Source organism: Lelliottia sp. JS-SCA-14 (genome assembly GCF_035593345.1).
Classification (GTDB): Bacteria; Pseudomonadota; Gammaproteobacteria; order Enterobacterales; family Enterobacteriaceae; genus Enterobacter; species Enterobacter wanjuensis.
The window spans coordinates 2,120,172-2,581,544 of record NZ_CP141606.1; the positions used below are offsets into that span (position 1 = coordinate 2,120,172).

Annotated in this window: 407 protein-coding genes, 2 tRNA genes and 3 pseudogenes (2 of these 412 running past the window's edge); 219 read left to right on the plus strand and 193 right to left on the minus strand. The window is 56.1% G+C overall.

The window, feature by feature from the left end:
* From U9O48_RS10030 to U9O48_RS10040, 3 genes are all read left to right on the plus strand, one after another.
* On the plus strand, positions 1-18,608 hold the 3' portion of the coding sequence (locus U9O48_RS10030) for an Ig-like domain-containing protein (protein WP_324724230.1). Its footprint begins 1,192 nt before the window's first position; 18,608 of the gene's 19,800 nt are visible here — the last part of the coding sequence; its start codon lies beyond the left edge, outside the window; its stop codon occupies positions 18,606-18,608.
* A 176-nt stretch (positions 18,609-18,784) separates the two neighbouring features.
* Positions 18,785-20,965, plus strand: a complete 2,181-nt coding sequence (locus U9O48_RS10035) for a type I secretion system permease/ATPase (protein WP_324724231.1) — start codon at positions 18,785-18,787, stop codon at positions 20,963-20,965.
* The gene (locus tag U9O48_RS10040) at positions 20,962-22,137 is read left to right on the plus strand and encodes an HlyD family type I secretion periplasmic adaptor subunit (RefSeq protein ID WP_282491920.1); all 1,176 of its coding nucleotides are present in this window, start codon (positions 20,962-20,964) and stop codon (positions 22,135-22,137) included. The genes U9O48_RS10035 and U9O48_RS10040 overlap by 4 nt, the downstream gene beginning before the upstream one ends.
* Positions 22,138-22,172: 35 nt before the next feature.
* Here the strand turns inward: U9O48_RS10040 and U9O48_RS10045 are convergent, their stop codons facing one another.
* Positions 22,173-23,057: a MarR family transcriptional regulator gene (locus tag U9O48_RS10045; RefSeq protein ID WP_285144688.1), complete on the minus strand. Its 885-nt coding sequence runs from the start codon at positions 23,055-23,057 to the stop codon at positions 22,173-22,175.
* A gap of 372 nt (positions 23,058-23,429) precedes the next feature.
* Here U9O48_RS10045 and U9O48_RS10050 point away from each other — a divergent pair, with 372 nt between their 5' ends.
* Positions 23,430-24,878, plus strand: coding sequence for an EAL domain-containing protein (locus U9O48_RS10050; RefSeq protein WP_285150212.1), 1,449 nt, complete (start codon positions 23,430-23,432; stop codon positions 24,876-24,878).
* An 82-nt stretch (positions 24,879-24,960) separates the two neighbouring features.
* Here the strand turns inward: U9O48_RS10050 and U9O48_RS10055 are convergent, their stop codons facing one another.
* Together U9O48_RS10055 and U9O48_RS10060 are read right to left on the minus strand one after the other, a co-directional pair.
* Positions 24,961-25,812, minus strand: coding sequence for an aldo/keto reductase (locus U9O48_RS10055; protein WP_285150213.1), 852 nt, complete (start codon positions 25,810-25,812; stop codon positions 24,961-24,963).
* Between the two features lie 268 nt (positions 25,813-26,080).
* The gene (locus U9O48_RS10060; protein ID WP_324724232.1) at positions 26,081-26,329 is read right to left on the minus strand and encodes a hypothetical protein; all 249 of its coding nucleotides are present in this window, start codon (positions 26,327-26,329) and stop codon (positions 26,081-26,083) included.
* A 622-nt stretch (positions 26,330-26,951) separates the two neighbouring features.
* Between U9O48_RS10060 and U9O48_RS10065 the strand changes: the two genes are divergently transcribed.
* Entirely contained in the window at positions 26,952-27,389 is a 438-nt protein-coding gene (locus U9O48_RS10065; RefSeq protein WP_285150215.1) for a hypothetical protein, read from the plus strand.
* Positions 27,390-27,519: 130 nt separating this feature from the next.
* On the opposite strand, the gene U9O48_RS10070 is transcribed toward U9O48_RS10065, so the two are convergent.
* On the minus strand, positions 27,520-28,404 hold the full coding sequence (locus tag U9O48_RS10070; protein WP_285150296.1) for a LysR family transcriptional regulator: 885 nt from the start codon (positions 28,402-28,404) through the stop codon (positions 27,520-27,522).
* Between the two features lie 173 nt (positions 28,405-28,577).
* On the opposite strand from U9O48_RS10070, the gene U9O48_RS10075 reads away from it, so the two are divergent.
* Both U9O48_RS10075 and U9O48_RS10080 read left to right on the plus strand, forming a co-directional pair.
* Positions 28,578-29,714 carry an alpha/beta hydrolase gene (locus U9O48_RS10075; protein WP_285150216.1) on the plus strand — a complete coding sequence of 379 codons (1,137 nt, stop codon included), beginning with the start codon at positions 28,578-28,580 and terminating at the stop codon, positions 29,712-29,714.
* Positions 29,715-29,854: 140 nt separating this feature from the next.
* Positions 29,855-31,048, plus strand: a complete 1,194-nt coding sequence (locus U9O48_RS10080; RefSeq protein WP_285150217.1) for an MFS transporter — start codon at positions 29,855-29,857, stop codon at positions 31,046-31,048.
* A gap of 178 nt (positions 31,049-31,226) precedes the next feature.
* Here U9O48_RS10080 and U9O48_RS10085 read toward each other — a convergent pair.
* The 4 genes and pseudogenes from U9O48_RS10085 to mdtK form a co-directional block, all read right to left on the minus strand.
* Positions 31,227-31,635 (minus strand): annotated as a pseudogene (locus U9O48_RS10085) (alpha/beta hydrolase); the annotation flags it as partial.
* Between the two features lie 295 nt (positions 31,636-31,930).
* Positions 31,931-32,007 (minus strand) — tRNA-Val (locus U9O48_RS10090).
* A gap of 20 nt (positions 32,008-32,027) precedes the next feature.
* Positions 32,028-32,104: transfer RNA gene (locus U9O48_RS10095), tRNA-Val, on the minus strand.
* A gap of 153 nt (positions 32,105-32,257) precedes the next feature.
* Positions 32,258-33,631, minus strand: coding sequence for an MdtK family multidrug efflux MATE transporter (gene mdtK, locus U9O48_RS10100; protein ID WP_282493297.1), 1,374 nt, complete (start codon positions 33,629-33,631; stop codon positions 32,258-32,260).
* Positions 33,632-33,859: 228 nt separating this feature from the next.
* Between mdtK and U9O48_RS10105 the strand changes: the two genes are divergently transcribed.
* Positions 33,860-34,501 carry a riboflavin synthase subunit alpha gene (locus U9O48_RS10105; RefSeq protein WP_285150218.1) on the plus strand — a complete coding sequence of 214 codons (642 nt, stop codon included), beginning with the start codon at positions 33,860-33,862 and terminating at the stop codon, positions 34,499-34,501.
* Between the two features lie 94 nt (positions 34,502-34,595).
* On the opposite strand, the gene cfa is transcribed toward U9O48_RS10105, so the two are convergent.
* Together cfa and punC are read right to left on the minus strand one after the other, a co-directional pair.
* Positions 34,596-35,744: a cyclopropane fatty acyl phospholipid synthase gene (gene cfa, locus U9O48_RS10110; RefSeq protein WP_285150219.1), complete on the minus strand. Its 1,149-nt coding sequence runs from the start codon at positions 35,742-35,744 to the stop codon at positions 34,596-34,598.
* A gap of 296 nt (positions 35,745-36,040) precedes the next feature.
* Positions 36,041-37,225 (minus strand): purine nucleoside transporter PunC, encoded by a 1,185-nt coding sequence (gene punC, locus U9O48_RS10115; protein WP_285150220.1) that lies wholly within the window; start codon positions 37,223-37,225, stop codon positions 36,041-36,043.
* A gap of 115 nt (positions 37,226-37,340) precedes the next feature.
* Here punC and punR point away from each other — a divergent pair, with 115 nt between their 5' ends.
* Positions 37,341-38,252: a DNA-binding transcriptional activator PunR gene (gene punR / locus U9O48_RS10120; protein WP_282493293.1), complete on the plus strand. Its 912-nt coding sequence runs from the start codon at positions 37,341-37,343 to the stop codon at positions 38,250-38,252.
* 18 nt (positions 38,253-38,270) lie between these two features.
* On the opposite strand, the gene purR is transcribed toward punR, so the two are convergent.
* Positions 38,271-39,296, minus strand: a complete 1,026-nt coding sequence (gene purR, locus U9O48_RS10125) for an HTH-type transcriptional repressor PurR (protein WP_095281798.1) — start codon at positions 39,294-39,296, stop codon at positions 38,271-38,273.
* Positions 39,297-39,592: 296 nt separating this feature from the next.
* On the opposite strand from purR, the gene U9O48_RS10130 reads away from it, so the two are divergent.
* Complete coding sequence (locus tag U9O48_RS10130) at positions 39,593-39,682, plus strand: YnhF family membrane protein (protein WP_282493292.1); 90 nt, start codon at positions 39,593-39,595, stop codon at positions 39,680-39,682.
* Positions 39,683-39,851: 169 nt separating this feature from the next.
* Positions 39,852-41,018: an MFS transporter gene (locus U9O48_RS10135; RefSeq protein WP_285150221.1), complete on the plus strand. Its 1,167-nt coding sequence runs from the start codon at positions 39,852-39,854 to the stop codon at positions 41,016-41,018.
* 39 nt (positions 41,019-41,057) lie between these two features.
* Here the strand turns inward: U9O48_RS10135 and sodB are convergent, their stop codons facing one another.
* Together sodB and U9O48_RS10145 are read right to left on the minus strand one after the other, a co-directional pair.
* Positions 41,058-41,639 carry a superoxide dismutase [Fe] gene (gene sodB / locus U9O48_RS10140; protein WP_103946411.1) on the minus strand — a complete coding sequence of 194 codons (582 nt, stop codon included), beginning with the start codon at positions 41,637-41,639 and terminating at the stop codon, positions 41,058-41,060.
* A gap of 122 nt (positions 41,640-41,761) precedes the next feature.
* Positions 41,762-42,529 (minus strand): C40 family peptidase, encoded by a 768-nt coding sequence (locus tag U9O48_RS10145; protein WP_285144675.1) that lies wholly within the window; start codon positions 42,527-42,529, stop codon positions 41,762-41,764.
* Between the two features lie 340 nt (positions 42,530-42,869).
* Between U9O48_RS10145 and grxD the strand changes: the two genes are divergently transcribed.
* Positions 42,870-43,217: a monothiol glutaredoxin 4 gene (gene grxD / locus U9O48_RS10150; protein ID WP_095281803.1), complete on the plus strand. Its 348-nt coding sequence runs from the start codon at positions 42,870-42,872 to the stop codon at positions 43,215-43,217.
* Positions 43,218-43,297: 80 nt separating this feature from the next.
* Here grxD and rnt read toward each other — a convergent pair whose 3' ends face one another.
* The 5 genes from rnt to eptA form a co-directional block, all read right to left on the minus strand.
* On the minus strand, positions 43,298-43,951 hold the full coding sequence (rnt, locus tag U9O48_RS10155; protein ID WP_282493288.1) for a ribonuclease T: 654 nt from the start codon (positions 43,949-43,951) through the stop codon (positions 43,298-43,300).
* Positions 43,952-44,047: 96 nt separating this feature from the next.
* Complete coding sequence (gene gloA, locus U9O48_RS10160) at positions 44,048-44,455, minus strand: lactoylglutathione lyase (RefSeq protein WP_012017189.1); 408 nt, start codon at positions 44,453-44,455, stop codon at positions 44,048-44,050.
* Positions 44,456-44,554: 99 nt separating this feature from the next.
* On the minus strand, positions 44,555-45,652 hold the full coding sequence (locus tag U9O48_RS10165) for an alkene reductase (protein ID WP_285150222.1): 1,098 nt from the start codon (positions 45,650-45,652) through the stop codon (positions 44,555-44,557).
* Positions 45,653-45,705: 53 nt separating this feature from the next.
* Positions 45,706-46,305 carry a TetR/AcrR family transcriptional regulator gene (locus U9O48_RS10170; RefSeq protein ID WP_285150223.1) on the minus strand — a complete coding sequence of 200 codons (600 nt, stop codon included), beginning with the start codon at positions 46,303-46,305 and terminating at the stop codon, positions 45,706-45,708.
* A gap of 39 nt (positions 46,306-46,344) precedes the next feature.
* On the minus strand, positions 46,345-47,973 hold the full coding sequence (eptA, locus tag U9O48_RS10175; protein ID WP_285144814.1) for a phosphoethanolamine transferase EptA: 1,629 nt from the start codon (positions 47,971-47,973) through the stop codon (positions 46,345-46,347).
* Positions 47,974-48,121: 148 nt separating this feature from the next.
* On the opposite strand from eptA, the gene U9O48_RS10180 reads away from it, so the two are divergent.
* From U9O48_RS10180 to sodC, 3 genes are all read left to right on the plus strand, one after another.
* The gene (locus tag U9O48_RS10180; protein WP_282493284.1) at positions 48,122-48,361 is read left to right on the plus strand and encodes a DUF1289 domain-containing protein; all 240 of its coding nucleotides are present in this window, start codon (positions 48,122-48,124) and stop codon (positions 48,359-48,361) included.
* 48 nt (positions 48,362-48,409) lie between these two features.
* Positions 48,410-49,306 (plus strand): aldo/keto reductase family oxidoreductase, encoded by an 897-nt coding sequence (locus U9O48_RS10185; protein ID WP_324724239.1) that lies wholly within the window; start codon positions 48,410-48,412, stop codon positions 49,304-49,306.
* An 80-nt stretch (positions 49,307-49,386) separates the two neighbouring features.
* Positions 49,387-49,905: a superoxide dismutase [Cu-Zn] SodC gene (gene sodC, locus U9O48_RS10190; RefSeq protein ID WP_282493282.1), complete on the plus strand. Its 519-nt coding sequence runs from the start codon at positions 49,387-49,389 to the stop codon at positions 49,903-49,905.
* On the opposite strand, the gene U9O48_RS10195 is transcribed toward sodC, so the two are convergent.
* The 3 genes from U9O48_RS10195 to U9O48_RS10205 are packed head-to-tail and all read right to left on the minus strand — an operon-like array spanning position 49,884 to position 53,016.
* Positions 49,884-51,917 carry an FUSC family protein gene (locus U9O48_RS10195; RefSeq protein WP_285150225.1) on the minus strand — a complete coding sequence of 678 codons (2,034 nt, stop codon included), beginning with the start codon at positions 51,915-51,917 and terminating at the stop codon, positions 49,884-49,886. The genes sodC and U9O48_RS10195 overlap by 22 nt on opposite strands.
* Positions 51,917-52,777 carry an HlyD family secretion protein gene (locus U9O48_RS10200; protein ID WP_285150226.1) on the minus strand — a complete coding sequence of 287 codons (861 nt, stop codon included), beginning with the start codon at positions 52,775-52,777 and terminating at the stop codon, positions 51,917-51,919. The genes U9O48_RS10195 and U9O48_RS10200 overlap by 1 nt, the downstream gene beginning before the upstream one ends.
* Before the next feature lie 2 nt (positions 52,778-52,779).
* Positions 52,780-53,016 carry a DUF1656 domain-containing protein gene (locus tag U9O48_RS10205; protein ID WP_282493279.1) on the minus strand — a complete coding sequence of 79 codons (237 nt, stop codon included), beginning with the start codon at positions 53,014-53,016 and terminating at the stop codon, positions 52,780-52,782.
* Positions 53,017-53,193: 177 nt separating this feature from the next.
* Between U9O48_RS10205 and slyA the strand changes: the two genes are divergently transcribed.
* Positions 53,194-53,634 carry a transcriptional regulator SlyA gene (gene slyA, locus U9O48_RS10210; protein ID WP_282493278.1) on the plus strand — a complete coding sequence of 147 codons (441 nt, stop codon included), beginning with the start codon at positions 53,194-53,196 and terminating at the stop codon, positions 53,632-53,634.
* A 36-nt stretch (positions 53,635-53,670) separates the two neighbouring features.
* Here slyA and U9O48_RS10215 read toward each other — a convergent pair whose 3' ends face one another.
* On the minus strand, positions 53,671-55,032 hold the full coding sequence (locus U9O48_RS10215; protein ID WP_285150227.1) for a GGDEF domain-containing protein: 1,362 nt from the start codon (positions 55,030-55,032) through the stop codon (positions 53,671-53,673).
* A gap of 196 nt (positions 55,033-55,228) precedes the next feature.
* A complete protein-coding gene (gene slyB, locus U9O48_RS10220; RefSeq protein WP_282493276.1) occupies positions 55,229-55,696 on the minus strand; it encodes an outer membrane lipoprotein SlyB in 468 nt (155 codons plus the stop codon).
* 255 nt (positions 55,697-55,951) lie between these two features.
* Between slyB and anmK the strand changes: the two genes are divergently transcribed.
* From anmK to pdxY, 5 genes are all read left to right on the plus strand, one after another.
* Positions 55,952-57,076 (plus strand): anhydro-N-acetylmuramic acid kinase, encoded by a 1,125-nt coding sequence (gene anmK / locus U9O48_RS10225; protein WP_285150228.1) that lies wholly within the window; start codon positions 55,952-55,954, stop codon positions 57,074-57,076.
* Between the two features lie 95 nt (positions 57,077-57,171).
* Positions 57,172-57,495, plus strand: a complete 324-nt coding sequence (gene mliC / locus U9O48_RS10230) for a C-type lysozyme inhibitor (RefSeq protein WP_282493274.1) — start codon at positions 57,172-57,174, stop codon at positions 57,493-57,495.
* A 57-nt stretch (positions 57,496-57,552) separates the two neighbouring features.
* The gene (gene pdxH / locus U9O48_RS10235; RefSeq protein WP_285144667.1) at positions 57,553-58,209 is read left to right on the plus strand and encodes a pyridoxamine 5'-phosphate oxidase; all 657 of its coding nucleotides are present in this window, start codon (positions 57,553-57,555) and stop codon (positions 58,207-58,209) included.
* A 125-nt stretch (positions 58,210-58,334) separates the two neighbouring features.
* Positions 58,335-59,609 (plus strand): tyrosine--tRNA ligase, encoded by a 1,275-nt coding sequence (tyrS, locus tag U9O48_RS10240; RefSeq protein ID WP_282493272.1) that lies wholly within the window; start codon positions 58,335-58,337, stop codon positions 59,607-59,609.
* A 65-nt stretch (positions 59,610-59,674) separates the two neighbouring features.
* Complete coding sequence (gene pdxY, locus U9O48_RS10245; protein ID WP_282493271.1) at positions 59,675-60,535, plus strand: pyridoxal kinase PdxY; 861 nt, start codon at positions 59,675-59,677, stop codon at positions 60,533-60,535.
* Between the two features lie 216 nt (positions 60,536-60,751).
* Here the strand turns inward: pdxY and gstA are convergent, their stop codons facing one another.
* The 12 genes from gstA to blr form a co-directional block, all read right to left on the minus strand.
* Positions 60,752-61,357: a glutathione transferase GstA gene (gstA, locus tag U9O48_RS10250; RefSeq protein WP_282493270.1), complete on the minus strand. Its 606-nt coding sequence runs from the start codon at positions 61,355-61,357 to the stop codon at positions 60,752-60,754.
* Between the two features lie 109 nt (positions 61,358-61,466).
* On the minus strand, positions 61,467-62,975 hold the full coding sequence (gene dtpA, locus U9O48_RS10255; RefSeq protein WP_285144666.1) for a dipeptide/tripeptide permease DtpA: 1,509 nt from the start codon (positions 62,973-62,975) through the stop codon (positions 61,467-61,469).
* 620 nt (positions 62,976-63,595) lie between these two features.
* On the minus strand, positions 63,596-64,231 hold the full coding sequence (gene nth, locus U9O48_RS10260; RefSeq protein ID WP_285144665.1) for an endonuclease III: 636 nt from the start codon (positions 64,229-64,231) through the stop codon (positions 63,596-63,598).
* Positions 64,228-64,914 (minus strand): electron transport complex subunit E, encoded by a 687-nt coding sequence (locus U9O48_RS10265; RefSeq protein WP_282493267.1) that lies wholly within the window; start codon positions 64,912-64,914, stop codon positions 64,228-64,230. The genes nth and U9O48_RS10265 overlap by 4 nt, the downstream gene beginning before the upstream one ends.
* A 2-nt stretch (positions 64,915-64,916) precedes the next feature.
* Positions 64,917-65,537: an electron transport complex subunit RsxG gene (gene rsxG / locus U9O48_RS10270; protein WP_285144664.1), complete on the minus strand. Its 621-nt coding sequence runs from the start codon at positions 65,535-65,537 to the stop codon at positions 64,917-64,919.
* A gap of 10 nt (positions 65,538-65,547) precedes the next feature.
* Positions 65,548-66,600, minus strand: coding sequence for an electron transport complex subunit RsxD (rsxD, locus tag U9O48_RS10275; protein ID WP_285144663.1), 1,053 nt, complete (start codon positions 66,598-66,600; stop codon positions 65,548-65,550).
* Positions 66,601-68,610 (minus strand): electron transport complex subunit RsxC, encoded by a 2,010-nt coding sequence (gene rsxC, locus U9O48_RS10280; RefSeq protein WP_285150233.1) that lies wholly within the window; start codon positions 68,608-68,610, stop codon positions 66,601-66,603.
* Positions 68,603-69,178 carry an electron transport complex subunit RsxB gene (gene rsxB / locus U9O48_RS10285; RefSeq protein WP_285150234.1) on the minus strand — a complete coding sequence of 192 codons (576 nt, stop codon included), beginning with the start codon at positions 69,176-69,178 and terminating at the stop codon, positions 68,603-68,605. Before rsxB ends, rsxC begins: the two co-directional genes overlap by 8 nt.
* Positions 69,178-69,759, minus strand: a complete 582-nt coding sequence (rsxA, locus tag U9O48_RS10290) for an electron transport complex subunit RsxA (RefSeq protein WP_095281828.1) — start codon at positions 69,757-69,759, stop codon at positions 69,178-69,180. Before rsxA ends, rsxB begins: the two co-directional genes overlap by 1 nt.
* Before the next feature lie 76 nt (positions 69,760-69,835).
* A complete protein-coding gene (locus U9O48_RS10295; protein WP_282493262.1) occupies positions 69,836-70,276 on the minus strand; it encodes a DUF2569 domain-containing protein in 441 nt (146 codons plus the stop codon).
* 86 nt (positions 70,277-70,362) lie between these two features.
* Complete coding sequence (gene ydgT, locus U9O48_RS10300) at positions 70,363-70,578, minus strand: transcription modulator YdgT (protein WP_064325909.1); 216 nt, start codon at positions 70,576-70,578, stop codon at positions 70,363-70,365.
* Between the two features lie 228 nt (positions 70,579-70,806).
* The gene (gene blr, locus U9O48_RS10305; protein WP_174348432.1) at positions 70,807-70,932 is read right to left on the minus strand and encodes a division septum protein Blr; all 126 of its coding nucleotides are present in this window, start codon (positions 70,930-70,932) and stop codon (positions 70,807-70,809) included.
* A gap of 247 nt (positions 70,933-71,179) precedes the next feature.
* On the opposite strand from blr, the gene U9O48_RS10310 reads away from it, so the two are divergent.
* Positions 71,180-72,220 (plus strand): oxidoreductase, encoded by a 1,041-nt coding sequence (locus tag U9O48_RS10310; protein ID WP_285150235.1) that lies wholly within the window; start codon positions 71,180-71,182, stop codon positions 72,218-72,220.
* A gap of 834 nt (positions 72,221-73,054) precedes the next feature.
* Here U9O48_RS10310 and add read toward each other — a convergent pair.
* Together add and U9O48_RS10320 are read right to left on the minus strand one after the other, a co-directional pair.
* The gene (gene add / locus U9O48_RS10315) at positions 73,055-74,053 is read right to left on the minus strand and encodes an adenosine deaminase (RefSeq protein WP_285150236.1); all 999 of its coding nucleotides are present in this window, start codon (positions 74,051-74,053) and stop codon (positions 73,055-73,057) included.
* Between the two features lie 168 nt (positions 74,054-74,221).
* Positions 74,222-74,842: a helix-turn-helix domain-containing protein gene (locus U9O48_RS10320; protein WP_285144657.1), complete on the minus strand. Its 621-nt coding sequence runs from the start codon at positions 74,840-74,842 to the stop codon at positions 74,222-74,224.
* Between the two features lie 629 nt (positions 74,843-75,471).
* Here U9O48_RS10320 and U9O48_RS10325 point away from each other — a divergent pair.
* Genes U9O48_RS10325 through U9O48_RS10345 form a run of 5 tightly spaced genes read left to right on the plus strand, consistent with a single transcriptional unit; the run spans position 75,472 to position 80,884 of the window.
* Positions 75,472-76,002: a fimbrial protein gene (locus U9O48_RS10325; RefSeq protein WP_285144656.1), complete on the plus strand. Its 531-nt coding sequence runs from the start codon at positions 75,472-75,474 to the stop codon at positions 76,000-76,002.
* A gap of 60 nt (positions 76,003-76,062) precedes the next feature.
* On the plus strand, positions 76,063-76,740 hold the full coding sequence (locus U9O48_RS10330) for a molecular chaperone (RefSeq protein ID WP_285144655.1): 678 nt from the start codon (positions 76,063-76,065) through the stop codon (positions 76,738-76,740).
* A gap of 39 nt (positions 76,741-76,779) precedes the next feature.
* Positions 76,780-79,308, plus strand: a complete 2,529-nt coding sequence (locus tag U9O48_RS10335) for a fimbria/pilus outer membrane usher protein (RefSeq protein WP_390888434.1) — start codon at positions 76,780-76,782, stop codon at positions 79,306-79,308.
* Positions 79,305-80,360, plus strand: coding sequence for a fimbrial protein (locus U9O48_RS10340; RefSeq protein WP_285144653.1), 1,056 nt, complete (start codon positions 79,305-79,307; stop codon positions 80,358-80,360). The genes U9O48_RS10335 and U9O48_RS10340 overlap by 4 nt, the downstream gene beginning before the upstream one ends.
* Positions 80,361-80,374: 14 nt before the next feature.
* Positions 80,375-80,884, plus strand: a complete 510-nt coding sequence (locus tag U9O48_RS10345; RefSeq protein WP_285144652.1) for a fimbrial protein — start codon at positions 80,375-80,377, stop codon at positions 80,882-80,884.
* 80 nt (positions 80,885-80,964) lie between these two features.
* Here the strand turns inward: U9O48_RS10345 and U9O48_RS10350 are convergent, their stop codons facing one another.
* On the minus strand, positions 80,965-82,137 hold the full coding sequence (locus tag U9O48_RS10350) for a MalY/PatB family protein (protein WP_324724243.1): 1,173 nt from the start codon (positions 82,135-82,137) through the stop codon (positions 80,965-80,967).
* A 49-nt stretch (positions 82,138-82,186) separates the two neighbouring features.
* Positions 82,187-83,776, minus strand: coding sequence for a maltose/glucose-specific PTS transporter subunit IIBC (malX, locus tag U9O48_RS10355; protein ID WP_285144650.1), 1,590 nt, complete (start codon positions 83,774-83,776; stop codon positions 82,187-82,189).
* A 179-nt stretch (positions 83,777-83,955) separates the two neighbouring features.
* Here malX and U9O48_RS10360 point away from each other — a divergent pair, with 179 nt between their 5' ends.
* Positions 83,956-84,984, plus strand: a complete 1,029-nt coding sequence (locus tag U9O48_RS10360; protein ID WP_282493257.1) for a Mal regulon transcriptional regulator MalI — start codon at positions 83,956-83,958, stop codon at positions 84,982-84,984.
* Between the two features lie 96 nt (positions 84,985-85,080).
* The gene (locus U9O48_RS10365) at positions 85,081-85,596 is read left to right on the plus strand and encodes a phospholipase D family protein (RefSeq protein ID WP_324724245.1); all 516 of its coding nucleotides are present in this window, start codon (positions 85,081-85,083) and stop codon (positions 85,594-85,596) included.
* Positions 85,597-85,720: 124 nt separating this feature from the next.
* Here U9O48_RS10365 and U9O48_RS10370 read toward each other — a convergent pair whose 3' ends face one another.
* On the minus strand, positions 85,721-87,238 hold the full coding sequence (locus tag U9O48_RS10370) for a YdgA family protein (protein ID WP_324724247.1): 1,518 nt from the start codon (positions 87,236-87,238) through the stop codon (positions 85,721-85,723).
* 87 nt (positions 87,239-87,325) lie between these two features.
* Entirely contained in the window at positions 87,326-88,501 is a 1,176-nt protein-coding gene (manA, locus tag U9O48_RS10375; protein ID WP_324724249.1) for a mannose-6-phosphate isomerase, read from the minus strand.
* Between the two features lie 200 nt (positions 88,502-88,701).
* Between manA and fumA the strand changes: the two genes are divergently transcribed.
* Together fumA and fumC are read left to right on the plus strand one after the other, a co-directional pair.
* Positions 88,702-90,348 carry a class I fumarate hydratase FumA gene (gene fumA, locus U9O48_RS10380; protein ID WP_324724251.1) on the plus strand — a complete coding sequence of 549 codons (1,647 nt, stop codon included), beginning with the start codon at positions 88,702-88,704 and terminating at the stop codon, positions 90,346-90,348.
* A 217-nt stretch (positions 90,349-90,565) separates the two neighbouring features.
* Positions 90,566-91,960: a class II fumarate hydratase gene (gene fumC / locus U9O48_RS10385; RefSeq protein ID WP_324724253.1), complete on the plus strand. Its 1,395-nt coding sequence runs from the start codon at positions 90,566-90,568 to the stop codon at positions 91,958-91,960.
* On the opposite strand, the gene tus is transcribed toward fumC, so the two are convergent.
* Positions 91,961-92,890, minus strand: a complete 930-nt coding sequence (gene tus, locus U9O48_RS10390; RefSeq protein ID WP_324724255.1) for a DNA replication terminus site-binding protein — start codon at positions 92,888-92,890, stop codon at positions 91,961-91,963.
* 238 nt (positions 92,891-93,128) lie between these two features.
* On the opposite strand from tus, the gene nikA reads away from it, so the two are divergent.
* Genes nikA through nikR form a run of 6 tightly spaced genes read left to right on the plus strand, consistent with a single transcriptional unit; the run spans position 93,129 to position 98,425 of the window.
* Complete coding sequence (nikA, locus tag U9O48_RS10395; protein WP_324724257.1) at positions 93,129-94,700, plus strand: nickel ABC transporter substrate-binding protein; 1,572 nt, start codon at positions 93,129-93,131, stop codon at positions 94,698-94,700.
* Positions 94,700-95,644, plus strand: coding sequence for a nickel ABC transporter permease subunit NikB (nikB, locus tag U9O48_RS10400; protein ID WP_324724259.1), 945 nt, complete (start codon positions 94,700-94,702; stop codon positions 95,642-95,644). Before nikA ends, nikB begins: the two co-directional genes overlap by 1 nt.
* Positions 95,641-96,474 (plus strand): nickel ABC transporter permease subunit NikC, encoded by an 834-nt coding sequence (gene nikC / locus U9O48_RS10405; RefSeq protein ID WP_324724260.1) that lies wholly within the window; start codon positions 95,641-95,643, stop codon positions 96,472-96,474. Before nikB ends, nikC begins: the two co-directional genes overlap by 4 nt.
* On the plus strand, positions 96,474-97,238 hold the full coding sequence (gene nikD, locus U9O48_RS10410) for a nickel import ATP-binding protein NikD (RefSeq protein ID WP_324724261.1): 765 nt from the start codon (positions 96,474-96,476) through the stop codon (positions 97,236-97,238). Before nikC ends, nikD begins: the two co-directional genes overlap by 1 nt.
* Positions 97,235-98,011 (plus strand): nickel import ATP-binding protein NikE, encoded by a 777-nt coding sequence (gene nikE / locus U9O48_RS10415; RefSeq protein ID WP_324724263.1) that lies wholly within the window; start codon positions 97,235-97,237, stop codon positions 98,009-98,011. Before nikD ends, nikE begins: the two co-directional genes overlap by 4 nt.
* A gap of 12 nt (positions 98,012-98,023) precedes the next feature.
* Complete coding sequence (gene nikR, locus U9O48_RS10420; protein WP_324724264.1) at positions 98,024-98,425, plus strand: nickel-responsive transcriptional regulator NikR; 402 nt, start codon at positions 98,024-98,026, stop codon at positions 98,423-98,425.
* 6 nt (positions 98,426-98,431) lie between these two features.
* Here nikR and rstB read toward each other — a convergent pair whose 3' ends face one another.
* Complete coding sequence (gene rstB, locus U9O48_RS10425; RefSeq protein ID WP_285155319.1) at positions 98,432-99,730, minus strand: two-component system sensor histidine kinase RstB; 1,299 nt, start codon at positions 99,728-99,730, stop codon at positions 98,432-98,434.
* Between the two features lie 481 nt (positions 99,731-100,211).
* The gene (rstA, locus tag U9O48_RS10430) at positions 100,212-100,928 is read right to left on the minus strand and encodes a two-component system response regulator RstA (RefSeq protein ID WP_282493243.1); all 717 of its coding nucleotides are present in this window, start codon (positions 100,926-100,928) and stop codon (positions 100,212-100,214) included.
* Positions 100,929-101,055: 127 nt separating this feature from the next.
* Between rstA and U9O48_RS10435 the strand changes: the two genes are divergently transcribed.
* Positions 101,056-101,391 carry a GlpM family protein gene (locus tag U9O48_RS10435; RefSeq protein WP_095281854.1) on the plus strand — a complete coding sequence of 112 codons (336 nt, stop codon included), beginning with the start codon at positions 101,056-101,058 and terminating at the stop codon, positions 101,389-101,391.
* Here U9O48_RS10435 and folM read toward each other — a convergent pair.
* The 3 genes from folM to ydgH form a co-directional block, all read right to left on the minus strand.
* Positions 101,388-102,110: a dihydromonapterin reductase gene (gene folM, locus U9O48_RS10440; protein WP_324724266.1), complete on the minus strand. Its 723-nt coding sequence runs from the start codon at positions 102,108-102,110 to the stop codon at positions 101,388-101,390. The genes U9O48_RS10435 and folM overlap by 4 nt on opposite strands.
* 39 nt (positions 102,111-102,149) lie before the next feature.
* Entirely contained in the window at positions 102,150-103,532 is a 1,383-nt protein-coding gene (locus U9O48_RS10445; protein WP_324724267.1) for an amino acid permease, read from the minus strand.
* A gap of 184 nt (positions 103,533-103,716) precedes the next feature.
* Positions 103,717-104,661, minus strand: coding sequence for a DUF1471 family protein YdgH (ydgH, locus tag U9O48_RS10450; protein ID WP_282493240.1), 945 nt, complete (start codon positions 104,659-104,661; stop codon positions 103,717-103,719).
* Between the two features lie 531 nt (positions 104,662-105,192).
* On the opposite strand from ydgH, the gene pntA reads away from it, so the two are divergent.
* Positions 105,193-106,722, plus strand: a complete 1,530-nt coding sequence (gene pntA, locus U9O48_RS10455) for a Re/Si-specific NAD(P)(+) transhydrogenase subunit alpha (protein ID WP_282493239.1) — start codon at positions 105,193-105,195, stop codon at positions 106,720-106,722.
* A 10-nt stretch (positions 106,723-106,732) separates the two neighbouring features.
* Positions 106,733-108,121 carry a Re/Si-specific NAD(P)(+) transhydrogenase subunit beta gene (pntB, locus tag U9O48_RS10460; RefSeq protein ID WP_100780347.1) on the plus strand — a complete coding sequence of 463 codons (1,389 nt, stop codon included), beginning with the start codon at positions 106,733-106,735 and terminating at the stop codon, positions 108,119-108,121.
* A 123-nt stretch (positions 108,122-108,244) separates the two neighbouring features.
* Here pntB and uspE read toward each other — a convergent pair whose 3' ends face one another.
* The 6 genes from uspE to U9O48_RS10490 all read right to left on the minus strand — a co-directional run bounded on the left by uspE (position 108,245) and on the right by U9O48_RS10490 (position 115,126).
* Positions 108,245-109,195: a universal stress protein UspE gene (gene uspE / locus U9O48_RS10465; protein WP_282493238.1), complete on the minus strand. Its 951-nt coding sequence runs from the start codon at positions 109,193-109,195 to the stop codon at positions 108,245-108,247.
* Between the two features lie 136 nt (positions 109,196-109,331).
* Positions 109,332-110,084 (minus strand): fumarate/nitrate reduction transcriptional regulator Fnr, encoded by a 753-nt coding sequence (gene fnr / locus U9O48_RS10470; protein WP_014070017.1) that lies wholly within the window; start codon positions 110,082-110,084, stop codon positions 109,332-109,334.
* A 184-nt stretch (positions 110,085-110,268) separates the two neighbouring features.
* Complete coding sequence (ogt, locus tag U9O48_RS10475; RefSeq protein WP_282493237.1) at positions 110,269-110,781, minus strand: methylated-DNA--[protein]-cysteine S-methyltransferase; 513 nt, start codon at positions 110,779-110,781, stop codon at positions 110,269-110,271.
* Between the two features lie 10 nt (positions 110,782-110,791).
* The gene (gene abgT / locus U9O48_RS10480) at positions 110,792-112,318 is read right to left on the minus strand and encodes a p-aminobenzoyl-glutamate transporter (RefSeq protein ID WP_282493236.1); all 1,527 of its coding nucleotides are present in this window, start codon (positions 112,316-112,318) and stop codon (positions 110,792-110,794) included.
* A gap of 52 nt (positions 112,319-112,370) precedes the next feature.
* A complete protein-coding gene (locus tag U9O48_RS10485; RefSeq protein WP_324724269.1) occupies positions 112,371-113,816 on the minus strand; it encodes a M20 family metallopeptidase in 1,446 nt (481 codons plus the stop codon).
* Complete coding sequence (locus tag U9O48_RS10490) at positions 113,816-115,126, minus strand: M20 family metallo-hydrolase (protein WP_324724270.1); 1,311 nt, start codon at positions 115,124-115,126, stop codon at positions 113,816-113,818. Before U9O48_RS10490 ends, U9O48_RS10485 begins: the two co-directional genes overlap by 1 nt.
* 175 nt (positions 115,127-115,301) lie before the next feature.
* Here U9O48_RS10490 and U9O48_RS10495 point away from each other — a divergent pair, with 175 nt between their 5' ends.
* Positions 115,302-116,222 carry a LysR family transcriptional regulator gene (locus U9O48_RS10495; protein ID WP_285144623.1) on the plus strand — a complete coding sequence of 307 codons (921 nt, stop codon included), beginning with the start codon at positions 115,302-115,304 and terminating at the stop codon, positions 116,220-116,222.
* 337 nt (positions 116,223-116,559) lie between these two features.
* Positions 116,560-117,123 carry a DNA endonuclease SmrA gene (gene smrA / locus U9O48_RS10500; RefSeq protein WP_282493232.1) on the plus strand — a complete coding sequence of 188 codons (564 nt, stop codon included), beginning with the start codon at positions 116,560-116,562 and terminating at the stop codon, positions 117,121-117,123.
* 3 nt (positions 117,124-117,126) lie between these two features.
* On the opposite strand, the gene tcp is transcribed toward smrA, so the two are convergent.
* Positions 117,127-118,785, minus strand: a complete 1,659-nt coding sequence (tcp, locus tag U9O48_RS10505; protein WP_285150255.1) for a methyl-accepting chemotaxis citrate transducer — start codon at positions 118,783-118,785, stop codon at positions 117,127-117,129.
* Positions 118,786-118,884: 99 nt separating this feature from the next.
* On the opposite strand from tcp, the gene U9O48_RS10510 reads away from it, so the two are divergent.
* Positions 118,885-119,751 (plus strand): aldo/keto reductase family oxidoreductase, encoded by an 867-nt coding sequence (locus U9O48_RS10510; RefSeq protein ID WP_324724272.1) that lies wholly within the window; start codon positions 118,885-118,887, stop codon positions 119,749-119,751.
* Between the two features lie 24 nt (positions 119,752-119,775).
* Here the strand turns inward: U9O48_RS10510 and U9O48_RS10515 are convergent, their stop codons facing one another.
* Complete coding sequence (locus tag U9O48_RS10515) at positions 119,776-119,919, minus strand: hypothetical protein (RefSeq protein WP_285144620.1); 144 nt, start codon at positions 119,917-119,919, stop codon at positions 119,776-119,778.
* A gap of 746 nt (positions 119,920-120,665) precedes the next feature.
* Between U9O48_RS10515 and U9O48_RS10520 the strand changes: the two genes are divergently transcribed.
* Positions 120,666-121,508: a hypothetical protein gene (locus U9O48_RS10520; protein ID WP_324724273.1), complete on the plus strand. Its 843-nt coding sequence runs from the start codon at positions 120,666-120,668 to the stop codon at positions 121,506-121,508.
* Here the strand turns inward: U9O48_RS10520 and U9O48_RS10525 are convergent.
* On the minus strand, positions 121,498-121,794 hold the full coding sequence (locus tag U9O48_RS10525; RefSeq protein ID WP_285155331.1) for a putative quinol monooxygenase: 297 nt from the start codon (positions 121,792-121,794) through the stop codon (positions 121,498-121,500). The two genes, U9O48_RS10520 and U9O48_RS10525, sit on opposite strands and share 11 nt — an antisense overlap.
* 123 nt (positions 121,795-121,917) lie before the next feature.
* Between U9O48_RS10525 and umuD the strand changes: the two genes are divergently transcribed.
* From umuD to U9O48_RS10540, 3 genes are read left to right on the plus strand one after another with little or no spacing between them, the layout of a single operon-like run.
* Positions 121,918-122,352 carry a translesion error-prone DNA polymerase V autoproteolytic subunit gene (gene umuD / locus U9O48_RS10530; RefSeq protein ID WP_285144616.1) on the plus strand — a complete coding sequence of 145 codons (435 nt, stop codon included), beginning with the start codon at positions 121,918-121,920 and terminating at the stop codon, positions 122,350-122,352.
* Entirely contained in the window at positions 122,336-123,598 is a 1,263-nt protein-coding gene (umuC, locus tag U9O48_RS10535) for a translesion error-prone DNA polymerase V subunit UmuC (RefSeq protein WP_285158568.1), read from the plus strand. Before umuD ends, umuC begins: the two co-directional genes overlap by 17 nt.
* A gap of 59 nt (positions 123,599-123,657) precedes the next feature.
* Positions 123,658-124,590, plus strand: a complete 933-nt coding sequence (locus tag U9O48_RS10540) for a zinc-dependent alcohol dehydrogenase family protein (protein ID WP_324724275.1) — start codon at positions 123,658-123,660, stop codon at positions 124,588-124,590.
* Here the strand turns inward: U9O48_RS10540 and U9O48_RS10545 are convergent.
* On the minus strand, positions 124,577-125,611 hold the full coding sequence (locus U9O48_RS10545; protein WP_282493223.1) for an AI-2E family transporter: 1,035 nt from the start codon (positions 125,609-125,611) through the stop codon (positions 124,577-124,579). The two genes, U9O48_RS10540 and U9O48_RS10545, sit on opposite strands and share 14 nt — an antisense overlap.
* 424 nt (positions 125,612-126,035) lie before the next feature.
* Here U9O48_RS10545 and mdtJ point away from each other — a divergent pair, with 424 nt between their 5' ends.
* The 3 genes from mdtJ to U9O48_RS10560 all read left to right on the plus strand — a co-directional run bounded on the left by mdtJ (position 126,036) and on the right by U9O48_RS10560 (position 128,960).
* Positions 126,036-126,398, plus strand: coding sequence for a multidrug/spermidine efflux SMR transporter subunit MdtJ (mdtJ, locus tag U9O48_RS10550; protein WP_285144613.1), 363 nt, complete (start codon positions 126,036-126,038; stop codon positions 126,396-126,398).
* The gene (gene mdtI, locus U9O48_RS10555; protein WP_282493221.1) at positions 126,385-126,714 is read left to right on the plus strand and encodes a multidrug/spermidine efflux SMR transporter subunit MdtI; all 330 of its coding nucleotides are present in this window, start codon (positions 126,385-126,387) and stop codon (positions 126,712-126,714) included. Before mdtJ ends, mdtI begins: the two co-directional genes overlap by 14 nt.
* 83 nt (positions 126,715-126,797) lie before the next feature.
* A complete protein-coding gene (locus U9O48_RS10560; RefSeq protein WP_285155334.1) occupies positions 126,798-128,960 on the plus strand; it encodes an EAL domain-containing protein in 2,163 nt (720 codons plus the stop codon).
* 1 nt (position 128,961) lies between these two features.
* On the opposite strand, the gene U9O48_RS10565 is transcribed toward U9O48_RS10560, so the two are convergent.
* Together U9O48_RS10565 and asr are read right to left on the minus strand one after the other, a co-directional pair.
* Entirely contained in the window at positions 128,962-129,783 is an 822-nt protein-coding gene (locus U9O48_RS10565) for a trypsin-like serine peptidase (RefSeq protein WP_285150265.1), read from the minus strand.
* 277 nt (positions 129,784-130,060) lie between these two features.
* Positions 130,061-130,459: an acid resistance repetitive basic protein Asr gene (gene asr, locus U9O48_RS10570; RefSeq protein ID WP_285144609.1), complete on the minus strand. Its 399-nt coding sequence runs from the start codon at positions 130,457-130,459 to the stop codon at positions 130,061-130,063.
* Between the two features lie 245 nt (positions 130,460-130,704).
* Between asr and U9O48_RS10575 the strand changes: the two genes are divergently transcribed.
* A complete protein-coding gene (locus tag U9O48_RS10575; RefSeq protein WP_282493217.1) occupies positions 130,705-130,977 on the plus strand; it encodes a hypothetical protein in 273 nt (90 codons plus the stop codon).
* 51 nt (positions 130,978-131,028) lie between these two features.
* On the opposite strand, the gene U9O48_RS10580 is transcribed toward U9O48_RS10575, so the two are convergent.
* Positions 131,029-132,513, minus strand: coding sequence for a carboxypeptidase M32 (locus U9O48_RS10580; protein ID WP_285144608.1), 1,485 nt, complete (start codon positions 132,511-132,513; stop codon positions 131,029-131,031).
* A gap of 164 nt (positions 132,514-132,677) precedes the next feature.
* Here U9O48_RS10580 and U9O48_RS10585 point away from each other — a divergent pair, with 164 nt between their 5' ends.
* A complete protein-coding gene (locus U9O48_RS10585; RefSeq protein ID WP_285144607.1) occupies positions 132,678-133,352 on the plus strand; it encodes a hypothetical protein in 675 nt (224 codons plus the stop codon).
* A gap of 356 nt (positions 133,353-133,708) precedes the next feature.
* Entirely contained in the window at positions 133,709-134,590 is an 882-nt protein-coding gene (locus U9O48_RS10590; protein ID WP_285144606.1) for a hypothetical protein, read from the plus strand.
* A gap of 113 nt (positions 134,591-134,703) precedes the next feature.
* Here U9O48_RS10590 and U9O48_RS10595 read toward each other — a convergent pair whose 3' ends face one another.
* The 3 genes from U9O48_RS10595 to U9O48_RS10605 all read right to left on the minus strand — a co-directional run bounded on the left by U9O48_RS10595 (position 134,704) and on the right by U9O48_RS10605 (position 136,457).
* Positions 134,704-135,045 (minus strand): hypothetical protein, encoded by a 342-nt coding sequence (locus tag U9O48_RS10595; protein WP_285144605.1) that lies wholly within the window; start codon positions 135,043-135,045, stop codon positions 134,704-134,706.
* 177 nt (positions 135,046-135,222) lie between these two features.
* Positions 135,223-135,615: a hypothetical protein gene (locus U9O48_RS10600; protein WP_285144604.1), complete on the minus strand. Its 393-nt coding sequence runs from the start codon at positions 135,613-135,615 to the stop codon at positions 135,223-135,225.
* Positions 135,616-136,112: 497 nt separating this feature from the next.
* Positions 136,113-136,457, minus strand: coding sequence for a cupin domain-containing protein (locus U9O48_RS10605; RefSeq protein ID WP_285144603.1), 345 nt, complete (start codon positions 136,455-136,457; stop codon positions 136,113-136,115).
* A gap of 464 nt (positions 136,458-136,921) precedes the next feature.
* Here U9O48_RS10605 and U9O48_RS10610 point away from each other — a divergent pair, with 464 nt between their 5' ends.
* Positions 136,922-137,359: a hypothetical protein gene (locus U9O48_RS10610; RefSeq protein WP_285144602.1), complete on the plus strand. Its 438-nt coding sequence runs from the start codon at positions 136,922-136,924 to the stop codon at positions 137,357-137,359.
* 290 nt (positions 137,360-137,649) lie between these two features.
* Positions 137,650-138,168 carry a DUF2569 domain-containing protein gene (locus tag U9O48_RS10615; protein WP_285144601.1) on the plus strand — a complete coding sequence of 173 codons (519 nt, stop codon included), beginning with the start codon at positions 137,650-137,652 and terminating at the stop codon, positions 138,166-138,168.
* A gap of 222 nt (positions 138,169-138,390) precedes the next feature.
* Here the strand turns inward: U9O48_RS10615 and U9O48_RS10620 are convergent, their stop codons facing one another.
* Entirely contained in the window at positions 138,391-138,834 is a 444-nt protein-coding gene (locus tag U9O48_RS10620) for a VOC family protein (RefSeq protein ID WP_285150268.1), read from the minus strand.
* A 474-nt stretch (positions 138,835-139,308) separates the two neighbouring features.
* Positions 139,309-140,247 carry an omptin family outer membrane protease gene (locus tag U9O48_RS10625; RefSeq protein ID WP_324724277.1) on the minus strand — a complete coding sequence of 313 codons (939 nt, stop codon included), beginning with the start codon at positions 140,245-140,247 and terminating at the stop codon, positions 139,309-139,311.
* A 238-nt stretch (positions 140,248-140,485) separates the two neighbouring features.
* Here U9O48_RS10625 and U9O48_RS10630 point away from each other — a divergent pair, with 238 nt between their 5' ends.
* Entirely contained in the window at positions 140,486-140,890 is a 405-nt protein-coding gene (locus U9O48_RS10630; protein WP_285150270.1) for a YybH family protein, read from the plus strand.
* A 21-nt stretch (positions 140,891-140,911) separates the two neighbouring features.
* Positions 140,912-141,598, plus strand: a complete 687-nt coding sequence (locus U9O48_RS10635) for a hypothetical protein (RefSeq protein ID WP_285150271.1) — start codon at positions 140,912-140,914, stop codon at positions 141,596-141,598.
* Positions 141,599-141,791: 193 nt separating this feature from the next.
* Here the strand turns inward: U9O48_RS10635 and U9O48_RS10640 are convergent, their stop codons facing one another.
* Both U9O48_RS10640 and U9O48_RS10645 read right to left on the minus strand, forming a co-directional pair.
* Positions 141,792-142,427, minus strand: a complete 636-nt coding sequence (locus U9O48_RS10640) for a DUF421 domain-containing protein (RefSeq protein ID WP_285150272.1) — start codon at positions 142,425-142,427, stop codon at positions 141,792-141,794.
* A 9-nt stretch (positions 142,428-142,436) separates the two neighbouring features.
* Positions 142,437-142,883 (minus strand): DUF3290 domain-containing protein, encoded by a 447-nt coding sequence (locus U9O48_RS10645; protein WP_324724278.1) that lies wholly within the window; start codon positions 142,881-142,883, stop codon positions 142,437-142,439.
* Positions 142,884-143,021: 138 nt separating this feature from the next.
* Here U9O48_RS10645 and U9O48_RS10650 point away from each other — a divergent pair.
* The 3 genes and pseudogenes from U9O48_RS10650 to U9O48_RS10660 form a co-directional block, all read left to right on the plus strand.
* Positions 143,022-143,159: pseudogene (locus tag U9O48_RS10650) on the plus strand (DUF1294 domain-containing protein); the annotation flags it as partial.
* Positions 143,160-143,696: 537 nt separating this feature from the next.
* On the plus strand, positions 143,697-144,134 hold the full coding sequence (locus U9O48_RS10655; RefSeq protein WP_285150274.1) for a hypothetical protein: 438 nt from the start codon (positions 143,697-143,699) through the stop codon (positions 144,132-144,134).
* Positions 144,135-144,334: 200 nt separating this feature from the next.
* Positions 144,335-145,747: a hypothetical protein gene (locus U9O48_RS10660; RefSeq protein WP_285150275.1), complete on the plus strand. Its 1,413-nt coding sequence runs from the start codon at positions 144,335-144,337 to the stop codon at positions 145,745-145,747.
* Between the two features lie 498 nt (positions 145,748-146,245).
* Here the strand turns inward: U9O48_RS10660 and U9O48_RS10665 are convergent, their stop codons facing one another.
* On the minus strand, positions 146,246-147,151 hold the full coding sequence (locus tag U9O48_RS10665; RefSeq protein WP_285150276.1) for a hypothetical protein: 906 nt from the start codon (positions 147,149-147,151) through the stop codon (positions 146,246-146,248).
* Between the two features lie 412 nt (positions 147,152-147,563).
* On the opposite strand from U9O48_RS10665, the gene U9O48_RS10670 reads away from it, so the two are divergent.
* Positions 147,564-147,908, plus strand: a complete 345-nt coding sequence (locus U9O48_RS10670) for a DUF1294 domain-containing protein (protein ID WP_285150277.1) — start codon at positions 147,564-147,566, stop codon at positions 147,906-147,908.
* A 331-nt stretch (positions 147,909-148,239) separates the two neighbouring features.
* Here U9O48_RS10670 and U9O48_RS10675 read toward each other — a convergent pair whose 3' ends face one another.
* Both U9O48_RS10675 and U9O48_RS10680 read right to left on the minus strand, forming a co-directional pair.
* On the minus strand, positions 148,240-148,797 hold the full coding sequence (locus tag U9O48_RS10675) for a nucleotidyltransferase family protein (protein ID WP_285150278.1): 558 nt from the start codon (positions 148,795-148,797) through the stop codon (positions 148,240-148,242).
* Positions 148,798-149,010: 213 nt separating this feature from the next.
* Positions 149,011-150,264 carry an MFS transporter gene (locus U9O48_RS10680; RefSeq protein ID WP_324724279.1) on the minus strand — a complete coding sequence of 418 codons (1,254 nt, stop codon included), beginning with the start codon at positions 150,262-150,264 and terminating at the stop codon, positions 149,011-149,013.
* 121 nt (positions 150,265-150,385) lie between these two features.
* Between U9O48_RS10680 and U9O48_RS10685 the strand changes: the two genes are divergently transcribed.
* The 3 genes from U9O48_RS10685 to bioD all read left to right on the plus strand — a co-directional run bounded on the left by U9O48_RS10685 (position 150,386) and on the right by bioD (position 153,464).
* The gene (locus U9O48_RS10685; RefSeq protein WP_285144588.1) at positions 150,386-151,294 is read left to right on the plus strand and encodes a LysR family transcriptional regulator; all 909 of its coding nucleotides are present in this window, start codon (positions 150,386-150,388) and stop codon (positions 151,292-151,294) included.
* Positions 151,295-151,413: 119 nt separating this feature from the next.
* Positions 151,414-152,634 (plus strand): sugar metabolism global transcriptional regulator Mlc, encoded by a 1,221-nt coding sequence (gene mlc / locus U9O48_RS10690; RefSeq protein WP_324724280.1) that lies wholly within the window; start codon positions 151,414-151,416, stop codon positions 152,632-152,634.
* A gap of 134 nt (positions 152,635-152,768) precedes the next feature.
* Positions 152,769-153,464, plus strand: a complete 696-nt coding sequence (bioD, locus tag U9O48_RS10695; RefSeq protein WP_285144587.1) for a dethiobiotin synthase — start codon at positions 152,769-152,771, stop codon at positions 153,462-153,464.
* Positions 153,465-153,505: 41 nt separating this feature from the next.
* Here bioD and osmV read toward each other — a convergent pair whose 3' ends face one another.
* The 7 genes from osmV to U9O48_RS10730 form a co-directional block, all read right to left on the minus strand.
* Complete coding sequence (gene osmV, locus U9O48_RS10700) at positions 153,506-154,651, minus strand: osmoprotectant ABC transporter ATP-binding protein OsmV (RefSeq protein ID WP_324724281.1); 1,146 nt, start codon at positions 154,649-154,651, stop codon at positions 153,506-153,508.
* Positions 154,651-155,298 (minus strand): osmoprotectant ABC transporter permease OsmW, encoded by a 648-nt coding sequence (gene osmW, locus U9O48_RS10705; protein WP_282493186.1) that lies wholly within the window; start codon positions 155,296-155,298, stop codon positions 154,651-154,653. Before osmW ends, osmV begins: the two co-directional genes overlap by 1 nt.
* A gap of 9 nt (positions 155,299-155,307) precedes the next feature.
* Entirely contained in the window at positions 155,308-156,207 is a 900-nt protein-coding gene (gene osmX, locus U9O48_RS10710) for an osmoprotectant ABC transporter substrate-binding protein OsmX (protein WP_324724282.1), read from the minus strand.
* 18 nt (positions 156,208-156,225) lie between these two features.
* Entirely contained in the window at positions 156,226-156,939 is a 714-nt protein-coding gene (gene osmY, locus U9O48_RS10715) for an osmoprotectant ABC transporter permease OsmY (RefSeq protein WP_285144584.1), read from the minus strand.
* Between the two features lie 325 nt (positions 156,940-157,264).
* Positions 157,265-157,879 (minus strand): Tat proofreading chaperone DmsD, encoded by a 615-nt coding sequence (gene dmsD / locus U9O48_RS10720; protein ID WP_324724283.1) that lies wholly within the window; start codon positions 157,877-157,879, stop codon positions 157,265-157,267.
* Between the two features lie 12 nt (positions 157,880-157,891).
* Positions 157,892-160,330 carry a selenate/tellurate reductase subunit YnfE gene (gene ynfE, locus U9O48_RS10725; protein ID WP_324724284.1) on the minus strand — a complete coding sequence of 813 codons (2,439 nt, stop codon included), beginning with the start codon at positions 160,328-160,330 and terminating at the stop codon, positions 157,892-157,894.
* Positions 160,331-160,464: 134 nt separating this feature from the next.
* Positions 160,465-160,770, minus strand: a complete 306-nt coding sequence (locus tag U9O48_RS10730) for a DUF1161 domain-containing protein (protein WP_282493181.1) — start codon at positions 160,768-160,770, stop codon at positions 160,465-160,467.
* 334 nt (positions 160,771-161,104) lie between these two features.
* Here U9O48_RS10730 and U9O48_RS10735 point away from each other — a divergent pair, with 334 nt between their 5' ends.
* Positions 161,105-162,136 carry a methyltransferase gene (locus U9O48_RS10735; protein WP_324724285.1) on the plus strand — a complete coding sequence of 344 codons (1,032 nt, stop codon included), beginning with the start codon at positions 161,105-161,107 and terminating at the stop codon, positions 162,134-162,136.
* A 106-nt stretch (positions 162,137-162,242) separates the two neighbouring features.
* Entirely contained in the window at positions 162,243-162,953 is a 711-nt protein-coding gene (locus tag U9O48_RS10740; RefSeq protein WP_282493179.1) for a YnfC family lipoprotein, read from the plus strand.
* Between the two features lie 123 nt (positions 162,954-163,076).
* On the opposite strand, the gene speG is transcribed toward U9O48_RS10740, so the two are convergent.
* Positions 163,077-163,637, minus strand: a complete 561-nt coding sequence (gene speG / locus U9O48_RS10745; protein ID WP_285144579.1) for a spermidine N1-acetyltransferase — start codon at positions 163,635-163,637, stop codon at positions 163,077-163,079.
* Positions 163,638-163,661: 24 nt separating this feature from the next.
* On the minus strand, positions 163,662-164,000 hold the full coding sequence (locus U9O48_RS10750; protein ID WP_282493177.1) for a DUF1283 family protein: 339 nt from the start codon (positions 163,998-164,000) through the stop codon (positions 163,662-163,664).
* A 139-nt stretch (positions 164,001-164,139) separates the two neighbouring features.
* Here U9O48_RS10750 and U9O48_RS10755 point away from each other — a divergent pair, with 139 nt between their 5' ends.
* The 6 genes from U9O48_RS10755 to U9O48_RS10780 all read left to right on the plus strand — a co-directional run bounded on the left by U9O48_RS10755 (position 164,140) and on the right by U9O48_RS10780 (position 171,181).
* Positions 164,140-164,466, plus strand: coding sequence for a YnfA family protein (locus tag U9O48_RS10755; RefSeq protein WP_285144578.1), 327 nt, complete (start codon positions 164,140-164,142; stop codon positions 164,464-164,466).
* A 110-nt stretch (positions 164,467-164,576) separates the two neighbouring features.
* Entirely contained in the window at positions 164,577-165,791 is a 1,215-nt protein-coding gene (gene manD / locus U9O48_RS10760; RefSeq protein WP_324724286.1) for a D-mannonate dehydratase ManD, read from the plus strand.
* Positions 165,792-165,810: 19 nt separating this feature from the next.
* Positions 165,811-167,094, plus strand: a complete 1,284-nt coding sequence (locus tag U9O48_RS10765) for an MFS transporter (RefSeq protein WP_282493174.1) — start codon at positions 165,811-165,813, stop codon at positions 167,092-167,094.
* 39 nt (positions 167,095-167,133) lie between these two features.
* Positions 167,134-168,153 carry a Zn-dependent oxidoreductase gene (locus U9O48_RS10770; RefSeq protein ID WP_324724287.1) on the plus strand — a complete coding sequence of 340 codons (1,020 nt, stop codon included), beginning with the start codon at positions 167,134-167,136 and terminating at the stop codon, positions 168,151-168,153.
* A gap of 51 nt (positions 168,154-168,204) precedes the next feature.
* Positions 168,205-169,575, plus strand: coding sequence for an MFS transporter (locus U9O48_RS10775; protein WP_324724288.1), 1,371 nt, complete (start codon positions 168,205-168,207; stop codon positions 169,573-169,575).
* A 142-nt stretch (positions 169,576-169,717) separates the two neighbouring features.
* The gene (locus tag U9O48_RS10780; protein ID WP_324724290.1) at positions 169,718-171,181 is read left to right on the plus strand and encodes a fructuronate reductase; all 1,464 of its coding nucleotides are present in this window, start codon (positions 169,718-169,720) and stop codon (positions 171,179-171,181) included.
* 43 nt (positions 171,182-171,224) lie between these two features.
* Here the strand turns inward: U9O48_RS10780 and ydfZ are convergent, their stop codons facing one another.
* Positions 171,225-171,428, minus strand: coding sequence for a putative selenium delivery protein YdfZ (gene ydfZ / locus U9O48_RS10785; RefSeq protein WP_282493170.1), 204 nt, complete (start codon positions 171,426-171,428; stop codon positions 171,225-171,227).
* 285 nt (positions 171,429-171,713) lie between these two features.
* On the opposite strand from ydfZ, the gene U9O48_RS10790 reads away from it, so the two are divergent.
* Positions 171,714-172,145 carry a universal stress protein gene (locus U9O48_RS10790; RefSeq protein WP_282493169.1) on the plus strand — a complete coding sequence of 144 codons (432 nt, stop codon included), beginning with the start codon at positions 171,714-171,716 and terminating at the stop codon, positions 172,143-172,145.
* 43 nt (positions 172,146-172,188) lie between these two features.
* On the opposite strand, the gene U9O48_RS10795 is transcribed toward U9O48_RS10790, so the two are convergent.
* Both U9O48_RS10795 and ydfG read right to left on the minus strand, forming a co-directional pair.
* Positions 172,189-172,875 (minus strand): GntR family transcriptional regulator, encoded by a 687-nt coding sequence (locus U9O48_RS10795; protein ID WP_282493168.1) that lies wholly within the window; start codon positions 172,873-172,875, stop codon positions 172,189-172,191.
* A gap of 91 nt (positions 172,876-172,966) precedes the next feature.
* Positions 172,967-173,713, minus strand: coding sequence for a bifunctional NADP-dependent 3-hydroxy acid dehydrogenase/3-hydroxypropionate dehydrogenase YdfG (gene ydfG / locus U9O48_RS10800; protein ID WP_282493167.1), 747 nt, complete (start codon positions 173,711-173,713; stop codon positions 172,967-172,969).
* A 155-nt stretch (positions 173,714-173,868) separates the two neighbouring features.
* On the opposite strand from ydfG, the gene dcp reads away from it, so the two are divergent.
* Positions 173,869-175,899 (plus strand): peptidyl-dipeptidase Dcp, encoded by a 2,031-nt coding sequence (gene dcp, locus U9O48_RS10805; protein ID WP_324724291.1) that lies wholly within the window; start codon positions 173,869-173,871, stop codon positions 175,897-175,899.
* 144 nt (positions 175,900-176,043) lie between these two features.
* On the opposite strand, the gene U9O48_RS10810 is transcribed toward dcp, so the two are convergent.
* Positions 176,044-177,033, minus strand: a complete 990-nt coding sequence (locus U9O48_RS10810) for a 2-hydroxyacid dehydrogenase (RefSeq protein ID WP_285150418.1) — start codon at positions 177,031-177,033, stop codon at positions 176,044-176,046.
* Positions 177,034-177,242: 209 nt separating this feature from the next.
* Between U9O48_RS10810 and U9O48_RS10815 the strand changes: the two genes are divergently transcribed.
* Genes U9O48_RS10815 through U9O48_RS10825 form a run of 3 tightly spaced genes read left to right on the plus strand, consistent with a single transcriptional unit; the run spans position 177,243 to position 180,398 of the window.
* The gene (locus tag U9O48_RS10815) at positions 177,243-179,882 is read left to right on the plus strand and encodes a YdbH family protein (protein WP_324724292.1); all 2,640 of its coding nucleotides are present in this window, start codon (positions 177,243-177,245) and stop codon (positions 179,880-179,882) included.
* Positions 179,879-180,070, plus strand: coding sequence for a YnbE family lipoprotein (locus U9O48_RS10820; protein WP_282493163.1), 192 nt, complete (start codon positions 179,879-179,881; stop codon positions 180,068-180,070). The genes U9O48_RS10815 and U9O48_RS10820 overlap by 4 nt, the downstream gene beginning before the upstream one ends.
* Positions 180,071-180,077: 7 nt before the next feature.
* Positions 180,078-180,398: a YdbL family protein gene (locus U9O48_RS10825; RefSeq protein WP_285150420.1), complete on the plus strand. Its 321-nt coding sequence runs from the start codon at positions 180,078-180,080 to the stop codon at positions 180,396-180,398.
* Here the strand turns inward: U9O48_RS10825 and feaR are convergent, their stop codons facing one another.
* On the minus strand, positions 180,399-181,307 hold the full coding sequence (feaR, locus tag U9O48_RS10830; RefSeq protein WP_324724294.1) for a transcriptional regulator FeaR: 909 nt from the start codon (positions 181,305-181,307) through the stop codon (positions 180,399-180,401).
* A gap of 238 nt (positions 181,308-181,545) precedes the next feature.
* Here feaR and U9O48_RS10835 point away from each other — a divergent pair, with 238 nt between their 5' ends.
* Positions 181,546-183,045 (plus strand): aldehyde dehydrogenase family protein, encoded by a 1,500-nt coding sequence (locus U9O48_RS10835; RefSeq protein ID WP_285155380.1) that lies wholly within the window; start codon positions 181,546-181,548, stop codon positions 183,043-183,045.
* Positions 183,046-183,140: 95 nt separating this feature from the next.
* On the opposite strand, the gene U9O48_RS10840 is transcribed toward U9O48_RS10835, so the two are convergent.
* The 4 genes from U9O48_RS10840 to paaZ all read right to left on the minus strand — a co-directional run bounded on the left by U9O48_RS10840 (position 183,141) and on the right by paaZ (position 190,924).
* Positions 183,141-184,247, minus strand: coding sequence for a GGDEF domain-containing protein (locus U9O48_RS10840; protein WP_324724295.1), 1,107 nt, complete (start codon positions 184,245-184,247; stop codon positions 183,141-183,143).
* 57 nt (positions 184,248-184,304) lie between these two features.
* Positions 184,305-186,281 carry an alkyl/aryl-sulfatase gene (locus tag U9O48_RS10845; protein ID WP_285150423.1) on the minus strand — a complete coding sequence of 659 codons (1,977 nt, stop codon included), beginning with the start codon at positions 186,279-186,281 and terminating at the stop codon, positions 184,305-184,307.
* A gap of 174 nt (positions 186,282-186,455) precedes the next feature.
* A complete protein-coding gene (gene tynA, locus U9O48_RS10850) occupies positions 186,456-188,729 on the minus strand; it encodes a primary-amine oxidase (protein WP_324724298.1) in 2,274 nt (757 codons plus the stop codon).
* 149 nt (positions 188,730-188,878) lie between these two features.
* Entirely contained in the window at positions 188,879-190,924 is a 2,046-nt protein-coding gene (paaZ, locus tag U9O48_RS10855; protein ID WP_324724299.1) for a phenylacetic acid degradation bifunctional protein PaaZ, read from the minus strand.
* A gap of 285 nt (positions 190,925-191,209) precedes the next feature.
* Between paaZ and paaA the strand changes: the two genes are divergently transcribed.
* From paaA to U9O48_RS10925, 14 genes are all read left to right on the plus strand, one after another.
* On the plus strand, positions 191,210-192,139 hold the full coding sequence (gene paaA / locus U9O48_RS10860) for a 1,2-phenylacetyl-CoA epoxidase subunit PaaA (protein ID WP_324724300.1): 930 nt from the start codon (positions 191,210-191,212) through the stop codon (positions 192,137-192,139).
* Positions 192,140-192,151: 12 nt separating this feature from the next.
* Positions 192,152-192,439, plus strand: a complete 288-nt coding sequence (gene paaB / locus U9O48_RS10865) for a 1,2-phenylacetyl-CoA epoxidase subunit PaaB (RefSeq protein ID WP_282493153.1) — start codon at positions 192,152-192,154, stop codon at positions 192,437-192,439.
* Positions 192,440-192,447: 8 nt separating this feature from the next.
* A complete protein-coding gene (gene paaC / locus U9O48_RS10870) occupies positions 192,448-193,194 on the plus strand; it encodes a 1,2-phenylacetyl-CoA epoxidase subunit PaaC (protein ID WP_285144557.1) in 747 nt (248 codons plus the stop codon).
* A 12-nt stretch (positions 193,195-193,206) separates the two neighbouring features.
* Positions 193,207-193,704, plus strand: coding sequence for a 1,2-phenylacetyl-CoA epoxidase subunit PaaD (paaD, locus tag U9O48_RS10875; protein ID WP_324724302.1), 498 nt, complete (start codon positions 193,207-193,209; stop codon positions 193,702-193,704).
* A 7-nt stretch (positions 193,705-193,711) separates the two neighbouring features.
* A complete protein-coding gene (gene paaE / locus U9O48_RS10880) occupies positions 193,712-194,782 on the plus strand; it encodes a 1,2-phenylacetyl-CoA epoxidase subunit PaaE (RefSeq protein ID WP_324724304.1) in 1,071 nt (356 codons plus the stop codon).
* The gene (paaF, locus tag U9O48_RS10885) at positions 194,779-195,546 is read left to right on the plus strand and encodes a 2,3-dehydroadipyl-CoA hydratase PaaF (RefSeq protein ID WP_285150429.1); all 768 of its coding nucleotides are present in this window, start codon (positions 194,779-194,781) and stop codon (positions 195,544-195,546) included. Before paaE ends, paaF begins: the two co-directional genes overlap by 4 nt.
* Positions 195,546-196,334 (plus strand): 2-(1,2-epoxy-1,2-dihydrophenyl)acetyl-CoA isomerase PaaG, encoded by a 789-nt coding sequence (paaG, locus tag U9O48_RS10890; RefSeq protein WP_324724395.1) that lies wholly within the window; start codon positions 195,546-195,548, stop codon positions 196,332-196,334. Before paaF ends, paaG begins: the two co-directional genes overlap by 1 nt.
* 1 nt (position 196,335) lies before the next feature.
* Positions 196,336-197,763, plus strand: a complete 1,428-nt coding sequence (paaH, locus tag U9O48_RS10895) for a 3-hydroxyacyl-CoA dehydrogenase PaaH (RefSeq protein ID WP_324724306.1) — start codon at positions 196,336-196,338, stop codon at positions 197,761-197,763.
* Entirely contained in the window at positions 197,753-198,175 is a 423-nt protein-coding gene (gene paaI, locus U9O48_RS10900) for a hydroxyphenylacetyl-CoA thioesterase PaaI (protein ID WP_282493147.1), read from the plus strand. Before paaH ends, paaI begins: the two co-directional genes overlap by 11 nt.
* On the plus strand, positions 198,175-199,380 hold the full coding sequence (pcaF, locus tag U9O48_RS10905) for a 3-oxoadipyl-CoA thiolase (protein ID WP_324724307.1): 1,206 nt from the start codon (positions 198,175-198,177) through the stop codon (positions 199,378-199,380). The genes paaI and pcaF overlap by 1 nt, the downstream gene beginning before the upstream one ends.
* Before the next feature lie 28 nt (positions 199,381-199,408).
* Complete coding sequence (gene paaK / locus U9O48_RS10910; protein ID WP_324724309.1) at positions 199,409-200,731, plus strand: phenylacetate--CoA ligase PaaK; 1,323 nt, start codon at positions 199,409-199,411, stop codon at positions 200,729-200,731.
* 158 nt (positions 200,732-200,889) lie between these two features.
* The gene (gene paaX / locus U9O48_RS10915) at positions 200,890-201,825 is read left to right on the plus strand and encodes a phenylacetic acid degradation operon negative regulatory protein PaaX (protein WP_282493144.1); all 936 of its coding nucleotides are present in this window, start codon (positions 200,890-200,892) and stop codon (positions 201,823-201,825) included.
* A gap of 10 nt (positions 201,826-201,835) precedes the next feature.
* Complete coding sequence (gene paaY, locus U9O48_RS10920; protein WP_285150434.1) at positions 201,836-202,438, plus strand: phenylacetic acid degradation protein PaaY; 603 nt, start codon at positions 201,836-201,838, stop codon at positions 202,436-202,438.
* 168 nt (positions 202,439-202,606) lie between these two features.
* Positions 202,607-202,822, plus strand: coding sequence for a cold shock domain-containing protein (locus U9O48_RS10925; protein ID WP_095281955.1), 216 nt, complete (start codon positions 202,607-202,609; stop codon positions 202,820-202,822).
* Positions 202,823-202,900: 78 nt separating this feature from the next.
* On the opposite strand, the gene U9O48_RS10930 is transcribed toward U9O48_RS10925, so the two are convergent.
* A complete protein-coding gene (locus U9O48_RS10930; protein WP_324724310.1) occupies positions 202,901-203,071 on the minus strand; it encodes a YnfU family zinc-binding protein in 171 nt (56 codons plus the stop codon).
* Between the two features lie 572 nt (positions 203,072-203,643).
* Between U9O48_RS10930 and U9O48_RS10935 the strand changes: the two genes are divergently transcribed.
* Positions 203,644-204,207, plus strand: coding sequence for a helix-turn-helix transcriptional regulator (locus U9O48_RS10935; RefSeq protein WP_285150435.1), 564 nt, complete (start codon positions 203,644-203,646; stop codon positions 204,205-204,207).
* 38 nt (positions 204,208-204,245) lie between these two features.
* Here U9O48_RS10935 and U9O48_RS10940 read toward each other — a convergent pair whose 3' ends face one another.
* From U9O48_RS10940 to tssF, 8 genes are read right to left on the minus strand one after another with little or no spacing between them, the layout of a single operon-like run.
* Positions 204,246-204,716 carry a DcrB-related protein gene (locus U9O48_RS10940; protein WP_285144550.1) on the minus strand — a complete coding sequence of 157 codons (471 nt, stop codon included), beginning with the start codon at positions 204,714-204,716 and terminating at the stop codon, positions 204,246-204,248.
* Positions 204,717-206,324 carry an OmpA family protein gene (locus U9O48_RS10945; RefSeq protein WP_285150436.1) on the minus strand — a complete coding sequence of 536 codons (1,608 nt, stop codon included), beginning with the start codon at positions 206,322-206,324 and terminating at the stop codon, positions 204,717-204,719.
* On the minus strand, positions 206,318-206,683 hold the full coding sequence (locus tag U9O48_RS10950; RefSeq protein WP_285150437.1) for a hypothetical protein: 366 nt from the start codon (positions 206,681-206,683) through the stop codon (positions 206,318-206,320). The genes U9O48_RS10945 and U9O48_RS10950 overlap by 7 nt, the downstream gene beginning before the upstream one ends.
* Entirely contained in the window at positions 206,677-208,023 is a 1,347-nt protein-coding gene (locus tag U9O48_RS10955) for a GlcNAc-transferase family protein (protein ID WP_285150438.1), read from the minus strand. The genes U9O48_RS10950 and U9O48_RS10955 overlap by 7 nt, the downstream gene beginning before the upstream one ends.
* A gap of 6 nt (positions 208,024-208,029) precedes the next feature.
* Positions 208,030-209,043: a fimbrial protein gene (locus tag U9O48_RS10960; protein WP_285150439.1), complete on the minus strand. Its 1,014-nt coding sequence runs from the start codon at positions 209,041-209,043 to the stop codon at positions 208,030-208,032.
* A complete protein-coding gene (locus U9O48_RS10965) occupies positions 209,043-210,044 on the minus strand; it encodes an ImpA family type VI secretion system protein (RefSeq protein WP_285150440.1) in 1,002 nt (333 codons plus the stop codon). Before U9O48_RS10965 ends, U9O48_RS10960 begins: the two co-directional genes overlap by 1 nt.
* Before the next feature lie 25 nt (positions 210,045-210,069).
* Positions 210,070-211,086 (minus strand): type VI secretion system baseplate subunit TssG, encoded by a 1,017-nt coding sequence (gene tssG / locus U9O48_RS10970; RefSeq protein WP_324724311.1) that lies wholly within the window; start codon positions 211,084-211,086, stop codon positions 210,070-210,072.
* Positions 211,083-212,966: a type VI secretion system baseplate subunit TssF gene (tssF, locus tag U9O48_RS10975; protein WP_285150442.1), complete on the minus strand. Its 1,884-nt coding sequence runs from the start codon at positions 212,964-212,966 to the stop codon at positions 211,083-211,085. Before tssF ends, tssG begins: the two co-directional genes overlap by 4 nt.
* Positions 212,967-213,386: 420 nt before the next feature.
* On the opposite strand from tssF, the gene tssH reads away from it, so the two are divergent.
* The 17 genes from tssH to U9O48_RS11060 all read left to right on the plus strand — a co-directional run bounded on the left by tssH (position 213,387) and on the right by U9O48_RS11060 (position 235,832).
* On the plus strand, positions 213,387-216,026 hold the full coding sequence (gene tssH, locus U9O48_RS10980) for a type VI secretion system ATPase TssH (protein ID WP_324724312.1): 2,640 nt from the start codon (positions 213,387-213,389) through the stop codon (positions 216,024-216,026).
* Between the two features lie 110 nt (positions 216,027-216,136).
* Positions 216,137-216,691, plus strand: a complete 555-nt coding sequence (locus tag U9O48_RS10985) for a fimbrial protein (RefSeq protein WP_285150444.1) — start codon at positions 216,137-216,139, stop codon at positions 216,689-216,691.
* A gap of 15 nt (positions 216,692-216,706) precedes the next feature.
* Positions 216,707-217,519, plus strand: coding sequence for a molecular chaperone (locus U9O48_RS10990; RefSeq protein WP_416382205.1), 813 nt, complete (start codon positions 216,707-216,709; stop codon positions 217,517-217,519).
* 63 nt (positions 217,520-217,582) lie between these two features.
* Positions 217,583-220,174, plus strand: a complete 2,592-nt coding sequence (locus U9O48_RS10995) for a fimbria/pilus outer membrane usher protein (RefSeq protein ID WP_324724313.1) — start codon at positions 217,583-217,585, stop codon at positions 220,172-220,174.
* Positions 220,159-220,743: a fimbrial protein gene (locus U9O48_RS11000; RefSeq protein WP_285150446.1), complete on the plus strand. Its 585-nt coding sequence runs from the start codon at positions 220,159-220,161 to the stop codon at positions 220,741-220,743. The genes U9O48_RS10995 and U9O48_RS11000 overlap by 16 nt, the downstream gene beginning before the upstream one ends.
* Before the next feature lie 138 nt (positions 220,744-220,881).
* Positions 220,882-221,415, plus strand: a complete 534-nt coding sequence (gene tssB / locus U9O48_RS11005; protein WP_285144537.1) for a type VI secretion system contractile sheath small subunit — start codon at positions 220,882-220,884, stop codon at positions 221,413-221,415.
* A 29-nt stretch (positions 221,416-221,444) separates the two neighbouring features.
* Positions 221,445-222,935: a type VI secretion system contractile sheath large subunit gene (gene tssC, locus U9O48_RS11010; protein WP_390888438.1), complete on the plus strand. Its 1,491-nt coding sequence runs from the start codon at positions 221,445-221,447 to the stop codon at positions 222,933-222,935.
* Positions 222,936-223,083: 148 nt separating this feature from the next.
* Positions 223,084-223,569 (plus strand): Hcp family type VI secretion system effector, encoded by a 486-nt coding sequence (locus U9O48_RS11015; protein WP_285144535.1) that lies wholly within the window; start codon positions 223,084-223,086, stop codon positions 223,567-223,569.
* A gap of 141 nt (positions 223,570-223,710) precedes the next feature.
* Positions 223,711-224,214, plus strand: a complete 504-nt coding sequence (gene tssJ / locus U9O48_RS11020; RefSeq protein ID WP_285150447.1) for a type VI secretion system lipoprotein TssJ — start codon at positions 223,711-223,713, stop codon at positions 224,212-224,214.
* Positions 224,215-224,217: 3 nt separating this feature from the next.
* Positions 224,218-225,564, plus strand: coding sequence for a type VI secretion system baseplate subunit TssK (gene tssK / locus U9O48_RS11025; RefSeq protein ID WP_285144533.1), 1,347 nt, complete (start codon positions 224,218-224,220; stop codon positions 225,562-225,564).
* A complete protein-coding gene (gene tssL / locus U9O48_RS11030) occupies positions 225,564-226,916 on the plus strand; it encodes a type VI secretion system protein TssL, long form (protein ID WP_285150448.1) in 1,353 nt (450 codons plus the stop codon). Before tssK ends, tssL begins: the two co-directional genes overlap by 1 nt.
* A 14-nt stretch (positions 226,917-226,930) precedes the next feature.
* Positions 226,931-230,737, plus strand: coding sequence for a type VI secretion system membrane subunit TssM (tssM, locus tag U9O48_RS11035; protein ID WP_324724314.1), 3,807 nt, complete (start codon positions 226,931-226,933; stop codon positions 230,735-230,737).
* A 150-nt stretch (positions 230,738-230,887) separates the two neighbouring features.
* The gene (locus U9O48_RS11040) at positions 230,888-233,398 is read left to right on the plus strand and encodes a type VI secretion system Vgr family protein (RefSeq protein ID WP_285150450.1); all 2,511 of its coding nucleotides are present in this window, start codon (positions 230,888-230,890) and stop codon (positions 233,396-233,398) included.
* 63 nt (positions 233,399-233,461) lie between these two features.
* Positions 233,462-233,722 carry a PAAR domain-containing protein gene (locus tag U9O48_RS11045; protein WP_285150451.1) on the plus strand — a complete coding sequence of 87 codons (261 nt, stop codon included), beginning with the start codon at positions 233,462-233,464 and terminating at the stop codon, positions 233,720-233,722.
* A 120-nt stretch (positions 233,723-233,842) separates the two neighbouring features.
* On the plus strand, positions 233,843-234,529 hold the full coding sequence (locus tag U9O48_RS11050; RefSeq protein WP_324724315.1) for a TagK domain-containing protein: 687 nt from the start codon (positions 233,843-233,845) through the stop codon (positions 234,527-234,529).
* Between the two features lie 119 nt (positions 234,530-234,648).
* Entirely contained in the window at positions 234,649-235,143 is a 495-nt protein-coding gene (locus U9O48_RS11055; RefSeq protein ID WP_416382218.1) for a type VI secretion system baseplate subunit TssE, read from the plus strand.
* 20 nt (positions 235,144-235,163) lie between these two features.
* Positions 235,164-235,832 carry a hypothetical protein gene (locus tag U9O48_RS11060; protein ID WP_285144526.1) on the plus strand — a complete coding sequence of 223 codons (669 nt, stop codon included), beginning with the start codon at positions 235,164-235,166 and terminating at the stop codon, positions 235,830-235,832.
* 35 nt (positions 235,833-235,867) lie between these two features.
* Here the strand turns inward: U9O48_RS11060 and azoR are convergent, their stop codons facing one another.
* Complete coding sequence (gene azoR / locus U9O48_RS11065; RefSeq protein ID WP_095281956.1) at positions 235,868-236,473, minus strand: FMN-dependent NADH-azoreductase; 606 nt, start codon at positions 236,471-236,473, stop codon at positions 235,868-235,870.
* A 202-nt stretch (positions 236,474-236,675) separates the two neighbouring features.
* Between azoR and hrpA the strand changes: the two genes are divergently transcribed.
* Positions 236,676-240,578: an ATP-dependent RNA helicase HrpA gene (hrpA, locus tag U9O48_RS11070; protein WP_324724317.1), complete on the plus strand. Its 3,903-nt coding sequence runs from the start codon at positions 236,676-236,678 to the stop codon at positions 240,576-240,578.
* Between the two features lie 238 nt (positions 240,579-240,816).
* Here the strand turns inward: hrpA and U9O48_RS11075 are convergent, their stop codons facing one another.
* From U9O48_RS11075 to U9O48_RS11090, 4 genes are all read right to left on the minus strand, one after another.
* Entirely contained in the window at positions 240,817-241,173 is a 357-nt protein-coding gene (locus U9O48_RS11075) for a D-Ala-D-Ala carboxypeptidase family metallohydrolase (RefSeq protein WP_324724319.1), read from the minus strand.
* Between the two features lie 206 nt (positions 241,174-241,379).
* A complete protein-coding gene (locus tag U9O48_RS11080; RefSeq protein ID WP_324724320.1) occupies positions 241,380-242,753 on the minus strand; it encodes an efflux transporter outer membrane subunit in 1,374 nt (457 codons plus the stop codon).
* Positions 242,750-243,832 (minus strand): HlyD family secretion protein, encoded by a 1,083-nt coding sequence (locus U9O48_RS11085; RefSeq protein WP_324724321.1) that lies wholly within the window; start codon positions 243,830-243,832, stop codon positions 242,750-242,752. The genes U9O48_RS11080 and U9O48_RS11085 overlap by 4 nt, the downstream gene beginning before the upstream one ends.
* Positions 243,833-243,877: 45 nt before the next feature.
* Positions 243,878-245,530, minus strand: coding sequence for an MFS transporter (locus U9O48_RS11090; RefSeq protein ID WP_390888245.1), 1,653 nt, complete (start codon positions 245,528-245,530; stop codon positions 243,878-243,880).
* Positions 245,531-245,742: 212 nt separating this feature from the next.
* On the opposite strand from U9O48_RS11090, the gene U9O48_RS11095 reads away from it, so the two are divergent.
* Together U9O48_RS11095 and aldA are read left to right on the plus strand one after the other, a co-directional pair.
* Positions 245,743-246,537 carry a YdcF family protein gene (locus U9O48_RS11095; RefSeq protein WP_324724322.1) on the plus strand — a complete coding sequence of 265 codons (795 nt, stop codon included), beginning with the start codon at positions 245,743-245,745 and terminating at the stop codon, positions 246,535-246,537.
* Positions 246,538-246,734: 197 nt separating this feature from the next.
* The gene (aldA, locus tag U9O48_RS11100) at positions 246,735-248,174 is read left to right on the plus strand and encodes an aldehyde dehydrogenase (RefSeq protein ID WP_324724323.1); all 1,440 of its coding nucleotides are present in this window, start codon (positions 246,735-246,737) and stop codon (positions 248,172-248,174) included.
* Between the two features lie 38 nt (positions 248,175-248,212).
* Here aldA and gap read toward each other — a convergent pair whose 3' ends face one another.
* Positions 248,213-249,214, minus strand: coding sequence for a type I glyceraldehyde-3-phosphate dehydrogenase (gene gap, locus U9O48_RS11105; protein WP_282493135.1), 1,002 nt, complete (start codon positions 249,212-249,214; stop codon positions 248,213-248,215).
* Between the two features lie 194 nt (positions 249,215-249,408).
* Here gap and cybB point away from each other — a divergent pair, with 194 nt between their 5' ends.
* Positions 249,409-249,939, plus strand: coding sequence for a cytochrome b561 (cybB, locus tag U9O48_RS11110; protein WP_282493134.1), 531 nt, complete (start codon positions 249,409-249,411; stop codon positions 249,937-249,939).
* Positions 249,940-250,217: 278 nt separating this feature from the next.
* Here cybB and U9O48_RS11115 read toward each other — a convergent pair whose 3' ends face one another.
* Positions 250,218-252,581 carry a helix-turn-helix domain-containing protein gene (locus tag U9O48_RS11115; RefSeq protein WP_285144519.1) on the minus strand — a complete coding sequence of 788 codons (2,364 nt, stop codon included), beginning with the start codon at positions 252,579-252,581 and terminating at the stop codon, positions 250,218-250,220.
* Positions 252,582-252,779: 198 nt separating this feature from the next.
* On the opposite strand from U9O48_RS11115, the gene U9O48_RS11120 reads away from it, so the two are divergent.
* The 5 genes from U9O48_RS11120 to U9O48_RS11140 all read left to right on the plus strand — a co-directional run bounded on the left by U9O48_RS11120 (position 252,780) and on the right by U9O48_RS11140 (position 258,799).
* A complete protein-coding gene (locus U9O48_RS11120) occupies positions 252,780-253,949 on the plus strand; it encodes a M20 aminoacylase family protein (RefSeq protein ID WP_285144518.1) in 1,170 nt (389 codons plus the stop codon).
* 29 nt (positions 253,950-253,978) lie between these two features.
* The gene (locus tag U9O48_RS11125; protein WP_416382219.1) at positions 253,979-255,376 is read left to right on the plus strand and encodes an MFS transporter; all 1,398 of its coding nucleotides are present in this window, start codon (positions 253,979-253,981) and stop codon (positions 255,374-255,376) included.
* 147 nt (positions 255,377-255,523) lie between these two features.
* Positions 255,524-255,799 (plus strand): metal/formaldehyde-sensitive transcriptional repressor, encoded by a 276-nt coding sequence (locus U9O48_RS11130; RefSeq protein WP_032610935.1) that lies wholly within the window; start codon positions 255,524-255,526, stop codon positions 255,797-255,799.
* Between the two features lie 29 nt (positions 255,800-255,828).
* Positions 255,829-256,947 (plus strand): S-(hydroxymethyl)glutathione dehydrogenase/class III alcohol dehydrogenase, encoded by a 1,119-nt coding sequence (locus tag U9O48_RS11135; protein WP_282493132.1) that lies wholly within the window; start codon positions 255,829-255,831, stop codon positions 256,945-256,947.
* A gap of 160 nt (positions 256,948-257,107) precedes the next feature.
* The gene (locus tag U9O48_RS11140; RefSeq protein ID WP_324724327.1) at positions 257,108-258,799 is read left to right on the plus strand and encodes a methyl-accepting chemotaxis protein; all 1,692 of its coding nucleotides are present in this window, start codon (positions 257,108-257,110) and stop codon (positions 258,797-258,799) included.
* 123 nt (positions 258,800-258,922) lie between these two features.
* Here the strand turns inward: U9O48_RS11140 and U9O48_RS11145 are convergent, their stop codons facing one another.
* Positions 258,923-261,307, minus strand: a complete 2,385-nt coding sequence (locus U9O48_RS11145) for a membrane-bound PQQ-dependent dehydrogenase, glucose/quinate/shikimate family (protein ID WP_324724328.1) — start codon at positions 261,305-261,307, stop codon at positions 258,923-258,925.
* Positions 261,308-261,594: 287 nt separating this feature from the next.
* Positions 261,595-262,518 (minus strand): LysR substrate-binding domain-containing protein, encoded by a 924-nt coding sequence (locus U9O48_RS11150; protein ID WP_324724329.1) that lies wholly within the window; start codon positions 262,516-262,518, stop codon positions 261,595-261,597.
* A gap of 277 nt (positions 262,519-262,795) precedes the next feature.
* On the opposite strand from U9O48_RS11150, the gene U9O48_RS11155 reads away from it, so the two are divergent.
* Complete coding sequence (locus U9O48_RS11155; protein ID WP_324724330.1) at positions 262,796-264,139, plus strand: VOC family protein; 1,344 nt, start codon at positions 262,796-262,798, stop codon at positions 264,137-264,139.
* A gap of 42 nt (positions 264,140-264,181) precedes the next feature.
* Entirely contained in the window at positions 264,182-265,690 is a 1,509-nt protein-coding gene (locus U9O48_RS11160; RefSeq protein WP_285144511.1) for a carboxylesterase/lipase family protein, read from the plus strand.
* Here U9O48_RS11160 and U9O48_RS11165 read toward each other — a convergent pair.
* Together U9O48_RS11165 and ompC (U9O48_RS11170) are read right to left on the minus strand one after the other, a co-directional pair.
* A complete protein-coding gene (locus U9O48_RS11165; protein ID WP_285144510.1) occupies positions 265,653-266,519 on the minus strand; it encodes a LysR substrate-binding domain-containing protein in 867 nt (288 codons plus the stop codon). The genes U9O48_RS11160 and U9O48_RS11165 overlap by 38 nt on opposite strands.
* A 113-nt stretch (positions 266,520-266,632) precedes the next feature.
* On the minus strand, positions 266,633-267,769 hold the full coding sequence (gene ompC, locus U9O48_RS11170; RefSeq protein WP_285144509.1) for a porin OmpC: 1,137 nt from the start codon (positions 267,767-267,769) through the stop codon (positions 266,633-266,635).
* 438 nt (positions 267,770-268,207) lie between these two features.
* On the opposite strand from ompC (U9O48_RS11170), the gene U9O48_RS11175 reads away from it, so the two are divergent.
* The 4 genes from U9O48_RS11175 to rimL all read left to right on the plus strand — a co-directional run bounded on the left by U9O48_RS11175 (position 268,208) and on the right by rimL (position 272,661).
* Complete coding sequence (locus tag U9O48_RS11175; RefSeq protein WP_285144807.1) at positions 268,208-269,377, plus strand: pyridoxal phosphate-dependent aminotransferase; 1,170 nt, start codon at positions 268,208-268,210, stop codon at positions 269,375-269,377.
* Between the two features lie 11 nt (positions 269,378-269,388).
* Positions 269,389-270,162, plus strand: a complete 774-nt coding sequence (locus tag U9O48_RS11180) for an ABC transporter substrate-binding protein (protein ID WP_285144508.1) — start codon at positions 269,389-269,391, stop codon at positions 270,160-270,162.
* A 247-nt stretch (positions 270,163-270,409) separates the two neighbouring features.
* The gene (locus tag U9O48_RS11185) at positions 270,410-272,065 is read left to right on the plus strand and encodes a glucan biosynthesis protein D (RefSeq protein ID WP_285144507.1); all 1,656 of its coding nucleotides are present in this window, start codon (positions 270,410-270,412) and stop codon (positions 272,063-272,065) included.
* A gap of 47 nt (positions 272,066-272,112) precedes the next feature.
* On the plus strand, positions 272,113-272,661 hold the full coding sequence (gene rimL / locus U9O48_RS11190) for a 50S ribosomal protein L7/L12-serine acetyltransferase (RefSeq protein WP_285144506.1): 549 nt from the start codon (positions 272,113-272,115) through the stop codon (positions 272,659-272,661).
* On the opposite strand, the gene ydcK is transcribed toward rimL, so the two are convergent.
* On the minus strand, positions 272,656-273,636 hold the full coding sequence (ydcK, locus tag U9O48_RS11195) for a YdcK family protein (RefSeq protein ID WP_285144505.1): 981 nt from the start codon (positions 273,634-273,636) through the stop codon (positions 272,656-272,658). The genes rimL and ydcK overlap by 6 nt on opposite strands.
* A 122-nt stretch (positions 273,637-273,758) precedes the next feature.
* Here ydcK and tehA point away from each other — a divergent pair, with 122 nt between their 5' ends.
* Positions 273,759-274,763: a dicarboxylate transporter/tellurite-resistance protein TehA gene (tehA, locus tag U9O48_RS11200; protein WP_324724331.1), complete on the plus strand. Its 1,005-nt coding sequence runs from the start codon at positions 273,759-273,761 to the stop codon at positions 274,761-274,763.
* Positions 274,760-275,356, plus strand: coding sequence for a tellurite resistance methyltransferase TehB (gene tehB, locus U9O48_RS11205; protein WP_324724332.1), 597 nt, complete (start codon positions 274,760-274,762; stop codon positions 275,354-275,356). Before tehA ends, tehB begins: the two co-directional genes overlap by 4 nt.
* On the opposite strand, the gene pepT is transcribed toward tehB, so the two are convergent.
* On the minus strand, positions 275,353-276,582 hold the full coding sequence (gene pepT / locus U9O48_RS11210; RefSeq protein WP_324724333.1) for a peptidase T: 1,230 nt from the start codon (positions 276,580-276,582) through the stop codon (positions 275,353-275,355). The two genes, tehB and pepT, sit on opposite strands and share 4 nt — an antisense overlap.
* A 111-nt stretch (positions 276,583-276,693) precedes the next feature.
* Here pepT and U9O48_RS11215 point away from each other — a divergent pair, with 111 nt between their 5' ends.
* Positions 276,694-278,286, plus strand: coding sequence for an ABC transporter substrate-binding protein (locus tag U9O48_RS11215; protein ID WP_285150467.1), 1,593 nt, complete (start codon positions 276,694-276,696; stop codon positions 278,284-278,286).
* Between the two features lie 140 nt (positions 278,287-278,426).
* Entirely contained in the window at positions 278,427-279,095 is a 669-nt protein-coding gene (locus tag U9O48_RS11220) for a DUF3313 domain-containing protein (RefSeq protein WP_285150468.1), read from the plus strand.
* 33 nt (positions 279,096-279,128) lie between these two features.
* Here U9O48_RS11220 and U9O48_RS11225 read toward each other — a convergent pair whose 3' ends face one another.
* On the minus strand, positions 279,129-280,025 hold the full coding sequence (locus tag U9O48_RS11225; RefSeq protein WP_282493114.1) for a DMT family transporter: 897 nt from the start codon (positions 280,023-280,025) through the stop codon (positions 279,129-279,131).
* A gap of 171 nt (positions 280,026-280,196) precedes the next feature.
* Here U9O48_RS11225 and U9O48_RS11230 point away from each other — a divergent pair, with 171 nt between their 5' ends.
* Positions 280,197-281,069, plus strand: a complete 873-nt coding sequence (locus tag U9O48_RS11230; protein WP_282493113.1) for a helix-turn-helix transcriptional regulator — start codon at positions 280,197-280,199, stop codon at positions 281,067-281,069.
* On the opposite strand, the gene U9O48_RS11235 is transcribed toward U9O48_RS11230, so the two are convergent.
* Positions 281,049-282,215: a benzoate/H(+) symporter BenE family transporter gene (locus U9O48_RS11235; RefSeq protein ID WP_324724334.1), complete on the minus strand. Its 1,167-nt coding sequence runs from the start codon at positions 282,213-282,215 to the stop codon at positions 281,049-281,051. The two genes, U9O48_RS11230 and U9O48_RS11235, sit on opposite strands and share 21 nt — an antisense overlap.
* 92 nt (positions 282,216-282,307) lie before the next feature.
* Between U9O48_RS11235 and U9O48_RS11240 the strand changes: the two genes are divergently transcribed.
* Complete coding sequence (locus U9O48_RS11240; protein WP_324724335.1) at positions 282,308-282,835, plus strand: XRE family transcriptional regulator; 528 nt, start codon at positions 282,308-282,310, stop codon at positions 282,833-282,835.
* 80 nt (positions 282,836-282,915) lie between these two features.
* Positions 282,916-284,880 (plus strand): U32 family peptidase, encoded by a 1,965-nt coding sequence (locus U9O48_RS11245; protein ID WP_324724336.1) that lies wholly within the window; start codon positions 282,916-282,918, stop codon positions 284,878-284,880.
* Here U9O48_RS11245 and U9O48_RS11250 read toward each other — a convergent pair whose 3' ends face one another.
* Complete coding sequence (locus tag U9O48_RS11250) at positions 284,881-285,111, minus strand: DUF2554 family protein (RefSeq protein WP_324724337.1); 231 nt, start codon at positions 285,109-285,111, stop codon at positions 284,881-284,883. It lies immediately after the preceding gene.
* Positions 285,112-285,357: 246 nt separating this feature from the next.
* Between U9O48_RS11250 and U9O48_RS11255 the strand changes: the two genes are divergently transcribed.
* Complete coding sequence (locus tag U9O48_RS11255) at positions 285,358-285,735, plus strand: hypothetical protein (RefSeq protein WP_285144496.1); 378 nt, start codon at positions 285,358-285,360, stop codon at positions 285,733-285,735.
* Between the two features lie 161 nt (positions 285,736-285,896).
* Here the strand turns inward: U9O48_RS11255 and ftrA are convergent, their stop codons facing one another.
* Positions 285,897-286,913, minus strand: coding sequence for a transcriptional regulator FtrA (gene ftrA / locus U9O48_RS11260; protein ID WP_324724338.1), 1,017 nt, complete (start codon positions 286,911-286,913; stop codon positions 285,897-285,899).
* A gap of 73 nt (positions 286,914-286,986) precedes the next feature.
* Here ftrA and U9O48_RS11265 point away from each other — a divergent pair, with 73 nt between their 5' ends.
* From U9O48_RS11265 to zinT, 8 genes are all read left to right on the plus strand, one after another.
* The gene (locus tag U9O48_RS11265) at positions 286,987-287,385 is read left to right on the plus strand and encodes a rhodanese-like domain-containing protein (protein WP_282493106.1); all 399 of its coding nucleotides are present in this window, start codon (positions 286,987-286,989) and stop codon (positions 287,383-287,385) included.
* Between the two features lie 160 nt (positions 287,386-287,545).
* The gene (locus U9O48_RS11270) at positions 287,546-288,649 is read left to right on the plus strand and encodes a cobalamin-independent methionine synthase II family protein (protein ID WP_324724339.1); all 1,104 of its coding nucleotides are present in this window, start codon (positions 287,546-287,548) and stop codon (positions 288,647-288,649) included.
* A 203-nt stretch (positions 288,650-288,852) separates the two neighbouring features.
* On the plus strand, positions 288,853-290,124 hold the full coding sequence (gene urtA, locus U9O48_RS11275) for an urea ABC transporter substrate-binding protein (RefSeq protein ID WP_285157263.1): 1,272 nt from the start codon (positions 288,853-288,855) through the stop codon (positions 290,122-290,124).
* A 24-nt stretch (positions 290,125-290,148) separates the two neighbouring features.
* A complete protein-coding gene (urtB, locus tag U9O48_RS11280) occupies positions 290,149-291,723 on the plus strand; it encodes an urea ABC transporter permease subunit UrtB (protein WP_324724340.1) in 1,575 nt (524 codons plus the stop codon).
* The gene (urtC, locus tag U9O48_RS11285) at positions 291,723-292,796 is read left to right on the plus strand and encodes an urea ABC transporter permease subunit UrtC (RefSeq protein WP_285144492.1); all 1,074 of its coding nucleotides are present in this window, start codon (positions 291,723-291,725) and stop codon (positions 292,794-292,796) included. The genes urtB and urtC overlap by 1 nt, the downstream gene beginning before the upstream one ends.
* A complete protein-coding gene (gene urtD / locus U9O48_RS11290; protein WP_282493101.1) occupies positions 292,796-293,593 on the plus strand; it encodes an urea ABC transporter ATP-binding protein UrtD in 798 nt (265 codons plus the stop codon). Before urtC ends, urtD begins: the two co-directional genes overlap by 1 nt.
* 9 nt (positions 293,594-293,602) lie before the next feature.
* Positions 293,603-294,301, plus strand: a complete 699-nt coding sequence (gene urtE / locus U9O48_RS11295; RefSeq protein ID WP_285144490.1) for an urea ABC transporter ATP-binding subunit UrtE — start codon at positions 293,603-293,605, stop codon at positions 294,299-294,301.
* Between the two features lie 68 nt (positions 294,302-294,369).
* A complete protein-coding gene (zinT, locus tag U9O48_RS11300) occupies positions 294,370-295,011 on the plus strand; it encodes a metal-binding protein ZinT (protein ID WP_282493099.1) in 642 nt (213 codons plus the stop codon).
* A 314-nt stretch (positions 295,012-295,325) separates the two neighbouring features.
* On the opposite strand, the gene ydeE is transcribed toward zinT, so the two are convergent.
* The gene (gene ydeE, locus U9O48_RS11305; RefSeq protein ID WP_285144489.1) at positions 295,326-296,519 is read right to left on the minus strand and encodes an efflux MFS transporter YdeE; all 1,194 of its coding nucleotides are present in this window, start codon (positions 296,517-296,519) and stop codon (positions 295,326-295,328) included.
* Between the two features lie 188 nt (positions 296,520-296,707).
* Between ydeE and eamA the strand changes: the two genes are divergently transcribed.
* Entirely contained in the window at positions 296,708-297,607 is a 900-nt protein-coding gene (eamA, locus tag U9O48_RS11310; protein WP_282495265.1) for an O-acetylserine/cysteine exporter, read from the plus strand.
* A 33-nt stretch (positions 297,608-297,640) separates the two neighbouring features.
* On the opposite strand, the gene marB is transcribed toward eamA, so the two are convergent.
* The 3 genes from marB to marR are packed head-to-tail and all read right to left on the minus strand — an operon-like array spanning position 297,641 to position 298,727.
* Positions 297,641-297,859, minus strand: a complete 219-nt coding sequence (gene marB, locus U9O48_RS11315) for a multiple antibiotic resistance protein MarB (protein ID WP_282495264.1) — start codon at positions 297,857-297,859, stop codon at positions 297,641-297,643.
* Positions 297,860-297,890: 31 nt separating this feature from the next.
* Positions 297,891-298,274 carry an MDR efflux pump AcrAB transcriptional activator MarA gene (gene marA / locus U9O48_RS11320; protein ID WP_146052590.1) on the minus strand — a complete coding sequence of 128 codons (384 nt, stop codon included), beginning with the start codon at positions 298,272-298,274 and terminating at the stop codon, positions 297,891-297,893.
* An 18-nt stretch (positions 298,275-298,292) separates the two neighbouring features.
* Entirely contained in the window at positions 298,293-298,727 is a 435-nt protein-coding gene (marR, locus tag U9O48_RS11325) for a multiple antibiotic resistance transcriptional regulator MarR (protein WP_100780183.1), read from the minus strand.
* 257 nt (positions 298,728-298,984) lie between these two features.
* Between marR and U9O48_RS11330 the strand changes: the two genes are divergently transcribed.
* A complete protein-coding gene (locus U9O48_RS11330; RefSeq protein ID WP_282495263.1) occupies positions 298,985-299,650 on the plus strand; it encodes a MarC family NAAT transporter in 666 nt (221 codons plus the stop codon).
* A 77-nt stretch (positions 299,651-299,727) separates the two neighbouring features.
* Here the strand turns inward: U9O48_RS11330 and U9O48_RS11335 are convergent, their stop codons facing one another.
* Positions 299,728-300,924 carry a sugar transporter gene (locus U9O48_RS11335; protein ID WP_324724343.1) on the minus strand — a complete coding sequence of 399 codons (1,197 nt, stop codon included), beginning with the start codon at positions 300,922-300,924 and terminating at the stop codon, positions 299,728-299,730.
* Positions 300,925-301,099: 175 nt separating this feature from the next.
* Between U9O48_RS11335 and U9O48_RS11340 the strand changes: the two genes are divergently transcribed.
* A complete protein-coding gene (locus U9O48_RS11340; RefSeq protein ID WP_285150482.1) occupies positions 301,100-301,894 on the plus strand; it encodes a PhzF family phenazine biosynthesis protein in 795 nt (264 codons plus the stop codon).
* A gap of 47 nt (positions 301,895-301,941) precedes the next feature.
* Here the strand turns inward: U9O48_RS11340 and U9O48_RS11345 are convergent, their stop codons facing one another.
* The 3 genes from U9O48_RS11345 to U9O48_RS11355 form a co-directional block, all read right to left on the minus strand.
* Positions 301,942-302,256 carry a HigA family addiction module antitoxin gene (locus tag U9O48_RS11345; protein ID WP_285150483.1) on the minus strand — a complete coding sequence of 105 codons (315 nt, stop codon included), beginning with the start codon at positions 302,254-302,256 and terminating at the stop codon, positions 301,942-301,944.
* Entirely contained in the window at positions 302,256-302,534 is a 279-nt protein-coding gene (locus U9O48_RS11350; protein WP_285150484.1) for a type II toxin-antitoxin system RelE/ParE family toxin, read from the minus strand. The genes U9O48_RS11345 and U9O48_RS11350 overlap by 1 nt, the downstream gene beginning before the upstream one ends.
* A 98-nt stretch (positions 302,535-302,632) precedes the next feature.
* Entirely contained in the window at positions 302,633-303,079 is a 447-nt protein-coding gene (locus U9O48_RS11355; RefSeq protein ID WP_285144486.1) for a VOC family protein, read from the minus strand.
* A 199-nt stretch (positions 303,080-303,278) separates the two neighbouring features.
* Here U9O48_RS11355 and U9O48_RS11360 point away from each other — a divergent pair, with 199 nt between their 5' ends.
* Positions 303,279-303,761 (plus strand): GNAT family N-acetyltransferase, encoded by a 483-nt coding sequence (locus U9O48_RS11360; protein ID WP_324724344.1) that lies wholly within the window; start codon positions 303,279-303,281, stop codon positions 303,759-303,761.
* Here U9O48_RS11360 and ptrR read toward each other — a convergent pair.
* Complete coding sequence (gene ptrR, locus U9O48_RS11365; RefSeq protein WP_285150487.1) at positions 303,715-304,593, minus strand: putrescine utilization regulator PtrR; 879 nt, start codon at positions 304,591-304,593, stop codon at positions 303,715-303,717. The two genes, U9O48_RS11360 and ptrR, sit on opposite strands and share 47 nt — an antisense overlap.
* Positions 304,594-304,692: 99 nt before the next feature.
* Here ptrR and sad point away from each other — a divergent pair, with 99 nt between their 5' ends.
* The 10 genes from sad (at position 304,693) to U9O48_RS11415 (ending at position 316,167) form a co-directional block, all read left to right on the plus strand.
* Positions 304,693-306,081 carry a succinate-semialdehyde dehydrogenase gene (gene sad / locus U9O48_RS11370; RefSeq protein WP_324724345.1) on the plus strand — a complete coding sequence of 463 codons (1,389 nt, stop codon included), beginning with the start codon at positions 304,693-304,695 and terminating at the stop codon, positions 306,079-306,081.
* Positions 306,082-306,190: 109 nt separating this feature from the next.
* On the plus strand, positions 306,191-307,768 hold the full coding sequence (locus U9O48_RS11375) for a methyl-accepting chemotaxis protein (RefSeq protein WP_324724346.1): 1,578 nt from the start codon (positions 306,191-306,193) through the stop codon (positions 307,766-307,768).
* A 63-nt stretch (positions 307,769-307,831) separates the two neighbouring features.
* Positions 307,832-308,758, plus strand: a complete 927-nt coding sequence (gene glsB / locus U9O48_RS11380) for a glutaminase B (protein ID WP_324724347.1) — start codon at positions 307,832-307,834, stop codon at positions 308,756-308,758.
* Positions 308,758-309,120 carry a DUF4186 domain-containing protein gene (locus U9O48_RS11385; protein WP_324724348.1) on the plus strand — a complete coding sequence of 121 codons (363 nt, stop codon included), beginning with the start codon at positions 308,758-308,760 and terminating at the stop codon, positions 309,118-309,120. The genes glsB and U9O48_RS11385 overlap by 1 nt, the downstream gene beginning before the upstream one ends.
* Before the next feature lie 109 nt (positions 309,121-309,229).
* Positions 309,230-310,678: a diguanylate cyclase gene (locus tag U9O48_RS11390; RefSeq protein ID WP_324724349.1), complete on the plus strand. Its 1,449-nt coding sequence runs from the start codon at positions 309,230-309,232 to the stop codon at positions 310,676-310,678.
* Positions 310,679-310,858: 180 nt separating this feature from the next.
* Positions 310,859-311,851, plus strand: coding sequence for a diguanylate cyclase (locus U9O48_RS11395; protein WP_324724397.1), 993 nt, complete (start codon positions 310,859-310,861; stop codon positions 311,849-311,851).
* 53 nt (positions 311,852-311,904) lie between these two features.
* Positions 311,905-312,870, plus strand: a complete 966-nt coding sequence (locus U9O48_RS11400; protein ID WP_285144478.1) for a sensor domain-containing diguanylate cyclase — start codon at positions 311,905-311,907, stop codon at positions 312,868-312,870.
* A gap of 83 nt (positions 312,871-312,953) precedes the next feature.
* Positions 312,954-313,481: a GNAT family N-acetyltransferase gene (locus tag U9O48_RS11405; RefSeq protein WP_324724350.1), complete on the plus strand. Its 528-nt coding sequence runs from the start codon at positions 312,954-312,956 to the stop codon at positions 313,479-313,481.
* Between the two features lie 116 nt (positions 313,482-313,597).
* Positions 313,598-315,049, plus strand: a complete 1,452-nt coding sequence (locus U9O48_RS11410; RefSeq protein WP_324724352.1) for a tagaturonate reductase — start codon at positions 313,598-313,600, stop codon at positions 315,047-315,049.
* A gap of 203 nt (positions 315,050-315,252) precedes the next feature.
* Positions 315,253-316,167 (plus strand): bestrophin family protein, encoded by a 915-nt coding sequence (locus U9O48_RS11415; protein ID WP_324724353.1) that lies wholly within the window; start codon positions 315,253-315,255, stop codon positions 316,165-316,167.
* A gap of 7 nt (positions 316,168-316,174) precedes the next feature.
* On the opposite strand, the gene U9O48_RS11420 is transcribed toward U9O48_RS11415, so the two are convergent.
* Complete coding sequence (locus U9O48_RS11420; protein WP_324724354.1) at positions 316,175-316,723, minus strand: GNAT family N-acetyltransferase; 549 nt, start codon at positions 316,721-316,723, stop codon at positions 316,175-316,177.
* A gap of 96 nt (positions 316,724-316,819) precedes the next feature.
* Here U9O48_RS11420 and U9O48_RS11425 point away from each other — a divergent pair, with 96 nt between their 5' ends.
* Entirely contained in the window at positions 316,820-317,308 is a 489-nt protein-coding gene (locus tag U9O48_RS11425) for a GNAT family N-acetyltransferase (protein WP_324724355.1), read from the plus strand.
* A complete protein-coding gene (locus U9O48_RS11430) occupies positions 317,305-317,745 on the plus strand; it encodes a GNAT family N-acetyltransferase (protein WP_324724356.1) in 441 nt (146 codons plus the stop codon). Before U9O48_RS11425 ends, U9O48_RS11430 begins: the two co-directional genes overlap by 4 nt.
* A gap of 7 nt (positions 317,746-317,752) precedes the next feature.
* Here the strand turns inward: U9O48_RS11430 and tam are convergent, their stop codons facing one another.
* Together tam and U9O48_RS11440 are read right to left on the minus strand one after the other, a co-directional pair.
* Positions 317,753-318,511, minus strand: coding sequence for a trans-aconitate 2-methyltransferase (tam, locus tag U9O48_RS11435; protein WP_324724357.1), 759 nt, complete (start codon positions 318,509-318,511; stop codon positions 317,753-317,755).
* A gap of 48 nt (positions 318,512-318,559) precedes the next feature.
* On the minus strand, positions 318,560-319,135 hold the full coding sequence (locus U9O48_RS11440; RefSeq protein WP_285144470.1) for a nuclear transport factor 2 family protein: 576 nt from the start codon (positions 319,133-319,135) through the stop codon (positions 318,560-318,562).
* Between the two features lie 111 nt (positions 319,136-319,246).
* Here U9O48_RS11440 and U9O48_RS11445 point away from each other — a divergent pair, with 111 nt between their 5' ends.
* Positions 319,247-319,918: a LysR family transcriptional regulator gene (locus tag U9O48_RS11445; RefSeq protein WP_324724358.1), complete on the plus strand. Its 672-nt coding sequence runs from the start codon at positions 319,247-319,249 to the stop codon at positions 319,916-319,918.
* 237 nt (positions 319,919-320,155) lie between these two features.
* Here U9O48_RS11445 and U9O48_RS11450 read toward each other — a convergent pair whose 3' ends face one another.
* The 9 genes from U9O48_RS11450 to U9O48_RS11490 form a co-directional block, all read right to left on the minus strand.
* Entirely contained in the window at positions 320,156-320,722 is a 567-nt protein-coding gene (locus U9O48_RS11450; protein WP_324724359.1) for a winged helix-turn-helix domain-containing protein, read from the minus strand.
* Between the two features lie 541 nt (positions 320,723-321,263).
* The gene (locus tag U9O48_RS11455; protein ID WP_324724361.1) at positions 321,264-322,688 is read right to left on the minus strand and encodes a GGDEF domain-containing protein; all 1,425 of its coding nucleotides are present in this window, start codon (positions 322,686-322,688) and stop codon (positions 321,264-321,266) included.
* A gap of 561 nt (positions 322,689-323,249) precedes the next feature.
* On the minus strand, positions 323,250-323,720 hold the full coding sequence (locus tag U9O48_RS11460) for a hypothetical protein (protein WP_324724363.1): 471 nt from the start codon (positions 323,718-323,720) through the stop codon (positions 323,250-323,252).
* Positions 323,707-324,471 carry a winged helix-turn-helix domain-containing protein gene (locus U9O48_RS11465; RefSeq protein ID WP_324724364.1) on the minus strand — a complete coding sequence of 255 codons (765 nt, stop codon included), beginning with the start codon at positions 324,469-324,471 and terminating at the stop codon, positions 323,707-323,709. Before U9O48_RS11465 ends, U9O48_RS11460 begins: the two co-directional genes overlap by 14 nt.
* Before the next feature lie 55 nt (positions 324,472-324,526).
* The gene (locus U9O48_RS11470; protein ID WP_324724365.1) at positions 324,527-325,219 is read right to left on the minus strand and encodes a molecular chaperone; all 693 of its coding nucleotides are present in this window, start codon (positions 325,217-325,219) and stop codon (positions 324,527-324,529) included.
* Positions 325,191-326,534: a fimbrial protein gene (locus tag U9O48_RS11475; protein WP_324724367.1), complete on the minus strand. Its 1,344-nt coding sequence runs from the start codon at positions 326,532-326,534 to the stop codon at positions 325,191-325,193. The genes U9O48_RS11470 and U9O48_RS11475 overlap by 29 nt, the downstream gene beginning before the upstream one ends.
* Entirely contained in the window at positions 326,531-329,011 is a 2,481-nt protein-coding gene (locus U9O48_RS11480; RefSeq protein ID WP_324724368.1) for a fimbria/pilus outer membrane usher protein, read from the minus strand. The genes U9O48_RS11475 and U9O48_RS11480 overlap by 4 nt, the downstream gene beginning before the upstream one ends.
* Positions 328,998-329,711 carry a molecular chaperone gene (locus tag U9O48_RS11485; RefSeq protein WP_324722507.1) on the minus strand — a complete coding sequence of 238 codons (714 nt, stop codon included), beginning with the start codon at positions 329,709-329,711 and terminating at the stop codon, positions 328,998-329,000. The genes U9O48_RS11480 and U9O48_RS11485 overlap by 14 nt, the downstream gene beginning before the upstream one ends.
* A gap of 13 nt (positions 329,712-329,724) precedes the next feature.
* Positions 329,725-330,279: a fimbrial protein gene (locus U9O48_RS11490; RefSeq protein ID WP_282495233.1), complete on the minus strand. Its 555-nt coding sequence runs from the start codon at positions 330,277-330,279 to the stop codon at positions 329,725-329,727.
* 517 nt (positions 330,280-330,796) lie between these two features.
* On the opposite strand from U9O48_RS11490, the gene U9O48_RS11495 reads away from it, so the two are divergent.
* The 6 genes from U9O48_RS11495 to U9O48_RS11520 all read left to right on the plus strand — a co-directional run bounded on the left by U9O48_RS11495 (position 330,797) and on the right by U9O48_RS11520 (position 335,117).
* Positions 330,797-332,026 carry an amidohydrolase family protein gene (locus U9O48_RS11495; protein ID WP_324722508.1) on the plus strand — a complete coding sequence of 410 codons (1,230 nt, stop codon included), beginning with the start codon at positions 330,797-330,799 and terminating at the stop codon, positions 332,024-332,026.
* Positions 332,027-332,049: 23 nt separating this feature from the next.
* Complete coding sequence (locus U9O48_RS11500) at positions 332,050-332,634, plus strand: MarC family protein (RefSeq protein WP_285144459.1); 585 nt, start codon at positions 332,050-332,052, stop codon at positions 332,632-332,634.
* 8 nt (positions 332,635-332,642) lie between these two features.
* A complete protein-coding gene (locus U9O48_RS11505) occupies positions 332,643-333,089 on the plus strand; it encodes a MarR family winged helix-turn-helix transcriptional regulator (protein ID WP_282495230.1) in 447 nt (148 codons plus the stop codon).
* Between the two features lies 1 nt (position 333,090).
* The gene (locus U9O48_RS11510; RefSeq protein ID WP_282495229.1) at positions 333,091-333,396 is read left to right on the plus strand and encodes a DUF1971 domain-containing protein; all 306 of its coding nucleotides are present in this window, start codon (positions 333,091-333,093) and stop codon (positions 333,394-333,396) included.
* 128 nt (positions 333,397-333,524) lie between these two features.
* Positions 333,525-333,803 carry a VF530 family protein gene (locus U9O48_RS11515; RefSeq protein ID WP_282495228.1) on the plus strand — a complete coding sequence of 93 codons (279 nt, stop codon included), beginning with the start codon at positions 333,525-333,527 and terminating at the stop codon, positions 333,801-333,803.
* 6 nt (positions 333,804-333,809) lie between these two features.
* Complete coding sequence (locus U9O48_RS11520) at positions 333,810-335,117, plus strand: glycoside hydrolase family 10 protein (protein WP_282495227.1); 1,308 nt, start codon at positions 333,810-333,812, stop codon at positions 335,115-335,117.
* Between the two features lie 9 nt (positions 335,118-335,126).
* Here U9O48_RS11520 and dsbG read toward each other — a convergent pair whose 3' ends face one another.
* From dsbG to U9O48_RS11580, 12 genes are all read right to left on the minus strand, one after another.
* Complete coding sequence (gene dsbG, locus U9O48_RS11525; RefSeq protein ID WP_416382221.1) at positions 335,127-335,870, minus strand: thiol:disulfide interchange protein DsbG; 744 nt, start codon at positions 335,868-335,870, stop codon at positions 335,127-335,129.
* A gap of 44 nt (positions 335,871-335,914) precedes the next feature.
* On the minus strand, positions 335,915-336,931 hold the full coding sequence (locus U9O48_RS11530) for a LacI family DNA-binding transcriptional regulator (RefSeq protein ID WP_282495225.1): 1,017 nt from the start codon (positions 336,929-336,931) through the stop codon (positions 335,915-335,917).
* A gap of 28 nt (positions 336,932-336,959) precedes the next feature.
* Entirely contained in the window at positions 336,960-338,369 is a 1,410-nt protein-coding gene (locus U9O48_RS11535) for a sucrose-6-phosphate hydrolase (RefSeq protein ID WP_324722510.1), read from the minus strand.
* The gene (locus U9O48_RS11540) at positions 338,369-339,739 is read right to left on the minus strand and encodes a sucrose-specific PTS transporter subunit IIBC (RefSeq protein WP_285154257.1); all 1,371 of its coding nucleotides are present in this window, start codon (positions 339,737-339,739) and stop codon (positions 338,369-338,371) included. Before U9O48_RS11540 ends, U9O48_RS11535 begins: the two co-directional genes overlap by 1 nt.
* Before the next feature lie 67 nt (positions 339,740-339,806).
* Positions 339,807-341,324, minus strand: a complete 1,518-nt coding sequence (locus U9O48_RS11545; protein ID WP_324722511.1) for a carbohydrate porin — start codon at positions 341,322-341,324, stop codon at positions 339,807-339,809.
* Between the two features lie 176 nt (positions 341,325-341,500).
* Positions 341,501-342,394 (minus strand): aminoimidazole riboside kinase, encoded by an 894-nt coding sequence (locus U9O48_RS11550; RefSeq protein ID WP_324722512.1) that lies wholly within the window; start codon positions 342,392-342,394, stop codon positions 341,501-341,503.
* Between the two features lie 90 nt (positions 342,395-342,484).
* Positions 342,485-343,717: a diguanylate phosphodiesterase gene (locus U9O48_RS11555; protein ID WP_324722513.1), complete on the minus strand. Its 1,233-nt coding sequence runs from the start codon at positions 343,715-343,717 to the stop codon at positions 342,485-342,487.
* A gap of 142 nt (positions 343,718-343,859) precedes the next feature.
* Complete coding sequence (locus tag U9O48_RS11560; RefSeq protein ID WP_285144450.1) at positions 343,860-345,167, minus strand: type II toxin-antitoxin system HipA family toxin; 1,308 nt, start codon at positions 345,165-345,167, stop codon at positions 343,860-343,862.
* Complete coding sequence (locus tag U9O48_RS11565; protein ID WP_324722514.1) at positions 345,168-345,419, minus strand: helix-turn-helix domain-containing protein; 252 nt, start codon at positions 345,417-345,419, stop codon at positions 345,168-345,170.
* 92 nt (positions 345,420-345,511) lie between these two features.
* Positions 345,512-346,993 carry an alpha/beta hydrolase gene (locus U9O48_RS11570; RefSeq protein ID WP_324722515.1) on the minus strand — a complete coding sequence of 494 codons (1,482 nt, stop codon included), beginning with the start codon at positions 346,991-346,993 and terminating at the stop codon, positions 345,512-345,514.
* A gap of 141 nt (positions 346,994-347,134) precedes the next feature.
* Positions 347,135-347,896, minus strand: coding sequence for a SapC family protein (locus U9O48_RS11575; RefSeq protein WP_324722516.1), 762 nt, complete (start codon positions 347,894-347,896; stop codon positions 347,135-347,137).
* Positions 347,897-348,245: 349 nt separating this feature from the next.
* Positions 348,246-349,163, minus strand: a complete 918-nt coding sequence (locus tag U9O48_RS11580; protein WP_324722517.1) for a LysR family transcriptional regulator — start codon at positions 349,161-349,163, stop codon at positions 348,246-348,248.
* A 130-nt stretch (positions 349,164-349,293) separates the two neighbouring features.
* Between U9O48_RS11580 and U9O48_RS11585 the strand changes: the two genes are divergently transcribed.
* Entirely contained in the window at positions 349,294-350,706 is a 1,413-nt protein-coding gene (locus U9O48_RS11585; protein ID WP_324724398.1) for an MFS transporter, read from the plus strand.
* A 44-nt stretch (positions 350,707-350,750) separates the two neighbouring features.
* Here the strand turns inward: U9O48_RS11585 and U9O48_RS11590 are convergent, their stop codons facing one another.
* Together U9O48_RS11590 and U9O48_RS11595 are read right to left on the minus strand one after the other, a co-directional pair.
* Positions 350,751-351,179, minus strand: coding sequence for an OsmC family protein (locus tag U9O48_RS11590; RefSeq protein ID WP_285144446.1), 429 nt, complete (start codon positions 351,177-351,179; stop codon positions 350,751-350,753).
* Positions 351,180-351,266: 87 nt separating this feature from the next.
* On the minus strand, positions 351,267-352,148 hold the full coding sequence (locus U9O48_RS11595; protein ID WP_324722518.1) for a LysR family transcriptional regulator: 882 nt from the start codon (positions 352,146-352,148) through the stop codon (positions 351,267-351,269).
* 113 nt (positions 352,149-352,261) lie between these two features.
* Between U9O48_RS11595 and U9O48_RS11600 the strand changes: the two genes are divergently transcribed.
* From U9O48_RS11600 to adhP, 7 genes are all read left to right on the plus strand, one after another.
* Positions 352,262-353,113 carry a Vmh family MBL fold metallo-hydrolase gene (locus tag U9O48_RS11600; RefSeq protein ID WP_285149023.1) on the plus strand — a complete coding sequence of 284 codons (852 nt, stop codon included), beginning with the start codon at positions 352,262-352,264 and terminating at the stop codon, positions 353,111-353,113.
* Between the two features lie 51 nt (positions 353,114-353,164).
* Positions 353,165-353,686: a VOC family protein gene (locus U9O48_RS11605; RefSeq protein WP_324722519.1), complete on the plus strand. Its 522-nt coding sequence runs from the start codon at positions 353,165-353,167 to the stop codon at positions 353,684-353,686.
* Between the two features lie 139 nt (positions 353,687-353,825).
* The gene (gene bdm / locus U9O48_RS11610; protein ID WP_100780123.1) at positions 353,826-354,041 is read left to right on the plus strand and encodes a biofilm-dependent modulation protein; all 216 of its coding nucleotides are present in this window, start codon (positions 353,826-353,828) and stop codon (positions 354,039-354,041) included.
* Positions 354,042-354,137: 96 nt separating this feature from the next.
* Entirely contained in the window at positions 354,138-354,275 is a 138-nt protein-coding gene (sra, locus tag U9O48_RS11615) for a stationary-phase-induced ribosome-associated protein (protein ID WP_102103745.1), read from the plus strand.
* A 175-nt stretch (positions 354,276-354,450) separates the two neighbouring features.
* Positions 354,451-356,148, plus strand: a complete 1,698-nt coding sequence (locus U9O48_RS11620; protein WP_282495209.1) for an NAD-dependent malic enzyme — start codon at positions 354,451-354,453, stop codon at positions 356,146-356,148.
* Between the two features lie 408 nt (positions 356,149-356,556).
* Positions 356,557-358,266, plus strand: a complete 1,710-nt coding sequence (locus tag U9O48_RS11625; RefSeq protein WP_324722520.1) for an ABC-F family ATP-binding cassette domain-containing protein — start codon at positions 356,557-356,559, stop codon at positions 358,264-358,266.
* A 222-nt stretch (positions 358,267-358,488) separates the two neighbouring features.
* Positions 358,489-359,499 (plus strand): alcohol dehydrogenase AdhP, encoded by a 1,011-nt coding sequence (adhP, locus tag U9O48_RS11630; RefSeq protein ID WP_324722521.1) that lies wholly within the window; start codon positions 358,489-358,491, stop codon positions 359,497-359,499.
* 5 nt (positions 359,500-359,504) lie between these two features.
* On the opposite strand, the gene U9O48_RS11635 is transcribed toward adhP, so the two are convergent.
* Positions 359,505-360,014: an RrF2 family transcriptional regulator gene (locus tag U9O48_RS11635; RefSeq protein WP_285148815.1), complete on the minus strand. Its 510-nt coding sequence runs from the start codon at positions 360,012-360,014 to the stop codon at positions 359,505-359,507.
* Positions 360,015-360,224: 210 nt separating this feature from the next.
* On the opposite strand from U9O48_RS11635, the gene U9O48_RS11640 reads away from it, so the two are divergent.
* From U9O48_RS11640 to U9O48_RS11670, 7 genes are all read left to right on the plus strand, one after another.
* Complete coding sequence (locus U9O48_RS11640; RefSeq protein ID WP_324722522.1) at positions 360,225-361,427, plus strand: NAD(P)/FAD-dependent oxidoreductase; 1,203 nt, start codon at positions 360,225-360,227, stop codon at positions 361,425-361,427.
* 144 nt (positions 361,428-361,571) lie between these two features.
* Entirely contained in the window at positions 361,572-363,191 is a 1,620-nt protein-coding gene (locus tag U9O48_RS11645; RefSeq protein WP_324722523.1) for a TIGR04028 family ABC transporter substrate-binding protein, read from the plus strand.
* A 4-nt stretch (positions 363,192-363,195) separates the two neighbouring features.
* Positions 363,196-364,140 carry an ABC transporter permease gene (locus tag U9O48_RS11650; protein ID WP_282495269.1) on the plus strand — a complete coding sequence of 315 codons (945 nt, stop codon included), beginning with the start codon at positions 363,196-363,198 and terminating at the stop codon, positions 364,138-364,140.
* On the plus strand, positions 364,137-364,988 hold the full coding sequence (locus U9O48_RS11655) for an ABC transporter permease (protein WP_324722524.1): 852 nt from the start codon (positions 364,137-364,139) through the stop codon (positions 364,986-364,988). The genes U9O48_RS11650 and U9O48_RS11655 overlap by 4 nt, the downstream gene beginning before the upstream one ends.
* Positions 364,985-366,592 (plus strand): ABC transporter ATP-binding protein, encoded by a 1,608-nt coding sequence (locus U9O48_RS11660; protein ID WP_324722525.1) that lies wholly within the window; start codon positions 364,985-364,987, stop codon positions 366,590-366,592. The genes U9O48_RS11655 and U9O48_RS11660 overlap by 4 nt, the downstream gene beginning before the upstream one ends.
* Positions 366,589-367,578, plus strand: a complete 990-nt coding sequence (locus U9O48_RS11665; protein WP_285157228.1) for a putative FMN-dependent luciferase-like monooxygenase — start codon at positions 366,589-366,591, stop codon at positions 367,576-367,578. The genes U9O48_RS11660 and U9O48_RS11665 overlap by 4 nt, the downstream gene beginning before the upstream one ends.
* 9 nt (positions 367,579-367,587) lie before the next feature.
* Positions 367,588-368,679, plus strand: a complete 1,092-nt coding sequence (locus U9O48_RS11670) for an alkylhydroperoxidase domain protein (protein WP_324722526.1) — start codon at positions 367,588-367,590, stop codon at positions 368,677-368,679.
* A 6-nt stretch (positions 368,680-368,685) separates the two neighbouring features.
* Here U9O48_RS11670 and araJ read toward each other — a convergent pair whose 3' ends face one another.
* The gene (gene araJ, locus U9O48_RS11675) at positions 368,686-369,861 is read right to left on the minus strand and encodes an MFS transporter AraJ (RefSeq protein WP_282495198.1); all 1,176 of its coding nucleotides are present in this window, start codon (positions 369,859-369,861) and stop codon (positions 368,686-368,688) included.
* 251 nt (positions 369,862-370,112) lie between these two features.
* Here araJ and ppk2 point away from each other — a divergent pair, with 251 nt between their 5' ends.
* Positions 370,113-370,931 (plus strand): polyphosphate kinase 2, encoded by an 819-nt coding sequence (gene ppk2 / locus U9O48_RS11680; protein ID WP_324722527.1) that lies wholly within the window; start codon positions 370,113-370,115, stop codon positions 370,929-370,931.
* Positions 370,932-370,969: 38 nt separating this feature from the next.
* Here the strand turns inward: ppk2 and U9O48_RS11685 are convergent, their stop codons facing one another.
* The 6 genes from U9O48_RS11685 to U9O48_RS11710 form a co-directional block, all read right to left on the minus strand.
* Positions 370,970-371,476 (minus strand): fimbrial protein, encoded by a 507-nt coding sequence (locus U9O48_RS11685; protein ID WP_285144431.1) that lies wholly within the window; start codon positions 371,474-371,476, stop codon positions 370,970-370,972.
* A gap of 42 nt (positions 371,477-371,518) precedes the next feature.
* Positions 371,519-372,052, minus strand: a complete 534-nt coding sequence (locus tag U9O48_RS11690) for a fimbrial protein (RefSeq protein WP_324722528.1) — start codon at positions 372,050-372,052, stop codon at positions 371,519-371,521.
* Between the two features lie 55 nt (positions 372,053-372,107).
* Positions 372,108-373,073: a fimbrial protein gene (locus tag U9O48_RS11695; RefSeq protein WP_285148831.1), complete on the minus strand. Its 966-nt coding sequence runs from the start codon at positions 373,071-373,073 to the stop codon at positions 372,108-372,110.
* Between the two features lie 89 nt (positions 373,074-373,162).
* Entirely contained in the window at positions 373,163-375,700 is a 2,538-nt protein-coding gene (locus U9O48_RS11700) for a fimbria/pilus outer membrane usher protein (protein WP_324722529.1), read from the minus strand.
* 84 nt (positions 375,701-375,784) lie between these two features.
* A complete protein-coding gene (locus U9O48_RS11705) occupies positions 375,785-376,462 on the minus strand; it encodes a molecular chaperone (protein ID WP_285157226.1) in 678 nt (225 codons plus the stop codon).
* Between the two features lie 77 nt (positions 376,463-376,539).
* Positions 376,540-377,064 (minus strand): fimbrial protein, encoded by a 525-nt coding sequence (locus U9O48_RS11710; RefSeq protein ID WP_324722530.1) that lies wholly within the window; start codon positions 377,062-377,064, stop codon positions 376,540-376,542.
* A gap of 482 nt (positions 377,065-377,546) precedes the next feature.
* Here U9O48_RS11710 and U9O48_RS11715 point away from each other — a divergent pair, with 482 nt between their 5' ends.
* Positions 377,547-378,188: a winged helix-turn-helix transcriptional regulator gene (locus U9O48_RS11715; RefSeq protein WP_285144424.1), complete on the plus strand. Its 642-nt coding sequence runs from the start codon at positions 377,547-377,549 to the stop codon at positions 378,186-378,188.
* Positions 378,189-378,371: 183 nt separating this feature from the next.
* Here U9O48_RS11715 and fdnI read toward each other — a convergent pair whose 3' ends face one another.
* From fdnI to fdnG, 3 genes are read right to left on the minus strand one after another with little or no spacing between them, the layout of a single operon-like run.
* Positions 378,372-379,028 (minus strand): formate dehydrogenase-N subunit gamma, encoded by a 657-nt coding sequence (gene fdnI / locus U9O48_RS11720; protein WP_285144423.1) that lies wholly within the window; start codon positions 379,026-379,028, stop codon positions 378,372-378,374.
* Complete coding sequence (gene fdxH, locus U9O48_RS11725; RefSeq protein ID WP_282495187.1) at positions 379,021-379,905, minus strand: formate dehydrogenase subunit beta; 885 nt, start codon at positions 379,903-379,905, stop codon at positions 379,021-379,023. Before fdxH ends, fdnI begins: the two co-directional genes overlap by 8 nt.
* 11 nt (positions 379,906-379,916) lie before the next feature.
* Complete coding sequence (fdnG, locus tag U9O48_RS11730; RefSeq protein WP_324722531.1) at positions 379,917-382,964, minus strand: formate dehydrogenase-N subunit alpha; 3,048 nt, start codon at positions 382,962-382,964, stop codon at positions 379,917-379,919.
* A gap of 229 nt (positions 382,965-383,193) precedes the next feature.
* Between fdnG and U9O48_RS11735 the strand changes: the two genes are divergently transcribed.
* The 6 genes from U9O48_RS11735 (at position 383,194) to U9O48_RS11760 (ending at position 388,456) form a co-directional block, all read left to right on the plus strand.
* Positions 383,194-383,514: a transcriptional regulator gene (locus U9O48_RS11735; RefSeq protein ID WP_285144421.1), complete on the plus strand. Its 321-nt coding sequence runs from the start codon at positions 383,194-383,196 to the stop codon at positions 383,512-383,514.
* A 44-nt stretch (positions 383,515-383,558) separates the two neighbouring features.
* Positions 383,559-384,848: an arsenic transporter gene (locus tag U9O48_RS11740; protein WP_324722532.1), complete on the plus strand. Its 1,290-nt coding sequence runs from the start codon at positions 383,559-383,561 to the stop codon at positions 384,846-384,848.
* An 11-nt stretch (positions 384,849-384,859) separates the two neighbouring features.
* Positions 384,860-385,285, plus strand: coding sequence for a glutaredoxin-dependent arsenate reductase (gene arsC / locus U9O48_RS11745; protein ID WP_324722533.1), 426 nt, complete (start codon positions 384,860-384,862; stop codon positions 385,283-385,285).
* 70 nt (positions 385,286-385,355) lie between these two features.
* On the plus strand, positions 385,356-386,234 hold the full coding sequence (yddG, locus tag U9O48_RS11750) for an aromatic amino acid DMT transporter YddG (protein WP_324722534.1): 879 nt from the start codon (positions 385,356-385,358) through the stop codon (positions 386,232-386,234).
* Between the two features lie 622 nt (positions 386,235-386,856).
* Complete coding sequence (ompC, locus tag U9O48_RS11755) at positions 386,857-387,936, plus strand: porin OmpC (RefSeq protein ID WP_285148840.1); 1,080 nt, start codon at positions 386,857-386,859, stop codon at positions 387,934-387,936.
* A 79-nt stretch (positions 387,937-388,015) separates the two neighbouring features.
* Positions 388,016-388,456, plus strand: a complete 441-nt coding sequence (locus tag U9O48_RS11760; protein ID WP_282495180.1) for a GFA family protein — start codon at positions 388,016-388,018, stop codon at positions 388,454-388,456.
* Here the strand turns inward: U9O48_RS11760 and U9O48_RS11765 are convergent.
* Positions 388,446-389,384: a LysR substrate-binding domain-containing protein gene (locus tag U9O48_RS11765; RefSeq protein WP_324722535.1), complete on the minus strand. Its 939-nt coding sequence runs from the start codon at positions 389,382-389,384 to the stop codon at positions 388,446-388,448. The genes U9O48_RS11760 and U9O48_RS11765 overlap by 11 nt on opposite strands.
* A 171-nt stretch (positions 389,385-389,555) precedes the next feature.
* Here U9O48_RS11765 and U9O48_RS11770 point away from each other — a divergent pair, with 171 nt between their 5' ends.
* The 7 genes from U9O48_RS11770 to U9O48_RS11800 are packed head-to-tail and all read left to right on the plus strand — an operon-like array spanning position 389,556 to position 396,006.
* Positions 389,556-390,506, plus strand: a complete 951-nt coding sequence (locus tag U9O48_RS11770; protein WP_285144416.1) for a branched-chain amino acid ABC transporter permease — start codon at positions 389,556-389,558, stop codon at positions 390,504-390,506.
* An 8-nt stretch (positions 390,507-390,514) separates the two neighbouring features.
* Entirely contained in the window at positions 390,515-391,621 is a 1,107-nt protein-coding gene (locus tag U9O48_RS11775; RefSeq protein ID WP_324722536.1) for a branched-chain amino acid ABC transporter permease, read from the plus strand.
* Positions 391,618-392,385, plus strand: a complete 768-nt coding sequence (locus U9O48_RS11780) for an ABC transporter ATP-binding protein (RefSeq protein ID WP_324722537.1) — start codon at positions 391,618-391,620, stop codon at positions 392,383-392,385. The genes U9O48_RS11775 and U9O48_RS11780 overlap by 4 nt, the downstream gene beginning before the upstream one ends.
* Positions 392,378-393,097, plus strand: coding sequence for an ABC transporter ATP-binding protein (locus tag U9O48_RS11785; protein ID WP_324722538.1), 720 nt, complete (start codon positions 392,378-392,380; stop codon positions 393,095-393,097). The genes U9O48_RS11780 and U9O48_RS11785 overlap by 8 nt, the downstream gene beginning before the upstream one ends.
* A gap of 28 nt (positions 393,098-393,125) precedes the next feature.
* Complete coding sequence (locus U9O48_RS11790; RefSeq protein ID WP_285148848.1) at positions 393,126-394,283, plus strand: branched-chain amino acid ABC transporter substrate-binding protein; 1,158 nt, start codon at positions 393,126-393,128, stop codon at positions 394,281-394,283.
* A 17-nt stretch (positions 394,284-394,300) separates the two neighbouring features.
* Positions 394,301-394,783, plus strand: coding sequence for an L-2-amino-thiazoline-4-carboxylic acid hydrolase (locus U9O48_RS11795; protein ID WP_095282074.1), 483 nt, complete (start codon positions 394,301-394,303; stop codon positions 394,781-394,783).
* On the plus strand, positions 394,780-396,006 hold the full coding sequence (locus U9O48_RS11800; RefSeq protein ID WP_324722539.1) for a Zn-dependent hydrolase: 1,227 nt from the start codon (positions 394,780-394,782) through the stop codon (positions 396,004-396,006). The genes U9O48_RS11795 and U9O48_RS11800 overlap by 4 nt, the downstream gene beginning before the upstream one ends.
* A gap of 55 nt (positions 396,007-396,061) precedes the next feature.
* Here U9O48_RS11800 and U9O48_RS11805 read toward each other — a convergent pair whose 3' ends face one another.
* Positions 396,062-397,549: an MFS transporter gene (locus U9O48_RS11805; protein WP_324722540.1), complete on the minus strand. Its 1,488-nt coding sequence runs from the start codon at positions 397,547-397,549 to the stop codon at positions 396,062-396,064.
* A 115-nt stretch (positions 397,550-397,664) separates the two neighbouring features.
* Here U9O48_RS11805 and U9O48_RS11810 point away from each other — a divergent pair, with 115 nt between their 5' ends.
* The 6 genes from U9O48_RS11810 (at position 397,665) to narI (ending at position 406,566) form a co-directional block, all read left to right on the plus strand.
* The gene (locus U9O48_RS11810) at positions 397,665-398,240 is read left to right on the plus strand and encodes a TetR family transcriptional regulator (protein ID WP_285148853.1); all 576 of its coding nucleotides are present in this window, start codon (positions 397,665-397,667) and stop codon (positions 398,238-398,240) included.
* Between the two features lie 211 nt (positions 398,241-398,451).
* A complete protein-coding gene (locus U9O48_RS11815; protein WP_282495166.1) occupies positions 398,452-399,843 on the plus strand; it encodes a NarK family nitrate/nitrite MFS transporter in 1,392 nt (463 codons plus the stop codon).
* 69 nt (positions 399,844-399,912) lie between these two features.
* The gene (locus U9O48_RS11820; protein WP_324722541.1) at positions 399,913-403,653 is read left to right on the plus strand and encodes a nitrate reductase subunit alpha; all 3,741 of its coding nucleotides are present in this window, start codon (positions 399,913-399,915) and stop codon (positions 403,651-403,653) included.
* Positions 403,650-405,194, plus strand: a complete 1,545-nt coding sequence (gene narH, locus U9O48_RS11825; protein ID WP_324722542.1) for a nitrate reductase subunit beta — start codon at positions 403,650-403,652, stop codon at positions 405,192-405,194. The genes U9O48_RS11820 and narH overlap by 4 nt, the downstream gene beginning before the upstream one ends.
* Positions 405,194-405,889, plus strand: a complete 696-nt coding sequence (gene narW / locus U9O48_RS11830) for a nitrate reductase molybdenum cofactor assembly chaperone (RefSeq protein WP_324722543.1) — start codon at positions 405,194-405,196, stop codon at positions 405,887-405,889. Before narH ends, narW begins: the two co-directional genes overlap by 1 nt.
* A complete protein-coding gene (narI, locus tag U9O48_RS11835) occupies positions 405,886-406,566 on the plus strand; it encodes a respiratory nitrate reductase subunit gamma (protein WP_282495162.1) in 681 nt (226 codons plus the stop codon). The genes narW and narI overlap by 4 nt, the downstream gene beginning before the upstream one ends.
* 98 nt (positions 406,567-406,664) lie before the next feature.
* On the opposite strand, the gene nhoA is transcribed toward narI, so the two are convergent.
* Positions 406,665-407,510, minus strand: a complete 846-nt coding sequence (gene nhoA / locus U9O48_RS11840) for an N-hydroxyarylamine O-acetyltransferase (protein ID WP_324722544.1) — start codon at positions 407,508-407,510, stop codon at positions 406,665-406,667.
* Positions 407,511-407,597: 87 nt separating this feature from the next.
* Positions 407,598-410,522: an HD domain-containing phosphohydrolase gene (locus tag U9O48_RS11845; RefSeq protein ID WP_416382223.1), complete on the minus strand. Its 2,925-nt coding sequence runs from the start codon at positions 410,520-410,522 to the stop codon at positions 407,598-407,600.
* Between the two features lie 174 nt (positions 410,523-410,696).
* On the opposite strand from U9O48_RS11845, the gene U9O48_RS11850 reads away from it, so the two are divergent.
* Entirely contained in the window at positions 410,697-411,269 is a 573-nt protein-coding gene (locus U9O48_RS11850; RefSeq protein WP_285157215.1) for a flavin reductase family protein, read from the plus strand.
* Positions 411,270-411,290: 21 nt separating this feature from the next.
* Here the strand turns inward: U9O48_RS11850 and fusA are convergent, their stop codons facing one another.
* Positions 411,291-413,393, minus strand: a complete 2,103-nt coding sequence (gene fusA, locus U9O48_RS11855) for an elongation factor G (protein WP_324722546.1) — start codon at positions 413,391-413,393, stop codon at positions 411,291-411,293.
* A gap of 160 nt (positions 413,394-413,553) precedes the next feature.
* Between fusA and U9O48_RS11860 the strand changes: the two genes are divergently transcribed.
* Positions 413,554-413,853 carry an ArsR/SmtB family transcription factor gene (locus tag U9O48_RS11860; RefSeq protein ID WP_103945957.1) on the plus strand — a complete coding sequence of 100 codons (300 nt, stop codon included), beginning with the start codon at positions 413,554-413,556 and terminating at the stop codon, positions 413,851-413,853.
* 101 nt (positions 413,854-413,954) lie between these two features.
* Here the strand turns inward: U9O48_RS11860 and U9O48_RS11865 are convergent, their stop codons facing one another.
* From U9O48_RS11865 to U9O48_RS11910, 10 genes and pseudogenes are all read right to left on the minus strand, one after another.
* Positions 413,955-414,830 carry an MBL fold metallo-hydrolase gene (locus U9O48_RS11865; protein ID WP_324722547.1) on the minus strand — a complete coding sequence of 292 codons (876 nt, stop codon included), beginning with the start codon at positions 414,828-414,830 and terminating at the stop codon, positions 413,955-413,957.
* 194 nt (positions 414,831-415,024) lie between these two features.
* On the minus strand, positions 415,025-415,255 hold the full coding sequence (gene pptA / locus U9O48_RS11870; protein ID WP_324722548.1) for a tautomerase PptA: 231 nt from the start codon (positions 415,253-415,255) through the stop codon (positions 415,025-415,027).
* 35 nt (positions 415,256-415,290) lie between these two features.
* Positions 415,291-415,908 carry a glutathione S-transferase family protein gene (locus tag U9O48_RS11875; protein ID WP_324722549.1) on the minus strand — a complete coding sequence of 206 codons (618 nt, stop codon included), beginning with the start codon at positions 415,906-415,908 and terminating at the stop codon, positions 415,291-415,293.
* Positions 415,909-415,945: 37 nt separating this feature from the next.
* Positions 415,946-416,833, minus strand: coding sequence for a transporter substrate-binding domain-containing protein (locus tag U9O48_RS11880; protein ID WP_324722550.1), 888 nt, complete (start codon positions 416,831-416,833; stop codon positions 415,946-415,948).
* A 9-nt stretch (positions 416,834-416,842) separates the two neighbouring features.
* A complete protein-coding gene (locus U9O48_RS11885; RefSeq protein ID WP_324722551.1) occupies positions 416,843-417,616 on the minus strand; it encodes an amino acid ABC transporter ATP-binding protein in 774 nt (257 codons plus the stop codon).
* Positions 417,600-418,523 carry an amino acid ABC transporter permease gene (locus tag U9O48_RS11890; protein ID WP_282492959.1) on the minus strand — a complete coding sequence of 308 codons (924 nt, stop codon included), beginning with the start codon at positions 418,521-418,523 and terminating at the stop codon, positions 417,600-417,602. Before U9O48_RS11890 ends, U9O48_RS11885 begins: the two co-directional genes overlap by 17 nt.
* Positions 418,524-418,532: 9 nt before the next feature.
* The gene (locus U9O48_RS11895) at positions 418,533-419,042 is read right to left on the minus strand and encodes a GNAT family N-acetyltransferase (protein ID WP_282492958.1); all 510 of its coding nucleotides are present in this window, start codon (positions 419,040-419,042) and stop codon (positions 418,533-418,535) included.
* A 9-nt stretch (positions 419,043-419,051) separates the two neighbouring features.
* Positions 419,052-421,314, minus strand: a pseudogene (locus U9O48_RS11900) (NtaA/DmoA family FMN-dependent monooxygenase).
* Between the two features lie 16 nt (positions 421,315-421,330).
* Positions 421,331-422,452, minus strand: coding sequence for a M20 peptidase aminoacylase family protein (locus tag U9O48_RS11905; protein ID WP_285148870.1), 1,122 nt, complete (start codon positions 422,450-422,452; stop codon positions 421,331-421,333).
* Positions 422,449-423,450, minus strand: coding sequence for an LLM class flavin-dependent oxidoreductase (locus U9O48_RS11910; RefSeq protein ID WP_324722552.1), 1,002 nt, complete (start codon positions 423,448-423,450; stop codon positions 422,449-422,451). Before U9O48_RS11910 ends, U9O48_RS11905 begins: the two co-directional genes overlap by 4 nt.
* Before the next feature lie 1,107 nt (positions 423,451-424,557).
* Here U9O48_RS11910 and U9O48_RS11915 point away from each other — a divergent pair.
* Positions 424,558-426,093, plus strand: a complete 1,536-nt coding sequence (locus tag U9O48_RS11915) for a methyl-accepting chemotaxis protein (RefSeq protein WP_324722553.1) — start codon at positions 424,558-424,560, stop codon at positions 426,091-426,093.
* Here the strand turns inward: U9O48_RS11915 and U9O48_RS11920 are convergent.
* Positions 426,090-426,488, minus strand: a complete 399-nt coding sequence (locus U9O48_RS11920; protein ID WP_324722554.1) for a cupin domain-containing protein — start codon at positions 426,486-426,488, stop codon at positions 426,090-426,092. The genes U9O48_RS11915 and U9O48_RS11920 overlap by 4 nt on opposite strands.
* Before the next feature lie 111 nt (positions 426,489-426,599).
* On the opposite strand from U9O48_RS11920, the gene U9O48_RS11925 reads away from it, so the two are divergent.
* Positions 426,600-427,490: a LysR family transcriptional regulator gene (locus U9O48_RS11925; RefSeq protein WP_324722555.1), complete on the plus strand. Its 891-nt coding sequence runs from the start codon at positions 426,600-426,602 to the stop codon at positions 427,488-427,490.
* Between the two features lies 1 nt (position 427,491).
* Here U9O48_RS11925 and U9O48_RS11930 read toward each other — a convergent pair whose 3' ends face one another.
* Positions 427,492-428,475 (minus strand): aldo/keto reductase, encoded by a 984-nt coding sequence (locus U9O48_RS11930; RefSeq protein WP_324722556.1) that lies wholly within the window; start codon positions 428,473-428,475, stop codon positions 427,492-427,494.
* Positions 428,476-428,904: 429 nt separating this feature from the next.
* Here U9O48_RS11930 and ansP point away from each other — a divergent pair, with 429 nt between their 5' ends.
* On the plus strand, positions 428,905-430,398 hold the full coding sequence (gene ansP / locus U9O48_RS11935) for an L-asparagine permease (RefSeq protein ID WP_285148877.1): 1,494 nt from the start codon (positions 428,905-428,907) through the stop codon (positions 430,396-430,398).
* A 112-nt stretch (positions 430,399-430,510) separates the two neighbouring features.
* On the opposite strand, the gene U9O48_RS11940 is transcribed toward ansP, so the two are convergent.
* On the minus strand, positions 430,511-431,572 hold the full coding sequence (locus tag U9O48_RS11940; RefSeq protein WP_324722557.1) for a YncE family protein: 1,062 nt from the start codon (positions 431,570-431,572) through the stop codon (positions 430,511-430,513).
* 267 nt (positions 431,573-431,839) lie between these two features.
* On the opposite strand from U9O48_RS11940, the gene pqqU reads away from it, so the two are divergent.
* Positions 431,840-433,954: a TonB-dependent receptor PqqU gene (pqqU, locus tag U9O48_RS11945; RefSeq protein ID WP_324722558.1), complete on the plus strand. Its 2,115-nt coding sequence runs from the start codon at positions 431,840-431,842 to the stop codon at positions 433,952-433,954.
* 111 nt (positions 433,955-434,065) lie between these two features.
* Here pqqU and U9O48_RS11950 read toward each other — a convergent pair whose 3' ends face one another.
* From U9O48_RS11950 to U9O48_RS11960, 3 genes are all read right to left on the minus strand, one after another.
* Positions 434,066-434,734 (minus strand): GntR family transcriptional regulator, encoded by a 669-nt coding sequence (locus tag U9O48_RS11950; protein WP_282492962.1) that lies wholly within the window; start codon positions 434,732-434,734, stop codon positions 434,066-434,068.
* A 257-nt stretch (positions 434,735-434,991) separates the two neighbouring features.
* Positions 434,992-436,029, minus strand: coding sequence for an NADP-dependent oxidoreductase (locus tag U9O48_RS11955; protein ID WP_324722559.1), 1,038 nt, complete (start codon positions 436,027-436,029; stop codon positions 434,992-434,994).
* A gap of 66 nt (positions 436,030-436,095) precedes the next feature.
* The gene (locus U9O48_RS11960) at positions 436,096-436,671 is read right to left on the minus strand and encodes a helix-turn-helix domain-containing protein (protein WP_324722560.1); all 576 of its coding nucleotides are present in this window, start codon (positions 436,669-436,671) and stop codon (positions 436,096-436,098) included.
* Between the two features lie 147 nt (positions 436,672-436,818).
* Between U9O48_RS11960 and U9O48_RS11965 the strand changes: the two genes are divergently transcribed.
* Both U9O48_RS11965 and U9O48_RS11970 read left to right on the plus strand, forming a co-directional pair.
* Complete coding sequence (locus U9O48_RS11965; protein WP_324722561.1) at positions 436,819-437,337, plus strand: GNAT family N-acetyltransferase; 519 nt, start codon at positions 436,819-436,821, stop codon at positions 437,335-437,337.
* A complete protein-coding gene (locus tag U9O48_RS11970) occupies positions 437,334-437,783 on the plus strand; it encodes a DMT family transporter (protein ID WP_324722562.1) in 450 nt (149 codons plus the stop codon). Before U9O48_RS11965 ends, U9O48_RS11970 begins: the two co-directional genes overlap by 4 nt.
* 3 nt (positions 437,784-437,786) lie before the next feature.
* Here U9O48_RS11970 and U9O48_RS11975 read toward each other — a convergent pair whose 3' ends face one another.
* The gene (locus tag U9O48_RS11975; RefSeq protein ID WP_285148884.1) at positions 437,787-438,020 is read right to left on the minus strand and encodes a DUF2526 family protein; all 234 of its coding nucleotides are present in this window, start codon (positions 438,018-438,020) and stop codon (positions 437,787-437,789) included.
* A gap of 555 nt (positions 438,021-438,575) precedes the next feature.
* Positions 438,576-440,174 carry an ABC transporter substrate-binding protein gene (locus U9O48_RS11980; protein ID WP_324722563.1) on the minus strand — a complete coding sequence of 533 codons (1,599 nt, stop codon included), beginning with the start codon at positions 440,172-440,174 and terminating at the stop codon, positions 438,576-438,578.
* Positions 440,175-440,456: 282 nt separating this feature from the next.
* On the opposite strand from U9O48_RS11980, the gene U9O48_RS11985 reads away from it, so the two are divergent.
* The 3 genes from U9O48_RS11985 to U9O48_RS11995 are packed head-to-tail and all read left to right on the plus strand — an operon-like array spanning position 440,457 to position 446,960.
* On the plus strand, positions 440,457-441,803 hold the full coding sequence (locus tag U9O48_RS11985) for an SrfA family protein (protein WP_324722564.1): 1,347 nt from the start codon (positions 440,457-440,459) through the stop codon (positions 441,801-441,803).
* A gap of 4 nt (positions 441,804-441,807) precedes the next feature.
* Complete coding sequence (locus tag U9O48_RS11990) at positions 441,808-444,789, plus strand: virulence factor SrfB (RefSeq protein WP_285157203.1); 2,982 nt, start codon at positions 441,808-441,810, stop codon at positions 444,787-444,789.
* Positions 444,786-446,960, plus strand: coding sequence for a virulence factor SrfC family protein (locus U9O48_RS11995; RefSeq protein ID WP_324722565.1), 2,175 nt, complete (start codon positions 444,786-444,788; stop codon positions 446,958-446,960). The genes U9O48_RS11990 and U9O48_RS11995 overlap by 4 nt, the downstream gene beginning before the upstream one ends.
* A 31-nt stretch (positions 446,961-446,991) precedes the next feature.
* On the opposite strand, the gene U9O48_RS12000 is transcribed toward U9O48_RS11995, so the two are convergent.
* Positions 446,992-447,750, minus strand: coding sequence for an alpha/beta hydrolase (locus tag U9O48_RS12000; protein ID WP_324722566.1), 759 nt, complete (start codon positions 447,748-447,750; stop codon positions 446,992-446,994).
* Between the two features lie 85 nt (positions 447,751-447,835).
* Positions 447,836-448,009 (minus strand): GhoT/OrtT family toxin, encoded by a 174-nt coding sequence (locus U9O48_RS12005; protein WP_095284283.1) that lies wholly within the window; start codon positions 448,007-448,009, stop codon positions 447,836-447,838.
* Positions 448,010-448,259: 250 nt separating this feature from the next.
* Here U9O48_RS12005 and U9O48_RS12010 point away from each other — a divergent pair, with 250 nt between their 5' ends.
* Genes U9O48_RS12010 through U9O48_RS12020 form a run of 3 tightly spaced genes read left to right on the plus strand, consistent with a single transcriptional unit; the run spans position 448,260 to position 449,155 of the window.
* Entirely contained in the window at positions 448,260-448,586 is a 327-nt protein-coding gene (locus tag U9O48_RS12010; protein ID WP_324722567.1) for a DUF1971 domain-containing protein, read from the plus strand.
* A gap of 28 nt (positions 448,587-448,614) precedes the next feature.
* Positions 448,615-448,968, plus strand: coding sequence for a DUF1971 domain-containing protein (locus tag U9O48_RS12015; protein ID WP_324722568.1), 354 nt, complete (start codon positions 448,615-448,617; stop codon positions 448,966-448,968).
* A 4-nt stretch (positions 448,969-448,972) separates the two neighbouring features.
* On the plus strand, positions 448,973-449,155 hold the full coding sequence (locus tag U9O48_RS12020; RefSeq protein ID WP_095282123.1) for a DUF1869 domain-containing protein: 183 nt from the start codon (positions 448,973-448,975) through the stop codon (positions 449,153-449,155).
* Between the two features lie 116 nt (positions 449,156-449,271).
* Here the strand turns inward: U9O48_RS12020 and patD are convergent, their stop codons facing one another.
* The 7 genes from patD to U9O48_RS12055 form a co-directional block, all read right to left on the minus strand.
* Positions 449,272-450,696, minus strand: a complete 1,425-nt coding sequence (gene patD, locus U9O48_RS12025; RefSeq protein ID WP_324722569.1) for an aminobutyraldehyde dehydrogenase — start codon at positions 450,694-450,696, stop codon at positions 449,272-449,274.
* A gap of 24 nt (positions 450,697-450,720) precedes the next feature.
* On the minus strand, positions 450,721-451,527 hold the full coding sequence (locus U9O48_RS12030; RefSeq protein WP_285146422.1) for an ABC transporter permease: 807 nt from the start codon (positions 451,525-451,527) through the stop codon (positions 450,721-450,723).
* Complete coding sequence (locus U9O48_RS12035; protein ID WP_416382224.1) at positions 451,517-452,455, minus strand: ABC transporter permease; 939 nt, start codon at positions 452,453-452,455, stop codon at positions 451,517-451,519. The genes U9O48_RS12030 and U9O48_RS12035 overlap by 11 nt, the downstream gene beginning before the upstream one ends.
* Before the next feature lie 7 nt (positions 452,456-452,462).
* Entirely contained in the window at positions 452,463-453,476 is a 1,014-nt protein-coding gene (locus U9O48_RS12040; protein ID WP_282492933.1) for an ABC transporter ATP-binding protein, read from the minus strand.
* A gap of 17 nt (positions 453,477-453,493) precedes the next feature.
* Positions 453,494-454,639 carry a putative ABC transporter substrate-binding protein YdcS gene (gene ydcS / locus U9O48_RS12045; protein WP_285154203.1) on the minus strand — a complete coding sequence of 382 codons (1,146 nt, stop codon included), beginning with the start codon at positions 454,637-454,639 and terminating at the stop codon, positions 453,494-453,496.
* 293 nt (positions 454,640-454,932) lie between these two features.
* Positions 454,933-456,342 carry a PLP-dependent aminotransferase family protein gene (locus tag U9O48_RS12050; RefSeq protein WP_324722571.1) on the minus strand — a complete coding sequence of 470 codons (1,410 nt, stop codon included), beginning with the start codon at positions 456,340-456,342 and terminating at the stop codon, positions 454,933-454,935.
* Positions 456,343-456,423: 81 nt separating this feature from the next.
* A complete protein-coding gene (locus U9O48_RS12055) occupies positions 456,424-456,615 on the minus strand; it encodes a cold-shock protein (RefSeq protein ID WP_095282171.1) in 192 nt (63 codons plus the stop codon).
* Positions 456,616-457,043: 428 nt separating this feature from the next.
* Between U9O48_RS12055 and U9O48_RS12060 the strand changes: the two genes are divergently transcribed.
* The 4 genes from U9O48_RS12060 to hslJ all read left to right on the plus strand — a co-directional run bounded on the left by U9O48_RS12060 (position 457,044) and on the right by hslJ (position 460,131).
* A complete protein-coding gene (locus tag U9O48_RS12060; RefSeq protein ID WP_285146416.1) occupies positions 457,044-458,450 on the plus strand; it encodes a cytochrome ubiquinol oxidase subunit I in 1,407 nt (468 codons plus the stop codon).
* The gene (gene cydB / locus U9O48_RS12065) at positions 458,450-459,460 is read left to right on the plus strand and encodes a cytochrome d ubiquinol oxidase subunit II (protein ID WP_285146415.1); all 1,011 of its coding nucleotides are present in this window, start codon (positions 458,450-458,452) and stop codon (positions 459,458-459,460) included. The genes U9O48_RS12060 and cydB overlap by 1 nt, the downstream gene beginning before the upstream one ends.
* Positions 459,460-459,588: a DUF2474 domain-containing protein gene (locus tag U9O48_RS12070; RefSeq protein ID WP_282492928.1), complete on the plus strand. Its 129-nt coding sequence runs from the start codon at positions 459,460-459,462 to the stop codon at positions 459,586-459,588. Before cydB ends, U9O48_RS12070 begins: the two co-directional genes overlap by 1 nt.
* Before the next feature lie 129 nt (positions 459,589-459,717).
* Complete coding sequence (gene hslJ / locus U9O48_RS12075; RefSeq protein ID WP_285148904.1) at positions 459,718-460,131, plus strand: heat shock protein HslJ; 414 nt, start codon at positions 459,718-459,720, stop codon at positions 460,129-460,131.
* On the opposite strand, the gene U9O48_RS12080 is transcribed toward hslJ, so the two are convergent.
* The gene (locus U9O48_RS12080) at positions 460,132-460,398 is read right to left on the minus strand and encodes a DUF333 domain-containing protein (RefSeq protein WP_282492926.1); all 267 of its coding nucleotides are present in this window, start codon (positions 460,396-460,398) and stop codon (positions 460,132-460,134) included.
* A 267-nt stretch (positions 460,399-460,665) separates the two neighbouring features.
* Here U9O48_RS12080 and nifJ point away from each other — a divergent pair, with 267 nt between their 5' ends.
* Positions 460,666-461,373: the beginning of a pyruvate:ferredoxin (flavodoxin) oxidoreductase gene (nifJ, locus tag U9O48_RS12085; RefSeq protein WP_285148905.1), read on the plus strand. The gene runs 2,817 nt beyond the window's last position; the window shows 708 of its 3,525 coding nt (coding positions 1-708); the start codon lies at positions 460,666-460,668; the stop codon falls past the right edge of the window.

Here is a 461,373-nt window from a genome sequence, read left to right on the forward strand (position 1 = left end):
TGAGCGGCACCACCACCGCAGAGGCCGGGCAGATCGTCACGGTCACGCTCAATGATAAAAATTACACCGCGACCGTTGGCAGCGATGGCACATGGTCTCTGACCCTGGACGCCAGTGACGTCCAGGCGCTGGTCGACGGCGATCACACCCTGACGGCGAACGTCAGCGATAAGGCCGGTAACCCAGCGTCAACCACGGCCAATTTCGGCGTGGATACGGCAGCCCCGGTTGTCACCATTGATATCGTCTCGGGTGACGACGTGCTCAACACCACCGAGCAGGGCCAGGCGCAGATGATCTCCGGTCAGGCGAGCGGCGCGGCAGCGGGTGATGTGGTGAAACTCACCCTGGGCGATCAGACCTTTGTCGGCGTGGTGCTGGCGAACGGCAGCTGGCACATCGGTGTTCCGGCATCCGTGATTGGCGCGCTGGGCGAAGGCAGCCATGAGATTTCAGTCTCCGTCACCGACGCGGCAGGCAATACCGGCAGCGCAACCCGTGACATTGCCCTCAACGGCGCCCCGCCAGATTTTACGGTAGATACCCTGAGCCAGGACAACGTGCTGAACGCGCTGGAAGCCGTGCAGCCTCTCACCTTAAGCGGGACCAGCACGCTGCCGGACGGCAGTGCGGTAAGCGTCACGCTCAATGGCATCAACTACCAGACCACCGTCGAGAGCGGTGTCTGGTCCGTTGTGGTGCCGGTCTCTGATGTCCTGAACCTGGCGAACACTCTCTATACCGTCACCGTGAGCGGTACCGACAGCGTGGGCAATACCGGCTCCGCCACCGCGAACCTGCTGGTGGATACCGTTCTGCCACAGGTCATTATCAATACCTTCGCGGGTGACAACCTGGTGAACAACGCCGAAGCGGCGCAGGATCAAACCCTCAGCGGACGCGTCACCGGCGCGGCGGCGGGCGACAAGGTCTCCATTACCGTCGGCGGTCAAAGCTATACGGCGACAGTCGACGCCGATCTCAAATGGAGCGTGACCATCCCGGCTGCGGATCTCACCGCCTTTGGCGATGGCGATCTGACCTTTACCGCCTCGGTCACCAACGCCCACGGCAACACCGGCACCGGCGAGCGCGATATCAATATCAACGCCGAGCTGCCAGGCCTGCGCATCAACACCATTTCGGGCGATGATGTCATCAACGCCATCGAGCAGCAGCAGGATCTGACCGTCACCGGCTCCAGCACTCACCTGGCAGAAGGCACGCAGGTTATCGTGACCCTGAACGGCGTCGACTACCCGGCAGTGGTTGCCCAAAACGGCAGCTGGCAGATCGGCGTCCCGGCGGCTGACCTGCAAAACTGGAGCGCAGGCGACGTGCTGGTCACGGCCCACGCGGTGGATGCATGGGGCAACACCGTTACCGTCAATCACCCGATTGAACTCGACCTGAGCGCCGTGGCGATCGCTGTCGATACCATCAGCAGCGATGACATGCTCAACGCGGCAGAAAAAGCCGCCGATCTCACCCTCTCAGGCCAGACCCAGGGCGTGGAGCCGGGGCAGAGCGTGGTGGTGAAATTTGCCGATCAGACCTTCACCGCCCAGGTGCAGGAAGATGGCTCATGGAGCCTGACGGTGCCTGCCAGCGCGATGGACGGCTTAAGCGACGGACGGGCGCAGATCAGCGTGAGCGTGACCAACGTTCATGGCAACAGCGCCGACGCCGCGCGCGTGGTGATGGTTGACACCCTGGCGCCGACCGTGGCCATCGACAGCCTGACTGACGATAACATCATCAACGCGGCGGAAGCCGGGCAGGATCTGCTGCTCTCCGGTACCAGCAACGCCGAAGCGGGCCAGACGGTCACCGTGACCCTGAACGGTCAGCAGTACCAGACGACGGTGCAAAACAACGGCACCTGGCAGCTGAGCGTTCCGGCAGCCGACATGAGCGCGCTGGCGGATGGCAGCCTCACCGTCACGGCAAGCGTCAGCGACGTAGCGGGTAACAGCAGCAGCGTGGATCGCGTCAGCCTGGTGGATGCCACGGTTCCGCAGGTCACCATCAATCACTTCGTGACCGACACCAATACCGTCAACCAGGCGGCCCACTCTCAGGCGCAGATCCTGAGTGGCTCGGTCACGGGTGCCGCGGCCGGGGATGCGGTTACGATCACCATCAATAGCATTGAGTACAAAACCGTCGTGGATGCCGAGGGCAACTGGAGCCTCGGCCTACCTGCGTCCGTCGTACAGGGGCTGGCAGACGGCACCTGGACAATTGGTGTCTCTGTCACTGACGCCGCTGGCAACACCGGCAGCAGCTCGCTGGACGTGGTGGTCAACACCTTCACCCCTGTCATCGCCATCAACACCCTGGCGGTGGACGATGTGATCAACGCGACCGAGAAGGGCGAAGATCTGCTCCTTTCCGGGACCAGCAATCAGCCGGAAGGCACCACCGTGACGGTGAGCCTGAACGGTATCAATTACACCGCAACTACCGCAGCGGACGGCAGCTGGAGCGTGACCGTTCCGGCTTCCGCAGTGAGCGCGCTGGGTGAGGCGAACTACAGCGTGGCGGCCAGTGTCACCGACAGCGTCGGCAACAGCGCGTCGGCCTCTCACAATGTGCTGGTCGACAGCTCCCTGCCGGTGGTTTCCATCAACACCATCGCCGGTGACAACGTGGTGAACGCCGCGGAAGTGGCGGCGGGCCAGACCCTGACCGGCAGCGTGACTAACGCGGCGGCGGGCGACACCGTGACGATCACTCTCGGCGGACAGACTTACACCGCGACCGTGCAGGACGATCTCACCTGGAGCCTGCCGCTCGACAGCACCCTGCTGACGGCGCTCGGCGACGGCGATCTGACGGCGACTGTCAGCGTAACCAACGGCCACGGCAACACCAGCGCGTCATCTCTGGACTTCGCCATCGACGCTAACCTGCCGGGTCTGCGTATCGACACCGTGGCGGGCGACGATGTGATTAACATCATCGAACACGGCCAGAACCTGGTGATCTCCGGCTCCAGTACCGACCTGGTGGCGGGCAGCACGGTCACCCTGACCATCAACGGCAACGACTATGCGGCGACGGTTCTGGCAGACGGGACCTGGCTGGCAGCGGTTCCGGCGGCGGATGTCGCCCAGTGGGCGGACGGTGAACTGTCCATTAGCGCCAGCGCGCAGGACACCTCCGGTAACCCGGTCACCATCGGCACCCTGGTTGACGTCGACCTCGCTCCGGTTGCCATCAGCATCAACAGCGTCACCGACGACAACGTGCTGAACGCGGCTGAAAAAGGGCAGGATCTGGTTCTGTCCGGGTCGACGTCCGGCGTGGAAGCAGGCCAGACGGTATCCGTTATCTTCGGCGGCAAGGTTTACACCGCGACAGTGGATGCAGAGGGCAACTGGACCACCACCGTTCCTTCCGCAGATCTCGCGGGCCAGAAAGACGGCGACGCAACCGTGCAGGCGAGCGTCACCAACGTGAACGGAAACAGCGTCAGCGCGGCGCTGGACTACAGCGTGGACATCACCGCACCGACCGTCACCATTAACACCGTCAGCACTGACAACATGCTGAACGCAGCGGAAGCGGCGGCAGACCTGACCCTGAGCGGCACCTCGAGTGCGGAAGCGGGCCAGACCGTCACCGTGAGTTTCAACGGCAATCAATACAGTGCAACTGTGCAGGCGGACGGCAGCTGGACGCTCGACGTTCCGGCAGCAGACATGGCGGACATCGCAGACGGCAACGCGGCGATCACCGCGTCCGTGTCCGACAAAGCGGGGAATCCGGCGAGCACCGGCGCGTCCGTGCTGGTCGATGTCACCGTTCCGCAGATCACCTTCAACACCGTCTCCGGCGACGACGTGATCAACAGCACCGAGCACGGTCAGGCGCTGATGGTGTCTGGTTCCGTGACCGGCGCGCAGGCGGGTGATGTCATCACCGTGACCCTGAACGGCACCGAGTACACCGCGATGCTGGATGCAAACGGCAACTGGAGCGTGGGCATTCCTGCGGGAGACGTGGGCGCGCTGGTCAACGGCAACGTCACGATTTCAGCCACTGTCAGCGATAAAGCAGGCAACAGCACCAGCGCAACGCACGATGTGAGTGTGACTCTGGACGCGCCTGTTATCGCCATCGACACCCTGGCGGTGGATGATGTGATCAACGCGACCGAGAAGGGCGAAGATCTGCTGCTCTCCGGGACCAGCAATCAGCCGGAAGGCACCACCGTGACGGTGAGCCTGAACGGCATCAACTATACCGCGACCACCACAGCAGACGGCAGCTGGAGCGTCACCGTTCCGGCTTCCGCAGTCAGCGCGCTGGGCGAAGCCAACTACAGCGTGGCAGCCAGCGTCACCGACAGCGTCGGCAACAACGCATCTGCAACGCATGACGTGCTGGTCGACAGTTCCCTGCCGGTGGTTTCTATCAATACCCTGGCGGGTGATAACGTGGTGAACGCCGCGGAAGTGGTGGCGGGTCAGACCCTGACCGGCAGCGTAACCAATGCGGCGGCGGGCGACACCGTGACTATCACTCTCGGCGGACAGACCTACACCGCGACCGTGCAGGACGATCTGACCTGGAGCCTGCCGCTCGACAGCACCCTGCTGACGGCACTCGGCGACGGTGATCTGACGGCGACTGTCAGCGTGACCAACGGCCATGGCAACACCAGCGCCTCGTCCCTGGACTTCGCGATTGATGCCAACCTGCCGGGTCTGCGTATCGATACCGTGGCGGGCGACGATGTGATTAACATCATCGAGCACGGTCAGAACCTGGTGATCTCCGGCTCCAGCACCGATCTGGTGGCGGGCAGCACGGTCACCCTGACCATCAACGGCAACGACTATGCGGCCACCGTTCTGGCAGACGGCACCTGGCTGGCAGCGGTTCCGGCGGCAGATGTCGCGCAGTGGGCGGACGGTGAACTGTCCATCAGCGCCAGCGCGCAGGACACCTCCGGTAACCCGGTCACCATCGGCACCCTGGTTGACGTCGACCTCGCTCCGGTTGCCATCAGCATCAACAGCGTCACCGACGACAACGTGCTGAACGCGGCTGAAAAAGGGCAGGATCTGGTTCTGTCCGGTTCCACGTCCGGCGTGGAGGCGGGCCAGACGGTGTCAGTTATCTTCGGCGGCAAGGTCTACACCACGACCGTGGATGCCGACGGCAACTGGAGCACCACCGTACCTTCCGCTGACCTCGCGGGCCAGAAAGACGGCGACGCCAGCGTGCAGGCCAGCGTCACCAACGTGAACGGCAACAGCGTCAGCGCGGCGCTGGACTACAGCGTGGACATCACCGCACCGACCGTCACCATCAACACCGTCAGCAACAACAACATGCTGAACGCAGCGGAAGCGGCGGCAGACCTGACCCTGAGCGGCACGTCGAGTGCGGAAGCGGGCCAGACTGTCACCGTGACCTTCAACGGCAATCAGTACAGTGCAACTGTGCAGGCCGACGGCAGCTGGACGCTCGACGTTCCGGCGGCAGACATGGCGGGGATCGCAGACGGCAACGCGGCGATCACCGCATCCGTGTCCGACAAAGCGGGTAACCCGGCGAGCACCGGCGCGTCCGTGCTGGTCGATGTCACCGTCCCGCAGATCACCTTCAACACCGTCTCCGGCGATGATGTGATCAACAGCACCGAACGCGGCGAAGCCCTGATGGTATCCGGCTCCGTGACGGGCGCGCAGGCGGGTGACGTCGTCACCGTGACCCTGAACGGCACCGAGTACACCGCGATGCTGGATGCAAACGGCAACTGGAGCATCGGCGTTCCGGCAGAGGACGTGTGGGCTCTGGACACCGGCAACTCCACGATTTCGGCGATGGTCACCGATAAAGCGGGTAACAGCACCAGCGCGACGCATGATGTGGCGGTGATCGTGGATGTCCCACAGATCGCCTTCAATTCCATCGCGATCGATAACGTGATCAATGCTACCGAGAAAGGCGAAGATCTGCTGCTGACGGGGTATAGCAACCAGCCGGAAGGCACCACTATCACGGTGAGACTGAACGATGGCTACTTCTATACCACCACGGCGGCGGACGGCAGCTGGAGCGTAACCGTTCCTGCCAATCAGGTTGGCTGGCTGGGCGAGGCGAACTACCGCCTGACGGCCAGCGTTACCGACAGCGTGGGTAACACCGGATCGGCTGTCAGCGATGTGCTGGTCAATACGGCGCTGCCGCTCGTCACCCTGAACACCATCGCCGGTGACGATGTGGTGAACGCCGCAGAAGTCGCGGCGGGACAGACCATCAGCGGTAAAGTGTCGAACGCGGAAGCGGGCAACACGGTCACCCTGACCATCGGTGGCAACACCTACACTGCTACGGTTCAGGACGATCTGACCTGGTCGGTGAACGTCCCGGCTGATGTATTAACGGCTATCGGCAATGGCGATTTGACCGTAACCGCCTCCGTGACCAATGGCGTGGGCAACACCGGTTCTGTCGAGCGCGATATCACTATCGACGCTAACCTGCCGGGCCTGCGTATCGATACCGTGGCGGGCGACGATGTGATCAACAGTATCGAGCACGGCCAGAACCTGATCGTTACCGGTTCCAGCGACGGTCTGACCGCAGGCACTCTGCTGACCGTCACCGTTAACAGCAAAACCTACCCGGCAACCATACTGGCAGACGGCACCTGGTCCGCAGCCGTTCCAGCGGCAGACGTTAACGCGTTTGCGGCAGGCAGCGTAACCGTGACCGTAGAAGGCCAGAGCACAGCGGGTAACCCGGTTTCCATCAGCCACGACGTGACCGTCGATCTGGCAGAAGTCGCGATCAGCATCGACGTGGTCTCTACCGACGACGTGATCAACGCGGCTGAGAAGGGCGCAGATCTGGTCCTGTCCGGCTCCACGTCTAACGTGGAAGAAGGCCAGACTGTGTCAGTTACCTTCGGCGGCAAGTCCTACACCGCAAATGTGGACGCAGACGGCAACTGGACCACCACCGTTCCGGCAGCGGATCTGACCAACCTCAAAGACGGCGATGCCAGTGTTCAGGCAAGCGTCACCAACGTGAACGGCAACAGCGCCTCGGCAGGCCGCGAGTACAGCGTCGATGCGACCGCGCCGACGGTGACCATCGACATTATCAGCGATGACAACATCCTCAATGCGACCGAAGCGCAGGCCGAGCTGACCATTAACGGGACGAGTAATGCCGAAGCCGGTCAGACTGTCACCGTCACCCTAAACGGCGTGGATTACACCACTGTCGTACAGGACAACGGGACATGGAGTCTGACCGTTCCAGCCGCTGACCTTGGTACCCTCGGCGATGGTACTTATACCGTCAACGCCTCCGTCTCTGACAAAGCAGGTAACCCTGCATCGGCGGCGCGCGACGTGCTGGTCGACATCACGGTTCCACAGCTGACCATCAACACCGTCTCCGGCGATGATGTGATCAATACCACTGAGCACGGCCAGGCGCTGATCGTCAGCGGCTCTGCGACCGGCGCGGCGGCAGGTGATCTGGTGACCGTCACGGTGAACGACAAATCCTACACTGCGGTTCTGGATGGCTCTGGCAACTGGAGCATTGGCATTCCGGCTGCGGACGTGGGCGCACTGACTGCCGGGGATTACACCGTTACTGCGGCGTTAACCGATAAAGCGGGCAACAGCAACAGCACCACGCACGATGTGGCAGTCAACCTGACGGCCCCTGTTCTGACCATCGGCACGGTTTCCGGCGACGATGTGATCAACAGCAGCGAAAAAACGCAGGATCTGACCATCAGCGGTACTGCGACGGGGCTGGCGGCGGGGGCGATTGTCACCGTGATGCTCAACGGCAAAGCCTACAGCGCAACGGTGGACGATAACGGCCTGTGGACGACGACGGTTCCTGCCGATCAGGTGGGTGCCCTGGGTGAAGCGCTCTACGATATCACCGCTTCGGCGACGGATAGCGTGGGCAACAGCTCCAGCACAACTCACACCGTGAATGTCGGATCGGCACTGCCTGGCGTGACAATTAACACTATCGCCGGTGACGACGTGGTCAATGCCGCGGAAGTGGCGGCTGGCCAGACTATCAGCGGCAAAGTGGTGAACGCGGAAGCGGGCAACACCGTGACGCTGACCATCGGCGGCAACACTTACACCGCAACGGTGCAGAGCGATCTGACCTGGTCGGTGAACGTTCCTGCGGACGTGCTGACGGCGCTCGGCAACGGCGATCTCACCGTTGTAGCTTCCGTGACCAACGGCGTAGGCAACACCGGTTCCGGCGAGCGCGATATCACTATCGACGCCAACCTGCCAGGCCTGCGAGTGGATACCGTGGCGGGCGACGATGTCATTAACAGCATCGAGCACGGGCAGAACCTGATTATCACTGGCTCCAGCGATGGTCTGGCACAAGGCACTCTGCTGACTGTCACCGTTAACGGCAAAACCTACCCGGCCACCGTGCTGGCAGACGGCACCTGGTCCGCCGCTGTTCCGGCGACAGATGTCAGCGCACTGGCAGCAGGCAGCGTAACAGTAACCGTTGAAGGGCAGAGCACCGCGGGTAACCCGGTCGCTATCAGCCACGACGTGATCGTCGATCTGGCAGAAGTCGCGATCAGCATCGACGTGGTCTCTACCGACGACGTGATCAACGCGGCTGAGAAGGGCGCTGATCTGGTCCTGTCCGGCTCCACGTCCAACGTAGAAGCAGACCAGACTGTGTCAGTTACCTTCGGCGGCAAGTCCTACACCGCAAGCGTGGACGCAGACGGCAACTGGACCACCACCGTTCCGGCGGCGGATCTGGCCAGCCTCAAAGACGGCGATGCCAGCGTGCAGGTAAGCGTCACCAACGTTAACGGCAACAGCGCCTCAGCAGGCCGCGAGTACAGCGTCGATGCCACGGCTCCAACCGTGACCATCAGCACCATTGCGGCTGACGACATGCTTAACGCCACCGAAGCGCAGGCGGATCTGACTCTCAACGGCACCAGCACCGCGGAAGCGGGGCAGACGGTGACCCTGAGCCTGAACGGCGTGGATTACACCACCACCGTGGGCGCAGATGGCAACTGGAGCGTCACGGTTCCGGCGGCCGATCTGGCAGCACTGAGTGACGGCACCCTGACCGTAACGGCAGTCGTCAGCGACAAAGCGGGCAACCCGGCGTCGGTGGATCACACCCTGACGGTCGATCTGACAGCACCGGTGGTCACCATCAACACCGTCGCAGGCGATGACGTGATCAACCTGGCGGAACATGCTCAGGCGCAGATCATCAGCGGCTCCGCCACCGGCGCGGCAGCGGGCGATAAGGTCACTGTCACTGTTGGCGGCCAGACCTACACCACCGTGCTCGACGCGGCGGGCAACTGGAGCGTGGGTGTTCCGGCGAGCGTCATCTCTGCATTGCAGGACGGTTCTGTGACCATCAGCGCCAGCGTCACCGATGTGGCGGGCAACACCGGCACCGGCACACACGACGTGACGGTCGACACCGGTCTGCCATCCGTGGGCTTCGACGCCATTTCAGCCGATAACGTGCTGAACGCGGTCGAGAAAGGCCAGGATCTGAACGTCAGCGGTACCAGCGCGAACCTGTCCGAAGGCACCCTGGTGACGGTTTCCCTGAACGGCAAGAACTACACCGCGACCACGGCAGCGGACGGCAGCTGGAGCCTGACGGTTCCGGCAGCGGATCTCGCAGCCCTGGGTGAAGCGAACTACACCCTGAGCGCAGCCGCGACCAGCGATGTGGGCAACAGCATCAGCAACACCGCGAACCTGCGGGTGGATACGGCGCTGCCTGGTGTGACCCTCAACACCATCGCCGGTGACGACGTGATCAACGCGGCGGAAGTCGCGGCGGGCCAGAACATCAGCGGTAAAGTGGTGAACGCAGAGGCGGGCAACACCGTGACGCTGACCATCGGTGGCAACACTTACACTGCAACGGTTCAGAGCGATTTGACCTGGTCGGTGAACGTTCCTGCGGACGTGCTGACGGCGCTCGGCAACGGCGATCTCACCGTTGTAGCTTCCGTGACTAACGGCGTGGGCAACACCGGTTCCGGCGAGCGTGATATGACTATCAATGCGAACATTCCGGGCCTGCGTGTCGACACCGTGGCGGGCGACGATGTGATCAACAGCATCGAGCACGGGCAGAACCTGATTATCACTGGCTCCAGCGATGGTCTGGCACAAGGCACTCTGCTGACCGTCACCGTGAACGGCAAAACCTACCCGGCCACCGTGCTGGCAGACGGCACCTGGTCCGCCGCCGTTCCGGCGACAGACGTCAGCGCACTGGCAGCAGGCAGCGTGACAGTCACTGTTGAAGGGCAGAGCGGCGCGGGTAACCCTGTTGCGATCAGCCACGACGTCACCGTCGATCTGGCAGAGGTGGCGATCAGCATTGACGTGATCTCCACCGACGACGTGATCAACGCGGCAGAGAAGGGCGTCGATCTGGTCCTGTCTGGCTCCACGTCCAACGTGGAAGCAGGCCAGACGGTGTCAGTCACCTTCGGCGGCAAGTCCTACACCGCAAGCGTGGACGCGGAAGGCAACTGGACCACCACCGTTCCTTCTGCCGATCTGACCAACCTGAAAGACGGCGATGCCAGCGTGCAGGCAAGCGTCACCAACGTGAACGGCAACAGCGCGTCGGCAGGCCGCGAGTACAGCGTCGATGCCACGGCACCAACCGTGACCATCAGCACCATTGCGGCTGACGACATGCTGAACGCGACCGAAGCACAGGCGGATCTGACTCTCACCGGCACCAGCACCGCAGAAGCGGGGCAGACGGTGACCCTGAGCCTGAACGGTGTGGATTACACCACCACCGTGGGCGCAGACGGCAACTGGAGCGTCACGGTTCCGGCAGCAGATCTGGCCGCCCTGAATGACGGTGTCCTGACTGTGACCGCTTCCGTCAGCGACAAAGCGGGCAACCCGGCATCGGTGGATCACACCCTGACGGTCGATCTGACCGCACCGGTGGTCACCATCAACACCGTGGCAGGTGATGACGTGATCAACCTGGCGGAACACGCTCAGGCACAGATCATCAGCGGCTCCGCCACCGGCGCGGCCGCGGGCGATAAGGTCACTGTCACTGTTGGCGGCCAGACCTACACCACCGTGCTGGATGCGGCGGGCAACTGGAGCGTCGGCGTACCGGCGAGCGTGATTTCCGCGCTGCAGGACGGTTCTGTGACCATCAGCGCCAGCGTCACCGACGTGGCGGGCAACACCGGCACCGGCACGCACGACGTGACGGTCGACACCGGTCTGCCATCCGTGGGCTTCGACGCCATTTCAGCCGACAACGTGTTGAACGCGGTCGAGAAAGGCCAGGATCTTAACGTCAGCGGCACCAGCGCGAACCTGTCCGAAGGCACCCAGGTGACGGTTTCCCTGAACGGCAAGAACTACACCGCGACCACGGCAGCCGACGGCAGCTGGAGCCTGACGGTTCCGGCAGCGGATCTGGCAGCCCTGGGCGAAGCGAACTATACCCTGAGCGCAGCCGCGACCAGCGATGTGGGCAACAGCATCAGCAACACCGCGAACCTGCGGGTGGATACGGCGCTGCCTGGTGTGACCATCAACACTATCGCCGGTGATGACGTGGTGAACGCCGCAGAAGTCGCGGCAGGCCAGACCATCAGCGGTAAAGTGTCGAACGCGGAAGCTGGCAACACGGTCACCCTGACCATTGGCGGCAACACCTACACCGCAACGGTTCAGGACGATCTGACCTGGTCGGTGAACGTCCCGGCTGATGTATTAACGGCTATCGGCAATGGCGATCTGACCGTAACCGCCTCCGTGACCAATGGCGTGGGCAACACCGGTTCCGTCGAGCGCGATATCACTATCGACGCCAACCTGCCGGGTCTGCGTGTCGACACTGTCGCGGGTGACGATGTGATCAACAGCATCGAGCACGGCCAGAACCTGATTATCACCGGTTCCAGCGACGGCCTGACGGCAGGCACTCTGCTGACCGTCACCGTTAACGGCAAAACCTATCCGGCAACGGTGCTGGCAGACGGCACCTGGTCCGCCGCCGTTCCAGCGGCAGACGTTAACGCGTTTGCGGCAGGCAGCGTAACCGTGAGCGTTGAAGGGCAGAGCACCGCGGGTAACCCGGTCGCCATCAGCCACGACGTGACCGTCGATCTGGCAGAAGTTGCGATCAGCATCGACGTGGTCTCTACAGACGACGTGATCAACGCGGCTGAGAAGGGCGCAGATCTGGTTCTTTCCGGCTCCACGTCCAACGTGGAAGAAGGCCAGACTGTGTCAGTTACCTTCGGCGGTAAATCCTACACCGCAAGCGTGGACGCAGACGGCAACTGGACTACCACCGTTCCGGCGGCGGACCTGACCAGCCTGAAAGACGGCGACGCCAGCGTGCAGGCCAGCGTCACCAACGTGAACGGCAACAGCGCGTCGGCGGGCCGCGAGTACAGCGTCGATGCCACGGCGCCAACCGTGATCATCGATACGGTGGCAAGCGACAATGTGATCAACGGCAGCGAAGCGGCGGCGGGTGTAGCCATTACCGGCTCCACGACGGCGGAAGTCGGTCAGACGGTCACCGTGACTCTGGGCGGCAACAGTTACACCGCGCAGGTTCAGCAGGGCGGCATCTGGAGCGTAACGGTTCCGACGGCAGACCTGACGGCGATGGCCGACAGCGGCTACACCGTCCAGGCGAGCGTTAACGATGCAGCAGGTAACCCAGGAAGCGCCGATAAGGTCATTACCCTGGATACCACGCCGCCGGTCATTAGCTTCAACACCGTTGCAGGCGATGACGTGATCAACCGCGAGGAGCACGCGCAGGCGCAGATCGTCAGCGGCACCACCACCGGCGCGAGCGTCGGCGATAAGCTGGTGATCACTATCGGGGCGAATCAGTACACCACCACCGTCGATGCCAGCGGAAACTGGAGCGTGGGCGTACCGGCAAGCGTGATCTCGGCGCTGCAGGACGGGACCACCACCATCAGCGCGACCATCACTGACGGCGCGGGCAACAGCAGCACCCAGACCCACGACGTGGCGATCAACACCGCATCGGTGATGTTGACCGTTAACACCATTAGCGATGATGACGTGATCAACGCGGCGGAAGCGGGCAATGCGCTGACGATCGGTGGGTCAAGCGCGCAGTTCGCCAGCGGGACGCAGGTGACGGTCACCCTGAACGGCAAGAACTATGTGGCGACCATTCAGGACGATGGCTCCTGGACGACGACCGTACCGGCAACGGACGTCGCGGCGCTGGCCGATGGCGGAAACTATGGCGTGTTCGTCTCTGCCGAGGACAGCGTAGGCAACAGCGCAACGGCATCGCACGCTATCAGTGTCGATCTCACCGCGCCGGTGGTCAGCATCGCGACCCTCTCCGGGGATGACGTGCTGAACGCAGCCGAAGCGCAGCAGCCGCTGACGGTCAATGGCTCCTCCAGTGCTGAAGCGGGTCAAACCGTGACGGTCACGCTGGGTGGGAAAACCTATACCGCGACGGTCGCCAGTGACGGCACCTGGACGCTGGATGTTCCGGCAACGGACCTGTCCACCCTGAGCCAGGGGGCCCTGACGGTCACCGCATCGGTGAACGATAAGGCGGGCAATAACGGTCAGACCACGCATACCCTGACGGTCGATACCCTTGCACCAACGGTCACGATTGCAGCGGTGGCGGGCGACGATATTGTCAACAATACCGAGCAGCTGGCGGGCCAGACGATCAGCGGGACCACCACGGCGGAGCAGGGCCAGATTGTGACGGTCTCCTTCAACGGTCACAGCTATCAGGCGACTGCGGCGGCGGATGGCACATGGTCGGTGTTCGTTCCAGGGCGTGATTTCCTCGGCCTGAGCGACGGAAGCTACACCATTACGGCGTCCGTGAGTGATAAAGCGGGCAACCCGGGCAGCGGCACGCACGATGTGACCCTCAGCGGGGATGTTCCGACCATCACCATCAACACCTTTGCCGAGGATGACATCGTCAGCGCCGCCGAGCACGGCACGCCGCTTATGATCAATGGCACCACCGACGCGCCTGCGGGCCAGACGGTGACCATTACGCTGAACGGCAAAACCTACACCACTACGGTGCAGAACGACGGGACCTGGAGCACGACGCTGGGCAGCGCAGATGTCACGGCCCTGGCCGATGGCGGCGCTTATGTCATCAATGCGCAGGTGAGCAACGCTATCGGCAACAGCGTCAGCGCAGACCACACCATCAACGTGGATCTGACCGCGCCGTCGATGGGCATCAGCATTGATTCGCTGCAAAACGATACCGGCCTGAGCGGGAGTGATTTCATCACCAGCGACAGCTCGGTGGTCGTCAACGGCTCCCTGACGGCGCAGCTCGGTAACAACGAGAAAGCGCAGATCAGCCTCGACGGCGGCACCACCTGGACTGACCTGACGGTGACCGGCACGACATGGCGCTACAGCGACAGCCGCACCCTGACCGACGGGACTTACCAGTATCAGGTTCGTGTGATCGATAACGCAGGCAACGTCGGCGCAACCGACAGCCAGGATGTGGTGATCGACCTGACGGCTCCGGCGGCCACCATCATTACCGTGGATGCGGTGACTCAGGATACGGGTCTGTCGGCGAGTGATTTCATCACCAGCGACAACCAGATCAGCCTGAAAGGAACCCTGGGTGCGACGCTCGCCAGCGGTGAGCACGCGCAGATCAGTATTGACGGCGGCGTGACCTGGAGCGATGTCAGCGTCAGCGGCACGAGCTGGACTTACGTCGATGGCCGTACGCTGGCCGATGGGGATTACAACTACCAGCTGCGCGTGATTGACGATGCGGGCAACATCAGCGCCAGCGTAAGCCAGGTGGTGACGATTGATACCACCGTGCCGGACGCCAGCAAAGTCATCACCATCGACAGCATCTCGGACGATACGGGCCTGAGCAACAGCGACTTTATCACCAACGATACGTCCCTGACGGTGAACGGAACGCTGGCGGCGACGCTCTCTGAGGGTGAGTACGCGCAGATCAGCATCGACGGCGGCGTGACCTGGCAGAACGTCAACGTGACCGGCAACAGCTGGTTCTACACTGACACGCGTACGCTGGATAACGGCACCTACACCTACTTCGTACGTGTCGTTGATGCGGCGGGCAATATCGGATCTAACGCCCAGCAGCAGGTGACCGTTGACACCGTCGCACCGGACGCGGCGATCACCGTGACCGTGGATAACATTGCCGTGGATACCGGCTTTGATAACAACGACTTCCTGACCAGCTCAACGTCGTACACCCTGAACGGCACGCTGGGCGCAGCGCTCGGCAGCAATGAGTTTGTGCAGGTGAGTATGGACGGCGGCACGACCTGGGTTTACGCCGAAGTCAATGGCACGCAGTGGAGCTACAACGACGCGCGTACTCTGACTGATGGCAGCTATAACTATCAGGTTCGCGTGGTTGACCAGGCGGGTAACGTGGGGGCAACCACCTCGCAGGCGGTCACTGTGGATACGCAGTCGCCACAGTACGGCATCACCATTGACAGCATCAGTGATGATACCGGGCAGTCCACCAGTGATTTCATCACCATGGACACCACGCTGACGGTGAACGGTTCACTGGGCAGCGCGCTGGCCAGCGATGAACGTGTGCAGATCAGCCTGGACGGCGGCAACACCTGGATCGATGCCAGCGTCACCAACCAGCGCTGGAGCTACGTGGACACGCGTGAACTGGCTGACGGGGATTACACCTATCAGGTGCGGATTATCGATCAGGCGGGCAACGTCGGGTCAACCACCTCTCAGGAAGTGACGGTTGATACCACCGTGCCAGCCACGGTGGGGACGGTGGTGAGCTACACCGATTCGGAAGGCGAGCGCCAGGGGACCTTCGGCTCCTCGGTGACCACGGACGATACGTCACCGGTGATTACCGGCACGCTGAACCGTGCGCCGGATGAGGGTGAGATCATGCAGCTGTATCGTGACGGGATCCTGCTGGGTCAGGTCACGATGAACGGCAGCGCCAGCTGGTCCTTCCAGGATAACGGCCTGAGCGACGGGAACCACACCTACGTTCTGCGTATCACGGATCTCGCGGGGAACTACACCGAATCTGCCGGGTTTGTGCTGGGTGTGGATACCAGCGTACCGACTACGGTGGCGACGGTGACCGCTCAGACGACCTCGGATACCACACCGATCGTCGGCGGGAATGTCTCTGCCGATCTGGAGAACGGCGAGTACCTGGAAGTGAAGGTGAACGGTAAAACCTACACCTCCCAGACCGGCGGTGCGGTGGTGGTCGATCCTGACCATAACACCTGGTATCTGCAGATCCCGGACAGCGATACCTTAGCGGTGGCGAGCTATGACGTGACGGCGCAGGTGAAGAGCAGCGCGGGTAACGGGAATAACACCGGCGTGACCACCGGTAGCCTGGTCATTGGTACCACGACGGTGAATACCGACTGGGCAACCACGGCGGGGAATTCGAACAACGAAGCCATGTCGGTGGGGCTGAACAGCAGCGGTCTGTGGACGATTATTGCGAACGGACAGGCTTATTCCAGCAGCGATGCGTCGACCTACGCGGCAAACGCCCTGACCAACACCCGTGGGGGGAACGTCATCAGCTATACCTCTGCGGACTATGACCGTAACGGGACGATGGACGTGTTTGCGACGGAGACCTCGTATACCAACAACACTCAGGTGATGTGGACCTACGACGGGAGCAGCTACACCGGTAGCCAGCAGGCGATGGGCGCGGCGATCTACTACGGCGGTGTGATTGCCTACGACAAGACCGGCGATGGTTATCTGGATATGGCTTACGGAGATGCGGGTATGGACTCCCTGACCTATCTGGTGAACAACAACGGCGTGCTGACGCCGGACGGCACCGGTGGGGAAGGTGGCTTCTATGGTCAGTTCGATTCCGGGCGCGAAATCTCCGGCGTCGACATCAACAACGATGGTGCCGTGGATGTGGTGCAGCACACTAACCGAAGCAGCGCCTATACGCTGACCGTGATTTCCAACAGCGGCACCGGGACTCTGTCCGTGGGCCAGGACATCACCAACGTGTTTGTCGGTAACAGCGCGAATACCACCACGGCGGCGTCAATGACGTGGGCGGACTTCAACGGCGATGGCTACATGGACCTGTATCTGGGGACCACCTACAACAACAACGGCGGGGTGATTTACTACAACGACGGTGCCGGCAAACTCCTGACCACCAAGAGTGCGGTCGAGGCGTCTAACGCCACGGCGGGTTATCTCTCCGTGGCCGTGGACTGGAACGCCGATGGCCAGATGGACATCGTCAAACTCAGCACCTACGGCGGTTCGCAGACGGCAACCCTGTTCACCAACAACGGCTACGGCTCCACCTGGACTTCAAGCCAGCTGGCGTCGGCGCTGGTGAACGTGACGGGTATGGCGGCAGTGGATTACAACTGGGATGGTGCTCAGGATCTGCTGGTGTCTCAGCAGAACGGCAAAGTGGTTCTGCTCCAGAACAGCAAGACCATCACCGACGGTACCGCGATGCACCTGCACATTGTGGATAGCGAAGGCATCAACGCCTACTACGGGAATACGGTCAATCTGTATAACGCAGCAGGTGTCCTGGTGGCATCGCAGATCATCAACGCCCAGTCGGGTGTGGGGTCGAACGACACCACGGCACTGGTGAGTTTCTACGGTCTGGATCCTAGCGAAACCTACTCGGCGCAGATTGTGAAGATCACCAACGGCGTGTCGGATAACGTTACCTGGGACGGTCTGGAAGCGGGCAACGGTAAAGAGGGCTATGTCCTAACCGCCGAAGCGGCAACCGGCGTCCACAGCGGAACGATCACCGGGACCGGGTATAACGACACCTTCGTGGCAGAAGATGGCACCTATACCTATAACGGCTCCGGCGGCTGGAATACCACCTCCGACTATGACACCTGGAGCAATACCGGTGGCATGGACGTGGTGGACTACCGGAATGCGACGTCGGCGGTCACCGTTGACCTGCGTCTGTCCACGGCCCAGGACACGGGCTTTGGCACCTCGCGACTGCTGAACATTGAAGGTATTAACGGCTCGGACTACAACGATGTCATCACCGGTAACAGCAGTGATAACCAGTTCGAAGGCCGCGGCGGGAATGACACCTTCAATATCGGCAGCGGGGGACACGATACGTTGCTCTATAAGCTGATCAACGCCTCGGATGCCACGGGCGGTAACGGCAGTGATGTGGTGAACGGGTTCACCGTCGGCACCTGGGAAGGGACCGCGGATACGGATCGCATCGACCTGCGCGATCTGCTCTCCGGCAGCGGTTACACCGGCACGGGCTCCGCGAGCTACGTGAACGGCGTGGCGGCGCTGGACAGCAGTGCGGGCAACGTTGCCGATTACATTCGTGTGGTGCAAAACGGCAGCAATACCGAGATCCAGGTTGACCTGGACGGGTCGAGCGGCCAGTTCACACCGACCACGCTGGTGACACTCAACGGCGTGCAGACGGACCTGGCCACGCTGCTGGCTAACCATCAACTGTTGATTGCGTAAAACAACGCCGCGGGAAGCGATTCCCGCGGCCTTTTGCGTTTCTTTACAGCAAATGTATTAACCCTATATTTCACAAGATTATTTTGCGGACCTGTTTAGAGACCGTTCGATTATAAATCGTTCCGCAAGGGTACTATTTCAGTGATAAATTACCGCACTGGACAGGACGTAGCATTATGAAGACACATCCGCAGTACGAACCCTGGTTGCAGGGTATGCTCATCATCGCAAAGCACTACCGGCTGGATTTCTCTGCGGAGCATGTCCGGGTCACCATTAACCACGAGAGTCAGTCCCCGCGCCAGCTGGTGCTGGAAGAGATGGCGCGCCAGCTCGGGCTGGGGCTACGTGAAGTTGCCGCCACGCCGGCCTCCCTCGACCCGTGGCGTTTGCCGCTGATCGCTGAAATGAGCGAAGGGCAGATTGCGGTGATTAACCGTATGGACAACGAAGGGAATGTCAGCCTGCAGTTCAGCGGGGATGGCGGTCTGGAAACGGTCCTGACCCGTGAGGCGCTGGGCACGCGCTTGCAGCGTTTACTGGTGCTGCGCCCGCTGGAGTCCACGCCGGATGCGCGCGTCGATGACTACATCAAGCCCTACGAAAAAAACTGGTTCTGGCAGCTGGCGCTGAAAGACTGGCGTCGTTACAGCGACATTATGCTGGTGGCGATGGTTGCCAACGTGCTGGCGCTGTCCGGGATGCTCTTTTCCATGCAGGTGTATGACCGGGTGGTGCCATCACAGTCCGAAGCCACTCTGTGGGTGCTGTTTGGTGGCGTCATGATTGCCATCCTGTTCGAATTCATCATGCGCATGCTGCGCGTGCATATCTCCGATGTGGTGGGGAAACGCGCCGATCTGCGGATCTCTGAGCGCGTCTTTGCCCATGCGCTGCGCATCAAAAACGGTGCCCGTTCCAAATCAACCGGCTCTTTTATCGCGCAAATCCGCGAGCTGGAGTCGGTGCGGGAACTGATCACCTCCACCACCATTGCGGCAATCTCCGATCTGCCGTTCTTCCTGCTGTTCGTGTTTATTTTGTGGATGATTGGCGGTCCGCTGGTGCTGGTGGTGCTCCTCGCCGTGCCGTTGCTGCTTATTCCTGGCCTGCTGGTGCAGCGTCCGCTGGGGAAACTCTCCAGTGAAGGGATGCGCGAGTCGGCGATTCGCAACGCCACGCTGGTGGAAGCGGTGCAGGGCATCGAAGACATCAAACTGATGCGTGCTGAACAGCGTTTCCAGAATCAGTGGAATAACACCAATGACGTCGCCGCCAACGTGGGGATGAAGCAGCGCTGGCTGACGGGGCTGCTGCTGACCTGGACCCAGGAAGTGCAGTCGATTGTCTACGCGGTGGTGTTGCTGGTGGGCTGTTATCTGGTGATCAGTGGCGACATGACCACGGGTGCGCTGGTGGGCACCTCGATCCTGGCCTCCCGCACGATTGCCCCGTTATCGCAGATTTCCGGGGTGCTCTCGCGCTGGCAGTCGGCAAAAGTGGCGCGCAAAGGGCTGGACGATCTGATGCAGCGCCCGATTGACGACCCTCTGCAGGGTAAGAAAGTGCATAAAGCGCACCTGCGCGGCGACTATGCCCTGGAGGACGTTGGCTTCTGGTACGACGACGAGGAAAAACTCAAGGTGCTGGAGATCGGCAAGCTGCAGATCCGCGCCGGGGAGCGCATCGCGGTGCTCGGGCGTAACGGCTCCGGGAAAAGCACCTTGCTGCAGCTACTGGCGGGGATGCAGGAACCCCAGCAGGGCAGCATTCTGCTGGACGATATTGCCCTGAACCATCTCGACACGGCCGATGTGCGACGGGACATGCAGCTGCTCGGCCAGCAGGCGCGGCTGTTCTTTGGCTCGGTGCGCGACAACATCATGATGGGTAATCCGCTGGCAACCGATGATGAAATTCATCAGGCGCTGGTCAACAGCGGGGCGCTGGAGTTCGTTCGCAAACAGAAAATGGGGCTGAACTACATCATCAACGAAGGCGGCGCAGGGTTGTCCGGTGGGCAGCGGCAGGCGCTGCTGCTGGCGCGCGCGCTCATCACCTCGCCGAATATTTTGCTGCTCGATGAACCGACCGCCTGGCTGGATGAGATGAGCGAGAAGCAGTTTATTCAGCATCTCGATCAGTGGCTGGGCCAGCGCCGGACGCTGGTGGTGGCGACGCATCGTCTGCCGATTCTGGATCTGGTTGACCGCATCATTGTGCTGGAAAACGGCAAAATTGTGATGGATGGCCCGCGAGACGCGATCCTGCGCCAGCACGGCATGGCCGCGCAAAAGGCACCAAAACGCACTGTCACCATGAAAGCGGCGGCGATGACTGAGGAGGGGTTGGCATGAATGATTTTTCCCGTTTTAACAGCCGTCTGAAAGAGCCGCGTCTGCCCCGTTCAACCTGGGTGGTATGGTCGCTGTTTTCACTTCTGGCCGTATTCGTCGGCTGGGCGAGTCTTTTCCAGCTCGATGAAGTGACCACCGGCAGCGGCAAGGTCATCCCGTCCTCTCATGAGCAGGTGATCCAGTCCCTCGAAGGGGGGATTATTCACAGCCTGCTGGTGCGCGAAGGTGACATCGTTGAGCGCGGGCAGCAGCTCGCCCAACTGGACCGGACGAAAACGGAGTCGGGCGTGCTGGAGAGTGAGTCCCGGCTGAATGCGGCCCTGGCAACGGCCGCGCGTCTGAATGCGGAGGTGAATAACACGGAGCTGGTGTTCCCGTCAGAGCTGGATGATGACGTCGAACTGGTCAGGCAGGAAACGGCGCTGTATCAATCCCGTCGTGAAAGCCTCGACAAAGGGGTGGCCGGTCTGCGTCAGGGCGCCGATCTTGTCCAGCGTGAGCTGTCGTTGACTCGCCCGCTGGTGACTCAGGGGGCCGCCAGCAAGGTGGAGGTTTTACGCCTTGAGCGGCAGAAAAATGAGTTTGAGAGCAAGATCACCGAGATGCAAAACCAGTATTACGTCCGCGCCCGCGAAGAGCTGGCGAAGGCGAATGCTGAAATCGAAGCGCAACGTTCGGTCATGAAAGGCCGGGAAGATTCCCTGACCCGACTGGCGTTTACGGCTCCGGTCCGCGGAATTGTGAAAGATATCGACGTGACCACCGTGGGAGGCGTGATTCCGCCGAACGGCAAACTGATGACCCTGGTCCCCCTTGATGACCAGATGGTGATTGAAGCCAAAATTTCACCCCGCGATGTGGCCTTTATTCATCCGGGTCAAAAAGCCCTGGTCAAAGTGACCGCTTACGATTATTCCATCTATGGCGGGCTGGACGGTGAAGTCACCATGATTTCCCCGGACACCATCCAGGATGAGGTCAAAAGAGACGTTTACTATTATCGGGTTTATATCCGCACAGACAGTAATCATCTGACCAATAAGCAGGGCAAAGAATTCCCTGTCTTTCCAGGGATGATCGCAACCGTCGATATTAAAACCGGCAGTAAGAGTGTGCTGGATTATCTGTTAAAACCACTGAACAAAGCGCGGGAAGCGTTGCGGGAAAGATAAAAAAATGGCGGTCGGTTAACCGACCGCCTGCTTAATTATACGGCAGCGTGAAAACTGATTGCCGCCAGCCGTTCTTTAGGGTGAATATTCAGATAGTGAGTGACATAGGCAAAGTATAACCCGCAATAATTTTCCACCAGTTGAATAAAGCTGGGGTAAATCGTAATAAAACCATCTTCCCGATCTTTGAGATATCCTGCCTCCTGCGCCGCCTTAATGATGCGATTAACATGGATGCGCGAAACATAAAATTCCTTGGCAATCACGCTCGCCGAATAGTCAATAATCGCGCCATGGGAATTTCTGTTTTTCATTGCCTGTAAATAGAGATACAGCATGATCATGCGCCCCCCATCTTTATCAATAAACAATCCCACGTCGGGCAAAATCTTTTTAAAGGTCACGCCCCGGAAAAGATACTCAGCGGCACGATGAAAAAAACTATGGCGCAGCGCCGTATTGTCCAGGAGATTAATATTGATATTGTAATCTGGATATAATGTGCTCACCGGTAAAAACGCACCCGACATATAGCGCTTAAGTTCATCCAGCCCTTTTTGCGTCGGCTCGATCAACATTTTTCGTCGGTCCTCGCTGCAGCGCCAGGTACTGATTCTCCCGGTCGTTCGGAGTAAGGTAATAATCGCGATCACGCTATTCGGGCTGGCTATTTTATACCGTGCGCATAACTCTTTGATTTCTGAGACGGAAGAGGCCTGGTTGCCGAACACAAAGCAGCACATCGATAACACAATGTTAAGCCTGGATTCCTGAAGCATTGTTTTATAGAACAGGGGTTGTTTCTTGTAGATTGAATCATTAATGGTGAAATGCTGTTTTATAGCTTCACTGAATCGAGGGTTATTTTTGATAACGTCCCTTCGATGCAGCAATGCCCTGGATGAAATGAGTTTATCCATGCGGTTGCCCTATATTAAAGCGAGCCAGTAAGTGCTGTGTTGATGTCAGTCGGAACTTTCGTAGATAATATTATACATTGGGTGAATGTATTTTACTTTTGTTATTTTAAAAGATAACACCCTCAGACGCGATAAGAATGTAATTGGATGTAATTGCATTAGCAACGCAGGGAAATTAAATCAAATATGTACGCGCTCATTCTGTATTGTTATTGGCATTAAATGCTTTTAATGTCTTTTATCTGTAAAGAAGCGGTTTTTTACTCTTTTTAAAGACGTCTTTTATGGTGGTGATAATAAGGGTTTGGTATGATATTTTACGTTTCTTCTTTACGAAGTTCATTGCATCTACTCTTTTTACAGGAGGTCATTGTGGCCTGCGAAGCGCTTATCTATTACCCGAATCCTATTAAACATAAATTCGTCATTACGCCCTGCGGTTTTACCTGGCAGGGCTATGATATGCTGCTTGCACGTGATGCCATCCGTTCTTCACGTATTATGACTCAGGGTGATACGGCCACCGAACGAGAAGTCAATGACATCTGTGGTGATGCTGACAGGTGTATTTCTGTTTTTTTAAAAGGCGATCTGCCCACTATTTTGCTGACGTTAAAGAAGAGCATTTCATTACTCAACGCGCTTCCCTGTAGTGTGACGATGACTATTTACTGTAGTCTGCCCGCTACCTGGATTTACCGTATGGTGTTGAGTCTCATCAAAGACAGATATAAGCTTAAAACCATCCGCATTGCCAGTTTGTCGCACTCCTGTGAGGATATTCTTCACAATGATTTCCCTCGTCTGGAAGATGCTGTACGGCTCGATGAAATGTTAACCGGCAATCTGGCAAAAGGACTGACATCACGAGAGCTGGATGTTGTGCTTAACGCCTACCGCGGAATATCGGTTAAACAACAATCAGAAATGTACGGTCTGGACGTCAAAACGATATATACGCACCGTACGGAAGGGCTGCGTAAATTACAATTTATTCAGCCCTGGCTGAAGGATGTCTCTTTTATTCGCATCAGTGCAGATCCAGCAGACGTGGAGAGTGAAAAGCATAGCGATCGTCAGTCTGAACTGATCAGGGCATTGATGAGGCGGGAAATTTTCCCTGTTTATCAGGTGATTACGGACGGAAATAAAAAAGTGGTCGGGTTTGAAATTCTCTTACGCTGGGATCGTAACGGCGAGATCCTTAAACCTGTGAGCTTTTTGACCGATCTTCATGATAAAAAAATCTGGCTGCAGATGACGGCCCTTGTGATTGATGCGGCAGTGAAAGGGATCAATAAATACAATGGCAAATATTATTTCTCGGTCAATATTCCCCCGGAATTAGCCGGAGGGAACGCATTACCTGATATGGCAAAAAAAGCGGTCGAATTACTCTCGAACGTGGCCTGGGCAGAGAAGCTGGTATTCGAATTTGCTGAGACCATTGATGTCACGCAGAATAAAGAAATTCCTTTCGCGATGCAGCGTATTCGTGATACCGGGTGTCGCCTGTTCCTCGATGACTGTTTTTCCAGCGACTACGCGATGTTTCCTGTCAGACAGATACGTTTTGATGGGCTGAAATTAGATCGCGATCTTGTTGATAAATTCTCGGCAAATGAAGACGACTACAGTTTGATTAAGGCTATCCAGTTTTACAGCGATATGACCGGCGGAGCTTGCGTGGCAGAAGGGGTCGACAGTGAGGATAAGTTCGAAAAACTGGCCGCAGCAGGGGTGAAAAGTTTCCAGGGATATTACCTTTCGAAAGCCGTCAGGGAAAAAGATCTCGACCGAATGATCAGGCAGTTTAGTTAGTCCTGGGTGTCGAAAATGAAAAATCCACGCAAGGGCGTGGATTTTTGCTGTTTGTGAGTCGTGATAAGACAACCGAAACGAGTTAAACGTCCAGCTTACGGCCCGTCAGCCACTCCACCATGGCGGGATCGCGGTGAGAAAAGAACGCGCTGGTGGCGGTATCAAGGGCAGCAATCTGCAGCATATCTTCAGCGCTGAGTTCAAAATCGAGAATGTTGATGTTCTCTTCCATACGCGCTTTGCGCACCGATTTCGCCAGCGAAATGATGCCTCGCTGGAAGATCCACCGCAGCACAACCTGACCCACGCTTTTGCCGTACTTCTGGCCTATCGCCGTTAACACCGGATGCTGGAACAGACCATTTTTGCCTTCCGCAAAAGGCGCCCAGGCTTCCGGCTGAATGCCGCGGCTCTGCATCCAGGGCACCGCGTGAAGCTGCTGGTTGAAGGGATTCACTTCAACCTGGTTTACCGCCGGGACAATGTTGTTGAAGGCGATAAAGTCGGCCAGTCGGTCGGGGTGGAAGTTACTCACACCAATGGCGCGAATTTTCCCCGCCTGCTGCAGCTCTTCCATCGCTCGCCAGGCCCCGTGGACATCGCCATAAGGCTGGTGAATCAGATACAGGTCAACGTAGTCCAGCTGCAGCCGGTTCAGCGAGCGCTCAAACTGGGCTTTAGCCCCCTCGTAATGCGTATCCTGCAGCCAAAGTTTGGTGGTCACAAAGAGCTCGTGACGTGCGATACCGCTCTGTTTCAGGGCGTTCCCGACCTGAGTTTCATTCTGGTAAGACGCGGCGGTATCGATCAGGCGGTAGCCCGTGTCGATAGCGTCGATCACGGCGCGCTCGCATTGGGCGGCATCCGTCATCTGGAAGACACCAAAGCCCAGCAGGGGCATGTCAATACCGTTGTTCAGAGTTACTGATTGCATGAGGTTATCCTTTCGCTGTTGTGTGGGAGAAGCATAACGGGGAATGATTTATTTGATTAGGTAGGGTAATGCGCTAGGGTTTATTAGGTAGGCTCATTAATTGGGTGGGGTCAGCTTCGTGCCATGAGCGGAAGATGGCGTTTTGTATAGTAAGTAGGTCAAAACCTGACAAATCACTTAGTGATCTTCTGGAGTCAAGCAATATCAGTGCTTGCTTATAGATGAAATTGTGCTAATACCTCGAATCTGAAATGGACACTAGGGTAATTTATTTTTTCATTTTATCCAGAATTGCTTTGAACAATTCGAGACACCTCCAAATGTCATCATGTGTATCACCATCCCAATCGGGAATAGTGCACAACTCCGCATTGAGCTGCTTTATAAGGATATGCGCATCAGCAACTTCATCCTTACGACATTTTGATGCGATACGAGATATCGCTCTCGGAGAAAGGCTGTCGTAGGGGGACGTGGTGGTGCGTTCAGATAAAATGAGTTTTTGTAATTTACGCATGGAATCGACATACCCGGCTAAGTAGTTCGGCAACAGAAAGTTATGGCACATGCTGATTATTCCTGATTCAGTACGCTAAGCAAACAATAACATCTTAAACCTCCGCTCCTCATTCATATCTGACCTGACATTAGCCACACTCCCTCAGAAAGCAGGGAGATCAGCACGATCGCCCCGCGTCGTTGGCTGAGAGATGACAATAAATTCGACTGGAGATTGAGTTCTGTTGCAGGTCTGACGCAGTGATTCGTGTAAATTATTCCGACCAACACATTGATTTAAATGATGTAATCATCTGAAGGAAATTACATTCAACAACGAGATCCTCCTTCCAGTAATACCCATTGTCGATATCCGGTTATCGCCGTATTCTTCTTTCGCACCTGCAAAATCAGGTACCGGGATTGACCTCCCGAACTACACATTGAGGACACACTTGGCGCAATCGCACCATTTTTGTGTCGTGCACACGGCTACGCTACAATGACGGGCCGGGTGGGGGCGTCGCAAGACGCGCCGATATCCAGTGTGGTCGGTAAGGTCAACCCCGCCCGGTTCTGTCACCCGTGAGATTGACCTCTCCAGTGACGGTAATTTCAAAACACACATTGGAGTTTTCCCCATGACTACCATTTTCACCCCCGCTCACGATTTACTGAGCGTCCCGTTCAGCGCCGCGACAGACTTCACCGAGCTCGCCGACTGCTGCGACCGTTTTGCTGAAACCCTGATGGAGTGCCATGAACCCGCGTACAAACTGGCGCTGCTGGGCCGAATCAGTGCGTGCCTCGCGTTGCTTCGCCCGACGCTTAGCGAACCCATCCCTGCGCATCTGATCGAGCGCTTTACCGTCGACACGCTGCCGGAAGCGCCGTCTTATTTTGAGCCGGATGCCGAAGCCTTGTGTGATTACTGCCAGGCGCTGACTCAGCTGCTGTGCCAGCAGTCGCTGTTACCGGACATGGAAAAATCGCTGCGCGGTTTGCTGTGCGAACTGATGTGGATGTTCGCCGGGGAGCTAAATGCACCGCGCTGGTCCTGTCAGCAGACTGCGCACTAAAAAGCGGTGTAAAACCTGTAGGCCGGATAAGCGGCAGCGCCATCCGGCTTTTTTGTTGATGGGGGAGTGGTCTACTTTGTGCCAACAGCAGACCTTTTACCCTTACATGTGTATAAGCTCGTCCTCAGTCCTAAATTCTCAATGTATCGATAACCGCTCGTAGAGCAGGCGACACATTGCGGTGCGGATAATATAGAAATGAGCCTTCCAGGCGTTGGCTGTAACGTTGTAAAACTCTGATGAGCGAACCCTGTTCTAAATCCTCAGATACCAACTCCTCCGGAACATAAGCCAGTCCCAGGCCCAGCCTGGCCGCTTTGGCCTCCATATAGCTGTCCGCGAAAACCCACTGCCCCTGCGGCCGATGGGTGATTTTTTTACCGTTATGGTGAAGTTCCCATGAGTACAGTTTCCCGTCGCCAAACTGATAAGCGATGCAGGGATGAACCGCTAAATCTGTGGGGGCTTGCGGAAAGCCATAGCGACGAAAATGGTCAGGCGTGCCGACAACAGCCATCTCCATGTCTGGGGAAATACGCACAGCAACCATGCCACTACCTACTTCAGGCCCCAGGCGAACACCCGCATCAAACCTTTCGGCAATAATATCGACAAATCGGCTTTCGCTAATGAGTTCCAGTCGGATATCCGGGTAGCTCTTCTTAAATACCGCAAGCTTTGGCAGAAGCAATTTATCAATAGCATGCTGACTGGCATTGATGCGTACCGTCCCCGATGGGGACTGGCGATAATGAGCCAGCGTGTCCAGTCCCATATCTAAAGCGTCGAATCCTGCTTCAATGGTCCGGTAGAGCTTTTCACCGGCATGGGTGAGCGATAATCTGCGCGTGGTGCGCACCAGGAGCTGAACTCCCAGTCGTTCTTCAAGTTCCCGAACTGAACGGCTTATTCCTGATTGTGCCAGGCCAAGGCGATGTGCTGCTGCTGTAAAGCTCCCTTCCCGTACCACCTGCATAAACAGGTACAAATCGTTATAGTTTTCCCGTTTCGCCATCATTCTGCTCCCGAAACCACATCTTAATTTAGAATAATTTGGTATTAATCCTAGCACTTAACACCCTCTAATCAGCACTATTTCTGCTAACTATAATGAGCGCATTGCTACAAAGCACAGCAGTGTTGTCCGTATGAAACCTGTTTCAATCACGTTTTATAAGGGGAGTTTTGATGACTGTTTTCACCCAAAAACTGGCAACTGCGATACCCGCCATGCTGCTATGTGCATCATTAAGTGGAGTCACAAACATGAGTTATGCTGATACAACTAATCCGAACGCGCCTGTTTCGCTGGTCGAAAAATGGGATAAAACATTCCCTGAAAGCAAGAAAGTGGATCACCGTAAAGTGACCTTCCAGAACCGTTATGGGGTCACTCTAGTGGGGGATCTCTACATCCCGAAGGATCGTGGTGAGCGTAAGCTGGCGGCCATTGCCGTCAGTGGGCCTTTCGGCGCAGTGAAAGAGCAATCTAGCGGACTGTATGCACAAACGCTGGCAGAACAGGGGTTTGTTACCCTGGCGTTTGACCCTTCGTATACGGGAGAAAGCGGTGGCTCTCCACGTAATGTCGCCTCTCCGGATATTAATACCGAGGATTTCAGCGCGGCAGTTGACTTCTTAGGTCTGCAAAAAGAGGTTGATCGCGACCGTATCGGGCTGCTCGGTATTTGCGGCTGGGGCGGCATGGCCTTAAACGACGCCGCAATGGATACCCGCGTGAAAGCGGTGGCGACCAGCGTGATGTATGACATGAGCCGTGCGATGGGGCATGGTGTGGGTGATGGTAAAGACCGCTATTCAACTAAAGATCGTCGCGCAGTACTACAGTATCTGAACGCACAGCGTTGGAAAGATGCGGAAAATGGCACTTACGCGCCCGGCGGCCATGACATTAATGTTGATGAGAAGGGTAACGTCAGTGCATCGGATCGTGTTTTGCCGGAAACGTTACCTGCCAATCCTCATCCTGTTTTGAAAGAGTTCTTTGACTATTATCGCATGCCGCGTGGTTTCCATGCGCATTCGGTCAATTCAACCGGGGCCTGGAATGCGACTATGCCGCTGTCATTTATGAATATGCCGCTTCTGAGTTACGCCAATGAAGTCACTATCCCTACACTTATTGTGACCGGCGAAAAAGCCCACTCACGCTATTTTGCCGAAGATGCCTTTAAGGCCATTGGCAGTAAAGAGAAAGAGCTGGTGATTGTTCCGGGGGCAAACCACGTTGATTTGTACGATAACGTTGCGGGCAAGATCCCTTTCGATAAATTTGAGCAGTTTTTCAAAGCTAATTTAAGATAACGACCTGAAACCGCCTGCTAATTGCAGGCGGTTTTAATCGTTCGCTCCCCATTCTCATCCACATGTTCTCGTTATTCTCTGAATAGCGTCTGTCCCGGCTGTTCTGAATCTCGCCGCGTCCATATAAAGAGATGCTGATAATGTCCATAGTAAGTCTTAAAAAATCACCTAAAAAAACAGATGCGCACTGGGGTGGCGTGTTTGCCATGACGCTCTGCGTTTTTGTACTAATCGCTTCCGAATTTATGCCGGTCAGCCTATTGACGCCTATTGCCCGCGAGCTGCACATCACGGAAGGCCTGGCAGGCCAGGGAATTGCAATATCTGGCGCGCTGGCGGTACTGACCAGCCTGACTATCTCCCATATCGCCGGAGATCTGAATCGTAAATATCTTCTGCTGGGGCTAGCTGTCCTGATGGCCATATCTGGATTGGTTATCGCCGTGGCACCCAGCTATCCGGTTTATATGCTGGGTAGGGCCCTGATTGGCGTCGTCATCGGTGGATTCTGGTCACTCTCAGCTGCAACCGCCATTCGGCTCGTACCGCAGCATCAGGTTCCCCGTGCGCTGGCGATTTTTAATGGTGGGAACGCGCTGGCTACCGTTGTGGCTGCGCCACTTGGTAGCTATCTGGGGACAACTGTCGGCTGGCGTGGGGCCTTTTTATGCATCGTCCCCCTGGCGATAGCCGCGTTCATCTGGCTATGGGTCAGCCTGCCCACTATGAAAAGCGATAAAAAACAAAAGCTAGAGGGGACTCTGCTTCGTCTGTTCAGCGACGCCATTGTACTAACAGGACTGCTAGCTTGCGGGCTCTTCTTTATTGGGCAGTTTGCCTTATTTACCTATGTGCGCCCCTTTCTTGAGAACGTGACCAACGTAGGTCCTGCTGGGTTCTCACTGATTTTGCTCGCAATAGGCGCAGCAGGTTTTGTCGGCACATTAGCCGTATCGATATTCCTGAATGCCAGGTTGTATCAAATTTTAATAATGATTCCCCTGCTTATGGCAACGGTAGCCGGTACATTATTGCTGTTCGGACACAGCATCTGGGCGGTTACAGTTTTGCTAAGCCTGTGGGGGTTACTGGCCACGGCGGCGCCAACGGGATGGTGGACATGGATTGCACGGGCGCTGCCCGAAGATGCAGAGACGGGTGGTGGTCTCATGGTTGCAGTGATCCAGCTTTCGATTGCACTTGGTTCAACGGCAGGAGGAGTGGTATTCGACAGTCTGGGATGGCAAAGTGCTTTCGGCTTGAGTGGGTTACTACTGCTGGGGGCGTCAGCGATGACTTACGTCACATCTCTTCAAAACAGTAAAGCGCACTAGCACAATCCATTTATTTCAGGCGTGCGCTTAATTATGGCATATAGCAGAGAGCCGAATGTCTGCTTTTCGCTCATAGCAGACATTCACGCTTAACAGCCTCCCGCCAGGATTCGGCCACTTTTACAACGCTGATGCTCATATTGAGCTTTCACCAACGAAGGCTCATTCCCATCTCATCCTACTCTAGCCTTTTCTCTTTCAGAAACTCACACACAAAATCCGCAATCTGTACGTTATTCAGGTCAGAGAACGGGAAGTGGGTATTCCCTTTAATCCCTGACTCGGGCAGATGCGTCACCGTCACATCCCCGCCATGCTTATTGACCACGTCACGCCACTCGCGAGCCATCGCCAGGCGTACGCGCCAGCTGTCCTGCGCGGGCATGGCGACAGGTTTATCCGGGATGTTATCGCCGTAAATAATCAGAATCGGGATTTTCGTCAGCGCCATAAACTGTTCCAGCGGTACGGGCTCACCTTTCAGCGTGTCGAACGCGCTTGGCATAGGGGCGGGGGAGTTCTTTCTCCGGGAAGACAAAACTGCTGCCGGGCTCGAAGGCGACAATGGCTTTGACCTTGTCGTTTCGAGACCTATTGGGTGCCTAAATACGTTGACCAGGCGTTGCAAAAATTAGACGTCTTCTTCGATAAGAATATCTAATCCGACGCGGTGCCAGACTTTCCGGCTGGCCTTTTCATAAACGCATCGCGAACCCAAGATTACCAAAAGCGGAGTGAAAGATAATTACGTGAAATAACCAGGGGCTATGAATGAAATTCATAAATCAAAAGGGGAGAGGTTTGCCAGCAGAAAGGTATAACTGCAGTATGGCTTTTGGAATTTAACAGGGAGAATTCAGAAAACTGAGGAGTAAAGCGAAATGGTGCGTCCGAGTGGACTCGAACCACCGACCCCCACCATGTCAAGGTGGTGCTCTAACCAACTGAGCTACGGACGCACTGTACAGATTTTTTTGAATGGTGCGTCCGAGTGGACTCGAACCACCGACCCCCACCATGTCAAGGTGGTGCTCTAACCAACTGAGCTACGGACGCATCATGTTGTCTGTGACAACGGGGTCGAATATTAGCGACAGTGAGTGGATGAGGCAAGAGGGAAAATGCAATTTTCTTCCGTATTTCACGCGATTGCTGTATTCCCGCGCAAAATGAGGAGAAAGTAGCCGCCCGAAGGCGGCTTACGGGTAATTAACGCGCAGCGCGCTGCAAAATGATAGTCGACGGCTGGCGTTGCAGGAAGCGCATGCGCAGCATCATCAGGATTGCGGCGGAGGTTAAGCCGATGATAAAGCCCATCCAGAAACCGGCCGGGCCCATTCTGTCGACCACCAGATCCGTCAGCGCCAGCACGTAGCCGCTCGGCAGGCCGAGCACCCAGTAGGCGATAAAGGTGATATAGAAAATCGAGCGCGTATCTTTATAGCCACGCAGAATGCCGCTGCCGATCACCTGAATCGAATCGGAAATCTGATACACCGCCGCCAGCAGCATCAGCTGTGAGGCGAGGATCACCACTTCCGGGTTGTCGTTGTAGAGCAGGGCGATTTGCTCGCGCATCACGACGGTGAAGATCGCGGTACAGGCCGCCATGCACACGCCGACCATCAGGCCGGTCCGTGCGGCGGTTTGCGCATCCAGCGTCGAGCCCTGGCCCAGACGATAGCCGACGCGGATGGTGGTGGCAGCGGCCAGCGACATCGGCAGAACGAACATCAGCGAGCTAAAGTTGAGGGCAATCTGGTGGCCTGCCACGTCGACAATCCCCAGCGGCGACACCAGCAGGGCGACGACCGCAAACAGCGTCACTTCAAAGAACAGCGCCAGCGCGATAGGCAGGCCCAGCTGGACCAGACGCTTCATGACCTCCATATCCGGCTTGCTGAAACGTGGCTCGTTACGGATATCACGCATCGAACGCGCGCGTTTGACGTACCACAGCATGCTGATAAACATCACCCAGTACACCGCCGCTGTCGCCACGCCACAGCCCACGCCGCCGAGTTCCGGCATGCCGAAGTGACCGTAGATAAAGACGTAGTTCACCGGAATGTTGACCAGCAGGCCGATAAAGCCGAACACCATGCCGGGTTTGGTTTTGGCCAACCCTTCGCACTGGTTACGCGCCACCTGGAAGAACAGATAGCCCGGCGCGCCCCACAGCAACGCCCGCAGATAGCCGACGGCTTTATCGGCCAGCACGGGGTCGATATTGTGCATGGAGCGAATAATATGGCCCGCGTTCCACAGCACAATCATGATAAGAACAGAGACCGAACCGGCGAGCCAGAAGCCCTGGCGCACCTGGTGGGCGATACGATCGCGTCGGCCTGAGCCGTTAAGCTGGGCGATAACCGGGGTTAAGGCCAGCAGCAGCCCGTGGCCGAAAAGAATGGCCGGGAACCAGATAGAGGTACCGATCGCAACGGCGGCCATATCGGTGGCGCTGTATCCGCCCGCCATGACCGTATCCACAAATCCCATTGCGGTTTGAGCGACCTGCGCGATGATCACCGGTATTGCCAGTGCTAATAACTGACGCGCTTCATTCATGTACTTCTGCACGTGAACACCTTTTGTATTGTTGTTATTTGAGAGACTAAAAAACCCGCCAAAACTGGCAGTAAGAAGAAGATGCAGGGGGAATGCCAGCTATTGTAGCGGGGATTCTCTATTTATCTAGTGAAAAAATCGCCAGAAAATGCGCTCCGCTGGCAACCTCTTTTTCCAACTGTTATTGTGATGCGATTAAAACGGTGTCACCACCGTTGGGATAAAACAGGAGTGGTAAGCATGTTTACTGGTATTGTGCAGGGCACCGCAAAACTGGTGTCCATTGATGAAAAACCCAATTTCCGTACCCATGTAGTGGAGCTGCCGGAATATATGCTCGACGGTCTGGAGACCGGCGCATCGGTGGCCCACAATGGCTGTTGTCTGACGGTGACAGAGATTAACGGGAATCGCATTAGCTTTGATCTGATGAAAGAGACGCTGCGTATTACCAATCTCGGCGAGCTGGTGGTGGGCGATATGGTCAACGTTGAGCGCGCGGCGAAATTCAGCGATGAGATCGGCGGGCATTTAATGTCGGGCCATATTATGTCCACCGCTGAAGTATCGAAAATTCTGACCTCGGAAAATAATCGCCAGATCTGGTTTAAAGTCCAGGATTCCACATTAATGAAATACATCCTGTACAAAGGATTTATTGGCGTGGATGGGATTAGTTTGACGGTAGGTGAAGTCACGCCGACGCGTTTCTGCGTGCATTTAATTCCGGAAACTTTGCAGCGTACGACGCTGGGGGCGAAAAAACTCGGCCACCGCATTAATATCGAAATTGATCCGCAGACCCAGGCGGTTGTGGATACCGTTGAGCGCGTGCTGGCGGCGAAAGAATTAGCGAGTCAATTGACGTCGGAAGACGAATAAAATAAACCCCGGATAGCCGGGGTTTATTCATTGAAGATGAGCACGTTTGTTGCCGGGCGGCGCTGCGCTTACCCGGCCTACAAAAGCCATATTCTCACCGCGCCACGCGCAATCCGTGTTCCACACCGCGGCTAAACACCACCTGCCAGAGCTGAATATCCCGCGCGCGAAACGCCCCTGCGCAGGCATTCAGATAATAGCTAAACATCCGTTTGAAGCGTTCCGAATAGTTATCAGCAATTTCCGGCCATGAGGCGATAAAACGCGAATGCCAGGCCATCAGGGTCGTGTCGTAGTCCGCGCCAAAGTTGTGCCAGTCTTCGACAATAAAGTGCGACTCGCTGGCATCAGCAATCTGGCGAACCGAGGGCAGGCAGCCGTTCGGGAAGATGTATTTGTTGATCCACGGGTCAACGGAATGGTCCGTCTTTTTGGAGCCGATGGTGTGCAGCAGGAAAAGACCTTCCGGTTTCAGGTTGCGGTCGGCAACCGTGAAATAGGTGTTGTAATTCTTCGGACCGACGTGCTCGAACATCCCCACCGAGACGATACGGTCAAACTGGTCGTCCAGATCGCGATAGTCCTGCAGCAGAATGGTCACATCCAGACCCGCACAGCGCTCCTGCGCCAACTTCTGCTGCTCGGCGGAAATGGTCACGCCGACAACGCTCACGCCGTAATTTTTCGCCATGTAATAAGCCAGTCCGCCCCAGCCGCAGCCGATATCTAAAACCCGCATGCCGGGCTGAAGCTGCAGTTTTTCGCAGATTAAACGCAGCTTGGCCTGCTGTGCATCTTCAAGGGTGGTGGCGTCTTTCCAGTAGGCGCAGGAATATTGCATAAACGGGTCAAGCATGCGGCTGAAAAGATCGTTTCCGAGATCGTAATGCTCTTTCCCGACAATCCACGCCCGCTTTTTACTTTGCAAATTGAGCAATCGCGCAGAGGCGATACGCAGGGTGTCTTTCAGGCGGTGAGGGAGCTGGTTTTCCAGCCCGGCACGCAGAACGTTATGGAAAAACATATCCAGCCGCTCGCAATCCCACCAGCCGTCCATGTAGCTCTCGCCCAGACCGAGCGAACCTTCCTGCAGAACGCGTTTGAAAAAATCGGGGTGTTTTACCTGAATATCGGATGGGGCAGACCCGTTAATCGCGACGCCCGCCCGACTCAGTAATTCATTGACGATCCGAAACCAGTCATTGTCCCGGACATTGACTTCTTCTATACACGATGAACTCATAGCTTCTCCATCACCTGCTGTGATCAGAACCTTCAAACAGCGTAGCCGTTTTTTATGGTTTGTGAGAAATCCCACGGTTTTTCCGCGAGGCTAATATCCGACGTAGAACAGAGGAAGGGAGATAACCCTTACCGAAAGGCCTTCCATGGTAAAACGGGAGCACTCCGGCTCCCGTTAACACATAATATTTATCGTATTTGTGTGAAGCAAATTTAGTATAGGCTGCAAAAAACGGTGATTCAACCGAAAGTTATTAGCAGCCTAATCACTAAAATGTCACATAATTGCTGGCGCGATTATGCCTGTGCCGTTTCGTTCACTCGATCTTTCGCTGAGGCCTGCATGCGATAGCCCAGCGCGGCGAGAACCACGGTCGCCAGCATCACGCTGGTGGTGGTCATCAGCGGGGTGGCGATGAGCGCCGAAACAATCAGGCTTGCCAGGAAGCACAGACCCAGCTGCAGGGTGTTTTGCAGCGCCGCTGCACGCCCCGTCGCATGCGGGAACGGACGCAGCGCCTGCGCCACCACGATAGGGTAGATCGCACCGTTCGCCACGGCCATCACACAGAACGGGATCAGAATCTCCGTCAGCCCGACGTCTGGAATAAAGCCAACGGCCCAGGTCCCAATCACACTCACCGCGAAGAGCACCAGCAGCCACGGCAGCATCTGCTGTCCCTGCCATTTTTGCAGCGCTGCGCGGCAGCCGTAACCGCCGACCAGGAAGGCGATGGTCTGCGGGACATAGCTCAGGCCGATGACCGCCGGGCTGTAGCCCATATCGTGCAGAATAAACGGCGAACCGGTCAGCCACGCAAAGAAGCTGGCGGAGCAGGCGGCGTAGACCAGCACGTTGCCGCGATAGGCGCGGGAGCGCAGCAGGGAGAGGAAGGTGACGCGATTATCCGTCGTTTCAGCAGGTTTGGATGACGCCGGTTTCAGCGCGAAGGCCGGTAACATCAGCACCAGAGTGATGATAAACAGGGTGGCGAAGATCGCCTGCCAGTCAAAATGCACCAGGATCCAGCTGCCGAGCAGCGGGGCCAGGGCCGGAGAAAGACCGACCAGCGGCATGATGGTGGCAAAAATACGGTTCACGCGTGACGCGGGGTAGTAGTCCGTGACCAGCGCCTGCCAGGTCACCGCCGCGGCACACACGCCGAATGCCTGAATGAAACGCAACACTAAAAGCCAGGTCGCATCGCGCACCCAGAGCATGCCCAGACAGCCGACGGCAAAAATCGCCAGACCTAAGAGTAAAATCGGTTTACGACCGTAGCGGTCGGAGAGTGGTCCCCACAGCAGCTGCGCGAAGGCAAAACCGGCGAGGAACAGGCTCAGGCTGGCGCTGATGGCGGCGGCAGGGGTCTGTAAATCCGCCTGCATCGCGGCAAACGCGGGCAGGTACATGTCGGTGGCCAGGAAGCCCAGCACGCTTAAGCCGCCGAGCCAGACCAGGAATCCTTTGTTGGGTTGCATTGTTTTTATTTCCTAAAGAGGGCAGGTATTCACTGGCGCAGAGTGTAGGGAGTGCAAACTGCCTTGTGAAACGCTAATATTTGGTGGTTGCATTCAAAAATTTTGCAGGCAAAAAATGTGGTCTGAATATTCCTTAGAAGTGGTTGATGCGGTTGCGCGTAACGGCAGCTTTAGCGGCGCGGCCCAGGAACTGCACCGCGTTCCGTCTGCGGTGAGCTATACCGTGCGTCAGCTTGAAGAGTGGCTGGCGGTTCCGCTGTTTGAGCGCCGCCACCGCGACGTCGTCCTGACGCCTGCGGGCGTCTGGTTTTTGAAAGAAGGGCGATCTGTTATCAAAAAAATGATGATCACCCGCGAGCAGTGTCAGCAGATTGCCAACGGCTGGCGCGGCCATCTTGCCATTGCAGTCGATAACATCGTCAAACCGGAGCGCACCCGCCAGATGGTGGTCGATTTTTATCGCCACTTCTCGGACGTGGAGCTGCGCGTCTCCCAGGAGGTGTTCAACGGCGTGTGGGATGCGCTCTCTGACGGCAGGGTGGAGATGGCGATCGGTGCCACGCAGGCGATCCCGGTGGGCGGACGCTATGCCTTTCGCGATATGGGAGCCCTGAGCTGGACCTGCGTCGTGGCGCGCGATCATCCCCTCGCCGCCATTGAAGGTCCGCTGAGCGATGACACGTTGCGCAACTGGCCGTCGCTGGTGCTGGAAGACACGTCCCGCTCGCTGCCAAAACGCATCACCTGGCTGCTGGATAACCAGCGGCGGGTGGTGGCCCCAGACTGGGAAACCTCGGCGACCTGTCTTTCCGCAGGGCTGTGCGTCGGCATGGTGCCGGTGCATTTTGCGCGCCCGCGCATCGATCGCGGTGAGTGGGTGGCATTAACGCTGGAAAACCCGTTCCCGGATGCGGCCTGTTGCCTGACCTGGCAGCAAAACGATATGTCACCGGCGCTGGCGTGGCTGCTGGAGTATCTGGGGGATAGCGAAACGCTGAACAGAGAGTGGCTGAAGGAGCCGGAATAACCGGCCCCTCAGAGATGATTAACGGCGGTAATCGCGGAACGGACCGTCGGCGACGGAGCGGCGTTCAATCAGGCGCGGGTGGACTTCAATCGACTGCGACTCTTCACGTTTGCTGACGATGCGGTCCATCAGCATGTTGAAGGCCGTTTCACCCAGCGAGTCTTTCGGCTGGTGAATGGTCGTCAGCGCCGGGGTGAAGTAGCGGGCGTTGCGCACGTTATCGTACCCGATCACAGAAATGTCCTGCGGGACGCGCAAACCGAGTTCGTCGGCTGCGCAAAGGGCGCCCATCGCCATAATATCACCGCCGATAAAGACCGCGGTCGGACGATGTGACTGGGAGACAATCTGCTGCATGGCGCGATAGCCGGACTCAGGCTCGAAGTCGCCCTGCACGATCCAGTTTTCCGGCACCGTGATCAGCGCTTCTTCCATCGCTTTCATGAAGCCAGCCAGACGGCCTGCGCCGGTGTTGCGCTCCAGCGGACCCGGGATCACGCCGATTTCGCGGTGACCGCGTTCAATCAGGTAACGGCCCGCCATGTAGCCGCCTTCAAAGGCGTTGTCGTTCACGGAGTCGGTGAAATCGGCGCGGGTATCGCCCCAGTCCATCACCACCATCGGGATGTGACGATACTCTTCCAGCATCGAGAGCACGGATTCCGGGTATTCAGAACACATCACCAGCAGGCCATCGACGCGCTTTTGCGCCATCATTGACAGGTAAGCGCGCTGCTTTTCCTGGCTGTTCCAGGCGTTGCCGAGAATCAGGGTGTAGCCCTTCTGGAAGCAGTTTTTCTCAACGGCTTCGATGATCTCCGCGAAATAGGCGGCTTCGCTGCTGGTCGCCAGCAGGCCGATCGATTTGGTGTGATTCACTTTCAGGCTGCGCGCCACGGCACTCGGAGAGTAGTGCAGCTCTTTGATGGCAGCCCATACGGCGTTGCGCGTCTCTTCCGCAACAAAACGCGTTTTGTTAATTACATGTGATACGGTTGTAGTGGAAACGTTTGCGCGTTTCGCCACATCTTTAATTGTTGCCATTACATGTCACTCCAGACCATATCTTAAACTCCTGAAATACTTAAAGGTAAACGTTTGCCTTCTCTCACCCTTATCTCGCAATGTGAATTGCGATACGCCGGGAAAACGACTCAGAACGTCAGGAGGGGGTCAGTGGCCGGTACGCTTATAAATTTAGCGTGGAATTTTGTCTTATCTTGATGAAAAGGGGAAGAGCAAAAACGGTTATCAGTCTAAATCCAGGAAGATTTTTGGGGGAAACTGTGTAAAAATGAGCAAGCTCACTTTTCGTAAGGTGATTAAAAGGAGAAAAATTGATGAGTACCGATCTGAAGTTTTCGCTGACCACGACCGTTATTGTGCTGGCTTTGATTGTTGCAGCAGGTCTGACCGCAGCCCTGCACTGATTTAAGCGGGGGAGAGTTCTCTCCCTCGTCTCCTCTCCCTGATTGTTACCCATCCTGCAAAAATCTTTTGCTAATTTGTTAACTTCTCATTTTTTGTGATTGATGTCATGCTTTTGCCATCTTAGTCCTGTGTCGCGCGATGACGACGACACGGCATCCGGAGTTAACAATGAAAATCAATTTTCCCCTGCTGGCCCTGGCGATTGGCGCTTTTGGCATCGGCACCACCGAGTTTTCCCCGATGGGGCTGCTGCCCGTCATTGCTAAAGGTGTGGATGTCTCCATTCCGGCGGCGGGGATGCTCATCAGCGCCTATGCGATTGGGGTGATGATCGGTGCGCCGCTCATGACGCTGCTGCTCTCCCATCGTGCCCGCCGCAATGCGCTGATCTTCCTGATGGCGATTTTTACCCTTGGCAACGTGCTGTCGGCGATTGCGCCGGATTACACGACGCTGCTGCTGTCGCGCATTCTGACCAGCCTGAACCACGGCGCGTTCTTTGGCTTAGGGTCGGTAGTAGCCGCGAGCGTGGTGCCAAAACATAAGCAGGCGAGCGCGGTGGCGACGATGTTTATGGGCCTGACCATCGCCAACATTGGCGGCGTTCCGGCGGCGACCTGGCTCGGTGAAGTCATCGGCTGGCGGATGTCGTTCCTGGCCACCGCCGGGCTGGGCGTGGTGGCGATGCTCGCGCTGTTCTTCTCCCTGCCGAAAGGCGAGGCGGGTGAGCGCCCGGACGTGCGTAAAGAGCTGTCAGTGCTGGTGCGCCCGCAGGTGCTGTCTGCCCTGTTAACGACGGTGCTCGGCGCAGGTGCGATGTTCACGCTCTACACCTATATCTCTCCCGTGCTGCATGACATCACCCACGCCACGCCGCTGTTTGTGACGGCGATGCTGGTCCTGATCGGCGTGGGCTTCTCACTCGGGAACTATCTCGGCGGCAAGCTGGCGGATCGCTCGGTCACCGGTACGCTGAAAGGCTTCTTAACCCTGCTGATTGTAATTATGCTCGCCATTCCCTGGCTGGCGCGTAACGAATTCGGTGCGGCCATTGCGATGGTGGTGTGGGGCGCGGCGACCTTTGCGGTGGTTCCGCCGTTGCAGATGCGCGTGATGCGTGTGGCACACGAAGCGCCGGGTCTGTCGTCGTCCGTGAATATCGGCGCGTTTAATCTCGGTAATGCGCTCGGCGCGGCAGCGGGTGGGGCGGTGATTTCGGGCGGGCTGGGATACAGCTTTGTCCCGGTGATGGGGGCGATTATTGCGGCTCTTGGTCTGCTGCTGGTTCTCACATCCGGTCGCAAAGAGCCGGAACCGGCAAGCGTGACGGAATAAACCAAAAACGCAGAAGGGCAAAACCCTTCTGCGTGTCTCTTACGCGGCGAAGTTCTTCGCCACAAATTCCCAGTTAACCAGCGCCCAGAAGTGCTCAAGGTAGTTCGGGCGAGCGTTACGGTAATCGATATAGTAAGCGTGTTCCCACACATCGACGGTCATCAGCGGTTTCGCGCTGGTGGTCAGTGGGGTGCCTGCGTTAGAGGTGGAAACGATAGCCAGTTTGCCATCTGCCTCTTTCACCAGCCACGTCCAGCCAGAACCGAAGTTCTTGATTGCGGCGTCAGTAAACTTCGCTTTGAAATCAGCAAAGCTGCCAAACGCGGCATTGATCGCTGCAGCCAGTTCACCGGTCGGTTCGCCACCGGCGTTCGGGGCCAGGCAGTGCCAGTAGAACGTGTGGTTCCAGACCTGAGCCGCGTTGTTGAACACGCCACCTTCAGAGCTACGCACGATCTCTTCCAGCGTTTTGCCTTCAAACGCAGTGCCTTTCACCAGATTGTTCAGGTTAGTGACATAGGTCTGATGGTGTTTGCCGTAGTGATACTCCAGGGTTTCCGCGGAAATGTGCGGAGCCAGGGCGTCTTTTGCATACGGTAATGCAGGTAATTCGAACGACATTGCTTCTCTCCTTATTATAGTGTTGCACGCCAATAACCCTATTGAGTGCATGGATAGAGTAGCAAATTGAAAGGGTATGCAAAAGAGGAACTTACCCTGCCGACGGCGCGGCAGGGCAGGGATTAGCGAATGGTTTTCGGTGTCATCACGCGGCGCGCGCCAACGTAATGGCGGACCCAGTAGTCTTCGCTCAGGGAGGTGATTTGAATGTCCTGGCCGCTGCGAGGAGACTGAATGAATTTCCCGTTGCCGACGTAAACGCCCACGTGATCGGCGGTGCCGCGACCCTGGGTGCGGAAGAAGACCAGATCGCCGCTCTCCAGTTCACCGCGATTAACTGACGCGGCATCGCGCAGGTGATACATCTCGTTCGCGGTGCGTGGAATGCGGAACTTCACCAGATCTTTATACGCGTAATAGACCAGACCGCTGCAGTCGAAACCGGTGCGCGGGGAGGTGCCACCCCAGTGATACGGTTTGCCAATCTGACCCATCAGTTTGTTCATCGCGGTTTTTTGCGCTTTCTGCACGCGCACTTTATGCACCTCAGAGAGCTTCGCCGTTTTGCCCACTTTCACGCAGTTAGTTTTGTGGCCTTTACGCACGGTGCATTTTTCCGGAGTTACTTTTGCGGTGCGGGTCGGTTTGCTTCGGGTTTTACTGGTGAGGGCCTTACTGGAGGTGGACTGCTTGCGAGCGGTGGTGGTTTTTTTCTTTTCGCTTTTACTGGAGCTGGTGGTTTTTTTCTTACGTTCTGTGGTTTTCGCCAGATGCGATTTCTGCACGGCAGAGTGCCGCGCCTGCTCGGAGGCGTTAGCCGCTGGCGTGAAAACAAGTGATGTAAATAGTAAAGCACAGAGCGTGATCGAGATTTTTGTTATCCGCGCCACTGAGCATTCCTCTGAATTAGGAGCAGGTCATCAATAATGCCTGCGTATGATTTACAAAGCCCGTCGATTCTAATCTAAAAATCTGCGAGAAGTTAATAGCATTTATCGGCAAAAAAGTCTGTTTCGTTAGCGAGTGCAAAAAAAAACGTCAGACTGTTACCTTATTGCTCACTCCTTAAGCGAAACCGCGCGCGGCTTAGGGTTAAGCTATCTTAGGAATGCAACTTCAGCAGACAACCGTTATGATATATACAGGTGACGAAAATGTTATTTTCCGATGTCTGTCTGACCCGCTACAATGTCAGACGAATGCCGTAACAGAAGTTTAAGGAAGCAAGACATGAGCACGACTATTGAAAAAATCCAGCGCCAGATCGCTGAAAACCCGATTCTGCTGTACATGAAAGGTTCACCGAAGCTGCCAAACTGCGGTTTCTCTGCACAAGCCGTGCAGGCGCTGTCTGCCTGTGGCGAGCGTTTTGCTTACGTCGATATCCTGCAGAACCCGGACATCCGCGCTGAGCTGCCAAAATACGCTAACTGGCCGACCTTCCCGCAGCTGTGGGTAGACGGTGAGCTGGTTGGCGGTTGCGACATCCTGATCGAAATGTATCAGCGTGGCGAACTGCAGCAGCTGATCAAAGAGACCGCTGCGAAGTACAAAACCGAAGAGCCAGACGCAGAGTAATTTTGCTGCGGAGATAAAAAAAGCGACCTGAAGAGGTCGCTTTTTTTTGCCGGGAGGTACTGCGCTTACCCAGCGGACGATTAGCGATCTGTTTCGTCGCCCATCGGTAGCGGCCAGCCGCCGAGACGCTTCCAGCGGTTCACAATCTCACAGAACAGTTCTGAGGTGCGTTCCGTATCGTACAGCGCCGAGTGCGCCTGGGTGCCGTCGAAATCAATGCCCGCGGTGATACAGGCCTTAGAGAGCACCGTTTGCCCCAGCGCCAGCCCGCTCAGCGCGGCGGTGTCGAAGGTAACGAACGGGTGGAACGGGTTACGCTTGAGGGACGCGCGCTCGGCGGCGGCCATCATAAAGCTGTGATCGAAGGTCGCGTTATGCGCCACCATGATCGCGCGATTGCAGTTGCTGTCCTTCATGCCTTTGCGCACCATTTTGAAAATGGCGTGCAGGGCGTCGTATTCACTCACCGCGCCGCGCAGCGGGTTAGTCGGGTCGATACCGTTAAAGGCCAGCGCTTCGGGCTGCAGGTTTGCGCCTTCGAAGGGTTCAACATGGAAATGCAGCGTGGTGTCCGGTGTCAGCCAGCCCTGTTCATCCATTTTCAGCGTGATGGCAGCAATCTCAAGCAGCGCATCGGTCTTAGCGTTAAATCCGGCTGTTTCTACGTCAATCACAACAGGATAAAAACCACGAAAACGGTCGCACAGACCGGTAAGTTGAGCGTTATCGGACATCAGGGTCTCTTACAAGGGGAAAAAAGCAGTGCGTATTATGGCAAATTTTGCGCGGGGATGCAGTAAAACAACGGGCGCAGAACGCGCCCGGAGGGATCAATTGCCCAGACCGCGACCGGCGTCTTTGGCTTCGATCAGTTCGATTTTATAGCCGTCTGGATCTTCAACGAAGGCAATCACGGTGGTGCCGCCTTTGACCGGACCCGCTTCGCGCGTCACGTTGCCACCGTTGCTGCGAATGCGCTCGCAGGCTTCTGCTGCGTTATCCACTTCCAGCGCGATGTGGCCGTAAGCGGTGCCCAGCTCGTAGCTATCGACGTCCCAGTTGTAGGTCAGCTCGATAACCGCTTCGTCACTTTCCGGGCCGTAGCCAACGAACGCCAGGGAGTATTTGTATTCCGGGTTTTCGCTGGTGCGCAGGAGCTGCATGCCCAGTACGTTAGTGTAGAAATCGATAGAACGTTGCAGGTTGCCAACGCGCAGCATGGTGTGAAGTAGGCGCATATTTTCCTCTTAACCACCTCAGTGGCTTATCTTTTTGAACAGAAACGATGTTTTAGTATAGCGGCGAATCATCGCCGCTATCAATGGACAACCGAGGAATTACAGGGAAGGGTAGTCGGTGTAGCCTTCAGCGCCGCCGCCGTAGAAGGTCTCTGGACGCTGCGGGTTCAGCTCGGCTTTACGCTGCAGACGCGCCACCAGATCCGGGTTGGCGATGTAATCGCGGCCAAAGGCGACGGCGTCAATCAGCCCTTTGCTGATGAGATCTTCGGCTTTCTCTGGGGTGTAAGCACCCGCGCCGATGATCACGCCCTGGAAGCGCGCACGCACTTTCTCACGGAAGGCTTCGGAGTAAGGCTGACCGCCCGCCCAGTCCGGCTCGGACATGTGCAGGTAGGCGATACCGCGTTTCGCCAGCTCTTCAATCAGATACAGGGCGTCGGCTTCTTCGTTCGGGCCGTTATCCACGTTCTGGAAGGAACCGATCGGGGAGACACGGATACCGATACGGTCCGGGCTCCACTCCTGGCACACTGCATCCACCACTTCAAGCACCAGACGGGCGCGGTTTTCCACGCTGCCGCCGTACTGATCCGTACGCTGGTTAGACGACGGAGAGAGGAACTGGTGCAGCAGGTAGCCGTGCGCCGAGTGCAGCTCAACCAGGTCGAAACCGGCTTCGCGGGCATTGGCGACGGCCTGACGGAAATCATTCACGATGCCTGGGATTTCGTCGAGTTCCAGTGCGCGTGGGGTAGAGGTATCCACGCGAATCGCATGACCGTTTTCGTCACGCAGGGACGTGCGCGTACCGGCGTTCAGGGCTGAAGCGGAAACCGGTGCCTGGCCGTCAGGCTGAATGCTGCTGTGGGAGATACGGCCCGTATGCCACAGCTGAACCGCGATGCGGCCATCGTCAGCGTGAACACCGGCAGTGATTTTTTTCCATGCGGCGATCTGCTCTGGGCTGTGCAGGCCCGGAGCGCCCGCATAACCTTTCGCCTGCGCGGAGATTTGCGTCGCTTCGGAAATGATCAGGCCGGAGCTGGCGCGCTGGCGATAGTATTCGCCCATCAGCGGCGTCGGGATATCACCCGGCTCGATGCTGCGCAGACGAGTCAGCGGGGCCATCAGTACGCGGTTTGGTGCAGTAACCGCACCGATTTTCAGTGGGGTAAATAATTTTTCAGTTGACATCATGACTCCTGAGTAGACCGGTCGACTAGTGATTTGGTAAATAAAAACGCCTGTTAAACGCCAGGCGCTGAAATGCTGTTCTTCACATGCGCCAGTGCGCTTTCAAGCGGCACGGCGCTGCGGGAAATTTTGGCCTGCAAATTTGCGCCTAACCACAGCGCATATAACACCTGGGCCTGAGTCAAAGGATCGCCGCTGAAATTCAGCGTTTTTTCGTCGCGACCTTTTTCCAGCGCCTGAGCCAGCAGGGCGATGACGCCGCTGGCCCCTTTGTCCATCGCCGTGCGCATATCCTCTGAGAGATCGCACACTTCAGCGGACAATTTGACGGTCAGGCAACCGCTGATAATGCCCTGCTGGCAGAACTGGTTCAGCGTTTCCTGATAATAGTTGAGCACACGATCGCGATAGCACCCTTCGCCGCTGGCAAAGTGGGTGGCGAGACGCTGATGGTACCCGGCATAGTGCCGTTCCAGCATCGCCACGCCAAACGCCTCTTTGGAGCGGAAGTAGTGATAGAACGAACCCTTCGGCACCTCAGCGGTTTTTAACAGCTCGCTAAGACCCATTCCGGTAAACCCGCGATGCATGCAAAGACGCTCGCCGGTAGCCAGAAGATGTTCGCGTGTATCGTGTTCAGTATTTTTGCTCATGGCGCTGAATGTACTAGACCAATCGGTCTAATGCAAGTCTCAGGATTTGCGACAGGTGTTAATGATGTCCATCTGCGGCTGATAAACCGCTGATTTGACGTTCATCATGCCGAGAACCGTCGAGAATAAATTATCCTGAGAAACCGCCGTTTTGGCCGCCTGATCGCGTAAACACGGCTCGTTGATGCTGTAGCTGTTCACGTAGTCCGGCGACAGCCAGAACATAAACGGAATATGCGTCTGCTGCGTTGGGGCAATCAGGTACGGGGTGCCGTGCAGATACAGGCCGTTTTCACCCAGCGACTCACCGTGATCGGAGAGATAAATCAGGGCGGTATTCATCGTCGTCTGACGCGCTTTCAGGGCATCAATGGTTTTGCTGACCACGCTATCCGTATAGAGGATGGTGTTGTCGTAGGTATTCATCAGCGCCTGATGGTCGCAGTCCTGAATCTGGTTGGTGTCGCAGGTTGGGGTGAACTGGCGATACTCCTTCGGATAGCGCTGGTAGTAGGCCGGGCCGTGGCTGCCCATCAGATGGATCACCAGCACCGAATCCTGCTTCAGGCCGTCGAGCACGTTGTCCAGACGGTGCAGGTTCACGTCGTCGATACAGGATTTATCCTTGCAGAATTCATCCAGTTTCCACTGGGTCATGTCCGTATGCGGGATACGATCGCACGCCCCTTTACAGCCCCCGTCGTTTTCGCGCCACAGCAGGTTAACGCCTGCGTGGGCCAGCACATCGAGCAAGCCTTCCTGATGACGGGCCAGATCCGCGTCGTAATTTTTGCGCGGCATGTTGGAGAACATGCAAGGTAAGGAGACCGCCGTTTCGGTGCCGCAGGAAGAGGCCTGCGGGAAGTTAATCATGTTCTGTTTTTTCAGCTGCGGGTTGGTGTCGCGCGCATAGCCGTTCAGGGAGTAATTTTCCGCACGTGAGGCTTCGCCGACGACCAGCACCAGCACCGTTTTTTTCTTCTGCGCCAGAATCACCGGCCCTTTCTGAGCGTCCTGGCCGATACGCACCAGCGTCTGATCGCCTGCAAACCAGCGGTTTTTGCTGTATTTGGCGATGGCGCTGACGTAGTTCGCCGGGGTCACCATCTTGACGATGCTTTTGTTATTGCGGAACAGGGAGGCGTAATCCTTATAGAAGACGGAGGCGACCAGGATAATCACCATCAGCGCCCCGAGGATTGCGGCAACGCGCATCAGGAGCGTGTACCACCATTTACCGGAACGAATGCGAACGAACATCAGCACGATGGACGGGATCAGGCCGATAATCGCAATCCACAGCAGCATCTGCGGGGTCACCAGCGCGGTGGCTTCCTGCGAGTTGGTCTCGAAGACGTTCACCATCATGTTCTGATCGATGACGGCACCGTAGGTGTACATAAAGTACGTCGCCCCGGCGCAGCCCAGGGTCAGCAGGATCATCAGCGGCTTACGGATAAACGGAATATTGAGCAGGCTGAACACAATCACCCAGCCACAAAACAGGACCAGCGGAACCGATGCCGCAAACAGAACATCGTGCAGATGAGCGGGGGCAATAATCTCCCAGCTGCGTTGAATAAACAGCGCATTCAGCACGGTAAAGAACAGGGCACAACCCAGAGTGAATTTAATATCGTTACACTGTAACTTTTTAACGGACCACATCATAAAGAAACCATCTGTTTTATTGATGAGGCGAGTATAGGGAGTGAAGATTAGTGAAACCTTAATGCCACAATTCTGTGTTAAAGCCCTTGCAGACGCCGCAATTAGCGTCTTCACTGAAGGTGAGAATCGATTTCGGGAGGTGTGTGTGGCAGAGCAACTGGAGTTTTTCCCCATCCAGAGCCCGTGCCGGGGAATTTGTCAGTCTGATGAGCGCGGTTTTTGCCGGGGCTGCATGCGCAGTCGCGATGAGCGTTTCAACTGGCAAAACATGAGCGACGTGCAGAAACAGGATGTCATCCGTCTGTGTCGCCAGCGTTTACTGCGCAAATTACGCGCAAACAAACCGTCGGATACCGAAGAACCCCAGCAACCTTCACTTTTTTAGCGGCGGATATGCGTATACTCATGACATCACTTCCTTGAGGAAATTGTTATGGTTCAGCGTATTGCCCTTGCCCCGCAGGGCCCAGCGTTTTCGCGTTTTGTCATGGGTTACTGGCGTTTGATGGACTGGAATATGTCCCCGCGTCAGCTGGTCAGTTTCATTGAGGAACATCTCGACCTCGGGATTACCACTGTTGACCACGCCGATATCTACGGCGGGTATCTGTGCGAGGCGGCGTTTGGGGAAGCCCTGAAGCTGGCTCCGCATCTGCGTGAGCGCATGGAGATCGTCTCCAAATGCGGCATCGCCACCACCGCGCGCGCAGAAAACGCCCTCGGTCATTACATCACCGACAGCGATCACATCATCAAAAGCGCCGAGCAGTCGCTGGTGAATCTCGCCACCGACCATCTCGACTTGCTGCTGATCCACCGTCCCGATCCATTGATGGATGCCGATGAAGTCGCGCAGGCGTTCCTCGCGCTGCATCAGAGCGGGAAGGTACGTCACTTTGGCGTGTCGAACTTCACCCCGGCACAGTTCGCGCTGCTGCAGTCTCGTCTGCCGTTTACCCTGGCGACAAACCAGGTGGAGATCTCTCCGGTGCATCAGCCGCTGCTGCTGGACGGCACGCTGGATCAACTCCAACAGCTGCGCATTCGTCCGATGGCCTGGTCTTGCCTGGGCGGCGGTCGTCTGTTCAATGACGACGAATTCCAGCCGCTGCGCGATGAGCTTGAAACCGTTGCCCGCGAGCTGAACGCCGAGAGCATTGAGCAGGTGGTATACGCGTGGATCCTGCGTCTGCCATCGAAACCGCTGCCGATTATCGGCTCTGGTAAAATCGAACGCGTGCGTTCAGCGATCGCCGCCGAAGAGCTGCAGATGACGCGTCAGCAGTGGTTCCGCATTCGCAAAGCGGCCCTCGGTTACGACGTTCCTTAATCGTCTATGCCGATGACTTTCCGGTGAAATCCTTGCCCCTGGTCTAAACTTTAGGGGCAAAATCAACCCGAGGAGGTCATATGAAGCGTTTTGCTCTGGCAGTGATGACGCTGGTGGTTTGCGCAGGCGCGCAGGCTGCCAGCGACAAAGTTGAAATGAATCTCGTCACCTCGCAGGGGATCGGCCAGTCCATCGGCAGTGTCACCATCAGCGAAACCGATAAAGGGCTGGAGTTCGCGCCCGATCTCAAAGCTCTTCCTCCCGGTGAACATGGCTTTCATGTTCATGCCAAGGGCAGCTGTCAGCCCGCCATGAAAGACGGAAAAGCCTCGGCAGCTGAAGCGGCTGGCGGCCATTTTGACCCGCAAAAAACCGGTAAACATGAAGGACCTGAGGGCGCAGGGCACGAAGGCGACTTGCCGGTGCTGGTGGTTAACAATGACGGCAAAGCCACCGATCCGGTGGTGGCTCCGCGTCTGAAAAAACTGGAAGAGATAAAAGGCAAAGCGCTGATGATTCATGTCGGCGGGGATAACATGTCCGATCAGCCTAAACCTCTGGGCGGTGGCGGGGCGCGTTACGCCTGCGGGGTGATCTGATCCGTAATCGTCCCTGGCGGCGGAGCCTGTTCCAGCTGAGAGAGCGAACAGTGCAGACGCCAGATCAGCGACGCGAGATCGCGCGCTGCCGGTAGATGGTGGCGCGCCAGCGTATCGCAAATGCGCTGTAGCTCTGCGAGCGTCATCGCCAGCGGGCGCTGCTGAACGCCGCGTTTGCTCATCACGTCCCGCAGCAGGGAAATGCAGATATCACGCACCTGCGACAGGGGATCTGAGCGGGTTTCCCATGCGCGCAGTTGCCACACCACATGCGAACAGTTCAACAGCACCACGCCCCAGCGCAGCAGCCAGCGACGCGATAGCTCATCCTGGCTGTTATTCAGCTGACTCACGTGATGATAAACCAGCGATTCGTATTCACTCTCACGCAGGTGCGGCTTGCGGCTGAGCTGATCGACAAACCCTGCGCGCAGCTCGCGGATGTGTCGCCGACTTTTCCGCGCGTCCGAGCCGGGGCGCAGGACCGCAAAGGCCAGCCACGCCAGCCCCACGCCCAGAATCTTCGCCAGATTGTCATTCATAAAGTCGGCAAAATTGTAAACCGGCGGATTGGTGACGGAAATGAACGACCCCATAAAGACGATCAGTTGCCCCCACAAGCCCGCGAGTTTCGGCATCTGCAATTTCAGCAGCTGCATCGTGGTGAGCAGCGGGAACAGGAACAGCAGGAACTGCCACAGATCGGTGATTTGCACCATCAGCCCGAATTTCACGGCGAAGCTGAAGAGCGAAAGCAGCACCAGCGTACGCATCAGCAGTGTCAGAGAGTTAAACGGCGAGGCAGCCACGGAGTAGAGCACGCAGCTGATCGCCGCCAGCGTCAGCGCCGCCGAGCCCGACTCCCACTGGGTGGTGATGCTCCAGGCACCGACCAGCGTCAGGGCGCAGAAGGTGCGAAAACCGCTCCATAACGCTTCTTTGTTATCCGTATGCCTGGTCAGCGCAGGGCTGCCCGGCACGTTAAATTCGGTAATGGGTGTGGCATTTTCAACGGCGCTGATCCAGCGACTGCTGCGCAGGTATAAGCGGCAAAAGTAGAGCAACCGCTGCCAGAACGCGCGATGGCGGTAATCAAACTCATCCGTCGGCGCGAGAGGCGCAATGATACGCGCCACCGCCAGCATATCCGTCTGCGGATTCGCCAGCGCCGCCAGCAGACGGTCGATCACTTCGCGCGTGTTGTCCGGCGGACTGGGCCAGTTGAGCAATATCCGGCGCAGGCCCGAAAGGGCGCTGGTCATTCTCAACTGCTGGTGGAGAAGGTAGTTCAGTAATTTATTCTGCCGACGAAAGCGGTAATGGCTCCAGAACGCCTGGATGCGCAGGAGGTTCATGGTCAGGATCTGGCCGATGACTTTCTCGTGGGCCAGGCGAACCGCATCGCTGGAATCGGGCTGCCAGAGCAGACTGGCGTGCTCCAGCAGGCGCGCATGCATGGTTTTTAACGCCGAGATGAGCGTGGTGCCGTCAGAGGTGCTCGGCAGGATCATCATCATCACCCCGCCGCACAAAATACCGATGATCACTTCGCACACGCGCGCCTGGGCGATATCCCAAAGCTCCGTGGTGTCGAGAATATTGACCACCGGAAAGGCGATAATCGCGGCGGTATAGCCCGCCAGCTGGAACGCGTAGGCGACGTTATTCGTAAAATGGGCGCAGGCCCAGGTACAAACGCCGAGCCAGGCGGCCATGCTGAGCAAAAAGAGCCAGGGATCGTTGAGCGTATGTCCGGCGATAATCAGCGCCGCCGTCGCACCAAGCAGGCTCCCGGCGACGCGCCCAAGACTTTTACTGATGACGCCGCCGACGGTCGGAAAGCTGACCACCGCCGCAGAAGTCATGGCCCAGTAGGGCTCATCCAGATTCAGGTAATAGGCCACCGACAGGGCCAGACACATGGCGATCCCGTTGCGCAGGGCGTAGCGCCACTGCGCCGGGTTTGCTTTAAACCACGGCATTTTACGCCAGGAGAAAGCAGAGAGGTCCATCAGTGGGCTCCGATCGACACGGTACAGGTGGTCCCGGACACCAGGGTGATATCGTTCGGCAGGTTATCGAACTCCACGCGAACCGGCACGCGCTGGGCGAGGCGGACCCACGGCACGTTGGGTTTGATATCAGGCACCAGGCCGGAATCAGTCTCGACGCTCTGATCGTAGATTGCGCGGCCAATGCTGGAAACGTGACCCTGTAACACGCGGGAGCCGCTGTACAAGGTGATTCGCGCCGCAGCGCCTTCCTGAATGTGGCGCAGTTTGGTCTCTTCGAAATAGCCCACGACATAGAAAGAGTGGCTATCCACAAGCGCGAACAGCGGTTTTCCCTGGGTGGCGTAATCCCCTTCGCGGGTGGATAAGTTGGTCACCCAGCCGTCAACAGGCGCTTTGACCACCGTCTGCGTGAGTTGCCACTGCGCCTGTTTCAGCGTCGCTTCCGCCACTTCCACGCTGGCCTGCATCGCTTTCACGTTAATGTTCGCGGTATCGAGATCTTCGGCGGAGATAAAGTTTTGCGGCAGATGGCGGCGACGGTTGGCTTCGTTATTGGCTTTCGCCAGATCCGACTGCGCTTTTGCCAGCTGCGCCTGGGCATTCAGCACCGCGATATGGTAGGGCGTTTCATCGATGCGAAAGAGCACATCTCCCGCTCTGACTTTCTGGTTATCTTTCACCCGCAGCGTGATGATACTGCCGGAGACTTGCGGGGTAATGCTCACCTGCTCAGCGCGGATTTTGCCGTCGCGCGTCCAGGGAGACTGCATGTAATAATTCCATAACCACCAGCCAGCGACCAGCGCCAGAGCCAGCACCAGCAGGCTCGAAAAGTATTTAACGGTTTTCAGCGACATATTCACCACGCAATCAACAGAGCCAGACCAAGACAAACCGAAAGGGTAAACAACGAAAGATCCATCAACATGGGATGCCAGATTTCACCGGAATACATCCAGTCACGAAGCAGTCGGTGTGCCACAAGCCAGATCAAAAAGCCCAACATCACGGCTTTGAAAATCGGGGGGAAATAGACAGATGCGCCGACAATCAGGTCCTGTAGGGGTAAACCCGCGGAGCTATAAGAGAACTTCACGAGAAGAGATCCTTTGCTGTGGAGAAGAGGCGAGTGTTAACACGATGAAGCGCCTTCAATAAGTGTAAATCATTCGTTCGATTTTGATGAATGCAGTATTGCATTTGTTTTGCCAATATAAATGCTGCACACTATTCTAAAATCAGTATAATAACTTAGCAAGCTAATTATAAGGAGATGAAATTGGAATCGCCATTAGGTTCTGATCTGGCAAGGTTGGTGCGCATCTGGCGTGCTCTGATTGACCATCGCCTGAAACCTCTGGAATTGACACAGACGCATTGGGTTACGCTGCATAACATTCATCAGTTGCCGCCCGAGCAGTCACAAATTCAACTGGCAAAAGCGATTGGCATTGAGCAGCCGTCCCTTGTGCGCACGCTCGATCAGCTGGAGGAGAAGGGACTGATATCGCGTCAGACCTGCGCCAGCGACCGCCGTGCCAAACGTATTAAGCTCACTGAAAAAGCAGCGCCTATCATCACCGAGATGGAAGCTGTGATCAGTAAAACGCGCGGTGAAATCCTCTCCGGGATCTCACCGGCCGAGCTGGAACAGCTGATTGACATGATTGCTCGCCTTGAGCAGAACATCAATGAGCTCCAGACCCGCGACTAACGTCATAACAAAGCCTTGCATCGCAAGGCTTTCTTTTTAGCTGAACACTACCACCCGATTTCGTCCCGTCTCTTTGGCCTCATACATCGCCTTATCCGCGCGCTCGACGCACTCTTCGGCGGTCACGGCGGAGGAGGTCGTGGTATAGACCCCCATGCTGATGGTGATCGGTTCCGGTAGTTCCCCGTGCGTCGTTTCACGATCAAAACTGGCTAACAGAATACGGATCCGTTCAGCCACCTGTTTAGCCGCCTCTGACGAGGTATTGGGCAGCAGTAAAACAAACTCTTCGCCGCCGATGCGCGCGGCAATATCCTGCGGGCGTACGGAGTCCATCAGCAGGTTGGCGACAAACTGCAACACCTTGTCACCCTGCAGGTGCCCATAGGTGTCGTTGATGCGTTTGAAACGGTCGAGATCGCTCACTATCACCGACACGGGTTTGCTGCCAGTAGTGGTACTGAGCGAGTGACTCAAGGATTCGTAAAAATAGCTGCGATTGTAGAGGCGCGTGAGGGCATCACGAATCGAGTTCTGGTACGACTGCTGGTATTTGAGATGTGACTGGCGATAGAGGCTAAACACATCCTGCAGCAGGGTGAAGATAATCACCAGCGTGGCGATAGCTTCAAAAAATCTCGCCCGGTACCAGACGAACCCTCCCACATAGTCGGTGGTCATCAGCGTCGATAAGGTAATGATATAGCAGACACACAGAAAACAGCCGCTCAGCCAGAATAGATTTCTCAGACGAGTAATAACCAGCATGGTTATTAATGTGCTCACCCAGAACAGGATCAGGATAATATTAATGACTTGCGTCCATAATATCGTGCTCTGTCGGGTGTCATTATTGACTAAATCCAGCGAGAGCAACGCGCTATGGCTGGAGTAGAGCCACGCGAGAATTATCATCAGCGCGGTGAAAATTAATAATAACCCCACGATGAATCCGTACATTGGTCGTGTTAATGCCGAGTGACGCAATGTAAAAAGTACCGTCGAAAGCGTAAACAGACTGGCCATCATAATGTTGCGCATCATGAAATAAATCATCGCATCGTTATAGTTATTGGGATGCAGGCTGTACGGGTTTAGCCACGTCGGGAAGCAGCTCAGGGTACCCGCCATCAGTAGCGCTGAGCCCACAAAGGCAAAGGCGATGGCGAGCAGGAACACGCGCTGTTTGTCGCACCAGTATTTCATGATCATAAAAATGGCAATAAACAGATGAAACACCAGCAGAAATACGGTCAGCGTCGGGAATAAAAATGGTGACAGCGTCGGGACAGTACGTTCTATATTATTAAATATCGCATGTAATATGCCAAAGAAAACCAGGCAAGTCAGAGCGAAGGAAACATATCGGTTTCCCAGATGTCGGTTAATCACAATCATACGTTTGTTAGCGGGCAGATATTGCGTTATTGAGCTGAAGGAACGAACGTGGAGACTAGCGTGACGACGTGGGAAATACTTTGCGCAGGAACAAGGGAAACGCCATTAATTAATTCACATATTACATGTGTTTAATTTTATTAATGAGTTGAGGGGAGAGTAATGGATGTGGCCGAAAGCCACATCCATTAAGGAATTAGCGTGGGGAAACAGTAACCTGGCTACCGTTGCTCGCCAGTACAACACGCTGACCGCTAGAGAATCGAGTGTTGCCCTGTTTCTGCACCACCATGATGGTGTTGCCGTCGTCTTTACGGATTTCCAGCTCAACGCCCTGGGTTTTGTTCATCGCACCCTGAACGCCCTGACCGGCTACGCCACCGGCAACCGCACCTGCGGCTGTCGCCAGAGAACGCCCGGTGCCACCACCGACGGTGTTACCCAGGAAACCACCCAGCACAGCACCGCCAATTGCGCCAATCACGTTGCTGTCATCGCCGCCCTGGATCTGAACCGGACGCACGTTAACAACAGTACCGTAAGTGACGTTTTGCACTTGTTTGGCTTCGGAGGCAGTGTAAACGTCACCGGAAAGGGAGTCGTTATTCACGCAGCCAGCCAGAGTTAAACCAATCAATGAAACGCCCAGTACACGTAAAATCATTTGAATCTCCTGTTCACCCAAAACGCTCAATCTGAGCATCCGTTATGGCTCAATTATATGGCATCGGCAGCCATAGATCATATCTTTGCACCAACAATAAGAAAATTGTACTTGAATTTAGCTTAACGAGACATAAACGGACGGCCTGGGGTGTTTGAGATCTGACATTGTTAAAAAATATTATCGCGTCATAGAAATGACCCTAAGTTTATGGTGGAGTGTTTACCCCAAGCCCTGAAAACTTAAGGAAAGCGCATGAAATCGGGTCGCTATATCGGTGTGATGTCTGGCACCAGCCTTGACGGTGTCGATGTTGTCCTTGCTGCAATTGATGAGAATATGGTGGCGCAGCAGGCCAGCCTGACCTGGCCGATCCCCGTTGAGCTGAAGGAAGCGATTCTGAGCATTTGCCAGGGCCAACAGCTGACCCTGTCGCAGCTGGGGCGGCTGGACGTACAGCTGGGATCGCTGTTTGCTGATGGCGTGCTGGCGTTGATGCAGCAGGAAAATCTGCAGCCGAAAGACGTGGTGGCGATTGGTTGTCACGGGCAAACAGTCTGGCACGAGCCGGTCGGGGACGCGCCGCATACGATGCAGATTGGCGACAACAACCAGATCGTGGCGAAAACCGGTGTGACGGTGGTGGGCGATTTCCGCCGTCGCGATATCGCGCTCGGCGGGCAGGGCGCGCCGCTGGTTCCGGCGTTTCACCAGGCGCTGCTGGCGCATCCGCTTGAACGCCGGATGGTGCTCAATATTGGCGGTATCGCCAATCTCTCCATGCTCATTCCAGGCCAAGCGGTGCGCGGCTACGATACCGGCCCCGGCAATATGCTGATGGATGCCTGGATCTGGCGTCAGCGCGGCAAAGCCTACGACAAAGACGCACAGTGGGCCAGCGAGGGGAAAGTGATCCTCCCGCTGCTGCAATCGATGCTGAGCGACCCCTATTTTGCGGCACCTGCGCCGAAGAGCACCGGTCGGGAATACTTTAACTATGGCTGGCTTGAGCGCCAGCTGACGCCATTCCCGGCGCTGGCCCCGCAGGATGTGCAGGCGACGCTGGTGGAGCTGACGGCAATCTCAATCTCTGAACAGGTCTTGCTGAGCGGCGGCTGTGAACGCCTTCTCGTGTGCGGTGGCGGGAGCCGTAACCCACTGGTGATGGCGCGTCTCGCCGGGCTGCTTCCTGGCACCGAGGTGACCACCACCGATGTGGCCGGGATTAGCGGGGATGATATGGAAGCCCTGGCCTTCGCCTGGCTTGCCTGGCGCACGGTCGCCGGACTGCCGGGAAATCTCCCCTCTGTCACCGGTGCACGCGAAGCCAGCGTGCTGGGCGCCATTTTTCCGGCCAACCCACGTCAGAATCAGAGTTAACTGAAACAAAGCCCGGTCTGTTGCGGTTAAAATCCACAGGAATACAGGAGGGTGACTTCACCCTCCATGACCAGGATAGTCTTCGGAACAGGCCCATGAAAAAACTTCTGCTTGCTTTTGCCCCTCTCTTACTCGCGGGTTGTAGCTACTACAACCAGTTCGTCGATCGCATGAACACCGACACGCTGGAATATCGCTGCGACGAAAAACCGCTGACCGTGAAGCTGAATAACCCGCGTCAGGAAGCCAGTTTCATCTATGACAATAAAGTGCTGAACCTGAAACAGGGAATGTCCGCCTCCGGCGCGCGCTATACCGATGGGATTTATGTCTTCTGGTCGAAAGGTGACGATGCCACCGTCTATAAACGCGACCGCGTCGTGCTGAACAACTGCGTGCTGCAGAATCCGAAGCGTTGAGATTTTTCCAGGGGCGGCGCACAATAGCGCCACCCAATTCTAATTTCAGCTAACGCCATGTCAGATAACGATGAATTGCAGCAAATTGCGCATCTGCGCCGTGAATACACCAAAGGCGGCCTGCGTCGCCAGGATCTTCCCGCTGAACCCCTCGTCCTTTTTGAGCGCTGGCTGAAACAGGCCTGTGAGGCCAAACTCGCCGATCCGACGGCGATGGTCGTTGCCACCGTCGATGAGCACGGCCAGCCGTATCAGCGCATCGTCCTGCTGAAACACTACGACGAAAAAGGGCTGGTGTTTTACACCAACCTTGGCAGCCGTAAGGCCCATCATCTGGAAAACAATCCGCGCATCAGCCTGCTGTTCCCGTGGCATATGCTGGAGCGTCAGGTGATGGTGACCGGCAAAGTCGAACGCCTTTCGACGCTGGAAGTGCTGAAGTATTTCCATAGCCGTCCGCGCGACAGCCAGATCGGTGCCTGGGTCTCCAAACAGTCGAGCCGTATTTCGGCGCGCGGCGTGCTGGAGAGCAAATTCCTCGAGCTGAAACAGAAATTCCAGCAGGGCGAAGTGCCGCTCCCGAGCTTCTGGGGCGGATTCCGCGTGCCTGTTGAACAGATGGAGTTCTGGCAGGGCGGCGAACATCGTCTCCATGACCGCTTTTTATACCAGCGTGACAGCGACGCGTGGAAAATCGACCGACTGGCCCCGTAATCCGCGAAATTTGTTGTCGTAAGCGCTAGCGCTGGATGGGCTGGCGCTTTATTCTATGTCACTTTCGCGTTAGGCGAAAAGTCGTGTACCGACAGAGGTGCAGTCGTTTATACATGGAGAATTTGATGGCAAGCAGTAACTTGATTAAACAATTGCAAGAGCGGGGCCTCGTGGCCCAGGTGACGGACGAAGCAGCGTTAGCAGAGCGACTGGCGCAAGGCCCGATCGCGCTCTATTGCGGCTTCGATCCCACCGCTGACAGCTTGCACTTGGGGCATCTTGTTCCATTGTTATGCCTGAAACGCTTCCAGCAGATGGGCCACAAGCCTGTGGCGCTGGTGGGTGGTGCGACCGGTCTGATTGGTGACCCGAGCTTTAAAGCCGCCGAGCGTAAACTGAATACGGAAGATACCGTGCAGGAGTGGGTGGATAAAATCCGCAAGCAAGTTGCGCCATTCCTCGATTTCGATTGCGGCGAAAACTCCGCGATTGCGGCCAACAACTACGACTGGTTTGGCGGCATGAACGTGCTGACTTTCCTGCGTGATATCGGCAAGCACTTCTCCGTTAATCAGATGATCAACAAAGAAGCGGTCAAGCAGCGTCTGAACCGTGACGATCAGGGCATCTCCTTCACCGAGTTCTCCTACAACCTGCTGCAGGGTTATGACTTCGCCTGTCTGAACAAACTGCACGGCGTGGCGCTGCAGATTGGTGGTTCCGACCAGTGGGGCAACATCACGTCCGGTATCGACCTGACGCGTCGTCTGCATCAGAACCAGGTCTTCGGTCTGACCGTTCCGCTGATCACCAAAGCCGATGGCACCAAATTCGGTAAAACCGAAGGCGGCGCGGTCTGGCTCGATCCGAAGAAAACCAGCCCGTACAAATTCTACCAGTTCTGGATCAACACCGCCGATGCGGACGTTTATCGCTTCCTGAAGTTCTTCACCTTCATGGACATTGAAGAGATCAATGCGCTGGAAGAAGAAGACAAGAACAGCGGCAAAGCGCCTCGCGCGCAGTATGTGCTGGCCGATCAGGTCACCAGCCTGGTGCACGGTGAAGAAGGCCTGGCGGCGGCGAAACGCATTACTGCCAGCCTGTTCAACGGTACGCTGAGCGATCTGAGCGTGGAAGATTTCGAGCAGCTGGCGCAGGATGGCGTGCCGATGGTAGAGATGGAGAAGGGCGCAGACCTGATGCAGGCGCTGGTGGATTCCGAGCTGCAGCCGTCCCGCGGTCAGGCACGTAAAACTATCGCCTCTAACGCCATCACCATCAACGGTGAAAAGCAGGCCGATCCGGAGTACACCTTCGCAGAGAGCGATCGCCTGTACGGCAAATACACGCTGCTGCGTCGCGGTAAGAAGAATTACTGTCTGGTTTGCTGGAAGTAATCACAAGTGTTTGAGGGGCGTGGGAAACCACGCCCCTTTCTTTTTTCAGGGTTGTGGTAAGAAAAATGAATAACATCCTCGCTATTCAGTCCCACGTTGTTTTTGGACATGCCGGCAACAGCGCCGCTGAGTTTCCCATGCGCCGTCTCGGGGCCAACGTCTGGCCACTCAACACCGTTCAGTTCTCCAATCACACGCAGTACGGCAAATGGACGGGCTGTGTGCTGCCCGCGTCGCACTTGACCGAGATTGTGCAGGGTATCGCGGATATCGACCAGCTGAAGCGCTGTGACGCCGTGCTGAGCGGTTATCTCGGCTCTGCAGAGCAGGGCGAGCATATCCTCGGTATTGTGCGTCAGGTGAAAGCGGCGAACCCGTCGGCCAAATTCTTCTGCGATCCGGTAATGGGTCATCCCGAAAAAGGCTGCATCGTCGCGCCGGGCGTGGCGGAGTTCCACGTGCGTCATGCGATGCCCGCCAGCGATATTATTGCGCCGAATCTGATTGAGCTTGAGATCCTGTGCGAGCATCCGGTGAACAGCGTGGAAGAAGCCGTGACAGCGTCACGTGAGCTGATCGCTCAGGGGCCGGAGATCGTGCTGGTGAAGCATCTGGCGCGGGCTGGGATCAGCCACGACCGGTTTGAAATGCTGCTGGTGACGAAAGATGACGCCTGGCATATCAGCCGTCCGCTGGTGGATTTTGGTGCGCGTCAGCCGGTTGGTGTGGGTGATGTGACCAGCGGGTTACTGCTGGTGAAACTGTTGCAGGGCGCTTCTCTTCGCGACGCACTGGAGCATGTGACCGCCGCGGTGTATGAAATCATGATCGCGACCAAACAGATGGATGAGTATGAGTTGCAGGTAGTGGCGGCGCAGGATCGTATCGCGAAGCCGGAGCACTATTTTAGCGCGACGCAGCTTTAAAGCATTGCCGGGTGGCTTTCACGCTTACCCGGCCTGTCACATCGAAATACGCTGTTTTGCCGGGTGGCGGCTTCGCCTTACCCGGCCTACAAAACCGTAGGTCCGTGCAAGCGCAGCGCCGCCGCCACATTGCCGGGTGGCGGCTTTGCCTTACCCGGCCTACAAAACTGTAGGCCCGTGCAAGCGCAGCGCCGCCGGGCAAAACAGACCGCTCCGTTAGTTCAACCCTTCCGCCTTCAGCGCCGCCGCCACGCCAGGGCGCGCCGCCATACGTTCCATATACGACTCAATGTGGCTTAACCCTTCCAGATTCAGCTTCACAGCCCGCGCCCAGCGCAGAACCGTAAACAGATAGGCGTCAGCGATGGTAAAACGCTGGCCGCAAATCCACTGATCGTCTTTCAGGGATTCGTTGATGTACTGCAGTTTTTTCTCAAGCAGGGCACGAACGGTCGGTTTGTACTCCTCAGGCGTATCCGGGCGGAACAGCGGCGTAAAGCCTTTGTGCAGCTCGGTGGCGATGTAGTTCAGCCACTCCAGCGTCTTATAGCGGGAAATGCTGCCGGTCGGGGCCAGCAACTGGCGATCGGGAACGGTGTCTGCCAGGAACTGCATGATCGCCACGCCTTCGGTGAGCAGGGTGCCGTCGTCCAGCACCAGAGCCGGAACCTGTCCTTTCGGGTTAATCGCGAAGTAGTCCTCGCCATTCTCCAGACGCTTTTTCATCAGGTCGACGCTATCGAGCGTGAAATCCTTGCCGCTCTCGCGCAGGGTGATGTGCGAAGCCAAAGAGCATGCGCCTGGTTTGTAGAACAGTTTCATCGGTAACTCCTTTTTGCTGAGGTTAGAAGCATGTTAATGCGCGGGCTCATAAAAAAAAAGCCGCTAACGCACAGTTAGCGGCTTCTCTTCAGTCGTTTCCCGATGACAATTACGCGGTAGCGGCATCCGTCGCTTTTGCGGCTTTGTCGTCGTCCTGAGTCATACGATTCAGTTTAGGCGCAGTCAGCAGCATCAGCACAGCAATAACTGCGGTCGCGATACCGATCTGCATGAAGACGCGACCGTAAACTTCCAGGGAGACCAGTGGGTCAGTCACGTTTTCTGGAACCGCCATCAGGTTTGCAATCTTACCAGCAATGATCGCCGCACCCGCGGTAGTCAGGAACCAGCTACCCATGATGAAGCCCATCAGACGCTGTGGAACCAGCTGTGCAACCATCGCCAGGCCCAGACCAGAGATCATCAGCTCGCCGATAGACTGCAGCGCATAGCTCAGAATCAGCCAGTTTACAGACACGATACCGGCGTCAGTCGCGAACTTGGTGCCCAGAGGCAGAACCAGGAATGCGCCAGAGCACAGCACCATACCGATGGCAAACTTGTGCGGCATTGGCAGACGGTCGCCCATCTTGTTGTAGATTGCGGCCAAAATCGGGCTACCAATCATGATCCAGAACGGGTTCAGTGCCTGGAACTGCTCAGGTTCGAACGCGATGCCCAGAATGGCGTGCTCAACGTTACGAATTGCGAAGAAGTTCAGGGAGGTCGGCATCTGGCTGTACAGGACGAAGAAAACAACCGCCTGAATCATCAGAATGAAGGCCACAATCATCTTACGACGCGCTGCGCCCTGCATTGCGAACGCTTCTTTCGCGAAGATGCAGATGATACCCAGAGCCACTACGCCCAGAACGGCACGTGCAACGCCCTGGTTGTGCAGCAGCCAGGTGGCGATAGTCGCAAGGATCACGACACCGACGATGGTTGCCAGCAGTTTGCCCATGTGAACCGGTTCGAAGTCAGGTTTTGAACCGTAGTTTTTGACCCAGCGTTTGCAGAAGGCAAAGTTAACCACGGTGATCAGCATACCCACGACGGAGAGGGAGAACGCCACGCTCCAGCCGAACTTCGCGGCCAGCCATGGCGTCGCCAGCATAGAGAAGAAGGAACCGATGTTCACCGACATGTAGTACATGGTGAATGCCCCGTCGAGACGCGGGTCATCTTTGCTGTAGCAGGTAGACAGCAGGGAAGACGGGTTAGCTTTGAACAGCCCGTTACCGACGGCAATCGTCGCCATACCCATGTAGACAACCGCTGCATCGTGACCGGACCACGCCACCAGCGCATAACCGATCGCCAGAACGATGGCGCCCAGCATGATGACGCGTTTGGTGCCCAGGACTTTATCGCCTAACCAGCCGCCGACGGCGACCAGGCCGTAAACCAGTGCGCTGAATGAGGAGAACAGTGTGATGGAGTCAGCTTCGGACATACCCAGTTGTTTAACCAGGTAAACAGCCATAATCCCTTGCAGGCCGTAAAAACCAAAACGTTCCCATAACTCGATAGAGAAGATGAGATAGAACGCTTTAGGTTGTTTGAAAGCGTTTAAACTCACGCTCTCTTCTGTTGGTTTATTGTTTGCAGTAGACACATATACCTCTTTTTTTACATCCCATATTAACGGGGGTGTTCATAGCGTAATCGACCGGAATCCATTCGCCTTATAGTTATATTGGGAGGGGAAACGGCGGGTAATGTTCACTATCCTGGCCCATCTGGCAATACATTTGTAATACTCTGTTACATATAACCGACGTGGTATAATCAGCGGGTCAGGCAAATGTTATTTAGCGTTAAATCTCACAGCCAGAGAATTGGTGGTTTTTTTCACTACTGAATGCCCTCAAAAAGCCCCGTATGGCGATATGTTCTGCTATATGCCCTTTCAGGCAGTCAGATGACCCATAATCCGAAAATGAACTGGTTTAATCTGTGGGTAACGATCGGTCATAGCCTGTGCAGGCAAGGGCTTATCAGGTTTTTAGATACAAAAATCCAACATGACGTTATCACAGTGATCTCTGTCACAGATGTATAGAAAATTTCGCTGACGAAAAAACAATTAACCTGCCTGAGTGTTAATGAACCGAACAATCGACAGGTCTAAAAGTCAGCGCAGCGGATAATAAATGGGCAAAAGGAAGGTTCACGGTTAGACCTTCCTTTTGTAAGGGATTGATTGTGTGAAGGGATAACAAAATGCAGCAGATATCAGAGATCGACTTTCTCTTTAAACTCGCATAAATCTTCAATCAGGCACGAGCCGCAGCGCGGTTTACGGGCGATACAGGTATAACGCCCGTGCAAAATCAGCCAGTGATGGCAATCGACTTTAAACTCGGCAGGAACGACTTTGAGCAGTTTATCTTCGACCTGCTCGACGTTCTTCCCTGGCGCGAAATTAGTGCGGTTACAGACGCGAAAGATATGCGTATCGACGGCAATCGTCGGCCAGCCAAAGGCCGTGTTGAGCACCACATTCGCCGTTTTACGCCCGACGCCCGGCAGCGCTTCGAGCGCCGCGCGGTCTTCCGGCACCTCACCGCCGTGTTGTTCGACCAGAATACGACAGGTCTTAATCACGTTTTCGGCTTTGGTGTTAAACAGGCCGATGGTCTTGATATAGGACTTCACGCCGTCCACGCCCAGCTCCAGCATCGCTTGCGGCGTGTTGGCGACGGGGTAGAGCTTCGCCGTCGCTCTGTTGACGCTGACGTCAGTCGCCTGCGCGGAGAGCAGCACCGCGATCAGCAGTTCAAAAGGGGAGCTGAAGTTCAGCTCCGTTGTCGGATGCGGGTCGTTATCACGCAGGCGCGACAGAATCGCTATGCGTTTCTCTTTATTCATACAGCCTTCTCAGGGAGTCCTTCCTGCACGCTGCGCTCGGCGGCGCGGCGCTTACGTTTCTCATCAATGAGGTATTTTATCGCCAGCATCATGCCAAGGCCAATAAAGGCACCCGGCGGCAGCATCGCCAGCAGGAACGGCGTGTCGGTATGGAAAACTTCAATGCGCAGGACTTTCGCCCAGCCGCCCAGCAGCGCATCCGCGCCATCGAACAGGGTGCCGTTACCGAGGATTTCACGCAACGAGCCGAGGACAAACATCGCGCAGGTCGCACCCATGCCGATGGCAAAGCCATCCAGGGCGGAGATCAGCGGATCGTTCTTCACCGCGAAAGCTTCCGCACGGCCCACCACGATACAGTTGGTGACGATCAGCGGGATAAAAATCCCCAGCGACTGGTACAGGCCAAACGCGTAGGCGTTGATCAGCATCTGCACGATACTCACCACCGAGGCGATGATCATCACGTAAATCGGGATACGGATTTCCGCTGGCGTCCAGCGGCGCAGGGCAGAGATCGACAGGTTGGTCAGGGTCAGTACCAGCGTCGTCGCCAGCCCCAGACCCAGGGCGTTGGTGGCGGTTGATGTTACCGCCAGCAGCGGGCACATTCCGAGCAGTTGCACCAGCGCGGAGTTGTTCTTCCAGAGACCCTGGACAATAACCTCTTTAACCTGGCTCATGATTACTCCTCACACCCGGGAAGATTGTTAAGTTGCGCGGGCAGCGTTTGGGCATACAGCCCGGCGCGTTTCACCGCATTCACCACCGCGCGCGGCGTAATGGTCGCACCGGTAAACTGGTCGAACTCGCCGCCGTCTTTTTTCACCGCAAAGGCAGTGTCGTTTTCACCGTGAATCACTTTTCCGGCGAAGTGCAATATCCAGTCGCCGAGGCGCAGCTCGATTTTATCGCCCAGGCCCGGCGTTTCGTGATGCTCGGTGACGCGCGTACCCAGTACGGTACCGGAGAAGTCGGTCCCGACCAGCAGCTGAATTGCGCCTGAGTAGCCGTCCGGGGCGGTTGCTTCCATCACCGCACCCACGGCGGTATCGCCTTTGCGCGCAATGAAAATGCGGTGTTCACCTTTGCCTAACTGCGGGGCCTGCACGATAAAGCAGCTTTTCTGCAGGTCATTATCGTAGAAGTCCGACGGGATCACCTGATCGAACAGCGCTTTTTGTTGCTTCGCCGCTTGCTCTTCAATGGTGTTTTTAGTCAGTTCATTCACCAGTGCGGTCAGACCGGTCAGGGCGGCGGCGAAGATCGCCAGCGTCACGCCGTGTTTTTGCATCGTTTTCAGCATGGCGAATCCCTTAGCGGTGGCCATACACGCGAGGACGCGTGTAGTAGTCAATCAGTGGCACGGTAATATTGGCGAGCAGAACGGCAAAGGCCACACCGTCCGGATAACCGCCAAAACTACGAATCAACCACACCAGCAGCCCCGCCAGCGCGCCAAAAATCAGGCGTCCACGGTTGGTGGTAGAGGCGGTGACCGGGTCGGTCAAAATAAAGAACGCACCCAGCATGGTGGCCCCTGAGAGCAGGTGCATCTGCGGGCTTGGCAGCGGCTCGGACGAGAACGCCCAGCCGAGCGTGGCACAGATCGCCAGCGTCACCAGGAAACTGACCGGAATGTGCCAGCGAATCGCTTTCTTCCACAGCAGGAATACGCCGCCCAGAAGATAGGCGATATTCACCCACTGCCAGCCTGCGCCCGCCAGTACGCCGCTGTAGATCGGATACTGCATGATCTGCTCCAGGCTGTGACCGGCATGCAACGAGGTTTTAAAGGTGTCGAGCGGGGTGGCCTGGCTTACTCCGTCCACGCCCATGCGCAGGGTGTTCATATCGCCACCCGTCGCCGTATGCCCGGTGAAGATCACCTGCAACGCATCCATAAAGCCCGGCACCGTCGCGGCAATCTCATGCGGCGGCAGCCAGCTGGTCATCTGGACCGGGAAGGAGATCAGCAGCACCACGTAACCGATCATCGCCGGGTTGAACGGGTTATGCCCCAGCCCGCCGTACAGCTGTTTGGCGATAATGACCGCGAACACCGTACCCAGCACCACCATCCACCAGGGGGCAAACGGCGGAATACTGATCGCCAGCAGCAGGCCCGTCAGCAGGGCCGAGTTATCGGCGAGGATGCGGGTAACGGGCATTTTGCGCAGTCGAAGTACCAGCGCTTCAGCGGCCAGCGCACTACCGCCGCCGAGGAGGATCTGAAACAGTGTCCCCCAGCCAAAAAACCAGAACTGCACGGCGATGCCCGGCAGGGCCGCCAGGCAGACCAGCATCATAATGCGCGACGTCTGGCGCTGGTTATGGGTGTAAGGGGAACTTGCGATTCTGAAAACCATTTAATCCTCGTTTACTGCCTGCTGTGCGGCTTTCTTAGCCTGAACGCGCGCAATCGCGGCGGCGACTGCGGCTTTGCGTGGGTCGTCGTTTGCTGCGGGTTCGGCTTCCTGCTGGGCCGCTTTACGGGCTTTGGCGCGAGCGATAGCCGCTTCAACGGCGGCTTTACGCGGGTCGACGGGGGCTTCCGGCGCGGCTGGCGCTTCCTGCTGGGCCGCTTTACGTGCTTTGGCGCGGGCGATAGCCGCTTCTACGGCAGCTTTACGCGGATCGACGGCAGCTTCCGGCGCCACAGCTTCTTCCTGCTGCGTCGCTTTGCGCGCTTTGGCACGAGCAATCGCCGCTTCTACAGCCGCTTTGCGCGGGTCGATTTCTGCGTCCTGCGCTTTCTCTGCCTGACGCGCGCGGGCCTGCGCTTTACGCGCTTCGCGGGCGGCGATGGCCTCGCTGTTATCCGGTTTTTCACCGGCAGGGATAATCACCGGCTGGGCAGCAGAGGCTTTCTTCTCGCGAACGCGTGCCAGCGCGGCATTGATCGCATCCTGATCTTTTTCGGCTGGCTGCACCGCGGCCTGCTTATGACGTTCCTGGCGCGCCAGTTTTTCGCGCTCAAGACGCGCCTGACGCGCTTCAAAGCGGGCTTTGGCTTCTGCCGCGCGTTTGTCTTCCAGCGAAATGGCGTAAATCTCGGCCTTTTCCTGACGGAAATATTGCACCAGCGGAATGCTGCTCGGGCAGACCCATGCGCAGGCCCCGCACTCGATGCAGTCGGCCAGATTGTGGGCTTTGGCTTTGTCGTGCAACTGACCTTTGCTGTACCAGTACAACTGCTGCGGGAGCAGATCCGCCGGGCAGGCGTCGGCGCAGGCGCTGCAGCGAATGCAGCCTTTCTCTTCCTGCTCCTCGCCCATTTCACTGGCGGAAGGCGCCAGCAGACAGTTGGTAATTTTCACCACCGGCACGTCGAGCCAGGGGAGGGTAAAGCCCATCAGCGGGCCGCCCATGATCACCATCTGATCGCTGCCCGGACAAAATCCGGCCTGCTCCAGCAGATGGCGCACCGGCGTACCCAGACGCGCCCAGACGTTGCCTGGCTGCGAAACGGATTCCCCGGTCAGAGTCACCACGCGCTCGGTCAACGGCTCGCCGTCGATCACCGCGCGTTTCACTGCGTAAGCCGTACCGACGTTTTGCATCAGCACGCCGATATCGGACGAACGGCCGCCGTGCGGAACCTGTTTGCCGGTTAAAATTTGCGTCAGCTGTTTCGCGCCGCCGGACGGGTATTTGGTCGGAATAACGCGCAGGCCAATATCGTGGCTGCCCGCCAGCACCGCACGCAGCATGGAGATCGCCTGCGGCTTGTTATCTTCGATGCCGATCAGCACTTCGCGCGGCTGCAAAATGTGGGCAAGAATGCGAATGCCTTCCACGACCTGCGCGGCGCAGTCCTGCATCAGACGGTCATCGGCGGTGATGTAGGGCTCGCACTCGGCGGCATTGATGATCAGGGTCTCGATCTTGTCGCCACCGCCGCGCAGTTTGGTCCCGGTCGGGAAGCCAGCGCCGCCGAGACCGGCCACGCCGAACTGATGGATGCGTTCGATCAGCGCCTCGCGGCTCTGGGCGCGATAATCGCTCCAGCCGTCGCGCTCAATCCAGCGGTCTTCGCCATCCGGCTCGATAGTGACGCTTAATTCAGACAGCGCCGAAGGGTGGGGCACCGTGTGTGGGGCGATCGCCACCACTGTCCCGGAGGTCGGGGCATGGACCGGGAGCATACGCCCGCGGCCGAAAGTCAGCTGCTGGCCGCGCAGGACGGTGTCGCCGACCTTGACGCACAGCTCGCCCTCCGCGCCGATATGCTGTTTCAGTGGCATGACGAAACGGGTCGCCAGCGGGATCTGGCGCAGCGGCGTGCCGCTGGACTGGGTTTTCATCTCCGGCGGATGAATGCCGCCGTCGAAATCCCAAATCTTCTCTTTTCTGAAAGCAGAAAATAACTTAAGCATGGTGTTCCACAGGAATTATACGAACTGGAATGGTTTGAAGATCCCACTTCCAGCTGTCAGTCGTCGTCTCGACCGGACGCAGCTCGATGCATTGCGTCGGGCAGGGGGCCACGCAGAGGTTGCAGCCCGTGCACAGATCCGCCATCACGGTGTGCATCGCGCGGGTCGCACCGACAATGGCGTCCACCGGGCAGGCCTGAATGCATTTGGTGCAGCCGATACAGTTGGCTTCGTCGATCACCGCCAGGGCGCGCACCGGCACTTGCGCCGTTTCGTCGCCATCCACCGGCTGCGGGTCAACGTTCAGCAGCGCGGCGATTTTCAGCATCACGGCTTCGCCACCCGGCGCACAGCGGTTAATTTTTTCACCGTTGCCGACGGCCTCAGCATAGGGGCGGCAGCCGGGATAGCCGCACTGGCCACACTGGCTTTGCGGCAGGAGATCGTCAATTTTTTCCACGACAGGATCGCCTTCGACCGCAAAGCGGCGCGAGGCGTAACCCAGAATAATGCCAAAAAACAGCCCCAGCACGCTGATGGAGGCGATGGCAATCCAGATAGCATTCATTACAACTTCACCAGACCACTGAAGCCCATAAAGGCCAGAGACATCAAACCGGCGGTGACCAGCGCGATGGCGTTACCGCGAAACGGTGCCGGAATATCGGCAGCGGCCATGCGTTCGCGAATCGACGCAAACAGCACCATGACCAGCGAAAACCCGACCGCGGCGGAAAAACCGTACAGCGCGGATTGCAGGAAATTATGCCCAAGGTTGATGTTGAGCAGCGCCACGCCGAGAACGGCGCAGTTAGTGGTGATCAGCGGCAGGAAGATGCCAAGCAGGCGATAGAGCGCCGGGCTGGTTTTACGCACCACCATTTCCGTAAATTGCACCACAAAGGCAATCACGAGGATAAACGCCAGCGTGCGCAGGTAGGTCAGGCCGAGGGGGATCAATATCCAGGTATCAATCCACCAGGCGCAAATAGAGGCCAGCGTCATCACGAAGGTGGTCGCCAGCCCCATGCCCATCGCGGTCTCCAGTTTTTTGGAAACCCCCATGAACGGGCACAGGCCAAGGAACTTCACCAGCACGAAGTTATTAACCAGCACAGTTCCGACAAAGAGCAGTAAGTAATCGGTCATTATTTAGCCTGAAACAAAAAAGCCGCCTATTATCGGATAAACCACAACGGGCGACAACAGGATAACTGTAGGGTTATTACGGATTCACAAAGGTCTTTTTCACGCGGGCAGAGCGCCTGAAATAGGGCGCGAAGATCGCAGCGGCCAGCAGCGGGAACAGAAGCTGGCGGGTCGCCAGTAAATCTGAAACCGGGGAAAAGGCAAAGGCCTTAATCGCCAGCAGCACAGAGATCAGCAGCCAGATAATATAGTGCTTAGGCACTTTCTGACGGCGTTTAAAGAAGGCGATGGTCAGCCACAGGGTGTAGTACCACATGGCAATAGCAAAAGCGAATGAGACAAACCACAAGGCAATATTCAGCGTGCTTTGGGAGGTCAGATTTTTTAACGCATACGGCGTCACGAGAGCCGTGGTGTACAGCAGCAGCGCCAGCGATGCGCTTAACAAAGCAACCAGTAACCAGGCGAGCGGGGCGAGTAACCAGCCTCCGATTTTTTCTCCAGGCGATGTGGTCATGTTATCTCCCTCAGTCTGCGCGAAATGATACCCGGCAAATTTACCGGGGCGTGAGTATATAACATTTCGCGCCGATGGCTACCGTCTTACAGCACGTAGCGCCAAACTGATTTAGGGACTTCGCCGATATTGAACAGACGACCGCCGGAAACCAGCTCTGCGCGGCGGTGATCGGCAGCGCGGTACATATTGATGATGTCCTGATTATCGGTCAGCGTGTAGTTCAAATGATCAAACAGTTTTTCCAGGCTCTCGAGAGAACTGATTTTGCGAAATTTTAATAAATAGTCCTGAACTGTCATGGTAATAAGCTTCCATTTTAAAAGTAAATCATACAAGTAGGGTAATTCGCTCGAATAATAAACGGATAAATAAGGACGTAAACTGCCCACTCAAGGATTAAAGCTAAATTAGGAGTTTTCTTTTATAAATTCAGGCGTCGAACGACGCCCGGAGAAGAAGGTTAACCCTGATGACTGCGGCTGGCAACAAGCAACTGACAGGATATGTCACTCTTTTGGCAGCAAAAGCTATTTCGCCTGCGAAGCCGCAACGGGCTCCGGCGGCTGGTAGTTATCAATATGGCTGGCAACGCCGAGCAAAATGACAGAAACACCCAGGACAACCCATCCCGCTAATTCAACGATTCTATTAATGATTGACGTCATAATCTTTTGTTTGTGATTTATCCATAAATACAGGTTGAGAATGTTACAGCGTGATTTCGGCTATCGCAAGTCCTTCGGGAACGGTTTCCCTTCATGAATTCAGCAGGTTATATAAATGTAACAAAGACCTCCGGTGCGTCATGCTGGTTTTAGTTTTGTAATCCATTACAAAACTATTGTGACAGCAATGTTGATAGTGTGAGAATGGGTGAAAGACAAGACGAGAGGCAACGACATGAGTGACAAAATCCGCGTCGGATTAATTGGTTATGGTTACGCGAGCAAAACGTTTCACGCGCCGCTGATTGTCGGTACGCCTGGAATGGAGCTGGCGGCGGTTTCGAGCAGCGACGAGGCTAAAGTTCACGCTGACTGGCCCTCGGTGCCGGTGGTGTCTGAACCTAAGCACCTGTTTAACGATCCGAATATCGATTTAATCGTCATCCCCACGCCGAACGATACCCACTTCCCGCTGGCGAAAGCAGCGCTGGAAGCGGGCAAACACGTGGTGGTGGATAAGCCCTTCACGGTGACGCTCTCTCAGGCGCGCGAACTGGATGCGCTGGCAAAAAGCCTGGGGCGTCTGCTGTCAGTATTCCATAACCGTCGCTGGGACAGTGATTTCCTGACGGTGAAAGCGCTGATGAACGAAGGGACGCTGGGAGAAGTGGCGTACTTCGAGTCTCATTTCGACCGTTTCCGTCCGCAGGTGCGTAACCGCTGGCGCGAGCAGGCCGGTCCGGGGAGCGGCATCTGGTACGATCTGGCTCCGCATCTGCTGGACCAGGCGGTGAACCTGTTCGGTCTGCCGGTAAGCATGACGGTGGATCTCGCGCAGCTGCGTCCGGGCGCACAGGCGACGGACTACTTCCACGCCATTTTAAGCTATCCGCAGCGTCGCGTGGTGCTGCACGGCACCATGCTGGCGGCCGCAGAATCTGCGCGCTATATCGTGCACGGCACGCGCGGGAGCTACGTGAAGTTTGGCCTGGATCCGCAGGAAGACCGCCTTAAAAACGGCGAGCGTTTGCCGCAGGAAGACTGGGGCTACGACATGCGCGACGGCGTGTTAACGCGCGTTGAAGGGGAAGAGCAGGTGCAGGAAACCTGGCTGACCCTGCCGGGGAACTATCCGGCGTACTACGCGGGGATCCGCGACGCTCTGAACGGCACGGGCGAAAACCCGGTTCCGGCAAGTCAGGCGATTCAGATTATGGAACTGATAGAGCTGGGCATTGAATCCGCGAAACACCGCTCGACGCTCTGTCTGGCGTAACGCAAAAAAGGGCCGGCGAATTTGCCGTAATGCTGGCCAGTTAAGCATCTGAGGTTGTTCCGTTCACCTTATGTTCAGCAGAATATAATCGCGTCACAACCTGTGAACGTGCAAAGGGGGCCACGCGGCCCCCTTTGCAATCCCCGCGCCCCGCCATGAAATCGGTGCTTCGCACTGCGCTCACCTTCCGGCCTGCTGCCTGCGGTCGGCTCGACTCGTGATTACTCGTCCCATCCATGGGACTCGCCCCTTCGGGGCCAGCGCAAGCGCTGTTCAAAATTGCTCCCGGCAATTTTGTCCTGTCTCGTTTCGCCTCTGGCCGCCATCCCTGGCGTCCAGCCCTTGTCATCTGGCCTCCGGTTCGCCGATTTCTGCGGGGACCCAACACCGGTGCCACATTCAAACGACTAAGAAGGTTGAGGGATCGTGAGTCCGGCTGAAAATCGCCGAAGCGTTTCCTGGAGGCCGGGTCGAGGCGCAGGGATGCGCCGAGAGGGGGCGACCTGCATGGATGCAGGATCGCGCCCGACCCGAAAGCCGTAAGGAATAAGCTGAGGGCACCGCGAAGCGGCGATTTTCTTTGCCGGGAGCCGGGGTTGCCAGGGTGGTGGCGATTGAGCCACCCTGGCACGTTCACCGCAGAGAGATGGACCGGAAGCAGAGGAACGAAAGTGAACGGAACAATACCACTGATGCCATAAAGGTCCTGGGACAGGCAAAATAATGAATTTAAATTCATTATTTTGCTTAACTGACTGGCATTACGGCGAATTTGCCGGCCTTTTATATTCATTTGTAGGCCGGGCAAACGAAGTGCCGCCCGGCAAATGGCTATCACCCTGCAACTTTATCGCGCAAGGCCTGTTTCTCTTCTGCGCTTAAGAACGCAATTTCCAGCCCGTTAATCTGCGCCTGACGAATCTGTTCCCGGCTTAGACCCGCCTGCGGTGCGGCAACATTATACTCATGAACAATATCGACACCCTGAACTGCCGGGTCGTCGGTGTTCAGCGTTGCCAGCACGCCGTGCTCGAGGAAAGTTTTCAGCGGATGCTGCGCCAGAGACGCGACCGTGCTGGTCTGGATATTGGACGTCAGGCAGGATTCGATACCGATGCGCTGCTCGGCCAGGAAATCCATCAGGGCCCGGTCTTCAACGGCTTTCACGCCGTGACCGATACGCTCAGCACCCAGCTCACGAATCGCCTGCCAGATGCTTTCCGGACCCGCCGCTTCGCCCGCATGGACGGTGATATGCCAGCCCGCGTCGCGCGCACGGTTGAAGTGGGAAAGGAACAGACTGCCAGGGAAGCCCAGCTCATCACCGGCCAGATCGACGGCGGTGATGTGGTCGCGGTGCGCCAGCAGCGCTTCGAGCTCCTGCAGACAGGCCGCTTCACCAAAGGTGCGGCTCATAATACCGATCAGACGCGCCTGAACGTTAAAGGCTTTACAGCCTTCGTGCACGCCTTCAATGACCGCTTCCACCACGCCTTCAACAGGCAGGTTGTGGTTCATCGCCATATAGCCCGGAGAAAAACGCAGCTCGACGTAGTGCAGGCCATTGCGCGCCGCATCTTCGATATTCTCAAACGCCACGCGACGGCAGGCATCCAGCGACGCCAGCACTTTCACGCCCCAGTCCAGTTTGCTGAGGAAGCTGACCAGATCCGGCTCGTTAGCCGTCACCTGAACATGTGGAATCAGGGTTTCAATGGTTTGCGCGGGGAGAGATAAATTAAACTGGCGGCCAAGATCGAGAATGGTTTGGGCACGAATGTTGCCATCAAGGTGACGGTGAATATCGGTTAAAGGCAGGCGGGTATCAATCATGGTCGCACTCTTTTTCTGGTTAAAGTGCAGCGCATTATACAATAATTTATAGAAAATTTAACGACAGGTTAGCAGGCGTGCCTGAGAATATGAAAGGAGGCTGCTTGTGAAACTTCCTGGGCAGTCTCCGTGTTTCACGATCCTTGTTGAACGTATTGATTCTGAGGGCTAGTAGTTTTCAGGTAAGTGATGAACCTCTTTGAGTATCCCTTTGACAATAACGATGTAACCTCCATCTTTTAAATCAGAAAGAATACGCATTATACCGCTTCGTGAGATGCGCGTTTTGCTGCGTATGTAGGTTTCGGCCAGGATGTTATCGCGCACCTCTTCCGGCATATTAATCAATTCATAGAGTTGATACCGAACGATATTGTAAGTAGTCGGGGCCGTCAGTTTAAATATCTTTTCAATGCTGATGCTGTTGATGGCCAACTGGTGCCTTGCGAAAAGCTCCCAGAGCCGATGGCGGTGTAGCAGCTCAAATAAGTCTTCACGATTAATGATAGCAATTTCCGAGGGCACGATGACTTTAATGGTATAGATGGACTCAGTTCCTGGAGGCAAAGGGATAGCGCCTCGCAGCGTTGGCGCATCAAACAACTCAACGAGGATATCGTCAGGCTGTCTGTACACGGAGACCGCTCCTTTGCGCACAAAATAGCAAACGGGTTTTTGGGTTGCGCCAATCGTAAAGCGGGTATTGATGGGAATGTCGCGGTATTGCAAAAAAGGCTCAAGCTTATTCATCAGAGCCAGTAGGTTTTCAGGATCTGTCTTGGTTGCCATTTGGACAACTTGAGTCATTGTTGAAGTAATCATAAATGGAATATTATTTTTAATAAATATTAATTAGAGAGTAGACAGTGAAAAAGGTTTAGTCAAATTTAAAATTATTAATTCATGCACATGAGGGTTAATTCCCATGCCCGAACTGTCTGTGTTAATCAAAAATCGTATTAAATAACCTCTTCGCTTATCACTATATTATCTGTACTTAAATGAAATATGCTGCCTTATGAATTGAGTGCCAGAGGAGGTATCGACAGTCGTTCATACTTTGGGGGGCACTTGTGTTATCTCTCTTTATAGGCGAACACTCAACATATATCAATCTACCATCCTGGCAATATAAAATCTGACTGTATTTGATCCAGATTTGGATTGGGGAGAGATGGGCTATGAGGGATTTATAAGATTTCGCCCAATCTAAATTGGGATCGGTTTTGCGTTGATACATAAATACACACTCTGCATAATTCATTCCGAGTTAACGACTAAGCGTATAAGTAGATGCATATAATTTTATGCATTGCTGTCGACATTCGTTAATTGTTGAAGTTTGAAATGATTGATGGAACATATCTCTGGATCTTAGAGCTTCAATTATTAACCACATCCCAATCAAGGAATTTGTAATGAAAAAGAATTTTATCGCTATTGCGGTAGTTGCTACTGCTGCTGTTTCTATGTCTAACGCTTTTGCTGCGGCAGGCACCGTGAATTTTACCGGCGAGATTCTTGATAAAGCATGTACCGTTGACGTTGATTCTCAAAATCAGACTGTTGCACTGGGTTCATATAATAAATCTGAGTTTACTGCCGCTGGCAGCGTAACAGCCGCAAAAAAATTCGCCATCGTGCTGAAGGATTGTCCGGCGGCTGTAACAACGGCTCATGTACGTTTTGATGGTACACCAGAGCCTACCGATTCCACGCTGCTGGCAATCGACGGTTCAGTAGCCGGTGCGGCAACAGGTGTGGCTATTAACCTGATGTCAGCCGACAAGAATCAGCTGCCACTGCATAGCGATAACAGCTATCGCTACACACTGAGCAGCACTGCGGATAACACCCTGGATTTCTACGCACAGTACAAATCCACCGCTGCCACTGTGACTGCAGGTCCTGCTAACTCTGTAGCCAGCTTCTCTGTTGTTTACAATTAATTCCCTCGACGGGAAGTAATATGAGGCCGATTTTCGGCCTCATTTTAATTGAGGTATAAAATGAATTTTCTTCGCAAAACTTTTATTGCCAGCGCTTTAATTATTGCTGGTGCTTCTGTCGCTCATGCTGGTGTCATCATTGGTGGCACCCGCGTAATATATGATGGCAATAAAAAGGAAGCCTCCATTAGCGTAAACAATCCGGACGCCACGCCTTATCTTATTCAGTCATGGATAGAAACGCTAAACGGAGGGGTTGAGAAAGCTCCTTTTATTATCACACCGCCACTGTATCGTCTCGATAAAGATCAGCAAAACGTTGAGCGTATTATTATGGCGGGTGCATTACCTCAGGATAAGGAAAGCCTGTACTGGCTAAATATCAAAGCGATTCCGTCTGCACCTAAAAAAGAAAATAGTTTACAGGTCGCAGTAAAAACACGGATCAAGCTGATTTACCGACCTGAAGCCCTTAAAGGCATCGCACCGGAAGAACTGGCTGAAAAATTAACCTGGAGTCATTCGGGTGACCAGCTTCGTGTCACAAACCCGACACCTTATGTAATGAATTTCAACCAAATTAGCGTCGGCGGAAAACAGCTGGAAGACGTGTCGTATGTTCTGCCGGGGGCGACGGCGCAGTTCACTCTGCCTAAAGGCGTGAGCAGTGGGGCACTGACATTTACTGTGATTAATGATTATGGCGGCCCAGGGAAACCCCATAAGAATGCGATTTAAGTTAATGAAACAACAATATTCAAATGGATTTTCAGGTTGATGGTGATGATGAAACAAACGTTCAGTTTTAAACCGGCCAGGCTGGCACTTTTTATTGCGGCTGCGCTGGGCATGATGACTCATGTAGTCAATGCCCGCGATGAATTCAATCCCGAGCTGCTTGAAGTGGACAATCCAGGTGCCGGTAAAACTGACCTGTCAGCGTTTGAAGCTGGTTCCCAGGCTCCAGGGACTTATCATGTGGATATTGTTCTTGATGAGCAACTGATGGACACGCGCGATGTTGATTTCAAAGGGACGACAGATACCAACGGTGAAACCGTTTTACAGCCTTGCTTGACCCTGGAACAGCTTAAAGCCTGGGGAGTTAAAACAGAGCTCTTCCCCAGTCTGGCAGCCTCTGGGCAGTGTGTTGATCTGGCGGCTATCCCTAAGGCCTCGGCGGATTTTCAATTCGCGACCCAGCGCCTTGTGATCAGCGTGCCTCAGGCAGCGTTAGTCCCTCAGGCCCGCGGCTATGTACCGCCTGAGCAGTGGGATGAGGGCATCAATGCAGTAATGCTGAATTACAGTGCCAGCGGCTCAAATAACTGGCAGCGTGGGAATAATGGCGGTTCAGATAATAGCCAGTATGCGAACTTGCGTCCGGGCGTGAATATCGGTCCATGGCGTCTGCGTAATTATACCACCTGGAACCGTGACACTAACGGTCAGGATAAGTGGGACACGGTCTATACCTACGCTCAGCGTGATGTCATCCCCCTGAAGGCTCAGTTCACCGCCGGTGACAGTAATGCACCGAGTGATATTTTTGACAGTATGCCGTTTCGTGGTGCGCAGTTAGCGTCTGACGACGACATGCTCCCGGACTCGCTGAAAGGCTATGCGCCAGTGGTTCGTGGAATTGCCCGCACTAACGCTCAGGTAATTATTCGCCAGAACGGCTACCAGATTTATCAGAGCTATGTCGCACCCGGTGCCTTTGAAATTACCGATATGTATCCCACCGGTGGCGCGGGCGATCTGGATGTAACGATAAAAGAAGCCGACGGCAGTGAACAGCATTTTACGGTGGCGTTTGCATCGCTTCCGGTACTGCAGCGTGAAGGCCGTTTTAAGTATGCCCTGACAGGAGGGCAATATCGTTCTTATGACAGCAGTGTCGATAAAACGCCGTTCGGTCAGTTGACCGGAATTTATGGCCTGTCGTATGGGGTAACGATTTACGGCGGTGTGCAGGAATCGAGCAAATACCAGTCTCTGGCGAGCGGTATCGGCAAAAACCTGGGGGACTTTGGTGCATTCTCTGTGGATGTGACTCAGGCCTGGTCGACACCGAAAGATGAGATCAAAACCAGCGGTCAGTCCTGGCGCGCGCGTTACAGTAAAAACATTCTTGATACCGGTACCAACTTCGCTATTGCAGGTTACCGCTATTCCACCAGCGGATATTACGGCATGCAGGAAGTACTGGATTCCTACAGCAATAACGGTGGTGTGATTGATCGCCGTCGTAATCGTATGGAACTGACGGTCAGTCAGACCCTGGGGCAAGATCTGGGCTCACTTATGCTGAGTGCGGTACGCGAAGATTACTGGAATTCTGAACGCACCATGCAGTCGTACAGTGCGGGGTATAGCAACTCCTGGCGCGGCATGAACTATGGCCTGACCTACACCTACAGTAAAAATGGTTCAGCAACAGGTAATGGCGATCAGACCTATTACGATAAAGACCAGCAGTTGGCGGTGAATATCAGTATTCCGCTGGAGAAATTCCTGCCGCAGTCGTGGGCCAACTACAGCATGAACGCCAGTAAAGAGAATGGCACTACGCACACGGTCGGCGTGAGCGGTATGGCAATGGAAAACAATGCGCTTAACTGGAACGTGCAGCAGGGTTATGGCACCGACGACGTGGGTTATACCGGCAGCATGAATGCTGACTATAAAGGCACCTACGGCGAGATGACCGCAGGCTATGGTTACGATAAAAACAGTGATCGTGTGAACTACGGTATCCAGGGCGGCATCCTGGCGCATGAAGATGGCATTACCTTTAGCCAGCCGCTGGGAGAAACCAACGTGCTAATTAAAGCGCCGGGTGCAAAAGGGGTTGATATTCAAAACCAGACTGGCGCAAAAACCGACTGGCGCGGTTATACCACCGTCAGCAACCTGACGGTTTACCGTAAAAATGATGTGGCGCTGCGCACAGATTCTCTGCCGGATGATGTGGAGCTGGATCTGACCAATAAAGCGGTTATTCCGACACGTGGTGCGGTGGTACGTGCTGACTATATTGCCAGTGTGGGTATGCGAGTGCTGATGACGATAACTCAGGCAAATGGTCAACCAGTGCCTTTTGGTGCAATAGCAACGCTTGAGGGTCAAAAGACAAATGGCTTTATTATTGGCGATAACGGACAAGTATATTTATCCGGGTTGCAGCAAAGCGGTCGGATGAATATTAAGTGGGGGGAATCCTCTCAGCAAAATTGTAGCCTGAGCTTCCATTTACCTGAACAATCCAAAGGTGTCGCCATGCTGAACGAGCAGTGTCAATGATGGAAATTTCGATGAAATATATAAAACTAGTATTCTTACTCTTTATTGGTGTGTTTCTTTTGCCTGGTTATTCGTTTGCCAGTTATAGCTGTTCACCTCTGTCTGGCTCTATTTCAGTCAATTTAAATACGATCACCGTGCAACGAGACACGGCCGTGGGCACACTTTTGGCAACCATTACTGGGCCCAACGCATCAGCCTATAGTTGCTACGTGTCAAACCCGTCATCAGGTACGACTTTAGTTCTTGGTGTGCAATCTATTCTTGGTTACTACGGGCACATGGATGGGATCAGTGTCTACAGAACGAATGTCCCAGGAATCGGTATTGGAATCGGTGGTGCTGGATCAATGAACGGTTTTAACTACACGACCTATGTTGGCGATGGTACCTCATCGTGGTATGGATCAGATTGGAACAGTGTCGTAGTTACAGCAACTTACGATAGTAAAACTATTTCATCTTACATTTCACCGATAATAAAAGTGTATAAGATTGATGACGCTAGCTCCGGAGTTATATCCGGACAGGTAGGGGCGGTCATTATGGGTATGAGCAACGGTTTTAACACAAGCTATGTGAGTAGTTGGGCTCAAGATATTCCACTGATGGTGACGGGTACGATTAATGTGGTGGCCTGTTCAATTAAAACACCAACGCTCAATTTCCCAATAGGGGATGTACTGGCCTCGAAATTTGGTTCAACTGTTGGGACCACACCATCGGACGCTCAAAATACGCAAAATCTGGGTCTGGATTGTGACCCTCAGGCAAATATCAATGTCAGTTTATCCGGAACTCAAAACCCGGATGTCGGCACCACCAGCGTGCTGGCATTAACAGGGCAAGGTGACGCTGGCGTCGCTCAGGGCGTGGGCGTGCAAATTGTTTATAACGGCTCTCCGCTGACATTAAACAACCGAATTGTCTTGAAAAAATCCGCAGGCGGCCAGGAAACTTTTCCTTTAACCGCTCGCTATTATCAAACCAGAACATCTGTGACCACGGGTACGGCAAATACATCTGCAACGCTGAACTTAACCTATCAGTAAAAAAGGAATTTATAATGAAAGTTAAAATGTTATCAGCCGCGATGCTTATGTTATTCAGTGCACTATGTCATGCATCGGATCCGGTAAGTTTACAGGTGACAGGGAATATCATCGCCTCGCCGTGTCAGATTAGTAGTGAAAGCGTCAATAAAGCCGTTGACCTTGGGCAGGAAATCCAGTTATCCGATCTGCAAACTGCGGGTGGTGCCTCGCCCTGGGTTAATTTCACGCTGGATGTGGATTCTTGTCCACAGGGGACAACGAAAGTCACTATGACGATGCATGGTACCGCAGATGCCACCAATCCCGCTGATATGTATGTCAGCACCGGTGTGGCGGAAAATGTTGCGGTGCAGGTACAAAGCCAGGCAGGGGACGCATTAGGTGATGGGAAATCGATTACGGGTAATATCGCTAGCAGCGCGTATTCATTTCCGCTGCGTGCACGAGTATACAGTGAAAACGGTGATGCTACCGCAGGCTCAGTGAAAACAACCATTACAGCAACCTTTGTCTACCAGTAAAAATTCGCCCGGCGGCGCTGCGCTTGCACGGGCCTACTGGTTTTGTAGGCCGGGTAAGCGCAGCGCCACCCGGCAAAATGTTACAGCAGCGTCCGAATCCCCGCAATCAACCGCTCAACACCCTGTTCCAGCTTGCGCTTAGGGCATCCGGCGTTCAGGCGTACATACCCGTTACCTTCCACGCCATAAGTGTATCCCGGCATAATCGCCACTTTTTGCTGCTCGATCAGCACTTTTTGCAGTGCTTTGTCGTCGATCCCTAACGGACTCAAATCGATCCACGCCAGATAGGTCGCTTCCGGCGGCTGCCAGTTCAGCTGCGGGAAGGCTGCGTTCAGCTGCTCTGCCACAAAGCGCAGATTATTTTCCAGATAGGCGCGCAGCGCATCCAGCCACGCTTCACCTTGCTCGTAAGCGGCGATATGCGCCGTCAGCGCCAACACGGAAGGGGATGACAGCCCGTCGCGGCCTTTCAGCGCTTTCAGGTAGCTCGCCCGACTTTCGTCGTCGCCGATCAGCCCGTAGGCGCCGGTCAGCGCCGGAATGTTGAAGCTCTTGGACCCTGAGGTCAGCAGCGCCCACTTGCTCTTCGCCACTTCGTTCCACGGCGTATGCTGGTGGTCGCCCCACACCATATCCATGTGGATTTCATCGCTGATCACCGCCACGCCGTAGCGGGCGCAGAGTTCGGCCATGGTGTTCAGCTCGTCGCGCGTCCAGACCTTACCGGTCGGGTTCTGCGGGCTGCACAGCAGTAAAATCGTGTTCTCGGGTTTCGCCAGCTCGGCTTCCAGTTTCGTCATATCGCACATCCAGCCGGTCGCGCTTTTTTGCATCGAAACCGGAACCACTTTGCGATCGTTGCCCTGCACGGCGTTGTAAAACGCATCATACGCCGGGGTGTGGACCACGATGCCGTCGCCCGGTTTTGACCAGATGCGGATAAGCTCCGAGACCATGTAGATCACCGACGGGCCATACACGAGGGAGTCTTTATCAATGCGGCTGTTGAATCGCTGCTGGAACCAGTGCGCCACGGCGGCGAGGAACTCGTCATTCTTCCAGCGGCTGTAACCAAATACGCCGTGGTTGATGCGCTCATGCAGCGCGGCGGTGATGCACGGCGCGGTGGCAAAATCCATATCGGAGATAGTAAAAGGCAGCAGGTCGTCTGCCCCGAAGCGGTCGGCGACGTAATCCCACTGGGTACACCAGGTCCCATGGCGATCGACGACGGTTGAGAAATCAAACATAGCGCTCGTCCTTAAAATAAAACCCCCTTCATGGGAAGGGGGTGAGGTGTCAGGCTTCTACCGTACGCATCAGCGTCGATAGCTCATCTTTGACCGACTGGACCTGCGGCCCAATCACCACCTGCAAATTATGCTGATTCAACTGTACCACGCCGATGGCCCGGTTGGCCTTCAGGGCGTTGGTGTCCACTTTCGACATATCGTTCACCGACAGACGCAGGCGGGTGATGCAGTTATCCAGCGACGTGATGTTATCCGCGCCGCCCAGTGCTGCCAGAATCGCTGGCGTGTTGTAGCCAGATTTACCGACAGTCCCAACCACCGCTTGTTCAGTGCTGGCGGTGTCCGTATCACGGCCAGGGGTTTTCAGGTTAAAGCGGGTGATGGCGAAGCGGAAGATACCGTAGTACACCGCGAACCAGATGGCTGCCACAACCGGTACCAGATACCACTTGGTCGACAGACCGTGCAGGATCCCGAACACCACGAAGTCGATCACGTTGCCGTCGGTGTTACCGATGGTCACGCCCAGAACCGCCATCACGGTGAAGCCCAGACCGGTCAGCACGGCGTGGATGAGATACAGAACCGGGGCGACGAACAGGAACAGGAACTCGATCGGTTCAGTGGTACCGCCGACGACGCAGGCGATGACACCGGAGATCAGCAGGCCTTTAATTTTGTGACGATTTTCAGGGCGTGCGCAGTGGTACATCGCCAGCGCTGCGCCCGGCAGACCGCCCAGGAAGGCCGGCATTTTACCCTGCGACAGGAAGCGAGTCGCGCTCTCAGAGAAGCCGTGGGTGGTCGGGCAGCTCAGCTGCGCCTGGAAGATGGTCAGCGCGCCACTCACGTCGTGGCCACACACGTCCATCGTGCCGCCCGCTTCGGTAAAGCGGATCAGCGCCACCAGAATGTGCTGTAAACCGAACGGCAGGAGCAGACGCTCACCGGTCCCGAAAATCATCGGACCGAAATCGCCCGCGCTGTTAATGATGCGACCAATGCCCGTAATGCCCATCGCGAAGACCGGCCAGATCAGTGGAATGATCAGACCAAACAGACCCATAACAACCAGAGTTGCAATCGGCACAAAGCGGGTGCCACCGAAGAAGGCCAGGGCGTCCGGCAGGCGGATATTGTGGAAGCGCTCGTGCAGCATCCAGATGATCACACCGGCAATCACTGCACCGAGGATCCCGGTGTCGATGGACTGAATGCCCAGCACGCTCTGAATGTTATTGGCTTTCAGCACCGCGGCGTCGGTGGTAGGCAGAATGCCTTTGGCGGTCAGCCAGAAGTTCACCGCCAGGTTCATCACCGCATACCCGACGAAACCGGCAAATGCCGCCACGCCTTTGTTCTCGCGCGCCAGCCCCAGCGGGATAGCGATACAGAACATCACCGGCAGGAAGCTAAAGGCAAAGGAGCCGACTTTACTCATCCAGATGAAAATCGCCTGCAGCACCGGATTGCCGAGGAACGGGATCAGCGTAACGACATCATGACTGCTGAGTGAGCTGCCGATCCCGAGCATGATCCCGCAAAACGAGAGCAGTGCCACCGGCAACATAAAGGTTTTACCCAGTTGCTGGAAGAACTCCCACAGCGATATTTTTTGTGCTGCTTTCGCCGTCATAAAACGACTCCTTGATGGTTTAAAATGGTTTTAGCTGATTCACTGTGGCGAGAAGATAAAACGTTTTACCAAACTTTAGTGCGCTCTGAATCACATTCTCGTGCTTTAATTAGCAGTATAAATAGAACCTATTGATAAAACGTTTTATCGGACTGCACATCAGGGAGTTGCGCGTTCACATGTCTGTTGCGAAGAAGATCACCATCAATGATGTTGCGCTGGCGGCCGGGGTATCGGTCAGTACCGTTTCGCTGGTCCTCAGCGGAAAAGGGCGCATTTCTCCCGCCACCGGCCAGCGTGTAAACGAGGCGGTGGAGCAACTGGGGTTTGTGCGTAACCGTCAGGCGGCGTCGCTGCGCGGCGGGCAGAGCGGCGTGATTGGCCTGATTGTGCGCGATCTGACGTCGCCTTTTTACGCGGAACTGACCGCCGGGCTGACGGAAGCGCTTGAAGCGCAGGGGCGGATGGTTTTCTTGCTGCACGGTGGCCGTGAAGCGGAGCAACTGCTGTCGCGTCTGGACATGTTGCTCACGCAAGGCGTGGACGGCGTGATTATCGCCGGAGCGTCGGGCGTGGGCAGTGAACTCTGCGAGCGCGCAGCCGAGAAGGGCGTGCCGCTGGTCTTCGCCTCGCGCGCCAGCTATCTCGATGAAGCCGATACCCTGCGGCCCGACAACATGCAGGCCGCACAAATGCTGACCGAGCATCTTATCCGTCGCGGTCATCAGAAAATCGCCTGGCTGGGCGGGAAAAGCTCCTCACTCACCCGCGCCGAACGCGTGGGCGGCTACTGCTCGACGTTGATCAAATACGGTCTGCCGTTCCACAGCGAATGGGTGGTCGAGTGCGAATCCAGCCAGAAGAAAGCCGCCGAGGCGATGGGCGCGCTGTTGCGCAGCAATCCGACCATTAGCGCGGTGATCTGCTACAACGACATCATTGCGATGGGCGCGTGGTTCGGCCTGATCCGCGCCGGGCGCCAGAGCGGCGAGGGCGGCGTGGAAACTTTCTTCGACCAGCAGGTGGCGCTCGGTGCCTTTGCCGACGTCGGCGAAAACGCGCTGGACGACCTGCCTATTGTCTGGGCCACCACACCGGCGCGTGAGATGGGTTATACGCTGGCTGACCGGATGATGCAGCGCATCGAGAAATCAGACGTCCAGGCCGGGCACCAGATCGTGTCGGCGCGACTGGTGACGGTGAAGTAAGAAGCATCAGTTTGCTGAATGATCCAGATCAACGGCTGAGGTCAGCGAACGATGCATATTCAGCGCACCTGTTTTGTTCTGTAAAACGATTACCCCATGCAAATCTCCAAAACCCTGCTCGCCTTAGCGTTCATTCCTGCGTTGTCTTTTGCCTCCAGCAATATCGAAGTCGGTTTTTCACCGGAGGGCGGCGCCCAGGAGCTGGTGCTGAAAACCATCAATGAGGCGACAAAATCGATCCGCATGATGGCTTTTTCTTTTAGCGCCCCGGATGTGATGAATGCGCTGGTGGCGGCGCAAAAGCGCGGCGTCGACGTGCAAATAGTGATTGATGAGAAGGGAAATATCAGCAACAAAAGCCTGCTGGCAATGCACTACGTGACGCAAAACGGCATCAAGCTGAGAACGGATAATCACTATCGTATTCAACACGATAAAGTGATTATTACGGACGGGAATACGGTGGAAACGGGCTCATTTAACTTTGCCAAAACGGCGGAGTACAAGAACTCAGAGAACGTGATTGTGATTCATAACGCGCCGGAGCTGGTGGCGCAGTATCTTGCGCACTGGGAGAACCGCTGGCGGCAGGGGGTGGATTTTCCGTCATAAAAAAAAGCCGGGTGGCGAGGTAAATGCAAAACGGCAACAAAGTTGCCGTTTTTAATGTTTTCTCCCTCTCCCTGTGGGAGAGGGTTGGGGTGAGGGCACCAGACCGCACCCCACGATTTCTTAGTTACTGCTGCGAAGCCGCAGGTTCAGACGGTTCAGGCATTCCCAGCGTTGGCATCCCGAACATGCCGACGAAATCTTCCAGCGGCATTTTCTGCCCGTTCAGCGTCACCTGGCCGTTCGCATACTGCAGGCTGGTGCCGATCACGTTATCTTCCAGCGTCGTGATGCGGAACATCTGGCCCATCGCCGCCATGCCTTTCACCTGCTGGCTTGCCAGCTTCGCGGCGTCGGCGTCGTTATACCCTTCAAGCTTCGCAATCTGGGTCATAAACTCGGTCGCCATATCCACCGGAATGGTCAGCTTGCTGTCGATGGATTTCACGCTGCGATCCACTTCCTGCGCCAGCGTCTGCGCTTCACCGGTCGCCGTTGCCGGATCTTTCAGGAACAGAGACAGGTTAAAGTTGGTTTCGCCTTTGCTGTTTTTCCAGCTCAGCGGAGCGATGGTGATCACCGGTTCGCCTTTCAGCAGCAGCGGCAGGTTGCTTAGCAGCGCATCCATCGCTTTTTGCTGATACAGCTCAGGGTTCTTAGTCATCAGCTCTTTATCAGCGAGCAGCGCCTGGCTTTGCGCGCGATACTGCTGGCTAAACTGGTGCCACGCCTGGCCATCGATATTGCCGATTTTCAGGGTCATTTTGCTGGAGCCCAGATCCTGGTTCTGCACTTTCAGGCTCTTCAGGCTGTAATCCAGCTGGCTGTTAACGGTTTTCTCGTCTTTAGAGATATCAGATTGACCGTTCAGATCCATCCCTTCCAGCACGGCCATCTCTTTGCCTTCCACAGAAATCGCCAGTTTATCGAGGCTGATTTTCTGATCGCCGATGCGTTCATCAAAACTGGTCAGGCGGCTGTTGCCGTCTGCTTTCAGATTATTGAAGGTCATCTGGACTTTCTGATTGTATTCGTTGACCGCGTTCACCAGGCCGCTTTCCGCCGAGCCGCTCAGGGAGAAGACGTTACCCTCGCGATCCGCATCCAGTTTGAAATCGCCGCCGCTGAAGGCCACTTTCTCGTCGCCTTTTTCGTAGTTCAGCGCTTTCAGGGCAATATCAGAGCTGGTATCACCGGCGTAGCTAATGCGCGTATCAATCACAAACGGAGATTCGTTCTTCGCCAGATCGAACAGCGGCTTAGTCGCTTCGTTGTTCACAAGCGTTGTTTTCACCGATGCCATGGAAGGGATCAGGTTGAAATGCTTAAGCTGCGCCAGCGGGAAGGGACCATGATCGACCACTTCGTCCAGCACCACGCTCTGACCGGCTTTCAGCCAGCCGTTCTCAGCTCCCGCAACCGGCTTCACGACCAGCTGCATATGGCTCTTGAAGACGCCGCGCTGATAGTTCTGATAGCTCAGTTCCAGCCCGGCTTCCGGTGCTGTGCGTTTGATTTCGCCGTTGGCCTGCGCCACCATTTCGGCCAGACGGCCTTCCAGCTGCTTGCCTGTAAACCATGACGCACCCGTCCAGACAACCCCTAATGCGACAACAACGCCAACCGCTACAACCGATTTTTTCATCGTGATTATCCCTAAAATGAAACCAGGCGGTAGAAACCGCCTGGAGATATAAAGCCTGTAACTAGCTTAGCAAGAGAGTCGATAAACTTATAGCTTATTGAAGACTCGGGCCAAACGGCCCTTACCGCTGATGCTAATCGGGGACTCATTCGCCGCCACAAACGCCGACTCACCCGGCTTCAGCACCAGGCGCTGCTCGCCTTTGCTCAGCACCGCTTCGCCTTCGACGCAGAACAGGATCGCCGCGCTCTGCTGGGAAACCGCCGTCTCTGTCGCGCTCAGGTCGTGCAGGGCAAAGGCAAAATCGTCAACCGGGATCGGGAAGTCCAGCTCCGCACCGTTTTTCACCGGCTGGGTCAGCAGCTCTGCCGCCGGTTTTGCCACGAATTTGACGTTCGCCACCAGTTCAGGGATGTCGATGTACTTCGGCGTCAGACCGGCGCGCAGCACGTTGTCAGAGTTCGCCATCACTTCCAGCGCCACGCCCTGCAGGTAGGCATGCGGGGTTTCGGCAAACAGGAACATCGCGTCGCCCGGATTGAGTTTCACCACGTTCAGCAGCAGCGGGGAGAACAGGCCGCTGTCGTTCGGGTAGAATTCAGAGATCAAACGAATGGTCTGCCACGGCTCGCCCTGCTGGCTGTTGAGTGCCGCTTTGAGCACCGCCAGCGCGTGGGATTTTTCGTCGTCCTGCATGTTCAGCAGGCTGGCAAACAGCTGGCTCAGGCCCGCTGCGTCCGGGTTTTCGAGGAAATGGGCGATGGCGTGATGCGCGCCTGCGACCGGTTGCAGCAGAGAGACAATCTCGGAGAACTCGCGGAAGGCGTTCATCGCCAGGAACGGCGTTAAGGCGAAGACCAGTTCCGGTTTGTGGTTCGGATCTTTGTAGTTACGCTCGGCGGCATCCAGCGGAATACCCGCTTTATTCTCTTTCGCAAAACCGATCTCAGAGGCTTTCTTGTTCGGGTGAACCTGGATGGAGAGCGGCTGCGCGGCGCACAGCACTTTGAACAGGAACGGCAGTTCGCCAAAACGTTCGGCAACCGCATCGCCCAGCAGCGCGGCTTTGTCCGCGTCGATTACGTCACGCAGAGAGCGGACCTGGCCGCTGGCGTCTTCAATTTTTGAGCTGCTCTTCGGGTGCGCGCCCATCCACAGCTCCGCCATCGGCAGGTTGTCGGGATTCGCGATACCGTAGAGATCCGTTAACGCAGTTTGACTTCCCCAGGCATAGTTCTGCACTGAGTTGATGAGTTTTTGCATTATCAAGCCCTGTTTCAAATGTGGAATTATCTTCGCGTATTAAAGCAATAAACCGCCCGGAAGTAACCTGCACATGTAAAAAGTCGTACTAGTCTCAGTTTTTGTTAAAAAATTGTGTAGGATAAGCAAACTCGCTTTTAAGCAGGGCAGCGGAACATCTGCTCTTAAATAACCAGACCGAAGCAGTAAGTGAGAGAACAATGTCGAACAAACCCTTTCATTATCAAGATCCCTTCCCGCTGGCGAAGGATCAGACCGAATACTATCTGTTAACATCTGACCACGTCTCTGTCGCTGAATTCGAAGGGCAGGAGATCCTCAAAGTTGACCCTCAGGCGCTGACCTTACTCGCGCAGCACGCCTTCCACGATGCCTCCTTTATGCTGCGCCCGGCGCATCAGCAGCAGGTGGCCGATATCCTGAGCGATCCGCAGGCCAGTGAAAACGACAAATACGTCGCGCTGCAGTTCCTGCGTAACTCCGATATCGCCGCGAAAGGCATTCTGCCGACCTGTCAGGACACGGGCACCGCGATCATCACCGGCAAAAAAGGCCAGCGCGTCTGGACCGGCGGCGGTGACGAGGCTGCCCTGGCGCACGGTGTGTACAACACCTACATCGAAGATAACCTGCGCTATTCGCAAAACGCGGCGCTGGATATGTACAAAGAGGTCAACACCGGCACCAACCTCCCGGCGCAGATTGACCTCTACAGCGTCGACGGCGACGAGTACAAATTCCTGTGCATCGCCAAAGGCGGCGGCTCTGCCAACAAAACCTATCTGTACCAGGAAACCAAAGCGCTGCTCTCACCGGGCAAGCTGAAAAACTACCTGGTCGAGAAGATGCGCACCCTCGGCACGGCTGCCTGCCCGCCGTATCACATCGCGTTTGTTATCGGCGGGACTTCCGCGGAAAGCACTCTGAAAACCGTCAAACTGGCCTCGACCAAATACTATGACGGTCTGCCGACGGAAGGGAACGAACACGGTCAGGCGTTCCGCGACGTTCAGCTTGAGCAGGAGCTGCTGACAGAAGCGCAGAACTTAGGTTTAGGCGCGCAGTTTGGCGGGAAATATTTCGCCCACGATATCCGCGTGATCCGTCTCCCGCGTCACGGTGCCTCTTGCCCGGTCGGGATGGGCGTCTCCTGTTCAGCGGATCGCAACATCAAAGCGAAGATCAACCGCGACGGTATCTGGATCGAAAAACTGGAAAACAATCCGGGGAAATACATTCCGGAAGAGCTGCGCAAAGCCGGTGAGGGCGAGGCGGTGCATGTCGATCTCAACCGTCCGATGAGCGAGATCCTGGCGCAGCTGTCCCAGTATCCGGTGTCGACGCGTCTGTCGCTGAACGGCACCATTATCGTCGGGCGCGACATCGCGCATGCCAAATTGCAGGAGCGTCTGGATAACGGCGAAGGGCTGCCGCAGTACGTGAAAGATCACCCGATCTATTATGCGGGACCGGCGAAAACGCCAGAGGGTTATGCCTCGGGTTCACTCGGCCCGACCACGGCTGGGCGCATGGATTCCTACGTGGATCAGCTGCAGGCCAACGGCGGGAGCATGATCATGCTCGCCAAAGGCAACCGCAGCCAGCAGGTGACGGATGCGTGCCACAAGCACGGCGGGTTCTATCTCGGCAGTATCGGCGGCCCGGCTGCGGTTCTGGCGCAGGGCAGCATCAAGAGCCTGGAGTGCGTGGAGTATCCGGAGCTGGGGATGGAGGCTATCTGGAAAATTGAAGTGGAAGATTTCCCGGCGTTTATCCTTGTGGATGACAAAGGCAACGACTTCTTCAAACAGATCCAGTCGTCCCAGTGTTCGGCGTGCGTTAAGTAGTTTTTAAACAGTGCCCGGCCCACGGTTTTGTAACCGTAGGTCGGGTAAGCGAAGCGCCACCCGACACAAAAACCGCAGAATCCCGGACTGGCGATACGTAGCCGCCACCCGACACAAAAAGAGCGCACAAAGCGCCATACCGTTTTTTTGAAGCAAACAATACTTAATCCAGCATGTGAGCAATGTCGCCAACTTCATTGTTATCAAGGAGAAAGTAATGACCACCAATCGTCGCGAGAAAGATTCAATGGGTGCCATCGACGTCCCGGCTGACAAGCTGTGGGGCGCGCAGACCCAGCGCTCGCTGGAGCATTTCCGTATCTCAACGGAGAAAATGCCCGTCTCGCTGATCCACGCTCTGGCGCTGACCAAACGCGCTGCCGCGAAAGTTAACCAGGATTTAGGCCTGCTGAGCGCCGAGAAAGCGACGGCCATTATCAGCGCCGCCGATGAAGTGCTGGCCGACAAACACCCCGACGAATTCCCGCTTGCCATCTGGCAGACCGGCTCCGGCACCCAAAGCAACATGAACATGAACGAAGTGCTGGCCAACCGCGCGAGCGAGCTGCTGGGCGGCGTCCGCGGTATGGAGCGCAAGGTCCACCCGAACGATGACGTCAACAAAAGCCAAAGCTCGAACGACGTCTTCCCGACCGCCATGCACGTGGCGGCGATCATTGGCCTGCGCGAGCACCTCATTCCGCAGCTGAAGGTGCTGACCCAAACCCTGAGCGAAAAATCACAGGCGTTCAGCGACATCGTCAAAATTGGCCGCACCCACTTACAGGACGCCACGCCGCTCACCCTCGGCCAGGAGATCTCCGGCTGGGTAGCGATGCTCGAGCACAACCTCAGGCATATCGACCACAGCCTGCCGCATCTCTGTGAGCTGGCGCTGGGCGGCACGGCGGTGGGGACCGGGCTAAACACCCACCCGGAATATGCCGTGCGGGTGGCGAAAGAGCTGACGGCGATCACCGGACAACCCTTCGTCACTGCGCCGAATAAATTCGAAGCCCTCGGCACCTGCGATGCGCTGGTTCACGCCCACGGTGCGCTGAAAGGGCTGGCTGCCTCGCTGATGAAAATCGCCAACGACGTGCGCTGGCTGGCGTCCGGCCCGCGCTGCGGTATCGGCGAAATCAGCATTCCGGAAAACGAACCGGGCAGCTCCATCATGCCGGGCAAGGTCAACCCGACCCAGTGCGAAGCCATGACCATGCTCTGCTGTCAGGCGATCGGTAACGACGTGGCGGTGAACTTAGGTGGGGCGTCGGGCAACTTTGAGCTCAACGTCTATCGCCCGATGGTGATCCATAACTTCCTGCAATCCGTGCGCCTGCTGGCGGATGGCATGGAGAGCTTCAACGAGCACTGCGCGACGGGCATTGAGCCAAACCGGGAGCGCATCAGCCAGCTGCTGAACGAATCCCTGATGCTGGTGACGGCGCTCAACACCCACATTGGCTACGACAAAGCGGCGGAAATCGCCAAAAAAGCGCACAAAGAGGGGCTGACGCTGAAAGCCTCAGCCCTGGCGCTGGGCTATCTCACCGAGGCCGAGTTTGATGCCTGGGTACGCCCGGAAGAGATGGTCGGCAGCATGAAATAATCACTCCGCCACATACAGGTGCAGCCGCGGAATAATCAATCGCAGCGGCTGTGCCTGCGGTTTATAACGATGCTGAATATTTTCGGCATCGTAATTCAGCAGCTCGCCGATATCCGGCACCATCGCCCCTTGTTCCGTGTCATACAGGGCAATCAGCGGCGTCGGGCAGGCGTACTGCACCTGCTTCTGCTCACCGGAATACCAGACGCGCGCAATCGGCTGCACTTTCACCGGACGTTTGATTTTAAGACGCGCATCGTCAGGCAGGGCGGCGATACTCTCGTACTCCTGCTCGAGGCGCTCGATCCACTGTTCCCGCGACCAGGGGGCCATGGTGCGCGGGGATTTCAGGCTCTTCTCGAGCATCGACAGCACCTCGTTGCGGGTAAAATTCTTGATGATGTGCTTGTTCGCCCAGCCAAAGCGCAGGGTCGCCGGGTGGCGCAGGAGCGTCAGGGAGCGGTAGGCGTTGAGGGTAATCAGGCCCGGCAGCTGGCGATGCACCCACTCAAAGCGCGCGGCGGGAGCCAGGCCTGACTCTTCGGTGACAATCTTCTCAAACTGCGCCTTAAGGGCGTTAATGTGGGCAATCTGGTTTTCAATCTGCTCGCGCAGGGGGCCGTCGCACTGCAGGCATATCACGCCCGGCAGCCGCACGGCGGCTTTGCTGCTGCGGTTTTCCGACTGCTGCTGGATAAAAAGATGGCGGTAGTGGGCGAGCGTCAGTTCCAGCGCTTCCTTGCCGATATGCTGCTTCACCTCAATCACATCCAGCGGATCGTGCTCCGCGCCTTTGACCACATCCGGCAGAGTGAAGACGCGCGCGGCCAGCAGTCGGCAGCTTTTGAGCCGTTCGCACAGGCTCATCAGCTCGTGCTCTATCTGGTGAAAAGTCGAATTCAGCCTTTCGAGAAGATCGTAAGTCGCCATAAAACACTCTCAGTAGTTACAACATACTTACTATATAGCACAGTGCGCCCGGTCAGGCTAGGGTGCGGATTCGGTCCGGCAGGCTAAAAGGGGCTTATCGATTGGGGGTTAACTATACGAATTTTGTATACTTTGCGTCTCTCATGCCCCCTCGGTTGATCCAGAACAGGTTAAAAGTATGATGAAAACCTAAAATCGTCACACGTTTTAGCTACCCCGAAAGGGTAAGAGGCAACTTTTGTCCAGACCTGGCCGTATCCTCTGCGCGCTGCTGGCGTGCGCGTCGTTCTTCGCACAAGCCACCGCACCGGATGAACTGACAACCGCGTGGCCCGTCAACGTTGGACCGCTTAATCCCCATCTTTATACGCCCAATCAAATGTTTGCCCAGAGCATGGTGTACGAGTCGCTTGTGAAGTATCAGGCCGATGGCTCGGTCAAACCCTGGCTGGCGAAAAGCTGGACCCACACGGCGGATGGCAAAACCTGGGTGTTTGCTCTGCGTGACGGTGTCACTTTTTCCAACGGTGAACCTTTTAATGCGTTCGCCGCTGCCGAGAACTTTCGCGCCGTGCTGGATAACCGCCAGCGCCACGCGTGGCTGGAGCTGGCCCGACAGATCGTCGACGTCAAAGCCCTCAGCGATAACGAATTGCAAATCACCCTGAAAAGCGCCTATTACCCGTTCCTACAGGAACTCGCACTGCCGCGTCCTTTCCGCTTCATCGCCCCGTCGCAGTTTAAAAACAACGAAACGATGAACGGCATCAAAGCGCCAGTCGGCACCGGTCCATGGGTGCTGAAAGAGTCCAAACTCAACCAGTATGACGTGCTGGTGCGTAACGACCGTTACTGGGGTGAAAAGCCCGTCATCCGGCAGATCACGGTTAAAGTGATCCCGGACCCGACCACCCGCGCCGTGGCTTTTGAAACGGGCGATATTGACCTGCTGTATGGCAATGAGGGGCTGCTCCCGCTCGATACCTTTGCCCGGTTCAGCCAGAGCGCGAACTATCGCACCCAGCTTTCCCAGCCCGTCGAAACGGTGATGCTCGCGCTCAATTCCGCTAAAGCGCCGACGGACGATCTGGCGGTGCGCGAAGCGCTGAACTACGCGGTCAACAAAAAATCCCTGATCGACAACGCCCTCTACGGCACACAAAAAGTCGCGGACACGCTCTTTGCCCCGACGGTACCCTACGCGAACATTGGCCTGAAGCCGCGTCAGTACGATCCGCAGCAGGCCAAATCCCTGCTGGAGCAGGCGGGATGGAAGGTGCAGAGCGGAAAAGCCATCCGCGAGAAAAACGGCCAGCCGCTGCGGATTGAACTCTCCTATATCGGCACCGATGCCCTGAGCAAATCGATGGCGGAAATTATTCAGGCCGATATGCGTCAGGTGGGCGTCGATGTGGCGCTGGTCGGGGAAGAGGAGAGCAGCATTTACGCCCGTCAGCGCGACGGTCGCTTTGGCATGATCTTCAACCGCACCTGGGGCGCGCCTTACGACCCGCATGCCTTTATGAGCTCGATGCGCGTGCCATCCCACGCCGACTATCAGGCGCAGCTGGGCCTCGCGGATAAACCGGTTATCGACAAAGAGATTGGCGAAGTGCTCTCGACGAGCGATGAAGCGCAGCGTCAGGCGCTGTACCGCGATATCTTAACCCGCCTGCACAACGACGCGGTCTACCTGCCGATAAGCTACGTCTCGATGATGGTGGTGGCGAAGCCCGAGCTGGGCGTGATCCCGTTCGCGCCTGTTGCGTCCGATATTCCGTTCGAACAGATCCAACCGGTGAAACAGTAATGCTGCGCTATATCGTGCGGCGTGTGCTGCTCCTGATCCCGATGATTCTCGCCGCCTCGGTGATTATTTTTCTGATGCTGCGCCTCGGCACCGGCGACCCGGCGCTGGATTATCTGCGTCTGTCGAATCTGCCGCCCACGCCGGAAATGGTCGCCTCCACGCGCGTGATGCTCGGGCTGGATCAGCCGTTAATCGTGCAGTACGGCACCTGGCTGTGGCGGGCGCTGCATCTGGATTTCGGCATCTCCTTTGCCACCCAGCGCCCGGTGCTGGACGATGTTCTGCATTTTCTGCCCGCCACGCTGCTGCTGGCCGGTGCGGCGCTGGTGCTTATCCTGCTTACCTCGGTGCCGCTGGGGATCTGGGCGGCGCGCCATCGCGACAGGCTGCCGGATTTCATCGTGCGGGTGATCTCGTTCCTCGGCGTCTCGATGCCCAATTTCTGGCTCGCCTTCCTGCTGGTGATGTGTTTTTCGGTATGGCTCAAATGGCTACCGGCGATGGGCTACGGCGACTGGCAGCACCTGATTTTGCCTGCGGTGTCGATCGCCTTTATGTCGCTGGCGATTAACGCTCGGCTGCTGCGGGCCAGCATGCTCGACGTCGCCGGACAGCGGCACGTCACCTGGGCACGTCTGCGCGGGCTCAGCCATAAACAGACCGAGCGCCGCCACATTCTGCGCAACGCCTCGCTGCCGATGATCACCGCCGTGGGGATGCACATTGGCGAGCTGATCGGCGGGACGATGATCATCGAAAACATCTTTGCCTGGCCGGGCGTGGGGCGCTACGCCGTCTCGGCGATTTTTAATCGCGACTATCCGGTCATCCAGTGCTTTACGCTGATCATGGTGGTGGTGTTTGTCCTCTGCAATCTGGCGGTGGACGTGCTGAACGCGGCACTCGACCCGCGCATTCGGCGTCATGAAGGAGCGCACGCATGAATTTCTATCGTTCCGCGCGTCTCTCCGTTCGCCTGGCGCTGGCGATCATCGCGCTGCTGGCGCTGATTGCGCTCACCAGCCAGTGGTGGCTGCCGTACGATCCGCAGGCGATTGATCTGCCTTCGCGGCTGCTGTCGCCCGACAGCCAGCACTGGCTGGGCACCGACCACCTCGGGCGCGACATTTTTTCTCGTTTACTGGCGGCGACGCGCGTGTCGCTGGGTTCGGTAATGGCCTGCCTGCTGTTAGTCCTGATTTTGGGCATGGTGATCGGCGGTGCTGCGGGGCTGCTCGGCGGACGTGTCGATCAGCTCACCATGCGCGTCGCGGATATGTTCATGACCTTTCCGACCTCGATTCTGTCGTTCTTCCTCGTGGGCGTGCTGGGAACGGGGCTGACCAACGTCATCATCGCCATCGCGCTCTCGCACTGGGCCTGGTACGCGCGGATGGTGCGCAGCCTGGTGATCGCCCTGCGTCAGCGGGAGTTCGTCCTCGCGTCGCGTCTTTCCGGGGCCGGGAATCTGCGCATTTTTATCGACCACCTCACGGGGGCCGCGCTGCCGTCGCTGCTGGTGCTGGCGACGCTCGATATCGGCCACATGATGCTGCACGTCGCCGGGATGTCTTTCCTCGGCTTAGGCGTGACCGCGCCGACCGCCGAATGGGGCGTGATGATCAACGACGCGCGCCAGTATATCTGGACCCAGCCGCTGCAGATGTTCTGGCCAGGGCTGGCGCTGTTTATCAGCGTGATGGCCTTTAACCTGGTGGGTGACGCCCTGCGCGATCACCTCGATCCTCATCTGGCCACGGAGCATGCCCACTGATGCCACAGCGTATTGATTTGCAGAATATTGTTCTCGAGGCGGATCGCACGTTAGTCAACGGCGTCTCGCTGACGCTGAAACGCGGGCGCGTACTGGCGCTGGTCGGCGGCAGCGGGAGCGGGAAATCCCTGACCTGCGCGGCCGCGCTCGGCGTGTTGCCTGCCGGTGTGCGTCAGACGGCGGGGCAGATTCTGGCCGACGGTCAGGAGATCACCCCGGCGTCCCTGCGGGGAATCAAGGTCGCGACCATTATGCAGAACCCGCGCAGCGCCTTTAATCCGCTGCATACCATGGCGACGCACGCCCGCGAGACCTGTCAGGCGCTGGGTAAAGCCTCGGATGACGCATCGCTTATCGCGGCGTTAACTGCCGTTGGTCTGGAGGAGGCGGCACGCGTGCTGAAGCTCTATCCCTTCGAGATGAGCGGCGGCATGTTGCAGCGAATGATGATCGCCATGGCGGTGCTGTGCGACGCGCCCTTTATTATTGCCGATGAGCCGACCACCGATCTGGATGCCGTCGCCCAGTCGCGGATTCTGGATCTGCTGGACGATATCATGCACACCCGCGCGCCCGGTATGCTGCTGGTCACGCACGACATGGGCGTGGTCGCTCGCCTGGCGGATGACGTGGCGGTGATGGATCGCGGGGTGATTGTCGAGCAGGGCGACGTGGAGAGGCTGTTTCGTGCGCCGGTACATCCGGTGACGCGCGGCCTGGTATCGGCACATCTGGCCCTGTATGGCATGGAGTTAGCTCAATGACGCTCCTTTCCGTTTCCGCGGTATCGCATCAATATTCCCGCGCAGCGTGGGTGCTGGACGACGTCGCCCTGAGCCTGAAAATCGGTGAGACCGTGGCATTGCTCGGTCGCAGCGGCTGCGGGAAAAGCACCCTCGCGCGCCTGCTGGTGGGGCTGGAGTCGCCCAGTCAGGGCGAGGTTTTCTGGCAGGGCGAGTCGCTGTCAACACTCAATCGAGCCCGGCAAAAAGCTTTTCGCCGTGAGATCCAGATGGTATTTCAGGACGCCATCAGCGCCGTGAATCCGCGCAAAACCGTCAGCGAAATCCTGCGCGAGCCGATGCGTCATCTTTTGTCCTTATCGAGGACTGAACAGCTGGCCCGCGCCCGCGAGCTGCTGCAGGCGGTTGAGCTGGACGATTCGCTTCTCAACCAGCGCCCGCCGCAGCTCAGCGGCGGACAGCTTCAGCGCGTGTGCCTGGCGCGGGCGCTGGCCGTTGAACCGAGGCTATTAATTCTCGACGAGGCGGTGTCGAACCTCGATCTGGTATTGCAGGCCAACGTTATTCGCCTGCTCAAAAAACTCCAGCAGCAGTTTGGCACCGCCTGCCTGTTTATCACACATGACTTGCGGCTGGTCGAGCGGTTTTGCGACCGGGTGATGGTGATGGAGGAGGGGAAAATCGTTGAGACGCAAACCGTCGGTGAGACCTTAACCTTTTCATCCATTGCCGGACAGAGGTTACAAAACGCGGTACTTCCCGCTTTCCCCGTGCGCCGTCGCGCCAGACTTTGAGGGTTACATCCGATGCAACGTGTCACTATCACGCTCGATGATGATTTGCTGGAGACGCTGGACAGCCTGAGCCAGCGCCGGGGTTACAACAATCGCTCAGAGGCGCTGCGCGATATTCTGCGCGGCGCGCTGGCGCAGGAAACCGCTCAGGAGCACGGCAGGAACGGCTTTGCGGTGTTGTCTTATGTGTACGAGCACGAGAAGCGCGATCTGGCGCGGCGTCTGGTCTCGACGCAGCACCATCATCACGACCTGTCAGTCGCCACGCTGCACGTCCACGTCAGCCACGAGGATTGTCTGGAGATCGCGGTGTTAAAAGGCGATATGGGCGATATTCAGCATTTTGCCGATGATGTGATTGCCCAGCGCGGCGTGCGGCATGGGCATTTACAGGCGCTGCCTGACGAGGCGTGATGCGCGTCAGACGGTCACGGGAAGGGTGATGTTGTGGTACACCGGCCAGCTAAAGCAGAACTTCGCGCCGCCGAGATCGCTTTCCTCACAGCTGACGTGACCGCCCATCGCCTGAGCAATCGAGTGGACAATCGCCAGCCCCAGACCGCAGCCGCCCGTCGCGCGGTCGCGGCTGGGGTCCAGACGCACGAACGGCTCAAACACCCGCTCGCGTTCGTCGGCGGCAATGCCGGGGCCATCGTCTTCGACGGCTAAACTTGCCTCGCTGCCGTTCAGGTGCAAGCTAATACGCAGCTGGCTTTCGCTGTAGCGCAGGGCGTTATTGACCAGGTTATCCAGCACGCGCTCCATCAGGCGCATATCCAGCGCACCGTAATCGCCAGGGCTGTTGTCCAGCAGCAGCGTGCGCTGCGGATTCACGCTCTGCACATCCTCAATATGACTGTGGATCCACGCCGACAGATCGGGCGTGCTGAGTTTGAGTTCATTCTGCGGACGATCGAGACGGGCGTAGGTCAGGAGTTCCTCGATCAGCGCTTCCAACTGGCCGATATCGCGATTGAGCGCCAGGGATTCGGCCTCCGTCAGGTTTTCGCTCATCTCCAGGCGATAGCGCAGGCGCACCAGCGGGGTGCGCAGTTCGTGGGCGATGCCGTCGATCAGCGCTTTTTTACTGGCGATCAGGGCGTTGATGTTATCGGCCATCTGGTTAAAGGCGACGCCCAGGCGCTCAAAACTGGAGGCGCTGTCAAAGTGGATGCGCTCGGTAAAATGCCCTTCGCCAAAACGCTGCGCGGCGGATTCCAGACGCAACATGTCCTGCCAGTGGGGCCGCATCCAGATAAACACCGGGAAGGCCAGCGAGATGGCGATAAACGCCAGCAGTGCCATATCGAGCAGCCGCATCTGATGCATAAAATAGAGATAAGGAACCGGGCCGACCGCCAGCACGTAATGGCTGCGCGGAATGCGCTGGATAAAGGTGTACTGATCGTCAAGCGCCACGATGTCGCCATCGCGCAGGCGCTGGGTGGTCGGGGCATCGAGATCGTAATTTTTGAGTGGCTCGATGCGCATATTAAACGACAGATTCAGATCCAGCTCTTTCAGCGTCTTCGCCCAGTCGTGCGGCGGGATTTCCCGCAGTTCGCTGCGCATCAGATAGAGCGAGCTTTTCATCAGGTCATCCAGCGACTGCCTGCCCGCGCGCTCGGCGGTGAATTTGTAGACCAGCCCGACCAACATGGTCATGACCAGAAAACAGACAAACAGTAAAAGATAAAACTGCACAAACAGCTTTTTCATGAATGGTCACCCGTAGTACTACGACTTAGCTCGGTTTTGTTGGGGCGCTCCGTCTCACGTGCCCTCAGGGGTGCTATAAAAGCAGGGTTTGCGCTGGCTGACAACACCTATGATGTGCTGGATATGGAGGACGACGGTTAAGAGCGCTTTAGAGATTTTGCAGCGATGAAGTTGGTCACGCAAAGAAAGGGAATAGCGATGAACATGGGTATGCCTGAGCCATCAAACCATGACTCACTCAACTGATTTGCAAGCGTAATGCAACCGTATACGTTAATGAAAATAAACCAGGGTAGCACGAAGGTTTTCATGGTTATCATCCTTAATGTGATTTGTTCGAATAATATCGCTGAAGAGTAACTCTCATTTCAATGCGCTGATTCAAAGTATGAGCATCCTCTCCGGAAGAGAAGCTGGTGGAGCTGCAGCCTCTCTTATCTTCTGGCGATATTTCAGCGCTAGAGCTCCGCGTGTCTGGCTATCAGGTTTCCCAGGCGTGCGGTGCGAACAGATAGCCTTTGTTTCGCACGGTTTTGATGCGATACGGCTCGGTGGCGTTATCCAGCAGCTTTTTACGCAGGCGCGAAATGGCAACGTCAACGCTGCGATCCATCCCGTCGTAGCTCACGCCGCGCAGGTTTTTCAGCAGGGCGTCGCGATCCATAATCTGTCCGGCGTGGGTCGCCAGCTCCCACAGCAGATCAAAATCGGCGGTCGACAGGGCGATATCCACGCCGGAAAGCAGTACCTGACGGTTAACGGGGTCGATCGACAGGGTGCCAAAGCGCATGGCTTTGTGCGGGGTCAGTGCCGCAGACGACGTCTGGCTTTCGGTGACGACGCGCTGGCGCAGGTGTAGCCGCAGGCGCGCCAGCAGCACCGCAGGCGGCGTGGTTTTGAGAATATAGTCGTTCGCGCCCATTTCCAGCGACAGAATGTGGTTCATGTCGCTGTCGAGGGAGGTGAGCAGCACTATCGGGCCGTCCCATTGCGCGCGCAAATCGCGGCACACGGTCATCCCGTCTTTGCCGGGGAGCATGATATCGAGCAGCACCAGATCGGGCTTTTCGCGGAGCACCACCTCTTCCGCACGGTCGCCTCGCGGCTCAACGATAACGTCCATATCGTGTTTTCCCAGATAGGCGGCGATCAGCTGGCCGACTTCCGGTTCGTCCTCAACAAAAACGATCTTATTCATACAACGTCTGTTTTCGTGAAAAAAGCCAACATACACCGCGCAACCTTAACCTTCCATTAATCTTTCAAAATTAACCCCAGTTCCGTTATGCTGGCCGTTATTGTTATTTGATTGTTAAGGGAAAAGGATGGCGCTTTTGATCAAAGCCGCGCTGGGTGCGCTGGTGGTCGTGTTGATTGGCATTCTGGCGAAGACCAAAAATTACTATATCGCCGGGCTGATTCCACTGTTCCCGACCTTTGCGCTGATCGCTCACTATATTGTGGCGTCTGAGCGGGGAATTGAGGCGCTGCGGACCACCATCGTGTTTGGCATGTGGTCGATCATTCCCTATTTTATCTATCTGCTTTCTCTGTGGTATTTCACCGCCATGATGCGGTTACCGCTGGCGCTGGGCGGGGCAGTGGTCTGCTGGAGCCTCAGCGCCTGGGTGTTGATCTTCTTCTGGAGCCGTTTCCACTAATTCAGCGGACGACCGCCGTCCACGCCGAATGAGCGGCCTGTCACGTAGCAACTGGTCAGCAGGTAGTCGATAAGATCGATCACCTCTTTCTCACCCGGCGCGATTTTCATCAGCGATTTATTGAGCGCTTTCTGGCGATATTCCGCGTCATCGTGGTCGTTAAACAGAATCAGCGACGGGGCGATGGCGTTGACTTTGACCTCTGGCGCGAGCTTGCGGGCAAACGAGCGGGTCATGTTATCCAGCGCCGCTTTGCTTGCCGCATAGGCGATGTGCTTGTCGCTTCCGCGCTCCACCACGTAATCGGTGAAATGAATGATATCGCTCGCGGCATGGCCGTGCCCGCACAGCAGATCCTGCAGGGCGTGGTTGAGCAAATAGGGGGCGTGAACGTGGATCTGCATCATCGCTGCGAGGGTGTCGCTCAGCGGCGTGCCCGGTTTTTCTGCCTGCCAGGCGCTGGCGTTATGCACGATAGCGCGCAGGCCGTCAGTGGTGGATTTCACGGTGTCAGCAAATGCCAGAATCCCGGCGTCCGTGGAGAAATCCGCCTGAATGCAGACCGCGCCTGCGTTTCTCAATCCTGCAATGGATCCGTATTCCGTCCGGTAACTGACGATCACCGGCTGGCGCTGATTGAGGAAGTGGTGGGCAAGGGCGAGGCCGATGCGTCGGCCTGCGCCAGTAATCAGAATCGGGCGTTGCGGTGCTTTTCCCATCGTGTTCTCCATATTCCTTCGACAATGGGAAAAACGCGCTTATCCCATTAACATCCAGGTCGCCGGTACGGCAGCAACCAGTAACATACCAATCAACGCCATTTCACGGCGCTTCAGCGCGTGTCCGAGCTGATGCGTGCGGCGGGCGTAGATAAACACCAGCAGACCCGGCGCATACAGCACCACCGACAGCAGCAGGTGCATTGGCCCTGAAGCATACAATAACCATAGCCCGTAGAGACAGGCACCGACACCGACCACGTAATGCGCCGGGCGGGCAGCTATTTTTAACAGATAGGCACCGACTAAGAAATAGGGTACCAGAATCATCTCGGAGGCAATGGTCAGCAGGGTGTTATAGTCCGAACCTGTGAGCCAGATCAGCACCAGACAGACCTGCACGCTGATGTTGGTCAGCCATAGGGACGCAGACGGCGCGCTGTTTTTGTTCTGACGGGCAAACATGCGCGGGAAGGCTTTGTGCGTCGCGGCCAGGAAGGGCACTTCTGCGGCCATAATGGTCCAGCTCAGGTACGCGCCGCAGACCGAGACAATCAGCCCCGCGGCAATCACCACGTCGCCCCAGGAACCCATCATTTTGACCATCAGGCCCGCCATCGACGGGTTGCGCATTTGCGCCAGTTCGGGACGCGCGACGACGCCGATGGAGAGCAACGTCACCATCAGGTAGACGCTCAGGGCAGCCAGGACTGCCAGCAGCGTGGCGCGGCCTACGTCGCGCTTGTTGCGGGCTCGCGCCGACACCACCACCGCGCCTTCCACACCGATAAACACCCACAGGGTGATGAGCATGGTGTTTTTCACCTGCGCCCAGACCGGCACGCCGAGGGCGACACCGCTGAAATCAAGGCTAAAGACGTCGAGACGAAACGCGATGAACGCGAGCACGATGAACAGGCCCAGCGGAACCAGTTTTGCCAGCGTCGCCACCAGGTTAATGCTCGCCGCGGTCTGCACGCCGCGCAGCACCAGCCAGTGAACCAGCCACAGCAGGACCGATGCGCCAACGATGGATTGCCAGGTGTTACCGTCGCCGAAGAAACGCAGCTCAGGCGTATCGGTAAAGAAGCTGAGGGCCGAGAAGACAATGACCAGATAGGAGACGTTGGCGATCACCGCGCAGAGCCAGTAACCCCAGGCCGAGCAGAAGCCAATCAGCTCGCCAAACCCTTCGCGGGCGTAAGTGAATATTCCGCCGTCAAGGTCCGGGCGGATGCGCGTGAGCAAAAGCATGGCAAAGGCCAGCAGCAGGATCCCGACGCCGGTGATCCCCCAGCCGATGAGCAGCGCCGCGGGGCTCGCGACTTCCGCCATATTCTGCGGCAAACTGAATACGCCCGCGCCGAGCATGGAGCTTAAAACGAGCGCAGTTAAAGCGCTTAGGCCAAGTTTCTTTTCCATTGGCTTCCTGTTATGAAAGGTCCAAATCCAGAATAATTATTTCGCACAAGCGCATAAAAATGGTGGATCACACTAAGGCGCGGGATTTTACGGAGTGTATTGCGGGCATGCAATGATGTGAGGCAGAAATAAGAAAAAAGTTACAAAAAAGGCGGCATTGCGCCGCCTTTTCAACATTGTTTTGTTACTTGTACAGGTCAGCGCTGACGGTCAGGTTGTTACCACGTTCCTGCCACTGGCGGGTGATGTGGTAATACTTAGCCCCTTTCTTCGCGGCACGCTTCGCCACCTGATAGGAGACTTCGGTCATGTTGCCGTAGTTTCCGGTGAACTTGATGCTGTCGAAAGGCACCATCTGCGCGGCAGTGGTTTTGTTCAGCTCTTCAATCTTTGTGCCGTCCGGCAGGGTGACAGTGTAACGACCGCCTTTGGTGGTCTGCGTTTCAAAGAAACGACCCACGTCAGAGCTTGGTGTGGCAGTGGTCGCAACGCCCGGGATTTCCACTTTCTTCGCTTCTTCGCCGCCTTTAGCGATGGCAGCGCGGCCTGCTTCTGAATCAGCCGGGATGGCGTCAGGGCTCTGCAGAACACGTTTTTTGGCATCCGCTTTGTAGATGAACGCGGTGATACGCTGGTTGCCGCCCTGGTTGGCGTCAATCTGGCGCACGATGTAGAAAGAGGCTGCGCCTTTCTCTTTCGCCGCTTTGGTGATGGCATCGTTCACTTCTGGCTGGCTGCGGTAGAAGCCCTGAACGGTCACGGTGTCAAAGGGTTCCAGCGCAACGGCCTGATCCTTCGGCAGCTCAACGACACCATTGATCACGCGGTTTTTCGGTGCGTCAGCTTTCGGGGCATCTTGTTTGTACAGATCGGCCACGACGCGCAGGTTGCCGCCGCTACCGTAATCGGAAGTATCCACAACGTAAAAAGAGGCAGCGCCTTCTTTGTCTGCGCGAGCGGAGGCTGCGCGTACGGCATCGCTAATAGCGTTAAAACGACCGGTAATCGTCACGCGATCGTAAGGTTTCAACGCTGCCGCTTGCTCTGGCGTCAACTCTGTCGCGGCATTTGCGGACAGGGCGGTCGCAGTAAGAAGTGCGGACGCCAGGAGAGTGTTCTTAAGCTTCATAAAAATAATCCTTCGCCTTGCGCAAACCATATACTGGTGTTGTTGTTAATTTGAAATCGTCGCCGATTATGGCATTTAAAACCCGTCGCTGTCTGCGGCATTTTTCACTCCCTGTGCTCCCGACAGGATCAAATTCGATAACATTTACTGATATGTCGAGTAAACAGGGGTTTGAGCAGTAAAACTGATTAAGCATATGACTTTTACAAGTTAATTTAATGTTAATAAGTTGTTTTAATACGGCGCTATATCATGTTTTTACCGCTTCGCTTGAGCTATTTATCGGGCCTGGCGAGGAAATTAAGGTAAATATCGCTGTCAGAGACGGCGATCACTTATTTTTCACAGATAAAGTCAGAAATAGTGTTTTCTTGCTGTAGATCACAGGCGGTATTTTCAGTAGGTTATAGAAAGTTTGTTACTGTTTTATTTTCCGTGATTATTCATCAGCCAGGACTCACTGGCGACGCTTATGCAAATCGCGGTCATTTATCGACAAACCATCATCAAGAACCGATGGAAGGGAAAACTATGCGTATTGGGGTACCAAAAGAACGGTTAGCCAATGAAACCCGCGTTGCTGCCACGCCGAAAACGGTCGAGCAGCTGCTTAAACTGGGTTTTACCGTCGCGGTTGAAAGCGGCGCGGGCAAACTGGCGAGTTTCGATGACGAGGCATTTATTCAGGCTGGCGCTGAGGTCGTGAGTGAGGCTGAGATCTGGCAGTCGCCGGTGATTCTGAAAGTGAATGCGCCAACCGAGAGCGAAATTGCCTTACTGAATCCGGGCACGACGCTGGTGAGCTTCGTCTGGCCTGCGCAGAATCCGGAGCTGATGGAGAAACTCGCCGCGCGCGGTGTCACCGTCATGGCGATGGACTCCGTGCCGCGTATCTCCCGCGCCCAGTCGCTGGATGCGCTGAGTTCAATGGCGAACATCGCCGGTTATCGTGCGATCGTCGAAGCCGCCCATGAGTTTGGTCGCTTCTTTACCGGTCAAATCACCGCGGCGGGCAAAGTTCCTCCGGCGAAAGTGATGGTGATCGGTGCCGGTGTGGCCGGTCTTGCGGCCATCGGCGCGGCCAACAGCCTCGGCGCCATCGTTCGTGCCTTTGATACCCGCCCGGAAGTGAAAGAACAGGTCCAGAGTATGGGCGCTGAGTTCCTCGAGCTGGACTTCAAAGAAGAAGCGGGCAGCGGTGATGGCTACGCCAAAGTGATGTCCGAAGCCTTCATCAAAGCGGAAATGGAACTCTTTGCGGCCCAGGCGAAAGATGTCGATATCATCGTCACCACCGCGCTGATCCCGGGTAAACCGGCTCCGAAGCTGATCACCCGCGAAATGGTTGATTCCATGAAAGCCGGGAGCGTGATTGTCGATCTGGCCTCGCAGAACGGCGGCAACTGTGAATACACGGTGCCGAACGAAGTGATGACCACGGCGAACGGCGTGAAGATCATCGGTTACACCGACCTGCCTGGCCGTCTACCAACCCAGTCTTCTCAGCTGTACGGCACCAACCTCGTTAACCTGCTGAAACTGCTCTGCAAAGAGAAAGACGGCAACGTGGTTGTTGATTTTGATGATGTGGTGGTGCGCGGCGTGACGGTGATCCGTGACGGCGAAATCACCTGGCCGGCCCCGCCGATTCAGGTTTCCGCTCAGCCTCAGGCCGCACCAAAAGCGGCTCCTGCACCGAAAGAACCGGCTCAACCGGTCTCTCCGTGGCGTAAATATGCCCTGATGGCGCTGGTGATTATTCTCTTCGGCTGGCTGGCTGACGTGGCACCGAAAGAGTTCCTCGGCCACTTCACCGTCTTCGCGCTGTCGTGTGTTGTCGGTTACTACGTGGTGTGGAACGTGTCTCACGCGCTGCACACGCCTTTAATGTCGGTCACGAACGCCATTTCAGGGATTATCGTGGTGGGGGCGTTACTGCAGATTGGTCACGGCGGCTGGATTAGCTTCCTGAGCTTTATCGCGGTGCTGATCGCCAGTATCAATATTTTCGGTGGTTTCACCGTGACTCAGCGCATGCTGAAAATGTTTCGTAAAGGCTAAGGGGTAGCATATGTCTGGAGGATTAGTCACAGCGGCATACATTGTTGCTGCAATCCTGTTTATCTGCAGTCTGGCGGGGCTTTCGAAACACGAAACGTCGCAGCGCGGGAACCACTTCGGTATCGCCGGTATGGCGATCGCGCTGATTGCGACCATCTTCGGGCCGGATACCGGCAACGTGGCGTGGATTCTGGTGGCGATGATCATCGGTGGCGCGATCGGTATTCGGCTGGCGAAGCGCGTGGAAATGACCGAGATGCCAGAGCTGGTGGCGATTCTGCACAGCTTTGTCGGTCTGGCGGCGGTGCTGGTGGGCTTTAACAGCTACCTGTATCACGAACCGGGCATGGAACCGATTCTGGTCAACATCCATCTGACCGAAGTGTTCCTCGGGATCTTCATCGGTGCGGTGACCTTCACCGGTTCTATCGTGGCGTTCGGCAAACTGCGCGGCAAGATTTCGTCTAAACCGCTGATGCTGCCAAACCGTCACAAAATGAACCTCGCGGCGCTGGTGGTTTCCTTCCTGCTGCTGGTGGTGTTTGTGCGTACCGAAAGTACCGGTATGCAGGTTCTGGCACTGCTGGTGATGACCGTGATTGCGCTGGCGTTTGGCTGGCATCTGGTGGCGTCGATCGGCGGGGCGGACATGCCGGTCGTGGTGTCGATGCTGAACTCCTATTCCGGTTGGGCGGCAGCGGCGGCGGGCTTTATGCTCAGCAACGACCTGCTGATTGTCACCGGTGCGCTGGTGGGCTCGTCGGGTGCGATCCTGTCGTACATCATGTGTAAGGCGATGAACCGTTCGTTCTTCAGCGTGATTGCCGGTGGTTTTGGTACCGACGGTGCGTCGTCCAGCGGTGACGAAGAAGTCGGCGAGCACCGTGAAATCACGGCGGAAGACACGGCTGATATGCTGAAAAACTCCCACTCCGTGATCATCACCCCAGGCTACGGCATGGCGGTGGCGCAGGCGCAGTATCCGGTGGCGGAAATCACCGAGAAGCTGCGTGCCCGCGGGATCAAAGTGCGTTTCGGCATCCACCCGGTGGCGGGGCGCTTGCCTGGTCACATGAACGTGCTGCTGGCGGAGGCGAAAGTGCCTTACGACGTGGTGCTGGAGATGGACGAGATCAACGATGATTTCGCCGACACCGACACGGTGCTGGTTATCGGCGCGAACGACACGGTGAACCCGGCGGCGCAGGACGATCCTGGCAGCCCGATTGCCGGTATGCCGGTTCTGGAAGTGTGGAAGGCGCAGAACGTTATCGTCTTCAAACGCTCGATGAACACTGGCTACGCAGGCGTGCAGAACCCGCTGTTCTTCAAAGAGAACACCCACATGCTGTTTGGTGATGCCAAGGCCAGCGTGGATGCGATTCTGAAAGCGCTGTAAGTGTGTTTTGCCCGGCGGCGCAAGCTTGCCGGGCCTACGCGATACATGTAGGCCGGGTAAGCGTCAGCGCCACCCGGCAATAAAAAAGCCGCCATAATTGGCGGCTTTTTTCATATTAAAACGTCAATCGTCTTCTTCGTCATCCAGCTCAACCGGGGTCTGATACTGATCCGGTTTAATGACCAGCAGGTCGCAGCGCAGATGGTCGATTACCTGTTCCGCCGTATTGCCAAGGAACGCCGCGGAAATCCCGGTGCGCCCGACGGTGCCGAGCACCACAATCCCTGCCTGCAAATGCTCCGACAGATCCGGGATCACCTCTTCAGGCAGGCCTTTCTCTACGTGCGTCATCTTCTCGTCGATACTGAATTTCTGGCGCAGGGCTTTCATCGCCAGCAGATGCTGACCCCGGATCGCGTCGTTATACACGCTCGGGTCAAACTCCGGCAGTTCGATAGCAATATTGATAGGAGTCACCGGATAGGCCCCGACCAGGTGAACCTCGGTGTGATTGACCTGTTCGGCAAGCTGGATCGTCTCTTTCACCAGTTTTTCGTTCAGGGCGTTGTGATAATTCTCTTCGCTGGCGAGATTCACCGCCACCAGCGCCTTGCCGCCTTCCGGCCACGGCTGGTCTTTCACCATCCATACCGGGCAAGGACACTTACGCAGCAGATGCCAGTCGGTTGGGGTAAAAATCACGGCTTCAAGTTTGTCGTGCTGGTGCGCCATCTTCAGCAGCAGGTCATGTTGTTCGCTCATGACTTCCTGAATGATGGCTTCAAAAGGACGGTTATGCCACACCACTTTGATGTCGATGGGGATACCGGCATCGATGTAATATTTTGCCTGCTCGCGGATCCACGCGGTCCGCTGGCTGATCACTCCCTGACGCATAGCAGTGCGCTCGTCAGGCGACAGAAGGGTGGTCATCTCATATGAGAAGTCATAGATCGGCAAAAACGCTTTGATTTTGCCGCCAATCCGTTGATGTAAATAGACAGCTCGCCGTAACGCCGGTTGATCGTCCTGATTAGGATCGATGGCCACCAGCATGTTTTGATACTTTGCCATACAGGTCTCCTTACTACTGTCACCACAGTCTGTAATTAAAAGAGTAACCTATATATGTTGAATGAAACAGGGGAGAAGGTTTTGCCAGATCAATAAATGACGAAAATTTATCGATCCGGCAGAAGAGAGGTGAGGCTTAAGCGACGTTGCGGGAGTGACCGGCGAGAACCGCCAGCGCTTCACCGTTTTCGATGGTGATGTACTTACCTTTCACCGCCAGCATTCCGCTTTTCTGGAAACGACCCAGCAGACGGCTGATGGTTTCAACGGTCAGGCCCAGGTAGTTACCGATATCACCACGAGTCATGGTCAGGCGGAATTCACGTGGAGAGAAACCACGTTCAGCAAAGCGGCGCGACAGGTTGTAGATAAAGGCTGCCAGACGCTCTTCCGCATTCTTTTTGGAAAGCAGCAGGATCATGTCCTGATCGCCTTTGATCTCCCCGCTCATCAGACGCATCATCTGCTGACGCAGGTTCGGCATTTTGCCTGACAGGTCGTCCAGGGTTTCAAACGGGATTTCGCAAACCATGGAGGTTTCCAGCGCCTGAGCGAAGCTCGGGTGGTGGCCGGTACCGATAGCGTCAAAGCCGACTAAATCGCCCGCCAGATGGAAGCCGGTGATCTGCTCATCGCCTTGCTCGGTGATAGTGTAGCTCTTAATGGTGCCAGAACGGATAGCATAGAGCGATTTCAGTTCGTCTCCCGCCTTAAACAGCGTCTGCCCTTTCTGAATAGGCTTTTTGCGCTCGATGATATTATCAAGCTGATCGAGTTCATGCTCATTCAGGGTAAACGGGATACAGAGCTGGCTAATGCTGCAATCCTGGCAATGGATAGCACAACCGCCAGACTGAATGCGTCGTATAATTCGCTTTTCCGGGATCATAGGTCTGCTCAAGCCTTAATTGATATTGGTCAATTTTAACATCTTTTTGGAGTGCGCGTAAGCCTGGGAAACCATCAATAGAGACAAGTGGCGACAATGCGTCGCCATCTTCTTGATATTCCACAGTTTGATTGTGGAATAATGACCTAAATCATAGAAAATTAAGCACTAAAAGCCTGGATTTCTAAAGCAGCAAATACCCTTCGTGGCGCAATAACCACTCTTTACGCTGCACGCCACCGGCGTAGCCCGTCATGGTGCCGTTGCGTCCGATCACACGATGGCAGGGCACCACGATACTGACCGGATTTGAGCCATTGGCCGCACCGACGGCGCGAGCAGCTCCCGCGCGACCAAGCTGCTCGGCGAGCTGGCCGTAGTGCATAACTTGCCCGCAGGGGATGGCGCGCAGAGCCTGCCACACTTCGCGCTGGAAAGGCGTTCCCGCCGTGGCGGTCGGTAAGGTATCGATAATGCTGAGATCGCCCTCGAAATAATCCGCCATCTTCGCACTCAACCCGCCAGGGTTGGTCGCGCTGATACGTTCATAGCCGTCGCGATAGTGGATATTCAACAGCTCCACCATTCGATCGCTGTGCTCTTCCCACTCCACCGCGCGCAGATTGAACTGCTCATCGGCAATGATCCACAGCGGGCCAAGCGGTGTGGCAATCTTATCTTCGAGTAATCTCAGCATCCTTTGTCCCTTAATTCAGCCGTGGGTAAATCCCCGGTCCAATTGGCAGACCGACAAGATACCACGCGACCAACATCACCAGCCATACCCCTAAAAAGATAAGCGGATACGGCAGCACCAGCGAATAGTAGGTACCCAGTTTCGCCTCGGGCTTGTAGCGTTGCAGGAAGCCTAAGAACAGCGGAACAAAGGGCGATACGGGGGCCAGTGGGATCACCGAGGAATCCGCCACGCGGAACAGGATCTGCGCGAACGCCGGATGAAAACCGAGCAGCATAAACATCGGCACAAAGATCGGCGCCAGAATCGACCAGATGGCAGATCCGCTGGCGATAAACATGCACAGCAAGGACGAGAGCAGCGCCAGGCCGACAAACGCCGGCACGCCGCTTAGCCCGGCAGATTCCAGGGCATCCGTCAGGCCGACGGCCATGAACTTGCCCATGTTGCTCCAGTTAAACATCGCCACGAACTGCGCCAGCGGGAACACCATCACGATAAATCCGGCCATCTCTTTCATCGGCTCGATCATCAGTTGCGGCAGATCGCCCTGACGGCGGATTTTGCCGGTGGCGATGCCGTAGGCGAGGGAGACAATAAAGAAGAACAGGATAATCAGCGGGACGATGCCCTGAATGAACGGCGACGGCAGGACCGTGTGTTTCACCGGGTCGCGCAGCACGCCGTTTTCCGGGACCACCATCAGGGCAATGGCCGCGATAAACAGCAGAGAGACCACGCCCGCCACGCGCAGGCCGTGGCGCTGCGCCTGGCTGAGCGACTCCAGCTTTTCATCGCGACTGCCTTCCCAGGTGCCCAGCCGCGGCTCGACGATTTTATCGGTGATCAGGCCGCCGACGATGGTCAGCACGATCACCGAACTGGCCATAAAGTACCAGTTGTCGATCACGCTGACGTGCATGGCCGTATCGATAGTTTTCGCCGCTTCGGTACTGATGCCGGAGAGCAGCACGTCGGTGGTGACGATCAGCAGGTTAGCCGTAAATCCACACCCGACCCCGGCGATGGCAGCCAGCAGGCCCGCGATCGGGTGCCGCCCGACGGCGAGGAAAATCAGCGCTCCCATCGGCGGCATGATCACCAGCGCCGCATCAGAGGAGATGTGGCTGAAAAAGGCGATAAACAGCACCATGTAGCTGGCGTAACGCGCGTTCACCACCGACGCCATTTTGACCATCAGGGCAGGCAACAGCCCGACGCGTTCCGCCAGGCCCGCGCCCAGCACCAGCGCCAGAATCGCCCCGAGCGGCGCAAAGCCGCTAAAGTTTTTAATCACATTCGGCAAAAACCAGTGCAGCCCTTCCACGCTGAGCAGGTTTTTCACTGCCACCATGCTGCCGTCCGCCGGGCTGCGCACGGAGACATCAAAAGCGGACAGCACGGCGGTGGCGATCATCAGGATCACAATCAAATAGATAAAAAGCAGAAAAGGGTGCGGCACTTTGTTGCCGATCCTCTCAACCCAGCCATAGACCTTACCGGATGGGGAATGCGAAGGTATGGAAGACATACTCATGGGCGTTCCTCGGGACTGTTGTGTTGTTATGTTATTGTGTTTGCGTGTTTTATTATTTTAAAGGTGACGGTGTCACGTTATGCGGTATCGGACACTCGTACGGTCGTTCTGCGATCTGTTGTTCAAACTCATCCCGGCAGGCCTGCAGCAGTGACGCATCCTGCAGCAGGTTCAGCGCCGTCGCGCCCATCACTTTCCCGGCCAGCAGCATCCCTTTATGGGCGATTGACGTGCGCCCCTGAGCCACCAGTTGCCAGGTATGCAGCGGCGTGCCGACGGTGAAGCAGGGGGTGAAGCACTGCGCGACGGGCATTTTCCAGCTCACATCACCCACATCGGTGGAACCGGCCAGCACGTTATCGGTGATGGCGTACGGGGCCACCTCCTCCACCAGAAGCGTCTCGCGGTTTCTGCGGGCAAAGGCTTTGCCTTCCTCTCCGCCCGTGGCGGCGATATTTTTCAGGCTGTTTTGCAGATCGTTGGCGGTCAGGGTTTGACGGATCTCCCCGGCAAACGCGCGCTCTTCGTCCGTCCACTCTGGCGTGCCGTAATGCTGTAAGGCGCTGTACATCGCGGCTTCGAGCGTGCGGTTCGGGAGATAGCTCGAGCAGGCTTTATCGAAACGGCACTCGACGGTGGTTTCGGTCATCAGCGCCGCGCCTTGTGCGACTTTCTCAATTCGCTCGTAGATCTGCTGCGCATCGGCCATCTCCGGGGCGCGGATCAGATACAACACCTCGGCCTGCGCCTGCACCACGTTTGGCGAAATTCCGCCGGTGTTAGTGATGGCGTAATGGACGCGGGCTTTTTCGATGATGTGCTCATTGAGGAAGTTGGTGCCGGTGGTCATCAGGGTGACGGCATCCAGCGCGCTGCGCCCGAGATGAGGGGAATTCGCGGCATGGGCGGCGATGCCCTGAAAGCGCCATGAGGCCTGGATATTCGCCAGGGTGCTGACGTTAAACATTCCGGCGAAAGCCTCCGGGTGCCAGGTCACGGCGGCGTCGACGTCATCGAACAGCCCTTCGCGCACCATAAAGGTTTTCCCGGAGCCGCCTTCTTCGCCAGGGCAGCCGTAAAAACGCACCGTTCCGCTGCCACCGCGCTGTTCCAGCCAGCTTTTGACCGCCACCGCGCCCGCCAGCGCGGCGGTACCGAGCAGGTTATGTCCGCAGCCGTGGCCGTTTGCGCCGGGCGTGTCCGACTGCGGGGTGGCGCAGTGCGCGGACTGGCTCAGGCCCGCCAGCGCGTCAAATTCGCCTAACAGGGCGACGACAGGTTTCCCGCTGCCGAAGCTGGCGATAAAGGCATTGGGAATGCCGCCAGCCTCACGCGTCAGGGTAAAACCTTCCGCCTCCAGCGCGTTGGCCAGACGGTCGGAGGACCAGAACTCCTCAAAGCGTGTTTCCGGATGATCCCAAATGTCATCGGCAATATCGGTAAAGGTCTGACATCGGGTTTCGATGGCATCGTCAATAAAAGGGTAGATCTCCTGCATTACACACCTCGCGTCCAGGGAAAATTGATCGCAGTACGGGCCAGCGTTTCAATCGCCACGCCCATGATCTGCTCGTCAAAATCAAACTTCTCATTGTGATGCCCGGCGCTTAAATCAGTCCCAAACACCATGTACGAAGCCAGACCGCCGTTTTGCTGCACGTGGGCCATCATCAGGGTGGCATCTTCTGAACCCGCCGGGGCTTTCACTTTGTCGATGGCCTGATGGACCGCCGCCACCTGGCTTGCCTGCTCGCGCAGATAGTCCACCCAGGCCGGAGAAGGGGAACTTGAGGTTGCAGCCCCCATCAGACGCATCTCAGCTTTCACCCTGTACGCCGCCGCCGCGCCGTCAATCACACCCTGCGCGCGCTCAAACACATACTGATTAATGGCCTCGCTTTCGCCGCGCGTTTCCACTTTTAACAGCGCGCTGGCTGGAACCACGTTGCGCCCGCTGCCCGCCTGCATCACGCCGACGTTGACCCGTGACGCGCCTTCGCTGTGGGGCGCGATACTGTGCAGGGCCAGGGAGGCTTGCGCGGCGGCGAGCAGGGCGTTGCGTCCGTCTTCCGGTTTACCGCCAGCGTGGGCGGCGACGCCAGTAAAGCGCACGTCAAATTTGGTGGTCGCCATAAAGTTATCGCTGCCGCAGATGACGGTCCCGGCCGGAACGCCGGTGCCGATATGGATCGCCGTGAAGTAATCAACGCCGTCCAGCGCGCCAGCGGCGACCATCGCCCGTGCGCCGCGCGTGCCTTCTTCCGCGGGCTGGAAGATGAGTTTGATGGTGCCGTTCAGCCGGGATTCGTTCTGCTTCAGCAGATACGCCAGCCCGAGGCCGATGGTGGTGTGTCCGTCGTGACCGCAGGCGTGCATCATCCCGGGATTACAGGAGGCAAAACCGTCGCGGAACGGGCGGTGACTGTCGTCGAGGGCTTCGCTGAGATCCAGGGCGTCCATGTCCACGCGAAAGGCGAGCGTCGGGCCGGGGCGTCTGGTGTTCAGCGTGGCGACAAGGCCGGTAAATCCGCCTTCAAAGGCGCTGAGCCATTTTTCCGGCGCCCCTTGTTGGCGCGCGCGGGCATATTCTGCAGCCAGAGTGTCGGCGTCGGGCAGGCCCATACGGCTGTCGGCGTCGACCACGTCGCGGCCCATCGCCAGCTCGTAGCCTAAGTTATCGAGGATCTCCGCGACCTTTGCCGCGGTGCGAAACTCCACCCAGCCAGATTCGGCATACTGGTGAAAATCGCGCCGCCAGGCGATCAGCTGAGACATTAATTTTTCAAGGGATTGTGTCAGTGAATCCATCTCTGTTCCTGTCATCATTAAAATATGTGAACTGCTTCACGCTGTGATAGTTTTTACTTATCACTAACCAATTTTTCACAGTTTTAACCGTTCAGGAATCACCCTCGCACATCCATTTCCATTAAAGTAGATGACAATTTCTTTACTCTGATAAACAACGGTTATCGGTCGAGCTATGTCATTTCAGGTTAAATTTCATCAGATCCGCGCGTTCGTTGAAGTGGCGCGTCAGGGCAGTATTCGCGGTGCCAGCCGGGCGATGAATCTCTCGCAACCGGCATTGACCAAATCCATTAAAGAACTCGAAGAGGGCATGGCCGCGCAGCTGTTTGTGCGACGCAGTAAAGGCGTGGCGCTGACGGAGTGCGGAGAGAGTTTTTATCAGCACGCCAACCTGATCCTCGAAGAGCTGCGCGCCGCGCAGGACGACATTCGCCAGCGGCAGGGGCTGCAGGGCGGGCAGATCAATATCGGGATGGGGGCCAGCGTCGCGCGCACCTTAATGCCCGCGGTGATCACCCGTTTTCACGAGCAGCACCCGCAGGTGAAAGTGCGAATTATGGAAGGGCAGCTGGTATCGATGATCAACGAATTACGCCAGGGAGAGCTGGATTTCACCATCAATACCTATTATCAGGGACCCTACGATCACGAATTTACCTTTGAAAAACTGTTCGAAAAACCCTTCGCGATATTTTGTCGGCAAGGTCATCCGGCCATCGGTGCAAAATCAATTAGTGAGCTTATGAATTATAACTGGACGATGCCTACGCCGCGCGGGAGTTATTATAAACAGCTGGAGGATATATTCCGTTATCGCTCACAATTACCGCAAATTGGCGTCGTTTGCGAAACATTCTCATCCTGTATTAGCCTGGTGGCGCAGAGTGATTTTCTGAGCATTTTACCTCAGGAACTGGGCTGCGATCCGCTCCTGGCGCACCGTCTGGTGATGTTGCCGGTCGAAGAGATTTTACCCAAAGCCGCTTATTATTTAATCCAGAGACGTGATTCCCGACAAACTCCGTTAACCGCGTCATTAATAACTCAGTTCAGAAGACAGGCCCGCGGAATATTGCTTAACGAAGGGAAATAAAAAAATAGAGCCTGCCGACATCGGACAGACCCTACAGTACACACAGCAGTGCGTCCTTTTGCCAACTCCCGCTTTATTTGTCCGTTATGCAGGTTTATTTAGTTATAACAGCTTTCGCCTAAAAATAAAGTGATCGGAGTGCCTGATTTCACTTATTTTTAACTTAAATTATACAGTTAATGATTGATTAAATTTATTTTAAGGCAGCTTCATTGTTATATATTAGCCAAATTAATATCTTTCATTGCGTGATTATTTTTTCTCCGTCGGCCATGGATATTGAAACACCCCTCTGGCGCGGGTAGAGTACGCCTTCAGATGCCGCTGGAGGAGCACCATGAAACCTGACGACAAATCCCTTTTTCTTGACGCCATGGAAGATGTCCAGCCCCTGAAACGCTGCACCGATATCACCTGGCAGCCGAGCCGCAATCAGCGCACCCGCCAGAGTATCGACACCACGCAGCTCGATAACTTTCTCACGCTCGGCTTCCTTGATGTTCTGCCGCTTGCCGAACCGCTCACTTTTCAGCGCGAAGGCGTTCAGCAGGGCGTGATGGATAAATTACGCACCGGTAAATACCCGCGTCAGGCCAGCCTTAACTTACTGCGCCAGCCGGTCGAGCAGTGCCGCCAGATGCTGTTTGCCTTTATTCAGCAGGCTCAGCAGGACAGCCTGCGCAACCTGATCATCATCCACGGCAAAGGCCGGGAAGATAACTCGCACGCCAACATTGTGCGCAGTTATCTGGCGCGCTGGCTGACCGAATTCGACGCCGTGCAGGCCGTCTGCGTGGCGCTGCCCCATCATGGCGGCAGCGGGGCGTGCTATGTTGCGCTACAAAAATCGGGTGAAGCTAAGCTGGAAAACCGGGAGCGGCACGCCAAGCGCAGCCGCTAACGGTCAGAACGTTTCCCAGTTTCCGTCTCCGGCGGACGCTGTGGCCGGGCGTAACACCTGCGGTGTTTTCAGGTTTGTCGCGCGCGGTGCGGCGGTTTGCGTCTGTACGTTCAGACGGAAGGCGGCGACGGCCTGGCGCAGCTGTTCCGCCTGATCCTCCAGCGCAGCGGCCGCCGTGGCGGATTCCTGCACCAGCGCGGCGTTCTGCTGCGTTACGCTATCCATCTGCGAAACCGCCAGGCTCACCTGCTCAATACCGCGGCTCTGCTCATCCGACGCCGAGGCGATCTCCCCCATAATATCGGTCACGCGGGTGACGGCCGCGACGATCTCTTTCATGGTTTCCCCGGCTTCGCTGACCTGTCCGGAGCCGGTATTGACCCGGCTGACGGAGTTTTCGATCAGCGCTTTGATCTCTTTTGCCGCCTGCGCACTGCGGCTGGCCAGGGTACGCACTTCCCCGGCGACCACGGCAAATCCGCGGCCTTGTTCACCCGCTCGCGCGGCTTCGACGGCGGCGTTCAGCGCCAGAATGTTGGTCTGGAAGGCGATGCTGTCGATCACGCTGGTGATGTGGGCAATTTGCTGAGAGCTGTCGGCAATTTCGGTCATGGTGCGGATGACGTTATTCACCACGCGTCCGCCGCGATCGGCGGTTTCCGAGGCATTTTTCGCCAGCAGCGTCGCCTGACGGGCGTTGTCCGAGTTCTGTTTCACCGTCGCGGTCAGCTCTTCCATGCTGGCCGCCGTCTCTTCCAGGGAAGAGGCCTGCTGCTCGGTACGGGCGGAGAGATCGTTGCTGCCCGCCGCGATTTCGCCCGCGCCGGTGTAGATCGAATCGGTACTGCCGCGCACCGCGCTGACGGTGGTCACCAGCGAGGTTTGCATCTCATGCAGACCCGCCGCCAGCTGACCCATCTCATTGCGGCTGTCGATGGAAATCGTCTGCGTCAGATCGCCACTGGCGATGGTGCGGATATGGTTCATCACGCTGCGCAGCGGCTTCAGCAGCAGGTGCTGCAACCCTTGCCAGAACACGATCAGCACGGCAATCACCACCAGGAAAATGGTGCCGAGCGTCCACTGCATATGGGTAAAGCTGCTCTGGTTCTCTTTGGCGGCGGCTTTCAGCAGAGTGTTGTTTTCCGCGCGCCAGCGGGTGTAGACGGCCTCCATATCATCCTGAGCCTGCTGGGCGTCGAGATCGCCATACGCCTGATAGTTATCGGCACGCAGATACTCAATCGACAGGCGCATCACCTCGTGCATCTGGCTGTACGCTTTCTGCATTTCGGTGGTCAGTGCCTGACTCTGGCCCTGCACGGGCGGCATCGCCTGCCAGGCACTATAGTAGTTTTCAGCTTTGGTCAGAGAGTCACCCGCGTTACCGAGCAGCTTGTTGATTGCCGCCAGAGAGGCCGGATCGCGCTGATTTTTAAGGTAACGAATGGCGACGCGTGTGACCGTGACACGGGTTTTGACCAGCGTATTGACGCTGTCGCTCAGGCTCTCCTGCTGCGCATTGAGGCTGCCTGAGTTCTGGAAATTATGACGGTCGTTGCTGACGGCGGAATAGAACAATCCCCCCGTGACGACTTGCAACAGGCAGAATATAGTGAGAGCAAAGACAATCCCGGTAATGACGTGCAGATTTTTCAGCATGACGGAAGCCCATTTGATGTGCAGAAGTTGCATCATTGTTATCGACGTAGTGGGGCTAAACTTTAATTTTACTAATGCTTAATCAACAGGCTGATGAATATGACCCGAATTGATAAAAGTGGCAGTTATATGTTAGGTACGCATTCCGTTAACCGACTCGGCTATGGGGCGATGCAGCTGGCGGGGCCAGGCGTGTTTGGTCCGCCGAAGGATAAAGAGGCGGCGCTGGCGGTGCTGCGCGAAGCGGTGGCCGCTGGGGTAAATCACATCGATACCAGTGATTTTTACGGCCCGCATGTGACTAACCAGTTGATTCGGGATGCGCTCCATCCCTACCGGGACGATCTGACGATCGTCACCAAAATCGGCGCCCGTCGTGGGGAAGATGCCTCCTGGCTGCCGGCGTTTTCGGCTCAGGAGCTCACCCAGGCGGTGCACGATAACCTGCGAAATTTACAGCTGGACGTGCTGGATGTGGTGAACCTGCGCATTATGTTCAGCGCGCACGGGCCTGCCGAGGGATCGATCGAAGAACCATTAGCCACGCTGGTGGAACTGCAGCGTCAGGGGCTGGTGCGACATATTGGTCTGAGCAATGTGACCGCCGCGCAAATTGCGCAGGCGCAGAGCATTACACCGATCGTCTGTGTGCAAAACCTCTATAACATTGTTAATCGTAGCGACGATGCGCTGATTGACGGCCTGGCGGAGCAGGGGATTGCCTATGTGCCGTTCTTCCCGTTGGGGGGATTTACGCCGCTGCAATCATCCGGTCTGCAGGCAGTTGCCGATTCACTGGGCGCCACGCCGATGCAGGTTGCGCTGGCGTGGCTGCTGAAACGCTCGCCGAATATTCTGCTGATCCCGGGCACCTCGTCGGTGGCGCATCTGCATGAAAACCTGGCGGCTGGCGACCTGGTGTTGCCGGATGAGGCTCTCGCCTCGCTGAACGCGCTGGCGGAATAACGCGCTCGTCTTACGGCCACGCGTTTACTCGGTGGCCGCTTGCGTCATTCGACTTCTTCTGTGCAGTTCCAGCGCTTCGGCGACAATCTCCTGCTTGCTGAGGCGCGTCTCATACGCCGTGGCCCGGACATATTCGACCAGCGCAGACTGAATTCTGGCGCTTAACATTTTTAAGTCCGCATCCTTTGCGGTGCCGCGTGCTACACGCTTGTCCGGGTAATCTCGGCTTGGCATTGCTCAAGTCCTCCAAACGTTGTCTTGTTAATTCGTGCTGTGAAATATGCGTGGAGAGTGAAAACAAGTCAACTTTCTAAAACTGCGGTTTAATTTGTATTAAATCCGTTAAAAATCTGCCCGCTTTTTGCGCTGCTTTTCATTTGAAAGGGGAAAGGCTTGAGTATGGAAAGTGGGCAAAATAGCGGAAACTACGCATCCGCTTTTGCATACTGTGTAAACGCTTCCATTTTCGGAATATCACATTTATGGATGTGTTCCGAAGTAATCATAAATCTGCTCAATGAATTACAAGAGTGTGAGCCATTAAACACACTGGAAGCGCTAAATGTTTACATATGCAATTCACTGCTTTTTTATGCATGACAAAATTACAGCGTCGTTTTTTCCGCCGACAGTGCGCTGAAAGACGGGGGCGAAGGATGTAACATTTCCGCAAAGAACGGGCGAAATGGCAGGTAAAAAAACAGCATAAAACTCTGAGAAAGTTTTATTTTAGTGATTTTGTAGTGTCTGTTTTTATATAAAGTGACCTCGTTTATGTTTGTTAGTGTGATATGTTTTTAATTGTAGTATATGTGAAGTGTGTGGCGTTTCGATAAGGGCAGGCTGGCAACTCACATCCCTGATAGTAATCTGTGTTATTCTTTGCGGATTGGCGCTATCAGGAAGTCATGGGTATGTATCACCTTTTCTTAGAATTCGATAATCTTGAACCCGGCGTGAAGTCTGTAGAAGATCTGAAGTATGTCATCCGCGATGACAAACACACCGCCTTTGTGATGAGTGCGGTGGTGGCGAGATTTATCAAAGATGCGCTGATCATGAACCAGACCATCACCAGCCTGAAGAACTGCCGTTTCGCGTTTGCGAACGGGGCCGAGTTCGTCGAATTCGACAGCAAAGGTCAGTCAACGCGATTCACCGATACGCCGGACTGGTTCATCACACCAGGCTCGTTTGCGCGCTCTCAGTGGCTGGTGAACCACGAACTTCACGATCTGATGACCCCGCAGTTTATCTCTACCTTTCTCGAAATGTTCTCTGATGTGAAGAAACGCCGCGAGCACTGCAATCTGCTGTTTGATCTGCAGCTCGAAGAGAGCCCGAAACGCGGGAAACCCGGCGTGAAAGCGACTCGTCAAATCCGCGGCTCCACGAAACAGAAGATTTCTGATTTGGGATCTTTCGAATTATTCAGCCAGTTCTTTACCCGGCTGAAAAAAGCCGTCGAGGCCAACCAGTTTCCGACGGTGCAAGTGCTGACGGACATCGACGAAGTTGCCAAAGTACCCGCCCCCCTGAAAAGCGCCGTGCGCACCTGGTTTAAAGCGATTTCGTCCGAGCTGCCGCCCAACAGCAAACGGGTAGGGGCCGGAAACGCCGCGCTGTTCTGCGCGCCGGTTCGCGCGCAAATCCAGCACATCGAAGCCTACGGCGTCGAGCGGTATTACAAGAAGCTGTCGAAAGCGATTGCCGACGGCGGGGAGCGCTACATCGCCGATTTCACCTTTAAACTGTAGGGCTGAAACTGTTCATCAGGATAAACGTCGGCTCTTTTCGCTGGTGCTGATTGATCAGCGGCACCAGACGCCGGAAGTGCTCGCTCGCACAGTGCACATCCAGCGCCGCGCGATCCGGCCACTCTTCGATAAAGACAAAATGCCCTGCATCTTTCTCATCCACGTATAAATCGTAAGCCATGCACAGCGGCTCCCGCTTTGTGGCTTCCACCAGCGCGCGGTAGAGCGGGAGGACGGTCTCTATGGCTTCCGGTTTAATAAAATCTTCGGCGATAACTTTCAGCATGATCTCTCCTTTTAAATTCCCTGTGGCGTCAACGGCTTCATTTTCGCGAGCCAGAATCGACTTGATCTGACCGGTTAATGCATAATACTGTATTTATATACAGTTATTATCAGGTTGACCATCATGAATCCCGTTTTTTCATGTGAATTGAAAGAAATCATCGAATTACCCCTTTTTCTGGAGCGCGTCCCGTGCGGCTTTCCCAGCCCGGCGCAGGATTATGTCGAGGATCGTCTCGATCTCAACAAGCTTCTCATCCAGCACCCCAGCGCCACCTATTTCGTGAAGGTGAGCGGCGATTCGATGATTGGCGCAGGGATTGGCGACGGGGATCTGCTGGTGATCGACCGCTCGTTAACGGCTGAGCATGGCGATATTGTGGTGGCGGCGATTGCGGGGGAGTTCACGGTGAAAGAGCTGCGAACCCGTCCGTATCTCCACCTGCTGCCGCACAACAAAAACTTTTCTCCCATCGTTTTCCAGTCAGAGGACGAACTGCAACTCTTTGGCGTGGTAACGCACACCGTGAAATCGCACCGACATGTTCGCGCTCGTTGACGTCAACAGTTTCTACACCTCCTGCGAGACCGTGTTTCGTCCCGATCTGCTGGGTAAACCGGTGGTGGTGGTGTCGAATAATGACGGGTGCATTATCTCCCGCTCGGCAGAAGCCAAAAAGCTGGGCATCAAAATGGGCGCGCCCTATTTTAAGATCAAAGACGAGCTGCGGCGGCAGAACGTGGCGGTGTTTAGCTCGAACTATGCGCTGTACGCGGATCTGAGCCATCGCGTGATGTCGATTCTCACGGAGATGGCACCCGCGGTGGAAGTCTATTCCATCGATGAGGCGTTTATTAATGTCTCCGGCGTGGCTAACTGCATTGCGCTGGAGACGTTTGGCCGCCAGATCCGCGAGCAGATCCTGAAAAATACCGGGCTGACCGTCGGCGTCGGCATCGCGCCGACCAAAACCCTCGCCAAGCTGGCCAATTTTGCGGCGAAAACGTGGAGTAAAACCAAAGGCGTGGTGGATCTGTCGGATCCTGAGCGTCAGCGAAAATTGCTTGCGCTGGTGCCGGTGGACGAGGTGTGGGGCGTGGGGCGGCGAATCGGCAAGAAACTCAATCAGATGGGGATTGAAAACGCGCTGCAGCTGGCGGAGTGCTCAACCTGGGTGATCCGCAAACACTTTAACGTGGTGCTGGAGCGCACGGTACGCGAGCTGCGCGGCGAGCCTTGTCTGGAGATGGATGAGTTTGCCCCCGCCAAACAGCAGATTATTTGCAGCCGCTCCTTTGGGCACCGGATCACCGAGTACCGCGATATGCAGCAGGCGGTGTGCGCCTACGCGGAGCGGGCGGCGGAGAAACTGCGGGCGGAAAGGCAGTATTGCTGCGTGATCAGCGTCTTTATGCGCACCAGCCCGCACGCTGAAAACGAAGTGTTCTATGGCCCGCAGGCCAGCGGTCGGCTGGCAATCCCGTCGAACGATACGCGCGACATTATCCGCGTCGCCAGCCAGGCGCTGGAGCGGATCTGGCAGGATGGTTTTCGCTACATGAAAGCGGGCGTGATGCTGAGTGATTTTTTCAGCCAGGGCGTCGCGCAGTTGAACCTGTTTGATGACTATCAGCCCCGACACAACAGTCAGGCGCTGATGCAGACTATCGACAGGTTAAATCTCTCCGGGCGCGGCACGGTGTGGTTTGCCGGTCAGGGAAGTCAGAAAAACTGGGCCATGAAGCGGGAAATGCTCTCGCCGGGATATACGACGCGCTACGCGGATCTACCTGTGGCGAAATAAACGTTTTCCCTGAACGTCTGAGCCAGTAAGCTCTTGCCGTGACTTTTTCTGGGCCGTTTATGAACAATCTCGCGTTAATCTATCGCCGTTTTGGTGAGCCTGAGTCGGTGCTGCAAGCGGAAGCTTTCCGCTGCGATCGGCTGAACCCCGGTCAACTACGGGTGAAGATGCTTTACTCCCCGGTCAACGCCTCGGATCTGATCCCCATCACCGGCGCTTATCGCCATCGCACGCCGCTGCCTGCGGTGGCGGGCTATGAGGGTGTCGGCGTGGTGATTGACGGGCCAACCGAACTGATGGGAAAACGCGTACTGCCGCTGCGCGGGCAAGGAACCTGGCAGCAGGTGGTGGATTGCCCGGTGGATTTGGCGATTGTGGTGCCCGATTTTATCGATTCTGTGCTGGCTGCCCGCGCGTACATTAATCCGCTCGCCGCGCAGCTGATGCTCAAACTCTATCCCCCGCAGGGGAAACGCGTGCTGCTGACGGCGGCCGGGTCGGACTGCGCGGTGCTGCTGGGACAGTGGGCGCTCAGCGCAGGGGCTGAAGCCGTGTATGGCATTCACCGTTCCGCCGTCCACGCCGGGCGGCTCAAGGCACTGGGGATCACGCCGATTTCACAGCATGACACGGCAGCGATTCGCGCCATCGCCAACGATGCGGAGATAATTTACGACGCCACGGGGGGCGAAGTAGCAGAACTGATTCTGGAAAGGCTGCCCGAGACGGGGGTTTTTGTCTGCTACGGCCTGTTGTCCGGGCAGATGTTCAGGCAGCAAAAGCAGGTGCGCTGGTTCCATATCCGCAATTATCTGGATGCAATGAGCGCAGACGCGTGGCAGGGGCAGTTTCGTGAAATCTGGCCGAAACTACAGGCCAGTTCTGTTGGGGATGCCACGCTGTTTTCCCTCACCGCGTGGCGTTCGGCGCTGGCCTGTTACCGCGAGGCGGGCAGGATCGCAAAGCCGATGTTTAGATTCAGCGATGACTGACGTCGCTCAGCAGCACGGCGATGCTCTGGCCGCCCGCCGTCTGCTCCAGCGCAATCTTCACAATAATGGTCAGCGGCACGGAGAGCAGCATCCCGACCGGGCCGAGCAGCCAGCCCCAGAAGATCAACGATAAAAAGACCACCAGCGTCGACAGCCCCAGCCCGCGGCCCATCATGCGCGGTTCAAGAATGTTCCCGAACACCAGGTTAATGATCAGATAACCCGTCAGCACAATCAGCGCGTCGTACAATCCACTAAACACCAGCACCTGCGCGATAGGGGGAATGGCGGCCAGCACCGAGCCGATGTTGGGAATATAGTTGAGCGCAAAGGCCAGCAGCCCCCAGACAAAGGCGAAGCGCACGTCCAGCGCGGCGAGCATGGCCCAGGCGACCAGACCCGTCACAATACTGATGGCCGTTTTCAGCACCAGATAGCGCGACACGCTGTCCAGCGCCCGCTGAATCGCCTCCATCCCTTCCACCGGGCGGGACATGATCTGCTGCAGTTTCATCGGCAGCTGCGGGACTTCGATCAGCATAAACACCACCGTCAGCAGCAGCAGGAATATCGAGGTCATGGCGCTCGAAAGCTGCGACAGCAGAGCCGTGACCAGGGTCATGGCGGCGTTCGGGTCGATATACTTCAGCAACTCCTCCACGGAGACTTCAATCCCGGCGCGCTGCAGCCAGGGTTCGAGGTGCTGGAGCGGCACGACCAGTGAGGAGCGGTATTGCGGCAGGGTGCGCGCCAGCTCGTTCAGGGAGGTTCCCAGATACGCCACCAGCAGCACCATCGCCAGAATGATCACCGTGATAAGCAAGGAAATCGCCAGCACGCGCGGGACGCGCAGGCGCACCATCCGCTGCACCAGTGGATTAAGGATCACCGCGATAAACAGCGCCAGAATGAAAGGTACGATGATGTCGGCAGCAAAACGGATCCCCGCAAGAATGATCACCAGCATTCCGAGCATGATGACAATTTTTAATCCGTTCAGGGTAATGATGGGCTTTGCCATGTGTGTTCCTGAGTTAATTCTTATATCTATATCATAACGGGAATATTCATTTACTCTACTAACCCAGGTCAAACGGGTAGGGTAAAGAAGTGAAAAGGTTTTGAGTTAATTCCTGGCTTATGGTACAAATCAGGCGTGTTTAACTACCGAGGACAATTTTCATCCGCAATGACGAGAAGCAATACCGCGGATAATTGTAATATTATGGACAATCTGTTCAGGACGTACTTTTCAAATAGCACCGCTGTTTTTTCAACCTCCCTCTGCCTGCTGTCCGGTGAGCAACACTGGCGCAACGCGCTATAGTCCCGTCTTCTGCTTAAGCTAACGCCACGCGTTCAGCTATCTGATTAATATCATTTTTTCTGGGTTTGTCGTTTTCGACAAGCTGCAGTGATTTATATTCTCTTGCAGGAGATGCACCATGTTTTACTGGATATTGTTAGCCCTGGCCATTGTCGCGGAAATTACCGGAACCTTGTCGATGAAATGGGCAAGTGTTAGCGACGGCAACACCGGATTTATTTTAATGCTGGTGATGATTTCCCTTTCGTATATTTTCCTGTCGTTCGCGGTAAAAAAAATCGCGCTCGGCGTGGCGTATGCGCTATGGGAGGGGATCGGTATTCTGTTAATCACGCTGTTCAGTGTGATGTTATTTGATGAAACCCTGTCAACAATGAAAATTGCCGGTCTGGCAACGCTGGTTGCGGGTATTGTGCTGATTAAATCGGGCACCCGCAAAGCGAAGAAACAGCCGCAGGAGCCAGCTCATGCAGCAGTTTGAGTGGATTCATGCGGCCTGGTTGGGTCTGGCGATCGTGCTGGAAATCGTTGCCAACGTGTTCCTGAAATTTTCTGACGGCTTCCGACGCAAGGCCTACGGCCTGCTGTCCATCGCCGCCGTGCTGGGCGCGTTCAGCGCCCTTTCGCAGGCGGTGAAAGGGATCGATCTCTCCGTGGCCTACGCCCTGTGGGGCGGCTTCGGTATCGCCGCGACGCTGGCGGCGGGCTGGATTTTGTTCGGTCAACGTCTGAACCGTAAAGGCTGGATTGGCCTGGTTCTGCTACTCGCCGGCATGATCATGATAAAACTGGCCTGATGTGATCGCTGCCTGTTTTTACGGGCAGCGAAATTCGCTACCTGTATTACTCTTAGAAAGAAGTGCTTTTGAGAGGGCGGCGAATGTATAACCCATTAAGCTGGCGCAATATTCCCACCGCGAAAACCCTTTTCGTCATGATCTTTATGGCCGGGATCGGCCTGATCGTCTCCGTCGTCGCGCTGCTTTATCTCTCCCTGCACCTGATTAGCAGTAAAACCAATGAAATAGATGAACACCGCTCGGCGCTCTCCGTGCAGGGGGCGATCCAGACCTCGGCCAATCGCGTCTGGTCGCTGGTGATCGATAACGCCGTCTGGGATGACGCTGTCCGCGAAGTTTATCCTCCGGTCCTGAACACCGAATGGCTGTACAACACCTGGGGCGCGGGCTTTAAAATCAATAACCTGTATGACGGCACTTTCGTGCTGGACGAACATTTCAACGTCCTGTGGGGCTCGTTTAAAAGCAAAGCCTTTCACGAGCAAAATCTCGATTTTTTTGGCAATGGTCTGAAAGCGCTGATCCGTGATAACGCCGATGCGCTGAAATCTGAGAAGAATATCTACGCCGGGATCACCCGCACGCGCCAGGGGGTGGCGTTTGTCGGCATTGGCCTGATTCGCCCGATGATTGGCCGTCTGCAGGTGCACAACGACGTGCGCCGCTATCTGGTGATTACCCGCCATCTCAACCCGCAAATCCTGAGCGATCTCGGGAATACCTTTCAGATTGAAGACCTTAATTTCACCGAACAGCACACCAGCGAGGCCAGCGTTCCGCTGAAAAGTTCGGCCGGAGAACTGCTGGGCTATCTTAACTGGCAGCCGCGCCTGCCCGGTGCGCAGGCGGCCAGCGCGGCGTCGAACGAAATCACGCAAATCGTGCTCCTGGCGGCGGGGCTGATCCTGCTGTTTATTCTGCTGAGCAGCGTCGGGCTGTATAAACTGGCGCGCGGCGAAAACCAGGCCCGACGGGTGGCGCGCACGGACTGGCTCAGCCATCTGCCCAACCGACGGGCGCTGATTGAGGAGCTGGAGCGAGTCAGTTTGCGCGGGGATATCGATGTTAAAAGCGTGGTCTTTATCGATCTCGACGGCTTTAAGGATGTGAATGATATTTACGGCCACGACGTGGGCGACGACCTGATCATCATGATGGCCCGCGCCCTGCGCGATCGGGTGCCGGAAGGGGGCATGCTGGCCCGCATGGGCGGGGATGAGTTTGCGATGATGATTGGTGGCGACCACTCCCAGGCGCGGGCGTCGGCCTTTGCGGGCAAGGTGCTGGATTTCCTCGGCGCACCGCTACGCCTCGGCGAGCGTACGATCCACATTAGCGCCAGTATCGGGATCGCCAGCGGGACGCTGATCGAATGTACCAGCTCGGAGCTGTTCCGCCGGGCGGATATCGCCATGTATCACTCGAAAATTACCGGTAAAGGGCGCGTCACCCAGTACGATGCGGAGCTGAACAGCGTGCGCGAGCAGCAGCTGGCGATCGAAAATGAGATCCGCAGCGGAATGGAGCGGGACGAGTTCGAGGTCTGGTATCAGCCAATTATCGACGCGCGCAGCCAGAAAATGACCAGCGTCGAGGCGCTCTTGCGCTGGCCGCGCCGTCCGGCGGGTGAGCTGGGGCCAGATGCCTTTATCAGCATCGCCGAAACCAGCGGCCTGATTTACGGTCTGGGGCAGTTTGTTCTGCGCCGCGCCTGTCAGGATCTGGAACCTTTTGGCGACCTGAAGCTGTCGGTGAACATTTCTCCGGCGCAGTTTCGCGATCCTGAATTTGAAGATAAAGTCGCGCGCGTCATTGAGATGACCCGTTTCCCGGCCAATCGCCTCCAGCTGGAGGTGACGGAAACCTACGTGCTGGAAAATCCGGAACGCGCCAGGGCGGCTATCTCCAATCTCAAAGCGCTGGGCACCGCCGTGGCGCTGGATGATTTCGGCACCGGCTACTCCAGCATTGGCTATTTGCGGCGCTTTAATTTCGACACCATCAAAATCGACAAATCTCTCGCCGGGCTGGTGGATAACGACGAACAGGCCGCGGCGCTGGTGAGCGGCACCGTGCGGATTGCCAGTGCGCTGGGGATGGCGGTGGTGGCGGAAGGGGTGGAAAACGAAAAGCAGATGAAACTGCTGCGCCTCGCGGGCTGCGACCAGTTACAGGGATTCTGGTTCAGTCAGCCGATGCCCATCGAGGCGATTATTGAATTACGCAAAGTCAGGTATGTGTAGGCTATTCCTGCGCCAGCGCTTCCAGTTTTTCCCGAAAACCGGTCACAGATAACGCCCGGTTATCGGCGCGCCAGCGGTCTTTGGCCGCAGGTGCCGAACTTTGTACGCCAATCAGCTGCCAGCCGTTGTCGGTTTTGAGCATCAATGGCGAGCCGCTATCGCCCGGCAACGTATCGCACTGGTGGGACAAGACGCTGTTTTGTGCCCAACCGGTGACGATGCAGTCCGTGTGCGTGTAAAGCGAATCCAGGTGATCGACCGGATAACCCGATTGTGTCACTTTACGGTCGGCCGTTTTTAAGGCTGCCGTCAGCGCCGCTTTGTCGCCGTCAAACAGCGGCAGCGGGGTGATCCCCGATGGCGGATAGCGCAGAACAATCAGACCAAAATCCCACTCGGCTGCCGCAGGCGGCACAATCCAGCCATCGCCGTCCGGCTTTAAGCGTTTCCCCAGTGAGGGATCGACGCGGCCTTCGACGCCGTGGATCTCATAGCGCCAGACGCCTTTTTTGGAGATAAAGCGCAAGGCAACGGCCTTGTCAGGCTTGCCTTTCGGTGGGATCAGTAAACAGTGCCCGGCAGTCAGCGCCAGGTGAGGAGAAATCAGGGTCGCAGTGCACAGATTGCCGCTGGCGGTTTCCAGCTGCCCGATAGCATCCCAGGGAGCCTGGGTCGGATCGGCGACACGCGTGCGGTCATCATGACCAAAAAACAGCGTTTTGATCTCTTTCGCATCAATGGCGCTATCGTCGCCATCGTCCGCATGTGTCAGGCCAGAAAAGAGACAGAACGTTCCCAGTAACAACACAACAGTTTTCCGCATATCACACTCTGGTGGGGTAATTATGATTATAAAAAGTTGAACCCTGTGAAAATACTATAGACGGGACGGCGTTAAAGTGGGAGTAAAATCAGCGTGCTACATTCAGGAAAGGTAAAACATGCTGGCGATAATCGCGCATAAAATAAGCGTGATAAGAATGAACTCAAACCGATAGCGCCGCAGCATACGCCCTCCGGATAAAAAAACGGCGCCGGGGAAAACCACTCAGCGCCGGTTTAGCAACGTGCCCGCGAGGGGCACGGTTTAACGAGTTGGCTTATGCAGCTGGCTGTGCAGCTGGTTTAGCGGCTTCGTGTTTGGTCGCTTTTTTGTGGTGCTTTTTAGCAGCCTGAGCTTTCTGCTCTACAGCGGGTTTAGCAGCCGCTTTCTTGTGGTGTTTTTTCGCAGCCTGGGCTTTCTGCTCAGTTGGCGCAGCAGTGGTGGTGGTTGCTGCTGGTTTGGTTGCTGCTTTTTTGTGGTGCTTTTTAGCGGCCTGAGCTTTCTGCTCTACAGCGGCTTTCTTGTGTTTTTTGTGGTGCACAGTTTTTGCTGGCGCCGCTTTAGTGGTCGCAGCAGCAGCCGGAGCTGGGGTAGCAGACGTTGCAGCATTAGCAGCAAACGCAGCAGAAGACAGACCCATAGCAGCGGCAACAACCAGAGCTAATACTTTTTTCATTCTCATACCCTCGAATTTGGTTTCTCATTTAACCCCACTGCGGGGCCGTTGAAATAACTATATCCTTATGGATTCGAGGCTTCCGTGAGTCATTGGTATCGGCGTGTAACCTAATGTACAAAGCGCATGTACACGGCTGGTGGAGGAAAGGCATTTCTTGCACCACCGAACCGCGCCGTCCTAATTTTCACTTAATCTTTTTCTCAGATAGTAGATTCTCACATTATTTAGCGGGTTATTGTTATATGAGAAAGATTCTTCTTATTGCGCTTGCAGGGTTAGGGATGGCCGGTTCGGCCTTAGCACAGAGTGTTACCGTGGATGTACCGAGTGGCTATAAAGTGGTGATTGTGCCTTCATCCGTGACCGTTCCTCAGGCTGTCGTTGTTACCGCACCAGCGCCTCAGACGGTGTACGCCGCACCGGCTCCTGCTCCGGTCTATCATCCTCGCGCACGCCATGTGGCCAGCGTGGCGGAAGGGATGGTGATTGAGCATCAGTACGATGACCATCATTAAGCAATAAGATGAGTCTGCCCCTGAGAACTCAGGGGCAGATCGCGGAGCGGTTTAAAGGTAGCGGGAGGTCAGGTGTTCGCGGAAGTAGCGGCTATTCAGATCTTCGCCTGTCGCCTGAGTAATCAGCTGCGAAGTGGTGAAGCGGCTGCCGTGCTGCCAGATGTTCTGGTTCAGCCAGTCAAACAGCGCCGAGAAATCGCCTTCAGTAATAGATGACTCCAGCCCCGGTAGCGCCGTTTTCGCCGCGCTGAACAGCTGTGCGGCATACATCGCGCCCAGGGTATAAGACGGGAAGTAGCCAAAACCGCCGTCGGTCCAGTGGATATCCTGCATACAGCCGTTGCGGAAGTTATCTTTGGTCGACAATCCCAGCCACGCCTGCATTTTCTCATCCCACAGCGCCGGGATGTCATCCACTTCGATTTCACCGTTGATCAGCGCACGTTCGATTTCATACCGCAGCACCACATGCGCTGGATAGCTCACTTCGTCCGCGTCGACGCGAATATAGCCCGGTTTCACGCGCTGGTTCCAGGCGATGAAGTTCTCTTCACTAAACGCCGCCTGGCTGCCAAATCGAGCATGTACCGCCGGGAGCAGATGTTTCAGGAACGCATTGCTGCGGCCCAGTTGCATCTCAAAGAACAGGCTTTGTGATTCGTGGATGGCGGTAGAACGCGCCAGCGCGACGGGCTGTCCGAGCCAGTTGCGCGGCAGGTTTTGCTCATAGCGCGCATGACCGGTTTCATGCACCACACCAAACAGGGCGCTCAGCAGCTCGTCTTCATCGTAACGGGTGGTAATGCGTACATCTTCCGGCACGCCGCCGCAGAATGGATGGGCGCTGACGTCGAGACGACCGGCGTTAAAATCGAAGCCCAGCATTTTCATCGCTTCCAGCCCCAGCTCGCGCTGAACGGCGGTCGGGAAGGGACCCTGCGGCGGAACGAAGGATTTCTGCGACTGTTTTTCGACAACCTGCGCCAGCAGATCCGGCAGCCAGGATTTCAGGTCGCCAAACAGCACGTCGAGGCGAGCGCTGGTCATGTCCGGTTCAAAGATATCGAGCAGGGCGTCGTAAGGCGTGCAGCCTTTGGCTTCGGCGCGCAGACGCGCCTCTTCACGGCTGAACTTCACCACCTCTTTCAGATTGGCGGAAAATCCCTGCCAGTCGTTGGCCGGACGCTGGGTGCGCCAGGCGTGTTCACATTTACTGCCCGCCAGGGATTTCGCTTCGACCAGCGACTCAGGCAGGAGCGACGCCTGCTGGAAGTGGCGCGTCATCTCGCGCAGGTTGGCGCGTTCAACGTCGTTCAGATCTTCGCTTTCAGCAGCGGCCAGCCAGTCGCCGACTTTTTTATCCGTCAGGATTTGATGCTGCAACACGCTCATTTCCGCCAGCGCTTCACCGCGCGCCAGGCTACCGCCCGGCGGCATCATGGCGAACATGTCCCAGCTGGCGATGGATGAGAGATGGGAGAAACGGGATAAGCGCAGGAACGTGCGAGTGAGTTGTTGATAGTTGTTATTTTTCATGAGGTCCTCTTGTCTGGAACGGCTGAGGTCAAAAGTAGCATTTGGTGGGGGGAAAGACGAGGGGAGTGGGGAGGAATAAAGACAGTACGAAACTAAAGGTTTTTCTGATTTGTCCGAAATAAACCCTACGGAAAATGACATTCTAAAAAGGGTTCGAACACATCATGAAAAAAGTACTTATCACCAGTGCACTGTCCTTAACCTTCCTGACGGGCTGTGCAGGCCAGGTCAAACCGCACAAAGTTCAGGCCGCTGACGGCAGTTCGCTGGAGGTCGCAACTACCTTTGCATTAACCGACATGAACAACAACCGCTATGCGGATACGAAGTTACGTGTGGTTGAACCGGTGCATTCTGGAACCGGCATGGGGTTGGCTATCGTGTCCGCAGTCCTCGGTGGAGGAATAAGAACTGGAGACTTTGACAAGGAGAATTACAAAGGTTCATCCATTGATGCGATGCCGGAGCCCACAGCCCTCTATTTCGGCCCCAAAGCAGAGCATAAAATCCAGGAATGGCTGGGTAAAAATGGTGGCGGGTATGCCTACACGCAGCCGCTGAAAATCGCTGCTGCCCAATGGTCACTGGTTTATACCGATATGTCGGCGACCAACAGCAATTACGATTTAACCTACCGCGTGCAATTCTATAAGCGTCCGGAAGGCGGAAATCTGCTGAGCGCCTTTGTGGTGGCAGAATGTACCCCAACTCGCGTAACCGCACCGCTAAGTGACTGGAAAGCCAACAACTACGCGAAAGTCACCCAGGAAACGCAGAAGATGATGGATGCGTGCCTGCTGGAGCTGGATAACCAGTTGCCGAGACTGTTGAAGAAGTAGGGGACAGAACTCGTAGGCCGGATAAGCGCCAGCGCCATCCGGCTTTTTGTGGGTTTGTGAGAAATGAGCTGGTGGTCAGGTTTGTGCCAGAAGCGGACTTTTTGGTAGTTGTATGAGTACTTATCAACTGAATAAACCCCGTAAACTATATCGTAATGAATTTGTTGAATGGAAACACCTCATACCCACTGATGGGAGTGCGCTATCATCTGCCAGGAAGATTATAACCGTTCGCATGTTTAGGACATATTCAGCAGCATGTCTTAAAAGCACCCGTCACCATCATTCAAAAAACGTACTTAGCGTAAATTTCCGTACGGTTGGGCTTCAAACTCCGTTCATAAGGACAACCAATAATGTCATTTAATTATAAAACGCTGTTCATTACTTTTTTATCCTTCTGCGCATTCCAGACTCATGCAGCACAATGCACAGCGGAAAGCTTCGCTAAAAACAAACTGAACACTTTTATCCTGCTCAACCAGCAGATAAAAACAGAAGTCCCAAAATCTATTGAAGCCACTATTGATAGTCCTGATGGATATGTTCGCGTATCGGCCCGAAGCAACTTTAGCCAATGCGGTGAGCTAATTAGTGGCAGTCTAAAAGAAGTTAAAACTTCAACAGGCCCGAAAACAGTTTTCACGGCAAACAGTGATGTTCAGTTGAATAAGACTGAATTTGGCTGGCGCATCCAGATGGAGACAAACGGAGTCATAGCCGATAACAACAGTCAAAAGACCATGCAACTCTATCGGCAAACGCTGGAGGGAATGTACCAACTTAACGATAAAGGAATTATCAGCCACGCGGTTAACCGTTCAATTATCGCGGCCCATAAGCCAGAAGATAAAGACAAAACCACTGTAGGGACAATAGAGTACGTTTTCAATTCATCAGGGTTGCTGGCACGCACGGTAAACAAAGGAAGTTTGGCGATAGACAATTATACTCTCGTATACAACTATGACGGCAATCATCGCCTGATCAAAACTCAATCCCCTTCAACCATCGAAGAGTATTCCTATGATAATGAGGGCCGTGAGCTGTCCCTCAGCAAGACCCAGAAGTATTTCACCATCGAAAAGACCCTTACCACCTGCGAGAAGTGGAACTCACATGGAGAATGCGTACGCGCCAATATGGATATCACAATCGCCCCAGCCGATCAGACGGGTAAACAATATGTGCACAAGCACAAAGCCGTGATGACGACGAAATACGAATACTGGAATTGATCCTGGTTTGTCGAATACCTCAGGGCGTTCAGGTGTAAAATTTAAGGTCCGCACCTTGCTCATAGCAGACCTGATGACCAGCCAGCCTTTCTCCTGCGAGCCAACAGTAAACGTTAAGAATTAGTTGACGGATCGTACTCCCACTGCGATTCGTCGCTGTAAATCGTACCATCATCATCCATTACTTTGGCATTAAGCTGTCTTGCAATCCCCAACATCTTTCTATACAGGTATGTATCAGGCCATTTGGTATAAATATTACCCTCGTTCCAGTCAAGCCATGGGTCTTCGTACAACGAGTGACCTGACCAAAAAGCGTGGTAATCGCCGTTAATTGTGTATCTGCTTAATTCATCATCGTTATTAATGTAGTTCAGCCATTCGTCAGCGGTTATCTGCGCATCCTCATTATCCGCCCAAAATTCAGCTCTCGTTATGTGGAATTCAACACCCATAGCATCTCCTTAACACTGGAACAGACTTCACAAACTAGCATAGTGGTTTATTAAAAAACGAGGTGAGTAACACTGCAAAATCTATAGACTTGAAAGATATATCCTCTCCTCGCTCATAGCGGACTAAAAGGGTTGATTGTGTGTTCACTGAAAGCTGTCAAATCATAGCCAATACATTCAGGCCTCTTTCCAAAACGGCTCCAGCTCAACAGGAAGCTGCTCCTTATCAAATCCCACAAACCAGTAAATTGTTCCCTTTGGCCCAACCATCGGCACTTCTCCCCAACCCGGATGAAATAATGCGCGATCCCAGTCCGGATTGAGACGACCACGTCGTTTAAGGCGCTCACCATTACATGAAACTGCACGTATTGAAGGAAAGTTAATAAAGAAGCTTAACGGCATTCCTTCTTTTTGTGCACATCGCAATTGCCGGGAGATCCAGGATTGGTTTCGTTGTCGAAGTTTTCTTTTCATTGGTCGCTCATATCGGGTAAGACAATTGGTAAACCCCACAATGACATTAGGTTTGGTGAGTTTCCTGATGTACTTAGTTACTTTTTGGTACATTCCCTTTCCGGCGAATCTCGATCATCCTGATATACATATCCCGTAATTCCCTATTCTGCTTGATTACCATTTCCTTGGGCAAGGATGCTCTCTCGTTATTCCATTCATCAACGACACTTTGACAAGCCTTATAAGCATCATTAACGATCTTCTCAGCAGGAGTCGTCGTATTGATATAGGGAATAGTATGTTTGTTCAGGCATACGGAGATTGGTGGGCCATAGTCATGATCTTCTGCATGTAGGCTAATAGCAAAAAACAGTGTAAACAACGTTAAAAATCTCAATTTCATTTTTTCCTGCTAAACGATGTACCGAGAAATGATTATCTTCTGTGAAATTATCGACTTTGCACAATAGATCTTTAGTTGTCCAACAAAGTTATTATGCTGTTGTTATGCCTGCTTACGCAAAACCAGGCAGCTGAAAGATTTATCGGGTTAAAAATCGACAACGTCTGCCTCTCACTTATACCAAACCTAACGTTACCACTTGCCCTCAAGAAGCAGGAACGTCATTACGATCACCCCGCGTGGTGGGCTGAGAGATAACAATAAATTCGACTGCAGATTGAGTACTGTTGCTGGCCTGATGCACTGACCCCGGCGGGATTTCTATTCCCTGATAGGCTTTGATTTCACGTACAACCCCTTCAAGCTCCATGGTCAGAACGCCCTGAAGAACAAAGAAAAACTGCCGAGAAACGGAATGATAGTGACGTTTCTCGCTGGTTCCTGGGGGCATTTTTTCATGAATGACCAGCATGTCCTTGCGGTTCACAAGATACCAACCGTCACAATTATCACCCCAGATGTAATGCTCGGCATTGTCCTTTGAAATCATAGTCATTCTCCCGTTCTGGCTACTTCGATATTTGTTTATACAGAGGGGAGTGATTGAATCGCAACAGGGTTGCAGCGTTTATACGCTCAGCATGGCAAATAACTCCACCCAATCCATTGATTTAAATGATGTAACTGCCCAAAAATAATTACATTCCACAACGAGATCCTGCTTCCAGTAATACCCGTTGTCGATATCAGGTTATCGCCGTATTCTTCCTTCGTGCTTGCAAAAACAGGCGCCGGGATTGACCTCCTGAAAAACCTTAGTGACGGCACACCGACGCGTCAGCGCCATTTTGTGTCGTACGCACGGCTACGCTACAATGGTGGGCCGGGCGGGGGCGTCGCAAGACGCGCCGGTGTCCACTAAGGCCGGTAAGGTCAACCCCGCCCGGAACCGCCACCCGTGAGATTGACCTCTCCGTTGGCGGTGTTAAGTATTACTTAGCGGAAACAAACATTATGACCACCATTTTCACCCCAGCCCGCGATTTACTCAGCGTCCCGTTCACCGCCGCGACAGACTTTACCGATCTCGCTGACTGCTGCGACCGTTTTGCCGAAACCCTGATGGAATGCAATGAACCTGCGTACAAACTGGCGCTGCTGGGCCGAATCAGTGCGTGCCTCGCGCTGCTGCGCCCGACGCTTTGCGAGCCCATTCCGGCCCATCTTATCGAGCACTTTACCGTCGACACGCTGCCAGAAACGCCGTCGTATTTTGAGCCTGACGCCGAGGCGCTGTGTGATTACTGCCAGACCCTGACTCAGGTGCTTTGCCAGCAGTCGCTGTTACCGGAAATGGAAAAGTCCCTGCGCGGATTGTTGTGCGAACTGATGTGGATGTTTGCGGGGGAGCTAAACGCGCCGCGCTGGGCTCGCCAGCATACTGAACACTAAAAAAATCCCGCGCCAGATCCGAAGGCCCTGATTATTCAGGGCCTTTTTGTTGACCTCGCACCAGACTTCGCCCGGTGGCGCTGCGCTTACCGGGCCTACGGGACCTGCAGTTGTAGGCCGGGTAAGGCGCAGCCGCCACCCGGCTTTTTTGTTGATCTCGCACCAGCCCATAGTCCGGATAAACGCTAGCGCCACCCGGCTTTTTTGTTTACAGGTTACGCTGAAGTGTTTAAGAATCTTCAGGGGTTTGCCGATAACGCTGAGAGCTAACGGAAAAGTAAGGATTAATCATGACCGACACTTCTTTCAAATGGGCGTGCATTAAGTGTGACAAGGAGATTCCTCAGCATCAGGAATATTGCCCTGAGTGTGAGGAAAAGCAGTACCGGAAAATAGGCGGGTTGTTATTCGTGCCATTCCTCAACCTGTTCCTGATCGCGTACGGGTATTTCACTTCTCTGACAGTCACATTAAAGGCTGGACTGGAGACAATAGGGCGACTGCCGATATCCCAGTCGAGCTATCTGTTTATTGCTGTGGGAATTAACTTTATTCTCCTTCTCTATATCATTTACATCGCCTCTCTGTTTCTGCGTAAGAAAAAAGAGCTGCCACTGGCGTATAGCCTATTGCTCATTGCCGGTATTGTGCTGATGTTGATTGACCGGGTTGCCACGACTTATGTGTTCCCAAATATCCCCCTGGGCTTTACCCAGGTGATGCCGATTATCACGCATACATTTTATGCCTGTATCTGGATCCCTTACTTCCGTTATTCCGTACGAGCCAAGAAGACGTTTATTTGGTGATGTACTGCGTAGCATTTGCTACTCAAATTGTTCAAATAGAGAAACGGGAGAAAAATCACGGCGTAGGAAAGTGTGCAAACTGATGTGGATATTCACAGGGGAGCGAAACTACCGCGGTGGTCAAACAGAACGTGTAGGCCGGATAAGCGCCAGCGCCATCCGGCTTTACTTTCACGGAGTGATGTAACGGATATCTGTCACCGAAATCACTCGTACGCTCAGTTAAGCGTTGGGTTCAGTGCCGGAACCCGAGGCTTCCAGTCCAACCCTTTGACCGTAGGATAGTTCTAAAGTATTCCCGTCAGGATCAGCGAAGAAGACAAAGTAGCCAACGGGATCGCCGGCCTGAACCGGTTCTTTGCGCAACACGCCCTCTGAACGTGCCATCTCCACTTTTTGGTCGATCTCCTCGATGCTGGCGCATGCGACGCCAAGATGACCAAAATTGCCCAGCGGGGTATCGGCCACCACATCGGCCTGGACAAGGACGAGGGCAAACGGACGGGTGCGATCGCTTAGCCATGCAACTTCGCGCGCCTCTGGGACGTCGGGCTCTCGTTTGTGAACAACGTCCATGCCCGCATAGCGGTGATAGAAATCAATACTCTTATCCAGATCCCTCACGACGAACGCCACGTGGGTAAAACCAACATCCACCTCTTTCATAACCTGAGTCCTTTTTTTGAGTACCTGATGGGTATCTTAAAAGCTCAAGTTAACTTCAGGTCAAGCCTGAGGGCAGCATTGAGCTGCCCACGAGACGGGAGGTTGCAACGGCAAAACACGAGGGGCCGGGAGCGGGGCGTTTAACAGTTCAGCGAGACTTAATGACCATCCGGATCGCACCATGCACTCATCAGCTGTTGCAAGATGTAGTTAAGTCCCAACACAACGAGCAGGGATACTAAAACTGCTGCCACAACAATAATCATCAGAAACTCCTTGTAATCCGTTTTCTTCCTTCAAAATCTTAGATCGTATTTTTGATTTGTCACTGGCTGAAGTGAATTTTCTTATCCTCATCAGGGGCAGGTCATCTTTACGAAACCTTTATCTGGTTCTTTTTTGGAAATTAAATCAACAAAAAAGCCCCGTCAGGGGCTTCGTATTTTTTATCAATTTGTGATGCGGCGCGCTTAATCAGAAGCGATACTGGAGACCGGCGGTAATGGTATAGTTTTTGTTAGAAATGCCAGCCGCATCTCCGCCAATCGATTCTGATTCACCGCTGTTGTTATCAATGATCTGAGTGCCGCCTTTGCCTTCCTGGTAATTGCTATAGGCAAATTCAGCAAAGACTTTGGCGTGCGGGGTGACGTAATATCCGGCATCAACTGACGCACCGTAATAACGTGAGTTGGACGTTTTCTCACGGAAAGTCAGATCGCGCATATAGTGCTCGTCATTATCATGCGCCCGGACCCAGTCACTGAATTTAAACAGCGCGTTCAATTCAATGTCATTAAAGCGATATTGCCCCGCGAGGCCAATGTATGGCATCGAGAATCGCTGGCTATACCCAATCCCGCGTTCGCCTGCCGGGAAATTCCCCGTATTTGTGCCGTTATCGTAATTATAAGAACCGCCGGTCGCCGTCCAGCTGAAACGGGTTTCCTGATAACCCGCGACGACGCCTGCTTTATAGTTTTCGGCCTGGAAGACCCAGCCTTTTACATTAAGATCGTATTCATTGGCATAATTGACGTTCGTCGCCGGATGGGATGAGTGGTCTGTCCATGAGGATTGACTTTCGTTCATCCAGTCGTAGTCATCCATATGACCGGAACCTGATGCCAGAGACGTCCAGCCGCGGGCGTTCAGGGTCAGGAACGGGTACGCATCCCAGGAAATATCGCCCTTCAGAATGGCGACATTTTTAATTTTCCAGTCCAGCTGGCTGACTTTTCGACCGGTTACCTCGTCATAAACCCTTTCCTGGGATTTCCCGCTCAGCATGCCAGCGGAGGCTGAAACACTGAGACTTTCCGGGGAAAAATCCGGTGTCCATGGCGAGGACTCCGCATAAACTGCACCTGAAAACGTGGCCATCATCATTATCGCAACGCTACTTTTTTTCATTATTATTTCCCTAAAGTAAATTCAATCAATGAGTTGCGGGTTTATTCTAAAAGTCATACAAATAACAATCAACTGCCAGTTTTGGTAATGACCAGAATTATTTTCACTATGAATGAAACCCTAAAAATGTCCGCACGCCACCTGGACGTGTGCGCACAAAGCCTCGTTAAATAACGTGTTAACCTCAAGGACTCATATACACTGAGGATCCAACGAAACACTTAACAGGATAATATCCATGCACTCACATCCGCTACGCCAGATTATAGAATCCTGTGACAGAGCAATTTCCGCGAAAGATTTTGATGCTCTGATGGAGAATTACGCCGAAGAGGCTGCTCTGGTGGTGAAGCCAGGTTTGATCGTGACCGGAAAAGAGAATATCCGTAAAGCCTTCATCGCCATTTCAGATTACTTTCAGGATCAACTTATTGTTGAGCAGGGAGAGATGCAGGTTATCGAAGGGGGTGGCGATGCGCTGGTGATCATGGAAACTAAACTTCGTTTCCCTGATGGTCAGGGCGGAACGGTCGAAACCACGCGCCGTGCAACCTATGTTTTCCGGCAGGAAAAGGGCGATCGCTGGCTGTGTACCATTGATAATTCGTATGGCACGTCTCTGTTGGACGCTGAGACTGCCTGATGAGAGGAGGGCGGCTCTGTCATGAGAACCAGTCAACTGCAAAACGTTTACAGCGCGACTAACCAAAAGACACTCAGTATCTGGCGGGAAACCCCCGGTATCGGTGAAATCAGAACAGAGCGTTACTACGATCCTGACAAACTGGCGCTGGCAACGGGCATTCGACCCCAGGTGCCCGCGCCAGTCGCAGGGCTTATTCGTGAGCTGGCAGCGCTGGTGCAAAGGGATCGACTGGCCGATATGCTCCCTCTCAGCAGCGTGCATTTTACCTTTCTGCCCCTGACGCTGCCGCTGTATGAGGAAAACGAACCGCTCCCGGCGAAGACAAGGCAACTGGAAGATATCTGGCGTGAATACCAGGGCAAGCACATTGTGATCAGGCACTTGAGGCTGGTGGCGCTTCCCGGTCAGCTGTTGCTGGCCGGTATTCCGGATGATCCTGCCATTGCGATGCGTCAGTCATTTTGCGAAAGCGTTTTAAAATCGCAATGGAAAGAGGAGCTGTTGCAGCGCCACGCCGGTAGTCCATTACCCGCGCCGTTCTGGCACAGCACAATATTGCGATACAACGCGCAATTTTTACCTGAAGCATTGCGCGATTTTTTTGCCAGGCATCAGGCGGTCGATTTCGGTGAGGTTTCGGGGGAGCTGGTTTTAGCGAGAGTTAACTACAACTGGACAACGTGCTTAATCAATAGATTTGAATGATGTAACAGGCATTATAAGCAGAACCTGTAGGCCAGATAAGCGTTAGCGCCATCCGGCTTTTTTGCTGATTTATCAGGACGGGGGAGGATGACGGTCTGCGTTGTGTCAGGAGCGGACGTTGATGTCAGTGTTCTCAGGCAGAGGCACACCTGAAATGGCTGCCTCCTGATAATAAGGGTATTAATTTTGGAAATTATTTTTCATATCCGTATAAATTTATTCTACCCGATAAATACTCGCCTAAATATACTTCACTGATTTTACTGAAGCCCTGCTTTATCACTTCATTTTCTAACCAGTCATTGTCTTTATTAAGGATTTCGAGCAGGTCATGGTTTGCCAGACCATCCACTATAATAGGATAACGTATATTCTCATCACCACTTTGTATAATGGTTAACTGCCCATTCTGTTCCAGAACCACGCGTTTGAGTTGTTCTATTTCATAAATACCATTTGCTCTCAATTTGAACATCAAATCATTTGCAGAAACACCATTGCGTAAACACTCCTTGACATTAACACTGCCATTATGTACCAAGGTGATAGGTTTGCCATCGATAATACGTTTAACTAACCGATTATTCTCTTTTAGAAACTTAAGAACAAAGACGAGAAAAGTCCATATAATTAGCACCAGGACAAACTGTAGTACTGTTATCGATTCATTGTAAATTACGCCGCCGATAATCCCCCCGAGAACATAGTTCTGAACCTGATCCATTGCGGATGAAGGGGCCAGATTCCCTTTCCCCATGAGATTTATTTGTACAATTAAACACAGTATCCCCAGACCCAGCTTTAAAATAATAGGTGTATAAATTATCATTTCTCATCCTCAGTTTTTTATGATTTCTATGTCTGGATTTACTAACGAAACTTCAACCAGGTTGTATGTTTTTTGGTCCGGGCTTAAGTTAACCCGATAATAAAAATCATTGATTTTAATGATAATGCCGTCCGAGAGTTGTACGGAGCTGGAAAATATAGAGTTCACATTTACTTCTTTTTCTTGTGATAACAGCCTAACAAAGTTAACCATCTGTGATGATTGGGAGTGCATATTTTGGCTGTCAGTATAATCTGCATACTGAACACCAGAAAGGAAGAGTAAAAATAAGAAGGCGATGATGGTTAAATCACGATATTTAGTTTGCAGACGATGACGCATATACAGGCTAAAAACAACGATCAGGATAAATAAAGTGCTAAATATAATGATGTATTTTAAATAATCATTGATGTTAGACTGCATTTGTAGATAATCGATACTATAAAATCTCATATATTTATAATCCTTAAACCCTCAAGATCACATTTTTATTATAATAACACATTATCTCTTCCTGCTCTGATGTTCCTTAACAACTAACACGCCTGGTGATAAGTTGAATCAAATGTATTTTGTCAAAAATTTTGAGCTGTCGGAGGGGGACCAGGCGCGATTGTGGGTCAACAACTCTTTCGTCATAAAACGCAAAAGCAGCCGTTCAAAACCTGGTTTATTGTCAGTGTCCCGGCGAAGGTGGCGGTGTATCAGCTTTATCCCGTTTCGCTTTAATGCTTTGAATGTGAAGCCGGATGGCGCTAACGCTTATCCGGCCTAGGGATTAAAACAAGTGGGAATACGCAAATCACTCATCATGTTCATCAATCAGCGTCAGCATAAAGGATTGATACGTTAGTCACGGCCTCCTGGTAATAGGTTTTAGCGAGAGTTAACTATAACTGGATAACATGCTTAACAAATAGATTTGAATGATGTAACTCCTTGAAAAAATTACATTCAACAACGAGATCCTCCTTCCGGTAATACCCGTTGTCGATATCCGGTTATCGCCGTATTCTTCATCCGCACCTGCAAAATCAGGTACCGGGATTGACCTCCTGAAACACTCTTGTTGGCGACACTCCGGCGCGTCCACGCCTGTTTTGTGTCGTGCACACGGCTACGCTACAATGGCGGGCCGGGTGGGGGCGTCGCAAGACGCGCCGGTTGCCAACAAGATCGGTAAGGTCAACCCCGCCCGGATCTGCCACCCGTGAGATTGACCTCTCCGCTGGCGGTTATCACAAACATCTTGTTGGAGTTTTCCCCATGACCACCATTTTCACCCCAGCCCACGATTTACTGAGCGTCCCGTTCAGCGCCGCGACAGACTTCACCGATCTCGCCGACTGCTGCGATCGTTTTGCCGAAACCCTGATGGAATGCCACGAACCCGCGTACAAACTGGCGCTGCTGGGCCGAATCAGTGCGTGCCTCGCGTTGCTTCGCCCGACGCTTAGCGAACCCATCCCGGCGCACCTGATTGAGCGCTTTACTGTCGACACGCTCCCAGAAACGCCATCGTATTTTGAGCCTGACGCCGAAGCGCTGTGCGATTACTGCCAGACGCTGACTCAGCTGCTCTGCCAGCAGTCGCTGTTACCGGAGATGGAAAAATCCCTGCGCGGGTTGCTGTGTGAACTGATGTGGATGTTCGCCGGGGAGCTAAACGCACCGCGCTGGGCTCGCCAGCAGACTGCGCACTAAACAGAATCGGTAGGCCGGATAAGCGTTAGCGCCATCCGGCTTTTTGTTGGTTGATGTGAGATCTGAGACTGGGAGTCAGTTTTGAGCCTGATGCCGCGGTCACGCTACGTTAATCTGTAACGTGCATATCAACTCAAGCTAATCATTTATTCCTGGATGCCGATACCTTTATTTATTATTCAGTATATGAAGGAACATGTATGTACTACCCACACCCTTTAATGCGTTCGCTTTTTGTTCTCTCTCTCTTGCCGTTTTCGTATGTTCAGGCTGCTGATAAACCTGCATTGACAGGTGGTGGCGTAAACCCTTTGTCGATAACTAAAATCCACGACCGTGTGAATTACATGGTGTCGTTGAACTTCAATGACGGAAAAATAGCTCAGGAATGGCATTCCGTTGATTGTAAAAATAACAAGGCTCAGATTCTGTACAAAGATTTACTGGATAATGAGGGGCTTACCAAAGCTCGCTTTTACGGCGCCAGTTACTCACGGTATGCGCCTGCACAGGACGATAAGCTGATGACCGCAGAGGATATCCGTACGGTTTGTAATCTACCGATAAAAGAAGCACATTGGGAAAGATTATCCGCCACGTCTTCAGTCGGCACGACCGATCTTGTCGATGTGAATAGCATCCAGCGCGTTGGCGACATTTTATCGGTACGCATGGGATACGACTATGCAGATATCATCTGGGAACCGCCTTACGACGCGCCGCTTGAATTAAAGATTGAGCACTACTTATATAACTGTAAAACCCATCAGGGCGATGCTTTCGCCGCAATGAATATCGACAGCGAAGGGCGTGTTACGGATTCCCTCATTACGGCTGATATTGTTCGCCGCAAAAGTAGCTTCAAAATTAACACTCAAATGGAAGAACGCTTCGGGCAAATGTGCCAACTACCGGCAGGAAAAACATTCACTGCCGAAGGGCACTTTGTACCCGCCGTTAACAAACCATCATCAACATTGATGGGGCCATCAATGCCCGATCTGAGTAATAATAATTCACAATGGCTGAGTAAATTCCCCCTTTCTGTGGCCATTGAGCACCAGGCGCAGTCGTTGATCAAACCCTGGGCACTTCCGCGTTTTAAACAGATTCGCTACACCGAAGTTAGCGCGCCTGGAGAGGTTAAAGTCCAGTTGGATGCACAGCCAGATGGTTATATACGCAAGCTGGAAGATTATGGCATCTGGACAGTGCAGCGTTTAACCCTGGGTAACCAGCTACAGCTTAAATACACCATGTCCATCAGTAGCGGTTCTTCATTGCTCAACAAGCTACAGACCGATCTGCGTTTCCCGTTAGTGACCGGCCAACGATATCAGGCGCAATGGGACACCATTGATGACGATAAGAAAGTTACTGCTGCAACTTTACGATGTGAAGTAACGGGAGAGGGTGATGCGCATAGCATTGCACCTGAGTTTAGTGGGAAATATCTCTTAGTAGAATGTCATGAAACTCATGAAGGGCAACGGAGGAGTAGTGGTAAGTCAGCCTGGCTGCAAGATCTCAACGTCTTCGTCCCGGTCGCTCAGCAAGTCGGTGATAAACCTGAAAGTCTGGTAAAACTGGAAAATGTCAGTGTGATACGTTAATTCGCAAACAGGCTCACCGCTTTAGCGGGTGAGCCTAAGAGGCGCTCTGCCAGCAATCGCTGTTTCCGGAAATGGAAAAATCCCTGCGCAGGTTGCTGTGTGAACTGATGTGGATGTTCGTCGGGGAGCTAAACGCATCGCGCTGGACTCGCCAGTAAACTGCGTACTAAACAGAATCGGTAGGCCGGATAAGTGCCAGCGCCATCCGGCTTTTTGTGGAGGGTGGAGACTGGTGGTCTGCTTTGTGCCAGAAGCGGACATTACCAGATCCCCTTTATATTAATCGCTAAGTCGTACATCGGCCTAGTGAGTTTTATCCAAATAAGATTTTACAGCCAGTTATCATGGTAAACGTCATTATCAGATAAAAGAACTGGCGTTGTGAAAGCGAGGGAAAGCAATCTTTTCTGGCCAGCGTATAGATGACACCTGCAAGTAAAATAAACGCAGTTGTTGAAGATGGCAGTTCACTGAGTAAAATCCAGAATGAGCGATCCATCAATACATCTCACCGTTACCAAAACGGAATGTTACATTTTGTTTTCTGGTGTCCCTCACGCCTCCCATGCTGAGTAAATTTTCAACAATAGTGTTTATTGATGAGCTTGGTGTTTCATCATTGAAGTATGGTTGTCTTACAGGTCCTGCAACCAAATCGACATTATTTATTCTCTCAAATGACATTTTCCCTGAGAAGCCAGAACTGCATAGTGAATGAAGCTGCATACGGATGAAGCCACTGACATACGCAGCAAACCACGGCCTGCCGAATACCGCTGTGTATTTTTTATCTGAGGGCCATAGGTAGCTGTCCAGTTCCCTGCAGTTGTAGTTCAGTGTGTTTCCATCAATGTATAAATATCCATACATTCTGAATCCGAACCATGGAAAGCTAATATGAGGATTGACTGTTTTGGTACGGCCCGCCAGAGCTGTCCGTTTAGCAAGCAACACTAAACATCTGTCTGTTTCATCGAGTACTTCATAACAGGAAACAGGAGCTGGCTCTCCCCAGTATTCTTCGTTATACAGGCAATTATAGACCTGAACGATATCCAGATCGTTTAATGTCTTTATACGGTCATTCACCACAGCCTCTGTTAAGGTGCCCTTCAGTGCTGCTAATTGAGATAATCTCTGAAGGTCAGATGATGGCAGACGGTTTCTGTATGTCTGGAGTTCTTCTCGCATGTGAGCAACGATTTGCTGATCTTCGATAGCTTTATCACTGGTGGTGTGATTTAGCAGATCTCCCCAGCAAGAAAATCGATAAAAATACGCGACCATCTCATAGGCATGGTTCAATTGAACATTGCAGTGATCCCTGAGGAAACGGGCCTGTTTGCGAAGCTGATCGAGTGAGGGGACATAACGGTGATCGTTAACATTGATGCGTGGGAGCATTGCATGTTCCTTTTACAAATACTCTGCGGCCTGTAAACACAGAGCAAAGTTAAAAGGATATGCTCTGAAAACTAAAGGGTAAAAAGCGCGTTGGCGGATTTGTCTACAGGCTGACAGGTCTGCGCATAACCTGTTAAGCAGGTTATTAAACAATCCAATAACAGTCAATAGCCTGTGTTAAATATGTGCTCATCACTTAACTGCCCCCCAAGGCAGCTAAAGTTTCATAACCCGTACTCTACATATTTTATTCTTAGGGAAAGTGAAGTGCTATCAACATCTGCTCTTCACATCAGCCAAAGCCGAACCAATGAAAGACTCGATTTCAGACTCCAGGTATCTATTTCGTCCCCGATCTCCACCACATATAATCCCCCCAAACACACCCACAAAACGACCCAAACCAACCCCTATGAACCTCAACCGCTTCTGCTACTTACTCCTAATCCTCTCCGCCATCGGCAGCATCTTTACCCCGCACCCCGTTGCCACCTGGCTCTTACTCGCCAATCTACTGACGCTGCTGATTTACGGCGCAGACAAAATGGCGGCGCGCAAGGCCTGGCGCAGGGTGCCGGAATCCACGTTGCTGGTGTTTGGGGTTGTCGGAGGGTGGCCGGGCGCGATTGTGGGTCAACAACTCTTCCGTCATAAAACGCAAAAGCAGCCGTTCAAAACCTGGTTTGTCGTCAGTGTGATCGTGAGTATCTCGGCGATGGTGGCGGTCTATCGGTTTTATCCTTTTTTGCCTTCCTGAAAAATACAAAGCCGGATGGCGCTAGCGCTTATCCAGCCTACTGGATATAAGCCCCCTGAGTCTTCTTTGTGACGCTACGCCGACGAGTCTGCGCCTTTTTATGTCGTGCGCACGGATCTGCCATGAATACACGTACAAACTCGCGCTGGACCCAGTTGCTCTGCCAGCAAACTGCGCACCAAACAAAAGCCGTAGGCCGGATAAGCGCTAGCGCCATCCGGCTTTTTTTTGGCTTATATGAGATCTGAGACCGGGAGTCAGCTCTCTACCAGACCCGGACTGGAATTCTTACGATCGAGAAGCATGCACAAGAGATAGTTAACTATTGCGGTTATGCAGGAACGATAAGCTGTAGCCCTGGATAACGTTCCAGCCAGCGCTTTGTGGTGACCCGTTGTTCAAAAGCATAAAACTTATCACGCTCAAAGGTGGGGGTCGGTCTTAGCAGTAGTTCGAATAGATCAGAGAGTCCATAAGGAGCAATGATATCAAGACCATTGCCTCCCAATCTGACAGCGACAGCCGTAGCAGTTTCTGGCCAATGCAGTAGAGCATTTTCTGTTGAGGTATAGGGACGATCGCCATTACGTTGATGCATTCTGGCTTGATTCTTCACCGACCAGACTAACGAAGGCAGTTGTTGTTTAAGCTTACTCTCGAGGTAGCTATCACGATCTGGGCAACAGTGTTCATGGTCAAACCAGACGACATCCACATCACCTAAAGCACGACTCGGCTCATATCCATGTAAGTGATTCCAGACGGCATCTCGTACAAACCCCGCGCCAATCCAGCTATCATTCAGTTCTAATGCCCGAACCGCAGAAAGAGCCTTCATCCTTAAAGGATCATCTGACAATATTTTCTTCAGTGCCTTTTGGTAGTCCATTTGAATCTCTATCGGAAGTAGCATCCCACTGGGGTAAACGTTATCAACATTCCCCCATCCATGCCCATTTTTCGTTCATATGAGCCCATTGACTCAAGATCCCGCGCCTGGCCTATGGCGTTAGTTCCTCCGCCAATTCGGTTTTATCCTTTTTTGCCGTCCTGAAAAATACAAAGCCGGATGGCGCTGACGCTTATCCGGCCTACAGTGCCCTTAGTGCAGACGCTTGTGGAGGCTCATCCCCACCAGCAGCGCGGCACACAGCATCAGCGCAATAAACCCGCCGACGCCATTCCAGCCGTAGTTGTGCCAGAACACGCCGCCGAGCGTCCCGGCGATGCTGGAGCCCAGGTAGTAGCTGAACAGATACAGCGAGGAGGCCTGGCCTTTGGCGCGACGGGCGCGCGGGCCGATCCAGCTACTGGCGACCGAGTGCGCGGCGAAGAAGCCTGCGGAGAAGAGCAGCATCCCGGCGAAAATCACCCACAGGGATGAAAGCAGCGTCAGCAGCAGACCTGCCAGCATTACGCCGGTCGAGACCAGCATCACCGGGCCGCGACCGAAGCGCGCGGTCATCGCGCCCGCTTTCGGCGAGCTCCAGGTCCCGGTGAGATAGGCCACGGAGAGCAGGCCGACAAAGGCCTGGCTCAGGTGCCAGGGCGAGAGCATTAGCCGGTAGCCAATATAGTTAAACAGGGTGACGAACGACCCCATCAGCAGGAAGCCCATCAGGAACAGACGCGGCAACCCTTTATCGCGCCAGTGCAGGCGGAAGTTGATGAACAGCGTTTTGGGCCGCAGGGAAGTAGGGCGGAAATGGCGGGACTCGGGCAGGATGCGCCAGAACATCAGCGCCGACGCCAGGGCAAAACAGCCGATCACCGCCAGGGCGATGCGCCAGCTAAACAGATCCGTAAACACCCCGCTCAGCAGACGTCCGCTCATGCCGCCAATCGAGTTCCCGCTGATATACAACCCCATCGAAAACGCCACAAAACTCGGGTGGATCTCTTCGCTGAGATAGGTCATCCCGACCGCCGCCACGCCGCTCAGGGACAGACCAATCAGGGCGCGCATCACCAGAATCCCGTGCCAGCTGGTCATCATCGTCGAAAGTAATGTGCACACTGAGGCGAGCAGCAGGGCGGTCACCATCACCGGTTTGCGGCCGATGGCGTCGGAGAGCGGGCCGGTAAACAGCAGCCCGATCGCCAGCATCCCGGTTGAGATCGACAGGGAAATACTGCTGCTGGCGGGCGACACGCCAAACTCATGAGACAGAACCGGGAGGATCGGCTGGACGCAGTACAGCAGGGCGAAGGTCGCGAGGCCTGCGGAAAACAGCGCCAGCGTGACGCGCATAAACTGGGAGGTGCCCCGTTTGATAAACTGAGTGGCGGCGGGTGCTGCAGGTAAATCATCAATGTCGCTTGCCGGGGCGATATCAACGGTAGATGTACGACTCACAAAAGTTCCTTGCTTAAACATCCCCGTGATTTCTGGTGACGGGTATGACCACAAGATCAGGGTAGGAAATTGTAAATATTCTGTCTAATATATTAATAATCTCAAATGATACGTTAAAAATATGAATATCGAGCTGCGCCATTTACGCTACTTTATCGCCGTCGCCGAAGAGCTGCATTTTGGGCGCGCGGCGGCGCGGCTGAATATCTCCCAGCCCCCTCTGAGCCAGCAGATCCAGATCCTCGAGCAGCAGGTCGGGGCGCGCCTGCTGGCCCGGACCAACCGCAGCGTCAGCCTGACGGAAGCGGGAAGGCAGTTTCTGGCCGACAGCCGCCAGATCCTGAGCCTGGTCGATGACGCCGCGGCCCGCGCCGAGCGCCTGCATCTGGGAGAGACGGGCGAGCTGCGCATTGGGTTTACCTCGTCGGCCCCGTTTATCAGCGCGGTGTCGGATACCCTGTCATCGTTTCGCCGTCATTATCCTGACGTACATATCCAGACCCGCGAGATCAACACCCGCGAGCAGATCGTTCCGCTCAACGAAGGCTCCCTGGACCTGGGGTTGATGCGCAACACCCATCTGCCCGATACCCTGGCCTGGGAAGTGATCCTCCGCGAACCGCTGCTGGCGATGATCCCGCGCGATCACCCGCTGGCCTCGCTGGATGCGGTCACTCTGGCGGAACTGGCGCAGGAGCCGTTTGTCTTTTTCGATCCGCATGTGGGAACCGGTTTGTATGATGATATCCTTGGTCTGATGCGCCGCTACGGCCTGGCGCCGGTCATCACCCAGGAGGTCGGCGAGGCGATGACGATTATTGGTCTGGTCGCGGCGGGCCTGGGGGTGTCGATTCTTCCGGCGTCATTTAAACGCGTTCAGCTGAGCGAAATGCGCTGGGTGCCGATAGCAGAAGAGGATGCGGTCTCTGAGATGTGGCTGGTATGGCCGAAACACCATGAGCAGAGCAACGCGGCACAGCGTTTCAAAAACCAGCTGATTGCCGCCTCAAAGCGTCCAGTAACGGCCTGAAAAAGGGCGAAAAATGTGCGGTAAATCACATGGCTAAGTTTAAATTTGACGACTGCCTGCGAAGTGCTTCACCATAGCCCAAAGTTTATTTCGAAGCGCGAAAAATAAGGATGTAAGCGGTGGTTGCTGATAGTCAGCCAGGACATATTGATCAAATTAAGCAGACCAATGCGGGCGCCGTTTATCGCCTGATTGATCAGCTTGGCCCGGTCTCGCGTATCGATCTCTCTCGACTGGCTCAACTTGCGCCAGCCAGTATTACCAAAATTGTGCGTGAAATGCTGGAAGCCCATCTGGTGCAGGAGACGGAGATCCAGGAGCCGGGCAGCCGTGGCCGTCCTGCCGTCGGGCTGGTGGTGGAAACGGAAGCCTGGCACTATCTGTCGATCCGCATCAGCCGCGCGGAAGTGATCCTCGCCCTGCGTGATTTAAGCAGCAAACTGGTGGTGGAAGACCGCCTCGAACTGCCACTCCAGTCAGAACAAACCCTGCTTGAACGCATTATTGCCCATATCGATCAGTTCTTTATTCGCCACCAGCAGAAGCTGGAGCGTCTGACCTCTATTGCCATCACCATGCCGGGAATCATTGATACGGAGAATGGTATCGTGCATCGCATGCCGTTTTACGACGACGTGAAAGACATGCCGCTCGGCGAAGTGCTGGAGAATCACACCGGCGTGCCGGTCTATATTCAGCATGATATCAGCGCCTGGACGATGGCCGAGGCGCTGTTCGGTGCCTCTCGCGGCGCGCGCGACGTGATTCAGGTGGTGATCGACCACAACGTCGGGGCTGGCGTCATCACCGACGGCCGCCTGTTACACGCGGGCAGCAGCAGCCTGGTGGAGATTGGCCATACTCAGGTCGACCCTTACGGTAAGCGCTGCTATTGCGGCAACCACGGCTGCCTGGAGACCATCGCCAGCGTCGAGAGCGTGATGGAGCTGGCGCAGCTGCGTCTGAGTCAGTCGATGAGCTCCACGCTGCACGGCCAGCCGCTGACCGTCGAGTCCTTATGCGGCGCGGCTCGGCAGGGCGATCTGCTGGCGAAGGATATTATTACCGGCGTGGGCAACAACGTCGGGCGGATCCTCGCGATTATGGTGAACCTGTTTAACCCGCAAAAAATCTTGATTGGTTCGCCGCTGAATCAGGCCGCTGACATCCTCTTCCCGGCGATTTCCGACTGTATTCGCCAGCAATCCCTTCCGGCCTACAGCAAGAACATGGTGGTCGAGAGCACGCAGTTTTCCAATCAGGGCACGATGGCCGGTGCCGCGCTGGTCAAAGACGCGATGTATAACGGCTCACTATTGATCCGTCTCCTGCAGGGTTAAGGCTATTTTTCGCTGATCTCATAAAAATTGCGCTATCTCAAACTGAAGGGATGGCGCATACCTTAGACTCACTCCACTGAATTATTTACTTGGTTTATATTTTCAAAGCATATGCCCAAAAGGTGGAGTAAGTGATGCTTAAGCGTTTCTTTGTAACGGGTACTGATACTTCTGTCGGTAAGACGGTCGTGTCCCGCGCTTTGCTGCAGGCCCTGGCGGCAGGCGGTAAGAGTGTGGCAGGGTATAAACCGGTCGCGAAAGGAAGTAAAGAGACGCCAGAAGGACTACGCAATAAAGATGCGCTGGTGCTGCAAAGCGTTTCTAGCCTTGAGCTGCCTTATCAGGCCATCAACCCGATTGCGCTGAGTGAAGACGAAAGCAGCGTCGCGCACAGCGGTCTGATCAACTATTCCTTGCTGTCCAACGGGCTGGCGAATCTCGGTAACCAGGTCGATCACGTGGTGATTGAAGGCACCGGCGGCTGGCGCAGCCTGATGAACGATCTGCGTCCATTGTCCGAGTGGGTGGTGCAGGAACAGCTGCCCGTGCTGATGGTGGTGGGCATTCAGGAAGGGTGCATCAACCATGCGCTGTTGACCGCGCAGGCCATTGCCAACGACGGTTTACCGCTGATTGGCTGGGTGGCGAACCGTATTAACCCAGGTCTTGCCCATTACGCCGAAATCATCGAGGTGTTAAGCAAAAAGCTGCAGGGCCCGCTGGTAGGTGAACTGCCGTATCTGCCGCGCGCTGAGCAGCGCGATCTGGCGCGTTACATCGATCTGACGATGCTAGACAGCAGCTTTTCCGTTGAGAAGGTTGTCGCGTAACGCCAAAAGCGGGCAGCCATCCTGACTGCCCGCATCTGACATTAGCTCTCGTGAATATTCAGCGCACGACGCGTGCGGCCTGAACTCAGATACTCCGCAATATAATCCTGCGAAATCTCACCGTTGTAGCGGCCCTCTTCATCGACGATCGGCATCCAGCTGGTATTGCTCTCATAAAGACGCGACAGCACCACGCGCAGGTTGTCTTCCGCTTTGCCGGTCATCCGGAACGGATGCAGCATATCGGCGCAGGCACCCGTGGCGTGGCGCGCTTCACGACGCTTCACAAAGCCCAGCGGTTTCCCGTTGTCATCGACCACGGTGATGGCGCGAATATCGTTATCATCCATGGTGGCAAACGCCTCCGGCAGGGAAGTCGATTCACGCACGGTGATGGTCGGCTGCTGATCGGTGACGTCTCCCGCCGAGACCAGCAGCAGGCGTTTCAGCGTGCGGTCCTGGCCGACAAAGGAACCGACAAATTCATTTGCCGGTTTCGCCAGCAGTTCGTCGGGGCTCGCGCACTGCACGATACGGCCCTGACGGAAAACGGCGATACGATCCCCAAGTTTGAGCGCTTCGTCGATGTCGTGGCTGACCAGCATCACCGTCTTTTTCAGCTTGCGCTGCATCTCGAGGAACTGGTTCTGAATCACTTCACGGTTGATCGGGTCCACCGCGCCAAAAGGTTCATCCATCAGCAGAACCGGACGATCCGCCGCCAGGGCGCGGATCACGCCGATACGCTGCTGCTGACCGCCGGACATTTCACGCGGATAGCGGTTGAGGAACTTATGCGGGTCCATCGCCACCATATCCATCAGCTCTTCGGCCCGCGCTTTGCTGCGCGCTTTGTCCCAGCCGAGCATTCGCGGCACCACGGTGATGTTCTCTTCGATGGTCATGTTCGGGAACAAACCAATCTGCTGGATCACGTAGCCGATATTGCGGCGCAGGGTGACGGTGTCCATCTCGTTGGTGTTTTCGCCGTTAATCAAAATATTGCCGCTGCTCGGGGCGATCAGACGGTTGATCATCTTCAGGGTGGTGGTTTTCCCGCACCCGGACGGCCCCAGCAGAACGCACATTTCCCCTTCGGGCACGTTCAGATTGACGTTATCGACGGCCTTAAAGGTCTGACCATTTTTCTGTGAAAATTGTTTGGTGAGGTTTTCCAGTTTTATCATTATCGAATCCCCTTCGGAGTCAGCACGACCTGCAGACGATGCAGCAGCCAGTCGAGCACAATAGCTAAAAGACAAATCATTAAGGCACCGGCGATCAGCATACGAATGTCGCTCCCGCCTATACCGTTGAGTAACAGCAGGCCCAGACCACCTGCGCCGATCACCGCGGCGATGGCCATGACACCAATGTTCATCACCACGGCAGTACGAATGCCGCCGAATATCACCGGCAGGGCCATCGGAATTTCCACCCAGCGCAGACGCTGCCAGAAGGTCATGCCGATCCCGCGTCCGGCTTCACGCAGACCGGGCGGCAGGCTGTCCAGCGCGGTGTGGGTGTTACGCACAATCGGCAGCAGCGAGTAGAGGAACACGGCGGTGACGGCGGGCAGGGCGCCAATACCCTGACCGATCAGCGAAAAGAGCGGAATCATCAGGCCGAACAGGGCAATCGACGGGATCGTCAGGACGATAGTGGCGATGCCCAGCACCGGCGTCGCCAGCCATTTGTGACGCACGATTAAAATCCCCAGCGGTACGCCGATGATAATCGCCAGCCCGACCGCTAACGCCACCAGCCACAGATGCTGGAAGGTCAGCGTCAATAAATAATCCCAGTTATCAATGATGTAGTGAATAGTCTCCATAGCGCCTCCTTACAGCAGCTGCTTGCTACGCAGGAAATCACGGGCGACCTGCTGCGGTGACTGATGGTCGATATCAACCTTTTTATTGAGCTCGGTGATAACGTCGTTGTTGAGCTGGCCAGAGAGGGTATTCAGCGCCTCTTCCAGGCCCGGATTGGCTTCCAGCGTGTCTTTGCGCACCACCGGCGTCACCGCGTAGCTTGGGAAGAAGCCTTTATCATCTTCCAGCACTTTGAGGTCGAAGCCTTTCACGCGCCCGTCGGTGGTGTAGATAAGACCGGCATCGACAAAGCCATCGCGCACGGCGTTATAGACCAGACCGGGGTCCATCTGACGGATTTGCGGGCGATCCAGATCCATCTGGTAGGCTTTCTGCAGTGGCTTCATGCCGTCGCTGCGCCCGGAAAATTCAAGGTCTAAGCCCAGCATCCAGTTGTTGTCCGGATCGGTTTTACGGATCTGCTCAATTTTGGCGACCAGCTCGGACATCGTATTGATGTGCTCCGCCTCGGCGCGTTTGCGCTGCATGGCGAAGGCGTAGGTGTTATTCATGTCCGCAGGTTTGAGCCACACCAGACCGTGTTTCGCGTCCAGGCGTTTCACCGTGTCGTACGACTCCTGCGGCGACATGCGTTTGTTGATGTGGTTGAAGATAATCAGCGACGTCCCGGTGTATTCCCACGTCATATCAATCTGTTTGTTGATCATCGCGTTACGGGAAATCACCGTCGCAATATTGGTCTGGGGCTGAACCTGAAACCCTTTCTTTTGCAGATACTGAACGGTCATGGCGGACAAGATATGCTGCTCAGTAAAGCTCTTGGTCGCCAGAATCAGCGGGGCGGCCTGGGCCTGGCTCACCAGAAACGCGGCGGCCACCAGCGCCGCCAGGCGTGAAAACAGTCTCATAAAAGCTCCTTGTTATTGTTATCGTGCGAGATGCGGGCTCATCAGACGGCCCAGTGCGGCCAGAAGCGTGTCCAGGATCAGCGCAAAGAGCGCTGTGGCCGCGGCGCCCAGAATTAGCGTCGGGAAATCGTTCAGGTAGATGCCAGGGAAAATCAGCTCGCCGTAGCTGCTGGCGCCAATCAGGAACGCCAGCGGCGCGGTACCGACGTTAATCGCCGTGGCGATGCGAATGCCCGAGAGCATCACCGGCCAGGCGTTAGGGATCTCCACCTGGCGCAGACGTTGCCATTTGGTCATCCCGATCCCGTTCGCCGCTTCCAGCAGCGAAGCAGGCACTGAGCACAATCCCGCGTAGGTGTTACGCACAATCGGCAGCAGCGAGGCGAGGAACAGGGCGATGATCGCCGGTTTGTCGCCGATACCGAGCACCACCATCGCCAGCGCCAGAACGGCGAGCGGTGGCAGCGTGTTGCCGACGTTAAAGATTTGCATCACATATTCGGCGGTGCCGCGTGCCGCCGGGCGGCTCAGCAGAATCCCGCTCGGAATACCGACCAGCAGGGCAAAGAACATCGAAGAGAAAACCAAAATCAGGTGCTGTTGACCGAGATACAGCAGGTCAACCTGGCGCGCTTTGATCGTATCCAGCCCAATTCCCCACGCGAGGAGCGCAAGAACGGCAACAATCGCGGCGATGAAAAGCAGCGTGCGTTTGACTAATGATGAGTGCATTGCGGTGTGTCTCCCTGTGCGCATGCGTTATTACCCGTCATACTTCAAGTAACTTGAATTATTTAGGGTATAGCAACCCATTGATTGCCTGTTGTTATGCCATGTTTCGGCAGGGGTACATGAGCTATAGCAAGCGATTGGGAAGGGTTCCAGCGAAGCGCAAAATGAGTTCACAGAAGATAACAATGTAAACAGGGTGTTACGCCTTATGGGATAAGGCCTGAGCGGGGGGCGGGCAGAATAGTCCTAAAGCTATAAAGAGAAAAGTGACACCGTAACAAATCAGTGTTTCGCACGGCGGAAGATGCGCCGTGCGAAGAGAGGATTAGCGGTACAGCGGTTTATCGGAAACGGGGATTAACAGTGACGACTGCCAGTCAGCCAGCGTCAGGCGGGCGAGCTGAGCAAGCCCGGTGTAAAACGGATGCCCGACTTGCTCGATAAACACCGTCAGGAAGCGCTGGCTCCACGGCAGCAAATGCCATGCCAGGAGTTGATCGCGCTCGGCGTCACGTCCGTTTTCAGCCAGCCAGGCGGCCAGCATCAGCAGGGTGCCGAAGTGGTCTTCCGGTTCGTTCTGCTGCATTTCGAACGCAATGTTGTTTTCCCGCATCCACTGGCGCAGGGCGAGGGTTGAATCGCCAAACAGCACCGATTCACGATCCAGCCACACCGAGCCCCACGGCGGTGCGGGCAGCGCCCACGGGCCGATAAACAGACGTTGCCAGGCGTCGGGCAGCGGCTCGTCGGACGGGGTACGCAGGGTCGCTGCAATCGGCAGTAAGCTGGCCTGATCCAGCGGCCAGTCCTGATACCAGTCGCTGGTGGTCAGAGCTGAAACCAGCGGCGCGGCCTGCTCGCTGTCCGGAGAAAAGTAAAACAAGGCTCCCAGCACCCGGGCAGATAATGCAAACGACTCACGCGGTAAAACTTCATTCATAACAACGTTCCTTTAAACCTTCTCGATCTGCACCAGGTTGGTGTGCTGCGGGTTGCCTTTCGCCAGCGGCGAAGGGCGATGTGTGGTCAGGGTATTGATACAGGAACCGTGATCGACGCGGTCGCCGGTCATGTTGGCCTCGTGCCACGCGCCCTGGCCCATCGCGCTCACGCCTGGCATGATGCGAGGCGTCACCTTCGCCGGGATGCGCAGCTCGCCGCGGGCGTTAAACACGCGCACCAGATCGCCATTTTTAATGCCGCGCTGACCGGCATCGACCGGGTTCAGCCACACTTCCTGACGGCAGGCCGCCTGTAGGATATCAATATTGCCATAGCTGGAGTGAGTCCGGGCCTTAAAGTGGAAGCCAAACATCTGCAGCGGGAACTGGCTGCGCTCCGGCGCGTCCCAGCCGTCAAAGGTCGAGGCGTACACCGGCAGCGGGCTGATGGTCTCGTCTTTTTCCAGCTCCCAGCTGTTAGCGATTTTCGCCAGCTGGCTGGAGTAGATTTCAATTTTGCCCGACGGGGTTTTCAGCGGGTTGGCTTCCGGGTCATCGCGGAATTTTTTATAGGCCACGAAATGACCGTTCGGATCTTTGCGCTTGTAAATCCCCATCTCTTTTAGCGCCTCGTAGGACGGCAGTTTAGGGTCTTTCTCCAGCATTTTGGCATACAGGAGTTTCAGCCACTCTTCCTGGGTACGGCCTTCGGTGAACTGCTGATACACATCCGGCCCCAGGCGTTTCGCCACTTCGCTCATGATCCAGTAGATTGGTTTACGCTCGAACTTCGGCGCGGTAACGGGCTGGAGGAAAATCAGATAGCCCATGTGGCCCGCGTAGTCGTTCGGAATAATGTCTTCCTGTTCGACGGTCATCAGATCCGGCAGCAGAATATCGGCGTATTTCGCCGACGAGGTCATGAAGTTGTCGATCACCACGATAGTTTCGCACAGGGTTTCGTCCTGCAAAATGTCGTGGGTTTTGTTGATATCGGAGTGCTGGTTGGTGATGGTGTTTCCGGCGTAGTTCCAGATGAATTTGATCGGCACATCCAGCTTATCTTTCCCGCGCACGCCGTCGCGAGTGGCGGTCATCTCCGGGCCACGGACAATGGCATCGGTCCAGCTAAAGCAGGAGATCTGGGTTTTAATCGGGTTATCCGGGAGCGGCATCCGCTCGATGGTGATGGTGTAGGTGGATTCGCGCGCGCCGCTGTTACCACCGTTGATCCCCACGTTGCCGGTCAGAATCGGCAGCATGGCGATGGCGCGGGAGGTCAGCTCGCCGTTGGCCTGGCGCTGCGGTCCCCAGCCCTGGCAGATATAAGCGGGTTTGGCGCTGCCGATTTCGCGCGCCAGTTTGATGATTCTGTCGGCGGGAATACCGGTGATGCGCGACGCCCACTCAGGCGTTTTCGCCGTGCCGTCTTCGCCCTGACCAAGAATGTAGGCTTTGTAGTGGCCGTTGGCGGGCGCATCGGCAGGCAGCGTTTTTTCGTCGTAGCCGACGCAGTATTTGTCGAGGAACGGCTGATCGACGAGGTTTTCGTCGATTAACACCCATGCGATACCGGCGACCAGCGCGGCATCGGTGCCAGGACGGATAGGGATCCACTCATCTTCACGCCCGGCGGCGGTGTCGGTGTAGCGCGGATCGATGACGATCATCCGCGCGTTAGAGCGTTCACGCGCCTGCTCGAGGAAGTAAGTGATCCCGCCGCCGCTCATGCGGGTTTCCGCCGGATTGTTGCCGAACATCACCACCAGTTTGCTGTTTTCGATATCCGAGGTGCTGTTGCCGTCGTTGGTGCCGTAGGTGTAAGGCATGGCGCAGGCGATCTGCGCGGTGCTGTAGGTGCCGTAATGGCTGAGGAAGCCGCCGTAGCAGTTCATCAGGCGCGCCACCAGCGAGGCGTAAGGCGAAGAGCGCGTAATGTTGCCGCCGACAATCCCGGAGGAGTAGTTGATGTACACGGCTTCGTTGCCGTATTTCTCGACCACGCCTTTCAGGCTTTTGGTGATGGTATCCAGCGCTTCATCCCAGGTGATGCGCTCGAACTTGCCTTCGCCGCGTTTGCCCACGCGTTTCATCGGATAGTTCAGGCGATCGGGGTGGTTGATACGGCGGCGGATGGAGCGGCCACGAAGACAGGCGCGAACCTGATGGTTGCCGTAGATATCTTCGCCGGTGTTGTCGGTTTCGACCCAGTAAACTTCGTCGTCTTTGACGTGCAGTCGCAGGGCGCAGCGGCTACCGCAGTTGACCGAGCAGGCACCCCAGACCACTTTATCGGCGGCAGGCTGAACCGCCTGTTGCACGGCAGCGGCGGCGCTTTTCAGGCCGAAGGGGAGAGAGAGCCCTCCGGCAGCGAGTGCCAGAGAGCCAATTGCAGTGGATTTCACCAAAGCTCGACGGCTGATCCCGCCGTGATGTTCGACATCGGACATGACTCACTCCATCTTTGTCATTACGTATGAGATTGACCCACGAATACAACCGGGCGACAGATGGAGTGAGTGTTACTCATTCAGGGGTAATAAACTTTAATCCTTATCAAGCTAAGGGAAATCCCGCAGAGAAATTACTGCGGTTCTGCCGGAGCGTTATCCTGCGTGCCGGCACCGCCCGCTGGCGCGCTGCTGCTGCCGGTGCGGGTATAGAGAATTTTAAAGGTATCGTTGGCGCAATGGCCTACCACCTGGGCATCAGCCTGATCGGCCTGGTCATTGGGGACGATGTTCAGGGTAAAACCCGACTCAGGGACACCGTTGTTAATAATGCGCTGTTGAATATCGCTTTTCACGCGCTCGCAGGAGTCCGGGGCGGCCAGCACCGCAGGAGAAATACTGGTTAACAGCAGCGCGGTAATCCAGGGTAACCGTTTCATATCTAGCTCCTTATCTCTGTGTGTGGACTTTATTTTAGCAGGGATAATGTAAATAGCTGTATTGCAGAGAAATTTTCTGAAAAATCTGAGAGGTCAATTTTCATTATTATGTGCGCGCTGTGATTATTTATTTCGGCGATGAGTAGCCTTCTAATAAAGCTAATTGTTGGCCATATTCCTGTACAGGGTTCATCAGGTCGTGGATTTAAATTGCCATGATGATAAAAAAGAATAAAAGTTATTTGATGGCTAATTTATTTAATCCCATTAGGCTTGATGGCGGACGTTTCATTTTCATTCTGTACTTTTAAATTATCGTCACAGGAGAAACAAAATGTTAAGCCAAAAAAGTTTATCGGATAAAGAACGTCGGGATGGTATGTATGTTTTAGAGCAAAGCATGGGGTTTGTCTGGCAGGCTGCACTGCGCACTGCGGCGTTATTACGGGTTGCGGATCATCTGAAAGAGGAAGCGAAAACCGCTGAACAGCTTGCGCAGGAGCTGCACGTGGATGCCGGGTTTTTATACCGGGTGTTGCGAACCCTGGCTTCGCGCGACGTATTTAAAATGACTGACGACGGTCTGTTCAGCCTCACGCCCGCCGCCGAGTTTCTGCGCTCGGACACCCCGTACTCCCTGCGTGAAGGGGTGCTGATGCTGACGGATAAAACCATGTGGCAGCCCGCAGGCGAAATGACGGATATCGTCAAAGGCAAACCGGTCTTCAACGAATTATTTGGCATGCCTTTTTACGAATACTGGGGGACGAAAAAAACGCCGTCAGGCGACGACGGTTTTCACGCCGGGATGGCATCCATGTCGAGCGTTGAAAACGATATTCTGGTGGATAATTATCCCTTCCCGGAACATGCCACGGTTGTGGATATTGCCGGTGGGCTGGGGAATCTTCTGTTAACAGTTTTACGCCGCAATCCAACGCTGCACGGTATTTTATTCGATCGCCCAAACGTTCTCACTGAAAATAGCCTGCATTTATTGGGGGATGATTCGCGCTGGGAAACCGTGGCCGGGAGTTTTTTTGAAGCTTGCCCGGTCGCGGATATTTATATGCTGAAATATATTTTGATGGACTGGCCGGACGACAAAGCCAGCCAGATATTAAAAACCTGCCGCAAAGCGATGAAACCCAGCTCCCGTTTATTAATTCTCGAGCCGATGATTAAAGATCAGGATAACGAACAGGGGAGGTATGAGATGGATCTTATCCTGCTGTCGGGTTTCGACGGCGGACGCGCCCGCACGGAGAAAGAGTATGCACACATGTTAGGCGAAGTGGGGCTGAAAATTAATCGGGTCATTCATACACCGTCCTATCTGTCGATTGTGGAGGCGGTTCTGGCCTGAGGTGGGTCACACGTAAAGTCATAAATTGCCGGTGCGGTTTCGCTATAATGTTGACATCTAAATTGGCTAAAATGATTGGGATTAACTTCCACGCATCGGTGAGAATGTGAAGAAACTAGCAGTAATGATTGGGCTGACAAGTGTGCTGGCAGGATGCGATAACAGCTCCGCGCCGCTGTCGTTTACGCCGGAAATGGCGAGCTTTTCGAACGAATTTGATTTTGATCCCCTGCGCGGGCCGGTAAAAGACTTCACCCAGACGCTGTTCAATGAGAAAGGGGAAGTGAGCAAACGCGTTACGGGATCGCTCTCGCAGGAAGGGTGTTTCGATACCCTCGAACTGCACGATCTCGATGCCAACACCGGCGTGGCGCTGGTGCTGGACGCCAATTTTTATCTTGATGCCGAAACCCAGCAGCAGAAAATTAAGCTGCAGGGGAAATGCCAGCTGGCTGAACTTCCGGCCGCAGGCGTGACCTGGGATACGGACGATAACGGTTTTATCGTGACCGCCCACGGCAAGGCGATGGAAGTGAAGTATCGCTACGACGCGGACGGTTATCCGCTGGGGAAAACTACGGTGTCAGGCGATCAGCATCTGTCGGTGTCGGCCACGCCGTCGAAGGACAAGCGTAAGAAGCTCGATTATTCCGCCATCAGCCTGCTCAACGACAAACCGCTGGGCACGGTGAAGCAGAGCTGTGATTACGATCGTCACGACAACCCGGTGAGCTGTGAGTTGCAGATGACGGACGACAGCGTCAAACCGGCGGTCGAGCACAAGTACAGGATTAAAAACAGTATTGAATATTATTGATTGTTGGCGAATGCGCGGTTTGTAAAACCGCCCGGCGGCACTTCGTTTGCCGGGCCTACAACGGCATATTGTGTGGGTTTTGTAGGCCGGGTAAGGCGAAGCCGCCACCCGGCAACAAACGTATCACTGTGCCGTAGGCTTCAGGAGGTGAGAACCTGCCGCTTTGTGTTCTGCCAGATATTTGTCCTGGAAAATACACATACGAATAGTGTTGCGGTACTCGCCGTTAATAAAGAACTCATGAATCAGTTCGCCTTCCACCATAAACCCAAGCTTACGGTAAATATGGATGGCTTTTTCATTCTCTTTATCCACGATCAGATACAGCTTATACAGGTTGAGGACCGTAAATCCGTAGTCCATCGCCAGTTTCGCTGCGCGCGTCGCAAGGCCTTTGCCCTGGTATTCCGGCGAAATAATAATCTGAAACTCCGCCCGGCGGTGGACGTGGTTGATCTCAACCAGTTCGACCAGACCGGCTTTTTCCCCGTCACACTCGACAACGAAACGGCGCTCGCTCTGGTCGTGAATATGCTTATCGTACAGATCTGACAGCTCGACAAACGCCTCGTAAGGCTCTTCAAACCAGTAGCGCATCACGCTGGCGTTATTGTCGAGCTGGTGAACAAAGCGCAAATCCTCGCGCTCCAGCGGTCTGAGTTTTACCGTTAACGGGCTGGCCATAATCATCCTTTCTGGTTGTGGAAATTAAGGTGCTACCGTGCGGCCGGTGCGACGATCCAGGCAGCGCAGGGTGTTTGGCTCCCAGTAGGCGTTGACGTTCGCGCTTTGCTGACAGTTATCGCGCGCATCAAAGGCGACGTCGTCTTTGTCCCACTCTTTTTCGGCGCGTTTGTTCACTTTCTGACGCAGGCTGCGGGTGTCATTCCATTGTTCTTTGTCCATGGCAGCATTCTGACGACTTTGCGCGCTGTCACCGGATTCAATGATCAGTTTGCTGGTATCGGCAGACGCTGGCGCGCTGAAGGCAAACGCCGTCAGGGTGAGCATCGCCGCCAGGCTGAGGCGTTGGCTTAATGTACTCATTGCATGTTCCTTGTAGTGGGTGTACCCGTTGCCAATTCTACACCAATCCGAAAAGGTGGCATACCCACGCGGCAGGGATGGAAAAGGTCACGCCATTATCGCGTATCATGGTTAAATCTATTCTCACTCACTCGGCAAAATGATTAAAACAACCTTACTTTTCTTTGCGACTGCGCTGTGCGAAATCATCGGCTGCTTCCTGCCGTGGCTGTGGCTGAAACGCGGGGCGTCCGTGCTGTTGCTGCTCCCTGCGGGGATCGCGCTGGCGCTGTTTGTCTGGCTTCTGACCTTACATCCGGCGGCCAGCGGGCGGGTCTATGCGGCTTACGGCGGCGTATATGTCTGCACGGCGCTTATCTGGCTGCGGGTCGTCGATGGCGTGAAACTCAGCGCCTATGACTGGGCGGGGGCGCTGATTGCGTTGTGCGGGATGTTGATCATCGTGGCGGGCTGGGGACGCGCATAAGCGTCTTTATTTGTGATCCATGGATGATTTTTTGATCGCTATACTTGTATGGTAGTCGCGTAATTGCGTAAGTTTCTTGCATCACAACGAGCGATGTAAGGAACTGGATCATGAAAATTGTCGGGGCCGAAGTCTTTGTCACCTGCCCGGGACGTAATTTTGTCACTCTGAAAATCACCACCGACGACGGGATCGTCGGCCTGGGTGATGCCACTCTTAACGGACGCGAACTCTCCGTTGCCTCCTACCTCAAAGATCACGTTTGTCCGCAGCTGATTGGCCGCGATGCGCACCGCATCGAAGATATCTGGCAGTTCTTCTATAAGGGCGCCTACTGGCGGCGCGGGCCGGTCACCATGTCGGCGATTTCTGCCGTCGATGTGGCCCTGTGGGATATCAAAGCCAAAGCCGCCGGTATGCCGCTTTATCAGTTATTGGGCGGCGCATCGCGCGAAGGTGTCATGGTTTATTGCCACACCACCGGGCATACCATTGACGATGTGCTGGAAGATTATGCCCGTCACAAAGAGCTGGGGTTCAAAGCCATCCGCGTGCAGTGCGGCGTGCCGGGGATGAAAACCACCTACGGGATGGCGAAAGGAAAAGGGCTGGCCTACGAACCGGCGACCAAAGGCCACTGGCCGGAAGAGCAGCTCTGGTCCACGGAAAAATACCTCGATTTCACCCCCAAACTGTTCGACGCCGTGCGCGACCAGTTTGGCTTCAACGAACATCTGCTCCACGACATGCACCACCGCCTGACTCCCATTGAAGCCGCGCGTTTTGGCAAGAGCATCGAAGAATTCCGCATGTTCTGGATGGAAGACCCGACGCCTGCCGAAAACCAGGAATGCTTCCGCCTGATCCGCCAGCACACGGTCACGCCGATTGCCGTCGGGGAGGTGTTCAACAGCATCTGGGACTGCAAACAGCTGATTGAAGAGCAGCTGATCGATTACATCCGCACCACCATCACCCACGCGGGCGGGATCACCGGGATGCGCCGGATTGCCGATTTCGCCTCCCTGTATCAGGTGCGCACCGGCTCACACGGCCCGTCGGATCTGTCACCGATTTGCCACGCCGCCGCGCTGCATTTCGACCTGTGGGTGCCGAACTTCGGCGTTCAGGAGTTCATGGGCTACTCCGAGCAAATGCTGGAAGTGTTCCCGCACAGCTGGACCTTCGATAACGGCTATATGCATCCGGGCGACAAACCGGGTATCGGCATCGAGTTCGACGAAAAACTGGCTGCGAAATACCCGTATGACCCGGCGTATCTCCCGGTCGCGCGCCTGGAAGATGGCACCTTGTGGAACTGGTAAATTGAGATCGGGAGTCCGTATGACAACTGAAACCATCAATACTGAAAGCTTAACCAAGCCTGCCCGAATCAAAAAAATACAGACCATCACCCTGGTGCTGCTATTTCTGGCCGGAATTGTCAATTTTCTCGACCGTTCGTCCTTGAGCGTGGCCGGGGAAGCGATTCGCGGCGAGATGGGGCTATCCGCCACGGAATTTGGCTTTTTGCTTTCCGCATTTTCACTCTCGTACGGACTGGCGCAGCTGCCGTCAGGGATCTTGCTCGACCGCTACGGCCCGCGGCTGGTGCTGGGCGCTGGGGTGATCTTCTGGTCACTGATGCAGGCCCTGACGGGCATGGTGAACTCCTTTAGCCATTTCATCCTGCTGCGCATCGGCTTAGGCATCGGTGAAGCGCCCTTTATGCCCGCCGGGGTGAAGTCGATTACCGACTGGTATGTGCAGAAAGAGCGGGGGACGGCGCTGGGGATATTTAACTCTTCCACGGTGTTAGGCCAGGCGATTGCGCCGCCGATCCTGGTGACGATGCAAATCCTCTGGGGCTGGCGGGCGATGTTCGTGATCATCGGCCTGCTGGGTGTGGCGGTCGGGGTTTGCTGGTACGCCTGGTATCGCAACCGCGCGCAGTTCGCGTTCCAGCCCGACGAGCGCGAATACCTTTCCGCGCCGGTCAAACCGCGCCCGACGTTACAGTTCAGCGAGTGGATTGCGCTGTTCAAACGCCGCACCACCTGGGGGATGATCTTAGGTTTCTCCGGCGTGAACTACACCGGATGGCTGTATATCGCCTGGTTGCCCGGCTATCTGCAGGCACAGCAGGGCTTTAGCCTGGCGAAAACCGGCTGGGTCTCGGCGATCCCGTTCCTCGCGGCCGCCGTCGGGATGTGGGTCAACGGGCTGGTGGTCGATGCCCTCGCCAAAAAAGGCTACGACCTCGCCAGAACGCGCAAAACGGCAATTGTGGTGGGCTTGATCCTGTCGGCGTTAGGCACGCTGCTGGTGGTGCAATCCTCGTCTCCGGCGGAAGCCGTCACCTTTATTTCGTTAGCCCTGTTCTGCGTCCATTTTGCCGGTACCTCGGCGTGGGGGCTGGTGCAGGTGATGGTCTCGGAAAGCAAAGTCGCCTCCGTGGCCGCCATTCAAAACTTCGGCAGCTTTGTCTTCGCCTCCTTCGCGCCCATCGTCACCGGCTGGATCGTCGACAAAACGCACTCCTTTAATCTCGCCCTGGTGGTCGCGGCCTGCGTCACCTTTGTCGGGGCGATGTGTTACCTGTTTATTGTGAAACACCGGATTGATTAAGTTCTCTATAACAATGAGTGAGATCCGCCAGGAGCAACCATGAAAAGTATTGTGATTCAAAAACCGAACGCGCTGCTGATTGAAGAACGTCCGCTGCCTGCGCCCGCCGCAGGGGAAGTGCGGGTCAAAATTAGCCTCGCCGGGATCTGCGGTTCCGACAGCCATATCTATCGCGGCCATAACCCGTTCGCCAAATATCCGCGCGTCATCGGGCATGAGTTCTTCGGCGTGATTGACGCGCTCGGTGAAGGCGTGGAGGCCGGGCGTCTGGGGCAGCGCGTCTCCGTCGATCCGGTGATCAGCTGCGGACACTGCTGGCCGTGCTCGGTCGGCAAACCCAACGTCTGCACCTCGCTGGTGGTGCTGGGCGTGCATCGTGACGGCGGGTTCAGCGAATACGCCGTCGTTCCGGCGAAAAATGCGTGGACGATCCCGGATGCGATTCCCGACCGTCACGCGGTGATGGTGGAGCCCTTCACTATTGCGGCCAACGTCACCGGACACGCGCAGCCGACCGACCAGGATATTGCGCTGATCTACGGCGCGGGGCCAATGGGCCTCGTCACCGTTCAGGCGCTGAAAGGCGTCTACAAGGTGAAGCAGGTGATTGTGGTCGACCGGATTGACGAGCGGCTGGAGATGGCGAAACGCAGCGGCGCCGACTGGACGTTCAACAACGCAGAACAGTCGCTGCAGGCGGCGCTGGAAGAGAAGGGGATTAAACCGACCTTAATCGTTGATGCCGCCTGTCATCCGACGATTCTCCAGGAGGCGATTACCCTCGCGTCGCCGGGCGGACGCATCGTGCTGATGGGCTTCTCCAGCGAACCGAGCCAGGTCGCACAGCAGAGGATCACCGGCAAAGAGCTGTCGATCTTCTCCTCGCGCCTCAACGCCAACAAATTCCCGGTGGTCATCGACTGGCTGGAAAAGGGGCTGATCGACCCAGATAAACTGATCACTCACTCTTTTGACTATCACCACGTCACCGACGCCATCGAACTGTTTGAGAAAGACCAGCGGCAGTGCTGCAAGGTCTTGCTCACGTTCGGCCAATAACAACAAACGCGGTTACGTGGTACGCATCTTACCTACACAGAGATAGCCATTATGACTCAGACACAACCTCAAAGAACGACGTCGGATCTGGTGAAAGCAGCGGTGTCCGGCTGGCTTGGCACCGCGCTGGAATTCATGGATTTCCAGCTCTATTCGCTGGGTGCGGCGCTGGTCTTTCACGAGATCTTCTTCCCGGAGCAGTCCGCCGCGATGGCGTTGATTCTGGCGATGGGGACTTACGGCGCAGGCTATATTGCGCGCATCGTCGGGGCCTTTATCTTCGGCAAAATGGGCGACCGGATTGGGCGTAAAAAGGTGCTGTTTATCACCATCACCATGATGGGGATCTGCACCACGCTGATTGGCGTCCTGCCGACCTACGCACAGATCGGGATTTTTGCCCCGGTGCTGCTGGTGACGCTGCGTATTATCCAGGGGCTGGGCGCGGGAGCCGAGATTTCCGGTGCGGGAACCATGCTGGCGGAGTACGCGCCGAAGGGGAAACGCGGCATTATTTCTTCCCTGGTGGCGATGGGCACCAACTGCGGCACCCTGAGCGCCACGGCGATCTGGGCGGTGATGTTCTTTGCTCTCGACCGCGAAGAGCTGGTGGCCTGGGGCTGGCGCGTGCCGTTCCTCGCAAGCGTGGTGGTGATGATCTTTGCCATCTGGCTGCGAATGAACCTCAAAGAGAGTCCGGTGTTTGAGAAGGTGAACGACGAAAGCAGCCCGGTGGTGACGGCGGAAGAAACCTCGCTCGGCGCGATGTTCAAAAGCAAATCCTTCTGGCTGGCGACGGGGCTGCGTTTTGGTCAGGCGGGGAACTCGGGCCTGATCCAGACCTTCCTGGCGGGCTATCTGGTGCAGACGCTGCTGTTTAATAAAAGCATCCCGACCGACGCGCTGATGATCAGCTCCATTCTCGGGTTTATCTCCATCCCGCTGCTGGGCTGGCTGTCGGATAAAGTCGGGCGCCGTCTGCCGTACATTCTGCTCAACATCTCCGCCATTATCCTGGCGTACCCGATGCTGTCGATTATCGTCGATAAAAGCTACAGCCCAGGCGTGATCATGCTGTCGATCATCGTCATTCACAACTTTGCGGTGCTGGGGCTGTTCGCGCTGGAAAACATCACCATGGCGGAGATGTTTGGCTCGCGCAATCGCTTTACCCGGATGGCGATTTCGAAAGAGGCCGGTGGTCTGGTGGCGGTCGGTTTCGGCCCGGTGCTGGCGGGGATTTTCTGTAACATGACCGGTTCCTGGTGGCCTATTGTGGCGATGATGGTGGTCTATTCCGTCATTGGCCTGGTATCAGCCGTGCTGATGCCGGAAGTGCGCGACCGCGATCTGAGCCTCGCAGAAGACGCCGCCGAAAAAGCCGTTTCCGCGGTGCCTCTGGGCCACAGGGTGAATCTGTAAAGTTAAAGAGGGCGGGAAGGTCGATCCCGCCTTTTCTTCTCTTCTTGTATGGTAGTTGATGGAAATCAAAGATGTCATACCAATTGCGTGAGATGGTCTACCTCCTCAGATTCGACGACTCCTCACTAAAATGAGCCTCCTCATGAATAATAAATTGTTGAATGCCAAAGCGTCACTTCCTGCCTACGACCGTAACAACCTGGTGCCTCGCATCGTGCACCTTGGTTTTGGCGCATTCCACCGTGCCCATCAGGCGGTTTATACCGATATCCTCGCGGCTGAACACGGCAGCGACTGGGGCTATACCGAAGTGAACCTGATCGGCGGCGAACAGCAGATTGCCGATCTTAAGGCCCAGGATAACCTCTACACCGTGGCAGAAATGTCTGCCGACGCCTGGACCGCACGCGTGGTCGGCGTCGTGAAAAAGGCGCTTCACGCGCAGGTAGATGGTCTGGAAACCGTGCTGGCCGCTATGTGCGAGCCGCAGGTGGCGATTGTCTCGCTCACCATTACCGAAAAAGGCTACTGCCACGCCCCGGCGACCGGCCAGCTGATGCTCGATCACCCGCTGATCGCCGCCGATCTGCAAAACCCCAACCAGCCAAAATCTGCGCCCGGCGTCGTGGTTGAAGCGCTGGCGCGCCGCAAAGCGGCAGACTTACCGGCATTCAGCGTGATGTCCTGCGACAACATGCCGGAGAACGGCCATGTGATGCGTAACGTCACCTGCGCCTATGCCCGCGCCGTCAACGCAGAACTGGCAGACTGGATCGAAGCGAACGTAACGTTCCCGTCGACGATGGTGGATCGTATTGTTCCGGCTGTTACCGCCGAAACGCTGGATAAAATCGAACACATCACCGGCGTGCGCGACCCGGCTGGCGTGGCCTGCGAACCCTTCCGCCAGTGGGTGGTGGAAGACAACTTTGTCGCCGGGCGTCCTGAGTGGGAAAAAGCGGGTGCCGAACTGGTGGCAGACGTGATCCCGTTCGAAGAGATGAAACTGCGCATGCTCAACGGCAGCCACTCTTTCCTCGCCTATCTCGGTTACCTGGCGGGCTATCAGCACATTAACGACTGTATGGAAGACGAGAATTATCGTCATGCCGCGCATGCGTTAATGCTGAACGAACAGGCACCAACCCTGAAAGTGAAGGGCGTTGATCTGGCCCGTTACGCTGATTTGCTCATCGAGCGCTACAGCAACCCGGCGCTGCGTCATCGCACCTGGCAAATCGCGATGGACGGCAGCCAGAAGTTACCGCAACGTATGCTCGATTCTGTGCGCTGGCATCTGGCGCATCAGCGCAGTTTCCCGCTGCTGGCGCTGGGCGTAGCAGGCTGGATGCGTTATGTCGGCGGCGTGGATGAAAGCGGAAACGCGATCGAAGTCTGCGATCCGCTGCTGACCACCATTCAGGCGGCGGTTAACGGCAGCGCAGAGGGTGAAAGCCGCGTGAAAGCGCTATTAGGTATCGAGGCGATTTTCGGCAATGAGCTGCCGCTGGAAGCCCGCTTTGTGGATGCGGTCATGAGCGCGTACAAGATGTTGCTGGAGCAGGGCGCGAAGGCGACCGTGGCGCAGGTACTTTCTCAGAAGTAATCTCTTATCATGCCGCCGCATGCGGCGGCATGTCATTGCACACTCAGTGCATGCCAAGACGAATCAGTTCAATCGGTTCGAACTTGCCTTCACAACCTTCCACTTCAACCGTTTTGCTGCGGCGAACCTGCGCGGCATCCAGACCTTCGGCATGGATAGCGCGGATAATCCCGGTGTGCCCGGTGCCGTTAATCATCACACGGCTGCCGGTGGTAATAGCGTTGCGGTTGCGATCGTAAGTCATCATGGTTATTTCTCCTCTTCTCTACACATCACGGCTCTCTGTTTTGCAGCCGCTGACGGGAGAATATAAATACGCCTCTTGCGACAACATTTTTTTGTTTTTGATCAAGGTCACACTTTTTTGTCTGCATTTTATCCGCGCTGACTCGCGCCGACGCAAATTGACAAAACAGACAATTGTTTTCGTTTATTGATAGTTCCGCCAGTGAACGGTTTAGCCTTTGTTTCAAATAGCCATGTCACTCTTAAGTCAGATAACTAATTATTTTATTTGGATAAGGAAGGGCTTATGTACAAGAAAATATTAATGCCTGTTGACGTATTTGAAATGAACCTCAGCGATAAAGCAGTGCGCCACGCCGAGTTCCTCGCGAAGGCGGACAACGCCACCATCACCTTGCTGAACATCCTGCCGCTCAGCAGCCGTTCGTTGCTGCGCGGTTTCAACTCTGACATCAAAAAGTTTGAGGCCTATATGGTCGCTGAGTCAGAGAAAAAGATGAATGAATTAAAACGGTTATTTGATATCGCGCCGGAGAATATTCGCACCGAAGTGCGCTTCGGTAATGTTCGCGATGAGATTATCAGTATCAGTAATAAAGAGGATTATGAGGTGATTGTGATCGGCTCAAAGACGCCGGGAATATCCAGCCACTTACTCGGCTCCAATGCGGAATCCGTTATCCGCTACGCCAAAATACCGGTCTTGGTCGTACGTTAATTGCAACACCGCATCCCGGAATACAGTCGGGATGCGGTCATGATTAATCTTCCGAAAACCAGTCGCTATTTTCCTGGCGAATAAGCTGCACCGACTCGCCAATTTCCTGCAAATGCACTGTCATCGCCTTTTCGACGGCGTCACCGTCGCGTTTTTCCAGCGCGGCGAATATATCGTGGTGTTGACGCAGCAGCATTTCCGGCGGCGAGACGTGATCGAGGCTCATATAGCGCACGCGGTCCATCGTCGCTTTTATATTCTCAATGGTGTCCCACGCCAGCTGACAGTCGGCAATTTGCGCCAGCTTCTGGTGAAATTCGTCGTCGAGCTGGAAAAAGTCATTCAGCTGCTTACGCTCAATCGCAATCCGCTGCTGGTGGAGATTCTGTTCCAGCAGGTAGCACTGATGATCGTCAACCAGCGATGCCGCCCGGCGCACCACCGCGCACTCAATTGCCTGGCGGACGAAACAGCCGTTGCGCACCTGCGAGAGGGAAATTTTATTCACGTAGCTGCCGCGCTGGGGGCGGATCTGAATCAGACCGTTTTCGGCCAGTTTAATAAAGGCTTCACGAACTGGCTGACGCGACACGTCGAAGCGAACCGAAACCTCTTTTTCAGAGAGCGGGGTGCCCGGCGGGATCAGGCAATGAACGATATCACGCCGTAAAATGCGATAAATTTGCTGATTAACAGGCTGTGTTGGGTTCAGTTGCGATTCGGCGGCCATGGGATGTGGTTTCTCAAAGAGTTAACGCTCTAATACTACCATTCTTTTGCAGGGCATCCCATACCCGACCCGCAGGCCGGGCAGGGAAGGATCAGCCGCGATGCACGCTTAAACCGGCAAAGCTCTGGCTGACAGGCATCATTTCCACGGTGTTGATGTTGACGCGTTTTGGCAGCGTCGCGACCCACCAGACGGTTTCGGCTACATCTTCCGGCGTCAGGGCCTCGGTGTTTTCATAGGTTTTGCCTGCTTTCGCATCGTCACCTTTGAAACGCACGTTGGAGAACTCGGTCCCGCCCACCAGACCCGGCTCGATATCCGTCACGCGGATCGCCGTGCCGTGCAGGTCGGTGCGCAGGTTCAGGCTGAACTGACGCACAAAGGCTTTGGTCGCCCCGTACACGTTCCCGCCCGCATAAGGCCAGCTTCCGGCGGTCGAACCGATGTTGATCACATGCCCACGATTACGTTCAACCATGCCCGGCAGCACCGCGCGGGTCATGTACACCAGACCTTTGTTGTTGGTGTCGATCATGTTTTCCCAGTCTTCCACGCTGGCTTTGTGCGCAGGCTCCAGACCCAGCGCCAGCCCGGCGTTGTTCACCAGAATATCAATGGCGCGCCACTCTGCGGGCAGGTTAGCGAGCATCTCTTCAATGGCTGCGCGATTACGCACGTCGAGCTGCGCGGTCAAAATGCTGTCGCCGAGCTCATCTTTCAGCTCCTGCAAACGCTCCTGACGACGGCCCGTTGCAATCACTTTATGTCCGTTGGCGACGAAGCGACGCGTGATGCTTTCACCAAAACCCGCCGTTGCCCCGGTAACTAATACGATCATCTCACTGTTCCTCAACGCTTTTTGTGTTGTGTAACCATAGCATGCTGGTGGGGAGTGCGTTAAGACGACTTTTGTTACCTGACGTATGCGAAGCATTGCAGCCCGCCGCGGCCTGTCCTACTCTGGGAGGATTATTGTGTGCCCAGGAGTCAACGATGTCGGTTTCCAATCCGTTTTTTGAAGTCAGTGTACTGCCTTATCAGGCGCCTCGATTCGATCTCATCGAAGAGAGCCACTACCGCCCGGCATTTGACGAAGCGATGCGCCAGAAGCGTGCAGATATTGATGCCATTATTGCCAACGCCGCCGCACCCGATTTCGCCAATACCATTCTGGCGCTGGAAAAAAGCGGCGCGATGCTTTCCCGCGTCAGCAGCGTGTTTTTCGCCATGACCTCCGCGCATACCAACGACTATTTGCAGGAGCTCGACGAAGCGTTCTCCACCGAGCTGGCGGGGCTGTCCAACGATATCTGGCTCAATAACACGCTGTTTGCCCGCGTGGTGGCGGTATGGGAAGGGCGCGCTTCGCTGGATGCAGAGTCGCGCAGGCTGGTGGAAGAGATCCACCAGCGCTTTATTCTGGCGGGCGCACAGCTCACCGATGAACAAAAAGCGGCGCTCAAAGCGCTAAACACCGAAGCGGCGTCGCTCACCAGCCAGTTCAACCAGCGGCTGTTGGCCGCCGACAAAGCGGGCGGTCTGGTGGTGGATGATGTTCATCAGCTTGACGGCTTAAGCGAGGATGAAATTGCGACTGCCGCGCGTGCCGCCGCTGAAAAAGGGCTGGCCGATCGCTGGATGATTCCGTTGCTCAATACCACGCAACAACCGGCGCTGGCGGCGCTCAACGATCGTCAGACGCGGGAAAATTTGTTCAAAGCAGGCTGGATTCGCACCCAAAAGGGCGACGAAAACGACACTCGCGAAATCGTAATTCGGCTGGCTCAACTGCGCGCCCGCCGCGCAGAGCTGCTGGGGTTCGACAGCTACGCCAGCTGGAGCACCGCCGATCAAATGGCGAAAACGCCTGATGCGGCGCTGAAATTTATGCGCGGAATTGTTCCGGCCGCAAGGGCGCGTGCCGAGCGCGAACAGGCGGATATCCAGAAAGTCATTGAGGGAGGCTTCAGCGTTCAGGCCTGGGACTGGGCGTACTACGCCGAGCGCGTGCGTCTGGAGAAATACGCTCTCGATGAGTCGCAGATCAAACCCTATTTTGCGCTGGACACCACTCTGCGCGACGGTGTGTTCTGGGCAGCCAGCCAGCTGTTCGGCATTCGCTTTGTCGAGCGTTTCGATATTCCGGTTTACCACCCGGACGTGCGCGTCTGGGAGATCTTCGACCACACCGGGGAAGGCATGGCGCTGTTCTACGGTGATTTCTTCGCGCGGGATTCCAAAGGCGGCGGGGCGTGGATGGGGAATTTCGTCGAGCAATCTCACGAATTCACCGCGCGTCCGGTGATCTACAACGTCTGCAACTACCAGAAACCCGCCGCGGGCCAGGCGGCGCTGCTCTCCTGGGATGATGTGATCACCCTGTTCCACGAGTTCGGCCATACGCTGCACGGTCTGTTTGCCGATCAGCGCTTCGCCACGCTTTCCGGGACCAACACGCCGCGCGATTTTGTGGAATTCCCGTCGCAAATTAACGAGCACTGGGCCAGCCATCCGCAGGTGTTCGCCCACTATGCCCGTCACTATCAGACCGGCGAGCCGATGCCGGATGCCCTGCGCGAGAAAATGCTCAGCGCGACGCAGTTCAACAAAGGTTACGACATGACGGAGCTGCTGAGCGCCGCGCTGCTGGACATGAACTGGCACGGCATTGGGGCGCAGGAAAATGTTGCGGATGTTGATACGTTTGAATCCGCGGCGCTGAAAAAAGAGGGGCTGGACCTGCCTGCCGTACCACCACGCTATCGCAGCAGCTATTTCGCGCACATTTTCGGCGGCGGCTATGCGGCGGGGTACTACGCCTATCTGTGGACGCAGATGCTGGCCGACGACGGCTATCAGTGGTTTGTCGAGCAGGGCGGGTTAACGCGTGAAAACGGGCAGAGATTCCGTGAGGCGATTTTGTCGCGCGGAAACAGCAGCGATCTGGAAGCCTTGTACCGCGATTGGCGAGGGCACGATCCGTTGATCGAGCCGATGTTGAAGAATCGTGGGTTGAGCGAGTAGCATTCTGCGGTCTGGTGCCCTCACCCCGACCCTCTCCCACGGGGAGAGGGAGAAAACCGGTCCGTACTTGAGGGAGAACTCCGAGCGGTTCCCTCTCCCTTGAGGGAGAGGGCTAGGGTGAGGGGGAACTGCGCTCGCTAATGCCTAAGCCACTTCGTTCGGACAATCTTCGCCGTTCTCGAGCTGCTTAAGATTCCCGAGCGTCGTTTCCGAAATACTGATCAGCGCCTCAGCGGTCAAAAACGCCTGGTGCCCGGTAAACAGCACGTTGTGGCAGGCGGACAGACGGCGGAACACGTCATCCTGAATCACGTCGTTAGACTTGTCTTCAAAGAACAGATCGCGTTCGTTCTCGTACACGTCCATCCCCAGCGCGCCGATTTTCTGCGTTTTCAGGGCTTCAATCGCCGCCTGCGAATCGATCAGACCGCCACGGCTGGTGTTAATGATCATCACGCCGTCTTTCATCTGCTCAAACGCGCTTTGATTCAGCAGGTGATAGTTTTCTGCGGTCAGCGGGCAGTGCAGGGAGATAACGTCGGATTCGGAAAGCAGGGTCGGCAGATCGACATACTCCACGCCCAGCTCCAGGGCCGCTGCGCTTGGGTACGGATCAAACGCCAGCAGACGCATCCCGAAACCTTTCAGGATCCGCAGCGCCGCAACGCCGATTTTACCGGTGCCGATCACGCCCGCCGTTTTACCGTACATGGTAAAGCCGGTAAGCCCTTCGAGAGAGAAGTTGGCATCACGGGTGCGCTGATAGGCGCGGTGAATACGTCGGTTGAGGGACATCATCATGCCGATGGCATGTTCCGCCACCGCTTCCGGGGAGTAGGCCGGGACGCGCACCACTTTCAGACCCAGCTCTTTCGCCGCGTCCAGATCGACGTTGTTAAAGCCCGCACAGCGCAGCGCGATGTACTTCACGCCGTGCTTTTTCAGCTCTTCCAGCACCGGACGGCTGCCGTCGTCGTTGACGAAAATACACACCGCTTCGCATCCGTTCGCCGTTTTGGCGGTTTTTTCGGTCAACAGAAAGTCAAAAAATTCGAGCTCGAATCCGTAAGCCTCGTTAACATGTTGCAGATACTTTTTATCGTACTGTTTTGTGCTATATACCGCGAGTTTCATAAGACTTTCTCCAGTGATTTTACCATCACGTTAGCATGATTAAAATAATCTTACAATTTATAAAAATTTATTGAATTCAATAAGTTCTATCAATAATTCTAGAGCAACTATCCTTAAAACTGGCGTTGACTTCAACTGACTGGCTAAACATGCCACAATGACGGGCACTGTCGGCTTATTTTTTCGCTAAATCAGGATATTAACTGCCCATGAGGGGTAAATACAAAGCCGCAATTGCGCTATTGCTGTTGATCATTTTGTTGCCGCTGACGCTGCTGATGACGCTCGCCCAGTGGGTGCCGACCCTTGCCGGGATCTGGCTCCCCGTGGGGACGCGCATTGCCTTCGAGAAAAGCCCGCGCCTGACCCGCAACCAGATTGTGATCCCCGATCTTCGCTACCTCGTAGAGGACTGCGAAATCGCCCGCGTGGAAAACGCCACCCTGTCGCACCCCAGCCGCTGGAAGCTGGACGTCGGCGCGCTCGATCTCAATACCGCCTGCCTGAGCAAACTGCCGCAGGCAGAGCAGGCCAACACCGCACCCAAAACCCTCGCCGAGTGGCAGTCGATGCTGCCCAATACCTGGCTGACAATCGACCGCTTAACGCTCTCGCCATGGCAGCAGTGGCAGGGCCAACTCAAGGTCTCATTAACGCCCTCCGTCCAGGAAGTCACCTATCAGGGCGAACAGGTGAAACTGCGCGGGAAACTTCGCGGACAAGACCTGACGGTCAGCGAATTCGAAGTTCATCTTCCGGATTACCCGCAGCCGATCCGCCTGGCAGGGGAATTCACGCTGCCGCTGATCCCGGACGGCGTGCCGGTGAAAGGCCATGCGGAAGCGACCCTGACCGTGCCGCAAATCCCGTCTCCGGTGGATGCCGATCTCGACTGGGAAGAGAACCGCGGCCAGCTGGTCCTGACCGCCCGCGATAACCCCGATCCGCTGCTGGATTTGCCGTGGCAGCTCACCGCCGAACAGCTGACGATCAGCGACGGGCGCTGGCACTGGGATCTCACCGGTCTGCCGTTAAGCGGGCGCGTAGGGCTGAAAGTCGACAACTGGCAGCAGGGGCTGGAAAACGCCACCTTTACCGGTCGTCTGAACGTGCTGACCCAGGGCGATGCGGGGAAAGGCAACGCCGTGCTGACCCTCGGGCCGGGCAAGCTGAGCATGGACAACAGCGCCATGCCGCTGCAGGTGACGGGCGAAGCCAAGCAGGGCGATCTGATCCTCTACGCCATTCTTCCTGCGCAGCTGACGGGCAGCCTCGCCGATCCGCTCCTCTCTTTTGAACCCGGCGCGCTGCTGCGCTCGCGCGGTCGGGTGATTGATTCTCTGAATATCGACGAAATCCGCTGGCCGCTGGCCGGCGTCAAACTCTCGCAGAAGGGCGTGGACGGGCGTTTACAAGCCATTCTCAAAGCCCATGAAAACGAAATGGGCGATTTTGTCCTGCATCTCGACGGACAGGCGAACGACTTCCTGCCGGACAGCGGCCTGTGGCAGTGGCGCTACTGGGGCGACGGCCATTTCACGCCGATGAACGCCCGCTGGGATGTGGCTGGCAAAGGCGAATGGCGCGACAGCGCCATCGAACTGACGCAGCTGTCGACCGGTTTCGACAAACTGCAGTACGGCACCATGCTGGTGAACAAGCCGCGCCTGGTGCTGGATCAACCGGTGCGCTGGCAGCGCGACGCAAACAATCCACACTTTAGCGGATCGCTTTCGCTGGATGCGGAGCAGACCTCGTTCTCCGGCGGCAGCGTGCTCCCGCCGTCGACCCTGAAATTTAGCGTCGACGGCACAGACCCGACCTTCTTCCAGTTCAAAGGCGATCTGCACGCGGCAGACATTGGCCCGGTTCAGGTGAACGGTCGCTGGGACGGGGAGCGTCTGCGCGGTCAGGCCTGGTGGCCGAAACAGTCCCTGACGGTCTTCCAGCCGCTGGTGCCGCCTAACTGGAAAATGAACCTGCGCGACGGCGAGCTGTACGCCCAGGTGGCGTTTTCTGCCGCCGCGGGTCAAGGGTTTGAAGCGGGCGGCCACGGCGTGCTGAAAAGCGGCAGCGTCTGGATGCCGGATAACCAAATCAACGGCGTCGATTTTGTCCTGCCGTTCCGTTTCAGCGAAGGCACCTGGTCGCTGGGCACGCGCGGCCCGGTCACGCTGCGTATCGCCGAGGTGGTCAACCAGGTCACGGCACGCAATATCACCGCGGATCTGCAGGGCGATTATCCGTGGAGCGAACAGAACCCGCTGCTGCTGACCAACGTCAGCACCGACGTGCTGGGCGGGAAAATTACCATGCAGCAGTTGCGCATGCCGCAGCACGATCCGGCCCTGCTGCGGGTGCAGAATATCTCCGCCAGCGAGCTGATCAGCGCCGTCAATCCGAAACAGTTTGCCATGTCAGGCCCGGTGAGCGGGGCGCTGCCGTTCTGGCTGGAGAACGAAAAATGGATCATCAAAGACGGCTGGCTGACCAACCCCGGTCCGATGACTCTGCGTATCGACAAAGACACGGCGGATGCGATCGTCAAAGACAACATGGCGGCAGGCGTGGCGATTAACTGGCTCCGCTATATGGAAATTTCTCGCTCGTGGACGAAAATCAATGTAGATAATTTGGGTGTGTTGACCATGCAGTCGGCCATCAGCGGCACCAGCCGCGTCGACGGAAAAAGCAACACCGTGCACCTCAATTACACTCACGAAGAGAATCTTTTTACCCTGTGGCGCAGCCTGCGCTATGGGGATAATTTACAGGCATGGCTTGAGCAACACGCGGCGTTACCGGATGCCCGCTGTCAGGCAGGCAAGGAATGTGAGGAACAACAATGAAAAATCTGGCAGGCTTGGCCGGCGTGATCATGGTCGCTATGCTCTCGGGCTGTACGCCGCGTATTGAAGTCGCGGCCCCGAAAGAGCCGATCACCATCAATATGAACGTCAAAATCGAGCACGAGATCCACATTAAAGTGGATAAAGACGTCGAAACCCTGCTGAAATCGCGCAGCGATCTGTTCTGAGGATGCCATGAAACGACTTCTTGCAATCGGTCTGCTGGTGTTAGGCGTAAGCGTTCAGGCGCAGGCGATCACCTTGAATGAAGCCCGCGCGCAGGGGCTGGTCGGCGAAACCCTGAGCGGCTACATCGCACCGCTTCGCCAGGACAAACAGACGCTGGCGCTGGTGAACGAAATCAACGCCGCGCGCACGGAAAGCTATCAGAAACTGGCGGACAGCAATAACCTGCCGGTGGATGAAGTGGCGAAAATGGCCGGACAAAAACTGGTGGCCCGAGCGCAGCCGGGCGAATACGTGAAGGGCATCAACGGGAAGTGGCTGAAGAAGTGATCAGCGATAGCGCCTGCGGTACTCGCCTGGCGACACGCCGAAGCGCTGTTTAAACGCCGTCGAGAAGTGGCTATGGTCGGCAAAGCCCCAGCTGTAGCCAATCCCCGCCAGTTTTTCATCATCGCCTGTCGCGCGTAACACCTGCGCGCACAGGTCCAGCCGCCGGTTTTTGATGTACTGCGCCACCACCAGCCCTTTATCGGCAAACATACGATACAGACTGCGCACCGACATTCCGCTCTCGGTGGCGATCCACTCCGGGCGCAGGGCTTCCGACTGAATGTGGGAGTCAATCAGCGACAGCACATTCTGGAACTGACGCTCTTTGCGCGGCGGCGCGGTTTCACGCTGCTGAAACGCCGGGCGCAGCAGACACACCATCGCCTCCAGCGCCGCTTCGCTCTCCATATCGCTCAGCTGCGCGTTATCCATACTCTCCTGCAAAAGACGATAGCTCAGCTGTACGGTTGGCAGGGTGCGCGACAGTTTGTGCGCGCAGCTCACCTCCTGAAAACGGCACTGCTGCTCCAGAATTTGACGCGGAAGTAACAGAGAAATCTGGCGCGATTTATCGTGCCAGTAGATCGAGCAGGGGCGCGAGGCGTCGATCAGGGTAATGTCGCCCGCTTCGATCACAATCTGCTTATCGTCCTGCTCCAGGGTGGCGTTGCCTTCCAGCTGAAATACGGTGTAGAACCACGCGTCGTTGCTGGTTTTGATCTCCTGACGGGTGCGGAACAGGTTAACGCCCGCCGCGGTGACGGTGCTGAGTTTCAGACTTCTGGCGTAGCTGGTTTCCAGTTCGCCGAGGAACGGACCGGCCAGTGGACGCGCGGCAAAGCTGCCACACACCTGATTAATCTGCGCCAGCCACTGCTGATATTTTTCCTGCTCGCTTGCACACGCCATCTTTCATCTCGCTGCACTTAATGTTTTTGCATTGTTGCATTTGTGTTGCATTTTGTCAGAGGTCTGGGCTGACTATAGGAAAGAACACTCGCTGAGAATAGTGTTATAAGCCGGAATTATCGTGATTTGCGGGGGCTGTCACAGGTGGCAAAACGAATGTCACACAGATAAAAGCGCGTTTCGCAAACCCATCTTAGACTGCGTTGACACCCTGCGAATAATAATGAAGGAGCACCCCATGTCTGAGTCACAGACCGCTATTCTGCCGAGCGTGCAGCAGTTTTTAGACCGCCAACATGGCCTGTGGATTGAGGGCCGCCCGTCTGCGTCTGACAGCGAAAAACGTCTGAACGTGTTCAATCCGGCGACGGGTGAAGTGATCGCCTCCACGGCTGATGCCAGCGTGAATGATGTGGATCGCGCGGTGATGTCCGGCTGGCGCGCCTTTGTCTCCCGCAGCTGGGCCGGGAAGCTGCCCGCCGAGCGTGAACGCATTTTGCTGCGCTTTGCCGATCTGGTGGAGCAGCACACGGAAGAACTCGCCCAGCTCGAAACCCTGGAGCAGGGTAAATCGATCAACATTTCCCGGGCCTTTGAAGTGGGCTGCACCCTGAACTGGATGCGCTACACCGCCGGTTTAACCACCAAAATCGCCGGTAAAACCCTGGATCTCTCCATTCCGCTGCCGCAGGGCGCGCGCTATCAGGCGTGGACCCGCAAAGAGCCGGTCGGTGTGGTGGCCGGAATTGTGCCGTGGAACTTCCCGCTGATGATCGGCATGTGGAAAGTGATGCCGGCGCTGGCCGCCGGGTGTTCCATTGTGATCAAACCGTCGGAAACCACGCCGCTGACGCTGCTGCGCGTGGCGGAGCTGGCCTGTGAGGCGGGCGTGCCCGATGGCGTCTTTAACGTCGTTACCGGCAGCGGCGCGGTGTGTGGTGCGGCGCTGACCTCGCATCCCCATATCGCCAAAGTGAGCTTTACCGGCTCGACGGCGACGGGCAAACAGATTGCGCGCGTCGCCGCCGATACGCTCACGGGCGTGACCCTGGAGCTGGGCGGTAAAAACCCGGCCATCGTGCTGAAAGATGCCGATCCGGCGTGGGTGGTGGAAGGGCTGATGACCGGCAGTTTCCTTAATCAGGGGCAGGTGTGCGCCGCCAGCTCGCGCATTTACATCGAAGCGCCGCTGTTCGACACCCTGGTGAGCCACTTCGAGCAGGCGGTAAAATCCCTGAGCGTCGGGCCGGGCATGTCGCCGACGGCGCACATCAACCCGCTGGTCTCCCGCGCCCACTGTGATAAAGTGCAGACTTTCCTCAACGAAGCGCAGTCCAGCCACGCTGAGCTGATTACCGGCAACAGCGGCCCGGATAAACAGGGCTATTACGTTGCGCCTACGCTGGTGGTGAACCCGGATGCCAGCCTGCGCCTGACCCGCGAAGAGGTGTTTGGCCCGGTGGTTAACCTGGTACGCGTGGCGGACGGGGAAGAGGCGTTGCAACTGGCGAACGATACTGAGTACGGCCTGACGGCCAGCGTCTGGACGCAGAACATCAGCAAAGCGCTGGAATACACGGACCGACTGCAGGCCGGAACCGTATGGGTGAACAGCCATACGCTGATCGACGCCAACCTGCCGTTCGGCGGCATGAAACAGTCCGGCACCGGGCGAGATTTCGGCCCGGACTGGCTGGATGGCTGGTGTGAAACCAAGTCGGTTTGCGTGCGGTATTGAGAAAAAAAAGCCGGGTGGCGCTGCGCTTACCCGGCCTACAAGATCATGCCGCTTTTGTAGGTCGGGTAAGGCGAAGCCGCCACCCGACATAACCTTCAACGTGACCAACGATTGCGCCCACCTTCCTTCGCCCGATACAACGCCGCATCCGCCTGGGCCACCGTCTCGTCGGCGGTCAAACCCGGTGCCATTCCGGCAATCCCCATGCTCGCGGTGACATACTCGCTCACTTTCGACGCCTTATGCGCTATCGCCGCCTGACGTAAATTCTCCTGAATGCGCTGCGCCACCTGTTCTGACGCATTGGGCGGGCAATCGAAGAGGATCAATAAAAACTCCTCGCCGCCGTAGCGTGACACCACATCTTCCGGCGTGCGAACCGAGGCTTTCAGCGCCTGCGCGACCCGCACCAGACACTCATCGCCCGCCTGATGCCCGTAGGCGTCGTTGTAAAGCTTGAAATAATCCACATCCAGCATCAGAAGCGAGAAGGATTTCCCCTGATTCACGGCGCTCTCCAGCACGTTTTCCATCTCCCGCCGGTTGGCGGTTTCGGTCAGCGGGTCCTGATGTGCCAGGGCGTCGAGACGGGCGATCAGCAGTTGGTTTTGCTGGTTACGCTGCCAGGCTTCGTCGAACCAGCGCAGGAGAATAAAACGCCCGCAGACAAGGATCAGCGTAAAGACAATCCACACCGCCGCAAAACGCATGTTCAACCCGTGATTGAGCACCACGCTGGCGACCGGCAGGGTAAACCACAGGGGGAGCACGCAGGCGAGCAGTCCCACGGGATAGAAATAGAGCGCGGTGACGGCGGTCAGCAGCAGAATGGTGCACAGAGGCCAGGCGTGGGGAAGCTGCCAGTCCACGATAAACCAGTAGCAGCACAGGGCCCACAGCAGCCCCGAGGTGAACAGCACCAGGCTAATCCCGGTGATATGCCGCCAGCTCATGACAATCAGCGCCGCCGACAGGGCGATCACCCCGAGCATCGCCGCATCGACCAGGGATGAAATCGGCTGCCCGGTGACGTGGGCGGGGTCGAAATTGTGCACCAGCGTGTTACGCAGCAAAATCATCAGCGCAAAGCTGACGTGCACAAACGCCAGCCACGGCAAGTTGATGGTCAAACCGCGCGAGACCATCGCCTGGCGGGTCGGCCATGAGGTCAGTACAGAAGAGAGAGGGTGACGTTTTTCCATACATTCACTGTGTCAGATGAAGAAAAGCGGCAGGCGAGCAGCTCGTCTGCCGTAAAGTTACGGTGTCACAATATTGAACCAGAATTCAAACTTATCCATATAGCCCAGCATCTGATCGAGTTTAGCGCCGTCGCCGGTCACTTTCACGTCGCCGCTGTCCTGCGCCTGTTTCAGCGTCACTTCTTTGAGGATGATTTTATTCAGCGTGTCGCGGTTGAGGGAAATCGTGGTGTCCGCGTCTTTGGCTTCGGCATTGGCCGTGTGGTTGAGCACGCCGTTTTCCAGCTCGAGCTTATATTTTCCGCCGTCGCTGCCGAGATCGATGTTAAACACCGACTTCGCATCCCCGGCTTTTTCCCCGTTGATATGCACCGCCAGATAGTCGAAGAACATTTCTGGCGTCATGGCGCGCACGGTATCCGGGCTGGCGGTGTTCGGGGTTGGCAGTTTTTGCACGCCGTTACGCAGCTCCTGCGCGCCAGTCAGGTAGAAGTTACGCCACGGGCCAGATTCAGCCTGATAGCCGAGCTGTTCCAGCGCGTCAGCTTCCAGATTGCGCGCCGCCTGGTTATTCGGATCGGCAAACACCACTTTGCTCACCACCTGCGCCACCCAGCGATAGTTCCCCTGGTCAAAATCGGTTTTGGCCTTCTGCAAAATCGCATCGGCACCGCCCATATACTCGACAAATTTCTTCGCGCCTTCTTCCGGCGGCAGTTCGTCGAGCGTTGCCGGGTTGCCGTCAAACCAGCCGAGATAGAGCACGTAGGTGGCTTTCACGTCGTGGCTCACCGAGCCGTAATAGCCGCGGTTTGCCCAGGTGTGGGCCAGGGAATCCGGGAGCTTGAAGTTGGCGGCGATTTCGTCGCGCGTCAGCCCCTCGTTGGCCATGCGCAGGGTCTGGTCGTTGATGTAACGATAGAGGTCACGCTGGCTTTTCAGCAGCTTGACCACGTTGTCATTCCCCCACGTCGGCCAGTGGTGCTGGGCCATGATGATCTCGGCCTTATCACCCCAGCGCACAATCGCCTCGTTGATGTATTTCGACCACGGCAGCGGCTCGCGGATTTTGGCCCCGCGCAGGGAGTAGGTGTTGTGCAGGGTGTGGGTCACATCCTCAGCGGATTCGATCAGTTTTTTCTCTTCGATATACCACAGCATTTCCGACGGCGCTTCCGATCCCGGCGCCAGCATGAAGTCATAGGTCAGGCCGTCGATCACCTCTTTCTGGCCGTCTTTCTCAATGATATTGGTCGGCGCGATCAGCGTGACGTTCCCGGCAGAGGTGGTGGTTCCCAGCCCCGCGCCGACCTGACCTTTCGGATCCGGTTTCAGCAGATTGCCGTACATATAGCTGGCGCGGCGGCTCATCACGTTCCCGGCCATAATATTTTCCGCCACTGCGGCTTCCATAAACCCGGCGGGAGCATAAATTTTCACTTTCCCGGCTTTGACGTCGGCTTCATCAACGACGCCGCGCACGCCGCCGTAGTGGTCAACGTGACTGTGGGTATAAATCACCGCCACCACCGGTTTTTGGCCGCGATTTTTAAAATAGAGATCCATCCCGACTTTCGCTGTTTCAGCAGAGACCAGCGGATCGACAACGGTGACGCCTTCTTTACCCTCGATAATGGTCATGTTCGACAGGTCAAGGTTGCGGATCTGATACACACCGTCGGTGACTTCGAAGAGACCGCTGATATTAATCAGCTGCGCCTGACGCCATAAGCTCGGGTTGACGGTATCCGGCGCTTTGTCACCCTCTTTGATAAAGGCGTACTGCTGCGGATTCCAGACCACGTTCCCTTGTTCCCCTTTAATCACGTCCTGAGGAATGGGGGCGATAAAGCCTTTATGCGCATCGGTAAAATCAGTGTTGTCGTTAAACGGGAGCTGGCTGTAGAGTGCGTTATTAGCCTGTTGGGTGGAGGCAGTGGCGTCCTTAGGCGCTTCTGCCGCCAGGGCGTTCGGGCTGAAGGAAATAAACAGTCCCGCCAGCGCGAGGCTGGTGGCTATGGCGTTCAATCTCATTCTAAAACCTCTCAGAAGTAAGTACGACGTTGCGTGTGAAACTTCGTGTCCTGGCTGAAAAACGGTTCAAGAGATGAAAATAAAGCGGGGAGGCATGACTAACTATAATCGGGCTAACTCATTCGGCAAGTGGATGAAATAAAACAGGCCGGGGAGTGCCCGGCCTGCATCTGCTTACTTCTCGTCCTTCTTCTTGCCAAGCGTTGGCGTCTCGTCGAAGAAGTTCCACGGCTTGAGCAGGGTATGCACCCACTCGGTTGGCATAATCGGCCACTCCTCGGCGCGCGCCACGTGGGTGGTGCCGGTGGTCATCCACACCACATCATCCTGATTATCAATCGATTCGTTATCCTTACTGTACTTGCCCAGACCGCTGTCGTGAATCGACCGGTTCGGGAATTTCCCTTCCGGGTAGAGTTCGTTCGGATGGTAGCGCGTCACCCACAGCTGCTTATCCATAAAGCTCAGACGGTGGTAAATCCACTCGTCCGGGGCGAATTTCGCGCCGGTCGCCACAGGATGAGTGCCGCCCGCGTAAGGGATAATCTGGTACGACACCGGGTTGCCCATGCGGTTCTCTTTGCTGGTGTTGCTCAGCAGACGAATGGTGCCTGGGTCAAACTTCTGCGCGGCCTGCTGTTCCGTATCAATGTTGTACTGATTGATCTGCATGGTACTGGTGCGCGGGCCACCGGCGGTGTTGGGTTTCACTTCCGGGTCCATCGCCACCAGACGGTTGTTGGTGCCATCCACGTCCATATCGAGACGGAAGTTGTAGATGTGCTGATGGGTGGTCCCGACGATGTTGTGGTCGATCAGGGTACCGTATTTGGTGTCATCTTTGGCGCTCGGGTCGTGCATGGTTTTGGCCTGCACGCCTTTCACCGCTTCGATGCCGGTTGCCCCTGCATCGATACCGATGGTGCCGTTTTCGTGGAAGATCCAGTCAAAGATGTAGTCGTAGTTACCCACAGTGCTGATCCAGCGCACCACCAGTTCGCGGCGCTCGGCGCTGACGTTCGGCTGGCCCATCTCCTGATGCTTATATTCCGGCCCGGCGTAGCGTTCAAAGACGGCAATCGCGCGCGGGATCTCCATCGGCGCACCGGTGTAATCCGGAATGGTTGCGTTGAGCATCACCGCGTTCGACGGCGCATCTTTGCCGCGCACCAGCGGAGAGGTCAGGGTACCCATGCCGTAATCGCCGGAATCAAGATAGGCTTTAAAGTACCAGCCGACATCCGGGTCGCCGTACGGCACAATCATCCCGCCGAGCGATCCCTGATACATTACCTGGCGTTTTTTGCCGTTGTCGTTGTAGGTCACGGTGGAGATGATCGGTCCGACGCGGGAGTCGAGGCTCAGGTGAAAGTCCCAGTTCTGCCAGTGGATCATGTCCCCGGTGATAGTGTAGTTCTTGCCTTCCGGCTCGACGATCTCCAGCGGTTTTTTCACCGGCGCGATGCGGTCGCGGCCATCATAAGGGCGGGCGAGCATCGGCACCGGCACCACCGGACCTTCCTCAATTTTGAGGATTTTTTTCTGCTCAAGATCGACGACCGCCACCAGATTTTCAATCGGGTGCGCCCAGTAGTTGCCGTCGCCGGTGTCGAGATAGCTGACCACTTTCAGCAGGCGGTCTTCCTGTTTCAGGCCGTCTTTGCCGTCAAAATAGCCGACGGTTAGCGGGGTGCCGATCACTTTCTTCGGATCGGTCACGCCGTGCTTTTTCAGCGCTTCGGCGTATTCCGGGCTGGCCATAATAATCTGCTGCACGGAGGTGAAATCATCCAGCAGCACCATGCCGTGAGCATCGTTGACCGGCGTCCAGCTCACGACTTTTTTGTCCTTCAGATCCACCACGCTTTCAATCACATGTTTGCCGTCGAGCATGGTGACGTTCGCCTGGCGCGGAGCGTCAACCGCCGTGCCGTTCAGCACGAAATCCCACACTTTGGCTTTGTCCGGCTCGGCCAGCGCGATCTGGGTGAAACGGGTATTGGGTTTGAAATCCGCCGAGGTTTTGACGATCTCGACGGCCTGTTTAATTTCGTCTGCGGTCAACGCGTTCAGCGGGTGTGGGCGCTTCTCCACCTGGAAGGTCTGATCAAGCCCCGACTGGAAGACATCGTTGATGAAGGTCTCGGAGATAAAGGCTTTTTTTCCTTTCATCACTACCGGCACCTGCAGTGTGAGCGGCTTGCCGTTGACGATGGCGGTTTTAGCGCCCGGTTTAACCTTCACAAAAGCGCCGTCTTTGCTGAGGGTGAACATCTGGGCGTAATCATCCCACTGCACATCGGCGCCAAACTCGGCCAGGGTTTTGTCCATTGGGACCATATGCGCTTCGCCGCCGTGGGCGAAAACCGGTGACTGCCAGGAGCATAACAACGCGACTGCCATGGCCAGTGCCGTTTTACGGGCAGAAAAAGAAGAAGGGCTTCCCATCGTTGACCTCATCATTATTGTGTTATTAGTGTTGTGCAGCTTTATCCTGGCAGGAGCGGGCGCAAACTGTTTGCCTGCACCTGCCAGGTTATTTGTCACTCTTGCCAAATTAAAAACCGGGAAGGGACCTTCCCGGTAAAAAGAACGGATCAGTCGGTGAAATCGCCCTGCTGGCGAGCGACGAGCGTCAGAATGGAGTACAGCGCGACAGGCTGCTGGTGCTGGTTGAACACTTCAACCGCCCATTCCACCACGCCGGTCGGTTTCTCTTCTGCCGTGCGCTGTTTCTTGAGGGTTTTGCGCTTGCAGGTCAGACGCACCTGGATGGTATCGCCCGGTTTCACCGGCTCGATAAAGCGCAGGTTCTCCATGCCGTAGTTGGCAATCACCGGCCCGACGCCCGCGTCAACAAACAGACCCGCCGCCGCCGAAATCACAAAGTAACCGTGAACCACGCGCTCGCCGAAGATCGACTCCGCCGCGCCAATTTTGTCCATGTGGGCGTAGAAATGATCCCCGCTCAGGCAGGCAAAATTGACGATATCCGTTTCGGTCAGGGTGCGACGCGGGGTCAACAGGCTGTCGCCAGGCTGCAACTCTTCGAAGTATTTGCGGAACGGATGCACGCGGTCTTCCTGCACCTGCGCGCCGCGCACCCACTGCTGGCTGATGGCGGCCAGCATCGACGGGCTGCCCTGAATGGCGGTGCGTTGCAGATAGTGTTTCACCGCGCGCAGACCGCCCAGCTCTTCGCCGCCGCCCGCACGACCCGGACCGCCGTGAACCAGCTGCGGCAGCGGGGAGCCGTGGCCGGTGGACTCTTTCGCCGACTCTTGGTTGAGGATCTGAATACGCCCGTGCGCCCGCGCCGCGCCGGAAATAAACTGCCGGGCGATGCGCGAATCTGCCGTCACCAGGGTTCCCGCCAGGCTGCCTTCACCGGCGCGCGCCAGGGTCATGGCGTGTTCCGCGCCGCGATAGGGCATTAGCGTCGCGACCGGGCCGAAGGCTTCGGTGGCGTGAACGGCAGGGGACTCGTCCGGCTGCGGGCAGAACAGCAGCGTCGGCGGGAAGAACGCGCCTGCGGCCTGCATGTCGGCTTTGCCGCCGAGGCGAATCTGACAGCCAGCCGCGACCAACAGATCCACTTTCTCCTGCACGTCGGCACGCTGTTCGGCGTTCACCAGCGCGCCCATTTTGACGCCTTCCTGCGCCGGATCGCCGACCACCACTTTCTCAAGACGCGCGATCAGCGCCTGGCTGACGGCCTCAATCTGCCCCTGTGGGACGATGATGCGGCGGATGGCCGTACATTTTTGCCCGGCTTTGGCGGTTATCTCACGCACCACTTCGCGGATAAACAGCGCGAATTCTGGCTGCTCCGGCGTGACGTCTTCGCCCAGCACGCAGCAGTTCAGGGAGTCCGCTTCCATAGTGAACGGAATGGATTTGCCAACGATATTCGGGTGCACGCGCAGCATCTGGCCGGTGGAGGCGGAGCCGGTAAAGGTCACCACGTCCTGACTGTCCAGATGGTTGAGCAGATCGCCCGCACCGCCGCAGATCAGGCTGATCGCGCCCTCCGGCACCAGGCCGCTGTCGACGATGGATTTCACCATCGCCTGCGTCACCTGCGCCGTGGCGGTCGCCGGTTTGATAATGGCAGGCATCCCGGCAAGCCAGGTCGGGGCCAGTTTCTCCAGCATCCCCCAGCACGGGAAGTTGAAAGCGTTGATATGCACCGCCACGCCGGATTTCGAGGTCAGCACGTGGCGCGCGGCAAATCCGCCTTCCTTCGACAGGGGGATCAGCTCGTCTTCCGGCCACAGGGTGTCGTCCGGCAGCTCGCGGCTACCGAGGCTGGCGTAGGTAAACAGGGTGCCGATCCCGCCTTCGATATCCACCCAGCTGTCCGCGCGGGTCGCGCCGGTCTCAGCCGACAGGGCGTAAAACTGCTCTTTCTGGCTCAGCAGATGTTTCGCGACCGCTTTCAGCATCGCCGCGCGTTCGATAAAGGTCATGGCGTGAAGTGATTCACCCCCGCGCTCGATGGCGAAGCGACGCGCCGCCGCCATATCCAGACCTTCGCTTGTGACTTCCCACAGGGCTTCGCCGCTGATGGCGTGATGAATGTGGCGCTCACGGCCCCGGCCAGACTGCCAGGTGCCGGACAAGAAGCTGGCTAACTGCTGCATCTCTCTTCTCCAAATGTTACGTAATTTCACTATAGATAGTTTGATTATGAATCATAAAAAGCAAGCGATGTTTTAATGATTTGTTAACAATGTGATCTTGCCGGATGAATCCTCAGGCGAACAGCGCCCGCCGTCAGCGGCCTGATGCAAAAGCCTTGCGAGCGACATCACAAAATAGACAAACACTCCTTGGGGTTATATTTAACCTTTGTGTAACTTTTAAGAAACGAAGTGATTCATCATTAAACGATGATTAACGATTTAACGAATCATAAAGGTGACGACGTGACGGAAGAACAACGCTTTGAGCAGCGCATCGCACAGGAGACAGCCATCGAGCCGCAAGACTGGATGCCGGACGCCTACCGCAAAACCCTGATCCGCCAGATTGGTCAGCATGCGCACTCCGAAATTGTCGGCATGCTCCCGGAAGGCAACTGGATCACCCGCGCACCCACCCTGCGCCGCAAAGCGATTTTGCTGGCGAAAGTGCAGGACGAGGCGGGGCACGGGCTGTATCTCTACAGCGCGGCGGAAACCCTGGGCTGCGCGCGGGAAGACATCTACCAGAAGATGCTCGACGGCAAGATGAAATACTCCTCGATCTTCAACTACCCGACCCTGAGCTGGGCTGACATCGGCGTGATTGGCTGGCTGGTAGACGGCGCGGCCATCGTTAACCAGGTGGCCCTGTGCCGCACCTCTTACGGGCCGTATGCCCGCGCGATGGTGAAAATCTGTAAAGAAGAGAGCTTCCATCAGCGCCAGGGTTTTGAAGCCTGCATGGCGCTGGCGCAGGGGAGCGAATCCCAGCGCCAGATGTTGCAGGACGCCATCAACCGTTTCTGGTGGCCGGCGCTGATGATGTTCGGCCCGAACGACGACAACTCCCCGAACAGCGCCCGCAGCCTGGCGTGGAAAATCAAACGCTTTGGCAATGACGAACTGCGCCAGCGCTTCGTCGACAACACCGTCTCGCAAGTCGAAATGCTGGGCATGACCGTCCCGGATGCGGATCTGCGCTTCGACGAAGAGAGCGGTCACTACCGCTTCGGCGAAATCGACTGGCAGGAATTTGAAGAAGTAATTAACGGACGCGGGGTGTGCAACCACGAACGCCTCGCCGCAAAAAACAGAGCCTGGGAAGAAGGGGCGTGGGTGCGCGAAGCCGCACTGGCGCACGCAGAAAAACAACACGCCCGCACCGCCGCGTAAGAGGAATTCAAGATGAGCAATGTCTACTGGCCGTTATATGAAGTGTTTGTCCGCAGCAAACAGGGGTTATCCCACCGTCACGTCGGCAGCCTGCACGCCGCCGACGACCGCATGGCGTTGGAAAACGCGCGCGATGCCTACACCCGCCGCAGCGAAGGCTGCTCGATTTGGGTGGTGAAAGCGAGCGAAATCGTCGCCTCGCAGCCGGAAGATCGCGGCGAGTTTTTCGACCCGGCGGAGAGCAAGGTCTACCGCCACCCGACGTTCTACACCATCCCTGATGGCATCGAGCACATGTGAGGATGGCGATGAAACCGACTACCCAATATGCCCTGCGTCTGGGCGATAACTGTCTGGTCCTGTCTCAGCGCCTCGGCGCGTGGTGCGGCCATGCGCCGGAACTGGAGATCGACCTGGCGCTGGCCAATATCGGCCTCGATCTGCTCGGCCAGGCGCGCAATTTCTTAACCTACGCCGCCGAGCTGGAAGGTCAGGGCGACGAAGACACGCTGGCCTTTGGCCGCGATGAGCGCCAGTTCAGCAATCTGCTGCTGGTAGAACAGCCGAACGGCAACTTCGCCGACACCCTGGTGCGACAGTATTTCATCGACGCCTGGCACGTGGCGCTCTTTACCCGTCTGACTCAAAGCCGCGACGCGCAAATTGCGGCGATTGCCGCGAAAGCGATCAAAGAGGCGCGCTACCACCTGCGCTTTAGCCGCGGCTGGCTGGAGCGTCTGGGCAACGGCACCGAGGTTTCCGCACAGAAAATGCAGCAGGCGATTGATTCCCTGTGGCGCTTCACCGCCGAACTGTTCGAGGCCGACGCGCTGGAACAACAGCTGATCGCCGAAGGTATCGCCGTTGACCCGCGCGAGCTGCGCGCCGAGTGGGAAGCGGAAGTGTTTGCCGGTTTCGAACAGGCCTGCCTGAGCGTTCCGCAAGAAGCGGCGTACCGCACCGGCGGCAAAAAAGGGCTGCACACCGAACATCTGGGACCGATGCTGGCGGAGATGCAGTATCTCCAGCGCATGTATCCGGGCCAGCAGTGGTAAGAGGAGGTCCCTATGCAACGTCTCGCTGACATCGCCCCGGCGGAAATCCCGCAAATCTGGTCCCTGTTAAGCCAGATCCAAGACCCGGAAGTGCCGGTGCTCACCATCACCGATTTAGGCATGGTGCGCAGCGTTTCGGCGCAGGCGGGCGGCTGGGTGATTGGTTTCACGCCGACGTACTCCGGCTGCCCGGCGACGGAGCATCTGCTGGGTGCCATTCGCGAGACGATGACTGCCCACGGGTTTACCCCGGTGCATATCGTCCTCCAGCTCGACCCGGCCTGGACCACCGACTGGATGACCGACGACGCCCGCGCGCGGCTGCGTGAATACGGCATCAGCCCGCCGGTCGGCCACAGCTGTCACGCCCACGCGCCTGCCGAAGTGACCTGCCCGCGCTGCGCGAGCACCAGCACGTCGGTTATCAGTGAATTTGGTTCGACGGCCTGCAAAGCGCTCTATCGCTGCAACGCCTGCCGTGAACCTTTCGACTATTTCAAATGTATCTGAGGTTGCCATGACAACGTTTCATTCCTTAACGGTGGCAAAAGTGGAACCCGAAACCCGCGATGCGGTGACCATCACTTTCGCGATCCCACAGACTTTGCAGGACGCCTACCGTTTCCGCCCTGGCCAGCATCTGACGCTCAAGGCGCGGCTGGCGGGGGAAGAGTTACGCCGCTGCTATTCGATTTGCCGAAGCGTGACGCCGGACGAAATCAGCGTGGCGGTAAAAGCCATCGACGGCGGGCGTTTCTCACGCTATGCCCGGGATGAGATCAAACAGGGCATGGCGCTGGAAGTGATGGTCCCGCAGGGCCACTTCGGCTATCAGCCGCAGGCCGAGCGCGCCGGGCGCTATCTGGCGATCGCTGCCGGGTCCGGCATTACGCCGATGCTGGCGATTGTCTCCAGTACGCTGCTGGTCGAGCCGCAGAGCCACTTCACCCTGATCTACGGCAACCGCAGCAGCCAGAGCATGATGTTCCGCCAGGCCCTGACGGATCTAAAAGATAAATACCCGCAGCGCCTGCAGCTGGTGAATATTTTCAGCCAGGAGACCCTCGACAGTGAGCTGCTGCACGGGCGTATCGACGGCGAAAAACTGCATCAGATGGGGAAAACCCTGATCGATTTCAGCCTGTTCGACGAAGCCTTTATCTGCGGCCCGTCGGCGATGATGGACGACGCCGAGCTGGCGCTGAAAGCGCTGGGGATGCCGGAGAAAACCATTCATCTGGAGCGCTTTAACACGCCGGGTAGCGCCGTGAAACGCGCCTCGACGGTGCAGGCTCAGGGGCAAAAAGTCACCGTGCGTCAGGACGGGCGCGATCGCGAAATCACGCTCACCGCCGACGACGAAAGCATTCTCGACGCGGCTCTGCGTCAGGGCGCGGATCTGCCGTATGCCTGCAAGGGCGGCGTGTGCGCCACCTGCAAATGCAAGGTGCTGCGCGGGAAAGTAGATATGGCGACCAACTACAGCCTCGAGCCGGACGAACTGGCCGCGGGATACGTGTTGAGCTGTCAGGCGCTCCCGCTGACCGCCGACGTGGTGGTCGATTTTGACGCGAAGGGGATGGCATGAGCGAGCTGATTGTCACCCGTCATGGCCGCGTGCTGCTCCTGACGCTCAATCGTTCGGCGGCGCGCAATGCCCTTAACAACGCGCTGCTCTCAGGCATCGCGGATGAGCTGGAAAGCGCGGCGCAGGACGGCGAAATCTCCGCCTGCGTAATTTACGGCAACGAGCGCTGCTTCGCTGCCGGAGCCGATCTCAACGAGATGGCGGAGAAAGATCTGCCCGCCACTCTGAACGATGTTCGCCCGCAGCTCTGGGCGCGCATCAACAACTTCAACAAGCCGCTGATCGCCGCCGTGAACGGCTATGCGCTCGGCGCTGGCTGCGAGCTGGCGCTGCTGTGCGACGTGGTGATCGCAGGCGATAACGCCCGTTTCGGTCTGCCGGAAATTACGCTCGGCATCATGCCGGGGGCGGGCGGGACCCAGCGTTTGATCCGCTGCGTCGGGAAATCTCTCGCCAGCAAAATGGTGCTGACGGGCGAAAGCATTACCGCCCAGCAGGCGCAGGCGGCGGGGCTGGTGAGCGACGTGTTCCCGTCGGCGCTGGTGCTGGAATATGCCCTGAAACAGGCCGCGCTGATGGCGCGCCACTCGCCGCTGGCACTGCAGGCCGCGAAACAGGCGCTGCGCCAGTCGCAGGAAGTGCCATTGCAGGCCGGGCTGGCGCAGGAGCGCCAGCTGTTTACGCTGCTCTCTGCCACGGAAGATCGCCGGGAAGGCATCGCCGCTTTCTTACAAAAACGCACCCCCGACTTTAAAGGACGCTAATTGTGGAATTTATTCTGAGTCATGTTGAGCAGGGCGTGATGACCATTACCCTGAACCGCCCGGAGCGTCTGAACAGCTTTAACGATGTGATGCACCAGCAGCTTGCCGAATGCCTGAAACAGGCTGAGCGGGACGACACCATCCGCTGTCTGCTGATCACCGGGGCCGGGCGCGGGTTCTGCGCCGGGCAGGATCTGAACGACCGTAACGTTGACCCGAACGGCCCTGCGCCGGATCTGGGCTACTCCGTGGAAACCTTCTACAACCCGCTGGTGCGTCGTCTGGCGAAACTACCGAAACCGGTGATTGCCGCCGTCAACGGCGTGGCCGCCGGAGCCGGCGCGACGCTGGCGCTGGGCTGCGACATGGTGATCGCCGCCCGTTCGGTGAACTTTATGATGGCCTTTAGCAAGCTGGGTCTGGTGCCTGACTGCGGCGGCACCTGGCTGCTGCCGCGCGTCGCCGGACGGGCGCGGGCGATGGGGCTGGCGCTGCTCGGCGATAAACTCAGCGCCGAACAGGCCCACGCCTGGGGGATGATCTGGCAGGTGGTCGATGGCGAAGAGCTCTCCGCCACGGCGCAGAAACTGGCGACCCATTTTGCCTCTCAGCCGACCTTTGGTCTGGGTCTGATTAAGCAGGCGATGAACGCCGCTGAAACCAATACGCTGGACGAGCAGCTCGATCTGGAGCGCGATTACCAGCGCATGGCCGGTCGCAGCGACGACTACCGCGAGGGCGTCAGCGCGTTCCTCGCCAAACGCACGCCGAACTTCACGGGGAAATAAGATGACGATGAGAATTCACACCGTCGCAGTGATCGGCAGCGGCACCATGGGGGCCGGGATCGCCGAAGTGGCCGCCAGCAGCGGGCATCAGGTGCTGGTGTACGACATCGCCGCTGACGTGGTGGCCCGCGCCATCGACGGTATTCGCTCGCGACTGGACTCCCGCGTGGCGCGCGGAAAACTGACCGCCGAGGCCTGCGAGAAAATCGTCGCGCGTCTGCTCCCGGTCAACGATATTCATGCTCTCGCCGCCGCCGATCTGGTGATTGAAGCGGCCTCCGAGCGCCTTGAAGTCAAAAAAGCGCTGTTCAAACAGCTGGGCGAGATCTGCCCGCCGCAGACTTTACTTACCAGCAACACCTCGTCGATTTCGATCACCGCGGTGGCGGCCGACGTGCGCCATCCGGAGCGCGTCGCCGGGCTGCATTTCTTCAACCCGGCGCCGGTAATGAAACTGGTGGAAGTGGTGAGCGGACTGGCGACCTCCACGGAAGTGGCGGATCTGCTGTGCGAGCTGGCGGTGAACTGGGGCAAACAGCCGGTGCGCTGCCAGTCCACGCCAGGGTTTATCGTCAACCGCGTCGCGCGTCCGTTCTACTCCGAAGCCTGGCGCGCGCTGGAAGAGAACGTCGCCCCGGCGCAGGACATCGACGCCGCGCTGCGCGAAGGCGGCGGTTTCCCGATGGGGCCGCTGGAACTGACGGATCTGATCGGTCAGGACGTCAACTTTGCCGTGACCTGTTCCGTCTTTAACGCCTTCTGGCAGGAGCGCCGTTTTCTGCCGTCGCTGGTCCAGCAGGAGCTGGTGCTCGGCGGTCGTTTCGGCAAAAAAACCGGGCAGGGGGTGTACGACTGGCACAGGGAACGTCCTGCCGCCCAGTGGCTTGCAGCCGTTGGCGCGACCTTTAGCCCGGTTATCGCGAATAAGAGAAGTGACGGTGTCACTGAATTAGATGATGTCTTGCTGGTAGAAACCACCGGTGAAACGGCGCAAAGCCTCGCTCTGCGCCATAACCGCCCGGTAGTGGTGGTCGACCGCATGGACGGCGACGCGGTGGTGATCGCCGCTGCGGCCGGTAATCCACACTCCGCCACCCAAAAAGCGATTTATCACCTGCAGCAGCAGGGAAAACGCGTCCTGCAGATCAGCGATTATCCCGGCCTGCTTCTCTGGCGAACCGTGGCGATGATCATCAACGAAGCGCTGGATGCCCTGCAAAAAGGGGTCGCCAGCGAACAGGATATCGACACCGCCATGCGCCTCGGCGTGAACTACCCGGTTGGGCCGATCGCCTGGGGTGAACGCCTCGGCTGGCAGCGCCTGCTGATCCTGCTGGAAAACCTGCAACGTCACTACGGCGAAGAACGTTATCGCCCCTGTTCCCTGCTGCGCCAGCGTGCGCTTCTGGAGAGTAGCTATGAGTCATAACGCCTGGCACAACGCCCGCACCATGTATGAAAACGACGCCTGCGCCCAGGCGCTGGGCATCGACATCGTCGAGATGGACGAGGGTTACGCAGTGGTGACGATGACCATCACCCCGCAGATGCTCAACGGCCATAAAACCTGCCACGGCGGACAGCTGTTTTCCCTGGCCGATACGGCGTTTGCCTACGCCTGCAACAGCCAGGGGTTGGCGGCGGTGGCCTCGGCCTGCACCATTGATTTTCTGCGTCCTGGCTTTGCCGGAGACAAGCTTACGGCCAGCGCCAGGGTAAAACACCAGGGCAAACTGACCGGCGTGTACGACATCGAAATAACTAACCAACAACAAAAAACAGTCGCCTTGTTCCGCGGTAAATCGCACCGCATTGGCGGCAGTGTGACAGGAGAAGCCTGATGCGTGATGCATTTATCTGTGATGGTGTTCGTACCCCGGTGGGGCGTTATGGCGGCGCATTGTCGGGCGTGCGCGCCGACGATCTGGCAGCCGTCCCGCTGCGCGCGTTGCTGGCGCGCTATCCGCAACTGGATGCAGAGCGTATTGACGATGTGATCTTCGGCTGTGCCAACCAGGCCGGGGAAGATAACCGCAACGTGGCGCGCATGGCGGCGCTGCTGGCCGGGTTCCCGCAGACGGTGTCCGGCACGACGATCAACCGTTTGTGCGGATCTGGACTTGATGCCGTCGGTTTTGCGGCGCGAGCGATTAAAGCGGGCGATGCGGATCTGCTGATCGCCGGTGGCGTGGAGTCCATGTCCCGCGCGCCGTTCGTGATGGGCAAAGCGACCACACCGTTCCAGCGCCAGGCGGAGATGTTTGATACCACCATCGGCTGGCGTTTTGTGAATCCGCTCATGCATCAGCAATACGGAACTGACAGCATGCCCGAAACGGCAGAGAATGTAGCTGAATTGTTAAATATCAGCCGTGCCGATCAGGATGCCTTCGCGCTGCGCAGCCAGCAGCGGACGGCGATAGCCCAGCAGAACGGGGTCCTGGCGCAGGAGATCGTGCCGGTGAGCGTGGTGGGCAAGAAGGGCGCTATCACCGAAGTGCTGATTGACGAACATCCGCGCGCCGACACCACCCTTGAACAGCTCTCCGCCCTGAAAACGCCGTTCCGTAAAAACGGCGTGGTGACGGCGGGGAACGCTTCCGGCGTCAACGACGGCGCGGCGGCGCTGATTATCGCCAGCCGTGAGATGGCCGAGCAGCAGGGGTTAACCCCACGGGCGCGCATCGTGGCGATGGCAAGCGCGGGCGTCGAGCCACGACTGATGGGTTTGGGCCCGGTTCCGGCAACACGCAAAGTGCTGGAGCGCGCGGGTCTGAGCATTAACGATATGGACGTGATTGAGCTGAATGAAGCTTTCGCGTCACAGGCACTGGGCGTGCTGCGCCAGCTCGGGTTAGCGGATGACGCCGCGCATGTGAACCCGAACGGCGGCGCGATCGCCCTGGGCCATCCGCTGGGGATGAGCGGGGCACGACTGGTGCTGGCGGCCAGCAATGAATTGCATCGACGCAACGGGCGCTACGCGCTTTGTACGATGTGCATCGGTGTGGGCCAGGGCATTGCCCTGATCCTGGAGCGTGTTTGAGCAAAACTACCTGCGAGTACCCTACAAAATGACAACGACAACAACAACACAACTTGATGCGATTGAAACTGCCTCCGTCGACGAATTACAGGCGCTGCAAACCGAACGCCTGAAGTGGACGCTAGAGCACGCTTACAACAATGTGCCGATGTATAAGCGTAAGTTCGACGCGGCGGGCGTACATCCTGACGATTTTAAAGAGCTGTCCGATCTCAACAAATTCCCCTGCACGACCAAGCAGGATCTGCGGGATAACTACCCGTTCGACACCTTCGCGGTGCCGATGGAGCAGGTGGTGCGCATCCATGCGTCCTCCGGAACCACCGGTAAACCGACGGTAGTCGGCTACACGCAAAACGATATCGACAACTGGGCCAACATCGTGGCCCGTTCCCTGCGCGCCGCCGGTGGCACGCGCAAGGATAAAATTCACGTCGCTTATGGTTACGGACTCTTTACCGGCGGGCTGGGCGCGCACTACGGTGCCGAGCGTTTAGGTGCGACGGTGATCCCGATGTCCGGCGGCCAGACCGAGAAACAGGCGCAGCTGATCCGCGATTTCCAGCCCGATATGATCATGGTGACGCCGTCCTACTGCCTGAACCTGATTGAAGAGCTGGAGCGCCAGATGGGCGGCGACGCCAGCCAGTGCTCCCTGCGCGTCGGCGTGTTTGGCGCGGAGCCCTGGACGCTGGCGATGCGCCACGAGATCGAGCGTCGCCTCGGGATCACCGCCCTGGACATCTACGGCCTGTCAGAGGTGATGGGGCCGGGCGTGGCGATGGAGTGCATCGAAACCGCCGACGGCCCGACCATCTGGGAAGACCACTTCTACCCGGAGATCGTCAACCCGAACGACGGCACACCGCTGGCCGACGGCCAGCAGGGCGAACTGCTGTTCACCACGCTCACCAAAGAGGCGCTGCCGGTGATCCGCTATCGCACCCGCGATCTGACGCGTCTCCTGCCGGGGACTGCGCGCACCATGCGCCGTATGGACAGGATCAGCGGGCGCAGCGATGACATGCTGATCATTCGCGGCGTGAACGTCTTCCCGTCACAGCTGGAAGAGGAGATCGTCAAATTTGAACATCTGTCGCCGCACTACCAGCTGGAGGTGAACCGTCGCGGACATCTTGATTCACTTTCGGTGAAAGTGGAGCTGAAAGAGAGCAGCCTGGTGCTCAGCCACGAGCAGCGCTGCCAGGTGTGTCATCAGCTGCGTCATCGCATTAAGTCGATGGTCGGGATCTCGACCGACGTGACGATCGTCAACTGCGGCAGCATTCCGCGCTCCGAAGGCAAGGCGTGCCGGGTGTTTGATTTGAGGAAGGTGGCGGCGAACGGTTGAGATTTGTGCGATTTGTTCCCCTCACCCTAACCCTCTCCCAAAGGGAGAGGGGATTGTCCGGTTTTCTCCCTCTCCCCTGGGGAGAGGGCTGGGGTGAGGGGTAATGGGCGCGCAAAAATTCTATGCTATGATTCATCCAGGACAAAAACCACAACAGAATGAATCAGATGAGTAAACTCGATACTTTTATTCAGCACGCCGTTAGCTCTGTGCCGATCAGCGGAACCTCGCTGATTTCATCCCTGTATGGCGATTCGCTCTCCCATCGCGGCGGTGAAATCTGGCTCGGGAGCCTGGCGGCGCTGCTCGAAGGGATGGGATTTGGCGAGCGTTTTGTGCGTACCGCGCTGTTCCGCCTCAACAAAGAGGGGTGGCTGGATGTCTCCCGCATCGGCAGGCGCAGCTTCTACCGCCTGAGCGACAAAGGTTTGCGTCTGACCCGTCGCGCAGAGAACAAAATTTACCGCGCAGAGTTACCGGCGTGGGACGGAAAATGGCTGTTATTGCTCTCGGAAGGGCTGGATAAAACCACGCTCGCGGATGTGAAAAAACAGCTGATCTGGCAGGGGTTCGGGACGCTTGCTTCCAGCCTGATGGCCTCGCCGTCGCAGAAAATGGCCGATGTGCAGTCCCTGCTGCATGAGGCGGGCGTGGCGGAGAACGTGATCTGCTTCGAAGCCCACTCCCCGCTGGCGCTGTCGCGCGCGGCGCTGCGCTCCCGCGTGGAGGAGTGCTGGCAGCTGACCGAGCAGAACGTGATGTATGAAACCTTTATCGACTCGTTCCGGCCCTTGCTGCCGCTGCTGAAAGAGGCGGGCGCGGATGAACTCACGCCGGAGCGCTGTTTCCAGATACAGCTGTTGCTGATCCATTTTTATCGCCGCGTGGTGCTGAAAGATCCGCTGTTGCCGGAGGAGCTCCTCCCCGCGCACTGGGCCGGACAAACCGCTCGCCAGCTGTGCATCAATATCTATCAGCGCGTGGCACCGGGCGCCCTGGCGTTTGTCAGCGAAAAAGGCGAAACCTCGGTCGGCGAACTGCCGGTGCCGGGGACGCTCTATTTCCAGCGCTTCGGCGGCCTGAATATCGCATAACGGAGGAAGTATGCCTGTATATCAAATAGATGGACTGACCCCAGTCGTGCCCGATGAGAGCTATGTCCATCCTACGGCCGTGCTGATTGGCGATGTCATTTTAGGGAAAGGCGTGTTCGTCGGGCCGAATGCCAGCCTGCGTGGCGACTTTGGCCGAATCGTGGTGAAAGACGGGGCGAACATTCAGGATAACTGCGTGATGCACGGCTTTCCTGAGCAGGATACGGTGGTGGAAGAGCACGGCCATATCGGTCACAGCGCCATTTTGCACGGCTGCGTGATCCGTAAAAACGCCCTGGTCGGGATGAATGCGGTGGTGATGGACGGGGCGGTGATCGGCGAAAACAGCATCGTCGGCGCGGCGGCGTTTGTGAAAGCCAAAGCAGAAATGCCAGCGAATTATCTGATTATCGGCAGCCCGGCAAAAGCCATTCGTCAGTTGAGCGATCAGGAACTCGAGTGGAAAAAGCAGGGGACGCGTGAATATCAGGTGCTGGTCGAACGCTGCAAAATGACGATGCATCAGGTCGAGCCGCTGCGGGAAGTGGAGCCGGGCAGAACGCGTCTGGTGTTTGACGAGAATTTGCGACCGAAATCGTCGCAGACAAAATAAATTTGTATATTTGCGTCAGTGCAGAATTATTTCGTCAATTAATTCAGCCACTGTTGACATGTGCGGTAAAAATAAACATTGCTAAATATGGGTGGCCGTGCATTAATGCCCAGCGTTTACAATGCAAAAAATTTTGCCAGCCGAAAGGCCAAAAAAAAGGAGCCTTATATGTCTGCAAAAATTATTGGTTTAGTGAAGTGGTTTAACGAAGATAAAGGCTTTGGCTTTATTTCTCCGGTAGATGGCAGCAAAGATGTTTTTGTGCATTTCTCTGCATTGCAGGGCGATAATTTCAAAACCTTGTTTGAAGGCCAGAAAGTGGAATTCGTGATTGAAGCGGGCGCAAAAGGCCCGGCTGCTGCCAACGTGATTCTGCGCGACTAACCTGCTTTGATCTCTGCGAGTCTGCAACCACGATGAGGGCGTAAGCCTGAGTAGTCAGAATCGCAGAGGATCAACAAATCAGACTTTTTGGTTGGATTTGAACATCGTGCTGCAGTAAGGACAAACCAGCAGTGACCCTTTTTGAACGCGCGTATAGCTGTGTTCAGAGTCTTTAGAGCAGTTTGGGCAAGGGCATTTAATCAGAAAGTTACGGCGGGCTTTTCCATCTTTGCGATCGGACATAGGCATTTCCTGTGTAATTGGCCTGCTACCATACACGTATCATCCTCAAATAGCTCGTATTCATTTCCCTGTTGAAAGTTATCCCACCTTGCATCCATGACTTCGCTCACTCCAGGCGTTTCTCTGGTGTGCAGTTCAGCAGACTAAATTTCAAAAATACGATAATCACTCTGCGCAATGTTTTCCCCGAATGGACTATTGATGTAATTATTTATTACTGCTTACTTCTGTAACTTCTTGTTTCGGAGATACCTATTTTAGGATATAGGTTTGGGCATTATTCTTAATTTATTATGTCAAAAATAATATTTTTGCTGGCTTTGAGTCAATGCTGATAGATTAATACATCATGGTATATATAACTGCAAACATCGCTTCACAGTGGCGATAGTGCCAGGCAAGAAAAGTCTGAGATCTATTTAGGCGTAACCGCAAGGTGACGAGGTATTCAACACATTCGGATAATGTGAGTGTTTAACATTTATAAAATATAATTGTTATCTGGTATGGTCTGGATGCAGTATGGCAGTTATATTGGAATTATCTAAAATGGATTTTTTTGAAGGTCTTTGCTTATTATGAAAAGCGCGATAGCAAATGTTAAAATTGACAGTGATAACTATTATTATAAATTTGGGCTTTATCAGATGCTCGCACACATCTATCAGTTCGAAAAACCAACCCCAGGAATTAAAAAGGTGCAAGGGCAGGTAAGTATCCTTTTTAGACAAAATATTGCTAGCATAATCTATCCAGGCCCTGAACTGACATTGAATACCCTGGATATCCCGTTTGTCTGCAACACCCTCAACCTTAGCGAGATTAATGCGAAACTGGAAAAGATCATGATGGTCACGCAGTACCCTTATTTCGAGTGCGATAAACAGGTCATGTATCAACGCCTGGGTATCAAATCCTATCATCAGCTATCAGGCACAGAGTTTACTGTGCTGCGCTATTGCGGTAAGGGATTTCGCCCACGTGAAATTGCGTTAATACTCGACTGCTCAGAGAAAACGGTGAATACGCACTGTCGCAACGCGATGCGTAAAATGGGCATGTCGAAAAGAGTGGAGCTATATCAATATGCCACTCTGGTTATGTGTGATGAGGGGCGCGAAAGAGCGACACTTTGCCTCTGATAAAGAAACAACCCATGAACCTCATGGGTTGTTTCTTATTATAAGGCGTGATTAGGCTGAAAAGTGTTGATGATCTGCACATAATGTTTACGTTGATATTCTGAAAACTCTTCCAGAGAATACAGGGTGAATATCAACACTTCGCGCTCATTGTGATTAGTGGTCCCATGCCAGGGGAGTTTAATCACGGATTGTACCTGACGGACTTTTTTTCCGTCCTGTAAATAGTGATTGGCTATTTGCACGACCGGCAGCCGCGCCGGGCCAATTTCGTTTCTGAGCAGTTTTCCTTCCATCTGGAATCCCGGCAGTTTATTGCGCAACTCTTCGATTTGCGCTTCGCAGAATGCCTCTGTCTCCTGATCCTCTTCGAGCGTCGCCCGGTTAATCATAATGTTGTATTCGTTGTCATCAGGATCCCTGAACATCAGAATATTAACCGAACGGTCGAGGATGGGAGCCTGACTCAGAAAATTACCTTCAAGAAGGCTGTAGTTGGGTGTTTTCATTTAAAAAAGATGCTCGTTAACGTTGATGGGAGTAGGGCGCAGAGGAAAAACATCTATCCTCCGGTTCAGCTGTTTGCCTGCGGAAGTTGAGTTGCTGGCGAGGGGGTACGCGTCCCCTTCGCCTTTCAACACAAACTGCTGCTCGGTGGCTGGGGTGTTATGCAACAGCCAGTCGCGGACTTCCCGCGCGCGTTGCTCTGAAAGGAGCGCGTTACTTTTTTCATCGCCGCTGCTGTCCGTGTGACCGACGATCAGAAACGTGATTTCCGGATTTTTTTTGATGAGCTGCACCATCGGCTGCAGAAGTTGTTCACGTCCTTGCAGGATGGTCGCACTGCCCGAGGCAAACAGCGAAGCGTGACTTGAGGAAGAGTAGACGCTCCAGTGGGAATACTTTCCGAGCTGGGTATCAGCGATCCCGACTAATTCGCGACAGCGTGACAATCCCCAGTTCTGAAAGAAAAGCGAGGAGGCACAGTTTTTCAGCGCGGCCCGCTGAGCTTCGAGGGTATCGAGCAGGGAAAAGGTCTGACTAATGTTCTCGACCGGGGTTTGCGACAGCGAATTTATCGTGCGGGTAATGTCGTCAGCCCGCTCTTGCTCGTGATAGTGCGCATAGGTCAGGCTTGCGAAAACCAGCAGTGGCACGATGAGCAGGAATCTCGGCGTCAGCACGCGCCCCCCTGAAGAGGGTGCCGTGATGCTGCGACCGACGGGGGGCAAATCCACGGTGGCCGCAAGCGCTGGCAGAGGCGGGTAGATCTTCGCATGAGTGAGTGCGGGCAGGATCGCGAAGTGTTCCTCCAGCCAGCGTGACCATGCTCCGTGACGCGTAAAACCGGTGCCGTAATCCGCGATCATAATGCGCTTCAGCGTGGACGACGCGTGAGACAGTGCGGTGTTCAGATTCGACAGCACCTGCTCTTCGTCCATCCATTGCCAGAGCAACCGCAGCGTGGCATGGCGCTGATGCAGGAAGGCCGGGGCCCCTTCAGACTGAGGGCGCAGGTTTTCCACTGACGCGCTGGTCAGTTTTTGCTCTCCGTCGGGCGTCTCCAGCCAGATAGCAGAGTCAGGATCGTGGGTAAAACGCTCGTCGCTGCATCGCACGTACAGGGCAAAAATACAGGGCAGAGGGTCCGCCAGAATCGGTGACTGGAGGATGTTTCGCCACTCCTGTAGCGAAGAGATTGCTAGCGCCGCGCTGTCGTGGCCATCAGGAAAAAAGGGGAAAAAGAGTGTGACCTTCAGATTTTGTGGGTCCGCACCGAGCCGCGCTAATTGCCGGATCATCTCGCCCTGAGTGGCGGCACACAGCCAGAGTGCGCCGGTGGCAGAGTGCTCAATACTCCCTTTGTGTCTGGCGGAAAACCACTGGTTTACGTAGGGGCCAATTACCAGGTAGATCTGTTTTTCTACCCGTGGCATTTCGCAAAGGGGGGATGGGGGCGTCTCGTTTTGCAGGACCTCTCGCACCGTCAGGGCGAAAAACAGAACGGTCAGCCCTGCAAACAGGGCATTCCACGCGGGATGAGGATAAATCCCCGTCGCCAGCAACAGCGCGGCGACCAGCAGAATGGGATAGCGGTCTTGAGAGCGTCTCAACATATCAATGTATCGTCAAAATGAGGGGTAAGAAGAAAAGGCCGCATCAGGTTCATCACGTCGGATTCCGTGGCCGGGACAAGATCGCGATAGCACTCCTTTTCCAGCGTCGGGGCGGTGATCTGCTGCTGATTCCGTGCCAGCGCCGCGGCAATTCGGGCATCCAGACGACGGCAAAGCAGGGCGCAAATTTGCGATGTCTGCTCCTTCGTCCAGCCGCTCGCGGCAAGCGAGGCATCCAGGCGCACTATCCGCTGATGCATTTGCTCCCGAAACAGAGAAACGGAGGGGATTATGCCCCCCATTGCCAGCAGCGCATCAACCCCGAGCAGTGACTGGACCTGGCGGGCTGCGCTTACCATGCTTGCTCCACGACTGCACCCCAGCCGCTGAGTTCGTTAAAGGGGCAGAGTCGCACCACTGAGGGTGTTTCCGACGGGGTAGCCGTGAAATCGAGCGCGAGGGTCATTTTTCCTTCATCGGCGGATTCCATCGCGGCATCGATCTCCTCCCGGCTGAATTTCCGCTCATTCAGCAGACGGTTGTTGTCGCTGTAAACGCCCAGATACCACCATGCTGCCGTTGCCTGCGCATCGCTGATGTCCGTTTTGTTGAGCTTTATCGATTTGCCGAAGGGGGAGACCAGGCGCTGCGCCCACAGCGCATCATCCGGCCACTCATGGGGTAAAAATACGCTGCGTTTATCCGCCCCGATGACTTCAGGTAACACCGCGCGGCGCTTAACATCGATACCTGTCAGTCGTTCAAACTCCCTCAGACTACGGGCGTTCCCCAGTGAATAATCCCCGATATCAACCGGATCTGCTTCCAGACCGAACAGCGTGCGGATGCGCTTTTTAGACAGCGCGTCACGTTCCCACCATGCCATCTCAATCTCCCCGCTGCTTTTGGCCTCGCGGGAGTGATCGCCCCAGACCTTGTTCTCTTTTCGCCGTCCGTAGTAATGCCAGAGCAAAATTTGATGCGGGGTGTAGACGTCGTAACCGTGCGTAAAGGCGCGTGCCGCCATCGCGATCTCTTCTCCGGCGAAGAAAATATGGGGATCGTTGGCGACCTGTTGCACAAAGCTGCCGTCCGCGAAAATAAACCCACCGGCAACATAACTTCCCCGGACTGGGGTATCGCTGCTGAGGGGGGTGGAAGAGAGCATCGGTAGCCCTTCTTTGGAAAATTCGCGAAAGATCAGTCGACTCGCAAACTGGCTGCGTTTTTCGTCCGGCTCCTGCGGGTCATAGGCCGGTGGATAGGTGGAGAGCACCGGTTTGGCACTCAGGGCGCGCAGCCCATTCAACATCTCAATCATGCGGTGATCCCAGTGCCCCGCGAAGCGGCAGTGGGAGTCAATCTGTAGCGAAAAGGTTTCCCCTGCGTAGTGGCGCTCCGCGATAAACCGCGCCCAGCAGGCTCCCCGGCTATGAAAATAGTGCACCGGGACGACGGTTATCAGCGCTTGCTGCCACTCAAAGCGCCAGACCGGGTCATCCGCTGCGTCGTCGGAGGCCATCAATTGCATTCCAGTCCCGGTAAACAACGACAGGCTCTCGTTGTCATGCTGCCAGCAAATAGTGATACGCAAATTTTGCGGATCGCGGGCCATCGTAATCATGTCGCGCAGCGTCGGGATAAGCTCCGGGTCGCGGTAGCTGGCGATACTGACAAACAGAGTTTGGGTGGTGGTCATGAAGGGCTATTTCACCTGCAATAAAATTTCCGCATGGGCAGTAAACTCGCCTTCTGCGGGGTGCTGTGCGGCACCAGGCTGCGACATCAGCGTCGCTTTCCAGTGAAACTCGGCGGGAAGCGTACTCCCGGTGCTGCTGAGGGTTTCACTCGTCGAACCGTCCAGCAGCAGATCGCCGCCGGTGCTGTTTTTAATGCGGATTGCCAGCGCATCGGTGGCACCGCTGCTGTCCTGGACTTTGATATAGCGGCTGTCCGTCGAGGCGCTATCGCTGGTGACCGAGACGGTGGTGGAGTAAGTGCCATAATCGGTGCGACAGGTGATCGCAAAATCCAGTGGCTTTTCGATCTCGGCGCTGGCGTTGAGCATGTTGCCGGTGACCGTCCCGAAATCCACGGTTTTATCGCCCTCAAAGGTGCACGACGGGGTGCTGACAATTTGTATCGCCCCGATGTGCAATATCTGTGCGGCGTTGCTTATCGAATCGCTGATTACCCAGTTATAGGCATAATCATTCGGGGGCAGAATGATGTTCGCGCCCTGCGGGTCCAGTTTCAGCGTTTCGGCGGTTTTGTAGATCTCAATCCGATACAGCGAAGCGGCGTCATACACCCAGGAGCCGGTCGGCGAAGGGGCGAAACTCATGTTACCCGGGGCGGGGAGTTGTCCCGTGCCGAAAGCCTGACCGTTGTTCCAGATGATTTTGAGGCCAATTCCGGGAACATTCGTCGGGAAAATATACCCGGCCCCCTGAGGCGGCAGATTCATCGCGCTTTTGCCGTAAGCTTCCCCATCGGCACAGGTGATGTAACCGATCGGGTAACCTTGCACAGCGGTATCGTAATGGGTGACAGGCGTTGTTGTACTCGCAACCTGGTCGGCATCGACATAGACGGTCATGTCCGGTACCTCAAAGTTATGCGGCGCAGGCAGACCGGATTTTGGGCTCAGGACGCAGCTCGCTTGTGCGAAGCCAGCGCCAAGCAGTCCGATAAACAGCAATCCCACTCGATATTTCATTATTCCTTCCCCTCGTTAGTTAAGTGAGCAACGATCTCGACCGGGAGCAGTTGCAGTAATTCACTGAAGGTTTTTCCTGACGTTTTGATGGCAAAATCCAGCAGCAAAATCACCGGGCTGCCGGGCTCTGCACCCATAAACCAGGCCTGAACAGCGTTGAGCGTTGCAAACGCCTGTGCCCGGCTGGTGATCTCTTTCGCGGGTGACGCCTGCGCGACGGTTGCCGGTTGATAAACGGGCGTTGACTCAGGCGCAGAAGGGGGGGCGGGTATTGGAAGTGCCGGTTCGCTGGCTGGCGTCACCTCAGGGTCGGTAAACAGCGCCAGCAGACGTAACGTCGGCAAAAAGCCGGGAGCGCTGTCTCCCAGGGAGTCCGCCAGCAGCGCGGACAACGTTTGTAGCTGCAAACGTGCTTGTGACAGGGAGGCTATGTCATTATCTCCCCCGTCGCGCCACGCGTTTTGCATCGCCTGAACCGTGGCTTCCGGCAGAGCGCTCTCATCACGCGGGATGGCGAGCGCGCGCTCGATATCTTTCACCAGACATTGCGTTCCCACCACTTTTGGCAGGGGATAGTGGCGAATATCGTTGAGCAGGCCGCTGTGATCGTCGAGTTCGTTCAGGGCATTGGCGCGCAGCAGTGGCTCAAACTCGCCTTCATCGTGCAGCAGCGGATAAAGCTCATTCGGCCATTGCTGAAGTAACGCCAGCAGCGCCTGAAATCCTTCGCTGAGAGCCCGTAAACCCGTTGTTCGCAGGCGGCAGCGAATCAGGATGATGATCAGGCGGATATCGCGCGATTTAGCCAGCAGCGCGTGACAATCGCGTTCGATGTCCGCCCAGTTAACGGGGTTGGCCGTCTCAGTAAACTGGCCATACTCCGCCTCAAGCCGGGGCTGTAGTCGCGACTGAAGTAAAACAAATGCCGGGTTGTACTCCAGATCCTCGCCGCAGGGTGACGGGCCGGGGATCGGCTCAAGTAAGTGCTGGTAATAATCCATATAGCGTGGCTCGCTCCATCGGGGGTTAAAACTGGTAGTGTTCCGGTTCGAAACTCATGCCGGAGACGGGCTTATCGCGATCGTGTCGCGCCAACCAGCTGGCGTATCCCAGCTGGTGGCTACCGTTCAGGGTGGCCTGGGGCATTTCGTCGGCACGCAGGATCAACTGGACGTCCCAGGCAAATTCATAGCCGGTGAAATTTCTGACCCATTCACACAGCACCGGAAGATCCTCTCCCCAGGGACTGAATCCCATGTACTGCGCCAGCGTCAGAGGGCCGAGCGTGAGACGAAATTTATGCTGACGATCCTGGAGGGTTTCGCCCAGCACCGCGCCGTCGCCAAGCTGCAGCGCGCAGTCCGGATGCCCGAGCCGACTGGTTTCCGCAGGCGTTAAATGGATCCACTGCGGGACGAACTCCTCAAGCAACACGGGAATGTCAAAGTAGTAGTGCAGCGCCCCCGCCAGCCCTTCAGGGTTGCGGGCCTCGCGGATCAAATGGGCCGAAGCGGCCAGTTGGGCATGAACGGGCAGAGAGGTATGACCCAATGCGGCTGGGTCCAGTCCGACGAGACTGGCGACATAAAACGAGAAGGATTCATCCTCCTTTCGGTCCAGGGACGCCGTATCCTGAGAGATAAACCACGATCGCCAGAACAGGGAGAGTGCGCGATGGTGAAACATATCGACAAAATCCGTCAACGCCTGGTCGTCGTGCTGCTCGCTCCGGGACCACGCCAGCTCGGAGAGGTGCAACGGCATGGCGCCCTGCGGTCCCCAGATCCCCAGCCCAAACAGCTGAATATTGAGCGTGTCATTGTTGACTGACAGGTTGGCTATCTCCCGCGGCGAAAAGGCCATTTGTGCCGTCTGGCTGAGTCGATGGCGCTCCTGAGACGGACGTTGCGCGGTGCCGGGGACGGGCAAGTCTGGGGTGCGAGCGCACAGGGCGCGCATCAGTCCCAGAAAACCGCTCTCCCAGGGGGCCTCTTCATGACACCAGCTGGCGAGAGTCTCTGACAGTGCAGATGGCTCCTTCATAAGGCTCCTCTGCGTCCGGGGCGAGGCTGCCAGCGCGCAATTTTCCCGCGCTGGATCGTGCGCAGTTCTGTTTCAGTAAACACATTGATCGAGGCGTGGCGGGCCAGATAGTTTTCCAGAACCAGCCCAAACAGATAGGGGCTGACACCGGAGAAGTTCTCCTCATCCATGGTCAGCGTGCACTTCACCCCCCGGCCATACATCAGCAGCCCGTTCCCGGGCAAGCGGCGGATCACCGGGACGGTCTCGCAGCCGATCAGACCGCTGATTTGGGACTGGGCGTCGTGATCGGTGTTGTCGACAAACAGCTGCAGCATCTGACGAAACGCTTCTCCGCCCACCACATTTTCCCGATCGGAGAGCGGCTGGTAGTTGAAATTAAGCTGGCGGATCAGTCGCCAGGCCGATTCGCTGGCCACAAACGGCGCTCGCGGTGAGCTGGGGGGAGAGATGAATCGCGCGCCATGGACCGGGGCGGCATCGGAAATCGTCAGATCGTACTGCCCGGTTCGGGCAATCAGGCGCGGTAAATCGCGGTTTGTCACCATCGCCTCTACCGACAAATAGCGAATGTCGTCGCTGAAAGGCGCTTCCTGCTGGTCGACGAGAGAGATAAACACTTCCGTCCCATTGTAGAGCGTCTGAGAGTGGTACTTTCGCGAAAGTGAGTGGCTGCCCGTGCGTTGTCGACGGGTGAGCGAGAAGTAACGGCCGAAGTTACCGCTATCGCTATGACGGGTCTGGAACAGGGGGTTGAATACCACTTCCTTGCTATGCTCTGCCTGCTGGCCTGTCACGCGCAGAATTGAGTGAATCTCGTAATCCAGCGGGCGGCTGCGATCCGGAACTACGTGCAGTTCGTGAGTGTTACGTTTGACTTCAAGTCTATCGACGCGTCTGGGAAACAGATTAATAACCGGCGTGCAGAACAGTTGAAAACGATCGGTATCAATATGTCCCGCCAGATCCTGTGGCATCTGGTTGAGCAGCAGGATGACCTCCAGCTCACGGCTGTGGTTGTCCGCGATACCCGCCGAGAGATGATTCAGGGTAAAAAAATAGAAACGCTGGCGGCAGGCGAAGTATTCGTTCACCAGGTTATGGCCGTGGAAAATATTCCAGTTGACGGGCAGGAGGCTCTTTTCTACGGACATACCTTCGAACAGTAAGGCCTGTTGAGAGATCACGGCGTCGTGCCAGCCTCCCTCTTTGGCGTGGCGCAGGATGGTCGCCTGGCATCCGCCATGCAGGAGTTCAAACAGCCGCGAGACAATGCGTTCGTCACCGCTCAGGTAGACGGGCAGCGAGGCAAGCTCGGTCAAATCAGAAAACATCATCCCTTCCGGCAGCTGTAGCCGCAGGCGCAGGGCGCCTTTAAGCTCGCTCTGCGCAATGCGGTGACGTTCCAGATTGGGGAGATCGGGTGGCAGAGAGGTCATCCGCGCATCGCAGAGGGTGAGTGGCCACAGGCGGACGGACTGACCGCTGCGAAATTCACACCGAGTGGTTTCACCGGGGAAAATGGAGGTAAAAAACGCGCTATTCTTCGCGACCTCATAGCCCAGCGTGAGATCCCCTTCCTTAAGATTAGGCCGTAGCTGCACCACGCCGATAGACGGTGTCGGCGCATTGTAATTGGGGTAAATCACATCGAGTAATCGTTGTGTAAAAGTCGGAAATTCCGCGTCAAGTTTTAGCTGCATCCTGGCGGCGATAAAACTGAAAGATTCAATTAAGCGTTCGACAAAAGGATCGGCAACGTCAATACCATGAACGCCGAGACGGCTTGCTATTTTAGGATGTTTTTGCGCGAATTCACTTGCCATTTCACGCATGAAAGTGAGCTCTCTATTATAGTAATCAAGAAACTTATGGTCCACTTAACTGTACCCTAATTGGCAATGGCAACTGTTTAACGTAATAAAAGATATTTCTCATGCCTGTAATAATTCCCGCCATCAAAAGTCTCACGGTAGATTTTTTCAACGGGTGTGGTTCCAGACGTTTTTATCTTTATGGGTGCATCTATTTTCGCGTGGATAATAGCAAGTGAAGGGTGTGGAACGTTGTCTGTATAAGTGTAACAACACATTGCGTTATGAATTTTTATCATTAAATCATGTGGATATGTTTTTTATGTGGTTTTTTTTAGGATAGTGTTTTGGGCAGATGTCTTATTGTTCTTTCAGCGCTATAAAAGCACTGTGTAATCGTATCGAACTCTTGTTTAATAGTGATATTGAAATGGAATTTGTGCGTGGGATATCGATAAATACGCACGACCAATAAGGAAGGAACGTTTGGCTATCGCAAGGAAAAATCTCTTTAGCAAACTCAATAATACCCTTTTTCGCAGCATAGAAAGCGCAACCACGCTCTGTAAGCTGCGGGGTAATCCTTATGTTGAATTAGTGCACTGGTTTAATCAGCTGTGGTCGCAGGATACGGACAATGATTTTAAAATCATTGTGCGGACATTTGACATTGATATGTCCCAGCTGGAACGTGACTTAGAACGCGCCATGTCGCGGCTACCAACAGGCGCCAGCAGTATTACCGACTTTTCATATTGCATTGAACTGGCCATCGAACGTGCCTGGGTCTATTCCAGCCTCGAATGTTCAGCTGCGCGCGTTCGCAGCGGGCATCTGCTGATAGCGATGCTCACCACCATGGAGTTGCGCCGCGAGCTGTTGGCCATGCTTCCTGGCCTTGAGCGTATCGCGCTGGATCATCTGACGCATGATATGCAGTACATCCTGCGCGATTCTAGTGAATCCAACGGTTCCGATGACTTTGCTCGCGCCGATGCGCTTCCTGGGGAGGCCAGTGGTTCGGTGTTGACCCCAGTCGGGGCGGGTCTGGCGCAATACACCACCGATCTCACCGCTCTGGCACGGGAAGGCAAAATCGATCCGGTGGTGGGCCGCAGCCAGGAGATCAGCACGATGGTTGATATTCTGCTGCGTCGGCGGCAGAACAATCCGCTGCTGACGGGGGAAGCGGGGGTCGGCAAGACGGCGGTGGTTGAAGGGCTGGCGCTGGCGATTGCCAGCGAGCAAGTCCCTCCGGCGTTGTCCCAGGTGCGCCTGCTCGCACTCGACGTGGTGGCCCTTTCAGCGGGTGCCAGTATGAAGGGCGAATTTGAAGCACGGCTGAAAGCGGTGCTGGATGAGGCGATGTCTGCCGCCGTCCCGATCATCTTGTTTATCGACGAAGTTCATACGCTGGTGGGCGCGGGTGGCGCGGCGGGGACGGGGGACGCGGCAAACCTGCTCAAGCCCGCGCTGGCGAGAGGAAAGCTCCGTACCATCGGTGCCACAACCTGGAGCGAGTTTAAGCGGCATATTGAGAAAGATCCGGCGCTGACGCGTCGCTTCCAGGTGTTGCAAATCGATGAACCTGCCGAGGATGCCGCCGTGTCTATGCTCCGCGGCCTGGTGCCGACGCTGGAAGCCCACCACGGCGTGTGGATCATGGATGAAGCTTTGACCACGGCAGTACGCCTGTCACATCGCTATATTCCCGCCCGGCAGTTACCGGATAAAGCCATCGGTTTGCTGGATACTGCCTGCGCGAGGGTGGCGACGGCACAAAATATGAAGCCTGTAGCGCTTCAACTCCTGAACGCCAGGATTCAGGATATCCAGGCGGAACGGGAGCGCGGTCAGAAAGCGCACCATTACGGTAAGGAAACGCAGCAATCAGACGACGCGCTCAGCGCACAACTGACCGACCTTGCTGAAGAAGAGGCCGCGTTCTGCCAGCGCTGGCAGCAGGAAAAGCTCTGCGTGGAGGCGATCCTGGCACAACGCCAGCAGCTTGGTGTGCCGGGGGAACAGCCCGAATTTAGCCCCGATGCAAACCGCGAAACGTTAGCGCAGCTCGAACTCTCCCTGTGCGAAATTCGTGGGAAAACGCCACTGGTGCAGGCCGAAGTGAACGCGGATGTTGTGGCGGCCATTGTCTCCGACTGGACGGGGATCCCCGTGGGTCAGATGCTGGAGGATGATTACCGGGCGGTCGCCGAACTGCCGCAGCGCCTGCAGGAGCGGGTCATCGGACAGCCTCATGCGCTGCAACAGATCGCGGAGCGAATCCTGGTCTCACGCGCCGGGCTGGGCAATCCCAACAAACCTGTGGGCGTTTTTATGCTGGTGGGAACATCGGGAACAGGGAAAACCGAAACGGCGCTGGCTCTCGCTGAGACCCTGTATGGCGGGGAACAAAACCTGATCACCATTAATATGAGTGAATACCAGGAAGCGCATACGGTCTCCTCGTTGAAAGGCGCGCCTCCAGGCTATGTGGGATACGGGGAAGGTGGCGTGCTGACAGAAGCCGTGCGCCGTAAGCCCTATAGCGTGATTTTGCTGGATGAAATTGAAAAAGCGCATCCTGATATTCACGAGATCTTTTTCCAGGTGTTTGACAAGGGATGGATGGAAGATGGCGAAGGGCGCTATATCGATTTCAAAAACACCACGCTGCTGATGACCAGTAATGCGGGAAGCGAATTAATGACTCAGCTGTACAGCGATCCACAGACCGCACCGGGAACTGAAAGACTGCTGGAAATGCTGGAACCGGAATTATTGAAAATATTCCCACCTGCGTTTCTTGGGCGATTAGAGATTATTCCTTATCTGCCGCTTCAGCACGGTATGCTCCAGGTTATTGTCCGGTTACAACTGGAAAAAATATCTCAGCGCCTGCGTGAACATTATCACATCGAACTGGAATATGCGGATTCGGTGCTCGATGACATTATTTCACGCTGCGCCGTCGTGCAAACCGGGGCTCGCGCATTAATTCAGGTCGTTGAGAAAGAAATTATGCCGGAAATGGGCCGCTATGTGTTGGCGCATAAAATAGAACATCATGGTCAGACGTTGTATTTAAACAGTGACGCTGAAGGGAAATTCAGTGTGACGTTTTAACCAGTGAATTTATTTGTCCTTCTCAGTCAGTAATGGATAAATAAACTCGGAAATGGCTCACAAGAGCCGCTCAATAGTCTGTGAAGTTAACCTTATCTAAGGAACAGAAAATGTCTAAATTAAGAATGACGGTATGTGCTGTCGCGCTTTCGATGGTCTCAACCTATGGTTTTGCAGTGGGCGCTCCGGTCACTCAGGGAACGGTCACCTTTACCGGTAAACTGATTGCAGATACCTGCAGTATTACCGCGGGCGATGAAGATAAGCAGGTGACTTTACCTACCTTATCTATTCAGTCTTTAGATGTTGCCGGTAAGGAAGCGGGTACGACGACCTTTGATCTCAACGTAGAAGCCTGCCCTGATACGGTGACTCAGGTTGCCGCGCACTTCGAAGCGATCAACAGCGATGGCTTTGACGCAACCACCCAGAACCTGACCAACAGCACGCTGAAAGCCGACGGTGGTGCAGAGAACGTCGAGGTTCGTCTGTTCGACAAGGACGGCAGTACCCAGATTCCGGTCGGCGGAACTGGTGCAATGTTTGATGTTAACGCGACGACGCATAAAGCCACCATGACTTATATCGGCGGTTATTACGCTACGGCGCCAACAACGGCGGGTGATGTTACCGCAAAAGTTCAATATACGCTGGCGTACAAATAATATTGCGACAGGCTGATGGCGAGCCACCAGCCTGTCGATTTTTATTCACAAGGTGTACTCATGTCTTTAATAAAAAAATTCTTTTTATTGTCAGTTTTATTCAGTGCATCCACGGCCACTATTGCCGGTGTAACGATTGCAGGAACACGCATTATCTTTCCGGGGAACGAAAGAGAGGTGAGTGTCAGAACTAACAATAAAGGGAAATTACCGGCTCTGGTACAGGTTTGGATTGATGACGGGAAAGCCAATGAAGATATTAATCAGGTCAAGACGCCTTTTATTATTACACCGCCAGTGTACCGCGTTGAACAGGGGAAAGGGCAAAGTCTGCGTTTAATATATACCGGGATGGCGCTGCCGCAGGATCGTGAATCGTTATTCTGGTTTAATCTGCTGGAAATTCCGCCGGTCGTGAAATCGGAGGATAAAAGCAAAAACCATCTGGATCTGGCTTTTCGCACGCGCATTAAAATATTTTTGCGTCCGGCCACGCTGGAAGAGAACAGCGTAAAAACCTTTAGACGACTGAAATGGGCTATCACCAGCGACAGTAAAAAAGGGACCGGCATTCAGATTACCAATCCAACCGGCTATTACTTCTCCTTTGATACCGGAACGTTCACCCAGAACGGGAAAAAGTACGACATGAATATGGACATGGTTGCGCCAGGTGCCACCGAAACCTGGTATGCGGATAACGGTAGCGCAGCGGGGGGGAATGTCACCCAAATCAGCGTAAAACTGCTGAATGATTATGGGTCGCCGGTGGAAAAAATCCTGATAAACCAGCCTGGTAAGGGCTATGTCGAACAACAGACGGAATGACGTTGTGGCGGCAGATAGACAGTGTGGTTGAGCGTAAAGGACATTTGGTTTTAAGGATAAAAAGTGAAGCGTGCCCTAAATTTAAGCCCAAAGACGCTGAAGGTCCCGGTCAGGACGCTGGCATCGCTGACCTGTGTTCTGCTGCTGCTCCCTAAAGTCTGGGCGCAGCAGACTGGCAACGATGCGGACGGAAGTTCCAGCGTCGAGCAGATGGACTTCAACCCCGGTTTTATTCACGGTGCGAGTATCGATGTATCGCAATTTCGTGAAGGCAACCCGGTCCCTGCGGGCATTTATCCCCTCAATGTGCTGGTCAATGGCGAGCAGCGGGGGCGTTTCAATGTTCATTTTTTAGCCGTACAGGGTAAGGCCAATGCCGAGCCGAGTTTCACGGCGGAAGAGTTGACCCAGCTTGGGATTAAGCCCACTGAAGGCACGCAGCTTGAAGCCGGGAAAGCCTATCGCCTGAGCGAGGCGGTTAAAGGCAGCCAGACTTATTACAACAGCGGGGACTTAGAGCTCAGCATCGGCGTGCCGCAAATCAACCAGGTGATTTATCCGCGCGGATATGTGGATCCTGCCCGCTGGTCTGAAGGCGATATTGCCGGTTTTCTGGACTACAACGCGAACATCTACGGCCTGTCGACCGGGCCGGATAACGGCGAGAGCCGCAGCGATGATTACACCAGCAATATTGGGCTGCTGACCGGTTTTAATATCGCAGGCTGGCGCATTCGCCAGCGTTCGAACACCGGCTGGTCGAAAGAGGACAGTACCCTCCACACGTCGAGTCTGGCGACCTATGCGGCAACGGATCTGACGCGCCTGAAAAGTCAGTTGACCCTTGGCGATAGCAACACTACCGGTAATCTTTTCGACAGTTTTAATCTGCGTGGCGTGCAGCTGCAGTCTGACGACAGAATGTTGCCGGAAGGGCTTCGCAACTACTCGCCGATTTTGCGTGGGATAGCGCAAACTAACGCCAGAGTGACGATCACGCAGCACGGCCTGGTGGTCTATCAGACCATTGTCCCGCCAGGCCCGTTCGAGCTGAACGACATTGGCGCGATGGGCTATGGCGGCGATCTACAGATGACGATCGCAGAAGCGGATGGTTCAACGCGCATCAGCAATATCCCGTTTTCCGCACCGCCCATGTTGCTGCATAAAGACGTTGCCAACTTCGAGGTGGCCGTGGGGGAAATGAATGATGATTCCCTGAAAGAGAAACCTAAACTCGCGCAGCTGATCATGCGCTATGGTCTTGGCAATCATTACACCTTATACGGCGGTTCGCAGGTGGCGGAACACTACCATGCGCTCTCGGTGGGTAATGCCATCAATACGCTGATCGGTGGCGTGTCGTTTGATCTGATCCGCGCCTGGGCAGAAGTTGAGGATGGCAAGGAGTCTAACGGCAACAGTTACAGCGTGGCATTTACCAAATTTATGTCGGAAACGTCCACAAATCTGACACTGGCGGCGTATCGCTACTCCACCAAAGGCTATTACTCGCTGCGCGATGCCAGTATCGCCCGTGACGGACGGACCAACGATGATTATGACGTTGACTATCGGACTAAATCGCGTTTTAGCGCCAGCGTTTCCCAGACCTTATGGGATAACAGTACGCTGAATTTTAGCGGCAGCCTTTACTCCTACTGGACCAGCGATGCCACCGCCAAACAGTACTCGCTCACCTGGTCGAAATCGCTGCGCTATTTTTCGTTTGCGTTGACGGCCATGCGCACCAGCGATGAAGACGGAGATTACGAAAACTCCGTGATGGCGTCGGTGAACGTGCCACTCAGCGGCGGAATCGATAGCCGACCGTTGTTCAGTTCAATCTATTCAACCTACAGTCATTCCGACCCGAAGAGCGATCGCTTCCAGCTCAATGCGAACGGCAGCCAGGGTGAACAGAGTGAGCTGACCTACGGCGTCGGCACTTCGCTGCAAAATGCCCAGGGTGAAGATGGTCGCGAAGCGGTGTCAGGCAACATGAGTTACCGCAGCCCGGTCGGCCAGTTTGGCATGACGGCGGGCGTGGACAATACCGGCTCTTCACGCCAGCTGTCGGTTTCAGCCAGCGGCAGCGTGGCAGCGCATAAAGGCGGAGTGACCTTCGGGCCTTCGGTGGGGGAATCGCCTTTCGCCATTATCGGTGCGCCGGGCGCCACCGGCGCCAGGGTGTTTAACGGCCAGGGAGCCAAAGTTGATCGTCGTGGCTACGCCATCATGCCTTCCCTGACGCCGTATCGTGAGAACAGCGTCGCACTGGATTACAAAACGGTGCCTGAGAACGTCGACGTCATGGAGAGCCAGAGAACGGTTATTCCCCGTGAAGGCGCGATTCTTGCCGTCGATATGAAAACCATTGAAGGCGTCCCGATGGTATTGATTATTCATGATGAAAATGGTCAGCCGATTCCGGCAGGCAGTGAACTGCTCGACGATAAAGGCGTGAGTCAGGGGATGTCAGGACAGAGTGGAATGGCCTTTGTTCGCGGATGGGACCCGGCATCGGGCAATCTGTGGGTCGTATCAGGTAATGATAAATGCCGGATTGTGCCTCGTGTCAATAATCAGAATCGAGTGAATGCCAGCCAGAGTAATAGCATTGTGCAAATGGAGGTGACATGTTATCGGAATTAATTCGCCCACTTTGTCTGGCACGGAAAATAACGGCGCTGGCGCTGCTGGTGATATCCCCCTGGGCATTAGCTCAGCCTTGCACAACGCAGGATAACTGCAAAATTAAGGTTGAGTTTAGAGGTGACTATCTGGAGAACACCTGTGAAGTCAGTATTAATAACGGGACGGCCAACGAAACGGTGGCTTTACCTGTCATTTCGATTAATACGCTGGACCATGACGGCGCGGAAGCCGGAAGTCAGGTGTTTGCCATTACGCTAAAAGAGTGCCCGACTGACAAAGTGGTGTCGCTCTATTTTGCCAGCACCGCAACGGGCATGAATGCTTCAACCGGCAATCTTCTGAACACCGCCGGCTCTGACTTTAGCGAGCATGTGGAAGTCCGCCTGCGCAATAGCGAGCAGCAGCAGATGATTGTTAATGACCCGACCAGTTCGCAGAGTTACGACGTGAGCGTGGCGGGGGATATTACCCATGATTTTATCGCCAGTTATTATGCGAATGGAAATTCAAAGGTCAGTGCCGGGTTACTGAATACGGCGGCAGCCATTGTTATAGATTATAAATAAGCTCAGAGCTGAACAATACTTCCCCGATGTTTCCCGCGCTGAATGTCTGGGGAGGTCATTCTGCGGCAAAAAATAAACTTGCCGTCAGGAAAATAATATTATTCAGCGCGTCTCTATTTTATTTAAGGGTCGGTCTCCATGGCTGTAAGTAAAAGTAATTCGCAGAAATTTATTGCGAGAAACCGCGCACCACGCGTGCAAATTGAATACGACGTTGAAATTTACGGCAGTGAAAAAAAGGTTGAATTACCTTTTGTCATGGGCGTGCTGGCGGATCTCTCCGGCAAGCCGCTCGATCCATTGCCGCCAGTGGTCGACCGTAAATTCCTCGATATTGATATCGATAATTTTGACGAACGCATGAAGGGCATGAAGCCGCGCGCCGCTTTCGCGGTTCCGAATACGCTGACCGGCGAAGGGCAGCTGATGGTGGATATTACCTTCGAAAGCATGGACGACTTCTCGCCGGATGAGATCGCCCGCAAAGTGGATTCCCTGTCGCAACTGCTGGAAGCGCGTACTCAGTTGGCCAATCTGCAAACCTATATGGACGGCAAAGCCGGTGCGGAAGAGCTGGTGATGAAACTGCTGAAAGACAAAGCGTTGCTGAATACGCTGGCGGCCTCACCCAAAGCCAAAACTGAAATCGCTGAACTTCAGCCCGAAGAGTGATAAGAGACGAAGGAAAGACTATGTCTGTGATGGATGCGCAACGAGAAAAATCATCGAAATCGACCGTCGAGTACAACGATTTCAATGCGCTTTTAGCGAAAGAGTTTAAGCCAAAAACAGAGCAAACCCGGGTGGCCGTCGAAGGGGCGGTCAAAACGCTGGCCGAGCAAGCTCTGCGAAATACCCAAACGATCTCCGATGATGCCTATAAAGCTATCGAATCGATCATTGCTGAAATAGACAGCAAACTCTCCGAACAGATCAACCTGATTCTGCATCATCAGGAGTTTCAGTCGCTGGAAAGCGCCTGGCGCGGTTTGCAATACCTGGTGTTCAACACGGAAACCGACGAAAAGCTGAAGCTGCGCTTTATGGACATGTCCAAGGATGAACTGCGACGCAGTATGAAGCGTTATAAAGGCGTGGCCTGGGATCAAAGCCCGCTGTTCAAAAAAATCTATGAAGAAGAGTACGGTCAACTGGGTGGCGAACCTTACGGCTGTCTGGTGGCGGATTACTTTTTCGATCATACCGCGCCGGACGTCGATCTGCTGGCGTCGATTGGCAAAATTGCCGCCTCGGCGCATGTGCCTTTTATCTCTGGCGCCTCCCCGGCTGTGCTGCAGATGGAGTCCTGGCAGGAGCTGTCCAATCCGCGCGATTTGACCAAAATCTTCACCCAGAATCTGGAATATGCCGCCTGGAACTCCCTGCGTCAGGGGGAAGATTCTCGCTACATTGGCCTGGCGATGCCGCGTTTTCTGGCGCGTCTGCCGTACGGGATACGTACCAATCCGGTGGATGCCTTCCATTTTGAAGAGACCACTGACGGGGCGGATCACAGCAAATACGTCTGGTCTAACGCCGCGTATGCCATGGCAGTCAACATCAATCGCTCTTTCAAAGAGTACGGCTGGTGTACGTTGATTCGCGGTGTCGAGAGCGGCGGCGTGGTGGAGGGGTTACCTAGCCACACGTTCCCGACCGATGACGGCGGCGTGGACATGAAATGCCCGACTGAAATTGCGATTTCGGACCGTCGTGAGGCCGAACTGGCGAAGAATGGTTTTATCCCGCTGGTCCACCGTAAAAATACCGATTACGCGGCCTTTATTGGCGCGCAATCGCTGCAGAAACCGGCAGAGTACTATGACGCCGATGCGACGGCGAACGCCAATCTGTCCGCGCGTCTGCCGTATCTGTTCGCCTGCTCGCGCTTCGCCCACTACCTGAAGTGCATCGTGCGCGACAAAATCGGCACTTTCAAAGAGCGCGAAGAGATGCAGCGCTGGCTGAACGACTGGGTGATGAATTATGTCGACGGTGACCCGGCGAACTCGACTCTGGAAACCAAAGCGCGTCGCCCGCTGGCGGCAGCGGAAGTGGTGGTGGAAGACGTCGAGGGCAATCCAGGTTATTACCAGGCAAAATTCTTCCTGCGACCTCATTTCCAGCTGGAAGGATTAACCGTCTCTTTACGCATGGTCGCGAAATTGCCGTCCGTAAAAGAAGGTGCCTGATATCGAGATTCTTTCCTGAAAAAGCCAGGTAAGGCTGAATTTTCAGGAAGAGTGTGAGTGATGAAAATCATGACAAAAGGGAATGCTTTTTCTTTAACAGAAAGAGCGCGTAGAGCTTTTATTTAAATTGAGTGTTGGAGATTATATTATGGCACAGGATATGTTTATTAAAATTGAAGGCATCGAAGGTGAATCACCGGATGCCGTTCATAAAAATGAAATTCAGGTTCTGTCCTGGAATTGGGATGTTGCGCAGCATTCAAATATGCACAGCGGTTCGGGTGGCGGTTCTGGCCGTGCAACGGTTGATGATTTTATGTTTGTTCATTATACCGATAAAGCCAGCCCGAATTTACTGAGCTACTGTCTGACCGGTAAACATATTAAGAATATCCAGTTCGTCGTGCGTAAAGCCGGCGGCGATCCGCTGGAATATCTGACCATTAAATTTACCGACGCTATTATCACCAAAGTCAAGATGGCGGGCTCGATTGACGATGAAACACGTCCGCGTGAAGTCGTCAGCTTCTCCTTCACCAAAATGACCCAAGACTATGTGATGCAAAATGCGGAAGGTCACAAGTCCGGCGTTATTTCAGCAACCTATGATGTTAAGGCTAACCTGCGCGGTTAATCACTAACATGACGGCCGAAGGCTTACTGTTTCAGTAAGCCTTCATCGACAAAGGTTATCCGCAATATTTGGCAGGTATAAGCTAAATATTACGGATATCTTTTATGTGTACAGGACTGGCTTGTGACGCAACGGAAAATAATGCATTACGCACTGCAGATGATCATGGTTTTATTGTTGGCGGCGTGTTCCACAGATTATAAAGCTACATCTGAGACCAAAAGCGCTGAATTGACAATCAGTGCAGGAAAGAACAGTAATCCTGATATTAACGGGCGAGCTGCGCCTGTCGAGATTTTTATCTACGTCATGACCGGCGAGGATAATTTTAGCAGCAGTGATTATTTTACGATTGCAAAGGGAAATAACCCGGATCTGAAAGCTGATATTACGCAACGCAAGCAAATTATCCTGAAGCCAGGCGCATCAAGGCCCTTGACGCTGTCGATTGAAAAAGAGGCGAAATACCTGGCGGTGGTGGCGGCGTTTCGCAATATCAATGAGGCGCAATGGAGCGCGCTCTATATCTTACCGCAGCCTAAAAAGAGGTCGTGGTATCAAATTATTCTTCCCGCCTCAGATGAGACGCTGAAGCTGGCGGTTTCCGTTGATCAATTAGCTGTTTCCATTAAAGAAGTGAACTGACCCGTGAGAACCAATAAAGTCGTGTGGAGTGAAGGGCTGTTTTTGCGCCCGCAGCTCTTTCAACAGCAGGAACGCTATCTCGAGTACTACGCGCACAAAAGAGCGGCGACCATCACGCCGTTTTTCTGGGGGTTCGCTCAATACGATATTGATAGCGAGGCGCTGGCCTACGGTAAGCTGGTATTGCGCACCTGCAAAGGGGTGCTGCCTGACGGTACGCCGTTTGACATCCCGGGTCACGCGGCGCTCCCGGAACCGCTGACCATTGCCCCGGAACATCTGGGCAAAATTATCTGGCTGGCGGTCCCGCTGCGCCTTGATAACAGCGATGAGACGATTTTTGACACCGACGATCGCGGCTCACTGGCGCGTTTTTGCGCCTATGACGCCGAATTGCACGATACCAACGCCATCCGTCAGGGGGCCAGACAGGTGCAGTTAGGGCGCTTGCGGATGCGGCTCATCGCGGAAACGGAGATGACCGAATCGTGGATTGGGCTGCCCCTGGCGCGGGTGAAGGCCATCCAGCCTGATGGCAGCGTGCTTCTCCATGCCCAGGATTATATTCCCCCGGTGACGGGCTATGGTGCCAGCCCACTGCTGACAGAGTGGCTCACGCACCTTAACGGCCTGGTCAAAATCCGCGCCGATATGCTGGCGAGTCGGCTGGCTAACAGCGATGGCAAAGCCAGCGCCAGCGCGGAAATTGTCGACTATCTGCTGCTGCAAATCTTCAATAAATACGAACCGGTTCTCGATCACCTGCGCCATATTCCTGAATTGCCGCCTATTGCGCTGTTTCAGGAACTGGCGAAATTTGCCGGGGAGCTGGCGACCTTTATCCGGGTGAGCACTCGCCGCCCGAAACCTGCGCCGGGGTATCACCACGCCGGACTTTACGGCTCTATCCGTCCGCTGGTGGAAGAGATTAACGATCTGCTCAACCAGATCCTCGTGCGGGCCGGTCAGATGATTGTGTTGGAAAACAAAGGGCAGGGGATCTGGGCGGCGTCGGTGATGCCGGAAGAGTTGCGATCGTTTTCAAGCCTGGTGTTGGCCGTCAATGCACGCATGGCGGCGGATATTCTGGCTCAGCAGTTCTCCGCGCAGGCCAAAATTAGCGCGCCGCAACAGCTGCACGAGCTGGTGCGTTCCCATCTGCCGGGGCTGGTATTGCAAAATCTGCCCGTTCCGCCGCGTCAAATTCCTTACCACGCAGGCAGCGTCTATTTTGAGCTCTCCCGCAGCGGTCCTTTCTGGGAACGTATCTTACACACAGGGGCGCTGGCGCTTCACGTTGCCGGGGAAATGCCTGAACTCAGGCTGGAGCTGTGGGGGATCCGTCACTGATGAGCGATAACTTCGCGACCCTGGGGCAGGACAATGAACAGAGCTTACAGGCGCTGGGAATGTTTTTGTTGGATGAGCATAGCGACCCTGAACCGGAACGCAGCACCCGCGCGCCTTTGCCGGAAGGTGAACCCGCGCAGCTGAAGGCCCTGACCGCATTTAATGAGGCTGACCTGAAGGGCGAGAGCATCCAGCAGCGCGTGATGCGGGTGAATGCCTCCGGAAAACCTTTGCTGGAAGCGTGTCAGCCGCTGCTGCGGGCATTGAGTGAAATGCCAACGTTCGTTGCTGACGTCGCGCAGGTGGAAGTGCTCAAACGCACCCTGAGCAGTGAAATCAATGTCTTCACGGTGATCTGCGAAGAGGTCAACATTCCGTGGAAGAAGATGACTATCGCGCGCTACTGCCTCTGCACCGCACTGGACGAATCCGCGCATGCGTCGCCGTGGGGGATCAGCGCCGGGTGGGCGCGCAGCAATCTGCTCAACCATTTCGAAGGCGATAACGACGGCGGAAATAAATTCTTTCTCCTCGCCGGGCGTCTGTCGATGCATCCGCACGAATATGACGATGTGCTGGATATCATGCTGCGGATCCTGGCCCTGGGTTTTGAAGGTCGCTACAGCATTATTGAAGACGGCGACCGCCAGCTGATGAAGATCCGCCAGCGTTTGCAGGCGCTTCTTCAGAATACGCAGGACAAGATCGCCCCGGAGCTCTCCCCGAACGGCCTGCCGAAGCGCGAGGCTGTGCGCCAGAAATGGCGTATTCATGTCCCGATTCGGGCCACCTTGCTGCTGGCAGGCCTGCTGACGACCAGTACTTTTTTCTGGTGCAAATATCATCTGCTGGTTCAGCAACACGCTCTGACCAGCCGGATGGCGGCCATTACGCGCCTTGAACTGACGCATCCGGTCGTGAAAGGACGACTCCGACTCGCGGTCCTGCTTAAAGATGAAATTGATAAAAAGCTGCTGTCGGTGGATGAGAACGACAAACAGAGCAAGGTGATCTTCAACGGCGACTCGATGTTCACTTCAGGTTCGATTGATATCCGGCCAGACCGGGTGGCGACGCTGAACCGCGTGGCCACCGAGATCCGCCGCGTCAATGGCGAAGTCCTGATTGTCGGCCATACCGACGCCACGCCAATCCATAAGCCCGGGATAGAAGATAACCACGTCCTGTCGGAAAAACGTGCGGCGAGCGTCGCAGAATTGCTGATTAAGGCGGGTGTGCCGAGGAGCAATATTCGTATTCAAGGTGCGGGTGAAACTCAGCCGCTGCAAAGCAACCAGGATCCAACCGGTCGAGCCAGAAATCGACGTGTTGAAATGTTTGTCACCTATTAGTGGGCCACAACGGAATGTTTTACTTAAGTCGATTACTCTCAAGGCAAAGCCTGAAATTCGTGTTGCTGATGGCCTGTATGCTGGTGATGGCGGCAGGGATCTGGTATCTCGGCCCGTTTTCGGGGTTTGGCACGACGCGTCCGCTGGCCTCCGTTAGCGCGAGGATCTTGTGCATAGCCGCGCTGTGGCTATGGATGGCGCGGCTTTTCTGGCGGATCCCTCTCTTTATTCCCCTTGCGCTGACGGCGAGCGTGATCGTCTGGATTATGGGGCCGTGGCTGCTGGCAGGAAAAAGCTATCCGCTGGCGCGGTCTTCCGTGCGTCTGGCCATAGTAGTGATCATCTGGCTGGTGGCCTTACTTTACGCATCCTGGCTGTTTGTGCTGGCGGTGGTGGCAAACCCGGCGCTGCTGAACCGTTTTCTCCTGCGTACCCGGCGGGATGAGACGAGACAGGAGCATCAAGCCATCGCCCGGAAAATCCGTCATGCGGTGGGGATGACCAACAAAGTGCGCACGAAATGGCGACGCTGGTGGGCGACGCTTTTGCCGGGGGTGTTGCCCGAAACCGTGCCCTGGTACGTCTTACTGGGTAGCGAAGGCGCGGGAAAAACATCGCTGATCGTCACCTCCGGGCAGGACTTTCCGCTGCCGGAACAGCTGAGCCGTGTCGGGCGTGAAAACGCGCCAACGCAGGACTGCGAATGTTGGTTTGGCAACGACGCGCTGTTTGTGGATACGGCAGGCAAATACCTCTGCGAGGATGAGACCGCCAGACCAGAGTGGTTATCCCTGCTGAACGCGCTGCGCAAATACCGCCTTCGCGACGGGATCAATGGCGCCATTGTGGCGATTTCCGCCGAGGAGATTATGCAGGGCGACGGGAAGGGGATGTTGTCGCTTGCCACCCGTATCCGGGCACGTCTGGACGAGCTTCGCCAGACGCTGGGCATCCACTTTCCGGTGTATGTGGTCATTACCCGACTGGACTGGCTGCGGGGATTCGAACCCTGGTTTCGCAGCATGACGAACGAGGCGCGGGAGCAGGTGTGGGGCGTGACATTTCCGTGGGGCGAAATGGTCCATACGGGCACGTCCGCGCTGCACGAGCGGATCGAGGCGGAACTGGATGCGCTTCAGCAGCGCCTGGCCAGCGCGATCCACTCGCGTCAGCAGGAAGAGTACGCCCTGGCGGATCGTAAGCTGATGTACGCCTTTCCCCTCGATTTTCAGCTGTTGTGTGCGGGGATCGGCGAGTTTTTACAGCAAGCATTTTTCAGCTCCCGCTACGATGAAACCCAGTTTTGCGCCAGCTTCCGCGGCGTCTATTTTAGCAGCGCTTGTCAGACCGCCGACGCTCAGCTGGTGAATCACAGCAGCGTGGTGTCGCGCTGGCGAAATTACTTCTCGCCGCGCGCGGCGGGCGCACCCTCCTGCAGCACGGAGCGTATTGAACTGGCGGAAGTACCTCATCCCCGCCTGGTCTGGGGTAAACACTTCTTCCTGCGCCAGCTTTTTGCCGATGTGATTGTCAAAGATGCGGGGCTGGTATCGCGCAATTTCCGCGAGGAGGCGCGTTTTCGCCTGCGCCGTTTGCTGGGACATTGCGCGCTGATCGTGCTGGCCGTGGTGCTGATAAACGGCTTTGTGGCGAGCTATACCAACAACTCACGTTATCTGGACGTGGTCAGCGGCAGTACCCGTTTTCTGGAGGCGCAGGTGGCGACGCTAAAAACCTTACCGTCGGATACATTGCTGCCGAAACTGCTGACGATGGCCCGGGAGTTAGCGGATTTTGGCGATCTGGATCGGCAAAATCCTCCGCTGGACTACCGTTACGGGCTGTATACCGGACGCGCGGTGAATGCCCATGCCGGGCGGGTGTACCGGTTTACGCTGCGCACCTTTTTACTGCCTGCGGTACAGAGTCAGGCGACGAGCGCGTTAAATTCAGCCCTGCAATCTCAGGATCCTGACCGAATCTATGAGGCGCTGAAAGTGTATCTCGGCGTGTATGGTCAAGGGCGCGCCAGCACGGAGTGGCTGATTCAGGCTATCACTCAGCAGTGGGACGATGCCGATAAATTAACAGCCTGGGGCGACAGCGCGGTGTTTGTCAGCCATTTGCAAAGCCTGTTTGCGCATCCGGACTGGCTGTCCCAGGGGATGAAATTCGATGAGGCACGGGTTCGCGAGGCCCGCGCGTTGCTCGGACAGCATTCGCTCAACGCTCGTTTGTACCAGCGGATTAAAGCCGACCCGCTCTCCCAGTCTCTGGAGGCCATGACGCTGAACCGACTCACGGGGGATGCCAGCGAGCAGATCCTGACCGTCGCTGACGAGACCCTTGCCCGCGACGGCATTCCCGGTTTTTTTACGAAAGCAGGCTATCAGACGCTGGTAAAAAAAAAGTTCCTCTATCGCATCACTCAGCTACAGCGTGAGGATGAGTGGGTGATGGGAACGAACGCTGGCGCAGCGGCGAATATACTGGCCACGCGAGACGGTGTGCTCACGCTCTATCTTCGTGAATATGCGGCGTACTGGAGCCGTTTTCTCGACAGCATCCAGCTGATGGGGCTGGCGAGTGATTCGGTGAACAGCGTGTCGCCCCTGGCATCGGAAATCTACATGCTGCGGATTTTGGCCTCCTCGGGCTCGCCGCTGGAGCCGCTGGCCCAGGAGGTGGTGGAGCAAACGACGCTGGCGGCTGAGGACAAGAGTCTGCCTGAGATCCTTCAGCCTGCCATGGTCAGCAATAACCGTCTCATGAATCAGGCAACAAAATGGAATGATGCCGCGGATTATTCGGTTGTGAAGCTGACCCGGCGAGAGGTGGACGACCATTTCCGCCCCCTGAGAGAGTTTGTCAATGGGCAGGCCAGTCGTCCGATGGCCGCTGGCGCGTCAGGTGCAGCGGCAGGTTCTCAGCTTAACCAAATGACCTCCATGCTCAGCGAACTCTATACCCTGTTCGTGGTGACCAATAACAGCATCAGCAATGGTGATGCGCCGATGATGCCCGATACCGAAATGCGTATGAGCATACTGGCGCAGACGTGGCCGAACCCTTTTCAGTCGATCATCAGACCCTTTTTGACCTCAGCGTCAGAAAAAGTGCGAAACCAGGCGCTGGTCAGCAACAGCAAAAATATTGATGACAATCTGGGGCAGGTCTGTCGGGACACGCTGGAAAATCGCTATCCGTTTGTCCAGGTGACAACCGAAGTTAACCTGGACGATTTTGAACGCTTCTTTGCCCGCGATGGCCTGGTGGACAGTTGGTTTAAACAGAATCTGGCCAGCAAGGTCGATATGTCGCAGGCCGTCTGGCGTTACAAAGGGACGTCTGAAGCGGGCAATCTGGATTTCTTCCGCCAGGTGGCGCAGATCCGCAGTGCCTTTTTCCGCCAGGAGTCAGGCAATAAGCTCGCCATTACGCCGGGGCTGTCTGTCACGAATATGGACCCGGCAATCGTGCAGTTAAATATGGCGATGGGAGGGAGTCCGTTCCGCTATCTGCATGGCCCGGTGATCCCGTGGATATTCCATTGGCCAGCCAGCGAAGGGGTGTCGACAGTGAATATCGATGTGAAGCCAGCCGCGAAGCAAGGTCAATCGTCTTTATCGTTCAGTGGCCCCTGGGCATTTTTCCACTGGATGGACACCGCCGCGCAGCAAACTATTTCCGACGATGGCAATTTGCTGCTGACGTTCGATATCGATAAACGCCGCGTCGATATTTCTCTATCTGGAATGGTCATTGAGAATCAGTCGTTATCGGGTCTCTTACATCAATTCCGTTGTCCACAAATGCAGTAATGCAGGACGAGATGATTTTATTTGCGCAGGATGCAGGAGGCGATTGCAAAATGAAAAAATAGAACAGTTGCCTGTCGTGGTCTTTATTAATCCACCTGCACGGGATGTGCGTGGTGGTATCAAAATATCAATAACGAATCAGGTATCAACATGTCGCGAACAAGTAGCCTGAGTAGCCCCGCTATGCCATTTTTGCTCGGGGAACCTGCTTTAGTGCTGTCAAAGCTGGAGGGGGAAGAAGCCTTCTCCACGCTTTACACATGGACGATAACGGCCAGAACGCCCGCAAACCCGGCGATCCCCTGGCAGTCGGCGTCGAACATCGATATCAAAGCGCTACTCGGCAAAGAGATGACCGTCGAGATTGAACTGGATGGCAATGGTCTGGATGACACGCGCTATACCGGGAAAGGTATCAGGGAAATTTCCGGTCTGGTTCAGAAAGCGCGCTATATCGGGCGGGACAGCAACCAGGCCATGTATGAAATTATCCTGCGTCCCTGGCTGCACATCGCGGAGTTAACGTCAGACTTTAAAATATTCCAGCAAAAAACAGTGGTGGATATTATTGATGAGGTGCTTGCAGACTATCCTTATCCCGTCGAAAAAAGGTTGTCAGCCAGTTACCCGATTCTTGATTTCCAGGTGCAGTACGGTGAAGTCGATTTCAATTTCATTGAGCGTTTAATGGAAGAGTGGGGAATCTACTGGTTCTTCGAACACTCCGACCATAAACACCGTCTTATTCTGGTGGATCACGTTGGCGCGCACCGCCGCTATTTCAGCGAGGCTTACCATACGCTGCAGTATGTTCCGCAGGATCCGAAAGCAGATGAAGAATATATCAGCCAGTTTCATCATCAGGAAACCATTGTGAGTGGCCGCTGGCTGACAAACGATTATGACTTTACTCGCTCGAGGGCGGATATTTCGGCGGTGGACAGCAAACCGCGTAATACGGTCTTCAACCAGATGGAGATGTTCCACTGGCCTGGCGATTACGAGAAACCCGCCATCGGAGAGATGTTGGCCCGCGTGCGCATGGAAGAGCGCGGTGCGGAAGGATCGCGCGCGACCGGTGACGGCGAGATTCGTGGCATTGTTTGCGGATGTAATTTCGTTCTGGCGGGCTACCCGGTCGACAAGGCAAACCGTGAATATATGGTGCTGAGAAGCGGGCTGCGCATCAGCGAGATCTCGCAGAGCAGCGATGCGCCTCGCTTTAGCTACCACTGCGATTTTACCGTCCAGCCGACCAGTAAAATTTACCGTCATCCGCTAACGATTTCCCGTCCCCGGACTCGTGGCCCGCAAACGGCGATCGTAGTGGGACCGCCGGGTGAAGATATCTGGACCGATGAATATGGTCGCGTGAAGGTGCGTTTTGTCTGGGATCGCTACGGTCAAAACCGCGAGTCAGACTCCTGCTGGCTACGCGTCAGCCAGTCATGGGCGGGGAATAACTTCGGTGGGATCTACATCCCGCGCGTCGGTCATGAGGTGATTGTTGATTTTATCAATGGCGATCCTGACCGTCCGTTGATCATTGGCAGTTTGTACAACAACGTGACCATGCCTCCCTGGGATCTGCCCGCCAACAGTACGCAGAGTGGGATGATCAGCCGGACAGTCGGCGGCGGACGTACCAACTACAACGGTATTCGCTTTGAAGATAAGCCAGGCCAGGAGCTGTACTGGGAACAGGCCGAACGCAATATGGATCGCGTCACTAAAAATGATGAGGCCCAGACCATTGGGGCGCATTCGAAAGTGACCATCGGGGCCAGTCGCACGATGAACGTCGGGGCGGATTACAGCAAAGTCGTCATGGGCGGCTACAGCAAAATGGTGGGGTTAACCTATGGCCTGCAGGTAGCCTTGACGCGCGGCGTAGTGGTTGGACTGGCTAATTCGCTGGATGTGGGAGGCATGAATGCGACCAATGTCGGCGGGGCCAATCTGATTAACGTAGGCGGATACCATGCGGAATCGGTTGGCGGTGCCTGGCAGCTGGCTGCGGGTGGGGCGGCGACAATGGTTGCGGGTGGCGCGATCTCACTCAGTGCGGGGGGCGAACTGACCCTTAGCGCTTCGACCATCAAAATTATCGGCTCAAGTAAGGTGGTGATTCAGGGCGGGCAGGTGCAGATCAATCCAGGCGACGGCTGCGGATGCGGTGGTGGCGGTGGCGGTGGTCTGGAAGCACTCACCAGTCTGATTGGGTTGATACCGGTCTTTGGGTTAATCAAATTACCTATTCCGCTTCCGCCATTACCACCAGGCCCACCACCGCCACCTCCGACCCATACTCCGACGGATAAACCAACGGTGACACCGACGGAGACCCCGACGGAAACGCCAACGGAGACCCCGACGGAAACGCCAACGGAGACCCCGACGGTAACGCCAACGGCGACCCCGACAGTAACGCCGACGGAGACTCCGACGGTAACGCCAACGGAAACTCCGACGGTAACGCCAACGGAGACCCCGACGGTAACGCCAACGGAGACCCCAACGGTAACGCCAACGGAGACGCCGACGGTAACGCCAACGGAAACTCCGACGGTAACGCCAACGGAGACCCCGACGGTAACGCCAACGGAGACTCCAACGGTCGAACCAACGGTAGAACCGACGAAGGGACCGCCTCCTAAATAGAACTCAACCTCTCTCGCCAGGTAGCCTGGCGAGTGTTCATCTGATTTTAAGCAGGAGATAAAAATGCAAAATGCAGCACGCGTTGGAGATGCCATCAGTCACGGGGGATCCGTCACCAGTGGTTCTGGCAATGTCACTATTAATAACCAGCCAGCCGCTATGCAGGGGGCGAGTTCAGCCAGTTGCTCCATCCACGGTGGCAGCTCGGTCGCCTCTGGGTCCGGCACGGTATTTATCAACAACAATCCGGCGGCAAGACTGGGCGACACGACGGGCTGTGGTGCCACCATCAGCAGTGGTTCTGGTGATGTATTAATAGGTTAAATGAAGATGATCTATCTCACGCTGCACTGGCCTGAACGTCAGCCCCGCTGGAGGCTGGAATCGGGTACCCGCGGTCTATTTTCGAGTCAAACAGGCGCGTTTCTGAGCGGGAAAAACGCCGTGGCTGACAGTCATTCGGTGATGTTTCACGCCAAGGACAGTACTGTGGAAATCGAGAGTGGTTTGCTGACGATGCCGTGCTATGTCAATGGAAAAGCACTGCATTATGGAGAACGCTGCGCCGCCGATGTGGGCAGTCTGATTCAGGTGGCGCGCTATACCCTCGTCGTCGAAAACGAAACCAGCGACGAGGATCTGGTTCAGACGCTGGGCTTTTCTGCCGATATCGGCAAAGGCGCACCCTTGCCGGAGCTTGAAGAGATCCTCCATAACAGCCTGCTGCACGTGCCGTTACAGCAGGAGGGGGAGCAAAACGATGTGTTAAAAGCGCTAGAGAAAGAGTTTCGCCAGGCGCTGATTTGGGGCTTACAAACGCCGCAAAGCAGCCAGCCTGTGTCCTTGCGGGAGAGGCGATTTGCTGAACGGATGTTTGATTTTGAGCAGATCCAGGCGCAGGTCAAATCCGCAACGGTGACCCAGTGCATTTTCGAATCGCCATCACTTATTCAAAAGGTGTTTGAGGAACATAACATTCGTGACGATGACACCTGGTTTCAGGACGAAACGGTGCGATGCGACGTGCTGCGGATCCTGGCCCCGGAAGAGGTTCAGTACGACATTAAAAAACGGATCCCGGATCTTCTGGTACAGGAAATTTACCAGGCCGATCTGGATTCACTGTTCTAAATATTCAGGCAGAAACAACATGCTCATCGCACACCTATCACCAGAATGTCTAAATGCGTATTCGTGGCATGAACGCCTCACGCAGGAAGGAGAAATCTTCATATCGGCGAGGGCGAATCATGGTGGATAAACGTCAGTTTTTGCCCACACTGCTCGACCGCTTATTAGACGATGAGCCAAAAAAGCAGCACGAAGCCGCAGATAAATCGTTTCACGATGGTCGAACCCTGCGCCGTCTGGTGCAGCGGGATCTCACGGCGGTGTTGAACTGCGTCAATATCGAACGCGAGTTGTGTCCGGTCAGACATCAGGATATTGCGCAAACGGTGCTGAATTATGGCATTTCACCCCTGGCGGGGTCGCCGGAAAACCGGAATAACGGCCGGGAACTGGAGCAAATTTTACGTGAGGCGATCCTGCGTTTTGAACCGCGAATTATCCCGCAATCACTGATCGTCAAGGGACTCAACAGCGAAAAAGATCGGCCATTCAAACATGGAAAAATGCTGTTTGAAATTCGCGGTCTGATCTACTGGGAGCCTTATCCTCTGGATCTTTGTCTGTCCGGTGAATATGACAATGAGCGGGAAGGAATTGAATTTACCGCGGTATGAGAAACGAGTAAGGAGTCAGGATGAATGTTTTATATATCGGCAGTGGATTGTCGGCCTTACAAGCCAGAGAGGAGCAGTACCATGATCATATTAAAGTGTGTCTGAATAATGCCTGGCGAATTTATGAGGGCGGCGAGTTTGATTTTTGGATCCGACCGGGAGATTTCCCGATAGAAAATTATCCCACTCACGTGCATTTTCGCCATGAAATCACCCATGCGAACTACTCGCACGCTCTTCATCAGGCCGCAGAGCAACTGGGCTTTGGCGATCTGCAAGGGTTTGCGCTGGAGAAGGAAATTGGCTACACCTCCTTTTTTCAGGGCTTGTACTGGATAATGCTGGTACTGGCTCCGCAGCGCGTGGGACTACTGGGATTCGACCATGACTACAATCCGGAAAAAATTAAAAAATGGAAGGCAGATGGAATGCCGCAACCAGGCAATAACTTTCTGAATAAACGAGAAGGCGGTGTTAACGAGTGGGTGAGCGATTATTTCAGAGAGTATGAACAGGATGCTTTTTATGGGCAGAGTACACCTGACCCGATGAGATTTAACGCAGACTATATCGAAAAAAAAATGCAGTTAGCACTCCATTCCGCCCAGTTGCTGGGGGTCGATATTATCAATTATTCGAAGCGATCTTCCCCGTATAACGTTTTTCCTCGTCGGGAGAGGGGGGAATAAAATCCCTCCCACCAGGCGGTGAGAGGGGGAAATTCTTATGCAGCGACCAGACTGTCAATTGCGGATTTCGCATCGGTCTGTGCTTTGGTTGCCACTTCCGGACCGTAAGCGATGCCTTCAGCGAAGACAAAGTTCACGTCGGTAATACCGATGAAGCCCAGGAACAGGGTCAGGTACGGTGCTACGAGGTCAGTTGGGGTATCTTTGTGGATACCGCCACGGCTGGACAGCACGATAGCGCGTTTGCCTTTCACCAGACCTTCCGGACCATTTTCGGTGTAACGGAAAGTGACGCCAGCGCGAGCCACCAGGTCGAAGTAGTTTTTCAGCTGCGTTGGGATGTTGAAGTTGTACATCGGGGCGTTGATCACGATCACGTCGTGCGCCTGCAGCTCAGCAATCAGCTCATCAGACAGCGCCAGCGCTTCCTGCTGACGTGGAGTCAGTGGGGCATCACTTGGACGCAGTGCGCCAACCAGCTCACCGTCCAGTACCGGAATCGGGTTTGCAGCCAGATCGCGAACGGTGATTTCGTCAGCGCTGTGCTGTTCACGCCACTGTTCAACGAAGTAATCAGACAGCTGACCGGACTGAGAGTACCCTGCCAGAATACTGGATTTGAGAACTAATACTTTGCTCATGGGTGATTCCTTTAATTGGTTTGGATAGGGGTGTTCCCCGTTGCTTGCTGACACTTTATTCACAATCCTGTCGCAGAGATAGCGCAATATATCGAAGTCTATGTTCGATTTTTTTGAATAAGGCAGTCAAAGCGGTGGTGTGGTACTCTATACCCATCATTCAAGTGAGATTTAGCCTGGCAGAGCACTGCCCCCTAACACTATGACAGAACAACAAAAATTAACCTTCCCGATGCTGATGCAACAGCTCGATACGCTGATGCTGCGCGACAAGCAGCGCTTCGCACGTCGCCTGCACGGGATTAAAAAGGTTAAAAATCCTGATGCACAACAGGCCATTTACCAGGAGATGGCGAAAGAGATTGAACAGTCAGCCGGGAAAGTCGTGCTGCGCGAAGCGGCACGCCCTAAGATTGAATACCCGCAAAACCTGCCCGTCAGCCAGAAGAAACAGGAAATCCTCGAAGCCGTGCGCGATCACCAGGTGGTGATTGTGGCCGGGGAAACGGGTTCCGGTAAAACCACGCAGCTGCCAAAAATCTGTATGGAGCTGGGGCGCGGGATCAAGGGCCTGATCGGTCATACCCAGCCGCGTCGTCTGGCGGCGCGTACCGTGGCGAACCGTATTGCTGAAGAGCTGCAAACGGAGCCGGGCGGTTGCATCGGCTATAAGGTGCGTTTCAGCGATCACGTCAGCGATAACACCATGGTCAAACTGATGACCGACGGTATTCTGCTGGCCGAAATCCAGCAGGACCGCCTGCTGATGCAGTACGACACCATCATCATCGATGAAGCCCACGAGCGCAGTCTGAATATCGATTTCCTGCTCGGGTATCTGCGCGAGCTTCTGCCGCGTCGTCCGGATCTGAAAATCATCATTACCTCCGCGACCATCGATCCGGAGCGCTTCTCGCGCCACTTTAACAACGCGCCGATCATTGAAGTCTCTGGCCGTACCTATCCGGTAGAAGTGCGCTATCGCCCGATTGTGGAAGAGGCGGACGATGTCGATCGCGACCAGCTGCAGGCGATTTTTGACGCCGTGGATGAGCTGGGCCGCGAAAGCCCCGGCGACATCCTCATCTTTATGAGCGGTGAGCGCGAAATCCGCGACACCGCCGATGCCCTGAGCAAGCGCGATCTGCGCCACACGGAGATCCTGCCGCTCTACGCGCGCTTATCCAATAGCGAGCAGAACCGCGTGTTCCAGTCCCACAGCGGCCGTCGGATCGTGCTGGCGACCAACGTCGCCGAAACCTCGCTGACGGTGCCGGGCATTAAATATGTGATCGACCCCGGCACGGCGCGCATCAGCCGCTACAGCTATCGAACCAAGGTCCAGCGCCTGCCGATCGAGCCGGTTTCACAGGCCTCGGCGAATCAGCGTAAGGGCCGCTGCGGTCGTGTCTCGGAAGGTATCTGTATTCGCCTCTATTCCGAGGACGATTTCCTGTCGCGCCCGGAATTTACCGACCCGGAAATTCTGCGTACTAACCTCGCATCCGTCATCCTGCAGATGACCGCGCTCGGTCTGGGCGATATTGCCGCGTTCCCGTTTGTCGAAGCGCCGGATAAACGCAATATCCAGGACGGCGTGCGCCTGTTGGAAGAGCTGGGTGCGATTACCACCGACGAACAGGTAACTGCCTACAAACTGACGCCGATGGGCCGTCAGCTGAGCCAGCTGCCGGTGGACCCGCGTCTGGCGCGTATGGTGATTGAGGCGCAAAAACACGGCTGCGTGCGCGAGGCGATGATTATCACCTCAGCGCTGTCCATTCAGGACCCGCGCGAGCGCCCGATGGACAAGAAGCAGGCGTCCGACGAAAAACATCAGCGCTTCCACGACAAAGAGTCGGATTTCCTCGCCTTTGTGAATCTGTGGAACTACCTCGGCGAGCAGCAAAAAGCGCTGTCGTCGAACCAGTTCCGCCGCCAGTGTAAGGTCGAATATCTCAACTATCTGCGCGTGCGCGAGTGGCAGGATATCTACACCCAGCTGCGCCAGGTGGTGAAAGAGCTGGGCATTCCGGTGAACAGCGAACCGGCGGAGTACCGTGAAATTCACGTGGCACTGCTGACCGGGCTGTTGTCCCATATCGGCATGAAAGACGCCGATAAGCAGGAATATACCGGCGCGCGTAACGCCCGTTTCTCCATCTTCCCAGGTTCTGGCTTATTCAAGAAACCGCCGAAATGGACCATCGTGGCGGAGCTGGTGGAAACCAGCCGTCTGTGGGGTCGCATCGCGGCGCGCATCGATCCCGAGTGGGTCGAGCCGGTGGCGCAGCATCTGCTGAAACGCTCGTACAGTGAACCGCACTGGGAACGCGCGCAGGGTGCGGTGATGGCGACGGAAAAAGTGACCGTTTACGGCCTGCCGGTCGTGGCGGCGCGGAAGGTGAACTACAGCCTGATCGACCCGGCGCTCTCCCGCGAGCTGTTTATCCGCCACGCGCTGGTGGAGGGCGACTGGCAGACGCGTCACGCCTTCTTCCGTGAAAATCTGAAATTGCGCGCAGAAGTGGAAGAGCTGGAGCACAAATCCCGCCGTCGAGACATCCTCGTGGACGATGAAGCGCTGTTTGAGTTTTACGACCAGCGCATCAGCCACGACGTGGTTTCTGCGCGTCACTTCGACAGTTGGTGGAAAAAGGCCAGCAAAGAGTCGCCGGACCTGCTCAACTTTGAAAAGAGCATGCTGATTAAAGAGGGCGCGGAGCAGGTCAGCAAGCTGGACTACCCGAACTTCTGGCATCAGGGCAACCTCAAGCTGCGTCTGACCTATCAGTTTGAGCCAGGCGCGGACGCCGACGGCGTGACCGTTCACATTCCGCTGCCGCTGCTCAATCAGGTGGATGAGGGCGGTTTTGAGTGGCAAATTCCCGGCCTGCGCCGAGAGCTCATCATTGCACTGATTAAGTCCCTGCCGAAACCGGTGCGGCGTAACTTTGTTCCGGCCCCGAACTACGCCGAAGCCTTCTTGGGCCGCGTCACGCCGCTGGAGCTGCCGCTGCTCGACGCGCTGGAGAAGGAGTTGCGCCGTATGTCTGGCGTGACCATTGACCGCGAGTCCTGGCACTGGGATCAGGTGCCCGATCACCTGAAAATCACCTTCCGGGTGGTGGATGACAAAAACAAAAAGCTCAACGAAGGCCGCTCGCTGACGGAGCTGAAAGAGGCGCTGAAAGGCAAAGTGCAGGAGACGCTCTCGGCGGTAGCGGACGACGGTATCGAACAGAGCGGATTGCACATCTGGAGCTTCGGCAATCTGCCGGACCATTACGAGCAGAAGCGCGGCAACTATAAGGTGAAAGCCTGGCCTGCGCTGGTGGATGAGCGCGACAGCGTGGCGATCAAGTTGTTTGATAATCCGCAGGAGCAACAGCAGGCGATGTGGCGCGGTCTGCGCCGCTTGCTGCTGCTGAACATCCCGTCGCCGATCAAATATCTGCACGAAAAGTTGCCGAACAAAGCCAAGCTCGGACTGTACTTCAACCCGTATGGTAAGGTGCTGGATCTGATCGACGACTGTATCTCCTGCGGTGTGGACAAGCTGATTGACGAAGCGGGCGGACCGGTGTGGACGGAAGAGGGCTTTGCCGCCTTGCACGACAAAGTGCGCGCCGGGCTGAACGAGACGGTGGTGACTATCGCGAAGCAGGTCGAACAGATCCTGACGGCGGTGTTCAATATCAACAAACGCCTGAAAGGGCGCGTGGATATGACCATGGCGCTGGCCCTGTCAGACGTGAAAGCGCAGATGGGCGGGCTGGTGTATCGCGGGTTTGTCACCGGGAACGGCTTCAAACGTCTTGGCGATACCTTGCGCTATCTGAATGCGATCGAAAAACGTCTTGAGAAACTGGCCGTCGATCCGCACCGCGATCGCGCGCAGATGCTGAAAGTGGAGAGCGTCCAGCAGGCGTGGCAGCAGTGGTTAAACAAACTGCCGCCCGCGCGCCGCGACGACGAAGATGTGCAGGAGATCCGCTGGATGATCGAAGAGTTGCGCGTCAGCTTCTTCGCGCAGCAGCTGGGAACGCCGTATCCGATCTCCGATAAGCGTATTTTGCAAGCGATGGAGCAAATTACAGGTTAAACCCCGCCCGGTGGCGCTGCGCTTACCGGGCCTACAAAACCGTCGTGGGCCGGGTGAGGTTTGTGCGGTCTGGTGCCCGGTGGCGCTGCGCTTACCGGGCCTACAAAACCGTCGTGGATCGGGTGAGGTTTGTGCGGTCTGGAGCCCGGTGGTGCTGCGCTTACCGGGCCTACAAAACCATCGTAGGCCGGGTAAGGCGTAGCCGCCACCCGGCTTTTTCTTCGGGCAGGATTGCAGCTTATCCTTTCCAGCGAGCCCGCTGACCGCGTACGTCGACGTGCGTGAACGTCTTATAACTTCCCAGCCCCAGCGTCTCCGGATAATGCTCATCAAACCAGCGATACACCGCTGACGGCGTACTTCCTGCAATCACAATATCCGCCGCGATCCCCTGTAAATGCTGGCTATTCGGCACTCCACCAACGGCTTTATTATGCGTCGGACACCGGCAGCCGCAGTTAATGGTGACAGGCGCATCGAACGCGCATCGCGCTCTTTCCAGCACCGCGATAAGCTCCTGCGAAATACTCATAAAACCGCACCCGCACCGGCATGCAAACTCGCTGGTGCTGAAATGTTCAGAAAGATTCCCCATGTGTGTTCCCCGTCGATAATCTCAATACCAGACAGAGTACGCGGTGAAAGAAAACAGAAGGGGGCAATAGGCAGGCGCGGGAGGGCATTAAATGATGAGCCCGGTAGGCCGGGTAAGGCGTAGCCGCCACCCGGCGCAGAGGTGAGGTTCGTGCGGTCTGGAGCCCTCACCCCAAGCCTCTCCCACGGGTGAGGGAGATAATGCTTTTACCTCCATCCCCCGCCCAGCGCCTTATACAGATCAATCTGCGCCAGCAGCAGATTATTTTTCACCTGCACCACGCTGGTTTGCACTGAGAACAGCGTGCGCTGTGCGTCGAGGACGTCCAGATAGGACGAGTACCCGTTGCGATAGCGATTTTGTGCGATGCGCAGGGTCTCTTGCGCTACGTCCTGCTGTGCTAGCAGCTCGGTCAGCTGTTCCTGATAGCGCGTGATGGCATCCAGACTGTCGTTCACTTCCCGGAAAGCGTTGCGCACGGTTTTTTCATAGGCGTACAGCGCCTGATTGCGCTGGGACTGGGAAATATCCACCTGCGCGTTCAGCGCCTGGCGGTTCAGCAGCGGTGCCAGGATACTCCCGCCAAGACTCCAGAGCTGCAGGGGGTTATCCAGCAAGCCCGGCAAAGTGCGATCCTGTACCGATCCCGTGGCGGTGAGGTTGATCGACGGCAACAGGCTGGCGCGAGAGGCGGCGAGCGAGGCGTCGGCTGCAATCAGCTGGCGTTCCGCCTGCACGATATCCGGGCGGCGATTGAGCAGCGACGAGGGCAGCTGTGACGGGAGTTGCAGCGGCGTCAGCGAGCTGAAACTGTCGCTGCGCGCCACCTCGCCGGGATTGTCTCCCAGCAGCTGACTGAGGGCATTTTCCTGCACGGCGATCTGGTGCTGAAGCAGCGGGATCTGCGCTCGCGTGGATCGCAGTTCGGAGTCGGACTGCATCAGCTCCAGCCGTGAGCTGTAGCCCGTTTCAAACTGGCGTTTAGCCAGCGCCAACGCATCTTCCCGCGATTTGACCGTCGACTGCGTCACGCGCAACTGCTCATCCAGTGAAAGCAGGGTGACATAGCCCGACGCCACCGACGACGCGACCGTAAGATCCGCGGCGGCGGCTGCCGCTTTTTGTGCTTCCAGCGTGGCTTCGGCGGCATTCGCGGTACTGCGGTTAACGCCCCAGATATCCACGTCATAGCTGGCGGTGAGACTGCCTTTGTACAAGGTGCTGTAAACCGGCAGCCCGGTGGCGGCGGACTGCGCACGCGCCCGGGTGCCGCTCACGCCTGCATCGAGCGACGGAAACAGGCTGCTGTCGGCGGCGTAAACGCGCGCCTGATATTCGTTGATCCGCTCGCGGGCAATCAGCACGTCGCTGTTATTTTGCAACGCCCGATCGACGTAGCGGTTGAGGTGGTTATCGTGAAAATTTCGCCACCACAGCTGTTCTGCCGGGCTGGCGGGGCCGGTGGCAGCGCGCCACTGGGCCGGGATTTGCAGCGAGTTTTTCGCCGGGGCGACATCTGCCGACTGACACCCGGCCAGCCACAGGGCGACGAGGGCGCAGGCCACGGGACGAAGCGTCATTCTTTCGCCTCCCGCGTGTCAATGTTCACCTGCACGGACATCCCTGGGCGCAGCAGGGCGGTCTCTTCCGGTTTGCCGAGCACTTCAATACGCACCGGAATTCGCTGGGCAATTTTGACAAAGTTGCCGGTGGCGTTATCCGGCGTGATGGCGCTGAACTCCACGCCGGTCGCCGGAGAGATACTCTGCACGCGGCCCTGATACTTTTTATTGTTCAGTGCATCGACGGTAAAGGTGACCGATTGCCCGACGCGCAGATCCGCCAGCTGCGTCTCTTTGATGTTGGCGATGACCCAATGCTGCGGCGGAACCAGCGTCGTGAGATGCGTTCCGGCGGTGACGTACGCGCCGAGACGCACGGCAATCTGCCCGAGCTGACCGTCGCGCGGGGCGATAATCCGCGTGTTCTGCAGATCGATCTGCGCCAGCTCCAGCGCGGCTTTCGCACTCTCGACGTCCGCTTCCAGCGAGCCGCGATTGACGATCACGGTTTGCAGATCCTGACGCGACATTTCCAGCGTGGCTTTGGCCTGGTCGATATCGGCGCTGCCCTGAGCGGCGCTGGCGAGAGCCGCGTCGCGCTCGCGAATGGAGAGCGAACCGTCGGCGGTGAGATCCTTCACGCGCTTTAAATCTGCCTGCGTTTTCAGGCTCTGGGCACGGGCGTTTTTCAGCGCCGCGTCGTTGCGGGCAATCACCGCTTCAGCGCTTTTCCGCTGCTGGAGATTGTTTTCCAGCGCCGCCTGTTTCATTGCCAGCTGGGCCTCGGCCTGATGCACGCGCTGGTGGTAGATGCGGTCGTCAATCTGCAGCAGCAGGTCGCCTTTTTTGACCTGCTCGAAATCCTGCACCTTCACTTCGGTGATGTAGCCGTTGACCTGCGGACTGATAAAGGTGGTCTGCCCGCGCACGTAGGCGTTATCGGTAAACTGGGTGTGACGCGTGAAAGGCGGCAACTGCCAGGCGTAGAGGATCACCAGTACCCCGACGATGCCGATGGCTGCCGCGGTAAAAATAGAAACAATGCGCAAGTTATTGCGGGTGTTGGCCTGCTCTTTGGCGGCATCCTGCTGACTCATAACGTCTCCCGGGGTAAAGCCATGTTCATTATTGATTTTCTTCTGTTATTTGGTGCCCGTGGCGCGTTTTAGCGCCATCCGGGCGGTGATTCTCAGGCGCAGCAAGCGCCACAAAATCCAGACCAGCGTGGCGGTGGCAATCCCCGCCGTCAGCATATAGGTATCGTTATAGGCCAAAATATTGGCCTCCAGCGTGGTGACGGTTTGCAGCTGCAGCACGGCCTGAGTGCCAAGCAGGGCGCTGTCGCCAATCAAATTCTGGTACATCTGGCTGTACATTTGTAGCCGCTCGTTGACCAGCGGATTCAGCGTGGTGAGCTGATCGGCTAATAAACTGGAGTGATATTTCTCGCGCCAGGTCTGAAAGGTGCCGAGGATCGCGGAACCGAGCAGGCCGCCCACATTCTGGCTCATGCCAAACAGCACCGAGAAGCTGACCAGGTTGCGCGGATCGGCAATCACGCCGCCAATTCCCGCCAGCATCGCCGGGGCGAGGAAAAACGCGCTGCCAAAGCCGAGCAAGAACTGGCTGAGCATCAGCTGATCCGGGCGGGTTAAGCTGGTGGACTGGCTGTCGAGCAGGGAGGCGACAATCATCAGCAGCAGGGAGGTGACGATCGGCCAGGCCAGTTTGGTCGGCTTAATGGTCAGACAGCTGGCGACAATCCCGCAGGCGATCCCGGCGAAGATCGACCAGGCCAGGTGGGTCATTTGTTCGTTCTGCAACCCGACATACTGCAGCCAGCCGATCACCCCGGTGTTTTGCTCCGCCAGCACGATGCGGATCAGCAGCATAATCAGCCCCAGGCGCAGAATGCTGCCGCTGGAGAGCCAGCGGGTATTGAGCAGCGGGTTGCTGCGGTTGTGTTCAAAGACGATGGCGGAGAGGATCAGCACCAGCGAGGCCGCCAGCGCCCAGCCGATCCACGGCGCTTCAAACCACCAGTCGAGACGCCCGAGGGACAGCACCGCGCAGAGCAGCGCCATGCCCGGTGCCAGCAGGAAGAAGGTGATGAAATCTTTCTTCTCAAAGACTTTTTTTCGATCGCCGGGCGGGAGTTTCAGGGCGATCACGCACCCGAGCGAAATCAGCGCCAGGCCGAGCTCGAAGAAATAGAGCCCGCGCCATTCGTCGAGCTGCAACAGTTCGGTGGAGAACAGGCGGGCGATGGGGATGGCCAGCGAGGAGCCGGTGATCCCGATGGTCAGCGCTTTAAGACGATGTTTCGCGGGCCAGGCCTGAATCTGATAGTAAATGCCCAGCGAGCTCAGGGCGGCGGCGACCATCCCGTGAGCGGCGCGGACCATCAGCGCGGAACTCAAATCGTTGACGAACAGGTGGAAAAAGGTCACCAGCACATAGAGCACCAGAAACCCTTCCGTAAAGGCGCGCAGCCCGAACTGCTGGCGAAATTTCACCAGCAGCAGGTTGATCGAGACGTTGGTCATCACGTAGACGGCGGGAAGCCAGGCGATCTCCGTCGACCAGACGGCAAAAGTGCCCTGCAAATTTTGCAGGTTGGCGGCGACCATCGCGTTGCCGAGCGCACCCGTCAGGCAGACCAGTAAACCCACCACGCCATAGGCCACGCGTTTTGGCGTGCTGTGAAGGGGTGTCGAAGGCGAACCGAGCAGGGCGGGTTTCTCATGTGGCTGCCACTCGCGAGGAGCATAAGGATCGCGTTGAGGCAGGCGCATAACGTCAGTTACCTTTGGAAAAATTGAATAGTTAGTGGGCTAACGATTCTACCTGTGGCAGAAATCATAATTCAAGTGAATATGAAATAGTTCATTAAATCAAATATGATTGCCGCCATCTGCGGTAACGGGCGGGCGGCTTTCGGAGAGATCCTCTGTTTCGTCACGACATACGCGTTACTCTGAACATAACCTGATGTAAGGAGGTCACGATGACGCTTAACCTTTTTCCCTGCCTGCCCGAGGCAACCCTCGCGGCGGTCAATAAGACCGGTGAGTGGCTGGCGCAGGACGATTATCGTCACGGCCAGCCGTTTGATGCTGTGATACTTGCCGGGAACGCGGTGATCCCGGCCATCGACGCCGCCTGCCGGGTCGCGTCTGAGCAGGCGATTCCGCTGATCATTAGCGGGGGTATCGGCCACTCGACGACTTTTCTGTATGCGGCGACGGCTCGTCACCCGCGCTATAACACCGTTCCGACCACCGGACGCGCAGAGGCGGCGATTCTTGCCGATATCGCGCGCCAGTTCTGGCACATTCCCGATGAACGGATTTTGATTGAAGACCAGTCCACCAACTGCGGAGAAAATGCGCGGTTTAGCTGGAACATGCTCAAACATCATGCGCCAGTCCCGGAACGCCTTCTGGTGGTACAAGACCCGACGATGCAGCGTCGTACCATGGCGACCTTTGCGCGGGTGTGCCGCGACGAGCGCGTGCCGCCACACTTGACCAGCCATCCGGGCATTATTCCGCGTCTGCAAAACAGCGACGACGGTCTGGTGTTCAGCGGTGGCGGCGAGGGGCTGTGGCCGGTGGAGCGCTATCTGTCGCTGGTGCTCGGCGAACTCCCGCGCCTGCTTGATGATGCCAACGGTTACGGCCCGGCGGGGCGCGACTTTATCGCTCACGTGGATATTCCGCCTCGCGTCGAAGCCGCCTGGCAGATTTTACGCCATGACACCACGCTCACCGAGGCGCTGGTCAGCCGTTCCCTTCTGTAACCTTTGCCCGTTTGCGCAGCCTGCGTCGCAAACGGGCATTTTATGTTGCTCGTCTGTAATCAAAATGTTTTGCTGACGCGATTCTTTTTTGAGATATCTCACAAAAACAGCGCGATACCATGAGTCTCCTGAAACCTCACTGTAATTTTTAACAATAATTTCACGTGTTAAAAACAGTGCAACCACAGGAGCAGGTCATGACAGTACCCGTACAACATCCTATGTATATCGATGGACAGTTTGTTGCCTGGCAAGGTGACGCCTGGATTGATGTCACCAATCCGGCCACCGAAGAGGTCATTTCCCGTATTCCCGATGGGCGTGCCGAAGACGCCCGCAGAGCGATAGAGGCTGCTGACCGCGCGCAGCCGGGCTGGGAAGCGCTTCCGGCGATTGAGCGTGCGAACTGGCTGCGCAAAATCTCCGCCGGGATTCGCGAGCGCGTGAGTGAAATCAGCGCCCTTATTGTCGCCGAGGGCGGCAAAATTCAACAGCTGGCGGAAGTGGAAGTCAATTTCACCGCCGATTACATCGACTACATGGCCGAGTGGGCGCGTCGTTACGAAGGCGAGATTATCCAGAGCGATCGTCCGGGCGAAAATATTCTGGTCTTTAAACGCGCCCTCGGCGTGACGACCGGCATTCTGCCGTGGAACTTCCCGTTCTTCCTGATTGCCCGCAAGCTGGCGCCTGCGCTGCTGACGGGCAACACCATCGTTATCAAACCGAGCGAATTCACGCCGAACAACGCCATCGCGTTTGCCAAAATCGTCGATGAAATTGGTCTGCCGAAAGGGGTCTTTAACCTGGTGCTCGGGCGCGGTGAAACCGTCGGCCAGGAGCTGGCGGGCAACCCGAAAGTGGCGATGGTCAGCATGACCGGCAGCGTCACCGCCGGTGAGAAGATCATGACCGCCGCGGCGAAAAACATCACCAAAGTGTGTCTGGAGCTGGGCGGCAAAGCGCCTGCGATCGTGATGGACGATGCGAATCTGGAGCTGGCGGTGAAAGCGATTGTCGACTCGCGCGTCATTAATACCGGGCAGGTGTGTAACTGCGCCGAGCGCGTGTATGTTCAGAAAGGTATCTACGACCGTTTTGTGAACCGTCTGGGTGAGGCGATGAAAGCGGTGCAGTTTGGCAATCCGGCGGAGCGCACAGATATCGCGATGGGCCCGCTGATTAACGCCGCGGCGCTGGAACGCGTCGAGCAGAAAGTGGCGCGCGCGGTGCAGGAGGGGGCGCGAGTGGCGCTCGGCGGCAAGGCGGTGGAAGGCAAAGGCTACTACTATCCGCCGACCCTGCTGCTGGATGTGCGCCAGGAGATGAGCATCATGCACGAAGAGACCTTCGGCCCGGTGCTGCCGGTGGTGGCGTTTGATTCTCTCGAAGACGCGCTGGCGATGGCGAACGACAGCGAGTACGGCCTGACCTCTTCGGTGTATACCCAGGATCTGAACGTGGCGATGAAAGCCATCAAAGGGCTGAAATTCGGCGAGACCTACATCAACCGCGAAAACTTCGAGGCGATGCAGGGCTTCCACGCGGGCTGGCGCAAGTCGGGTATCGGCGGGGCGGACGGGAAACACGGTCTGCATGAATATCTGCAAACTCAGGTGGTTTATCTCCAGTCGTAATATTGTGATTAGCGGGCAGCGAGGCTGCCCGCAACCAATTAAAGCGCGGCGAACTTATCCAGCGTGCGCACCAGTTGGGTGACAAAGCCGTACTCGTTGTCATACCAGGCCACGGTTTTCACCAGCTGTACGTCTCCCGCCTCGGACACTTCCGTCTGCGTGGCGTCAAAGATTGATCCAAAGTGCGAGCCGATCACATCTGAGGAGACGATCTCCTCGTCCGTATAGCCAAAGGATTCATTGCCCTCGGTCGCTTTTTTCAGCGCGGCGTGGATCTCATCGACGGTCACCTTTTTCTCCAGAATCGACACCAGCTCGGTCACCGATCCGGTTTTCACCGGCACGCGCTGGGCGTGACCTTTCAGCTTGCCACTGAGCGCCGGGATGACCAGCCCAATCGCTTTCGCCGCCCCGGTGGTATGCGGAATGATATTCTCCGCCGCCGCACGCGAGGCGCGCAGGTCTTTCCCGCGCGGGCCATCGACCAGCGCCTGGGTGCCAGTGTAGGCATGGATGGTGGTCATGGTGCCGACCTTAATGCCGAAGGCGTCGTGCAGCACTTTCGCCAGCGGAGCCAGGCAGTTAGTGGTGCAGGATGCCACCGAAATAATGGTGTCGCTGGCGTCAATGGTGTCGTCGTTGACGTTAAAGACGATGGTTTTCATCTCGCCAGCGGGCGCGGAGATCAGCACTTTTTTCGCCCCGGCGTCGAGGTGGGCTTTCGATTTCTCCTCCGAGGTATAGAAACCGGTGCATTCCACCACCAGATCCACGCCCGCCGAGGTCCATGGAATGTGTTTGGCCTCTTTTTCGGCGTACACGGAGATCGATTTGCCATCGACAATCAGCGAGTCTTCGGTGAAATCGACGCTCCACGGGAAAGGACCGTAGTTCGAGTCGTGTTTCAGCAGATAGGCCAGCACTTTGGGGGAGGTGAGATCGTTAATCGCCACGACGGTGTTGCTGTCCTGAGTTTCAAGCAGACGGCGCAGGACGAGACGCCCGATGCGGCCAAAACCATTAATGCCAATTTTACTCATGGTTGACTCCTGTATGAACTGAACGATGCGACAGTTTGAAAACTCCTCCAGGCTTAGACCATGACGGCGGGTGAGGCAATTGAAGATGATTCATGCGCGGGCGAAGTTTTTGAAAAACCATAAAGAAAAGTTAATGAATTTTTAAGTAAAGCCCGTTATGTTGACCCTTTGTTCGACTTTATCCAGGAAATCATATGCGTAATAAATATACTGGCCTGCAAATTGGCATTCACTGGCTGGTGTTTCTGCTGGTTATCGTGGCCTACGCGGCGATGGAGTTACGCGGATTTTTCCCGCGCACCGCGCGTCCGGTGATCAATATGATTCATGTTTCCTGCGGGATTTCGATCCTGGTGCTGATGGTCGCGCGTCTGCTGGTGCGCCTCAAATTTCCGGCACCGCCGATTCAGCCTAAGCCAAAACCGATGATCACCGGGATGTCGCATCTGGGGCACCTGGTGGTTTATCTGCTGTTTATTGCGCTGCCGCTCATTGGCCTGGTGATGATGTATAACCGCGGCAACCCGTGGCTGGCCTTCGGTCTGGTGATGCCGCACGCCGCAGAAGCGAATTTCGACTTAGTCGACACCCTGAAATCCTGGCACGTGACGCTGGCAAACATCGGCTATTTCGTTATTGGGATCCACGCCTTTGCGGCGCTGCTGCACCACTATTACTGGAAGGACAATACGCTGCTGCGCATGATGCCGAAAAAGCGTTCCTGATAGTCTGCCAAACCCGCTTCCGAGAGCGGGTTTTTTGTCTGCGTTGCCGTCAAACATCCAGAAACAGATTAAGTGAATAAACATTCGCTCTTAAGGTGGGCTTTAACCTGATGATTTGCTTTAAGTCTGTTTAATTTCAATGATGAATATATCCATGACAAACACAGGGTGACAGATTATAAATGCACTATCCAACGGACAGGGTGTATTCAAATCTGCAGTGCTGTGTGTTTACGGGACCTGACCGATGTCGGCAGGTCCTGGATTTTCCTGGCGACCTATGGCGTAGTAATTCTATTGATCTCAAATAGACAGAGCGCGTTGACATCCATTTCGACACAGATCTTCCAGCAGGTATTGATATTTTCATCATAGAGATGCAGATCGGGTGAAGAATGAAGGTCAATAAACTGCATGACTTCACTGTCGCGGCCATAACGGGTTGGCTGGCATTCGAATTGATGAAAGAGCGCGCCGTGCTGTTGGTCAAAGAGATGCCGTTTAATCTGGTACGTGCCAGGCTCCATCCCAGATATCGTCACGCTGAGCTGTTTGCGAAAGCCCTTCATAAGATGCTCCTGTAGCGACAGACAGGGATTAAACGTCACGCTATTTGTCAGCAGCACCCGATACCCCTGACCCTCGCGGGTCACCAGATAGTTTTCCCCCTTTGCCGCGACCGCACCCGTAAGCCGCTCGCGCAGTCGCAGTACGTGAAACATCGGGCGACGGGTGGGACCGACAAAAAAGAGCGAAAGGCTGCTGGTGTCGATGTGCTTCTCTTCCCGCATTTCATGCTGCACCTCTGAATTAATCCAGAAGCCGACACAAGTCACGTGTTCCGTTAGCGAAAGCAGAGTGTTCATTAGCAAGGCTCCGCGAAAAAATGCACCATTGGTCTGACGCGTATCGCCTGTCAGTGTGTTCCAGGTTTCCAGGAACAATGGCGTTGTCAGGCCATTCTTGTTGAGCTGTTCGACGATTGTTAATGCCTGGCGCTGAACGAAAAATTCGGTGTCCGCCATATCCTCTTTCCCGAATCCTTTACGACGGATCTTGTCGTTGGCGTTGGCCGAAAACCCCAGGAAATCGATCTGCTTTGCAAGGTTGCTCGCAAAGAAAGGGATTTCAGCCATCGCTTTTTTCTCATGGGGAAAAGGGTAATAAATGCCGGTTTGCATCCGGGGCAAAATCGCTTTTAGCGCGTTACGTAGCCGCAGGAACCGGGTTTCGGACTCCTCAGGATAATCCACGTTCGGGTGGTAGCTCAGCGCCCAACTGCTGACATAATCCTCACCAAACAGGGTCATGTTGTGCGCGATAAAATCGAGGAATCGAATGGATATCGTGCGCATTTCCTCTTCCGTCGCCTGAAAGTGGAGGCTGATCAGCAGTGCAACACCCTGCTGTCTGAGAAACGCTACGGCGGTATCGGCGCAAGCGTAGTGTGAAAAAGAGGGCCAGGGTTCATCCGTCAGTAAGTGTGTCGGCAGGGTTTTCTCAGCAAAGATCTGATCAACCTGGATGTATTTCAGCGGCATTTGCTGGCGGGCGCTGATGATCTGCTGTTGTACCGTGCTTTTGAGCAGCTCTTCAAGATGGCCCACTTTTGCCATATAGACCGGATGTGGCAGAGGGGCGGTGGTATCTCTTTTTTCGCCCAGGGTGATGGTAACCTTTTCCGTGGTCATCTGTTCAATATCGACCATCTGCTCGTGTGTGCTCATACTGCTCGCCAGTAGAGACAGGAGTTCTGCTGGATGTACCTCGCCAAAGCGTGGCGGGCGTGTCGCTGGCGCTTGTTTGGGCAGGTCATAAATCACGTGAGCCGGTGATTTGCCCGCGCGAGACAACGCGCGGTACTGATGGGGGGTCATGGCATATTTGGATTTAAACAGGGCGGTAAAATGGCGCGTATCGCTAAAGCCATTCTCTTCCACAATTTGATAGAGCGGCTTTTGGCTTCTGGACAGTGCCTCAATACAGAACATAAAACGCAACTGCGTCAGATACGTTTTAAAGCTGATGCCGACCTCACGTGAGAACAGCCGAGAAAAGTAAGCTTCGGACGTGTGGTTTATTTTAGCCAGTAAGGAAAGGGATAAGGGTTTGTTGTAATTCTCCTGCAGGTAAATCAACGTATTTTCAATTCGGGATGAGTAGCCCGTTTGTGACTCTTTCTCGGCGTGAGGTTTTTTCCGCTTAAAATACATGATGAGCAAACTTAATAAACTGGAAAGCAGGGCGTTTATCTCCAGCAGTCCGGTCTCTTTGTGACTTTGTAATTTGCTGATGGCCAGTTGCGTGATAATTTCGCGTAACATTTTCAGGTGCTGATGGTTATCATCAAATTCGATGCTAAATCTGGCAGCGGCATAGTGGGTGTAGTAGCGAGAGAAATAGCGATGAGATATCGCGACTCTGACAATAATATTGTCCCCAAGGCTGGTGAGATGGTAATTCTCATATTGATTAATGAGCAACAAATCCTGCGGATTTAACGTAACCTTTTCGCGCGAAGTTTGCACCGCCACGACGCCTTTCAGCAAATAAAACAGAGTCACGCCGTCATAGCCCCGACTCTCTTCGTCGAGAATATTTACAATATCCACAGAGTAGTTTTGAAATGTCATTTTCTGCATGCTGAACCTTCCGATGTGTATTTTTCTGAACGCCGAAAACAGACGTCAAAAATGAGTGCATCATTTTTTAACGTGGCCGACTGGTGAGCCCGAAAGTGCGCAAATTTTGCTATCTATTGGGAAAGTAATCTCCTGTTTCGGTTTTTGGCTCGCTTTATAATACGGATATTAACCACACAGACATGAAGGAAAAATGCGATGACTGACATGATGAAAACCCTCGTAGAAAGCCAGGCAAGATATATCGCGTTAAGACATCAATTACATAGCCATCCCGAAATCGGTCTGGAGGAGTATCACACCAGCGATCTGGTTGCAGAGAAATTGAGCTCCTGGGGCTATAAGGTGAATCGAGGACTTGCCCAGACCGGCGTGGTAGGGAGTCTGACGGTCGGAGACGGAAAAAAAGTGCTGGGATTGCGGGCTGATATGGACGCGTTGCCGATGCAGGAGCAGAGCGGTAAAGCCTGGGCCAGCAGTGAGGCAGGGAAATTTCATGGCTGCGGGCACGACGGACACACCACGATCCTGCTTTGTGCCGCAGAATATCTGGCCAAAACCCGCAATTTTAACGGCACCCTTAATCTGATTTTCCAGCCAGGTGAAGAGTTGCTTTATGGCGGACGAGTCATGCTGGACGACGGTCTGTTTGCAACATTTCCCTGTGATGCCATTTTCGCGCTGCATAATATGCCTGGCCTGAAGAAAGGCACTTTCCATTTCAAAAAAGGGCCGATGATGGCCTCTTCAGACACCATCGTCATTGACGTCAACGGCGTGGGCGGCCACGGTGCGTATCCTGAAAAGACCATTGATGCAGGGATGATTGCGTGTTACATCGCCGTGGCTTTGCAGACGATCGTCTCGCGTAATGTGGTGCCTTTCCAGCCCGCAGTGGTCACTGTTGGCAGTATCCAGTCAGGGCTTGCGCCGAATATTATCAATGAACATGCCCGGCTTCAGCTGAGCGTGCGCGCGCTAAATGCGGATGTTCGCCGCTTGATGGTGGAAAGGATCACCGAAATTGCACAAGGACAGGCGAAGAGCTTTGGTGCGACGGTCAAAGTCGACCATGTCAATGGCTGCCCGGAGTTGGTCAATGGCCGCGAGGCGACCGATTTTGCCATTAGCGTGGCGAAAGAATTAATGGACCCGTCGATGATCTGCGAGGATACCCACGCGATGATGGGAAGCGAAGACTTCGCCTTTATGCTCGAACGAAACCCCAACGGCAGCTATTTGATGATCGGTGCTGGCGATGAACCGGATCTCTGCCCGGTACACCACCCTGGGTTTGATTTTAATGACGAACTCATCATTCCTGGCGCTCGCTATTGGTGCACGTTAGCCGAGAAGTTCCTCAAGTAACCCCCATCCATCTATGGCGAGATATGATTATGTCTTCAATAGGATACAACGTCACTCAGGTACAATTTAAAGGGAATGATCGCCTGACACTGGGTATTGTGTTAGGTGTATTAACGTTCTGGCTATTTGCTCAATCTATGATGAATATTGCCCCTGCTATTCAACAGGACATTAATATTCCGTCAGCCTCATTAAATCTGGCCATCAGTCTGACTTCACTCTTATCGGGCTGTTTTATTGTGGTGGCCGGTGCTGTCGCAGATAAAATTGGCCGGGTCAAAATGACTTATATTGGGTTTGTTTTAAGTATTGTGGGCTGTTTGCTTATTATTTTCGCCAGCAACACGGTGATTTTTGCCGCTGGAAGAGTGGTTCAGGGGCTTTCCGGAGCCTGTATTATGCCCGCCACGCTGGCGTTGATGAAGACCTATTATGAGGGAAAGGCGCGTCAGCGAGCATTGAGCTTCTGGTCTATTGGTTCGTGGGGCGGTTCGGGCATCTGCTCACTGTTTGGCGGGGCGGTTGCGACATCGATGGGCTGGAAATGGATATTTATTTTTTCGATTATTTGCGCCTTAGTGGGGATGTTGTTAATTCACGGTACGCCAGAAAGTAAAGTTGTCGAGAAGGGGAGACATCGCTTCGACTATTTAGGCCTGTGCGCATTTGTGGTAATGCTCATCTCTCTTAACCTGATCATTACTAAAGGCAGTACTCTGGGCTGGAAAAGTCAGCCGATGCTGATCTTGTTTGCCGTATTTGTGGTGTCAGCGATTGTATTTGGCAAAGAGAGTTATTTTAAAAGGCAGAACGGGTTTATCGATTTGTCTTTGTTTAAAAATAAACCTTATGCGGCGGCAACGTTTTCTAACTTTATGCTTAACGCAGCGGCGGGAACGCTATTGGTGGCGAGTTTGTACGTTCAGCAAATTCGGGGATTTACGGCTTTTCAGTCCGGTATGCTGACCATTGGTTATTTGATTGCGGTACTGGCGATGATCAGAGTGGGAGAAAAATTGCTGCAAAAAATCGGTGCCAAAAAACCTATGCTGTTAGGGAGTTTTATGACGGGAATTGGCATTGCTTTAATGGCGCTCACCTATTTATCAAACACAGCGTACGTCGTAGCTGTGCTGCTGGGCTACATCCTGTTTGGTCTGGGCCTCGGATTTTATGCCACGCCCTCCACGGACACTGCTATTTCTAATGCGCCAGCGGATAAAGTCGGCATTGCCTCCGGGATATACAAAATGGCCAGCTCTCTGGGCGGCGCATTCGGAGTGGCTATTTCTGCTTCTGTCTATACGGCGCTGCTCTCCTCTGGTGGCGCGACGGCAGCGACAATCGGCCTGCTGGTCAACGTGTTGTTTTGCCTGCTGTCGTTTATCGCGGTCCTCATTATGGTACCGAGGAATGCCGGGAAGTAGACTGTAACCGGTAGTATGATTGTCGACAAAAACCTGGCTGCTGACGGCCAGGTTTTTACCGTTTATATATCGGACCCATCATTCAGATTTTCATCTCGAAGATAAATCGGCTACTATACCCCCCTACAGTATATTTAAGGAGGGCGCATGCCACATTCACCCGAAGACAAAAAACGTGTTTTGACTCGCGTGCGCCGCATCCGGGGGCAGGTCGATGCCCTGGAACGTGCGCTGGAGTCCGGCGAACCCTGTCTTGCCATCCTGCAGCAAATCGCGGCGGTTCGCGGTGCGGCGAACGGTTTGATGGGCGAGATGGTTGAAATTCACCTCAAAGATGAGCTGGTGACGGGCGAAACCACCGCCGACCAGCGCGCGGTTCGCATGGCGGAAGTCGGTCATTTGCTACGCTCTTATCTAAAATAAAACACTGGCATCACATAAAGGAAAGCAATATGAAATCACGTGCAGCTGTCGCATTTGGCCCCGGCCAGCCGTTGAAAATCGTCGAAATCGACGTCGCGCCGCCGAAGAAAGGCGAAGTGCTGATCAAAATTACCCATACCGGCGTGTGCCACACTGATGCATTTACCCTCTCCGGTGATGATCCTGAGGGCGTCTTCCCGGCGGTGCTGGGCCATGAAGGCGGTGGCGTCGTGGTGGAAGTGGGCGAAGGCGTCACCAGCCTTAAGCCGGGCGACCATGTTATCCCGCTGTATACGGCAGAATGTGGCGAGTGTAAGTTCTGTAAATCCGGCAAAACCAACCTCTGCCAGGCGGTTCGCGCCACGCAGGGTAAAGGCCTGATGCCGGACGGCACCACCCGTTTCTCTTACAACGGCGAGCCGATTTACCACTACATGGGCACCAGCACCTTCAGCGAATATACCGTCTGTGCGGAAATCTCGCTGGCGAAAGTGAACCCACAGGCACCGCTGGATAAAGTCTGTCTGCTGGGTTGCGGCGTGACCACCGGTATCGGTGCGGTGCACAACACGGCGAAAGTGAAAGAGGGCGACACCGTGGCGGTGTTTGGTCTTGGCGGGATCGGTCTGGCGGTGATCCAGGGCGCGGTGCAGGCAAAAGCCGGGCGTATTCTGGCCGTCGACACTAACCCGGAGAAATTCAAACTGGCCGGTGAAATGGGCGCGACCGACTTCATCAACCCGAAAGACTACGACAAACCGGTGCAGGACGTGATTGTTGAACTGACCGACGGCGGCGTGGACTTCAGCTTTGAATGTATCGGCAACGTGAATGTTATGCGTTCCGCGCTGGAATGCTGCCATAAAGGCTGGGGTGAGAGCATCATCATCGGTGTGGCCGGTGCGGGCCAGGAGATCAAAACCCGTCCGTTCCAGCTGGTGACCGGACGCGTCTGGCGCGGGTCTGCATTTGGTGGCGTAAAAGGGCGCACTCAGCTGCCGGGCATGGTAGAAGATGCGATGGTTGGGAAAATCAATCTCGACCCGTTCATTACCCACCGTCTGCCGCTGGAGCAGATCAACGAAGCCTTCGATCTGATGCACGAAGGGAAGTCGATTCGCACCGTCATACATTTCGGCAGCAACTAATTATTCTGCCAGCGGTTTTTGCCGCTGGCACTTCCTGCATATTCTTCTCTAAAGTGTGACCTGTCTGGCGATTTTAGCCGTAATCAAATTTCGTCGCGTGCCGATGACTCTTTTACAGGCGTGTGTTTCACGCATTTACCTATAAAGAGAGTCGACGGTCATGGACAACAACAAAACGATGCGCAGCCCGCAAACGCTGAGCTTCCTGCATCATATCCGGCTGGTTCCGCTGTTTTCCTCAATTCTCGGTGGCATCATTTTGTTATTCGCGATGAGTTCGGGCCTGGCGGGGTATTTCCTGCTGCAGGCTGATACGGACCTGCAGGATGTCACGTCAGAAATTCAGGTGCGCACGGGGTTATCGAATAGCTCGAACCATTTGCGTACCGCCCGAATTAATATGATCCATGCCGGTGCGGCCAGCCGTATCGCCGAGATGGACGCGATGAAGCAAAACATCGCCGAAGCCGAAACCCGCATTAAGCAGTCGCAGGAGGGTTTTGCCGCCTACATGAAACGTCCGGTGCGTACCCCTGCCGACGAAGCGCTGGACGGTGAACTCAAAACCCGCTTTGACGCCTATATCACCGGCCTGCAGCCGATGCTCAAATATGCCAAAAACGGCATGTTCGAAGCCATCATCAACCATGAGAACGAGTCCGCGCGTCCGCTGGATGATGCGTACAATGAAGTGCTGCTGAAGGCGATTAAGATCCGTACCGATCGCGCCAATGCCCTGACGACTCAGGCGCACAAGCGTACCCAGCTCGGCCTGATGTTTATGGTCGGGGCTTTTGCGCTGGCGTTGCTGTTGACTGCCATGACCTTTGTCGTCTTGCGCCGCACGGTGATTCATCCGCTGCAACGCGCTGCCCGTCGCATCGAGCAGATTGCGAAGGGGGATTTGACCATGGCTGACGACCTGACCGGGCGCAGCGAAATCGGGCGTTTGACCCGCGATCTGCAAACCATGCAGCACTCGCTGGTGAACACCGTCGGCACCGTTCGTGAGGGCGCGGAACAGATTTATCGTGGTACCAGCGAGATTTCCGCCGGTAACACCGATCTCTCTTCACGCACCGAGCAGCAGGCGGCCGCCATCGAGCAGACCGCCGCCAGCATGGAAGAGCTGACCGCCACCGTGAAGCAAAACGCCGATAACGCCCATCACGCGAGCAAACTGGCGGAAGACGCCTCCGGCAAAGCCAGCCGCGGCGGCCAGATGGTCTCCGGCGTGGTGAAAACCATGAGCAATATTTCGACCAGCTCGAAGAAAATCTCTGAAATCACCGCGGTGATTAACAGCATCGCTTTCCAGACCAACATCCTGGCGCTGAACGCCGCCGTGGAAGCGGCGCGCGCGGGCGAACAGGGGCGCGGATTTGCGGTGGTTGCCAGCGAAGTGCGCACCCTGGCAAGCCGCAGTGCCAACGCGGCGAAAGAGATCGAAGGGCTGATTCATGAATCCGTCAGCCTTATCGACCAGGGTTCAGGCGAAGTGGTTGCCGCCGGTAACACCATGAATGAAATCGTCGAAGCGGTTAAGCGCGTGACGGACATCATGCTGGAGATCGCGGCGGCGTCTGACGAGCAGAGCCGGGGTATCGTCCAGGTGAGCCAGGCGATTTCTGAGATGGATAAAGTGACCCAGCAGAACGCCTCGCTGGTGGAGGAAGCCTCTGCGGCGGCGGCATCATTGGAAGAACAGGGCGCGCGTCTGACAGAAGCTGTGGGTGCGTTTCGTCTGAATGGGGTAGCGGCAGGGCGCGGGAGTAAGAGTGCGCCAGTGGCTCAGCCAGCGCCATTGCGCCAGGCAGTGGTGACCGGTGGGGATAACTGGGAAACGTTCTGAGTGGGTGAAAGTCGGGTGGCGGCTGCGCCTTACCCGACCTACAAAATACGAGACCGTAGGCCCGTGCAAGCGTAGCGCCGCCGGGCAAAAAAGGGGCCAATCGGCCCCTTTTGCATTAGATCGTTACGCCTTATCTGGCAGGGCGTAGGCGATAATGTAATCGCCGCGATCCGGCGACTGGCGCGCGCCACCCGCGTTGATAATGATGTACTGTTTCCCGGTTTTCGGGGAGACGTAAGTCATCGGACCGGACTGGCTGCCCACCGGCAGACGGTCTTTCCAGATCTCTTTCCCTGTCGCAGTATCAAACGCGCGCAGGTAGAAATCCTGAGTGCCCGCGAAGAACAGCAGACCAGACTGAGTTGAAAGCGACGCGCCCAGGGTTGGCATGCCGATTGGGATTGGCATGTGCATACGAATGCCCAGCGGACCCGTGTCTTCAACGGTACCGACCGGAACCTGCCACACCAGTTTGCCACTTTTCAGATCCACGGCGGACATGGTGCCGAACGGTGGTTTCTGGCATGGAATGCCCAGCGGAGAGAGGAAGCGCTCGCGCATGGCGCCGAACGGTGTCCCGTCCATCGGTACGATACCCATCTCGATCCCGCTCGCGTTTTTAGCCACGTTAGCGCGCGGCACCATGTAGTTCGCCAGGCCCAGACGCATATCGTTGACGAACATCAGACCGTTGTTCGGATCAACCGACACGCTGCCCCAGTTCATCCCGCCCAGAGAGCCAGGGAACTGCAGAGAACGGTCCAGACCCGGTGGGGTGAAGACACCCTGATGACGCATCTCTTTAAACTGGATACGGCACAGCAGCAGATCGACCGGTGTCGCGCCCCACATATCGGATTCGGTCAGCGTCTGGTTGCCAATCATCGGCATGCCAACGGAATACGGCTGCGTCGGGGAGTAACGTTCACCTTCAATGTTGCCCGCCGGGACAGGGCGCTCTTCCACTTTCGCCACCGGTTTACCGGTTTCACGGTTGAGCATAAAGATCATGCCCTGTTTGCTGGTTTGCACCAGCACCGGCGTGGTGCCGCCTTTGCCGTCTGGCAGATCGTACAGCAGCGGCTGGGAAGGCAGGTCAAAGTCCCACAGATCGTGGTGGGTGGTCTGGAAATGCCAGCGCACCTGACCGGTGGTGGCGTCGACGGCCACAATTGAGGAGCTGTACTTATCGTCCAGCGCGGTACGTTCGCCTGCGTAGAAATCTGGCGTCGCGTTGCCGGTCGGAAGATAGATCAGGTTCAGTTTGGCGTCGTAAGACATCGCAGACCAGACGTTCGGCGTACCGCGCGTATAGGTCTGACCTTCCGGCGGCAGGCCGGTCAGTTCAGGGTTGCCTGGATCCCAGGCCCACGCCAGTTTACCGGTGTGAACGTCATAGGCACGCACCACGCCCGGCGGTTCACCGGTGGAGAAGTTATCCGCCACACGGCCACCAACGACCACCACATTCCCCGCCACCAGCGGCGTCGAGGTTTGCTGGTAGTAGCCTGGCTTGATTTCACCCATACCAACGCTGAGATCGACAATACCGCGATCGCCGAAATCTTCGCAGACTTTACCGGTATCGGCGTTGATGGCGATCAGACGCGCATCGGTGGTCGGCAGGAACAGACGACGGGAGCAGGCGGCAGGTTGAGATTCGGTTTGTGACGTTGTCACGACACTGTGATCTTCAAAGAAGCCCAGCCCACGGCAGCGCTGCCAGTTGGGTGCGGTGGCTTTGGAATCGTAGCGCCATTTCTCTTTGCCGGAATCGACGTCCAGGGCCAGCACTTTACTGTACGGCGTGCAGACAAACAGGGTGTCGCCGATCTGCAGCGGGGTGTTCTGGTCTTCTGCACCGGAGCCGTTGCTCACCGGGATATCACCCGTGTGTGCGGTCCATGCCACTTTCAGCTCACCGATATTCTGCTTGTTGATCTGGTCAAGCGCAGCAAAACGGTCGCCGTGGGTCGTGTTGCCCCAGTGCTCCCAGTTTTTCTGCTCTTCGCCTGGCGCGACGGGTTTCACCGGCACCGCTTCATTAGCGGCCACCAGGGTTTGCGGCTTAAACATCCAGCCGAAGCTTACCAGCATGGCGACGGCCAGCAGCGCGGCCAGGGCAAATGCCGGTTTGGTGTTAGCCGGTTGACGGCTGTTTGCCGCGCGCAGGAACGGCCAGACGATGGCACACAGGAAGGCCAGCACGGCGAGGGTAAACAGGCGCGAGAAGAGCGGCCAGAAATCCCAGCCAGCATCGCTAACCGCCCAGAACAGGGAAGCGACAAACGCGATAGCATAAAGGACGATACCGCTGGTGCGATTCGTCAGGATTAAAAAGGCGGAGACCAACATCACCACGCCCATGATCAGGAAGTACCAGGTGCCGCCTACGGTGGCGAGCTTCAGGCCCAGTCCGCCGATCGCCAGTCCGATGAGTGCCATCAGGACGACCAGGAGCCACTGCAGAAGTCTTGGGACCCCGCGTGGCGCGCTGCCAAATGCCATGTCTATCTCCTTAAAGACCTCGTATTCACTCCACAGCAAGGATGTTTTGCCTGTACCAAATGGGTAATTGAATACGGATTTAATGATGATTTATACGATGAATACCGTTTGTACGGCTTTTAAACCCACTGAGTGAAAGAGGGTGTGAACCATTTGGTGAATTCGCGGCTATGATAAATCTGTTAAATTGTTTTGCGCAATTGTTAATAAATAATTTCGCATTATTTGATTAAACAGACGAAAAACCCGTCAGGTTGACGGGTTTGAAGGAAGACGAAGAAAAGATCTTAGCCTGGCATCGACTTGCGGATCGCGCTCAGGAGCGACTGCGCGCCGGAAGAGAGCTGCGTGTCGACGCGAGTCAAAATGCCGATAGGCTCACCGGCCCCAGGAGAGGCAATCGGCAGAGAGGTGAGCGAGCCCTGGCGCAGATCTTCTTTTACCGCACCGGACGGCACAAACCAGACGTAGTCATAGTCCACCGTCAGCTGACGCGATAGCGACGCCGAAAGGGTTTCGATGCACCCGGACGGCAGCTTGCAGCCCTGCATTTGCAGCATCACTTCAGCGTTATGGCGCGGGGCGGTGCCTTTCGGCGATACCACCACCGGCCACTCCATCACCCGGCTCAGTGTCACCGTATCGTGAAGCAGCGGATGATTCGGGCGAACCACCAGTTTCAGCGATTCCAGGAACAAGAGTTCATAATTCAGGCCGCCCATCAGCTCAGGATCGGACATGCGCCCGATCCCCAGATCCAGCTCGCCCGACTTTAATCCCGCCAGCAGCATGGTGTTGCTCATGGTCGCCACCTGCAGGGTGGTGTTTTTTTGCTGCTTATGAAACTGCCCAATAGCCGCAGGCAAAATGCCGAGCGCTGCCGTGGGCAGGGCACCCACGCGCACCACGTCGCCGGGATGATCGTCTTTACGATTCAGCGCCTGACCGGCGGTATTCAGGGCATCCAGTACTTTGACGGCATGGGTCAGAAACTGCTCGCCGACTAAGGTCAGCTGCGCGCCAAGACGCCCGCGATCGAAAAGACGAGTTCCGGTCAGTTGTTCCAGTTCGTTCAGCGTTTTTGAAAGGGCCGGCTGGCTAAGATTAAGAGTTTCAGCCGCACGCCCCAGCGTTCCCTGTTGAGCGACGGCCACAAAAGTGTGCAGATGGCGCAAGCGTATGCGCTGACTAAACAAACCATTTTTTTCCATGATGCGATGTTATGAAGATAGCCATGGGAGTGACAAGGAAAGATGTTTAATTTTGATAACCTGATAGCAAAATATTTTTAACATTTGATCTATTTGAGTTACAAGAAAATTTTCACAGGCGGACGATGCATTCCTCTTATGACGTTTCGTGATAATCAGTGACAAAAAGCGCAGGGAATAACCACTTGCCTGTCAGGATCACAAATCGCAAATTCTTCCCCCCAACGAGGACGGCCTTCTCTACACTCCAGGTAATATTCACTGGAGGCATGACATCATGGCGAACACCATCACGGCTGATGACATTCGGGAACACTTTTCGCAGGCTATGTCAGGGATGTACCAGCAGGAAGTTCCGCAGTACGGCACATTGCTGGAGCTGGTTGCGGATGTGAATCTGGCGGTACTGGAAAACAACCCGCACTTACATGAACAACTCGCCAACGCCGATGAGCTGGCGCGTTTGAATGTCGAGCGCCACGGGGCGATCCGCGTGGGCAGTGCGCAGGAACTCTCTACGCTGCGGCGGATGTTTGCCATTATGGGCATGTATCCCGTCAGCTATTACGATCTCTCCCAGGCAGGCGTCCCGGTGCACTCCACGGCGTTTCGCCCTATCGATGACGCCGCGCTGTCCCGCAATCCGTTCCGCGTTTTCACCTCGCTGCTGCGCATGGAGCTTATCGAGAACGTGGATATGCGCAAACGCGCGACGGAAATCCTCGCCCAGCGCAATATCTTCACGCCGCGTTGCCTGGAGCTGATCGCGCTGCATGAGTCGGAAGGGCACTTTACTGAAACGCAGGCGCGCGAGTTTGTTCGTGAAGCGCTGGAAACCTTCCGCTGGCATCGCCACGCCACCGTCGATCAGGAAACCTATTTGGCGCTGCACAATGAACATCGTCTGATCGCCGACGTGGTCTGCTTCCGCGGCTGCCATATCAATCATCTTACGCCGCGCACCTTAGATATCGACCGGGTGCAGGAGCTGATGCCGAAGTACGGCATTGAACCGAAGATTTTGATCGAAGGCCCGCCGCGTCGTGAGGTGCCGATTTTACTGCGTCAGACCAGTTTTAAAGCGCTGGAAGAGCCGGTGCTGTTTGCCGGAGAACATAAAGGCACGCACACGGCGCGCTTTGGCGAGATCGAGCAGCGTGGGGTGGCACTCACACCGAAAGGCCGAGAACTTTATGATCGGCTGCTTACCGAAGCAGGCACCGGCAGGGACAATCTGACCCATCAGCTGCATCTGCGTGAAGTGTTCCAGACCTTCCCGGACAGCGAAATGTTCCTCCGCCGTCAGGAGCTGGCCTATTTCCGCTACCGTCTGACGCCTGCGGGCGAGGCGCATCGGCAGGCATTTCGTCCGGGCGACGATCCGCAGCCGCTGATTGAGCGCGGCTGGGTCGTGGCGCAGCCGATCACCTATGAAGATTTTCTGCCGGTGAGTGCGGCGGGGATTTTCCAGTCGAATCTGGGGAATGAAACCCAGACGCGGAGCCACGGGAATTCCAGTCGGGAAGCATTTGAAACCGCGCTCGGCTGCCCGGTGTACGACGAGTTTGAGCTCTATCAGCAGGCGGAAGACCGCAGTAAACGGCGTTGCGGTTTGCTCTGAAATCGCTACTCTGCTGGGGTGTGATGGAAAAAGAAGGTGATTATGGAACATTCCACTCCCCCGGTGGTGACGACGCGCCAGGGTGCGCTCTGCGGTTTTACGGATGAAGATATTCATGTCTGGTGCGGTATTCCCTATGCCGCACCGCCCGTCGGCGCACTGCGCTGGCGATCGCCGCAACCTCCTGAACCCTGGGACGGTATTCGTCTGGCCGATACGATATCGGCATCCAGCTGGCAAAACAGCGACTACTGCCGGGAACTGGGCGGGGGCGACCCTGGGGGGTTCTCGGAGGATTGTCTCTATCTCAACGTCTGGTCTCCCGCAAAACGCAATGCGCAGCTGCCGGTGATGGTCTGGCTACACGGCGGCGGGTTTACGATCGGCGCGGGCGGATTGCCACCGTACAATGGTAAGGCGCTGGCGCAACGGGACGTGGTTGTCGTGACCATCAACTATCGTCTGGGCCATCTCGGTTTCTTCGCCCATCCAGCGCTCGCCGGTGAAGAAGCGTCGGTTGTGCATAATTTTGCGCTCTACGATCAAATCTCGGCCCTCAACTGGGTGCGCGACAACATTGCCGCGTTTGGCGGCGATCCGGATAACGTGACCTTGTTCGGTGAGTCTGCCGGGGCGCGCAGCGTGCTGTCATTGCTCGCGTCTCCGCTGGCAAAAGGGCTGTTTCATAAGGCGATTGTCCAGAGCGGCTACACGCTGCCCGATACTCCACGCGAGCAGGCGTTGCAAAAAGGTGAGGCGCTGGCGGCGCATTTTGGTATTGAGAATGCCACGGCAGAACAGCTGCGGGCGATCCCGGCGGACGCCTTCTGGTGCATGGCTGCACCCCTGAACATCGCGCCGACGCCGATTGTTGGCGACAGCGTGTTGCCGGAGCCGATGCTGGATGTGTTCTTTGCCGCCCGCCAGCACCCTGTGCCGCTGATGATTGGCTCTAACAGCGACGAAGCCAGCGTGATGGCGGTGTTTGGCATCGATCTCGCCGGGCAAATTCAGAAGCTGCGCCGCGAACGGCGATTGGGTCTGGGACTGATCAAGCTGCTTTATCCTGGTGTGAAGGGCGACGAAGAGCTGGGGCGGCAGGTGTGCCGCGATATGGCGTTCACCACCATGGGATTTGTGGTGATGCAGGCCCAGCAGCGCGTCGGCGAGCCCTGCTGGCGCTACTGGTTTGATTATGTCGCGGAAGCGGAACACGATACCTATCTCAACGGCGCGTGGCACGGGAATGAAGTGCCGTATGTTTTTGATACGCTGGGGAACATTGAGCCTTCACGCCAGTATGTGAACGAGCGCGATCTGGCGTTTGCCGCGCAGGTGGCGGATTACTGGGTCAACTTTGCCCGTCATGCGAGCCGAACCTGCGATGCGCTACAGGGCCCGACGCGCTGGCCTGCCTGTCGTAAAGGGCGGGACGTGTTGCTGCGTATCGGTTTGAATAAACATGCAGGTTTTCGGCTGGAAAACCGCTTTATGCGCGCCCGAATGAGCCTGTTTAAACGGGTGATGAAGCACCATGTGAGTCTTGATTGAGCAAACATGCGCGAAACGCGGCCAGCCCGGCGGCTTTCGCGCGCGATTCCCGTAAAACCAGACGGTAGCTGGCCCCGGTTTTGACGCTGGTATCAAAAGGACGCGCGAGACGTCCGGCACGAATATCCTCTTCGACCAGCGTTTCATCTGCAATCGCCACGCCCAGCCCCTGCATCGCGGCGGTGATCGCCAAATCCATAGTGTCGAAATGCTGATTTCTCTGCATCGTCAGGGCGAGTTCAGCCTGTCTGGAGAGCCAAAGCGACCAGTCCGTTTTGTCCCGAGTAGGGTGAAGAAAGGTCAGGGTTTCCAGCGGGGCATTCAATCGTAGTGGGCTCATCACCGGCGTTAGCGCCTCCTCAAACAGCAGATCGCCCGCATTTAAATGGGTGCCGAACACGATCGCCGCGTCGTAGGATTCGGTTTTGAAGTTCACCGTGTGATCGGTAGAGGTAGTGAGCGCAATTTGCAGCTCGGGCTGTTCGCGCTCGACCTGTAGCAGCCGCGGGACCAGCCAGCGCATGGCACAGGTCGGGACTTTCAGGCGCACGACCGTTTGCTGCGCGCGCGCCTGCTCGGCCACCGTTAACAGATGTTCGAACGCGGCCTGCAGGTCAGGCAGCAGGGCGCTTCCCTGTGAGGAAAGTCTCAAACCACGTGCGTGGCGCTCAAAAAGCGGGAAGCCGAACCAGCTTTCCAGAGTGGCAATTTTCCGGCTCACGGCTCCCTGAGTCAGGCACAGCTCTTTTGCCGCATGGGTGAGATTCAGATGACGGGCGGTGACCAGAAAGGCGTCTACAGCATTGTGTGGGAAGGTACGGCGCGACATAAACTCTCCAGGCATGCGTTTTTATCATGTCGTCCATCACACATGAGCTGGCGGAGTCTGTCAATCGGCGAAAAAAAACCCGCCGGGTGGCGGGTTTTTCATGATGCGTAGAATTAGAACTGGTAAACCAGACCCAAGGCTACGATATCGTCTGTAGAGATGCCAGCATCTTTATAGAACTGATCGTCGTTGTCCAGCAGGTTGATTTTATAATCAACGTAGGTGGACATGTTTTTGTTGAAGTAATAGGTTGCGCCAATGTCAGCATATTTAACCAGATCTTTATCTGTGTTATTGCCGTTATAGCCCAGGTCCTTACCTTTAGACTGCAGGTAAGAAATCGCAGGACGCAGACCGAAGTCGAACTGGTATTGTGCAGTCACTTCGAAGTTCTGAGTTTTGTTGGCGATACCGCCATTATCATCGCTACCGTAAATGGTCATGTTACGGGTTTCAGAATACATGGTTGCCAGGTAGACATTGTTCGCGTCGTATTTCAGACCTGCGGTCCATGCGTCTGCTTTATCGCCACCAGCATATTGGTTATTTTGTGCGCGACCAGCATTAACCTGGTCATTCGTACGGTCTGAAGAAGAGTAAGCCGCACCCGCGCTGAAGCCCATGCCGAAATCATAGGTTGAAGAGATACCGAAACCGTCACCGTTTTGTTTACGGAAACTACGACCACTGTTATTGGTACCTTCGTTATCGTTGTTGCCATTTTCGTTGTTACCCTGATACTGCAGGGCAAAATTCAGGCCATCAACCATACCAAAGAAGTTAGTGTTACGGTAGGTGGCTACTCCGTTGGTACGGCTGGTCATATAGACATCAGACTGTGCCCAAGTATCGCCACCGAATTCTGGCAGCATATCGGTCCAGCCTTCTACGTCGTACAGAACGCCGTAGTTACGACCGTAGTCGAATGAACCGTAATCACCCACTTTCAGGCCCGCGAATGCCAGACGGGTAAAGGCGGTGTTTTGGTCTTCGGTGCTGTTACCCATGACCTGGTATTCCCACTGACCGAAACCAACCAGCTGATCGTTAATCTGAGTTTCGCCTTTGAAACCCAGACGAGCATAAGTCTGATCACCGTCTTTAGAGGCGTCATCAGAGAAATAGTGCAGACCATCGACTTTGCCGTAAAGGTCAAGTTTGTTACCGTCTTTGTTATAAACTTCAGCTGAGTGAGCTGCACCTGCTGCCAGAAGCGCAGGAATGACCAGTGCCAATACTTTTCTATTCATTTTTTCATTCCTTAGAAAGGTTTTTATTATGATTTGAGATGAACTTTTGCCCATAACAAGAATCGGAGGAATCGTAATATTGTTTCGAATGCGGCGGCAATTAATATGAATCGGTAAAATGTTAATATTTACGTCAAAAGTTACGCATTGAAACCTTAATTATATTGAGTGATATATTTCGTTTATTTATTCATGGCGTTTATTTGTTTTTAATTAACAGTGGTGAATATTTGTTCTTGTTTTTATATTTCAGGGGACGTCATTTGATATTTGTGATCGCTGATTGAGTTTTTAAGCAAAAAATCAAAGTGTCTCTTTTACCCTCAAAAACGTACAAGTTATGCATTTTCGTCATGGCTACTATGACAACAATTCGGTTGTCCCCGCGGTGTCCTTCTTGTTGAATAGTTATGCAATATCCACGCAAAAGGATTGATGATGACTCTGCATACGCCCGTGCAAACCCGTTCAAAACTGCCTGACGTTGGCACGACGATTTTTACCGTGATTGGCCAACTCTCCGCTCAACATAACGCCATCAATCTTTCTCAGGGAGCGCCCAACTTTTCCTGCGATCCTAAACTTATCGCGGGCGTCACGCGGGCGATGGAAGCGGGGCATAACCAGTATGCCGCGATGACAGGCCTGCAGCCGCTCAAAGAGCGCATCGTCGATAAAATTGCCACGCTGTATGGCACCCGCTACGACGCCAGCAGCGAAGTCCTGATCACCGCCAGCGCCAGCGAAGGGCTCTATTCAGCCATCAGTGGGCTGGTGCATCCCGGTGATGAAGTTATCTATTTTGAACCCTCTTTCGACAGCTACGCGCCGATTGTCCGCTTGCAGGGCGCGACGCCTGTGGCGATTAAACTCACGGTGCCAGATTTTGCCGTCGACTGGGACGAAGTCCGCGCTGCGGTCACACCCCGCACCCGCATGATCATCATTAACACGCCGCACAACCCGAGCGGGCAGGTCTTTTCTGCACAAGACCTGGAACAGCTGGCGGCGATCACCCGCCAGACTGACATCATTATTTTGTCTGATGAAGTGTACGAACACGTGGTGTTTGACGGACAGCCGCATCACGGCATGGCCACGCATCCGCAGCTGGCGGAGCGTAGCGTGATCATCTCATCATTTGGAAAAACCTATCATGTCACCGGCTGGCGCGTAGGGTATTGTGTGGCTCCCGCTGAGCTGATGGACGAAATCTGCAAAGTGCATCAATTTCTGATGTTTTCTGCCGATACTCCAATGCAGTACGCCTTTGCGGAGCACATGGCCGATCCGCAAACCTGGCTGTCGCTGTCGGCGTTTTACCAGCGCAAGCGCGATCTTCTGCAAAATTTACTGGCGGAATCGCCCTTCCGTCTGCTGCCGAGCGCCGGGTCGTTCTTCCTGCTGGCTGATTACAGTCATTTCAGCGACGAAAGCGACAGCGAGATGGTTAAACGTCTGATCGTCGATTCCGGTGTGGCAACCATTCCGCTGTCGGCGTTTTATACGGACGGAACAGATAACAAATTGATCCGCCTCTCTTTTGCCAAAGACGAGGCAACATTACGGGCAGGTGCGCAGGCCCTGTGTCGGGTTAAACCACGCTAAGGAGTGTTGAGATGAAATTTAACGCATTAGTTGTCGGCATGGGATTGCTGTGTTCATTTTCTTCCTTTGCTGCGACCGAGCTGCGCTATGGCCTGGAAGCGGAGTATCCGCCGTTTGAAAGCCGCAATGCGTCGGGAGAACTGGAAGGTTTTGATATCGATCTGGGTAAGGCGATCTGTAAAGCTGCCGAACTGAAATGCAGCTGGGTTGAGACCTCCTTTGACGCGTTGATCCCGGGCTTAATGGCGAAGAAATTTGACGCCATTAACTCGGCGATGAACATCACCGATCAGCGCCGTCAGAGCATTGACTTCACCCAGCCGATCTACCGTATTCCTTCCCAACTGGTGGGCAAAGAAGGGAGCGGCGTTGAAGCGACGCCGGAAGGGTTAAAAGGCAAAACCATCGGTGTTCTGCAGGGTTCCATCCAGGAAACCTATGCCAAAGAGCACTGGGAGAAGCACGGTGTCACCGTGGTGTCTTATAAAGATCAGAATATGGCCTGGGGTGACTTGCTAAATGGTCGTATCGACGCCTCGCTGGTGATGTCAGCGGCCGGGCAGGCAGGTTTCCTCAGTAAGCCGCAGGGGAAAGGATTTGGCTTTATTGGCAAACCAGTGTCGGACGACACTATCCTCGGTAGCGGGATCGGCTTCGGGCTGCGTAAAGGTGATGAGGCCACCAAAAAACAGCTCGATACGGCCATTGAGAAAGTCCGCGCTGACGGAACGATCGACCAGCTTGCGAAGAAATACTTCCCGGGTATCGATGTCAGCGTAAAATAATAATATTGCGCCTGATTTGCCCCTGATGCAGATGTCCTTCAGGGGCTTTTTATTTTTGATGCATACATAACTTTACCGTCAATTCAGCCCATTCCCCTCGACAGAAAATATTTCTCGCTTTGCTCAGATTATCGCCGCTCAACAATTGGATTCTTAACCGTTTTTGTTTAGGCTGTGCGTTCTTTCTTGCCGTCGTTTCGCTGCGTGCGAAACTCATTCACACGACCATAAGGACGTTTTCTCAGGCATGAATCGCAGACGTTTTTTAAAAGGCTCGCTGGCCATGGCTGCCCTGAGCGGTACCGCTGGACTCTCATCGCTCTTTTCCCGTGCAGCCTTTGCTGCCGAGTCGGACATTGCCGACGGTCAGAGCCGTCGTTTTGACTTCTCTGTCCTGCAATCCATGGCGCACGATCTGGCGCAAACGCCGTGGGGCGGCGCGCCGCGTCCGTTGCCCAATACGCTGGCGACCATGACGCCGCAGGCCTACAACGCCATCAAATACGACGAAAAACAGTCCCTGTGGAACAATATCGAAGACCGTCAGTTAGACGTGCAGTTCTTCCATATGGGGATGGGTTTCCGCCGCCGTGTGCGTATGTTCTCCCTCGATTCTGCGACGTCCCAGGCGCGTGAGATCCACTTCCGCCCGGAGCTATTTAGCTACAACGATACGGATGTCGACACCAAACAGCTGCAGGGGCAGAGCGACTTAGGCTTTGCCGGTTTCCGCGCTTTTAAAGCGCCAGAGCTGGCGCGTCGCGACATCGTCTCCTTCCTCGGGGCCAGTTATTTCCGTGCCGTGGATGATACTTATCAGTACGGCCTGTCCGCGCGCGGCCTGGCGATTGATACCTTTACCGATACGCCGGAAGAGTTCCCGGATTTCACCTCGTTCTGGTTCGAAACCGTCAAGCCGAACGACACCACCTTTACCGTCTATGCGCTGCTCGACAGCCCAAGCATCACCGGTGCCTATAAGTTCGTGATCCACTGCGAGAAGAGCCAGGTGATCATGGAGGTGGATAACCACCTGTATGCGCGCAAAGACATCAAGCAGCTCGGCATTTCGCCGATGACCAGTATGTTCAGCTGCGGTAATAACGAACGCCGCATGTGCGACACCATTCATCCACAAATCCACGACTCCGATCGCCTGGCGATGTGGCGCGGTAACGGGGAGTGGATCTGCCGTCCGCTGAATAACCCGCAAAAACTGCAGTTCAACGCTTTCCAGGATAAAAACCCGAAAGGCTTTGGCCTGCTGCAGCTGGACCGCGACTTCTCCCACTATCAGGACATCATGGGCTGGTACAACAAGCGTCCAAGCCTGTGGGTCGAGCCGCGCAATCAGTGGGGCAAGGGTAGCGTCGGCCTGATGGAGATCCCGACCACCGGCGAAACCCTGGATAACGTGGTCTGCTTCTGGCAGCCGGAAAAACCGGTCAAAGCGGGCGACGAGCTGGACTTCAAATATCGTCTTTACTGGAGCGCGCAGCCGCCGGTTCGCTCGCCGCTGGCGAACGTCTTTGCGACCCGCACCGGCATGGGCGGTTTCCCGGAAGGCTGGGCACCGGGCGAAAACTACCCGAAAGTGTGGGCGCGCCGTTTTGCCATCGACTTCGTGGGAGGCGATCTGAAAGCCGCTGCGCCGAAGGGCATCGAGCCGGTCATTACGCTCTCGAACGGCGAAGCGAAGCAGGTTGAGATCCTCTACGTCGAACCCTTCGACGGCTACCGCATTCTGTTTGACTGGTATCCAACGGACGACTCCACCGATCCGGTGGAAATGCGCATGTTCCTGCGCTGCCAGGGGGATGCGATCAGTGAAACCTGGCTGTATCAGTATTTCCCGCCTGCGCCGGATAAACGCAACTACGTTGACGACCGCGTGATGCGCTAACGCTCAAATCCCTCTCCCTTCGCGGGAGGGGGAAAATATGAGGACTCATGACCGCGACCTCCGTTGAAATCATTCCCGTTACCGACCGCATCGAACTCCGGTCCGTCGACGAGCGCTACACCAGCGAACTTCACGCCCTGGTGATAAAAAACAAAACCTGGCTGCAGACCGCCTTTGACTGGGCGCAGTATGTGGGCACGGAAGACGATACGCGCAAAAACGTGCTCAGCAATCAGATGCTGCACCAGCGCGGATACGCGAAAATGTTCCTGATTTTTCAGGATGAGACGCTGAAAGGCGTGCTGTCATTCAATTCCATCGAGCCGACAAATAAGACGGGCTATATCGGCTACTGGCTGGATAAAGGCAGTCAGCGGCAGGGTATTCTGTCGCTCTCGTTGCAGGCGTTTATGGGCTACTACGCAGAGCGCGGGGAAATTCGTCGCTTCGTCATTAAGTGCCGCGTGGCGAATATGCAGAGTAACCGCGTGGCCGTGCGCAACGGTTTTACGCTGGAAGGGTGCCTGAAAGAGGCCGAGTTTTTGAACGGCGAATTTCAGGATGTGAACACTTACGCGAAAATCATCCGCCTATAGCGCCCCGAGCAGCGGCGTGCGGGTGATGCGCTGCTGTCCGTTTATCACTTTCTCCCCGCGCAGATGAATATTGTCCCCGCCAAAGGCTTCAATCACCGCATCGTCGGTGATTTCAATTCGATGCTCGATCAGCACATCGCCGCTGATTCTGGCGCGCCCCTGAATCACCACTTTGTCGTCAATCATGATCGGGCCGCCGCGCAGCCACGCCTGGCCGCCAATCAGCACGTGATGTTTGATAATCACATTCCCCTCAACGACGGCGTTTTCGGCCACCTGCGAACTGTAGCGCAGGGTGGGAATCGCATCGTCCTCTAGGCCTGCGACCAGTCGGGCGTTACCGTAGACTTTGGCGCAGTCGCAGATCCAGACGTTGTTCACCTCATTGCCTTCGATAAGAGCGTTCTCAAATACCTCAGCGCGGTGCTCGATGAAGGCGAAATTGACCATCGCATCGCCGTATAATTGCGCCTGATGGACAATGCGGGACTGGCTGACGGTGGCGTTATCGTAGATTTTGAGCACCTGTTCGCGATCGGGCGTCATGCCAGTGGCTGCTATCACCGTACTCTCATGCAGAATGCGCGCGTTGCCGTAAAGGTGGCAGATGCCGCGCACGACGGAGGACTGAACGGTGACGTTGTCACTTAACTGTGCGCCGTGGCTCACCTGAGAACCGTCCACCCAGCTGTTGTCGCGGATGTTTGCCGCATGGCTGATCACGCAGGGCTGGGTAATGCGCGCATTATCGCAAATTTGTGCCTGGCCGAAGACGACGCTGTTCTCATCGTATACCCAGCAATTTCCGTCATGCGACAGGGCGCTTTCATCCTCCAGCCAGCCGCCTTTGGTCCCGGCGGTGACATCGCTGAAATCACGTTCGGCGATGATCTGGCGCAGGGTGACGCTGGCTTTTCCCTCTATGTTCTGAAAGTGATAAAGGCGGGTCTCGTCGCTGAGTCGGTATTTTTTCATGAGGGTCTCTCTGCTCATCGTCTTCATTAAACGTAGCAAACTTTACGCCTTCTGAAGTACTGGCAACCGAGTCTGAAACCCCTTAAACTAGCATTTCAAATATAATTTATACTTTAAAATTAATGCATAAAAGTCACAAATCCAAACAAGTTCTTAACTTACCCTTCGGCTACTTCGGCATGGTATTAGGGACTATTGGCATGGGTTTCGCCTGGCGTTACGCCAGCACCCTCTGGCCGGTTTCCCGCTGGCCGGGTGAGATTCTGGTGTCGCTTGCCACTCTGATCTGGTTTTTGCTGACCCTGGCTTTCATCACCCGCGCCGTGCGTTTCCCGCAGAGCGTGCTGGTGGAGATGCGCCACCCGGTGATGAGCAGTTTTGTCAGCCTGTTTCCGGCCACCACGATGCTGGTGGCGATTGGTTTTGTCCCCTGGTGTCGTCCCGTTTCGCTGGTGCTGTTTGGCATTGGCGTAGTGGTGCAGCTGAATTATGCCGCCTGGCAAAGCGCCGGATTGTGGCGGGGAAAACACCCTGAAGAGGCCACCACGCCGGGTCTGTATCTCCCGACCGTCGCCAATAACTTTATCAGCGCGATGGCCTGCGGTGCGCTCGGGTTCCACGATGCGGGGCTGGTGTTTTTAGGCGCTGGGGTTTTCTCGTGGCTGAGCCTCGAACCGGTGATTTTGCAGCGCTTGCGCAGCGCCGGTGAACTGCCGACGGCACTCAGAACGTCGCTCGGCATTCAGCTGGCGCCCGCACTGGTGGCCTGCAGCGCCTGGTTTAGCGTCAACGGCGGCGAGGCGGATACCTTCGCCAAAATGCTGTTTGGCTACGGCCTTTTGCAGCTGCTGTTTATGCTGCGCCTGATGCCCTGGTATCTCTCCCAGCCGTTTAACGCCTCTTTCTGGAGCTTCTCGTTCGGCGTCTCCGCGCTCGCGACCACCGGGCTGCATCTTGGGCAGAGCAGTCCGTCGGGCTTTTTTCACGCCATCGCGGTTCCGCTGTTTATTTTTACCAACGCCATCATTGCGCTCCTGCTGGTGCGCACCTTCATTTTACTGGTGCAGGGAAAGCTTTTAGTTCGTTCAGATAAAGCCACACTTATGCACGCTGAGGAAAAGAAATGACTCACTTTGATGAAAACTACTTTACCGAAAAATATGGCCTGACCCGCACCCACTCGGAGGTGCTCTACAGCGCCGGGATTGTCAAACCGGGCAAAACCCTGGATCTGGGCTGCGGCAATGGCCGCAACAGCCTGTATCTGGCGGCGAATGGCTACGACGTCACCGCCTGGGATAAAAACCCGATGGGCATCGATAACATCGAGCGCATCAAGGCGGAAGAAGGGATTCACAATTTGCAGGCGTCGGTTCAGGATCTGAACAGCCTGAGCTTCGACGGTGAGTACGATTTTATTCTCTCGACCGTGGTGATGATGTTCCTGGAAGCCAAAACCATTCCGGGACTGATTGCCAACATGCAGCGCTGCACCGTGCCTGGCGGTTACAACCTGATTGTGGCGGCGATGGATACGGAAGATTACCCGTGCACCGTCGGGTTCCCGTTCGCGTTCAAAAGCGGCGAACTGAGCCGCTATTACGAAGGCTGGGAGCTGCTGAAATATAACGAAGACGTCGGGGAGTTACACCGCACCGACGCCAACGGAAACCGCATCAAATTGCGTTTCGCCACTATGCTGGCGCGCAAACCGGCCTAACGGGCGGCCAGCAGGCAGAGTTGCAGGGCCGTTTTGTAGGACGCCTCGAACGACGACAGTGGCAGGAACTCAAATTTTGAGTGGAAGTTATGCGCGCCGGTGAAGAAGTTCGGGGTCAGCAGGCCTTTTGCCGACAGAGCTGCACCGTCGGTACCACCGCGCATTGGCGTCGGTTTTGGCGTGATGCCGAGGGATTCCATCGCCTCAAACATCAGGTCGATGGCGCGGCGATCTTCGCCAATCGCATTGCTGATATTGCTGTAGGTGTCTTCGATGTGATGCTCGACGCGGGCGGTGGGGTGCTGCCCGGCAATTTTGCGCGCGACGTCGGCGATCTGCTGTTTGCGCGCGGCGAAACTGGCGGTGTCGAAATCACGGATATTGGCTTTGAGCACCGCTTCGTTTTGTCCGGCCTGAATACCGTTGAACCAGATATACCCCTCGCGCCCCTCGGTGCATTCCGGGGTCTCCTGACGGTCGAAATGGCTGATGAAATCCATCGCCATCAGCAGCGGATTGACCAGCACGCCTTTCGCCGACATCGGGTGGGCGGTCACGCCGGTGAAGCGGATTTCTGCCGCGGCGGCGTTAAAGTTCTCGTACACGATCTCGCCAATTTCGCAGCAGTCGATGGTCCAGGCGAAATCGACGTCGAAGCGTTTCAGATCCAGCGCTTTCGCGCCGCACAGACCAATCTCTTCATCCGGCACAAAGGCGACCACGATATCCCCGTGCTGATGCTCCGCCGTCAGGTTTTCCAGCACCGTCATCACCACCGTCACGGCGGCTTTATTATCTGCGCCTAATACGCTGGTCCCGTCGCTGAAAATAATCTCTTCGTCAGGGTAAGCCAGTATTTCCGGATGCTCTTTTACGCGTAACCAGATCTGTTTCTCTTTATTCAGACAGAGGTCTTCTCCTGCAAATCTTAATATTTGTGGATGAATATCCGGTGATAATCCGACGTCTACCGTATCGATATGGGTAATAAATCCGATGCGCGGCGCGCCGCTGACCGTGCCTTTTTTGACGGCGGTAACGGTGGCGAATTCGTCGATCACGATGTCGCTCAACCCCAGTGATTCCAGCTCCTTAGCCAGTTCGCGCGCCATCTCGTGCTGGCCCGGCGTGGAAGGGAGCGTTTTGCTTTTCGGATCGCTCTGACTGGTGATGGCCAGATAGCGATAAAAGCGTTGGGTTAATTGACTGGAGAGTGAGTTCGCCATAGTGATTCCTTCTTTATTTGTATTATCAGGTGTTTGCATAATCACTTTAATGGTATTTGTGTATCGGCAAAAGAATTAATTAGCCGTCGAATAAAAAGACAGGAAAATGCGATGAACAGCAAACTGACAAAATTAACCCTGGCCATTGCCGCATTAACGGTAAGTTCCACCGTGGCGGCAAAAACACTGGTGTATTGCTCGGAAGGATCGCCGGAAAATTTTAACCCTCAGCTTTACACCTCTGGCACCAGCGTGGATGCCAGCGCGGTCCCGGTCTATAACCGACTGGTGGATTTTAAACCTGGCACCACGGAGCTGGTGCCAAGCTTGGCCGAAAGCTGGGACGTGAGTGAAGACGGCAAGGTTTACACCTTCCATCTGCGCAAAGGCGTGAAATTCCAGAGCAACAAATTCTACAAGCCGACGCGCGACTTCAACGCCGATGACGTGATCTTCTCCTTCATGCGGCAGAAAGACGTCAATCACCCGTACCACAACGTCTCGAACGGCAGCTATTCCAACTTTGAAAGCCTTGAATTTGGCAGCCTGATCACCGCCATCGACAAGGTGGACGACCACACCGTGCGCTTTACGCTCGCGCACCCGGAAGCGCCGTTTGTGGCGGATTTGGCCTGGTATTTTGCCTCGATCCTCTCAGCAGAATACGCCGACGCGATGCTTAAAGCGGGCACGCCGGAAAAGGTGGATATGGACCCGATCGGCACCGGGCCGTTTAAGCTGACGCAGTACCAGAAAGATTCACGCATCCTCTTCACCGCGTTCCCGGAATACTGGCAGGGCAAGTCGAAGCTCGACCGGCTGGTGTTCAGCATCACCCCGGACGCCAGCGTGCGCTTTGCCAAAATCGAGAAAAACGAGTGTCAGGTGATGCCGTTCCCGAATCCGGCGGATCTGCCGCGCATGAAGGCCAACAAAGATATCAACCTGATGAGCAAAGCGGGGCTGAACACCGGTTTCCTGGCGTTTAACACCCAGAAACCGCCGCTGGATAATGTGAAAGTGCGTCAGGCCCTGGCGATGGCGATCAACAAACCGGCGATCATCGATGCCGTATTCCACGGCACCGGCACCGCGGCGAAAAATCTGCTGCCGCCGGGCGTCTGGAGCGCGGATAGTGAGCTGAAGGATTACGACTACGATCCGGAAAAAGCCAAAGCACTGCTTAAGGAAGCCGGGTTCGCCGACGGCGTGAGCATCGAGCTGTGGGCGATGCCGGTGCAGCGCCCTTATAACCCGAACGCCAAACGGATGGCCGAAATGATTCAGGCCGACTGGGCGAAAATCGGCGTGCAGGCAAAAATCGTCACCTATGAGTGGGGCGAATACCTCAAGCGCGTGAAGGGCGGTGAACACCAGGCGGCGCTGATGGGCTGGACCACAGCGACGGGCGATCCGGATAACTTCTTCGGCCCGCTGTTTACCTGTACCTCAGCCAACGGCGGCTCGAACTCGGCGAAATGGTGTTATCAGCCGTTTGATAAAATCATCAACGAAGCAAAATCGATAACCGATCACGATAAACGCGTGGCGCTGTACAAAGAGGCGCAGCAGATGATGCACGATCAAATGCCCGCGGTGATGATTGCCCACTCCACCATTTTTGAGCCGGTGAGAAAAGAGGTGACGGGCTACGAAATCGATCCGTTCGGCAAACATCTGTTCTGGCAGGTGGATATTAAATAACCATAAAATCACTGCCCGTAACTATTACGGGCAGTCTGTTTTCTGAATTGTGCGTCGAGCACCTTTTTTGTCACAACAGACCCCTGATACTTTTGCTATAACTTCATATGCATATCTGCACATAACAGGGATCCACAACCATGCGTACTCAGACTTTTTTTAAAGTTGCAGCGCTTACCGGCCTGCTGGCATTAGCCGGCTGTGCGTCCAAAGTGGCGCAACCCGATCAGTTCTCGGGCTTTTTGAAAGATTATTCAGGCTTGCAGCAAACAACGTCAGCGACCGGCAAACCGACGCTGCGCTGGGTCGATCCATCCTACAACCCGTCTAATTACGACAGTATTGTCTGGAATCCAATTACCTATTATCCAACGCCTAAACCTTCCACCCAGATAGGGCAAAAAACCCTCGATGGGCTGCTGACTTATGCTAACAATAAAATGAAACCTGCCATCGGTTCCCGTAAACCGCTGGTGGCGACGCCAGGGCCACGTAGCCTGATTTTCCGCGGCGCGATTACCGGTGTGAGTTCGAAAGAAGAAGGGTTGCAGTTCTATGAAGTGGTCCCTGTTGCCTTAGTCGTTGCCGGTACGCAAATGGCGACCGGACATCGCACCATGGATACTCATCTCTTCTTTGAAGGTGAGTTGATTGATGCGGCAACGGGCAAACCTGTTGTTAAAGTCGTTCGTAAAGGCGAAGGGAAAGAGCTCAATAACGAAAGCACGCCGATGGCGATGTCGAACCTGACACACGTTATCGATGACATGGCGACAGATGCCACCATGTTTGACGTGAAGAAAAAATAATGCCCGTACCGGCGGTATCCACCGCCGGTTTTTTTACGCCGTCCGCAGTCGCTTAAACCAGGTTTCTGGTTTCGTGAACATCACCATATTTCCCGTCAGAATCAGCAGCAATCCTGCCACGGCATTCATGTGCCAGACGTAGCCTTCGTACACCGTTGAAATCGACAGCGCGACCAGCGGAAACAGCAGCGTGCTATAAGCCGCTTTGCCAGCCCCGATGCGCCCGACCAGCGTAAAGTACACGCCAAAGGCAATGACCGAGCCGAAGATCGCCAGGTACAGCAGGGCACCGATGTAGCTCACCGTCCACTGCGGCATAAAGTTGTCGCCGCGAATCAGCGCAATCGCGCCCATCACCAGCGTGCCGTACATCATCGCCCAGGCGTTGGTGGTCATGGTTTCCAGGCCGTTACGCTGATGTCGCAGGCTGATCATATTTCCCAGCGAGAAACCGTAGGTCCCGAGCGCCGACAGGCCGATGCCGAGGAGCAGTTCATGGCTCCAGCCGCTCGCCAGCAGATCGTCCCAGAAGAGGGTGATGATCCCCAGCAGGCCCAGCGCCGCTGCGGTCCAGAAACGCGCCGGTGGACGCTGACCAAAGAAGATAAAGCTGTTAATGGCGTTATACAGCACCGCCATTGAGAAAATGACCGACTCAAGACCGGTATTGATAAACTTCGCTGCCGTGTAAAAACACCAGAAGTTAAAGCAGAACACGCAGCAGCCCTGAATCATGCAGAACAGATGATCGCGCAGGACCATTTTACGCAGGCGTCTCAGCGCCAGCAGAACCAGCATCATGGTGGCGCTCGCCACGGCAAAGCGCCAGAAGATGGACACCGGCGCGGCGACCGGTCCTTGTTGCAGGAAAATCGCAATCCAGGTGGTTCCCCAGATCACCACCACCAGCCCATACAAAAATGCGTTCATTTTTCTCTCTTATCTAAGCGCAAAAGAGCAGTGTGACCTGGCTTACGCGCGCCTGCTTTCAGCACCTTGCGGCAGACTTGCAAATTCTTGCGCTTTTTTCTTGCCTCATCTCTGGTATCAGGCGGCAACACTTCTTAGACTGTCTCTCTGTTTACTTGCCAGCTACCGGTTATGTCTCGCGCTTACGACACCTTTGAAACTCTTCGCCAACAGAATGCCGTGCTGCGGGAGACGGTCGCCCTCAATTCGGGCATCCAGCTGGCGGCGTGGTACAACAAGCACGATACGGTGACGGTCAAAAGCAATCATCACACCCTGAGCCTGTACGTGGCGGACGGCTATGAGAGCTACCACAAAACCGCCAGCGGCTGGAAAAACGGCGGTGGCCCGGATCGTTTCTGCCTGATGCCAAAAGAGAGCGAGTCGAGCTGGGATATCCGCGACGATTTGTCCTTTGTGCATCTGTATTGCACCGACGAGCATCTGCGTGAACTGGGTGAGAAAATCTGGGACAAAAGCCCGGCCGGGATTTCACTGGACGAAAAAACCTTCGCCAGCGATCCCAAAATTGCCATGCTCTATCGCCAGTTTTTGCTCGGCTGCGACTGGCAGCAGCAGGCCAATCAGCTGACCCTCAGCACCGCCAGCACCCTGTTGCTGACCCATCTGATCCAGAACTACTCCAGCGTGCAGTGGAAGCTGCCGGTGGTGACGGGCGGTCTCTCGCCGTTTGTGCTGCGCAATGTGCTGGAGTACGTCGACAACCATCTCTCAGAGCCCTTAACTCTCGCGGAACTGGCGGCAGTGGCAGCACTGAGCGAATACCATTTCGCGCGGATGTTCCGCCAGTCGATGAACATGGCGCCGCATCAGTATGTGATGCAGCAGCGCATGGACAAGGCAAAACAGCTGGTGCAGTTCACTCAGCAGCCGTTGACGGACATCGCGCTGGCCTGCGGGTTTAGCTCGGCCAGCCATTTCAGTAATCGCTTTAAAGCCACTATCGGATTAACGCCTTCGCAGCTACGCGCGGCGAAAGCGTGACAACACGGCGAAGCAGATTCCGCCCGCGATAAGCCCCCAGAACGCCGACCCAATCCCCAGCAACGTTACGCCGCTGGCGGTCACCAGAAAGGTGACGATCGCCGCGTCGCGCTCCGTCTCATGCTGCAGCGCCTGAAACAGACTGCCGCTAATGGTCCCAAGCAGCGCCAGCCCGGCCAGCGTCTGGATCCAGCTGAGCGGCAGCGCCGCCATCAGGGCAGTAAACGAACCGCCAAAAATCCCCGCCAGCAGATAAAACACGCCCGCCGCGGCCGCCGCCATCCAGCGTTTATCGGCGTCCGGATGGGCGTCAGGGCTTTGGCAGATCGCGGCGGTAATGGCGGCGATGCAGATGGAGTAGACGCCAAACGGCGAGAACAGCAGGGCCAGCGCGCCGGTAAAGATGATCAGCGGTGAAACGGCCACCGGATAACCGGAGGCTTTCATGGTGGCGAAGCCGGGGGCGTTTTGGGAGGCCATCGTCACCAGGAAGAAGGGCAGACCAATACTGACGAGCGTGGTAAAGGTAAATTTTGGCGCGATAAATTCAGGCATCACCAGATTAAATGCCAGATTGTCCGTGACAACGTCACCTCCCGCCCAGGCCGTGACGCTCCCGACCAGCAGTGTGGCGACAATCGCATAGCGCGGCGCAAAGGCTTTTGCAATCAGCCACGCCAGCAGCATGCTGCCGCACAGCAGGAAATGCTCCTCAAGATTAATGAATGCCTGCAGGCCAAAGCGCAGCAGCACACCCGCGAGCATCGCCGCCGCCAGGGTGTGGGGGATGATTTTCATCAGCCGGGCAAAGAGTCCCGTCACGCCACAAAGCAAAATTAGCGCATTGGCGAAGATAAAAATGCCGATGGTTTCGGCGAGCGTCACCCCCTGCAAACTGGTGGCAAGCAGCGCTGCGCCGGGCGTAGACCAGGCGGTGAGCACCGGGGATTTGTACCACAGGGAAAGGGCGAGCGTGCTCACCCCCATGCCCAGCCCGAGCGCGGTCATCCAGCCGGCTATCTGATGGGGCGTGGCCCCTGCGGCGGCAGCGGCCTGCCAGATAATGGCGGCAGAGCTGGCGTAGCCCACCAGCACGGCGACGAAACCGGCCAGCACCGCCGGGAAGAGTGAGGAGGAAGGGCGCATGAAAACTCCGTTGTGCGTTATAGCGTCCGGAGGAATGTAGCACTGTGCGCTATAGCGTACAAGTGGTACACTTCGCCGCAACGGGAGGATCTATGAATATCACTCAACATCTTGCTTCAACGCTGAAAAACGAGCGTCAGGCGCGCGGCTGGAGCTTATCGAAGCTCGCCGACGAGACGGGCGTGTCGAAAGCAATGCTCGGGCAGATCGAGCGCAACGAGTCCAGCCCGACGGTCTCGACCCTGTGGAAAATCGCCACCGGTCTGAACGTCCCTTTTTCCGCATTCATCACGCCGCAAGCCGATCCTCAGCCAGTATTTGACCCCCAGCAGCAGGCGATGGTAGTCAAGCCACTTTTCCCGTGGGATGAGCAGCTTAAGTTTGATCACTTTTCCATTACTCTCGCGCCCGGCGCGCTCAGCGAATCGTCGCCGCACGAAGCGGGAGTCATTGAACACGTGGTGGTGATAAGCGGTGAGCTGGAGATGTGTCTCGACGGCGTCTGGCACACCCTCTCGGCGGATTCCGGCGTGCGTTTCGCGGGCGACAAACCCCACGCCTATCGCAACAGCAGCGGCCAGACGGTGCACTTTCATTCGCTGATCCATTATCCCCGTTAAAGGTACGCAAAACGGTTTCGCTGTCGTAGACTTCTGACTACAATAGCCGCCATTTTGACCATAACGGATAACGACGAAGTATGCGCCTGCAATCCCATCATCTTGAACTCTTAAGCCCAGCCCGTGACGCCTCTATTGCCCGCGAGGCAATTCTGCACGGTGCGGACGCGGTCTATATCGGCGGTCCTGGCTTTGGCGCTCGCCATAACGCCAGCAACAGCCTGAGCGATATCGCCGGGCTGGTGCCATTTGCCCACCGCTATGGTGCAAAGGTGTTCGTGACCCTGAACACCATTCTTCATGATGATGAACTTGAGCCTGCCCAGCGTCTGATCACCGACCTCTACCAGACCGGCGTTGATGCCCTGATCGTTCAGGACATGGGCGTGCTGGAGCTGGATATTCCGCCGATTGAACTGCACGCCAGCACCCAGTGCGATATCCGTACCGTCGAAAAAGCGAAATTCCTCTCAGACGTTGGCTTTACCCAGATTGTGCTGGCGCGTGAGCTGAATCTGAACCAGATCCGCGATATTCACCAGGCGACCGACGCCACCATCGAATTCTTCATCCACGGCGCGCTTTGCGTGGCGTACTCCGGGCAGTGCAACATTTCCCACGCCCAGACCGGGCGCAGCGCCAACCGTGGCGACTGCTCTCAGGCGTGCCGTCTGCCGTACACCCTGAAAGACGATCAGGGCCGCGTCGTGGCGTTCGAAAAACACCTCCTGTCGATGAAAGACAACGACCAGACCGCCAACCTGGCTCAGCTGATCGACGCGGGCGTGCGCTCCTTCAAAATTGAAGGACGCTACAAAGATATGAGCTACGTGAAGAACATCACGGCGCACTATCGTCAGATGCTGGATGCGATCATTGAAGATCGCGGCGATCTGGCACGCGCCTCTGCCGGGCGCACCGAGCACTTCTTCATTCCGTCTACCGATAAAACCTTCCACCGCGGCAGCACGGATTACTTCGTCAATGCGCGCAAAGGCGATATTGGCGCGTTCGACTCGCCGAAGTTTATCGGTCTGCCGGTAGGTGAAGTGCTGAAAGTCTCCAGAGAGCACCTTGATGTGAAAGTGACGGAGCCGCTGGCGAACGGCGACGGTCTGAATGTGATGATCAAGCGTGAAATTGTTGGCTTCCGCGCCAATACGGTGGAGAAAACCGGCGAAGACCAGTATCGCGTCTGGCCGAACGAAATGCCTGCCGATCTGTATAAGGCGCGTCCGAACGCGGCGCTCAATCGTAACCTGGACCACAACTGGCAGCAGGCGCTGCTGAAAACCTCCAGCGAACGTCGCATCGCCGTGGATATTGAACTGGGCGGGTGGGAAGAGCAGCTGATCCTGACCATGACCAGCGAAGATGGCGTGAGCGTGACTCATACCCTGGACGGACAGTTTGAAGAGGCCAACAACGCCGAGAAAGCGCTGAACAGCCTGAAAGACGGTGTGGCGAAGCTCGGGCAGACCATTTATTACGCGCGCGATATTCAGGTGAATTTACCTGCGGCGCTGTTTGTGCCGAACAGCCTGCTGAACCAGTTCCGCCGCGAAACGGCAGAGATGCTCGATGAAGCGCGCCTGGCAAACTATCCTCGCGGCAGCCGCAAAGCGGTTTCCGTGCCTGCGCCGGTCTATCCTGATACGCACTTGTCGTTCCTGGCGAACGTCTATAACCACAAAGCGCGGGCGTTTTACCATCGTTACGGCGTGCAACTGATTGATGCCGCGTATGAAGCGCACGAAGAGAAGGGCGATGTGCCGGTGATGATCACCAAACACTGCCTGCGCTTTGCCTTTAACCTCTGTCCAAAACAGGCGAAAGGCAGCATCAAAAGCTGGAAAGCGACCCCGATGCAGCTGGTCAATGGCGACGAAGTGCTGACCCTGAAATTTGACTGCCGTCCGTGCGAAATGCATGTCATCGGCAAGATGAAAAATCATATCTTCAAGATGCCACAGCCGGGAAGCGTGGTGGCCTCTGTCAGCCCTGACGAGCTGATGAAAACCCTGCCGAAGCGCAAAGGCGCTTAATCACTGAAAATGGGTATCCGGTTTGCGCGATTTCTGCCAGGAATGGTGCTCGCGCAAACCCTCCGCTGACTCCTCCGCAACACTTCTCAGTTCGTCGCTGTCCGCGCTATGGCGCAGCTGGTGGTCGGCGTTCTGCACCCACAGATATTCATGCCACTTATGACCGGCCATTAATTGACCAGAAAATAAAGCACAGGTTAACAGTATGAATACTAAAGATGATTTAACCATTTTGTTACCGCCTGTTCACAAGTTGCGGCCATAATGCCAATAGTTACGTCTTGTTATTATTCGCAAATTAAAACTATCGCAAATAAATTGTCAGTTTTTGCGGCGTGTTGGCGTCAAGTCCAAATATAGACCCCTGATTTAGCCTCTAAATTCTGGTGGTTGTCATTTTGAGGGGATAATACGGCTGGGCATTTAAGATGAATCCGATATAATATTCTTTTGACTATGGACTAAGTCGAGTAGTAAATGAATAAAGTCATCACTCTTTCCACACTGTGTATTGCCGCGGTTGCGACAGCTTATATCAGTTACGCTTCCTTCCTCGATAAACCAGAATATCTGCAGGCGGCAGAGACCCGCGTTGGATCCTATCTGACCAGTGATTACGGGCACGTCTCCTGCAACAGCACCAAAATGACAGACCAGCAGTGGCGACTCGATTGCCACAACAAAATGAAAGGGAAAAGCTTCGAATACTCAGTCTATCCCGCAGAGCAAGCGCCTTACGCCGTCTCAAGGCCATTCTATCTGGAGGCCGTTAACGATAACGCCATTCAGAGCGCCAGACAGGGATTGATGCAGTATCTGCAAATTAATACTGAAACGACAAATATTCAGTCCTGACGGAAAACTGCGCCATTGGTTTAATATTCGTTTACCTTACGAATGTTAGGTTTAATGTCGATCCGCATCCGTCAGGGAATGACGGAACGTAGATACCAAAATACAAATCTATCCATGCAAGCATTTACCGCCAGTTTATGGCGGTTTTTTTTGCTTTAGATTCAGGGTATTTCTGCCAGGCGATGGCCTGATATAAATTGTTTTCGGTACTGCGCGGGAGACATATTGTACTGCTGGCGGAAATGGTGGCGTAAGGTCGCCGAATGACCCAATCCGGTCTGCTCAGCGATGCTGTCGATACTTAAGCGGCTGGTTTCCAGATACTCTTTTGCCCGCAGAAGCCGCTCCGTCAGCAACCAGCGCGCGGGCGTGGTCCCGGTGGCGCTGGCAAAGCGACGCAGGAAGGTGCGCTCACTCATTCCCACGCGCCGGGCCAGAGAACTGACCGTGTGATTGACCGCCAGCTGCTGGTGCAGGAAATCAAACAGCTGTCCAAAGCGCTGGCTTTCGCGCAGCACCGCCACCGGGCGGCTGATCTTCTGGGTTTGCCCCCCATCGCGGTGGGGCGGGATGACCAGACGACGCGCAACACAGTTTGCGGCCTCGGTTCCATAGTCACGGCGTACCACGTGCAGACAGAGGTCGATCCCCGCGGCACTGCCCGCTGAAGTCAAAATCGTTCCTTCATCCTGGTACAGCACATCCTCGATCACCTTAATGGCCGGGAAACGCGTCTTCAGCGTCTGCGTGTAGCGCCAGTGCGTCGTGGCTTTGCGCCCGTCGAGCACCCCTGCGGCAGCGAGGACGAACACGCCGGAGCAGATCGAGAGCAGATGGCAGCCGCGCCGATGAGCGCTGCGTAGCGCCTCGCATAATGCAGGCGGAACCGCTTCTTCCACGCCGCGCCAGCCGGGAACCACAATCAGGCTGGCCTGTTCAAGGAGCGTCAGATCGCCGTCGGCCACCATCCTAATCCCGCCGGTGGCCCGCAGTTCACCCTCATCGACGGCAGCAATGCCAAAGCGATACCACTCATCGCCCATCTCCGGGCGCGGCAGGCCAAAAACTTCCACCGCCACGCCAAACTCGAAGGTGCACAGGCCGTCATATGCCAGGACCACCACCAGCGGGCGCGATGTTTGTCGTAAGTTTGTCATCATTTTGCTGTTTTCTGGCATAACCGCAGGCATTCACTGACTGAATTTTTGGATAACGTACTGTTAACACAAACGCCAAACTGGAGAAAGCACCATGAGTTACGTCACTGAATTTCCCGCCGCCGACCCGCAGGAGTCCGTTGCCCATTTTCTGCGCCGCCTGAGCGTTGAAACCGACTGTGCCGACGTGCACCACGCGCTGGCAAATCATCAGCAGGATTTCGTTTTGCTGCACGTGGTGGGCCGCCCGGAGCAATTTGCCCGCCGTCATCTGCCGGGGGCTGTCCATTTACCCTGGTCAGCAATGACTGCCGAAACCATGGCGCAATGGCCGCAGGACACGCTGTTCGTGGTCTATTGTGCCGGGCCACACTGCAACGGCGCGGATCGGGCGGCACTAAAGCTCTCTCGCCTGGGTCTGCCGGTCAAAATCATGATCGGCGGCATCACCGGCTGGGAAGATGAAAACTTCGCTTTTGCCAGTGAGGATTAAGTCAAAGATGAATTAAATTCATCATGCATGAAATTTTCTCGTTTGCTGCAACGCAGAGGTTATGACATCTTTTTGGACATATAGCCATCCAGAAGTCTAAATGTTCAATTTATGAATTATCACTGTGGGCAATCAATTGCCGGCAGCAAAGGAGAGAATCATGCAGCGACAACACGCCCCGTACCGTGCCGATGTGGTAGGCAGCTTTTTACGCCCTGATGCGATTAAACAGGCGCGACTGCAGTTTGCCAGCGGGGAGATTGACGCCGGTCAGCTGCGCGCCGTTGAAAACGACGCGATCCGCCAGGTGGTTGAGCAGCAGTGCGCCTGCGGCCTGCACGTGGTGACGGACGGGGAGTTCCGCCGCGCCTGGTGGCACTTCGACTTCTTCGACGGTTTACAGGGCGTGGAGCGTTACGACTCAAATCAGGGCATCCAGTTCAACGGTGTACAGACCAAAGCCCACGGCGTGCGCGTCACCGGCAAACTGGGCTTTGGCGACCACCCGATGCTGGAAGATTTCCGCTATCTGAAAAGCATTAGCGGCAACGCCCAGCCGAAAATGACCATTCCCAGCCCGAGCGTGCTGCATTTCCGCGGCGGGCGTAAAGACATCGACGCGACGGTTTACCCGGATCTGGACGCCTATTTCGACGATCTGGCGACCACCTGGCGCGATGCGATCCATGCATTCTATGAAGCAGGCTGCCGCTATCTGCAGCTGGACGACACGGTCTGGGCCTATCTCTGCTCCGACGATCAGCGCCGCCAGATCGCCGAGCGCGGTGACGACGCGGACCAGCTGGCGCGCACCTATGCCCGCGTGCTGAACAAAGCGCTGGAAGGCAAACCGGAGGATCTGACCATCGGCCTGCACGTCTGTCGCGGCAACTTCCGATCCACCTGGATTTCAGAAGGCGGCTACGAGCCGGTGGCCGAAGTGCTCTTCGGTTCCGTGAACGTGGATGCTTTCTTCCTCGAGTACGACAACGACCGCAGCGGGGATTTCGCGCCGCTACGCTTCGTTCGTCCGGGCAAACAGCAGGTGGTGCTGGGCCTGATCACCACCAAAAACGGCGAGCTGGAGAACCCGGAAGGGGTGAAAGCGCGTCTGGAAGAGGCGGCACAATACGTGGCGAAAGAGCAGATTTGCCTCAGCCCGCAGTGCGGTTTTGCCTCAACGGAAGAGGGCAACAGCCTGAGCGAAACCCAGCAGTGGGACAAAGTCCGTCTGGTGACGCAGATCGCTGACGAAGTCTGGTAATTTTTCGGGCACAACGTTGCACTTTATTAATGCAGCGCTGTGCCATGTTGAGTCGTTCCCCGCCCTAAACCGCATTTACACCCCTGATATTGCACCGTTTTCCATTCTGGCATCCTTTTTGCTCTCCTGAAGCTGACACGTTTGATTCTGCGTCCACATGGTTACGGACGTTTTCGCACAGCTTTCTTTTCAGGAGTGAAAATATGCATCGTCGTACCTTAATCAAAGCTTTCGCGCTGTCGGCCTCCGTTGTGGCAATGGGGATGAGTTTTGGCGTCCAGGCCGCCGAGACGATCAAAATCGGCATCATGCACTCGCTCTCCGGGACGATGGCGATCTCTGAAACGCCGCTGAAAGACGTGGCGCTGATGACCATTGACGAAATCAACGCCAAAGGTGGCGTGCTGGGTAAACAGCTCGAACCGGTGGTGGTCGACCCCGCCTCGAACTGGCCGCTGTTCGCCGAAAAAGCCCGCCAGCTGTTGAGCCAGGATAAGGTCGCGGCGGTGTTTGGCTGCTGGACTTCCGTCTCGCGCAAATCGGTCCTGCCGGTCTTCGAGGAGCTGAATGGCCTGCTGTTCTACCCGGTGCAGTATGAGGGCGAAGAGATGTCGCCGAACGTGTTCTACACCGGCGCGGCGCCGAATCAGCAGGCGATCCCGGCGGTGGAATATTTGATGGGCGAAGACGGCGGGAACGCGAAACGCTTCTTCCTGCTTGGGACGGATTACGTTTATCCGCGCACCACCAACAAAATTCTGCGTGCGTTCCTCCATTCCAAAGGTGTGCAGGACAAAGATATCGAAGAGGTCTACACCCCGTTTGGTCACAGCGATTACCAGACCATTGTCGCCAATATCAAAAAATTCTCCGCGGGCGGCAAAACGGCGGTGGTCTCCACCATCAACGGCGACTCCAACGTGCCTTTCTATAAAGAGCTGGCCAACCAGGGCGTAAAAGCCACGGATGTGCCGGTCGTCGCCTTCTCCGTCGGCGAAGAAGAGCTGCGCGGGATCGACGCCAAACCGCTGGTCGGCAACCTCGCCGCCTGGAACTACTTCGAATCTGTCGATAACCCAACCAACCAGACCTTCGTGGCGGCCTACAAAGCCTACGCGAAAGCGCACAAACTGCCGAACGCCGACACCGTCGTAACTAACGATCCGATGGAAGCGACCTACGTGGGCATCCACATGTGGGCGCAGGCCGTGGAGAAAGCCGGGACCACCGACGTGGACAAAGTGCGCGCCGCGATGGCCGGTCAATCCTTCAAAGCCCCGTCAGGGTTCACGCTGACCATGGACGCCACCAACCACCATCTGCATAAGCCGGTGATGATTGGTGAAATCGAAGGTAACGGTCAGTTCAACGTCGTCTGGCAGACCGAAGAGACCGTCCGCGCCCAGCCGTGGAGCCCGTTCATTCAGGGTAACGACAAAAAACCTGACCAGCCGATGAAAACCGCCAGTAACTAAGCCTTAATCGCACGGAGAAAAGCCATGAGCGTAATGCGAATGTTTGTCGCAATAGTCTGGCTTGCCGGTCTGCTGCCAGGGATGGCGCAGGCGTCGGATGCGGACACCTTTGTCGCCGCAAGCCGCAGCCAGCAAACCGCACTGCTGGAAAAGTGGGCTGTCGCCCCGGATGAGAAGCGTCTGCCGCTGTTGCAGGCGCTGCAAAAAGAGAATCTGTTTGCCGACGGACAGAAGCACGCTTTTGCCCGCGTGAAGGGGGAAATGGTGGCGCTGGGGGATTCGCCGACGGCGGAGGGCGACCCGAAAGCGGTGCGCCTGACCAACCGCCTGCGGGTGCTGGCCTCTGCGGCGCTGGCGACGCATCAGCTTGCAAGTGACAACGTCACACAACGCAAGGGCGCAGCGCTCCAGTTACAGCGCGATGCCACACCTGAAATGCTGAATATGTTGCAGCAGCGTCTGCAGGTGGAGAAGGACGAGGGCGTGCGTCAGGCGCTGGAAGTGGCGCTGGCCAATTTACAGCTCGTCAGCCCCATCGCGGAGGTGCGTTTGCAGGCCATCGAACTGTTAGCGCACTCATCCGATCCCGAAACGCAGACCCGGCTGTTGCCCTTCACCCAGGCGCAAACCGAACCCGACGCCCGCGTGCGCGAGGCGGCGGAAAACAGTCTCAGCAAAATCCAGCATCGACTGCTGGTAAGCGATCTGCTGGGGCAGGCGTTTATGGGACTGTCGCTGGGGTCTGTCCTGCTACTGGCGGCGCTGGGGCTTGCGATCACCTACGGTCTGCTCGGGGTAATCAATATGGCCCACGGCGAAATGCTGATGCTCGGGGCGTACAGCACCTGGATGGTCCAGCAGGCGATGGCGCAGTTTATGCCTCAGTGGCTGGCGTTCTATCCGGTGGTGGCGCTGCCGGTGGCGTTTATCGTGACCGCCGGTATTGGGATGGCGCTGGAGCGCACCATTATTCGCCATCTCTACGGTCGTCCGCTGGAGACGCTGCTCGCCACCTGGGGCATCAGCCTGATGCTGATCCAGATCGTGCGCATGACCTTTGGCGCACAAAACCTGGAAGTGGCTAACCCGGCGTGGCTCTCGGGCGGCGTGCAGGTCTTTGCCAATCTGATCCTGCCGTGGAACCGCATTGTGGTGCTGGGGTTTGTGCTGCTGGTGCTGTTCTTCACCTGGCTGATTCTCAACAAAACCCGGCTGGGGCTGAACGTGCGGGCGGTGACGCAAAACCGCAGCATGGCCGCCTGCTGCGGCGTGCCGACCGGTCGCGTCGATATGCTGGCGTTTGGTCTGGGCTCGGGAATTGCGGGGTTAGGCGGCGTGGCGCTGTCGCAGCTTGGCAACGTCGGGCCGGAGCTCGGTCAGGGCTACATCATTGATTCGTTCCTGGTGGTGGTGCTGGGCGGCGTCGGACAGCTGGCCGGCAGCGTGGCGGCAGCGTTTGGCCTCGGGATCTTCAACAAAATTCTCGAACCGCAGATGGGTGCCGTGCTCGGCAAAATTTTGATTCTGGTGGCGATTATTCTGTTCATTCAGAAACGCCCGCAGGGACTCTTTGCGCTTAAAGGGAGGGTGACAGACTGATGAGCCAGCCGCTGACGTTAACTCTGGCGCGTAAAGCGCCGCGCGTGACCCAACTGTTTGGCAGCCTGATCCTTGCCATTCTGCTGGTCCTGCCGTTTCTGGCGCTGCTTCCGGCCAGCCACCCGCTGGCGGTTTCTACCTGGATGCTGACGCTGGTCGGTAAAATCCTCTGCTATGCCATCGTCGCCGTGGCCCTCGATCTGGTGTGGGGCTACGCCGGGATGCTGTCGCTCGGACACGGGATTTTCTTCGCCCTTGGCGGCTATGCGATGGGGATGTACCTGATGCGTCAGGCGTCGGGCGACAGTCTCCCGGCGTTTATGTCGTTTCTCTCCTGGAGTGAACTGCCGTGGTTCTGGTGGGGCACCCAGCATTTCGCGTGGGCGATGCTGCTGGTGGTGATGATCCCCGGCCTGCTGGCGCTGGTGTTCGGCTGGTTTGCCTTTCGCTCGAAAATCAAAGGGGTCTACTTTTCGATCATGACCCAGGCGCTGACCTACGCAGGAATGCTGCTGTTCTTTCGCAACGAAACCGGCTTTGGCGGCAACAACGGGTTTACCGGTTTTACCACGCTGCTGGGCTTTTCGGTGACGGCGACAACAACGCGTATCGCGCTGTTTCTGGCGACCGTCGCGCTGCTGGTGGCCACGCTGGCGATCGGCTTCGCGCTGGCGAAAAGCAAATTTGGCCGCATCCTGACGGCAGTGCGCGATGCGGAAAACCGGCTGACGTTTTGCGGCTACGATCCGCGTGGTTTCAAACTGCTGGTGTGGACGCTTTCCGCTGTGCTGTGCGGGCTGGCCGGGGCGCTGTACGTCCCGCAGGTGGGGATAATCAACCCCGGTGAAATGTCGCCGACCAACTCTATTGAGGCCGCTATCTGGGTCGCGCTCGGCGGGCGCGGCACCCTGGTCGGCCCGGTGATAGGCGCGGCGCTGGTCAACGGCGCGAAAAGCTACTTCACCGTGGCGATGCCGGAGTACTGGCAGCTGTTTCTCGGGCTGATTTTCATCGCCGTCACGCTCTTTTTACCGCGCGGCGTCTACGGACTGTTTCGTAAGGGAGAGAAATAATGCAGCCAGCCGAAGGACTTTTTACCCGCCAGTTGCCCGGCGATCGCTATCGCGATCAGACCGACCCGGTGCTTCAGCTGGAGTCGATTAACGTCAATTTCGACGGTTTTCAGGCGCTGACCGATCTGTCGCTGAACATCGGCGTCGGCGAGTTACGCTGCGTGATCGGCCCCAATGGGGCCGGAAAAACCACGCTGATGGACGTGATCACCGGCAAAACGCGCCCCCAGAGCGGGCGGGCGATTTACGACCAGTCCATCGATCTTATGGAGCTGGATCCCGCGGCAATTGCGCGTCAGGGCATCGGGCGTAAGTTCCAGAAACCCACGGTGTTTGAAGCGCTGACGGTATGGGAAAACCTCGAGCTGGCGATGAAAGGCGATAAGTCCGTGTGGGCCAGTCTGCGCGCGCGATTAACCTCGGAGCAGAGCGATCGTATCAGCGAGATGTTAACCCTCCTGCGCCTGAGCGCCGAGCGCGACCGTTGCGCCGGAATGCTCTCCCACGGGCAAAAACAGTTTCTGGAAATCGGCATGCTGTTGGTGCAGGAGCCGCATTTGCTGCTGCTCGATGAGCCCGCCGCCGGGATGACCGACGCGGAAACCGAATATTCGGCGGAACTGTTTCGCCAGCTTGCCGGGAAACACTCGCTGATGGTGGTGGAGCACGATATGGGCTTTGTCGAAACCATCGCCGATCACGTCACCGTTTTGCATCAGGGCCGGGTGCTGGCGGAGGGCTCGCTGAGGGAAGTGCAGGCCAACGAGCAGGTGATCGAAGTCTATCTGGGACGCTAAGGAGCCGTCATGCTACAGGTGAACGAACTGAATCAATATTACGGCGGCAGCCACATTTTGCGCGGCGTGAGCTTCGATGCGCCGGGCGGAGAAGTGACCTGTCTGCTCGGGCGTAACGGCGTGGGGAAAACCACGCTGCTGAAATGCCTGATGGGGCTGATTCCGGCGCGCAGCGGGGAGATCGTCTGGCAGGGCAAAACCATCACCCACGCAAAACCGCACCACCGGGTACAGTCCGGCGTGGCCTATGTTCCGCAGGGGCGCGAGATTTTTCCGCGTCTGACGGTAGAAGAAAATCTGCTGCTGGGGCTGTCGCGCTTTGCGGCGCGAGAGGCAAAAAGCGTTCCGGAGGATATCTGGCAGCTTTTTCCGGTGCTGAAAGAGATGAAGCACCGCCGCGGGGGCGATCTCTCCGGCGGACAACAGCAGCAGCTGGCGATTGGTCGCGCGCTGGCGAGCCGCCCGCAGCTGTTGATCCTTGATGAGCCAACGGAGGGGATTCAGCCGTCGGTGATTAAGGAGATTGGCCTCGTGATCCGCCAGCTCGCCAGCCGGGGCGATATGGCGATTTTGCTGGTGGAGCAGTTCTATGATTTCGCGGCGGAGCTGGCGGATAACTACCTGCTGATGTCGCGCGGGAGCATCATCCAGCGCGGTCGCGGGGAGAACATGGAGCAGGAGGGCGTTCGCGGCCTGGTGGCGATCTAGGGTTATTGTGTTTTGAAATGTTATACTATAACATTTGCATCCTCATAACATGGAGTGAGGATCGCACTTTGGCTTTACACATTGGAAAATTTGCAATGACTCTGGGGGCGCTGCTGGTCAGCGGCCAACTGTTTGCCCACTCGCACGGCCATCAGATGACCGAAGCGGAACAAAAAGCGGCGAACGGGGTATTTGAAGATAAAGACGTTAAGGACCGTAAGCTTTCCGACTGGGACGGCACCTGGCAGTCGGTTTATCCTTTCCTGCTGGACGGTTCGCTGGATCCGGTTTTTAAAAAGAAAGCTGAAAAAGACCCGAGCAAATCCTTCGACGAGGTGAAAGCTTATTACCGTAAGGGCTACGCCACGGACGTGGAAACCATCGGCATCGAAAACAACGTGATGGAGTTCCACACCGGCAAATCGGTGGCGAGCTGTCAGTACGATTACAGCGGCTATAAGATCCTGACCTACGCATCAGGCAAGAAAGGCGTGCGTTACCTGTTTGAATGTAAAGACGCCAGCTCGAAAGCGCCGAAATTTGTGCAGTTCAGCGACCACACCATCGGCCCGCGCGCCTCGGCGCATTTCCATATCTTTATGGGCAACACCTCGCACGAGGCACTTCTGAAAGAGATGGACAACTGGCCGACCTATTACCCGAACGAGATGTTTAAGAAGCAGGTGGTGGAGGAGATGTTGCACCATTAAGCCGTGTTTTTTGCCGGGTGGCGGCTTCGCCTTACCCGGCCTACGATTTCGACATCTTTTGTAGGCCCGGTAAGCGTAGCGCCACCGGGCATTTAGCCCGCACCGTCGCTTGTTGCCGGGTGGCGGCTTCGCCTTACCCGGCCTACGATTCCGACGTCTTTTGTAGGCCCGGTAAGCGCAGCGCCACCGGGCATTTAGGCCGCACCGCCGCCTGTTGCCGGGTGGCGGCTTCGCCTTACCCGGCCTACGATTCCGACATCTTTTGTAGGCCTGGTAAGCGCAGCGCTACCGGGCATTTCAGACCGCACCAGCCATTACGCCGTTTCCACCCGTTCGGCATAGGGTTCCACGCTCATCCCGCGCAAAATCATCAGCCACGCGACCACAATCGCGACCATCATAATCACAAACAGCGACCAGTGCGGCAGGTGGGTCAGGATCAACCCGGTAATCATCGGGTTCGCCGCCGCCCCCAGCCAGCCGAGCGCCTGTGCGGAGAAATAGCTCGCTTTCATCCCCGGCGGGGCGATGTTATCAATCAGCAGGTATTCACCCGGTGCATAAATAATCTCCCCGATGGTAAACACCGCCGAAGCAATACCCCAGTAGATCAAATTGGTGCCGGAAAGCATAAACCCGCCCAGCCCGAGCAGGAAAAAGAGCGTGCCGATAGCCATGAGCGGGCGAATATTGCTGGCCTTGATTTTACGGCCAATGAAATACTGCAGCGACACCACCATCGCGGCGTTAGCGGGTAGCACCACGGCCACCACTTTTTCGGCGAACTCACTGGTGTAATCCGCCGCCAGCACATACTGAGAAATACAGCTCGCAAACGAGCCGCCCACGTAGGAAGCCAGCAGGCCGGAGAGCGTATACCAGAACAGCGCTTTATCCCGCAGCAAAACCGATGGCTGCCACGGAACGGTGACGTTGTCACTATCCGCCGCAATGCTTTTCTGCACATACATCTGAATAAACACCAGCGGCAGCGCGGCGCAGAAGGCCGCCAGCCAGAACGGCAGCTGCAGGCTGTACATCACCAGCAGCGTGCCAATCGGCGGGCCGATCGTCCAGCCGATGTTCAGAAAACTGTAGTTAAGGGAAAATACGCGCGCTTTCTCGCCCGGCGTCAGCACGTCCGCGAACCAGGCTTTGAGCACCGTCGAGAATACGGAATACGCGCAGTTAATCAGGGCAAAGAACAGCACCACCAGCGTGACATTATTCACCAGCGGGATCGCCACGAAACCGGCGATAAACGCCAGTATCGACAACATCATGTAGCGCTTTTTGTCGAACTTGTCCGCCAGGATGCCAAAGCCCATGCTGAACACCACGCCAATCGTCAGGGCGATGGTCAGGGCATAGCCGATGTTCGCGACGCTCATCTGATAAACGCGCGTGAGATAGATGGTCATAAAGGGCAGCGTCGCGCCACGGCCGATGGTTAATAACAACGACGAAGCCAGCAACGCTGCGGTTGAGCGCCTGAGTGATGATTTCATTTTCCTGTCCGACATATGCTTATGCTTTTTTTATGTCTCAATGATTATCACGCCATCAGGGGGGTTGTATACCACCCAATTTTTCCATCAGTGCTTTGTCTGATTGGCAGAATGAATGATCTTTTCCTCCTTCGTTTTTTTCGTTACCTTGAATCTGTTTACAAAAATTTAATAATCAGGGGCAAGGTATGACGCGCAAAGACGGACTGCTGGCGTTGCTGGTGGTCGTGGTATGGGGACTGAATTTTGTGGTCATCAAAGTGGGGCTGCACAACATGCCGCCGCTGATGCTGGCCGGTTTGCGCTTTCTACTGGTGGCCTTCCCGGCGCTATTTTTCGTCGCTCGCCCAAAGATCCCGTTTCGTCTGCTGCTCGGCTACGGCCTGACCATCAGCTTCGGGCAGTTCGCCTTCCTGTTTTGCGCGATCAAATTCGGCATGCCTGCGGGGCTGGCCTCGCTGGTGCTGCAGGCGCAGGCGTTCTTTACCATCATTCTGGGCGCGTTTGTGTTTGGTGAGCGTCTGCAGGGCAAGCAGCTGGCGGGGATTACGCTGGCGGTATTTGGCGTACTGGTTCTGGCCGAAGCCAGTCTGAACGGTCAGCACGTGGCGATGCTGGGCTTTATGCTGACCCTGGCGGCAGGTTTGAGCTGGGCGTGCGGGAATATCTTTAACAAGCTGATCATGCAGCACGAGGCGCGTCCGGCGGTGATGTCGCTGGTGGTCTGGAGTGCGCTGATCCCCGTGGTGCCATTTATGCTTGCGTCCCTGATGTTTGACGGCCCGGCGTTGATGGTGAAAAGCCTGATTGAGATCGACCTGACCACCATTTTATCACTGGTCTATCTGGCGTTTGTCGCGACGATTGTCGGGTATGGCATCTGGGGTACGCTGCTCGGGCGCTACGAAACCTGGCGCGTGGCGCCGCTGTCGCTCCTGGTGCCGGTGGTGGGGCTGGCGAGTGCGGCGATTTTGCTGGGCGAAAAACTGACGACGTTACAGCTGATTGGCGCAGTGCTAATCATGGCCGGGCTGTACATCAACGTGTTTGGATTGCGTTTGCGTCGGACGACGCGAGTCAGGGGATGAAAAAAGCCCCGCAATACGCGGGGCAAAAACGAATCAGAGGTCGTGCTGATTGTAATACGGCACGCCTAATTCGTCGGATTTGTCGCTGCCCGCACCCATATGATTGAAATCATACGGTGATTGTTCGTGTGCGGTCGGCAGAATCATCGCGGTACGCGTGTTCTGCTGGTTAGCGTGAGTGGTTTGCTCCGCAAAAGTCTGGCCGGAGACCAGCACCAGTAAGGTGAGGGCGGCGGAGGCGATAAATTTCATGATTTCCTCGGTTACGTCTTAAAACAGGCGATTAGCAGTTACAGTGTGTTAGCGGATGCAGATAACGGGATTCACCGGGCATACTGGTGATTCGGTATTTGTGCGGCGGCACGTCGAAATAGTTCTTGAACGTGCGGGTCAGGGTCTGTTGCGATTCAAACCCGTAACGCTCGGCCAGATACAGAATCGGCTCGTTGCTCTCTTTCAGCTTCTGCGCAATTTCCGTCAGCTTGCGGCTGCGAATATATTGCCCTAAAGAATGACCGGTCTCTTTTTTGAACATCCGTTGCAGGTGCCATTTTGAGTAACCTGAACGCTCGGACACTTTCTCAAGTGAGAGCGGCGATTCCAGGTTCTCTTCGATCCAGTCCAAAATGCTATGAATAGTGATCGCGTCATTATTGCGTCTGGACATCGTCATACCTCTTTCTGTTTACGGCAGGATTTTCTTCAGCAAATGCTCAAGCGTGACCACTTCATCCGCCGTTAAGTTTTTTGTTAGTTCCTGGTGCAGGGTTTGTCCTACTAACTCATGACAACGTTCGCACATGGCCGCACCATCGCTGGTGAGCTGGACCAGTACGCCGCGTTTGTCATTGGGGTTAGGTCGCCTTTCAATCCATCCTTTGCAGACAAGACGATCGAGCATGCGCGTGAGCGCGCCAAGGTCGACAGAGAGCACCTTTTTCAGCTCAACCGGGGTGATGCACACTTCGCAGCGAATGGAGCACAGCACTTTGAACTGGGTCGCGGTGATGTCCATCGGAGACAGATAGTCGTTGAGCAGGCGATCTTTTTTCTGGTTCACCATATGAATAAGACGGCCCAGTGGAATAATTTCATTGAAGAGATCACTGGTGCTTTTCACAATGGTTGCCCTGGCAAGTAGTTTAGTCACGGCAGATATTATTGCTCAGGCAAGTATAAGTCAACCGAATGTAATGTCCGATGCCACGATTTGCTAAAACGTTTCATGAACTTTTTTTGAGCCTTTTAAAATCATAAACATAACGTCTGGTTATCTGTCTGCAGCGGAAAATACTGCTTACGTTCTCATCATGGCTGTGTCCGGCCATTTCACCGTATACTGTGAGGGTTGATTATGGATAAGGACGACAACGCACTATGGTGGAATTATTTCAGGCAATAGGACTTGGGCTGGTGGTGCTGTTGCCGCTGGCGAACCCGTTAACAACCGTGGCGTTGTTCCTGGGGCTGGCAGGGAACATGAACAGCGCCGAACGTAACCACCAGTCGTTAATGGCCTCGGTGTACGTTTTCATCATCATGATGGTGGCCTATTACGCCGGGCAGGTGGTGATGAACACCTTCGGAATTTCGATTCCCGGGTTACGTATTGCGGGGGGCTTGATCGTCGCCTTTATCGGTTTCCGCATGCTGTTCCCGGCGCATAAAGCGCATGAATCGCCGGAAGCGAAAAGCAAATCGGAAGAGATGGAGTCTGAACCTTCCGCCAATATCGCCTTTGTTCCGCTCGCCATGCCAAGCACGGCGGGGCCAGGGACGATTGCGATGATCATCAGCTCCGCGTCAACGGTGCGTGACGGCACGACGTTTTCGGCGTGGGTGGTCATGGTGGCGCCGCCGCTGATCTTCGCGATTATCGGCGTGATTTTGTGGGGATGTTTGCGCAGTTCCGGCGCGATCATGCGCTGGGTCGGCAAGGGTGGAATCGAGGCGATTTCCCGCCTGATGGGCTTCCTGCTGGTCTGTATGGGCGTGCAGTTTATTATTAACGGCGTGCTGGAAATTATTAAGACTTACCCTTGATTGCCCGGCGGCGCTACGCTTGCACGGGCCTACGTGTTTTGTAGGCCGGGTAAGCGCAGCGCCGCCCGGCAAAAAAACTACCCTCGATCCGTCTGCTCTTCCAGCGCCACCGGCCATTTGCGGAAGATCAGAATCGACCAGATCAACGCCGCCAGCGCCGGAATCGCCCCGAGATAGCCAATCGCCGACATCGAAAAATGCAGGCTGATTTGATTTCCCACCAGCGCGCCCGCGCCAATCCCTAGATTGAAAATCCCCGAGAAGAGCGACATCGCCACATCCGTGGCATCCGGTGCCAGGGCCAGGACTTTCACCTGCATGCCAAGGCCGATGATCATCATCGCCACGCCCCAACAAATACTCAGTATCGCCAGATGGGTTTCGCTGCCCGCCGCAGGCATCAGCAACACCAGGCACAGCATCAACACCCCGATAGCGCCGCTCACCAGCAGCGAAGCGTGTTTATTGCCCAGTTTGCCAAACAGGAGGCTGCCGATGATGCCGGCCCCGCCGAGGAGTAACAGCAGAACCGTGGCGAAACTGGCGCTAAAGCCCGCGACAACCTGCACAAAAGGTTCAATATAGCTGTAGGCCGTGTAGTGGGCGGTGACTACCACCACGGTCAGCAGATAAATGCTCATCAGCGCCGGGCGGCGGAACAGCAGCGGCAGACTCTTCAGCGAGCCAGAGTGTTCGCTCGGTAATTTCGGCAGAAGCTTGATCAGGCACAGCAGAGTGATCAGCGCCCCCATGCCGATGGCAAAGAAGGTGGTGCGCCAGCCGAAATACTGCCCGACGATACGCCCGATCGGCAGACCGAGCACCATCGCCAGCGCGGTGCCGGTCGCCAGCAGGCTCAGGGCCTGAGCGCGTTTTCCCGCCGGAGCAAGACGAATCGCCAGCGACGCCGTTATCGACCAGAAAATAGCGTGGGCAAAGGCGATACCGATGCGGCTCATCACCAGCACCGTAAAGTTCCAGGCGAGGAACGACAGTACGTGGCTGGCGATGAACAGCACGAAGAGACCGATCAGCAGTTTGCGCCGCTCCATCTGGCTGGTGAGCAGCATAAAGGGCAGGGACATCAACGCCACTACCCAGGCGTAGATGGTCAGCATGATCCCGACCTGCGCCGTTTCCATCTGGAAACTTTTAGCAATATCAGATAGCAAACCGACGGGGACGAACTCCGTGGTATTAAAGATAAATGCAGCGATGGCAAGCGTGACCACACGTAGCCACGCGACCTTGCGGGAAACCGTGTTCATTGTCATAGATATAGAGGGATTCGTTGCTGAAAAGATGAGAAGGCGATCTTAAAGCCTTCGCTGGCGAAAAGACAACCATTATGTGATGCAGATCTCATAATTTACCTTATCCAGCCCGTAGCGAAGGGCGTTGTTTTCCTTGAAGATAAGCAACAGCACAATAAAAACAGGCGGTACGACAATGCACGAAATTGATTTTTATCTGGTGGATGCCTTCACCGACAAAGCCTTTGGTGGGAATGCGGCCGCGGTTTGCCCGCTGGAAGAGTGGCTTCCGGACGAGACGCTGCTCAGCATGGCGAAACAACACAACCAGTCGGAGACAGCATTTTTCGTGCGCACCGACGACGGTTTTGAACTGCGCTGGTTCACCACGCAGTATGAGATCGATCTGTGCGGCCACGCCACGCTCGCGGCGTCGCATGTGATTTTTGAATACCTCGATTACCCGCACACGGAGATCGAGTTTTCGACGCGCTTTGTCGGCAAACTGACCGTCAAGCGCAACGGCGACTGGCTGACCCTCAACTTCCCGGCCTGGGCAAGTGAAGCTGTTGATAACGCGCCTGCCTTGCTGTTTTATTCGCTGGGCATCACCGCCGCAAAAGAAGTCCGCGTGGCGCGCGACTATATGGTGGTGCTGGAGAACCAGCAGCAGGTCGAAGCGATTGACCCGGATATCTCGGCGATGATCCCGCTGGATAAGATGGTGTGCATCACCGCACCGGGTGACGAAGTGGATTTTGTCAGCCGCTTCTTCTGCCCTGGCGAGGGCGTTCCGGAAGATCCGGTGACCGGCTCCACCCACAGTATGCTGATCCCTTACTGGAGCGAAAAACTCGGTAAAACCCAGCTGCAGGCTCGCCAGGTGTCGGCCCGCGGCGGCGATTTGCGCTGCGAGCTACAGGGCGACCGCGTGCTGATTGGTGGGCAAGCCACGTTGTACCTGAAGGGCAAAATCTTCCTGCGCCAGTAGGGGGTATATCCGCTTAAGATGCCCGCGATGCGGGCATTTTTCATTGTTTAGTGCGTTGGCTTACTCTGAGGGGAATCATCCTGTTTGCCGTATGAGATGATGCCTGAGGTGTCAATCTGGTCTTCGAGCTGTCGCAGGTCATAATCTCCCTGAAGCCGAAGCCAGAATTCTGGCGTGCTGCCCAGCGCGGCAGCAACACGAATGGCGAGTGCAGGCGTTAAAGCTGTTTTTCCGGCAAGGAGGCGGGAAACGGTAGCGGGAGTCACACCGATATTGAGCGCAAAACGGCGACCACTAACGCCCATGTCAGCCAAATCACGCGCAATGATTTCGCCAGGATGGGAAATTTTAAACTGTCTCATTAGTGATAATCCTCGTAATTCAATATGTATGCGTCACCGTTTATGAACTGGAACGTGATACGCCAGTTCGCTCTGACAGTGATAGACCAGCAGCCTTCCCGGTCGCCTTTTAGCGGATGTAACTTGTAAATGGGGCGATTTAATTCGTCAATGCTAGTGGCAGTGTCAATGGCCTGTAACCGGTCATTTATCCTGTCAGCGTCCTGAGCGGGTAACCCAGAAGTCACACCTTTCTCAAAGAGCTGCTTCAATCCTTTGTGTTTGAATGATTTAATCATCGTCAAATCCGTGTTACACGGCGTGTAACAATATACCGCCGTATTACACGCTCTGCAATATTGAGAAAGTCAGAGTAGAACCCAGATGGCAAAGTCTTTTAGATCTTCTGCGCCACATCCCAGATAAAGCCGAAGGGGTCCTGGACGCGGGCTTTCAAATCCCCCCAGAACATCTCCGCGGGTTCTTTCAGCACCGTCGCACCGGCCTGTACCATCTCACCGACCAGCGCGACGGCATCATCTACATAGAGATAGAAGATAAACGGCGTCGGAGTGCCGGAGGTTTGTGGGCTACTCAACTCCGAATCCCAGCCCTCCTGGTTAAGCGTGAAGTTGGTGCCGCGATAGCGAATACGGGCAAACAGCAGTTCGCCGTTTTCACCTTCCAGCTCGGCGATCGCCACCATACCCATCGCGCCCGTGTAGAAATCCACGGCCGCGCGGACATCCGCTACGTTGAGGGCGGTCGTCAGCCAGGTGAGCCCCATGCCTTCCCACGGGTGAGTGCGATTTTCAACGTTGTTAAACCAGTCCAGTTTTTTCATTTCAGTCTCCTTCTGAGGGCCGTTGTTGGCGAACGAAGGGCATAATAGCGCGGGTTAAAAATAAATACTGTATATAATTACAGTTACTCGCATTTTTGGCACTCTTTGTTGGATTATCCTCAAGAAAGATAAGTTAACAGTATGACCAATGGCATCGCGAGGCGGCTATGTTGATAACAAACAACAAAAGGAGCCTGCCATGTATTCCATTACCTCTGAATCTGCCTCTCATCCGGATATTCTGGCGCTGATCGCCGCTCTGGACCGTTATCAAACCGAACTTTACCCGGCGGAAAGTAATCATCTGATCGATCTCACCCAACTGGCGACGGGGTCGCTGCTGATGATGGTGATCCGTGATAACCAGCTCAATGCCGTGGGCTGCGGGGCGATTGTGCTCAACGGTGACGGCAGCGGGGAGATGAAGCGGGTGTATATCGATCCCACTCATCGCGGGCAAAAGCTGGGGGAGAAACTGCTGGCGGCGCTGGAGGACGAAGCACTGAGCCGCCACTGCCACACCCTGCGCCTCGAAACGGGCATTAAGCAGCAGGCGGCGATTCAGCTGTATGAACGCTGCGGATATCACGTTCGCACGGCGTTCCCGCCTTACGCAGAAGATCCGCTCAGCCTGTTTATGGAGAAGGCGCTGGTGGCTGACGTTCGTTTAGCAGTGCTATAAACGCCTCAAGCTGACGCGTCATCGCGCCGCGTCGCCACACCAGCCAGGTCGTGAGCCAGCGCCAGTTTTCCGCCAGCGGCCAGGCCTCGACCTGAAGATGCCCCGGCATGCTCTCCAGCATCGATCGGGGCATCAGCGCAATTCCGGCACCCGCAATCACGCAGGCGAGCATGCCGTGGTACGACTCCATCTCATGAATTCGCCCCGGCATCGCCCGGTCTGCATGAAACCAGCTCTCCAGATGCCGACGATAGGAACAGTTGGCGCGAAACGCGTAGACGTCGCGACCGCTCACCTGGGTGGCGCGGGTCACCTTTTCATGTCCGGCGGCGGCCACCAGCATCATCTCTTCCTGATACACCGGCATCCCGTCCAGCTCCGGGTGCGACAGCGGTCCGTCGACAAAGGCCGCGCTGAGCGTCCCCTCGAGTACGCCGTCGATCATCGTCCCGGAAGGGCCAGTGGAAAGCGCAAACTGAATGCGCGGATAACGCTGGTTAAACTGCGCCAGGGATTCAGGGATCCGCACCGCCGCGGTACTCTCCAGCGCGCCGAGGGCAAACAGTCCCTGCGGTTCGTCACCGGCGACCACCATCCGCGCTTCATCGACCAGGGCGAGGATCTGCTTGCTGTAGCGCAGGAAGTTATGCCCGGCGGGAGAGAGGCGCAAACGCTGGTTTTCACGGATAAACAACTCGACGCCCAGATCCGCCTCCAGCTGACGGATACGCGTCGTGAGGTTCGATGGCACGCGATGCACCTTCTGCGCCGCCTGAGTGATGCTCCCGGTCTGCGCCACGGCGTTAAACATTTCAAGCTGAGTTAAATCCATAGCATTCTCTTTTCGTGAATAAGTGAGTCAGTATTATTCATTTTTAAGAAATAGCAGAGTAAGCCACAATCAATCAACCCCTATGACGTGGAGAAGATTATGACTTATTCATCAGAGACCCATGCGCTGTCGATCAATCCGGCGACTGGCGAAACGCTTGCCGCTTATCCGTGGGCCAAGACGGCGGAGGTCGATCAGGCGATAGCGCTGGCGGATCGCGGTTTCCGTGAGTGGAGAAATGCAACGGTGGCTCATCGCGCGCAGAAACTTCGTGACCTCGGTTCGGCGCTGCGAGCGCGGGCGGAAGAGATGGCGCAGATGATGTCCCGCGAGATGGGTAAACCCATTTTGCAGGCGCGCGCCGAAGTCACTAAATCCGCTGGTCTGTGCGACTGGTATGCCGAACACGGCCAGGCGATGCTGGCGACTGAACCGACGCTGGTTGAAAACCAGAAAGCCGTGATTGAGTATCGCCCGCTGGGGCCGATTCTGGCGGTAATGCCGTGGAACTTCCCTCTGTGGCAGGTGCTGCGCGGCGCGGTGCCGATTCTGCTCGCCGGAAACAGCTATCTGCTTAAACATGCGCCCAACGTCCTCGGCTCCGCGACGCTTATCGGTGAGATCTTCGATGACGCCGGTTTCCCGCAAGGGGTGTTTGGCTGGGTGAACGCCACCAACGACGGCGTAAGTCAGGCGATTAACGATCGTCGCATCGCTGCCATTACCGTGACCGGGAGCGTGCGCGCCGGGGCGGCGATTGGTGCACAGGCGGCTGCGGCGCTGAAAAAATGCGTGCTGGAGCTCGGCGGGTCCGATCCCTTTATCGTGCTCAACGATGCGGATCTGGATCTGGCGGTGAAAGCGGCGGTGACCGGACGCTATCAGAATACCGGACAGGTTTGCGCCGCGGCCAAACGCTTTATCGTCGAAGAGGGCATTGCGGAGCAGTTTACCGAACGCTTCGTCGCCGCAGCGGCAGCGCTCAGGATGGGAGCCCCCGAGAACGAAGAGCACTATCTCGGGCCGATGGCACGTTTCGATCTGCGCGATGAGCTGCATCAGCAGGTGCAGGCGACGCTTGCTGAAGGCGCTACGCTGTTGCTCGGTGGTGAAAAAGTCGCGGGGGCGGGGAATTACTATCCGGCGACCGTGCTCGGGAATGTCACCTCAGAGATGACCGCGTTCCGTCAGGAGCTGTTTGGCCCGGTGGCGGCTATCACTATCGCGAAAGACGCAGACCATGCCCTCACACTTGCGAACGACAGTGACTTTGGCCTCTCGGCGACGATCTTCACGGCGGATCAACAGCGTGCCGATGCCTTTGCTCGCCAGCTCGAGTGCGGCGGAGTGTTCATCAATGGCTTCAGCGCCAGCGATGCGCGCGTGGCCTTTGGCGGGGTGAAGAAAAGCGGCTTTGGTCGCGAGCTGTCCCACTTCGGTCTGCATGAATTCTGCAATATCCAGACCGTCTGGAAAGACCGCGTGTAGTCAATTGAAGGCCTTCTCTGTGAAGGCCTTTGTCATTTTTGTGTCATGGTTCTGTCATTTAGGTTTCGTAGACTCGCACGCGTCTAACGTACTGTTACAGAAGAATATTATGAACCTAACGCAAATTTTTAGCCGTATTGCGAAGCGCCAGTTTGGTCTCCTGGCCGGCATCTTTTGTATTATCGGGCTCTTTTCCGCATTACAACTCTCCTCGTCGATTCTCCTGACCGCCTCGCTTCGCGACGCTCAACGCAACGAACAACAAAATCAGCTGGCGCAACAGCAGCAGAGCAAACTGGATCTGGCGCGCGTCTCGCTGCTGGCGGCAAGCGATCTGCTCAACCGTTCGGGCGTCTATTTTATGCAGGATAAAGAGACCGGCTCGGAGGGGAGCTGGAACAGCCTGATGGACGAAGCGAAAAAGGCGCTAAGTGCCTCGCAGCAGGCGTGGAATGCGTGGCTGGCGCTCAATCCGCCGAAAGACGACGCGCTGATCAACAGCTATCAGCTGTTCTACGGGGCGATCAACGAGCAGGCGGAAGGGCTGGTGAAGACGAATTCCATCGACGCCTTTTTTGCGGTGCCCGCCCAGGCGTTTCAGACCGATTTCAACGACAACTACGCGCGCTATCAGCTTGCAAGCGAGCAGCGGGCGGGCGACGGACGTCAGTCCCTGATGAACCGCCTGTCGGATCTGCAGTCGCTGTTCCTGCTGGCGCCGGTGGTGTTGCTCCTGATTGCGGTGGCCGTCTGGTTTGGGATGTCACGCTGGGTGATCACCCCGCTGCGCAAATTGATCGCCCATATCAATCAGCTCGCGGCGGGCGACCTCTCCGGTAGTGCGCCGCAGGTGAACGGCTTTAACCGTGAGATCGGCCAGCTAAGCACCAGTATTACGACTATGCAGCGCGGCCTGCAGCAGCTGGTCACGCAGGTGAGCGATGCTACCACTTCGATGGTGGAGAATATTGGCGAGCTGGCGGAAGGGAATCAGAAACTGTATCAGCAGTCCGCGCGTCAGGCCCAGGAGCTGAGCGACGTCACGGCGCATATCGCCACCCTGGAAACGCACGTAGAGGGCAATACCGGCTATGCGAAGCTCGCCAGTTCCCGCGCGGACGAGGCGCGCCAGACGGCGGCGGGCGGCGATATTATGATGTCCATGGTAAATGCGTCGATGCAGGCGATCGTCGAGCGATCCTCGGAGATGCGCGGGATCGTCTCGATGATCGACAGCGTGGCGTTCCAGACCAACATTCTGGCGCTGAATGCTGCCATTGAAGCCGCTCACGCGGGCAATCAGGGGCGCGGGTTTGCGGTGGTGGCGCGTGAAGTCGGGCTGCTGGCGAGAAAGAGCAGCCACTCGACGCAAACCATTCAGGAGCTGATCAATCACTCGCTGCAGGGCATTGAGGACGGTTCAAAAGCGGTGGTGAAACTGGAGAACAATCTCCAGCAGGTGACCGGGCTGGTGGCGAATCTGAGCAGCCTGCTGGATGACATCTCCGCGGCGACCCTGAGCCAGGGGGACAGCATTCATCAGATGACGCGCCAGTTGCAGGCGTTGAATCAGGTGTCGCAGCAGACCGACGTGCTGGTCTCGACCGCGTCGCAAGCCTCGCGTCGGCTGCATGATGAGTCCTATCTGCTGATGCAGGCGGTTTCGCGTTTTCGTCTTCCTGCCTGACGCGACACATTCGCCTCTGTTATACTCGCAGCCCGTTTTTGGCCTCCAGGCAAGGAGCAACATGTGGCTGCGGTCATTGATAATCAGATGCTGGAAGAGATTCTGGCCCAGGTTCGCCCGTTAATTGGGCAGGGAAAAGTTGCCGATTACATTCCGGCGCTGGCGTGCGTCAGCGGCAATAAGCTGGGCATCGCGATTTGTACCGTGAAGGGCGAGCTGTATCAGGCCGGTGATGCCGCCGAGCGCTTTTCGATTCAGTCGATCTCCAAAGTGCTGAGCCTGGTGGCGGCGATGCGTCAGTACGACGAAGACGAGATCTGGCAGCGGGTCGGAAAAGATCCCTCTGGTCAGCCGTTTAACTCGCTGTTGCAGCTGGAAATCGAGCAGGGCAAACCGCGTAACCCGTTTATCAACGCCGGTGCGCTGGTGGTGTGCGACATGCTGCAGAGCCGCCTTAGTGCCCCGCGCCAGCGGATGCTGGAGATTGTGCGCGAGCTGAGCGGGGTGTCGGATCTGAGCTATGACGCGACCGTCGCGCGTTCTGAGTTTGAACATTCGGCGCGAAACGCCGCCATCGCCTGGCTGATGAAATCCTTCGGCAATTTCCACAATGATGTCGCGACGGTCCTGCAAAACTATTTCCACTACTGCGCGCTGAAAATGAGCTGCGTGGAGCTGGCGCGTACCTTTATGTTTCTGGCCGATCAGGGCTTTTCCACCCTGCATAATCAGGCGGTTGTGACGCCGATGCAGGCGCGGCAGGTGAATGCCCTGATGGCGACCAGCGGGATGTATCAGAACGCCGGGGAGTTTGCCTGGCGCGTGGGGCTGCCTGCGAAATCAGGCGTGGGCGGCGGCGTGGTGGCGATTGTGCCGCACGAGATGGCGATTGCCGTCTGGAGTCCGGAGCTGGACGACGCCGGTAATTCGCTGGCAGGCGTGGCGGTGCTGGAACAACTGACCCAGCGACTGGGGCGTTCAGTTTACTGATGAACACGCTCGACGATCTGTTTGCCCGCCTGGCGCGTTCCACGTTTCGTTCGCGCTTTAAGCTCGGTCCGAAAGAGCGGCAGTATTGTTGGGACAAAGGGGCGGAGACGATTGATCAACATGCCGCCGATTTTGTGGCCCGTCGTCTCGCGGCGGCGACTCCGGTGAATGACGGCAAACAGACGCCGATGCGCGGACATCCGGTCTTTATCGCCCAGCATGCGACGGCAACCTGCTGTCGCGGCTGCCTCGCGAAGTGGCATCAAATCCCTCAGGGGCAGGCGCTCAGTGCAGAGCAGCAGCACTACATTGTGACGGTGATCCACCACTGGCTGGTGCTGGAGATGAACTCCAAAGGTTGATGGGTTATGCATGCCGGGCATGTATGTTATAGATACGTGCTAATCTTTTACTATTCCTGCTGATGACCGCGAAATAATTGCGCTAAGCGATTATATGGATTGATATTTGATGCGATCTTCCCTGACCTCCTTTAAGCCTTTTCTTCCCGACAATCCACTGCGTAACGCGGTCGGGATTTTCATTCTTACCACGCTGTTCTATTTTATCGGCGCGGAATTGCGTCTGGTGGAAGCGCTCTCACTGTTCTGGCCACTGAATGGCGTGATGGCGGGCGTTTTTGCCCGCTATGCTTATCTGAATCGCCTCCATTATTACGCGGTGTCGTATGTCGCGATGCTGTTGTACGACGCGGTGACGACCAACTGGGGCATCGCCTCGGTGGTGATCAACCTCTCCAATATGATGTTTATTGTCACCGTGGCCCTGCTGGTCACGCGGGACCGACGCCGTGGGCGCGCGACGCCTGACCCAATCAATGCGTTGCGCCTGTTTAACTTCTGCCTGCTCGCCGCATTGCTGTGTGCGCTGGTGGGGGCGATGGGCTCGGTCGGCATTGACAGTCAAACCTTCTGGCCGCTGTTTGCCGACTGGTTCAGCGAGCAGTTCTCGACGGGCGTGCTGATTCTGCCGTGTCTGTTAACGGTCAAAATCCCGGAGATTAAACATCCTGTTCGGGTAGATCATTTTATGCCGGTGCTGGCGCTGATCGTGTCGGTGGCGGCCTCGGTGGTGATCGGCGGGGCGGGCAGCCTGGCCTTTCCGCTGCCGGCGCTGATCTGGTGTGCGGTGCGCTATTCACTGCCCGCGACCTGTCTGCTGACGTTTGTGACGGGCGGGGTGGAGATCATCCTGGTGGCGAATTCGATTATTAATATCGCCGTCGCCGCGCCGCTCTCGACGCCGATGATGTTCTCTGCGCGCCTGGGGATTGCCACCATGGCGATTTGCCCGGTGATGGTTTCCGTGAGCGTGGCGGCGATCAACTCGCTTATTCATCAGGTCTCTCTGCGCGCGGATTACGATTTTCTGACCCGCGTCTACTCCCGTTCCGGCCTTTATGAAGCGCTGAAAAATGAAGAGTCCCATCGTCATCCGCGTTTTCTGACGGTGATGCTGCTCGATATCGATTATTTCAAAAGTATTAACGATAACTACGGTCATGAGTGCGGCGACCGGGTGCTGGCCGAATTCGCCGGTAAAGTGCAGCAGGAGGTCGGCGAAGATGGGCTGGTGGCGCGCATGGGTGGGGAGGAGTTTGCGGTCGTGGTGAATTCTGTCGATGCCCGTCAGGGATTTGAGCTGGCGGAACGCATCAGAGAAGCTGTTGCTTCGCATCCGTTCAGCTGGCGTCAGCAAACCCTGTTTCTGACCGTGAGTATTGGTCTCGGCAGTGCGAAAGCGGAATCCTGGCAGCTGACGGAGGTCTTTAATAAGCTGATGGCCGAAGCCGATGAGTATCTCTATCGTTCGAAAAAAGCGGGGCGAAATCGTACCAGTGCGCGTCAACCCGACGATCCGCTGGTCGCAGAAGTGCAAAAAAGTCCGGAGCAGGTGTAAACGCATCCACCCCAGGCGCAATGCGGTCTGGATGTTATCAAATTGCTGATAAATTGCTTGCTACGTATTTTTAAGCTCAATAAGATACCGGGGATAACACATCGGAAAAATCGCGTGATGAACGGAATTGATAAACTGAGTAAAAACCATCGCTTACCAGGGAGTCGTTTTGTCAAACGTATGTATCTGATGCGTATCCTTGGCACATTTCTCTGTTTTATTCCCATTCTCTCCGTCCTGATTGAGCATCAACGTTCAGTATGGCTAATGCTTTTGCTGGCCGTGAATGCCTTTGTCTGGCCAACGCTCGCTTTTCAGCGCGCCCGTCGTTCCTCTACGCCGCTGGCGGCAGAACATCAAAATCTGATTATCGATGCGGGCGCGGGCGGTTTCTGGATCGCCATGATGGCCGTGAATCCGCTGCCGTCGGTGGTGATTGCCACCATTCTGCTGGCCGACCGGCTTTCTGCTGGCGGTTTTGCGCTGATGAAGCGCGCGGCGATCGCGATGCTGGCGGTGTTTCTCGCCGCCTGGCTGCTGCAGGGCATGGCGATGGTGACCACCGTTTCTCAGCAGACCATGCTGGCAACGTTGCCGCTGATTGCTGTCTACATTATTGCCCTGAGCGTACTGACGGACAGTATTGCCATTCGTCTGCGGATCAAAACCCGCGAGCTGGAGCGGATCGCGATGATGGATCCGCTGCTGGATATTGCTAACCGTCGCCTGCTGGAAAAACGCATCGAGCACGAATTACATAAACTTCAGCAGGCCTGTCGGGAATCGGCGCTGATGTTTATTGATATCGATAATTTTAAAGAAGTGAACGATCGTTTCGGGCATAAAGTCGGGGACGCGATGCTCGCCTCCGTCTCCGAGATTCTTCATATCGCCACGCGTCAGACGGATACCCCGGCGCGCCTCGGGGGCGATGAGTTTGTGATCCTGCTTCCGGATACCACCATCGAAGAGGCCCACGTGGTCGCGTCGCGCATTATGGAAGCCGCCGCGGTGATGGAAGATGTGGCGCAAGAAACCGTCAATTGTACGCTGAGTATCGGCATCGCCGGGGCCACCCGCGAGATGTTAAACGTGACCGACTGGCTGCAGGCGGCGGACAACGCGTTATATCAGGCCAAGCGCGGCGGTAAAAATCGAATTTTCGGCCACTGAAAAGTTTCCTGTTTAGGCTAAGCTATTAAAAAAGCTCAGTGTCAGGAGACATTATGAAAGCGCCCGCGATCCCGGCTAATGAATCAGACCGTCTGCTGTCTCTGCATGATTCCGGGCTTCTGGAGTCGAACAACCATCAGCCTTATGACCGCATCACCCGCCTGGCGAAGCGGATCTTTAACGTTTCGCTGGCGAGGATTAACCTCATCGACGAACGCTCGCTGGTGGCGCTTTCGGTAGAGGGGGCAGCCGCGTCCGTCGTGCCGCGTAGCCACTCGTTATGCGGCCACACGCTGCTCAATAACGCGCCGCTGGTGGTGCCAGATACCCGCAATGATACCCGTTTTGCCGATAACCCGCTGGTCGCGGGCCAGTCAAAAGTGCGCTTCTACGCCGGATATCCTCTGCGTTTACCCGACGGTTCCATTGCCGGAACCCTTTGCCTGCTTGATGAGTCTCCGCGAGAGTTCAGCCCGGGGGATATGACCGCCCTGAGCGATCTGGCTGCGCTGGCGGAAGACGAATTCGCCGCTGCCTGTGCGGCCACCACCGACGAGTTGACCGGGCTGTTTAACCGGCGCGGGTTCAATCAGTTTGCGGCCTTTGCTTTATCCGGTGCCCGCCGACGGGCAGAGCCCTTAACGCTGGCGTGGATGGATCTCGACCGGTTCAGACAAATCAACGACCGCTATGGCCACGCGGAGGGCGACGTGGCGCTCAAAGCGATGACCGAACTGATGCGCGCCTCATTTCGCGAAGCGGACCTGCTGGTGCGCTACGGCGGCGATGAATTCGCGGTCCTGTTTGCGGATACGGACGAGCAGGGCGCGTGGATTGCGATGCAATACCTCAACGAGCAGGTGGCAGAGTACAATCAGCGCGGGCTGCATCCCTGGAGCCTGACGTTTTCCTGGGGCGTTTGCGAATTCGATCATCAGCAAAATGATTTGAAGCGCTGGCTGCAGATCGCCCACGACAAAATCCTCGCCATGAAACAGCAGTACGGTGTCGGGGGCTAACATCATAAAAGCCTATGAGAGCCGCTCTTGCGTTAAATAATTGTTAAGGGCAATCTGAGGCGGTCACTTTACAAGGAAATCCCATGACCGCCTCCCTGCGCATTTACTCCCTTTCTCGGGACGACATTCTTCTTCATCTCGATTTGCTGGCTGAGATCCTCGAAAACTGCGTTAACGGCGGGGCGTCGGTGAGTTTTATGCTGCCTTTAACGCGCGAGAAATCCCGCCAGTTCTGGCAAGGCGTCGCGGAAAGCGTCGGTCGAGTGGAGCGCACCGTGCTGGCCTGTCGCGATGAGAGCGGGGAGTTTTTGGGTACCGTGCAACTCATTACCGATCAGCCGGAAAACCAGCCGCACCGGGCCGATGTCGCCAAACTGTTGGTGCATGAAAAAGCCCGTCGTCGCGGGGTGGCGATGGCGCTGATGGAAGCCCTGGAAGCGGTCGCTGTGGAGCAGGGGAAAAAGGTGCTGGTCCTCGACACCGCAACGGGCAGCGGGGCGGAGACCTTTTATCAGCGTGCGGGCTGGCAAAAAGTGGGCGAGATCCCGCGCTATGCCCTGATGCCGGACGGCGAAATGACCGCCACCTCGGTGTTCTATAAGTTTTTATAATATTTTTCACCATTTCGTCATGAGTTGATCAAAACAGGGTTTCATGGTCGGAAAGTTTGATAAGTTATTGGACCAATCTTATCGGGCTGTATGACTAATTAAAAAAGGAACCCCTTGTGAACACACTCAATCGTCGTGATTTTCCCGGTGCTCTCTATCCTGAACGTATCATCCAGTTCGGTGAAGGTAACTTTTTACGTGCGTTTATCGACTGGCAAATTGACCTGTTGAATGAGCACACCGACCTGAATTCCGGGGTGGTGATCGTCCGCCCCATCCAGAGCGATTTCCCGCCATCACTTAGCACGCAGGACGGTCTGTACACCACAATTATTCGTGGCCTGAATGAGAAAGGCGAAGCGGTCAGCGACGCGCGCCTTATCCGCTCTGTGAACCGCGAGATCAGCGTCTACAGCCAGTACGACGAATTCCTCAAGCTCGCGCATAATCCGGAGATGCGCTTTGTCTTCTCCAACACCACCGAAGCGGGTATCAGCTATCACGCCGATGACAAATTCGACGACGCGCCAGCGGTGAGTTATCCGGCAAAACTGACTCGTCTGCTGTTCGAGCGTTTCAGCCATTTCAACGGCGCAGCCGATAAAGGCTGGGTGATTATTCCGTGCGAACTCATTGATTATAATGGTGATACGCTGCGTGAACTGGTGCTGCGCTATGCGCAGGAGTGGGCGCTCCCGGCGGCCTTTACCCAATGGCTGAACGACGCCAACAGCTTCTGTTCCACTCTCGTCGACCGCATTGTGACGGGCTATCCGCGTGATGAAGTGGCAGCCCTCGAAACCGAACTGGGCTATCACGATGGCTTCCTCGATACCGCCGAACACTTCTATCTGTTTGTGATTCAGGGGCCAAAATCTCTGGCAGCCGAGCTGCGCCTGGATAAATTCCCGCTTAACGTGCTGATTGTTGACGATATTAAGCCGTACAAAGAGCGCAAAGTGGCGATCCTCAACGGCGCGCACACGGCGCTGGTGCCGGTTGCTTTCCAGGCGGGGCTGGATACGGTCGGTGAAGCGATGAACGATGCGGAAGTCTGCGCATTCGTCGAGAAGGCCATCTACCAGGAAATCATCCCGGTACTGGATCTGCCGAAAGACGAGCTGGAATCCTTCGCCAGTGCGGTGACGGGGCGCTTCCGTAATCCGTACATCAAACATCAGCTGCTGTCGATCGCGCTGAACGGCATGACGAAGTACCGCACCCGTATCCTGCCGCAGCTGCTGGCAGGGCAGAAGGCCACCGGTAAACTGCCTGCGCGACTGACCTTTGCACTGGCGGCGCTGATGGCGTTTTATCGCGGGGAGCGTAACGGTGAAAGCTATCCGGTTCAGGATGATGCTCACTGGCTGGAACGTTTCCAGCAGCTGTGGACTCAACACCACGATAAACAGATCAGCACCAGCGAGTTGGTCAAAGCGGTTCTCAGCGTCACTGAACACTGGGAGCAGGATCTGACAAAAGTGAGCGGATTGGTAGAACAAGTTACTCTGGATCTGGATGCGATTCTGCTGCAGGGGATGCGCGCGGCCGTTAAACCGCTGTGCTAATAACGACTCCCGGCTCCGGCCGGGTTTTGTTTAAACACATAATAGTTACAACATACTATGAATCCCGTTTTTTTAAATTACACTTCGGCATCGTGCGCTTTTTGTCTGGCAGTGAGAAAAGGGGCAGCAATTCCGTAACAAGCTTGCAACCGTGACGGCGATCACGTTTAATAGTCGCGCTCTTTATTGACCTGAAGCTGACTATGATTGTTCGTCCTCAACAGCACTGGCTGCGCCTGATTTTTGTCTGGCACGGTTCCGTTCTGTCTAAAATCTTTACCCGGTTGTTCCTTAACTTCCTGTTATCCATCGCTGTTATCGTGATGTTGCCGTGGTACTCATCGCTCGGTATCAAACTGACCGTTGCACCGTTCAGCATTCTCGGTGTGGCCATCGCGATCTTCCTCGGCTTTCGCAATAACGCTTGTTATTCGCGCTACGTCGAGGCTCGCCAGCTTTGGGGGCAACTGATGATAGCGTCACGCTCGCTATTTCGCGAGGTGAAAAACACGCTTCCGGACGATCCGCACCTGAATGAGTTTGTGCGCCTGCAAATTGCGTTCGCCCATTGCCTGCGAATGACCCTCAGAAAACAGCCGCAGGCGGACCAGCTTGCACGCTATCTCTCCCCGGCGCATCTGAAAGCGGTGATGAGTTCAAACTCGCCGTCGAATTGCATTTTACTGATCATGGGTGAGTGGCTGGCCGTTCGCCGCCGGGAAGGGCATTTGTCGGATATTCTGTTCCACAGCCTCAATAACCGTCTTAACGATATGTCGGTGGTGCTGGCCGGTTGCGAGCGCATCGCGAATACGCCGGTGCCGTTTGCTTACACCCTGATTTTGCACCGCACCGTTTATCTTTTCTGCATCATGCTGCCCTTTGCCCTGGTGGTCGATCTGCACTACATGACGCCGTTTGTCTCGGTGCTGATCTCCTACACCTTTATTTCTCTCGATGCGCTGGCAGAAGAGCTGGAAGAACCTTTCGGTACGGAAAATAACGACTTGCCGCTGGACGCCATCTGTAATGCCATGGAGATCGATCTGCTGCAGATGAACGACGAGCCGGAAATCCCAGCCCGCGTGTTACCGGACAGACATTACCAGCTCACGTAACGAACATTCAGGAACGCTGCAGGGCGTTCCACTCCTCACGAGTGATTTCCCACAGCTCCGAATCCAGCTCGCCGCAGACGTAAGCTTTCTTTTCGGTTCTGACCAGTCGCATCCCGCTGCTCGCTGAAATCCGCTGCGAACGTTCGTTGACGGCCGCTTTTGGCGCACGCAGCAGCGGCTTGTTCAGGGTATTAAACCAGAAGTCCGTCGCGGCAATGCTGGCTTCACGCATATATCCCTGACCCTGCCACTCCGGCGCCAGCCAGAATCCCCGGTTGTTATCTTCCACGTCGTACAGGCAGATCAGGCCCATCAGTTGGTCGGGGTCGTCTTTGCGACGTATCGTCCAGAACCAGGCCACGCCATTTTCCACATCCGGCAGGGCGACGTTATTGACGTAATTCGCCGCGCCATCGGGCGGATAGGGCCATGGCACGCTCGCCACCAGGTAGCGAACAATCTCCCAGCGCGGATATAGCAGCTGAATTTGCGACGCATCCTCCACCTCCAGCGGTTTCAGTAGCAGGCGTTCGGTGGTTAACGTTGGCGTCTTCACGGTTCGCATCTCCATTATTTGTCGTTATGTTTTTGTTTGCCTTCTGCTATTTTCATGATTATCACATTCTGTCGTGTCTGAATAGCCGAGGAAAATATGACCTTAAGACTGGCCGCACCGGAAGAGGCCGAAAGGCTCTGGCATGTTCGTAACCTGGCGATCCGCGCAGGCTGTCAGAGCAGCTACGCTACGGACGTGATTGCCCGCTGGACGCCGGACGCGATGCCTGAAAGCTATCGTCAGGTGATCGTCGACAATCCTTTTTACGTTATCGAAGATGAGAAGGGCGCGATCGTGGCCAGCGGCTATCTCGACCTTGAAGCCAACAGCGTGGAGGCCATTTTCACCGTCCCCGAAGCGGCCGGAAAAGGGTTGGCGGGGCGGATCATCGCGGCGATTAAAGTCGATGCCCGCGAGCGTGGCATTTCGCGATTAACGCTCTCTTCGACGCCCAATGCGCAGACATTTTATGAGAAACAAGGCTTTATGACGCTTGGCGAGAGCATTCATTATTCCAGAATGGCCGAGGCGGAGTTACGCTGTTTTAACATGGTCATGGATTTAACCGGCGAGGAGACAAAATGACAGTTTCGGTCAGGGCGTTAGATAAAGAAGATTATGCCGACTGGCGGCCGCTGTGGGATGGCTACACGGCGTTTTATGAATGTAAACTCGAAGAGTCCGTGACGGCCTCGACGTGGGAAAGGGCGCTGAACTCAGATTCGGCGCTGCTTTGCCGGGTGGCAGAAATCGACGGAAAAGTGGTGGGGTTTGCCATGTGCGTGCTTCACGAAGGGACATTTTCGAGCGCGCCGATCTGCTACCTGGAAGATCTGTTTGTCGATGAAACCGTTCGTGGGAGCGGTGCCGGAAAGGCGCTGATAGAGGCGCTGCAGGCGGAGGGTAAACGCGAAGGGTGGTCAATGCTCTACTGGGTGACGCGGCAAAACAACCCTGCGCGAAAACTCTACGACAAGTTTGTTACAGCGGACGATTTCGTCCGCTACCGCGTTTCGCTTTAAGTGACGCTTACGGCTCGCGACGTGCAACGATAAACAGCCGCGGGAAGGCCAGCAGTATCTGTCCGTTTTCCTGTAACGGATACTGCTGTTCCAGAAGTTCATGATAGCGTTCCAGATAGTTCTGCTGCTCGTGTTCGCTCAGCTCCTGCAACCACGGGCGCAATCCTGTCGCGCTCACCCAGTCAACGATCGCCTGATGAGAACTCATTTTGTGATAGTAGGTGGTGCGCCAGATATCCACGTCGCAGCCCGCGTCGGTCAAAATATCAAAATAGGCGTGAACACCGGGCAGCGGATCGCGGCTGCGGTCCGGAAAACCTTGCTCGTAGGCCACTTCCCGCATTAATACGTGTGAGGGTTCGTCGCGATTGTCAGGCATTTGAATCGCTAAAACGCCGTTCATTTTGAGCAGGGAAACCAGGTGTGGCAGCAGCTCATAGTGATCGGGGATCCACTGGAGCGACGCATTGGCATAGACCAGGTCGACCGAATGCGGCGGGCGATAAGTTTGGATGTTGGCTTCGATAAACTGACACTCAGGCAAGGCGACCCGCGCCTGTTCCAGCATCGCGGGGGAGTTATCCACGCCAACAATGCGTGCCGACGGCCAGCGCTGATGCAAAAGCGCGGTGCTGTTCGCCGGGCCGCAGCCCAGATCCAGAACATCCGTCACCTCGTTCAGCGCTACTCTTGCCAGCAACTCGGCGGCGGGACGGGTGCGTTCCGCGCCATATTGCAGATATAAAGAAGTGTTCCAGTCGGCCATCAGCGCATCTCCAGTTTGCGGGTTTCAGCAAGTGTAGATGATTTATGTTCAGGCGTTTAGCCAGGCCTGACCATCGGCTTTCATTTTTCGCTCTAATTCACTCCCGCGCGTGGCAAAAACACGCTTCACGGGGAAGCCGCTTTTTTCCAGCACGTAAGCCAGAGCGGCATACTCGCGCGGGTATTTCTCGGCCGTCGCCGTGTCGATTTCCACCAGTCCCAGCGGGAATGTAAAAGTGCCCATGTCGTAAATGCTCTGACGATGGAAGAGCTTCCAGACGCCATTTCGCTTCTCGACCAGATCGTAGAAACGGTTGTGGCCGTTACAGCCCACGTTCAGTTTGACGTTTTCACCGATAATGATGGCGTTGGTTTCGACAATCGCTTTGTCGCCGTTGAAGGTGATAATCGGATTGCCCATCAGATGCTTAGTGCGGATATCGGACGCGCCCATACGCTCCGAACCGCTGACAAAATCGCTAAAAAGCCCTTCAAACCAGGTGACTTCGATGGTGCCGTCAGGGTGAAACAGCGAACGCAGCTGATCCCATTCGTTTAAATCCCGGTGGATCCAGCCGTTAATCAGGTCGGTAATCTGCAGACGGTCTTCAACTCTGTTGTCCATTTTCGTGCTCCGGTACGTGAAAGATGTATGGAGTATTCACTCTGCCTTCGATAACATCCAATAGATTAAATTGACCGATTAATCATTTTTAATGATGACTGGAGAAGAGTGATGGATTTACGCCAGTTACGCTATTTTCTGGCCGTGGCGGAAGAGAAACACTTTGGCCGCGCAGCGCAGACCTTAAATATCGTGCAGCCTGCGCTCAGTATGCAAATTCGTGCGCTCGAGGAAGAGCTCGGGGGCGCATTATTCCTGCGAACCAGCCGCAGCGTCGAGCTGACCGAGGCCGGAAAACTGCTCGAGACTGAGGCGCGGCGCACGCTGGAACAGGCTGAGTTTGCTCGTCGTTCCGTCGAAAGATCTCTGCGCGGCGAAACCGGCACGGTGCGGATTGGCTTCGCAGGCAACGCCATTTTTAGCGGCAAACTGATGCGTGATTTAAGGCTTTTTCGTCAACACTATCTCCTCTACGACGCGCACGATACTCACGAAAAACTGTACCTGATGTTAAGCCAGAAACTGAAACATGACCTTCGAATTGCGCATCGTTCTGACAGTTCGCTCAGCGTTCTGGCGCATGCCGCCGCCGGACTCGGCCTGGCGCTGGTTCCCGAGCCGTTGCAGCAGGTCAATATTCCTGGGCTGGTTTACCGCAGTCTGAATGATTCGGAGATGACGGCTAATCTGCTGATGATCAGCCGTGATGGCGAAACGAAGGGTGCGGTAAAGGCGTTTCTGTTACTGGCGAGCCAGGACGCGTCTTTGATGACAATAGTGTAGACCTGGAGCCGATATGGAGCGGTACCGATGATAGTTTTAAGGCTGTTAGCAATCAGGATAAGGATGACCACAAACCGGTGGATTCTGTCTGGGTTATGGTTGGTGCGCATAATGTATATTATGTTAAATTCAATATGTAAGATAAACAACGTCATACCTCACCGTGGCTCCCCGGTCCCTCTGAGCCCTGAGCGCCAACAGTCCCACCTTCCCTGCACCTGTTAAGCCACCCAGGCTTTAGCAATCAAGACTGATGTTAAACATAAACCACACCATGAACCCAATCGCATTCAGCAGTTGAAAACCCGTCGTGACTAACAGCGAGTGCACGATGAGATTTTTAACTATGGCGTAATGCACTTTCCCCGTTCTTCTGGCATCGGGCGAACGCTTACCATCTTCCTCTTTGTTAGCACCAGGATTCCCCAATGGACTACTGGGCGGCGCCAGAACTTCCGACTCGTGGCTTACGTCGTCTGATGGTTGAACTCCGCAGCATTGGAGATTTAGCACATATCCTTTCCCTGGCACTGTTTTGATAACTGACTGGTTTTTGCCGTCATCCCCAAGAAATGTGCGTAAAGCATGTATCGCGTTGGTCAGGCTGTTTAGCCCTACAATCCTGTCATCCCAGACGGTCTCGAGCAGATAATCTTTTTGACATAAGGTACCCGCGTTTTGAATGAGCACGCAGAGTAACTTAAACTGGAACTCGCCCACCTTCACTTCTTTGCCTGTCGCAAGATGATAAAGAGTTCCAGTGTCGAGGTTGATCAGCCAGCCATTAACAATATTATATTTCATCAGCCTGTCGATGTTTCAGAAAGGAATGCATGGGATATGAATTAAAGGACAAAAACATGTTGTTGTCGGCGATGAAGTGTTCGGAAATAATCCATATCAATACATTCAGACAATAAACACTCAATGATAAACAAAGAAGCCAAAAATAATATAATCAGTAAAATCTGCTTTTTAAGACTACGCATATTGAACGCTGAGCTATTGAAAGGTGAAAATCAAAATATGATTTAAAGCGCAGGCAATATAGCATCGTTTTTTAAACAGGAGCTAAACAGCGTTAATGATATAGACTAAAAATAAAAAAGGCATTGTAAATCCTGCGCTTTTTTACTTAAATAAACATAAGGCTGTTTATAGAAGATTGTTATAGGTAATGTTGTATTGTTTTCATTTACTTTGCATGCTTTATATTTGAGTGTTAACGTTCTGTATAATAATATAAACACCACAGTAAACTATTTTCTGCCGACTTTCATAAACAGGCAGAGAGGAAGGTTATGCCTCCCCTCTGCCCCTTGCTTTCAGTATCCTAACTCAATATTCAGCGGGGGGATTCACGATGAACAATCACCCTATTCTTCCCGGCCTGTTTGGCTTCATACAACGCAACGTCAGCTTTCTCTACCAGAGCGTGCAGATCCTCGTCATTGCGACAGGCCAGGCCGCAGCTGAACGTCAGTACCAGATCTGCCTCTCTCCACTCACGCTCAGAGACCTTTTGTCGCCATTGGTTTAGATATTCCAGAGCTTGGGTCTCATCCATATCGAGAAAAAGTATGACGAACTCTTCACCGCCGTAGCGATAGGCGCTGATTCCCTCACGAATCCATTCTGTTGCAGAGCTTCCAATATAAGTGAGGATTTTATCCCCAACGGGATGACCGTAGGTGTCGTTAACGGATTTAAAATTATCAATATCGATAATGGCCAGATGTATCCGCTGATTCTTTTTAATGTAATGCGTGAAGTCTTCTTCCAGCTTTCTTCGGTTATAGAGACCCGTTAAGGGATCTGTTCTGCTCTGGGTTTCAATATCATTGAACTCGGCAGTCTTGTTTTGGATCTTAGTAAAGATAGAGCTAATATCGTGTGCCTGCGTATTCACATCTGCCCCATCAAGACCGTAACTGATTCGCATCATCACGTTGGCGACATAAAGCTTACAAATCAAAGCAAGCCCGACGTAGTAAATGAGGCAGGAAATAGCGATAAAGATGAGTGCATTTAATGATGAATTGACTATTCGTTTAAATTCGTCATTATGAAGTGTAATAATAGTTATCCATTCAGGATTGGGATTAATACTGTAGTGGACATGCATTTCTGTCACGTCGTCATAGAAAAAACCGCTCACATCATGAAACTTCGGCATCCAGTGTGTGGGCACACTTTCTCTCAATAGCTTGCGTGGGTTTTCATGAAGTATATAAGTACCATTCCTGTCCACGACAAAGGGTGAACTATTATAGGGGGACTGGATATTCTTCAGCCCCAGGGAGATACTGGCCATATCTAGATCAAAGGCGACGCTGCCAATTTTATTCCTGTTGATATCAAACAAATTCATTGCCGCCGCGACTCGTTTCTCTCCGGATTCATTTCCTTCTGCATCCAGCACGTTATAGGCAAGAGTATGGAATATTTCCCCCTCCCGGGTATTATGCGGAAACCATGGACGATCTGTCGGTGTTTTTATCTTTGACAAATGTTCAGGAATAACCCGAAATTCTCCGTCGGAATTGTAAAGCATGGCATTCAGGAAAAGGTCGTGGGCATTCAAAAACTCATGGACCACATTGACGATCGGACCACCGCGATCGTTAATATTAAACTGGCTGTCTTTTCTTAACGCAAGTGATTGTATTCGTTGAAATGACTCATCAATGCTGCGCAGATAGGTCTTGATTGATTGTTGTGTTGTATTATGAGCGGTGTACCTGAGTGACTCATGAACTACCGAAGTCATTTTTATTTTACTCTCATAGTAAAACCACCCGCAGAGCATCAAAAACGGTATGAACATGATGAATAAAACAAGGTTGAGTAATTTGCCTAAAGCGTTTTTTTTATAAAGCAACATTATAATTGACAGTGTAGTTTCATATGAAAGTTCGGCATATTAAACGCACTGTAATGCGTATTCAAGGCAAAATTCCCCACGCCAGCGGGAATGAGCTCAAGGCATTAGTAACACTTCATAGTTATAACTTTAATTAATAAATGTCAAAGAGACAGAAACATAAAGAATAGACACAATAGGCGATAAAAGGTCACCATTACGCCTGATGGTAAAATGCATTAAAAATCAGCCAGTAACTTCACATACACTAACCCCAGACTCTTAGTTTCATCCAGCCGCCAGGGCGAAACCCTGGATGAGCCCCAATGAAAAGATTAGAAATTTTAACATTCAGCATCTGCGCTTTCCTCTTGGCTAGCTGCCTGATGGCTTTATTATCATCAATAAAATAGCCATCGTTCTGCACTGGCGGTAAACGAGTATGCAGGCCAGACGGCAGTAGTTGACCTACTGCCGACAAAACACCGACGGCGATCGGCTGGTATAGAACTGCCATGTGCTGCTGTTGAGCCGCAGTATGCTGAAATAGAACGGTTCTTTTGCCTTCAGGTAAAAATCGGGCAGCGTCCTGAGGAGTAAAGGGTTTATCGTCGCCCCACCCTCACTGGACGCGACATTTTCTGATTCGAGGAAGTAATCGTCATCTTTGCGGGTGAAGGTAAACCAGACGTTCTGATTAATTGGCATCGTCTCGGCATGACTATCGGTAATTTGTCCGCGCAAAATAGCGACTCCGCGGGTACCGTTGAAAACGTATCTGACGGAAATATCGCCGCGAATATCCGGATACTCCATGACCATTTCCCCGGAACAATTGAAATGCGATCGCTGCCAGTTCTCGAACATTAACATCCCAACAATTGTCAAGATTACGGCGACAATGATGAAAATCACCCATTTAATATTACGCACCCACATTTCTGGACTCCGTGAAATAATAATGTGTTACGCAGTCATTATCACGCCAGCGACTATATTGCTGGCGACAGGTTAATGCCGAGATGCGCGGAAAATTGGGATACATCGTGAGATAAATCCAGGGGTAACTGTGACAGTCGAGCTGGCTTGCCTTTATAAACTGCTGATGCTTATCAAAATTCAGCACGTCCTGATTCCCATACCAGTGACACCCCTTCACCACGCTCAGGGGCTCATAGCGGCTCAGCCTCGAATCGAACTGTGCCTGCCAGGTGACGATACCGGCCACAATGCAGCTTACCGCTGCGGCCAATACCCACCAGAGCAAACGCCTGCGCGGCGCAATCGGCGCGGCTTCCATCGCTGAAACAGGCTCAGTCAACGGCTTTTCGCTGCGAGGCTCTTCGGCCTCCTGCTCCACCACGTTCAGCTGCCGTTCCAGGCGGATGCCGACTTTCGGCACGGTGACGATCAGCTCTTCATTGAGACCAAGCTCTTTAAACGCGCGCCGCAGCAAGGAGATGTTTTGATAGAAGGTATTATTTGTGACCTGCGCCCCATTAATAAACCAGACGTGTTCAAAAAAATAATCGCGCTCAATGACCTGGCCCTGTTGCTGAATTAACAGGTATAAACAACGCGCTGCCGGATTACTTAACGCAATGCGTTTCGTTTCATCGGATTTTGCGTGTAAGACGTTTCGCTCCGGACTGAATATGACAGCGCCGTTGAGCAAAAAAACTTTTGCCATCTTGATCCCTGAATGTGGATTTTTGTCAATTTAGCTGTAGTAAGTTCATTCCTGGTTAATTTACGACAGCTGAAAATCCCCAACGATTTCCTTCATCGTTAATCACCACAAAGTTTATCGTATTATTCCGTCTTTCAGGAGGTGCAGAATTAAAAATCATGCTCCGTGAATGCGGTAAAACCACTATTCCACCTGTGGAATAGTCTCCGAATGAAACCTCAGCCAGAGTTATGTTCCAGGAACTATCATTTACAGCATGAATCATGCCGCCTTCATAGCGAAAACTCAGAAGATTGATGGATTTTTCAGTCAACACGCCTGTATTTTTCGGTCGCCATAGGACTTTAAGCTGATTTCTTAGCGTAAGGCGCACTTTTTCACCAGTTGGCGCGTTCTTCATCTCCGGTGGAATTTGATAAACGTTGAGCCAAAACAGGGACTCACGATCCTGAGCCAGTCCCTTACCCGTGGTCATGATCCGCAGTTCACGCTGTTCGCCCGGCTGAATTTTGAGGACCGGGGGCAGCACCACAAAAGGCGCACTGGCCTGGGATGGCCCCTTCTCTGGCGCTCCGTCATCCACCCAGCTCTGCACCACCACCGGATAATCACCGTCATTCACCAGCATCACCGTGCGCTGTGTCTCGCCGTGGTTGAAGACGACGCGGGTGGTGCTGATATTGACCGCGGCCTGCACGCTGAACGCCAGCAGCAAGACGCTACTGAATACGCAGTAAAACCTGGACATGTGACTGATAACTCCCCGCCGTTAAGGTATCCGCCCCAAAGCTCGCCAGACGCGCTTCGAAGGTTTCGCTGTAATAGTTCACGCCGTCCTGGCTACCGTTTTTCTGCGTATTGCTGCCAATAACGGGCATCCAGCCGCCTTCCGAGCCGCTGCCGGGCGTAGTCACCGCCATAAAATTCACCGGATTTCCGGCCCGATACACCTGCACGCCCACGCCGCGGGCATGTCCGGGCGCGCCGTATTGCGCATCGAGTAGCCAGGTCACGGTTTTACCGGTGATCAGGTTAAAACCCCAGGCGCTGTTGACGCTGCTTTCCGGGGCGAGTAACCCCATCGCCACGTTGCTTTTTCCCGTCGCCACGCCCGACACCACCGTCGATTCGCAGGCGAAGCCAATCTGGAACGGCGCGGAGGAGTACTCTCCGCGTTTCAGCTGCGCCACCGAGATAACCGGCAGATGCACCACCGGGGTGAAGTCTGTCACCTGGCACATCGCCGCACGTTTAACGGTGATCCCGTTCCCGTAAAGGCTAATCACCGACGGCCAGTCGTTGGCCCACCCCGCCCAGTTACCGCCGCGATGCGGCTGCCCGATCTTAATATCCCAGGATAACGTCCCCGGCCCGCGAAATACCACGTAGGCATTGGGGTTCACATAGCTGTTGTAGCTGGCGGACTGTGCCTGGTTGGCGTAATAGCGCGTATCCAGGGTTTTGATCAGCTCCGCGCTGATCGTTGAGAAATTCTTGGCCTTAATCAGGAAATTGCCGTTGGTGTCGCGATCCAGGTTTTCCATCGGACGCTGCTGCCAGCTGTCGGTGAACACGCTTCCCGTTGCGTCATGGGTCAGACGCAGCGCCACATTTTTCATGACCGTCAGCCTGGCGCCCGGCACATCCGTGGCTTCATACCAGCCCGCATAGGCATCATCGCCGTTGGTGGACCAGGCTTCATACAGTTGCCCTGCGGTATCTGGCGTACAGCGGAAAAAGACCTGTTCCGGATCATACCCGCCGCCTTTGTGGGCGTAGGTGGTAAACGGAATTCCGCCGCCGGAAGTGAGGATCGTCCCCGCAGGCTGAAAACTGTTATTGCTGGTCACGTCGACAGACTTACTCAGCCCCGGCAGCAGCCCGTTCCAGGCATCATTTCCGCCGCCGGATCGCCAGTCATTGGCGACGCCGTCCGATGCATCGCTCAGCCGGTGCGTTCCCTGCGCGCCGCTGCTTCCTGTTTTGTAGGGATAGATAATGTATTCGCAGGCGGCCTGCACGCCCGGGGAAAGCAGGGCCAACAGCAGGAGAAATCGTCTCATGATCGTCCTTTCACTTCGCAGGCCAGCGTTAATGCAATCAGAGGCTCTGCGCGTTGTTGTTCGTTAAGTTTCCACGGCAGCGAGCAGTCGCTCCCGTCGATCGTCAGTCGCCCCTGCTCGTCTTCTACGCGGGCATAGACCTGATTTCCCTGCGCAACCATCCCCACGATGCGACCACGTTCATCGATCACCGATGCCCCTACCGGAAACGTGACATTGTCACTTACCGTAATGAGTAACGGGTACCCCGAGAGTGTCGCAAAACGCAGTTTGACGGCGGCTCCGGCCATCGGCGCGATACGGCGCTGGCTCTCCTGGAGCTCCGCGCTGGTGTTCATTGCGCTGCCATCGAGGGTGACGTTGTTATAGCGATAAGGCGTTAAAGACGGGACCAGTGCGTAACCCCCGCTGTTGACCGTCGCGCCCTGCCCGCCGCCGACTCTGGCCCCTTGCGCGCCGGGCGCTTCCACCAGGGCGAAGGTGTCGCCCACCCACGGACCCGCGACAACGCCGTGACGATGCACGACGACCGCTCCGCGCACGCCTGCGGTCCACTGCTGATAGTTTTGCGCCTGCGACACGCTACCGTTCAGCGTGCCGAAGGCGGTGTTTTTCTGTAACGATCCGCTCCAGTCGGTCACATCGCTGGCCTCACCCTGCCCCTGCTGCCAGCCCGTGGAGAGCGCATAGTTGAGGGTTTCATCGCGGTCGAGTGCGCCGGAGATCGCCACCTGCGCATTGCGCCCGGCCTGCCGGGCCTGGCTTGCAGACAGTGCCAGCGTGTGCTCGCGTTCGCCAAAGCTGAGCGGTACCGAGAGCGTCAGCGTCGCCACATTCTCTTTTTGCGCCTGGGTATTCTCCCCGCTGCGCCACCAGGTGTCCTGCCGACTGAAAGAGATGCCAAGCGTCACGCGGCCAATGGTGGTGTTGTACCCGGCCTGCAGCTGGTTACTATTTCCACGGCCACCGTAATAATCCATCATCGAGCCAGAGACCCACAGATTGCCGTAGCCGCCCAGCGTCTGGTTCAGGGTAGCGGTAAACTGGTTGCGCTGGCGCAGGGTGTCCGAGCGCCACTCCTTATCCCCCCCGATGACGCTTCGCTCGCCCAGCACATCGCCGTAGTCACGGTAGCCCTCGGTTGAATAGCGATATCCCGCCAGCGCCACGTGGGTGCCGGTCGGACTGAAGGTCTTGCTCCAGTTGGTTTGCAGACGCCATCCACTCAGGGACTGAGACGCAATCCGCGCCCGTGACCCGGTAAGATCAACGCCAAAAGCGCCGAGTGTGGTCGCCAGCACGCCGCCGATCAGCAGCGCCTGGTAATCGTCGCCGATCCGCACCGCGCTGTTCGCGGTGAGCAGATTGCTCATCCCGCGCTCCAGCGTGAAGTCGGCGAACAGACCGTCGGCGGCGCTGTAGTCCCGGGTTTTGCCCGCGACCAGACCATAGCGCCAGACGCCGGGGCGCAACGACAACGGCACGCTGGCGTAGGGCACCGTGTAGCCGCTCTTTTTGCCGTCTGCCCCGGTGATTTCAACCTGTAGATCGCCGTCCCAGGCGGTATTTGGCAAATCATCGAGCACAAACGGCCCTTGAGGCACGCTGGTTTCATACAGCGTACGGCCATTTTGCTTGACCACCACCCGCGACGGCGTTGATGCCGTACCGCGCACTTCGGGGGCGTAGCCGCGCCGCGACTGGGGCCACATCCGCTGATCGGTTTCCAGCTTGACGCCGGTAAAAGCCATACTGCCGAGCAGATTGCCCGGCGTGTAACTTTCCCCGACGGTCAGCACGCTTTCCAGTCTGACGATCGGATGCTGAAGCCATGTTTGCAGTGCATCCCAGCGCTGCGTTTCGCGGTAGTCATCGCGCCGCCAGTTCGCAGAAGACTGCTGGCGGAACTGCCAGCTGCCGAGGTTAAATCCGCTGCTGAGGCCGAGCCAGCCGTAATCGCTCTGCTGGCCGCCGTTTTTGTTGTGATAGACGTGCAGGTTATAGTTGCTAAACAGCACACTCTCACCGCTCTGCCATTGCGAGGGTGGAACATAATCCTGCGGGGTGCGCTTAAGCGAGGCCTGGGGCACGCTCAGATTGAGGCGCAGCAAGCCCTGATCGAACGTCCACTTTCCGCCGCTAACGCGAAGTTCAGGCGCAAGACAGCCATCAGACGGTGCATTTTCCGCCGCAATAACCCCCTGCTCATCCCAGAATTTGACCGGGAGGCAAGGCGTTATACGCCCGTCGGCATCCGGCTGAAACAGCACGTCATCGCGCGCAACATACTGCCCGTTCAGCCAGATATCGACGCTGTAATGTCTGGCGGCCACCGCATCCTGATCGTTGAACTGCGTCAGCCCTTTTTCGTAGCCGCTGCCCAGCAACAAAGCCTCATCAAAGGTGTATTCGCCAGCCAGAGCGGGCGTGACACCGGGCAGAATCAGCCACCACCAGTGCGGATTAATGGCTGACATCGCCAGGGTTCCCTGGCGTCACGCGCCCGGCTAAGGTTGCGCCCTGATCGTTAATCCAGCGCATCTGAGCTTCACCCACCTGCTTAACTGTCGCGGGCCATGAAACCGTCGTCCAGGGAGCGACAGTTTGACTTAAAATGCGCTGCTTTTTCCCTGCACCGCTGACATCCAGGGAAGAGAGCGCAAGGTAATACCCGCTGTGGTTACGCAAAAACAGTTTGCCGTCCTGAAGCCAGACGCGACTGGTGTGCGCCATTTCCAGCGGTGAGCCCGCAAGATCCTTCGGACGCATCAGCACTTTTACCCGACTGCGTACCAGGACCATGAGCTGGTTGTCTGGCTGCGCGCCTTTTTCCGTCGGTGGGATCTGCACAAAATTGAACCACCACAGAGACTCCCTGTCCTGAGCGACCGGTTTACCGACGTAGCGCAGACGAACCGTCTGCCCCGAATGGGCCGCCAGCCGGAAGACTGGCGGCGTGGTGATAAAAGGCGCGGTCGCCGTTTGCGGGGCCGATTGCGCGTTGCCTTCATCCAGCCAAACCTGTACCACGCCGGGGAAATCGTCGCGGTTGGTCAACTGCACGCTGACTTCGCGGCTGTCTGCCGGATAGATAATCCGGCTTCCGGTCATCACAATACTGGCCTGCGCACTCGCGCAGATCAGCATTCCGGCTAAAACACTCGCCATTCCTTTCATCACCGGTGCTCCCTTACAGGTAGGAGATGGCGTACTGCACGGAGCCCACCACCGTGCCGGCTGTCGCCCCGCCGTTCGGGCTGAAATACTGCACGGCAAAGTCGTGCTCACCGGCAGTGCTGCCTGCCGCGACGGTGATCCCGGCAACCGGGGTCGCATCACGCAGATCGATGGCTGTGGTCCCCGCGCTGTCGGTCATCAGCTGCAGTTCAACGTTTTGCGCCGTACCGGTATTCGCCAGGTTACCGCGCTCGGTCATGTTGTTGGCGACGAATACGGTTTTGATGTCCAGCGCATCCGCATCGACGGTGCAACCTGTCACCCCAAGGGTAAATGCCGTCAGACCCGCTGAAGAGGCCGCCGTCGCCAGTTCGCTTTTGGCGACGGTCGGCAGTAACACTACCGGGCGCGCATTCACACCGTTGATGGTGACTTCGCAGGTCTGCTCGGTGACCTCGCCTTTAAAGGTGATGGTATTGGCCGAGTCAGCGTGAGCCGTTTGCGCGATGACGAGCGCGAGGCTTCCTGCAACAAATAAACGGCTGGCGTGTGAAGGTTTGATTTTCATATTGTCTGTCCTTAATAAAGAAATACCCTGGCGGCCTGACTGGCAACGCAATAGCACTCCTCCGCAGGGCGCGGAATATTTATTTGCGTGGAGTAAGAGACCAGTGAGCTTATGTACATCATAGGATTAACCCTACGATGATTGCTAGTTTAAGAAAATTCCCAATAATTAAAACCTTTGTTTTCTCAAATAACAAAAATGCGATCTTAAATAAGATTAAATCACCTTAAATGCACTCTAACCTGTTGTTTTATAGGGTGTTGAAAAACATCGAGACATGTTAAATTAATTTTTTCTTAGTTGCCAGATCCCTTTGAAAAATCCATCCCATGAAGAGTGTCATTAATATTAATGCGATTTTCGCATGCCATTCTCTCACCCCTTGTCGCCAACTCAGACTTCTGGAGTGCGTTTTTTGACCACAAAAAAACAAACTAGAAAGCATTGCTTTCTAGTTTTATTGAGAGCACAATCGCCCTCAGATTGACGCGTTTGAATATCACTAATCGGAGGTTGTATGAGTCTTTTGTTAAAAAATGCAAATATTTTCAATGGTAAGGATAACGTCATTACGGCCGGCAATATTTTACTGGCGGGAGACAAGATCGCCGCTATCTCTTCGCAGGAGATCCCCGTCGGAAGCAATGTGCAGGTGCTGGATCTGAAGGGGAAATATGTGATGCCGGGGCTGATCGATGCGCATGTTCACATCACCGCCAGTCAGCTAGATTTTAACGAAGCTAATGTCCATAAGGGCTACATGTATGCCCGGACCTTTAACTTCCTGCGCGACATGATCCGCCGCGGGTTTACCTCCGTCCGTGATGCCGGTGGCGCCGATATGGGCATTAAAAAATCCATTGATGACGGTCTGCTTCCTGCTCCGCGACTGTTTATGAGCTGCCGGGCGTTAAGCCAGACGGGCGGCCACGGTGATTACCGCCATCAGGCGTCCGAGATGGTGACTTGCGCGTGCAGCCTCTGCTCCGCCTCGTCCATTGCGATCATCTGTGACGGTGTCACAGCGGTACGCCACGCGGTGCGTGAGCAGTTTCGAGTGGGCGCCAGCCAGATCAAAATCATGGCCGGAGGTGGCATCGCCTCGCCAACGGACAAAATTGATAACCTGCAGTATTCGGATGAAGAAATCATTGCGATTGTCGATGAGGCCCGCCGTTTTAACAGCTACGTGATGGCCCATGCCTATACCCCGGCTGCGATTTCGCGCTGCGTCAAATATGGGGTCAAAACTATCGAGCACGGTAATTTGCTGGATGAGCAGTCGGCGAAAGATATGCACGACCATCAGGCTTATCTGGTGCCTACGCTCGCTATCTATAACGCCTTTAAAAACAATATGAGTTCAGAGGTTCCTGACTCCGTCGTGAATAAGCTGGATGAGGTTCGTCTGAAGGCGCTGGAATCTATCCGGCTGGCACGCTTGCATAACGTCAAAATTGGCTTAGGCACCGATTTACTCGGCGATTTCCACAGCTTTGAGTACGACGAACTCACCCTGCGCAGCCAGGTGGAGAGCGCGTTTGATACCCTCCATTCCGCAACCTATATCAATGCCGAAATTCTCGACATGAAGGATAAGCTGGGTGTGGTGGCCGAAGATGCCTTTGCCGATCTGCTGGTGCTGCCAAAAAATCCACTCGACGATATTCACCTGTTTAACGAACAGGAAGATAACGTCCTGATGGTGATTAAAAACGGCGAAATCGTGAAAAATCTGCTTGCCTGAATTTGACCGGAATACACAAACACATGTTGGCAAATTATCTCCATAGCCTGTCGCGGCTCGTTATTATCATTAACCCGTTAACCATGTTTGCCCTCTTTTGTTCCTACACCTCAGGAATGCCCGTGAAAGAGGTGAAGACGATTGGGAGCAAAACGACGATTGCCGTCGCCATCACGCTGATCCTGTGTGTTTTAGGCGGCACGCATATTTTTCAGCTGTTTGGCATCAACATCGCGGCGTTACAGTTTGCCGGGGGTTTGTCTCTGCTGATGTCGAGTCTGAAAGGGCTCGGCGAGCAGGCTGATAATCCGCTGCCTGTGTCGGGGAATATCGCGATTGTTCCCCTGTGTATTCCGGTGATCGCGGGCCCAGCGGCGATGTCTATTGCGATTAGCCTGACGCAACAGACACATAATCCGCTGGCGGTGAGTCTGGCCATTGTCACGGTGGCGCTGATCCTGGGGGTGCTTTTTTACTTTAGCCAGCCGGTTTGCCGGTGGTTAGGTGAAACGGTTATGAATATAATCAAGCGCATCTCCTGGCTGGCACTGGCGTGTATTGGTACCCAACTGCTGATGGCCGGATTCACGTTTTATATCAAAGTTTAAGAGGCCTTATGACCCGCGATTACACTCAGTTAACCGATTTATTGCGTGAGAATCACAGCGCCTGGCAGCAAATCCTGGAGCCGGTTCTTAACGAGATTGGGGTAACCTTTGTTGATCGCGTCATCCTCGATAAACTCGATAGCCAAAGCGGTCAGACTAAAAATGAACTGGCGAATCAACTCGGGACCGTTCATCAGAATTTAACCCGGTCGATTGCTCGCCTGGAACAGCAGGGTCTCCTTCGCAGCAGTAAAAATAACCCTGCCGATAAGCGACAGATTTTTCTTGAAATTACCCGGGAAGGTTCCGCCATGAACCGGCGGGTAAATGAGAAGATCAATGATATTTGGAACGATATTCTGGGCAATGTCTCTGCCCAGGAAATCCAGCTCTTTGAGACTGTCCTCGTCAGATTAAACAGCAATCTGAGAGGTCTCAAAATTCCAGGAAAATAGCATGCAACAGATCCCACAAGATTATCAGATAATCAAAAGCACCCCTTTCTTTAATAATACCAACGTCCCCGACGCGCTCAGACTGCGACACCGAATTCTGGCTGGCGCCTATGCCAGAATTTCGGTCATGGAGGGCGCAGTAAAGCTTCTCTGCTACCAACAGCAACAGGCAAAAGAGGCACAAAAAATCAGGATTATTCGTCCGGGTGAATTCTACGTTGTGACCGCCGATGGGTGGTATGTCGTTGAGATGTATGAAGAGGAGACGGTGTTTAATATTGATTTCTTCGATAACGCCGTTTGTTGACCTGAAACCCCGTCAAACCCTGCCCGCCGGGTAGGGTTTAAAACCCTGGTTTATTTGCCGATATCCCGACTTTCTTGTAACCTTCCCCTGCACTCCCTGACGACTCACAGCAGAAACCGGATTTCACTATGGCAGCACACAATTCCAAAGATCCTTTGCACGGCGTAACGCTTGAAATGCAGGTCAACGCTCTGGTTGCCCGCTACGGTTGGGTTCAACTCGGCAAACTGATCAATATTAACTGTTTTAAAAGCGACCCGAGCGTCAAATCAAGTCTCAAGTTTTTGCGCCGCACTCCCTGGGCTCGCGCTGAGGTCGAAGCGCTGTATCTCGACTCGCTGGAAGATGCCGCCCCTGAAGATCTTGATAATGATCCCTGGGCCAATAGCCGCCTGAAAAAGAGTTAACACACGATGCCCTTACAGGTTAAACGTTCTGGCGCACTCATTCTTATCGCGCTGCTGCTCGCCAGCTGCTCGTCCAAACCGCCGAAATCCTTAGTCACCCCGCTTCCGCCGGTGGCGAAGCACCCCCTGACGGCAAAACCGCAAAAAGATCAGGGCCCGATGCGCGGTATCTGGCTCGCGACCGTGTCTCGTCTCGACTGGCCGCCGGTTTCCTCGGTGAATATCAGCAATCCGGCCACCCGCAACAGCGTTCAACAAAAAGCGCTGACCGATAAGCTGGATAAACTGAAAAGCCTCGGGATTAACACGGTGTTTTTCCAGATCAAACCGGACGGAACCGCACTGTGGCCATCAAAGATTTTGCCATGGTCTGACACCCTGACCGGCCATGTCGGCCAGGACCCCGGCTACGACCCGCTGATGTTTATGCTCGATGAAGCGCACAAACGCGGCATGAAAGTTCACGCTTGGTTTAACCCGTACCGGGTGACGACCAACACCAAACCGGGAACCGTGGCGGAGCTGAATCGCACGATTTCCCTTAATCCGGCCAGTGTTTTTGTTCTCCATCGCGACTGGATCCGCACCGCCAGCGACCGCTACGTGCTCGACCCCGGCATTCCGGAAGCACGGGACTGGATCACCAGCATCGTGGCGGAAGTCGTCTCGCGCTACCCGGTTGATGGCGTGCAGTTCGATGACTATTTCTATACCGAAACGCCCGGCTCCACGCTTAACGATAACCAGACCTTCCAGCAATACGGCGCAGGATTTGCATCCAAAGCGGACTGGCGTCGGCACAACACGCACCAGCTGATCGAGCAAGTCTCGCGCACCATCAAGCAGCTCAATCCCGGCGTGGAGTTTGGCGTGAGCCCGGCAGGCGTCTGGCGCAATCGCTCGCACGATCCTTTGGGATCAGAAACCTCAGGCGCCGCCGCGTATGACGAAGCCTTCGCCGATACCCGTCTGTGGGTGAAAGAAGGCTTACTGGATTACATCGCCCCGCAGGTTTACTGGCCCTTCTCCCGTAAAGCGGCCCGCTACGACGTACTGGCGAAATGGTGGGCGGACGTCGTCAAGCCGACCAACACGCGTCTCTATATCGGCGTGGCGCTGTATAAAGTAGGGGAATCGTCAAAGAATGAGCCTGACTGGACGGTGAACGGCGGCGTGCCGGAGCTGAAAAAACAGATCGATTTGAATGAATCGGTACCGCACATCGACGGTACGATTCTTTTCAGAGAGGACTATCTCAACCAGCCGCAGGCGCAGGAAGCGGTCAGCTATATCAAAACGCGCTGGGGTTCATAACCCCGGCGGTTATTCCGGTTTAGGCCCGAACATCTCCAGCAGCTGTTGCTGATCGGGCATCCCGACCACCTGCTGCAGTTCGTTCTTCGCATTCATGTAGTAAATGGCGGGCGTTGCGTTTGCGCCCAGCTCATCCATCAGTTTCTGGTGTTGCTGGAGCAGGTTGAAGGTTTCACGTGATGAATCCCCCTTCAGCGCTGGCAACGTTTTGCCCCCAGACAGCTCGTACGCTTTCCAGGCTTCAACAGGATCGGCTGCATTCAGAATGGCGGTCGCATTCGGGCCGCTTTTCGGATTAAGCAACGCAACCAGCAGCGTATTCAGCTGCACTTTCCCGGCTTTCACCCACGGCTGCGCTTGTGCCCAGAATTTTTTGCAGTACGGGCAGAACGGATCGGCAAAGACAAACACCTTCCGCGGAGCCGTTTCCGCGCCCTCTTTCAATGGCTGCGTTTTGTTGAGGGTTTCCCACATCTGGCGGCCCAGCGGGATGTAAATCTCTTTCTGGAAATAGTCTTCGCTGATGTTTTTCCCTTTATCATCATAAAGATAACCAGAGATGACATGCTTCCCGTCAGGCGTCATAAACAACGTCACGCCCATATCCTGATACTGACCAATCCAGCTTTTCATGCCGCCGGGTGCGTCAATTTCTTTGATATTTTGAATGCCCTGCTGCTCGCCAAACTGCTTCACGATGGGCGGAAGATCGCTGGCCGCCATCGCCAGCGCGGGAAGAAACCATGACGTCATGATAAGAAGTGAACGGCGCATATCGCTCCTGGATGTGTGAGGGATCATTGACCGGCCTGATAGCGTTTCTGCAGTGTCGCCGCCAGCTTGCGTTGCAGCGGTTCCGGGGTTTCCCCTTCGATCAGCTTGCCAATTAAATCGAAACAGTGCCAGGCCAGCTGGCGATTGTCCTGGCGCACCGTATCTATCGGAATGGTCAATGAATCATAGAGATAGTGATCGTCAAAGCTGGCCAGCCGCATATCGCTTTGCAAAAGATGATGCTGCCCCATATAACGCAAGACCCCTTCCAGCAAACCACAGGCAGCGGTGAAAAGGGCTTTCGGCGGGCGGCCCAATCGGGCACACAGCTCTGCAAACATTTCGTAGCCAGAGCTGGGGTGATAGTTGCCGTGAATGATCCACTCCGGGCGCAGTTCAACGCCGGCATTCGCCAGCCCCTGTTTAAAACCTTCAAGACGATCGCGGGTCGGGGAGAGTCTCGGCTGCCCGCCGAGAAAATAGATTTCGTCTGGATGCTGGCGGGCAATATCCGCCACCAGTTCGGCCGTCGGGGTAATGGAATCGGTGATCACCAGCGGCAAAGAGCTGTCGTTCATATGGCGATCGAACAGCACCACCGGAAGCTGTTCGCTCAGTTTTTGATAATCCGCGTCGTTGAGCAGACTGGAAGCCACAATGAGGCCGTCAACCTGACGCGAGACCATATTGTTGACCACCACCGTCTCCTGCCCTGGATTTTCATCCGTACAGGAGATCAGCAGCTGGACTCCGGCCTCGCGGCATAAGGTTTCCAGCTCATGAGAAAACACGGCAAAACCATAGTTAGTGATTTCCGGCACCACCAGTCCGATGGTGTGACTGCGGTTATCTCGCAGTGAACGCGCATGAATGCTCGGCTGGTAATGATGCTGTTTCGCAATAGCCAGAACCCGGTCGCGGGTTTCCTCTGCCACGCGTAACTCTTTACTACGACCATTCAACACCAGGCTGGCGGTGGCTTTGGACACCCCCGCCAGCTCAGCAATGTCTTTGATGGTGACGCGTTTTGTTTTTCTCACAACGACTTAGACTCGGCTGCCAAAACCCTCATTCTATCATGCAGGCGCGAAGCGACCAGTAGCGTAATGTGATGACGGACGCACCTTCGAAGCGAATTTGCGCCGGATGTTCAGGAAAATAGCGGCTGCTCATCACCCCTTCGCCGTCGTTGATGAAAATCTCGACGCTTGAGCGATCGCACAGGACACGCAGCGAGGTGACTTTTCCGCACCAGTAGCGCGTGTGCATGTCGCCATTTTCCAGACTTTGACGCTGCAGCTGAATCCCCTGCTCATCCACGCTCAGCCAGAGCGTATCGGCAAAATTCACGTTCACAGGCCCATCGGGGATCAGTGTGAATTCCAGCCGACCGGCATCAAGCCTTGGCGCATCGTCAGCGCGCCCCTGCCATTGATGCTCCTGCTCTCGCAGGCGCGCCAGCTCGCGGATCGGCAGTTGATAGAGTTTCCCCTCGCGGAAATTGAGCTCACGCGGGCAGGTCATCTGGTGGATCCAGCCGTGTTCCCGCGTGGGCTGCAGCATCTCTTCCCCGTCCGGAACGCCCATCCAGCCGATCAGAATGCGGCGACCGTCGGCTGAAAGCGTGGTTTGCGGGGCATAGAACTCAAACCCGGCATCCAGTTCGTGTAACGGTCCGTGGCTGAACGTGGCGCTGTCCCAGGCAAAATCACCGCTCATCCAGGTGGCGGGATAGGTATTGAGATACCGATGCGGCTCGCGTGCCAGCCCTTGCGGGCAGCAGATCAACACCTGCGTACCCTCCAGCTCGAACAGATCCGGGCACTCCCACATGTACCCCGCGTCCTGCAGCCCGTTCACGCCGTGCCCGGCAATTTCTCCGCAGGCGTCCCAGGTGTGCAAATCAGCCGATTTATACAGCAGCACTTTGCCGCGTTTTTGCTGATCCTGCGCGCCCAGCACCATGTACCAGCTTCCGTTGTGCTGCCACACTTTCGGGTCGCGAACGTGGCCGGTATAACCCTCCGGTAGCGGCAGTACCGGGCCGAGTTTATCGAATCCTCCGTCGGCATTTTGTACGGCGAGACACTGCCACGCCGTGCGGCTACCGTCATCGAACTTCACATTGCCGGTATAACAGAGCGTCAGCACGCCATTGTTATCGACCGCGCTGCCGGAATAGCAGCCGCTGCGGTCATACTCTTCGTCGGGCATCAGCGCCATGGGCTCATGCTGCCACTGCACTAAATCCTCTGAGCTCCAGTGGCCCCAGCATTTATAGCGATGATCGCAACCCAGCGGATTCCACTGATAAAACAGATGGTAACGTCCGGCATGCCAGATAAAACCGTTGGGGTCGTTCATCAGACCGGTCACGGGCGCGGGATGCCACTGCGGGTAGTGGCTATCCTCTAACGCACGCGGTTGCCCTTTCATGACGGCCTGCAAAACGGCAGGCCAGCGGGAAGGAAGCGTCATTATTCTGAGTCCGTTTTGTATTTCAGCAGTAATGAGACCGCAAAGGCGACGCCGAATGCGATCACCATTCCAATAATATAGTTAAGCAGCGAGTTCGCCTGCACGATCGCCATGCCCGGGATCGCGGTCAGCCCGACCGCCGTCATGTAAACATGTACCGATACGACCCAGGCACCGCCCGCGGCACCGCCGATCAGCGCGGCAATAAACGGCTTCACAAAGCGCAGGTTGATACCAAAAATAGCCGCTTCGGTGATGCCCAGCATCGCCGAAAACGCCGACGGCAGCGTGATCGCTTTAATTTTGGCATCTTTCGTTTTGAACCATACCGCCAAACAGGCTCCGCCCTGCGCGACGTTCGCCATCGCCCAAATCGGCAGCAGGAAATTCACGCCAATCGACGGATTGCCCAACAGCCCCGCTTCAATCGCATGAAAACTATGGTGAATCCCGGTAATGACGATAACCGAATACAACCCGCCAAACAGCAGTCCGGCCAGCCATCCGGCATGGGCAATCAGGGTGCTTAAAATAAACGAAATACCATCGCCCAGCGCGCGGCCTGCCGGGCCAATAATCAGTAATGCGATAAAGCCGGAGATAATCACGGTCAGGAATGGGGTCAGGATCAGATCCAGCGCATCCGGGATCACACGGCGAAGCTGTTTCTCGACGAGGCTCATAAACCACACCGCCAGCAGCACCGGAAACACTGTTCCCTGGTAGCCGATCATGGCAATTTCAAAGCCGAAAAAGTCCATGGTATGGAAACCGGAGGCCACACCCCAGGCGTTGGTTAGCGCCGGGTGAGTCAGGATCCCACCGAGCGTGGCGCCAAGATAGGGGTTGCCGCCAAATTCTCGGGCGGCGGTAAAACCAATCAGGATCGGCAGAATAATAAACGCCGCCGAACTACACATGTCGAGCATGATGTAGATGGCGTTATCCGCATTCACCCACCCGTAGGTTTTGACCATGCCGAGCAGACCCATCAGCAGGCCGGATGCCACAATGGCAGGAATAATCGGCACAAAGATATTCGACAGCAGTCGTGCAATTCGCTGGAATGGGTTCAGTTTACGCGCGGCGATGTCGGCCGCTTCCGACTTGCTTGACTCGCCAATACCGGTGGCCTGAATAAACGCCGCATAGACTTTGTTGACCACGCCGGTACCAAAAATAACCTGCATCTGGCCTGCGTTACGAAAACACCCTTTCACCCCTTCGACCTGCCCAATCGCCTGCTGATCGGCGAGGGCGTCGTCAACCAGCACCAGACGCAACCGCGTTGCGCAGTGCGCCGCGCTGGCGATGTTCTCTTTGCCACCGAGCAGCGGAATAAGCGCGCGGGCGATATTATCAAAATCCATAGACACCTCTGTCTGAACGCATTTTTATGATGTAAGTGACGCCCCCGCATTGCGGGAGCGTAAAGGGTTAAAACCAGGTTTCCATCTGTACCCCAAAGTTCCATTCCCCACCCGCGTTGAAACCGCTGCTGCCAAAGGCATCATCGCTGGCGTAGTGATCCAGTTTGCTGCTCCAGTCCATCCAGGTGGCGTACAAACGCAGTTCCGGGCGACTGAAGAAATCGCCGATCTTGCCGGCTTTTAAGGTTGGCGCGACGGTCAGTTTGTAGAAACTGCCGTTGACGGCGTTGCGATCTTTGTAGCCTTTCGGGTCTAAATCCATGTACTGATAGCTGCCCTCAAAGGCCAGCGCAAAGTTCTGGGTGACCTCTTTGATTAAACGTGTATTCAGGGTGACCCACTCGTAGCTGTCGCCTTTGACATAGCGATCTTTGCTGCTCTGGGCCAGCACCGCCGGGGCAATATGCCACCCGCCGCCGACTGGCGTAGTGCCATAGGTCGCGAATCGCCAGGTGTCCGCCTCGGACAGCAGCGCGCCATCAGAGCCGATACTTTTCACTTCGGCGCCCAGGCCGTGGCCATACAGCAGCGCGGTTTTCGCCGAGCCTTCTCGCAGGCCGTAGAAACTCTCATTATGCAGACCGACCAGGGCGTGGACACCCTGATTGGCTGCGTCGGTTTTGATGGCGTCGCCGTTGGCGTCTTTGCGGTCATCGTTATCTTTGGCGCGCATCCCGCTCACCATCACCTGCAGCGGACCGGCAAAGTGATTCATACTCAGGATGTAGTTCTGGACGTTGTTATCGATCTCTTCCTGGCTGCCGAAGTTGCGTCCATACAGGGAGAAGTTACTGCGGAAATCATTGCTCCACTTCACGTCATACACCCCGCCGCCGGTCCCTGCGAGGAACACCACATCAGAATCGAGCCAGTGAATATCGAAATTATCGCGGTCGAAACGCTTCCCGGCCCAGAAGGTACTGCCTTTCAATGGCCCGCTGAAATCAGGTAATTGCCCCAGCTCGGCAAAGGCCTGGCGAATATTGAGATCGCTCGAATCGGCCGACCAGTCGTTATAGGTTTTTTGGCCGTCGGCCAGCATCGCTTTAAAACGCGTGGTCGCGCCGTTATCCAGCGTCTGTTTATGCTCCACGTTCAGTTCGACGTAGGTATCGGCTTCGTTGCCAAGACGCCCCACCGCGCCGCCCGTCTCCCCGGCAGGCGTGAGATAAGGGCCGCTTTTGCTGCTGGATGCCGCATCGTTCATCAGTAAACCCGAGCGAGCATACCCGTGGAACTCAAACCCGCTGGTTTGGTCGGCTTTTTTCTCCAGCACCGCGGTACGCTGCGCGACTTCCTGAGTGGTGGTCTGGGTTTGCTGTTGCACGGCCACCAGCTGCTGCGTTTTCTGCTCTGCGGCACTGGCGCGCTTTTCAGCGGCCTGCGCGCGGTTCTCAGCCTCCTGCAAACGTTGTTCGAGCATCGCAAGACGCGCTTCAATACTGTTCATATCCGTCTGAGCGTAGACGGAGGCACTCCCGGCCAGCATGCCAATCATCACGGCAAGTCTGCGTTTTTTATACATTTTGTCGCATCCCTAAAAGAGGTTATTGAAAGTTGCTAATCTGCTAAACCGGTTTAGGTGAGTGATACTAAACTGCTGAATTTTGGATCGGCAATGTTTTTTGCTAAACCGATTTAGTAAATGTGACCAGGGCGACAATTCAGACCGCAGACGAGCGGTCTGGGGAGGGAAAGCAATTACAGTTCGTGCTGGTAAGGCAGCGCGGTCATCGCACCTTTCGAGGTGGTCGCCAGCGCCCCGCAGCGCTGCGCCAGCGTCAGGATCGCAGGGAGATCGCCCGTATGATTGACCAGCCCGTACAGCAGTCCGGCGACAAACGCATCTCCGGCGCCGGTGGTATCCACACTTACCACCGGCGCTGCGGAATACGCGGTCAAGGTGCCATTGTGCCAGGCGACAACGCCCTCTTTGCCTTTTGTCACCAGCACTAAAGGTGACTGAGACTGGCTAACCACCAGCGCCAGCGCGGGCTCCAGCTCATCAAGTCCGCTCAAAAAGGTTAGCTCTTCAACGGATAGTTTTACGACATCAGCTTTACGCATCGCCTGCATCAGACACTCGCGTAATTCGTTATCATCCTGCCAGAGATCGGGACGAATGTTGGGGTCAAAGCTGACATAACCCCCCGCCGCTTTGATGGCATCCATCGCCTGAAACGTCGTGGTACGACTGGGCTGTGCGCTCAGGGCAATCGAGCAGACGTGCAGCCAGTCGCCCTCGTGAAAAGAAGGCAGATCGGCTTGCGTCAGAAACAGGTCAGCGCTCGGTCGTACCATGAAGGTAAACGAGCGTTCTCCGCTTTCGTCCAGGTCGACCACCACTGTCGAGGTGCGATGCAGAGGGTCGAGATGCATCCACTCTACATCCACCTTTTCCCTGATTAATGTCTGACGCAGAAAGCGGCCAAAAGGATCATCGCCCACTCTGCCGATAAACGCGCTATGCCCGCCAAGCCGCGCAATACCAACCGCCACATTGGCTGGCGCTCCGCCCGGACACTGTAATAGTCGGCCCTCTCCATCCGGAAGAAGATCGACCACGGCGTCGCCCAGCACCCATATTTTTTTCATGCTCACCTCAAGCTAAACTTTAATTAAACCGGTTTAGCTATTTAAGCACATCATGGCACAATGGGAAATATCGCCAGGGCACGTCGTCTTTTAGTTTCTGATGTGATGGGAAGGATTAATCTGCGGCCAGTGAATATCTCCGACGCCGTTCAGCTGCGGACGGGCAAACAGAAACCCCTGGAAGCGCTTGATACCGGCAAACTCCAGCCAGCACCACTCTTCCATTTTTTCGATCCCTTCTGCCACCAGCGTAATTTCCATATCGGTACAGCAACTGACAATGGATTTCACAATCGCCTGCTTCGGGCCGCTAAGGTGAATATCGCTGACGATTTCCCGATCGATTTTGATTTTATCCGGCTGGAATTTAGTGAGCAGCGACAGTCCGGCATAGCCCGAACCGAAATCATCGATCGCCAGCCCTATTCCCGCTACCCGCAGCTGTTTAATGGCGCTGATAAACTGATTGAAGCCGGAAATCATCTCGTTTTCCGTCACTTCTACCACCACCTGCTCAGGCAACAGATGGTGTCTGGCGATGTTATCGACCAGAAACTCCACCGCGTCCGGGACATTAATCAGCGATCCCGGCAGCAGGTTAATCGCGATTTTGTGATCGCCAATGCCAATCTTCTCCGCCAGCGCGAAGGCATAGGCTTTGGTCTGGAGATCAATTTCATAGAGTTTGTCGGCAGGGATCTCGTTAAAGAATCGCTCCGGGCTACCGCCGTCATTGCCGCGAATCAGCGCTTCCAGAGAGGTGATTTTCCCCTCCGAAGGTTCAACAATCGGCTGGAAGGCAAACTGGCAAATCTGATTGGTCATCAAACCTTCGACGCCGCGACCAAAAGGCGCGACTTCGGACTCCAGCTTCCAGTAATCGGGGCGAAACAGGCCGTCATCCCCTGGCTTCTTTTGCCGGGTGATAAAGGACTGAATGAATTTAAAGACCCGATCTTCCGAGGTGAGATAGCTTTCGAGTTTGCTGTAGCGCAGCACCGATTCCAGTACGGATTTAGGCGTATCGACCTGCAGATCGAAAAGCAGCATGCCGACGTTTTCAAAACGTCGTCTTGGCCCATAATCGCGCATCAGCTCCACCACGCCGTGATGGCGTTTATCCGCGCGGATTTTATGGAACAGCTTAACGACGCTCTCTTCCTTCCCCTCGAGGATTTGCAGGAACTCAGCGCCGTTAAACAGCAGAATGCCGGTAATGTTCAGCCCTGCATTCCGCTGCTTCGCTTTTTCGACCAGTGAAATGAGTTTGAAAGGTTCACAGGATGAATTTAACTGGCTTCGATAAATGAGTGTAGTCAGCACAGCGCGTGTATCCCGTCATGATAATTTGGTCTTTAAGCGATTGTTTATCATAATTTATCGCTGTCGACTAATAATATATCCTTAAAAAATCGTTTTCAGATTGCCTGGTATATACATAAACAATGTAAATGTAAGCGCGGGTTTATTCCGCCCTGAGCAGCCTTTCCGCCTGCTTTTCCATCCCGCGAAAAATCGCCTCGCTGATATGCGAAGGAAAATCAGCAGGTAACAGCGCACTCACTTTATCGATGACATCAGGCGTCATGGTTCCAATCTCCGCCATCATGGCCCTCGCCCGCGTGGCCGAGAAACCGACACGTTCAGCCGTGGCCGGGAAATGACGCGGCTGAATTTGCGCCCAGTGGTACTGACGGTTTTTACCCTGTAGCGCCATCGCCATTTTCGCTTTCTGTGCAGAGATACCCTTTGCGCCCAGAATGGGATAAGCCGACAGGATGTCGTACAGCGGTGTCATGACATACGAAGATTCCGGTTCGATAAACACGCTGAAGTTTTTCGCGTGGCCATCAATGGCGCCAATCAGCCAGTAGAAGATCTGCGTGCGGAAAAAGGTATCGCGATCCTGCAAAGCGCGACGCGAACCCAGTAACAGGGTCATGATTTCCGCAATACCGGGGCCGCCGTGAGACTCATATTTCAGCGCCGGTGAATACCCCAGCGCCTGACACATATCTTCCTGCGGGAGTCGCATCAGCCAGCTTCCGTCCCGCGACCATCTGCGGTCAAAACGCTCAACGACCAGCACCGTTTTATCCGCCCAGGTCGCTAAGGACGCCTTCGCGACGGCAAAACCAAACTCCCGAGCAATCTGCAGGCAAAGCCACTCGTTCTCACAGCTTTCCGTCAGATCGATATTGTTCTGTTCGATTTTCCCGATCGGGAGTTTAAAGATATGGCTGGTCGGCGTGCTGCCGTGCGGTCGCTGCCACTGCCCCTGATGCCAGAGCAGCGCGGTTTTCTCCTGAGCCCCGGCAAGGGAAATTCGAAAATCCTGATCGTCGCTCATGCCCAGCGGCGCGTTACGGTATCCGTCGAGCAGCGCCGCAATGTCCGCATCCGTCAGCGGCGTGGAATGTATCTGCGTCACCGCAGGCATGGCGATATCGTCGGGATAGAGCTGAATCGCCCCGACGCAGTCACGTCCGACGCTTGCCAGCAGATCAAAGGGATGATCGGTCGGCACTTTAAAACGGGTTTGCATGCGGGCAATAATCGCCTGCGAGTCGGGCAGCAGATTGCTGAAGAAGTTATAGACCGCCTCGCCTTCCTGCCGACGCGGCGTGAGCGGCAGCGACTGAGAGATCACACGCGCGCCGGGCGTTTGCAGCCACGTCTGTGCATATTGCCAGGACATCGCTCCTTTACCGTTACGATAAAGCGTGCCGACTACCGTGCCATTCATCGCCACGGTGAGCTGACTATTTTTCATTTACCACTCCTGAGTCCAGCCGCTGTCCTTGTCAGCAACCTCGCCGCGCGGGACGACGTGTAATTCCAGTTCCAGCGCGGAAAGCAGACGGAACAGCGTTTCCAGCTTGCTGGTATCCGGGTTTTGCTCAAAACCTGAGACGGTGGTCTGCTTCATGCCCACACGTTCGGCGGTCTCTGCCTGTGTCAGCTGCAGCGATTTACGCTGATCGCGTATCGCGTTAGCGAGGGTAGCGGATGTGGTAATTTTCATGGTGTCCTCTTTTATCCCCGATCGCGGATAAATTTAAAATATCCCCGATCGCGGATAAAAGCAAATTATCCTCGCAAAGGGATATTTACGATTTATCCCTTGTCGGGGATAATTCGCTGATTAATCCGCTCCAGCATATACCCGTAAAACGGATTCGAGGTCACGCGCATCAGGGAATCCATTCCTACCACCAGCGTGGAGGTCTCACCGCGCAGGGCGATGTTGCCCAGATTAATACCGTAACGGCGTGGATCTACGGGTTCAATGCCGTAGAGATCGTCCGTCGGCGGGAACGGGATCGCCACGTGGGATAAGGAGTAGAGATCGCGCGGATACGGCGTCGTCAACGGTTGGACGGTTTCATCTTTTGCCCCCGCCGCCGTGGTTCGGGCGACGGTATCTAAGGTCTGCGCAGACGCATTGGTAACTACCGTGATCGCGAAACGGCGCGGCGTGGGCGGCAGCAGCGCATTCACAGCCACATAAGAGCCCGGTCTGAATAGCGGGCGCAGCGTACTCGCCTGGTTGATATCAAACAGCACCAGCTCGCTGCCGTTCTCCGGCAGCAGGTTAAACAGGGAATCGACCACCCCGCGCGTGCTGACGGTGGAATCCATCACCGACTGAAACGCCAGCACCGGCGGGAGTGCCGTCAGTTTGTTCTGGCGTGCCAGGATGTTGATCTGTTTTTGCAGCGCCTGAGTTAACTGCCAGGACTGGCGGGCGGCATTCACCGGAAACGAATTGTATTTAAACGGATTATATTCCGGCAGCACGCTGAGCCAGGCCGCTTTAGCAAAGGGCGGCAGCAGCGCAGGCAGTCCGGCGAGGCCGGCAAAACGGGCGAAGGCGTGGACGCGGATCATCGGTGACAGCAGGATCAGCTGCTGCGGTTTACGAAGATGAGGATCGTCAATGGCGTCGAGGGCGTATTTCATCGCCAGCGCCCCGCCGTTGGAATAGCCCACCAGATGCAACGGCACGTCGTTGCCCGCCAGACGGGTGGCTTCGCGCACTGAAAGACGCGCCACGGCCAGCCACTCTTCCCAGTCGACGTTGGTCAGTGCGCCCGGTGCGGTGCCGTGTCCGGGAAGACGCGGAGCAACCGCCACAAACCCGCGCTGCTGATAATCAATGGCGATACTGCGCACGCTGTAGGGAGAATCCGTCAGACCGTGCAGGAGAACCACGGCCCCTTTCGGTTTGCCCTGCGGCATCAGCACAAAGGAGTGGTTAGCGTCGTCGGGAAACTGCCCCGGCCATATTGGGCTGTGACGATAAAACCGGTTGAGCGGCGTCCGGTCAGCCTCGTCCAGCTTGTCCGTCACCTGGGTTTGTAGATCGTGAAAGATTGCCGTTTCGCGCGTCAGATAATCACCAAAGCTGGCGCGGTCGGTCTCCTGTACGGAAAACTCATCCGCCGTCCAGGTATGCCAGGGGTGCAGCGCCGGGCCGGTTTGCGACTTATAAATTCTCACGGCCAGCAGCACGACCGCCACAATGCCCAGCACCACCAGAGCGTGTTTTGTTACCGCCCACAAACGCCTGCGTATCCGCCACGGCAGAGTCGTCATTTCGATCTCTCTTTCTGAAAAAAATGAGGTCTATAGTAAAAGAGATAACGCTGGATACCAAAAGTGTAAAGCAGACAGCAAAAAGGCAGCCTCAAAATCAGGCCGCCTTTCTCAATTTTTACCGCAAGATGGTTGTCAGGATTAATGTTTGACGTCAGCGGAGGATTTATTTTCCAGATGCATATCGAGGAGTTTGGGTAAGTTTGACAGGGACATTAAATGAGCCGTTATCCAGCCCAAATACCCTTTTTGGTTGAGTTCAACCAAGGCTTCTCCGTCCAGATTCGCCAGTTTTTTTTCACTCACCACCAGAAAATCCTGAACGTTAAATGCAACGTTGCTACTGCTGACTATCTGGGCGGCGCATTTTTCAAGAAGCAGATGTTTATTCAGCAGGTCAACAAATTCACGTGTGCGTTTCATTTCAATATTAAACCCATTCATAAACTGAAGCGTCTCTTCAAGAAACTCGCTATTTTTACCCTCTTTAGTAAACAGCGCCTTTCCTTTTTTCTTATTAAAACCGGGGAAAGAAGAATCAAAACATAGGGTGAATTCACTGGCGTCTTTATTCGCAGCGGCAATCACAAAGGGATAGCGGCGAATAAATGCCGGAATATAGCACCCTTTTTTCCAGGAATAATCACTCGCGACAAAGTCATTGCGACCAGCCTCAAGGCCCAGAAGTAAAAGAGGGGTGGTGGTGACGGCGCCATTATGATTTTCATTGACGAAAACAACAGGATAATGATGCGCCGCCTGATACAGCTCAACGCCAGCAGTCGGTACCCAATGCGTCTTCGCCGCGACTTCGAAACCGGTTACCGGATCCAGTTTTAGTGATTTATGTGTATCACGAGACAATGCAGTAACATTTTTATATAACAGCATGGTATTAGACATTTTTTAATCTCTGAAGAGTCAAGTGACTCTTTGGTGGTAAAATTGTGCGGATACCGATTGATTTTTCAGCCATTCTCTTAACAAGAAATGAATATGGGCAAGAGCAAAGCATGGTAATTAATTACCTGTGAAACTTCACCCTTAAAAAGAATGAAGCATCTGGCATTTGAGACTGGCAACACCTATGTGTATGTTCAGGAAGTGTTTTTCAATTGATTATCATAATTTAATTATTCTTTAAGGCATTTTAATGAATGATGCGTTCGTCTTTTAGAATAATTTAACGCTGACGTTAAAAGCTTAGGAAAATAATATCGTTAAGCCATAACGTAATAAAAATGATTCGCGACTACATGGCTTCACCCTGAATCTCCCGGCAAACGGCCAACACCGTTTTTCTCAGCCAGCGGTGAGCCGGATCCATTTCCAGCCGTGGGTGCCACATTTGCGAGACGGTGATGGTCCGGGTTTTAAACGGCAACTCAAACGCATGAAGCCGGGCGGAGGTTTGCGGGCGATGCAAAAATGACGCGGGAACCAGCGCGATCAGAGAGGACGCTTCGGCGACCGCCAGCGCCGCAGGGAACCCCGGCACCACGCTGGCGATTTTACGCGTCAGACCCATTTCGTCTAACGCCTCGTCCACCGGTCCCTGCATCTGGCCCCGGCGGGAAGCCACCACATGCCCCCACGCAATGTAATCGCTGACGCTTATGTTCGCTAATGCCGCCAGAGGATGATCGTGGCGGACCACGCCAACAAAGCGATCGCGAAACAGCGCCTGAACACGAATTTCCGGTCCCATTTGGCTGACCACGCCAATTTCCAGATCCACCAGGCCTTCGCGCAGGGAGCGCGAGCTTTTCTCCGGTTTGGCCGCAAAGCGCAGGCACACCTGAGGGGCCGCTTCGGCAACCAGGGTAATCAACGCCGGGCCGAACGCCTCGATAAAACCGTCATTGGCGCGCAGGACAAACACCCTTTCCAGCTCCGCCAGATCGAGTGATTCCGCGGAGGGTTGCAGTACCGCCCTCGCCTCCAGCACCGTATTACGCGCCCTCTCCCGGCTGGCCACGGCAAAGGGCGTCAGCACCATATTCCGACCAGCCCGGACCAGGAGCGGATCGCCCGTCACCTCCCGCAACCGGCCCAGCGTGCGGCTCATGGCCGAGGTACTCACATTCATCCTTCGCGCGGCACCCGCCACGCTGGCCTCTGTCAGCAGCGCGTCCAGCGCAATCAACAGATTAAAATCGGGATCGGTCATCAGAGAACTCCTGTGAACAAGAGATAAGGCGTCTGATGCAACTATACAGTATCAATGCTGCGTCTTCCGCCTCTCGTGGCCTGGGAATAGAGTTTCTCTCATAAACACACTTGCTGATGAGACACAGATGATGGAACTCTTTTCTGATAAAGCCGGGGACGAAGGCTTGCCGGGTCGCGAACGTGTATGGGTGATGGCCGCCGTCATGACCTCTACCCTGATGGCGGTTTTTGACGGCTCAATGGTGAACATCGCCCTGCCGCAGATGACGCATGCGCTGAACGTTGCCGCCCCGGTGGCCGTCTGGTTCGCCAACGGGTATCTGCTTTCGGCGGCCATGACGCTGCTGATCTTCGCCGCACTTGCCACGCGCATTGGCTTCAGGCCGGTGTTTATCTTCGGCCTGAGCCTCTTCACCCTGACCTCACTCGGCTGCGCGCTCGCGCCAAACGCCGAAACCCTGATTTCCATGCGAATTTTGCAGGGAGTGGGCGGCGCTGCCACCTTAAGCATCGCTCCGGCGATATTGCGTTCAGTATTTCCGGGAAGATTGTTAGGCCGCATCCTCGGCCTGAATGCATTGCTTATCGCCTCCAGCACCGCCGTCGCGCCCGTGCTGGGAGGATTCCTTCTCAGTGCCCTGAGCTGGGAGTGGTTATTCGCGATTAACGTTGTACCCGGTCTGCTCGCCCTGATGCTGGCTTTCAAAGCCATACCGCATAAACCGGCGTTGAGCGGACAACCGTTTGATCTCAAAGGAGCGCTACTTTCCGCCACCCTGCTTGGCGCAGCGATCATGGCGACCAACAGTTTTGCCAGCCCGCACGCCGCCGATCACGCTATCAGCGCGTCGGTCATCAACTGGTTTGGGCTGGCACTTCTCAGCGGTATTGCCTTTATTCGCCACATCCGGCGGGCGGATAAACCCCTGCTGCCGCCCGCGATTTTTCATTCAGGCCGGTTTTCCCTTGCGGCGCTGACTTCTCTGGCCAGTTTTATCAGCCAGGGCGTGACCTTCGTCGCCCTGCCGTTCTTGTTTCAGAGTGTCTATGGCTACAGCGCCTTTACCTCTGCGCTACTGTTCACCCCGTGGCCGGTGGGCATTGCGCTGGTTGCGCCCTGGGCCGGAAAACTGGCGGACAGATACGCCCCGTCGATCATCTCCACGGCGGGCCTGCTGATTTTTGCTATCGGGTTAGCGCTGCTGGCGACCTTGCCCGACTCAGCGGCGCAGTGGGATATTGGCCTGCGTAGCCTGATCTGTGGGATTGGCTTCGGCTGTTTTCAGAGCCCGAATAATCGTGAAATGTTGTCGAGCGTGGTGCGGGAGTGGAGCGGATACGCGTCGGGCGTGCTGGCGGTGGTGCGCACCTTCGGTCAGTGCCTCGGCGCGGCGCTGGTCAGCGTGTTGCTGGCCGTGATGGTCTCGGCGAACACCATTGCGCAGCAGGATCAGGCGGTGAGAGTCAGTCTATGGCTGGCGGTCGCCGCATCAGGCTGTGCGATTGCATTAAGCATAAGTCGATTGCGCAGAAATCAGTGACAACGTCACGAGAACCAGCGGCGGAGCCGCCGCTGGCAAGAGACTTAGTTGAGGGTGTAATCGAGGGTGATCTCGGCTTTCAGAAGCTGCGAGACCGGGCATCCGGCTTTCGCTTTCTGGATAATACCGTCGAACTGCTGCGGGTCGATGCCTGGCACGGTCACCTTGCTTTGCAGGGCAATTTTGGTGATAGCAAATCCGCCGTCGGTTTTATCCAGCGACACATCTGCCGTGGTATCGATGGAATCTGCGGTATACCCCGATTCCCCCAGCATCAGCGACAGGGCCATTGAGAAGCAGGCCGCATGCGCCGCGCCAATCAGCTCTTCCGGGTTGGTCCCTTTTTCGCCTTCAAAACGGGTATTAAAGCCGTAGGGTTGCTGATTCAGGACGCCGCTTTCCGTCGAAACCGTCCCTTTCCCGCGCTTAATGTCGCCAGACCAGTGTGCCGAACCGTGCTTATGTATCGTCATTATTGCTCTCCTTTTGGCTTGCAAAGGGTTAAGTATAGAACGTTGAATCCGATCTGAGAGGAAGGCAGAACAGTCTTAGGCAATTGTTCACAAAGCCATCAACGACTCGCCCAGCGCATCCAGGAACAGACGCTGCGCCGCAGGCTGGTAATCCCGCGACTGATAGATCCCAAAAATGCCGATCGGTTTCGGCATGAAATTACCGAGAACGGGAACCAGCTTTCCGCTCGCCAGCGCAGGCTGCGCTTCCCATTCCGGCAGCATCGCAATGCCGCAGTGATGAATGGCGGCCTCCATCAGCAGCGACGAAATGCTGGCGCTCAGGTTGCCACTCACCGCCATGGAAACCACTTCCCCCGCCTCATTAACAAAATTCCACGACTGTCCAGCAAAGAAGCTGTAGTGCAGGCAGTTGTGCTGCGCCAGATCCTCCAGCGCGTCAGGCGTTCCGTGGGCCGCCAGGTAGTCTGGAGACGCACACAGCACAGAGCGGCACTCGCCCAGACGGCGGGCAATCATCCCCGGCTCGGGGTTGTCGGTAATGCGGATCGCCACGTCGATGCGCTCGCCCACCAGGCTTACGGGATGGTTGTTAACGTCCATTTCGACGCGCACCTGCGGATAACGGGCCAGAAAATCCGGCAGCATCGGCGCGACGAGCTGCATCGCGGTAAAGTGCGCGCAGGCCACGCGCAGCGTGCCGGAGGGGGTCTCTTTCGAGGAGTGATCCTCGATCTCCTGCGACAGCCGCGTCAGGTTACGGGTCTTCTGCAGCACCTTTTCCCCGGCGGGCGTCAGCGTCAGTTTGCGCGTGGAACGGTGCACCAGCCGGGTTCCGGCCCATTTTTCCATCTGCTCCAGATACCGGCTGACCATCGGGCGCGAAATACCCAGCGCGCGGGCGGCAGCGCTCAGACTCCCCAGCTCACAAATACGGTTATAGACCTGGGCGGCGATCACGCGATCCATTGGTATGACTCCATCTGCTCGATTTATGAAACTAAGCATGTCTTGTTTCAGGAATTCTGGCAAATCGAGAGATCCGTACAATAGAGACTTTCCGACAATACCGAGACAATATGATGAAGCTCAATCGCCTTGCACTGCTGTGCGCCCTGTTCACTCCTGCGGTTTTTGCCGCGCCGTTAACGCTGGATACCTACAACCCGCAGGAGAAAGGGATTTTCGCCGTCTCCTCGACGCTGGTCTCCGGCCCGAAAGAAGCCGTGCTGTTCGACGCGCAGTTCAGCGTGAAAGATGGCGAAGCCCTGGTTAAAAAAGTGCGCGACAGCGGTAAAACGCTCAGCAAAATTGTGATCACCTCTGGCGACCCCGATTTTTACTTCGGCCTGCAGCCGCTGGTGAAAGCCTTCCCGAATGCCAAAGTGGTCGCCACTCAGGCCGTCGTGGACCATATCAAGGCCACCAAAGATGCCAAACTGGCCTTCTGGGGCCCGCAGATGAAAGACGGCGCGCCGTCTGAACTGATTGTGCCGCAGGTGATTGCCTCAACCACCTTTATGCTCGACGGTGAAAAAATCGATATCGAGCAGGCTGACAGCTACGCCGCGTACGTCTGGATCCCGTCCGCGAAAGCCATTCTCGGCGGCACCGGCGTTTCGTCTGGCATTCACGTCTGGACCGCAGATACGCAAACCAAAGCCAGCCGCGCGCAGTGGATCGCCACGCTCGATGAAATGGCCGCTCACAAACCGGAAAGCGTGATCCCGGGCCATTACCTCGGTACACCGCCAGCGGGTATCGAAGCCATCAACTTTACCCGCACTTACCTGCAACAATTTGAGCAGGCGCTGGCCGCCCATAAAGACTCGGCGGGCGTAATCGAGGCGATGAAAAAACAGCAGCCGAAGCTGGCGGAAGTCAGCTCCCTGGAGCTGAGCGCGAAGGTCAATACCGGCGAAATGAAGTGGTAACAGGCTAACTGTCTCCTGCTATATTTATTCTTTTTATAGCAGGAGATGCTTATGCAAACCCCAGTCAGAGGAATTGACCATATTGGTATTACGGTTCCTGACATCGAAGCAGCAACGTTATTTTTTGAAAAAGCCTTCGCGGCAACCGTGATATATCATTCCGTCGAACCCGGCAGTGAAAATATTGACCATCAGGCGCAGGAAAATACCTTAAAGTTATTTCCCGGAACAAAAATCCGCGCCATCAGGATGCTGGCCATGCCCAATGGCCCCGGCATCGAGCTGTTTGAAATGCACGGCCCTGAACAGCAATCCCCCGCTAGCCCCAGTGATTTCGGCCTGCAGCACTTCGCCGTCTATGTCGATGATTTTAAAACCGCAATATCTGCTTTCACCGCCGCAGGCGGGGAGATGTTTACCGAGCCGAAACCCCTCTCTTTTCCCGCCGAACGCGGCGAAGGCAATGCGTTTTGCTACGGCAAAACCCCCTGGGGAAGTGTGGTGGAATTAATCTCCTGGCCGTCCCCGATGCCCTACGAAAAATATACCGAACTGCGCCGCTGGAAACCCTGATTTATCGAAAAAAAGGGGTATTATGATATTTTTATTTCCAGGATGAATCTGAACCACAGCGGGAAGAATATTTGCCATTCTGAATGTGAATTATGAATTGCGAACCGGAATATTAAACAGATAACGACACGGAGGCAGCATGTTTACTCATTACTCAGCAAATACTCATTCCGCTCAACCGGCGCTGGTCAATGCCATTGAGCAAGGCCTGCGCGCTGAACATGGCGCGGTCACTGAAGATGACATTTTGATGGAACTCACCCGCTGGGTAGAAGCCTCGGATAATGACATCCTCAGTGATATCTACCAGCAGACCATTAACTACGTGGTGAGTGGTCAACATCGCCCCCTGTAAAAACCCTGCTATGCTGGATCTGCAACCTAAGGGGTTACATTTCGTTTGCGCAAGCAAACTGGTCCTTAAAACTATCAACAGGATTGAGGAGTTAACATGAAATCGAACCGTCAGGCACGTCACATTCTGGGACTGAACTACAAGCTGTCGAACCAACGTAAAGTGGTGATCGAGGGCAGCAACGAAACCGTAGTCACCCACACGCATGGCAGAAAACGCCACGCAGACAAGTAAATCCCGCATCTGAATCACAACACCATCGGCAAAACCGATGGTGTTTTTGTATGTGTGTTGCGGTAATTAACATTCAGCTCCTTTATAATGCCGCCCGAGGTCGCCCTGCCAGCAAGCCAGAAAGATGACAATACGCAGTGCCAGGGACGGATATTCAAAAAATCGAGTGAGTGACATGGACAACAAAGTAAAACAGCATCGTTCTCTTTACATCCCCTACGCAGGCCCGGTCCTGCTGGAATTCCCCCTGCTGAACAAAGGCAGCGCCTTCAGCGCCGAAGAGCGCAGCAGCTTTAACCTGCTCGGCCTGCTGCCGGAAGTGGTTGAAACCATCGAAGAGCAAGCTGAACGCGCCTGGATCCAGTACCAGGGTTTCAAAACCGAAATCGACAAACACATCTACCTGCGCAACATCCAGGACACCAACGAAACCCTCTTCTACCGCCTGGTGCAAAATCACCTCGAAGAGATGATGCCGGTGATCTACACCCCGACCGTCGGCGCGGCCTGCGAGCGTTTCTCCGAGATCTACCGTCGTTCGCGCGGTGTGTTTATCTCCTATCAGAACCGCCACAATATGGATGACATCCTGCAGAACGTGCCGAACCACAACATCAAAGTGATCGTGGTGACGGACGGCGAGCGTATTCTGGGCCTTGGCGACCAGGGTATCGGCGGGATGGGGATTCCAATCGGTAAGCTGTCGCTCTACACCGCCTGCGGCGGAATCAGCCCGGCCTACACGTTGCCGGTGGTGCTGGATGTCGGCACTAATAACCAGCAGCTGCTGAACGATCCGCTGTATATGGGCTGGCGTCACCCGCGCGTGACGGACGACGAGTATTACCAGTTTGTCGACGATTTCATTCAGGCCGTCAAACACCGCTGGCCGGACGTGCTGCTGCAGTTTGAAGACTTCGCGCAGAAAAACGCTATGCCTCTGCTGAACCGCTATCGCGATGAGATCTGCTCGTTTAACGACGATATTCAGGGCACCGCGGCAGTGACCGTTGGGACGCTGATCGCCGCCAGCCGCGCGGCGGGCAGCCAGCTGAGCTATCAGAAAATCGTCTTCCTCGGCGCGGGCTCAGCCGGGTGCGGGATCGCAGAACAGATCATCGCCCAGACCCAGCGCGAAGGCTTAAGCGAAGAGCTGGCCCGATCGCGTGTGTTTATGGTCGACCGTTTCGGCCTGCTGACGGACGGCATGCCAAACCTGCTGCCGTTCCAGACCAAGCTGGTGCAAAAGCGCGAGAACCTGAAAAACTGGGATACGGACAACGAAGTGCTCTCCCTGCTGGACGTGGTGCGCAACGTGAAGCCGGATATTCTGATCGGGGTGTCCGGCCAGACCGGGCTGTTCACCGAAGAGATCATCCGCGAAATGCACAAGCACTGCCCGCGTCCGATCGTGATGCCGCTCTCCAACCCGACCTCGCGCGTGGAAGCGACGCCGCAGGACATCATCGCCTGGACCGAAGGTGCCGCGCTGGTCGCGACCGGCAGCCCGTTCGATCCGGTGGTGTGGAAAGACAAAACCTATCCGATTGCCCAGTGCAACAACTCCTATATCTTCCCGGGGATTGGTCTGGGGGTGATCGCCGCCGGTGCGTCACGCATTACCGATGAAATGCTGATGTCTGCCAGCGAAACCCTGGCGAAGCACTCTCCGCTGGTGAATAACGGCGAAGGGCTGGTGCTGCCAGAGCTGAAAGACATCCATACGGTGTCGCGGGCGATAGCCTTTGCGGTCGGTAAAATGGCCCAGCAACAGGGCGTGGCGGTCAAAACCTCCGCCGATGCGTTGCAGCAGGCCATCGACGATAACTTCTGGATGCCGGAATACCGGAACTACCGCCGGACGTCCATCTGATCGACGGTGCGGCCTAAACGCCCGGTGGCGCTGCGCTTACCGGGCCTACAAAAGACCGCGATCTTCTGCATTTGTAGGCCGGGTAAGGCGAAGCCGCCACCCGGCAACTATCGGCTCCCATGCCTGGCGGCGCTCTGCTTGCCGGGCATGTAAAACCCCGCTACACTCCCTTCATCCATCAACCCACTGAATAAATAAGGAGGCTAATTATGCTGTATAGTGAAATTTTTAATGTTTCACATACATTTGGTGATCGCACCAGCTCAAGCGTTATCGGTATCGTGCTGCGATAACTTCTGCTTGAGCGAAGACACCAACCACCCTAATCCCTTCTCTCGGGCTTACTAAGTTATCGTCAGCGATGATTGACGAGGCATTTCCATGCCTGTAACACTTGAGTAAGCAACAATGAGCACATTACTAACTGCACAATCCCTCCGCGTTGAAACGGCGTTTAACACCCTCTTCGACTCGCTCTCCTTTACCCTGAAAAAAGGCGACCGCATTGGTCTGCTGGGTGATAACGGCTGCGGCAAAAGTACCCTGCTGAAGATCCTCGACGGGACGGAATCCCCGTCTGTCGGCACCGTGGCGCTCGCCGGATACTGCCTGATGGCACGCGTGGAACAGCATCTGCCGGAATCAATTTATCCCCTGTCGATGCTCGACGCCGTGCTGGCGCAGCTCCCCGCCGCGGAACGCGACAGCCTGCGCTGGCGGGCCGAAACGCTGCTCGGCGGCATGGGCTTCACCCCGCAGGATATGACTCTGCAATCCGCGACACTGAGCGGCGGGCAACACACGCGCCTGCTGCTGGCGCGCGCCTTAATCAGCGATCCCGATCTGCTGTTACTGGATGAGCCCAGCAACCATCTCGATCTCCCGACCATGCTCTGGCTGGAGCAGTTTTTACAGAACTGGTCCGGGAGTTTTGTGCTGGTCTCGCACGACCGACAGCTGCTTGATGCCGTCACTAACGGCAGCTGGATTTTACGCGACAAAACCCTGCACAGCTTCGCCCTGCCTTGCTCCGCTGCGCGTCAGGCGCTGGCGGCAAAAGATGAGAGCGATGCCCTGCGCCACAAAGCCGAGCAAAAGGAGATCGACCGCGTGGCGGCCAGCGCCAAACGTCTGGCGACCTGGGGCAAGGTCTATGACAACGAAGATCTGGCCCGCAAAGCCAAACAGATGGAAAAACAGGTCGAGCGCCTGAAGGAGAGCCAGACCGATCTCACCGCGGGCAGCCCGTGGACGCTCACCCTGCGCGGTGATGCCCTGCGGGCCGACCGGCTGCTGGAGATGGCAAATCTCGACGTCCCTCCGGCTCCTGGTCTGCCTGCGCTGTTTGAGGTGGAGATCGCCAGACTCAAAAGCGGCGATCGCGTCGCCATTGTGGGCCGCAACGGCTGCGGGAAATCCTCGCTGATGAAGCTGATCTGGCGACAGTTTGTTGCACAGCAGTCGACGGATGCACTGAAAATCCATCCTCGCCTGACGCTCGGTTATTACGACCAGACGCTGCACCAGCTGCCCGACGACGCCTCGCTGCTGGACGCGCTCGAGCCGTTTGCGCCCGATCCGCAGGTGCGCAAAATGTCGCTCATCAGCGCCGGTTTTCCGTGGGTGCGTCACGGGCAGAAAGTTAGCACCCTCAGCGGCGGCGAGCGTTCGCGCCTGCTGTTTATCGGCCTGACGCTCGCCCGCTACAGCCTGCTGATGCTCGATGAGCCGACCAACCATCTGGACATGGAAGGCAAAGAGGCGCTGGCCGACACCCTGCAACAGTTCGAAGGCGGCGTGCTGCTGGTCAGCCATGACAGGCAGTTGATCAGCCAAAGCTGCAACCGCTTCTGGCTGATTGAGGATGGAAAGCTTAGCGAATGGCACGACGCCGAAGCGGTGTTTGAACGCCTGCGGGAGTGCGGCGGATTAACACCACCTGCCGAGTCAGCAAAACCGGCAGAATCATCGCCGAATGAGTGTGACGATCTCCTCGACAGACTGGTGACGCTGGAGACCCTGCTGGCAGAGGATTTGGCGCGTAAGCCGAAGCATCAGAAGCCTCAGCTCCAGCAACAGTGGCGTGAGGAGATTAACCAGATAGAAGCCCTGCTGTAACCCTGCGCCCGGCGGGGCTTCCCGCCGGGCATTCCCTCCCCCCAATTATTCAGGGCTTGAATGGTTTATTGATGCTTTAATCGCCTGAATCCCAACGAAATTATTACATTATGTTGCCCCGCCCTTGTATAAAACGACCAAAGCATTAATCCTTAAGGAGTAAGAACGATTCTCATCTTTCTTGCACGCTATGCAGACACTTAAATGAACATGGAGAAACATATGAAGGCTGCTGTCGTAACAAAAGATCACCACGTAGACGTCACTGATAAAACCCTGCGCGCCCTGCAACACGGGGAAGCGCTGCTGAAGATGGAGTGCTGCGGCGTATGCCACACGGATCTCCATGTGAAGAACGGTGATTTTGGCGATAAAACCGGGGTGATCCTCGGCCATGAAGGGATTGGCGTCGTCAAACAGATCGGCCCTGGCGTGACCTCACTGAAAGTGGGCGATCGTGCCAGCGTGGCGTGGTTCTTCCAGGGCTGCGGGCACTGCGAATACTGTAACTCCGGCAACGAAACGCTCTGTCGTGACGTAAAAAATGCCGGGTATTCCGTCGACGGCGGGATGGCCGAAGAGTGCATCGTCACCGCCGATTACGCGGTGAAAGTGCCGGACGGTCTGGAATCTGCCGCTGCGAGCAGCATCACCTGCGCGGGTGTGACCACCTATAAAGCGGTGAAAATTTCTCATATCAAACCGGGACAGTGGATTGCGATCTACGGTCTGGGCGGACTGGGCAACCTGGCGCTGCAGTACGCGAAAAACGTCTTCAATGCCAAAGTGATCGCCATCGACGTCAACGATGCGCAGCTGAAACTGGCCGCAGAGATGGGGGCCGATCTGACCATCAACTCCCGCAACGAAGATGCGGCGAAAGTGATTCAGGAAAAAACCGGCGGCGCTCACTCCGCCGTGGTCACGGCGGTCGCGAAAGCGGCATTTAACTCTGCGGTCGACGCAGTGCGCGCCGGTGGCCGCGTGGTGGCTGTCGGTCTGCCGCCAGAAGCCATGAGCCTGGATATTCCGCGTCTGGTGCTGGATGGGATTCAGGTGGTCGGTTCGCTGGTCGGAACCCGTCAGGATCTGATCGAGGCCTTCCAGTTTGCCGCCGAAGGCAAAGTGGTGCCGAAAGTGACGATGCGTCCGCTGGGCGACATCAATGCGATTTTCAAAGAGATGGAACAGGGCCAGATCCGTGGCCGTATGGTGATTGATTTCCGTTCTTAAGGGATTCAGGACGGGCTGCGGCGATCCGTAATCCAGTCCTGCACTTCAATCAGGAATGTATCGGGCGCTTTTCGATACATTTTGCGCGCCAGATCGAGAATGGTGTGGCGCGCCAGTTCTTCTTCCATCCGCTGCTGGGCGCTGTCCATCACCGAGCGCACGCCGCACGGCCCGTCGCAGACCCACGCAGGCGGCGCTTCATCAAAGACTGCCAACCGCTGGCGCACTTCCCGGCACTCAAACATATTCTTTTCGCCATCAATGGCATGCGTCACATCCAGCACCGAAATGAGTTCCGCCGGACGCGCGAGTTTAAACCCACCGCCCTTGCCTTCCGTGCTGTTCACCAGCCCGGCGCGTGACAGACGGGTGAAGATTTTGCCCAGGTAGTCGTAAGGCACACCCTGTAAGTCCGCCATCTCCCTGACGCTCAACTCCCGCTCGTTGCCTTTGGCATCCACCATGCACATCAGGCTATGAATGGCGTATTCCACACCGGAACTGTAAAAGGCCATGTTTAACTCCGCTCTCATTATTCGTGGTTATTATAGCCGTGTTCGCGAGCGAAAAAACAGCCTGTAAACCATTTGTTATCTAACTTGTTATTTTTACGTCACTTTCCTTTTTTATCATCGCTAACTCAGAAAAAAGTTGTCGGAGTTAACTCCGACAAGTATAGTTGCAGTCAGGTCAGACACAAAGCCTGATGAGCAAAAGGATCGAAGATGAAGAAGCATATTTTAATTGTGGGCAGTGGTTTTTCCGGTATGTGGGCAGCGGTGAGCGCGGCGCGTCTGGCGGAACTGAACGAGAGCAGCGATCTGCGTATTAGCGTGCTGGCTCCGCAACCCGAGCTGCGTGTTCGCCCACGTTTCTATGAAGAAAAAGTGGCAGGCCTGGTGGCTCCCCTGACGGATCTCTTCGCCGAACTGGGTATTGAGTATATTCAGGGCAGCGCAGAACGTATTGATACCAAAGAGAAAGCGGTCTGGTATCGCGACAGCCACGGCAACACTACCCTCGCCACTTACGATCGTCTGGTTATCGCCACGGGCAGTCAGACTAAGCGCCCAGCGGTCGCCGGTCTGTCTGAATTTGCGTTTGACATCGACCAGCTCGAATCCGCGCAGGTGTTCGAAAAACACCTCGATGCGCTGGTTCATCAGCCCTCTACCCCGGCCCGTAACACGGTGGTGGTTTGCGGCGGCGGCTTTACCGGTATCGAACTGGCGACCGAATTACCGGCGCGTCTGCGTGCCCGTTTCGGCAAAGATACGCAGACTAAAGTTATCGTAGTTGAACGCGGTCCGGTGATTGGCGGTCGTTATAGCGAAGCCCTGCGCGATGTGATTGCGAATGCCAGCGAAGAGCTGGGCGTGGAATGGCGTCTGAACAGCGAAATCGAAGCTGTCGATGCCCAGGGCGTCACCCTGAAAAACGGCGAGCGCATCGAATCCTCTACCGTGGTCTGGACGGCTGGCGTCGAAGCTCATCCGCTGACGACGCAGATTGACGGCGAGCGCGACGCTCAGGCGCGTCTGCGCGTGAACGAACTGCTGCAGATCCCGGCCCATCCTGATGTGTTTGCCACCGGCGATACCGCCCATGCGAAAACGGACGATGTGGGTAATACCGCGCTGATGACCTGTCAGCATGCGATCCAGCTCGGAAAATTTGCCGGACACAACGCCGCCGCCAGCCTGCTGAACGTCGAGCCGTATCCGTACCGTCAGGTGAACTATGTCACCTGTCTGGATCTCGGCGCCTGGGGCGCGGTGTACACCGAGGGCTGGGAACAAGAGGTGAAACTGGTGCGCGAAGAGGCGAAGAAGCTCAAGATTGCTATCACCAATGAGCTGATCTACCCACCCGCCGCAGACCGCGCGGTCGCCTTTGCCGCTGCCGATCCGCTGGCGAAATTTGTGTAGCGAAACCCACCGCTCCTGACCGGGAGCGGTTTTTCGATATTCCCGATTTCCGGCAATCCTTATCTCAATTCCTTTGTTCCCTTGTTTTCACACGCGCCCGATGATGAATCCGACGCTAAAACAAAGATAACAAAGGAATTCACCATGCAAACCCCTTTTCGCCTGCCGCTGCTGACGGCGTTAATCCTCGCAGCGACTGCCGCACACGCCGCCGACACGCCGATTAAGGGCGGGACGCTCGTCTATCTGGAGCAACAGGCGCACACCAATCTCTATCCCCCGGCGGGCGGTTTCTATCCCAATGGCGGTATCCTGAATCAGATCACCGACAAGCTCACCTGGCAGAACCCGAAAACGCTGGAAGTGGAGCCGTGGATCGCCGAAAGCTGGTCCACCAACGCCGACAAAACCGAATACACCTTTAAAATCCGCCCCGGCGTGACCTACTCTGACGGCACGCCGCTGGACGCCAACGCCGTCGCCAAAAACTTCGACACCTACGGGCTAGGCAACAAAGCCCAGCGCCTGCCGGTTTCGGAGGTGATCAACAACTACGACCGCAGCGAAGTGGTCGATCCGCATACCGTGAAGTTCTACTTCAAAAAACCATCACCGGGCTTCCTGCAAGGCACCGCGACCATCGGCTCCGGACTGGTTTCGTTGAGCACCCTGAAGCGCAACTTTGAGGAGTTGGGCGACGCGCGCCACATCATCGGCTCCGGCCCGTTCGTGGTGAAAGAGGAAAAACTGGGCCGGGAAGTGACGCTTGAGGCGCGCAAAGAGTACCAGTGGGGGCCGAAAAACCTCGCCCAGCAAGGCCCGGCGAATCTGGACGGCATCAAATTTATCGTCACGCCGGAAGACAGCGTGCGTGTCGGCGCGCTGCTGGCAGGTCAGGCTGATTTTATTCGCCAGGTTCAGGCCTACGATGAGAAACAGGCCACCGAGCAAGGGTATAAAATCTACGCCGCCCCGACGCGCGGCGTGAATGACAGCATCAGCTTCCGCCCGGACAACCCGCTGGTGTCGGATTTGCGCGTTCGTCAGGCGCTGATCCACGCCACCAATGCGAAACAGGTCGTAGAGACCCTCTTCTCGCCTAACTATCCGCAGGCCAAATCGGTGATTGCCGACTCCGCGGCCGGCTTTGTCGATCTTAGCGACAAACTTACTTTTGACGTGGCGAAAGCCAATGCCCTGCTCGACGACGCGGGCTGGAAAACCGGCAGCGACGGCATCCGCGCCAAAGACGGACAGCGCCTGGCGCTGACGGTGTACGAATCCCTGCCGCAGCCGCAAAACAAAGAGGTGTTGCAGCTGGTCGCCCAGCAGTGGCGACAGGTCGGCGTGGCACTGAGCGTCAAAGCGGGCGATGCGGGCAGCCGCACGCTGGATAACCTCGATCCGCTGAAAACGCCACTGACCGTTTCCGAAGTGGGCCGCGCCGATCCCGACGTGGTGAAGAGCATGTTCTACCCGGCCAACCGCGACGCGCTGCTGCAAAAAGGCGGCTCGAGCGACAAGGTGAAAAGCTTCCGCGACGACAAACTCAACGAACTGCTGGTGAATATCTCCGCCGAGGTCGACCCGCAAAAACGTCTGCAATTAACCGGCGATGCCCAGCGCTATCTGCTGGATAACGCCTACGTGATCCCGATCTTCGAGGAGCCGCAGGTCTTCGCCGGTGCGCCGTGGCTGAAAGGGGTGAATTTCGAAGCGGTAGGACGTCCGTCGTTCTACGGCGCGTGGATCGAGAAACATTAAGATGATGAGCCACTATCTGCTGCGACGGGCCGGGATGGGGCTGCTGGTCCTGTGGGCCGCGTTTACCCTCTCCTTCGTGCTGCTTCAGGTGCTGCCGGGCGACGCGGTGCTGATTAAATTCCAGAACCCGGATCTGGGCTTAAGCCCGGCGCAAATCGAGGAGATGCGCGTCGCCTATGGCGCGGACAGTCCGCTATGGCAGCAGTATTTCCACACTCTGTTTGCCATGCTGCGCGGCGATTTTGGTTTTTCACTCCAGGCGGGGGTGCCGGTGAGCGAGCTGATCGCCACTAATCTACCCGACACCCTGAGCCTCGCTCTGCCCGCGTTCGCGCTGGCAGTGGTGCTGGCCTTCGCGCTGGCGTTTGCCGCGCGACTGCCGGGGCTGCGATGGATAAGCAATGCCATTCAGTCGGTGCCGGTGCTGTTTATCTCCCTGCCGACTTTCTGGCTCGGCATCGCGCTTATCCAGCTGTTTTCCTTCCAGCTGCGGCTGATCCCGGTGATTAACCCGTCGCCGCTGCAGGGGCTGATCCTGCCGATCGTCACCGTCGCCATTCCGATCTCCGCTCCGCTGGCGCAAATCCTGATGCGTAGTCTCGATCAGGTCGCGGCCCAGCCGTTTGTTGCCGTGGCGCGCGCCAAAGGGCTGAGTGAAACGGGTGTCCTGTGGCGTCACGTGACCGGCAACGCTCTGCTGCCGGTGCTGAATATCGCCGGGATTTTGCTCGGCGAGCTGATCGCCGGGGCGCTGATTACCGAAACCGTGTTTGGCCGCAGCGGCCTGGGCCAGCTGACGCAGCAGGCGGTGAATAATCAGGACATCGCCGTGCTACAGGCGGTGGTGATGATCTCGGCGCTCGGTTTTGTGCTGATTAATCTGCTGGTGGATCTGCTGATGCCGCTCTTTGACCCTCGCCTGCAACCCGTGACCGGAGGTGCATCATGAGTCTGGTGGACTACGCCGCCGCCGCGCGAAAACGCGTTCCGGCCCTTCACTCTTTCGACGTTCAGCCCGGTTTATGGCTGGCGTGGGGGGTGATTATCCTTGCCGCCCTGGCCGCGCTCGCGCCGGGTTTGCTCACCCAGTACAGCCCGATTGAAGGGATCGCGGGCGCACAGCGCTTAGCCCCCCAGGCCGGACACTGGCTGGGAACCGATCAGCTGGGCCGGGATGTTTACGCCCGCATTGTGTATGGCGCGTCTCATTCTCTGAGCGCCGCGCTGGCCGCCGTGGCGATGGGCTTACTGGTCGGCACGGCAATCGGCGTGATTGCCGGGGCTTTTGCCGGACGCGTGGAGTCGGTGCTGATGCGCTTTGTCGACGTGTTGCTGTCGATTCCCTCGCTGCTGCTCTCCATGACGGTGATTATTTTGCTCGGGTTCGGCACCGTTAACGCGGCCATCGCCGTTGGTGTGGCGTCGATTGCCAGCTTCGCCCGCCTGGCGCGCGGGGAAGTGGTGCGCATTCGTCACGCGGATTTTGTCGAAGCGGCCTACGGCAGCGGCGGCACCTTCTGGGCGGTGCTGTGGCGACACATTTTGCCGAACTCGCTGACTGCCGTTCTCGCCTTCGCAACGCTCCAGTTTGGTCAGGCCATTCTCGCCCTCTCGACCCTGAGTTTCCTCGGCTACGGCACGCCGCCGCCGGTCCCGGAATGGGGCCTGCTGATTGCCGAAGGGCGTAACTATCTTTCAACCGCCTGGTGGCTGACCACCTTCCCCGGCATCGTGGTGATCGCCGTGGTGCTTGCCACCAACCGTATCAGCCAGCAGTTAAGCGGAGGCCGCTCATGACCGTTCTGTCCGTGGAAAATCTGACCTTAAGCTATCGCATCGGCCGCCAGTGGCGTGAGGTAGTGCATAACGTCAGTTTCACTCTGAAACGCGGGGAAATGCTGGCCTTTGTCGGCGAATCCGGCTCCGGCAAAACCACCACCGCGCAGGCGATTATCGGCCTGCTGGCGGACAACGCCCGTCGCGACAGCGGCAAAATTGTGCTCAACGGCGAAGAGATTAGCCAGTGGTCGGCGAAGCGGCTCAACGCCCTGCGCGGAGCACGCATCAGCCTGGTGCCGCAGGACCCCGGCAATTCCCTGAATCCGGTCAAAACCATCGGCGCGCAGGTGGGTGAAGTCCTGCATATTCACCAGAAAATCACGAAGGATGAGCAAGAAAATCAGGTGCTGGCCCTGCTGACCAAAGTCGGGCTGAGCCACCCGGAGCAGCGGATGAAGCAGTATCCGCACCAGCTTTCCGGCGGGATGAAACAGCGGGTGCTGATCGCGATCGCCATCGCCCTGCGACCGGACCTGATCATCGCCGACGAACCGACCAGCGCGCTGGACGTGACGGTACAAAAATGCATTCTCGATCTGCTGGATATTCTGCGCCGCGAATCCGGGACGGCGGTGCTGTTCGTGACGCACGATCTGGCTCTCGCCGCCCAGCGCGCCGATCGCCTGCTGGTGTTTCGCCACGGTGAAGTGCAAGAGCACGGCGCGACCGCCGATGTGGTGCGCGCCCCGCAGCATGCCTATACCCGTCAACTGCTGAGCGATTTGCAGGGCTCGCGCTTAACTATCGCCCCGGTATCCGGCCACCGGCTGGCCTCTGCCGCCATTCGCGCGCAGGGGATCAGCAAACAATTCTCCCTCAGCAAAAACCACTTCCTGCAGGCGCTGGATAACGTCAGTTTCGAAGTGCCGCGCGGGAGCACTCATGCGCTGGTCGGGGAATCCGGTTCGGGGAAAACCACCCTTGCCCGCATTTTGCTCGGGTTTGAGCAGGCGGACAGCGGGCGCGTCATCCTTGATGATATCGATGCGACGCAGCTCAGCGTGGAGGCGCGCCGCCAGCTGCGCCAGAAAATTCAGTTCGTCTATCAGAACCCGTTTGCCTCCCTCGACCCGCGACAAACGCTGTTTGAGATCATCGAAGAGCCGCTGAAAAACTTCGGCAAAATCACCAGAGTGGAACGCAAAACTCGCGTTGAGGCCGTGACCACGCGCGTCGCCCTGCCGCTGGAGCTGTTAAATCGCACGGCGCGCGAGCTTTCCGGCGGTCAGCGCCAGCGGGTCGCCATCGCCCGCGCCCTGATTCTGGAGCCGACGATTCTGGTGTTGGACGAAGCCACCTCGGCGCTGGACGTCACGGTGCAGGCGCAGATCCTCGCCCTGCTGCAACAGCTCCAGCAGCAGCTGGGGCTGACCTACCTGTTTATCACCCACGACCTGGCGACCGTTCGCCGCATCGCCCACAGCGTGACGGTGCTGAAAAGCGGCCAGGTGGTTGAACATGGCACGGTGGAGGCGCTCTTCTCCTCGCCGCAGAACAGCTACACCCGCGAGCTGATCGACGCTATCCCCCATTTTTCACCTGCGACTAAGGAGTACGCATGACGCGTAAACGCCTGGGATTCTTTACCCGCCTGCTGGACGACGCCCCAGCTAAAGAGCGTTATCGCCTGGCGACCGAACAGATCCGCCATGCGGAGCGCCACGGTTTTGATACGGCCTGGATTGCGCAGCACCATTTCCACGAGCGCGAAGGCGGCCTGCCGTCTCCGCTGGTGTTCCTCGCCCACGTTGCGGCGCAAACGGAAACCATCCGTCTGGGCACAGCGATTATCACCCTGCCGATGGAAAACCCGCTGCGCGTGGCGGAAGACGCGGCGGTGCTGGATCTGCTGGCGGACGGTCGTCTCGAAGTCGGTTTTGGCTCCGGCGGCACGCCGACCTCATTTCTGCCGTTTGGCCTGACGTTTGAACAGCGCGGCGCGACCTTTGCCGACCATTTGCACCTGATCCAGAGCGCCTGGCGCGGGGATTCACTCGCCCATCCGGACAACCATCTTTACCCGCCTGCGCCACAGCTGGCGGAGCGCGTGTGGATCGCGACCTTTTCCGTCGACGGCGCGGTACGGGCAGCGCAGGCCGGGCACGGGCTGATGTTGTCCCGCACTCAGCCGCGCCCGGCGGACCAGCTCGCTCTCACCCTCGACCAGATCCAGAACCCGATTATCGACGCCTATCTCGCCGCGCTGCCTTCGGGCATTGCCCCGAGAATTCTGGCCTCGCGCACGGCGTTTGTCGCGGACAGCGATGAGTACGCCCTGAAAGTCGCGACGCCCGGTTTAACCCGCCAGGCTCAGGCACACAGCGCGGCGGGCCACACCGTCACAGGTGACAGTGTCACGGATTATATCCGCCAGTTCGACGCTCATATCGGCGCGCCGAACACCGTGCTGGCGTCGCTGGCTGAGGATTCGGTCCTTAAACGGGCGACGGATATTTCATTCCAGGTCCACTCCGTTGAACCGTCTCACCGGGACACTCTGCGTTCCATTGAGCTGATTGCTGAACATATCGCCCCTCAACTTCTTTAAGGAGTTTCTATGTCTTTAAGTCAGGATATTGTTGCTGAATTAGCGGAGATCGCACCCGGTTCGCCGCTGGCGACGGCGCGTGCGACCCGCGATGCCGCCACCCGTCATGCGCAGGGCAGCTATGAAACGCTCTTTAGCCAGCAGGACGCGGCGTTCCAGCTGGATGAGCGCGTGGCAGTGGCCGCGAAAGTCGCGAAGTGGCACCGCGCCGATGCGCTGGCCGCGCACTACGCCGGGTTTGGTCTGGCCGATCCCACCTCTTTACGGCTCACGCCCGCGATCACCTTCGCGCGCCTGCTGACGTTTTCTCCCGTCGAGGCCACACCCGGCGCGTTAACTGCGCTGACCCAGGCGGGATGGAGTAAAGAGGCGATCGTGACGCTGGCCCAGCTAATCGCGTTTGTCAGTTTCCAGAGCCGTCTCGTCGCCGGGCTGCGCTTGCTAAATGATAAAAGCATCGCTGCCAGCGACACGCCGGTTGTGGCGGGGATTTGGCACGCCACGCCAGCCACCAAAAGCGGCAAAGCGGCACCGGTGCAGTTTACCCAGCAGGAGCTGGGCTGGGAGCCGTGGCTGGCGTCAAAACCGCTGGCGGAATTTAACGCTGACGAACAGGCGACTCTGGCGAAATTCGGCCACACGGACTCTGACTATTTCCGCCTGCTGGCGCGCAATCTGCCGGTGCTGGAACAACGCACGCTGACCGATAAAGGGATTTTTTACACGCCTGGCGGTCTGCCGCGCGCGGAGCGTGAACTGGCGGCGACTGTCACCAGCAAGATCAACGGCTGCATCTACTGCGCATCTGTCCATGCGCGGAAAGCCAGCCAGCTGTCGAAGGATGATAACGCCGTAGAAGCGCTGCTGGCGGTGCGTCCGGGGCAGTCGTTAAGCGAGGGACAGTCTGCGCGCTGGCAGGCGGAAATTGATTTTGCGGCGGCGCTCTCCGTGACGCCACCGGCGGTCACGCCCGCGCATCTGGCGGCACTGGAGAAGCAGGAGCTGGACACGCTTGAACAGCTCGATTTGATTCAGTCTGCGGCGTTTTTCGCCTGGGCCAACCGGTTAATGCTGACCCTCGGCGAACCTTACCTTCCGTAACGGCAATCAGGCTAACGCGCGGGCGTTAGCCTGTGCCCGTTTGGCTTTCTGACGGCCATACAGCAGCAGGGACGACATGGCGGCGAACGAGAGGAGCGCCGCCGGTAACGTCACGTAGCTCCAGCTGTAGCCGAGGATAATCATCATCCCGCCAAAATAAGCCCCAATCGCACTCCCGAGGTTAAAGGCCACCTGCCCGCCCGCCGCGCCCAGCAGTTCGCCGCCCTGCGCGTTTTGCAGGAGCATAATTTGCAGCGGTGCCGACAGCGCGAACAGACCCGCGCAGCAGATAAAGCCCATCACCAGCGACGCCGACTGATTTTCACCGAAGGCGAACAGCATCAGCAGGGACAGAACAATCACCAGATCGGTAGTGGCCGCAATGCGCAGCGGGCTGTAGCGCCCGGACAGTTTGCCGCTGAGCAGATTCCCCAGCACCATCCCGAGCCCCATCAGCATCATGATGACAGTCATAAAGCCCGGCGAAAATCCAGAGACGTTGACCATAAACGGCTTCACAAAGCTGAACCACGCAAAAACCCCGGCATTGCCGAACATCGTCGCGGCAAAAATCAGCCAGGGTTCCGGCTTCTTCAGAAAGTGAAACTGCTCCGTGAGCCGGGTTTCCGCCTTATCGTACAGCGTCGGCACCCAGAAGATCACCGAGAGGATCACCAGAGCGTCAAACGCCGCAATCAGGAAGAAGGTGTAGCGCCAGTTGTATTCATGCCCGAGCCAGGTGCCGAGCGGCACGCCGACCAGGTTGGCGACCGTCATCCCGGCAATCATCCCCGACACGGCGAGGGTGACTTTTCCCGGTGGCGCGATTTTCGACAGGATGATCGCCCCGACGCCGAAAAACGCCCCGTGCGGAAAACCGGACACCAGCCGCCCGACGGCCAGCCAGAAATAGGAGGTGGAGAAGGTAAAAATGGCGTTCCCGGCCACGCACAGGGCAACCAGGAACAGCAGAACCGTCTTGAGCGAGAACTTATTTGAAAACAACGCGATGATCGGCGCGCCAATCACCACGCCAAAGGCGTAATACGAAATCATGCTCCCGGCGGAGGGGATCGAAATGCCGGTATCCTGCGCCAGCTCGGTCAGCACGCCCATGATGCCAAACTCCGCCATCCCTAAACCAAAGGTGCCCAGCGCCAGTGAAAAAACGGTTTTTTTCATACCACAGCCATTTGTTAAAAATTTGCAACAGCCATTATTGAACAAACTGGTATGGTGAGCCAGTTCGAATTGGCGCTCTGACACGTTAATCCATCAATTCGGGTAGGGTTGTGAATATCCCACTGCGGGAAAAATGAGGATTTCACCGGTAGCTGTATAAATACACAGTTCCACTAATATTTCCCGCGAGAGTCGGCTGGCACGATTACACTTCAAAGAGTTACCCCTCCCTCCAGCTGCAGAGGATCGTTATGGCAAATATCAAGAAAGCGAAAAGCCCGGCAGAAAAAAGCCCCCCTCAGCCGCTGAAGGGCAAGGCGTATGAAAAGGAGCTGCGGCGTCTTCACGTAGAGCTGGTCAAGCTCCAGCAGTGGGTGGTCAGCAAAGGTCTGAAAGTCTGCGTGGTGTTTGAAGGCCGCGACGGCGCAGGCAAAGGCGGGACGATTAAAGCGATCACCGAGCGTGTCAGCCCGCGCGTGTTCCGCGTCGTTGCCCTGCCCGCGCCTACTGAGAAAGAGAAAAGTCAGCTCTATTTCCAGCGCTACGTGTCGCATCTGCCCTCGGCGGGTGAAATCGTGATTTTCGACCGCAGCTGGTATAACCGCGCGGGCGTAGAGCGCGTGATGGGATTCTGCACGCCTGAACAGGTGCAAAAGTTTCTCGATGGCACGCCGACCATGGAGCATGCGATGGTGGATGCGGGCATTATCCTGATCAAATACTGGCTGGAGGTGACGCCTAAAGAGCAGGAACGCCGCCTGCGCGATCGCATTGATGACGGGCGCAAAACCTGGAAGCTGTCGCCGATGGACATCAAATCCTTCAAGCTGTGGGATAAATACACCGAAGCGCGCGACGCGATGTTTGCCGCCACCGACACCGCCTGGGCGCCGTGGTTTGTTGCACGTTCCGAGGATAAAAAACGGGTGCGGCTGAATGTCATCTCTCATCTGCTGTCGCAGATACCTTACAAGACGCTGCCCGTCGAGCCGGTGAAACTGCCGAAGCGGAAAGTGGGTAAGGTGAAACCGACGGATTATCCGTTCAGGTATATCCAGGAACGGTTTTAAAAGAGCCGCACCTGGAGCACATTCCAGGTGCGGAGCGATTACTGATAGGTAAAATCGAAATTGACGACTGCGCCAAAAGAGCCCTGGGTAGCCCCACCTTTGGCGGAGTACATTCTGGCAGCGAGCGGGAATGTCGCGCTGTGCGCAGATTGATCCACGTTGACCTGCAGAGTGCTGCCGTTGCCGTAATTGATGTCACTGGCAGCCAACTGCAAGGACACATTCTTTGCGTCACCCGTATTCTGATAGGTTGTGGCGTCATCTTTATCAGCCGGGCCGGTAAAGGTCACCGTGACGGTTTTTAGATAGACCGGGCATTTATTCACGTCGAGAGAAAAATTAACCCAGTCCCCGCCGCTGCTGGGGTCAATCAGGGCATGCGCCTGAGTCGAGGGCACCGTAATATTTTTCTTCACCGAATCGGTATCCACCGTGCAAGGATTGGCAACAACGCGTCCTTTGACATCGATACTGGTTCCCGCTGCGTGTACCGCTCCGCCTGCAAGTATTAATGGCAAAACCACTGCTGCCAGATATCCCTTCATGAATCTCTCCTGAATATTTTTGTGACAATACAGAGCCTGGTATTACTGATATTCGAAGGTGGCAACAATCACCGATTCAATATCACCCGGGGTAGCCGAGCCCGCTGCAGAATATGCGCGAGCCTGGAGTTTGAACGTGGCGGTACCGGAGGTGACAGCCTCAGTAACGGAGGATCCATTGCTGATCAGTGCGCTCCCCGTCTGGTTTGACAGTTCGATGGCAGTGTTAGGCGCCGGTGTCGCCGCGGTGTTTTTCCACATCGTGGTGGTGGTGCCGTCCGCCGTGCCACTGAAGGTGGCTTTGATATTCGTGGTGCCAGCCGGGCAGCCCGTCAGAGGAAGTTCGAATTTGACAAGAGGAGTACCGGAGCCCGCGGTGGCTAAAGTATCTGCGCCGATAGTATCGCCCAATGCAACGGCTTTGGTGGCTTCGCCACCGTTTACGGTGGTACAAGGTGAGGCGATGACTTTGCCTTTGATGTCAATGCTGACACTGCTGGCGGCAAAAACATTCGCGGTCAATAATGTCGCGCAAAGGGTAATCGCAAGAGTCGAGAATAAATGGGTAGATTTCATAGTAATACCTTAAAAATAGATTATGTAATAACGCAGTTAATAGCCGCTACTGATATTATTGATACGTTAATGTGAGCGTTGCGGATGTGCTGGCGTCACCGGGCATCACCGTCGATTTAGTCTGATAATAACGTGCGACAATTGGCAACATCTCTTGCCCACCAGCGGATTTTTTCATCACAATACTTTCATTAATTTTTAGAGGCGCATCGTTATAAAGTAATTGCACGCCGAGCCCCGATGCCACACCATCTGTACCTTGCCCATTCAACGCCAGAACACTAGCGTCGGAAACATCAGGATTTTGTGTACCACTTAATTGAACGTTAATATTAGCGTCAGCATCGCAATCTAATCCCAGGTTCTGCGAATTGGTTTCAACTGGCGTAAAACCTATGGTTTCTCCAAACTCAGATACCGGTACTGTACCCAGCGGAAATGTTAGTTTTGGGGTGGTGATTGAACAGGCAAGTGAAGTGATTACTGCCGCATCCATATTAAAATCAATAGCGGTATGATAAGCGCCATCAAACCCAAGTAAAGCTAATTCACCTAAAGTACCTGCTGCCAGCGTTCCTGATCCGATGGGGCCTGTTTTAATATATTTTATATTACCACCATCCCAGTTCATGACCCCCCCTGTTCCAACATTGAAATTGAGTATATTGGCAGGATTATCAAAATATGTTTGGGCTTGCCCTGATGTAGCAAATATTATTCCAACGCCAGGCACGTTTGTATCATAAACATGTTCGCCATAAGCACTTTTTGTTGCCGACATATAGGTCATCGAGAATTTCAGTGTTACATTGGTATCACATCCATCAGCATAATCGCTTACGGGTTGCGTAGCGCCTTCAAAAATAATTGTACCGACAGGCGCATCTCTTTGAACCACAACACTTCCAGACGCCGCCTTGGACGTCCTGAGCGTCGCCACTTTACAGGATTGAGCAAATACGGAAGATGACATGATAATACATGCTGCAAAAATGATTAATTTCGATTTAATGAGACTCACATTTTTCTCCTGGATCATAGCCATATTAAATATGACGATGCATCCAACTCATATGAATCCCCCTATATCAAGGGGATTCTGTTACAGGACTAGTTACATGATTCAGTGACAGTCGCTACGGAATTCTGATCTTTTACTTTCGAGTTATTGAAAGCCACATGACATTGCTCATTACTTCCTTTACCCCAAAGAACGTGTAAATTTCCTTGCTCATTGAGACCACTTAAATAAACCTGACCAGCATCCCCAACGATAAATCCTTGAGCAGTGTTATCACCATCTACCGTTACCGTGGCGCCAAATGGAACCGGCTGACCGTTCGCACGAATTAAGGTCATCAATATGCGCATACCCACATTCGCTTTATATTCCGCACGCACTACCGCTCCGCGAGTTGGAATCACCGTTTTGGTGGTTAACTCCAGTTCCACATCATCCGGCATACTTTCCGTATCCAGCGCAATATCGTTCTTGCGATACGGCGAAATATTGCTGACGACGGTATAACCGCGGAAGTCAGTGCTGACACCGGTCTGATTGGAGACATCCACCCCTTTCGCACCCGGCGCTTTCACCAGGGCGATGGTTTCACCAAACGGCTGGGCGAAGGTCACGCCATTTTCATGGGCCAGAATCCCGCCGGAAATGCCATAGTTCATGCGCTCCGAGTTGTTGTCGTAGCTGTAGCCGCCGTTCATCTCACCATAGGTACCGCGATAATCCGCGTTCACGTTACCGCTATTACCCGCGCCGTCAGTGCCGTAGCCTTGCTGCACGTTCCAGCTCAGGGCGTTACCCTCCATCGCCGAACCGTTCATGCCGACGGTATGAGTGGTATTGCCCTCTTTACTGGTGTTCAGGCTGTAGCTGGCATAGGTATTACTCAGGAAGCGATCCAGTGGAATGCTGATGTTAAAGGCAAAGATCTGGTCTTTGTCATACTGCGTATCGCTCTTATCGCCGCTGCCGTAGCCATTTTTGTTGTAGGTGTAGTTCAGGCCGTAAGAGATCCCGTTCCAGGAGTTGTTATAACCCAGGCCCAGGGATTCCATAGACTTACTGCTGTTCCAGTAATCTTCTTTCACACCGCTGATTGTCAGGGCGCCCATGCCCTTACCGAGCGTCTGGCTTACGGTCATTTCGGCACGATTACGACGACGATCCTGCAGCGCGCTGCTGTCACCGTAGGAATCCAGCACTTCCTGCATGTCGTAATAGCCCGCCGTGGAATAGCGATAACCGGCAATCGAGAAGTTGGTGCCCGTATCTGCGAAATCTTTGGCGTAACGAATTCGCCATGACTGACCACTCTCTTTCGCCTGATCCTTCGGCGTAGACCACGCCTGCGTCACATCGGTAGAAATTGCGCCGATATCACCCATGTTTTTACCCACACCCACCGCAATAGACTGATACGGGCTGGATTCCTGGAAACCACCGTACAACGTGAAGCCGTGCGGCAAGCCGTAGATTGCGGTCGCCTGGCCCATCGGCGTTTTATCAACTTCACTGTTGTAGGAACGGTACTGACCGGCCGTCAGGCTATATTTCAGATGACCTTCACGCTGCAATACCGGAACAGAAGCAAATGGCACGACAAAGTTCTGCTCGCTGCCGTCCGCTTCTTTCACCGTCACATTCAGATCGCCGGAGCCACCGGTCGGATACATATCGGTAATTTCGAATGCACCTGGCGCCACGTAGCTCTGATAAATCACGTAGCCGTTCTGGCGGATAACCACCTGCGCATTGGTCCGCGCGATGCCGCGAACCACTGGCGCGTAGCCTTTCAGGCTGTCCGGCAGCATGTCATCGTCGGAGGCCAGCTGCGCACCGCGGAATGGAATGCTGTCAAACACATCGGACGGCGATGAGCTGTCGCCCATCGTCAGCTGGCTTTTCAGGGCAATAATGTTGCGCTGGACATAGGTATACACCGTGTCCCACTTATCCTGCCCGCTCGTATCACGGTTCCAGGTGGTGTAGTTACGTAAACGCCACGGCCCCAGGTTCAGACCTGGGCGCAGGTTCGCGTACTGGCTGTTACTGTTCTGCCCCTCACCATGACGTGACGAAGTATTATCCCCGCTGACACTGTAGTTCAGCAGCAGCGCGGGGATCCCTTCATCCCACATGTCCGGCGCAACGTAGCCACGAGCCTGCGGAGAAAGCGCCGCCTGAGGAATGCTCAGCACCAGCTTTTGCGAACCAAACATGAAATCGGCTTTGGCTTTCGGGATCGCGGCCAGATTTGCGCACTCGCCCTCTTTACCTAGTTCCGGGAACAGATCGGTTTTCACGCCGTAGCTTTGTAATAAGCCAATGGAGATGCAGGGCTGCAGTATTTCATCGCCATTTGCCGAGGGAACAGATTTGAATTCAATTTCCCGTGTATCAACCATCTGGTCATTGATAATAACGTCGACACGATATTTACCTGGTGCCTGGGAACCCGCTTCAAAGGCAGAAAGATCGGTGCCTTTTGAAGTGGGGTTATCAACTTCCAGCAGCGCCGGGTTAAAATATTCGCGGGCGTAGCCTGCGTGCATTGTCGATGATAAAGAAAATGCAATCAGAACCGCCAGACGCGCATATCTAAAATGTACACGTTTGAATTCAGAACTCATTAAAATAATGCCCCTTAAAATACAGGTCGAACCCTGTATTAATCGAACTACCTTGTAATTTAAAAATTAACCAGATGGTTAATACTACATTGCTGCTTTGTGTACTGCGCCTGTACCACCGAAATCACTGATCAGTTTAAACTCAACCTGACCGCCGCTGACGCCCGCTGGCAGCGCGAAGCGCGCCGTTGAGCCTGGAGCAACATAAGTCACGTCAGGTAGTTTTTTACCGCTGACATCAATTTCATTAAAATTCATGTAATAACTGGTCGGGTTGGTCACCTGAATATCATTCCCAGATTTCTGCCAGGTTAATTTATCCGCCACTTTTTCTGGCGACGTTCCTTTCAGGGATTCAGGACGGTAAATCAGTTTAATTCGGGTCTTCACGGCGACCTGGAGCGTATTTTCTTTTTTCTCGGCAGACGGAATAGATTTCACATTCAGCCAGAACATTGATTCTTTATCTTCGGCAAGATTCCCGGCGCGAACAATACGCATCACGTTCTTCTGCCCCTGATCGAGACGATACAGTGGAGGGGTAATAATAAAGGGAGCTTTCTCAGCGCCACCATCAGGCATATCAATCCATGACTGAATAAGATACGGAACATTGTCGGCATTGTTGACACTCAGTGAAGCTTCCTTTTTGCTACCGTCATAAATCACGCGAGTACCACCAATAACAACACCCGCATGCGCAGCAGTCGATCCTAAAACGGCCAACAGGCCCGCCAGTACAGTTTTGTGGAATACTTTCATTTTTTCGCCTTTAAGAAAAATAACGGGCTAATAAATATCAGCCCGTATGACAAATTTTCTTCTTTAAAGAAAACTTATTAGTTGTAGTTCAGCGTGAACTGAGCCACAGAGTTTGCCGGGCCGGCAGTCACTGCAGCAGCTTGCTGGATATAACGTGCATAGAACGGCAGAACGTTGTCGCCAGCGGCCAGCGTGGTGCTCGCGGTGGCGGTACCCAGTTCAACCACTTTGTTTGATGCGTCAGAAATCTGTACGCCCACACCCGTTGCCACGCCATCTTCTTCCGTCAGGGCCAGCACGCTGTCATCGCCAGCATAGCTAGTGCCTTCGAACTTAACGGAAGCGCTGGTCACAGTAGCCGGGCACTTGGTCAGTTTCAGATTAAACTTGGAATAAGACGCGGTAGAACCTTTACCGGTAAAGGCCGTTTTCGCTACGCTGCCCAGCGTCACTTCCATGGTGTTATTAGCACCAATATCAACCGTACAAGCAGAATCCAGAACTTCACCGGTAAAATTAATGGTGCCGTCAGAAGCCAGTGCAGCGGCGGAAGACAATACAGATACCGCTGCAATAGCGGAGGCAATGAAAATCTTTTTCATAGATCAATCCTGGGAATTATTTGCCAAAATATCGAGCGCTGACATTCATACATTAATGTCCGACAACGCTTTTATTTTCAGTTAACTTTATTTTCAAATAAGACGACTGTCATTTCACTCATGCGGCGCATTAAGCAGACAATCTCTCGGTACGCCAAAAAGAAAAGCAAAATTAATTGCTAAAAACTTTATCATTTCGACGGAGGCCATTTTGATAGAAAACAAATAATCTTGCCATGGAGCCAGAGTCTAAAAGTAGACCCTCACCCACAAAGCAATTTCTGCTTATTTTTCATATGATAGTGACAAGATTTTTATCGCGACTTAAGGTGGATTTTCCTGAAAACCTCTGCTACGCCCGGCCTTTCAACACGTTATCCGCTCTAAAAGATACCCAGCTTCGAACGCGTAAGGGTGCTAATTGTTGCTGTCTGGAGACTATGCTATAGTCTTTAAATAATATTTTAATCAAATTTGCAATCATGACAAAAAAAACCGTCCCACCGCCCTCGCTTAACCTTATACGTTCACCCTATGTCAGCACGTTTCTTAACGCACTTGAGCCCTATGTAAAGTATAAAACCCAGCCTGTCGGTACGTGGTTTAGGTTTAATGCGCAGGAAAAACGATATTGCTATCTCGTGCGCACGGGAATTATTCATCTTTATCGTCAGCCAGAGGACGTATTGTTAGGCGCTTTTGAAGCCCCTTGCATCCGCGGGATTGTCCCGGAAACCGGGAATATGGAGCTCTCTTTCCGGGTGGCCGCTGTCTCTGAAATTGCAGTTCTGGAGTATGACGAGCTGATGAAGATCGTGGAGAAGCATAATCTGTGGGATCTCTTCGCCAAACATATGCAGATTATGGTGAGTTCGTTGTTCGTGCATATGACTCACGTCACGCCGACAAATGCCTATGAAGCCATTCGTTTTCAATTACTTGAGTTGATGGACTCGCCTGAAAGTATCCGAGAAAACATTACGGCAGAAAAATATATTCGCAGTAAAACGCAGCTTTCACGCAGCGGCATTATGCGTATCCTCGCTCAGCTGAAGGCTGGAGGATATATCGTATTAGAGAATGGGATTTTAAAAGGCATGACATCCCTGCCCGCGAAGTATTAAAACAAAGATAAATGACTGTTTATTACGTGGATTTAAGTTAAATCTTATTGGATTATTTTTTCAATACAACCAAAGCATGAAACGTTTTTATCGAGAATACCGGTTTTAATTTATTATTTTTAAAGCCTATTCTCTGTATCTCTTATCCCCGCACGGTAGTCATCTCCCGTGCGGGGATAAAACTTACTTCATCCCTTCCGAACTCTCTTTTTTCGCTTCCAGTCTTTCGACCTCACGATACCAGCGCGGGTGGTGTTTTTGCGCCCAGCGGCGGCTCACCTTCCCTTCGATCATCCCTTTAATCGACCCCTTCACCCAGAACGCCATATACATATGGATCAGGATGGCGTGGATAAGAATGATGGCGACGGTCGCATGGATCAGCAGGCTGTAGCGAATCACCTGAATCGGGAAGTAATGCGCAAAGTACGGACGCCAGATAATCACCCCGGTCACCAGCAGCACAAAAATCATGCTCATGATGGTCCAGAACATCATCTTCTGTCCGGCATTGTACTTGCCGACTTTCGCGACTTTGTGCTCGTTGCCCTTCAGCACTTCGACAATCCCTTTCAGCCACGGAATATCCTGCTTGTCCGGGATGTTGTGATGCACAAAGCGCACGAACATGAACATCAGCACCACGAAGATCAGCACGCCGAAGAACGGATGCAGAATACGCCCCATCTGCGGTGTGCCGAAGGTTTCGGTCAGCCATTGTAACGTCGGGAAGAAGAACGAAATCCCGGACACTGCCACCAGGAAGAAGCAGATGACCACCGTCCAGTGACAGGCGCGGTCGACAAACTTCGTGCGCACAATCATCTTCGACTTACTCATGATGCTCCTCCTCGTCGTCATCCACCTCTTTGTTCGGTCCGATACCGATGTAGTGATAAATCAGCCCGGCGAAGGTGGCGATAAAACCGGCTGCCGCGAGCGGTTTCAGCGCCCCTTTCCACAGGTTGATCGAGGTGTCGATCGCCGGTTCTTTCGGCAGATTGTGATACAGCTCCGGCTGGTCGTTGTGATGCAGAACGTACATCACGTGCGTACCGCCGACGCCCTGCGGGTTGTAAATCCCCGCGTTGTCGTACCCGCGCGCTTTGAGCTTATCGACGCGCTCTTGCGCCACGTCGAGCATCTCTTTCTTGGTACCGAAATGAATCGCGCCGGTCGGACAGGTCTTCACGCAGGCAGGCTCCTGCCCGATGCTGACGCGGTCCACGCACAGGGTGCATTTGTATACCCGGTTATCATCTTTGTTCAGACGCGGCACGTTGAACGGACACCCGGCGATGCAGTACCCGCAGCCGATACAATTATCCTGCTGAAAATCGACGATACCGTTGGCGTACTGAATAATCGCACCCGCGGACGGGCACGCTTTCAGACAGCCCGGATCTTCGCAGTGCATGCAGCCGTCTTTGCGGATCAGCCACTCCAGCTTGCCGTTCTGCTCGGTTTCGCTAAAGCGCATCACCGTCCAGGATTTGGCGCTCAGATCGGCCGGGTTATCGTAAACCCCCACGCAGTGCCCCACTTCGTCGCGGATATCGTTCCACTCCGAACAGGCCACCTGGCAGGCTTTGCAGCCCACGCAGGAGGAGACATCAATCAGCTTGGCCACTTCCGCTTTGTAATCCCGCGCACGAGGCGCGGGCGTCATGGCGTTGGTGGCGGAGCGTTTGATAATGTCTTGTGTTTCCATTGCCATTCGATCGCTCCTTACGCTTTCTCGATGTTGACCAGAAACGCTTTATATTCCGGCGTTTGCGAGTTGGAATCGCCGACGTTTGGCGTCAGGGTGTTGGCGAGATAGCCTTTTTGCGCCACCCCTTCAAAGCCCCAGTGCAGCGGGATCCCAACGGTCTCCACCTGCTGGCCGTTGACGTTGAGCGTCTGCAGACGACGCGTCACGACCGCCACCGCGCGAATAAAGCCGCGTTTGCTGCTCACCTTCACACGATCGCCGTTGGTGATGCCTTTCGACTTCGCGAGGGTTTCGCTAATTTCGACAAACTGTTCCGGCTGAGCGATGGCGTTGAGCCGCGCGTGCTTGGTCCAGGTGTGGAAATGCTCGGTCAGACGATAGGTGGTCCCGACGTACGGGAACTTATCTTTCTTGCCTAAGCGCAACGCATCGTCTTCGTACAGGCGAACCACCGGACTCGACACCACGTTCGGGTGCAGCGGGTTGGTGCCGAGCGGCGTTTCCATCGGCTCGTAGTGTTCCGGGAACGGCCCTTCCGCCAGTTTGTCGAGGGCAAACAGACGCCCCAGACCTTCCGGCTGCATGATGAACGGCCCGGTTTTGCTGCCCGGCGGCGCGGTGTTGAAGTCCGGGATATCGTTCCCCGCCCACTTCGTGCCGTTCCATTCGATCAGACTGCGTTTTGGATCCCACGGCTTGCCGTTGATGTCCGCAGAGGCACGGTTGTACAGCACGCGGCGGTTGAGCGGCCACGCCCATGCCCAGCCGAGCGTATTGCCTAACCCTGACGGATCGGCGTTGTCGCGGTTGGCCATCTGGTTGCCCTGCTCGGTCCAGCTCCCGGCGTAAATCCAGCAGGAGGACGCGGTGGTGCCGTCATCGCGCAGCAGCGCAAAGCTGTTCAGCAGCTGACCTTTTTTCGCCAGCAGATTGCCGTTCGGATCATAGAGATCCGCCAGCGCAACACCGTTGTTCTCTTTGGCAATCTCTTCCGATTCCGGATGATCTGGCTGCTTGTAGTTCCAGCTCATTTTCAGCAGCGGCTCTACGCCTTTACCGCCCAGAGTGCGATACATATCGCGCAGACGGTGGTAAATCCCGGCCAGAATTTCGCCGTCGTTGCGCGCTTCGCCCGGTGCGTCCTGGCCTTTCCAGTGCCACTGCAGCCAGCGGCCCGAGTTGGCAATAGAACCATCTTCTTCCGCGAAACAGGTCGACGGCAGGCGGAACACTTCGGTCTGAATCGACGCCGGATCGACATCGTTCATCTCGCCGTGGTTCTGCCAGAAGTTGGAGGTTTCGGTCACCAGCGGATCGATCACCACCATGTACTTGAGCTTGCTCAAACTGCGCACGACTTTGTTTTTGTCCGGGAAGGACGCCACCGGGTTGAAGCCCTGGCAGATGTAGCCCGTGACGTTACCCTTATCCATCATGTTGAAATACTTGATGACGTCGTAAGCCTGGTCCCATTTCGGCAACCACTCAAAGCCCCAGTCGTTCTCTTTCTGCGCCGCATCGCCGTAGAAAGATTTCATCAGGCTGACGAAGAACTTCGGATAGTTGCTCCAGTAGTTCACCTGGTCCGGCAGCGTCGCTTTTGGCGTACTGGCGGTCAGATAGGTCTGGAGATCCGTCTGTTTTTCCGATGGCAGCGTCAGATAGCCGGTCAGGCTGGTGGAGAGCAGCCCCAGATCCGTTAAGCCCTGAATATTGGAGTGTCCGCGCAGGGCGTTCACGCCGCCGCCTGCCATGCCCATATTGCCGAGCAACAGCTGGATCATCGCCATGGTACGAATGTTCTGCGCACCGACGGTGTGCTGCGTCCAGCCCAGGGCGTAGAGGAAGGTGGTGGTACGATCCGCCGCGCTGGTGGAGGCCAGCACTTCACACACTTTCAGGAAGTCGGCTTTTGGCGTACCGCAGATGTTTTCCACCACCTCCGGCGTATAGCGAGAAACGTGCTGTTTCAGCAAGTTCCACACGCAGCGCGGATCGGTCAGGGTTTCATCGCGTTTCGCAAAGCCGTTTTCATCGAACTGATAGTTCCAGGAGGATTTGTCGTACTGACGTTTTTCCGCGTCAAAGCCGCTGAACAGCCCGTCATCAAAGGCAAAGTCTTCCCGCACCAGCAGATTCGCGTTGGTGTAGTGTTTGACGTATTCGGCGTTGATTTTGTTGTTTTCGATCAGATACAGCAGCACGCCAGACAGGAACGTAATGTCCGTACCGGAACGAATCGGCGCATAGATATCCGCCACCGATGCCGTACGCGTAAAGCGTGGATCGACGACGATCAGCGTCGCATCATTGTTGTTTTTCGCTTCCATCGCCCAGCGGAATCCCACCGGATGGGCTTCAGCGGCGTTACCGCCCATCACCACCACGACGTTAGCGTTTTTGATATCAACCCAGTGGTTGGTCATCGCACCGCGACCAAATGTTGGAGCAAGACTTGCTACCGTTGGTCCGTGTCAGACGCGCGCCTGGTTGTCTACCGCCAGCATGCCGAGTGAGCGCACAAATTTTTGCGTCAGCATGCCGGTTTCATTACTTGCCGCAGATGCGCAGAGCATCCCGGTGGAAAGCCAGCGGTTCACGGTCACGCCCTGCGCGTTCTTCTCGACGAAGTTGGCGTCGCGGTCGGCTTTCATTAATTTGGCGATGCGGGTGAAGGCATCATCCCAGGAGATACGCTGCCATTTGTCAGAGCCAGGCGCGCGATATTCCGGGTAACGCAGGCGGTTGTCGCTGTGGACATAGTCCAGCAGGCCTGCGCCTTTCGGGCAAAGTGCCCCGCGGCTCACCGGATGATCCGGGTCCCCTTCAATATGGTAAATCGCTTCTTTGGCGTTTTTCGCGCCATCGCCCAGGCTATACATCAATAGCCCACATCCCACGGAGCAGTATGTGCAGGTGTTACGGATCTCTTTCGCGCGCAGTAATTTGTAGTTGCGCGACTGAGCCAGCGCGATTTTAGGCATAAAGCCCAACGCCGCAGCTGTGGTTCCGGCCATACCGCCCGCGCAGATTTTAAAAAACTTTCTGCGGCTGACGTCCATCGTTGTCCTCGTTATTTTCAGGAGACTTCGCGCCGCAAACTATCAGCAAAGCCCCTGATTTTTTTGCGTCAAATCAATCTCCTCGATCTTCGCCCCCTTAATAGTCCGCCCTGGCGGCTTCGCGTAATCCTTTAGGGTTAGCTTCTTATATGTTCTTTGATGAAAGTGGGTTTTCAATAGTACACATATGATTTACCATATGTGTATTCAAACTCATCTGGGCAAACACATGCAACATCCCGTTCAGCTGTTCAAAATTCTGTCGGATGAAACCCGTCTGGCGATCGTCATGCTTCTGCGGGAATCCGGTGAGCTGTGCGTCTGCGATCTCTGCGGGGCCACCGGGCAGTCGCAGCCAAAAATATCGCGCCACATGGCGATTTTACGCGAGTCAGGGCTGGTGATTGACCGCCGCGCAGGGAAATGGATCCACTACCGCTTATCCCCGCACATGCCTGCCTGGGCGGCGGAAACCATTACGTCAAGCTGGCTATGTCTGCGGGATGATGTCCGCGCGTGGCTGGCAAAATCTTCGTCATCGTCTTGCTGACTGAAATAAACACATTCTTTAAAACATATCTGTTGGAGTCACACATGTTACTGGCAGGGAGTATTTTTGTCCTGACGCTGATCCTGGTCATCTGGCAGCCCAGGGGACTGAGTATTGGCTGGAGCGCGAGTATTGGCGCGGCGCTGGCGCTGATGTTCGGCGTTATTCACGTCGGTGATATTCCGGTAGTCTGGAATATCGTCTGGAATGCGACGGCAACCTTTATTGCGGTGATTATTATCAGTTTGCTGCTCGACGAGTCCGGCTTTTTCGAATGGGCGGCGCTGCATGTATCCCGCTGGGGAAACGGACGTGGACGCCTGCTCTTCACCTGGATTGTGCTGCTCGGCGCGGCGGTCGCGGCACTGTTTGCTAACGATGGTGCCGCGCTGATCCTGACCCCGATCGTGATTGCCATGCTGCATGCCCTCGGCTTCAGCCGAGGTACGACGCTGGCCTTCGTGATGGCCGCCGGGTTTATCGCCGACACCGCCAGCCTGCCGCTTATCGTCTCTAACCTGGTGAATATCGTTTCGGCGGATTTCTTCCAGCTTGGGTTTACCGACTATGCGTCCATCATGCTCCCCGTCGATCTCGCCGCGATCGCCGCCACGCTCGCAATGCTGCATCTCTTTTTCCGCAAGGACATTCCGGCGACCTATGACGTGGCGTTGCTGAAAACTCCCGCCAGCGCGATTAAAGACCCGGCCACCTTCAAAAAGGGCTGGGTTGTGCTGGTGGCTCTGCTGGTTGGCTTCTTCGTGCTGGAGCCGCTGGGGATCCCCGTCAGCGCGATTGCCGCCACCGGCGCGGCGGTGCTGTTCGCTGTCGCTAAAAAAGGTCACGGGATTAACACCGGGAAAGTTCTGCGCGGCGCACCGTGGCAAATCGTCATTTTCTCGCTGGGGATGTACCTGGTGGTTTATGGTCTGCGCAACGCTGGCCTGACGGAATACCTCTCCGGATTGCTGAATCTCCTCGCCGATAAAGGTGTATGGGCAGCGACATTCGGCACCGGTTTCCTGACCGCTTTTTTGTCGTCCATCATGAACAATATGCCGACGGTCCTGATTGGCGCCTTGTCGATAGACGCCAGCAGCGCCTCGGGCGTCATTAAAGAGGCGATGATCTATGCCAACGTCATCGGCTGCGATTTAGGTCCGAAAATCACCCCGATTGGTAGTCTGGCTACGCTCCTGTGGCTGCACGTGCTTTCCCAGAAAAATATGACCATCACTTGGGGCTATTATTTCCGTACCGGCATTGTCATGACCCTGCCGGTCCTGTTCGTCACTCTGGCCGCGCTGGCGTTGCGGCTCTCTGTCACTGCGTAATGAGATATCCTATGAGCAACATTACTATCTATCACAACCCGGCCTGCGGCACGTCGCGCAACACCCTGGAGATGATCCGCAATAGCGGCATTGAACCGACCATCATTTACTATCTCGACACCCCGCCGTCGCACGATGAGCTGGTGAAACTGATCGCCGACATGGGCATTCCTGTGCGCGCACTGCTGCGCAAAAACGTTGAGCCCTATGAACAGCTGAATCTTGCCGATGCGCGTTTTACGGATGAACAGCTGATCGGGTTTATGCTCCAGCACCCTATTCTGATCAACCGTCCGATTGTGGTGACGCCGCTTGGCACTCGTCTGTGTCGACCTTCGGAAGTGGTGCTGGATATTCTGCCGCAAACTCAGCAAGGGGCGTTCACCAAAGAGGACGGTGAGAAAGTCGTTGATGCGTCTGGCAAACGGGTCCGCTAGATTCATTCGCGCAAGCGCCTGAAACAGTGCTATAAAATTGCCCCTGGATGAACAAGTCTTTGGGGAAATAATGGACAGGAAAAGAGCAACACTGACGGGACTCGCCGCTATTGTGCTGTGGAGTACGATGGTCGGGCTCATTCGCGGCGTGAGCGAAGGACTGGGGCCCGTCGGTGGTGCGGCAATGATTTACACCCTCAGCGGGTTACTCTGTTTAGTCACCGTGGGTTTTCCGGATATCAGACGCTTCTCACCCCGCTATCTTATTGCGGGCAGCGTCTTATTTGTCAGCTACGAAATATGTCTCGCGCTTTCGCTGGGTTACGCCAATACCCGCCATCAGGCGATTGAAGTCGGAATGGTGAATTATCTCTGGCCGAGCCTGACGATTGTGTTCGCTATTTTGTTTAACGGTCAAAAATCGAACCTGTGGATTATCCCTGGATTATTGCTCGCGCTGCTCGGCGTTTGCTGGGTATTAGGCGGTGAGAATGGTCTGCATATCGATGAAATTACCGCCAATGTGATCTCCAATCCGCTGAGCTACGGACTGGCATTTGCCGGGGCATTTATCTGGGCGGCGTACTGCACGGTGACCAGTAAATATGCCAAAGGTCAGAACGGTATTACGCTGTTCGTTTTACTCACCGCGCTGGCGCTGTGGATGAAATATCTGTTTAGCGATCAGCCGGAAATGGTATTTAGCGTACCGGTGGTGATTAAACTGCTGATGTGCGGGATTGCGCTTGGATTCGGTTACGCTTCGTGGAATATTGGTATTCTGCACGGGAATGTCTCTGTGCTCGCCACCGTCTCTTATTTCACACCGGTCCTCTCCGCTGCGCTGGCCGCCGTGCTGCTCAACGCCCCGCTTTCGTTCAGCTTCTGGCAAGGGGCGCTGATGGTGTGCGCGGGCTCGTTGCTGTGCTGGTATGCGACGCGAAAATAACCGTTTTCAGGGGGATTATCCCCCTGCTGTATTTCTCATCCAAATAAAATGTGATCCCGCCTCCGGTTATTTATAATTAACATAGTGTTTACATTTAAATTCTGTTTATATCTCTCCGCCCTGAAACTTCCTTTTACATTTATATTGACACAAATTGACAACGCAGCGGGATTAGTTAGCCTCTAATAATCCCCGGAGATATAACCTACGCTGCAATAGTTTATGTCTGAATATTTCACCATTAGCTGTCTGTTATATCAACGCTAACTACGTAACCCACTGATTTACCGTTTACACAGCTTATTTTTAAACCGCCATACATCCGCAATGATTGATAATCCCCCTGATAAATAAAACCCCACTAAAACTATGCGATGCCATATTATTTTTCTAAGAAAATACTCAATATCAGAATAATAATTAATCAATTCCGCGTAATATGGGCCGTTTTATCGGACCCACGTCACACTAATTGAAATTATCAGCAATGTTTTGAAACTTATTATTGAAATGAGGCTACAACATTCTTAAAAATAGCATGCCATTGACGAACGACCTCGTTTAGAAATCGTTTATTAATGGCAAAGGCAGATAGCCAAAGAAAATTATAAGGATTATTAAAATGAAACTTAAATTAGTTGCAGTGGCAGTGACTACAATGTTGGCTGCAGGCGCGGTAAACGCGGCTGAAGTCTTTAACAAAGACGGTAACAAGCTGGATCTGTACGGTAAAGTAACAGGTCTGCACTATTTCTCTGACGACACCAGCAACGACGGCGACAAAACTTACGTGCGTCTGGGCTTCAAAGGTGAAACTCAGATCAACGACCAGCTGTCCGGTTACGGCCAGTGGGAATATGAGTTCAAAGGCAACAACGACGAATCCAACGGCGATAAAGGCAACAAAACCCGTCTGGCGTTCGCTGGCCTGAAATTCAACGAATTTGGTTCTTTCGACTACGGTCGTAACTACGGTGTGGCTTACGACATCGGCGCATGGACCGACGTTCTGCCAGAATACGGCGGAGACACCTGGACTCAGACTGACGTCTTCATGACCGGCCGTACTACCGGCGTTGCAACCTACCGTAACACTGACTTCTTCGGTCTGGTTGATGGCCTGAACTTTGCTGCACAGTACCAGGGCAAAAATGACCGTGACGACGTGACCAAAGCGAACGGCGATGGCTGGGGTCTGTCTTCTACCTATGAAATGGACGGTTTCGGCGTGGGTGCAACCTATGCGAAATCTGACCGTACCGACGATCAGGTTCGCGCTGCGGCACTGAACGACCTGAACGCGTCCGGTGACAATGCAGAAGTATGGGCTGCTGGCCTGAAATACGATGCGAACAACATCTACCTGGCAACCACCTACTCTGAAACCCGCAACATGACCGTATTCGGTGCTGACCATATTGCGAACAAAGCTCAGAACTTCGAAGTGGTTGCACAGTACCAGTTCGACTTCGGCCTGCGTCCGTCTATCGCTTACCTGAAATCCAAAGGTAAAGATATCAACAACTACGGCGACCAGGATCTGGTTGAGTACATCGAAGTGGGCACCACTTACTACTTCAACAAAAACATGTCCACCTACGTTGACTACAAAATCAACCTGCTGGATGACAACAAATTCACCAACGATGCGAAAATCGCGACCGACAACATCGTTGCACTGGGTCTGACCTACCAGTTCTAAGAATTTGTCTGTTAAAAAAGCCAGCCCTTGCGGCTGGCTTTTTTTATCGCAGTCATCAGGCGTGATAAAGGAGTACGCCATGCATCTCTATACGGGACGCTGCTTGTGCGGGATGAGCCATTTTAGCGTCAACATCGAAGCGCTCGATGTCTATGCCTGCCACTGCACCAACTGTCAGAAGTGGTCGGGCGGTATTGCCATGTATCTGGAAACCCAGGGCGAACCCATTGTCGAAAGCGGTTCGATTGCCCCTTCGCACTTCTCATCTTCCGCGCGCGGTGAACGCTGGTTCTGCCCCGGCTGCGGCTGTCCGCTGTGGTTTGAACTCACCCCCACCGGGCGCTATTTTGTCCCCTGGACGCTGCTCGAGCTGAACGAAGACGATCGTCGTCGCCTGGTGCTGGCCGCCGAAATCTATACGGAAACGCAACCGGCCTTCTGGCGCCTCACCGGCCAGTACGCCCGATTCAGCGGCACCGAAATCGAAGCCCTGGATAAGCACTGCTCGTTTACACCGTAACGCTGCCCGCCGCGCGGCGGAGCCAGGCTTGCAGCAGTTTGCCATCCTCGGTCATGTCCGAATCCTGACGGACGCACAGATAATAATCGCGCCCGTCATCGATGGGAGCATCGAAGATTTTCACCAGCTCGCCGCTCTCCAGATAGGGCGCGATCAGCGGCTCGCGCATAAGCGCACAGCCGAGCCCCGCCTGAACGCCCGCCAGAGTCAGTAATCCATCCTCAAACAGCGGACCACTCTTGCGCGCTGTCCGTTTCACGCCCTGCTGGATAAACCACTGTTGCCAGGTACTGCGCTCTTCATCGTGCAGAAGCGGCATTTGCAGCAGCTGTTCCGGGGTGTCGATATGCCCGTGAATGCGCAAAAACGCCCGGCTGCACACCGGCACCATCTGCCCGGAAATCAGTTTTTCGCTCTGATACCCCGCCCACTGGCCGTTACCAAAGCGAATCGACATATCCGACGCGTCGCTGAGATAGTTGCGATGGTTGGCATACACGACGTTAATTTCCGTCTGCGGGTTGGCGCGCATAAACGCGGGCAGACGCGGAATAAACCAGCCCATGCCAAACAGCGGGATCAGGCTGATGGTCACCTGACGCGTCTGGGCCTGCTCCACCAGATGCTCCGTCGCCTGGCGCAGGACGTTAAACGCCGCGCGGATCGAGCGGTAATAGTCACGCCCCTGCTGGCTCAGGATCAGCCTGCGCCCCTGACGCTCCGTGAGCGGCATTTGCAGATACCCTTCCAGCACCTTGAGCTGATGGCTCACGGCAGAGGGCGATATCGCCAGCTCCTGCGCCGCCAGGGTGACGCTCCCCAGGCGGGCGATCGCCTCGAAAGCGCGCACGGCCCGCAGGGGCGGATCGTTCGCCAGACGGCTTTCCGCATACGCAGGCAGCTGGAGTGATTGTTCTGTTTTATTCATATGTTGATTTTATTGGTCTCTTTCTGTCCAAATGACGATTAACTATTCTCTTTAAAATCATTGTGATAAATCAATCTCGAAATATCATAAGAAATAATATATGCGTATTTTACAATTTAATTCAATTGTCGGATGTTACCCGCTGAAAGAGCAATCTGTCGGGTAAACACATTGGATACACTGATACAACAACTGATCAATGGCGTGATGCTGGGCAGCATCTACGCGCTGATCGCGCTGGGCTATACGATGGTGTATGGCATTTTGCGCATCATTAACTTCGCCCATGGCGACATTTTGATGGTCGGCGCGCTCACCACGCTGTCGGCCCTGAACGCGCTGAACAGCACATTCCCACACATGCCGCAGCTATTGCAGCTCGGCTTTGCGCTGGTCATTGCCATGGCCGTCTGCGCCCTGCTGGCGATGGCGGTGGAGCGCTTCGCCTACCGCCGCCTGCGCAACGCCCCGCGTCTGGCGCCGCTGATCTCCGGGATTGGCGTCTCCGTCTTGCTGCAAACCGTGGCGATGATTATCTGGACGCGCAACCCGCTGATGTTCCCACAAATCCTGCCGATGGACGCGATTTCCGTCACCTCGGGCAGCGTTGACCATCCTCCGGCCATTGTGACGGTCACAGGCATCGTCACCGTGTCGCTGGCGCTGATCGTGATGATCGGCCTGTGGCTGCTCGTGGAATACACCCGTCTTGGACGCGGGATGCGCGCGGTGGCGGAAAACCCGCGCGTCGCCACGCTGATGGGCGTCAACCCCAACGCCATTATCACCCTCACCTTCGCCATCGGCGGCATCTTCGCGGCCCTCGCAGGGGTGATGATGGCCAGCAACTACGGCAACGCCAGTTTCTCGATGGGCTTTCTGCCCGGCATCAAAGCCTTCACTGCCGCCGTGCTGGGCGGGATCGGCAATATTCGCGGCGCGATGATCGGCGGGATTTTACTCGGGATCATCGAAGCGCTGGGCGCAGGCTATCTGGGTGAACTGACAAATGGCGTGTTCGGGAGTAACTATCAGGACGTCTTCGCCTTCATCGTGCTGATTCTGGTACTGGTATTCCGTCCGGCAGGTCTGCTGGGCGAACGCGTGGCGCACAGGGCGTAGGGGAAATTATGACAACCACTTCACTCCAGGCTCCTGCCTCTTCGCGCCGCTTCTGGTCCGGCATGACGCTGTTCGTCATCGCCCTGCTGGTTGCGCCGATAGTCGCCAGCCAGATCGGCGGCAACTACTGGGTGCGCGTGATCGACTTTGCGCTGCTGTACATCATGCTGGCGCTCGGGCTGAACATCGTCGTCGGCTACACCGGCCTGCTGGATATGGGCTTTATCGCCTTTTACGCGGTCGGGGCCTATCTGGCAGCGCTGCTGGCCTCCCCGCATCTGCTGGAGGTCTTCCCGATCCTCAGCGTCTGGTTCCCGGACGGGCTGCACACTTCGTATCTGCTGATTATTCCGCTGGCGGCGCTGGTCGCGGCGGTGTGCGGCATTATCCTCGGCGCGCCGACGCTAAAATTGCGCGGCGACTATCTGGCGATTGTCACCCTCGGCTTCGGGGAGATCATCCGCATTCTGATGCGCAATCTCGACCGCCCGGTGAATATCACCAACGGTGCGAAAGGCATAACCGGCGTCGATACCCTCAATCTGTTTGGCCTGAAATTTAGCGGCGTCTATCACTGGTTTGGCATGAAAGTCCCGGCTCTGTGGCTGTGGTACTACCTGCTGATGCTGGTGATTGTGCTGATTATTTTTGTCTGCCTGCGCCTGCAACACTCGCGCATTGGCCGGGCGTGGCATGCCATTCGTGAAGATGAGGACGTGGCCCGCGCGATGGGCATCAACGTGCGTAACTATAAACTGCTGGCCTTTGCGATGGGCGCCTCCTTTGGCGGCGTGGCAGGTGCGTTGTTCGGTGCTTTCCAGGGCTTCGTGTCGCCAGAATCCTTCACCCTGCAAGAGTCCATTGCCGTGCTGGCGATGGTGGTACTCGGCGGGATGGGCCACATCCCTGGCGTGATCCTCGGCGCGGTGCTCCTGACCGCCCTGCCGGAAATCCTGCGCAGCCAGGCGGCACCCGTTCAGCAGGCGCTGTTTGGCACCGTGCTGATCGACCCGGAAATTCTGCGTCAGCTGTTCTACGGCCTGGCGCTGGTGCTGGTGATGCTCCTGCGCCCGTCCGGAATCTGGCCGGTCCGTCACAAGGAGGTCAACGCATGAGCCTGTTAACCGTGCGTAATATGTCTAAACGCTTTGGTGGCCTGACCGCCGTGGACGACGTTTCGCTCTCCATTCATAAAGGCGAAATCTACGGTCTGATCGGCCCCAACGGCGCAGGCAAAACCACCTGTTTTAACCTGATCACCGGCCTCTATCCGGCGGATAGCGGCGAGTTTTCGATTGCCGATAAACCCTATTTCCCGAAGCAGATCGACAAAGTCACTGCCGCCGGTATCGCGCGCACTTTTCAGAACGTGCGTCTGTTTAACGAAATGTCGGTGCTGGAGAACGTGATGGTCGGTCGCCACGTGCGCACCCGCAACGGGCTCTGGGCGGCACTATCGCGCCATCAACGCGCCCGCGATGAGGAGGCACAAACCCGCGAGCTGGCCTGGCACTGGCTGGAGTATACCGGAATCGCCCGATTCGCCCACTATCGCGCCTGCGACCTGGCATACGGCCATCAGCGTCGACTGGAGATCGCCCGCGCGCTGGCGACCGACCCGCTGCTGCTGGCGCTCGATGAACCGGCTGCGGGCATGAATGCCGCAGAAAAAAACGCCCTCGGCGAACTGCTCACCCGCATTCGGGACGACGGCAAAACGCTGCTGATGATAGAGCACGACGTTAAGCTGGTGATGGGGATCTGCGACCGCCTTACGGTGCTGGATTACGGCAAAACCCTGGCCGTCGGCACGCCCGACACGGTACGGCGAGACCCGGCGGTGATCGCTGCCTGGCTTGGAGGCAACGCCCATGTCTGAATTACTCAAAGTCGAACGCCTGGACGTGCATTACGGCGGGATCCAGGCAGTGCGCGGCGTGTCGTTCACCCTGCAGGAGGGCGAACAGGCAACGCTGATTGGTGCTAATGGCGCGGGCAAAAGCTCAACCGTGCGCGCCATCACCGGGCTGGAAAACTTCGGCGGCAACATTCTGTTTAACGGCCAGCCGGTGCGCAAACGCAAGTCCGAAGCCTTGCTGCGCGACGGGCTGGTGATGGTCCCGGAAGGTCGTGGCATCTTCGCCCGCATGACGGTGCTGGAGAATTTACAGATGGGCGCCTGGCTGCGCCGTGACACTGTCACAGTAAAAAGCGAAATGGACGCGATTTTCGACCGTTTCCCTCGCCTCGGCGAACGTCAACATCAGCTCGCCGGGCTGCTTTCCGGCGGTGAACAGCAGCTGCTGGCGCTGAACCGCGCCCTGCTCAGCCGTCCGCGCCTGCTGATCCTCGATGAGCCGTCGATGGGGCTGGCTCCGAAAATGGTCGAGAACATTTTTCAGGTTATCAAAGGGCTGCGCGAACGCGGCGTGGCCCTGCTGCTGATCGAACAAAACGCCCGGCTGGCGCTGGAAGTGACGGACCAGGCCTGGGTGATGGACAGCGGCAGCATCGTGCATCACGGCGAATCAAAAGCGCTGCTCGATGACGACCAGATTGCACAGATTTATTTGGGCGAAATGCCCGTTTAACACACCAACCAACACCAGGGAAATTATAATGAAAACCTTAAAAATCAGTGCGCTCAGCGCCGCGCTTTTGCTCAGTGGTTTTGCCTCCTCCGCCTCATGGGCGGCCCAGAGCGAAACCGTCATCATCGGCCTGGCAGGCCCGCTCACCGGCCCTTCCGCGCGTATCGGGAAGGATCTGGAGAACGGCGCACAGCTGGCGATCGATGACATCAACAAACAGCACCCGACCATCGGCGGCAAAGCGGTGACCTTCAAACTGCAGTCCGAAGATGACCAGTCCGACCCGCGCACCGCCGTGGCCGTCGCGCAGCGTCTGGTCGACAGCGGCGTGGCAGGTGTGGTCGGCCACTGGAACACCGGGACCAGCATTCCGGCGGCGCGTGTCTATCATGACGCCGGGATCGCCCAGGTCGCGCCTGTCGCCACCGGTCACGCCTATACCAAACAGGGCTTTGACACCAGTTTCCGCGTGATGGGGCACGACGATGACGGTGGGCAGTTCGCGGGCGAATATGCGGTGAAAACCCTGAAAGCCAAACGCATCGCGGTGATCGACGACCGCACCGCCTTCGGCCAGGGCCTGGCAGATGAATTCATCAAATCGCTGGAAGCACAGGGCGTGAAGATTGTTGACCGTCAGTACGTTGACGACAAAACCGTCGACTTTAGCGCCGTGTTAACCGCCATTCGCAGTAAAAACGCCGATCTGGTGTTCTTCGGTGGTGTGGACAGCCAGGCCGCTCCGCTGGCGCGTCGCATCAAGCAGCTGAATATGAACGCCACGCTGATGGGCGCAGGCGGCTTCGTCAGCCAGACCTTCCTGCAGCTGGCCCAGAAAGAAGGCGAAGGTGTAGTGGCGTTAGAGCCAGGCCTGCCGGTCGACCAGATGCCGGGCGGCAAAGCTTTCGAGCAGGCGTACCAGTCCCGCTACCACACCCATATCGAACTGCACGCCCCGTTCGCCTATGACGCCACCCGCGTGCTGGTGGCGGCAATGGAAAAAGCCGACTCCGTCGATCCGTCTGAGTACCTGCCCGCCCTGCGCGCCATCAGCTATTCCGGCGTCACCGGCCAGATCGCTTTCGACGATCAGGGCAACCTGAAATCCCCGTCCTTTACCGTTTACAAAGTGGTCGACGGGAAATGGCAGCCGCAAACCGTTCTGGGCGGCGCAAAAACGAAGTAACGCAGTGAGGCAATGTGATGAGCGATAACAATGAGCTGGGCATTCTCGCCCGCCGCAAAATAGAAGCAGAAATTATTAAACCCATTTACGAGATCCTGGTGCGCGAGATAGGGAAAACCCGCGCCCAGGCGGTGATTGGCGAAGCGATAGAACAGGCGGCAATTGACGCCGGGGCGCATTTTGCCCGCCAGGAGCCGAACGGCGCGGATGTGAAAAGCTTTATCGCCCTGCAATATCTCTGGGAAAAAGATAACGCGCTGGACGTGAAAGTGATCGACGCCGACGACCAGCAGTACAACTACAACGTGACGCGCTGCCGCTACGCTGAGATGTATCACGAGATGGGGCTGGGCGAGATCGGCCACCTGCTCTCCTGCGCCCGCGATGAGAAATTCATCGTCGGCTACGCGCCGGACGTGGAACTGACGCGTACCACCACCATTATGCAGGGCGGAAAATGCTGTGATTTCCGCTATCACACCAAAAAGGACAAAGCATGATCCGCATCGATGCGCCGCGTCTGTGGACCACGCTTTCGATGATGGCGCAAATCGGCGGCACGCCTGCGGGCGGCGTGACCCGTCTGGCCCTGAGCGAAGAAGACCGCATCGCGCGCAATCTGCTGCGCGACTGGGCGCAGGAGGCGGGATTGTCCTGTGACGTCGACAGCATGGGCAATATGTTTATTCGACGCGCCGGGAAAAACCGCGCCCTGCCGCCGGTAATGACCGGCTCGCATGTGGATTCCCAGCCGCTCGGCGGCAATTACGACGGGATCTACGGCGTGCTGGCCGGGCTGGAAGTCCTGCGCACCCTGAACGACAACAGCGTTGAAACTGAGCGCGACATCGTGCTGGTGAACTGGACCAACGAAGAAGGCGCCCGCTTCGCCCCGGCGATGCTGGCCTCCGGCGTCTGGTCCGGGCAGTTTAGCGAGGAATACGCCCTCGCCCGTGCGGACAGCGCGGGTGTGACCGTCGGCGAATCGCTGGATTCGATCGGTTATCGCGGTACCCAGCCTGCCCGCGCGTTTCCGATCCACGCCTGCTACGAACTGCACATTGAGCAAGGCCCGATTCTGGAAGACGAAGCGATTGATATCGGTCTGGTGCGCGCCGCGATGGGCCAGCGCTGGTTTACCCTGACGCTGGACGGCTTTGCCGCGCACGCAGGCACCACGCCGATGCACAGCCGCCGCGACGCGTTAACTGCGTTTGCCGAGCTGGCGCTGATGGTGGAAGAGATCGGCTATCAGCACAAACCGGACGGCCGCGCGACCATCGGCATGGCGCAGATCACGCCGAACTCGCGCAACGTCGTGCCGTCGCGCGTGGTGTGCAGCGTGGAGTTTCGTCATCCTCAAAGCGAGGTGCTGGAAGCAATGGAAGTGGCGCTGCGTGAAGCCGCTGAAGGGCTGGCGACGCGAGGAGTCACGGCAAACGTTGAGCGGATCTTCGACTACGCGCCGATCGCGTTCGATGAAGCCTGTCTGGCGCGCAGTGAAAAAGCGGTCGAAGCCCTCGGCTATTCGGCAAAACCGATGGTTTCCGGTGCCGGGCACGACACCTGCTATATCAGCAAAATCGCCCCGGCGAGCATGATCTTTATTCCCTGCGAAAAAGGCATCAGCCACAACGAAGCGGAAAAGATCCTGCCCGAGTGGTCAGAGAAAGGGGCGAACGTGTTGCTGCACAGTGTGTTGAGCGCAGCACTCGAAAAATAAGCCGGGTGGGGTGTGATTTGTAGGCCTGGTAAGCGCAGCGCCACCAGGCTTTCTGTTACCTCTGCTCCACCTTCGCCAGGCTAAACCAAATCCCGGTCGCCAGTATCAGCAGCATGGCACCCGCGCTACCGAGCGCGACGCTGTGCGAGGTGATAAACGCGGTTTTGGCGGCCTCGATAGTGGCTTCGGCCAGCATCGGCGAGAGATCCTGCGCGACCTTCACCGCTTCACCGATGGACGACGCGGCTTTTTCAGCCAGGGAACCGCTCAACTCTTGCGGCAGCTCGATAGACGCCGAGAAGCTGCGGGTGAGCAGCAGACCGAAAATCGCGATCCCAAGACCCGCGCCTAATTCGTAGGACATGGTTTCGATCGCACCTGCTGCGGCCGCTTTTTCCTTCGGTGCCGCCGCCATGATCGCAGCAGTTGAGGCCAGCAGTGCGCTTGCGGCGCTGAACCCCAGCAGCACCATCAGGCTCCAGGCCTGCCACTGCTGGGTGCTGAAATCGAGCATCGACAGCCCAATAAAGCTCACCGCACTCAGTCCCATACCGCCCGCCGCGACCAGTCGCAGCCCGAGTTTACCTACCAGCACGCCCGCAATCGGCCCGCTAAATCCGCTGGCGACCATCAGCGGCAGCATAAACATGCCCGCCTCAAACGGCGTAAAGCCGTGGACAAACTGCAGCTCCTGGGCCATCAGCAGTTCAAAGCCCACCAGGGCGATCATCGCGGTCATCGCCATCACCACGCCGCTCAAAATAATGCGGTGGCAGAACAGGCGCATGTCGATCATCGGCTTGCTGGCCCGCAGCTGGATGCGCACGAAGATAAACAGCATCAACGCGCCGGTCAGGAGGGTTCCCGTCACAATCGCCGGAGAAAGCGTGCCTTTGAGAGCGGTTTTAGCGCTGTAGACCAGCAGCAAAATCGCCACGATCAGCATCAGGGCATGAGAGATATTGAGCGTCTGCTCCGGGCGTCCCTGCTGTTTCGGTACAAAGTGCGCCGCCAGGGCGACCACCACCACCACGATCGGGACGTTGATCAAAAACACCGATCCCCAGTAGAAGTGCTCCAGCAGCAGGCCACCGACCAGCGGACCAAATGCCGCCCCGCCGGAACCGACCGCGGCCCAGACGCCTAACGCGATATTGCGGTGACGCGCCTCGACAAACAGGGTGCGAATACCCGCCAGGGTCGCCGGGATAATCATCGCCGCGCCAATCGCCAGCGTCGCACGGGCGGCAATCAGCCAGGCGGCGGACGGGGCAAACGCCGCGGCCAGGGACGACAGGCCGAACAGCACGCTGCCGAGCATCAGCAGCTTTTTAAAGCCAATGCGATCCCCAAGCGCGCCCATCGGCAGCACCATGCCCGCCATCACCAGCGAATAAATATCAATAATCCACAGCAATTCGTTACCGCTGGCCCCGAGCGTCATACTCAGCGTCGGCGCGGCGACATGCAGTACCGTTGCGTCAATCGCGACCGGAATATAGACCAGCACGATAATCACTAACGCTAACCACCTTTGAAACATAAATTTCCCTTTAAACTGAATCTGGACACGTGTCCAGGATGCGATCCTACGGAAAGTTGAACGCGTGTCCAGCTTTTTGTTACACTCGTTTGGTCGCCATTGAGAGTGAGTTGAAATGAGCTATTTGAGCAAGGACGAACGGCGGGAAGATATCCTGCAGGCCGCGATGCGCGTCGCGTTGAGCGAAGGGTTTAGCGCCATGACCGTGCGGCGCATTGCCGGCGAGGCCGGTATCGCTTCCGGACAGGTACATCACCACTTTGCCAGCGCTGGTGAGCTCAAATCCCTGGCCTTTGTGCGTCTGATTCGCGATCTGCTGGATGCCGAAATCGTCGGTGAAAACGCCGACTGGCGACAGCGCCTGCACGCCATGCTCGGCAGCGATGACGGCGCGTTCGAGCCCTACATCCGCCTGTGGCGGGAAGCGCAGATCCTCGCGAGTCGCGATCCGGAAATTAAAAGTGCCTATGTGGTGACGATGGAAATGTGGCATCAGGAAACCGTCGCCATTATCCGCGCGGGCGCCGAGGCAAACGCCTTTACCCTCTCCGATCGCGCAGAGAATATCGCCTGGCGATTGATTGGTTTAGTCTGCGGACTGGACGGTATCTATGTGTTAAATATGCCAGAAATGGATGACGCCGCCTTTAATAGCCATCTGGATAAATTAATTACCCTCGAATTGTTTTAATACTCCTTTCTGAGTATTAAAAACCGCAATATTTTACAATTGGTAACACATAAAGCGAATCATCTTTCCCCTGACAAACTCAGGGATTCGCTTTCTTATCTATCCTTTCAGAAGCATCTGAAAAATTCCAAAAATCTTAATCGCATAACGTCAGCCATCTGACTGTTTTCACTTCTCTTTTCTGTTTTTTACGGGTAAGTACGAGGGCGATATGTCACAACAAAGTGAGAAAAATAATCATTATCTTTTAAATAACTGGAAACCTGAAAACGCGGCATTTTGGGAAAATAAAGGCAAACACATCGCGCGACGAAATCTGTGTATCTCGGTCGCTTGTCTGCTCCTCGCCTTCTGCGTCTGGATGTTATTTAGTGCTGTTGCGGTCAATCTTAATAAAGTCGGCTTTAATTTCACCACCGATCAGCTTTTCATGTTAACCGCATTACCTTCCCTCTCCGGCGCTATATTGCGCGTCCCCTATTCCTTTATGGTGCCAATATTTGGCGGTCGTTACTGGACAATATTAAGCACCGTGATTTTGATTGTTCCCTGCGTGTGGCTCGGGATCGCCGTACAGAATAGCGCTACGCCGTACTGGGTCTTTATCACCATCGCCCTGCTGTGCGGATTTGCCGGGGCGAACTTCGCCTCCAGCATGGGTAATATCAGTTTCTTCTTCCCGAAAGCCAAACAGGGCAGCGCGCTGGGGATTAACGGCGGGCTGGGTAATCTGGGCGTCAGCGTGATGCAGATGGTAGCCCCGGCGGTGATTTTCCTGCCGATGTTCGCGTTTCTCGGCGTTCACGGCGTGCCGCAGGAGGACGGCTCTGTGCTGTCGCTGGCCAACGCCGCCTGGATCTGGGCGCCGCTGCTGCTGATTGCCACCCTCGCCGCCTTTTTCGGCATGAACGATATCGCCAGCTCGAAAGCCTCGATTGCCAGCCAGCTGCCGGTGCTGAAACAGCCGCACCTGTGGCTGCTGAGCCTGCTCTATCTGGCGACCTTCGGCTCCTTTATCGGCTTTTCCGCGGGCTTTGCGATGCTGGCGAAAACCCAGTTCCCGGATGTGAACATTCTCCATCTCGCCTTCTTCGGCCCGCTCATCGGCGCGCTGGCGCGTTCGGCGGGCGGCGTGGTGTCGGACAAACTCGGCGGCGTACGCGTCACGCTGGTGAACTTTATCCTGATGGCGGTCTTCAGCGCCCTGCTGTTCCTGACGCTCCCCGGCTCCGGCTCTGGCAACTTCACCGCCTTCTATCTGGTGTTTATGGGCCTGTTCCTCACTGCTGGGTTAGGCAGCGGCTCCACCTTCCAGATGATCGCTGTCATCTTCCGTCAGATCACTATCTACAACGTCAAACTGCGCGGCGGCAGCGAAGAGCAAGCCCAGCAGGAAGCGGTGTCGGACACCGCGGCGGCGCTCGGGTTTATCTCCGCCATCGGCGCGGTCGGCGGCTTCTTCATTCCTAAAGCATTCGGTACCTCGCTGGCAATGACCGGTTCGCCCGTCGGCGCGATGAAAGTCTTCCTCGTGTTTTATATCGTCTGCGTGTTCGTCACCTGGCTGGTCTATGGCCGCCGACAGAAACACGTCAAATCATAACAATTCAGATCGACACATTTGTGAGCAGTGTAACCACGGGGTGGGCGTCGCCCCGTCAGGAGAAACGTCATGAGTAAATTGTTGGATCGCTTTCGGTATTTCAAACAAAAAGGCGAGACCTTCGCCGACGGCCACGGTCAGGTGATGCACACCAACCGCGACTGGGAAGACAGCTATCGCCAGCGCTGGCAGTTCGACAAAATAGTGCGATCCACCCACGGGGTGAACTGTACCGGCTCCTGCAGCTGGAAGATTTACGTCAAAAACGGCCTGGTGACCTGGGAAACGCAGCAAACCGACTACCCCCGCACCCGCCCCGACTTACCCAACCATGAACCGCGCGGCTGTCCGCGCGGGGCGAGTTACTCCTGGTATCTCTACAGCGCTAACCGCCTGAAATACCCGCTGGTGCGCCGGAAACTGATCGAGCTGTGGCGCGAAGCGCTGGGCCAGCACAGCGACCCGGTGCTGGCGTGGAACGCCATCATGAGCGATCCGCAGAAGACCAGCAGCTACAAAAAAGCGCGCGGCCACGGCGGATTTATTCGCTCGAACTGGAAAGAGCTTAACCAGCTGATCGCCGCCGCTAACGTCTGGACGATTAAACATTACGGCCCGGATCGCGTCGCCGGATTCTCGCCGATCCCCGCGATGTCGATGGTCTCTTACGCCGCCGGGACGCGATATCTCTCGCTGCTCGGCGGGACCTGTCTGAGTTTCTACGACTGGTACTGCGACCTGCCGCCTGCCTCGCCGATGACCTGGGGCGAGCAGACCGACGTCCCCGAATCCGCCGACTGGTACAACTCCAGCTACATCATCGCCTGGGGCTCGAACGTGCCGCAGACGCGCACCCCGGACGCCCATTTCTTCACCGAAGTGCGCTACAAAGGCACCAAAACCATCGCTATCACCCCGGACTTCTCGGAAGTTGCCAAGCTGAGCGATCAGTGGCTGGCCCCGAAACAAGGCACCGATAGCGCCCTGGCCATGGCGATGGGCCACGTGATCCTCCGGGAATTCCATCTCGATAACCCCAGCGACTACTTCCTCAACTACTGCCGCCGCTATACCGACATGCCGATGCTGGTGATGCTCGATGCGCGTGACGACGGGAGTCTGGTGCCGGGACGGATGCTGCGCGCCTCGGATCTGGCCGAAGGTCTGGGCGAGGAGAACAATCCTGAATGGAAAACCGTGGCCTTTGATATTGCCGGAGGGCTGGTCGCGCCGAACGGTTCGATTGGTTTCCGCTGGGGCGAAAAAGGCAAATGGAACCTCGAAGCGCTGGCAGCAGGCCAGGAAACCGAGCTGACGCTCTCGCTGCTGATTACTCACGACAATATTGCGAACGTGGCCTTCCCCTACTTTGGCGGCAACGAAAACCCGCATTTTCGCAGCGTGAAACAGGACCCGGTGCTGATCCGCAAAGTGCCGTCGAAAACCCTGACGCTGGCCGATGGCCGTCAGCAGCAGGTCGCCAGCGTCTACGATCTGATTCTGGCAAACTACGGCTTAGATCGTGGCCTGGAAGATGCCAACGCCGTCGGGGATTACAGCGAAATCAAAGCCTACTCCCCGGCCTGGGGCGAGCAGATCACCGGCGTGCCGCGTCGTCATATCGAGCAGATCGCCCGTGAATTCGCCGATACCGCTCACAAAACCCACGGTCGCTCGATGATCATCCTCGGCGCGGGGGTGAACCACTGGTATCACATGGACATGAACTACCGCGGGATGATCAATATGCTGGTCTTCTGCGGCTGTGTCGGCAAGAGCGGCGGCGGCTGGTCGCACTATGTCGGCCAGGAGAAGCTGCGCCCGCAAACCGGCTGGCTGCCGCTGGCGTTTGCCCTCGACTGGAACCGCCCGCCGCGCCAGATGAACAGCACCTCGTTCTTCTACAACCACGCCAGCCAGTGGCGCTACGAAAAACTCACCGCCCAGGAGTTGCTCTCCCCGCTGGCGGATCCGTCGAAATTCACCGGGCACCTGATCGACTTTAACGTGCGCGCCGAGCGGATGGGCTGGCTGCCGTCCGCCCCGCAGCTGTCGCTCAACCCGCTGCACATCAAAGCGCGCGCCGATGCCGCCGGAATGTCCCCGCAGGAGTACACGGTTCAGGCGCTCAAATCGGGCGATCTGCGCTTTGCCTGTGAGCAGCCGGACAACGGCAAAAACCACCCGCGCAATCTGTTCGTCTGGCGCTCGAACCTGCTCGGCTCCTCCGGGAAAGGCCACGAGTACATGCTCAAATACCTGCTCGGCACCGAGAGCGGCATTCAGGGGGACGATCTCGGCTCGACCGACGACGTCAAACCGGAAGAGGTGGAGTGGCAAACCGCCGCCATCGAAGGGAAGCTCGACCTGCTGGTGACTCTCGATTTCCGCATGTCCAGCACCTGTCTGTTCTCGGACATCGTCCTGCCGACCGCCACCTGGTACGAGAAAGACGACATGAATACCTCGGATATGCATCCGTTTATTCATCCGCTCTCGGCCGCCGTGGATCCGGCTTGGGAGTCCCGCAGCGACTGGGATATCTACAAGGGCATCGCCAAAGTGTTTTCCGAAGTCTGCGTCGGCCATCTGGGTACGGAAACGGACGTGGTGTTGCAGCCGTTGCAGCACGACTCCCCGGCAGAGCTGTCGCAGCCCTTTGATATTCAGGACTGGCGCAAAGGCGAATGCGATCTGATTCCCGGTAAAACCGCGCCAAACATCGCCGTCATCGAACGTAATTATCCGGAAACGTACGAGCGCTTTACCTCCCTCGGGCCGCTGATGGACAAGCTCGGCAACGGCGGGAAAGGCATTTCGTGGAACACCCAGGACGAAGTCGATTTCCTCGGCAAGCTGAATTACGTCAAGCTCGACGGCCCGTGCAAAGGGCGTCCGCTGATTGATACGGCGATTGACGCATCGGAGGTGATCCTGTCCCTTGCCCCGGAAACCAACGGCCACGTGGCGGTCAAAGCCTGGAAAGCCCTCGCCGAATTTACCGGCCGCGACCATACCCATCTGGCGATCAACAAAGAAGACGAGAAGATTCGTTTTCGCGATATCCAGGCCCAGCCGCGCAAAATCATCTCCAGCCCGACCTGGTCCGGCATCGAAAGCGAGCATGTTTCCTATAACGCCGGCTACACCAACGTCCACGAGCTGATCCCGTGGCGCACCCTGTCGGGCCGTCAGCAGCTGTATCAGGATCACCAGTGGATGCGCGCCTTTGGCGAAAGCCTGGTGGCCTATCGTCCGCCGATCGACACCCGCAGCGTGACCCACATGCGCGAAATCCCGCCGAACGGTTTCCCGGAAAAAGCGCTGAATTTCCTCACGCCGCACCAGAAATGGGGCATTCACTCCACCTACAGCGAAAACCTGCTGATGCAGACCCTGTCGCGCGGCGGCCCGATCGTGTGGATCAGCGAAACGGATGCCCGCGAGTTAGGCATTGAAGATAACGACTGGATCGAAGCCTTCAACGCCAACGGCGCTCTCACCGCTCGCGCGGTCGTCAGCCAGCGCGTGCCGCCGGGCATGACCATGATGTATCACGCTCAGGAGCGCATTCTGAACATACCGGGCTCGGAAGTGACCGGACGACGCGGCGGTATCCACAACTCCGTCACCCGCGTCTGCCCGAAACCGACGCACATGATTGGCGGCTACGCACAGTTAGCTTACGGCTTTAACTACTACGGCACCGTCGGTTCGAACCGCGACGAATTCATCATGATCCGCAAGATGAAAAACATTAACTGGCTGGATGGCGAAGGTCGGGATCAGGTACAGGAGGCGAAAAAATGAAAATACGCTCACAGGTCGGCATGGTACTGAATCTCGACAAATGCATTGGGTGTCACACCTGCTCGGTGACGTGCAAAAACGTCTGGACCGGGCGCGAAGGGATGGAATACGCGTGGTTTAACAACGTCGAAACCAAACCGGGCATCGGCTATCCGAAAAACTGGGAAGATCAGGAGGAGTGGCAAGGCGGCTGGGTGCGCGGGATCACCGGGAAACTGACCCCACGCCTCGGCGGACGCGTGGGCGTGCTGTCGAAAATCTTCGCCAACCCGTCGCTGCCGGGCATCGACGACTATTACGAGCCCTTCACCTTTGACTATCAGGACTTGCACCGGGCGCCGGAGGGCGATCATCTCCCGACCGCGCGTCCAAGATCGCTCATCAGCGGCAAACGAATGGACAAAATCGTCGGCGGCCCAAACTGGGAGGAGCTGCTTGGCGGTGAATTCGAGAAACGCGCCCGCGACCGTAACTTCGACAAGATGCAAAAGGAGATGTACGGCCAGTTCGAAAACACCTTCATGATGTACCTCCCGCGACTGTGCGAGCACTGCCTGAACCCGAGCTGTGTCGCCACCTGCCCGAGCGGCGCGATTTATAAACGCGAAGAGGACGGCATCGTCCTGATCGACCAGGACAAATGCCGCGGCTGGCGCATGTGCATCAGCGGCTGTCCGTACAAAAAAATCTACTTCAACTGGAAGAGCGGCAAGTCAGAAAAATGCATCTTCTGCTATCCGCGCATTGAGTCCGGCCAGCCAACCGTCTGCTCGGAAACCTGCGTCGGGCGCATTCGCTATCTCGGCGTGCTGCTGTACGACGCGGATCGCATAGAAGAAGCGGCCAGCACCGAGCATGAAACGGATCTGTACGAGCGTCAGTGCGACGTGTTCCTGAACCCGAACGATCCGGCGGTGATTGAGGAAGCGCTGAAACAGGGTATCCCGCAGAACGTGATCGACGCGGCCCAGCGCTCGCCGGTCTACAAAATGGCGATGGACTGGAAGCTGGCCCTGCCGCTGCATCCGGAATATCGCACCCTGCCAATGGTCTGGTATGTGCCGCCGCTGTCACCGATCCAGTCTTACGCCGATGCCGGTGGTCTGCCGCAGACCGACAGCATTCTGCCTGCCGTCGAAAGCCTGCGCATTCCGGTGCAGTATCTGGCCAATATGCTGAGTGCGGGCGATACCGGCCCGGTGCTGCGCGCCCTGAAACGTATGATGGCGATGCGCCACTACAAACGCTCGCAAACCGTGGAAGGCGTGACCGATACCCGCGCCATCGACGAAGTGGGCCTGAGCGTGGAACAGGTGGAAGAGATGTACCGCTACCTGGCGATTGCCAACTACGAAGACCGTTTCGTGATCCCAACCAGCCATCGTGAAATGGCCGCCGATGCCTTCCCGGAGAAAAACGGCTGCGGCTTTACCTTCGGCGACGGCTGCCACGGCTCCGACACCAAATTCAATCTGTTCAACAGCCAGCGCATTGACGCCATCAATATTTCCGAGGTGCGTGAACACGGGGAGGGAGAGTAATGCGCATTCTGAAAATTATCGCCCTGCTCATTGAATACCCGGACGAGCTGCTTTGGGAGAGTCGCGACGAAGCCCTCTCCCTGATCGCCCAGGATGCGCCGCAGCTGCTGCCGTTTGCGCAGCAGCATCTCGGCGCGGCGCTGCTCGATAAACAGGCGCAGTGGTGTGAGGTGTTCGAGCGCGGGCGCGCGACGTCGCTCCTGCTGTTCGAGCATGTTCATGCGGAGTCCCGCGATCGCGGCCAGGCGATGGTCGATCTGATGGGCCAGTACGAGAAAGCCGGTTTAGCCCTCGACTGCCGTGAGCTGCCGGACTATCTGCCGCTCTATCTGGAGTATCTGAGTATCATTTCTGACGATGAGGCGCGCGAGGGTTTGCAGAACGTCGCGCCGATTCTGGCGCTGATCGGCGGGCGGCTAAAACAACGCGATGTGCCGCAGTATCAGCTGTTTGACGCCCTGCTGGCGCTTGCGGCCAGCAAGCTGACAAGTGACAGCGTCACGAAACAGGTCGCGACGGAACAGCGGGATGACACCCGTCAGGCGCTGGACGCCGTGTGGGAAGAGGAACAGGTCAAGTTTATCGAGGACAACGCCACGGCGTGCGACAGTTCGCCGATGCAGCAATATCAACGACGCTTTAGCCAGGACGTCGCGCCTCAGTACGTGGACGTCAGCGCCGGAGGCCCGAAATGATGCACTATCTGAACGTCTTCTTTTACGACATCTACCCGTATCTGTGCGGGACGGTGTTCCTGCTGGGAAGCTGGCTGCGCTACGACTACGGGCAGTACACCTGGCGCGCGTCATCCAGCCAGATGCTGGATAAACGCGGGATGGTGCTGTGGTCGAATTTGTTCCACATCGGCATTCTGGGGATCTTCTTCGGCCACGCCTTCGGGATGCTGACGCCGCACTGGGTCTATTCGTGGTTTCTGCCGATGTCGCAGAAACAGCTGATGGCGATGATCCTCGGCGGGGTCTGCGGCGTGCTGACGCTGGTCGGCGGTGCGGGGCTGCTGGTGAGGCGCTTAACCAATCCGCGTATTCGCGCGACCTCTTCGACGGCGGATATCCTGATCCTCTGCGTGCTGCTGGTGCAGTGTATTCTCGGCCTGGCGACGATTCCGTTCTCCGCGCAGCATCCGGATGGGAGTGAAATGCTGAAACTGGTCGACTGGGCGCAGGCGGTGGTGACCTTCCACGGCGGCGCATCGGCCCATCTCGACGGCGTGGCCTATATTTTCCGCGTGCATCTGGTGCTCGGGATGACCATCTTCCTGCTGTTCCCGTTCACCAGGCTGGTGCACGTCTGGAGCGCGCCGGTGGAGTATTTGACGCGACGGTATCAGGTGGTGAGATCGCGGCGCTGATTGCGCCGGATGGCGCTGCGCTTATCCGGCCTACGGTTTAGTTTGTTCGCTTTGTTTTGTAGGTCGGGTAAGGCGAAGCCGCCACCCGACATTGACCGCTATTTCCCCGCTTCCGGATGGGTATCAAACCCCGCCATCACCGCCGTTAATTCCGTCAATGAAAACCCGTGTTTCGGATCATCCACACCCAGCCCAAAACGCTCCTGCATCACGACATACAACGCACTGGCATCCGGCAGATTGACCGTTTCCACAGCGCGAGCGCCCTGCCAGTGGGTAAAGTGGTAGTTGGTCAGCGTCAGCTTGCCGCCGTCCGGCAGGTGACGACACATCAGAAGATGGTGGCGGAAATGGGACTGCGGCCAGTGGGCGGACCAGAAGTTGCCCATCACGTAATCGGTGAAATACTGCGTCGCCAGGTCGAAATGGTACATCGACTGCCAGTGCTCATGATGGCGGAACTGCAACACCCAGTCGTTATTCTCGTTCATCAGACGATAAACGCCGTGCGGCGTCGCCTGCTCTTCCCCGGTGATGAGACGAATCGGCGCGGTCAGCGTCTGGCCGCCGAATCCGACATCCGCAATCCAGCGCTCGCCGTTGAGTTCCACCAGCAGCAGACGATGCGTACGCGGCGGCATTTGCGGCGGATTCGCCAGAATCACGCGCCCGAGCACGCTGCGCAACTCAAAGCCCACTTCGCGCAGCACGCGCTCGAACAATCCGTTCTGCTCAAAGCAGTAGCCGCCGCGGCGCGCGGAAACCAGCTTGTCCATCACGCACTGATCGTCGAGCTGGATCTCGCGGGTCATCACCACGTCAATATTCTCAAACGGAATAGCGCAGTTGTGGCTCAAATGCAGCGCCCGCAGGCTCTCAATATCCACAGAGACCGGCTGCTGCCAGCTGATACGGGCAAAATAAGCGCTCAGAAATGGGGACATAGTGGGGTTCCTTATAGAGATATTCCCTGTTTATAAACTATTTTCGCGCATCCACTGGCGCAAAAGTGCTTTTCATCTTTATCCCCGTCACACTGCCACCCTGAGCTCCACCTTATCCAGCAATTTCCCGACGTCGACTTCATCCACGTTCGCCCCCTGCAAAAAGGCCGTCGAGTAGGTTTTCCAGACCCCGGATTGCAGGAAGAGAATAAACAGATCCCGGTTGAGATGATTCTCGTTGACCATCATCACCATAATATTCAGCGCCTCTGAAAGTCGTTTCCCCGGTTTATATGGGCGGTCGGCCGCGGTCAGCGCTTCGAACACATCGGCAATCGCCATCATCCTGACCGGAATGCTCATCTGCTCTTCGCGCAGCTGATAAGGATACCCTTTCCCGTCCATGCGCTCGTGATGGCCGCCGGCGATCACCGGCACATTAGCCATAGTTCGTGGGAAAGGCAGTTTTTTGAGCATGATGATGGTCTGCATGATGTGCTCGTTGATTTTGTAGCGCTCCTCGTCCGTGAGCGTGCCTCTGCGGATCGACAGGTTGTAAATCTCACCATAGTTGTAGAGATGCTCGGGCTCCCGCAGCCGGAACTGGTAGCTTTCTGGCAGATGACTTTTGGTATCACGGTAAACCACGTGCTCTTCTTTATCGGCAAGGATGGGCTCTTGCACGGGCAGCGGTTGTGCGGGCTGACGGGTTTTGCGCGCCAGCTCGGCGCTGGAAACGCCCGCGGTGTCGTCGAGGGTTCGCGTCCACTGATAACCGGCAATCTCCTGAATGCGCGCCAGAGCGCTGTCAGGCAGGAACTCGCCGCCAATATTGCACTGTGCAATAAAGTAAAAATCCTCATCCAGTTTCCTAAGCGCCTCTTCCAGCTGTCGATCCGGTTCTGCCAGCAAGGCGTCCGGAATGCGGCTTCGCAGCGAGGCGATCTCTTTTTCGCGTTTTAGCACCTCAAAGCGCATGCGAATTTCATGGATGCGGTCGTAAATCAGCTCCAGTTTGGTGGCTTTATCCACCACAAATTCCGGGGTGGTGATTTTCCCGCAGTCATGCAGCCAGCAGGCGGTGTGTAACTCCTCCCACTCATTTTCAGAGAGCGTGAAACTGGCGAATGGTCCCTCTTTCGCCTCCACGGCAGCGCGGGCGAGCATTTTGGTAATTTCAGGAACCCTCTGACAGTGGCCGCCCGTATAGGCGCTTTTGGCGTCGATGGCACCGGCGATCAGCTCGATAAACGCATTCAGGAGATGTTTTTGCTCCTGCAGCAGGTACTGGGTTTCAATAGCCACAGACATACTGCCGATCAGGGCGTTGACCAGCTGCATTTTTTTCGCCTGCCGTTCTGCGTTCATCTCGTGGAAATTAAGCAACAGCAGGAATCCCAGCAGGTGGCCGTCGTGGGTCTGCATGGGGACGGCAATGTACGAGACCCGATGATAAGACTGCAAAAAGGCGCGCAGCGGTGCGGGCACGGCTGTGGGATTCGATTGCAGATCAAAAACGCCGCTGACAGACTGGCCTTCGCGGATTTGCGCGAACGCAGGCGTACCCCGCTCATCGAACTGCATCGCCTCCATCTCTGGTTGGGTCAACGTCAGGCTTTCGCGATTAACGGCCACGGGCGTGAAGATATGCTGCGTTTTATCCGCCAGATAAATTACCCCGCCGTTCATGGCGGCGATTTCGGTGGTTTCATTCAACAGCCCCTGCATCTGCTGCGGGAAATTGTCTCTGGCCGACAGGATGCTGCCCATCGAGATAAATTGATTCAGGGTGCGCTTCATTTTTGCCATCGCCCGGTGCAAATCATCCACCTCTTCAATGACGGAATGCTCAGCGTCACCTTCATTGAAGGTCAGCGTACTGATGGCTTCGGCATCTTTGCACAGTCGGATCAGCGGCCTGGAGATCCGCCGGGAGAAGTACCAGACCACCGGCAGGCTGAGCAGCAGCAGAACAAAGGCGATCAGGGTGGCATTGTTGCGGATCGCGTTCGCGTCTGCCGTCAGAAGCGCCGACGGCGTAGCAATAATCAGCCGGTAGTGATTTCCGCTGTTATCAATATTCACCACCGAACCGTACCAGTCCTGGCCGTCGACGTTAAACAGCCTGCTTTTACCCGCATTTTCAGCGGGCAAGCCGGACAGCGTATTTAACACCGGCGAGCGTTCCAGCTGGTTGAACCCCTTTTCACCGCCGTTAAGCGGCGGCTGGCTGGCAATCATTTCATTCGCGGCGTTAACAATGGCGGCCTGACTGCCTGCGGGTAATCCCTGCTGTTTCAGAAACTGAGACAGAGAAGCCAGGGAGACATCCAGCCCGAGCACCGCCTGCTGGTTATCCACCCGCCTGCTGTAGGTAAACCCGGTCTCGCCGGTGCTATGGAATCGGTAGTTAGGAGAGGTAATAAGATCTGAGGTTTTAGATGCCTGAATAAACCACGGACGTGTGCGAGGATCGAACGGATCGTTAGCGGCCGTTGTCGTGCCGATGACCTGCAACTGCTCGTTGAGGGACATCAAGCGTTTTTCAGATTTCCCGGCGACCAGCCTGTTGCTCTGCACCAGCCACTGCACATTATCGGGCACCTGGAAAAAGCGGCGATTGGCTTCTGTTATGCGCCGCAACATAAAAAAACCCCCGTCAGGCCAGGCCACATAAACCGAACTGGCGTAGTCGTTTTGGCGCAATATGTCGATCAACTTCCCGACGGACAGCATGCGCTGTTCTGGCGAGGTGGCGTCGGCGATCGTCGTACCGGCAAGCAGATTGACGGACATCATCATCCCGCGCGTCACGGCATCCAGTTCGGTCGCAACGGCCTCACCGGTTTTCTGATATTGCTGGTTGGTGCTGTTTTCCGTCAGGCGGGTCAGCTGGCTGTAGCTAAACATAACGATGACCGAGCCAATAATGACAATCAGCAAGGTAAAAAGCGTCGCAATCTGGAGATGCAAAGGATGGCGATACTTCAGGCGGGACAGTGTATCTGGCAGCATATCAGGGCGTCCTGAAACTGTGTTTCTCATTGATCAGTATGGCATAACCCGGAAATATGCTAGTCGTAGATCCATGATAATTCTCTTCTCAGCCGCGCACGCCGGATGCCGCTTGCTTTCACCCTCGGTTCAGTCGTTTAATGCCCTATCGCCCCAGTCTGAGGAGTTCCTGTGAGCCACTTCCGCCCCGTCGAATTAAAACATGCGAGCCGTCTTCTGAATCACGGCCCTACGGTGTTGATCACCAGCCGCGACGAGACCATAAACCGACGCAACGTGATGGCTGCCGCCTGGTCAATGCCCGTCGAATTCGAACCACCGCGGATTGCGATCGTGGTCGACAAAAGCGCGTGGTCCCGTGAGCTGATTGAACGCAGCGGGATGTTCGGGATTGTGATTCCGGGTGTCGCTGCAGCGAACTGGACCTACGCCGTCGGCAGCATTAGCGGTCGCGACGAAGACAAGTTCAACGCCTATGGGATCCCGGCGATGAATGGCCCGGTGCTGGGCCTGCCGGTGATTGAAGAGAAGTGTCTGGCGTGGATGGAGTGCCGCCTGTTGCCTGCGACCTCTGCCGCCGAGAAATACGATACGCTGTTTGGCGAAGTGGTGGCCGCTGCGGCAGATGAAATGGCGTTCGTCGCCGGACGCTGGCAGTTCAACAGTGACAGCCGGAATACCTTGCACCACCTGGGGGCGGGAACTTTTGTGACCAGCGGGAAGATGGTGAAAGCGCCGGAGTAAACTCCGGCGCTGAGATAACAACTACCCTTTCGCGCGGCTGGCAATAATGTCGTCCGCCACGTTGCGCGGCGCTTCGGCGTAATGGTGGAACTCCATGCTGTAGGTTGCCCGGCCCTGCGACATGGATCGCAATGTGGTCGCATAACCAAACATCTCAGCCAGCGGGACGTCAGCGCGAATAATCTGGCTGCCGAACCGCTCTTCCATGCCCTGCACCATTCCGCGGCGAGAAGAGAGATCGCCCATAATGTTCCCGGCGTACTCTTCCGGCGTTTCCACCTCGACGTGCATCACCGGTTCCAGAATCGCCGGATCCGCTTTGCGCGCGCCGTCTTTAAAGCCGAAGATCGCCGCCATGCGGAAGGCCATTTCCGAGGAGTCGACGTCGTGATACGAACCAAACGTCAGGGTCGCTTTCACGTCCACCACCGGATAACCCGCCAGCACGCCGCTGTTCATGGCTTCGCGCAGGCCTTTTTCCACAGACGGAATATACTCGCGCGGCACCACGCCGCCTTTGGTGGCATCTTCAAATTTAAAGCCGCTGCCAGGCTCCAGGGGTTCGAGGCTCAGAACCACATGCCCGTACTGCCCTTTCCCGCCGGACTGGCGCACAAATTTACCTTCGATCTCTTTCACCGCTTTGCGTAGCGTCTCGCGATAGGTCACCTGCGGGCGGCCAATGTTCGCTTCGACGCCAAACTCGCGCTTCATGCGGTCGACGATAATTTCCAGATGCAGCTCGCCCATCCCGGAGATGATCGTCTGGCCTGACTCCTCGTCCGTGTGCAGGCGGAACGACGGATCTTCTGCCGCCAGACGCTGCAGCGCGATCCCCATTTTCTCCTGATCGGCCTTGGTTTTCGGCTCAATCGCCAGGGAAATGACCGGGTCCGGGAACTCCATGCGCTCAAGCGTGATCAGGTGATCCGGATCGCTCAGGGTGTCACCCGTCGTGACATCTTTCAGCCCGACGCAGGCGGCGATATCCCCCGCGCGCAGTTCATCGACTTCATGACGGTCGTTGGCATGCATCTGCACGATACGTCCGATACGCTCTTTCTTGCCTTTCACCGGGTTGTAGACCGCATCGCCTTTTCTCAGCACGCCGGAATAGACGCGGATAAAGGTCAGCTGGCCAACGTACGGGTCGGTCATCAGCTTGAACGCCAGCGCCGAGAAGGGTTCGTCATCGCTCGGATGGCGCTCGGCGTGTTGCCCTTTTTCGTCCACGCCATCAATGGCCGGAACGTCGAGGGGCGACGGCATCAGTTCGACAACCGCGTCGAGCATGCGCTGCACGCCTTTGTTTTTAAAGGCACTCCCGCACAGCATCGGTTGGATCTCGCCTTTGATGGTGCGCTGGCGCAGCCCGTCGATGATTTCGGCTTCGTCCAGATCGCCCGTTTCCAGGTATTTATCCATCAGCGCGTCCGTGGCTTCCGCCGCGGCGGAGACCATTTTTTCCCGCCAGATCTTCGCGGTGCTCAGCAGATCGTCCGGCACAGGACCGTAGCTAAAGGTCATGCCCTGCGTCGCGTCGTCCCACAAAATGGCGCGCATTTTAATGAGATCGACCACGCCGGTGAAGTGCTCTTCTGCGCCGACAGGAATGACAATCGGCACCGGATTGGCCTTCAGGCGGTCAATCATCATCTGTACCACGCGGAAGAAATCGGCTCCCGGGCGGTCCATTTTGTTGACGAACGCCAGGCGCGGGACGTGATATTTATTCGCCTGCCGCCAGACGGTTTCCGACTGCGGCTGCACGCCGCCGACGGAGTCATAGACCATCACCGCGCCGTCAAGGACGCGCATGGATCGTTCCACTTCGATGGTGAAATCCACGTGCCCTGGGGTGTCGATAATGTTGATCCGGTGCGGTTCAAAATTACGATCCATGCCAGGCCAGAAAGCGCTCACGGCGGCGGACGTAATCGTGATTCCGCGCTCTTGCTCCTGCGCCATCCAGTCAGTTGTTGCCGCGCCATCGTGGACTTCACCCAGTTTGTGGCTCATTCCGGTGTAAAACAGAATGCGCTCGGTGGTGGTCGTTTTACCGGCATCGATATGCGCGGAGATACCGATGTTGCGATAACGTTCGAGGGGGACGGGTCGGGGCATGATAAATCCTTAGTCAGTTTGACTTGAGTAGAACGACCGGAATGGTCGTCTGTGTGTTCGTCTGCTATAATAGTCCTATTGTACGAGTATATACGAACTATTTTTTTAAGGATGGGCCTATCATTAAGATAGCTCACCTTCCCGCTAACCCAGGAAGTCTATGATCGCCAACCACCCCGAACCTGAACAAATCACGCTGGAAAATGTGCTGTTAGCCCTCGGCAACCCGCTGCGACTGGAGATCCTCCGCCTGCTCGCCGACGGCAGCGAACTGAGCTGCAACGCCCTGCGTCCGGAAGAAATAGCCAAATCGACAATGACCCACCACTGGCGCGTCCTGCGTGACAGCGGCGTGATCTGGCAGCGCCCGCAGGGACGCGAGAATATGATTTCGTTGCGAAGAGAAGACCTGGACGCCCGTTTTCCGGGGCTGTTAGATACGTTGTTGCGGGTGATGTAGCCGTTTTTATGCCGGGTGGCGGCTGCGCCTTACCCGGCCTACGGATCCGATGAATTTGTAGGCCGGGTAAGCGTCAGCGCCACCCGGCTTTAATTGCCATTTCAAACTTCTGGAGACCACCCGTCATATTGCAGCGTGAAATGTGCATCATCTCTTTTCACGCTACCTGTAACCGGTGAATTAAAATGCATGCCCGTTACGCTTATATTATCGGTGACAATCCTTTCCAGCAGGCGTTTACGAGTGGCTGCAGCGGTGGCTGGATCGGTATCAAACGCAATGGTCACTTCTGGATGCTCAACCTGGATATGTGGGAAATGCACAATATCGCCCCAGATTAATAATGACTCCTGACCGCTACCGACCAGATACCCGGTATGGCCTGGGGTGTGTCCGGGTAACGGAACTGCCTGAATCCCCGTCACAATATCCTCCTGAGAGAACGGCACCAGTTTCTGCTCGTAAGCAGCAAGCGCATTCTGGGCAAGCACGAAGGAAGGATTAAACGCGCCAGGGGCACTCGCCTGGACCGTTTGATTGCGCCAGAAGGCCAGCTCTTTCTCGTGGATATACACCCTTTCAACATGGCGAAAGAGTGGCGTATTTAACGGGCCCGCAATCCCACCAATATGATCGGGGTGCGCGTGGGTGAGCAGGATGGTGTCTATTTGCAGAGGATCAATCCCTGCCGCCGCCAGCGCGACCGGCAAACGTCCGCCCCAGCCTTTAAAATTCCCGGCGCCGCTGTCCACGAGGATCGTTTGATTACCGGTCTGAATAACGTACACGTTGATATTCATGCGCGGCAATGTAGAGACGCCACGCTGTTGAAGGAGTGCTTCGGCTCTGGAACCATCGATTCCCGACAGAAGTTCAAATGAAGCATCCAGATACCCATCGCTGAGCATAGTCACCAGCATATTGCCAATTTTTATACGGTTAACCATGGGTGCCTGAAATGTCTGCAGTAACGTCATGTTGTGACCTCGAAAATGTGAATCAGATCAGCATAACCCTCTGACGAAGCGATAAAAAGTGGCAAATGTGTTTCAGGCTATTATCGAGCCGCGCAGATCTGAATACCTTGCCGGGTGGCGGCTGCGCCTTACCCGGCCTACGGGTCCGATGATTTTGTAGGCCGGGTAAGCATCGGCGCCACCCGGCAAAAATCTTACATCGAATAGCCAGGCTTCTTAATCAGCTTATCCAGTTTCGGGCCGATCTCCGTATCCCAAACCTGCGCTTTCCAGTCTTCCTGTTGCACCTGGTTCAGGGCAACGGAAACGGAAGCGTCTTTGCTGTTGAAATGACGAATTATCACTTCGGCGATGTCCGCTGCCAGGGCGGTTTTTTGTTCTTCGTTCAGGTCGCGGGGAAAACATTTGATATCGACGTGTGGCATGTGCAGGCTCCTGTTGTGATGAGCTTTTCAACATATCAGATAATGTCGTTCGCCTTTAACACCTTGTGCAGTTCTGGCAGCTGACAGACGGAATCGGCGATAGCGGTAATATGCGGCGTGTTGGCGGCAAACCATTCATGGCGCGGGCCCCAGGTGCGCATCACCGCGATGTAGACGTCAATCAGCGTAAGCTGCTCGCCGAACGCCCAGGGCGCGGCTTTAAGATGGTTATCCAGCCACAGATAGAGTGATTTGCGATACGCCATGCAGTTTTCCCGCAGCTGGTCCGGCGCGTCGGGCGTCCAGCGTTCCGGGTAGTCGGCGTAAGTGAAGGTAGGATAGACATTGGCGACCAGCCAGATCAGCAGGCGTTGGAACTGCGCCCGGTCCGGATGGCCCACCGGTGGCGCGAGATCCAGGCAACGATCGAGAATCATCAGCCCGATGGCCGCCGTTTCGCTCATCACCGCGCCGTTTTCCAGCTCCAGCGTCGGAACCTGACACAGAGGATTAAGCTTCTCCAGCAGAACACGCTGCGGACCGGGCGAGTCAAACCCCTCCACATTGATGTACCGATAGGGAATATCGGCCAAGGTGAGCATCACTTCGCTGATGGCCGATCCCCAGCCGGGTACGCCGTACACATTGATCATACTGCCCCCACTCAGAACAAATTCTAAGTGTAGAACATCAGTAGGTGATGCCCGGCGGATTGACCTCGGACTGCGCCACGCCCTCACCCTGCTCGCCCCAGCGCGCCAGCACCTGCTGATACTCCCCGCGCTGAATCGCCCCGTCGAGCGCGGCCTGCAGGGCATACACCAGCTCGTTGCCCTTTTTCGTCGTCGTGGCGACGTAGGCCTTTTTCGGCCCCAGGCCCACCACGCGGGTTTTCCCCGTCAGCGCCGCTTTATAAGCCGAAACCGACTGCGGGCCGAAGAACACGTCCGCCCGCCCGGACTGGATATACAAATTCCCCGAGGCGTCATCCGTCAGATACACCGGCAGCGCAGGCTCGCGCCCGGCCTGTTTGTTCTCCTCGTTCCAGCCGAGCAGGATGCGCTCCTGATTAGTCCCGGAGCCGACGATCACTTTTTTACCCGCCAGATCTTCGGCGGTTTTGATCGACTGCACGTCGCTGGTGGATTTCACCGAAAAGGCCAGGGAATCGACGCGATAGGTGGCGAAATCAAACTTCTCTTTGCGCTGCTCGGTCACGGCGATATTCACCAGCGCCACGTCGTAACGCCCGGAGCTGATCCCAAGAGGCCAGTCCTCCCACGCCGTCGGCACCAGTTTGAGTTTTAACCCGAGACTCCCCGCCAGCAGCCGGGCGATATCCGGGTCGCTGCCAATGCGGGTGCGGTTATCGCTGGCGAGCAACGCCAGCGGCGGAGAGTTCAGGGCGGAAATCGCCACCGTCAATGTGCCCGGCTCAACAAACTTATACCCCTGCGGGATCCTGGCGATCGCCGCCTGATCGACCGCGACAGGCAGCGGCTGCTCGTTCGCTTTTAAATCAATACTCGCCTGGCTCACTGATACGACGCCCAGCAGCGCCAGAAATCCGTATTTCATACCCTCTCCTTACAGCACTTTCGACAGGAACTGGCGCGTTCGCGCATGGGATGGACGGTTTAACACCTCGTCGCTGCTGCCCTGCTCGACGATTTTGCCGTCGACCATAAACACCACCTGATCCGCCACTTCGCGGGCAAATCCGATCTCGTGCGTCACCACCACCAGCGTAGTGCCGGATCGGGCGAGCTTTTTGATCACGTCGAGCACCTCGCCTACCAGCTCCGGGTCGAGCGCCGACGTCGGTTCATCAAACAGCATCACGCGCGGTCGCAGGGCCAGCGCACGGGCGATGGCGATGCGCTGCTGCTGCCCGCCGGACAGATGGCGCGACCAGGCGTCGGCTTTCTCGCGCAAACCGACCACATCCAGCAGGCCGAAAGCCCGCTCGACCGCCTCTTTGCGGCTTAATTGTTTGTGCGCAATCGGGGCCTCGATCAGGTTCTCCAGCACCGTGAGATGCGGGAACAGGTTGAAGTTCTGGAACACGTATCCGACGTTAACGCGCTGTTTGAGGATCTCTTTCTCTTTCAGCTCATACAGCTTGTCGCCCTGGCGGCGATAGCCGATGTAATCCCCGTCGATCTGAATAAACCCTTCGTCGACGCGCTCCAGATGGTTAATGGTGCGCAGCAGCGTCGATTTACCGGAACCGGAGGGCCCAAGGATCACCGTCACCGAACCGGGCGGGATTTCCAGCGACACGTTATCCAGCGCCTTGTGGCGGCCAAAGAACTTACTGACACCGGTGATTGAAATATGTCCTTCAGGAGAGGCTGGCATGGATTGGCTCCTGTGCTGGGGTAACGGAACGGGTGCGTGCGCTGGCGCGGGACTGATTCACCGCCGAGCGGCGTTCGCTGCGAGCCAAACCGCGCTCTACCACATGCTGAATCGCGGATAAGACGGTGGTAATGACCAGATACCAGGCCGCACCGACCATCAATAACGGGATCACTTCCTGGGTGCGGTTGTAGATCATCTGAATGGTGTAGAACAGCTCCGGCATCGCGAGGACGTACACCATCGCAGTGCCTTTCGCGAGGCTGATAATCTCATTAAACCCGGACGGTAAAATGGTGCGCAGCGCCTGCGGCAGGATAATGCGCAGCGTGCGACGCCAGGCAGGTAAACCCAGCGCAGCAGCCGCTTCGTACTGCCCGTGATCGACACCTAAGAAGCCGCCGCGGATGATCTCGGCGGTGTAGGCGCTCTGCACCAGGGTCAGGCCAACCACGGCGGTGGAAAATTGCCCCAGCACGTTGATGGTCTCAAATTTACCCCAGGTGATGCTGGTGAACGGCACGCCGAGTGAGAGCGTGTCGTAGAGATATGAAAAGTTATAGAGGATGATCAACACCACGATCAGCGGCAGCGAGCGGAACAGCCAGATGTAGCCAAACGCCAGGCTGCTCAACAGCCACGACGAGGACAGCCTCGCCAGGGCTAACATCCCGCCCAGCACCACGCTCAGGGCCGTGCCGATCAGGGTCAGGAGCAGAGTTTGCCCGACCCCTTCCAGAATCACCGGATCAAAGAACCAGCGCGCAAACACGCCCCACTCCCAGCGCGGATTAAAGGCCACCGACTGAACGACGACGGCCAGCACAAACAGCGCGGCAATCGCCCCGACGGTGCGCCACGGGTAGCGCGCCGGGACCACTTTGATGGTTTCAACGTTGTTGTTCATCGTCGTTCCTCATGCGGATTTACTGAACGCTTCGCGTACCAGCGTTTTGGTGAAGCGCAGACGCCCGTCAAACGGCGGCTGGCTGTACTCTTCCGGGTCGCGGTCGAGATCGAACTGCGGCGCGTAGCCCTGGCTCAGATACAACTTCACCGCCTCCGGCTGACGAAAACCGGTGGTGAGATAAATGCCGCTGTAACCCGCCAGCACCGCCCGGCGCTCCAGCTCCTGCACCACGCGCGCGGCCAGCCCCTGCTGGCGCAGGGTTTTATTGGTCCAGATGCGTTTGATTTCCGCCGTCTGTTCGTCAAAGGGTTTGTAGGCGCCGGTGGCGATGATCTCGCCGTCGCGCTCCAGGACGATAAACAGCCCCTGCGGTGCGAGATACCACTCGGTCAGTTCGATTTCGGCGTCTTTGGAAAAGTAATCGCCATAACGCGCCGCGTACTCTCCGAACAGCCCATCAATGATGGGCTGAAGATCGGCGTCTTCCGGCGAAACGTCGCGAAAAAGATCGCTCATGAGGCCTCCTTAGTCGCCGAGTCCGGCCGGGTTCACTTCTGAACTTGGGATACGCTCGACGCCTTCGCCCCAGCGGTTCAGCACTTTGTCGTAATCGCCGTTTTTGATCACCCCGTTGAGCGCGGTCTGGACCGGTTCAACCAGCCCGGAGCCTTTTTTCAGCGTCACGGCGATGTGCGCCGCTTTCGGCCAGCCGCCGTCCACGCTGCCCACCAGTTTGGTTTTGCCCGTCAGCGCCGCTTTCCACGCGCCAATCACGTTTGGCCCAAAGTAGGCATCGGCGCGCCCCGACTGGAGCGCCAGAGTCTGCGCCGCGTCGTCTTTGGTGTAGACCGGCGTGAATGGCTTGAGGCCTTTCTTGAGGTTTTCGGCGTTCCACGCCAGCAGGATCGCTTCCTGATTGGTGCCCGACCCGACTATAATCTTCAGCCCGGCGATGTCTTCCGCCTTCTCAAGCGATTTTATCGGGCTGGTCGATTTGACGTAGAAGCCGAGGGAATCTTTGCGGTAGGTGGCAAAATCGAACTTCTCTTTACGCTCTTTGGTCACGGTGATGTTGCTGATCGCCGCGTCATATTTTCCGGAAGCCACGCCGAGCGGCCAGTCTTCCCAGGAGGTAGGAACCACGTTCAGCTCCAGCCCGAGGCTATCCGCCACCAGACGCGCGACGTCCACTTCGCTGCCGAGCAGGGTTTTATTGTCATCGGAGAAAACAGTCAGCGGCGGCTGGTTTAGTCCCGCCACGGCAACGGTGAATTTCCCCGGCACCGCAAAGCGATAATCCTTCGGCAACTGCGCAACGGCATCGCCGTTTTTAGCGGTATTCACCGGGGTTTTATTGGCCTCGATGCTCACACCGGTGCCGTTAATGTTCACATTCTCTGCCCAGACGGCAGGGGTAAAGGCCAGCGCGAGCGCCAGAACGAGCGATGATTTCTGCATAGCGTATTTTCTCTTATTGTTGTGTGAACTGGTTTTTTGGCAGGTCTAAGCCCAGACTTTCGCGAAGCGTGGTGCCGGGGTATTCCGTGCGGAACAGGCCGCGCGCCTGTAAAACGGGAACGACGCTGTCGACAAAGCGCGGGAAGGTATCCGGCGTGCCGCCCTGAATGATGAAACCGTCGGCGGCATGGGCGTCAAACCACTGTTGCAGGCCATCGGCCACCTCTTCCGGCGTACCGGAAAAGCGCGGGCGCGGAGAAGCCGCTTCCAGCGCCACCTGGCGCAGAGTCAGGTTTCGTTCTCGGGCGTTGCGTTTGATCTCATCGGTGGTGCTGCGGAAACTGTTCTGCCCGAGATCGCCGATATCCGGGAACGCTTCGTCGAGGGGATACTGGCTAAAATCGTGATGCTCGAAATAGCGCCCGAGATAATTCAGCGCATCGGTAATCGACACCAGCGCGGCGGTGGTTTGATATTGTTCCTCAACGTCCGCCGCATCTTTTCCGACAATCACGCTGACGCCCTGGAAAATATGCAACTCGTCAGCGCGGCGTCCGTTTAATTCCAGCTGAGATTTCACGTCACGGTAAAAGGCTTGAGCTTCTTCTAATGTGTCGTGATGGGTGAAAATGGCGTCCGCATGTTTCGCCGCCAGTTTTTTACCGTCATCCGATGCGCCCGCCTGAAATACAATCGGACGCCCCTGCGGGGTACGACCAATATTCAGCGGCCCGGCGACCTGGAAGAAATCACCGTGATGATCCAGAGTGTGTAATTTCTCTGGATTAAAGAATTGTCCGCTCTGTTTGTTACGCACAAAAGCGTCCTCTTCCCAGGAGTCCCACAGCCCTTTCACCACGTCGAGATATTCGTCGGCGATGCGATAGCGCAGGGCGTGTTCCGGGTGTTTCTCGCGAGAGAAGTTCTTCGCCGAACCTTCCAGCGGCGAGGTCACCACGTTCCATCCGGCACGGCCGTTGCTCAGATGATCGAGACTGGCAAACTGGCGCGCAACGGTGAAAGGTTCGCTGTAAGAGGTCGACAGCGTGCCGACCAGGCCGAGTCGAGAGGTCAGACTCGCCAGCGCCGATAAGACGGTCAGCGGCTCAAAGCGATTGAGAAAATGCGGGATCGATTTCTCGTTAATATAAAGGCCGTCAGCGACGAATAAAAAGTCGAGCTTGCCCTCTTCTGCTTTTAACGCCGTCTCTTTGACGAAATCAAAATTAATACTCGCATCAGCGATAGCCGCCGGATGACGCCAGGCGGACATATTTCCGGATGCGCCATGCAATATCGTCCCCAGACGCAATTGTCGTGTTGCAGACATATTCACCTCTTACTGGTTAAATTTGATGGAGTGCTTTTTCTGCAAGCTGCGAGAAATAGTGCGCGGCGGGTTCGATCAATGCCTCGTCCGGATTAAAGCCCGGATGATGCAGACCGAAAGGACTGTTACTCCCGATACTGACGAACGCGCCAGGAATATGCTGGAGATAGACGGCAAAATCTTCGCCGCCCATATGCAGCTCCGCGTGCTGGGTTTCATAGCCGGTTTCACGCGCGACCGAAGTGGCAAAATCGGCCCAGCGCTCGTCATTGACCAGCGCCGTCGGTCCGGCGTACCAGGTGATATCAATCTGAGCGTTGAAAGCGCTGGCAAACCCGGCGGCGATCTCGCCGACGCGGGCTTTGACGTTCTGCTGCACTTCGATGCGATGGGTGCGCAGCGTCCCTTCCAGCTCGACGCTTTCCGGCAGTACGTTCCAGGTATTGCCGCCCTCGATGCGCGTCACGCTCAGCACCACGGAATCCAGCGTGTTGACGTTCCGGCTGGCGACACTTTGCAGGCCGGTAACCAGCTGGCTGGCGAGCAGGATCGCGTCTGACCCTTCATGCGGACGAGCGGCGTGGGCGCCTTTGCCCGTCACGCGGATCACAAACCTGTCGACGTTGGCATAAAACGGCCCGCCACGCGTGGCAAACGCGCCAACGGGAAGGCCCGGCTCGTTATGCATCCCAAAAATAGCGCTCACATCCTGCAACGCACCGGCGCGGACCAGGCTTTTCGCACCGCCGAAATTCTCTTCAGCGGGCTGGAACAGAATACGCACGCGACCGGGCAGCGAAGCTTCGCGAGCCTTGAGCTGCAACGCTGCACCGAGAATGACGCTGGTATGAATATCGTGGCCGCAGGCGTGCATCACCCCCGGATTTTGCGAGCTGAATTCCACGCCGCTGCGCTCTTCGATTGGCAGCGCATCAATATCCGCGCGCAGGGCAATTTGTTTCTGCCCTTTGCCGATCTCTGCCACAATGCCGGTGTGAAGATCGTATGGCAGGACGGTGATCCCGGCGTCCGACAGCCACTGGCGCAGACGGGCGGTGGTTTCGACTTCCTGTCCTGACAGTTCAGGATGGCGATGCAGTTCACGTCGCCAGTCAATCAGCTGTTGTCCGAGGCTCATGCCAGCACCTCCCCGGCGGATTTCGCCTGCGCCAGCAGGCGCAGGGATTGCGTGCGGGCGAGGCCGTCCGCCACGGGCGTATCGATAATAAATTCGTCGATGCCCCAGGTCTGATGCAGGGTTTCCAGCTCGTCGAGTACCGATTCCGCCGTGCCTTTGATCAGCGACTGGGCGCGACGGGCGATACGCAACGGTTCGCTTCCCGCCTGACGCGCGAAGGCGTAGGCCTGCTCTTCGCTGGCGACGGTCACCCGCTGGCCGTTCGCCAGCTCCACGCCCCACACTTCCACTTTTTCTGCCAGCGCATCGGCCTGCGCCTGGGTCGGTGCGACGATCGCCTGCACCGCCACGGTCACACTCAGCGCACTGTGGGCGCGCCAGGTTTCCAGCACCTCGCGCAGAAGATTCACATCCCCGTTGAGGTGCGCGGCAAAGACAAAGTTCCAGCCGAGTTTTGCGGCGAGCAGCGCGCTTTCCACGCTGGCACCCAGCAGGAATTTCTCCGCTGGCGCAGACGGGAGCGGCGTGGCTTTGACGCTGTCGTCCTGCTCATCCGCCGACGGGGTGAGCCAGTGATTCAGCTGCGTCAGCTGATCGGCAAAATCGCCCTTCTCATCCTGATGCAAACCCACCTGTAGGGCGCGGGTGGAGAGCGGCAAGCCACCGGGCGCTTTGCCGACGCCGAGATCGACGCGGCCTGGGGCAAGTGATGCCAGCACATTGAAATTTTCCGCCACTTTATAGGGGCTGTAATGCTGGAGCATCACGCCGCCGGAGCCGACGCGGATGTGCTTTGTCTGTCCCAGAATCCAGGCAATAAGCAGCTCAGGAGACGGGCTGGCCAGCTGAGCGGTATTGTGGTGCTCGGCAATCCAGAAGCGGTGAAAACCCAGCGCTTCGGCCTGTTTTGCCAGACTTAAGGTGCGCGCCAGCGCATCGGCTGCCGTTTCGTTCATCGCGACGGGGCTTTTATCCAGAATGCTGATTCGCCAGGACATGTTGTGTTCTCGTTTGACTTAACATGTCGTCATTATTAAAGGGGGATTTCACCTCTGAGAAACAATTAATTTACATTTGGTTTGCCGGAAATCAGAAATGGGTGGTCTTTTTGTTTAGGGGGATATGTTGAGCGTCGGAGGTTTTTCCGTTCACCTTATGTTCAGCAGAATATAATCGCTTCACAACCTGTGAACGTGATAAGGGGGCTGCGCGGCCCCCTTATCAATCCCCGCGCCCCGCCATGAAATCGGTGCTTCGCACTGCGCTCACCTCCCGGCCATCTGCCTGCGGTCGGCTCAACTCGTATTACTCGTCCCATCCATGGGACTCGCCCCTACGGGGCCAGCGCAAGCGCTGTTCAAAATTGCTCCCGGCAATTTTGTCCTGTCTCGTTTCGCCTCTGGTCGCCATCCCTGGCGCCCAGACCTTGTCATCCGGCCTTCGGTTCGCCGATTTCTGCGGGGACCCACACCGGTGCAACATTCAGACAGCTGTATAGCTGGAGGGAGCGTGAGTCCGGCTGAAAATCGCCGAAGCGTTTCCGTAAGGCCGGGGCGACGCGCAGGGATGCGCGGAGAGGGGGCGACCTGCATGGATGCAGGATCGCACCCGACCCGAAAGCCTGAAGGAATAAGCTGAGGGCACCGCGAAGCGGCGATTTTCCTGGCCGGGAGCCGGGGTTGCCAGGGTGGTGGCGATTGAGCCACCCTGGCACGTTCACCGCAGAGAGATGGACCGGAAGCAGAGAATTGGAAGTGAACGGAACGATTCCTCTGAATCTGCATAGGGTATGCACCGCGTTCCATTCCTGTTAATGGAACGACATTTCAGCTCCCCAGCGCCCCTGTCATATTCATATTTCACTTAATATTTAACTTAAGGGAAAAATTAAATTCGCCATTAAAAATAAAGACTCTAGTTGTTTTCAATTTCATTACATAAGCAAAGTTTAATAGATAAAAAATATTTAATTTAGGTGCTTTCTTGTTCACCCTGTTTTGTGGAAGAATGCGCAGGCCGTAATAAACACAACAATAACTTTTGTCTTGCCTGAATATTTTTCGGGCGGCTTCTCTGTTTTTTTTGACATCACCATGGAGTTTTTCATGAGAAATAACACTCCTGTTACACAAAGCGAGTTTTTACTTAACGAAGGGTCGACGCTGATGTCGACCACCAACACGCAAAGTCATATTACCTATGCCAACTCGGCGTTTATCGAAGCCAGTGGCTATAAAGAAGAACATCTTATTGGCGAACCGCACAACGTCATTCGTCACCCGGATATGCCGCCCGAAGCTTTTGCCGATATGTGGTTCACTTTACAGCAGGGCCAGAGCTGGACTGGGCTTGTCAAGAACCGTCGTGGTAACGGCGATCACTACTGGGTTCGCGCTAACGTCACCCCGGTGTATCAAAACGACACCCTGACCGGCTATATTTCCGTGCGCAATATTCCGCCGCGCGACGAGATAGAAGCCAGTGAAAATCTCTATCAGCGGGTCAGAAATAACCAGGTCACCCGTCATCGTTTTTATAAAGGGTTACTGGTCCGTCGGGGTTTATTTTCTTTTCTTTCACTGTTTAAAAAAATCAGCACCGCAAAAAGAGTCAATTACGCAATAGCGATCACCGCCCTGCTGGTCTTTGTTATTACATTTTTATTACCGCAAGGCGCTCAGCAAATCAGCGCGCTGCTTGCCCTCTTTATTGGGTTTGGGTTTTATCTTAATGCCCAGATTTGTCGCCCACTGAAAAAGATTGTCCATCAGATGCAGCATGTCGTTTCCGGAAGAAAACCCGCTTATTTCCATTTCGATCGCGTCGATGAAGTGGGCATGATGATGCGCCTGGTGAATCAGTCGGGGCTGAATTTAAATTCTCTGGTGGATGATGTGGGAACACAAATTGCCGGGATCAGCACCATCAGCCAGCAGGTGGCGAAAGAAGGTGCGGCGTTACAGGCGCGCTCCGAAGAGACCGCCGACGATCTGCAGCAGACCGCTGCCGCCGTGGAGGAGATCGCCAGTGCCGTACAGCAAACGGCGCAAACCGCAGGGGAAGCGATTCATATGGCGGACCGCACCAGCAGCAGCGCCCACAGCGGTGAAACGGCGATGAAGCAGACCATCGGCATGATGCAGTCGGTGTCGAAAGATAACAGCCAGATCGTGGATATCATCGGCGTGATCGACCGTATCGCCTTCCAGACCAATATTCTGGCGCTCAACGCCGCCGTGGAAGCGGCGCGCGCGGGCGAAGCGGGCCGCGGGTTTGCGGTCGTGGCAGCGGAAGTGCGCAATCTGGCCCAGCATTCGGCGTCGGCGGCGAAAGAGATCAAAACGTTAATCGAGAAGAACGTCGCCAGCGTCAACGCCGGTGTGGCGATGGTCGAGCAGACCGAAACCCATCTCACGGCGATGATTGGCAACGTCTTGCAGGTGACGTCGCTAATCAAAGAGATCGGCCATGCGACTCAGGAACAGACCCTGGCCCTGACGCTGATCAACGAGTCCATCTCCCGCATCGGCGTGATGACCCACAACAATACGGGGATGGTCGATAACGTCACCGGTGCCGCGAATCACCTGACGGAGCGCACCACAAGGCTACAGCAGGCGATTGCCGTATTCGGCGGTTAACGCCCCTGATACTCCTCGTCACTGACCTTTTCCAGCCACTCCACCGGGCTACCGTTCACGGATTCGGCGATAGCAATGTGTGTCATCGCGGTCTGTGAACTGGCTCCGTGCCAGTGTTTCACGCCGGGCGGTATCCAGGCGATATCGCCCTGATTCAGCGCTTGTGCCTCCTGGCCCCACTCCTGCAGCCAGCCGCGTCCCTGCGTCACAATCAGAGTCTGCCCCAGCGGATGGGTGTGCCATGCGGTGCGCGCGCCGGGTTCAAAGGTCACCGTTGCGCCGCCCACGGACGCCGGTTCTGTTGCCTGAAACGGCGCGTCAATGCGCACCGTTCCGCTAAACCACGCCTCCGGACCACGCACTGAGGGTAACGAACCACTTCGGATAATTTTCATGCTGCCTCCTGTTTTACTGATGCGTTAACAGTAGCGCAATCCCGGACACAGCATTAGACTGCATAATCAGAAAGGAACCATGAGCCAGATTCATATATAGGGAGTTCCATCGTGCTGAAAGACAATTTTAACGATCTGCTGTCGTTTATGGTGGTGGCCCGCGAGCGCAGCTTTACCCGTGCCGCCGCGCAGCTGGGCGTGTCGCAGTCGGCGCTAAGTCACGCGATGCGCAATCTCGAAGCGCGTCTGGATATGCGGTTGCTCACCCGAACCACCCGCAGCGTGGCTCCGACCGAGGCGGGCGAGCAGCTCTTTATGCGCCTAAGCCCGCATCTGCTGGAGATCGAACAGGAGCTCACCGCCCTGCGCGATATGCGCGACAAACCCGCCGGGAATATTCGTATCACCGCCGGGGAGCACGCCATGGCGGCGGTGCTGTGGCCGGTGCTGAAACCCTTTATGGCGCAATACCCCGACATTCACGTTGAAGTCACCGTGGACAACGGCCTGACGGATATCGTCGATGGCCGGTTCGATGCGGGCGTGCGGCTGGGCGAGCAGATCGCCAAAGACATGATTGCGGTGCGTATCGCGCCGGATATGCGCATGGTGGTGGTGGGATCGGCGGACTATTTCTCGCGTTTCGGCGTGCCGGACACGCCCGAACAGCTGGCGAATCACCGCTGCATCAATATGCGCCTGCCGACGCTCGGCGGGCTGTATGCCTGGGAGTTTGAAAAGGACGGGCGGGAACTGCGGGTCCGGGTGGACGGTCAGCTGACGTTAAACAACCTGCCGCAGCGCATTGATGCCGCCGTGGCAGGTCTGGGGCTGGCGTATGTCCCGGAAGATACGGTGCAGGACGCGATCGCTGAAGGGCGGTTAATCCCGGTATTGCAGGACTGGAGCCCTTATTTCGACGGCTACCACCTTTATTATCCGAGCCGTCGTCAGCACACCACCGCGTTTTCCCTGCTGGTTGACGCCCTGCGCCAGAAATAAATTACTTCCCGACGCGCGCCTGCAGATGCTGCGGGTAGCGCTCTCCTACTACGTCAATGCTGGCCAGCGCCTGAATAATGCGCGCCAGCGCTTCCGGTGACAACGTCACGTTTGCGCTACCCAGATTCTCCTCCAGACGATGCAGTTTGGTGGTGCCCGGAATCGGTACAATCCACGGCGCTTTCGCCAGCAGCCACCCCAGCGCGATTTGCGCCGCCGTCACGCCCTGCTCGGCAGCCAGACGTTGCACCACGTCCACCAGCTGTTGATTGGCCTGCCGCGAGGCTTCGCTAAAGCGCGGTACGACATTGCGGAAATCGCTGCTGTCAAAGGTGGTCTGGGCGTTGATCGCCCCGGTCAGGAAACCTTTCCCCAGCGGGCTGAACGGCACAAAACCGATGTTTAGCTCCTCAAGCAGGGGTAAGATCGCCTGCTCCGGCTCGCGCCACCACAGGGAATATTCGCTTTGCAGCGCAGTCACCGGGCACACCGCATGGGCACGACGGATGGTCTCGACGCCCGCTTCCGACAGACCAAAGTGCTTCACTTTCCCCTCGGCAATCAGATCGGCAATGGTCCCGGCGACGTCTTCCACCGGAACATCCGGATCGACGCGGTGCTGATAATAGAGGTCAATCACATCCGTTTTCAGGCGTTTCAGCGAGCCTTCAATCGCCGCACGAATATGTTCAGGGCGGCTGTTGAGTACCTGGCCCGGCTGAGCGCAGTCAAAACCGAATTTGGTCGCAATCACCACTTTGTCACGCAGCGGTGCCAGCGCTTCGCCCACCACCTCTTCGTTGGTGTACGGGCCGTAGATTTCGGCGGTATCGAAAAAGGTCACGCCGCGATCCACCGCCGCGCGGATAAGGTTAATCGCCTGCGTCTTGTCCGTCGCCGGGCCGTAGCCGAAACTTAAGCCCATACATCCCAGCCCCAGGGCCGAAACTGTTAAACCATTTTGTCCGAGTTGTCGCTGTTGCATCTGTAGACCTCATGCGTTTTCGTAGTGAACGCTTTTACTGTAGAGGGAACGGCTCATGAGGACTACAGCGCACTAAAGCTTGTGCTTATGAATTCAGTTCATCAATACCATTGAGCAACTATTAAGCACAACTGATGATTAAAGCAGCAGTGAATCGGATGTTTTGCCTGGAAACTGTTCACCATTCAGCACGTTGTCACCCCCGTCTGCTCTGACCACACGCATTCATTCGATCCGTATCACTTTCAGGCCGGTTATATTTTGCGTCGCTTATGGATTGCGGGTAGGATGCTTCGCCATGTTTTGCCTTATCCATACGCAGAATGACTGGAAAGGCGGCATCTGGCTGCGCAGAAGCAATCGATTGGTCTGCTGACGGCCATGTACGGGCATCCCTAAGATGATTCAGACAGGTAAACAGGTATCTCAATGAAAACAAGCAATAAAAACGCAGCCGATCATCACGCTGCGAAACGTCGCTGGTTGAACTCTCACGAAGAGGGCTATCACAAGGCGATGGGTAACCGTCAGGTACAGATGATCGCCATCGGTGGCGCCATCGGTACGGGGCTGTTTTTGGGTGCAGGCGCACGTCTGCAAATGGCTGGCCCGGCTCTCGCACTGGTCTATCTGGTGTGCGGGATTTTCTCCTTCTTTATTCTGCGTGCCCTCGGCGAGCTAGTCTTGCACCGCCCTTCCAGCGGCAGCTTTGTCTCTTATGCCCGTGAGTTTCTCGGTGAAAAAGCCGCCTACGTGGCGGGCTGGATGTACTTCGTGAACTGGGCGATGACCGGGATAGTCGATATCACCGCCGTTGCGCTGTATATGCACTACTGGGGCGCGTTCGGCGATGTCCCGCAGTGGGTGTTTGCCCTTGGCGCGCTGGCGATAGTTGGCACCATGAACATGATCGGCGTGAAGTGGTTCGCCGAGATGGAGTTCTGGTTTGCGCTGGTCAAAGTGCTGGCGATTGTGATCTTCCTGGTGGTGGGTACCGTGTTCCTCGGCAGCGGTAAACCGCTCGACGGCGGCGCCACCGGCTTCCACCTGATTACCGATAACGGCGGTTTCTTCCCGCACGGCCTGCTGCCTGCCCTGGTGCTGGTTCAGGGCGTGGTGTTTGCCTTCGCCTCGATCGAGCTGGTCGGTACGGCGGCGGGCGAATGTAAAGATCCGCAGACCATGGTGCCAAAAGCGATCAATAGCGTGATCTGGCGTATCGGTCTGTTCTACGTCGGCTCCGTGGTGCTGCTGGTTCTGCTCCTGCCGTGGAACGCCTATCAGGCGGGTCAGAGCCCGTTCGTGACCTTCTTCTCGAAGCTGGGCGTGCCTTACGTGGGCAGCATCATGAACATCGTGGTACTGACCGCGGCGCTCTCCAGCCTGAACTCGGGTCTGTACTCGACGGGGCGTATTCTGCGCTCCATGTCGATGGGCGGTTCCGCGCCGAAGTTCATGTCAAAAATGAGCAAACAGCAGGTGCCGTACGCGGGCATTCTCGCGACGCTGGTGGTGTACGTCTTTGGCGTGTTCCTGAACTATCTGGTGCCATCTCAGGTGTTTGAGATCGTCCTGAACGTAGCGGCCATCGGCATTATCGCCTCCTGGGCGTTTATCGTGGTGTGCCAGATGCGCCTGCGTAAAGCGATCAAAGAAGGCAAAGCGGCGGACGTAAGCTTTAAAATGCCGGGCGCACCGGTGACCTCGTGGCTGACTCTGCTGTTCCTGTTCAGCGTGCTGGTGCTGATGGCGTTTGACTATCCGAACGGCACCTACACCATCGCCACGATCCCGCTGCTGGCTATCCTGCTCATTATTGGCTGGTTTGGTGTGCGTAAACGCGTGAACGAGATCCACAGTACCGCGCCGGTGCTGGCGGAAGAACAACCGCAAGAAACTCACAAGCCCGCTCAGGTCTTGTAGGTCGGGTAAGGCGAAGCCGCCACCCGACAACAATAAAAAAGGAAGGCATATGCCTTCCTTTTTTTTGCCCGGCGGCGCTACGCTTGCACGGGCCTACAACGACAATACCCTGTTACAACGCGATACGAATCACGTCGTCGGGCTGGGTTGCTTCCTGCTGGCGGGTGGATTTCTGTTTCACCGTCACGTACAGGGTTTTACCGTCGGCGGACAGCGCCAGGCTATTCGGGAAGGTTGGCGTATCAATGGTTTTGGTCACTTTGTAGGTTTTCGCGTCGATCACGCTGACTTTACCCGCTTCGCGGTGCGTCACATACGCTTCGTTGCGCGTCGGGTTAAACAGTACCGCCAGGGACTCAGGTGCCGCGATTTTCTCGATCACGCTCCCGTCTTTCAGATTCACCACCAGCACTTCCGGCTGTTTGGAATCGGTCAGGAACGCGCGCTGCCCTTTGGTGTCCAGGCTCAGGTTCAGGTAGAAATGCTCTTTCCCGTCGTCCTGCACTTTTTTGCGGCTCAGCACTTTGTGGGTGGCCGTATCGATGGTGATCAGCTCGCCGTCGGCGTTGGTGCTGTACAGACGTTTTGCCGCGGCATCCAGCGCCAGACCGGTGCTGAACGCGCCGGTGTTAGCGATGGTCTCTTTCAGTTTCAGCGTTTCGCCGTCTACCACCCAGATCACGCTCTCTTTGCCGATCCCGGTGATATACACCGTGTTGGTGGTGTCATCGGCCACCAGTTCGCGCGGCTGCAGCGGCTTCACGGTGTCACTGCGTTTGCGATCGTCCAGCACCAGGCGCCCTTTTACGTCGCCGTTTTTGGCGTCGATGGCGGTCACGGAGCTGTTGGTGGTGTTACCAAACCACAGGGTCTGAGTGGCGCTGTTGATGGTCGCGCCGAACGGTTTTAAATCGTTATGAATGGCCTGCGTCACTTCCAGCGTGACGGGATCAAGACGGTAAACCACGCCACCTTTATCCGTTTTACGGCTTTGCGTGGTGGCCACCCACAGGGCATTTTCCTGCTGGCTGACAGCCATTTCGTAAGCGCCTTTACCGACCGCTTTTCGCAGCATCTCTTCTGCAGCATGAACATTAAACGAACCCGCTACCAGCAGTGAACCCAGCAGTAAAGAACCACGCAGACGCGGCGAGCACAGATGACGTAATGACATGACGACTCCCTTTGATAAAAAATGTGTAATGCCGACATTGCTTCCCTGAGACGAAGTCATCGCTCCGCCCTGTTTTATTGTTGAGAATAGTAATCATTATTCACCGGAATGTGGAGCCTTTGTTTCCTCTTTCGCGCTTCGTTTCGTTTTTATCTACACTTCTGTTAACGCAACGTGCTGTTAAAGTTTTCAAAACTTTTACAAAAGATTTACCATACGCGCACGTGTTCCATTTGGTTCGTTTTTTCCCATAACCGGCTTTTATTCATGAAAATCATCTCTGCCCGTCAGGCTTCGCTCTCCCTGCTGTGGATACCGATCGTCTTAACCCCTGCCGCCGCGCTGGCTGCACAAGAGCAAACGATGATCGTCAGCGCCACGCCGCAGACCGTTTCTGAGCTTGATACCCCCGCCGCCGTCAGCGTGGTCAACGGGGACGATATGCGTCAGGCCGCGCCGCGCATCAACCTTTCAGAATCCCTCGGCAGCGTGCCGGGTTTACAGATTCAGAACCGACAGAACTACGCTCAGGACCTGCAGCTCTCGATGCGCGGCTTCGGCGCGCGCTCGACCTTCGGCGTGCGCGGCATTCGTATGTATGTCGACGGCATTCCGGCGACGATGCCGGACGGTCAGGGGCAAACCTCAAACATCGATCTCTCCAGCATCGACAGCGTCGAAGTGCTGCGCGGCCCGTTCTCTGCCCTGTATGGCAACGCCTCGGGCGGCGTGATCAATATCGCCAGCCAGACCGGGCAACAGCCGCCGACCATTGAGGCGAGCAGCTATTACGGCAGCTACGGCACCTGGCGCTACGGCCTGAAAGCCACCGGCGCGATGGGCGACGGCACGCACGCGGGGGACGTGGATTACACCGTGTCGACCACCCGTTTCACCACCCAGGGCTATCGCGATCACAGCGGCGCGCGCAAAAATCTGGCGAACGCCAAACTGGGCGTGCGCATTGATGACGCCAGCAAACTGACGCTGATTTTTAACAGCGTCGATATGAAAGCCAACGATCCGGGCGGACTCGATTATCAGGAGTGGCGCGATAATCCGCGTCAGTCGCCGCGCGCCGACCAGTACAACACCCGCAAAACCATCAAGCAGACCCAGGCGGGCCTGCGCTATGAGCGTCAGCTGACAGAGCAGGACGATCTCAGCGTGATGATGTACGCCGGTGAGCGCGAAATGACGCAGTACCAGTCGATTCCGTACCAGCCGCAGCTGAAAGAGACCCACTCCGGCGGCGTGATCGACATGCAGCGCCACTATCAGGGCGTGGATACCCGCTGGACGCATCGCGGCGAACTGCTGGTTCCGGTCACCTTCACCACCGGTCTGAACTACGAAAACATGAGCGAAGATCGTCGCGGGTACGAAAATTTCGTCATGAACAACGGCGTGCCGGAATACGGCGTCAAAGGCGATAAACGTCGCGACGAACGCAACCTGATGTGGAACGTCGACCCCTATCTGCAAACCAGCTGGCAGCTGACGCAAAAACTCTCCCTGGATGCGGGCGTGCGCTACAGCTCCGTGTGGTTTGATTCCAACGATCACTACGTGCAGGGCACCAACGGGGATGACAGCGGCGACGCGAGCTATCACAAATGGCTGCCTGCCAGCTCGTTAAAATACGCCATCACCGATGCGTGGAATGTCTACGCAGCCGCCGGTCGCGGGTTCGAAACGCCGACCATCAACGAACTCTCCTACCGTTCCGGCAACCAGAGCGGGCTGAACTTCGGCCTGAAACCGTCCACCAACAATACCTACGAAGTGGGCAGTAAAACCCGCGTCGGCAATGGTCTGTTGACGGCGGCGCTGTTCCGCACCGATACGGATGATGAGATTGTGGTGGACGCCAGCTCCGGCGGTCGCACCAGCTATAAAAACGCCGGGAAGACCCGTCGTCAGGGCGTCGAGCTTTCTCTCGATCAGCAGTTTGCCGAGAACTGGAAGCTGAAAATGGCGTGGACGTATCTGGATGCAACCTACCGCACCAACGTCTGCTCCGACGCCGACTGTAACGGCAACCGTATGCCGGGCATCGCCCGCAATATGGGTTACGCGTCATTCGGCTGGCAGCCGGAAGAAGGCTGGTACGCTGGCTCCGATGTGCGCTATATGAGCGACATCATGGCGGACGATGAAAACACCGCCAAAGCCCCTTCCTACACCGTGGTCGGCCTGAATACGGGCTACAAATTCAACTACGGCAACTGGGGAATGGACCTCTTTGGTCGCGTCGATAATCTGTTCGACAAAGAGTATGTCGGATCGGTCATCGTAAACGAATCCAATGGCCGCTACTACGAGCCGGCTCCGGGACGCAATTACGGCGTGGGGATGTCGGTTTCCTATCGTTTTGAGTAACGCACGTTGAGTGGTTAAATATAATACCTTCCCGGAAGATCAATTCTTCCGGGAAATAGTTCACTACAGGGATAGTGATAACAATAAATTAAAACCGTATTTAATCGTTCCTTAATTAAAATATTGCTGCAATAAAAGCGCCGTCGACCCGTCAATCAGTTTATCTATCGCTTTATCACAGGCCACCGCGTCGCGACGCTCAAGGGCATTCAGCAGATCGTCATAGCGGTAGGAATATTTTGTGATGTCGTGAACGTCTTCGTAGAGATAATTAAAGCAAGGGCCAATACGCACCCAAAGTTGCTCAATCATCGCCGTTAAAGTTGGCATCTGGGCGTATTCGTACAGCCTGAAACGAAACGCACGGTTGGCATGTAAGGCGCGCTGCGCCTCGCCGTTACGCATCGCCGAATGGAATTTTTCAGCCAGATCCCGTAATTCCAGCATCTTGCTGTCGGTCATATTTTCGCAGGCCGCAGCGACGGCCATAGTTTCCAGTTGCTTTCGAATAGCGTTAATTTCGTTATAACGATCGAGCGTGATCTCCGGCACCAGAAAGGCCTGCGCCGGGGTGGCGTGCAGGGCTCCGGCGGAGACCAGTCGTAACAGCGCTTCGCGAACGGGGGTGATGCTGGTGCCTAATTTATCCGCAATCTCTTTGGTAATTAGCCTCGCGCCTGGCTTGAGCGCTCCGGCAATCAACGCCCCTTTCAGGCTCACCTCAACTTGCATCGTGAGGCTCAAGCGTTGTGCTTTTTCTAAATGTTCCAATTCAAGCATGTTCATTTCCTTCAGCTTAAAAATAAGCGCTATTCACCGCCCCGTTTTGACCTAAACGGGACTTGTCAGATATATCCTGTATCTTCACGCTGGTATTGGAATGACGCAAAAAGTTTCAAAACCAAAAATTATGCAATTTTTTTGCCCTCGGCTCACCGAATCCGGTATGGCCGATCGCTATGCTGGTATTATTAAAGACATTATAGTCAAACTTTAAGAATATATTATGGCGGGGATTCCCGCCATAATATGTACAATTAGTTATCCTTCGCGACGCGTATCACGACTTTGCCGAAGTTTTTGCCTTCGAGCATGCCAATGAAGGTTTCCGGCGCATTTTCCAGCCCGTCGGTCACCTGTTCGCGATACTGAATTTTGCCCTCTTTGATCCAGCGCCCCATCTCTTCCTGGAACTCCTGAATGCGATGCCCGTAGTCCTGACCGATGATAAAGCCCTGCATGCGGATGCGTTTTTTGAGCAGCGTCCCCATCAGGAGCGGCAGGCGGTCCGGTCCGTCCGGCAGTGAGGTGGCGTTATAGCCGCTCACCAGGCCGCACACCGGCACGCGCGCCGAGGTATTCAGCAGCGGGAGTACCGCGTCAAAGACTTTGCCGCCGACGTTTTCGTAATAGACGTCGATGCCTTTCGGGCAGGCTTTCGCGAGCTGTTCGGCAAAATCATCCGCATGATGGTCCAGACACTGGTCAAACCCCAGCACCTCGACAGCATGACGGCATTTTTCCGCCCCGCCCGCGACGCCAACCACATAGCAGCCTTTGATCTTACCAATCTGCCCGACGGTCGCCCCGACCGGACCGGTAGCCGCCGCAACGACCAGCGTCTCGCCCGCCTTCGGCTGGCCGATATCCAGCAGCCCCATGTAGGCGGTAAAGCCTGGCATCCCCAGCACACCCAGCGCCCAGGACGGATGTTCAACCTCTTCGCCCAGCTTGACGAGGCCCGTGCCGTCAGAGAGTTCGTACTCCTGCCAGCCGCTGTAACCCAGCACCCACTCGCCCGCTTTAAATTTCGGATGGTTCGACTGCTCGACGCGACTGACCGTGCCGCCGACCATCACCGCACCAATCTCGACCGGCGGTGAATAGGACGGCGCATCGCTCATGCGGCCCCGCATGTAAGGATCAAGTGACAGCCAGACGGTACGCAGCAGCAATTGCCCGTCCGCAGGTGCCGGGATCGGCTGCTCTTCTAAGCGAAAATTGTCCGCCACCGGCGCACCGTGCGGACGAGAGGCCAGCACCAGACGGCGGTTTGTGTTTGCAGATTGACTCATGGATTGCTCCTCAGTTGCGCAAATGTCCTTAGAGACTAGCGCCTGTTTTCGACAACTGCCTTACCATTACGAGCCAGACTGATTCAGGCGCACCACCAGATAAACGCAGGGTTCCTGCGTCTCATTGATGAAGCGACAGTCGTTCGGCGGCCCCAGTTCCAGACAATCTCCGGCCTGCATCTCATGGCGCGTATCGCCCTCCTGAAACACCAGTTCGCCGGACTGAAGCCAGATCAGCTGCCGCGCCAGCGCATAGGACGACGCAGGCATAGGCACATCGCTCCCGCCGGGAAGCTCGACCTGCACCAAATCGATCGGTAAGTCCGTGCGCGGTGACACGTGGCGTCGCAGATAATGCGTTTGCGGGTCGCGCCACACCGGCTGGTTGGCGAAGCGCAGCAGTTTGCCCTCCTGCATCTCGGCGCGGGCAATCAGGGTCGACATGCTGATGCCGAACGCGCCAGAAAGCCGCGCCAGAAGGGTTGCGGTTGGGCTGCTTTCGCTGCGTTCAATTTTGTGGATCATCGCACGTGAGACGCCTGCCCGTTCGGCAAGCTCACTAAGAGACCAGCCGCGCGACTCGCGTTCGACCCGAATGCGCGCGCTAATCCGTTGATTCATATCGTCTTGCATAGTGTTCATATCGTCATACTATAGTGTATGGACCCGATTTCAATGGCGTTGTCATAACAAAAAAATATGTCTTATGCCGTAGCGGTATGCCAACGCGCTTGTGTAATATTGTGTGAATAATGTCTACTATAGTGAACAACACATTCCGAGGTTCCGATGATTATTCGTCACGCCAGCAAAGAAGATTGCGCCGCTATCGGCGAGATATACAACCACGCGGTGCTGCATACCGCGGCGATCTGGAACGATACCACCGTTGATACGGATAACCGTATTGCCTGGTTCGAAGCGCGCACGCTGATGGGCTATCCGGTGCTGGTGAGCGAAGAAAATGGCGTGGTGACGGGGTATGCCTCGTTCGGCGACTGGCGCGCCTTCGACGGTTTCCGCCATACGGTCGAGCATTCCGTTTACGTCCATCCGGATCATCAGGGAAAAGGCATTGGCCGCGAGCTGATGAAACAGCTGATCGTTGAAGCGCGCACCATCGGCAAACACGTGATGGTGGCGGGCATTGAAGCGCAGAATCAGGCCTCGATTCATCTGCATGAAACGCTCGGGTTTGTCACTACCGGGCAGATGCCGCAGGTCGGCACTAAATTTGGCCGTTGGCTGGATCTGACCTTTATGCAGCTCCAGCTCGACGAGCGCAACGCTCCGGACGCGATCGGATGAATCAGTCCCTGACGCTGGTTTTTCTGGTGGCGGCCGGAATCGGCCTGGTGGTGCAGAACACGCTGATGGTGCGCATCACCCAGTCGTCATCGACGATTTTGATCGCCATGCTGCTCAATTCCCTGGTGGGTATTGTGCTGTTTGTCAGCATGTTGCTGATTAAAAACGGCGTGGCGGGCTTTAGCGAACTGGCGTCGACGATCCGCTGGTGGACGTTGATTCCGGGGCTGTTAGGGTCGTTTTTTGTTTTTGCCAGCATCAGCGGGTATCAGTACGTCGGCGCGGCGACCACGATTGCGGTGCTGGTCGCCAGTCAGCTGATTGGCGGGCTGGTGATGGACGTGTTGAAAAGCCAGGGGATCCCGCTGCGGGCGCTGATTGGCCCGGTCTGCGGGGCAGTCCTGCTGGTGATAGGCGCCTGGCTGGTGGCGAGATGCCAGTTCTGAACTTTACAGAATCGAGCCGCCCTGGGTCAGGTGCTCATGGCGGGCTTCAGCTTCTTCTTTGTGCTGTTTGCCGTGGTGGGCAATGGTGTTGCGCAGACGCTGCTGCTGAGCGTAGCGATCTTCGCGGGTGAGTTCGGTGTCTTCGCTGAGCTCAACCAGCAGTTCGTTCATGTGGGTGATAACACTCTCTTCCACCGCCGCATCCACGCGGGCAATCACTTCATCTAAATGTGACATTGTCACTCCTTGTTAACTGAGTTTGCCGGGTGGCGGCTGCGCCTTACCCGACCTACGGGTTCTGTGTGGTCTTTTTGTCGGGTGGCGGCTTCGCCTTACCCGACCTACGGATTCTGCGCGATCTTTTTGTCGGGTGGCGGCTGCGCCTTACCCGACCTACGGGTTCTGTGCGATCTTTTTATCGGGTGACGGCTGCGCCTTACCCGACCTACGGGTTCTGTGCGATCTTTTTGCCGGGTGGCGGCTGCGCCTTACCCGACCTACGGGCTCTGTGCGTTCTTTTTGTCGGGTGGCGGCTGCGCCTTACCCGACCTACGGGTTCTGTGCGATCTTTGTGTCGGGTGGCGGCTTCGCCTTACCCGACCTACGGGTTCTGTGCGGTCTTTGTGTCGGGTGGCGGCTTCGCCTTACCCGACCTACGGGCTCTGTGCGTTCTTTTTGTCGGGTGGCTGCTACGCCTTACCCGACCTACGGGCTCTGTGCGGTCTTGTAGGCCCGGTAAGCGCAGCGCCACCGGGCGTTTTAGGCCGCACCGTCCCTACAAATACTGAAATGTTAATTCAACTTCGCTTTCGAGAAATCGCTGCCCATCAGGCTCACGCTATAACCTGTCACGTTACTGCGCGTGGCGTAGAACGTTTTGCCGTTTGCCAGCGCAATCCACGGAGCCTGCTGGTAGAAAATCTCCTGCGCCTGGCCGTACAGCGCCGCGCGCTGCGCCGGATCGCTGGTCAGCTTGGCTTTCTCGACCAGGTCATTATACCCCTTGTCGCACCAGCGCGCGGCATTGGAGCCGGTCTTGATGCTGTTACAGCCCAGCAGCACATCGGCAAAGTTATCCGGGTCGCCGTTATCCGACATCCAGCCGAACAGCGCCGTATCGTGCTCGCCCTTGCGCATCCCGGAGAGATACTCGCCCCACTCGTAAGAGACAATTTTCGCCTTCACGCCGACCTTCGCCCAGTCGCTCTGGATCATCTCCGCGATGCGCTTCGAGTTCGGGTTATACGGACGCTGAACCGGCATCGACCACAGCGTCACTTCCGCGCCCTTCTCCAGCCCCGCCTGCTTCAGCAGCGCTTTCGCTTTTTCCGGATCATAGCCGTAATCCTTCAGGTCCTTTTTATACCCGAGCATATTCGGCGGGATCGGCGATTTCGCCACCGTACCGGAGCCCATAAACACTGCGTTCACAATGGCGGTTTTATCCGTTGCATAGTTCAGCGCCTGGCGTACCAGCACATTATCAAACGGCTTTTTCTCGGTGTTGAACGCCAGATAGCCGACGTTCAGTGCATCCACGGAGTGCAGCGTCAGGTCTTTGTTTTTCTTAATCACGTCAAACTGCACCGGCGAAGGCGCAGGAATGATCTGGCATTCGTTGGTTTGCAGCTTCGCCAGTCGCGTTTCGACGTTCGGCGTGATGGAGAAAATCAGGTGTTTGGTCGGCACTTCGCCGTCCCAGTAGTTCGGGTTAGCGACGTAGCGGATCAGGGAATCGACTTTATACTGCTGCAGCACGTACGGGCCGGTGCCGATTGGCCAGGTATCGACGTTTTCCGGCGTCCCCTTTTTAAGCATCACATCCGCGTATTCTGCGGACAGAATAGAGGCGAAATCCATTCCCCAGTCGGCGAGGAACGCCGCGTTCGGCTCGCTCAGCACAAACTGGACATGATAATCATCGACTTTTTTGACCTCCTGGATCAGTTTGTCCAGGCCGACGTCATTGAAGTATTCGTAATTCCCCTGCGAAACGTTGTGATACGGATGCTTAGGGTCTTTCTGACGCAGCACCGAGAAAATAACGTCATCAGCGTTAAAATCGCGGGTCGGTTTGAAGAATTTATTGCTATTAAACTTCACGCCTTTACGTAGCGTAAAGGTATAAGTTTTGCCGTCCGGAGAGATAGTCCAGGACTCCGCTAGCGAAGGAACCGGGGTGTTTTTCACCGGATCAAAATTGATCAGACGGTTATAAAGCACCTGGGAGCTGGCCACGAACGACGGGCCGGAGCTGGCGATTTGTGGGTTAAACGACTCCGGTGATGCCTCGGAGCAGTAAATAATCGTATCTGTGTTTGCCGCCCATGCGGCGCTTGCCGGTAAGAGAGTGCTCAGCGCCAGCGCGAGCAGCGTTTTCCCTGTGGTCATGGTTATAAGCCTTATGATTTTTATATATAGAACCACAATAACAGCACAGGCCCGAGTGAGTGGCAAATAACGAAACACGCTCAGGTTATTCTAAAGGTGTCATTTTTGCTGGTTTAACAGACAGCCCGCGCGCAGTGATTTGTCTTAAGTGTGCTGCTTCGTCAAGCACTAATGCCGCTTTCTATCCTGTAAGAAATCGCCGCTTTTAGCGTCTTCTCGTCCGTTTGCTTGCATCCCGGTTTGGTTAAAGTAATGGGGTGAAGAAGTCTACAGGACCAAATCGTGGCAAAAACACTTTTACGCAGCGGTAATCTCGATGATTTTCAGGCCGTTGGCGGCGGCGGACAGGCCGTATTTGAATCAGCACTACAAATCCGTGAAGCGCTTCGTCTGCGCAAGCAGCAGGCGATTGTCGATTGTCTGGCGATCCCGCAGGTCAATGACGGCGGCGACCGGGTGGACTGGTATGCGCCGCTGGATGGCGACATTGCGAGCTGGAATGCCGCCGATGAAGACGAACGTTTTCGCGCCCTGCGCTATCTGGAGAACACCCTCTCCAGCGTCGAGTCGCTGAGTAAAAAGAGCCTCCAGTCGCCAAAAACCGCTCAGCAGCTGTTTGGTTCCCTGCTCTCAAAAGCGTTCCAGTTCCCGAGTGAAAACTTCCTGTTCCTCGTCGACGGCAAGCCGGTTATCACCTTTTGGGGGTTCGTGAACCTCAATGAAAACGCGCGCGACGATGTGCTCGACTGCCTGCGTGAATCCCTCAAACCGGAACCGATGCCCGCGCCAGTCGAAGAGCCGGAACCCGAAGAGCCCGCGCCGACCATTGTGTTTGAACAGGCCGACGCGCCGCTTATCGCCCCGCCGCCTGTTGTGCGTGTCACTGAAGACGATCTCTATTCCGCCGAACCTGCGCCGCAGGTGGTTCCAGAAGTGGCCGCGCCTGCAGAGCCTGCGCCTGCGGTTATCCGCAAGAAGCGCCGCGTTCCACTCTGGTCCCTGCCTGTGGCTGCTGTGATTGTCGCCGCCGTGGCCGCGCCGCTGCTGTGGCCAAAACAGGCGCCGACGGCAGAACCTGTCGCCACGCCAGCACCAGCCCCGGTCGCTATCGCTCCTAAACCGGTGAAACCGGTGGTGGAGATGGCGATGAACCTGCCGCTGCATCAGGCCGAGGTTCTGCCGGTGAAAGCCGCAGAACCTGCTCCAGCACCAGCGGCACAAGCGGTCGTCATCACCGCCATTCCTAAAGATGCGATGGTGATGGACGCGGTTCAGGTCAAAACCGGCTCCACCAAATTCCTCAACGGCACCTGGCGCGCCATGCTGGACATTAAAGATCCCGTGACCGGCAAAGCGCCATCCCTGCGCTATCAGATTCAGAACAACAAGGGCATCGCCCGTGTGGTCCAGGGCGACAACGTGGTGTGTCGCAGCGACATTTTCTCCGGGCTGCACAGCAACGGCGAACTGATGATTAAGAGCCGCAGCAACGCTCGCTGCTCGGACGGTTCGCGCTACCCGATGCCGGAGATCGCCTGTAAAGCCGGGACTAACGACGTGGCGGAATGTACTGCCCGTTATGATGCCAAAACCGTCGTTCCGCTTACGTTCAAGAAAGCAGGTGCCTGATCCTATGCTGGTAAATCTTTGCGACTACAAACAAAGCGTCACGCTGATAGCGAACAGCGGCGTACAGTTTCTCGATTTCGGTCTGACCCCGCAGGACTCGGCAAGCCTGGGCCGGTTCGTGCGTAAAACCGCCAATGGCCCTCTGCTGCGCCTGAATTACGATCTGGTGAATGGTCGTTACACCCTGCCCGCGGCGCGCGGCGGTCAGCCGGAAGTGGTGAAACCCGAGAGCACCTTCACCCTGCATCAGTCCCTGACGGTGCTGGATGGCGTCTGGATCCCGGTGCCGTTTTTACGCTTTAACCCACCGCGTACCTTTGTCGACGGCCCGGATAACTGGGCGCGCGCGCAGGTTCGTAAGCTTGAGACGCCGGACAGTGCGGGTAATACCCACCGCGTGACCTTCGCCCTCGACAGCCAGATTGCCGATCACGCCACGCCGGGCCTGTCGCCGGTCGAAAACGATATTCTGAACGGTACCCGTTTTGCGCTGGCCTGGCGTGACGACGAGGTGCTGAGTTTCCTCGACCAAACATGGATTGACGGCTGGCTGCGCGAAGCGTTCAGCGGCTACGCCACGGGCGTGGAAAATCGCTCCGAGCGCGACCTGCATCAGGCGATGCGCGGCTTTGAATATCAGGCCCACTGGCTGAACCTGATGACCATGCTCGGCGAGCAGATCACCGTTCCGGAAGTCAAATTCGTTACCCACACCCTGAGCACCCCGGCGATTCCGGTGGATCTGATTCTGGATGTCGGCAACACCCACACCTGCGGCGTGATCATTGAAGATCACGGCGATGCCAACGACGGCCTGCGCCAGACCGCCGAACTGCAGGTGCGTTCTTTGAGCGAACCGCAGTTCCTGAACGAGCCGCTGTTTACCAGCCGCCTTGAGTTCTCTGAAGCCCGCTTTGGCAAACAGCATTTCTCCGTCGAAAGTGGCCGTGAAGACGCCTTTGTCTGGCCGTCGATCGTGCGCGTCGGCGACGAAGCGCGCAAACTGGCGATGCAGCGTCTGGGCACCGAAGGCAACAGCGGGATCTCCAGCCCGCGCCGTTATCTGTGGGATGAAACCCCAACGGTCCAGGACTGGCGCTTTAGCCAGATGAACGCCAAGACCCAGCGCGAACCGCTGGCGACCGCGTTCCCGCTGATGAACCTGATGAACGATGACGGACAGCCGCTGTTCACCCTGCCACAGGATGAGCGTCTGCCGGTCTTTTCGCCGCAGTACAGCCGCAGCACCCTGATGACCCACATGCTGTGCGAGCTCCTCGCTCAGGCACTCGGGCAGATCAACAGCGTCGCCACGCGTTTGCGCCTTGGCTTCCCGGCGTCACCGCGCCAGCTGCGCACCCTGATCCTGACGTTGCCTTCCGCGATGCCAAAACAGGAGCGCGAGATTTTCCGCCGCCGCATGTTTGAAGCTATCGCTATCGTCTGGAAAGCGATGGGCTGGCACCCGCAGGATGATGATTTTGCCAGCCGCAAACAGCAGGACAAAAGCGTGGTTCCCGTCCCGGCCATTCAAATGGAGTGGGACGAAGCGAGCTGCGGTCAGCTGGTGTGGCTTTATAACGAGGCCATTTCCCACTTCGGCGGCCAGACGGAAGCGTTTTTCGCCTCCCTCGCCCGCCCGGACCGCGAAGTCGAACCGGGCGCGCAGCCCGGGCGCTCCCTGCGCGTCGCCTCTATTGATATTGGCGGCGGCACGACCGATATGGCGATCACCCACTATCAACTGGATGATGGCTCGGGAAATAACGTCAAAATCACACCACAGCTGCTGTTCCGCGAAGGCTTCAAAGTCGCGGGCGACGATACGCTGCTGGACGTTATTCAGCGCTACGTCCTGCCCGCCCTGCAAACGCAGCTGCAAAAATCGGGTATCGCCGACGCCTCCCTGCTGATGGCGTCCCTGTTTGGCGATTCCGGGCGCATTGATACTCAGGCAGTCCTGCGGCAGCAAACGGCGCTTCAGCTGTTTATGCCGATTGGTCACGGCATTCTGGCGGCCTGGGAGAGCAGCGATATCGACGATCCGCTGGCGGGTTTACACGCCACCTTCGGCGATCTGCTCAAACAGCAGCCAACCCGCAACGTGATGAACTATCTGCAGCAGGCGATCGATCATGCGCTTCCGGCCGGTTCCGCACCGTTCGATCTGTTTGCCGTTCCGCTGCACGTGAACTTCCACGAAATGCAGGATGCGATGCTGGCGGGCCAGTTTACCCTCGCCGCGCCGCTGCATGCCGTGTGCGAAGCCATTTCCCACTATGCCTGCGACATTTTGCTGATCACCGGGCGTCCGGGCTGTCTGCCTGGCGTGCAGGCGCTGATTCGCCACCTGCAGCCGGTGCCGGTCAACCGCATCGTCTGGCTGGATAAATATCGCGTCCACGAGTGGTATCCGTTCAGCCAACAGGGGCGTATCGGCAATCCAAAATCCACGGCCGCCGTGGGCGCGATGCTCTGCAGCCTCGCCCTCGACCTGCGTTTGCCGCGTTTTAACTTCAAAGCCGCTGATATCGGCGCCTATTCGACCGTGCGATATCTGGGCGTGCTGGATAACACGGTCAACACCCTGCGCGAAGAGAACGTCTGGTATCAGGACATCGACCTCGATAAACCGGGCGCGAAGCTGGATGCAAAACTGCACTTCCCTCTGCGCGGCAACGTCACGCTCGGTTTCCGTCAGTTGGCGAACGCCCGCTGGCCTGCCACGCCGCTGTATACCCTGAGCATCAACTCCGCCGAACTGGCAAAAGCCATCGCCGGTGACGGGGTGCTGAACGTGCGTCTACAGCTGCGCGGCGGCACCAAACACGAAGGCCCGGAGTCGTTTGAGCTGAGCGACGCCTGGCTGCAGGACGGAACGCCGGTTCCGCCGGACGCCTTAACGTTTAAACTGAATACCCTGGCCGACCGCCGCCACAGCGGTAGCCATTACTGGATCGACAGCGGGAGCGTATATCTCAAATGACAGCGATGACTGCCACCACTCAGGCCTTAATCGAGTGGATCAATGAAACGCGCCTGCACGCTCCGATGCTGGATAACGACGCCGACGCCCTGCTGGCCCGCCTGACCTGTGCGCAGGCGCGCGGACAGGCGCTCGACCGTGCCCTGACCGGCCACAGCAGCATTGGCCTGTACGGCCACTCCCAGGCGGCAAAAGCGCACCTGCTGACGTCGCTTTGCGGGAGCGGAAACGGTCGACTGGATGTTTCTCCCGGCCAGCGCACCTTCGACTATTTTTCCCATATCAACCCCGGCCACGCCCTGACCAACATGGCCGTGCGTTTCACGCCGCGCGCCAGTGATGTCAGTGACGATGCCTTCCCGCTGCGCCTGAGCCTGGTCACCGAAGCCGAGCTGGTCCAGCTGTTTATCGCCCGCACGACGATGCACACCCTGATTCGCCCGGTGGAAAAATCGGTCATCGAAGCGCGCGTTGAAAAATGGCGCGCTTTGCGACAACCGCAGGGTGTGCCGGGGATCACCGCCCAGGAAGTGGCGACCATTGCCCGCTACTGGCGCACGACGGTTTCCGGCTCTGAACAGCAGATGGACGACGCCCTGTGGCATCAGTTCGCCCAGCTGATCCCCTCGCTGGATCTGAGCACCCGCGCCAGCGTCTGGTCCCTGCTGTGGGGCGAGCAGCAAGAAATCACGCAACAGTGGCTGAAATTCGCTCACGTGCTGCATCAGACCAGCCACGCCCGGGAGCTGGCGGCTCCGCTAAGTTTGCTGGTCGATAACTTCGGCCTGCCGAGCGAGGGCTTCCTCACCCGCGCGGAATTTACCGCACCAGATGCGCAGGAAGCGGTACTGCATCCGCTGAATGACGGCGAGATGCTGAACGCCATCAGTATTCCCGTCGACGTGCTGGCTTTCCTGACCCGTGAACTGGTTCTGCCGGCGGAAAACAGCGTGCTGGATAACGTCGACATCATCGATATCCCCGCGCCATCGGAGGCAGATTTGTCCCCGCTGGCAGAGGCAAAATGCACCTGGCTGTTGGAACATTATCGCCAGCAGATGCAGCCCGATGTGCTGGTGATTTGCAATGCTACCGCCCGCCATGAGCAAACGGCTAAAACGGCTAAGACCCTGCTGAACTGGGTGAAAGAGACCCAGACCGCAGAAGAGTCGGCGTTGCCAGGCCTGGTATGGGCCATTACCCCGCACGACGCGCGCTTCCTCACCAAACAGAACCTCGACGAGGCCGTACAGCATCTGCTCGGCAAGCCCGGCAAGCGCTGGGGAACCTTGCAGGCGCTGGACACGCACAGCATGCAGCGCGTGGTGGAATGGCTGTCTCAGGCAACCCTTTCCACACAGCGCCAGTCTCGTCTTCTGGCCCTGAAAAGCGCGCAACAGCGTGAGCTTCGCGCCCTGATGCAAAGCTATCTGGCCCCCATCGCCGCGGAGCCTGACGCGCAGCGCACCCAGGCCGAAGGGATGGTTCGCACTCTGCAATCCAGCGCCGCCCGCCACGGCGAACTGCTGGAAGGACTGTTGCCCCCGCTGAAAGCCTTCGAAACGCTGCTTGCTGTCCAGCAGCCGCGCGAAGAGCAGGTCAACGGCCTGTTCACTGACGTTATCGATCTCTTTGCCGACAACGCCAGCGAAGGTCAGGAAATGTTTCAGACCAAAGACAAAGCGCGTCTGGCCCATCGCGTGTGGATCAATCACCTGCGTCAGTGGAGCCGCAATGAGGCCGCCGCCAGTCGTCTGGGGCTGGACGTTAGCGTTCTGCCGCTCATTGCCGATACGTTGGTGCTCAGCAGCTACCGACTTAACCTCCCGCAGCAGCTACAGCGCATAGTGGAAGCCGATAAAAGCAGTGCGGCACAGCTCCACGCCACCATCGGAAACTTCATCGGCTGGCTGGGTTACGCCGAAACCGCGCATGCGTCCCGTCCGGCGAGCCGTGTGCGCAAGGGTCAGGCCATCTTCGTGACGCCGGTGGTCAGCAGCGCCACGCCAAGACTGACGCAGCTCGGTGAGCAGCCTGTCCACGCCGCTACCGTCTACGTTTACGACTGGCTGGTCGCGCTCTATACGCGCGCGATTGAGAACATTGGGTATCAACATCCACATGATGTTCAGCCCGCTGCGCGCCAGGCGTTACAGGCGATTCTGCGATAACCACTCTGACAGCCCGCGATACTGCGGGCTGTTACCCTTCTGAAAGACAGCCCGAGATCGCGCTTGCCAGCGCCGAAGGGTTTTCCCATGACATCGAATGCCCGGCCATGGGGATAACGAGCGTCTTCACGCCATGTCGCTGCATCTCTGCCGCCTCCGCGTCCGGGAGCGACAGCTCGCCGAACAGCAGTGTCACCGGACATTTCAGCGCCAGAAATTGTGCAGCCCAGTCAGGCTGAACGCCTGCGACCAACGACGCCGCCCCGCGCCAGACGGCGTAAGGCGCATTACTGCCCAGGCACCCCGCCCACGGCGAAGTTTCGGCGGCCAGCATCGCGGCATATCCGCTCTCGATAAAGGTGGTTTCCTCCTGCGCGGCAATCCCGCGGCTGAACATTCCGCCTCCAGCGTGAAAGTTGGGTTCCGAGACAATCAGCCCGCGAAGACGGTCCTGAATCAGCGTGGCGGTTTCAATGGCAATGCTGCCGCCCATACTGTGGCCGTAGAGCCAGAAAGCGTCGAGATTGAGATGAGTGAGGAGTTCAACAACGACCTGAGCCTGATCGCATGTTCGATAGCTAAAGTGTTCAGGTTTGTCGCTGTAGCCACTGCCGGGGAGATCGATAAGAATGGCCCGACGCGCACCGAACTGCGGATCGCAGACTACGCGGGGATATTCATAAGAAGAGGCGCAGCCGAGGCCGTGAATAAATACCACGGGGTCGCCATGACCGGGGAGGTCCTGCCAGCGGACGGTGCAGCCAGCCTGCTGCGAGTAAAAACTGTTCATAAGCACTCCTTTGACGATGCACTGTGTATTTATACAGTCACGCGCAGCGGAATGCTATTTTGTCTTTAAAATCTGGAAGCGTGCTTCAGAAAAGCGAGATCAGCAGCGCCACAGGGAAGCTCATCGGCCAGGTTGAGCCCACCAGAAATGCGCTCAGAAAACGAATGCGCTTGCGGTCTTTCGACAGAAACCAGGTGATCAGGGCGCAAATCGCCGCCATGACTGCGTAAAACACCAACATTTTTTGATACAGCGTCATTCTGTGCACCCGATCGATAAAATAACCGCGCGCAATATGCGTCATATGTTGATACAGATCAAGTTTTAATGTTACACATTAACCACCAAAATCATGTGGTTAATAACAATTGAGTATTTTTCTCGCGCTAACCCCCTGCCTTTTCTACCTCTTTTGCTACCTCTTTAAAGTTGCATTTTAAATGCACATTTTGCACAATTGTCCTGTCCGGAAAGTGGTGTAATAACAGCAGGCTTTAGAGGGAGAGACTATGTTACGCATTCCGCCGAGTTGTATTCATACCCGTTCCACCCCGTTCTGGAACAAGGACACCGCCCCTGCAGGCATTTTCCAGCGCCATCTTGATCGTGGCACCCGACCGGGCGTTTATCCCCGTTTGTCCGTAAGCCAGGGAGCGATTCGTTACTTAGGTTATGCCGACGAATTCACGCCTGAGCCTGACAGCGAACTCATTATCGAGGCCGGTCAATTCGGCGTTTTCCCACCTGAAAAATGGCACCACATCGAAGCGATGACCGACGATACGATTTTTAATGTCGACTTCTTTGTTGAACCCGAGGTTCTGAAATCTCTTTGAGCAAGTAAACGCTTATAAGGAACTCACTATGCTACGTATTCCTGAAAACTTTATTCACACTCGCGCGACCCCTTTCTGGAACAAAGATTCCGCGCCGAAGGCCCTGTTCACCCATCACAACACCAAAGCGGGCGTATACGGTCGCCTGTCGGTGATGCAGGGTGCGGTGAAATATTTTGGTTTCCCGGACGCTGAAGCCAGCGAACCCGATATGGAAGTGGTGATTGAAGCCGGATCCTTTGGCATTTCGCCGCCGCAAAAATGGCACCGCATTGAGCTTCTGACCGACGATACCTGGTTCAGTATTGATTTCTTCGCCGATCCGCAGGCAAAACTTGAAGGCGCGGGCCTGGGTAAAGTCGTTAATACACATAAGGAGTAAGAAGATGGGCAAGGCAACGTATACCGTCACCGTCACCAATAACAGCAACGGCGTGTCGGTGGATTACGAGACACAGGCCCCGATGGAGCTGTTAATTCCCGACGTCGCGGCGGATGTCGTGAAGGATTTGGTCAATACCGTGCGCGCGTATGACACAGAAAATGAGCATGATGTGTGCGGGTGGTAGATGATTGCCGGGCGCGGTTTCGCGTTGCCCGGCATAGGGTTTGGTGCGGGATTTTGCCGGGTGGCGGCTGCGCCTTACCCGGCCTACGGAATTGATGCGTTTTTTGCCGGGCGGCACTAATGCTTAATCATGACATGCCGAACCACGGTGTAATCCTCCAACCCATACACCGACATATCTTTCCCGTAACCGGATAACTTCATCCCGCCGTGCGGCATTTCACTGACCAGCATGAAATGGGTGTTCACCCAGGTGCAGCCGTATTGCAGCTGTGCGCTCATGCGATGCGCGCGACCCACGTCTTTGGTCCAGACCGAGGATGCCAGTCCGTACTGCGAGTCGTTGGCCCAGGCCAGCACCTGCTCTTCGTCGTCAAATTCCGTCATGCTCACCACCGGGCCAAAGACTTCGCGCTGAACGATAGCGTCCTCCTGTTTAGCGCCTGCCAGCAGCGTAGGCTGGAAGTAATAGCCTGCCCCGTCCACCTTGCTGCCCCCGGTCACCACTTTCACATGACCGAGCGCTTTGGCTGCATCCACGGCCTGAGAGACGCGCGCCAGATGCGCCGCAGAGCTCAACGGCCCCAGCTCGGTGGACTCGTCGTCCGGTGCGCCGGTTTTCAGCGTCGCCACCGCTGCACCGAGTTTTTCGACCAGCGCATTGTAAATGCCTTTCTGGGCATAAATCCGGCAGGCCGCGGTACAGTCCTGTCCCGCATTGTAGAAACCAAAGGTGCGCACGCCTTCCACCACCGCGTCGAGATCCGCGTCGTCAAAAACGATAACCGGCGCTTTGCCGCCCAGCTCCATATGGGTGCGTTTAATCGACGACGCCGTATGGCCGATGATGTGTTCTCCGGTGGCAATCGAGCCGGTCAGAGAGACCATGCGCACTTTTTCGTGTCCGGTCAGCGGGTCGCCAACGGTTTTGCCGCGTCCGAAGAGGACATTTAGCACGCCTGCCGGGAAGATCTCTTTTGCCAGTTCACCCAGTTTCAACGCCGTCAGCGGCGTGATTTCCGAAGGTTTGATCACCACGCAGTTCCCGGCGGCCAGCGCCGGAGCCAGCTTCCACGCCGCCATCATCAGCGGATAGTTCCACGGCGCGATAGAGGCAACTACGCCAACCGGATCGCGGCGAATCATCGAGGTGTGACCGTCGAGATACTCGCCCGCCGCCAGACCGTTCAGCGTGCGAGCCGCACCGGCAAAGAAGCGGAACACGTCCACCACCGCCGGGATCTCATCGTTGATAACGCAGTGCAGCGGCTTACCGCAGTTTTGCGATTCGAGGCGCGCAAAAGTTTCCGCATGTTCTTCGATGACATCTGCGAGTTTCAGTAAGCACTCGGAACGCGCTTTCGGCGTGGTGCGACCCCACCCGGAAAATGCACGATCGGCGGATCGCACCGCCGCATCGACCTGCGCGGCAGAGGCTTCGGCGATCTCCAGCAGCACTTCACCCGTGGCAGGGTTGTAAACCGGCTGTTTTTCCCCCTCGCCGGTGACCAGTTCACCATTAATCAGCAGTTGATTTTGCATAGCATTGTCCTGTTGAAATCAAAGTTATTTCCCGCTTTCAACCACGTTTTCGTTGTCGCGGGTTAGCCACCAGGCTCCCAGAATCGGAATGGTTGTCACCAGCATCACCAGCAGCGCGACCACGTTGGTGACGGGAACATCGCGCGGACGACCGAGCTGGTTGAGCAACCACAGCGGGAGCGTACGTTCATGCCCCGCCGTAAATGTCGTGACGATGATTTCATCGAACGACAGCGCAAACGCCAGCATGCCCCCCGCCAGTAAGGCGGAGCTTAAATTCGGCAACACCACGTAGCGGAAGGTTTGCCAGCCGTCAGCGCCCAGATCCATCGACGCTTCCACCAGACTCCACGAGGTGCGCCGGAAACGCGCGATGACGTTGTTAAACACCACCACCACGCAGAAGGTCGCGTGACCGGTGACGATAGTGAAAAAGCCCGGCTCCAGATTGATGGTTTTAAACGCCGTCAGCAGCGCCAGGCCGGTGATGATCCCCGGCAGCGCAATCGGCAGCAAAAGCAGCAGCGAGATGGCGTTTTTGCCAAAAAACTCGCTGCGCCAGAGCGCCGCAGCCGCCAGCGTGCCCAGTACCAGCGCGATAGCGGTCGAGAGCGAGGCGATTTGAAGTGACAACGTCACTGAATCAATAATATCGCTGCGCGACGCCGCCACGCTAAACCACTTCAGCGTCAGCCCTTTCGGGGGGAAACTGAACGCCGCGTCCTCCGTATTAAAAGCATAGATGGCGATAATCAGGAGTGGGAAGTGCAGGAAGATCACCCCGCCCCAGGCCGCCACTTTCAGGAACCAATGCGCGCGTTCAGAGTGCATCGAAGGCTCCCAGACGTTTCACGAACGCCAGATAGAGGGATATCAGAACAATCGGCACTAATGTGAACGCCGCCGCCATCGGCATATTGCCGATCGCCCCCTGCTGGGCGTAGACCATGTTGCCGATGAAGTACCCCGGTGGGCCGACCAGCTGTGGCACGATAAAATCACCCAGTGTCAGCGAAAATGTAAATATCGACCCGGCGGCAATACCGGGAATTGCCAGCGGAAGCACCACATAGCGGAAGGTCTGACGCGGGCGCGCGCCGAGATCCGCCGAGGCCTGTAACAGCGACGGCGGCAGACGCTCAAGCGCGGCCTGTACCGGCAGGATCATAAACGGCAGCCAGATGTAGACGAAGACCAGGAAGCGCCCCAGCCCGGAGGTCGAGAGCGTATTACCGCCAATCGCAGGCAGCGTCAGGACCGACATCAGCACCGGCTCCAGCCCCATATAGCCGAGAAACCATTGCGCGACGCCATCTTTTGCCAGCAGCAGCGTCCAGGCGTAGGCCTTGACGATGTAGCTTGCCCACATCGGGAGCATCACCGCGATATAGAAAAAGGCTTTCCATTTGCCGCGGGTGTAGCGCGCCATATACCACGCCATCGGAAAGGCCAGAATGGCGCTGGCAAGGGTGACCGCGATCGCCATGAGTAACGTGCGCAGGATGATGTCGTAATTGGCAGGGTTAAAAAGTGCCAGAATGTTCGCGAAAGTCAGGTCCGGCGTCACCGACATGGTGAAGTCGTCGAAGGTGTAGAACCCCTGCCACAGCAGGGTCAGCAGCGAACCGAGATAGACAATCCCGAACCACATCAGCGGGCCAAGCAGGAGCAGGAACAACCCGAGCGAGGGTTTACGCCAGAGCAGCGTGGTGATCCGGCTGACCGGGCCACGGGATGAGGGTGCAGGAGAAACGCTCATATCCATCTCACCTTTCCTCATGCAGGGGCACCATCGCCTCGCGCGACCAGGAGGCCAGCACCTGCTGCCCCGGAGCCACGTCCAGCGGAATATTCGCGCCACTCAGGTTGGCCTGACTGACCAGCAGCTTGGCGCCATCGGCGAGACGCAGCTCAAACCGCGTTGCCGCGCCCTGATATTGCACCGCCTGCACCACGCCCTGAACCTGAACGTCTCCGCTCTCATTGAGGCGAATATGTTCCGGGCGGAGCGAATAGATCCCCTCCATGCCGCACACCTGCCGGGCAACGGCGGCATCAAAGACGTTCGAGGTGCCGACAAAGCTGGCGACAAAGGGCGTGCGCGGGCGCATGTAGAGTTCGCGCGGGGTGTCGACCTGCTCAATGCGTCCGTTGTTAAACACTGCCACGCGGTCGGACATCGACAGCGCTTCGCCTTGATCGTGGGTGACGAAAATGAAGGTGATCCCCAGCTCCTGCTGAAGTTTTTTCAGCTCGAACTGCATCTGCTCGCGCAGTTTCAGATCCAGCGCCCCGAGGGGTTCATCAAGCAGCAAAACGCGCGGCTCATTGACCAGCGCGCGGGCAATAGCAACCCGCTGACGCTGGCCGCCGGAAAGCTGCGACGGTTTACGCTTTTCCGCGAAACCTAATCCCACCTTTTCCAGCGCATCGCGCGCCATCGACTGGCGTTTCTTTTTGTCGACCCCTTTGACCATTAGCCCGTAGGCGACGTTGTCGATAATCGACATATGCGGGAACAGGGCGTAATCCTGGAACACGGTGTTCACATCGCGCTCCCACGGCGGAAGCTCGCTCGCCTCTTTGCCAAAGATTGTGATCGCCCCGCCGCTCAGCTGTTCAAACCCGGCAATCAGGCGCAGGCAGGTGGTTTTGCCGGAGCCCGAAGGCCCCAGCATGGAGAAAAATTCCCCGTCACGAATGCCAATGGTGACGCCATCCACCGCCCGCACGTCGCCGTACAGACGGGAGACGTCGTTAAATTCTACTGCGTACGTCATGATCTGCTCCCGGGTGATTAACGGCCACCCATGATGGCGATGTAATCCTGCGTCCAGCGGCTGTACGGAACATATTTGCCGCCTTCTGCAATCGGGGTTTTCCAGAACATGATTTTGTCGAACTCGTTGTAGCCGTTGGTTTCGCAGCCTTTTTCACCGAGAAGCGTACTGGCCTTACAGCCTTCGGCCACCACCGGCAGAGAGCCGAACCACGCCGCCAGATCGCCCTGCAGTTTTGGCGTCAGCGACCAGTTCATCCACTTGTAGGCGCACATCGGATGTTTGGCCTCGGCGTGCAGCATGGTGGTGTCCGCCCAGCCGGTCACCCCCTCTTTCGGGAAGACGGTGGCAATCGGCTGGTTTTCCCCTTTCAGGGCGTTAGCCTGATACGGCCAGGCGCTTGAAGCCACTACGCCTTCGTTTTTGAAGTCGCTCATCTGAACGGTGGTATCGTGCCAGTAACGGTGAATAAGCGCGTGTTGATCGCGCAGCACTTTCAGTACGGCTGAGTATTGCGCTTCGGTGAGCTGGTAGGGGTCAGTAATGCCTAACTGCGGCTGGGTGGCTTTGACGAACAGCGCCGCGTCGGCGATGTAGATCGGGCCATCGTAGGCCTGCACGCGGCCTTTGTTGGTTTTGCCGTCCGGGAGATTTTGCTCTTTAAAGACCACGGCCCAGCTGTCCGGCGGTGTCGGGAAGGTTTTGGTGTTGTACATCAGCAGGTTCGGCCCCCACTGATACGGCGTGCCGTAGACTTTGCCCCCGACGTTAAACCATTCGCCTTTGACGATGCGCGAATCAATGGTTTTCCAGTTGGGGATGAGATCCGGGTTAATGGCCTGCACGCGTTTACCCATGATCAAGCGCAAAGAGGCGTCGCCGGAAGCGGTGACCAGGTCATAGCCGCCCTTCGCCATCAGGCTGACCATTTCGTCGGAGGTCGCCGCCGTTTTGACGTTCACCGCACAGCCGGTCTCTTTTTCGAACTGGGTGACCCAGTCATAATTTTTATCCGTCTGGCCGCGCTCGATGTATCCCGGCCAGGCGATGATATCCAGTCTTCCCTCGCCTTTGCCGATCTCTTTCGGCGGCTCTGCGGCTTGCACGGTCATGATCGTCATGCCGAGCGCGCACAGGCTGCTGCGGGCAAATTTTTTGCTCATTTGATTTACTCCTGTCGCAATGAAATTTGGCGGCAGCCATGCCGTAAAAATATCTCCCTTAATAAACGTAGACTGCGCAAATGCGCCGCACCCTGCGGGCTTTGGAAATTTCATCAGGTTGTGACAGAGGGCGCATTCCCTGTTAACTGGATTATAGACAAGGAGTTAGCGGCGAGCGGCGGTATGCAGATTTCCTATGACAGACATCCGGGAATAAACCCAATGTCTGTCGCAGGATAAGGATTGTTTATTTATGCGGGAATATGACGCCTGTGAAAAATAAGCCTTTCGGCTTATTTCAGCATCGCGCTAATTAATTTTGCTAACTGAACGACGGCCTGTTCTTCCCGCTCGCCCCACGCCCAGGACGTATTAAAGCGGAAGAATGGCGTCCAGGCATCGGAGGTGGAGAACATCTTGCCCGGCGCAATGCTGATATGGTGCGCCAGCGCCTGTTCGGAGAGCTTTCCGGCGTCTAACGGCGCAGGCAACTCCAGCCACAAAAAGTAGCCGCTGTCGTTGTGGTGAATTTTGACTTCCGCGGGAAGATGGCGCATCAGGGATTGCCACGCCTGCTGTTTACGCTCGGCCAGCGTGCGGCGCAGGCGGCGAAGATGGGCGTCGTAGCGTTTGGTGGCGAGATAATCCACCAGCGCGAGCTGCATCGGGGAGCTGGTCGAGAGCGTGCTCATCAGCTGTAGCTGTTGAATACGACGCGCATGTTTGCCTGCCGCCACCCAGCCGATGCGGAATCCGGCGACCAGACATTTCGAGAAGGACGAGCAGTGCAGGGTCATGTCCTGGCTGTCCCAGGCTTTGGCGGGCAGCGGTTTTTCGCGGCCAAAATAGAGCTCGCTGTAGACGTCATCTTCGATAAGCGTAACGTTATGCTTCGTCAGCAGCGCCACCAGATGCGCTTTTTTCTCGGCGCTGAGGGTAAACCCGAGCGGGTTCTGGCTGTTGGTCATCAGCCAGCAGGCTTTTACCGGGTAGTCGTTCAGCGCCTGTTCCAGGGCATTCAGATCGATCCCTTCGCGCACGTCGGTGGCGATAGACAGCGCTTTGAGTTTCAGCCTTTCGAGCGCCTGCAGCGCGCCGTAGAAACAGGGGTTTTCGACGATCACCCAGTCGCCCGGCTCGGTCACGGCCTGAAGACTCAGGTTAAGCGCTTCGAGCGCCCCGGCGGTGATCACAATCTCTTCTGGGGAAATATTCATCCCCTGCTGCGCGTAGCGGCGGGCGATGGCGTGACGGAGATCGACGTTGCCGGGCGGCAGATTTTCAATGACGCTCATGGCGGTCGCGGTTTTGCTGACGTTAGCGAGCGAGCGGTTAAGCTGCTGAAGCGGGAACAGTCTGGGGTCGGGAAAAGCGGAAGCAAAGGGTAAAACAGAGGGGTCGCGGCTGGCCTGCAGGACATCAAAAATATAGGTGTTGATATCGACCATTTCGTCGCGCATCACCTGCGCGGGTGGCGCAGGCTGCTGCTTAACCGGGCGCGGAGCAACGTAGTAACCCGATTGTGGGCGAGCAACGATTCGCCCCTGACTTTCCAGCGTTTGATACGCATGACCGACGGTCATGAAACTCATGCCGCTGCTGGCAACTTGCTCACGCAACGACGGTAGCTTATCTCCCGGCAACCACACGCCAAGTTCGATTTGCGAAATGATTTGCTGCGCCAGGCGCTGGTATTTTTTCATTCTTCTCTCCTTGCTTCACAACATAGTATATCAGCAGGAGAAAATTGGCAGTTTTAATGAACTGTTATGGTATGCGCGGTGTTATGACGGACGGTGACTGTACTGAGCTTGCTCCGGGAAAGAAGAGGCAGCCAGGTGGTCAAGGGTCATCATGGACGATTTGCAGAAAATGCACTTCGCACCGTGTGGATTTTTTTCGGACACATCAAAAATGGATGTGCGGTACTGCGAGCCATGACAGCATGGGCAACGAAAATGGATGTAAGAAATCATAGGATTCTCCAGTCAACGTAAAAACGTAAATAAGCTAATTGGGGCCATTCAAGGCGATAGTGGTCTGAGACAAAACTAATCAGAGTGTAAAGAGAAGACCCAAGAGGCTGCGGAGAGGCACAACGTGATGAGAAATGCTTTGAGACGACGTCAGATATTATTTGGCTTTCAAACCGAGCAAGCATTAACGCACGGCGGAGAGAACAACGCAAGCCCTTAAATGAAGAAAAGTGATAAAAAAGAAAACTTTTATAATCAGAACTTTTAACGAAATCATCAGTCATTTGTACTGGTTAACTCACTATATCAGATGAGTAAACCTCACCACTTTCGCAAACTGTTATACATAAATATCCCGTTTCTGCGTCTGCTCGTTCGAATTCGCGCCCTATACCATAACACCACACCGATTGACATTGAGGCTGTGCATGTTTGGTTTAGATGCTTTTCATCTGGCGAGGATACAGTTCGCTTTTACCGTATCCTTCCACATTATTTTTCCGGCGATCACCATCGGTCTCGCCAGCTATCTGGCCGTGCTCGAAGGGCTATGGCTGAGGACTAAAAACCCGGTCTGGCGCTCTCTGTACCATTTCTGGTCGAAAATCTTCGCCGTAAATTTTGGTATGGGCGTGGTCTCCGGGCTGGTGATGGCCTATCAGTTCGGCACCAACTGGAGCGGCTTTTCGCAGTTCGCCGGGAGTATTACCGGCCCGCTGCTGACCTACGAGGTGCTGACCGCCTTCTTCCTGGAGGCCGGTTTCCTCGGCGTGATGCTGTTTGGCTGGAACAAAGTCGGGCCAGGCCTGCACTTTTTCTCAACCTGCATGGTGGCGCTGGGCACCATTATTTCGACCTTCTGGATCCTGGCGTCGAACAGTTGGATGCAAACTCCGCAGGGCTATGAAATCGTCAACGGTGTGGTGGTGCCCGTCGACTGGTTCGCCGTGGTGTTTAACCCCTCCTTCCCCTATCGCCTGTTCCACATGTCCATTGCCGCCTTCCTGAGCAGCGCCCTGTTCGTCGGTGCTTCTGCGGCCTGGCATCTGCTGCGCGGGAATAACACACCCGCCATCCGCCATATGTTTTCCATGGCGCTGTGGATGACGCTGATCGTGGCGCCAATCCAGGCGATGGTCGGGGATATGCACGGTCTGAATACCTTAAAACATCAGCCCGCCAAAATTGCCGCTATCGAAGGCCACTGGGAGAACCCGCCGGGTGAACCGACGCCGTTGCTGCTGTTTGGCTGGCCGGATATGGAGCAGGAGCGTACCCGCTACGGGCTGGAAATTCCGGCGCTCGGCAGCCTGATCCTGACGCACAGCCTGGATAAACAGGTTCCGGCGCTGAAGGATTTCCCGAAAGAAGATCGTCCGAACTCGACGATTGTGTTCTGGTCCTTCCGCATCATGGCGGGCCTGGGAATGCTGATGCTGCTGTTAGGCGTGGCGGCGCTGTGGCTGCGCTATAAACAGCGCATGTATACCTCGCGCCCGTTCCTGTGGTTCGCCCTGCTGATGGGGCCATCCGGATTGATCGCCATTCTGGCCGGTTGGGTAACGACCGAAGTCGGACGTCAGCCGTGGGTGGTCTACGGCCTGCAACGCACGGCTGACGCGGTTTCCGCTCATGGTGACTTACACATGAGCGTGAGTCTGCTGGCCTTTATTGTGGTGTACACCTCGGTGTTTGGCGTCGGCTACAGCTACATGGTGCGACTCATCAAAAAAGGCCCGCAGGAACATGAATCCTTCCCGACGGAAAACGATGGCCGCCCTGCTCGCCCGCTTTCTGCCGCCAGCCCTGAGTTTGTTACTAAGGAGAAACCATAATGGGCATCGATCTTTCCATTATCTGGTTTGTGATCATCGTATTCGCCACGCTGATGTATATCGTGATGGACGGCTTCGATTTAGGCATCGGCATTCTGTTCCCGACCACCCGCGACGCGGACGATCGTGACGTGATGGTCAACAGCGTCGCCCCGGTCTGGGACGGAAACGAAACCTGGCTGGTACTTGGCGGCGCAGCGCTGTTTGGCGCGTTTCCGCTGGCCTACGCGGTGATCATTGATGCGTTAACCATCCCACTGACGTTGATGCTGATCGGCCTGATTTTCCGCGGCGTGGCCTTTGAGTTCCGCTTCAAAGCCACTCCAGCGCATCGGCCCTTCTGGGACAAAGCCTTTATCGGCGGCTCGATTCTGGCGACCTTCAGTCAGGGCGTGGTCGTTGGCGCGGTGATTAACGGATTTGAGGTGACAAACCGGGCCTACAGCGGCGGGCCGTTTGACTGGTTCACGCTCTTTAACCTGTTCTGCGGCGTCGGCCTGACCGTGGCGTATGCCCTGCTCGGCGCAACCTGGCTGGTGATGAAAAGCGAGAACCCGCTGCAGGCGAGAATGCGTCAGGTATCAAAACAGCTCCTGGTGGTGTTGCTGCTGGTTATCGCGGCCATTAGCCTCTGGACGCCGCTGGCGCACCCGGCTATCGCCGAACGCTGGTTCAGCCTGCCGAACCTCTTTTTCCTGCTGCCTGTCCCGGTGCTTGTCGTGGTGTTGAGCGGCTGGGCGTGGAAAAAGCTCAACGATACCGAGAGCCACAACGCGCCCTTCGTCCTGACGCTGGGGCTGATTTTTCTCGGATTCAGCGGGCTTGGGATCAGTATCTGGCCGTACATTATTCCGCCGTCGATCACGCTGTGGCAGGCCGCGGCACCGCCGCAAAGCCAGGGCTTTATGCTGGTCGGTGCCCTGCTGATTATCCCAATTATCCTGGTCTACACGTTCTGGAGCTACTACGTGTTTCGCGGAAAAGTTCAACATGGGGAGGGGTATCACTGATGCAACAACCGATCTGGAAACGCCTGATGTGGCTGGGCATTATTTGGGGGGGCAGCGTGCTGGCGCTGGCCGCCGTCGGGATGTTCTTCCGCATTCTGATGACCGCCGCAGGCTTTAAATCACATTAATTATTCCCACAGCCGGGCGGCGCGCCCTGCCCGGCCTTCTCGCACTTTCAGATAAACACCCATGACAATCCTCAGGGTATCGTTAAAATATCCAGATATATTCATTGTGTTTATAGTTTGAGAAGCAATATGAAAAAGCTCGTGGCGTTAAGCCTGTTTTCCCTGGCGCTGGCCGGGTGTGTAAATCCCGGAAAGGCCTCTGTGCAGGCAGGACAACTTGAAGGGCATCGTTTTGTGCTGGAAAGCGTGAACGGTGTGGCGATCAAACCCAGCGCCGTACCGCCAGAAATGAGCTTTGGCGAGAAAATGGCCGTCTCTGGCGTGATGTGCAACCGCTTCAGCGGCCAGGGGAAATTGTCTGAGGGCGAACTCAAGGTCAAAGGCATGGCGATGACGCGCAAACTCTGCACCGAGCCGCAGCTTAATGAGCTGGATGCCACGATCGGCGATATGCTGAGCAAAGGCGCGCAGGTAGACCTGACTGAGGATCAGCTCACGCTGGCCACAGCCGAAAAAACGCTGATGTTTAAACGCGCAAACTAATCAGTAAGCGCCGCAAGAGCCCACGGCAAGCGACTGTTCACTGCAGCGTTTGCCATTGGGTAATGCGCACATCCCGACAGCAGACCCATCAAGCTGACGGGCAACGGATAACGAACCGCCCACCATCGCACAGCTGGCTTCACCCGAACTGGACATTGCGGCTTTCATTCCCGGCGGAACATGTGCCGCGGTCGCCTGCTGAACCGGCTCATTGCTGCATGCAGACAACAGTAACGCCGCACACCCTACCCAAAACGCTGAACGCATTCTCTCTTCCCCATACATTTTGCGAAACCTAAGCATAATAGGCATCACACGCCGCCCCGTCGAGAGCGGAACTGCGTATTTATGCACCGCCGAAACAAAATCTTGCGATTTTTTTGCCAGAAAGTTGATCTACACATTGATGCCAGGAATACCGAGGACACAAAAGCGAAAATCGGAAAGCCCGACCTTTGCTAAAATAAGGATATAACTACAGGACTCGTCGACGTTTCACGGGTCCCTCTTTTTTGCGCAATGTAAGGGTGTCACATGATCACTATTGACGGTAATGGCGCGGCCGCGTCCGTCGCGTTTCGCACGAGCGAAGTTATCGCCATCTACCCCATTACACCAAGTTCGACCATGGCGGAGCAGGCTGATGCCTGGGCGGGCAACGGGCTAAAAAACGTCTGGGGCGATGTTCCTCGGGTTGTTGAGATGCAGTCGGAAGCCGGGGCCATCGGCGCGGTGCACGGCGCGCTGCAAACCGGTGCCCTCTCGACGTCGTTTACCTCGTCGCAGGGTTTACTGCTGATGATCCCGACGCTCTACAAGCTGGCGGGACAGTTAACCCCATTTGTGTTGCACGTCGCAGCGCGTACCGTCGCCACGCACGCGCTGTCGATTTTCGGCGATCACTCCGATGTGATGGCGGTCCGCCAGACCGGTTGCGCCATGCTCTGCGCCAGCAACGTGCAGGAAGCTCAGGACTTCGCGCTGATCTCCCACATCGCGACCCTCAGAAGCCGCGTGCCGTTTATCCATTTCTTCGACGGTTTCCGCACGTCGCACGAAATCAATAAAATTGTCCCGCTGTCGGACAATACGATTCTGGACCTGATGCCGCAGGCGGAGATCGATGCTCACCGCGCCCGCGCGCTGAACCCGGAGCATCCGGTCATTCGCGGCACCTCCGCGAACCCGGACACCTATTTCCAGTCCCGTGAGGCCACCAACCCGTGGTACAACGCGGTTTAC

Excerpts from the sequence above, each read along its gene's own strand:
- U9O48_RS11220 (WP_285150468.1), top strand. The coding sequence starts at position 278,427 with ATGCGTACTCAGACTTTTTTTAAAGTTGCAGCGCTTACCGGCCTGCTG.
- U9O48_RS10945 (WP_285150436.1), bottom strand. The coding sequence starts at position 206,324 with ATGTTGAGACGCTCTCAAGACCGCTATCCCATTCTGCTGGTCGCCGCG.
- U9O48_RS11765 (WP_324722535.1), bottom strand. The coding sequence starts at position 389,384 with ATGAATAAAACAGAACAATCACTCCAGCTGCCTGCGTATGCGGAAAGC.
- U9O48_RS11875 (WP_324722549.1), bottom strand. The coding sequence starts at position 415,908 with ATGATCAATGTGTACGGCGTACCCGGCTGGGGATCGGCCATCAGCGAA.
- U9O48_RS10960 (WP_285150439.1), bottom strand. The coding sequence starts at position 209,043 with ATGAAATATCGAGTGGGATTGCTGTTTATCGGACTGCTTGGCGCTGGC.
- anmK (WP_285150228.1), top strand. The coding sequence starts at position 55,952 with ATGAAATCGGGTCGCTATATCGGTGTGATGTCTGGCACCAGCCTTGAC.
- U9O48_RS10350 (WP_324724243.1), bottom strand. The coding sequence starts at position 82,137 with ATGTTTGATTTCTCAACCGTCGTCGATCGCCATGGGACCTGGTGTACC.
- U9O48_RS11710 (WP_324722530.1), bottom strand. The coding sequence starts at position 377,064 with ATGAAAAAGATTTTCATTGCCTCCGCTATTGCAGCGGTATCTGTATTG.
- U9O48_RS11130 (WP_032610935.1), top strand. The coding sequence starts at position 255,524 with ATGCCACATTCACCCGAAGACAAAAAACGTGTTTTGACTCGCGTGCGC.
- U9O48_RS10200 (WP_285150226.1), bottom strand. The coding sequence starts at position 52,777 with ATGTCGCTGAAAACCGTTAAATACTTTTCGAGCCTGCTGGTGCTGGCT.
- U9O48_RS11575 (WP_324722516.1), bottom strand. The coding sequence starts at position 347,896 with ATGTCTAATACCATGCTGTTATATAAAAATGTTACTGCATTGTCTCGT.
- U9O48_RS11670 (WP_324722526.1), top strand. The coding sequence starts at position 367,588 with ATGTCTTTAAGTCAGGATATTGTTGCTGAATTAGCGGAGATCGCACCC.
- U9O48_RS10540 (WP_324724275.1), top strand. The coding sequence starts at position 123,658 with ATGAACAATCTCGCGTTAATCTATCGCCGTTTTGGTGAGCCTGAGTCG.
- U9O48_RS11000 (WP_285150446.1), top strand. The coding sequence starts at position 220,159 with ATGTTATCGGAATTAATTCGCCCACTTTGTCTGGCACGGAAAATAACG.
- U9O48_RS10360 (WP_282493257.1), top strand. The coding sequence starts at position 83,956 with ATGTCTGTTGCGAAGAAGATCACCATCAATGATGTTGCGCTGGCGGCC.
- mdtI (WP_282493221.1), top strand. The coding sequence starts at position 126,385 with ATGCAGCAGTTTGAGTGGATTCATGCGGCCTGGTTGGGTCTGGCGATC.
- U9O48_RS10370 (WP_324724247.1), bottom strand. The coding sequence starts at position 87,238 with ATGAAAAAATCGGTTGTAGCGGTTGGCGTTGTTGTCGCATTAGGGGTT.
- nhoA (WP_324722544.1), bottom strand. The coding sequence starts at position 407,510 with ATGTCCCCATTTCTGAGCGCTTATTTTGCCCGTATCAGCTGGCAGCAG.
- U9O48_RS10810 (WP_285150418.1), bottom strand. The coding sequence starts at position 177,033 with ATGAAACTCGCGGTATATAGCACAAAACAGTACGATAAAAAGTATCTG.
- U9O48_RS11125 (WP_416382219.1), top strand. The coding sequence starts at position 253,979 with ATGTCTTCAATAGGATACAACGTCACTCAGGTACAATTTAAAGGGAAT.
- U9O48_RS11955 (WP_324722559.1), bottom strand. The coding sequence starts at position 436,029 with ATGAGTCAATCTGCAAACACAAACCGCCGTCTGGTGCTGGCCTCTCGT.
- mliC (WP_282493274.1), top strand. The coding sequence starts at position 57,172 with ATGAAAAAACTTCTGCTTGCTTTTGCCCCTCTCTTACTCGCGGGTTGT.
- U9O48_RS11415 (WP_324724353.1), top strand. The coding sequence starts at position 315,253 with ATGATTGTTCGTCCTCAACAGCACTGGCTGCGCCTGATTTTTGTCTGG.
- U9O48_RS11545 (WP_324722511.1), bottom strand. The coding sequence starts at position 341,324 with ATGTATAAAAAACGCAGACTTGCCGTGATGATTGGCATGCTGGCCGGG.
- ydfZ (WP_282493170.1), bottom strand. The coding sequence starts at position 171,428 with ATGATGACTTACGATCGCAACCGCAACGCTATTACCACCGGCAGCCGT.
- gap (WP_282493135.1), bottom strand. The coding sequence starts at position 249,214 with ATGAGTAAAATTGGCATTAATGGTTTTGGCCGCATCGGGCGTCTCGTC.
- U9O48_RS11360 (WP_324724344.1), top strand. The coding sequence starts at position 303,279 with ATGTATTCCATTACCTCTGAATCTGCCTCTCATCCGGATATTCTGGCG.
- U9O48_RS11650 (WP_282495269.1), top strand. The coding sequence starts at position 363,196 with ATGAGCCACTATCTGCTGCGACGGGCCGGGATGGGGCTGCTGGTCCTG.
- U9O48_RS11550 (WP_324722512.1), bottom strand. The coding sequence starts at position 342,394 with ATGAAAAAAATATGGGTGCTGGGCGACGCCGTGGTCGATCTTCTTCCG.
- U9O48_RS11865 (WP_324722547.1), bottom strand. The coding sequence starts at position 414,830 with ATGACGTTACTGCAGACATTTCAGGCACCCATGGTTAACCGTATAAAA.
- aldA (WP_324724323.1), top strand. The coding sequence starts at position 246,735 with ATGACAGTACCCGTACAACATCCTATGTATATCGATGGACAGTTTGTT.
- U9O48_RS11440 (WP_285144470.1), bottom strand. The coding sequence starts at position 319,135 with ATGGACAACAGAGTTGAAGACCGTCTGCAGATTACCGACCTGATTAAC.
- U9O48_RS11965 (WP_324722561.1), top strand. The coding sequence starts at position 436,819 with ATGATTATTCGTCACGCCAGCAAAGAAGATTGCGCCGCTATCGGCGAG.
- grxD (WP_095281803.1), top strand. The coding sequence starts at position 42,870 with ATGAGCACGACTATTGAAAAAATCCAGCGCCAGATCGCTGAAAACCCG.
- paaD (WP_324724302.1), top strand. The coding sequence starts at position 193,207 with ATGCAACGTCTCGCTGACATCGCCCCGGCGGAAATCCCGCAAATCTGG.
- U9O48_RS11495 (WP_324722508.1), top strand. The coding sequence starts at position 330,797 with ATGAGTCTTTTGTTAAAAAATGCAAATATTTTCAATGGTAAGGATAAC.
- U9O48_RS11950 (WP_282492962.1), bottom strand. The coding sequence starts at position 434,734 with ATGCTTGAATTGGAACATTTAGAAAAAGCACAACGCTTGAGCCTCACG.
- rsxB (WP_285150234.1), bottom strand. The coding sequence starts at position 69,178 with ATGAATGCTATCTGGATTGCCATCGCCTCCATCAGCGTGCTGGGGCTG.
- U9O48_RS11915 (WP_324722553.1), top strand. The coding sequence starts at position 424,558 with ATGAGAAATAACACTCCTGTTACACAAAGCGAGTTTTTACTTAACGAA.
- U9O48_RS11910 (WP_324722552.1), bottom strand. The coding sequence starts at position 423,450 with ATGTCCTGGCGAATCAGCATTCTGGATAAAAGCCCCGTCGCGATGAAC.
- U9O48_RS11155 (WP_324724330.1), top strand. The coding sequence starts at position 262,796 with ATGGCGAACACCATCACGGCTGATGACATTCGGGAACACTTTTCGCAG.
- slyB (WP_282493276.1), bottom strand. The coding sequence starts at position 55,696 with ATGATTTTACGTGTACTGGGCGTTTCATTGATTGGTTTAACTCTGGCT.
- ydgH (WP_282493240.1), bottom strand. The coding sequence starts at position 104,661 with ATGAAGCTTAAGAACACTCTCCTGGCGTCCGCACTTCTTACTGCGACC.
- U9O48_RS11395 (WP_324724397.1), top strand. The coding sequence starts at position 310,859 with ATGTATCTGATGCGTATCCTTGGCACATTTCTCTGTTTTATTCCCATT.
- urtB (WP_324724340.1), top strand. The coding sequence starts at position 290,149 with ATGAGCGTAATGCGAATGTTTGTCGCAATAGTCTGGCTTGCCGGTCTG.
- ppk2 (WP_324722527.1), top strand. The coding sequence starts at position 370,113 with ATGGCAAATATCAAGAAAGCGAAAAGCCCGGCAGAAAAAAGCCCCCCT.
- U9O48_RS10790 (WP_282493169.1), top strand. The coding sequence starts at position 171,714 with ATGTACAAGAAAATATTAATGCCTGTTGACGTATTTGAAATGAACCTC.
- U9O48_RS11450 (WP_324724359.1), bottom strand. The coding sequence starts at position 320,722 with ATGAAATATAATATTGTTAATGGCTGGCTGATCAACCTCGACACTGGA.
- U9O48_RS10985 (WP_285150444.1), top strand. The coding sequence starts at position 216,137 with ATGTCTAAATTAAGAATGACGGTATGTGCTGTCGCGCTTTCGATGGTC.
- osmX (WP_324724282.1), bottom strand. The coding sequence starts at position 156,207 with ATGAGACTGTTTTCACGCCTGGCGGCGCTGGTGGCCGCCGCGTTTCTG.
- speG (WP_285144579.1), bottom strand. The coding sequence starts at position 163,637 with ATGGCCAGCCCGTTAACGGTAAAACTCAGACCGCTGGAGCGCGAGGAT.
- U9O48_RS11665 (WP_285157228.1), top strand. The coding sequence starts at position 366,589 with ATGACGCGTAAACGCCTGGGATTCTTTACCCGCCTGCTGGACGACGCC.
- U9O48_RS11165 (WP_285144510.1), bottom strand. The coding sequence starts at position 266,519 with ATGTCGCGCCGTACCTTCCCACACAATGCTGTAGACGCCTTTCTGGTC.
- nikC (WP_324724260.1), top strand. The coding sequence starts at position 95,641 with ATGAATTTCTATCGTTCCGCGCGTCTCTCCGTTCGCCTGGCGCTGGCG.
- U9O48_RS10520 (WP_324724273.1), top strand. The coding sequence starts at position 120,666 with ATGTATCACCTTTTCTTAGAATTCGATAATCTTGAACCCGGCGTGAAG.
- U9O48_RS12040 (WP_282492933.1), bottom strand. The coding sequence starts at position 453,476 with ATGACGTACGCAGTAGAATTTAACGACGTCTCCCGTCTGTACGGCGAC.
- U9O48_RS11245 (WP_324724336.1), top strand. The coding sequence starts at position 282,916 with ATGCGCCTGCAATCCCATCATCTTGAACTCTTAAGCCCAGCCCGTGAC.
- U9O48_RS10755 (WP_285144578.1), top strand. The coding sequence starts at position 164,140 with ATGATTAAAACAACCTTACTTTTCTTTGCGACTGCGCTGTGCGAAATC.
- paaF (WP_285150429.1), top strand. The coding sequence starts at position 194,779 with ATGAGCGAGCTGATTGTCACCCGTCATGGCCGCGTGCTGCTCCTGACG.
- U9O48_RS10820 (WP_282493163.1), top strand. The coding sequence starts at position 179,879 with ATGAAAAATCTGGCAGGCTTGGCCGGCGTGATCATGGTCGCTATGCTC.
- fusA (WP_324722546.1), bottom strand. The coding sequence starts at position 413,393 with ATGCCCCGACCCGTCCCCCTCGAACGTTATCGCAACATCGGTATCTCC.
- rsxG (WP_285144664.1), bottom strand. The coding sequence starts at position 65,537 with ATGCTGAAAACGATGCAAAAACACGGCGTGACGCTGGCGATCTTCGCC.
- U9O48_RS11470 (WP_324724365.1), bottom strand. The coding sequence starts at position 325,219 with ATGTCCAGGTTTTACTGCGTATTCAGTAGCGTCTTGCTGCTGGCGTTC.
- U9O48_RS12055 (WP_095282171.1), bottom strand. The coding sequence starts at position 456,615 with ATGATTTCTTACATCCATTTTCGTTGCCCATGCTGTCATGGCTCGCAG.
- U9O48_RS10070 (WP_285150296.1), bottom strand. The coding sequence starts at position 28,404 with ATGGCGAAACGGGAAAACTATAACGATTTGTACCTGTTTATGCAGGTG.
- U9O48_RS11735 (WP_285144421.1), top strand. The coding sequence starts at position 383,194 with ATGCAACATCCCGTTCAGCTGTTCAAAATTCTGTCGGATGAAACCCGT.
- U9O48_RS10665 (WP_285150276.1), bottom strand. The coding sequence starts at position 147,151 with ATGCTCCCACGCATCAATGTTAACGATCACCGTTATGTCCCCTCACTC.
- U9O48_RS11150 (WP_324724329.1), bottom strand. The coding sequence starts at position 262,518 with ATGGAAAAAAATGGTTTGTTTAGTCAGCGCATACGCTTGCGCCATCTG.
- paaB (WP_282493153.1), top strand. The coding sequence starts at position 192,152 with ATGAGCAATGTCTACTGGCCGTTATATGAAGTGTTTGTCCGCAGCAAA.
- fumC (WP_324724253.1), top strand. The coding sequence starts at position 90,566 with ATGACCACCAATCGTCGCGAGAAAGATTCAATGGGTGCCATCGACGTC.
- U9O48_RS10950 (WP_285150437.1), bottom strand. The coding sequence starts at position 206,683 with ATGGTAAGCGCAGCCCGCCAGGTCCAGTCACTGCTCGGGGTTGATGCG.
- U9O48_RS10590 (WP_285144606.1), top strand. The coding sequence starts at position 133,709 with ATGTCATTTAATTATAAAACGCTGTTCATTACTTTTTTATCCTTCTGC.
- narH (WP_324722542.1), top strand. The coding sequence starts at position 403,650 with ATGAAAATACGCTCACAGGTCGGCATGGTACTGAATCTCGACAAATGC.
- gloA (WP_012017189.1), bottom strand. The coding sequence starts at position 44,455 with ATGCGCCTACTTCACACCATGCTGCGCGTTGGCAACCTGCAACGTTCT.
- pptA (WP_324722548.1), bottom strand. The coding sequence starts at position 415,255 with ATGCCACACGTCGATATCAAATGTTTTCCCCGCGACCTGAACGAAGAA.
- rstB (WP_285155319.1), bottom strand. The coding sequence starts at position 99,730 with ATGAAAAAGCTGTTTGTGCAGTTTTATCTTTTACTGTTTGTCTGTTTT.
- U9O48_RS10615 (WP_285144601.1), top strand. The coding sequence starts at position 137,650 with ATGACCGACACTTCTTTCAAATGGGCGTGCATTAAGTGTGACAAGGAG.
- U9O48_RS11230 (WP_282493113.1), top strand. The coding sequence starts at position 280,197 with ATGTCTCGCGCTTACGACACCTTTGAAACTCTTCGCCAACAGAATGCC.
- U9O48_RS11180 (WP_285144508.1), top strand. The coding sequence starts at position 269,389 with ATGAAATTTAACGCATTAGTTGTCGGCATGGGATTGCTGTGTTCATTT.
- U9O48_RS11600 (WP_285149023.1), top strand. The coding sequence starts at position 352,262 with ATGAAGCTCAATCGCCTTGCACTGCTGTGCGCCCTGTTCACTCCTGCG.
- U9O48_RS11425 (WP_324724355.1), top strand. The coding sequence starts at position 316,820 with ATGACCTTAAGACTGGCCGCACCGGAAGAGGCCGAAAGGCTCTGGCAT.
- U9O48_RS10730 (WP_282493181.1), bottom strand. The coding sequence starts at position 160,770 with ATGAAACGGTTACCCTGGATTACCGCGCTGCTGTTAACCAGTATTTCT.
- U9O48_RS11015 (WP_285144535.1), top strand. The coding sequence starts at position 223,084 with ATGGCACAGGATATGTTTATTAAAATTGAAGGCATCGAAGGTGAATCA.
- U9O48_RS10630 (WP_285150270.1), top strand. The coding sequence starts at position 140,486 with ATGCACTCACATCCGCTACGCCAGATTATAGAATCCTGTGACAGAGCA.
- nikE (WP_324724263.1), top strand. The coding sequence starts at position 97,235 with ATGACGCTCCTTTCCGTTTCCGCGGTATCGCATCAATATTCCCGCGCA.
- sad (WP_324724345.1), top strand. The coding sequence starts at position 304,693 with ATGACTTATTCATCAGAGACCCATGCGCTGTCGATCAATCCGGCGACT.
- U9O48_RS11480 (WP_324724368.1), bottom strand. The coding sequence starts at position 329,011 with ATGTCAGCCATTAATCCGCACTGGTGGTGGCTGATTCTGCCCGGTGTC.
- umuC (WP_285158568.1), top strand. The coding sequence starts at position 122,336 with ATGTTCGCGCTCGTTGACGTCAACAGTTTCTACACCTCCTGCGAGACC.
- add (WP_285150236.1), bottom strand. The coding sequence starts at position 74,053 with ATGATTGATACCCGCCTGCCTTTAACCGATATTCACCGTCACCTTGAT.
- tssL (WP_285150448.1), top strand. The coding sequence starts at position 225,564 with ATGAGCGATAACTTCGCGACCCTGGGGCAGGACAATGAACAGAGCTTA.
- smrA (WP_282493232.1), top strand. The coding sequence starts at position 116,560 with ATGAAACCTGACGACAAATCCCTTTTTCTTGACGCCATGGAAGATGTC.
- U9O48_RS11920 (WP_324722554.1), bottom strand. The coding sequence starts at position 426,488 with ATGAAAATTATCCGAAGTGGTTCGTTACCCTCAGTGCGTGGTCCGGAG.
- pntB (WP_100780347.1), top strand. The coding sequence starts at position 106,733 with ATGTCTGGAGGATTAGTCACAGCGGCATACATTGTTGCTGCAATCCTG.
- U9O48_RS10040 (WP_282491920.1), top strand. The coding sequence starts at position 20,962 with ATGAATGATTTTTCCCGTTTTAACAGCCGTCTGAAAGAGCCGCGTCTG.
- U9O48_RS10660 (WP_285150275.1), top strand. The coding sequence starts at position 144,335 with ATGTACTACCCACACCCTTTAATGCGTTCGCTTTTTGTTCTCTCTCTC.
- U9O48_RS10795 (WP_282493168.1), bottom strand. The coding sequence starts at position 172,875 with ATGGCCGCCGAATCGCAACTGAACCCAACACAGCCTGTTAATCAGCAA.
- hslJ (WP_285148904.1), top strand. The coding sequence starts at position 459,718 with ATGAAAAAGCTCGTGGCGTTAAGCCTGTTTTCCCTGGCGCTGGCCGGG.
- ydcK (WP_285144505.1), bottom strand. The coding sequence starts at position 273,636 with ATGAAAAAATACCGACTCAGCGACGAGACCCGCCTTTATCACTTTCAG.
- U9O48_RS10595 (WP_285144605.1), bottom strand. The coding sequence starts at position 135,045 with ATGGGTGTTGAATTCCACATAACGAGAGCTGAATTTTGGGCGGATAAT.
- osmW (WP_282493186.1), bottom strand. The coding sequence starts at position 155,298 with ATGGAGACTATTCACTACATCATTGATAACTGGGATTATTTATTGACG.
- U9O48_RS11400 (WP_285144478.1), top strand. The coding sequence starts at position 311,905 with ATGAAAGCGCCCGCGATCCCGGCTAATGAATCAGACCGTCTGCTGTCT.
- U9O48_RS10055 (WP_285150213.1), bottom strand. The coding sequence starts at position 25,812 with ATGCAATCAGTAACTCTGAACAACGGTATTGACATGCCCCTGCTGGGC.
- ptrR (WP_285150487.1), bottom strand. The coding sequence starts at position 304,593 with ATGGATTTAACTCAGCTTGAAATGTTTAACGCCGTGGCGCAGACCGGG.
- bdm (WP_100780123.1), top strand. The coding sequence starts at position 353,826 with ATGTTTACTCATTACTCAGCAAATACTCATTCCGCTCAACCGGCGCTG.
- cybB (WP_282493134.1), top strand. The coding sequence starts at position 249,409 with ATGCGTAATAAATATACTGGCCTGCAAATTGGCATTCACTGGCTGGTG.
- U9O48_RS11185 (WP_285144507.1), top strand. The coding sequence starts at position 270,410 with ATGAATCGCAGACGTTTTTTAAAAGGCTCGCTGGCCATGGCTGCCCTG.
- osmY (WP_285144584.1), bottom strand. The coding sequence starts at position 156,939 with ATGCACTCATCATTAGTCAAACGCACGCTGCTTTTCATCGCCGCGATT.
- U9O48_RS11055 (WP_416382218.1), top strand. The coding sequence starts at position 234,649 with ATGGTGGATAAACGTCAGTTTTTGCCCACACTGCTCGACCGCTTATTA.
- folM (WP_324724266.1), bottom strand. The coding sequence starts at position 102,110 with ATGGGAAAAGCACCGCAACGCCCGATTCTGATTACTGGCGCAGGCCGA.
- U9O48_RS10525 (WP_285155331.1), bottom strand. The coding sequence starts at position 121,794 with ATGCTGAAAGTTATCGCCGAAGATTTTATTAAACCGGAAGCCATAGAG.
- U9O48_RS10935 (WP_285150435.1), top strand. The coding sequence starts at position 203,644 with ATGAAAAGCGCGATAGCAAATGTTAAAATTGACAGTGATAACTATTAT.
- gstA (WP_282493270.1), bottom strand. The coding sequence starts at position 61,357 with ATGAAACTGTTCTACAAACCAGGCGCATGCTCTTTGGCTTCGCACATC.
- U9O48_RS12035 (WP_416382224.1), bottom strand. The coding sequence starts at position 452,455 with ATGAGCGTTTCTCCTGCACCCTCATCCCGTGGCCCGGTCAGCCGGATC.
- U9O48_RS10735 (WP_324724285.1), top strand. The coding sequence starts at position 161,105 with ATGTTAAGCCAAAAAAGTTTATCGGATAAAGAACGTCGGGATGGTATG.
- U9O48_RS11490 (WP_282495233.1), bottom strand. The coding sequence starts at position 330,279 with ATGAAAATCAAACCTTCACACGCCAGCCGTTTATTTGTTGCAGGAAGC.
- purR (WP_095281798.1), bottom strand. The coding sequence starts at position 39,296 with ATGGCAACAATTAAAGATGTGGCGAAACGCGCAAACGTTTCCACTACA.
- pqqU (WP_324722558.1), top strand. The coding sequence starts at position 431,840 with ATGAAAATCATCTCTGCCCGTCAGGCTTCGCTCTCCCTGCTGTGGATA.
- ogt (WP_282493237.1), bottom strand. The coding sequence starts at position 110,781 with ATGCTGAGATTACTCGAAGATAAGATTGCCACACCGCTTGGCCCGCTG.
- U9O48_RS10045 (WP_285144688.1), bottom strand. The coding sequence starts at position 23,057 with ATGGATAAACTCATTTCATCCAGGGCATTGCTGCATCGAAGGGACGTT.
- U9O48_RS11690 (WP_324722528.1), bottom strand. The coding sequence starts at position 372,052 with ATGAAATCTACCCATTTATTCTCGACTCTTGCGATTACCCTTTGCGCG.
- U9O48_RS10490 (WP_324724270.1), bottom strand. The coding sequence starts at position 115,126 with ATGGATTCACTGACACAATCCCTTGAAAAATTAATGTCTCAGCTGATC.
- yddG (WP_324722534.1), top strand. The coding sequence starts at position 385,356 with ATGGACAGGAAAAGAGCAACACTGACGGGACTCGCCGCTATTGTGCTG.
- fdnI (WP_285144423.1), bottom strand. The coding sequence starts at position 379,028 with ATGAGTAAGTCGAAGATGATTGTGCGCACGAAGTTTGTCGACCGCGCC.
- U9O48_RS10435 (WP_095281854.1), top strand. The coding sequence starts at position 101,056 with ATGGCGCTTTTGATCAAAGCCGCGCTGGGTGCGCTGGTGGTCGTGTTG.
- U9O48_RS12010 (WP_324722567.1), top strand. The coding sequence starts at position 448,260 with ATGTTACGCATTCCGCCGAGTTGTATTCATACCCGTTCCACCCCGTTC.
- eamA (WP_282495265.1), top strand. The coding sequence starts at position 296,708 with ATGACGCGCAAAGACGGACTGCTGGCGTTGCTGGTGGTCGTGGTATGG.
- hrpA (WP_324724317.1), top strand. The coding sequence starts at position 236,676 with ATGACAGAACAACAAAAATTAACCTTCCCGATGCTGATGCAACAGCTC.
- paaX (WP_282493144.1), top strand. The coding sequence starts at position 200,890 with ATGAATCAGATGAGTAAACTCGATACTTTTATTCAGCACGCCGTTAGC.
- U9O48_RS11685 (WP_285144431.1), bottom strand. The coding sequence starts at position 371,476 with ATGAAGGGATATCTGGCAGCAGTGGTTTTGCCATTAATACTTGCAGGC.
- U9O48_RS10485 (WP_324724269.1), bottom strand. The coding sequence starts at position 113,816 with ATGCAGGAGATCTACCCTTTTATTGACGATGCCATCGAAACCCGATGT.
- eptA (WP_285144814.1), bottom strand. The coding sequence starts at position 47,973 with ATGTGGTCCGTTAAAAAGTTACAGTGTAACGATATTAAATTCACTCTG.
- U9O48_RS11645 (WP_324722523.1), top strand. The coding sequence starts at position 361,572 with ATGCAAACCCCTTTTCGCCTGCCGCTGCTGACGGCGTTAATCCTCGCA.
- U9O48_RS11705 (WP_285157226.1), bottom strand. The coding sequence starts at position 376,462 with ATGAAAGTATTCCACAAAACTGTACTGGCGGGCCTGTTGGCCGTTTTA.
- U9O48_RS11140 (WP_324724327.1), top strand. The coding sequence starts at position 257,108 with ATGGACAACAACAAAACGATGCGCAGCCCGCAAACGCTGAGCTTCCTG.
- U9O48_RS11040 (WP_285150450.1), top strand. The coding sequence starts at position 230,888 with ATGTCGCGAACAAGTAGCCTGAGTAGCCCCGCTATGCCATTTTTGCTC.
- U9O48_RS10990 (WP_416382205.1), top strand. The coding sequence starts at position 216,707 with ATGGCGAGCCACCAGCCTGTCGATTTTTATTCACAAGGTGTACTCATG.
- U9O48_RS11475 (WP_324724367.1), bottom strand. The coding sequence starts at position 326,534 with ATGAGACGATTTCTCCTGCTGTTGGCCCTGCTTTCCCCGGGCGTGCAG.
- U9O48_RS11510 (WP_282495229.1), top strand. The coding sequence starts at position 333,091 with ATGCAACAGATCCCACAAGATTATCAGATAATCAAAAGCACCCCTTTC.
- nikD (WP_324724261.1), top strand. The coding sequence starts at position 96,474 with ATGCCACAGCGTATTGATTTGCAGAATATTGTTCTCGAGGCGGATCGC.
- U9O48_RS11375 (WP_324724346.1), top strand. The coding sequence starts at position 306,191 with ATGAACCTAACGCAAATTTTTAGCCGTATTGCGAAGCGCCAGTTTGGT.
- U9O48_RS11520 (WP_282495227.1), top strand. The coding sequence starts at position 333,810 with ATGCCCTTACAGGTTAAACGTTCTGGCGCACTCATTCTTATCGCGCTG.
- U9O48_RS10445 (WP_324724267.1), bottom strand. The coding sequence starts at position 103,532 with ATGGAAAAGAAACTTGGCCTAAGCGCTTTAACTGCGCTCGTTTTAAGC.
- U9O48_RS11895 (WP_282492958.1), bottom strand. The coding sequence starts at position 419,042 with ATGAGCGATCTTTTTCGCGACGTTTCGCCGGAAGACGCCGATCTTCAG.
- U9O48_RS10815 (WP_324724292.1), top strand. The coding sequence starts at position 177,243 with ATGAGGGGTAAATACAAAGCCGCAATTGCGCTATTGCTGTTGATCATT.
- U9O48_RS10845 (WP_285150423.1), bottom strand. The coding sequence starts at position 186,281 with ATGAGATTGAACGCCATAGCCACCAGCCTCGCGCTGGCGGGACTGTTT.
- U9O48_RS10770 (WP_324724287.1), top strand. The coding sequence starts at position 167,134 with ATGAAAAGTATTGTGATTCAAAAACCGAACGCGCTGCTGATTGAAGAA.
- U9O48_RS11540 (WP_285154257.1), bottom strand. The coding sequence starts at position 339,739 with ATGGATTTTGATAATATCGCCCGCGCGCTTATTCCGCTGCTCGGTGGC.
- tus (WP_324724255.1), bottom strand. The coding sequence starts at position 92,890 with ATGGCGACTTACGATCTTCTCGAAAGGCTGAATTCGACTTTTCACCAG.
- U9O48_RS11270 (WP_324724339.1), top strand. The coding sequence starts at position 287,546 with ATGCAGCGACAACACGCCCCGTACCGTGCCGATGTGGTAGGCAGCTTT.
- rimL (WP_285144506.1), top strand. The coding sequence starts at position 272,113 with ATGACCGCGACCTCCGTTGAAATCATTCCCGTTACCGACCGCATCGAA.
- U9O48_RS11225 (WP_282493114.1), bottom strand. The coding sequence starts at position 280,025 with ATGAACGCATTTTTGTATGGGCTGGTGGTGGTGATCTGGGGAACCACC.
- rnt (WP_282493288.1), bottom strand. The coding sequence starts at position 43,951 with ATGTCCGATAACGCTCAACTTACCGGTCTGTGCGACCGTTTTCGTGGT.
- tssM (WP_324724314.1), top strand. The coding sequence starts at position 226,931 with ATGTTTTACTTAAGTCGATTACTCTCAAGGCAAAGCCTGAAATTCGTG.
- ynfE (WP_324724284.1), bottom strand. The coding sequence starts at position 160,330 with ATGTCCGATGTCGAACATCACGGCGGGATCAGCCGTCGAGCTTTGGTG.
- U9O48_RS11120 (WP_285144518.1), top strand. The coding sequence starts at position 252,780 with ATGACTGACATGATGAAAACCCTCGTAGAAAGCCAGGCAAGATATATC.
- U9O48_RS10765 (WP_282493174.1), top strand. The coding sequence starts at position 165,811 with ATGACAACTGAAACCATCAATACTGAAAGCTTAACCAAGCCTGCCCGA.
- punR (WP_282493293.1), top strand. The coding sequence starts at position 37,341 with ATGTGGTCTGAATATTCCTTAGAAGTGGTTGATGCGGTTGCGCGTAAC.
- U9O48_RS10325 (WP_285144656.1), top strand. The coding sequence starts at position 75,472 with ATGAAAAAGAATTTTATCGCTATTGCGGTAGTTGCTACTGCTGCTGTT.
- osmV (WP_324724281.1), bottom strand. The coding sequence starts at position 154,651 with ATGATAAAACTGGAAAACCTCACCAAACAATTTTCACAGAAAAATGGT.
- U9O48_RS11775 (WP_324722536.1), top strand. The coding sequence starts at position 390,515 with ATGACAACCACTTCACTCCAGGCTCCTGCCTCTTCGCGCCGCTTCTGG.
- U9O48_RS10310 (WP_285150235.1), top strand. The coding sequence starts at position 71,180 with ATGAGTGACAAAATCCGCGTCGGATTAATTGGTTATGGTTACGCGAGC.
- ftrA (WP_324724338.1), bottom strand. The coding sequence starts at position 286,913 with ATGCCAGAAAACAGCAAAATGATGACAAACTTACGACAAACATCGCGC.
- U9O48_RS10655 (WP_285150274.1), top strand. The coding sequence starts at position 143,697 with ATGACCACCATTTTCACCCCAGCCCACGATTTACTGAGCGTCCCGTTC.
- arsC (WP_324722533.1), top strand. The coding sequence starts at position 384,860 with ATGAGCAACATTACTATCTATCACAACCCGGCCTGCGGCACGTCGCGC.
- U9O48_RS11635 (WP_285148815.1), bottom strand. The coding sequence starts at position 360,014 with ATGGCCTTTTACAGTTCCGGTGTGGAATACGCCATTCATAGCCTGATG.
- U9O48_RS11980 (WP_324722563.1), bottom strand. The coding sequence starts at position 440,174 with ATGACCACAGGGAAAACGCTGCTCGCGCTGGCGCTGAGCACTCTCTTA.
- U9O48_RS11505 (WP_282495230.1), top strand. The coding sequence starts at position 332,643 with ATGACCCGCGATTACACTCAGTTAACCGATTTATTGCGTGAGAATCAC.
- U9O48_RS10545 (WP_282493223.1), bottom strand. The coding sequence starts at position 125,611 with ATGGCAAAGCCCATCATTACCCTGAACGGATTAAAAATTGTCATCATG.
- tehA (WP_324724331.1), top strand. The coding sequence starts at position 273,759 with ATGCATAAAAGTCACAAATCCAAACAAGTTCTTAACTTACCCTTCGGC.
- U9O48_RS10565 (WP_285150265.1), bottom strand. The coding sequence starts at position 129,783 with ATGCGGAAAACTGTTGTGTTGTTACTGGGAACGTTCTGTCTCTTTTCT.
- uspE (WP_282493238.1), bottom strand. The coding sequence starts at position 109,195 with ATGGCAAAGTATCAAAACATGCTGGTGGCCATCGATCCTAATCAGGAC.
- U9O48_RS11905 (WP_285148870.1), bottom strand. The coding sequence starts at position 422,452 with ATGAGCCTCGGACAACAGCTGATTGACTGGCGACGTGAACTGCATCGC.
- paaI (WP_282493147.1), top strand. The coding sequence starts at position 197,753 with ATGAGTCATAACGCCTGGCACAACGCCCGCACCATGTATGAAAACGAC.
- U9O48_RS10130 (WP_282493292.1), top strand. The coding sequence starts at position 39,593 with ATGAGTACCGATCTGAAGTTTTCGCTGACCACGACCGTTATTGTGCTG.
- U9O48_RS11595 (WP_324722518.1), bottom strand. The coding sequence starts at position 352,148 with ATGGATCGCGTGATCGCCGCCCAGGTCTATAACCGTATTTGTGAGCTG.
- dcp (WP_324724291.1), top strand. The coding sequence starts at position 173,869 with ATGTCGGTTTCCAATCCGTTTTTTGAAGTCAGTGTACTGCCTTATCAG.
- urtC (WP_285144492.1), top strand. The coding sequence starts at position 291,723 with ATGAGCCAGCCGCTGACGTTAACTCTGGCGCGTAAAGCGCCGCGCGTG.
- U9O48_RS10335 (WP_390888434.1), top strand. The coding sequence starts at position 76,780 with ATGGTGATGATGAAACAAACGTTCAGTTTTAAACCGGCCAGGCTGGCA.
- U9O48_RS10685 (WP_285144588.1), top strand. The coding sequence starts at position 150,386 with ATGAATATCGAGCTGCGCCATTTACGCTACTTTATCGCCGTCGCCGAA.
- pdxY (WP_282493271.1), top strand. The coding sequence starts at position 59,675 with ATGAATAACATCCTCGCTATTCAGTCCCACGTTGTTTTTGGACATGCC.
- U9O48_RS11075 (WP_324724319.1), bottom strand. The coding sequence starts at position 241,173 with ATGGGGAATCTTTCTGAACATTTCAGCACCAGCGAGTTTGCATGCCGG.
- ydgT (WP_064325909.1), bottom strand. The coding sequence starts at position 70,578 with ATGACAGTTCAGGACTATTTATTAAAATTTCGCAAAATCAGTTCTCTC.
- U9O48_RS11445 (WP_324724358.1), top strand. The coding sequence starts at position 319,247 with ATGGATTTACGCCAGTTACGCTATTTTCTGGCCGTGGCGGAAGAGAAA.
- tssG (WP_324724311.1), bottom strand. The coding sequence starts at position 211,086 with ATGAAGGAGCCATCTGCACTGTCAGAGACTCTCGCCAGCTGGTGTCAT.
- marA (WP_146052590.1), bottom strand. The coding sequence starts at position 298,274 with ATGTCCAGACGCAATAATGACGCGATCACTATTCATAGCATTTTGGAC.
- U9O48_RS11355 (WP_285144486.1), bottom strand. The coding sequence starts at position 303,079 with ATGAAAAAACTGGACTGGTTTAACAACGTTGAAAATCGCACTCACCCG.
- U9O48_RS10670 (WP_285150277.1), top strand. The coding sequence starts at position 147,564 with ATGAACCTCAACCGCTTCTGCTACTTACTCCTAATCCTCTCCGCCATC.
- U9O48_RS11135 (WP_282493132.1), top strand. The coding sequence starts at position 255,829 with ATGAAATCACGTGCAGCTGTCGCATTTGGCCCCGGCCAGCCGTTGAAA.
- U9O48_RS11335 (WP_324724343.1), bottom strand. The coding sequence starts at position 300,924 with ATGACAATGAACACGGTTTCCCGCAAGGTCGCGTGGCTACGTGTGGTC.
- urtD (WP_282493101.1), top strand. The coding sequence starts at position 292,796 with ATGCAGCCAGCCGAAGGACTTTTTACCCGCCAGTTGCCCGGCGATCGC.
- U9O48_RS11080 (WP_324724320.1), bottom strand. The coding sequence starts at position 242,753 with ATGACGCTTCGTCCCGTGGCCTGCGCCCTCGTCGCCCTGTGGCTGGCC.
- punC (WP_285150220.1), bottom strand. The coding sequence starts at position 37,225 with ATGCAACCCAACAAAGGATTCCTGGTCTGGCTCGGCGGCTTAAGCGTG.
- malX (WP_285144650.1), bottom strand. The coding sequence starts at position 83,776 with ATGACGGCGAAAGCAGCACAAAAAATATCGCTGTGGGAGTTCTTCCAG.
- rsxA (WP_095281828.1), bottom strand. The coding sequence starts at position 69,759 with ATGACCGATTACTTACTGCTCTTTGTCGGAACTGTGCTGGTTAATAAC.
- U9O48_RS12050 (WP_324722571.1), bottom strand. The coding sequence starts at position 456,342 with ATGAAAAAATACCAGCGCCTGGCGCAGCAAATCATTTCGCAAATCGAA.
- ansP (WP_285148877.1), top strand. The coding sequence starts at position 428,905 with ATGAAAACAAGCAATAAAAACGCAGCCGATCATCACGCTGCGAAACGT.
- U9O48_RS10775 (WP_324724288.1), top strand. The coding sequence starts at position 168,205 with ATGACTCAGACACAACCTCAAAGAACGACGTCGGATCTGGTGAAAGCA.
- U9O48_RS11960 (WP_324722560.1), bottom strand. The coding sequence starts at position 436,671 with ATGAACACTATGCAAGACGATATGAATCAACGGATTAGCGCGCGCATT.
- U9O48_RS11385 (WP_324724348.1), top strand. The coding sequence starts at position 308,758 with ATGAACACGCTCGACGATCTGTTTGCCCGCCTGGCGCGTTCCACGTTT.
- dmsD (WP_324724283.1), bottom strand. The coding sequence starts at position 157,879 with ATGAATGAAGTTTTACCGCGTGAGTCGTTTGCATTATCTGCCCGGGTG.
- U9O48_RS11970 (WP_324722562.1), top strand. The coding sequence starts at position 437,334 with ATGAATCAGTCCCTGACGCTGGTTTTTCTGGTGGCGGCCGGAATCGGC.
- U9O48_RS10330 (WP_285144655.1), top strand. The coding sequence starts at position 76,063 with ATGAATTTTCTTCGCAAAACTTTTATTGCCAGCGCTTTAATTATTGCT.
- U9O48_RS11115 (WP_285144519.1), bottom strand. The coding sequence starts at position 252,581 with ATGCAGAAAATGACATTTCAAAACTACTCTGTGGATATTGTAAATATT.
- U9O48_RS11045 (WP_285150451.1), top strand. The coding sequence starts at position 233,462 with ATGCAAAATGCAGCACGCGTTGGAGATGCCATCAGTCACGGGGGATCC.
- U9O48_RS12015 (WP_324722568.1), top strand. The coding sequence starts at position 448,615 with ATGCTACGTATTCCTGAAAACTTTATTCACACTCGCGCGACCCCTTTC.
- U9O48_RS10620 (WP_285150268.1), bottom strand. The coding sequence starts at position 138,834 with ATGAAAGAGGTGGATGTTGGTTTTACCCACGTGGCGTTCGTCGTGAGG.
- U9O48_RS11880 (WP_324722550.1), bottom strand. The coding sequence starts at position 416,833 with ATGAAATACGGATTTCTGGCGCTGCTGGGCGTCGTATCAGTGAGCCAG.
- U9O48_RS11465 (WP_324724364.1), bottom strand. The coding sequence starts at position 324,471 with ATGGCAAAAGTTTTTTTGCTCAACGGCGCTGTCATATTCAGTCCGGAG.
- mdtJ (WP_285144613.1), top strand. The coding sequence starts at position 126,036 with ATGTTTTACTGGATATTGTTAGCCCTGGCCATTGTCGCGGAAATTACC.
- U9O48_RS10080 (WP_285150217.1), top strand. The coding sequence starts at position 29,855 with ATGTCCATAGTAAGTCTTAAAAAATCACCTAAAAAAACAGATGCGCAC.
- U9O48_RS10835 (WP_285155380.1), top strand. The coding sequence starts at position 181,546 with ATGTCTGAGTCACAGACCGCTATTCTGCCGAGCGTGCAGCAGTTTTTA.
- bioD (WP_285144587.1), top strand. The coding sequence starts at position 152,769 with ATGCTTAAGCGTTTCTTTGTAACGGGTACTGATACTTCTGTCGGTAAG.
- tssB (WP_285144537.1), top strand. The coding sequence starts at position 220,882 with ATGGCTGTAAGTAAAAGTAATTCGCAGAAATTTATTGCGAGAAACCGC.
- cydB (WP_285146415.1), top strand. The coding sequence starts at position 458,450 with ATGGGCATCGATCTTTCCATTATCTGGTTTGTGATCATCGTATTCGCC.
- fumA (WP_324724251.1), top strand. The coding sequence starts at position 88,702 with ATGTCGAACAAACCCTTTCATTATCAAGATCCCTTCCCGCTGGCGAAG.
- U9O48_RS10295 (WP_282493262.1), bottom strand. The coding sequence starts at position 70,276 with ATGACCACATCGCCTGGAGAAAAAATCGGAGGCTGGTTACTCGCCCCG.
- manA (WP_324724249.1), bottom strand. The coding sequence starts at position 88,501 with ATGCAAAAACTCATCAACTCAGTGCAGAACTATGCCTGGGGAAGTCAA.
- U9O48_RS10195 (WP_285150225.1), bottom strand. The coding sequence starts at position 51,917 with ATGGACCTCTCTGCTTTCTCCTGGCGTAAAATGCCGTGGTTTAAAGCA.
- U9O48_RS10340 (WP_285144653.1), top strand. The coding sequence starts at position 79,305 with ATGATGGAAATTTCGATGAAATATATAAAACTAGTATTCTTACTCTTT.
- U9O48_RS10170 (WP_285150223.1), bottom strand. The coding sequence starts at position 46,305 with ATGAGCAAAAATACTGAACACGATACACGCGAACATCTTCTGGCTACC.
- ydfG (WP_282493167.1), bottom strand. The coding sequence starts at position 173,713 with ATGATCGTATTAGTTACCGGGGCAACGGCGGGTTTTGGTGAAAGCATC.
- U9O48_RS10320 (WP_285144657.1), bottom strand. The coding sequence starts at position 74,842 with ATGGCAACCAAGACAGATCCTGAAAACCTACTGGCTCTGATGAATAAG.
- cfa (WP_285150219.1), bottom strand. The coding sequence starts at position 35,744 with ATGAGTTCATCGTGTATAGAAGAAGTCAATGTCCGGGACAATGACTGG.
- U9O48_RS10605 (WP_285144603.1), bottom strand. The coding sequence starts at position 136,457 with ATGATTTCAAAGGACAATGCCGAGCATTACATCTGGGGTGATAATTGT.
- U9O48_RS10065 (WP_285150215.1), top strand. The coding sequence starts at position 26,952 with ATGACTACCATTTTCACCCCCGCTCACGATTTACTGAGCGTCCCGTTC.
- U9O48_RS10215 (WP_285150227.1), bottom strand. The coding sequence starts at position 55,032 with ATGATTGTGATTAACCGACATCTGGGAAACCGATATGTTTCCTTCGCT.
- U9O48_RS11265 (WP_282493106.1), top strand. The coding sequence starts at position 286,987 with ATGAGTTACGTCACTGAATTTCCCGCCGCCGACCCGCAGGAGTCCGTT.
- U9O48_RS10580 (WP_285144608.1), bottom strand. The coding sequence starts at position 132,513 with ATGAAAAATAACAACTATCAACAACTCACTCGCACGTTCCTGCGCTTA.
- tssJ (WP_285150447.1), top strand. The coding sequence starts at position 223,711 with ATGCATTACGCACTGCAGATGATCATGGTTTTATTGTTGGCGGCGTGT.
- rsxC (WP_285150233.1), bottom strand. The coding sequence starts at position 68,610 with ATGCTTAAGTTATTTTCTGCTTTCAGAAAAGAGAAGATTTGGGATTTC.
- urtA (WP_285157263.1), top strand. The coding sequence starts at position 288,853 with ATGCATCGTCGTACCTTAATCAAAGCTTTCGCGCTGTCGGCCTCCGTT.
- U9O48_RS10575 (WP_282493217.1), top strand. The coding sequence starts at position 130,705 with ATGAGAAAGATTCTTCTTATTGCGCTTGCAGGGTTAGGGATGGCCGGT.
- tehB (WP_324724332.1), top strand. The coding sequence starts at position 274,760 with ATGACTCACTTTGATGAAAACTACTTTACCGAAAAATATGGCCTGACC.
- U9O48_RS10965 (WP_285150440.1), bottom strand. The coding sequence starts at position 210,044 with ATGGATTATTACCAGCACTTACTTGAGCCGATCCCCGGCCCGTCACCC.
- rstA (WP_282493243.1), bottom strand. The coding sequence starts at position 100,928 with ATGAATAAGATCGTTTTTGTTGAGGACGAACCGGAAGTCGGCCAGCTG.
- U9O48_RS11085 (WP_324724321.1), bottom strand. The coding sequence starts at position 243,832 with ATGAGTCAGCAGGATGCCGCCAAAGAGCAGGCCAACACCCGCAATAAC.
- U9O48_RS10585 (WP_285144607.1), top strand. The coding sequence starts at position 132,678 with ATGAAAAAAGTACTTATCACCAGTGCACTGTCCTTAACCTTCCTGACG.
- U9O48_RS11795 (WP_095282074.1), top strand. The coding sequence starts at position 394,301 with ATGAGCGATAACAATGAGCTGGGCATTCTCGCCCGCCGCAAAATAGAA.
- U9O48_RS11890 (WP_282492959.1), bottom strand. The coding sequence starts at position 418,523 with ATGAACAACAACGTTGAAACCATCAAAGTGGTCCCGGCGCGCTACCCG.
- U9O48_RS11940 (WP_324722557.1), bottom strand. The coding sequence starts at position 431,572 with ATGTCATTACGTCATCTGTGCTCGCCGCGTCTGCGTGGTTCTTTACTG.
- fnr (WP_014070017.1), bottom strand. The coding sequence starts at position 110,084 with ATGATCCCGGAAAAGCGAATTATACGACGCATTCAGTCTGGCGGTTGT.
- U9O48_RS11345 (WP_285150483.1), bottom strand. The coding sequence starts at position 302,256 with ATGAGACAGTTTAAAATTTCCCATCCTGGCGAAATCATTGCGCGTGAT.
- U9O48_RS12030 (WP_285146422.1), bottom strand. The coding sequence starts at position 451,527 with ATGCACTCTGAACGCGCGCATTGGTTCCTGAAAGTGGCGGCCTGGGGC.
- U9O48_RS11535 (WP_324722510.1), bottom strand. The coding sequence starts at position 338,369 with ATGACGCTTCCTTCCCGCTGGCCTGCCGTTTTGCAGGCCGTCATGAAA.
- U9O48_RS11455 (WP_324724361.1), bottom strand. The coding sequence starts at position 322,688 with ATGACTTCGGTAGTTCATGAGTCACTCAGGTACACCGCTCATAATACA.
- pcaF (WP_324724307.1), top strand. The coding sequence starts at position 198,175 with ATGCGTGATGCATTTATCTGTGATGGTGTTCGTACCCCGGTGGGGCGT.
- tcp (WP_285150255.1), bottom strand. The coding sequence starts at position 118,785 with ATGCTGAAAAATCTGCACGTCATTACCGGGATTGTCTTTGCTCTCACT.
- U9O48_RS10750 (WP_282493177.1), bottom strand. The coding sequence starts at position 164,000 with ATGAGTACATTAAGCCAACGCCTCAGCCTGGCGGCGATGCTCACCCTG.
- U9O48_RS10930 (WP_324724310.1), bottom strand. The coding sequence starts at position 203,071 with ATGCCTATGTCCGATCGCAAAGATGGAAAAGCCCGCCGTAACTTTCTG.
- U9O48_RS11975 (WP_285148884.1), bottom strand. The coding sequence starts at position 438,020 with ATGTCACATTTAGATGAAGTGATTGCCCGCGTGGATGCGGCGGTGGAA.
- dsbG (WP_416382221.1), bottom strand. The coding sequence starts at position 335,870 with ATGACGTCATGGTTTCTTCCCGCGCTGGCGATGGCGGCCAGCGATCTT.
- U9O48_RS11990 (WP_285157203.1), top strand. The coding sequence starts at position 441,808 with ATGCTGGTAAATCTTTGCGACTACAAACAAAGCGTCACGCTGATAGCG.
- U9O48_RS10940 (WP_285144550.1), bottom strand. The coding sequence starts at position 204,716 with ATGAAAACACCCAACTACAGCCTTCTTGAAGGTAATTTTCTGAGTCAG.
- narI (WP_282495162.1), top strand. The coding sequence starts at position 405,886 with ATGATGCACTATCTGAACGTCTTCTTTTACGACATCTACCCGTATCTG.
- U9O48_RS11330 (WP_282495263.1), top strand. The coding sequence starts at position 298,985 with ATGGTGGAATTATTTCAGGCAATAGGACTTGGGCTGGTGGTGCTGTTG.
- U9O48_RS10185 (WP_324724239.1), top strand. The coding sequence starts at position 48,410 with ATGGTTCAGCGTATTGCCCTTGCCCCGCAGGGCCCAGCGTTTTCGCGT.
- U9O48_RS11060 (WP_285144526.1), top strand. The coding sequence starts at position 235,164 with ATGAATGTTTTATATATCGGCAGTGGATTGTCGGCCTTACAAGCCAGA.
- U9O48_RS11780 (WP_324722537.1), top strand. The coding sequence starts at position 391,618 with ATGAGCCTGTTAACCGTGCGTAATATGTCTAAACGCTTTGGTGGCCTG.
- tyrS (WP_282493272.1), top strand. The coding sequence starts at position 58,335 with ATGGCAAGCAGTAACTTGATTAAACAATTGCAAGAGCGGGGCCTCGTG.
- U9O48_RS10645 (WP_324724278.1), bottom strand. The coding sequence starts at position 142,883 with ATGAGATTTTATAGTATCGATTATCTACAAATGCAGTCTAACATCAAT.
- U9O48_RS11805 (WP_324722540.1), bottom strand. The coding sequence starts at position 397,549 with ATGTTTCAAAGGTGGTTAGCGTTAGTGATTATCGTGCTGGTCTATATT.
- U9O48_RS10840 (WP_324724295.1), bottom strand. The coding sequence starts at position 184,247 with ATGGAAAAACGTCACCCTCTCTCTTCTGTACTGACCTCATGGCCGACC.
- tam (WP_324724357.1), bottom strand. The coding sequence starts at position 318,511 with ATGGCCGACTGGAACACTTCTTTATATCTGCAATATGGCGCGGAACGC.
- pdxH (WP_285144667.1), top strand. The coding sequence starts at position 57,553 with ATGTCAGATAACGATGAATTGCAGCAAATTGCGCATCTGCGCCGTGAA.
- U9O48_RS11430 (WP_324724356.1), top strand. The coding sequence starts at position 317,305 with ATGACAGTTTCGGTCAGGGCGTTAGATAAAGAAGATTATGCCGACTGG.
- U9O48_RS11240 (WP_324724335.1), top strand. The coding sequence starts at position 282,308 with ATGAATATCACTCAACATCTTGCTTCAACGCTGAAAAACGAGCGTCAG.
- pntA (WP_282493239.1), top strand. The coding sequence starts at position 105,193 with ATGCGTATTGGGGTACCAAAAGAACGGTTAGCCAATGAAACCCGCGTT.
- paaC (WP_285144557.1), top strand. The coding sequence starts at position 192,448 with ATGAAACCGACTACCCAATATGCCCTGCGTCTGGGCGATAACTGTCTG.
- feaR (WP_324724294.1), bottom strand. The coding sequence starts at position 181,307 with ATGGCGTGTGCAAGCGAGCAGGAAAAATATCAGCAGTGGCTGGCGCAG.
- U9O48_RS11885 (WP_324722551.1), bottom strand. The coding sequence starts at position 417,616 with ATGCCAGCCTCTCCTGAAGGACATATTTCAATCACCGGTGTCAGTAAG.
- U9O48_RS10345 (WP_285144652.1), top strand. The coding sequence starts at position 80,375 with ATGAAAGTTAAAATGTTATCAGCCGCGATGCTTATGTTATTCAGTGCA.
- U9O48_RS11640 (WP_324722522.1), top strand. The coding sequence starts at position 360,225 with ATGAAGAAGCATATTTTAATTGTGGGCAGTGGTTTTTCCGGTATGTGG.
- U9O48_RS12070 (WP_282492928.1), top strand. The coding sequence starts at position 459,460 with ATGCAACAACCGATCTGGAAACGCCTGATGTGGCTGGGCATTATTTGG.
- fdxH (WP_282495187.1), bottom strand. The coding sequence starts at position 379,905 with ATGGCAATGGAAACACAAGACATTATCAAACGCTCCGCCACCAACGCC.
- U9O48_RS10265 (WP_282493267.1), bottom strand. The coding sequence starts at position 64,914 with ATGAGCCAGGTTAAAGAGGTTATTGTCCAGGGTCTCTGGAAGAACAAC.
- U9O48_RS11660 (WP_324722525.1), top strand. The coding sequence starts at position 364,985 with ATGACCGTTCTGTCCGTGGAAAATCTGACCTTAAGCTATCGCATCGGC.
- U9O48_RS10955 (WP_285150438.1), bottom strand. The coding sequence starts at position 208,023 with ATGACCACCACCCAAACTCTGTTTGTCAGTATCGCCAGCTACCGCGAC.
- U9O48_RS11095 (WP_324724322.1), top strand. The coding sequence starts at position 245,743 with ATGACGCTTAACCTTTTTCCCTGCCTGCCCGAGGCAACCCTCGCGGCG.
- U9O48_RS11820 (WP_324722541.1), top strand. The coding sequence starts at position 399,913 with ATGAGTAAATTGTTGGATCGCTTTCGGTATTTCAAACAAAAAGGCGAG.
- U9O48_RS10925 (WP_095281955.1), top strand. The coding sequence starts at position 202,607 with ATGTCTGCAAAAATTATTGGTTTAGTGAAGTGGTTTAACGAAGATAAA.
- patD (WP_324722569.1), bottom strand. The coding sequence starts at position 450,696 with ATGCAAAATCAACTGCTGATTAATGGTGAACTGGTCACCGGCGAGGGG.
- U9O48_RS10510 (WP_324724272.1), top strand. The coding sequence starts at position 118,885 with ATGACCCGAATTGATAAAAGTGGCAGTTATATGTTAGGTACGCATTCC.
- U9O48_RS11570 (WP_324722515.1), bottom strand. The coding sequence starts at position 346,993 with ATGACGACTCTGCCGTGGCGGATACGCAGGCGTTTGTGGGCGGTAACA.
- U9O48_RS11625 (WP_324722520.1), top strand. The coding sequence starts at position 356,557 with ATGAGCACATTACTAACTGCACAATCCCTCCGCGTTGAAACGGCGTTT.
- ydeE (WP_285144489.1), bottom strand. The coding sequence starts at position 296,519 with ATGAAATCATCACTCAGGCGCTCAACCGCAGCGTTGCTGGCTTCGTCG.
- U9O48_RS11785 (WP_324722538.1), top strand. The coding sequence starts at position 392,378 with ATGTCTGAATTACTCAAAGTCGAACGCCTGGACGTGCATTACGGCGGG.
- U9O48_RS11590 (WP_285144446.1), bottom strand. The coding sequence starts at position 351,179 with ATGACGATACATAAGCACGGTTCGGCACACTGGTCTGGCGACATTAAG.
- U9O48_RS12000 (WP_324722566.1), bottom strand. The coding sequence starts at position 447,750 with ATGAACAGTTTTTACTCGCAGCAGGCTGGCTGCACCGTCCGCTGGCAG.
- U9O48_RS10675 (WP_285150278.1), bottom strand. The coding sequence starts at position 148,797 with ATGGACTACCAAAAGGCACTGAAGAAAATATTGTCAGATGATCCTTTA.
- U9O48_RS11760 (WP_282495180.1), top strand. The coding sequence starts at position 388,016 with ATGCATCTCTATACGGGACGCTGCTTGTGCGGGATGAGCCATTTTAGC.
- U9O48_RS10035 (WP_324724231.1), top strand. The coding sequence starts at position 18,785 with ATGAAGACACATCCGCAGTACGAACCCTGGTTGCAGGGTATGCTCATC.
- rsxD (WP_285144663.1), bottom strand. The coding sequence starts at position 66,600 with ATGGTTTTCAGAATCGCAAGTTCCCCTTACACCCATAACCAGCGCCAG.
- nikB (WP_324724259.1), top strand. The coding sequence starts at position 94,700 with ATGCTGCGCTATATCGTGCGGCGTGTGCTGCTCCTGATCCCGATGATT.
- U9O48_RS11485 (WP_324722507.1), bottom strand. The coding sequence starts at position 329,711 with ATGAAAGGAATGGCGAGTGTTTTAGCCGGAATGCTGATCTGCGCGAGT.
- U9O48_RS10560 (WP_285155334.1), top strand. The coding sequence starts at position 126,798 with ATGTATAACCCATTAAGCTGGCGCAATATTCCCACCGCGAAAACCCTT.
- U9O48_RS11405 (WP_324724350.1), top strand. The coding sequence starts at position 312,954 with ATGACCGCCTCCCTGCGCATTTACTCCCTTTCTCGGGACGACATTCTT.
- U9O48_RS10640 (WP_285150272.1), bottom strand. The coding sequence starts at position 142,427 with ATGATAATTTATACACCTATTATTTTAAAGCTGGGTCTGGGGATACTG.
- U9O48_RS10600 (WP_285144604.1), bottom strand. The coding sequence starts at position 135,615 with ATGTACCAAAAAGTAACTAAGTACATCAGGAAACTCACCAAACCTAAT.
- U9O48_RS10135 (WP_285150221.1), top strand. The coding sequence starts at position 39,852 with ATGAAAATCAATTTTCCCCTGCTGGCCCTGGCGATTGGCGCTTTTGGC.
- paaK (WP_324724309.1), top strand. The coding sequence starts at position 199,409 with ATGACAACGACAACAACAACACAACTTGATGCGATTGAAACTGCCTCC.
- U9O48_RS11160 (WP_285144511.1), top strand. The coding sequence starts at position 264,182 with ATGGAACATTCCACTCCCCCGGTGGTGACGACGCGCCAGGGTGCGCTC.
- U9O48_RS11565 (WP_324722514.1), bottom strand. The coding sequence starts at position 345,419 with ATGAAAATTACCACATCCGCTACCCTCGCTAACGCGATACGCGATCAG.
- ydcS (WP_285154203.1), bottom strand. The coding sequence starts at position 454,639 with ATGAGCAAAAAATTTGCCCGCAGCAGCCTGTGCGCGCTCGGCATGACG.
- U9O48_RS10105 (WP_285150218.1), top strand. The coding sequence starts at position 33,860 with ATGTTTACTGGTATTGTGCAGGGCACCGCAAAACTGGTGTCCATTGAT.
- U9O48_RS11340 (WP_285150482.1), top strand. The coding sequence starts at position 301,100 with ATGCACGAAATTGATTTTTATCTGGTGGATGCCTTCACCGACAAAGCC.
- urtE (WP_285144490.1), top strand. The coding sequence starts at position 293,603 with ATGCTACAGGTGAACGAACTGAATCAATATTACGGCGGCAGCCACATT.
- U9O48_RS11605 (WP_324722519.1), top strand. The coding sequence starts at position 353,165 with ATGCAAACCCCAGTCAGAGGAATTGACCATATTGGTATTACGGTTCCT.
- U9O48_RS10825 (WP_285150420.1), top strand. The coding sequence starts at position 180,078 with ATGAAACGACTTCTTGCAATCGGTCTGCTGGTGTTAGGCGTAAGCGTT.
- narW (WP_324722543.1), top strand. The coding sequence starts at position 405,194 with ATGCGCATTCTGAAAATTATCGCCCTGCTCATTGAATACCCGGACGAG.
- U9O48_RS11700 (WP_324722529.1), bottom strand. The coding sequence starts at position 375,700 with ATGAGTTCTGAATTCAAACGTGTACATTTTAGATATGCGCGTCTGGCG.
- U9O48_RS11250 (WP_324724337.1), bottom strand. The coding sequence starts at position 285,111 with ATGGTTAAATCATCTTTAGTATTCATACTGTTAACCTGTGCTTTATTT.
- nth (WP_285144665.1), bottom strand. The coding sequence starts at position 64,231 with ATGAATAAAGAGAAACGCATAGCGATTCTGTCGCGCCTGCGTGATAAC.
- sra (WP_102103745.1), top strand. The coding sequence starts at position 354,138 with ATGAAATCGAACCGTCAGGCACGTCACATTCTGGGACTGAACTACAAG.
- U9O48_RS11810 (WP_285148853.1), top strand. The coding sequence starts at position 397,665 with ATGAGCTATTTGAGCAAGGACGAACGGCGGGAAGATATCCTGCAGGCC.
- nikR (WP_324724264.1), top strand. The coding sequence starts at position 98,024 with ATGCAACGTGTCACTATCACGCTCGATGATGATTTGCTGGAGACGCTG.
- U9O48_RS12080 (WP_282492926.1), bottom strand. The coding sequence starts at position 460,398 with ATGCGTTCAGCGTTTTGGGTAGGGTGTGCGGCGTTACTGTTGTCTGCA.
- sodB (WP_103946411.1), bottom strand. The coding sequence starts at position 41,639 with ATGTCGTTCGAATTACCTGCATTACCGTATGCAAAAGACGCCCTGGCT.
- azoR (WP_095281956.1), bottom strand. The coding sequence starts at position 236,473 with ATGAGCAAAGTATTAGTTCTCAAATCCAGTATTCTGGCAGGGTACTCT.
- U9O48_RS12060 (WP_285146416.1), top strand. The coding sequence starts at position 457,044 with ATGTTTGGTTTAGATGCTTTTCATCTGGCGAGGATACAGTTCGCTTTT.
- U9O48_RS10075 (WP_285150216.1), top strand. The coding sequence starts at position 28,578 with ATGACTGTTTTCACCCAAAAACTGGCAACTGCGATACCCGCCATGCTG.
- U9O48_RS11460 (WP_324724363.1), bottom strand. The coding sequence starts at position 323,720 with ATGTGGGTGCGTAATATTAAATGGGTGATTTTCATCATTGTCGCCGTA.
- sodC (WP_282493282.1), top strand. The coding sequence starts at position 49,387 with ATGAAGCGTTTTGCTCTGGCAGTGATGACGCTGGTGGTTTGCGCAGGC.
- U9O48_RS11145 (WP_324724328.1), bottom strand. The coding sequence starts at position 261,307 with ATGGCATTTGGCAGCGCGCCACGCGGGGTCCCAAGACTTCTGCAGTGG.
- U9O48_RS11580 (WP_324722517.1), bottom strand. The coding sequence starts at position 349,163 with ATGACCGATCCCGATTTTAATCTGTTGATTGCGCTGGACGCGCTGCTG.
- paaZ (WP_324724299.1), bottom strand. The coding sequence starts at position 190,924 with ATGCAGCAGTTAGCCAGCTTCTTGTCCGGCACCTGGCAGTCTGGCCGG.
- U9O48_RS10780 (WP_324724290.1), top strand. The coding sequence starts at position 169,718 with ATGAATAATAAATTGTTGAATGCCAAAGCGTCACTTCCTGCCTACGAC.
- U9O48_RS11560 (WP_285144450.1), bottom strand. The coding sequence starts at position 345,167 with ATGAAAAATAGTCAGCTCACCGTGGCGATGAATGGCACGGTAGTCGGC.
- U9O48_RS11800 (WP_324722539.1), top strand. The coding sequence starts at position 394,780 with ATGATCCGCATCGATGCGCCGCGTCTGTGGACCACGCTTTCGATGATG.
- U9O48_RS11655 (WP_324722524.1), top strand. The coding sequence starts at position 364,137 with ATGAGTCTGGTGGACTACGCCGCCGCCGCGCGAAAACGCGTTCCGGCC.
- asr (WP_285144609.1), bottom strand. The coding sequence starts at position 130,459 with ATGAAAAAAGTATTAGCTCTGGTTGTTGCCGCTGCTATGGGTCTGTCT.
- ompC (WP_285144509.1), bottom strand. The coding sequence starts at position 267,769 with ATGAATAGAAAAGTATTGGCACTGGTCATTCCTGCGCTTCTGGCAGCA.
- U9O48_RS11620 (WP_282495209.1), top strand. The coding sequence starts at position 354,451 with ATGGACAACAAAGTAAAACAGCATCGTTCTCTTTACATCCCCTACGCA.
- U9O48_RS11390 (WP_324724349.1), top strand. The coding sequence starts at position 309,230 with ATGCGATCTTCCCTGACCTCCTTTAAGCCTTTTCTTCCCGACAATCCA.
- U9O48_RS11860 (WP_103945957.1), top strand. The coding sequence starts at position 413,554 with ATGATCGCCAACCACCCCGAACCTGAACAAATCACGCTGGAAAATGTG.
- U9O48_RS10515 (WP_285144620.1), bottom strand. The coding sequence starts at position 119,919 with ATGTTAAGCGCCAGAATTCAGTCTGCGCTGGTCGAATATGTCCGGGCC.
- U9O48_RS11930 (WP_324722556.1), bottom strand. The coding sequence starts at position 428,475 with ATGCAACAGCGACAACTCGGACAAAATGGTTTAACAGTTTCGGCCCTG.
- tssC (WP_390888438.1), top strand. The coding sequence starts at position 221,445 with ATGGATGCGCAACGAGAAAAATCATCGAAATCGACCGTCGAGTACAAC.
- U9O48_RS10610 (WP_285144602.1), top strand. The coding sequence starts at position 136,922 with ATGACCACCATTTTCACCCCAGCCCGCGATTTACTCAGCGTCCCGTTC.
- U9O48_RS10060 (WP_324724232.1), bottom strand. The coding sequence starts at position 26,329 with ATGCGTAAATTACAAAAACTCATTTTATCTGAACGCACCACCACGTCC.
- U9O48_RS11350 (WP_285150484.1), bottom strand. The coding sequence starts at position 302,534 with ATGATTAAATCATTCAAACACAAAGGATTGAAGCAGCTCTTTGAGAAA.
- U9O48_RS10625 (WP_324724277.1), bottom strand. The coding sequence starts at position 140,247 with ATGAAAAAAAGTAGCGTTGCGATAATGATGATGGCCACGTTTTCAGGT.
- manD (WP_324724286.1), top strand. The coding sequence starts at position 164,577 with ATGAAAATTGTCGGGGCCGAAGTCTTTGTCACCTGCCCGGGACGTAAT.
- U9O48_RS11235 (WP_324724334.1), bottom strand. The coding sequence starts at position 282,215 with ATGCGCCCTTCCTCCTCACTCTTCCCGGCGGTGCTGGCCGGTTTCGTC.
- ompC (WP_285148840.1), top strand. The coding sequence starts at position 386,857 with ATGAAACTTAAATTAGTTGCAGTGGCAGTGACTACAATGTTGGCTGCA.
- abgT (WP_282493236.1), bottom strand. The coding sequence starts at position 112,318 with ATGAGTATGTCTTCCATACCTTCGCATTCCCCATCCGGTAAGGTCTAT.
- U9O48_RS11500 (WP_285144459.1), top strand. The coding sequence starts at position 332,050 with ATGTTGGCAAATTATCTCCATAGCCTGTCGCGGCTCGTTATTATCATT.
- marB (WP_282495264.1), bottom strand. The coding sequence starts at position 297,859 with ATGAAATTTATCGCCTCCGCCGCCCTCACCTTACTGGTGCTGGTCTCC.
- U9O48_RS11995 (WP_324722565.1), top strand. The coding sequence starts at position 444,786 with ATGACAGCGATGACTGCCACCACTCAGGCCTTAATCGAGTGGATCAAT.
- adhP (WP_324722521.1), top strand. The coding sequence starts at position 358,489 with ATGAAGGCTGCTGTCGTAACAAAAGATCACCACGTAGACGTCACTGAT.
- U9O48_RS11090 (WP_390888245.1), bottom strand. The coding sequence starts at position 245,530 with ATGCGCCTGCCTCAACGCGATCCTTATGCTCCTCGCGAGTGGCAGCCA.
- U9O48_RS10495 (WP_285144623.1), top strand. The coding sequence starts at position 115,302 with ATGTCATTTCAGGTTAAATTTCATCAGATCCGCGCGTTCGTTGAAGTG.
- paaE (WP_324724304.1), top strand. The coding sequence starts at position 193,712 with ATGACAACGTTTCATTCCTTAACGGTGGCAAAAGTGGAACCCGAAACC.
- U9O48_RS12020 (WP_095282123.1), top strand. The coding sequence starts at position 448,973 with ATGGGCAAGGCAACGTATACCGTCACCGTCACCAATAACAGCAACGGC.
- U9O48_RS10365 (WP_324724245.1), top strand. The coding sequence starts at position 85,081 with ATGCAAATCTCCAAAACCCTGCTCGCCTTAGCGTTCATTCCTGCGTTG.
- U9O48_RS10165 (WP_285150222.1), bottom strand. The coding sequence starts at position 45,652 with ATGTCAACTGAAAAATTATTTACCCCACTGAAAATCGGTGCGGTTACT.
- araJ (WP_282495198.1), bottom strand. The coding sequence starts at position 369,861 with ATGAAAAAAACCGTTTTTTCACTGGCGCTGGGCACCTTTGGTTTAGGG.
- U9O48_RS11585 (WP_324724398.1), top strand. The coding sequence starts at position 349,294 with ATGGAACTCTTTTCTGATAAAGCCGGGGACGAAGGCTTGCCGGGTCGC.
- U9O48_RS12005 (WP_095284283.1), bottom strand. The coding sequence starts at position 448,009 with ATGACGCTGTATCAAAAAATGTTGGTGTTTTACGCAGTCATGGCGGCG.
- U9O48_RS10635 (WP_285150271.1), top strand. The coding sequence starts at position 140,912 with ATGAGAACCAGTCAACTGCAAAACGTTTACAGCGCGACTAACCAAAAG.
- U9O48_RS11215 (WP_285150467.1), top strand. The coding sequence starts at position 276,694 with ATGAACAGCAAACTGACAAAATTAACCCTGGCCATTGCCGCATTAACG.
- tynA (WP_324724298.1), bottom strand. The coding sequence starts at position 188,729 with ATGGGAAGCCCTTCTTCTTTTTCTGCCCGTAAAACGGCACTGGCCATG.
- umuD (WP_285144616.1), top strand. The coding sequence starts at position 121,918 with ATGAATCCCGTTTTTTCATGTGAATTGAAAGAAATCATCGAATTACCC.
- U9O48_RS11175 (WP_285144807.1), top strand. The coding sequence starts at position 268,208 with ATGACTCTGCATACGCCCGTGCAAACCCGTTCAAAACTGCCTGACGTT.
- paaH (WP_324724306.1), top strand. The coding sequence starts at position 196,336 with ATGACGATGAGAATTCACACCGTCGCAGTGATCGGCAGCGGCACCATG.
- paaY (WP_285150434.1), top strand. The coding sequence starts at position 201,836 with ATGCCTGTATATCAAATAGATGGACTGACCCCAGTCGTGCCCGATGAG.
- U9O48_RS11815 (WP_282495166.1), top strand. The coding sequence starts at position 398,452 with ATGTCACAACAAAGTGAGAAAAATAATCATTATCTTTTAAATAACTGG.
- U9O48_RS11515 (WP_282495228.1), top strand. The coding sequence starts at position 333,525 with ATGGCAGCACACAATTCCAAAGATCCTTTGCACGGCGTAACGCTTGAA.
- U9O48_RS11715 (WP_285144424.1), top strand. The coding sequence starts at position 377,547 with ATGACAAAAAAAACCGTCCCACCGCCCTCGCTTAACCTTATACGTTCA.
- U9O48_RS11790 (WP_285148848.1), top strand. The coding sequence starts at position 393,126 with ATGAAAACCTTAAAAATCAGTGCGCTCAGCGCCGCGCTTTTGCTCAGT.
- pepT (WP_324724333.1), bottom strand. The coding sequence starts at position 276,582 with ATGGCGAACTCACTCTCCAGTCAATTAACCCAACGCTTTTATCGCTAT.
- U9O48_RS11255 (WP_285144496.1), top strand. The coding sequence starts at position 285,358 with ATGAATAAAGTCATCACTCTTTCCACACTGTGTATTGCCGCGGTTGCG.
- slyA (WP_282493278.1), top strand. The coding sequence starts at position 53,194 with ATGAAATTGGAATCGCCATTAGGTTCTGATCTGGCAAGGTTGGTGCGC.
- U9O48_RS11740 (WP_324722532.1), top strand. The coding sequence starts at position 383,559 with ATGTTACTGGCAGGGAGTATTTTTGTCCTGACGCTGATCCTGGTCATC.